The sequence below is a fragment of the Streptomyces sp. NPDC025638 genome, assembly GCF_055558775.1.
In genome coordinates, this window is the sequence record NZ_JBVHLX010000007.1 from 1 (window position 1) to 461373 (window position 461373).

A 461373-nucleotide genomic window follows, 5' to 3' on the forward strand; every position below is an offset into this window, starting at 1 on the left:
CCGGACCACGAACAGGTTGCAGGCGAGCAGCGCCTCGGCCTGGTTACGCAGGATGCCGGCCCAGGTCGTGCTGTGACGTTCGGGAGCGGGCGCGACGCCGTGTTCTGTGAGGATCTCCCGGACGGTGGAGGCGGCAACCTTGATGCCCAGGGCAGCGAGTTCGCCGTGTATCCGGCGGTAGCCCTATCAGGAATCTTCTCTGGCCGGGCGCAGGATCAGGGCGCGGATCGACCGGATCGTGGGTGGGCGTCCGCGGCTCGTGGGCACACAGGTGGCAGCGTGGCGTCGCTCGCGCAGGTCGCGGTGCCAGCGCAGGATCGTGTCCGGCCGTACCAGAAGCAGGAAGCGGCGCAGTGTGTCCATCGGGAGGCGGTGGAGCAGGCTGGCGAGGATCGCGCGGTCGGTGTCGGTGAAAGCGGGCTTACTGATCTGACGTTGAAGGACGAGTAGTTGGTGCCTGAGCGCCAGAATCTCGATGCCCTTCTCGCGGTCGCTCATCGGCAGCAGGCGCAGAAGTGCGCAGGTGTTGGTGGCGGCGAGGTGGGCCAGGCGCAGCAGCACGAGAGATCATGATGCCGTTCGCACTGGACCACGGGAAGACATGGGGAACGGTGGGCGGCAATGCCATAGATCGACGATCAAGGCTGCGGCCTGGGCGGATGATGTATCGGCACCCGCACTCACCCGGTCTTGGGGTAATGACCGGGCACTGGGTGACTTGGCGTTCGTTGCGGCGGTGCAACCACCCGCAGCGAACGTACGTCGGAGAGCGGGGGATCACTCCCGCCGGTCCCGTTCCACAACTTGTTCGCGGTAGTACGTGCGCCAGATCAACCGGTGCACCCGCGTCCAGCGCGGTACGCATCGCACTCCGGGGATGAAAGGCACGAGCATCAGGCCCAGGCTGAGCAGGGCCATCAGGCCCCAGATAAGGGCGTCGGCGTTGCCGGAGGACTTGAAGGGGTCGATCTGGTACCAGAAGGTGTAGAGCCACAGCCACGCCTGGCCCGGGTAGTCCCCGGTCTCGTTCATCATCCCCCACTGGTCGCCGCCGAGGTGCTCGGCACGGGCAAGGGACTCCAGGTAGGAACCGTCGGAGAGGAAGAGCAGCGGACGGGTGTAGTCGGTCTGGTAGAACTTGCCCTCCGCCTGGAGTTCGCCATCCAGTGCGCCGCTGCGGGCCAGACTGAGAAGGCGTGCGACGAGGACGGGGACCGGGCCGTAATCGCCCTTCGCGGGGGTGCCGCCGCCGGCCTTGGCCAGGGCGTCGGAGTAGGCCGAGGTCCATGCCTGGTGCCGGGCCGCCGGAGCGGCGGACCAGGTGGCGAGGGCCGCGCTGACGGCGGGTGGTTCCGGGGCGTCGCGCAGTGGGCGCAGCACGAAGTCGTTCGCCGTGTCCACCGGGATGCGGACCCCCGCGGCGCTCTGCAGCCCGACCGGCCCGAGTTTCTGCGCCGCGCCCGGCGTGTGGTTGTACGGCGGCCCGTACCCGGCCGTGCCGCTGGTGCCGCCGAGCTCGGACACAGCGGTCGCCGTGAAGTCGGCGCCGTCGGCCCTCGACCAGGAGGCCAGCGTCACCGGCTTGACGTCGGGCGAGGAGAAGACGGCGGCCAGGCCCGCGGTGAGCAGCGCGACCACCACCAGCGCGATCGTGAACTCCTTGACCAGGTCGTAGGGCCTGGTGGGGAAAGCGGCCGGGTCCGGCACCGGGGGCTTGCAGGGGCGTCGGGTCATGGCGATGCCGCCAGCGTGGGTCCGTCCGCGGGATCGAGCGTGGCGTCGATCGGCGGCACGATCCCGCGCAGCCGGACCAGCAGGATGTGCCAGATCGTCAGCAAGGCCAGGGCGAAGGGCAGCAGGACGATGTGCCACATCAGCATCTGGCCGAAGTCCAACACGTTGAAGAACGCGCCGATGCCGACTGAGTTGAGCCCGTCCTTGGCCTGCCCGGCGATCCACTGGGAGTCGAAGTTCTGCTGGATCAGGTAGCCGGTGAAGGCCGTGCCGACCGAGGCGAAGAAGCACACCGCACCGGTGACCCAGGTCAGGGCCCGCCGACCGCGCCAGGCGGCCATGAAGAACTTGCCCCACAGGTGGATGACCATGAAGAACATGAACAGCTCGACGCTCCACAGGTGCAGGCTGTTCACGTACTTGCCGGTCCCCGAGACGTGCCACCATGCGGGCCCTTTCAGGGCCAGCACCCCGCCGGTGACCAGGACGACGATCAGCGCAGCCACAGTGAGCACACCGAAGACGTAGATCCATGAGGCCATGTACGCGGGCTGGGTGTCCGGCAGCAACTTGTCCGGGGGCAGTGCCCGCACCGCCCGCCGCCGGACCGCTCCGGTCCAGCCTCCGCTGGCTCGGCCCACCTCGCTCATCCTCGGCCTCGCCCTCGGGGGAAGGGCAGGAGCAGGGCCCCCACGAAGACGACCAGCATCACCCCGATGACCACGAGGTTGGCGACAGACAGCTGCACCACTCCCCAGTGCACGTAGTGCCCAGTCCCGTTGAGATCGATGGGCGCGGAAAGCACGCGCTCGACAGAGTGCGGATGTCCTGTCATGAGCCGGCTCCCCTCGAAGTCCGAGAGCAAGTAGAGCGCCTTGTAAAACCCTCGGCCTGCCGACCCGCCCGGGCCATGGGCCGAACGGCTCAAACGCATGAGAGCGACCTGTCCGCGGCGTATACCTTCCTTGCTCATCCCGGTGGGATCTGCGCCAATAGCTCATCTCATTCAGCGAGTCGTCGGTAGCAGATGAGGGTGCAAGCCACGCCGTCCGAGCTGACGTGCGCCGGTCACGACCTCAAAGCGCCTAGAGACAGCTCTGCGAGGGACCTCGATATAACGCCCGCCCGAACCGGAAGAACTGGCGCATCCTCACCAAGCTCCGATTATCCGCGCGCCGGCGACCACGCTGCTGCGGGCGCTGCTCGTGCTGACCAACACCGAGGTCGCCCACTGGCAGACGATCTTATCCGCAGACAGGCGCCCGCGACCTGCACGAGCACACGATCAACGACCCACACCAGCCCCATGACCAGCAACTTCAAGTTGGCGAAGGCTCAATGACGCGGACGACACCGACTTCATGCCAGCAGAGAGTGGCGGGCGCCATGAAGCCCCTGATCTACGCCGAGCCTGCCAACGGGATGACCGACTTGTACGTACAGGCATCATCACCCGCTTCGCGGCGGGCTGCTGCTCCACCAACTCCGGCCCGATCGGCTTGGGGGCGGCGGACAGGGCGTGGCGGATGATCGTCTCCGGGTGGGAGCCGCCGCATGCTGGACCCGAGGCCGGCGAGCCCGGGAGGTTCCATGAAATGGCTGGTCACACTGATCGGCGTGGCAGTGGTACTGATCATCCTGCGGGACGTGTTCCACACCCTGTGGCATCCCACCCGGCACGGGGGCCTGAGCAGGGTCGTCATGTCGCTGTTGTGGCGGCTGTCCACCCGGGGCCGCAAGAACAGTAGCGCCGCCGGGCTCGCCGGCCCTGTCGGCATGGTGACGGTGGTGGCCACCTGGGCGTGCGCCGTGGCCGTGGGCTGGGCCCTGGTGTACTGGCCGCACATGCCTGAGGCGTTCTCCTTCGCCGGCACGTTGGAACCGTCCGAGCACTCCGGGCCGGTGGACGCCCTGTACCTCTCACTGGTGACCGTCGCCACGCTCGGCCTCGGCGACATCGCACCCTCCGCCGACTGGCTGCGCATCATCGCACCGCTTGAGGCGCTGGTCGGCTTTGCGCTGCTGACCGCCACCGTCTCCTGGATCCTCGGCATCTATCCGGCTCTGGCCCGGCGACGGGCGCTGGCACTACGCATCTCCCAGCTGCGCCGCGCCGATCCGGCAGCTGGGCAACCGGCCTCCGACGTGGGGGCCGCCGTCCTCGGCCAACTCGCTGCCGATATCGCACGTACCTGCGTGGACTTCCTCCAATACCCCGAGTCCTACTACTTCCACGACGGCCCCGGCGACATCTCGCTGGTCTTCACCCTCGGCTACGCCGCCGACCTCGCCGAGCGGACAAGTCGAACAGAGCGCCCGGAGGCCCGGAGCGCCGCAGCCGTGCTCGCCATCGCCCTCGACGACCTCGCCACTGTCCTCGACCAGCGCTTCCTGCACACCGGGGGCACGCGGCAGCAGGTCCTGGCCGCCTACGCCCGCGACCACGGCAGCCCCTGAGCGAGCCGGGGGAGGAGTCGGCCCGGGCTCGTATACGGCGGTGCTGGTGGTCGGCAGGCCCGGTGTCACGGCTGTACAGGCCGCCCGCGAAAAGCACCATGGCTGCCAAGGCCAGCACTGGTTGGCCACGAGGCCGCAGACCGTCATGTGCTGACCATGCGGGTAGGGGCTCGTCCTGCAGATCCGGGCCCAGGACATTGCCGCACACTGACAATGGCGATCGGCCAGCCGCACCGCATAATCCTCGGGTGTCCGAGTCTCCCTTCCCGATACCTTCCGGCTCCGTGCCAGCAGGCACGCCCATCTGGTCCTCAGATGATGCTGCCCAGTGGACGCGCGCCCGCGGCGCGCCCTGGGCGCGGCCGCTGTGGTCGATATGGGCACTGCTGATCACCGTGGTCTGGGCGAACGCGGCGACGCCGGACCGGCCGTGCAGAGATGCCGCTCCGTGCGGTGCGGACTGGCTCGGTATGGCAGAGACGGGGCTGGCCGTAGGGCTTCTGTACTGGCTCGCCCGACTGCCGGAGCTGACGCTACTCACCGCACCCGCCTTGGCGGTCATCGTCGCGCGGGTAGAACTGCCAGGACACGGACATATGGCGGCGGTCGCCAACATCTCCGTACTCGTGGCCCTGGTCTTCGGCTGTGCAGCCGCCTTCGCACGTATCGCCGCCCGTCACCGGCAACGAGGCTTGGTGGAGCGCGCCGCGGGGGTCCGGCACCCACTGCCCGGCCCGGCCGCCCGACTGCGGCGCGGGACGATCCCGATCACGGCAGGGCTGCTTCTTGTCGGGGTGGCCGCCTTCGCCGTCGCTCAGGGACTCGATGGCATCCGCATGGACCAGCACCGCGCGGATCGTGCCGCGCGCACCACCGCGACAGTGGTCGGACGGGGCGAGGAGTCGGTCCGGGTGCGCACCGACGACACCCGGCGCCTGACCCTCAGTGCGTCCTACCCGGAGGATTACCGCATCGGCAGCACCGTGACCGTACTGGAGGACGGGAGGTGGCGGCGTTTGGCAGCAGAGCCGTACGACGCCTTCGGCTGGCAGCTGCTCACCCTGGCCGGCGGCCTGCCCGGGGGCTCCATGCTGCTCACCGGTCTCCTGGCCCGGCGCCGCGCCGCCGTCCTGCGTCGGGCGCCGGTGCCGGCCTTGCGCGTGCTGGAACGCATCGATGACGACGGGCGGACCTGGATCTACGCGGGAGATGACACAGCCGCTCGTGCGCCGATCTTCGTCGGCCGATTCACAGCGGATCGGCCCGACGCGGACGAGGACGATGCAGAGCACGGCCATGAGGAAGCGGACGAAGAAGTGCCGCCCGTCATCGACACCCGGTTGCATGAAGCCGTCATGTTCGGCTCTCCATACGAAGGCGGCGAACTGGTCCTCGCCACCACCGACAGGGACGCCCAGCCGGTCGTGATCCGTACGACCAGCCCTGTCCGGCTGCCTCGCCCCGGCACGGGGCCGACACCCGCCACCGAAGAGGCAGGAACGACCTCCGCGGCCACGGACCCACAGGGTCCACCCGCGGCGGACCGCGTTCCCACGCGCTTGCCCCCTGCGGAACATCCTCTGCACTGGGGACCGAGCGCTCTGGCGCGCACATGCGGCCTGGCCATGGCCCTGTGCGTGGTGGCGGGCAGCACCTTCATCGCTCAGTCGCTCGTGACGGAGGGCTTCGGCTGGCGGGCTGTTCTCCTGCCCGGCCTTCTGATGTGGTTCGGCCCAGCTGCCAAGCAGCTCAACTGGCGTGTCATCGCGGACAGTTCGGGGCTATGGCTGACAGGGGCGTGGAGGGTACGGCATGTCCCCTGGGAACGGTTGCGAGCGGCCCGGTACACAGCGGAAGGGAGCGTGCTGATTACCATGTCGGACGGCAGTACCTGGCAACTTTCGGGCGTGGGCCTGCCGAAGGCGGAACGTCGGCTCAACCTGTATCCGTCGTACGTCCGCATGGTGGACGAGGTCACCGCCCTGCACGCGCACCCAGAGCTGCGACCCGCCCGCTCCGTCTTCCCCCGCGACCGCGGCCTGCCATTGGGCCCCGTCCTGCTGGTCCTCACCGCCCTCGCCGTCGGATCCTGGGTTCTTGGGTGAATACACCGTGGCCACTGTGTTCCAAGCCGTCGCTTGCGCGCGGCAGGACGGCTCATCTCGCGAAGCGCGACGAGCCAAGGTTCACCTGATGACCGACCATGCCGATCTCGACGCCGTCAGAGGTGGCGGGTGCTGACGTGCGGACCGATCATGCACAATCGGCGGCCAAGGCCACATTCCCGTTGGCCTCAGTCACGCCGCGCCCAAGAAGACGGCCGCCTGATGCCGATCCCAGTCACTGACGGATCTCGCCGTGGGCCCCCGCGCCCGGGCGCGGGGGCTAGTGACGCCCCGACTGACGGCCAGGGCGAGCACTTGATCGGCTTCGAAAAGGCGGCGGAGGCGAAAAGAAAAGGCCCGCCTCCTCGGCAGTCTGAGGCGGATGCAGCGCCACCAGTCAGCAAGCATGCTGCCGGCGCGCCAACACGGTCACTGTGAGGCAGCACGATGTCGGTGCCCCGAGGAAGACCGCTGAGGAGGCGTCAAAGCGCCGTTGGGAACACATACTTGACCACGCAGGAAGGTCTCGCGATGGTCCCGAGGGGAGTGGCAAGGTGAGTGGTGGGGGCCAGGGGTTGGGCAAGGTCGAGGTGCGGCTCCGGTGGGATCCGAGTCCGTACGGGGAACCGCCTCGGCACCTCGACATCATCGCGACGACGTACCCGGCGGACGATCCTTACGGGCGGCCGGCGTATGTCGTGCACTACGCCAGCCGATCGCCGGACGGCACCATCAACATGAGCCGGCACAGCCAGACCGGCATGGGCTTCGGGTTTGTCGAGGTGATGGAGCTGGAGTTCGAGCGGCTGTCATCCGTCTACGGGCGGGTGGTGGTCGGGGTGGCCATCCACCAGGACAGCGGCCCCCGCACCTTCGGTGACATGTCCAACGCGGGGGTGGTCGTCATCGAGGGATACCGGCAGCTGCTGGCGGACGACTTCGGCCGGGTCGCCGACGCCACGGCCGCGACGGTCGCCGAGTTCACCAGGAACGCGACCGGGGCGTGGGAACTGCACGAGATGATCCGGGGCTTCGACAGTGACCCCGTGCTCTTCACCACGGAGATGGGCCGCATCGCGCAGTGAGCACGGCTGGTACCACTTCCGGTCACTCGGCGCATTCCGTGTGCAGGGCTCGCAGGGCCGCCGCGATCGCGTATGCGACGGCTGGGTCCTGACGGGCCGCGCGGTCGCCTTGGCTGATCGTTGGATTTCCCTCACTAGGTGGGAAACACGCGCCCGAATCAGACCACCGGTGTCGGCCGTCTCGTCAGCCGTAACACCGAAGTCCTGGTGGCCCGCTGGCTGATCAGCGTCGAGGGGATGTGCCCTTGCTGGGCAGCATCCGGCTGACCGCGAGGAGGCCGAGCCCGGTAAGCGTGAAGGCGTTCGAGCCGAAGAAGCGGATCTCCCAGGACAGGCTGGGCGTGATCCCGAAGTGGAACAGTCACTGCACCAGGCAGGGCACGCCGATGAATAGGGCGCCGAGTCCGTGGACCCAGGGACGCGTGACGCGGCTGCGTGCCCAGGGAAAGGTCCACCCCGCACGCATGCACAGGGCCCCGTAGACGACGAGCGCCAGGCCCAGCGTCATACCGACTCCCACGAACCACTTCATCGCCACTCCTCGGCTCGATCACGCCGGGCCGATGGTCGCAGGCCCTGACCTCGTCGGACCATGCCGGGCCTCGGCAGTATTCGGTGGCGCCGCGCTGCCTGCCCGCCTCCCGGGCGCTGACGTCAGAGCTCCTTGGCGGGCCAGTCCAGCAGTCGGGCGCCGATGACGGCGGTCTGGAGCATGTAGCGGTGGGCCGGGTCGGCGGGGTTGGCACCGGTGAGCTGGTGGATGCGTTCCAGGCGGTACGTCATGGCCCTTACGCTCAGGGAGAGGCGGCGGGCGGCTTCGGCGGCGACGCAGCCGGAGTCGAAATAGGCGATGAGGGTGTCGAGGAGGGGCTGGGCGCCGCCTCGGGCAGTGGTGAGCGGGCCGAGCGTGTTCACCACGAGGTCGGCCATGGCCTGGCGGTCGCGCGTGAGGACGGGATACACGAGCAGGTCGGTGGCGCGCAGGACCGGGTCGTCGAGGCCGAGGCGTTCAGCCATCTCCAGGGCGCTCAGGGCCTCTTCGTACGACTGCACGACTCCGCCGGGGCCGGGCTGCGGGCGGCCGATGGCGACCCGGCCGCCGTCGGTGGCGGCGTGCGCCTGTTTGGCGAAGTAGGGCAGGACCTCGTCCTCGTGGCCGGGGGCGATGCACAGCAGCCGGCCGTCCTTGGTGGTGAGCAGGACGCTGCGGTTGCCGAAGCGGGTGATCAGGGCCTGCTCCACCTGCCGGGCCACCGCGCTGCCCTCGTCGTAGGCTGCCGGGCCTTGGGCGACGGCGACCGCGTGGGCGTGGGACAGGCGCAGACCGAAGCGTTCGGCACGTTCAGCGAGGCGGCCCAGGTCGCTGCGGCCGTAAAGGAGGTCGTCGATGAACTCCCGGCGGGCGGCCTCCTCCTGGCGCACGGCGAGACGCTGGGCGCGTTCGTAGCCCTCGGCGAAGGCGTCGACGACCTGCTGTACGGCGGCGAGTGTGCTGTCGGCCGATCCCGGTGTGTCCGGCCAGGCGGCGCGGGCTGCGGCGAGGTGGGCTCCTACCAGGGCGCGCAGGCCGTGGCCGGCGTCCGCGGCCTGTTCACCCAGAGCGCGCCGGGACTCGATCTCCTCGCGGGTGAGTCGACGGCCGGTGGCCGAGACCTCGGCCAGGATCCGGGCATAACCGTCCAGATACTGCTCGGGTATCTCCCGCTCCGTCACGCCGTCCCCCGAATCTTGATGTCCCGGTGATGGTTTCTTAGCGGCTCACCGGCATGCAGACCCTAATGAACACTGCCGGGAACCGGCAATGCGCGGCCGCACATCGGCCGTGCATCATGCCGTGCGGGGAGCACTGCGGACGGTTCCGGTGCCGGGCACCGGCAGGTGTCCGGGCCGGGGCCCGAGCGGAGGCAGTGCGCCGTCCATATGCGCTGTATACGGGGAGGGGGTCGGAAGATGCGGACGCTCGTGGAGGCCGCCACCGGCTTTCCCCTGATCCTCTTCACTGCCGCCCTCGTCGTGGTCGTGTTCTTCTGGCTGCTGGTCGCGGTCGGCGTTATGCGCTCCGGTAGTTTCGACGCGGATCTCGACCTGGACGCGTGGGGGATGGGCGGGGTGCCGGTGGGGGTCGCGCTGTCCCTGTTGACGGTGCTCGCCTGGTTTCTCGGCGTCGGTGCGACAGCGCTGCTCGCGGCGCTCGTGCCGGCGGGAGTCGTGAGCGGGGTTCTGCGCCCGGTGGGGTCGGTGGCCGCGCTGTTCGTCGCCTGGCGGCTGTCCTGTCTGTTCGTCCGGCGGCTGCACCGCCTCTTCCCCGACGAACCCGGGTCCGCCCGCCGCACGGCTGGCGATCGCACCGGCTGAGCCGCGGCTCACCTCCGTCAGGGCCCTGCCCTGCTTCCTACTTCAACTGCCTTACGCATCAAGGACGTATGCCATGAATGTCGTCGGCGTGCTCGCCGCTGTCTGCCTGCTTCTCGTTGTCACAGCACTGTTGGCCGTCTCGCGGCTGTTCCGCAAGGTGGAGCAGGGCAAGGCGCTGATCGTCTCAAAGATGCGGAAGGTCGATGTGACCTTCACCGGGCAGGTCGTCCTGCCGGTGCTGCACAAGGCGGAGGTGATGGACATCTCGGTGAAGACCATCGAGATCACCCGGGCAGGGCGGGACGGGCTGATCTGCCGGGACAACATCCGCGCCGACATCCGGATCTCGTTCTTCGTGAAGGTCAACAAGACCGTGCAGGACGTCATCAAGGTCGCCCAGGCGGTCGGCACCGCACGGGCGAGCGACCAGAAGACCCTGCAGGACCTGTTCCACGCGAAGTTCTCCGAGGCGCTGAAGACGGTCGGCAAGCAGCTGGACTTCACCGACCTCTACACCAAGCGCGAGGAACTGCGCTACAAGATCATCGAGTTGATCGGCGTCGACCTCAACGGCTACCACCTGGAGGACGCGGCGATCGACTACCTGGAGCAGACGCCGCTGTCACAACTGGACCCGGCCAACGTCCTCGACGCGCAAGGCATCCGCAAGATCACCGAGCTGACGGCCGTGGAACACGTGCGCACCAACGAGGCCCAGCGCACCGAGGAGAAGGAGATCACCCGGCAGAACGTCGACGCCCGCGAGACGATCCTGGAGCTGGAGCGCAGGCAGGCGGACGCCGAGATCAAGCAGCGCCGGGAGATCGAGACCTCCCGGGCTCGCGAGGAGGCCGAGACCGCGCGGGTGGTGGAGGAGGAGCGGCTGCGGGCGCAGAGCGCCTTCCTGCGCACGGAGGAGCAGCTCGGGGTGCAGCGCGAGAACCAGGCCCGTGAGGTCGCTGTCGCGCAGAAGAACCGCGAGCGGGTCATCGCCGTCGAGAACGAGCGCATCGAGAAGGACCGCCTGCTGGAGGTCATCGGACGCGAGCGCGAGACGCAGCTGACGAAGATCGCCGCCGAGAAGGAGGTCGAGGCGGAGAAGCGGGACATCGCCGAGGTCATCCGCGAGCGCGTCGCTGTGGACCGTACGGTCGCCGAGCAGGAGGAATCCATCAAGAAGCTGCGTGCCGTGGAGCAGGCGGAACGCGACCGCCAGGCCGTGATCATCGCCGCCGAGGCGGAGGCCCAGGAGAAGCTCGTCAAGGACATCAAGGCCGCGGAGGCCGCCGAGCAGGCCGCCACGCACCGCGCGGCCGAGGAACTCACCCTGGCCGAGGCGCGGATGAAGACGGCCGACCTCGATGCACGGGCCAAGCTGCGGCTGGCCGAGGGCGTCCAGGCGGAGGCTGCCGCCGAAGGTCTGGCCGCCGTCCAGGTCCGCTACAAGGAGGCCGAGGTCATCGAGAAGACCGGCCGTGCCGAGGCGGCCGCCGCCGAAGCCCGGATGCGGGCGGAGGCGGAAGGCACCCAGGCACAGCTGCGGGCCGAGGCCGAGGGTGCCCAGGCCAAGGCGCTCGCCGAGGCCACGGCCATCGGCGAGAAGCTGAAGGCGGAGGCGGCCGGCCTGACCGAGAAGGCGGCGGCGATGGCTGCCCTGGACGAGGCGTCCCGCGGTCACGAGGAGTACCGGCTGCGGCTGCAGGCGGAGAAGGAGATCCGGCTGGCCGGCCTGGACGTGCAGCGGCAGGTCGCCGAGGCGCAGGCCACGGTGCTCGCGACCGGGCTGGAGAACGCCGACATCGACATCGTCGGCGGCGATTCGGTCTTCTTCGACCGGCTGGTCGGAGCGATCGCGCTCGGCAAGGGCGTCGACGGCTTCGTCGAGCACTCCGGGACCGCGCAGGCCCTGGCGAAGCCGTGGCTGGACGGTACGTCGAGCTTCACCGACGACCTGAGCCGGATCCTCGGCTCGGTCTCGACGTCCGACGTACAGAACCTGACCGTGTCCGCGCTGCTGATGAAGCTGATGAAGTCCGGCGGCACCGACGCCGGCCAGGTGCAGCAGCTCCTCGACCGCGCGGGCGAGCTGGGCCTCGCGGACACCCCGCTCACCGCCCTGAACGGCAAGGCCAGGGCCTGATGACCCGCGGTGCCGGAGCTGCCGCACAGGGGACGGCAGCTCCGGGCCGCGACTTTTGAAGGGATGCACGATCCATGGCAACCGCCCTGGAGACGACGTCGTACGACGCCCTCGACACCGGCACGTACGAGGTGCTGCGCGACCGGCTCACCGCCCAGGCCGCCGAGCTGGCCCGCGGCGCCGAACTCCTCAACGCCCGTCGCGTCGAGGAGTTCGGTGCCACGCGGCTCGACCTCACGGGGACGGGCCCGCTGCGGACCGAGCACCCGTGCGTGCCCAGGGACGTGGTCCCGGTCGGGAACCGCCTGCTGTTCGGATACAACGCCGGTCGGCCCGATCCGCAGGTGGGAGACGTCCTTGCGTTGTACGACCGCGACCTGGAGCGCCTGCCCGAGAACGCCGTACCGGGCCTGCTCGACGACCCCTGCTTCGTACGGGAGTTCGCGGCTCTGCACCGCTACTACCGTCAGGCCCGCCTCCTTCGGCTCCGCCGCGTCGACGGCAGGCTACTGGCCGTCTTCCAGACCGGCGACACGACCGACGACATCCGGGTACTGCGCTGGACACTGACCGAGGACGGGCAGGCGACGTTCCTGGACGCGCGCGGGGAGCGCGACCACGTAATCGCGCCCTCCCACGACTTCGCCTGGGCGGAGGCGACCCGCGAGGACCATGTCCTGGGCCGTCACCCACATGTCTCCGTTGGGGGCGAGGTGTTCGTCTCGACGGTGGGCGGCACGCTCACCGTTACCACGGAGCAGGACGCGGAGCTCCACAGCGAGCCTGTGGACGAGGTACTCCAGTCCCTCGCCGACGCGGACATCGCGCACGCGCGCGTGGGCGCGCTGATCCTGCTGCGGATCCTCCCCTACAGGGAGGACGCCCACCGCTATCTGGTCTTCAACACCCTCACCAGGACCGTGGTCCGCCTCGACGGCATCGGCCAGGCGTGCCGCCGCCTGCCCGAGGACCAGGGGATCGTGTTCCCCGGCGGCTACTGCCTGGCCACGGGCACCCACAAGACGTACGAACTCGACGCGACCGACCTGGAGTTCGAACGCGAGGTGCGCTCGCCCTACGGCGAGGACGTCCTCTACGCCTTCCACACGCGTGCCGAGGGACGCAGCCTTCTGCTGTCGTACAACATGATCCGCAAGGAGGGCGCCGCGCCGCTGCCCTGCCAGAGCTGGGCTCTGTTCGACGACGGCACCCTGATGTTGCTGCGGGCCGAGGGCGAGGAGCCTGCCCGAGTCCATCCGATCCAGCTGTGGTCTTCCCCCTACGTCTCCGACACCTACGCCGCCCCCACGGGTACCGGCCCGCTGGGCCGCGTGGGCAACGCCGACCTGGTTCGCGGTATCGCCGACTGTCTGTCCATCAGCCGCTCGGTCGCCGAGACCGCGCCGACGGTCGAGGTGTACGAGGCGCTGGTCGCCGCCTGCGTCCGGGCAGCCGACAACCACCACTGGCTGGGCGAGGCCGAACTCGGCGACCTGCGTGCCCCACTGGACGCCGTACGAGCCACGGCCGAGCAAGTGCTCGCTGAGTTCCGGACCGTGCAGGCGCTGACCCGTCAGGCCGCGGACGCACTCGCCGAGGCCGCGGACAGATTGGCGGCGGTGGTGCGCCGGCTGCGAGGTGAGGCGCCGCGTGGTGCCGCTGCCTGGGTGAGCGGCCTGAGCGAACTGCGACACGCCCAGGGCCATCTGTTGACCCTGAAGGAGATGCGGTACGCCGACGCCGACCGCATCGAGGAACTTGCCACCGAGGCCGAGGCGGACCTCGCCTCGTTCGGGCAGCGGGCCGTCGCCTTCCTCGCCCGCGAGGACGCCTTCGCCGAGCACCACACCGACGTCGAGCAGCTGGCCGCGGACGCCGAGTCGATCGGCAGCGTGGCCGAGGCGGAGCCCGTCGCGTTCCGGCTCGACGACCTCGCCGACACGCTGCGCACGGTCACCGAGGTCGTCGCCGGCCTCGACATCGGCGACGCCACCGTCCGTACGTCCGTCCTGGAGCGCACCGCCGAGGCACTCGGCGGCGTCAACCGCGCCCGCGCCCTCCTCGATGCCCGCCGCCGCACCCTGCGTGACAGCGAGGGACGGGCCGAGTTCGCCGCCGAGTTCGCGCTGCTCGGCCAGGCCGTCACCGGCGCGCTCGCGGCGGCCGACAGCCCCGAGGCGTGTGACGAGCAACTCGCCCGCTCGCTGGTTCGGTTGGAGAACCTGGAGTCCCGTTTCGCGGAGTTCGACGACTTCCTCGGCGAGCTTGCCGACAAGCGCACCGAGGTCTACGAGGCGTTCTCCGCCCGCAAGCAGAGCCTCCTCGACGCCCGTGCCCGCCGCGCCGAGCAGCTCGGGGCCTCCACCGCCCGCGTCCTGGAGACGATCGCCCGGCGCGCGGCCACGCTCGCGGACGCCGACGTGGTCTCCGCCTACTTCGCCTCCGACCCCATGGTCGCAAAGGTCCGCCGCACCGCCGACGAACTGCGCGAACTCGGCGCCCCGGTACGGGCGGAGGAACTCGACGGCCGCCTGAAGGCCGCGCGTCATGAGGCGGCCCGTGCCCTGCGTGACCGCGCCGATCTGTACGCCGACGGCGGCCGCACCCTCCGATTGGGCACCCACCGTTTCGCCGTCACCACCCAGCCACTCGACCTCACCCTGGTCCCGCACGGAGATGGCCTCTCCTTCGCCCTGACCGGCACCGATTACCGCTCCCCGGTCACCGACCCGGACTTCGCCGCCACACGCCCCTACTGGGACCGCCACCTGCCGTCGGAGTCGCCCGAGGTCTACCGCGCCGAACACCTCGCCGCCCGCCTGCTGACCGAACACGGACCGGCCGCCCTCGCGCTGACCGACGACCTGCTTGCACTCGTCCGCAAGGCAGCGGAAGAGGCGTACGACGAGGGCTACGAGCGTGGCGTCCACGACCACGACGCCACGCTGATCCTCACCGCGCTCCTCCCTCTGTATGAGCAGGCCGGACCGCTGCGCCACGAGCCCGCCGCCCGCGCCGCCGCGCAGCTGTTCTGGACGCACGGCACCACGGCCGAGGCGTGCGCGACGTGGACCCGGCGGGCGGTGTCCCTCGCCCGGGCCCGCGACACGTTCGGCCTGGCGCCCGCGATCGCCGACCTGGAGGAGGAGCTGGCCCGGGCGATCGGAGCATGGTCCGGGCAGGACGCGGCGGCGGCGTCGTCGTACCTCTTCGAGGAGCTGACGACCGGCCCCGACGGCTTCGTCCTCAGCGTCGGCACGCGTACGCTGCTCGACAAGTTCCGCCTCACTGTGGACAGTTCGGCGTACGACGAGGACATGGCCGCCCTTGACGACCTCGCCGACCGTCGCCAGCTGGCCGAGGCATGGCTGTCGGCGTACGTCTCCGCCACAGGCACGGAGGCCGCCGCCGGAGACCTGGCCGAGGCGGTGGCCGCCGAGTTGTGCCCTGACCTGTCCCGCTACGGGTCCGACGCCTCGACCGTGACCACGGTCGCGGGACTGCTCGGCACGCATCCGCTCATCACCGGCCGCGGCCTGACCCTGCGGATCGACGAGTTCCTCGCCCGGACCAAGCGGTTCGCTGAGTGGGACGTGCCCGCCTTCCGCGCCCACCAGCGCCGGCGCACCGCCCTGGTGGCCGCCGAACGCACCCGCCTCCGGCTGGACGACCACCGCCCGCGCTCCATGGCCACCTTCGTCCGAGGCAGGCTCATCGACGAGGTGTACCTGCCGCTCGTCGGCGACAGCCTCGCCCGGCAACTCGGTACCGCGGGCGAGACCAAGCGCACCGACACGGGCGGTCTCCTGCTGCTCGTCTCCCCGCCCGGCTACGGCAAGACGACACTGATGGAGTACGTCGCCGACCGCCTCGGCCTCATGCTCGTGAAGGTCAGCGGCCCGGCCCTCGGGCACACCGTCACCTCGCTCGACCCGGCCGAGGCACCGAACGCCACGGCCCGCCACGAGATCGAGAAGATCAACTTCGCGCTGGCGGCGGGCAACAACACCCTCCTGTACCTCGATGACATCCAGCACACCTCGCCCGTGCTGCTGCAGAAGTTCATCCCGCTGTGCGACGCCACCCGGCGCGTGGACGGGGTGTGGGACGGCGAGCCACGCACATTCGACCTGCGCGGCAAGCGGTTCGCGGTCTGTATGGCGGGCAACCCCTACACCGAGTCCGGCGAGCGCTTCCGCGTGCCCGACATGCTCGCCAACCGCGCCGACGTCTGGAACCTCGGCGACGTCCTGACCGGCAAGGAGGGTGCCTTCGCGTACAGCTTCCTGGAGAACGCGCTCACCTCGAACCCCGTGCTCGCCCCGCTCGCCGGGCGCGACCGCGGCGACCTCGACCTGTTCGTCCGGCTCGCCACCGCCGACCCCTCGGCCCGACCGGACCAGCTCGCGTACCCCTATGCGCCCGCCGAGGTGGAACAGATCGTCGCCGTACTGCGCCACCTGCTCACCGCGCGTGAGACGGTTCTCGCGGTCAACGCCACCTATATCGCGTCCGCCGCGCAGTCCGACGCCACGCGCATCGAGCCGCCGTTCCGGCTCCAGGGCTCGTATCGCACCATGAACAAAATCGCCCAGCGTGTGCGCCCGGTCATGAACGACGCCGAACTCGCCGCGGTCATCGACGACCACTTCGCCGCAGAGGCCCAGACTCTCACCAGCGGGGCCGAGGCCAACCTGCTCAAACTCGCCGAGCTGCGCGGCACGCTCGCGCCCGCGCAGGCGGCGCGCTGGGCCGAGCTGAAGACCGCGTATGTCCGCACGCAGGCCCTCGGCGGCCCGGCAGAAGACCCCCTCACCCGGGCTGTCGCCGCGCTCGGCCTGCTCGCCGACCGCGTGGCCGCCGTGGAATCGGCCATCACCCGTGTGACGGACCCGCGCAACCTGCTCGCCAACCCCAAGGCCCGACACGCGGCCGAGCCCAAGGAACAGTGATGACGTCCTTCCTTGTCCCCCTCGCCACCGCCGCGCTGATCGTCGCGGTCTGCACGGCCGTGCTCGTCCGCCGGGACCGACGGCGGATGCCCGCGCACCCCGAGACCTTGCGCATCGAGTCCGCCGCCACCCGAAGCATACGGTCCACACGACGCAGGGCCCACGCCTACCAGAACCGGTTCCTGCGTGAGCACGAGTGACGCCGGGACAGGGCTTTCGGCCTTCTCGGGTCTTGACTCGCTCCTGCCCAGGCCGGTACTCGTTCGCCCAGTGCGGCAAACGAGTACCACGCGCTCCGTGCGACCAGCGGCTCCTTCACCGGAGGCGCGGCCAGCTCTTGGGAGGGCACTGGTGGTGACGTGCTGGTGGTCGTGAGGGGGTGACGGCTCATGGCGAAGGGGCGGCTTGGACGCCGACGTACGACCGTGACCCTGTGGCGGCGCAGCCCGCTGCGGCGGACCAGCGATCTCGTCGAAGCCTGGGTGCTGCTCGCCGCCTGGGCGCTGGCTCTGCTGGGCGGTGCTGCCGTGGGCGTGGTGACGGCGGTGGTGGCTGACCGGGGCGTGGAAGGGGGAACGGGTGGAGCGTCGGGAGGTCGCGGCTGTCGTCGTCAGCACTGGGTCGGACGGGGTGGCCACGCGTTTCAGTGATGGCAGCCGAGTGTCGGTCGAGGTGCGGTGGACGGCCCCGGACGGACACACCTGCACCGGACGGACCAAGGTGACGGCTGGTGCCCGTGCGGGGAGCCAGGTGCAGATATGGACAGACGCGCGGGGCGAGTTGGCGTCGCAGCCCGCTGATCCGCCGGAGGCACGCTTGCAGGCGACCGCGGTTGGCGTGCTGGCAGCGGCGGGCACCCGGCGGTCTGGTGTGGGTGGGCACGCGTGCGGTGCGCGGGGCGCTGGACCGGCGGCGTCTGGGGCAATGGGCCATGGAGTGGGAGCGGATTCACACGCACTGGGGTGGGAAGACCAGCTGAGCCGGCGACAGCCGACGGGGCCGACCTGGAGGCGGGGCGACGGCAGCCCACGCACACTCGGTGATCGATACAGCTGGAGGCGGTATCCGACCTTTCTCGGCCTCAACTCCACGGTATGCCTGGCAAGTTACTCATCGTTGCTGCGCCTCTGCGGGTGTCTCACCGCAGGTCCTCGGGCGGCGGAAAGCGGCTGCGTCGGCACGGTCAGTCTCACACCAGGAGGCGCTGGCGAGTCCCCGGTGGCACTCCGACGTTCGAAATCCGTCGGAGTGCTCGTCCGGCACGGCGGCTGTCGTGTCGTACCTGTTCAGGAGCCCGAACGGGGTCGGCGGAGCCACCCGTCCCGATTGCATCACAATGTCAGGGGAACCCCGCGCGACGGCTGGCCCGGGTGCCGCGGCCGCGTGACGCTTCCCTCCGACGGGACACAGAACAATCGGGAGCCGACCGTGCGGGCACGAGACCTGGCAGTGGAGTACGAGACCGTCGGCGTCGACACCGACGCCATGGCGGCGGCACGGCTGATGGCCGAACACAGGCTGCCTGCCCTGCTCGTCCTCGACGAGAAGGGAGCGCCGAAGGCGATCCTGCCCGCCTCCCAGATGATCAAGACCGTGGTGCCGGCGTACGTCATCGAGGATCCGACGCTGGCCGCGGTGGTCGACGAGCGGCACGCCGACCGGCTGTGCCAGGCACTCAAGGGCCGTACGGTGCGTGACTGCCTCTCCAAGAGCGTGCCCGCGCCGCCGGTCGCCGAGTCCGACGCGACCGCGCTGGAGGTCGCCGCGCTGATGGCGCAGGTCCGCAGCCCGCTGGTGGCCGTGGTCGACAAGGACAAGACCGGCGTGCGGCTGATCGGCGTGATCACCGCCGCTCACTTGCTGGAACGACTACTGCTCGCCGCCTCCTGAGCCGAACGGGCCGTCTCCTTCGTAGAGGGAGAAAACTCGCTCCAGGCCCAGTTGGCCCAGTCGGCTCAGCGTCCTGTGGGCCTGGGGAGGGACGTGGGTGACGACCACCCGCATGCCGTACGAACGCGCTGTGCGCAAGGCCAGGAACAAGACCGCACCGCCCTCGGGGCTCAGATACGACACGTCACCCAGGTCCACCTCAAGGACCTCCGGCGGGGATCGCAGCACGTCCCGGAGGAGGTCTGCGACCAACCCGGCGCCGCACGGCCTTCCCACGCCGCGTGAGCCGGCCCCGGCCAGGACGTGAACATTGCCGGGCCCCGGCAATGTTCACGCCGGAGAGGTGCGCATAAGGAACCTGTCAAAGAAGTATCAAGGGCAGGTAAGGTTCCACCCGGTGTGCCGGGAAGCCTGGTCGGCGAGTCGAGGACAGATCTCTCTTCCGATCGGGGCGTTTGCCATGGTGCTGGTGGTGGTGTTCGGCGTCGCGCTGCTGGTGGCGGTGCTGCTGTCGGGCCTTGCGGCCCGGACGGTGCTCTCCACGTCCTTCCTCTTCCTGGTCGGCGGTGCGCTCGTCAGTGACGGCTTCCTCGGGCTGATCCACATCACGCCGGACAGCGAGATCGTGTCGGTGACGGCCGACCTGGCTCTCTTCGCGGTGCTGTTCACCGACGGCATGCACGTCTCATTGCCGAAGCTGCGCGCCCACTGGAGGAACCCGGCGCGGGCCCTGGGCCTGGGCATGCCTCTCGCGTTCGTCTTCATGGCCCTGGTGACCCACTTCCTGGTGGGCCTGGACTGGACGACGTCGTTCCTGGTGGGCGCGGTCCTTGCGCCGACCGACCCGGTGTTCGCCTCGGCGATCGTGGGCCGCAGTGAGGTCCCGGCCAAGCTGCGTCAGCTGCTGAACGTGGAAAGCGGCATCAACGACGGACTCGCCCTGCCAGTCGTGATGATCCTGATCGCCGCGGCCGGTCCGACGGCCGCCGGCCTGGAGGCGTCCCCCGGGAAGATCGCGCTGGAGCTGTTGCTCGGCCTTCTCTTCGGCGTCGCCCTGCCCCTGTTCGTCAACGGGCTGGTGCGGTTCCGGCTGCTGGGCGCGGAGCCCAAGCTGCAGCCCCTGCTGCCGCTGGCGACGGGGATCATCCTCTACGCGACCTGCCACCTCACGCACGCCAACCCGTACCTGGCGGCCTTCTCGGCGGGCGCGGCCCTCGCGCACGTCTCGCCGGAGGCGAAGGCATCCTTCGAGCCGCTCGGCGAGGCGCTGGCGGAGCTGGCGAAGTTCGCCGCGCTACTGGTCTTCGGCGCGCTGCTCACACCCCGGCTCTTCGGCGACCTGTCGCTCGGCGGATACGCCGCCGTGATCCTGGCGATCTTCCTGATCCGCCCGGTATCGCTGCTGCTGTCCCTGCTCGGCACCACCATCTCCCGCAGGGAGAAGCTCGTCGCCGCCTGGTTCGGCCCGAAGGGCTTCGCATCGGTGGTGTACGGGCTGCTGGTGCTGCAGTCCGGCATCCCGCAGGCTGAGGAGGCGTTCACACTGATCGCCATCTGCATCGCCTTCTCGATCATCGCCCACAGCTCCACGGACGTGCCCGTCGCCCGCGCCTTCGACGTCGAAGAACTGGCGGGCATCCTGGACGGACACGACGACGCGGACATCCCAAAGACCCCCCAGACCACGGCTCTGCAGGCCCACGGAGGAATCGGAGGAACGTGAACGACTGGCACAGCTGGGCCGCGATTGTCGTCTTCGTCGGCGCGTACGCCCTGATCATCAGTGAGAAGATCCACCGCGTTGCCGTGGCCCTCGGCGGCGCGGGCCTGATGCTGGCGATCGGGGCGACCGACGACGTCTCGGCGTTCTACTCCGAGGACTCCGGGGTCGACTGGAACGTCATCTTCCTGCTCATGGGCATGATGATGATCGTCGGCGTGCTGAAGAAGACCGGCATGTTCGAGTACCTGGCCATCTGGGCGGTCAAGCGCGCCCGTGCGAAGCCGTTCCGGGTCATGGCCATGCTCGTCGTCATCACGGCCGTGGCCTCGGCGCTGCTCGACAATGTGACCACGGTCCTGCTGGTCGCCCCGGTGACCCTGCTGGTGTGCGAGCGCCTCGCGCTGCCCGCCGCGCCGTTCCTCATCGCCGAGGTGATGGCCTCGAACATCGGGGGAACCGCCACCCTGGTCGGTGATCCGCCCAACATCATCATCGCCAGCCGGGCCGGCCTGACCTTCAACGACTTCCTCGTCCACCTCGCCCCGATCGCCGCCGTCCTGGTGGCCGTCCTCCTCGTCCTGTGCCGGGTGATGTTCCGCAAGTCCTTCGTCTACGACGAGGACCGCGCCGCCGAGATCATGGCACTGGAGGAGGGCGAAGCCATCAAGCACCCGCGCCTGCTCGTCCAGGGATTGCTCGTCCTGGCCCTGGTCGTGGCCGGCTTCGTCCTGCACCCGGTGCTGCACTACGAGCCCAGCATCGTCGCCCTGCTCGGCGCGGGGCTGCTCGTCGCCGTCTCCAACGTGGACACCCACGACGTCCTGGCCGAGGTGGAGTGGCCCACCCTCGCCTTCTTCGCCGGCCTGTTCATCATGATCGGCGGTCTCATCGACACCGGAGTCGTCAGCGAGGTCTCCCAGAAACTGGCGGACGCGATCGGCGGCAACGAACTCGGCGGCTCCCTGAGCCTGCTGGGCGGCTCGGCCGTGCTGTCCGGCATCGTCGACAACATCCCCTACGTCGCCACCATGGCCCCCATCACCAGCGACCTCGTCCGGGACATGGGCGGTGCAAGCGACCACGTCCTGTGGTGGGCGCTCGCCCTCGGTGCCGACCTGGGCGGCAACGCCACCGCCATCGGCGCCTCCGCCAACGTCGTCGTCCTCGGCATCGCCGAACGCAACCGGCAGCCCATCTCCTTCTGGCAGTTCACCAAGTACGGCCTCGTCGTGACCGCCGTGACCGTGGCGATCTCGCTCGGCTACGTGTGGTTGCGGTACTTCGCGTTCGCGTGATCGACGGCCGACGGATCGCGGTCGGCGTCAAACCCCCGTCAAGGGAACCTGAGCAGGCGTCAGGGGCGCGTCAACGATTCACCATGACGCAGACGGACGACATCGAAACGGCCGTCCTGCTCCTGATCGTCGGCCTCATGGTCTCCCAACTGGCCGCTCATGCCAGGCGACTTGAGGTGGTCACCGTCACCGATGCCGATCACCTTCGCCGCATCCACGAGACGGCCGACCTCGCTCGCACCAGTCGTTCGGCCGATGCCGTGGTCGAGCACGTGCGGCGCCAACTGATCGAACTGCTGGGGTTGCGCGGGTGCCGCTTCGAGTACGGCACCCTGATGGGCCGGCCGCCGCGCCTGGAACAGGACGGATCGGTAGCGGTGGGCCGACGGAGCTGGGACGTCGACGCGGGTGGTTGGCCGGAGGGCGAGATCGAACTGCGCGCGTACGGGAACGGCCACTACTTCGGGCGGTTCATGATGGACCCGGCACCGGGGGCGGTCCCGTCGCTCAAGGCCCGGCTGGTGGCGGTGACGCTGGCCGACCAGGCGGGTGCCGCCTTGAACACGGCCGGCCTGACGAACGGGAGGACGCCGGCCTGAGAACGTCCTTGGCAGCCCGTCAGGGGGTGGGGGTTTCGTCTGTCTCCGCGGCCACACCGGATACCTTGAACACCGCCCACGCCGTCTCCCGGTCGATGCGTTCCGACAGGCTGCTCAGAGCCTCCAGGCACGGTGAGGTGGGGCTTCCCCTGGTGGAGATGCAGGCGTCCGTGCTGAGCCGGTGCCACAGGACCGGGTTGGCAACCAGAACCTGTGTGGCGAACTCGACCCGGCCGCCGAGCGCGTCTCGCAGCACGAGGCGTTGCCCTTCGTGACCGGTGGTGCGGGCGGCGACGAGGCGGTCGGTACGTACCCGGCGTGTGCCCCTGAAGGTTCGTACGGCCAGCCATCCCTCACCCACGGCGACGCGGGGAGGCATCAGGACGAGGAACAGCAGCAGGGCGAGTCCGCCCCACAGGGCGGCACGCGCCGCGGTGAACGTGCCGGCCGCCGCGTCCACCAGGAACAGCAGCCCGAGGAAGGAGCCAACGCACAGGAGCGCGGTCCGCAGGTCTGAGGCCCACCGGCGGTCGACAATCCCGCTTCCGTACGGCTCGGGGTGACCGTCGGTCCTGTCGGCCAGTCGGCCGGACCGGCCGATCGGCCGTCCCCCCATACGCCCGTGCGTGCGGCGTTCCATGGCGAGGACGACAGGGCGACAAACGCGCCTCGCCCGGTTTCTCAACGCACCACTAACGGCTCGGCGATCCAATCCTGATGCCCGCGTCGTATCCGCCGTCCGGGCCGGGAAGGCCAGGGATTCCAGGCGCCTCATGATCACCCGTATGGGCGGCGTCGCGCGGCCGTAAGAGGTGCGTCAAAGCTGTCGGAGTCGCCGTAAGAGGGCCGTTAAGGAGAGTTGGAACCGGCCGGATGGCGGGTTTCCTTTACTGGTCCGATTCTTACTCGAACCTCATCCAGGAGCTCACGATGGCCGACGTGGCCCTCGTCATCGCCACCATCGCGGCGTTCGCGCTGGTTGCTCTCGTCGCCAAGGGGGTGGCGAAGCTGTGACCGCCGAGAACATCGTCGGCCTGGTCGTGGCCGTCGCCCTGCTGGGTTACCTCGTCCTCGCCCTGATCTTCCCGGAGAGGTTCTGAGCCGCAACATGGGTCCCGTATTTGCTGATGTGCTCTTCGTGACCGCGCTGATCGGCGCGCTCGCGCTGGTGCACCGTCCCCTCGGCGACTACATGGCCGCCGTCTTCCAGTCCAAGAAGCACCTGCGGGTCGAGCGGTGGATCTACCGCTCGGTGGGCGCCGACCCGGACGCGGAGATGCGCTGGCCCGCCTACTTGCGCGGCATGCTGGTCTTCTCCGCGGTGAGCGTGCTGTTCCTCTACCTGCTACAGCGGGTGCAGGACAAACTGCCGCTGTTGCTCGGCTTCAAGGCGATCACCCCGGACCAGGCGTTCAACACGGCCGCGTCGTTCGTGTCGAACACGAACTGGCAGTCGTACTCGGGCGAGGTGGCGATGAGCCACGTCACCCAGACCATGGGCCTGGCTGTGCAGAACTTCGTGTCGGCGGCCGTCGGTATCGCGGTCGCGGTTGCGCTGGTGCGTGGCTTCGCCCGGTCCCGCACCGGCGACCTGGGCAACTTCTGGGCCGACCTGGTGCGCTGCATCGTCCGGATCCTGATCCCGCTCTCCGTGGTCGCGGCCGTGGTCCTGATCGCCTGCGGTGCCATCCAGAACTTCGGCGACATCCACCACATCACCACGCTCACCGGTCAGAAGCAGGCCATCAGCCCCGGCGCGGTCGCCTCCCAGGAAGCCATCAAGGACCTCGGCACCAACGGCGGCGGATTCTTCAACGCCAACTCCGCCCACCCGTTCGAGAACCCCAACGGCTTCACCAACTGGCTGGAGATCTTCCTGCTCCTGGTGATCCCGTTCTCGCTGCCGCGCACCTTCGGCAAGATGGTCGGCAGTGTGAAGCAGGGCTACGCGATCGTCGCCGCGATGGGCATCATCTGGTTCCTCGGCGTGGTCGCCGTGACCTGGCTGGAGTACGCCCACCCGGGCACGGCCTCGCAGCTGGCGGGCGGCGCGATGGAGGGCAAGGAGCAGCGGTTCGGCGAGGGCAACTCGTCGGCGTTCGCCGTGTCGACCACGATGACGTCGACCGGTTCGGTGGACTCCTTCCACGACTCCTTCGGCGGGCTGTCCGGCGGTGTGCTGCTGCTGGGCATGATGCTGGGCGAGATCGCGCCCGGTGGTACCGGCTCCGGCCTGTACGGCATGCTGATCATGGCGATCATCGCGGTGTTCATCGCCGGTCTGATGGTCGGCCGTACGCCCGAGTACCTGGGCAAGAAGATCGGCTCGCGCGAGATCAAGCTGGCGGCCTGCTACATCCTCATCACCCCCGCCCTGGTCCTGATCGGTGCCGCGCTGGCGATGGCCCTGGGCAAGGGCGAGTCGTCGATGACGAACACCGGCGCACACGGCTTCTCCGAGGTCCTGTACGCGTACACGTCCGCGTCGAACAACAACGGCTCCGCGTTCGCCGGGTTCGCGGCCAACACCGAGTACCACAACACCATGCTGGGCCTGTGCATGCTGCTGGGCCGCTTCCTGCCGATGGTGTTTGTGCTCGCACTGGCCGGCTCGCTCGCCGAGCAGAAGCCCATCCCGGTCACGGCGGGCACCCTGCGCACCGAGAAGCCGCTGTTCACCGGCCTGCTGGTGGGGGCGATCCTGATCATCACCGGTCTGACGTTCTTCCCGGCCCTCGCTCTGGGCCCGCTGGCCGAAGGGTTGGCGTGATGACCACCGACACCTCCAAGACAGAGACAAAGAAGCAGCACTCCATGTCCACTCCCACCCTCGCGCCCCACCAGGACGCGCCGACCGGGCACAAGGCCTCAGAGGGCCGTGTCGGCGGCGGCCTGTTCGACCCCAAGCAGCTGGTCAAGTCGCTGCCGGACGCCTTCCGCAAGCTCGACCCGCGGGTGATGGTCAAGTCGCCCGTGATGTTCGTGGTCCTCGTCGGCTCTGTTCTGACGACGGTCTTCTCCTTCAAGGACCCGACCAACTGGTTCGGCTGGACGATCAGCGCCTGGCTGTGGCTGACGGTGATCTTCGCCAACCTGGCGGAGGCCGTGGCCGAGGGTCGGGGCAAGGCGCAGGCCGACACCCTGCGCAAGGCCAAGACCGACACCGTCGCACGCCGCCTCCTCAAGGACGGCTCCGAGGAGCAGGTCCCGGGCACCGCGCTGACCATCGGTGACCTGGTCGTCTGCGAGGCGGGCGACATCATCCCCGGTGACGGTGACGTCGTCGAGGGTGTCGCGTCCGTGGACGAGTCGGCGATCACGGGTGAGTCGGCCCCGGTCATCCGTGAGTCCGGCGGTGACCGGTCCGCGGTAACCGGCGGTACGAAGGTCCTGTCGGACCGCATCGTCATCAAGATCACGACGAAGCCGGGCGAGACCTTCATCGACCGGATGATCAGCCTCGTCGAGGGCGCGGCCCGGCAGAAGACGCCGAACGAGATCGCGCTGAACATCCTGCTGGCGTCGCTGACGATCGTCTTCCTGCTCGCGGTGGCGACCCTGCCCCCGTTCGCCGACTACGCGGGCTCGAAGCTCGGCATGGTCGTACTGGTCGCGCTTCTGGTCTGCCTCATCCCGACCACGATCGGCGCGCTGCTCTCCGCGATCGGTATCGCGGGCATGGACCGCCTCGTCCAGCGCAACGTGCTGGCCATGTCGGGGCGTGCGGTCGAGGCCGCCGGTGACGTCTCCACGCTGCTGCTCGACAAGACCGGCACCATCACGCTGGGCAACCGGCAGGCGTCCGAGTTCGTGCCGGTGCGCGGCACCACGGAGGCCGAGGTCGCCGACGCCGCCCAGCTCTCCTCGCTGGCCGACGAGACGCCCGAGGGCCGCTCCATCGTCGTCCTGGCGAAGGAGAAGTACGGCCTGCGCGAGCGCCACCAGGGCGAGCTGGCGCACGCCGAGTGGATCGCCTTCACCGCCCAGACCCGGATGTCGGGCGTGGACGTCGACGGCAAGAAGATCCGCAAGGGCGCGGCCGGTTCGGTCATCGCCTGGGTCAAGGAGCAGGGCGGCACGGTCGCCGAGGACGCGGACACCGTCGCCAACCGCATCTCCGAGGTCGGCGGCACCCCGCTGCTCGTCGCGGTCGACGACGTCGAAGGCGCCCGGATCCTGGGCGTCATCCATCTCAAGGACGTCGTCAAGGACGGCATGCGGGAGCGGTTCGACGAGCTGCGCCGCATGGGCATCAAGACCGTCATGATCACGGGTGACAACCCGCTGACCGCCAGGGCGATCGCCGAGGAGGCGGGCGTCGACGACTTCCTCGCGGAGGCCACTCCCGAGGACAAGATGGCCCTCATCAAGCGGGAGCAGGCGGGCGGCAAGCTGGTCGCGATGACCGGTGACGGTACGAACGACGCCCCGGCGCTGGCGCAGGCGGACGTCGGCGTGGCGATGAACACGGGTACGTCGGCCGCCAAGGAGGCCGGCAACATGGTCGACCTCGACTCCAACCCGACCAAGCTCATCGAGATCGTCGAGATCGGCAAGCAACTCCTCATCACCCGGGGCGCGTTGACCACGTTCTCCATCGCCAACGACGTCGCGAAGTACTTCGCGATCATCCCGGCGCTGTTCGCGGCGGTCTACCCGGGCCTGGACAAGCTCAACATCATGGACCTGTCCTCGCCCGACTCCGCGATCCTGTCCGCGGTCATCTTCAACGCGCTCATCATCATCGCGCTGGTGCCGCTGTCCCTGAAGGGCGTGCAGTACAGGCCGGTGAGCGCGGACCGGATGCTGCGGCGCAACCTCACGATCTACGGCCTGGGCGGACTGATCGCCCCGTTCATCGGCATCAAGCTCATCGACCTGCTCATCTCGCTCATCCCCGGGATCGGGTGAAGGACATGAACACCTCCCTTGCGAACCTCGGCCGTATGACGTGGGCTGCCCTGCGCATGCTGCTCGTCCTCACCGTCGTCACCGGCGTCATCTACCCCCTCGCCGTTACCGGCATCGGGCAGGTCCTGTTCCACAACAAGGCCAGCGGCTCGATCGTCACGGTCGACGGCAAGGAGATCGGCTCCAAGCTGATCGGCCAGAGCTGGAACATCAAGGGCACCGACAAGCCGGACCCGAAGTGGTTCCAGGGCCGCCCGTCCAACAGCAACTACGACCCACTGACCACCGGCTCCAACCAGCTCAGCGCCAGCAACCCCAAGCTGGTCAAGATGGTCGAGGCCGCCAAGAAGCAGGTCGCCGACTTCAACGGCGTACCCCAGTCCGAGGTGCCCAAGGACGCGGTCACCGGTTCGGCCTCCGCGATCGACCCGGACATCTCCCCGGCTTACGCGGACATCCAGGTCAACCGTGTGGCCAAGGCGAACGGGGTGTCCGTCGCGCAGGTCCAGAAGCTGGTGAAGGACCACACCGACGGCCGCAGCCTCGGCTTCATGGGCGAACCGCACGTCAACGTCCTGGAGCTCAACATCGCCCTCAAGGAACTGACCCAGAAGTAATGGCCTTATGGACACGGACGGCTGGGAGCCGGCGGACCGGGAACCCCCGGCTCGCCGGCTCCCGCCGCCGTCCCTACAGCACTGACCCCACCGACAAGAGGAAGGCCGCACACCGATGACCCGGGTGCTGGTGGTGGAGGATGACCCGCAGCTCGTACGGGCCCTCGTGATCAACATGCAGGCCAGGCAGTACGGAGTCGACGCGGCGCCCGACGGCGCCACCGCCCTCCGCCTGGCCGCTGCCCGCCAGCCCGACGTGGTGATACTGGATCTCGGCCTGCCGGACATGGACGGCGTGGACGTGATCAGGGCCCTGCGCGGCTGGACCCGCGTTCCCATCCTGGTGCTGTCCGCCCGCCGCGCCTCGGACGAGAAGGTCGCAGCGCTCGACGCGGGCGCGGACGACTACATCACCAAGCCGGTCAGCATGGACGAGCTGCTGGCCAGGCTGCGGGCCTCCGTCCGCCGCAACGAGGAGGCTCCGCTCCTCCCCGAGACGACCCTGGTCAAGACCGACGACTTCAGCATCGACCTCCTGGCGAAGAAGGCGACGAGGGGTGGCAGGGACGTACGGCTCACTCCCACCGAATGGCATCTGCTGGAGATCCTGGTCACCAATCCGGGCCGCCTCATCACGCAGAAGCACCTGTTGCAGGAGGTCTGGGGCGTCACGCAGAGCAACAAGACCAACTACCTGCGGGTTTACATGGCCCAACTGCGCCGCAAACTGGAAGCGGACCCCGCCCATCCCCGCTATCTGATCACCGAGCCCGGCATGGGCTACCGCTTCGAGGCATGACCGTAGAGACGAAGAGACGAGAGACATGGCACGCGGCAAGCTCCGGATCTACCTCGGCGCGGCACCGGGCGTCGGCAAGACCTACGCGATGCTCTCCGAAGCACACCGGCGTGTGGAGCGGGGCACCGACTGTGTGGTCGCGTTCGTGGAGCATCACGACCGGCCGCGCACCGAGGTCATGCTGCACGGCCTGGAACAGATCCCGCGCAAGAAGCTGCAGTATCGCGATGCCGTCTTCACCGAGATGGACGTCGATGCCGTCCTGGCGCGGCGCCCGCAGGTTGCCCTGGTGGACGAGCTCGCCCACACGAACATCCCCGGCTCCCGCAACACCAAGCGCTGGCAGGACGTGGAGGAACTGCTCGCCGCCGGCATCGACGTGATCTCGACCGTCAACATCCAGCACCTGGAGTCGCTCGGCGACGTCGTCGAGTCGATCACCGGGATACGCCAGCAGGAGACCGTCCCCGACGAGGTCGTACGCCGCGCGGACCAAATAGAGCTGGTCGACATGTCACCCGAGGCCCTGCGCCGCCGCATGGCGCACGGCAACGTCTACAAGCCGGACAAGGTTGACGCGGCCCTCTCCAACTACTTCCGCCCCGGCAATCTGACGGCGCTGCGCGAGCTGGCGCTGCTGTGGGTGGCCGACCGGGTCGACGAGTACCTGAACCAGTACCGCAGCGACCACCGCGTGTCGACGATCTGGGGTTCGCGGGAGCGGATCGTGGTCGGCCTGACGGGAGGCCCCGAGGGGCGGACGCTGATCCGCCGGGCGGCACGGCTGGCGGAGAAGGGTGCCGGCGGCGAGGTGCTCGCCGTCTACATCTCCCGCAGCGACGGCCTGACCTCCGCCTCACCGAAGGAACTCGCCGTCCAGCGCACCCTCGTCGAGGACCTGGGCGGCACCTTCCACCAGGTCGTCGGCGACGACGTCCCCGCCGCGCTGCTGGACTTCGCACGCGGAGTGAACGCGACCCAGATCGTGCTGGGCGTCTCCCGGCGCAAGAGCTGGCAGTACGTCTTCGGGCCGGGCGTCGGCGCGACCGTCGCCCGCGACTCCGGCCCCGACCTCGACGTCCACCTGATCACCCACGACGAGGCGGGCAAAGGCCGTGGGCTGCCCATCGCGCGGGGCGCGCGGCTGGGGCGCTCCCGGATCATCTGGGGCTGGTTCACGGGCATCGGTGGCCCGATGCTCCTGACGCTGCTGCTGACTCATGTCAACGCAGACCTCGGCCTCACGAACGACATGCTGCTGTTCCTGACGTTGACAGTGGCGGCGGCACTGCTCGGTGGCCTGCTACCGGCGCTCGCCTCGGCGGCATTCGGGTCCATGCTGCTGAACTGGTACTTCACGCCACCGGTGCATCGCATCACCATCGCCGACCCCAAGAACATCCTCGCCTTGGTGATCTTCGTGGCGGTGGCCGTGGCGGTGGCCTCCGTCGTCGACCTGGCCGCACGCCGCACCCACCAGGCCGCCCGGCTACGCGCCGAATCGGAGATCCTCTCCTTCCTCGCCGGCAGCGTGCTGCGCGGCGAGACCAGCCTCGATGCGCTGCTGGAGCGGGTCCGCGAAACCTTCGCCATGGAATCCGTAGCGCTCCTGGAGCGCTACAACGACGCCGCGCCCTGGACCGTCGCAGGCTGCGTGGGCCCGAACTCGTCGACTCAGCGCCCCGAGAACGCCGACGTCGACGTACCGGTCGGCGACCACATGGCGCTCGCTCTCTCCGGCCGCGTACTGCCCGCCGAGGACCGCCGTGTGCTGGCCGCCTTCGCCGCCCAGGCAGCCGTCGTCCTCGACCGCCAGCGCCTCCAGGAGAAGGCCGACCAGGCCAAGGTGCTCGCCGAGGGCAACCGGATGCGTACCGCGCTGCTCGCCGCCGTCAGCCACGACCTGCGCACCCCCCTCGCGGGCATCAAGGCGGCCGTCACCTCCTTGCGCGCGGAGGACGTGGCCTGGTCGGAGGCGGACCAGGCCGAACTCCTCGCCGGAATCGAGAACGGCTGCGACCGCCTCGACCACCTCATCGGCAACCTGCTGGACATGTCCAGGGTGCAGACCGGCACAATCGCGCCGCTGATCCGGGACATCGACCTCGACGAGGTCGTCCCCATGTCCCTCGCAGGCGTGCCAGAGGACAGCGTGGAGCTCGACATCCCCGAGACACTGCCCATGGTCTCCGTGGACAAGGGCCTGCTGGAGCGGGTGGTCGCCAACGTCGTCGAGAACGCGGTGAAATACGGCCCCGCCGAAGAGGCGGTCTTCGTGTCCGCCAGCGCCCTGGGCGACCGAGTCGAAGTCCGGGTCGTCGACCGCGGCCCCGGTGTCCCGGACGAGGCCAAGGAGCACATCTTCGAACCCTTCCAGCGCTACGGCGACTCCCCGAGCGGCAACGGGGTCGGTCTCGGCCTCGCCGTCGCCCGCGGCTTCGCCGACGCGATGGGCGGCACCTTGCACGCTGAGGACACCCCGGGTGGCGGTCTCACCATGGTTCTCAGCCTTCCGACGGCGGGCAGACCGCAGTCCACTCCCGGCCTTTCCGCGACCACTGCCTCCTAGGCGTGAGCCCTGGGGCAGCTGTGGCCTCAGCTCGCAATTGCGCGATCGCGCTCCCTCTCCTGTTGGGCCTTCTTCGCTTACCGGCGCACACGGTCGAGGTGCGCAGCGGACGGGGCCGACCGTCGGGCGCGGGCGGTGGTGCGACGCGTGGTGGTCCGCCGTCGAGGGGTGCGCACCGAGTGGCACTCTCGATCCACACTTGGCCAAGTCCTGTGCTGGCTGGTCAGAACGGGCCGTGCAGACTGCCCAGTCTGTCGGTCAGCCGCAGGTTCTCGGAGTAGTCGACCGGACAGGCGATCACGGAGACCGTGTCGTCGGCAAGGGCGCGGCGCAGCACGGGCAGGAGTTGGTCGGCGGCTTCGATCGCGTAGCCGCGAGCGCCGAAGCTTTCGGCGTAGGCGACCAGGTCCGGGTTGGTGAACCGGGTGTGGCTGTGACGGCCGATCTCGAGTTCCATCTTCCAGGTGATCAGGCCATATTCCTGGTCCACCAGGACGAGGACGACCAGCGGAATGTGTTCGCGGACGGCGGTCTCCAGTTCCTGGGAGTTCATCAAGAACGAGCCATCGCCCATCATCGCCAGGACCCGTCGGTCCGGCCGTGCCAGCTTCGCGGCGATCGCGCCCGGCAGCGCAAACCCCATGGTCGACAGGCCGTTGGAGACCAGGCAGGTGTCCGGTTCGTAGGTCGGGTAGAGACGGGCCATCCACATCTTTCCAGCGCCGGTGTCCGCCAGCACGATGTCGTGGCGGTCCAGCGCGGTGCGCACATCGGCGACGACGCGCTGAGGCACCAGCGGAAAGGACTCGTTGTCGCGCCCGTACTGGAGCTCTTCGTCGAGCAGCGTCCGGATCTTCTCGCTGCTTCCGAAGTCGTAGGTGAGTCCGTCGGGCAGTGCTGCCATCAGTGCGTCCAGCGCCTGTGAGGGGTCGCCTTCGACGCCCACGTCGACCGGGTAGTGGGCGTCCACTTCGGCGGGGAAGCGGTGCACGTGCACGATCCGCTTGTCACCGCTCGGGTTGATCTTGACCGGGTCGAACTCCTGGATTTCGTAGCCCACGCAGATCAGCACGTCGGCCGTATCGAAGCCGAAGTTGCTGTAGTCGTGGCGCATGAAGCCGACCGCGCCGAGGGCGTTGGGATGGTCGTCGGGGAAGACGCCCTTGCCGTGGAAAGTGGTCGCCACAGGGATGTTCAGCTGCTCGGCGAACCGCACGAGAGCAGCCGAGGCGCCGGCTCTGGCAGCGCCGTGGCCTGCCAGCACCACAGGGTGCCGGGCAGCGGTGAGCACCTCCACTGCACGTGCAATCTGGGAGGGCGCGGGTGCATCAGTGTGCACCGCGTCGATCTGCAAGGGTGCCAGCGGCTCGGCGGGACGCTCCGCTTCGATGTCCTCCGGCACTGCCAGGAACACAGCTCCGGGGCGCTCGCTCTGCGCGGTCTTGAACGCCTTGCGCGTCATCTCCGGCACCGCGTCCGGACACTCGATGCGGGCCGCCCACTGGGTGACGGGAGCGAACATCGACACCAGGTCGATGACCTGGTGGGACTCCTTGTGGATGCGACGCAGCGAGCCCTGGGCGGCCAGAGCCACCATCGGGGAACTGTTGGTCATGGCGTCCGCGGTGCCCAGAAGCAGATTGATCGCGCCAGGTCCCAGAGTCGCCGAGCACACCCCGGCCCGGCCAGTGAGCCGCCCGTAGATCTCAGCCATGAACGAGGCGGCCTGCTCGTGGCGCACCAGGACGTACCGGATCCCGGAGCCGTTCAGCGCGTCCACGAAGCGGATGTTCTCCTCGCCCGGAATCCCGAAGACGTACTCCACGCCCTCGGCTCGCAGACAGCGCACCAACAGGTGTGCGACGTCCTCCACTGCTGCTGTGTCCCGCGACTCGCTCGCGCCTTCGGTACCCATGAGGCGAACGTAGGCACGCCCGCCGGCCCCGGCCACTCATTTGCCGCCGACCGAGGCAGCCGTGCGGTCACCGATGCCTCAAGCATGCCGAGGCCGTTCGGCGGTGCTGTGGTGGCGGCTGCCGTGGGCGTCCCGCACGCTGGAGCCGGATGTGGACGCGCGCCGCCGAGCATCGTGCTGCGCAGAGGTTCTGGGAGGACCGTGTGACCGCTTCGTCGCCCACCACCGACGCACCGCCGGCCCGGTACGACGACCTACGGGCCCTGGTGATCAACTGCACCCTCAAGCGCTCGCCGGAAACGAGCAACACTCAGGGGCTGATCGACCGGAGCACCGCCATCCTGGACGCGCAGGGAGTACGCGTCGATGTCGTCCGGGCCGTGGATCACGACATCGCCACCGGTGTGTGGCCCGACATGACAGAACATGGCTGGGAGACGGACGCCTGGCCGGACCTGTACCAGCAGGTCCAGGCGGCCGACATCCTCGTCCTGGCCGGCCCCATCTGGCTGGGCGACAACAGCTCCGTGATGAAGCAGGTGATCGAACGCCTCTACGCCTGCTCCAGCCTGCTCAACGAAGCCGGCCAGTACGCCTATTACGGTCGCGTAGGTGGCTGCCTTGTCACCGGCAATGAGGACGGCGTCAAGCACTGCGCCATGAACGTCCTCTACAGCCTGCAGCACCTGGGGTACACCATCCCTCCCCAGGCGGACGCCGGATGGATCGGCGAGGCAGGCCCCGGCCCCTCCTACCTCGATCCCGGCTCGGGCGGCCCGGAGAACGACTTCACCAACCGCAACACCACCTTCATGACCTGGAACCTGCTGCACCTGGCCCGGGCACTGAAGGACCTCGGTGGCATCCCCGCCTACGGCAACCAGCGCACCGCCTGGGACGCCGGCTGCCGCCGCGACTACGAGAACCCCGAGCACCGGTAGGGAGTCGCAGACGCGTCACGCGATGGATGATCACCGCAGCCCGTGCGGCCGCAGCCCTGGCCGCCTTGACCGGCGGGCTCACAATCGTGGAGTACGCGACCGGTGCGGGCCTGGGCGTCGATGAGCTGCTCTTCAGGGACGACACGGCGCGGGTGGCGACCGAGGTGCCCGGACGCATGGCACCCCCCGAACACGGCCACGGCACTACTGATCGGCGGGGTGGCAGCCCTGTGCGCGAGCTCGTCCCGGCTTCCCGCCTGGACGAGTCAGGTCCCGGGCCTGGCTGTCCTCACGCTGGGCATGCTGCGCCTGTACGGGTTCGCGTACGCCGTGCCCGAACTGGAACGCTTCGGCGCCTACAAAGGCATGGCCCTGTACACCGGCCTGGCTCTGGTGCTGCTGGGCATCGCCGCCCTTCTCGCCCGGCCGGCCCGGGGTCCTGCCGGACTGCTGATGAACGCGGGTACGACGGGGGCGCTGGGGCGTCGGCTGTTCGCCACCGTCCTGGTCGTACCGCCACTGCTGGGCCGGCTCGTCCTGGCTGGTGAGGACGCGGCACTGTTCGGGACACGTCTGGGCACCGCGCTGCTGGTGTGCGGCCACGTGGCCGTGTTCACCGCGATCATCTTCTCGGTTTTGGGCGTGGGCCGCCTCAGCGTGTGAGCCCGCGCGTGGTGTTCCCGGTCCACGGTGAGCGAAATCTGTACATTTATCTGGTAGGAGCTACGAGCTGTCAGGCGTGCGACGGTGGCGCCCATGCCCAGAAGCCACGCAGGTGAGGGCAGTATGTTCGACTTGAGTGTGCCGATCATGGCTACGTTCCTCGTGTATGTGGCCGTCATGGTCGGGACAGGTGTCTGGGCATATAGCCGCACCCATACCTTCGCCGATTTCGCTCTGGGGGGCCGCAGGCTCAGCGCGTTTGTTGCCGCCCTGTCCGCAGGGGCCAGCGATATGTCCGGCTGGCTGTTCCTCGCGTTTCCCGGAGCGGTGTACGCGGCCGGCGTGGGCGCCAGCTGGATCGCGGCCGGTCTGGTGCTCGGCACCTACCTCAACTGGCTGCTCGTTGCGCCGAGGCTGCGCACCTATACCGAGCGCGCCGGGAACGCCGTGAGCCTGTCGGCCTATCTGGAGGAACGGTTCGAGGACCGCACCCGGATGCTCCGGATGGTCTCGGCGGCGGTCACGCTTGTGTTCTTCACTGTCTACATCGCCAGTGGGCTGGTGGCCGGCGGACTGCTGTTCGAGCACATCTTCGGCGTCAGGTTCGGGCTCGGAGTGACCCTGACTGCTCTGGTGATTGTCATCTACTCGTGCCTGGGCGGCTTTCTCGCCGTGAGCCTGACACACGTGATGCAGGGCACGCTGATGTTCCTCGCCCTGCTTGTGCTGCCCGTCGTCGGCATCGGGGCACTGGGCGGCTTCGGTTCGCTGCGCGATGCCCTCAACAGCAAGACGCCTGATCTGCTGGACATGGGGGCCAAGGTCGACTTCACGGACGGACGGTGGTCAGCGGGCGGGTCGCTCGGGGCCGTCGCGATCATCTCGCTGCTCGCCTGGGGGCTCGGCTATTTCGGTCAGCCGCACATCCTGGCCCGCTTCATGGGCGTCCGCAGCACCGGCGCCATCCCCACAGCCCGCCGAATCGAAACCGGGTGGGTCATCATCGTGCTCGGTGGTGCCACGGCCATCGGTCTGGTGGGCATCGCGCAGACCGGCACGCCGCTCCACGACCCGCAGACGGTGTACATCACCCTGAGTCGCACCCTGTTCAATTCCTGGATTGCCGGAGTGATGCTGATCGCCGTACTGGCCGCGATCATCTCGACCGCGGACAGCCAGCTCCTCGTGTCGTCCGTCGCCCTCACGGAAGACTTCTACCGCGCGTTCCTCAACCGGCGTGCCTCGGACAGGGCACTGGTGTGGGTCGGTCGGGCCGCCGTCGTCGTCGTGACCCTCGTGGCCTTCGCGATCGCGCTCAGGGGCGGCGGGCTGCTGGGCATCGTCGCCTATGCCTGGGCAGGCTTTGGAGCCGCCTTCGGGCCGGTTGTCATTCTCTCGCTGTACTGGCCGCGCATGACCTGGGCCGGGGCCATGGCCGGAATCGTGTCGGGTGCGGCCACCGTGCTGCTGTGGAAGAAGATCAATCCGCTGCTCGGGCCCTTCGAGTCGGGCGTCTACGAGATGGTCCCGGGCGTCCTGGTAGCCACGCTCGCCGCGCTGGTCTTCGGCAGGTTCGTCGGCCGGCCCCCGAAACGAGCCTTCTGGCGGATGCCGGGCGGCGGGGTGAGCCAGCTGATGCTCACTCCCTTCCTCACCCACGCACCGGTCGGCATCGCCGTCCTCGACACGGACCTGCGGTACGTCTGGGTGAACGAGCCGCTGGACCGCCAGATCCCCCTCGAGCGACGGCTGGGCCGACGGATGGCGGAAGTACTGCCGAAGCAGGAGGCAGAGGCCTTCGAGGAGAAGATGCGTGACGTTCTGGAGACCGGCGCTTCGGTGATGGACTACGAGTACCGCGGCCCCAGTCACGTGGACCCGGATGCCGGCCGCGCGATCTCCGCCTCTTTCTTCGCGATGAAGGACCGCCATGGCCGGAACGTGGGTGTCTGGTACATGGTCATCGACGTTACCGAGCGCTGGCGGGCCCAGGAACGCCTGGCCCTGCTCAACGACGCTGCTGCCCGCATCGGCAGCACCCTGGACGTGACACGGACCGCACAAGAACTGGCCGACAACGCCGTGCCGTTCGTCGCCGACTTCGTCGCCGTCGACCTGCTGGACTCCGTCATGAGGGGTGAGGAGCCAGCCCCCGGGCCGGTGGGGATGTCACCCGTCATCCGGCGCGCGGGCCAGCAGTCGGTGCGTGAGGGCTGTCCCGAGGCGAGTCTGGCGGTGGGGGAGTCGGTCCGGCGTGCGCCCTTGTCGCCCGTGACCCGCTGTCTGCTGGAGAGCAGGACCCTCGTGGAACGGATCCTGGACCACAGCGCCAGCCCGTGGGTGACCGAGGACGAGTCGCTGGGTGCCTCCCTCCTCGATTACGACTTCCGATCGGTGATGGTGGTTCCGGTGCGGGCGCGCGGCGTCACGCTGGGCGCGGCGACGTTCGCCCGTTCCCGGCGACTGGGTCCGTTCGAGGAGGACGACGTACGTCTCGCCGAGGAACTCGTCTCCCGTGCCGCGGTGTGCATCGACAACGCGCGCCGCTTCACCCGCGAGCGCACCGCGGCCCGTTCCATGCAGCGTTACCTGTTGCCCCAGGACCTGACCGGCGGGTCCGCTCTGGAGGTGGCGTCGTGGTATCTCCCGGCGGATGCCCCCACTGGTGTGGGCGGCGACTGGTTCGACGTGATTCCGCTCTCCGGAGCACGGGTCGCACTGGTCGTCGGGGACGTGGCCGGGCACGGCATCAACGCGGCGGCGACCATGGGGCGCCTGCGCACCGCCGTACGCACGCTCGCCAACCTCGACCTCTCCCCGGACGAACTGCTGGCTCATCTGGACGACCTGGTCATCGGCCTCATGGGAGCGCACGACAGTGATGCTTCGACGGCGGCCGAGGGTGAGGACGCGGGCACGGCGTTCATGGGAGCCACCTGCCTGTACGCCGTCTACGACCCGGTCAGCAGGCGGTGCACGCTGGCCCGGGCAGGTCACCTCCCGCCGGTGATCGTCGGTCCCGACGGCGGCGCCGACATCCTGGACCTGCCCGCCGGACCGCCACTCGGCCTCGGGTACCTCCCCTTCCAGTGCGTCGAACTGGAGCTGGCAGAGGGCAGCCTCATCGCGCTCTACACCGACGGCCTCATCGAGTCCTTCGACCGGGACATCGACGTCGCGCTCTCCCGACTGAGCGATGGCCTTGCGGCACCGCGTCCGGCTTTGGAGGAGACCGGCCGCAAGGTGATCGACGATCTGCTGGTCGGTCCGCCGTCCGACGATGCGGCACTGCTTCTCGCTCGGACCCATGCCCTGGCCCGGGACCGGGTCGTCTCCTGGGATCTGCCCAGCGATCCGGCCACCGTCGCGAACGCCCGGGCCCTCGCTGCCCAGCAGCTGACGGAGTGGGGCATACCCAATCTGACGTTCACCACCGAGCTCATCGTCAGCGAACTGGTCACCAACGCCATCCGCCATGCGAGAGGACCGGTCTGCCTCCGTCTGATCCGGGACCGCAGCCTGATCTGCGAGGTCTCCGACGCCAGCAGCACCTCGCCACGTCTGCGCCATGCCCGGACCACCGACGAGGGAGGGCGGGGCCTGCTGATCGTGGCCCAGCTCGCCCGCCGTTGGGGCACCCGCTACACGACGACCGGCAAGATCATCTGGACGGAACAGGCCATCCCGGCCGGCACCGTCGCCTAGCCACCTCGACACCTGCACGAAGCGGCACGCCCTTCCGCCGCAGCGCCTCGGGCCAGGGGTGAGGTAGGCAGGCCCGCATGGCGGTTGGGGCCCCGTGCTCTCACAAAACGACCGACGTCGAGCAGCGCTCGATCGCACTGGGCTTGAAAGGGGCGAAAGACGGCAAGGGCATTCAGGCCACCCCTACGAACAATCGCAACCTGGTCCTGGCCGGCTGGTACATGCTCTTCGTGACTGACGATCAAGGCACACCGTCCAAAGCGCTATGGGCCACGGTGCTCTGAGGAGGTGGAGATCACCATCCGGTGGGCCGGCTGTTCTGTCCGCGGAGGTTGTGCGTACGGTTGCGGGTCCGGAGGCGGAAGATGACCAGCCCCACTGTGCTGAACGCGGCAGCCCATGCGAGCCCGAGGGTGAGATGCGCCCATAGTGCGGTGTGGCCGAAGGAGCCCCCGACGGCGAACTGCATGGGGCCGAAGGACGGGAACCACTGCAGGACGGGCTTGTTGGCGAGCGGATTGCCCAGGGGGTTCTGAAGGAAGGTGTCCATCAGCCCGCCCGTGATGATGAGGAAGAAGCCCTCCAGGTCACGCTTGACCAGTACGCCGAGGAGCAGCCCGAGGGCGCCGTAGGTGAGAGCGATGACCGCGAATCCGGTGAGTACGGCCGCCATCGACCTGCTGACGCGAGGGGGTCGCGACGCGGTCACTACCCGCGCGGTCGCTGAAACAGCGGGCCTGCAGCCGCCGGCCATCTACCGACTGTTCGGCGACAAGGACGGGCTGCTCGACGCGGTGGCCGAGCACGGCTTCGCCGCGTTTCTCGCCACCAAGCACGTCGACCCCGACCCGCGGGACCCCGTCGAGGACCTGAGAGCCGGCTGGGACGTCGCGGTTGAGTTCGGCCTGGCCAATCCCGCGCTGTACACACTGATGTACAGCGAGCCCACGAGGGCCACCTCGGCCGCCTTCAAGGCCGGCATGGAGATCCTGATGGGCCGTATCCGGCGCCTCGCCGCCAGCGGCTGGCTCCGCGTCGACGAGGAACTCGCGGCCCAGATCATCCATGCCACAGCGCGCGGCGCAGTGCTCACCTGGCTGTCCCTGCCGGAGCACCGGTGCAACCCGGCCCTATTGACCACTCTGCGGGAGTCCATGGTCGCCGCCGTAACCAGTCAACGGCCGTCCGTGCAGGACGCGGGCCCGGCGGGCGCCGCCCGCGCCTTGCGCGCAGCGCTTCCCGAACAGACGACCCTCAGCAGCGCGGAACAACATCTGCTGAGGGAGTGGCTGGGCCGCCTCGCCGCCGACGGTTGAGGCGTCGGCGGCTCGTGCGTTCTCGCCGGGGTGAGGCTCCCCGGCGGGCTTCATGTTCGTAGTGGTCACTGCGGAGGTTTCCCGACCGCCCGGCGATGGGAGTCCGCAGTCTTCTGCAGAACCCTGCGGCCGCATGGCTCGCAGGGCGGCGGCGAGGATCTCAGCCCAGTCGGGCCGCGGAGATCCGGCCGACTCATCGGGTCATGGCGAGGCGATCAGGCTTCCTTCGCGGGTTCGTGGTGGGTGCAGCGGGTCAGTCCGGCCGCGGTCAGAGTGAGGTGCTGGGTCAGTACCTCGGCCGCGGTGTGGGCGTCGCGGGCCAGCGCTGCTTCCTCCAGCCGGCGGTGCTCGCCCGCGTGGTCCCGGTCGGGGTGGCGGTGCGCTGACCAGCGGCGGGCCAGCTCGCTTGCGGTCCACATCCGGTCGAAGGCCTCCAGTAGGACGGGGTTGCCGCAGCCCTCCAGCAGGGTGCGGTGGAAGACCCGGTGGGCTTCGGACCATGCGCCGCTGTAGTGCTCGCCCTCCTCCAGCACGTGCGCCGGGGTGCGGGCCAGGCGGTGGTGGGCGGCTCGTACACGGGCCTCCCAGTCGACGTCGCCGCGCTCGATGGACATGCGCAGCACGACCGGTTCGATGGTCCGGCGGGCCTCCGCGATCTCCTGCCAGCGGCGGTCGGAGAAGGCCGGGACGGCGAAACCGCGGTTCGGTAGCCGGTCGGCGAGGCCCTCGCCGACCACTCGCACGAGCGCCTCGCGCACGACGGCCAGGCTCACGCCCTGTTCCTTGGCAAGGTCCTGGGGCTTGAGGGCGTCACCGGGGGCGTAGTCGCCGCGCAGGATCGCATCCCGCAGGTGTGCGTAGACCTGCTCGGAGAGCATCTGCTTCCCCGACGAGGTTGAGGTGTGGGCCGCCTGGGTCATGCCCTCAGCATAGACGATCCAGCAAATAATCGATTATTAGTGTTATGGTCGATCTGGCGGTCGATGCAAGGGTGACGGCGGTGCTTTGCGCGGCACTGCGGGCTCCTGTCGGCCGCATCACCGCCACCCCACAGCACGACATGAAAGGAAGACGCGATGAGCGCCAACGACCCCTTCGCCCGCCTCCCCGAGGCGGCCTCCTTCACCGTCACCAGCACCACCGTCACTGACGGCGCCGCCTGGGCGCCCGACCAGTTCTCCGGCATCTTCGGCGTCCCCGGTGGGAAGGACGTCTCCCCGCAGCTGTCCTGGAGCGGCGCCCCGGAAGGGACCAAGAGCTACGCCGTCACCGTCTACGACCCCGACGCCCCCACCGGGTCCGGGTTCTGGCACTGGGCGGTCGCCGACATCCCCGCCACCGTCACCGAGCTGCCCGAGGGCGCTGGCGACGACACCGGCTCGGGCCTGCCCGAGGGCGCCTTCCAGCTGCCCAACGACGCCCGCACGGCTCGCTTCATCGGCGCTGCCCCGCCGGCCGGGCACGGCCCTCACCGCTACTTCATCGTGGTGCACGCCCTCGACGTCGCCTCCATCGGCGTTGCGGCCGACGCCACCCCGGCTGTCCTCGGCTTCACCATGGCCGGCCACATCCTCGGCCGCGCGGTCCTGACCGCCACCGCGGCAACCCCCGCCTGACCGACAGCATGTCCCAACTCATCGACACCACGGAGATGTACCTGCGCACCATCCTGGAGCTGGAGGAGGAAGGCACGATCCCCATGCGTGCTCGCATTGCCGAGCGCCTGAGCCAGAGCGGCCCCACCGTCAGCCAGACCGTCGCCCGCATGGAGCGGGACGGTCTTGTGTCCGTCGCCAGCGACCGGCACTTGGAGCTGACCGACGCGGGCCGCCACCTGGCTACACGCGTGATGCGCAAGCACCGCCTCGCGGAGTGCCTGCTCGTCGACGTCATCGGGCTGGAGTGGGCAGGTCCACGCCGAAGCCTGCCGCTGGGAGCACGTGATGAGCGAGGCCGTCGAACGCCGCGTCCTCAAGCTGCTGCGGCACCCGACGCAGTCGCCCTACGGCAACCCGATCCCGGGCCTGGAGGAACTCGGCGAGAAGAGCACCGTGGAACCATTCCTCGACGAGAGCACCGTCAGCCTCAGCGACCTTAAGCCCGGGCCGAACGGCGCGAGCGCGGTCGTACGGCGCATCGGGGAGCCGATCCAGACCGACCCCCAGCTGATGTACACCCTGCGGCACGCCGGGGTGCGGCCCGGCGCGGTCGTGAGCGTGACGCCGTCGCCCGGCGGCGTGATGGTCGGCAGCGGCGGGGAGGCCGCTGAACTCCCCGCGCAGAGTGCTGCGCAAGTCTTCGTGGCCAAGCGCTGAGCCCAGCCGGCGGCTGGCCGTTGCTGTGGCCCGTGCGGGCACGAGGGTGGCCCTGGACCACGATCGTGGTCCAGGGCCACCCTCGTTGCGGCAACCCCACGATGTCACCGCGACCAGGGGCGCGAGGCCCCTGGTTCAGCGACATCCCCGGGCGAAGAGGGCCTGTTCAGTCGATGACTGCGGTGGCTTCGATCTCGACCAGGTGCTCAGGTACGTCCAGCGCCGCAACGCCCAGCAGGGTGGCGTGGGGTGCCAAGGTCATGCGGAAGGAAAATCTGTTCCCATCGAGTGAGAAGGCAGCACCTTCGGCAAGGTAAAAAGGACACATGCCGGAGCGCGAGATCCCCGCGGGGACCATGGACGACGTTGATGCGGTCACCCGTGCGGTCCTGACCGCGTCCCGGCTGCTGGTGGCGGTCTCCGCCCGCTCCCTCGCCGAGGTCGAGGAGCGGGTGACCCTCCCGCAGTTCCGGATGCTGGTCGTGCTGTCCACCCGGGGCACCACCAAGCTGGTGGCGCTCGCCGATCTGCTCCAGGTGGCCCCATCGACGGCCATGCGCATGGTCGACCGGCTCATCGCTGCCGGCCTCGCCGACCGGCAGACCAACCCCGACAACCGCCGCGAGACCCTGCTGCAGCTCACCGAGGAAGGCCGGCGCACCGTCGAGGACGTCACCGCCCGGCGCCGCGCCGAGATCGCCGAGATCGTCTCACGGCTCGGCCCGACGCAGCGGCTCGCGCTCATCGAGGCCCTCAACGCCTTCAACAAGGCGGGAGGAGAGCCCCCTGCTCCCGCCCTGGACGACCCGGAGCCGCACCCGCTCGGCTGGGTCGTGGACGGTGCGCTGGCGCACGACGCCTGACTCCTGTCCCGCCCGGTCGGCACGGCATTGCCGACGGCTCTTTTCCGAGCCCCGCGGACTTTGCATAATGCAAGGGAATTGTGGGGCCGACGCCTCGCTATCGGACTTCGGCAGCGCGCGGCACGTGATTGCGTCCGGTCGGGGGCAGGCCGGCTGTCCCGCGTCGGGGCAAGCATGGGCGGTCGCTGACGGACGGGAAGCATGTGGAGGGTGACACGTGCGCGCCGAAGGCGTTGGCCCTCGCCCTCCACCAAGCCCACCTGATGGCGCATCTGCGCACCGAAGTGTGGGGGCCCGCGGAGTTCGTGGGGCTGCCTCCCTGGTGGCTGGTTGCGGAGGGACTCCTCGTGGGGACCCTCGGTGCCGCGGCAATCGTCGGCACGACGGTCTTCGGCGGACGCGGCCGCCGTCTCTGCTCGGTGGCGTACACCGACGGCGCGCCGCTCAAGGTACGCATCTGGCGAGGCTGCGGGCAGACGACCCGGCCCGGAGACACGATCGCCGTCGTGTACGACCCCAAGGGGCGGGTTCCCCCGCGCGGTGTGGGGGGCGGCGTGCGAGGGCCGCTGCTCGACCTGGCCCCGTGGGGCTTCGTCCTCGTTGCCGGGAGCCTGGTCGCCGCAGTTCGCTCCTACCGGTTGTCCAGCCCGTCCGAGGCGCCGAACCCTCCTGGAGGCGGTGTCGCCCGCCGCTGATCAGCTGGCCGCTGGGGTGGGCGTGGGCGATGCGGTGTTGATGTTCAGGTCGGGGCGAGGTGTGAGGGCGACCATCGGTGCACCAGGCTGCGGCGGGGGCGGGGTGAGCTGGTCCTTGGGGAGCTTCGGAGGGGTGGTCTGTTGGAAGTTGACCTGGTCGAAGTTCACCACTCCGGTCTTCTCCAGCACGGTGATGTGGTCCAGGACGGTGTCGTTGGCCAGGTCGGCGAGTGCGCGCACCAGGGTGTTCTCGGTGGTGGCGCGGATCTTGGCGATGGTGGGGAAGATCTGGCCGTGGGTCACGCGCATGATGTTGGCGGCCGTGCTGTCGAACTGCCTGCCGGACTGAGCTGCAGAGGTCGCGACGAACTGCTGTTGCTGCGGGGTGGCCTGGTTGGGGAGGGCGATGTTCAGCTGGGGCGCGATCTCGCGGCACAGCTCGTCCAGCCCCGCGTGACCGACGATCAGGTGCTTGCCGGCCTCCCTCATGTCCGGCGTCGAGCCCTTCTTCAGCGCCAGCTCGCCCAGGGGGTACTCCCAGAGGCCGGCGGAGCGGACCTTCACGACGAAGTCGCGGTCGGCCTCGGTGAGAGGCCCCCACTGGGTGTTGGCGATGATGCGAGACGGATTGCTGGACGTGGTCTGCACCCCGAGCAGGGCGGGGTACGCGAGAGCGGTCATGGTCGCTCCCAGCGCACCGACCACAAAGACGGTTCCGATCCTGTTGCGGGACAGGGGCATGGAGCCTCCAGACGCGAGCGGCTTGTACGCCAAGGGGTACGTCCCTGCCGCCGCGACCGATCATTGCTCAAGGTAAAAATTGCACTCAGCTATGTGTTGTGCGTCACATAGTCGACTCATCCCACCGTCGGGGTAGCGGCAGGCGTGGCCGTGTTCGTCGACACCCCTGCGGGGGGCGTGAGGGCGACTACGGGTTCCCCTGGCTGCGGCGCCGACGGCGTGACCTGGGCGGCCGGAAGCTTCGGCGGAGTCGTCTCCTGAGAGTTGACCTGGTCGAAATTGACCAGGCCGGTGCTCTCCAACACCGTGATGTGGTCGAGTACCACGTCGTTGGCCTGGTTGGCCAGCTGACGGACCTGCGTGTTCTTGGTGGTGGCGCGGATCTTGGCGATGGCCGGGAAGATCTGGCCGTGGATTACGCGCAGGACGTTGGCCAGGTCGGAATCGAACTGCTTGCCGGAGTCAGACTTCAGGGTCGCCGCGAAGCCTTGCTGCTGCGGAGTGGGCTGGTTGGGCAGAGTGATGCCGAGTTGCGGAGCGATCCTGCGGCAGGTGGCGTCGAGTGCGGCGTGCCCGATGACCAGGTGCTGGCCGGCGGTGTGCACAGCCTTGGACGTGCCCTTCTGCAGAGCCATCTCCCCGGAAGGGAATTCCCACAGCCCGGCGGAGCGGACCTTGACGACGAAGTCCCGGTCGGCCTCGGTGAGCGGCCCGGGGGGCGATCACGCGCGACGGATCGCCGGAGGTGTACTGCATCCCGAGCATGCTCGGGTAGGCGAGAGCAGCGAGCGTCACGCTCAGCACTCCGCCGACGAAGACGGTTCCGATAGTGCTGCGGGAGATGCGCATGGTGCCCCTGGTGCCGAAGGTATGACGTCAGGGGGAACGCACCGTTGCCATGAGTAAAGATTGCATGATGCCGCATGGCGGAGCCCGCACGCCGACGGGTCGATTCTGTGGTGGCCGCAGGGCTCCGCCCAATGTGTACGTGCTTACATCAGGCCGAGCAGACAGACCATGCCACCCGTACAGCTGTTGTTCCACACGATCCCAGCGGACACGCTGTAGGCGGCCGTCACCGACGACGGTGAAACTATGAACCACATGCCGAGCGGCACCATGGTCCATGACAGTCGCCGCATCCGCTCTGGTGAGAGGTGCAGCCCGAAGCCCAGCGCTGCGACGCCGAGTCCCACGATCAGGTTGGTGACCGTGAGGTTCGGATTGGTCCTGGAGAAGTGGACCACCCAGGGCGAGATCGCCGCATAGATACCGGTCAGCAGGGCGAGTCTCCCGCCGGTCGCTGCCCGGCCACTCGCGGCGCCCTGTTCGAAGAGGGGTCGCGTCCCGTTCGGGTCGGGAGGTCGCCTGACGCCGGTCGACTGACACTGATACGTCATGGCGGCCACTCGCCTTCCTCTCGTGGCAACGACCTTTTCATCATGCAAGGTTATGTCCCATTTGTATATGCCTGTCCCCCTGAATTTCCGCCGTCGCACGACCTTCGGTCGAGGGATTGGGCGGAGGACAGGGATGCAAGGGAGGGTGCGGCGCGGCCGTGCCGTCACGTCTCGTACGGGCACACGGATTCAACGCGGCCCGGCCACATGATGCGGATCATTGGGGTGGTCTGTCCATCGAGGTCCCTCACGCCTATTTTTGCCCAGTGAAAAGATTGCCGACTCTGCGTCTGGCTCAAGCTGCTGTGTGCACAGCGCGCAGGGCGCTCTGATGGCTGAGCCGGCCCACCGGTTTGCCGTGCTCGGCGTCGAGGACGGGTAGCCCGGTTCCGGCGGCCGACAGCAGCGCGTGCAGGGCTTGTGCGAGTGGCTGGTCGGCGGTGACCGGGGCGGGTGGCTCAGCGAGTTGCCCGACTGTCGAAGGCTCCACGTCGGGCTGCTCCGCGAGGGCCTCGGCCACCGCCTGGGCGGTGACGACACCGAAGTACTCCCCCCTGTCATCGATCACCGGAAGCGCGCCGTGGCCGGAGAGGCTGAGCAAGTCGGCGGCGTCCGTCAGAGCTGTGGTTGCCGACAGGGGTGAGGGCAGCGCTTCCATGACGGCACCGACGTGCTGGGCTCCTATCAGTGCCCCCGGGGCTGGGCCATCGAGGTCGATGCCGCGGCGGCGCAGCTTGAGTGTGTAGATGGTGTCGCGTGACAGCAGGCGGCTGGTGGCGGCGGCCAGCACGATGGCCAGCATCAGCGGCAGGATGATCGAGTACTCGCCGGTGAAGGTCTGGATGCACCAGCGGAAGACGACCGAGCCCGCGCCCGCTCAGGCGCCGACCACCACGGTCAGTGCCATCACGCCCCACGCGGCATTGCGCAGCCCCGCCGGCCTCGGCGTGGGGGTGAAACCTTTTGTCGCACTGCTGGACCCTTGCTTCCCGTCCGTTGCTGCCGGTATTGCGCTCATCGCCCCCCTTTCTTACTTTTGCATTATGCAAAACGCGTCAAGGGGGCGCGCCACTTGTCAGCCCATCAGGGCCGAAGGGCTCTTTGGCGAGCGACCGCGCTCGCGCGAATGTCGATGGCGTACGGACTACGAAGGTGAAGGTGAGCCATGAGCAGCAAAGTTTCCCGGCGGCTGATCGTGGTGGGCGTGGACGGGTCGGAGTCAAGCCGAGTGGCGCTGCGCTGGGCCGCCCACCAAGCCGAACTGACCGAAGCGCACCTGCGCCCCGTACGCGCGTGGCAGGTGCCGCCCACCTACGGCATACCGGCGGACTACTCGGACGTCGACTTCGAGAAGCAGGCCGAGGAAGATCTGCGGCGAGCCGTCGAGGAAACCCTGGGAGAGCATCCGGGGGTGCCCGTCGATCCTCAGGTCGTCGAAGGGCATCCGGCGGCGGTGCTGACCGAGGCCGCCCGGCATGCCGACCTGCTGGTGGTCGGCAGCCATGGGCATGGCGCCTTCGCCGGGATGGTCCTCGGTTCGGTCAGCCAGCACTGCGTGCAGCATGCCACCTGTCCGGTCCTTGTCGTGCGCGACGGCGACCGCTGACCTGTGCGTGTATCAGTCCGCTTCGGCGCGTGCCTCGACGTCCTCGATGTCGCCAGGGCGTCCGGCCCGGGTCCACCGCGCGTAGAGGGCGGCCGCGATGAGCAGGGTCGCCGCCGGGGACTGCATCGGCCAGCCGCGCAGCAGGTTCACCGCGAGGGCGAAGGCGACGGCCGCGGCGGCAAGGCCGTTGACCCAAGCTGGTGCGGTCTCCTCCCGCCGGGCGAAGCGGGCCATGGCGACAAGCCCGACCAGGAAACTGACGAAGACGGCGACCGCGTGGAACAGGACCAGTTCCTGCTCCTGACCCGCTGCCGCGACGATGATCAGCGCGGCGGCCAGCAGGTAGACCACCACCGACCAGTACGGGGTGTGGTGCCGATTGGTCCGGCCGAGCAGCGGCGGCAGCACTCCCGGTCGGTCGGCCGTCCCCGCCAGGGCCTTCAGCAGTCCGGGTCCGGCCTGGAAGGAGGAGCTGGCCGCGGCGAGCAACAACAGCGAACTGGTCAGCTGGAACGCCCCGTACAGCCACCCGGGCCGGCGGAGGTGTGCGCGATGTCGGCGATCTGAGTGGAGTCGGCGCGGGGAATGCCGATGTGCAGGCGTACGGCGAGCGCGGTCAGGGCAAGATCATCTCGCGGCCAAGATCCACTTTCGACACACGCCCTTGTTGTATTGATCACGAGCGTTGTTGACGCGGGTCGGGCTTGATCATTGCGAAGACCTCCGGTGTGGTGGAGCTGTCTAGGACTGCACCGCACGGAGGTCTTCGTGTCCCACCGTAATGCCCGGCTGACCGTTCACGGCAGGCGGCTGCTGGTTGAGCGTGTCCGCTCCGGTCGGCCCATCGCCCATGTCGCGGCCGAAATGGGTATCTCGCGGGCCACGGCCCACAAGTGGATCCGCCGCTGGCGGTCCGAAGGCGAGCAGGGGCTGCACGACCGGCCCAGCCGACCCCGCACGACACCGCATCGCACTGCGGCAGTCGTGGAGGCCGGGGTGTGTCGGCTGCGTCAGGAACGCAAGGTCGGCCCCGCCCGGCTCGGGCCGATCCTGGGCCTGCCCGCCTCGACCGTGTACCGCATCCTGGTCCGCCACGGCCTGAACCGTCTGGCCTTCCTGGACCGGCCCACCGGACAGCTCATCCGCCGCTACGAACGCGACCGGCCGGGCGAGCTAATCCACGTCGACGTCAAGAAACTGGGCCGGATCCCCGACGGCGGCGGCCACAAGGTCCTGGGCCGGCAGGCCGGCCGGGCCCGGCGCAGCAGCGTCGGCTTCGACTACGTCCACTCCGCCGTCGACGACCACAGCCGCCTCGCCTACAGCGAGATCCACCCGGACGAGAAGGCCGCCACCTGCGCGGCCTTCCTGCGCCGGGCCGCGGCCTTCTTCCACGCCGCGGGCATCGGCCGCATCGAACGGGTCCTGACCGACAACGCCTGGCCCTACCGCAAGAGCTTCGCCTGGCGGCAGGCCCTGGCCGACCTCGGCGCCACCGGCAAGCTCACCCGCGCCTACCGGCCGCAGACCAACGGCAAGGTCGAACGCTTCAACCGCACCCTGCTCGACGAATGGGCCTACCAGCGGCCCTACACCAGCAACACCGAACGCACCGACGCCCTGGCAGACTTCCTCCACACCTACAACCACCACCGCTGCCACACCGCACTCGGCGGCCACCCACCCATCACCCGCGTAAACAACGTCCCGGCTCAATACACCTAGTAGCTAGGAGGTCAGGTCTGCGGCAAGCCGCAGCCTGTCGCGCAGTTGCTGCCGGGCGAGATTCAAGGTCTCGGCATGCTCCTCGACAAGCCGTCGCTGGTAGGCGGACTGGACCGCGTAGTACGTTCCGACCAGGTTGGTCTTCTTCTTGCAGGCCACGTCCACAGTGGCCGCTGTGATCGACTCGGGTCCTCCGAGCTCCGCGTCGGTGAAGCCGAGCTCTTCGGCCGCCTTCATCGGTTCCTTGGTCTTATAGCCGGACTTGGCCATACATGCGGACCATCGCGCGTTCACCCGCTCGATGCGCGAGTCGGTACGGGCCCTCGTCTCTGCTTCGGACTTGAGCTGGAAGACGTAGAGGACGTCCACACTTTCCGGGTCCGGGGCGTAGAGCTTGAGGAAGGATTCCCTGATGCACCCGCCTACGGGTACGCCCCCGTCGCTGCTCTCGCTCTCTGCTTCCTGCTGGTTCTTCGGCAACTCGTCGGGCCGTAGGTCGGGGGCCCCGAACAGAGCGGTCTCCTCCGCCTTGCTGAGGGGCACGCCCTTCGCCCTGGTGGCGACGGAGTTTGTTCCCTCCGGACTGCGGTAGCCGTATCGGGCGGCTGTCTCCGGGTCCGTGACCCCGTAGATTCGGCTGTTCGGCGACTGCTTCGCCGCCCCGGACTGCTGCGGCGGCTGGTAGTCGAAGCCGAGCCGGTCCATGCATCGGCGGGTCAGGACCTGCTGGGCTTTCACCAGCAACTCCCGCTCCTCGGGAGTCCCTTCGTACGCGTCGAGCGGGAGCGCCAGATCGGCGGAGTCCGCCAGGACCGGGATGGCGGAGACCTCGGGCTCCGATGCCCCGTGCGCGGGGCCGCCGCCGGCGGCGGAGCACCCGGTAACCGCCACGGCGGCGGCTGCCAGGGCGACGAGGAGCCGCGGAACGCGGCGGACAGGCAAGGACATCAGAGACCCTCAGGGGTGACCGAGCGGGATCCGGCGCGGACCGGATCCCGCCCGTGGAAGATCAGTGGAAGATCACCAGTCGATGTAGTTCGAGGAGATCTCGTTCTTGAAGTTGGACGACGCGTCACCCGAGTAGCCGGCCGGAATCCAGCCCTTGATGCCGCTCCGGTAGGCGTCGGTGTCCACCTCCCACTGGTAGGCGTCCCGGTTCCAGTAGGAAGCAGTGTTGTCGTTGGTGGTCTGCCCCTCACCCGCACAGTTGACGCCGGACGGGTCCTTGAAGTTGTCGCCGACGAAGGTGTTGTCGTCGTAGAAGCTGTCCCGGACGCAGCCGAGCCCGCCGGAGTTGTAATAGAGGCCGAATTCACCGGACTCAAGGCGGCCATTGAGGTTCGTGGCGGCGTAGGCACTGCCCGCGCCGGCCAGAACGGTCCCGGCGAACATGGTCGCTGCCAGCGTGGCCCCGGCGGCAAAACGCACTGCGTTGGTCCTGCTCATGTCACTCCTGGGAGAGAAGTCAACTCGTGATACGCAGTGGGGGGTGCGCTGATGTGATCATCGTCGAGTGCGGCATGTCAAGGATTTGCAAACAGTTGATCGCATACCGGTGATGCCGTAGGTTGCGGTCCCCGCTGGTGCGCAGTCTGCGCAAAATCCCTGGTCGAGCAACTGGAGTTGCGATGCCGTCTGCCCGTCGAAGAACTCAGCTCCTGCTTGCCGCTCTGGCCGCGGGCGTCCTCTCGGCCGGCTGCTCGGCATCGGGCGATGCCCAGGGTGCGGCGCCGAGCGCGTCCGCCGCCGATGCGCAGGAAGTGGCCTACTACCGGTGTCTGGAGAAGCAGGGCATGGCCCTGGAGGTGACCGACAGCGGTCATCTCCGGGTAGACAAGGACAAGGCTGCTGCGGCGGGTGCCGCAAAGCAGCAGGCCGCCGAGGACAAGTGCCGGAGCACGTTGCCCGACAGCACTCAGCCGAAGGCCTCCGCCGACGCGGTCGAGGCGGCCCGAAAGATCACGGCCTGCTTCCGGGAGAACGGCGTTCCGGAGTACCCGGACCCCGACCCCAGGACGGCGGAGATCAAGCTCAGCGATGAGCTGGCCGCAAAGGTGAAGCGGGACTTCGCAGATGTGGCGGCCAAGTGTTCGCCTGCTGACGGGCGGTCGGGGATCGTCGGCGGCTGACCTCACATGGAGCGGATAGAGGTACTGGAGGAATCGGACCGCGAAGTACCGGAGGCCGCGCCCGGCTCCGGAGTCTCGCGGCGCGGCCGGTGGGCCGCCATCGTCGCCGGCGCGGCCGCCCTGCTCGCCATCGGCGGCATGCTCGCCGCCACGGTGATCAAATCACCGGCCCAGGCCGCCGCCGAGGCGCGGCCGCCGGGGCGCACCGTGCTCACCTCGCCTGTGGAGTACCGGGTCCTGACCTCTTCGGTCATCGTCCGGGGGCAGGTGGTGGCCGGTCAGAGCGTGGATGTGGCGCCTCAGATGTCCGGCGGGGCGGACGCCGCCACTCCGGTCGTCACGAAGCTGCCGGTGAAACAGGGGGCGAACGTCAAAGCAGGGCAGGTGGTCCTGGAGGTGTCGGGGCGGCCGGTGTTCGTACTGCCGGGCAAGGTTCCGATGTACCGGGACCTGAAGCCCGGCGCCAAGGGCAACGACGTCAGACAACTGCAGCGGGCGCTGCGTGCCCTCGGCCACGGTACGGGCAGCGACCCCTACGGGGCGTTCGGTGCCGGCACCAAGACCGCCCTCAACTCCTTCTATGCCGCCATCGGCTACGACCCGCTGCCCGCCCTCGACGACGGCGGGGAAGGGGTGAAAGCCGCCCAGGAGGCGGTGACCCAGGCAAAGCGGGCGGTGGCGGAAGCCGAGGCGGCCGACGGCGCGGTCGCGGAGCGCAACCTCGGCTACGCCCGGGAGGATCTGCACCGCGCGCGAGCGGATCTGGCCGAGGCGAAGGCCGCGGCGGGGCCGCGGCTGCCCGCGGGTGAGGTCGTCTTCCTTCAGGGGTTCCCCGCGCGGGTGGACTCCGTGGCAGGGCGCGTCGGGGGGCCGGTCGACGGCACGGTGATGACGGTGTCGGCCGGCCGCCTCCAGGTGCGGGCATATCTGCAGGAGCATCAGAAGGGTCTGGTCCACAAGGGGCAGCGGGTGCGGATCTACTCCGAAGTGACCGGAGTCGAGGCCCGTGCGACGGTGGGTTACCTGGCCGAGTCGTTCACCTCGCCCGGCGGCGGCGAAGGCGACGGTCAGAGCGGTTCGTCGGGGGAGCAGGGCGCGGCCTCCGGTCAGCAAGGGCAGAGCGGGTATCTGCTGCGGGCCGACCCGGACCGGCCGCTGGACCCGAAGCTGGCCGGACAGGACGTCCGGCTGACCATCGAGGCGGCCCGCACCGACGGCAAGGCGCTGGTCGTGCCGATCACCGCGCTCACCGCCGGGGCCGACGGCCGTACCACCGTCACCGTCGTCGAGGCGGACGGCAGGCAACGGCGGGTCGAGGTGCATACCGGAACGGCGGGCGACGGCTTCGTGGCCGTCGAGCCCGTGGGCTCGGCCCGGCTGGCGGAGGGCGAGCAGGTGGTCACGGGCGTCAAGCGGGAGAAGAGTGGTCCGTGACGGATTCCCTCTCGTTGCCTCCGGTCATCGAGTTCCGCCAGGTCGGGCTGACCTATCCCGGACCGCCGTCGGTGGCGGCGCTCAAGCCCTGCGATCTGACGGTGCGGCGTGGGGACTTCGTCACCGTCGTCGGCCCCTCCGGCTCCGGCAAGTCCACGTTCCTGAACATTGCGGGACTGTTGGACGCCCCCACGCACGGGACGTATCTGCTGGACGGGCACGACACCGGAGCACTGTGCGACGCCGACCGCACGGCGCTGCGGGGCAGGAGGATCGGTTTCGTCTTCCAGGCCTTCCATCTGCTGCCGCACCGCTCGGCGCTGGAGAACGTCGCCATGTCCATGATGTACAACGGCGTCGCCCGGGCGGAGCGGATGACGCGGGCCAGGCAGGCGTTGACCCGGGTCGGGCTCGAACACCGTGTCGACTCGGTTCCCACCCGGCTGTCCGGAGGCGAGCGTCAGCGGGTCGCCATCGCCCGGGCCCTGGCGGGCGGACCGTCGCTGCTGCTGTGCGACGAGCCGACCGGGAACCTGGACTCGGCCAACGCCCGCACCGTGCTCGAACTGCTGGAGGAATTGCATGCGGAAGGGCTGACCGTCGTACTGATCACGCATGACCCGGAGGTGGCCGCGCGCGGCGGACGGACCGTGTCCATCCACGACGGCATCCTCACGGAGCGCCGGGAGGCCGCAGCCGTATGACATCACCTGCTCACAAGAGCAGAGCGGCGGGCATCGACCGCTCCTCGTTCAAGATGCGCGACCTGTTCTCCGAGGCCGGCGCCGGGATGCTGCAGCGCCCCGCCCGGTCGGCGCTGACCGCCCTCGGCACCGTGCTCGGTGTCGGCACCTTCGTCGCGATACTCGGGCTGACCTCCACCACGTCCTCCCAGATCGACTCCCGGTTCAACGCGCTCACCGCCACCGAAGTGACCGTGGAGGACGCCGTCCATGACCCCGACGGGCTGATCGGGCCCGCCTTTCCCGAAGACGCCGATACCCGCATGCGCCGCGTCAACGGAGTGCGTGCCGCCGGGGTCTTCTGGACGGTGCGCGACGATCGGGCGTCGACCGTGAGGTCGGCTCCCGTTGCCGGAGGTGAAGGGGAGCCGATCGATGTGGTCGCCGCCTCACCCGGGGTGCTGCGGGCAGCCGTGCCGACCCTGACAGAGGGGCGGCTGTACGACGACGCGATGGCCCGCCGTGGCCGGGTCGCGGTCATCGGCGAGGGGACGGCCGCGCGGCTCGGGATCACCACGCTTCAGACGCATCCGGCGGTGTTCATCGGGGATGAGCCCTTCACTGTGGTCGGCATCGTCCAGGACGTGGAGCGCAAGGCCGATCTGCTGCTCAGCGTGGTGGTTCCGCGCACCTCGGCGGAGGAACTGTGGGGTCGGCCGGGGCCCGGCGAGGCGAGCATGCTGGTCGCCACGGAGCTGGGTGCCGCCCGGCAGGTCGCGGAAGAGGCCCCGACGGCCCTGCGGCCCGACCACCCCGAGTACCTCAAGGCCGTACCGCCGCCCGACCCCCGCGGTTTGCGCTCCGGGGTCGGCTCCGACCTCAGTCAACTGTTTCTGCTGCTGGCCGGGATCTGCCTGGTCATCGGCGCGGTCGGCATCGCCAACACCACCCTCGTCGCGGTGCTGGAGCGGACGGGCGAGATCGGCCTGAGGCGCGCCCTGGGCGCTCGCGCTCGGCACATCACCGCCCAATTCCTGGCCGAGTCCGGAACACTGGGGGCGCTCGGCGGACTGGTCGGCACCAGCCTCGGGGTACTCACCGTGGTCGGTGTGGCCCTGGCTCGCCACTGGACTCCCGTCCTGCATCCGGGCACGGTCGCGGCCGCCCCTCTGGTGGGGCTCGCCACCGGCGTCCTGGCCGGGCTCTATCCGGCATGGAGGGCGTCCCGTATCGAACCAGTGGAGGCGCTGCGGCGCTGATGGGTCCGTACAGCGTGCGGTGCGACCCGGACGGGCGGGCCGCGGCTCGAGGCGCTGTCGGGGCTCGACAAGACACACCTGCTGCAGCGATCGGCCTCGGGCGCGTGGGTCAGTAAGCGTGGTCCTCGCCTACCCACGCGTGGATCAAGGCGGCCCAGTCGGTGACGACGGGGGCGAGGTCAACTCACCCCTCGGCGCGCTCGGCTAAGTGAACGGCTGGTACCGAGGCCAGCCCAACACAGCAGAAACTTGTCGACCTCCCGACTGGCTCTCCGTTACGGATCCACCACGAACGGTGCCTGGTGCGTGCGAAAATCCGACCGGTCGATCATCACCGCAGACAGGGCGCGCCGCCCGCTGCACCCGGGGGAGGGGAGCCTCGTATGGCCCTGCTGTCGTCGAGTCCGAAGTGGCCCACCCTTCCCGACTATTTCCACGACTGGGCGCTGGTGGACGTGGAGACCTCCGGGCTGAGACCCGGCCGGGACCGTGTCCTCTCGCTTGCGATCCTCACGCTGGACGCACGTGGCCACCAGACGGGAGAGTTCTCCACCCTCCTCAACCCGGGCTGCGACCCCGGCCCCGTGCATATCCACGGCCTCACCCCGGCCCGTCTCGCCGGCGCTCCCACCTTCGACGAGATCGCACCGCAGGTGGGGGCACTGCTCAGCAACCGCGTCCTGGTCGCCCACAACGCGCAGTTCGACTACGACTTCCTGGCCCACGAGTTCGCCCAGGTCCGTTCCTGGGTTCCAGTCAGGAGACGGCTGTGCACGCTGGCCCTCAACCGCCTGGTCGGGCCCGCGACGCCCGATCTCAAGCTGGGCACGCTCGCCGTGCACTACGGCGTGCGCCAGGAAAGGGCCCACGACGCGCAGGACGACGTACGGGTGCTCTCCGGCATCCTGCGCGGCTCACTGAGCGCGGCCGAGCGACTGGGCCTGTCCCTGCCGCTCCTGGATTGCCCACCCCGCCAGGACTACAAGCCATATGTCCCCAAGACGCCCTGCCCGTACCGCAATCCGGGCCGCCTGGAACCGGGCGGTCTCCTGGTACAGGGCATGAAGGTCGCCATCAGCGGGGACACCAAGGTCTCCCGTGAGGAGTTGGTCGCCCGTTCGGTGGCGGCCGGGCTGAACATGACGACCTCGGTCAGCGGCCAGACCAGCGTCGTCGTCACCAACGATCCCAGTGCCGCATCCGGGAAACTGCGTCGCGCCGCGACCGAGGGTGTTCCGCTCGTGGATGAGCCGACGTATCTGCGGCTGTTGGAGAGTGTGCAACCTGGCCAGGCCAAGGGCATCGCCCGGCAGCGGCGCGCGGCGGAGACTCCCGTGAGCCCACCCACTGCACCGCCTGCGCCGACGCCAAGTGTCCCGGCACAGCGGACTGCCGTACCTACCGCATCCGATGTTGCCGAGGTTCAGCCGCTCACCGGGCACAGGGTGTTGGTCCTGGGAGGCACGCACCAAGAGGCCGCCGAGGCACGTGCGCGTGCTGTCGCCTTCGGAGCCTCCGCGGCGGTCAACCTCTCCGCCAGCGTGTCCGATGTCGTCGTGCTGCCCGGCGGCGAAGCGGACCGGCGCATGACGCGCATCACCGCCCTCGGCCTACGCGTCCACGACGCCGACTGGCTCCTCGCACCCATGACTACGCCGATGCCCGCGCCGGCACAGAGCGCGGCCGGAAACCAGCCTGACACGGCAGCGGTACTGGTCCGAGGGGCGGTCATCGACCTGTCCGACACCGGCACGGCCTGGACAGTGGCCGCCACATGGCGTCAGCAGACCGCCTACGACGTGGACGTTGTCGCTTTCGCGGTCGACTCTCACGAACAGGTACCAGGAGACGAGGACTTCGTCTTCTATGGCGCACCCGAACACCCCGACGGCACCCTGCAGCTCGCCACGGACGGTCCGACGGAACAGGCCGTCACTGCCGACCTGGAGCGTCTGCCCCTGGAGATCCACGGGATCGTCATCGCCGCCGCGATCGACGGTGCCGCGACCTTCTCCGACATCGGGGCCATCGAGATCACCGCCACCTGCGGGATCGGCGCGGCCCCGACCGTCCGGGCCACCCTCGACGCCGCCACCACCGAACGCACCATGATCCTCGCCGAGCTCTACCGCCGAGGGGATGGCTGGCGGCTGCGTGCCGTCGGGCAGGGCTACGACCATGGCCTGGCCGACCTTGCTCGTGGCTACGGCGTCGACGTCGCCGACAGGTGAGCGTGCCACCGGGCCTGGCCGTCCGGGCCCGGCCGCCTTGTCCGGCGCTCAGCCGAGCAGCGGTGCCAGTGCGGTCTCGCCCGCGAGGATCCGCCAGGCGGGCACCCGCACCGTCCGGCTCACGGGGCAGGGTTTGGCCCCATGCCCCCCGGAGGGCAGTCCGGTGAGCAGGTCGCCTCGCGCGTGGGTCAGCCGAAGGTGCCGCGCGGGGTCCGCACCGGGCCCCGGCCGGGGTCGATCGGACGCATCATGTGGAGCGCGCGACGATCCTTGAAACCATCCTGAGGAGTCCTGGCCTGCAGTGTTGCAGGCCAGCCCAGCAATCGGGGCCACGGAAGACCAGCCGGATCGGCGCTCGCCAAGAGCTCTGGCAAGATGCAGGGCAAGACTCACGACTGGCTTCCGAGGCGGAGCCGCCCTTGGGCCACCACAACCGTATCGTCAGTCGTCGACTCGCCCCTCGGACACTTGCTATAGCGATACGGAGACGAGGGCCTCGACCTGACGGTCGCGGTCCTCGTTGCGTGTTCGTAGCCGATGGTGATGCCCGGGGCTTCGTGGAGTGTGCCTTTCTTTTGCCGGCGTCGGCGTCGGCCACCAGCGACCCGGCCGACACGCTGTGGTCCAGCGGTTCGAACGTGCGGTCTCGGACCATCCGCTCCGGCCAGCGCTGAAGCCTGCCTGGTGGAGGTCCCTGGTGGGGCGCGGGCCCCGGCTGTACCCGCCGCGGGCGTCCGGTCCCACCCGCGTACCGCGCTGCGCCGGCCCGGGTTCGCGGTCGGCCACGGGGGTCCTGCAGTCGGTGCCCCGGCGAGAACTGGGCTGTATCGTAAGAAATCCGATGTAAGGGATTTCTCGGGTGTCAGAGTGTGAAGCGGCGGTGCGTATGTCTCCTGCACCGGCCGGCGAGGCGGTCGGCGGCGTTCCGCGTCGTGCCGGGGTTCGTCCTCCCGAGGTACGGGGCCAGTGAGGGGCACGCGGGCCCGGAGCCCGGTGGCGCACGGCGGTGGCGGGGAAGCGCGGGGCCGTCCCGGGCGGAAGCTGTTGGATGCCCTGCTTGACCTCGTCGATCAGGCGGTCGTGGTCTGCGACGCCTCCAACGTGGTGCTCTGGTGCAACGGCCTGACCGGCGTCTACTTCCCGGGCCTGCGGCCAGGGACGGCGCCCGACCCCGCGGTAGCCGGACCCCTGGGGCAGGCGGTCGTCGCCTCTGCGGCGCGCTTCGATGCCGACTTCCTCGGTCGGCGGCTGACCGGGCGCAGGAGCACAGTGCAGGACTGCTCGGTGTGGCTCGTCAGTGACGAGACCGGGGCCCGCCAGTGCGAGGCCGAGCTGCGCGCCGAGCGGTCCCGGACGGCGTTCCTGAGCGAGGCGGGCCGACGGCTGGGGGCCTCGCTGCACCACGGCCGCACCGCCCGGGGTGTGGTGGAACTCGCCGTGCCGGCCTTGGCGGACGCTGCACTGCTCGTACTGCCGCCGCGCCGAGGCCACGCGGACTGGTACCGCTGCGCCGCGCCGGGCGCGGCGGCGGAGTCGGGTGCGATGTCGGCGTCCTCCCTCGAGCGTGTGCCGCAACTGGGGCGGGCCCTGTCGGGCCTGTGGCCGCTGCCCGCCCCCTGCCGGCCGGACGAGCTCGGTGCGCTCGGTCCGGCGGCGCCGCCGGACCCGGGCAGGGGAGGGGAGTCGCTCGTGACGGCACTGCCGGGGAGCGAGGCCCCGGCGGGGGCCATGGTTCTCGTCCGCTCGGCGGGAGCCGGGGGCTTGGACGCCGCGGACACCGCAATGCTGCGCGACTACGCCTTCCGAGCAGGTATGGCGCTGTCGACCGCCGCCCTCTACGCCCAGCAGGCCCAAACTGCGCACGTGCTCCAGTCGGGCCTCGATCCGGCGCCGCTGCCCGAGGTGCCTCGGGTGCGGCTGGGCGCCGCCTACCGCCCCGCCCCGGAGGCACTGGGCTTCGGCGGCGACTTCTACCAGGTGGAACCTGCGCGGGACGGCAGCGGGGGCGTGGAGTTCGCCCTGGGGGACGTCTGTGGCAAGGGCGTCGAGGCGGCCGTGCTCACCGGCCACGTACGCCAGGGCCTGCGGACCCTGGCCCTCGTCGAGTCCCGGCCGCTGCGTGTGCTCGACGTGCTCAACCGGTCGCTGCTCGAGGCGGACTCGGGCCGGTTTGCCAGCTTGGTCATCGGCGCCGCCCGCCCGGGCGGCGGAGGCGCCCTGGACGTCGTGCTCGCCGGCGGCGGGCACCCGCCGCCGCTGGTGCTGCGCCGTGATGGCACCGTGGAGCCCGTGGACGTGGGCGGGATGCTGGTCGGGGCCCTGCCCGGCGCGGAATTCGGCCAGGCCGGAGTCCGCCTGGCGCGCGACGAGCTGATCTTGCTGTACAGCGACGGGGTCACCGAGGCACGGGGCGGTCCTGGCGGTGTTGAGGAGTACGGGGCGCAGCGGCTCGAGCACGACCTGGCGGGCTGCGCGGGGATGCCCGCCGGCGCGGTCGCCGAGCGGATCGAACTGCGCGTCGCCGACTGGCTGGCCGGAGGTGCCCACGACGACATCGCGGTGCTGGCGCTCCAATCCTCGCCCGGTGCGTCCGGCGCCGCCGGAGCCCTTCGGTGACCGGCGCGTCCGCCGTCGCGCCGGGGGTCCGCGCCGCCTTCGACGACCACCTCGCTCACACCGACGAGACCGGGGCCACCGCGCTCGCCCTGGGCCTGTTGCGGTCCGGGGTCGCGGCGGAGGACGTTCTGCTCGGCCTGATCGCCCCGGCACAGGCCGCTGTCGGCGCCCGGTGGGTGTCCACGGAGTGGAGCGTGGCCCAGGAGCACGCCGCCACCCACGTGAGCGAGCGCGTGGTGAGCGCCGTGGCCGCCGCGGCCTCCGCGCCGCGGCCTCGGGACTTTGCGCCGGCCCGCCGTATCGCGTTCGCGTGCGTCGAGGGGGAGCGCCACACCCTGCCCGCGCGGATCGCCGCCGAGGTGCTGCGGCTGCGCGGCTTCGACCTGACGTTCCTGGGCGCCAACGTCCTCGTCCCGCGCCTGGTGTCCCACGTGCACCGGCAGGGGCCCGACCTGGTGGCCCTGTCGTGCATGATCCCGGTGCGCCTGCCTGCCGCGCACCGCCTCGTCGAGTGCTGTCGGCGCGCCGAGGTGCCGGTGCTCGTGGGCGGCTCGGGCTTCGGACCCGGAGGCGTCTGGGCCCGCACGCTCGGAGCCGACCTGTACGCGCCCGATCCGGCCACCGCCGATGAGATGCTCGCCGCGCGGTGGCCGCAGACCCCACGGGAAGCGGCGCCCCTGGAGCACCTCGCCGACGGAGAGTACTCCCTGATCGTCCGGCAGCGGGCCGGGTTGCTGCGGCGGCTGCTCGCCCAACTGGGGGAGCGGTACCCGCGGTTGCGCGACCCCGGCGCGGAGCATGCCGAGGCCGTTCTCGAGGACCTCGGCCGTCTCCCGGACATTGTGGCCGCGGCGAACTACGTCGACGATCCGCGGGTCCTCACCGACTATCTCTCCTTCGGCGCGGCGTTCCTCCACGCCCGCGGCGTACCCACCGCCGCTCTGGGCGCGGCCCTGGCGGCGCTGTCCGGGCCGCTCGGCGGCCTTCCGCGGGCGGCCGCGCACCTGGACGCCGGGCGGCGCTGGCTCTCGGCCGCGGGCCACGCCGTCCCGGCGGCCTGACGGCGGGACCAGATGACGGCACAGGCACCACAGCGGATGCACGTCCCGAGCAGACACCCGCGCGTTCACGACCCCTGACCGGCCACACCACTCGGCGGGGCACCATCGCACATCGACAGAAGACGATCTCTCGGACACGCTCCCTCGGCTGTTCCGCACTATCTGGGCGGGGTCGGCATCGAGCCGAGCCGGCTGAGTCACCTCTTCGAGCGGCACACGGCCGACCTATAGTTGGCCTCATGAGCCGTTGGGAGGAGCTGACCGGGGGGAGGTCGGGACAGGACTACGCCGCACGGTTCGCGGCCCTGGCCCGTAGCGGGAAGGATGTGCACGGTGAGGCGCGGTTGTGCGCAGCGCTCGTGCCTGCCGGAGCGCGGGTGCTGGACGCGGGATGCGGTACCGGACGGGTCATGATCCGGCTTGCGGAGCTCGGGTACGACTGTGTCGGGGTGGATCTTGATGCGTCGATGCTGGCGGTGGCGCAGAAGCAGGCGCCGGGACTGCCCTGGTTCCAGATCGATCTGGCCGGGTTCGAGCCGGACCTGCTCGGTATCGCGGCGGACTTCGATCTCGTGGTGGCCGCAGGCAACGTCTTCCCGTTGCTCGCTGCCGGCACCGAGGCCACGGTGGTCGAGCGCCTGGCCGCAGCCCTGCGCCCGGGCGGTCTGATGGTCGTCGGGTTCGGCCTGGACGAAGCCCACCTGCCCGTGCCGCCAGGCATCAGCCTGCCGGAGTACGACGACTGCTGCGCCGTGGCCGGCCTCACCCTCGTTGACCGCTTCGCCACCTGGGACGCCGACCCTTACTACGGCGGCGGCTACGCCGTCAGCGTCCACCGCCGGTGAGGTTGTGCGGGACATCCTGATCACCGCGCCCGCCAGGCGGCCGGCAGTCTCGCCGAGCAGTCCGCGAGCAGTTCCCCTGAGGTGACCACGGCTCACGAGGAGATGCCGGGAGCACCTCGCGGATCTCGCACCATGAGGTGTCCCTGTGCCACCACGACCGTATCGTCAGGTGGCCGGATCCCAGGCTGTTCGAGCGTCCTGACGCCGCAGGCGGCGGCCGACATGGTGTCGGTCGCCGCCTGGCGGAAGGGATTCAGGTTCGTATGCGTGGCGTGGCGTCAGCCGGTCGCGCTGCCCGAGACCCACTCGCTCCACGGCATGTTCCAGTCGCTGAGGCCGTTGTCCGGGGCCAGCGTGGTGTTGTCCGCGGAGTTCTTGACGATCACTACGTCACCGATCATCGAGTTGTCGAAGAACCAGGCGGCGGGCTTCTTGGCGTCGCCGCCGCCCACGACGTCCTTCAGGCCCACGCAGCCGTGGCTGGTGTTGACCTTGCCGAAGACCGAGTCGGCACCCCAGTAGTTGCCGTGGATGAACGTGCCCGAGGCGGTCAGGCGCATGGCGTGCGGTACGGCCTTGATGTCGTACGAGGGCTTGCCGTCCTTCTCCGTGAGGCCGACGGTCGCACCGTTCATGTGGATCTGCCTGAACTTCTCGGAGATGACCATCTGACCGTTGTACGTCGGGTGCTCGGGGCTGCCGGACGAGATCGGGATGGTCTTGATCGTCTTGCCGTCCCGTACGACGGTCATCTGCTTCGTCTCGGCGTCGACGGTGCTGATCTGGCTCCGGCCGATCTTGAAGGTGACCGTCTTCTGGATGCCGTAGGCGTTGAGCTTGACGGTGACGGTGGAGCCGGGCTGCCAGTAGTTCATGGGGCGGAAGTCCAGGCGGTGGTCGTTGAACCAGTGACCGACGACCTGCTGGCCGCTGCTGGAGCTGACCTGGATCTTCGACTCCACGGCGGCCTTGTTGCTGATCGCCTTGCCGAAGTTGACCATCACCGGCATGCCCACGCCGACGGTCGAGCCGTTCTCGGGGGAGAGGTGCCCGATGAAGTTGTTGGCCGGGGAGATCGTGGTGATCGTGGCGTTCCCGGTGGCGGAGCGGCCCTGGGCGTCCTCGGCCTCCGCGGCGACCTGATACCTGGTGGCCTTCTCCAGCCGGCCGTCCGGCTTCCAGGACGTGCCGTCCGCGGACACGGTGCCCGGAATCTCGGTACCGGTCGCGACGGCGGTCATGGTCACCTTGGTGAGCTTGCCGTTGCTGACGGTGACCGTGACGGGGGCGTTGATCCCGACGTTGTAGGCGCCTTCCCCGGACGTGATCTTTATTCGGGCGTCGGAAGCGTCCTGGGCGCCCGTCTGATCCGACGGCGACGGCGTCGGCGTCGGCGTCTGCGTCTGCGCCTGCGGTTTCGGGTCGGTCCCGGGGCCGTTGTCGCTGGTGGCAGCGTGGCTGGTACCGCCTAGGGCCGTGAGTGCGAGTACGCCGCCGAATACGCCGGCCGTAGCCATCAGCCCGGTGCGCCGCTTACGTGCCGTGATCAAACGCTTCTCCCATGCCACTGGTCGTTGAATCCCTGGAGCCGGAAACCGGAGGAGGGCAACCTGCTCCAAGGACTCCATTTATGCATTCATCCGTCTTTAAAGGAGTAAATTGTGGCGGATTCCACGCCCTGCCGTTCGGGTGGGTGCCCGGTGTCGGCAGATGGCGGGACGGTGTGACGCCGGAGTCGTAGGCCGGGGGCGCCTGTCAGCCGAAGGGGAGGTCCGTGAGGGACTGCTCCGCCCAGATGGTCTTGCCCGTGGCGTGGTACCGGGTGCCCCAGTGGTGGGAGTACTGGGCGACGAGGAAGAGCCCGCGGCCGCCCTCGTCGGTGTTCGCGGCCCGGCGGATGTGCGGTGAGGTGCTGCTGGCGTCGCTGACCTCGACGATCAGCATGCGGTCGCGGATGAGCCGCAGCCGTATCGGCGGGGTGGCATGGCGTATGGCGTTGGTGACGAGCTCGCTGATGATCAGCTCGGTGCTGAAGGCCAGGTCCTCCAGTCCCCACTGGTGGACCTGCCGTGCGGCGAGCGAACGGGCGTCGGAGACGGCGGCGGGATCGGTCGGCAGATCCCATGTGGCGACCCGCGCGGCGTCCAGCGAGCGGGTACGGGCGAGGAGCAGCGCCAGGTCGTCCTGCGGAGCCAGATGCGGCGTGACCGCGTCGGACAGGGCTCGGCAGATCTCGTCCGGTGAACGGCGGGACTGTGTCATGATCGCGCGGAGCCGCTCCTCCAGCGACGGGTCCGCAGCGCGGGCGTGCAGCAGGCTCCGGGTGTACAGCACCAGGGTGCTGCCCTCGGCAAGCTCCGTTTCATGGGGTTCGAAGACGGGGTCGCCCTGGCCCAAGGGCTGGTTCGACGGCAGTTCGGCGTAACGGACCCGGTCGGCCGGATCGACCACCGCGGGCGGCGGGTGTCCGGCGCTCGCCATCACGCACCGGCGGGACACCGGGTCGTAGACCGCGTACAGGCAGGTTGCGCCGACGAGCTTTTCCATGATGGGCGCGGATCCCGCGGTGTGCTCGCGTTCGACCAGACGCGGCACCATGTCGTCGAGCCGGGCCAGTACCTCGTCGGGGGCGAGGTCCAGTTGCGCGAGGATGCGCAGGGCGGAGCAGATCTGGCCCATGCAGGCGGCGGCCTCGATCCCGGCGCCGGGTATGTCGCCGACGGCGAGGGCCACGCGGGCGCCGGACAGCGGGATGACATCGAACCAGCAACCGCTCACCCCGGCGTGCGCCCGGGCGGGCCGGTAGTGGTGCGCGATGTGGACCGCGCTCTGGTCCGGCACGCTGCGCGGCAGCATGCTCTGCTGGAGGGTGACGGCGGCGGCGCGCTCGCCGGTGTAGCGGCGGGCGTTGTCCACTGCGACGGCGGCGCGGGCGACCAGTTCCTGTACGAGAACCAAATCGTCGGGTTCGAAGGCGTCCGGGCGGGCCCGCGTGCGGTACAGATGCGCCACGCCCAGGATGGTGTCCCTGGCCCGGAGTGGCACCACCATGAGGGAATGGACCCCTTGCGCCAGCAGTGCCCGGGCCCTGGGGTCGCGTGAGTTGCGGACCCAGTCGGCGTCGGGGCCGACGGCCGGCAGCAGTCGGGGCTGCCCGTCGGCGAGGCTCTCGGCGTAGGGCGAGTCGGCGGGGAACTCCTGGAATTCTCCGATCTGCCGGAGCTGTTCGGTGATCACCGGATGGGCGGCCTTGCGCGCCGTGAGACGCAGGGCGACCCGCCCGGCGCCCGGGAGCGGGGGCTCCTCGCCCACCGCCACGCCGTCCAGGAGGTCGATCGCCACGAGGTCGGCCAGGCGCGGGACGAGCACGTCGGCGAGTTCCTGGGCCGTGCGCGTGACATCGAGTGTCGTTCCGATGCGGGCGGCGGCTTCGTCGAGCAGCGCCAGACGCTCACGGGCCCGGTGGCGCTCGGTGATGTCGATGACCATGTCGGTGACGCCCAAGGGCCGGCCGTCCGGGCCGCTGAGCGCGAACGAGGACGTCAACCAGACGCGGTCCCTGCCGGGATCGGCGGGGGTACGGCCGTGGTGCTCGGCGCCGACGACGGGCAGTCCCGTCTCCAGAACTCGTGCGAGTCGGCTCTCGATCCCGGCGGTGTCCAGCTCGGTCAGCACCTCACTGAGCCGGTGGCCGAGGACCTGGTCGTTGGGAATCCCGTGGATGTGTTCGAGCGCGGGGTTCGCCCGCACGAGCCGCAGCCGCGTGTCGAACACGGCCACGCCGATCGGGGACTGGGTGAACAGCGCGTCCAGGATGGCCCGGTCCTCGTCGAGCCGCCGCAGCCACTCGCCCGGACCCGCACCGTGGCCGTCCGCGGAGGCCTCGCCCGGAATCCCCATCCCACTGGTCCCGTCGTTCGGCAATCGGCTGCTTCGGCAAGAAGACGCCGCAACAACTTCGGCCGGCCGGAGCGCCCCGGGGAATCTGACCCGTTCACCAAGGGAGCCATCGCCGCAAAGGCCGTAAGACGTCGGCCCGGCGTCCCTTCACACCTCAGGGTAATCAGGCCGGGACGGCCTCCGCGCGGTGACGGCGGCCGGTGCCCGTCTCGTGGATCCGCGGAGCTTCGCCCGGATGAGCGCCGCCGGGATCGTATCCTCGATCCGTGGTCGGCATGCAGGTACGGAAGGCTGAGCGCGGGCCGGGGCGCCCGCGGGACGAGCGGGTGGCCGGCGCCGCCCTGACCGCCGTCGTCGAACTGGTGACGGAGCAGGGGATCGGGGCCGTCACCATGGACGCCGTCGCGGCGCGTGCCGGGGTGAGCAAGCCGGCCATCTACCGGCGCTGGCCCACCAAGCAGGCCATGATCCTCGCGGCTGCCGAGCGGCACATCGGCGAGCTGTCCGTACCGGACCTGGGCGATTTCCGGGCGGAGCTGCGTGAGGTGCTCACCGCGCGGGTGGCGGCCTACCGGCAGCCCGGTACGGACCGGCTCATGGCCGAGATGATCGGGGCGGCCGCGGACGATCCCGGGGCACGCCAGGCGTATGCCGAGTTCGTCGGGCGGATGATGGGGGAGACCCGCACCATTCTCGAGCGCGGGATCGCGCGTGGCGAGGTCAGGCCCGATGTCGATGTGCGCTCCGCGGCCACGCTGGTGGCGGCGCCGCTGATCTATCGCCTGCTGGCGGAGCGCGAGCTGCCCGACGCACGCCTCGCGGACGACCTCGTCGACATGGTGGCCCGCGCGGTCTGCCACGCGGTCTGAGCCGCGCGCCAACCTCTCCGGAACCGTTCGAAAAAATCCCGCGGTCGGCCCTTGCCGTCCCGTACCTCAATATCGATACTTCCAGTAACGATTTTTCGGTGCGACCGTGGAGGCCCGTATGTCCGCCCTTGCCACCCCCCGCCCTGCCCTCGACAAGCCGCTGATGCACTACGGCCCGCGTGTGCTGGAGCGCACCGCGCCCGGGATGCCGGCGTACACCTACCGGCAGCTGCGGATCTCACCCCTTACCCCGCACATCGGCGCGGAGATCGGCGGGGTCGACCTGTCACGGCCGATCGGTGACGAGCTCGCCGAGGAGCTCAGGCAGGCCCTGCTGGAATGGAAGGTGATCTTCTTCCGCGACCAGCACGCCTTCGACCCGGACGCCCAGCACGCCCTCGCCGGGATCTGGGGCGAGCCGGAGCCGAACCCCTTCTTCCCGAAGGGCGACACCGTCGGCGTCTCGCGCCTGGCCAAGGACGCGATGGCCGTCGGCAGCGAGAACATCTGGCACAGCGACCACTCCTTCATGGCCGCCCCCGCCCTCGGCTCGGTACTGCGCGCGGTGGAGATCCCGCCCGCCGGCGGCGACACGATGTGGGCGGACATGGGTGCCGCGTACGACAACCTCTCCGAGGAGCTGAAGGCACGGATCGAGGGGCTCACCGCGGTGCACGACTGGGTGCCCAGCTGGGGCGCGCTGATGACGCCGGAACAGATCGAGGCACTGCGCGCCACGCTGCCGCCGGTCGAGCACCCGGTGGTCGCCCGCCACCCGCGCACGGGCCGCAAACTGCTGTACGTCAACGAGCCGTTCACCGTGCGGATCGTGGGTCTGTCCGACCGCGAGAGCCGCGAACTGCTCGACGAACTCGTGCTGCAGGCCCGCGTTCCCGAGTACCAGGTCCGCTTCCGCTGGCAGGCCGACTCGGTCGCGATCTGGGACAACATCGCCACCCAGCACTACGCGATCAACGACTACTTCCCGCAGCGGCGCGTGATGGAGCGCATCGCGATCACCGGCGCCCCGCTCGCCTGAGCCCCGCACCCAGGGGGTGTCGTTCGGATGATCCCGGCGCCGCGGGCCCTGGCACGCACTCCTCCATGACTCCGCTCGGGGCGGCCGGCCCGCACCGCTCGTCACGGCCGCCCTGATCCGAACGACACCCCCCAGCCCCTCCGAACCCCCGCGGAGCCCCCGTGACCGACACCGACCTCGCCCCCGTCACGCCCGCCGAGTCCTCGGCGACCGATCGCAGGGCCGTACGCCGTGCGTGGACCGTCACCGCGCTGCTCGTGGTCTTCATGATGGTCAACTTCGCCGACAAGTCCGTCCTCGGGCTCGCCGCCGATCCGATCCGCCACGACCTCGGCCTGTCCGCGACCGGCTTCGGGCTGGCGAACAGCGCCTTCTTCCTGTTGTTCTCCCTCTGCGGTGCGGCGGTGGGCCTGCTGGCCGACCGGGTCCGGCCGCGTCGGCTGCTGCTGATCATGGCGCTGGTGTGGTCGGTGGCGCAGCTGCCGATGGCCCTGGGCGCCGGGACCGCCGCGCTGGTGGCCTCGCGGATCGTGCTGGGGGCGGCGGAGGGCCCAGCGTTCCCCGTCGCCCAGCACAGTGCGCTGTCCTGGTTTCCCAACCAGCGACGGAACCTCCCCGGCGCCCTGATCACCGTCGGCACCGCACTGGGGGTCGTGACCGCGGCCCCCGGGCTGACCTGGGTGATCCATCACCACGGCTGGCGCTCGGCCTTCGGCGTGGTCGCCGCGGCGGGCGTCCTGTGGGCGGCCGCATGGTTCCTCGTCGGCCGTGAGGGCGGGTACGCGGGCACCACCCGGGACACGACCGGGCCCACCCTCGGCACCGCTGCCGGTGAGGCACGCGCCGACGTCCCCTACCGCCGCATCCTCGGCACCCGTACCTGGATCGGCGCCACGGTCGCCTACTTCAGCACCTACTGGTGCGTGGCTCTGCTCCTCGTGTGGCTGCCCTCCTACCTGCACGACGGCCTCGGCTACGCCACGACCGACGCGGCGAGCCTGATCGCCGTGCTCTGGACGGCCGGTGCGGTGGTCATGCTCGGGCAGGCGGGGCTGACCGGCCGGCTCCTGCGGCGCGGTGTGAGCAGCCGGTGGGCCCGCGCCCGTGTCGGGGGCATCACGCTGCTCGTCTCGGGCGTGGCCTGCCTCGCCCTGCCGGGGGCTCCGCGCGGACCGCTCACCGTGCTCCTGCTCCTGCTCGGGTTCGGCATCTGCGGGGTGATGACCAGCATCGCGGTCACCACGGTCGCCGAACTCGCCCCGGAGCACCGCCGCGGTGGCGCGCTGGGCCTGATGAACGCGGTGGTGACCACCGCGGGACTGATCGCGCCCACCCTGACCGGCCGCTTGGTCGACACCCAGGGCGCCGCCGGCTACCAGCACGCGGTGCTTCTGTCCGGCGTACTGCTCCTCGTCGGCGGCATCGCCGCCGTCACGCTCGTCGACCCCGTGCGCGACCAGTGCCGTCTGGCGGCCTGACCTTCATGCTCGACGGCGTCGAGAAGACCGTGCTGCGCGCGCCGTTCGCGCCCGCACCCCGTGGCCTGTTCACCGGCTCACCCTCGCTGTCCCCGCGCCCGCCATACTTCGTCACGAGCCGCACTGGCCGAACGACCCTCGAACGACTTACCCGTTTCACGGCCGCACCCGGCATTGCCCAGCTGCCGGCTCTCTTCGCCTCGGCGCTCCGCGGCTGACGGGAAAGGGCCAACGGGAAAGGGCCAACGGGAAAGGGCCAACGGGAAAGGGCCAACGGGAAAGGGGAAAGTGCCAAAGGGAAAGGCCAACGGGCCAGTGCGTCAGCCGGAGACCTCTCCCACCGCCGACTGTCTGCGGCGGAGCGAGCGCAGCATCTCCCACACCACGAAGGCCAGCGGAATCGCGCCGGAGACGATCACCTGGCCGCGGCTGGAGACGAGACTGTTGGGGGTGCCCAGCACATAGCCGAGGCCGATGCAGCACCGGGACAGGGCCTGGTAGCAGGCCCAGGCGCTGCCGTGCACCTCGGCGGGGACATTGGTGTGCACCGCGTTGCGCAGACCCACGTTGCACACGCCGTTGCCGAAGCCCGCGAGCAGGAACAGCGGGAAGATCACCGGGGCCATGGGCAGCGCGCCGGCGAGCACCAGCCCGACGGAGATGCCGAGCACCCCGCCCAGGATGAGCGCGGTGTGCCGTTGCGACCATCCCGCACGGCCCGCGAGCAGCGCGCCGGGGATGCTGCCCAGCGCCCAGGTCGCCAGGAAGAGACCGAAGACGCTGTCGTTGCCGTCCGCCACGTCACGCAAGTAGTAGACGCCCGCGACGCCCTCGATGCTGGTGGCCAGCATCGCCGCCGCCAGTGTGGGGATGAGCGCGCCGACAACCGGCGCGTGCCGCAGCGCCCGATATCCGTCCGACAGCTTCGTGGCGGGCCTGCGGCCGATGGCCACGTCCACCGAGCGAGGGACGGCGAGCGCGGTGCACCAGGCGAGCACCAGGAACGAGACGCCGTCGGCGCCGAGCAGGAACGCGGTGCCCCACACGGAGTGCAGCAGGCCCGCCAGCGCGGGACCGATCAGCCCCGCCACCGAGAGCCCCGCGGTGAGCAGGCTGTTCGCCCGGCCCGTGTGCTCCTCGCCCGCGATGACGGGGAGCATCTTGAAGCCCGCGGCCACCGAGGCCACCCCGGCCAGACCCGACACAGCGATCAGTCCCACGCGCAGATGGAAGGCGTCCACCGCGGCGGCTCCGCCGAGGGACAGCGCCTGGACCACCAGCGCCCACAGGCACACGGACCGCGCGCTGACCCGGTCCACCAGTGACCCGATGAAGGGCGCGCCGATCACCGTGGGCACGAGCTCGGCGAGGAAGACCTCCGTCACGCCGAAGCGGAAGTCCTTGTCCGCCGCGTCCAGCACCATGCCGAGGGAGGCGAACGAGTCGCCGACGCGTGAGAAGAGAGTGCCCGCGATCAGAACCAGGGCGGGAGCGGGGACCAGCATGCTCCGGCGCAGCGGGGCGAACGTCGTCTTCCGCGTCTTCTGCGTGTCCAATCGAGTCCAATCCATTCGCTTGCCGCGTTCACATCAAGCTGCCTGAGGGAACAGATTAGGCCTGCGCGCAATACACAAGGGCGTCCACCGGCCAACCGAGCGCCCCACCGCCCGTGACTTCCACGGTGTTGCGACCCTCGTATGCGAGTCCCGGTTTCTCGGCCATTGCCCGAACTTCACGAGAGGTCCACAGGCGCTCTTCATGAATCCCCCGGAACACGGGGGAACGCAGGCGCATCCCCCTCACGCGCCTCGACGAAGCAGTTGTGGCGCAACTTCCGGGACTCCGCGGTGAAGTCGACGCCGCGCCGGACCGGCCGCCGGCCGCCCCGCCGGTCCTCGAACCCCGCAGGTTGCGGACGACTTCCCGCGTATCGGGCGCGGACGTGGAGGAGTTGGGCGTCGTGTTGCCCAACAGCACCACGTCGACCGCGCTTTTCGGCCAGATGCGGGAGTCGAGGAGGTTCCCCTTGACGAATCGGGTCAGTCCGGCATGGCGCGCCGGAAAGGGCTTCACCGCGGCTCCCGAGTTGTCGGTTCCGGTCAGATGAATGTCCGGAAAATGCCGGGCCAACGCGAGACCGGAGAAATAGGACCGAACGGGAATGTCCGGGAACTTCTTCAGAATCCGCGAGAACGGGCCGAACAACCAAGACGGTGTTTGCGGGGGCGGATGTCATACGACGGCCTGTGTCATACGACGGCCTTGTGTCATACGAGGGCGGCTTCCGCCTCCAGCCGATGGACCTGTTCGAGCGCGTCCGCCGTGTACGGGCCGTCCGCGTCCCGTCCGGCCGCCGCCAGGGTCTCCCGGTGGGTGTCCATGATCGCGGCGAGCCAGTCGACCATCGCCCGCGCGTCCGGTCCGAGAGCCGAACGCACCACGTCGCTGCGCACCGCCGCGTCGAAGAACCGTGCCCGCTGCCAGTACTCGGTGAGCATGCCGTCGCATTCGTCCCGGTCGGCCAGGGAGCCTTCCCACACGCTCAGCAACAACTCCAGCAGATGCGCGTACACATGGATCGTGGACAGGACGCGCAGACAGTCCATCCGGCGGCGTTCGCCCGCCACCGGGTTCCACGGGATGCCGAACAGCGCGCCGCCCAGGTAGTCGTAGTCGGGGTTGACGAGCCGCCGGCAGACCAGCAGGTCGTAGAACTTCTGGTGCGCGGCCTCGTGGAGCACGGCGTCCGCCGTCTTGAGCGGACTGGCGAGCACCTGGGTGTTGAGGACGGACACGAACGGCGCCGGAACGATGAACGCGGACTCGATGATGCTGTCCTCGATCAGCACCGCGCCCCGTACGGAGGAGACGATCGAGGCGCCGAACTCGCCGACGGCCGCCTTGATGAGCCGCAGGCCGTTTCCGACGGCCCGGACGTGTCGCGGCGTTGCGGCCACATAGCTGTGCGGCACCGCCAGGTCCTCGCTGATCACCGTCCTGAGCGCCCGGCCGGCCTCGACGGCCGACCAGTCGGTGGCGAGGGCGTAGGCGTGGCCGGGCACCGCGAGCTGGGTCTGCGGTGCGGCGGAGGCGAACAGCTGGGCGCCTCGCCGCAGGATGCGGGCGGCCTCGGCGGGCTCCTTGCGGCCGTGCAGGACACGGAAGGAGTCGAGCGTCGTCGCGCGTGCGACGCTGTGCTCGATGAGCGCGGCATCCTGAGCGGGGCTCGGGGGACGGAGCCCCGTGTGCGCGTGCAGCAGCTCGGACGCGATCTCCGAGAAGGTCGCCATGTCGGCGTGGATGCCCGCCGCTGCCCCGAAGGGGCCGGTGCCGAGAAGGTGCCGTGCCTTGGACATGTCCTGTCCCTCCCTCGTGGAGGAGGCCTGGTGGGTGGGGATGGGCCGGGTGGTGGCCGCGCGACGCAGGCGGGGAATCCGGGGCCGTCCGCCCGTCCCGTGGTGGCGCCGCGGCCGGGCGCCACCACGAGTACGGCTGCGGACCGCCGGGGCTCTTCGGCCCGCGGTGTCCGGGCGGTGCCGGCTCAGCTGACCGCGGGGTACTGCGCCTGCGCCTGTATCTCGGGGATTACGGGGCTGGTGGAGCTGCCGTCGTCCTCGGCGTCCGCGGCCGGCTCGGCCAGTTGCTCGACGTCGATCCTGGACTTGTCTTCGGAACCCATGGGTCACGCCTCCTCCCGTGCGGGGATCTCCGTCTCGACCGTGTGGGGTGCGGTCAGGCGGGAAGCTCTTCGAGAAGGCCCGCTCCGGCCAGGCCGTCGGCCCGGCGGGCGAGTTCCCTGCGCGCGTCCGCATCGCTCTTCTTGCGCAACTCCGCGTAGCGTGCGACGAGTTCGTCGCCGGTCAGACCACGCTCGAACAGTTTCAGCAGCAACACCGAACCGGCGTCGATCTGCAGCACCGTGGGGGGCGTGGTGGTGAAGGCGAGGAACCGGCCCCTGATGCTCAACGGCCGGTACTGAATGCCCTTCGCAAGCTTGTAGTTCACGTGTGCACCTCGCGCTGTGGTGTGGCGTGCCAGGTGGTGAGCGTGCCGACGAGACTCGCGGGCAGTTCGTCGCGGACCGCGGCCAGCATCCGTGTCAGCTCCCGGTGCAGCAGCAGTCCGTCCGGCCCGAACTCCCGTCGCACACTGTCGAGTTCGAGTGAGCCGAGCAGAAACCCGCCGCGTTCCACGGCCGTGGCCAGCCTCTGCCGCACGGTCCGCGGGTCACAGCCGGTCGCGTCCGGCCGCCCTTGCCGCAGCGCGGTCGTGTGGAGCACCGCGAGATGGGTGTAGACGTGCGCCGCGGAGATGACGCGGCCCGCGGTGAACCACCTCGGTGTCGCCTGGTCGAGACTCCACGGAAGCAGTACGCGCGCGCTGCGTTCGTCGGTGTAACCGGGCCGTACGAGCCGGCGGGTCAGGCGCAGTACGACCATCTTCTCGTGCAGCGATTCGTGGAGCAGGGCGTCCGCGAGACCGAGCGTGTCACCGTGAAGCGTGGCAGTGGAGATGAATACGGTCTCGGGCACCTGGGTCAGATACAGGCTCGGAATGGGCGAGTCGAGTACGACGATCTGGTGCACGAACGGCAGGACGCTGTCCGCGATTTCCGGCACGAGATCCCGGAGCAGCAGCACCGCCCGCGAAACCCGTATTTCGTCATCCGCCGTGACCCGGAACGGCCGGGCGTGTTCCCCGATTTCCTGTTCCGTCATGACCGAGACGAAATGCCTTTCGAACACGGCTGCCGTGGAATCGGTAATCCAGTCCCGCACGTAAATCCGCAGCGCCGGTGCCGCGTGGACAGGCAGCGCGGTGGAGTCGTACGTCCGCCACGCCCGTAGTGCCCGGCTCCCCGGGTCCGCGCCGCCGAGTTTCCGGTCGATGGCGCAACGCCTCAGGCAGGCGGCCATTCCATTGCCGTCCGGAAGGTTTCGCAGATCTTTGGGATCGCCGAGTCCGGTGGCCCACGCCGCTCCGGAATAGAGGACGTCCCGGTCGGCCAGGAGCGCGTCGGCGTCGGCGACGACACCGGTCGTGGCCAAGGAGACGACGTCGCTCACAGGCATGAATGCCGCCCATCCCGTTCGCCTTTGTTTCCGGGGTGGTCACCCCTTGTTCGCCATATTATCGGCGGCTATTCCGAAGCATGTCAACGGCCTTCCGGCGGGCCGAACTCCATTTCCACCGGCACTCCAGCAGCGGTCGACTCATGGCGTCGGGACCAGGGTTCGGCCGGTCGGAAAACCGGGTGACCGGATCGTGTCGGCCTTCCTACACTCGCCATGGACACACCGCACGCCGCCGTCATTTGGCCGTGTGCCGTGTGCCGTGACGACCAGTGGGACGAGTGAGGGGAGCAGGGCCGTGCGTGACCGCACCGCTGTCGCCGTTCCCCGCGCCCGGTACGAGGTGATCCTCGTGTCCTCGTCCGCCCGGTGCCCGCTGCGCGGCCGGTACCGGACACCCGTGACGCACGACTGAGATCACTCACGCAGGCACGTACGCCTGCTTGTTGACGGACAGTCAGAGAACCTGACATCCGACGTCCGCACGGGAAATCGCGCCGCCCTTTTCCAGCCCAATTCCCGAAAGGCACCGGGCCGTGCGCACCACTTCTCAGACCGCCGTACGCAATCTGGGCATCCTCGCCCATGTCGACGCCGGCAAGACCACCCTCACCGAGCGGATCCTGTTCGCGACCGGGACCACGCACAAGCGCGGTGAGGTCCACGACGGCACGACCGTCACCGACTTCGACCCCCAGGAGCGCGACCGTGGCATCACCATCTTCGCCGCGGCCGTGAGCTGCGCCTGGGACGGGCACCGGATCAATCTGATCGACACCCCCGGCCATGTCGACTTCGCCGACGAGGTCGAGCGTTCGCTGCGCGTGCTCGACGGAGCGGTCGCCGTGTTCGACGCCGTCGCGGGGGTCGAGCCGCAGAGCGAGTCGGTGTGGCGGCAGGCCGACCGGCACGGCGTACCGCGGATCGCGTTCGTCAACAAGCTGGACCGCGCGGGCGCCGACCTGGACGCGGCCGTCGAGTCGATCCGACGGCGGCTCCATCCGGCGCCGCTCGTCGTGCAGTTGCCGATCGGGACCGAGGACGGCTTCACCGGTGTGGTGGACCTGCTCCGCATGCGGTCGCTGGTGTGGTCCGACGGCGTTGGCGACGCCGCGGAGGGGCCGGTGCCGGAGCCGCTGCGCGAGGAGGCCGGGCGGCGGCGCCGGCTGCTGGAGGAGGCGGTGGCCGAACTGCATCCGGCGGCGATGGAGGAATTCTGCCTGGAGTCCGCCGTCGCCACGCCGACCCTCGTGTCCGCGCTGCGGGACCTGACCCGCAGCGGCGACGGAGTGGTGGTGCTCTGCGGCTCGGCCTACCGCAACCGGGGGATCGAGCCACTGCTCGACGCCGTCGTGGCCTATCTGCCGTCGCCGCTGGACGTGCCCGCCGTACGGGGCACGCACCAGGGCGCGGAGGAGGAGCGGACCGCCGACCCGGCGGCGCCGTTCGCTGCGCTGGCGTTCAAGGTGAACATCGCCCCGACCGGGCGGCTGACGTATCTGCGTGTGTATTCGGGAACGGTCGAGAAGGGAGACGCCGTGTGGGACTCGGTCGCACGCCGTACCGAGCGGATCGGGCGGATCCTGCGCGTCCGGGCGGACCGGCACGCGCCGGTCGACCGGGCGGTCGCCGGGGACATCGTCGCCGTGGGCGGACTGAAGTCCGCCCGCGCCGGCTCGACCCTGTGCGCCCCCGGCGCCCCGCTCGTCCTGGAACCACCCGGCGTCGCCGAGCCGGTGGTCTCGGTGGCGGTCGAGGCCCGCGGCCCGGCCGGGGCCGACCGGTTGGCCTCCGCGCTCGCGCGGCTCGCCGAGGAGGACCCCTCGCTGGTCGTGCGGACGGATCCCGAGACCGGCCAGACGGTGCTGTCCGGCATGGGCGAACTGCATCTTGAGGTCGCGACGGAGCAGTTGCGCCGCGTCCACGGGGTGGAGTTCAACGTCGGGCGTCCGAGGGTGAGTTACCGCGAGACGGTCGGCCGAGGGGTGTCCGGACTGGTCTTCCGGCACGTCAAACAGGACGGTGGGGCGGGCCAGTTCGCCCACGTCGTCCTCGACGTCCAACCGCTGGCCGAGGGCTTCGAGTTCCGCTCGACGGTCGTCGGCGGGCGGGTCCCGCAGGAGTACGTCCGCGCGGTCGAGGCCGGCTGCCGGGACGCCCTCGGCGAGGGACCGCTCGGCGGGCACCCGGTGACCGGGCTGCGCGTCACTCTCACCGACGGGGCGACCCATGTGAAGGACTCCTCGGACACCGCCTTCCGCACGGCGGGCCGACTCGGTCTCCGGGAGGCCCTGCGCGCCGGCGCGATGGTCCTCCTGGAGCCGGTCGCAGAGGTCACGGTCACCGTGCCCGACGAGGCCGTCGGCGCAGTGCTCGGCGACCTCGCCGCACGCCGCGGCCGCGTCTCGGGCTCGACCGCGAGCGGCGGCGCGGCGGTCGTGACGGCAACAGTGCCGCTGGCCGAACTCTTCGGCTATGCGACCCGGTTGCGCAGCCGGACCCAGGGCCGCGGCACGTTCACGGCCCGGCCCACGGGCTACGCGCCGGCGCCGGTCGGGGTGCCTGCGCGGTGAGCTGTACGGCGGCCCCGCTCCTCGTCGGGCGGGGCCGCTGCGGCTCGCGGGTACGACATGACGGTGGACGGCACAGTGGTGGTCCCCGAGGTCGGCGCGCCGGTCGGTCGTGGTCACCGTGCTCGGCGACGTCGTCGTGCTGGGACCCTCGCGTGCTGACCGATGCGGCGGCCTCGTCCCTCGCGGGCGGGGCCGCCCCGGCTCACGGGTACGACACGACCGTGGACGGCACCGTGGAGGTACCCGAGGTCGGCGCGCCGGTTTCGTTGATCACGTGTTCGTACTGGCCGTTGCCGCCGAGCGAGACGACCAGGACGTTGTGGAAGCGGACACCCGGACGGTTCGGTGCGGCGAAGCCGTTGTGCTGCACGATGGTGGGGTCGACGTTGTAGTAGCAGTAGCTGCCGAGGCCCCATGCCTCGTGCGCGGTGACGGCGTCGCCGACCTTGTAGGCGGCGTAGCCCTTGACGGAGCCGTTCTGGATCGCGGCCTGGTTGGGGGCGTCGTACGCCTTCTCGTTCTGGAAGAAGATGGTGCGGCCCCGGCGGCCGTACCACTGCACGTCGTACTTGTTGAAGTGCTCGACGAACAGGCCGGTCGCGAGGACGTCGTCGCCGTTGACCACGACTCCGTAGTCGGCCCGGTTGGTGTCCCAGCCGACGCCGGTGCCGTGGTCGGCGCGCCACACCCAGGTGTGGTCGACGATGGTGTGCCGGTTGTTGATCACCATGCTGGTGGTGGCCTTGCCCGCGCCCGCGCCGCCGATGCGGACGAACACGTCCTGCACGGTGGTGGGGTTGGCGGAGTGGTCGCGGGAGGCGCCCGTGGGCCCGACTTCCAGCAGGGTGCGGGAGTTGACCGGCCCGGCGTCGATCAGGAAGCCCGCGAGCCGGACGCCGTCCACGTCGGCGACCTTCAGGGCCGTGACGCCGTTGTCGGGCACGATCGTCGCGTACCCCAGGCCCAGGACCACGGTACCCGCGCGGTTCACCTGGATCGGCTGGTCCACGTGGTAGATGCCCGGGGTGAGCAGCAGATGAAGGCCTTGCGCCAGCGCCTGGTTGAGGGTCGTGGCGCTGACGCCCGGCTTGGCGACGTAGAACTGCGAGAGCGGCAGCGACGTACCCCTCGGCGTGCCGTTGCCCCAGGTGACACCGCGGGCGTTGGTCCGCTTCTCCGGCAGGAACACACGCAGGTCGCTGCCGCTGACGTACAGGAAGGGCTTCTCGCGGGAGACGGGCGTGGTGTCGAGCGTGGTGTACGGCGGGTTCGGGAAGGTCTGCGCCGGGGCGCCCTCGACCCCGGAGAACACCATGTTCCACACGCCGTTGAGCCAGTTGCCGATCGCGCTGTCACGGGTGTACCACTGCTGCTGCGAGTACGGCCCCACCTGGCCGTCGATACGGCTGTCGGCGATGTATCCGCCGCTCGCCCAGCCGTAGCCGGTGGGGGAGAGGTTGAGGCCGCCGCGGACGTGCATCCGCCGGAAGGGGGCCGCCTGGGCGACCGCCCAGCGGTTGGTGCCGTTCGCCGGGACCAGGGCGAGGTTCTCCGCCGAACGCCAGAAGTTCTGCGTCGCATTGCCGTTGAACCAGCCCGCGTCGACCGTCACGTCCCCGTTGATGGTCGTGTCGTCGGGGGAGAGGCCGAGGCCCGCGATCGAGGTGTAGAAGCCGAGTTGTGCGTTGAGCCCGTGATAGGTGCCGGGCTTGAACAGCAGCGCGTAACGGCCGGTGCCGAACTGGGCCGACTCCTGCTGCCGGAACACCTCGTCCAGCCTGGCCTGGATGTCCGGGGTCGATGGGTCGAAGACGAGGACGTTGGGGCCGAGGTCACCGCCGCCGGGCAGGGCGTGCGGGCGGTTCCGGGAAGGGACCGGCATTGCCGCTGCCGGCGTGGCCGTTGCCGGGGCGGCCGTTGCCGGGGTGGACGACAGGCCCGCGACCGTCGAGGCCGCCGCCGCGGCGGCGCCGAGGACGGTTCTGCGGCCGACGAAGTGGCCCTGCTGAGCAGGGCCGTCCGGGGAGTGGGAAGACATGGGGCGGCTCTCCTTGTTCAGGAAGCGAACGGTGGGGAGTTCAGGGAGCGCTCTCTCGCCGGGGAATGCTTCATGGCGTGAACACGCCCGTCAAGAGGTGTGACCGGAGTTCGTCGGGCTCTGTCGAAACCCTTGACGGACCAGCGTTCCGAGGTTTAACTCACGTCCTAAATTAAGCCATGATGGCAATCCCGGAAGGGGACACCAGGAGCCATGCGCAGCATCCGAGCCGCGGCCGTAGGCGCCGTCACCATGTCTCTCGCCCTGGCGGCCACGGCCTGCGGAGGCGGTTCGTCGAGCGGCGGCGGGTCCAACGACTCGCCGAAGACCCTCACTTACTGGGCCTCCAACCAGGGCGCCAGCATCGCGATCGACAAGAAGGTCCTCCAGCCCGAACTCGACAAGTTCGAGAAGCAGACGGGCATCAAGGTGAAGCTGGAGGTCGTGCCCTGGTCGGACCTGCTCAACCGGATCCTGACCGCGACCACGTCCGGCCAGGGCCCCGACGTGCTGAACATCGGCAACACCTGGAGCGCCTCGCTCCAGGCCACCGGGGCGCTGCTGCCGTGGGACGCGAAGAACTTCGGCAAGATCGGCGGCAAGGACCGCTTCGTCGACTCCGCGCTGGGCTCGACGGGCGCGGAGGGCAAGGACCCGGCGGCCGTACCGCTGTACTCGATGGCGTACGCGCTCTACTACAACAAGCAGATCTTCGCCGACGCGGGCATCTCCAAGCCCCCGGCCACCTGGGCCGAACTGGTCGCCGACGGCAAGAAGATAACCGCCAAGGGCAAGTCGGTCCTCGGCGCCGAGGGTTCGAACGTCTCGGAGAACATCCACCACGTCTTCGTCTTCGCCAAGCAGCACGGCGCCGACTTCTTCACCGCCGACGGCAAGCCCGACTTCACCAACGACAACGTGGTCGCCGCGGTCAAGCAGTACGTCGACCTCATGGCCAAGGACAAGGTCATCCCGACCGGCGACGCCGAGTACGCGCAGAACCAGTCCGTCAGTGACTTCGCCAAGGGCAAGCAGGCGATGCTGCTGTGGCAGTCCGCGTCCGCCAACCTCAAGTCGCAGGGCATGAGCGAGGACACCTACGGCGTCGCCCCCGTCCCCGTGCAGTCCGGCACCCCGGGCAGCGGTGCGCAGGTCAACTCGATGGTCGCGGGCATCAACATCTCCGTCTTCAAGAACAGCCACAACCTCGACGGCGCCACGAAGTTCGTGAAGTTCATGACCAGCGACGACGAGCAGAAGATCCTCAACAAGGCCTACAGCTCCATCCCGCCGGTCAAGACCGCCCAGGAGGACGCCGCCTTCAACACCCCCGCGAACGCCGTCCTGAAGAACACCCTCGCGACCAGCGCCGCCGCACTGCCCCAGGTCGCCGCGGAGTCGCAGTTCGAGACCGCGGTCGGCACCGCCGTCAAGGAGCTGTTCGCCGACGTCGCCGCCGGACGCGCGGTGACCACCGACTCGGTGAAGGCCAAGCTGGAGAAGGCCCAGCAGCAGATGCCGGCGGCGTGAGCACGATGACGACCACCACCCCCGTCAGGGAGTCGGTCCCCACGAGTTCCCCCGGGGCGGCGCGCGGCTCGCGCCGCCCCGGGCGGATCCGCCGTGTGGGACTGCCGTACCTGCTGCTCCTGCCCGCCCTGCTGCTCGAACTCCTGGTCCACCTGGTGCCGATGGTGATCGGCATCGTGATGAGCTTCAAGGAGCTCACCCAGTTCTACATCCGCGACTGGGGCAGCGCCCCCTGGTCCGGCTTCGGCAACTACCGGATGTCGGTGGACTTCAACGCCCCCGTCGGCGAGGCGCTGCTGCACTCCTTTCTCGTCACGGTCGGCTTCACCCTGCTGTCGGTCGGCCTGTGCTGGCTGATCGGCACGATGGCCGCGGTCTGCATGCAGGACACGTTCCGCGGCCGGGGCCTGCTCCGGGCACTCTTCCTGGTGCCGTACGCGCTGCCCGTCTACGCGGCCGTCATCACCTGGGTGTTCATGTTCCAGCACGACAACGGCCTGGTGAACCACGTCCTGCACGACCAACTGCACCTCACCGACAAGCCGTCGTTCTGGCTCATCGGCAACAACAGCTTCGTCGCGCTGCTCGTGGTGAGTGTGTGGAAGGGCTGGCCGTTCGCCTTCCTCATCGTGATGGCCGGGCTGCAGAACATCCCGCGCGAGCTGTACGAGGCGGCCGCGCTGGACGGCGCCGGAATGTGGCAGCAGATCCGCCGCATCACCCTGCCGTCCCTGCGCCCCGTCAACCAGGTGCTGATCCTGGTCCTGTTCCTGTGGACGTTCAACGACTTCAACACGCCGTACGTCCTGTTCGGCAAGGCCGCCCCCGAGGCCGCGGACCTCATCTCGGTCCACATCTACCAAGCGTCCTTCGTCACCTGGAACTTCGGCACCGGCTCCGCGATGTCCGTACTGCTGCTCCTGTTCCTGCTCGTCGTCACGGGGGTCTATCTGCTGCTCACCTCACGCGGACGGAGGGCCGCCGATGTCTAGCCCCGCCGGCTCCCGGGTCCCGTCGGCCTCCCCGATGGCCCCGCCGCGCTCCTTCCTGTGGACCCGGCGGATCTTCCTCACGCTGCTCACCGGCTTCGTCCTGGTGCCGGTGTATGTGATGATCTCCAGCTCCCTGAAGCCGCTCGCGGACGTCACGGGCAAGTTCCGCTGGCTGCCGAGCGACCTGACGATCCGCCCGTACATCGACATCTGGTCGACCGTCCCGCTCGCGAAGTACTTCGTGAACTCGCTGATCGTGGCGGGCGCGGCGACCGTCTGCTCGGTGGTGATCGCGGTGTTCGCCGCCTACGCGGTCAGCCGCTACAGCTTCCGCGGCAAGCGCGTCTTCACGGTCACCGTGCTGTCGACGCAGATGTTCCCGGGCATCCTCTTCCTGCTCCCGCTGTTCCTGCTGTACGTCAACATCGGCAACGCCACCGGAATCGCCCTGTTCGGCTCGCGCGGCGGTCTGATCCTGACGTACCTCACCTTCTCCCTGCCGTTCTCGATCTGGATGCTGATCGGGTACTTCGACTCGGTGCCGAAGGACCTGGACGAGGCGGCGCTGGTGGACGGCTGCGGGCCGCTCGGCGCGCTCTTCCGGATCGTCGTGCCGGCCGCGATCCCCGGCATCGTCGCGGTCGCCGTCTACGCCTTCATGACCGCCTGGGGCGAGGTCCTCTTCGCCTCCGTCATGACCAACGACACCACCCGCACCCTGGCCGTCGGCCTCCAGGGCTACTCCACGCTCAACGACGTCTACTGGAACCAGATCATGGCCGCGTCGCTGGTCGTGAGCGTGCCCGTGGTCGCGGGCTTCCTGCTGCTGCAGCGCTATCTCGTCGCGGGCCTGACGGCGGGCGCCGTCAAGTGAACCCGCCCCGTTCCGAAGGGACTTACGTGTCCGAACGCATCGACCTCGCCGCACTCCCGCACGACTTCCTGTGGGGCACGGCCACAGCGGCGTACCAGATCGAGGGAGCCGTCACCGAGGACGGCCGCTCCCCCTCGATCTGGGACACCTTCTCGCACACCCCCGGAAAGATCGACAACGACGATCACGGCGACGTCGCCTGCGACCACTACCACCGCTGGCGCGAGGACATCGGCCTCATGCGCCGACTCGGCACGAACGCCTACCGGTTGTCGATCGCCTGGCCGAGGGTGATGCCGGGCGGCGACGGCCCGGTGAACCCCAAGGGCCTCGCCTTCTACGACGAGTTGGTGGACGGCCTGCTGGCGGCGGGCATCACCCCCTCCGTCACCCTCTACCACTGGGACCTCCCGCAGGCCCTCCAGGACCGCGGCGGCTGGCCGGAACGGGCGACCGCCCTCGCGTTCGCCGAGTACGCCTCGGCCGTCGCCGAACGCCTGGGCGACCGCGTGCGGCTCTGGGCGACCCTCAACGAGCCCTCCTGCTCGGCCTGGATCGGCCACCTGGAGGGCAAGATGGCCCCGGGTCTGACCGACCTCACGGCCGCCGTCCGCGCCTCCTACCACCTGCTCCTCGGCCATGGCCTCGCCACCCAGGCGATCCGCGCGGCCGTCCCGGACGCCAGGATCGGCATCGTCAACAACCTCTCCACGGTGTTCGCCGCCACCGACCGCCCCGAGGACGAAGCCGCGGCCCGCCGCCACGACGGCCACGTCAACCGCTGGTGGCTGGACCCGGTCCACGGCCGCGGCTTCCCGGCCGACATGCGTGAGGTGTACGGCGTCGAACTCCCCGAACGGGAAGGCGACTTGGCGACGATCGCGGCCCCGCTGGACTGGCTCGGCCTCAACTACTACTTCCCGGCGTACGTGGCCGACGACCCCACTGGCCCCGCGCCCCGCGTCCGCTCCGTGCGCCGCCCCGGCGTCCCCCGTACCGGCATGGACTGGGAGATCGACGCGAGCGGCATCGAGACCCTGCTGCTCCGCCTCACCGACGAGTACGGAGCCCGGAAGATCTACGTCACGGAGAACGGCTCCGCCTACCCGGACGTGGTGCGCCCCGACGGCACAGTCGACGACCCCGAGCGCCAGGAGTACCTGGTGAGCCATCTCGCGGCCTGCGCCTCGGCGGCACGCAAGGGCGCCCCGCTGGCCGGTTACTTCGCCTGGTCGCTGCTGGACAACTTCGAGTGGGCGTACGGCTACGACAAGCGCTTCGGCCTCGTCCATGTCGACTACCGCACACAGGTCCGCACGATCAAGGGAAGCGGACACCGGTACGCGGAGATCGTGCGCAGCCATCGCGGCCGCGCACGCAAGGCCGCCTGAGGCGGTCCCCCGGTGGGCGCGAGTGCGGGAGCCCGCGCCCACCGCGGGGGGACCGACAGGGCTCGTGGCGATGAGCACCCATGTGAGATGAGCACGCCACCGCAGAAACCGTCCCCACCGCCCCGAAGGACGGCCGCATGGCGCGGACGGCAACACCGGCGCCCGCCGGCCTACCCGAAGCGGCACGGCCGATCAGTGGCACACCTACGCGGTGGAGTGGACGCCGACCCTCAACCTCGCCCCGGGCGACGCGTATCCGGCCGGCTGGAACAAGGTGACCAGTCCCTACTGGGGGCGGCCGCAGTCCAGTGTGGACAAGGTCGCGGGCGGGGGAGTTCGGGCAGAGGTGGACCGGGTGCGGGTGGAGCAGAAGAGCCGACCGGCCGACGGCCCCTTCGAGAGGTTCACCGGCCTCGGTTCACCAAGGGATCGTAAAAAGCTCGTTAGCGTTGTCAACGAGTAGATTCGTTGCGGGGCGAAGGAGCTCTGTGTACGGTGGCCGCATGACGGACCATCCCGCCTCGCCGACCACGGGGCCACTCGTCACCGGCTCCGAGATCGCCCGGCTCGCAGGTGTCACCCGCGCCGCGGTGTCGAACTGGAGGCGGCGGTACGACGACTTCCCCGCCCCCACCGGCGGGGGCGTGAACAGTCCGCTCTTCGGCCTGGCCGAGGTGCAGGCTTGGCTGCACAAGCAGCGCAAGGGGCAGGACGTCTCGCAAGAGGTACAGCTGTGGCAGGCGCTGCGCGGGGCGTACGGCGACGAAGTCGTCGCCGGTCTTGCCGATGTGGCGGGGCTGCTCGCCGATCCCGGGCGGGCGGCATCGGGGGCGCTGTCGGCGGAAGCCGCCGAGTTGGTGCGCGGCCTGGCCGCGAGTGGTTCCGCGGGCGACCTGGTGACCGCGCTCGCGGAACGCTTCACCGACTCCGTACGCCGAGCCGGGTCCGACCAGGTCACCTCGCCGCGCATTGTGCGTGCCGTGCGGCACTTCGCCGGTGAGGTGGCGGCCGAGGCGACGCTCTTCGATCCGGCCTGCGGCATCGGGACCCTGCTCCTGGCCACCGGCCCCGAGCGGGGGCCCCGGCGCTGCGGCCAGGAGTCGGACGCGCGCAGCGCCCGCTTCGCCCAGCTGCGCGCCGACCTCGTCGGAGGTACCGGAGCCGACATCGTCACGGGAGACTCACTGCGTGACGACCGATGGGCCGAGCTGAGGGCCGATCTCGTGGTCTGCGACCCGCCCGTCGGTGACGCGGACTGGGGGCGCGAAGAACTGCTCCTCGACTCCCGCTGGGAGTTCGGCACACCCTCGCGCGCCGAGGGCGAACTCGCGTGGCTGCAGCACGCCTACGCGCACACCGCGCCCGGCGGCCGGGTCCTCATGGTCATGCCCGCCTCCGTCGCCTACCGCAAGGCAGGCCGCCGTATCCGCGCCGAGCTCGTACGGCGCGGCGCCCTGACCCAGTTGACCGCCCTGCCCTCGGGCGCCGCGGCGTCCCACGCGTTGCCCGTGCACCTCTGGCATCTGCGCCGCCCGCAGTCGCTCGGCGACGCGGCGACCAGCGTGCGCATGGTCGACCTGACGGCGAATGACCCGGACGGCTCCCTGCAGCCGCGAGCCGACCAGGTGGCGGACGTCTCCCTGATCGAACTGCTCGACGATGCCGTGGATCTCACCCCGGGTCGCTACGTGGTCGAGTCGCATCGCGACTACGCGGCGGAATACCAGGTCCTGCGTCGGGAGCTGGCCGAACAGGCCCGGTTGCTGGCCGAGTTGCTGCCCGCGCTGACAGCGGGAGCGGGCACCGGCGCGCTGGAGGGGCCGTCCGTCAGCGTCGCCGACCTCGCCCGCGCCGGACTGGTCGAGTACGGCGACCCGGAGCCCGTCTCGGTCAGCGACCAGCTCGACACCGACTTCCTCCAGGGGTTCCTGCGCAGCTCGGCGAACACCCGGCGGTCCACGAGTGCCAGCGGCACCTTCCGGCTGGACGGCAAGGGCGCGCGCATCCCGCAGATGGACATCGCGGACCAGCGGCGGTACGGCGTCGCGTTCCGCGCACTTCAGGAGTTCGAGGAACTGACCCGGCGCGTGGCCGAGTTGAGCGCACAGGCGTCCTCACTGGCGCGGGACGGACTGGGCAACGGGGCGCTGGCACCCGGCGAGTGACAGGAACGCTCGACGGCGTCCCGGTCAGTTCCCCCGCGGTACGAACGAACTTGCCGCACCGCTCCACGACACCGACAGTGCTTCCCGCGCCCGCGTGCACGCCACGAACAGCAGACACCGTTCGCGCAGCAGATCCGAGTCGTGCTGGAGCGCGTCCACCGCGGCCGGCGTTATCTCCCGGGCGAAGGGCACCGCACTGGCCGTCACGCCGAGGACGGCCACACAGCGGAACTCCAGTCCCTTCATGGCATGCATGGTGGCGAGCCGAACCCCGTCGGTGTCCGGTCCGGGACTGTCCTTGACCCTGGCCACCGGGACACCTGCTGCGACCAGCTTGTCGTGGGCCTTGTCGAGCAGCACGTTGAAGCGGGCGCAGACACCTATCTCGGACGGGCGGATGCCCTGGTCGATCCAGCCCTGGACGCGCTCGACGAGCGCCGCGACCTCGGCCTGCTCCGAGCCGTACCCCTCCACCTGGGGCCTGCGGCCGTGCAGCAGCGAGCGGTAGCCCGCCAGGGTGTCGCTGCCCTCGCCGCCGAGGTCGTCGACCGAGACCGGGCTGAGGATGCCCGTCGACCAGCCGAGGATCTCCTCCGTACTCCGGTAGTTGATGCGCAGGCGGTGCGTGCGTCCGGCCACCGAGATGCCCAGGGATCCGAGCGAGACCTTCGAGTCGTAGATCCGTTGGTGCGGGTCGCCCGTGATGAACAGGTCGTCGCTGCCCGGTGCCACCGCGCCGCGCAGAACGCGCCACTGGACAGGGTGCAGGTCCTGTGCCTCGTCGACCACGACGTGGTCGTGCGTCGGCGACGAAGCAGCCAGCACGTCGCCCGCCCGCGCGCACACCTTGAGATGGGTGGTGGCCTTCTGGTCGCGCAGCAGGGACTCGAACAGCTCGACGGCCGGCCACACTTGCTCCCGCCGCGCCGGTGACAGCGCGCTGCCACGGCCGCGCCGTGAGGCGGCGCGGTAGGCGTCGAGGGTCCGCAGGTCCTGGGCGAGGACGACATGCCGGTACTCCTGCGCCAGGAACTGCTCCGTCCACGGCAGCCCGAGCTTCTTGACGACCCGCTGCCACAGCTGCCGTTCCTCGCGGTCGCCCACGGGGGAGGGGGCCTTGCCGTCATGGCGGGTCACGATGCCGTGCGCGTAGGCGTTGACCGTGGTCACGTCGACACGGTCGAGCAGCGCCGTGTCACCGTCCAGGAGAACGGACAGATTCTCGCGCAGGGCGGCGGCCAGGGCGTTGGTGTACGTGGTGAGCAGGACCCGGGCGTCCGGCGAGCGGGTGAGGAGATGCTTCACGCGGTGCAGTGCGGCGACCGTCTTGCCCGTGCCCGGCCCGCCGGTCACCTGGACCGGACCGCCGTACGACACCCGGTAGGCGACCCGGCGCTGCGAGGGGTGGAGGAACACCCGCCAGGCCGCGAACGGCTTTTCCAGGATGTCGGCGAGCTCCTCCGGGCCGGTGACCAGGGTGATGCGGCTCGTGGTGTTGGCGATGGCGATGGCGAGGCTCTCGTCCGGGTCGGGGCCCGCGTCGATGGGACGGCGGGCGGTCACCACGTCGCGGTAGACCTCTTCCGGGCCGAAACCCTCGGCGAGGTACTGGAGGACCTCGCACTGGTCCTCGGGCAGGAGCGTCTCGAAGGCCTGCAGCTGTACCTTGTCGACGATGGTCCGCACGGCCCGCAACACCTGTTCGTCGATGCCGAGTTCGCGCAGCACGGTGTCCGAGTACTTGGCGAACAGCAGGGAGCCGGCCGTGGCGGCCGCCTTCTCCAGGGCCGGAGTCAGCTGCTCGATCGCCACCACGTTGCGGACCTCCAGGGCCCGCGTCGCGGAGTTCGTCGTGTACAGCCGCTTGGCCGCCCAGGTGTAGGCGTCGTCGTGCGGGACGACGTTGACGAGCAGGAAGACGTCACTGCCGTCGTCCGGGGCGAGGACGACGCCCCGCCAGAAGTCGTTGATCCGGATGGTCCGCATACGCGGGTCGCGTGCGTTCTCGACGGATTCCAGGTGCAGGCCCTTGTCCATCTGCAGCTCCGGCACGGTGAGCTGCTGGAACTTCTGCATCGCCTTGCGCACGCCGGCCCTGACGGGCTTCTCAAGGACGTCGTAGCTCTCCCAGAAGCTGTTGGCGAACGCGAGCTGCGGCACGACGTGCACTCCCCATCCTGAACGGACTCTCCGCAGTCGATCATACGCGCGGCGTGTAAGGGGTTCATGGCCTTGTCATATGTCCGGCGCCGTCATGTGTCCGGCGATCGCGGCGATGTCCCCGAGCAGACCGGAAGGCTCCTGATCCAGGTCCAGGGCGTGCTGATGGATCACGATGCCCGCGTGCCGCACTCGGTGGGCCGCGTGCGGGGCATTGCCCTTCGCGTATACCAAGTGCCCCTCGGCCAGCCCCAGGGCCGTGCAGTACGCCAGCATCTGGTACAGGTCGCTGTCCGGATAACCGCCCCGCTTCTCCGCCTTGTACTTCGCGTCCACGACGGCGCACGGCCGGCGGTCCGCGCCGTACAGCACGAAGTCCGGCTTCATGCGGATCGCCGACGCCTCGTCGAGGTGGTGCGGATCCTGGAACCGGGAGGTGTGCGCCGAGCCGTGGAAGGCCTCGCGCAGGGCGACTGTCACGAAGTCCTCGAAGAGCTTGTTCATGTCGAAGAGGAACCCGTCGATGTGGAGCCCGCCCGGGGCATGATCCGCCGACGCGTCCTCCAGAACGGCGCGGGCGAGGTGCAGGGCATGGTGATACCGGGCGTTGAGGCGAGTCGGCCGCCAGCCGGGTAGCGGCCGGCCGCGCACCACGGCGGTGACATCGATCAGCCGGGCACGCTGGTGGAGCAGCCTGCGACGCACCTCGCGCGGAACACCGGGCAGTCGCAGCAGACGTTCGACGGCCGCCCGCAGGATGCGGTTCTCGGCGATGTCGGTGGTGAACTCGTCGTACGCCACCTCCACGGGCAGTGCCGCGCCGAACCGACGCCGTATCTGCTCGGCCTCCCGGATCCGGCCGCGCACGACGAGGGCCGTTTCCTCGGCGGCCCGGTACCCCTGTAGCAGTCCTTGCCGCAGGGCGCGCTCCACCTGACGCTCCACCGCGTGTGCGAGCGCGGGCAGTAGATCGTGATGCTCGGCCATCTCGACCTCGCCGTCCCGCCAGCCGCCCTTCGGGTCCAGGCTGTAGCCGAGCAGGAAGAAGAGCCGTGCGATGGGCGTCTTGGGCGTGACGCGCACCGTGAACGGCTCGTCGGCGCCGGGCACTGCGACGGACACCGCGCCGACCTTGCTGCCCGCGCGCAACGACCAACGGCCGGGGGTGTACGGGTCCGGGGCCGCGTCCAGGACGTCCCCGGCGGCCAGCGCACGCCCGACAGCGTCGGGCAGGGCCACGCTCACCGCCGGTGCGTGTTCGACGAGCTCGACGGCCTGCGTCACCCCAATGACTCCCGCAGCGCGGCCAGCCCGTACCGCTTCTCGACGTCCACGCCCTCGCCGTAATGGTGCTCCTCCAGCAGCGGCAGGATCTTGGTCCGCCACGTCCGCTCCAGGCCGCCCTCCCGGTAGACACCCTTCTTCATCAGGTACGAGGGCCCGATCCTGAAGTCGGGGTCGTCGATTCGGGAGTTGAGCGCATCGAGAAGATCGGCGGGCTCGGCGGCCCTGCCTTCCTCGGCCAGCCAACGGCGCAGCAGCCCGCTCGTGGGCTCGGTACGCGGAGACAGCTCCACGAACGCGAACCGCCGCCGCATGGCCGCGTCCACGAGGGCGATGGACCGGTCCGCGGTGTTCATCGTGCCGATCACGAACAGGTTCGGCGGCAGCGCGAAGTCGTCACCCGAGTAAGTGAGCCGGACCGACTTGTTCCGGTACTCCAGCAGGAAGTACAGCTCGCCGAACACCTTCGCCAGGTTGGCGCGGTTGATCTCGTCGATGATCAGGAAGTGCGGGATGTGCCGGTTGCCCTCGCGGGAGGCCAGGTCGGCGAGTTCGCGCAGCGGTCCGGCGGTGAGCCGGAAGGCGACCTCCCTGGTCTGCGGGTCCTCCTGGGGCCGGAACCCCTCGAAGAAGTCCTCGTACGCGTACGACGGATGGAACTGCACCAGCTTGACCTGCTCGGGCCCACCACCGAGGAACTCGGCGAGCTTCAGCGCGAGGTATGTCTTGCCGGTGCCGGGCGGGCCGTACAGCACCAACTGCCGCTCGTCCCACAGCAGATCCCGCACCTCGCGCAGCCACGCCCTGTCATGGACGAGAAGTTCGTCGGCCAGATCGTCCGTCGGCTCGGGCAGCTCCAGCTCGCGGCGGGCGGTGAGGGCGGGGAGCTCGATGCTCGGGTCGCGCTCGACGGCCTCCGCCTCCTCGACCAGCTCCTGGTCGGTGAGGCCGAGTCCGTCGATGTGGGCCTGTACGGAGCTGAGGTCGACGACGTCGTGCTGGACCGACAGCTTCTGCTGAAGCTCCTCGGGCAGGACGTCGTACGCATATCCGGTCGGCTGCCATTCGACCGGCCGCCGCAGATTGGACCGCCGGTCCTCGGACTCGATCTGCTCCGCCTCACCGGTGATCTCTCCGACGTACAGCCGTCCGCCGGAGATGGTGCACACGGTGTCGCCGGGATTCATGCGGGAGAGGAAGGCGTGCAGCTCTTCGACCAGCTGCTGCTTCTGACTGTAGGTGGCCGTGGACTCGTAGTCCTCCTGCACGACGGTCCACAGATCCTCCTTGCTGGTGTCTTGTCCCACGCCCTGCCGGAGCCGGGAGGCGGGGAGGCTGACAAGGCACTCCGGCAGCCACAGCCGCTGCACGAGATCGAGGCCGCTGACGTTCGAGCCGCGGATCAGCCAAGGGCGGTTGGCACCGGCCGCAGCCCGGCCGAGATGAGCGCCGAGCGAGCGATCGTCCGCCGACCTCCACAGCCCCAGCCCGTTGACGCTGCAGCCCATCAGGATTTCGGCCGCGGCCGAGGGCGAGCTGCACTCGATGTTCCGGGTGGTCGCCAGCCATCCCGGGTGGCGTTCCGACTCCCGGATCGCGCCCTCTTCGATGAGCCCCTGCCGTACGCGATACGAGGTCGGCTTCCTCATGGCGAACGAGGGCACCACCTTGGCCCGGACCGGGGAACCCGCCGCGACGACGAACCTGTGCCCGCGCTTCCCGTCCCCTTGTGCCACGAGCCATCCCCTGGCCATCGGCCCACCGCGCCGCAGCCGCAGTCGGAACTCCGGGTACTGCGCGTGCTCCTCGGTCATAGTCATCGCTCCCCCAACCAACTGACGAACCACTGAAACAGTAGGGCCTCCCTACGACAGACGTCGGGCCCGGCCTGCTCCTCGCTGCCCTGCCGCTGGCAAAGTTGAGCAGTTGGGGTACCAGCGGCGTCATGGCCGCCCGTTGTCACCCCGACATCGTTAGTGTTGCCCCATGGGCGCGTTGGACACGGCCGAGCTCAAGGCCATGATCGAAGAGGCGACTGTCGACGCCTACAACGAGGACGAGCAGCTGACCGGACTGTTCACCATGCTTGAGGAGCACCTCGACCTGCCCTTCACCACCGCGGTTCTCGGCGTCGAGGTGACCGTGCGCGGCATCGACCTCATGCCGGACGGCAGGATCGTCGCCCTGTGCTCGCGCGGTGGCATGCGGCAGTCGATCGGAATCCTGGATCTGCCGTTGCCCAGCCCGGCGCCCGAGGGCGCGGAGTGGATCGAGGCGTACCGTCACTGGGCCGGTTGAGGCGGGCACCTCACGCCCACGCGAAACCGGCTTGTGTGAAAGGGCTGAACATGGCTGACGCCGTACGGGGCACGCATCAGGGTGTCGGCGATCCGTCGCTGACCGACCTCATCGAGCGCAGTGCCGAGTTGAAAGGGCAACTGGTCACCTTCGGGCAGAGCTCCCGCTTCGACCGGTGGTTGACGCCCCTCCTGCTGGAGGCCGCAGGGCCTGAGCGACAGCTGGACGAGGGCGAGGCGATCCGGATCGTCGACCACTTCATCCTGCGGTACCGCCTGCCGGACGGCTCGACCGTGGTGGACCGGTTCGTCGCCGGACGGAAGGACTTGACCGCGGCCGACCGCGAGATGCTGCTCGGCTGGCGTGACCCGGTCGAGGGCATCTTCGAGGTCCAGCGCAAGGAAGGGGATGCCGTCGTTCTGCTGAACCTGGTCGACGACCTGGAGTACCGCACGTACTCGAATGCCGGGCGGGCGGCGTTCCGTGGAGTGTCCAAGGGGGGCTTCCTCCACGCCTGCCTGGTACCGGTCCATCCGGCGCGTGGGTCGTGGCTGGTGTCCGGGGCGATGTCGCGCTACCCCAGGTCCAGCGCCACCGAGATCGCCCAGGCCGCTCTGCAACTGGCCACCAGCCGGCCCGAACTGGTCTTCCGCAACCCCCAGAAGATCGAGCAGGGATGGCAGGCGATGCGGGAGGACCGGGCCGCGTTCGTCGAGTTCTGCGGCGGCGACGAACTGGTCCTTCCGCCTGCCGAGGCCGAGGACCTCCTCAACGCCTACTACCGCCACCGCCAGGAGGCCGCCGTCGTCGGACATCCCAACCGTGCCCGGGACAGCCGGCTCCCCGGCTTGGACCTGCCCCTTTTCCAATTGCCGCCGGAACTGGCGGGCTCGGACACCATCGGTGTCATCTACGACCAGGTCGACGGACTCAACTTCTACGCGGATTACGGGATGCTGCGGGACCTCTTCGCGGCCCCGGCCCTCGCGGGCCGCAGGCAGCACCAGGACCTGCTGCGCACGTACCTGCGCGAGGAGTCGATCGGGCCACTCCCGATCCGCCGGCTGGCCGCCTCTCACCCGGAGACGGTCGACGCGGTGTTCCGACAGCTGCTGCGGAAGCCCGGGTTCACCTGGAGCGAGCACGGCGAGGCGCTGCTGCGCCGACGCAAGCCCTGGTACTACGAGAACGAGCCCCGCCCCGGTGCCTCCGTGATCGGCGACCGCCTCGGTGCGCTTGCTGCGGGCCGTCGACAGTCACCGTTCACACGGCCGTGATGCTGCGCAACACTGCCTGTCGTCCTTCCATACGGCGTATCCGAAGGTCACTGCGTGAAAGGTGGCGGAGGCTTGACCGACTGGATCTACATCCTCAATCCGAACAAGGACACACTGGACGGAGAGCCCTCCGACAAGGGGACGATCCGCCGCCTCGCCCATGAAGAACCCGAGCTCGACCTCTGGCTCAGCCGCCGCAACCGCATGTGTCGGGGGGATCGCCTGTGGTTCTTCTTCAGCAATCCGGAGGCGGCGGTCGCGGCGGTGGCCGAGATCGAAGGTGAGCCGTACGAGGATGCCGACGACCCGGAGTTTTCCTACCGGGTTGAGGCGACCTTGCTGCCGGAGGCGACGGACGCGCTGTACCGCGACCCGGTAGGCCGGGAGGACCTGGCCCTCGGTCAGGTGCGGTCGGTGCAGAAGGTGAAGCCGGAGGCGCTGCCGGTCCTGTTGGCGCGGGCCGGTCTGTGAGATGGCTGCCGGTGCAGGTGCGTCGGCCCGGCCCGGAGTCCTGGCCGTGGCTCGCGTGACCGGGCACGGAACGCGCGTCATACGGGAGGGGAGCCGTCGATGCACCGTGCGGCCGCGCCCCGGCTATCGTGATCGGCATGCCGTCCACGCACCTGCTGATCATCGGAGACCGTGCCGCCCTGAGCTGGGTGGTGACCGAACAGCGGATGGCTTTCCCGGCGGGCCGGTCCAAGGCGGCCCGTGCGCTGGAAGAGGGCGACGAGATCTTCCTCTACACCACGCGGGGCTGTTTCCGGAACCCGACGCGTGACCTGGGGCGCGTCATCGGCCTGGCTACGGTCGCCAGTCCCGTACGAGTCCTGGACGAGCCGGTCGTCTTCGGGGAGCGCTCCTTCACGGAAGGGTGCCGCCTGGAGGTGTCCGGCCTGGCCCGGTTCAGAGAAGGGCTCGTCCTGCGCGACCTGGTTCCGCGGCTGTCGGTCTTCCCCGACCCGGCCACGTGGAGCGTCCGCATGCGGCGGGCGTCGTTGACGCTGCCGCCGGGCGACGCCGACCTGGTGCGAACCGAACTGGAGCCGCTGTTGCGTCCCTATGGCGAGGCCGTAGAGGGGTACCGCAGGGAGCCGGCATCGGCCTGAGCCGGTGTTCGGCCTTGACAGGGCTGCCGTTGAGGCATGGCCCACGCGGGGGCGGAGGGCTCACTGGTCAGCGATCGCCCTCCGCCAACCTCGTTTCCGCGGCGGGGCGTCACCGGTAGTCGTCGGGGTGGGACTGCATCCAGGTACTGACCTTGTCCCGGGTGTCCAGCAGGAGCTTCTGGTGCTGCTTGAGGTTCGGGAAGGAGAAGTCGCCTTCGAGGGCTTCCTGCATCGAGCGGATCCAGGTGAGGGGACCGGCGAAGTGCCCGCTTTCCTTGGGACTGGATTTCATCGAGTTGTACAGGTCATCGAGATTGGTCAGCACCCGGGTAAGGAAGTACGCGCAGTTGCCCGGGGTGGTGCAGCCGTCGTTGTAGGTGGCCTGGAGCACGGCGAACGCGTCCCGGACCTGCGGCACCGCCGCTCCCGGCGCGGCCTCCGTGGTCGGGTAGCCCGCGGTCCCGGAAGGGCTCGCCGCCGACGGGCCGGGACTCGCCGGGTCGCTGCTCGTGGTGGGGATCGTCGCGGTCGAGGACGGGGTACCGTCCGAAGCCACCGCCGCGGCGCTGTCGTGTCCGGAGGCACTGTCATGCCCGGACGAGCACGCCGTCAGCAGGACCGCTGCCAGCAATACCGGCGCTGCGCGACGCGCGGCTGTGGCTGAGTGCACGAGTGTCCCCGGGGTGATCGACTTCCTTGCACACACCGCGTGCGGGGCCTCTGCCCCATTCATGGCATGTCCATGCAGGCCCACCTGACGCACCCCACCCGCCGTCCAGTTCAAACTCCGTTAACAATGGACTGTGATCTCTCCGATCTCCTCGATACCCCGGAGCGCCCACCGCCCTGCGCAAATGGGTTCGCGACGACCGGAACCGCGCCCCGGGCGGCGGGGGTTCTCCGTGCGGTTCGTCGGCGCGCAGCGCGATCTCGTCAACGCCAATCGAGGTACTGCACGTCCTGCATGCCGTACTACTGTCCATTCACAGCCTGTTCGCCTCGGAGGAGGCCTTCCACGAACAGCTCGGCTTCTTCCGAGAGCACGCGTGGAACCTCGCGAACGGCCTGGTGAAGGCAGTCGAAGAAGCTGTCTCGGCCGACTGATCCGAGCAGTTCGGATGCAAGAGGCCCCGCCGATGCCGAGCCGAACAGGTTCCGGCTCGGCAGGCCTTCGGTCTGTGTGCAGTCCGCCTGTTACGTGCGTGGGCTGAGTCCTACGGTGGCCGCATGGGCAGGGCAGGGACGGGGTGCCCCGGCTGCGGTGGGCCTGGTGACGGACGATGATCCGGCTCCGCGGTTGTGCCGTAGGTGCGGTGGTGCGCTGATGCCGGCGGCGAAGGCGACGGCGGTGTTCTGGTCGTCGAAGTGTTTGCACGCACTCACACCAGGAGATGTCTAGTGACGCACATAGACCCCGAGAGTCGGGCCAAAGCCAAGGCACACGGGCACCCGTATGCTTCGGAGGAAATCATCGCCGCGGGGTACGACCTGGCAGGCCGGGTCTGTCGAGAACTCCACCGTGCCGGTCTTCCCGCGCATGTCCAGCTTCCGGCGGTGCCGAGTCAGCCCGGCGTCGGGGTGGAAGTCAACGACATCCACGGGGAGTACGCCGGCGGCCTCTACGTACGCTGGAGCGCCCCAGAACTGGCGGAGGCCGCTGTGCGGGCAGTGGCAGAACGGCAGGACCCGGCGGCGCCGGAGTGGAAGCGCTACGCCGAGGTCGTTCTACTCATGCAGACGGCATTGATCGGGATCCTGCGGCTGGCCGGCTTCTCCGTCGTGCGGGCCGAGGAAGTCGACGACGTCGCCGAGGGTGATGTGTACGTTCACGCCGATGCAATTGACAGGGAAGATTCTTGACCCGAGCAGGTCGTGAAAGACGCCCGCCCTGCGGCAACCACGCCGATCCGGCCCTCGGTCACCAAGCGTGTTCCGCTGGCTTCCATCCTCACGGCGACGGGCGTCCTATCTGGATGACCGGCGTCGAGAAGGCGCTGGACAATAAGTCGGTGAAGTTGAGCATCTCGCTGGACGGTGTTCCGAAAGCGAAGACTCCGGCGGAAGCCCTGGACAAGCTCATCGAACGCGGGAAGCCATTGGTGGGCGGTGACTGGCGGGCAGTGGCCAACCCAGGAAGCAACAACGGCACCGCGTGGGAACTGCCGACGCTGCGCCTCAAGTTGATGTTTGGACGTCGGGACTTCGACGCCGTCGACTGGTACATCACAAAGCCAGGTGACAAGGTGCCGAGCCTCGTCAAAGACATGCCGAAGCCGGACTGGGCCCAGTGACCCGAAGACGATCCCGAGGACAGGAAGAACGCGAAGAATGCCAGATTTCGCACGAGAGGGACGTCTGTTCCGGGTGGTCAGCTTCTCGGCGTCGCACCGGCAGTTGCTGCTGCGCAGCGATCCCACCGCGATCGACGCAACGGACACCCGCGTCGAGGTGTACTTCGGGCATGTGGAGCTCATGCTGCTCAAGCCCATCTACGAGAAGGGGATACACGTCCGCCGGGCGTCGGAGGCGGAGTTCGCGGTGCTGAATGAGCGTCATGACCTGCCCGCGGGGGATGCGGGCTTCACCTGGATGATCGAACCGGACGGGGACGGCTTCGTCGTCTCCGGCAACCCCTCATGGCGCGAGGCGGACCGCGAGTTCGAGGACCCGTCCCTGTTCGACTTCGCCCAGCCCTGGCCACCGGACTTCCCCATGGAGTACGGCAGCATCGGATGACGCGCTGAGGGCGTCCCCTCCGAGACGATCAAAAGCGTGCTCACCCTTGCCGGTTTCCGCCCCCGTGACGCGGCCGAGCTCAACGACCTGGCCCCGGGAACCCATGTCGCAGGCCGGCAGCCGAGACAGCCGGTACTTCGGTGCCCCGGTCTCAGGTGCTCGCGGCCGCGTACATGGCTCTGCTCGGCAGTATCGAGCTGGCCGGCGAGGACACCGTCGACGACGATGACGCCGTCAAGATCACCGAAGCGTGGACGGGGACCCTGCTGAGGCGGATGGACCAGGCGCCTGACGAGGACCGGCAGGAGCGTGCTGCTGGGCCGCTACGACGCTGCGGGCCGCCTGCAGTACACCGGGGCCACCTTCCTGCCCGAGGCGGCCGTCCCGTAGGGGCGACTCACTCACTGGCCGGCACGGGTTCGTATCGGCCGAGGGTGAGTTCGGCCCATACGGTCTTGCCGCCGGGCGGATAGGGCTCGGTGCCCCAGCGGTCGGCCAGGGCGGTGATGAGGAGGAGGCCACGGCCCGTCTCGGCGTCCGGTGGTGTCTCGAGGCCCTTCGAAGTGGAGGGTAGTTGGTCGGCGCGGGCGTCGGTGACGGCGATGCGGAGGACACCGGCGGATGGGTGGTTGAGGGTGAGCGCGAGGCGAAAGTCGCGGCCCTGGACGCGGCAGTGCAGGACGGCGTTCGCGGCCAGTTCGGCGACGATCTGCTCGGCACGCTCGATGACGGTGGGGGACACCTCCCAGGAGCGCAGCTGCTCGTAGGTGAGCAGGCGGGCGAGGCGGGCTCCGCGGCGGGTGGACGAGAGCTGCTGCGCGAAGTTGCGCAGGGGAGAGCGGAGCTGAGGCGTGGTCGCGTTCATGGGGCCACGGTGCCGGGCGCGCGGGAGCGTGATCCAGGGGTGCGGCCCGTACGGTGCGTCAGCGTACGGACACACTCCGTGGACGGTACGCGAAACCTGCGGTCACGCTGGGTGTTGTCCAGTGCGGGGACGACGGCAACGGCCATCGACGGCCATGCAGGCAGGCATCTGGAGGTGACCGCGTATGACGGGCGGTGGCGTGGGGGCGAGCGACGAGCTGACGGTCTGCGAGGCGGAACGGGAGCCGGACCCGTCGGACAGTCTGCGGACCTTCGGGGCCGTCGTCCAGGCGTTACGGGAGAACGCGGGACTCAGCCGGGCCGAGTTCGCGGAGCTGGTCCGGTTCTCCAAGCACACGGTGGAGTCGGTGGAGCTGGGGAGGCGGATGCCGGACGAGTCGTTCGTGGAGCGGGCGGAGGAGGCGCTGGGCAACACGGGGGCGTTGCGGAGGTCGGCGCGGTTTCTGACACGGGGGGAGGCGGGGCTGGCGGCTTGGTTTCGGCGGTGGGCTCGGCTGGAGCGGGTGGCGGTGAGCTTGTGTACGTATGAGTGCCGGTTGGTGCCCGGGCTGTTGCAGTCGGAGGGGTATGCGCGAGCGGTGTTCGACAACAGCATCCCCCCGCTTTCCGATCAGCAGTTGGAGGCGCAGGTCGTCGCTCGACTGGAGCGGCAACGGATGCTCACTGAGCGGCCCAACGTCCCGTTCAGCTTCATCGTGGAGGAGCACGTTTTACGGCGGCGGCTTGGGGGTGTCGAAGTGATGCGAGGCTTGCTGGATCATGTGCTGGCACTCACCGCTCCCAGGAACGTGACGTTTCAAGTCATGCCGATGGACGCCGAGTATCACGCGTGCCTCGACGGTCCCATGCGCTTGCTGGAAACCCCTGAACGTCGGCGGATTGCCTACTCGGAGGGCCAGCAGAACGGCCGTCTGATCACCGACGCGAAAGAGGTGAGCCTGCTCTGCCAGTGCTATGACACACTGCGGTCGCAGGCCCTGCACCCCAAAGACTCACGGGGCCTGCTGGAGCGACTGCGAGGAGAGCTATGAGCAACCCCGAACTCGCCTGGTTCAAGTCCAGCTACAGCGGAACCCAGGGGGACGACTGCGTGGAGGTGGCCGTCACCGAGCAGGGCATTCACGTACGGGACTCCAAGGATGCGATGAGCACTGCCCTTGCTGTGAGCCGGGACGGCTGGTCGCGCTTCCTGGACTTTGTGGCGGAGGCCTGAAGGCGACGCGTCACGCAGGCCCACAGACGAATGCCACCGCGACGTGTGAACCGGCTCTTCGCAGTTGAGGGTGTACTTGCGGCTGTGCACGTGGCTGACGGTCGGCGCTCACTCAGCCTTCCTCGGCGCGTTCCTCCTCGCCCCCGCGCCGACGGCGCGCCCGCTCGGCGATCTCACTCGAGAGCTTGCCCTTGACCGAGTTAGCCCGGTCGAGGGTCTCGTTGCCGAGGCTTCTGGCGGCATCAACGCCTTTTGCCCCTGTCTCGAGCGCCTTGTCCCTCACGTCCGCGGCCGCGTGCACCCATCGCCTCGCTTCCGATGACCGGCGACCAGACTCAATCCCGAGCCGCCCGTGGAAGTCGTGGACGCTGGTTGCGACATGGTTGCTCGACTGGACTACGGCCGGGGACTTGGTCGGGTGTAGCAGGACCTTCGCGTTGGCCGCGTCAGCAGCCGCATTCATCCGGGCCACCAGACGCTCGGTGCTCCGTGAGATAACATCCAGCCGCTTCTGTCGGGCAACCCGAAGCCCGAGGCGATGCCGGTCCAGCTCGTCCGGAGCCGCGTCCAGCACTCGATCGAGTTCCAGCACAGCGATCGCGTCCTGCAATTGGAAGCAACGAGCAAGCACAGCGAGCCACTCCCGAGCCTTGGACTCGACTTCCTTGGCAGTCGTGGCGCGGTCACCGATCTTGGTCTTGCCCTCCATCTTCTCCGCGAGTGCATCGAGTTGACGCAACGCGTAGGCCTGGGTATCTGCGATCGTCGTCGGTGCGGCCTGCACCTTCGACCACGTGACCTCGGAGACCCGGCCCACCTGCTCCCGGATGGTCATGGCCTCCTCGATGATGAGGTCCACTCCGATCATGCGGGCCACCACAGCGTCCTTCTGGGCACGGAGCACGTCGTCGACCTTCTCGTCGATCCTCGCGAGATAGTCGGTGATCTCGTCCATGGTCTGCTGCATCGCGAGCTGTGCCATGATCCCCGCGGCACCAGCCAGATGCGCCGGGTTGGTCAGGAACGAGCCGGCCCCCTTCTCGACCTGGAGCCAGTTCTTGATCGAGCCAGGTTTCCCCACCATCGCATGGCTGATGCCTGGCGTCTTGGTTTTCATCAGCCCGAACTTCTTGACACGCTCCGCGGACTCCTTGGTCAGCTTCACCCACCGACCGGAGTTGGCGGCAATCTCCGAACCTGCCTGAGCGGCTGCGGCCCCGATACCGAAGACGGACTTGAGCCGTTGTACACCGAGGTCCTTCGACGGCATTCCCTCCGAGAGGAGGAAGCGTTCCACATCCGTCTCATTCCCGATGACTACCAGCCCATCACCGTCACTGATCAGCTGAATCTCGTTGGCCATTGCCCGCTCCTGAAGTGGCTTGTCGCAATTGAGGATGGTCGGGGTGCGCGCGGCGATCGCCGGGCGTTCAGGCGGGGTGTCGGGGGCCGTGGCCCGGGGGCGGGGTGAGGGTGGAGGTGTAGTTCTCGCCGTCCACCAAGGGGTTTTCGAGGCTTACGCCAGCTGCGGCCATGCGGTCGTATTCGGTGAAGATCAGGTCCTTGGTGCGGTACGAATCATATTTTGCGATGTCTTTCTGCTTGACGATCGGGAAAGTCTCCATGATGTAGTCGACGTCTGCCCGCTGGATACCGTAGAGGTGGAAGAATAGTGCGTCGAGCTCGGCGCGAATGACTGCACGCCTGTCTTCGTTCCATTGGAATGGACCGCCTTCTTCGATCAATTCTTTAGCGAAGGGGGCCATTTCGCAAGAGGTGTACGTTAGTTCAAGAATGCGGGGCTCAATAAAAGATTTATGAGGATTGAGATCGCTTGGACGCAGTACGGGAAGCTGCATCAGGTAGCCATATGTGAGATGCGTTCCGCCGATTTTCTGGCGGGCGGCGTAATCTAGGGCAAAGGACGATAGTTGTGCGATGAGCAGGCTGAAGTCATGAGACGCTGGCGCGAGCGCAAGCGGGAAAGTGTGCCCTATACCCGCCAGGGGCATTGTTGCAGCGATCAGGGTACGCTCATCGGTGGCACGGCAAATGTCTCGCCAACCGAAGAGCCATGCTCGTTCCCAGCCTTTGACCCTCAAACGATAATTTACCTCGTCGGCGGGAACCCAGTAGCGGGACAGTACCGAGAAACCTGCATCCTGTTTAGCCACAGGTGTGGTGCGAGGCAGCACAGCATCTACGCGGCCGGCGGCGCGATCACGGTAGTCCCCAAATCGGTGGTCATAGTGATGCAGCATCTTGGCTTCATATAGAGGTAGATATTGCTGACCGGCGCGATAGAAGACGTTGCCACGAAGTCTCCAACCGTCCCGCTCCAGCTCCTCAGCGGTGCGGAAGAGGGCGGAGTCGTTGGCCATATCGAACATGCGCAAGAAGATAAGGCCCCAGGGGTTGCTCCCGCGTTGGCCTTCTGAATCAGGCTCTCGGATCAGAACGGATGCGCGCCGGTAAATCCCTAGAGTGATATCGGCATCGCGACTCGTTTTGAAGACAGGGCAACTTCCAGTGTTGGGATTAACTAGAGTGATGTCCTCTGGGGAAAGCTCAAAGGTTCGCCCAGCTTCGTCAAGTTCACTTGGCAATCCCAGGTCGAATGCGAATTTAGCCGCGCATTCCCCTGCGGTGCGGCCACTAATCGCAAGCAGGCAAAACCTGACGTCTCCGTGTCCTACATTCTTGAAGAGGCCGCGATTGTTTCGGAATCCGAAGACGTGGATAAGCTGGTTTGATTGAATGATATCGCAAATGAAGGGGGCCGTTGTTGCATCGCTCACGATGCCGGTCGGCACAATCACACCAAGACGACCTCTTGTGCTGAGTATTGACCGGTTATTCTCGACGAAGACGGCGTACGTGTTGATGTCTCCCCGGCCGGTAAGCGGGTAGCGCATTGACGAGCGCAGGAATTGACTTTCGCCCTCTGATTGGCGTTTGGCTGCGGTGAAATCGGCGAAGAGGTCGGGGTTTTTCTCAGGCAAAGCTGTGATGAGTCGCTTGCGCGCAGCGGCATTCGGGGCATTGGCGATCCTCGTATCACGCTGGGCGAAGAACTCCTGTTCTTGGAGCTTGATCCGTTCCCACGGCGGATTCCCCAGCACACACGAGAAGCCGCCAGCCCATCCCGCCGACGGATCAACGTCGCCGTCCGCAGCCTCCGAGACTGTGAACACCTCCGGGAACTCCAAATGCCAGTGGAAGAACTTGTACTGCTGCGCGAGGCGGATGATCTTGTCATTCGTCCTCACCGGAATTCCCGCGCCCGCGCTCTGGAGGTCCCGGAAGACTCCTTCCGTCACTGGGGTCGGCGCTCCCTGCACCTTGGGCCAGACGAAGGCGGCACACCAGGCGTCGCTGATGTGTAGAGCACGGAGGTACTCCGCCGACTGTTCCAGCTCACGGAAGCGGCTGGACTGGAGCCGGACGTCGCGCAAGGTGTTGGTCGCTGCCGCGGTGATGTCCCGCAAGCTCGCCGCGAACGCCGCGTTCGACACCCAGATGCGCTCTTCCGTATGGAAGCTCAGCTGGCCCCCGCGCTCCGCAGCGTTGCGCTTCTTGATGGCCGAAGCGATCTTTTTGTCGTCCCCCTCGATCGGCTTGAACGCATCGTCAGGGATCCCCTTTGCCAGTAGCGCCGGCGTAGCCCCAATCAGCGCGTTGCCGTGCTTGATGTGGGCGTCCAGGAAGCCCAGCGGCTTGCCAGGCTCCAGGGCCTCCAGCCACAGCGACACCTTGGCCAGCTCGACCGCCATCGGGTTGAGGTCCACGCCGTAGATGCAGCGCGCGACCACCTCGTGCAGCGCGTGCCGTACCGCGTCGATCGTCGGCTCCGGGTTCTGCTCCCGTACCGCAGCCACCCGCTTCGCGATCCGCCGAGCCGCAGCCACCAGGAAGTGGCCAGATCCGCAGGCCGGGTCGCAGACCGTCAGGCTCAGCAGCTCCTCCACGATGGCCGGGCCCGCGTCCGGCTGCCCCGATCGCGTCGCCCGGATCTCGCCCCGCTTGACCGCGTCGTCGATCACCGGGTCCAGCGCCGAATCAAGCAAGCACTCGATCAGCGAGGACGGGGTGTAGTACGAGCCCGTCGTCTTCCTCGCGTTGCCCGCCAGCTCGACCAGTTCGAAGGTGCGGTCGGTCGCGTTGTGCTTGGGGACCAGCTCCAGCAGGGACTCGTAGATCGAGCCCAGCTCCTCCGCGTCCAGGTGGCGGTAGTCGACCACCCGGTTCCGCTTGCTGCTCGTGTCCCGGACGATCGACAGCGCACGCACTGCCTCCAGCAGCGGCTCGTTCGACACGGACAAGCCGTGCAGGACCTTGTCCGCCTCCGTGTCGTCGAAGATGCCGCCCAGGCCCGGCAGGCCCAGCTCCGGCAGGCCGTCGTCGTTGCCCAGACCCGACAGGACGAAGCGCAGCGCCTGGTACAGGTCACCGTGGGCCGTGCCCCGGCGGCGCTGGGCGTGCCGGCGCAGGCGGGCCGAGGAGAAGTACGCCGCGTACCGCTCCTTCGCCGTCTCGTCCGCCGACGGGGAAAGCAGGACCTCGCGGTCCTCGGCCACGAACAGGAACAACAACCGGTAGACCAGGCGCAGGAGCGCGTAGTGGAAGGTCTTGACCTCCAGGCTCTCCCTCAACTCCCTGTTCTCCGGGTGCTTCAAGAAGCCTGTACCCAGCGTCGTGATCGCCCGCTGCACGCCCTTCCGGAGCTGATCCAGCGCCCGCGTCCCCGACGCGATCGCCTCCGTACGCCACTTCTCCAGCCAGCACGCGGACGGCGCTGCGTCCTCCGCGACCTCGAAGCGCGACACGTACAGCAGGCGGTACAGCAACACGAACTCGCTGAACAGCTCGCCGTCGAAGATCGCCTCCAGGTCGAACTCGACGTACGACGCCGTGGCCAGCGCGCTGGAGTCCCGGAGCAACCGCACCTGGCGGCCGTTCGTCAGGATGCCCCACAGGTGGGCCTCGGTCCGGTTCAGGCACTCCTGGAGCATCGACTGCGGAGGGACCGTGCCCGCGCCGCCCGGGCGCTTGTCCAGGTTGGCGTTCCACGCCACCTGGTGAATGAGTGCGTGCTGCCAGCGGTGCGAGACCTCGAACCGCTTCTCCGCGTCCGAGTCGGCCGTCACGCCCTCCGTGCCGATCGGCGTCAGGCGGCCGAAGCCCAGCTCCCGCCACAGCGGCGCCAGCCAGTCGGCACCCGCGCGGCCGGTCGGGTCGGTCGCGGGCAGGCCCGTCTCCCGGTCCTCGGGGAGGTGCTTGCGCAGTTCGCGCCAGAGCGGCTTCAGGTACTCCCAGCTGCGCTCCGCCTCGTCCCGTACCGAACGCGACGACGGCAGGCCGTAGTCGGCGGGCTTCGAACCTGGGACGTCCTTGCCCTCGGAGATGCGCAGCAGCATGTCGGCCGGCAGCAGACCTCCGACCGTGTGGACGGCGGTGAACACCTGGTTGCGAGTCGTGGCGGACATCAGGCGGACGCTCCAGAAACAGCAGCAGGGGCGGGGGAGGAAGCAGAGGGGTTCGCGGGCAGGTAGAGGTACGCGCCGAGGACGTCGGCCGGCTTCTGGGCCGTCACCGACAGGCCTCGGACGATCTCGCCGGAGGCCTGGCGCACACGGCGGTGCGCGGCGTCCAGCTCGGCGGCCAGTTCCTCGCCGTACGACTCCAGGTAGGCGTTCCCATCCGGGAGTTGGTCGAGGATGCGCTTCATCATGCGCTCGCCGAAGTGCGGGTCCGTGTTCTCGGACGCCGTCGCGTCCAGCAGGGCTGCCGCACGCTCCTGCGGCAGCCACACCGCGTTCTTCGGGGAGCCCTCGAAGGCCAGCAGCCGCGTGTCTTCCGCGACCAGCTGCTTCTCGCCGCTGCGCGACGGGAGGGTCAGGTGGAAGCGGTAGCGGACCAGCAGCAGGGTCGTGCGCGTCGTCACCGCGTCCGTCGTCACCACACCGCAGCGGCGTGCCGGGCGGGCGCCGTCCGCCTGCGTGTCCAGTGCCGCGTTCAGGACGTGCGACGCCAGCGCGCCCACCACCGGGTCCGTCCGCACCAGCGCCGCCTCGCCACGCGCCACCGCCGGGTCCGTCCGGAACGGGATCGGGCGGTCCTGCTCGATCACCTCCGCGCCCACGGCCGTCGCCAGCGCGTCCCGCAGGCCCGCCGGCGTACCGCCCACCTGGGCCGTGAAGTCCTCCGACGGGTCGGCTCCCCGCAGCACCGCACCCAGCGAGCCCAGGGCCTCCCGTACGAACGTCTTCACCTCGCCCGTACCGCCCAGCGCCTCCCGGATCGCGGCGACCTCCCGGGCCACCTCCTCCGGGTGGATGGAGCGCTGCGCGAACCGCGAACGCGACGCCTTCTCGCGCTCCGCCGCCGAGTTCCAGTCGCTGTCCAGCTTCGCCGTGCTCACCTTGAACGCGTCCGCGCTGAACAGGGCGTCCTCGTTCTCGCGGCCGCGCATCAGCAGCCACTCCACGATCGCGTCCGTCACGCCCGTCGACAGCTCGTCCGGGACCGACACCGAGATGCCCAGGTCCTTCTTGATCTGGCGGTGCTTCTTGATGAGCACTTCGAGGACCTTGCCGTCGATGCCGTTGTCCTCGCCGTACAGGGTGATGACACGGACCTCGTCGCGGCGCTGGCCGTAGCGGTCGACGCGGCCCTCGCGCTGGTCGTGGCGGGTGGGGTTCCACGCCAGGTCGTAGTGGACCACGGCGTCGAAGTAGTGCTGGAGGTTCACGCCCTCCGACAGGCAGTCGGTGGCGATCAGCACCCGGCGCGCGGCGGCGTCCTCGCCGGCCTCCGTCGCCAGCGCCTCGATGTTGTCGATGCGCTGCTGCGGCGACAGTTCGCCCGTCACTGCCTTGACGACCGTCTTCGCGCCCAGCGGGCCCCGCTTCTTCGTCTCCGGGTCGTTCGCCAGCTGCTCGGCCAGGTACTTGGCGGTGGGGATGTAGCGGCAGAAGACGATCGGGTTGTAGCCGTCGGCGAGCAGGCCCTTGAGGTGCTTGATCAGGGCCTTCAGCTTGAGGTCCTGCGCCGGGCCCTCCAGCTCCTGCGCGCGGTCGGCGAGTTCGGCCAGGCGCGAGCGCGGATCGTCGGCCTCGATCTCCGCGCCCGGCGCTACGTCCATGCCCTCCATCGAGTCGCTGTCGGCCGCGTCGCTGTTGAGAGGGGCGCCCAGCTTGTCGGCCTCCTCCGCCGAGGACGCGACCGCCGCCGCAGACCTCGTGCGCAGCGTCTGCGCCGCCGCACGCGGCGACGACACCAGCGAGCGCAGCAGCGCGATCGCCGACCACCACGCTATTCGGGCCTCCCTCCGGCCCCGGCCGTCCGCCTCCTCCACCCGCTCGCTCGCGTAGGCGATCGCGTCGTCCAGCAGGGCCCGGTACTCCGGGGACAGCTTGTACGTCTCGTCCTTGAAGTAGCGGTCCGAGGGGAACGCGGTGCGCTCGGCGAGCGAGTCGTCGGCCAGGCCGTCCTCCTTGGTGAGGTACTGGCGTACGTCCGCGCGCTTGCGGGCCACGAAGTGCTGGGCCAGCAGCTTCCTGCCCGTCTCCGACTCCAGGTTGACGTGCGCCAAGTCGGGCTTGACCAGGCCCAGCAGGTTGCGGAACGCGGACTCCTTCCCACTGTGCGGGGTCGCCGTCACCAGCAGCAGGTGCCGTTCCGCGTTCTCGGCCACCCGCCGCAGCAGCTCGTAGCGCAGCTGGTTCTGCGTGCCGGTCTTGGTGTCGTCGGCGGCCACGCACGTGTGCGCCTCGTCGACGATCACCAGGTCGGGGCAGTGCCGTACGAAGTCGTCGCGGTGGCGGGTGGACTTGATGAAGTCCGTGGAGACGATGACGTTCGGGTAGCGGTCGAAGAGGGACTGCCCGAGGTCCAGGCCGCGCTCCAGGCGGGTCACCGTCGACGACAGCACCAGCTCCGCGTCGATGCCGAACTTGCTGCGTAGCTCCTGCTGCCACTGCTCCGCCAGCGCGGGCGAGCACAGCACGGCCAGGCCCGACGCCTCGCCCTGCGCGAGGAGTTCGCTCGCGATCAGGCCCGCCTCGACTGTCTTGCCGATGCCGACGTCATCGGAGATCAGCATGCGGACCGTCTTTTGACGCAGTGCCATCAGGAGCGGGACGAGCTGGTACGCGCGTGGTTCCACGGCGATGCCGGCCAGCGAGCGGAACGGGCCCGCGCCCGAGCGGAAGCCGATGCGCAGGGCCGTGCGGAGCAGGCCGGCCGCACGCTGGTCGCCGAGATCGCTCGGCTCCGGTGCGGCGAACCGGGCCTCCTCGACCGTCTCGAACGCCGGGAACACGGCGGCGACATCGTCGTCCGAGCCGCCGAGCGGGCGCAGGACGAGCAGATCGGGCTTGCTCTCGGGGAGCACCACCCATTCGCGGCCGCGGGCCTTCACCAGGGAACCGGCGGAGTACGTGAGTGCCATGTGTGTTTTCGAGTCCTCAGGAGAAGGCGGTCGTCAGTTGGCGGTCGGCGTGCCGAAGTAGCGGGCGTTGTCGGCGGCGATGGCGTCCCAGTCGGCGTCGTGCGGGAAGCGGACGACGTCCCAACTGGCGTTGAAGAGACGGTCCTCGGCGTCCTCGTCCCGGAAGGTGTCCTGCTCCTTGTCGGGGGCGTCGACGAAGACGGCCACGTTTCCGCCCGGGAGCCGGTACACGAAGTCGGGCATCGCGTTCGCCTCGGTGAGGAAGGGGCCCGCCTCGTCCGGCAGGTTCAGTCCCCGGGCCTTCGCCCAGCCCAGGAAGTCACCGCGCGCTGCCAGTTCGGCGGCGGCCGAGGCATCGATCGCCGTGGGTGCCGCCGGGGTCTGGTCGAGCAGCCGCCGGTACTGCTCCGACCGCGACTCACCGCGCGACTCGCGCTCCGCCGTCGCCGAGGCGAACCGCACCAGCAGGTGCCGGGCCGCGTGGCGGTTGATCAGCGCGTGGTCGAGCTGGTTGCCGTACGTCAGCAGGCACTCGTAGCAGCCCAGGGCGCAGGGGCGGTCCGGGTGCGGGCCACCCAGGTCGGTGCCGTCCTCGTCGAAGTGGCAGATCGACAGGGCGTATTGGGCCGCCTTCGCCAGGGCGTCCGGCTCCGCCTGGAGGCGGCGCAGCACGCCCGCGCCGCCCTCGGCGGCCTCCATGAACAGGAAGCGGCCCCGCGGTCCGCCGTCCGGCGGCAGCAGTTCGCTGGACAGCTCGGCGTCCTCCAGCTCGAACGCGGCCTCGATTCCCCGCTCCAGCGCGTACATCAGGGTCAGCGCCTCGGGCTCGGGCAGCGCCTCGTCGAGGGTGACGACGAGGATGTTGCGGCGGTCCTCGACGTACGGGATGACCCGCTTCTTGCGGCGCCGTTCCTTGCCGTCCTCGTCGACCACGGGCAGCTCGCTGGAGTCGCCGGAGGCCTCGGCGGCGTCCTTGTCGTTCATCCAGCGGCCGTCGGCGAGGTCGAGCCAGTAGCCCGCCGGCTCGTCCTTCTTGGCCCGCACCCGGCCGAGGTTGGTGATGCGGACGGTCGCCGAGTCGCCGTACGCCAGATCGGCCAGCGGCGCGCCCGTGGCGTCCGCGACGGACGCGTTGAGGCGGCCCTTGCGGGCGCCGTGGTCCTGGAAGCGGTACGACATCTCCAGGCGGAAGCCGGCCCGGCGGCGCTCCTCCTCGTCGGAGGAGATCCGCTCCCGCCGCGTGGTGTACACGGTGTGCAGCTGGAGCAGGCCGTGGGTGGCCGCGCCCAGCGGTTCGTCGCACATGTGGCAGCGGTCCTGCCGCTCGGCCGGGTCGTGGTGGTAGCCGCACTGCGCGCAGCGGCGGGCCTCGCTGGTCGCCAGGTCACCGGAGGAGTCCGGCGGCAGCTGGATGCGGGTCACCTGGTAGCGGGCGCCCTCGTGGTAGATGAGCGCGCCGGGCCCGAACTCGCGGATGGCGAGGAAGCGGGGGCGCTGGAGGTAGTCGCCGTCGCCCCGGCGGCGGCCGATGGTGGGAATGTAGGCGGCCAGCGGCAGGCGCGGGAAGCTGTAGCCGGGCAGGAAGCCCTCGGAGGCCAGGTAGCGGTAGGGGTTGAAGTCGGAGAGCACCGACTTGCTGTCGACGCTCTCGTTCATCAGCAGGTTGAGTTGCGTCTCCGCCTCGCGGCGGCGGGCGTTGGCCCGGTTGCGGTCGCTTTCGGTGAGGCTGTAGTCCAGGCGCCGCTTGTTCTGGATGTACTGGTCGTCGAGCGCCGCGCGGAACAGCTGCCGCCACCGGTCGAAGGCCTGGTCGAAGCGCTCCGGCACCGTGCGGACCCGGTCCTGGATCCAGTCGTCGTGCCACCACGTCGTGTCCGCGAAGTCCGGCAGCAGCGGGCCGAGCACCCGCAGGGCCGCGTCCACCGTGCGGTGCTGCGCGGTCTCGTCCAGGGAGGCGTCGAGGATGTCGGGGAGCAGCTCCAGGGCGGGGTTCGGGCGGTCGCCGGTGTCCGGGTGCGACACGTCCAAGATTTCGGGTATCGCGCGGCCCAGCTTCAGGCCGGCCTCCGCGATCCATATGCCCTGCAGATGGGAGAGGACCAGGTCCTCGTTGGCGAGGTCCAGGCGCGGCGGGGCCACCGCGCCCGCCACCATCCGCTCCGAGCGACGGAAGTAGTACTGGTCGTGGCTGTTGCCCGTCGCACAGTACGTCGTCACCAGCGCGGGCTGGCCGCTGCGGCCCGCGCGGCCCGAGCGCTGCGCGTAGTTGGCGGGCGTGGGCGGCACGTTGCGCATCATCACCGCATTGAGGGAGGAGATGTCGACGCCCAGCTCCATCGTGGGGGAGCAGTACAGCAGCTTCAGCTCCGCCTTGCGGAACGCCTCCTCGCGCCGCTCCCGCTCCTCCGGGGCGACCTGGGCGGTGTGCTCGCGGGCGAACAGCCCGGACAGCGCGCTCGCCGCCTCCTGGTACAGGTCCCGGAAGAAGGTGTTCACCCGCGGGCCGTCGCCGCTGGGGTAGGTGCGGGTCAGCGGGTCGTGCGTGCCCGTCTCGCCCTTGCCGGCGCGCCAGATCAGCGACTGGGCCGCCACCCGGTAACCGGTCGTGGCCGGCGTCGTCGGCCTGCGGTAGCGGCCCGCGCGCTGCGGGGCCTCCGCCACCTCCTTCACCAGGCCGTTGGCGGCCAGCACCGTCAGCAGCTCCGCGATGACGAGTTGCAGATCGTCGGGGGAGAGGTTCTTGAACGAGGCGTCGGCGCGCTTGAGGTACTTGCCGAACTTGCCGCGCGCCGAGACGAACAGCCCGGAGCGGTCCAGTCCCCGGCCCGACGGATGCGGGTAGGCGGTGCCCACGCGCGGCCGGTCGGAGGCCGACAGCACCCACGGGTCCACCAGCCGCTCCTCGCTCGCCCGCTGCAACGCGTCGAAGTCGTCGCGGAAGTACGACACGTCGATGGCGAGCGAACGGCGCATCTCGTTGAGCAGCACCTTCATGATCTCCGCTCGCAGCGCGGGGTCGGCGTCCCGCAGCGCCGCGTGGGTGTGCGCCCAGCGGTCCTGCTTGTCCGCGACCCAGCGCAGGTCCGCGTAGTCGATCTCCAGCAGGCCCGTCTGCTCCAGGTTGGGCATGGTGATGCGCCAGCCGCGCTCCAGGTCGAGGTAGAGGCGGAAGGCGACCACGTCGCGCAGGGTCTTGGCCGCGGACTTGGCGAGCGTGGGGGGTTGGTCGGCCTCGCCGGTGTAGTCCATGGGGCTGATACCGAGCGCGTTCGTCACCGCAGAGGCCAGCTCCTCGTGGGTGAGGCCGTCCTCGCCCGCGTCGAGCGCGGCTCGGTACAGTGCCCCGCGCAACTGGGTGATCTGCACGAAGTCGTTGAAGTGACCGGCCTGGAGCGAGGCGTCCTGGCGGTTGTCGACGAAGGTCAGGAGCTTGCGTGCCTCCTTGTCCAGTGCCTCCTCCGGCACCGACTTCAGGGACCGCACCACCGAGGCCGAGATGAGGGAGGTCGCCGAGGAACGGCCCTCCTGGTCCAGCGTCGCCAGCTTGGCGAAGTCCCGGCCGCGCGTCTGCTCGTAGGCCACACCGCAGTGCAGGCAGAACAGGAAGGGCGACGGGATGAACGCGGCCTGCAGCTCGCCCCGGCCCTCGTAACCGAGCGGGTCCACGGTGACGGCCCGGGGCACCCGGTCGCGGTATGTCTTCCTGAGCACCTCCTGGCCCTTGTCGTCCAGTTCCAGCCAGGACTCGGGCAGCCGGCGGTCGTCGACGGCGTACTGGACGCTGGACGGCCAGGGCCGCTCCTGGTCGATGAAGAGGTAGCCGTCGCCCTGGCGCCCGCCCGTGGCGGAGGTGTCCCGACGGGCCTCGTAGCGCACCTCGCCGTCCTTCTCGGTGCGCCAGACGGTCAGGTACTCCTGGCCGCACTCGCGGCAGAAGGCCAGCGGCATCAGCAACTTGCCGCCGCTGCCCGGCTGCTCCAACTGGTACGAGCGGGTCAGGTGACGCGAGAGCTTGTCCTCCAGGGTGACGTACACGGTGTCACCCTTGGAGAGGAACTGGTGCAGCCGGAACGCGAACAGGGGGCGGTCGGTGACGGGGTGCCGGGCCTGCGAGCCGGCCTCCAGAGTCGCCTCGATGGCCTTCGCGCAGTCCTCCTTGGACACCCCGGAGCGTTCCGCCAGTTCGCCTGCCGCGACATCGATCTTCGTGGGGCGACGGCGCACCAGACGACCAGTGGCCTCGTCCGTGGCGAGGCCGAAGCGCGTCTCGATCCAGCGGGCCAGCGGGTCGCGCACCAGATCGTCGTACGCCCGCGGCGGCGCCGGCGAGGTCAGGCGCTCGGCGGGGACGGTGTCGGGAGCCTCGTCGGTGGCGCGTACGAGCGTCTCGCCGATGACGTGCCCGGGGCTGACCGTCGTGCCGAACAGCCGGCTCGCCACGTCGGCGACCACGTTCTTCTGGTCCTCGACGGTGCCCTCGGTCGACATGGTGGCCGAGGTGCCGATGCACTGCACGTCGGGCGCCTGGCAGGCCTCGCGGACCCGGCGGATGAGAAGGGCCACGTCGGCGCCCTGCCGGCCGCGATAGGTGTGCAGTTCGTCGAAGACCAGGAACTCCAGGCCCTTGGCCATCTTGATGAGGCTGGCCCGGTCGGCGGGCCGGGTCAGCATCAGCTCCAGCATCACGTAGTTGGTGAGCAGGATGTCCGGCGGGTTGTCGCGGATCTCCTTGCGCTTCTCGTCGTCCTCCTGGCCCGTGTAGCGGGCGAAGGTGACCGGCTCGTGGCCCTCGCCGTATCCGTCGCGCAGATACTTCTCGAGTTCCTTGAGCTGACTGTTCGCCAGCGCGTTCATGGGGTAGACGATTACGGCGCGCACCCGCTTGACCGCTTTCGGACCTTCGGAGTCCCGCTCATGAAGGACGCGGTTCACGATCGGAACGATGTACGACAGCGACTTGCCGGAACCGGTGCCGGTGGTCAGCACGTACGAGGCACCGCGCGATGCGGCGTCGATGGCTTCGCGTTGGTGGCGGTGCAGGGTGAGCGGGCGGCCGTCCGGGACCGTGCCACCCTCCGTCTTGCCCGCCTGGAAGATGCGGGCGCACTCCGGGTGGAGGACCTGCTCCCCCACGATTTCCGCGACCGTGCCGCCGCTCTGGAAGAACGGGTTGAGCGACAGCCACGGATCGGGCCACTGCGACTTGTCGTCGAGGTCCTTCTCCACGAACGCCGCGATGCGGTCGTCGCGGATGACGGTGCCGCCCTCCGTGAAGTCGCGGTAATCCTTGATGAGGGCCCGGTGCACGCCGAACACGTCCATCGCCGTGCCGGAGGCGGTGACCGGGGCAGGGCGTGGGGCGGGTGCAGTCGACGAGAGCTCGGCGGGACGTGCACCGGACGCGAGCAGGGGCCGCGTCGGGTCGAGGGCGCTCCAGTGGGGGAGATGGGGAGTGTTCGCGTGCCGGGTGGCCAAGGGGAGCAGCGCCTCGCGGACTTCGGCGGCGTTCGCGGGACGGTCCGCAGGGTCCTTCGCCAGCAGCCGTCCGACGAGGCGGATCAGCTCGGCGGGTATCTCGCTGCGGATGGGGGCGAGGGGCGTCGGTTCGACCTCAAGGTGCTTGCGGGCGAGTTCGTAGGGCGACTCGCTGGTGAAGGGCGGTACCGCGACGAGCATTTCGTACAGCACACAGCCCAGCGCGTACAGGTCGGCGGCCTGGGTGACCTGGCGGGCCTGGAACTGCTCGGGGGCCATGTAGCGGGCGGTGCCGACGCTGACACCCGTGCTGGTCAACCGCGCCTCGTCCGGGTCGTCGACGATGCGGCCCATGCCGAAGTCGAGGACCTTGACGGTGCCGTTCCGAGTCAGCATGACGTTTGCCGGCTTGAGGTCGCGGTGCACCACGTCGGCGGCGTGCGCAGTGGCGAGGCCGTCGGCGATCTGGGCGCCGATGGCGGCAGCCCAGGCGATGGGCAGCTGGCGCTCCTCCTCTATGAGGTCGCGCAGCGTTTCGCCGTCCAGGAACTCCATCGCGAGATAGGGCAGTCCACCGTCCTCGGTGACACCGCCGGCGATGAGCCGCGTGAGGTTGGGGTGGTGGAGGCGGCGCATGATGCGCACTTCGCGGGCGAACCGGTCAACTGCCTTGCTGTCGGCGCCGGTGTCGATCAGGGCGCCCGTACGGCTGCGGAGGATCGTCTTCACGGCGACCATGCGTTCGGGGCTGCCCTCCAGGGCCTGCAGATCCTCGGCCCGGTGAACCTCCCCCATGTTGCCCTTGCCGATGACTTGCCCGATGCGGAATCTGCCATCGATCAGCGCGTGGCCCACGGCCGCTCCCCTGCCCTCATCTCACCGTCCCGCTAAGGGACTTGCCCCCTGCACGTGCTGCCGATTCGCTCATGTCGCTGAGCGGAAAGCACGGTCCCGGTTACCGTACACGAGGGGTGTCAACTTTCATAGATGTGAGATCCGTTGACACTGTTAACGCGTCACCTCTACGGTATGGCGTGTAGTTGGGGTGGGAGTGGACGACATGCGGCATCAGGCAGTCGGCGTACAGGGTGCGCCCGTCACCAGGGCTGCACTTGCCGAGTTGCTGGTTCAGCTCCGGCGCGCGGCGGTGGACGGCATCGTGCCGGAGGGTGCGTTCATGGCGCAGGTGCAGAAGCTTGGACTCGGGGAGGCCGAGCGGGAGCGGCTGCGGGCGGAACTGGCCAGGCTTGGGGTGCCTGTCCAGGAATCGGTGGCGCATACAGATGGCGACCATCCGGATGTGGAAAGGGTTGCACGGAATCGTGTAGAAAATGTGTTCCCTCGGGCTGGCCAGGTGCTGGCGCTGCTCGGGCGCTACGCGGACGCCCAGGGCCAAGTCACGTCTCGGGCCCTGGAAGGGGTCGTCCGGCTGGCTGGACTCAACACGCGCGAGGCGGCGGCACTGCGGGCGGCAACCAACGTGCAAGCGGCCGAGGGAACGAGGGAGCACGGTCCGGACGAAGAGGGTGCACCGCTGCCCGAGCCGTCCGAGCCGCCCGGGGCTGTCGTGTCGGCGGACGGTGACTTCGCCGCTGCTGTGGTCGCAGGCATGTCCGTGCTGGAAGAGGACCGCTTCCGTCGGCGGGCCGAGAAGTATCTGCTGACGGCCGAAGCGGAGGTCGGCCTCACCGTGCTGCTGCGCGGCGGCGCGGACCATGTGGGGCAGGAGCCCACGGACGCGGAGCTGAGCGCCCTGCCGCCCGGAGACCTCAGGATCCGGGCCCGGGACTGCCTGGTACTGCACAATCTGCGGCTCGTGCATTCCCTGGTGCGCCCCTATCTGGAACAGGGGCTGGACTATGAGGACCTGGTCCAGCACGGCGCCCTGGGGCTGATGCGGGCCGCGCGGAAGTTCGATCCGACCATGGGCAACAAGTTCTCGACGTACGCGACCTGGTGGATCCGGCAGTCGATCACGCGGGGCATCGCGGACGAAGGTGCCCTCATCAGGATCCCGGTTCATATGCACGAGCAGATGCGCAAGGTGGCGGCCGCCGAACGTGCCCTGGCCGCGCAGGGGCGGGCCGCGGGGGCGGCCGACGTGGCTGTCCACTGTGACATGAGTGTGCGCAAGGTAGAGGAGATCCGGAAGCTGAGCCGGCGCACCGACTCGCTGGACCGCGTCATCAGCGACGGCGCCACCCTCGGCGACCTCCTGGGGGAGGTCAATGCCCTGCCCTCGGTGGAGCACGGCGTGCTGGACACACTCCTGATGGACGACGTGATGTCCGTCGTGGACACGTTCGACGAACGCAGCGCCCGTGTCCTCGTCCGGCGTCTCGGCCTCGACGGCGACGAGCCCTCCACGCTCGACGAGTTGGGGCGGGAGTTCGGGGTGACCCGGGAGCGTATCCGGCAGGTGGAGAGCAAGACCCTTCCGATGTTCAGGCAGCGGCTGCGGATGGCAGGAGTTGCCGGCGCATTCCGGGATTGGGACGGGCAGGGAACCGACGAGGACGGGGAGCAGGGTCGCTCGAAGAAGCGACGAGCGCGTGGCAAGGCTCCGGCTGCCGTCGCTGTCACGAAACCGCGACCGGACGCGGAGCGGGAAGCACCGACCGAGGAGGAGACGGCTGAGGCGGACGAGAGCGGTCGGCATGAGGAGGAGGTGCTCGAACCTCCCGCGGAGACGGCCTCTTCGGCCCACGTATTGGTTTCGGACGAGCCCCCTGCCCCAGCGGTGCCCACACCGACTCCGCCACAGGCCTCGGAAACCCATGTACCCCGATCCATGGGGTACACGGCGGACTGGGACAAGGCAGTGCGGATGTCGGTGACGTTCGAGGGGGGAATCGAGTGGCTCGCCGAGTACGCGCTGCTCGCGCTGGGACATTCCCAGCTCACGGTGATACTCGGGCCGGCTGCCGTCGCGGCCGTGGTACGCGCGGTGCGGGAGCGCGGGACTCCGGACCAGCAGGTGCTCGCCGCCCTGGAAGTCCTGCAGCGGGTCTTCGACACTCTGAAGCATGCCGGTTACCGGCCGGAGGACTTCTTCGAGCGGCCGGCCGAAGCGCTGGTCGGTGTGACTCCGCGAGCGTATCTGGCGAGGAAGCCACTGGTGAACACCGAGTCACGCCTTGCCCTGCGCGACGCACTGCGGGAGTTCACCGCCGAGGTCTCGAGGCCAAAGCCGGCTGCGGAGACGTCGACCGGGATCGCGGAGGATACGCAGGACCGCTCCACGAGCCCATCGGAAGAACGTGCCGCGGAACCGGCCCCCGCGCCCGAAGAAGCGCAGTCGTCCAGACCCGGCCCCGGCACTGACCGGGGGGTACAACCCGTTCGGAGCCAAGCGGAGGCGGACGAGGAGCCCGCCCCGCAGCAAGACGCTGCGGAGGAGGAACTCGCGCGGTTCCGCGCCGAAGCCGACCTGCAGCTCGCCGAAGTCCGCCGTGAGCACGAGGTGCAGATGGCACGCGTGCGGGTTGAGTACCAAGAGTGCCTGGCCGCGGAGCGGGAGGCCGCCGACGTCCGGGTCGCCGCAGCCGAGGCGCAGACCGAGCGGCAGCTGGACGCCCTGGAAGAGGCACTCCTGCGCCGTGTGGACACGTCACTCGTGCGGCGTGAGCGGAGTGTCCGTGCCGAGTGCGAGGAACGCCTTTCGCAACGCAGTGAAGAGCACCGGGCGGCACTCCAGGAAGCGGTCCGCCGGGGCGAGCACGCCGACTTCTACCGGCAGCGGGCGGGCGAAGCGGACCGGCGGCTGCGCCAGTACCGCGAGGACACCGAGGCGCGCATCGCCGACCTGGAGGCCAGGCTGCGACGGGCCGAGTCCCTGCTCGCCGAACGGGATCACGCTCTTCAGGCAGCCCGGCAGCAGGTGGAGGCGGTCGAGCAGCGTGCCGCCGAGCACCTCGCCCAGACCGAGCACGACGCCTGGGCGCGCATCACCGAACTCCAGGAACAGCTTGCCGCGGAGCGGGCGGGCGGCACGCCCCGTACATCGTTGCGGGACCGCTGGCGTCGGCCCTGACGCCCCACATGCCTTCCCGCCTTCGCAGACTCTTCGAGGAATCCATGGACCCCAGACAGGAGCTCGTCTCCTACATTCACCGGCAGCTGGTCGGCCCCGCCGGAGGCGAGTACGAGACGCTCGACGCCCCGCCGGACCGTCAGTACCTCATGGGCACGCTGTATCCCCAGGAGGCCGACCTCCAGCGGCACTTGTATCTTGCGGCGGAGGAGCCGGACGGCACTGGGACGGAAGGTGCGGCCGACGACACGGCCCCCGCCGACGATCCTGTGCCCGAGTCCAACTCCTGGCTGCCCTCCTCCCTGGGCTTCAGTTTCTACACCGACGCCACCACCATCGAAGTCGCCTGCGTGGGCGCGCGCTACGAGACGCGGGCCGCGACCGGCGAGCGTGGCCGGCGCTGGGAACGCGTCCCGCTGGCCGCGGAGACGCACACCCTCACCCCCGACCGCGAGCGGGTCCAGGTCCTCGACGGCAGGGCCGAAGTCCTGGTGACCCGGCGGGTGTTCGGCACCGGTCAGCTGGTCACCGTGGCCCTGGTCAACACCGCTCGCCACGAGCAGGCCATGGGGAAGGCCGCGCAGTGGGATCGCATGCTCTTCCAAGTGGGTCTGGAGGCACGGCCAACAGACGGCGGGGTGCGCCAGTATCCGAGTGTCCGACTGGCGAGCCGCGACCCCGAGGAACAGGAGTTGCGCCTGCAGTACGAGCATGTGCGCACGCATGCCGTCGGCCACGGCTGCGCGGTCGAGGAAGTGCACGACGGGGGAGGCACGCGCGTGACCGCCCTCCGGGCAGCCGTCATGCCGCAGGCCGAGGTGCGCGGTGTCCGCGCGGCAGGCCTCGGCGACACTCCCGTGCTGAACCTCCTGCACCTTGCCGATCCGCACATCTCTGCCGACCAACTCCGCGAAGAGCTATGGGAGTTCGCCGCGGACTACCGCGCCTGGTACGTGGGGCAGTTGAACAGGGACGTCCCCGACTGGGGACGTGAGGCCGCGGACCGCATTCTCGCCCGCGTCAATACGGCAGTCAGTCGTATCGAGTCCGGTGTGCGCACCCTCTGTGATCCCGGACGGCCGGAACTCCTGCACGCCTTCAGGGCCGCCAACCGGGCCATGGCGCTCCAGATGCGCCACTCGGCCCCCGACCTCGCCGGCAGCCGACGCTCCCGCGGCGCGGGGGTTCCGGTCGATCCTCAGCCGAAGCCCGAGGCCACGTGGCGCCCGTTCCAGCTGGCCTTCTTCCTCCTGGCCCTGGAGGGTGCGGTCGACCCCCGGCACGAGGACCGGGACATCACGGACCTGATCTGGTTCCCGACCGGCGGCGGCAAGACGGAGGCCTATCTGCTGCTCGCCGCCTTCGTGATGCTCCTGCGCAGACGCGAACCGGACGGCGGAGGCACGGCAGTCCTGAGCCGGTACACCCTCAGCCTGCTGACGACCCAGCAGTTCCAGCGCGCGGCGACGACCATCTGCGCCCTGGAGACGCTGCGCCGTGCCGACCCGGACAGCTACGGTGCGGAGCCCTTCTCGATCGGCCTGTGGGTGGGCGAGACCACCACGCCGAACACCTACGAGAAGGCCCGCGCGGCCTTCGACAGCGAGCGTGCCGCGGCCCGCCCCGACGACGTGTTCATCCTCGACCGCTGCCCGTGGTGCGGGACCCGCATCCTTCCCGCACACAAGTCCCCCGACATCGCGGACTACGGGGTACGCGCCGACGCCGACTCCTTCGCGTTCTTCTGCCCGCGCGAGGAATGCGCCTTCCACGCCGGACTGCCGGTCGCCGTCGTCGACGAGCATCTCTACGATCACCCGCCCACGTTCGTCCTCGGCACGGTGGACAAGTTCGCCCGGCTCGCCTGGGAACCGCGCGCGGGCCGGCTGTTCGGAGCCGGGAGCGCCGACCGGCCGCCGTCCCTGGTCATCCAGGACGAGCTGCACCTGCTCACCGGCCCCCTCGGCACCACCGTGGGCCTCTACGAATCCGCGATCCTCGGCCTGTGCGCCGCACCCGACGGCACCGGTCCGAAGGTCATCGCCTCAACCGCCACGATCCGCCGCTCCGGTGAGCAGATCCGGGCCCTGTACGGCGGCGGAGTCCAGCTCTTTCCGCCCGCCGGACTGGACGCCCGCCACTCGTACTTCGCCGAACAGGACTCCTCTCGTCCCGGCCGCCTCTACGTCGGCGTCATGGCCCAGGGGCACACCGCGGGTCGCGCCTCCGTCGCCACCGCGGCCACCCTGCTCCAGGGGGCGTGGGAACTGCCCGAGGAACACCGCGACGCCTACTGGACCCTGGTCGCCTACCACCACAGCCTGCGCGAGCTCGGTCGTACCGTCACGGCCGCGGGCGACGACATCCCCGCACAGCTCACCGGGCTCGACACGGGAGCGGGCACCAGGCAGCTTCCGGACCATCAGGTACAGGAGCTGACCAGCAATCTGCCGCGCGCGGAACAGCCCGTGCTGCTCGACCGGCTGGAGAAGCCCTGGAACGACCCCGCGTCGGTGTCCTTCCTCCCCTGCACGAACATGCTCTCCGTGGGTGTCGACGTGAAGCGTCTCGCCCTCATGCTCATGCAGGGGCAGCCGAAGACGACCGCCGAGTACATCCAGGCCACCAGCCGCGTGGGGCGCAGCTCCGTACCCGGACTCGTCGTCACGTTCTTCAACGCCACGCGCCCGCGTGACCGTTCGCACTACGAGACGTTCGACATCTACCACCGTTCCCTCTACCGGCACGTCGAGCCCACCAGCGTCACACCGTGGTCCGTGCCCTCGCGGCGCCGGGCCCTGCACGCCGCTCTCGTCATCCTCGTACGTCACGGGCTCGGGCTGGCTGCGGAGAACCAGGCAGGTCACATCGTCGACCGCCTCCCGGAGGTCGAGGCGCTCGCGGACCGGCTCGCCCGGCGCGCGGAAGTCTGCGAACCGGCCACCGGCGAGGCCGTACGCAAGGAACTGGCGGACCTCATCGCCGACTGGGAGGACGCCGCTCGTGAGGCGCACAAGCACGGCCGGGAGCTGTACTACCGCAGCCAGGGCAAGGGGCAGTCGAACTTGATCAAGAGCTTTGAGCAGAAGTACGGGCTGTGGGAGACGCCCAACTCCATGCGCAACGTGGACCGGGAGTGTCAGGTGATGGTGAAGGGAGCCGACCTGTGAGCCGCACGCTGCGGGTACGCCAGTCGCAGACGGTCGTCCCGTTCGGGGTCGGGGCCGTGTTCGACATCCAGGGCGAGTCCTTCGTCGCCACGGGAATCGGCGACTGGCCGGGGCGGGGCAGGCAGCAGGTCGAGTCCCCGCGACTGGCCTCCCGGCTCGGAGTCACGGGCTTCTACGCTGCTCCGGCCACGGCCAACGACCGTTATGACACGCCGGACGCCCCGGGAGCGCCGTACGTCCGCTTCCCCTCCTGGCTCTTCTGCGGGGCCTGCCGGCGCATGAAGCGGTGGCGCATCGCCGACGAGAAGCCCGGTCAGCCGCCGCGCTGTCCCTCCTGTTCGCCGGCGCGGACACTCGCGCCCATGCGGTTCGTGCAGATCTGCGCGGCCGGCCACCTCAGCGACATCGACTGGTGGTTCTGGGCGCACTCCCGGCGTGACGCCGGCGAGCGCCGTCAGTGTGCCGAGCGCGAGAGACTGCGCTTCCTCGTCTCCGACCGCTCCTCCGGACTCGAAGCGCTCTCCGTGGTCTGCACCGCGAAGGGGTGCGGAGCCGCGCGTGATCTGCTCGACATCCTCGGAACGCACGGCATGCGGTGTTCCGGACGCAACCCCTGGCAGCGGGCGAGCGAGGCCGTGGAGTGCGTCAAGCCGGTTCAGGTGGTGCAGCGCACGGCGGGAAACCTGTACTACCCGATCGTGCACTCGGCGCTCGACATCCCCGAGACCGAGGTCCCGGCGCACGCGGACGAGGAGCTCGCCCGGCGGGTGCGTGAACACGACCTGTGGGTGCAACTGTGCCGGTACATCGGGAAGCCGCGGGCCGGTATGTTCCGGGACGTCATCATGGAGGACACGGGAGCCGACGAGGCACTCCTCGACGCCCTCGTCGCCGAGGAGACCGGGCACACTCCGGCGCCGTCGTCCGACACACCGTCCGCTCCCGCCCGGCCCGACCTGAGCCGGGAGGAGTGGGCCGCCTTCACCGCTCCGCCCCCGCCACCGACGCGGGACTTCGCGCTGCGCGAGACCACCCTGGGCCTGGACGGCGAGACCGAGGAACCGTGGGCCGGCCTGCGTCGGCGGCTCGGCCGGGTCGTCCTCGCCGACCGGTTGCGCGAAGTCCGCGCCCTGTCGGGCTTCACCCGGGTCTCACCCGATGCCACGGTCGTGCCGTCCGACACGGCGCGGCGCCTCAGGTGGCTGCCCGCCGTGGAGGTCTTCGGAGAGGGGATCTTCCTGGCGCTGGACCGGCGTGAGCTCTCCGCATGGGAAGCGGACGCGAAAGTCCGCCACCGGGTCGCGGGGATGCGCGCCGACCTCGACCGCTCCTTCCAGAAGGACCGCCTGGAACATCTCACCGGTCCGGAGCTCGCCCCACGCTTCGTCCTCCTGCACACGCTCGCCCATCTGCTGATCCGTCAGCTCTCCTTCGAATCCGGATACACCACGGCGAGCCTGCGCGAACGCATCTACGCGCGCCCCGAACAGGACCAGTACGGCATCCTCGTCTACACCGCCGCCGGAGACGCCGAGGGCACCCTCGGCGGCCTCGTGCGCCAGGGTGAGGCGCCGCGCCTGGCGGAAACTCTGCTGCGTATGACCGAGGCGGCCGCCTGGTGTTCGGCGGATCCGCTGTGCGCCGAGCACACCGGACAGGGCTTCGCCAACCTCAACCGCGCGGCCTGCCACGCCTGCGCGCTCCTCCCCGAGACGAGCTGCGAAGCAGGCAACGCCCTCCTCGACCGCGCCCTGGTCATCGGCGGTCAGGGGGTGCCCGGCTATCTGGAGTCGGTCGTCGGAACCGCCCTTGCCGCCGCGGCAACCGCCCTGGAGCAGTCGTGACCGTCAGCTATCTCGATCTCTCACCCCGGCAGCGGGACAGCCTCGACGACCTCCCCTTCGACGGCAGTCATCTGGTCAGCGGTCCACCGGGCAGCGGCAAGAGCCTGCTCGCGGCCCAGCGTGCCATCATGCTCGCCCTGACAGGAGCGCAGGTCACCCTGCTGACCCGCTCCAACCTCCTGCGCCAGTCACTGGCCGCGGTCGTCCATGCGCTGGGGCCGAGGGACCGCAGCGTGCGTGTGTCGACGGCCCACGCGTGGCTCACGGAGTGGTTCGGTGGCAGGGCTCCGGCCGCGGCGGACGGCACGTACGACTGGGAGGCGTGCTACGACCGGGCCGCCGAACTGGACCCCGATCCCGACATCACGCTGGTCGTCGACGAGGGACAGGATCTGCCCCCGGAGTTCTACCGGCTGCTCCGGCTGCTGCAGGCCCGTGTGACGGTGTACGCCGACGAATGCCAGCGCCTGACCGACACCAATTCCACCCTTGCCGAGATAGCCCAGCGCCTGGGCCGGTGCACCCGGCACGACCTCGACGGGAACCATCGCAACACACGCCAGATCGCCTCCCTCGCCGCGCACTTCCACACCGGAAGTGACCTGCCCGACCTGCCCGAACGGGACGGGCCCGTGCCCCGGCTGCACCGCCTGCCGCACAAGGGCGCCGCCGATCTGCTGATCCTCCTGGCCCAGCAGCATCCGCAGCACAGCATCGGGGTGATCGTGAACTCGAAGCACACCCAGTTCTCCCTGCTGGGCAGCATCGAGCACAGGGCACCCCGGCTCAAGCCGCAGCTGTACACGTCCATGGCCAAAGGCGGGCGTTACCGCACGCTGGACCTCGGTCGCCCGGGGATCGTGCTGGTGCACCGTGCCAGCGCCAAGGGGCTGGGCTTCGACACGGTCGTGATCCCCGATGCGCACACCGACGCGGCTGCCGATCCCACCTCGGCCGCGCTGCGCATGACGTACTACGTGCTGGCCACGCGTGCCCGGCGCGAGCTCCACCTCGCCTACGAAGGGGAGAGCGAGCCGCCGCTCCTTGCGCAGGTCGGGCCCGGTGAACTGCTGCGTGGGTGACGGGACTTCGCCTGCGCGTCCGCACCGAACCAGAGCGTCGTCGCGACACGTGTCCCCCCACCATGGGAGGATCACCGACCATGAACGCGTCCCCGGCGGTGAGGAGTCTGCGCGCCGCTGTGTTCGCCGCGGTGTGTGTGCTGCTCGCTGCCGCCGGGCACGGGCTCGCGATGGGGGCGATGCCGCCGTTGTGGGCCGATGCGGCCGCCTTCCTCGGCGTGTTCGCGCTGGGGTGGCTGCTCGGCGGGAGGGAGCGGTCGCTGGCGGGGATCGGTGCGGCCATGTTCGTCACCCAGGTGGGGCTGCACGTCGGCTTCGACGCGGCTCGGCCCGCCGCTCCCATGCCCGCGCACGCCATGCGGACGGCGGCCGTGCACGCCCACGGCATGGCGGCCGTGCACGCCCACGGCATGGCGGCCATGGCCCGGCCGCACATGGTCACCGCGCACGCCACCGCCGCCCATGTGCTCGCCGCGCTGGTCGCCTCCTGGTGGCTGCGGCGAGGTGAGGCCGCACTGTGGTCGCTGCTGCGCCGTGCCGTCGCGCTCGTGCCGGGGCTGGTGGCCTGGTGGCGGGGCTCGCCGTTGCCCGCGCTGCTCGACGGGCTCCGCAGCTCCCCGGACGTCGTTCCCCCCTCACGTCGGCTTCCCCTGCGGTATGCGGTGCGTCGCCGAGGCCCTCCGGGCCGGATTCCGTACACGATCTGAACACGATCCGAGTCAGCCTCACACCCTTCATCCCGTACGGAGATCCACTCACCCATGTCCACGTTCACGACACGCATCGCCCTGCGCCGTGCCGCCGCCGTCACCGCCCTCGCCGCCGCCGCGGTCCTCGGCGCCGCGGGCATCGCCTCGGCGCATGTCACCGTCCACCCCGAGAGCTACGCCAAGGGAGCCACGGACGGTGTGCTGACCTTCCGTGTGCCCAACGAGGAGGACAGCGCGAGCACGACCGAGGTCCAGGTCTTCCTGCCCACCGACCACCCCGTCCTCGGGGTGCTCGTCCACCCGCAGGACGGCTGGACCGCCAAGGTGACCACCACCAAGCTCAAGAATCCGGTCAAGACCGACGACGGCACCATCACCGAGGCCGTCTCCGCGATCACCTGGACCGGTGGGAAGATCGGGGCCGGTCAGTACGAGGACTTCGACGTGGCCTTCGGGGCATTGCCCGAGGACGCCGACCAGCTGACCTTCAAGACCCTCCAGACCTACTCCGACGGCAAGGTCGTCCGCTGGATCGAGCAGGGCGGCGAGGACGAGTCGGAGAATCCCGCGCCGGTGCTGAAGCTCGCGGCCGGTGACGACGAAAGCGCCGCTTCGTCGGGCGCGAAGGGCGACACCAAGAGCGGTGACGCGAAGAGCGGGTCCGCACGGGCCGCCTCGGACTCCGGCGAATCCAACGACTCCACCGCCCGCAGCCTCGGCAGCGCCGGGCTGATCGTCGGCGTGCTGGGCCTGGCGGCCGGGGCGGTCGCGATCCTGCGGAGCCGGTCGACACGGTCATAACAACAGCCGTACGCGAAGGGCCCGGATCGGCAGTCGATCCGGGCCCTTCGTACTGTGCGGGGCGGGAGTGTCACCGCGCGACGAGCTCCAGCATCTCCTCCCGGGCCTCGCGGGCGGGCGCCTGCGCGACGACCCGGGACGTCCGCCACAGCCACAGCACGTCCCGGCCGAACGACCACAGCAGCGACCCCAGGGCCAGCAGCGCCACCGCCATGTTCGCGACGTGCGGGAGCAGTTCCGAGCCGGCCAGCAGCAGACAGACGCCCTGGATCGCGGCGACCGTCTTGCGGGCGAAGGACGGCGGCAGCGGCGCGTTCAGCCAGGGCGCCACCTTGGCCGCGGCGACGAACGCGTAGCGCATCGCACCGATCAGCAGCACCCACGAGCCGAGCTGCATCGACACGTACACGCTCAGCACCAGGATCAGGAACGCGTCGACCTCCATGTCGAAACGCGCCCCCAGCGCCGTCGACGTACCGGTGCGCCGGGCGACCTTCCCGTCCACGCCGTCCAGGATCAGCGCCACGGCCGTCAGGCCCACCAGGAGCGTGACCGGCGGCGAGCTCTCGAAGGAGTCCGCGACCAGCGCCGTCACCCCGCCCACCAGCGTCGCCCGGCCGAGGGTGACCCGGTTCGCCGGGCCGAAGGAACGCAGCCGGGAGCGGTGCAGCGCCCGCGAGAGCACCGCCCAGCTCGCGATCGCGAACGCGAGCCCCGTCAGCCAGCCCGCCGGCCCCATGCCGATCGCCGAGCCGAGCAGGGCCAGCAACAGGATCTGCACGCCCGCTCCCACAGCGGTCTCCTGCTGGACCAGCCTTGCTTCGTAAGTGTTGTTCAGGGCCACCGCACGTCCTCCGGCCGAGTGACAGAGTCGATCACCGCCGCGTACTGTGCGCGGCCTGTGCACATCTCGGTACGTGAACAGGTTCCCGATCGTTCAGGAGGATGCCGATGAACCGCTCCGCGCGCGCTTTCTGGCTGAGCTCGCCGGGTCAGGGCGAGATCCGTGACGTCACCCTCACGGGGCCCGGCGAGGGCGAGGTGCTGGTGCGCTCGCTCTACTCCGGCGTGAGCCGCGGCACGGAGACGCTCGTCTTCCGCGGGGGCGTCCCGGCCAGTCAGCACACCGCGATGCGGGCGCCGTTCCAGGAGGGCGACTTCCCCGGACCGGTGAAGTACGGCTACCTCAATGTCGGGGTGGTGGAGGAGGGACCGGATGAGCTGACCGGCCGAACCGTCTTCTGTCTGTATCCGCACCAGACCCGCTACGTCGTTCCGGTGAACGCCGTGACCCCGGTGCCGGAGAACGTGCCTGCCGAACGGGCCGTCCTCGCCGGGACGGTCGAGACGGCCGTGAACGCCCTGTGGGACGCCGCCCCCCTGGTCGGCGACCGGATCGCGGTGGTCGGCGGCGGCATGGTCGGCTGCTCGGTGGCCGCCCTGCTGGCCCGCTTCCCGGGAGTACGGCTGCAGTTGGTCGACGCCGACCCGGCGCGCGCCAAGACCGCCGAGGCCCTCGGTGTCGGTTTCGCCCCGCCCGAGGACGCCCTCGGCGACTGCGACCTGGTCGTCCACGCCAGCGCCACCGAACAGGGACTCGCCCGCTCCCTCGAACTGCTCCGCGCCGAGGGCACCGTCCTCGAACTGAGCTGGTACGGCGACCGGCGCATCGCCCTCCCGCTCGGCGAGGCCTTCCACTCGCGCCGGCTCACCGTCCGCAGCAGCCAGGTCGGCACCGTCTCCCCGGCCCGCCGCGCGAGCCGCAGCTACGCCGACCGGCTCGCCCTCGCCCTCGACCTGCTCGCCGACCCGGCGCTGGACGCGCTGGTCACCGGGGAGAGCCCGTTCGAGGAGCTCCCGGCGGTGCTGCCGAGGCTCGCCTCGGGCGAGATCCCCGCCCTGTGCCACCGGGTCAGGTACGCCGGCCCCGAAGACACAGCCTGACGGCCCTGTTCAATTCCGGACGACAAAAGGGTCTGACCTGAGAAAAGAGTGAGAGGAGGCTGAACACGGGGAAGCCAAGAGCCGTACTACACGGCATCCCCGCCAGCAAGGGGCCGGAGGGGCCAGACGTGCCGCACCTGGAGGGTCGTCCGTTGTTCAGCATCACCGTCCGCGATCACATCATGATCGCCCACAGCTTCCGCGGCGAGGTGTTCGGGCCCGCGCAGCGACTGCACGGCGCCACGTTCCTCGTGGACGCCACCTTCCGCCGTGAGCAGCTGGACGACGACAACATCGTCGTCGACATCGGACTGGCCACCCAGGAACTGGGCGCCGTCGTCAGCGAGCTGAACTACCGCAACCTCGACGACGAGCCCGACTTCGCCGGCGTCAACACCTCCACGGAGTTTCTCGCGAAGGTCATCGCCGACCGGCTTGCCGAGCGCATCGAGAAGGGCGCCCTGGGGGAGGGCGCCAAGGGCCTGGCGGGCATCACGGTCACCCTGCACGAGTCGCATGTCGCCTGGGCGAGTTACGAGCGTGGCCTGTGACCGACATGGCCATCGACCGGGCCCCGGCCCTGACCTATGTGCCCGCGCAGCGCGCGGCCGCCCCTGCGAACGTCGGGATCATGCCCATGTCCCTGCGCACCGTGCACTTCGTGATGCCGGGCGGCGTCGACGACCCGGCCTCGCCGAGCGGCGGAAACGCCTACGACCGGCGCGTCTGCCTGGACCTGCCCGGTTTCGGCTGGCAGGTCACCAAGCACGCCGTCGACGGGGCCTGGCCCCGGCCCGGTGCGGCCGCCCGTGACGAACTCGCCCGCACGCTGCGGGAACTGCCGGACGGCACGGTCGTCCTGCTGGACGGGCTGGTCGCCTGTGGCGTCCCCGAGATCGTCGCCCCCGAGGCGGAACGCCTGCGCCTCGCGGTGCTCGTGCACCTCCCGCTCGGCGACGAGACGGGCCTCGACCCGTCGGTGGCCGCGGACCTGGACGCCCGGGAGCGCGCGGTGCTGCGGGCCGTACCCGCCGTCGTGGCCACCAGCGACTGGGCGGTCCGCCGCCTCGTCTCCCACCACGGGCTCGCCCCCGAGCGCGTCCATGTCGCCGCCCCCGGCGCCGACATCGCGCCGCTCGCCCCCGGTACCGACGGCGTCTCGCATCTGCTGTGCGTGGCCGCGGTGACCCCGCGCAAGGGGCAGCACCGGCTGGTCGAGGCCCTCGCGACGGTACGGGACCTGCCGTGGGACTGTGTCTGCGTGGGCGGACTCGGGCACGACCCGGAGTACGTCGCACACCTGCGGTCCCTGATCGCGAGGTACGGCCTGACGGACCGTCTGCACCTGGTGGGCCCCCGCGCCGGCGCCGACCTCGACGCCAGCTACGCCGCCGCCGACCTGATGGTCCTCACCTCGTACGCGGAGACGTACGGCATGGCCGTCACGGAGGCCCTGGCCCGGGGCATCCCGGTCCTCGCGACCGATGTCGGCGGTCTGCCCGAGGCGGTCGGCCGCGCCCCCGACGGCGGCGTGCCCGGCATTCTCGTGCCGCCGGAGGACCCCGCCGCGCTCGCCGCCGAACTGCGCGGCTGGTTCGGCGAGGCCGATGTGCGCCGCCGGCTCAAGGCCGCCGCCCGCGGCCGCCGCGCGGCTCTCGACGGCTGGGCGACCACGGCCCGCAGCCTGGCCGGAGTCCTGCTGAGGCTCCCTGACGAACCCCGGAGGGCGGCATGAGGAAGACGAAGGTGACCACGCCGACCGGGGCGATCCCGGCACAGCCGGGGCCGCGCGGCGAGGAGCATGCGCCCGTGTCCGGACCGCAGAGCGAGGAGGGGGTGTCCGACGTGATCGCAGGTGCCGGACCCGTGACCCGGCCCGGGGAGCGGGCCACCGTGCGGCTGCGGGAGGGCGGGTCCGAGGAGCCGCCGCGGTACGCGCCCGAGTGGCTGGAGCTGCGGGAGAGCGCCGACGCGGCCGCCCGCGCGCTGGATCTGCTCGACCCGCTGCGCATCCGGCTCGCCAACCTGCCGGGGCGCACGGGCGGGTTCGCCGTGCACGACCTCGGCTGCGGCACCGGCTCGATGGGCCGCTGGCTCGCGCCCCGGCTCGACGGCGCCCAGCACTGGATCCTGCACGACCGCGACCCCTACCTCCTGCACTTCGCCGCCGTGGCCTCGCCGCGCGCCGCCGCCGACGGCAGCCGGGTCACGGTGGAGACGCGGCGCGGCGAGATGGCCCGGCTGACCCCGGAGGCGCTGGCCGGCGCCTCCCTGGTGACGGCCTCCGCGCTGCTCGACGTCCTCACCCGCGAGGAGGTCGAGACCCTCGCGGACGCCTGCGTCGGGGCCGGCTGCCCGGCCCTGCTGACCCTCTCGGTGGCCGGACGCGTCGAACTCACCCCGTCGGACCCGCTGGACGCCGACATGGCGGAGGCGTTCAACGCCCACCAGCGCCGCGGCGGCCTCCTCGGCCCCGACGCGGTCACCGTGGCCTCAGAGGTCTTCGGCGAGCGCGGCGCGACGGTGAAGGTGAATCCGAGCCCGTGGCGGCTGGGCCCGGCCGAGTCGACGCTGACCGCTCAGTGGCTGCGTGGCTGGGTGGGCGCGGCCGTGGACCAGCGCCCCGAACTGCGCGAGCGCGCCGACCGCTACCTCCAGGAGCGGCTGGCCGCCTGCGAGGCCGGTGGGCTGCACGTCGTCGTCCACCACAGCGACGTACTGGCGCTGCCCCGGCCCAGGGGCGGGGCGTCATGAGCACCCAGGCGGTGGGCGCCGGGGCGACGTCCCGCGCGATACGGGCGGCCGGCCACGCGCGCGTGACGCCCACGGCACCGGCACGCGCGCGCGTGCACAGGACCGGCACCGCGGCGGCCGCGGGCCCGCGGGACGGCGGTCGTCTCGTTGTACCCGCCCAGGCGTCCGATGGCGGCTCCCTACTCGACCCGGCCGGTGCGCTCGCGGTCTCGGACGGCGCCCCGGGTGCCGAGGAACGGCGCGGCACCGGCCCGCGCCGCCTCCTCGGCCGCCTCGACCTCCGGGCCGTGCGCGCGCACTTCGGCACCGTCGCCGGAGTCGCCATCCTCGCCGCGCTGCTGTGGAAGCTCGGCACCGGCGTCTTCCTGGACGGGCTGCGGCGGATCGATTCGCCCACGCTGCTGGCCGCCGTGGCCGTCGGAGTGGTCACCACCGTGTTCAGCGCCTGGCGCTGGCAGTTGGTGGCCCGGGGCCTGCGGATCCGGCTGCCGCTCGGGCCCGCCGTGGCCGACTACTACCGCGCGCTGTTCCTCAACGCGGCCCTGCCCGGCGGTGTCCTCGGCGATGTGCACCGCGCGGTCCGGCACGGGCAGAGCGCAGGCGACATGGGCCGTGCCGTGCGGGCGGTCGTCCTGGAGCGCGTCGCCGGGCAGATCGCACTGGCCGTCCTCGGCGGTGCGGCCCTGCTGACCCTGCCGTCCCCGGTGCGGGACGACGTGCGCGGCTTCGCCCCGCTGGTGGCGCTGGCCGCGGCGGGCGCGCTCGCCGTCGTCCTCGCGGTCCGTATGAACCGCGCGCCCTCCCGGCGCGGCGGCGCGCTGCGCAGGACCCTCGGCGAGGCGCGCCAGGGCCTGCTGTCCGGCGGCAACGGGCCGGGCGTCGCGCTCTCCTCGGTGGTCGTGCTCGCCGGGCACGTCGCGATGTTCGTCGTGGCCGCCCATGTCGCCGGCTCCGGCGCCTCCGTCGCGGTGCTGGTCCCGATCGCGGTCCTCGCCCTGGTCGCCATGGGCCTGCCGCTGAACGTCGGCGGGTTCGGCCCCCGGGAGGGCGTCACCGCCTGGGCGTTCGGCGCCGCCGGACTGGGCGCGAGCAGCGGAGTGGCCGTCGCGGTCGTGTACGGCGTGCTGAGCTTCGTGGCGAGCCTGCCCGGCGCCGTCGTCCTGGTCGTGCGCTGGTACACCGGGCTGCGCTCCCGCGCCGGGTCCCGGGCCGCCGACGCGGTTTCGGAACCCGGCGCCCGGGCCGCCGACGCGGACTACCCCAGCCCGTCCGTGGACGTGAGCAACTCGAAATACGCGCCGAAGGAATCGGCGAGGCTCGCCAGCAGTTCCTTCCCCTTTTCCGCCGACCCCAGGGAAGGACGGCCGATGACGCCCGATTCGGTATAGCGGGACATTCCCGTGGTGAGCAGATGACGGCGGTCGTCCGCGGTGAAATCGGCGGACTCGTAACCAGGGCGGACCAATTCGGGATGAGCGTGCAGCAGAATGGAGGTCTCGATTTCCCCCGCGTGCATGTCGGTGAGCATCGAGGTCCGCACCCCGGCCCGCTCCAGCGCCTCCTCCCAGTCCTCCGGGGCCGGGAACAGCGCCATCCGCTCCCCGCGCGCGGAGGACTCCTGAACGACGTTTCCCAGTACGTAGTTGCCGCCGTGGCCGTTGACCACGACGAGCGCGTCGACGCCCGACCGGCGCAGCGACGCGGCGATGTCCCGCACCACCGCATGAAGGGTCACGGACGAGATGCTGACGGTACCGGGCCAGACCGCGTGCTCGTGCGAGCAGGCGATCGTAACGGGAGGAAGGAGGTGCACCGGGTACGCTGCGGCGATCTCCCGTGCGACGGCACAGGCGACCAGGGTGTCGGTCGCCAGGGGAAGGAAGGGGCCGTGCTGTTCGAAGCTCCCGACCGGAAGGACGGCGACCTGTGTTGAGACGCCGGCCGCCCGCGTCCGTACGTCTTCCGTGGTGTCCGCCGGCAACAGCCCGTATGCCGTCGTAGGCGCGCCCGAACCACTCATCTTTTCACGGCCTTTCGTCTCTGCTTAGGAATCAGATCATGACAGAAAACATCGGCGTACTCGGCCAGAAGACCCCACGGCGTTCGGGCGTGGAACGCGTCGTGAATGCACCGTTGCCCACCGTGTACGGGAAATTCCAGGCGATCGGCTACCTGGACCACGAGCGCGGTGACGAGCAAGTGGCCCTGGTCTACGGCGACATCGGCACCGAGCACGTTCTCACCCGGCTGCACTCGGAATGCCTGACCGGCGACGCGTTCGGCTCCCAGCACTGCGAGTGCGGCGACCAGCTGGCCTCCGCGCTGCGCGCGGTCGTCGCCGAAGGCAGCGGCATCGTCGTCTACTTGAGGGGTCACGAGGGCCGGGGCATCGGACTGCTCGCCAAGCTGCGCGCGATGGCCCTGCAGGCGGAGGGCCTGGACACGGTGGAGGCGAACCTCGCCCTGGGCCTGCCGGTCGACGCCCGCGACTACGGCGTCGCCGCCGGGATCCTGCGCGACCTGGGGGTCCGCTCCGTACGTCTGATGTCCAACAACCCGCGCAAGCGCGAATCGCTGCTCCAGCACGGCATAGAGGTCGCCGAGACGGTCCCGCTGCTGATCGAGCCCTGCGAGAACAACATCACCTATCTGCGCACCAAGCGGGAGCGTCTGGACCACAACCTGCCCCATCTGGACGCGGTCGCCCACTGGTCCTGATTCGCCGGGCGACGGCCCGGACAGGATGTGGGGATGACCGACGACGTCCTCTTTCTCTCCGGCGAGCAGGTGGTGCGGCTGCTGGACCTCGACGCGGCGATCGCCTCGCAGCGGGCGGCCTTCACCGCGCTCGGGACCGGTGACGCCGACCTGCCCGGGAAGATCATGGAGCCCAGCCGCTTCGACGACAGTGTGGTCTTCGCCTACCTCGCCCGGCTCTCGGCGGACACCGGCCCGGTGGCGAAGTTCGGCAGCGTCAACCCGGGCAACGCGGCCGCCGGGCTGCCCACCGTCCACGCGGTCGTCACCGCCCTGGACCCGGTGACCGGCCGGCTCGCCGCCGTCCTGGACGGCACCGCGCTGACCACACTGCGCACGGCCGCGGGCAGCGCCGTGGCCGTGGACGCGCTGGCCGTCCCCGGCAGCGTGGAGACGGCCGTCCTGGGCTCGGGCACCCAGGCCCTCGCCCACGTACGGGCGATCGCCCGGGTGCGGGAGGTGACGTCCGTACGGCTGTGGAGCCCGACCCCCGCGCACCGTGCCCGCGCCGCGCGGACCCTGGCGGCCGAACTGGACGTCCCGGTGCGCGCGGCCGACAGCGCCGAGGAGGCCGTGACCGGGGCGTCGCTGGTGGCCGCCTGCACGCTCAGCACGACGCCCGTGGTGCGTGGTGAGTGGCTGGCGCCCGGGTGCACAGTGGTCAGTGTGGGCTCGTTCGAGCCGACCCGGCGCGAGGTCGACACCGAGGTCGTACGGCGGGCCGCCGCCGTCGTCGTGGACGATCCGGCGACGGCCGCGGGGCATGCCGGACCCGTCGTGGACGCGCTGCGCGAGGGCCTGCTCGCGCCCGGGGACCTGGTCCCGCTGGGCGAGGTGCTCACCGGACGGCGCGCGGCCCGCACCTCGCCCGAGGACATCGTCTACTACAACAGCGTCGGACTCGGCATCCAGGACGCCGCGGCGGCCTGGGCCGTGATCCGCGCGGCGAAGGAGGCACGCGCGTGAATCTCCAGGCCCGGGTCGTGGTCATCGGCGGCGGGGTGATGGGCACCAGCATCGCCTACCACCTGGCGAGCGCAGGCGTACGCGATGTGGTGCTGGTCGAGCGGGACGAGCTCGCCGCCGGCTCCACGTCGAAGGCGGCGGGCGGGGTGCGGGCGCAGTTCTCCGACGCGCTCAACATCCAGCTCGGGGCGAGGAGCCTGGAGGCGTTCGGCCGGTTCGAGGAGGACACCGGGTACGACATCGGGCTGCACCGGGTCGGCTACCTCTTCCTGCTGTCCACGCCCGAGGAGGTGGCCTCCTTCGAACAGGGCGTCCGGCTGCAGAACTCGCTCGGTGTGCCCAGCCGCCTGATCACCCCGCGGGAGGCCCGCCGGCTGTCCCCGCTCATCACCACCGACGGCCTGCTCGCCGCCGCCTGGTCGCCGGACGACGGTCACTGCACGCCCGAGTCCGTCGTCCACGGCTACGCGGCCGCCGCCCGCGCCCACGGCGCCCGGATCCTGCGCCACACCGAGGTCACCGGCATCGAACTGCACGGCGCCGGCATCACCGCCGTGACCACCACCCTGGGCCGGATCGCCACCGACACCGTGATCTGCGCGGCCGGGGCGTGGTCGCGGGCCGTCGGCGCGATGGCCGGCGTCGATCTGCCGGTGGAGCCGCTGCGCCGGCAGATCGCCGTCACCGAACCGGTCCCGGGCCTGCCTCCCGCCCTCCCCATGACGATCGACTTCACCACCAGCCTCTACTTCCATGCCGAGGGCCCCGGCCTGCTGCTCGGCATGTCCGACCCCGACGAGAAGCCCGGTTTTGCCACCGACACCCACGACCGGTGGATCCCCCGCCTGTACGAGGCGATGCAACGGCGCGCGCCCGCCCTTCTCGACCTGCGCCGCACCGGCGGCTGGGCGGGCCTGTACGAGAACACCCCCGACCACAACGCCCTGATCGGCGAGGCGACTTCGGTCTCCCGCTTCCTGTACGCGACGGGCTTCTCCGGCCATGGCTTTCTGCAGGGCCCGGCCGTCGGCGAGGTCGTCCGCGACCTGTACCTCGGCCGCGAACCCTTCCTGGACGTCGGCCCGTTGAGCGCCGCCCGGTTCGCGGCCGACGCCCCGCGCCCGGAGGCCAACCTGGTGTGACGGAGCCGGGGCCGTGCCGTGCGGCCGGTTCGTCCTCAGTCGACGACCGCCTCGTGCACCAGTCGCTTCAGCTCCGGGAACACCTTCAGCGTCTTCGGCCGTACCTGGGTCATGAACTGCACCGTCAGGTCCCGGCTCGGGTCGACCCAGAAGGTCGTGGTCGCCACACCGCTCCAGCCGTACGCGCCCAGGCCCGTCGGGGCGAGGGTGCGGGACGGGTCGATCACGACGGAGACGTTGAAGCCGAAGCCGACGCCCTCGTTGCCGGGTTCCTGGTGGGCGGGGGCGCCGAAGGTGCGCAAGTCGGCGCCGCCGGGAAGGTGATTGCTGGTCATCAGGGCGAGCGTGCCGGGGGACAGGAGGCGGGTGCCGTCCAGTTCGCCGCCCCGGCGGAGCATCTCCATGAAGCGGTGGTAGTCGTGCGCCGTGGCCGCCATGCCGCCGCTGCCGGACAGGAAGCGCGGCCGGCCGCGCAGCGGGAGCCCGGGGATGGGCGCGATGCCGCCGTCGTCCGTCTCGCCGTACAACTCCGAGAGCCGCGGGGCCTGTTCGGGAGTGATGTGGAGCCCGGCGTCCGTCATACCCAGGGGCCGGAAGATCCGCTCGGCGAAGAACTCGTCCAGCGGCTGGCCGGAGACCACCTCGATGACCCGGCCGAGCACATTGGAGGCGACCGAGTAGTTCCACTGCGTCCCCGGCTCGAACTGCAGCGGCAGGCTCGCGTACACGTCGACCGTCTCGGCGAGGTCCGCGCCCGGCGGTACCGAGGACTCCAGGTGGGCGTCGCGGTAGAGGGCGTCGACGGGATGGGAGTAGTAGAAGCCGAATGTCAGGCCCGCGGTGTGGGTGAGCAGATGCCGGATCAGGATCGGTCCGTCGGCGGGGCGGGTGCGCACCTCGGCCCCGGCACCGCTCACATACACCCGCGGCTCGGCGAACACGGGAAGGTGACGGCCGACCGGGTCGTCCAGCGACAGCCTGCCCTCCTCCACCAGCAGCAGCGCCGCGACCGCGGTGACCGGCTTGGTCATCGAGTAGATCCGCCACAGCGTGTCCGGCTCGACCGGCAGCCCGGCCGCGATGTCGCGGTGGCCGTGCGTGGTGAGGTGGGCGACACGGCCGCCGCGGGCCACGGACACCAGGTAGCCGGGCAGGCGTCCGTCGTCGACGTAGTGCGCGAAGTGCTGGTCGAGGCGGTCAAGGGCCTTCGCGTCCAGCCCGACCTCGTCCGGCTCGACTTCCTGTCGCAGCTGTGCCATCGCTCTCCTCCGGTCGCGTCGTACGCGATGCGGTCCGGCATACCCCTCGGGGGCGGCTCCCGACCTCATCAGATCTCATCGTCGCTCAGAAACACGGAAAAGTGCCCGCTCATCAGGGTGTTGTGTGATCGACACGACGCCGCGCCCGGGAAGCGCCCGGGCGGCCACTGCGCCGACCGCGGCCACAGCGGCCAGCACCGTCAGCGGCAGCGCGATGCCCGCACCCATGAGCGCGGTGGCCGCGGCCACGCCCAGCGTCGGGCCGATGTTGAGGGCGGTCTGCTGCAGTCCGCCCGCGACTCCGGCCGACCCGGTGTCCGCCTGCCGTACGACGACATGGGTCGCCGCCACCATCACCGTGCCGAACCCGGCGCCCAGCAGCGCGAATCCGCAGCCCAGGGCGAGGGTGCCGGAGGCCCGGGGCAGCAGCAGGACGCCGAGCACGAGGACCGCCATTGCCGCTCCCGTCGTACGGCGGGCACCGGCCCGGCGCAGCAGTACGGCGCAGCCGGGAGCGGACAGCACCATCAGCACCGCCAGCGGCAGGCTGCGCAGGGCGCTCTGGAACGGGTCGAGGCCGAGGGTCCGCTGCAGGACGTAGGTGGCGACGAACAGCGTGCCGAACAGGGACGCCGACGCGGCGACCAGGATACCCAGCGCAGCGCCGACCGACGCCGAGCCGATCACCTCCGGTGGCAGCAGCGGGCTCGCGGTACGGCGTTCGTGCCGGACGAAGGCGGCGCCGGTGAGCGCCGCCAGGCACAGGCCGAGCGGATGTGGTGCGACCAGTGAGTGGACCAGGCAGGCGAGCGTCACGGCGAGCAACAGGGCGCCCGGCACGTCCAGTGGCCTGCCCGGCGCGCCGGCGAGGTCCGGGCCGCGGGCGGCGAGGGCGAGCACGCCGAAGCCGAGCGCGGGCAGCACATTGAGGAAGAAGACGGCCCGCCAGCCCAGGCCGGTCACCAGCGCCCCGCCCACGACCGGGCCCGCGGCGGCCGCGAGCCCGATGGCGCTGGTCCGCACCGCGAGCGGCATCGCGAGCCGGTCCGGCGGGAACGCAGCGCGCAGCATCCCGAGCGTGGCCGGTTGCAGCAGCGCGCCGAACACCCCCTGCGCCACCCGCAGCGCGATCACCCAGCCCACGCCGGGCGCGAGGCCGATGCCCGCCGAGGCCGCCCCGAACCCGAGCATGCCGCAGGCGAACACCCGCCGCTGCCCGTACCGGTCGCCGAGCCGCCCGGCGAACACCAGCAGGCTCGCGACCGCGATGAGATAGGCGGTGCTGGTCCACTGGACCTGCGCGAACGACGCGTGCAGATCCCGTTGCAGGGTGGGCTGCGCGACGGTGAGGACCGTACCGTCCAGGGCGACGACGACGGCGCCCACCACGCTGCTCGCCAGCGTGAGCCGACGGTTCACCGCGCGCCGTCCGGCCCCAGGTGGGCGTCCAGGGCGGAACGCAGCAGCGGCGCGAAGTCCCGTGCGCCGATGGCGAGTTGAAGGCTTCCCCAGCTCCACAGCTGGGCGATGCCGTGCAGGTTCGCCCACAACGCACCGGCCACGAGGGAGGCGTTCGCGTCCGGCCGGACCCTGCCGACCAGGTCCGTCAGCAGACCGAAGAGCGGCAGGCTGGTCTCGCGCAGGCCCAAGTGCCCGCTCTCCAAGAGATCGTGACGGAACATCAGTTCGTACATGCCGGGGTTCTCCAGCGCGAACCGCAGATAGACGTCCGCCAGTGCCGTCAGCTGTGCGCGCGGCGGCGCCGCGCGGTCGCCGAGCGCCGCGCCCGCCCGGTCGGCCAGCGCGTCGAAGCCGCGGCGCGCGATGGCCGACAGCAGTTCGAGATGGGTGGGGAAGTAGCGGCGCGGCGCACCGTGCGAGACCCCCGCACGGCGGGCGATCTCCCGCAGGGTCAGCGCCTGGGCGCCCTCGGCGGCCACCAGGGCCACACCGACATCGACCAGCCGGGTCCGCAGACCCGTATCGGACTCACTCATAGACAGTGTCTACCAGGGCCGGGTAGACACTGTCTACTGGCCCCGAGGGGGAGGCGTCCGCACGGGAATGCGCGGCCCGCCCCGCCCCGTTGTTCCAGGTATGACTGAGGACGCCACGCAGGACGCACTGCTGAAGCTGCTCTCCGACCGCCACGGCGGGGTGCTGGTCACGCTCAAGCGCGACGGGCGGCCCCAGCTGTCGAACGTGAGCCACGCGTACTACCCCGACGAGCGGATCATCCGCGTCTCGGTCACGGACGACCGTGCCAAGACGCGCAACCTGCGCCGGGATCCCCGTGCCTCGTACCACGTCACCAGCGGTGACCGGTGGGCGTACACGGTCGCCGAAGGCACGGCCGACCTCTCGCCGGTCGCACAGGACCCGTACGACCAGACGGTGGAGGAACTCGTCCGGCTCTACCGCGACATCGTGGGCGAACACCCCGACTGGGACGACTACCGTGCCGCCATGGTCCGCGACCGGCGCCTCGTCCTGCGGCTGCACGTCGAGCGGGCGTACGGTGCGCCGAAGCGCTAGGACCTACCGGAACCAGCTCAGCGGCGCCGCGAACGGCTCGGCGTCTCGTGTCTTTGCGAGCCAGCCCTCCAGCAGGGCCCTCAGTCCGCCGCGCGCTCCGCCGTGAGGTAGGCGATCACCATGTCGCCGAGCATCGTCCGGTAGTGATCGCGTCGGGCGGGGTCCACCAGGTCCCGGCCGAACAGGGCGTCGAAGGTGTGCCGGTTGGCGACCCGGAAGAAGCAGAACGAGCAGATCATCGCGTGCACGTCGACCGCGTCGACATCGGCCGCGAACAGTCCCGACTCCTGCCCCGAGGCCAGGATGCGGCGGATCACGTCGAGCGCGGGCGAGCCGATCTTCCCGAGCTTGTCGGAGGCGGCGATGTGCTCGGCCCCGTGGATGTTCTCGATGCTGACCAGCCGGATGAAGTCCGGGTGCCGCTCATGGTGGTCGAAGGTGAGCTCGGCCAGCCGCCGGATGGCCGCGACCGGGTCCAGGTGGTCCACGTCGAGCGCCTGCTCGGCCTCGCGGATCACGCCGTACGCCCGCTCCAGGACGGCCGTGAACAGCTGCGCCTTGCCGCCGAAGTAGTAGTAGATCATCCGCTTGGTGGTACGGGTGCGGGCGGCGATCTCGTCGACCCGGGCGCCGTCGTAGCCGGCCCGGGCGAACTCCCGCGTCGCCACGTCGAGGATCTCGGCCCGGGTACGAGCGCCGTCACGCCCGCGCCCGCTGTGTCGTGCCGGTTCGTCGACGCTGGTCATCGGGTTCCTTCGGGCGGGGGCGCGGGGCGCGGGGTGCGGTCGGTGCCGGTGATTGTAGAAGCAGGGCCCGCCGGGTCCTCCCCGGGTGGACTTCGACCACGTCACCGGCTTCGCCGCACCCTTCGCGCACGATCTGCCCGACGTCCCGCTGGAGCGGGGGGTGCGGCTGGATGCCGGAGGCGCCGGTGCGACCGTCGATGCGCGGCCGGCTCGCGCTGGCGAGCGCGCCGCGCCCCTGAACCGGCACTTCGGGGACGACCGGGCGGCCGGCCGGTGCCGGCCTCGACCGGCTCGCCGGACTGCTCACGGCCGCCGACGGCGCCAGTGGCCTCGCCCATGCGCCCCCCGGCCGGCGTGGCCCTCTTCCAGAGAGCACGGTGCCCCGGACGTACCGGTGCGCCTGGCGCCGCAGCGGCACGTCCGGGGCCAGGGACGGCCAGGACGGGTTCGTCGGGCTCTCCCGTTCCACTCCGCGATCAATGGGCGCCCGTGCCCGGTCGGCTCGCCGGGCAGTCACTCCTTCGTCGACTCGACCGCGTGGCCGCCGAACTGGTTGCGCAGGGCGGCGATCATCTTCATCTGTGGGGAGTCGTCCTGGCGGGAGGCGAACCGTGCGAAGAGGGAGGCCGTGATCGCGGGCAGCGGCACCGCGTGGTCCACGGCCGCCTCGACGGTCCAGCGGCCCTCGCCGGAGTCCTGTGCGAAGCCCTTCAGCTTCTCCAGGTGCTCGTCGTCCTCCAGGGCGTTGACCGCGAGGTCGAGCAGCCAGGAGCGGATGACGGTGCCGTCCTGCCAGGAGCGGAACACCTCGCGCACGTTGTCCACCGATTCGACCTTCTCCAGGAGCTCCCAGCCCTCGGCGTAGGCCTGCATCATCGCGTACTCGATGCCGTTGTGGACCATCTTGGAGAAGTGCCCGGCGCCGACCTTGCCGGCGTGGACATAGCCGTACGGCCCCTCGGGCTTGAGCGCCTCGAAGATCGGCTGGAGCCGCTCGACGTCCTTCTTGGCGCCGCCGACCATCAGGGCGTAGCCGTTCTGCAGGCCCCAGACGCCGCCGGAGACGCCCGCGTCGACGAAGCCGATGCCCTTGGCGCCGAGTTCCGCGGCGTGCTTCTCGTCGTCCGTCCAGCGGGAGTTGCCGCCGTCGACGACGGTGTCGCCGGCCTCCAGCAGTTCCCCGAGTTCGTCGATGACGGACTGGGTGGCGGTGCCGGCCGGGACCATCACCCAGATGGTGCGCGGGGCGTCGAGCCGCGCGACGAGTTCGGCCACGTCCGCGACGTCGGAGACCTGGGGGTTGCGGTCGTAGCCGAGGACGGTGTGGCCGACGCGGCGGATCCGCTCGCGCATGTTGCCGCCCATCTTGCCGAGACCGATGAGTCCGAGCTGCATGGTCAGTTCACTTCTTCCTGAGCGTTCCGAACGTTGCGGGCGTTCCGGGTGTTCTTGAGCGTGCGATACGCGGCGACCAGAGCCCGGGTGGACGGGTCGAGACCGGGGACGTCCACGCCTTCGGTGAGAGCGGGCTCGACGCGCTTGGCGAGGACCTTGCCGAGCTCCACGCCCCACTGGTCGAAGGAGTCGATGTTCCAGACCGCGCCCTGTACGAACACCTTGTGCTCGTACAGCGCGATCAGCTGGCCGAGGACCGACGGCGTCAGCTCGCGGGCGAGGATCGTGGTGGTGGGGTGGCTGCCCTTGAACGTCTTGTGCGGCACCTGCTCCTCGGGTACGCCTTCGGCGCGGACCTCGTCGGCGGTCTTGCCGAAGGCCAGGGCCTGGGTCTGGGCGAAGAAGTTGGCCATCAACAGGTCGTGCTGGGCGGCCAGTTCACCGCTCAGCTCGTCGACGGGCCGCGCGAAGCCGATGAAGTCCGCCGGGATCAGCTTCGTGCCCTGGTGCACGAGCTGGTAGTAGGCGTGCTGCCCGTTGGTGCCGGGCGTGCCCCACACCACCGGGCCGGTCTGCCACTGGACCGGCTCGCCCTGCCGGTCCACCGACTTGCCGTTGGACTCCATGTCCAGCTGCTGCAAGTAGGCGGTGAACTTGGAGAGATAGTGCGAGTACGGCAGCACCGCGTGCGACTGGGCGTCGAAGAAGTTGCCGTACCAGATCCCCAACAGGCCGAGGATCAGCGGGGCGTTGGCCTCGGCGGGCGCGGTGCGGAAGTGCTCGTCGACCAGGTGGAAGCCGTCGAGCATCGACCGGAACCGGTCCGGGCCGATGGCGATCATCAGGGAGAGGCCGATCGCGGAGTCGTAGGAGTAGCGGCCGCCGACCCAGTCCCAGAACTCGAACATGTTCTCCGGGTCGATGCCGAACTCGGCGACCTTCCCGGCGTTCGTCGACAGGGCCACGAAGTGCCTGGCCACCGCCTTCTCGTCGCCGTCGAGGCCCCGCAGCAGCCAGGAGCGCGCCGAGGTGGCGTTGGTGATCGTCTCGATGGTGGTGAAGGTCTTGGACGCGACGACGAACAGCGTCGTGGCCGGGTCCAGGTCCCGTACCGCCTCGTGCAGGTCCGCGCCGTCCACGTTCGACACGAACCGGAACGCCAACTCCCGTGCCGTGTACGGGCGCAGCGCCTCGTAGGCCATCGCAGGGCCCAGGTCCGAGCCGCCGATGCCGATGTTGACGACGGTGCGGATCCGCTTGCCGGTGTGACCGGTCCACTCGCCCGAGCGGACCCGGTTCGCGAAGTCGCTCATCTTGTCGAGCACGGCGTGCACCGCCGGGACCACGTTCTCCCCGTCGACCTCGATCACCGCTTCGCGCGGGGCGCGCAGTGCCGTATGCAGGACGGCGCGCTTCTCGGTGACGTTGATCTTCTCGCCGCGGAACATGGCGTCCCGCAGTCCGAAGACATCGGTCGCGGTGGCCAGTTCCTGCAGCATGGCCAGGGTCTCGTCGGTGATCAGATGCTTGCTGTAGTCGATGAGCAGGTCGCCGACCCGTACGTGGTACCGCTCGGCCCGCGCGGGATCCTCGGCGAACAGCTCCCGCAGCTGGGTCTGCCACTGGGCGCGGTGGTCCTCCAGAGCCGTCCACTCGGGGCGCCGGGTGAGCTTGGGGGTGCCGGACATGTCAGGAGTGCTCCTCGGTGCCCTTGGCGCGCAGGGCGATGGCGTACATCTCGTCGGCGTCGAGGCGGCGCAGTTCCTCGGCGATGAGTTCGGAGGTGGCCCGGACCTTCAGGGCGAGCCTGCGCGGCGGCTGGCCCGGCAGGGTCAGCGTGGCCAGGGGGCCCTCGGGCCGGTCGATGACGATCTCGCCGCCCGCGGTGCCGAGGCGTACGGCGGTGACGACCGGTCCGGCGGTGACCACGCGGTCGACCTTGACCTTCAGCCGCACCCCCAGCCAGCGGGCGAGCAGTTCGGCGGCCGGGTTGTCGGCCTCGCTCTCCACGGCGGCCGAGATCACCGGCACCCGGGCCTGGTCCAGGGCGGCCGCCAGCATTGAGCGCCACGGGGTCAGCCGGGTCCAGGCGAGGTCGGTGTCGCCGGGCGTGTAGGCGCGGGCACGGGCGTCGAGGGCCTCCAGCGGGCGCTCGACGGCGTACAGATCGGTGATCCGGCGCTGCGCGAGCGCGCCGAGCGGGTCCTTGGCGGGCACCTCGGGCGCGTCCGCCGGCCACCAGACGACGACCGGGGCGTCCGGCAGCAGCAGCGGCAGCACCACGGAGGCGGCGTGGTCGGAGACCTCGCCGAAGGTCCGCAGGACCACCGTCTCGCCGGTGCCCGCCTCGGAGCCGACCCGGACCTCGGCGTCCAGCCGCGACCGGGTGCGCTCCCGCGGGGTGCGGGACTGCCGCTTGATGACGACCAGGGTGCGCGAGGGGTGCTCGTGCGAGGCCTCCTCGGCCGCCTTGATCGAGTCGTAGGCGTTCTCCTCGTCCGTGACGATGACCATCGTCAGGACCATCCCCACGGCCGGGGTCCCGATGGCGCGGCGGCCCCGCACCAGCGCCTTGTTGATCTTGCTTGCCGTGGTGTCGGTCAGGTCGATCTTCATGGCCTGCGCCAGCTCCGTCCGTCTCGTGCGAGCATCTCGTCGGCTTCCTCAGGTCCCCAGCTGCCCGACGCGTACCGCGCCGGCCTGCCGTGTTCCGTCCAGTACTCCTCGATCGGGTCGAGGATCCTCCAGGACTCTTCCACTTCCTGGTGACGGGGGAACAGATTGGCGTCGCCGAGCAGTACGTCCAGGATGAGCCGCTCGTACGCCTCCGGGCTGGACTCCGTGAACGACTCGCCGTAGGCGAAGTCCATCGTCACGTCCCGGATCTCCATCGAGGTGCCCGGCACCTTCGACCCGAATCGCACGGTCATGCCCTCGTCGGGCTGGACGCGGATGACGACCGCGTTCTGCCCCAGTTCCTCGGTGGCCGTGGAGTCGAAGGGGGAGTGCGGGGCCCGCTGGAAGACCACGGCGATCTCGGTGACGCGGCGGCCGAGGCGCTTGCCGGTGCGCAGATAGAAGGGGACGCCCGCCCAGCGGCGGTTGTCGACCTCCAGCTTGATCGCGGCGTAGGTGTCGGTCTTCGACTCGGGGTCGATGCCCTCCTCCTGGAGGTAGCCGATGACCTTCTCGCCGCCCTGCCAGCCCTGCGCGTACTGTCCGCGTACGGTGTGCGCGCCCAGGTCCTCGGGCAGCCGCACCGACTTCAGCACCTTCAGCTTCTCGGTGAGCAGCGCGTCCGCGTCGAAGGCGATCGGCTCCTCCATGGCGGTCAGCGCCATCAGCTGGAGCAGATGGTTCTGGATGACGTCACGGGCGGCGCCGATGCCGTCGTAGTAGCCGGCGCGGCCGCCGATGCCGATGTCCTCGGCCATGGTGATCTGCACATGGTCGACGTACGAACGGTTCCAGATCGGCTCGTACATCTGGTTGGCGAAGCGCAGCGCCAGGATGTTCTGGACGGTCTCCTTGCCGAGGTAGTGGTCGATGCGGAACACCTGGTCGGGCTCGAACACGTCGTGCACGACGGCGTTGAGCCGCTGGGCCGACTCCAGGTCGTGGCCGAAGGGCTTCTCGATGACCGCGCGCCGCCAGGAGCCCTCCGGCGGGGCGGCCAGGCCGTGCTTCTTCAGCTGTCGTACGACCTTCGGGAAGAACTTGGGCGGCACGGAGAGGTAGAAGGCGAAGTTGCCACCGGTGCCCCGGGAGGCGTCCAGCTCCTCGACGGCTTTCTTGAGCTGCTTGAACGCCGTGTCGTCGTCGAAGTCGCCGGGGACGAACCGCATGCCCTCGGCGAGCTGCTGCCAGACCTCCTCGCGGAACGGGGTGCGCGCGTGCTCGCGGACGGCGTCGTGCACCACCTGCGCGAAGTCCTGGTCCTCCCAGTCCCGGCGGGCGAAGCCGACGAGGGAGAAGCCCGGCGGCAGCAGACCGCGGTTGGCCAGGTCGTACACGGCCGGCATCAGCTTCTTGCGGGACAGGTCACCGGTGACGCCGAAGATGACCAGACCGGACGGGCCCGCGACACGGGGCAGCCGGCGGTCGCGCCCATCGCGCAGGGGGTTCAGCCAGTCGGTGGCGAGGAGGCGGGCGGTGTCCACGGCCCGGCGGTCGGGGTCGGTCCCCTCGAAGCCGTCGGAGGTCTGCGTGCTCATCTTCAAGAAGTCCTCGATGGAAGCGGGATTGCTGACCGGACGCGTTCAAAAGTAAAAGTCTGACTTTTCGGAGGGAAGGTCGGGGTGTGCCAGCCTTTGGTGAAAGTGGGACACCGGCGGCGCCCGAAGGACGGCACGGGAAAGACATGGCGGACAGAACGGCCCAAGAGGGCGGCGGAGACGGGATCAGAACCTTCCCCTTCCCGGTCGATCTGAGCGTCTGTGGCGTGGGCATGCAGGCCGGCCCCATGGGCACCGGCCATACCTGGCACGCCGACGCCCCGCTGCACCGCGTCCACCGCATCGACTTCCACATGGTCATGCTCTTCGACCACGGCCCCGTACGGCACATGATCGACTTCGCCGAGTACGAGGCGACGGCCGGCGATCTGCTGTGGATCCGCCCCGGGCAGGTCCACCGCTTCTCGGACACCGACGAGTACCACGGAACCGTCCTGACCATGCAGCCCGGCTTCCTGCCCCGGGCCACCGTGGAGGACACCGGCCTCTACCGCTACGACCTGCCGCCGCTGCTGCGCCCCGACCCGGCCCAGCTCGCCGCCCTGCGCGCGGCCCTCGCCCAGCTGCAACGCGAGTACGAGGACACCGCGACCCTCCCGCTGGCCCTGCACACGGCGGTGCTGCGCCACTCCCTGACCGCGTTCCTGCTCCGCCTGGCACATCTCGCGGCCAGCTCCGCGGAGGCCGCCAGGCTCCAGGCCGATTCGACGTTCACCCTCTTCCGCGACGCGGTCGAGCAGGGTTTCGCCACCAACCACAGCGTCAGCGCGTACGCCGACACCCTCGGCTACTCCCGCCGTACTCTCGTCCGCGCGGTCCGCGCCGCCACCGGCCAGACGCCCAAGGGCTTCATCGACAGGCGCGTGACCCTGGAGGCCAAGCGACTGCTCGCCCACACGGACATGCCGATCGGACGGGTGGGCGCGGCGATCGGCTTCCGTGACGCCGCGAACTTCTCCAAGTTCTTCCAGCTGCACACCGGACAGACGCCGGTGGGATTCCGGGCGGAGCTGCGGTAGCGGCCCGGGCCGGAGGGGGAAGCCCCGGTCGTCCGTATCCGATCGGGCGCCAATACCCCGTCGGGCGCTAGTACCCCATCGGGCGGTAATACCCCAGCACCGCCGCCAGCTGCGCGAACCACTGCCCCAGCACCTCGCGCGGCTTCGCCGCCACGACGCACTCGTAGACCCTGCCGTCGAGGTGGACGACGGCCATCATCAGAGCCTTGCCCGAGGGACTCGCCTTGTAGTGGACGCTGCGGATCTCCGGCCAGGGGAACTCGGCGATGACGTCATGGTCCTCGAAGGCGACGCCGTTCGCGTCGACCACGATGGAGTTGTGGCGGTCCACGGCGAGGAACTCCGGTCCCGCAGGCGCCGGCCCGGGCGGCACCGACGGCGTGGGTGGCACCGGCGCCTGCGGGTACTGCTGCGGTATGGGGGCGTACTGCGGCGGCGGAGGCCCGAACCCCTGTGGCTGCTGCTGGCCGTACCCCGGCTGATTCGTCATGGGTCCCCCGGTCCCCCGCACTTCGTCGTCTCCCACGGAGAACCTACCCGTCGCCTCCGAAACCTTCCGAAGCGGCCCAGCCGTACTGATCGGCACGCGGTGCACGGCGGCGACGCCAGGGGCCGACCCCCACGCGGAGGTCGAGCCGCCCGGCGCCGCCGGATGCGGTAACTCCCTTGTCAGTGAGCGAAGTCGAGCCAGTTCACGTTCACGAAGTCGGCCGGCTGCCCGCTGGTGAAGGTGAGGTACACGTCATGGGTGCCGGTGACCGAGGTGATGTTGGCCGGGAGCGTCCGCCAGGACTGCCAGCCGCCGGTGTTGGCCAGCGCGAAACTGCCGACGGGCGCGTTCGTACGGCTGTCGAGGCGGACCTCGACCAGGCCGCTCACCCCGGAGCCCGCACCGCTCGCCACCCGGGCGAAGAACTGCGTGGCCGGCGTGGAGCCGAAGTTCACGCCCTTGTACTGCGCCCAGTCGCCGTTCGCGAGCCAGCCGATGTTCTGCCCGCCGCCGGTGTCCGTGGTCGTCTCGGTGCCCACGCCGGACTGGCTGTCGTACGACTCGGCCTGGATCGCGCTGTAGGCGTCCCGGTTGCCGGAGGGCGGGGGAGTGGTGCCGCCCCCGCTGCCGGACTGAAGGACCTGGACGTAGTCGACGACCATCGGGTGCCCGGACTCGGTGTCGCCGTCCAGACCGCCGCCGAGCGCGTCCGGGAAGGCGCCGCCCATCGCCACGTTCAGGATGACGAAGAAGCCGTGGTTGGTGGCGTTGGCCCAGGTCGTCGCGTCGACCTGGTTCGCCGTCACCGTGTGGTAGTTGACGCCGTCGACGTAGAAGCGGATCGCTTCGGGGCTCACCGAGCGGTCCCACTCCATCGTGTAGGTGTGGAAGCCGGACTGGCAGGTGGTGTTCGGGCAGGCGACGTTGTTGCCGATGCCGGAGGTCTCGTTGCAGGGGCCGCCGGGGTTGGTGCCGCAGTGCATCGTGGCCCAGACCTTGTTCAGGCCCTGGACGTTCTCCATGATGTCCAGCTCGCCGACGCTCGGCCAGTTCTGGTAGTTGCCGCGGTAGGGGGCGCCCAGCATCCAGAAGGCGGGCCAGTAGCCCTCGGCCGCGGTGCCGGTGACGTTCGGCATCTGGAGGCGGGCCTCGACCCGCAGCTTGCCGCCTGCCGGGGGCTGGAAGTCGGTGCGGGTGGTCTCGATGCGGCCCGACGTCCAGTGGCCGGACGCGTCGCGCACCGGGGTGATACGGAGGTTGCCATTGCCGTCGAGCGAGACGTTGCTGGTGCTGGACGTCATCGTCTCGACCTCGCCAGTGCCCCAGTTGGCGGGGCCGCCGGGATACGAGGTCCCGGTGTCGTACTGCCAGTTCGAGGTGTTGACGCCGGAGCCCGCGGAACCGTTGAAGTCGTCCAGGAAGACCTGGCTCCAGCCGGACGGGGGTGTGGGGGCGGAGGCGCTGGCGGGCAGGGTGGCGACCGTGGCGGCAGTGACGGCCAGACCGATCGTCGCGAGCATGGCGACGAGGGCCCGCCGCCGTCTGGGTATGCCGGAGGTTTCACTCATGGGGGTGCCTCTCGGGTACGGGGAGGGGATGCGCGGGTGACCTTGAGAGTGCTGACCTTCAGGGCTGACCTTGAGGGCAGGCGCTGAGAGCGCTCTCAAAGTGCGCCCAATGTGCTCTCCGCTCCTCCGGTCGTCAAGAGTTGAAACAAAGAAAGTGCTTGATTCTCAAGGGAGTTCACCCGGTGAAGCCGCCGCGGGCCTGGACCGCGCTGCCCGCCTTCCAGTCCGCCCAGGACAGGTTCCAGCCGTTGAGGCCGTTGTACGGCTCCACGGTCCGCTCGCCCGAGTTCTTCACGATCACCACGTCGCCGAGCATCGAGCTCTCGTAGAACGTGTAGCCCGCCACGGAACTGTCGCTCGCGCCCTTCGCGTCGTGCAGGCCGACGCACCCGTGGCTGGTGTTCCGGTGCCCGAACACCGAGGTGGACGCCCAGTAGTTGCCGTGGACGAAGGTGCCTGAGGTGGTCAGGCGCTGGGCGTGCGGCACGTCCGGGATGTCGTACTCGTCGCCGAGTCCGACCGTCGACGACTCCATCCGCGTCCGCTTGAACCGCTCGCTGATCACCATGATCCCGGACCAGGTGGTGTGCTGGGCGTTGCCGCCGCTCACCGGGTAGCTGGCGACGGTCCTGCCGTCCCGCGCGACGGTCATCTCCTTCGTCGCCAGGTCGACCGTGCTGATCTGCTCGCGGCCTATGTGGAAGGTGACGTCCTTCGACTGCACGCCGTACACCCCGTCCGCCCCCTCGACGTCCTTCAGCCGCAGACTGAGCGTGATCTTCGTCCCGGCCGCCCAGTACGTCTCCGGCCGGAAGTCCAGGCGGGTGTCGCTGAACCAGTGGCCGACCACCTCGACGGCCGGCTCGGCGGTCACCGTGATGGCCTTCTGCACGGCCGCCCGGTCCCGCACCGCGTGCGTGAAGTCGATCGACACCGGCATACCGACGCCGGAGATGGAGTTCGCCTCGGGCGTGAAGTACCCGACGAACGTCGCGCCGGGCGACTTGGTGGTGAACGTCGACACGGTCTCCTCGGCGGCGCCCTTCGCCCTGGCGGTCACGGTGTACTTCGTGCCGGAGTAGGGGTTCTTCGCCGAGGTCCACTTCGTCCGGGCGTCGTTGTAGGAGCCGGACAGGGTGGAGCCGTCGTTGCCGGTGACGGTCACCGAGGCCAGGGTGCCGTCCGTGACGGTCACCTCGACGGGGCTGTCGAATTCGGCCTTTCTGGTGCCGGAGGCGGGCGTGACCGCGATCGTCGCCTTCTTGGTCGTGACGGCCCGTGCGGAGCCCGTGGCGTCCTTGTCATCCGCGGCCGGCGAGCCGTCCGCCGATTCACCGCAGCCCGCGAGGGCCGCGGCCGGAACCGCCCCGAACGCGGCGAGGAGCCCGCGCCGGGTCCACCGCGACTGCCGCCCCGACCGGTTGGAAATGTGCGAGACGCCCACGACACGCCTTCCTGAGTTGCCCGTCCGTGCCCGCGCATCCTGCGTCACTTGTCTGTACTGACCCTTTGAATCCGAGGGGCGCTTGCTGAGATTCCGGTGAGGACACCCCCGGACGGCCGGAAAGCGCGGTTGCCGGGGCCCCCGCAGGTATCGGAAGAATTCGGAACAGCAAGAAGAAGACGACCCACCCCCGCCGGAGGTATCCGTGACCCAAGTCCGCAAGCGGCACACCGTGGCCATCGTCGGAGCCGGCGCGGCGGGCGCCCTGACCGCCGTCCAGCTCTGCGAGACGGCGACCCGCCGCCGGACTCCCCTGGACGTCGTCCTCGTCGACCCGGCACCGGAGGCGGGTCGCGGCACCGCCTACGCCACGCCCGACCTCCGCCACCGGCTCAACGTTCCCGCGGGCAACATGAGCGCCTACCCCGACGAGCCGGGACACTTCACCCGCTGGCTGTGCCGGCACGGCGAACCGTCGGTCACCGCCGCCGACTTCGCCACCCGCTACCGCTACGGCGCCTATCTCGCCGACACCCTCGGCCAGGCCGTCGTCCGCGCCCACGGCACGGTCGCCGTGCGCCGGCTGCGCACCCGCGCGGAAAGCTGTACCGGCACCCCCGACGGCCGGGTGGAGCTCCGCCTCGCCGACGGGGGACAACTGACCGCGGACGCCGCCGTCCTCGCCACCGGCCCCGCCGGCGCGACCGCGGCCTGGGCCCCGCCCGCCCTGCGCGACTCGCCCCGCTTCGTGGGCGAGCCATGGGCGCCCGGCGCCCTGGACGGCGCGCGCGAGGGCACCGACGACGTGCTGCTCGTCGGCACCGGCCTGACCGCCGTCGACCTCGCCCTCACCCTCGATCGCCCCGGCCGTACCGTGCACGCCCTGTCCCGCAGCGGACTGCTGCCTCAGCCGCACGCGCTGCGCCCGGCCGGGGTGATGCCCGCACCCGACGACCTCGACGACACCTCCCTGGGCAGACTGCGCCGGGCGGTCTACCGCCACCTCAGCCGCTCGGTGCGCACCCACGGCGACTGGCGCCCCGGCCTGGACAGCCTCCGCCCGCACACCGTACGGCTGTGGCGCAGCCTCACCCCCGAGGAACGGGAGGAGTTCCTGGCCCGCGAGGGCGCCCTGTGGAACACCCACCGCCACCGCATGGCCCCCGCCACCGCCGAGCACGTCTCCCGGGCCCGTACCGCGCGCCGCCTCCACGTCCACACCGGTACGGTCGACCGCGCCGCCGCCCACGAGGACGGGACCCTCGCCGTCGAACTCTCCGGCGGCCGAACGCTGCGCGTCGGCTGGGTGGTCGACTGCACCGGGCCGGGGCGCCGCCTCGACGACCCGCTGTGGGCTTCGCTGCTCGCCTCCGGCGCGGCCGTGCACGGCCCGCTGGGCATGGGCGCGGCCACCCGTGACGGGCGTCTCCTCGACGCCCACGGCAGTACCGGGCTCCCGCTGTTCACCCTCGGTTCCCCGCGCCGCGGCGAGCTGTGGGAGACCACCGCCATCCCCGAAATCCGCGTCCAGGCGGCCGAGTTGGCCCATCAGCTGCTGGCGCCGCTCACCCCGAAGCCCCGCGCGAGCCGCCGACCCGTCGACGGGCACGGACTCGCCCTGACCACCCACGCCGAGGCGGCCGCCGCCTACCGCACCGGACTCGACCGGGTCCTCAGGGTGCGGTCCGGCGCCGAGGACGCCTTCGCCCGCTCGGTCGCCCTCGATCCCGGCTTCGCCCTCGGCCATGCCGCCCTCGCCCTGCTCGGCCACGAGTGCTCGGCCGCCGTCGACGTGCCGCGCGCCCTCGCCGACGCGCAGCGCTGTGCCCGCGAGCGGGCCGACGAGCGCGAGCGCTCCTTCGTGGACGTGATCAGCCGCCGGGTCACCGGCGACGACGGGGACGAGGCCCTCGTACGCCATCTCGGGGAGCACCCCGGTGACGCGCTCGCGCTCGCGGCGGCGGTGCCCACCATCGCCTTCTCCGGCGTCAGCGACCTCCAGGACGACGAGGCGCTCGGTCTGCTCGAACTGACGTCACCGGCGTACGACGGACACTGGTTCCACACCTCGCTGCTCGCGTTCCTGCGCCAGGGGCAGGGCCGGCTGCACGAGGCGGGCGAACTCGCCCACCGGGCCCTGGCTGTCGAGCCGGCCTCCGGACACGCCGTCCACGCCCTGGCGCATGTGCACTACGAGTCCGGCGCGCACGAGGCGGGCCGCGACTGGCTCGACCGCTGGGTGTCGGGGCGGGGCCGGGGCGCGGTCCACCGGGCGCACTTCTCCTGGCACATCGCCCTGCACGAACTGGCCCTCGACGACCCGGCCGCGGTCCGCAGGCGCTGGTTCGCGCAGCTCGCGCCCGGCCGGGTGACCGGAATGCGGGCCCTGGTCGACTCGGGGTCGCTGCTCTGGCGGGCGCGGCTCAGCGACAGCTGGCAGGGTGAACTTCCCACCGCGGACGTGCTGGACTCGGTCGGCCGTGAGGTGCTGGAGCGGCCCGCGACCGCGTTCACCGCCCTGCACGCCGCGGTCGCCCTGACCGCCGCCGGGGATCTGCCCGCCCTGCGCAGGCTGCGCGACCACGCGGCGGGGGCCGACCCCGTGCAGCGGGAGGTCGTCGCGCCGCTGTGCGAGGCGTTCGCCGCGCTCGTCGAGGAGCGCTTCAAGGAGGCGGCCCGCGGTCTCGACGCGCTGCTGCCCGTGCTGCGCAGGGTCGGCGGCAGCGCGGCCCAGCGCGAGGTCGTCGAGGAGACGCTGCTGTACGCACTGGTGGCGGACGGCCGCTGCGAGGCGGCCCGCCGTCTGCTGGACGCCCGCCTCGACCGCAAACCGGCGCCCCGCGACCGCCGGTTGCTGGCCGCACTGCCCGGCTGACCGACCAGCTGTATACCAACGGGCCCCGCATCCGAGCACGCGTCGGATGCGGGGCCGTCGCTTTCTGCCTGCCCCGAGGCTAGTCATCGGCGCACAGCCCTGCCCGCGCCTGTTCATCGTCCTTTAACTATCAGCGCTTACCTACGGCTCCGTAACCTCACGGCCTGCTCTGCTTCACGTGCCTCTCCACCCCACGGAAGGAACGCTCTGAAGTGATGTCACACAGGTCGAGGAAGCCGCTGAGGAAGCCGCTGCCGAGGAGAGCCGCACTGCTCGCCGCCGCCGGTCTGCTCGGCGGACTGCTGGCGGTGCCGGCAGTGACCGCGGCGGCCGGGACGCCGGCGGCGTGCTCCGCCGCCGACGCCGACATATACCGCCCCCCGGACCGCGCGACCGCCGCTCCGGGCGCCGTCGTCGCCTGCCGCCACGTCGACTCGCTCCCCATGGTGATCGGCGGTCCGCCGCTGGACGCCTGGAAGGTCCAGTACGGCTCCACCGACGGGCGGGGCAAGCCGGTCTCCGTCGCCGGCACCGTCGTCGTACCGAAGAAGCCGTGGACCGGCCCGGGCGAACGGCCGCTCGTCGCGTTCGTGCCCGGCACCCTCGGCATCGGACCGCAGTGCGCGTTCTCCAAACAGCTGGCCGGCCAGTACCAGGACGCGTACGAGGGCCCCAACATGGCGGCGCTGCTCAACGCCGGTTACGCCGTCGCCGCGACCGACGGCCAGGGATACATGGACGGCCAGGTCCACCCGTACGCCTCGGGCGCCGAGGCCGGTCACGCCGCCCTCGACATGGCCCGCGCGGCCTCGCGGGTGCCCGGCAGCGGGGTGAGTCCCGACGCCCGGGTCGGGATCTGGGGCTACTCGGAGGGCGGTTCGGGCAGCCTGTGGGCGGCCCAGCTCGCCCGCTCGTACGCGCCCGAGCTGAACGTCGTCGGCGCCGCCTCCGGCGGGATCCCCGCCGACCTCAAGCAGGTGGCCGGCAACCTCGACGGGCAGTTCTTCGCCGGGTTCCTGATCGACGCATTCATCGGTCTGTCCATCACCCACCCGGACATGCCGTTCGACGAGGTCCTCAACGACAGCGGCCGCAAGGCCGTCAAGGACGCCGAGTCGCTGTGCGCGCTCGGCACCGTCAGCCGGTTCGCGGGCGCCCGGGTCGAGCAGTACACCAAGGGCGGGCTGACCCTCGACCAGCTGTACGCCCTGCACGCCCCCGACGGCACCACCTGGGGCGATGCCGTCGAGGCCAACAAACTCGGCGTCGGCATCGGCACCCCCGGCTCGGGCGCCCGCTACGAGATCGGGTTCCCGGTGCTGCAGTACCGCGGCCTGCTCGACGAGGTGATGCCCGCCGGCATGGCCAACAGCACACGTCGCGCCTACTGTTCCGCCGGCATCACCACCCAGTGGACGCCGTACGTCGGCGATCACCTCACCGGCGACCCGCAGTCGGTCGGCGACATGGCCGCCTGGCTCGGCGACCGCTTCGAAGGCAAGGCGACGAAGGGCAACTGCTGATCCCCGAGCGGTGACCGCCCGTCCCGCGACCGTCCCATGCCAGCAGCCCCACGGCACGGGGACTCACGCTTCCGGGCCTCGGGACCCCGGGACTCGGGTCGACGTGACCCGGGGTTCCTTCGCCGGACGCCGGTCGAGCGCCCTCGCCTTACCGCGAGCCGACGATCGCACTCGGGTCGTAGCCGAGCCGTGTGCCAACTCCCGGAACCGGCCGACCGCCGCCGCCCTCCGGAGCCCGTCACGCTTCTGCGCCTGCACCCCGGCCCGGCTACCCCTGCCGGTACGAGTACACCGTCGTCGCCGCCGCGCACACGCCCGGCGGGATCACCTCCGCGCGCAGGGTGCCGGACTTCGTGTCGTAGTCGACGCCCTCCGCCTCGAAGGTGCCCGAGCAGATGCTGGTCTGCTCCAGGGCGAACAGGCTCTTCACCGAGCCGGTGACCGGCTGTCCGTCCAGCCTGTGCGGGAGGTCGACCTGGAGCAGCGGGCGGATCTCGGGGAACAGCGTTCCCGAGGCGTCGTCCGAGGCGCACACCAGGCGGGTTTCGGTGACGAAGTCGCAGCCCTGGATGTCGCGCACCGGCTTGTCCAGGGTGATCTGCCCCGCCTCCGGCAGGTCGCCGCCCCTGGCCGGGGTGGACGGGTTGAGCAGGGGAGCGGGGAAGACCTGAAGTCTGCTCTGGTCGCCCCACTCGCCCGACACCAGCCACTGCCCGTCGGGCGAGACGGTGGCGAAGGAGTTGTTGACCTTCTCGCCCGGGTTCAGCCGGTGTGTGTACTCGTAGCGCTGTCCGGACGGCGTGGTGACCGCGTACATCTTGGACGGAGCCGTGTCCGCGCCCTGGTAGGCGTCGAAGACATAGCCGCGCGCGATGTCCGGGTCACCCACGTGGTTCCAGCCCTTGATCCGCAGGTCCAGCGGGATGTCCAGCAGCCCGCGGTACAGCAGCGAGCCGTCCGCGCGGCTCGCGAGCCCCTGCCCGCCGCCGAGGGTGTCCGTGTACGACGTTCCGGTCCGCGCCCAGTGCGGTTCCCCGGAGGCGAATGCGTTCGGGGCCCCGAGGGTCAGAGCGGCGGCCAAAGCGGTGAGGGCGACCAGCTGACGCTTCATCAACGACCTTCCACGTCCACGAAGATGGGGTTGGAATAGAACCACGTATCGGCCCACGGGTCACCGTTGCCGGGCTCGTGGGGGACCGGTCCGTGCGGGTCCACGGACGCGCCCAGATACCCCGCGCCGTTCCGGTTGCCGTCGCTGCCGCGCAGCCGGACGTAGAAGGACTCGTCCCCGGCGGTCAGCGGGATGCGCAGGGTGTACGTGCCCTTGCGGCCGGACACGTCCTTGGTCTGTACGACCTTGGTGTCGGGCGCCTGCCAGGTGTCGCGGTCGGTCACCGGACCGCGCACCGCGCCCCGGATCACGTCCACCTGCGCCAGCTGGGGCAGGACGCCGTGCGGGTTCGCCCGGGAGGCGGTCGTCACCGTCACGTACAGCGTGATCCGCTCGCCCCTGCGGACCCGCAGCCGGCCGCCCAGCGTGACGCCCCGCCCGAAGTCGCAGTCCCGCTTCAGGCGCACGTCGAGCCCATCGAGCAGATGCCCGTGGTCGAGCCAGACCCGGCCCGCGCGCAGGCCCGCCATCACCGCGCGGTAGCCGTAGCGGGTCACGCCGACGTGGGTACGGCTGAACTCGCCGGGCCAGAAGTCGCTGCCCGGCTGCGGGGCGTCGGTGTCGACCGGGTCGGGCAGCCTGCCGGTGTTGTCGAAGTTCCGGCCGGCCGGCCAGTCGCCGTTCTTCCAGGTGTCGAAGACCGTCCGGTGGTTGTCGGAGTTGGTGGTGATCGAGAACAGCCGGCCCTCGGCCAGCAGCGAGTCCCACAGGCCGCCGACGGTGGCGGTGGCCCAGTCGAAGCCGCCGTAGGTGAGGTAGGCGTCGGCCGGGTATCCGGCGTAGGAGTTGGCGGACGGAGCGTTCTGGTACTCGCCGCGGATCGCCGTGGAGCCGCCCCAGCCGGGGATGGCCGCGCCCTGGGCGCCGGGCGCGCCCTCCATGCCGATCATGATCTCGGGGGCGGCGTCGCGCCAGTTGCGCATCTCGTGCGGGGAGTCGATGCCCAGGCGCAGCGGGTGGTTGGCGAGAACGAGGACGTCGTCGACATAGCCGGTGCGGCGCTGCTGGGCGAGCCACTGGATCGCCTTGACCGCGTGGGCCTCGTTGCGGGCCGTGTTCGGGTTGCCGGGGGCGCCGTCGGCGTAGCCGAGCAGCTTGCCGTCGTAGGCGAGCTCGAACCGGGTCAGCAGGTCGACCTCGTTCGGGCCGGGAGCCGCGAAGACCGTGCAGTGCTCGGCGGCCGGGATGTACCACTCCAGGCCCTGGAAGATCAGCCGGCGCGGGTTCTCGGCGCGGGCCTTGAGGATCTCCTGGTGCTCCAACTTGGCGCCGTAGTAGGCGTGGCCGAAGTTGGAGTGCTCGTTGAACACCATCCAGTCGAGGCCGTACTTGGCGGCGGCCCCGGCCTGCTGGGAGAAGGTGTACTTTGCGTCGTGGCTGTAGACGGAGTGGACGTGGTGGTCGCCGACCAGATAGGCGAGGCGCGGGTCCTCGCCGCCGAAGCCCCGGCCGGGGGCGGCGACGGCCGGCGTGGCCGCCCCGCCGAGGGCGAACGCGGCGCCGAACAGACCCGCGCGCCGCAGGAGTTGGCGTCTCGACACGCCCTGGGCGTCGAGGTCGGCGGGGGCGATGGCCGGGTCGGCCCATTCGGGCAGTTGCTGCTCGGGCATGGTGGTCCTCGTGATCCTCGTGAAGGGGGTCAGTGGGTCATGAAGGAGGTGACGGGCAGCGCCCGGGACACGATCCGGACGTCGCCGAGCCGGCCGTACAGGATCTGGTCGATCTTCCCGGCGTACTCGTAGCCGCCGAGCAGCCAGGGCAGCCCGGCCGAGGCGATGCCGACGGCGGCGGCGTGCGGGTTGCGGGCCACCGGGCAGCCCTGGACGTACATGATCGTGTGCCGTCCGTCGTTGACGACGGCGAGGTGCCACCAGGTCTCGCGGGCGGTCTCGTCACCCCAGTTGGTGGCGAGCCGGCGTTGGTTGAGCGGATGGACCGCCCACTGCGGGCCCGGTCCGTCGGAGACGGACAGCGTGGCGAGCGGCTCGTCGGGGTCGTCCGTGACCGGTCCGACGGACCCGTTGTTGCCGGTGCGGCTGACCAGGCCGGACCAGGCGTTGTGGCCGGCGTCCCAGTCGGCGGGCAGCCGGTAGAACGCCTCGATGGTGTAACCGTGCGCGAAGGTGGCCGAGTTGAGGGGAGCCCTGTCGACCGTGCGCAGACAGGCGCCCTTCAGCGGGGACTTGTAGCCCTGGAACTCCAGGCTGCCGTGGCCGGGCTGGTCGGGGTGGTGGTCGGGCGACCAGCCGAGCGTGCCGCCGCCGACCGAGACGACGGTGAGGTCGTTGCCGCGCCCCGAGAGGTCACGGACGGTGCCGGAGGGCGCCGACTCGAACCGCCAGTAGGCCATGGTCCCGGGTATCAGCATCTTCGACACGGGCCGCGCGGGACGCACGGGCACGGGGTCGAAGCCCGAGAAGCGCTCCGCGAAGTCGATCTCGACCGAGAAGCGGTCCGCGTCGCCGCTGAGCTCGATCTCCTGGCGCTCCAGTTCGTTGAGCCCGTGCTGGGCGCGGCCCAGGATCCAGGGGGAGACCGTCTCGACGTCGATGACCTTGCGGTCGAGGTCGAAGTGGTAGAGGCGGATCATCGCCGCGCCGCCGAAGTAGCGGTTCTGGTAGTTCGTCAGGTGCAGATGCACCTCGTTGCCCGCGGCGTTCTTGCGGACCGCCCGCCCCGCGGGCCAGTAGTGGCCGCCCAGCGTGAGGAAGATCTGGTCATGGTCCTCGATCAGCTGGTCCCACAGCTGCTGCCCGTAGGCCGACAACGTGTCGTCCTCGGCGACCAGTTCGTGCGTGGTGAGGACGACCGGCGTCTTCGGGTGGGCGGCGAGGACGTCCTTCGCCCAGGCGTACCCCTTCGCCGACAGCCGCCAGTCCAGCGCCAGCACCATCCACTCGCGCCCGGCGGCCCGGAACAGATGGAAGGTGTTGTAGCCGCCCGGGGAGGCTCCGCCGAACGTCGGCTTCCCCTGGAAGCGCTTCGGCCCGAACGCGTCCAGATACGGCGTCGCGCCGCGCTGGTCGTCCGTCGAGGACCGCACGTCGTGGTTGCCGGCCAGGACGCTGTAGCCGACTCCGCGCCGGTCGAGGATCCCGAACGCCTCGCTGATCGCGGCGAGTTCGGCCGGGGCGCCGTTCTGGGTGAGGTCGCCGAGATGGGACAGGAAGACGATGTTGTCGTCCTTGCCGTGCTCCAGCAGATAGCGCAGGGACGCCTCGATCGGCGCCTTGTCGATGCTGGGCCCGTCGAAGAGGTACTGGGTGTCGGGCATCACCGCGAGGGTGAAGCGGCGGCTCGCGGTGTCGGGCCGCCAGCCGCTCTTCTCGGCGGCCTCGGCGACGGCCGGCAGGGCGACCCCGGCGGTGGCGGCGGCCCCGAGCAGCGCGGTGGCCCTGAGGAAGTTGCGTCTTCCGGCGTCGGCCTGCGCGGCCTCGCCCTGGCTGTGGTCATGCGAAGTACACACGTGTGCTCCGTGAGAGTGGTGAGGCCGGGGAGAACGAGGTGGGTGGGACCGGGGAGTTCAGCGAACGCGCAGGGTCCAGCTCCAGCGGTGGACACCCGGTGGGATGCGGTACCGGGGCGAGGTGTCGGGTCCGCACGAGGCCGTGCCCAGCCCTCGGTGCACCGCGTCGATGTGCACGACGCAGCCGGGCCGCGGCACCAGCTCGTCGTGGTGCGCCGCGCCGGCCAGGTCCTCGGCGCGGTGGCGGGTGACGGAGACCTGGCGCGGCTCGTCGAGCACCACCGCGAGGCCGGTGCCGTCCGGTGCCGACAGGGTGAAGTGCCGTACACCGTGCCGGCCGCCGCTCTCCTGCGGACGCAGATACGGCGTGAACAACTCGTCGACGGGGACGGCGTGATGGCCGACGGGCGCCCCCGCGCTCCGGTCGGGATACGACTCCCAGGGCCCCTGCCCGAACCACTCCAGCAGCTCCGGGCCCGGCGTCGTCTCGAAGACCGTGCCGACCCGCGCCACGTCCTCGAACTCCTCCGGCAGCTCGGCCTCTTCATCGATGCGGACGCCGCCCTCGACGGGCGTGAGCACCTGCCGGTGCCGTACGACCCCGGCCGTCCCGGCGTACTCGGCGTGCACCGTCACCCGGCCGCCGTCCCGCCGGACCGACACGACCTTGCGGACGAGCGAGTCGAGTCCCCAGGCCCGCCAGCGCTGCGCCATACCGCCCAGCTCGTCGTTGTCGGTGGGCGCCCGCCACAGCGAGAGAGCCGGCGCGGCCCTCAGCAGCGGATGGATCAGCAGTCCCTCGCCGTCGACCTCTACGGCCCGGTCCGCGGGAACGTCTTCGAGCGGCACGGCCGGACCGCGCAGCCGGATCCGCGGCACGCACACCTCGGTCCCGCGCGGCGCCCACGGCAGGTCCTCCGCCGTGCTCACCCGCAGCGTCAGCCAGGCCTCGCCGCCGTCGCGCGGCACGGCGAAGGGCAGCGGTACGGCCGCCGTCTCGCCGGGCCGCAGACCGGGCAGTTCGGCGGGCGCGGACAGGGTACGGCCGTCCGCCAGGGACAGTTCCCATGTGCCGGACAGCCAGTCCAGGCCCCGGAAGTGCTGGTGGTTGGAGAGGACGATCCCCTCGTGCCGGAAGCACTCGATCCGCACCGGCGCCGCGAGTTCCCGGTGCTCGTACAGCACCGGCTTCGGGGTGCGGTCGGGCAGGACGACACCGTCCGCGATGAACGCGCCGTCGTGGATCGGCTCGCCGAAGTCGCCGCCGTACGCCCAGCGATGGCCGGGCGCGGCGACACCGTTGTCATACAGTCCGGCGCCTGCGCGTCCGGCCGGTCTTCCGTCGCTCACGCGCTGAAGAATTCCGTGGTCCCAGAACTCCCAGATGAACCCGCCCTGAAGACCCGGGGTGGCCTCGATGGCGGCCCAATGGTCGGCCAGCGTGCCGTTGCTGTTGCCCATGGCGTGCGAGTACTCGCACTGGATCAGCGGCCTGGTCTGCTCCCCGGACAGCGCGTGCGCCACACAGTCCTCGATCGGCGCGTACATCGGGCAGGCGATGTCCGAGGCGAGCGCCGGGTCCGCCCAGCCGCGTCTGGCCGCCCCCTCGTACTGCACCGGCCGGGTCGGGTCGTGCCGCCGCACCCAGCCCGCCGCCGCGTCGTGGTGGGCTCCGTAGTCGGACTCGTTGCCCAGCGACCAGACGATCACCGAGGGGTGGTTCTTGTCCCGCAGCACCATGCGCGAGACGCGGTCCACGAAGGCGCCCAGATAGCGGGGGTCGTCGGCGATCTCGTGGGCGTGGTCGTGCGACTCGATGTCCGCCTCGTCGACGACGTAGAAGCCGAGCTCATCGGCGAGGTCGTAGAACGCCGGGTCGTTCGGGTAGTGGGAGGTGCGGATCGCGTTGAAGCCGAACCGCTTCATCAGGACCAGGTCCGCGCGCAGGTCGTCGTACGACACCGTGCGTCCCGTCAGCGGATGGAAGTCGTGCCGGTTGACGCACCTGATGAACACCCGCTCGCCGTTGACCAGCAGGTCACGGCCGACGATCTCGACGTCGCGGAAGCCGACACGGTGGTACGAGGTGTCGGCGACCGTTCCGTCGGCACGGTGCAGGCGGACGGTCAGGCCGTACAGCTCGGGCGTCTCGGCGTTCCAGGTGCGCACCTCGGGCACCGTGGCCGTCAGCCGGGCCTCGCCGAGGAAGCCGGAGGACCGCTCCTCCTCGGCGTTGACCCGGTCGAACTCGGCGTCCTGCGCGAGGAGACGACCGTCCAGCTCGCCGGTGACGTACCACCCTTCGGGCAGCGCCCCGCTCGCGTCTCGCACCCGGCAGTCCACCCGCAGTGAGCCGTCCCGGCGTGCCCGCACGGTCACATCGGCCAGGTGCAGCGGATCCGTGGTGTACAGCAGCACCGCGCGGGTGATCCCGCCGTGCCACCACTGGTCCTGGTCCTCGATGTGCGAGGCGTCCGACCACTTGACCACGGTCAGCCGTACGACGGTCCGCTCACCGGGGCGTACGACGTCCGACAGGTCGAATTCGGCGGCCAGACGGGAGTCCTTGGAGACGCCGACGGGCCGCCCGTCGACGTGCACCAGCAGCACGCTCTCGGCGGCCCCCACCTGGAGCACGATCCGCCGGCCGGCCCAGTCGGCCGGGATGTCCACCGCGCGCTCGTGGACGCCCGTCGGATTGGCCGCGGGCGCGTGGGGAGGGAATGCGGCGAACGGCATACGGACGTTCGTGTACTGCGGGAGGTCGTCCGTGTCCTGCATGGTCCAGGCGCCGGGAACGTACACGGTCGACCAGCTGCCGGCGACCGGCGCGTCCGGCGTCGGCAGCAGCTGGAACCGCCAGTCGCCGTCCAGGGACAGGGCACCCGGGCGGCGGTCGACGGCGTTCATCGGCAACCGCCCCCAGGAGGTCACCTCGGGTGCCTCCCAGGGGCGCAGGGCGATCAGGGGATCGCGGGACATCAGCGGATGGCCCCCTTGCCGAGGTCGCCGATGATCTGCCGGGCGCCGATCGCGAACACGATCAGCAGCGGGACGAGGGCGAGCAGCGCGCCGGTCATCACCATGCCGTAGTCGGTCGTGCCATGGGTGCCGTTGAGCTGGGACAGTGCGACCTGGAGGGTGACGTTGTCCGGGTTGGTCAGGGCGATCAGGGGCCAGGCGTAGTCGTTCCACTGGCCCATGAAGGTGAAGATGCCGAGGAAGGCGAGTCCGGGGCGGACGACCGGGAGCGCCACGTGCCAGTACTGGCGCAGGAAGTTCGCCCCGTCGATCCGGGAGGCGTCGAGGAGTTCGTCGTGGATGGCGCTCTTCATGTACTGGCGCATCCAGAAGATGCCGAACGCGTTGGCCGCCGCCGGGACGATCAGCGAGGTCATCGAGCCGATCCAGCCGAGCTTCGCCATGATCACGAACTGTGGGATGGCAGCGAGCTGTGCCGGCACCATGAAGATGACCATCAGCAGCGCGAACAGCACGTTCTTGCCGGGGAACTCGAACTTGGCGAAGACGAAGGCCGCCAGCGAGTCGAAGAGCAGGACCAGGAAGGTCACCGAGCCCGCGACGAGCAGCGAGTTGGCCATCGAGCCGAAGAAGTCGATGTTGTCGAAGAGTTGGCGGGCGTTCTCCCAGAAGTGCGAGCCGGGCAGCAGCTTCGGCGGGTACGAGAAGATCTCGCTGGAGGCGTGCGTCGACATGATGACGGCCCAGTAGAACGGGAAGGCCGACAGCAGCAGACCGATGACGAGCACGGCGTGCAGCGCGATGCCCCGGCCGCGGGTTCCCTTGATGGATGCCATGGTGAGCGGCCTCCCTAGTCTTCGCCCCGGCGCTGCACCAGGCGCCAGTTGATGATCGAGAAGAGAATGACGACGAGGAAGATGCCCCACGCCACGGCGGCGCCGTAGCCGAAGTCGTTGTTGTCGAAGGTCTGCTGGAAGAAGTAGAGGACCATCGTCCGGCCGGCGTGGCCCGGACCGCCCGAGAACGTCGAGTCGTTGGCGGTCGTCTGCAGCAGCACCTGCGGTTCGGAGAAGCTCTGCAGCCCGGTGACGGTGGACACGACGAGCACGAACAGCAGCACCGGCCGCATCATCGGCAGGGTGATCCGGAAGAAGGTCTGCACGGGACCGGCACCGTCCATCCGGGCCGCCTCGTACAGTTCACCGGGGATCGTCTGCAGCCCCGCGAGGAAGATGATCGCGTTGTAGCCGGTCCACTGCCAGGTCATCAGGGTCGCGATGGCGACCTTGATGCCCCACGGAGTGTTCAGCCAGGCGACCTGGTCCAGGCCGACGGCCTGCAACAGGGCGTTCACCAGGCCGAAGTTGGTGGAGAACACCGAGCCGAAGATGATCGCGACGGCCACGACCGAGGTGACGTTCGGCAGGAAGTAGGCGAAGCGGTAGACGTTCTTGAAGCGGACCGCCGAGTTGAGCATCACGGCCGTCACCATCGCCAGGAAGATCATGGGGAAGGTGGCCAGCGCCCAGATGACGACGGTGTTCCCGACCGAGCTCCAGAAGTCGCTGTCGCCCAGCAGGTACTGGTACTGGGACAGTCCCGCCCACTCCATCGAGCCGAGGCCGTCCCAGCGGTGCAGGGAGACGTAGAGCGAGAAGCCGACGGGGATCAGGCCGAAGGCGAGGAAGAGGAGATAGAAGGGGGAGATGGCGGCGTAGAGGTGCCAGTACTTCCGCCGGCCCTGCCGGGGTCGCGCGGCGGGCGCCGACGCCAGGGCCGCGGAGGGCTTCTCCAGTGCGGGGACGGTGGCCATCAGTGGCTCACCCCCAGGTGCTCGGCTATGCGTCGGCATTTGCTCATGGCGTCGCTCCATGCCTTCTTCGGGTCCTTGCCGAGGACGCCGACGTTCTTGATCTCGTCCTTGACGGGCTGCCCGAGCGCCACGTCGAACGGGCTGTTGTAGGCGACCGCGATCTGCCGCGCGGCGGGCCCGAAGACGTCCATCGTGACCTGGCCGCCGAAGAACGGGTCGGGCTCGCGCAGCTGCTTGAGGCCGTAGGAGGCGGGGGTGGACGGGAAGAGGCCCGCGTCGACGAATCCCTGGGCCTGGTTGGCCGCGTCGAGGAGCCAGGTGATGATCTCGAAGGCCCGCTCGGGCTCCCGGCACGCCTTGGTGATCGACAGGAACGAGCCGCCGTTGTTCGAGGGCCGTACGGGCATCTGTGCCACCCGCCATCGGCCCTTGGTCTTCGGTACGCCGCTCTTGATGTCGTTGGTGGCCCAGGAGGCGCCGAGCTGGCTGGGCAGCTTGCCGTCCTGGACCGCCGACTGCTGGTCCGGCGTGCCGCTGACCAGGTCCGAGACGATCCCGCGCCGCTTCGCCTCCACGGCCAGCGCCCAGGCGGCGCGCACATGTTCCTGGTCGCCGATGAAGTGGCGGTCCTTGTCGACGTACCGCTTGCTGCCCTGCTGCACCACGTTCTCGAACACGGAGTTGACGTCGGTGAGCAGACAGGTCCCCGGGATCCGCTTTTTGAGCCGCTCGCCGGCCGAGAAGAACTTCTCCCAGGTGTTCAGCTCCCGGGAGACGTCGTCGGGTTCGTACGGCAGCCCGGCCCTGCGGAAGACGTCGTACTGGTAGAAGTGCGCGACCGGGCCGCAGTCGATGGGGAAGCCGACCATCGTGCCGTCGTCGGCGAGGCCCTGGTCCCACTTCCACGGCAGGTACTGGCCACGGTACTTGTCCGCGCCCAGCGTCCTGAGGTCCACGAACTGGTCGGCGTTGGGCAGATAGGACGCCATGTCCTCGCCCTTGAGGCCCGCGATGTCGGGGATGTGGGCACGGCCGGTCATCGTGGTGATCAGCTTGGCGCGGTAGTAGCCGCCGATCTTGACGGCCCGCAGGTTCACGGTGCCGCCGTAGCGGGCCCTGGCCTTCTCGACGACGGTGTCGCCGAGACCGCCGTCCCAGTACCACAGGACCATGTTCCGGCCGGTCGAACCGGTCGGAACGGCACAGCCGGTCGCCAGGCCGCCGAGTGCCGTGGCGGCCGAACCGGCCAGGCCCGCGCGCAGCAGGCCTCTTCGTGAGAGCCGCACAGCTCCCACCGCCTTTCGGATCTGTTCGGGACTTACGTACGGGGATCAGTGCTGCTGTGCGGGAGGGGTGACGGGGGCGTACGTCACCGGCGGGCCCACCCGCGCGGGGATGCGGTCCGCGAGGAAGCCGTACGACCGCCGCAGCGCGGGGTCGGTCAGCGAGCGCCACCAGCGGTCGACGCCGTACCAGCCGGGGGCCGCGAGCGCCCCGCCGTGGTGCCGCACGGACAGTCCGGCCGCGAGCACCGCGAACCTGAGCCGCTCCTCCAGCGGCCACCCGCCCAGCGAGGCCGCGACGAAGCCCGCGCCGAAGACGTCACCGGCGCCCGTGGCGTCGAGGACATCGATGTCAAGGGCCGGGACCTCCGCGTATTCGCCGGTCGTCTGGTCGACGGCGACGGCCCCGTCACCGCCGCGGGTGACCACGGCGACCGGTACGAGTTCGGAGAGTGTGCCGAGGGCCGCCACCGCGCTGTCGGTGCGTGTGTAGGCCATCGCCTCGGTCTCGTTGGGGAGGAAGGCGTGGCACAGGGCCAGTTGGTCGAGCAGGTCGGTGGACCACCGCTGGGTGGGGTCCCAGCCGACGTCGGCGTAGACGTGCGTGCCGTTCGCGGCCGCCTTGGCGATCCACTCGCGCGGTTCGGCCTCCAGGTGTACGAGGGCGGTGCGCGCCTCGGGCGGGTCGCCCATCAACGCGTCCTGCGAGTACGGGGGTTCCTGGCCGTGGGTGACCAGGGCCCGGTCGTGGTCGTACACGAGGGAGACGGTCACCGGGGTGGGGCGGCCGTCGGCGGTACGGGACAGGGAGAGGTCGACGCCCTCCTGCTCGGCGAGGACGGTACGGCAGTGCTCGCCGTAGAAGTCGTCGCCGAAGACCGTGGCCAGCGAGGTCCTCAGGCCGAACCGGGACGCGGCCACCGCCAGGTTCGCGATGCCGCCGGGGCCGCAGCCCATGCCGGCCGTCCAGATCTCCTCGCCCGGGGTGGGCGGCCTGCCCAGGCCCGTGAGGACGAGGTCGTAGAAGAGCAGCCCGGTCAGCAGCACGTCGGGCCGGTCATCGTCCACGGATACGTCCTCTCGTCCGGAGAGCTCGTCAAAACTCTTCAATTCGGTGACCGGAATCGTGCGCCGCTCCATGAGATTGGTCAATACCCGAGCAGAACTGAGCATGGATTTGATTGAAGATGACGAGTAGTGTTCATGGCGTGCTGGCAGAACGACGACATCAACTCATCCTCCGGGCCCTGCGCTCCGGCGGCCCCGCGGCCGTGACCGACCTCTCCGGACAGCTCGGCGTGAGCCCGGCCACGATCAGGCGCGATCTGCTCAAACTGGAGGAGGACGGCCTGCTCACGCGGGTGCACGGCGGCGCGGTCGTGGAGGAGGGGGACCAGCCCTTCGCCGAGGTGGCCGAGGTGCGCGTGCCCGAGAAGGACGCCATAGCGGCGCGCGCGGCGGCACTGGTCGCGGACGGCCAGTCGGTGCTGCTCGACATCGGCACCACCGCCTACCGGCTGGCACGTCAGCTGCACGGCCGCCGGCTCACCGTGATCACCAGCAACCTGGTGGTCTACGAGGAGCTGGCCGACGACGAGGGCATCGAGCTGGTGCTGCTCGGTGGCATGGTCCGCCGCGAGTACCGCTCCCTGGTCGGCTTCCTCACCGAGGACAACCTGCGCCAGCTGCACGCCGACTGGCTCTTCCTCGGCACCAGCGGAGTGCGGCCCGGCGGGCAGGTGATGGACACGACCGTTGTCGAGGTGCCGGTCAAGCGGGCCATGATCAAGGCAAGCGAAAAGGTCGTCCTGCTCGCCGACTCGGCGAAGTTCCCGGGTACGGGAATGGCGAAGGTCTGTGGTCCCGAGGACCTGGACGTGGTGGTGACGAACGCGCCGGTCGACCCGGTGACGCGCTCCTCCCTGGAGGAGGCGGGCGTCGAGGTGGTCCTGGCAGGAAAGGTGCAGCCGTGAAGCTGACGATTCTGGGCGGCGGCGGATTCCGTGTGCCGCTCGTGTACGGGGCGCTGCTGACCGACCGCGGCGAGGGGCGGGTGACGGAGGTCGTCCTGCACGATCTGGACGACGGCCGGCTGCACGCGATCGCCCGCGTCCTGGCCGAACAGGCGTCGGCCGTCGCCGACGCGCCCCGGGTGACGGCCACCACCGACCTCGACGAGGCCCTGCGCGGCGCCGACTTCGTCTTCTCCGCGATCCGCGTCGGCGGCCTGGCGGGCCGCGCCGATGACGAGCGGGTGGCGCTCGCGGAGGGCGTGCTCGGCCAGGAGACGGTCGGCGCGGGAGGCATCGCCTACGGACTGCGGACGGTCCCCGTCGCCGTCGACATCGCCCGCCGGGTGGCCCGCCTCGCGCCCGACGCCTGGGTCATCAACTTCACCAACCCGGCCGGCCTGGTCACCGAGGCCATGTCCCGCCATCTCGGCGACCGCGTCATCGGCATCTGCGACTCGCCCGTCGGCCTCGGCCGCCGTATCGCCCGGGTGCTCGGCGCGAACCCCAAGGAGGCGTGGATCGACTACGTCGGTCTCAACCACCTCGGCTGGGTGCGCGGCCTGCGGGTCGCCGGACGCGACGAACTCCCGCGCCTGCTCGCCGACCCCGACCTGCTCGGCTCCTTCGAGGAGGGCAAGCTCTTCGGCACCGACTGGCTGCGGTCCCTGGGCGCGATCCCCAACGAGTACCTGCACTACTACTACTTCAACCGCGAGGCCGTCCGCGCCTACCAGCAGGCAGGGAAGACCCGCGGCGCCTTCCTGCGCGACCAGCAGGCCCACTTCTACGAGGAGATGCGCAACCCGGGCGCGCCGGCCCTCGCCGCCTGGGACCGCACCCGCGCCGAGCGCGAGGCCACCTACATGTCCGAGAACCGGGAGACGGCCGGCGCCGGCGAGCGTGACGCCGACGATCTCTCGGGCGGTTACGAGAAGGTCGCCCTCGCCCTGATGCGGGCCATCGCCCGCGACGAGCGCACCACCCTGATCCTGAACGTGCGCAACGCGAACACCCTCTCCGTGCTCGACCATGACGCCGTCATCGAGGTCCCCTGCCTGGTCGACGCCAACGGCGCGCACCCGGTCGCGGTCGACCCGCTGCCCGGCCACGCCACGGGCCTGGTGTGCGCGGTCAAGGCGGTCGAGCGCGAGGTGCTCGCCGCCGCCGAGTCCGGCTCCCGTACGACGGCCGTGAAGGCCTTCGCGCTCCATCCGCTGGTCGACTCCGTGAACGTGGCCCGTCGGCTCGTCGAGGGCTACACCGCCGTCCATCCCGGCCTGGCATATCTTGTGTAAGCGCTTTCCCTTCGCTTCCTGGAGACTTCCATGCACGACGAACGCCGCCGGATCGAGGAGCGCGTAGAGCGTCTCCACAACCAGCGCATCAAGCCTGCGACATACGCGGCCACCGTCCCCCTCGCAGTGGAGGCCTGGCAGGCGCCCGGGGAGCCCGTGCCCTTCGAGGAGGCAGCGGCCGCCCCGTACGAGCCCTTCGCGATGGACACCCCATGGGGCCCGCCGTGGGGAACGACCTGGTTCCGGATGCGCGGACAGGTGCCCGCCGCCTACGCGGGCCGGCGCGTCGAGGCCGTGATCGACCTCGGCTTCGTGGGCGACTGGCCCGGCAACCAGGCCGAGGCCCTCGTCCATCGCACCGACGGCACCCCGCTGAAGGCCGTCAACCCGCTCAACCAGTACGTGCCGATCGCCGACCCGGCGACGGGCGGGGAGCAGGTCGACTATCTGGTCGAGGCCGCCTCCAACCCCGACATCCTCGCGGGCGACTTCGCGGCCCCGACCCCGCTGGGCGATGTGCTGACGGCGGGCGACCGTCCCCTGTACACCTTCCGCCGCGCCGACATCGCCGTCCTCGACGAGGACGTCTGGCACCTCGACCTCGACGTCCAGGTGCTGCGCGAGCTGATGCTGGAACTCGGCGAGCACGACCCGCGCCGGCACGAGATCATGCACGCCCTCGACCGGGCGATGGACCTGCTGGACCTGGACGACATCTCCGGCTCGGCGCCCGCCGTGCGCGCGGCCCTGAAGCCGGTGCTGTCGAAGCCCGCCCACGCCAGCGCCCACATCGTGTCCGGCGTCGGCCACGCCCACATCGACTCCGCCTGGCTGTGGCCGATCCGCGAGACCAAGCGCAAGACGTCCCGCACCTTCTCCAACGTCACGTCCCTGGCCGACGAGTACGAGGAGTTCGTCTTCGCCTGCTCGCAGGCCCAGCAGTACGAGTGGGTGCGCGACAACCACCCGCACGTCTGGGCCCGCATCCAGGAGTCCGTGAAGAAGGGCCAGTGGGCGCCGGTCGGCGGCATGTGGGTGGAGGCCGACGGCAACCTGCCCGGCGGGGAGGCGCTCGCCCGCCAGCTGATCCACGGCAAGCGCTTCTTCATGGAGCACTTCGGCATCGAGACCAAGGGCGTCTGGCTGCCCGACTCCTTCGGCTACACCGCCGCCTACCCGCAGCTCGCCAAGCTCGCCGGCAACGACTGGTTCCTCACCCAGAAGATCTCCTGGAACCAGACCAACAAGTTCCCCCACCACACCTTCTGGTGGGAGGGCATCGACGGCACCCGCATCTTCACCCACTTCCCGCCGATCGACACCTACAACGCCCGCTTCAGCGGCACGGAGATGGCCCGCGCGGTGCGCAACTACAGCGAGAAGGGCGGTGCGACCCGCTCGCTGGCCCCCTTCGGCTGGGGCGACGGCGGTGGCGGCCCCACCCGCGAGATCATGGAACGGGCGCGCCGCCTGAATGACCTGGAGGGCTCCGCCCGGGTCGAGATCGAACACCCCGACGCGTTCTTCGCCAAGGCACGCGCCGAGTATCCGGACGCCCCGGTGTGGGCCGGCGAGCTGTACCTGGAGCTGCACCGCGCCACCTACACCACCCAGGCCCGCACCAAGCGGGGCAACCGCCGCTCGGAACACCTGCTGCGCGAGGCGGAGTTGTGGGCGACGACGGCCGCGCTGCACGCGCCGGGCCATGCGTACCCGTACGAGAAGCTCGACCGCCTCTGGAAGACGGTGCTGCTGCACCAGTTCCACGACATCCTGCCCGGATCCTCCATCGCCTGGGTGCACCGCGAGGCGGAGGCCGAGTACGCCCGGGTGGCGGGGGAGCTGGAGCAACTCACCGCCGAGGCCGTGGCCGCGCTCGGCAACGGCGGGCCGCGGGTCTTCAACGCCAGCCCGTACGACCGCGCCGAGGTCATCCGTGCGTCGGACGGCACGACGGCGTACGTAGAGGTGCCCGCGAACGGCAGCGCGCCCCTCGGCGACGCCGAACCCCCGCAGCCGGTCACGGTGTCGGGGCGGGTCCTCGACAACGGGCTGGTCCGGGTGACGGTGGCCGAGGACGGCACGCTGTCGTCCGTCGTCGACCTGCGGGCGAACCGTGAGGTCCTCGCGGACCGGGGCAATCTGCTGCGCCTGCACACGGACCTGCCCAACTACTGGGACGCCTGGGACATCGACAAGCACTACAAGAACCGGTACACGGACCTCCTGGACGCGGAGTCGGTCACGGTGGTCGATCAGGGTCCGCTCGTCGGCGCGATCCGCGTGGAGCGCTTCTTCGGCAAGGGTTCGAGGATCACCCAGACGATCACCGTCCGGGCGGGCAGCCCCCGGATCGACTTCGAGACCGAGATCGACTGGCACGAGGCCGAGAAGATCCTCAAGGCGGGCTTCCCGGTGGACATCCGGGCGGCGCACTCCTCCGCGGAGATCCAGTTCGGCCATGTCCAGCGCCCCACCCACACCAACACCAGCTGGGAGGCGGCCCGCTTCGAGGTGTCCGGCCACCGCTGGGTGCACCTCGGCGAACCCGGCTACGGAGTCGCGGTCATCAACGACTCCACCTACGGCCACGACGTCTCCCGCACGGTCCGCGACGACGGAGGCACGACCACCACGGTCCGGCTCAGCCTGGTCCGCGCCCCGCGTGTCCCCGACCCCGAGGCCGACCAGGGCCGGCACCGGTTCATCTACTCCCTGCTCCCCGGCGCGCGCATCGAGGACGCGGTCGCCGAGGGCTACGCCCTCAATCTGCCGCTGCGCGTGGCGGACGCGGCGGGCGAGCCGGAGCCGGTGGTCTCGGTGGACGGCGCGGGCGTGACGGTCGAGGCGGTCAAGCTCGCCGACGACCGGTCGGGCGATGTTGTCGTCCGGCTCTACGAGTCCCGCGGCGGCCGGGCCCAGGGCGCCCTGCGCACCGGCTTCCCGCTCGCCGGCGCCCAGGTCACCGACCTGCTGGAGCGACCCCTGGAGAACACGGACCTCGACACCGACGCCACCGGCGCGATCCCGGTCGCGCTGCGGCCCTTCCAGATCCTGACCCTGCGTCTGCGGCGTGCCGAGGTGAGCTGACCCGTGGCGATACAACCCTGGTTCACCGACGCCAAGTTGGGGATCTTCGTCCACTGGGGCATCTACGCCGTCGACGGCGTCCAGGAATCCTGGTCGTTCTACGACGACATCGTCCCCTACGACCGGTACATGTCCCAGCTCGACCGGTTCACGGCCGCCCGCTACAACCCCCGTGACTGGGCGAGGCTGTTCGCCCGCGCGGGCGCCCGGTACGCCGTGCTGACCAGCCGACACCACGACGGCGTCGCCCTGTGGGACAGCGCCCACGGCCGGCTGAACGTGGGCCGCGATCTGATCACCGGCTACGCGGACGCCCTGCGCGAGGAGGGACTCAAGGTCGGTCTCTACTACTCGCACTCCGACTGGAGCCACCCGGACTACGCCTCCACCCGCAGGCCCGGCCGCCCGCCGGAGCAGGAGGACAACCGCTACTCCGAGGTCGCGGCCGAGTGCGAGGACCCGGCGGCCTGGGAGCGGTTCATCGCCTACCGGGACGGCCAGATCCGCGAACTCGCCGAGCGTCACCGGCCCGATCTGATGTGGTTCGACGGCGAGTGGGAGCGCAGCGAGGAACAGTGGCGGATCCGTGAACTCGCCGCGCTCGTCCGCTCGTACGCGCCGGACGTCGTCTTCAACGCGCGCATGCTGAGCGAGGGCGACTATGCGACGCCCGAGCAAGGGGCTCCCGTGGTCCCGCCGGAGGGCCCCTGGGAGCTGTGTCTGACGATCAACGACTCCTGGGGCTTCCAGCACCACGACCACCACCACAAGTCGGTGGACCAGCTGATCCGCTACTTCACCGAGACGATCGGCGGCGGTGGCAACCTGCTGCTCGACGTCGGCCCGCGGGAGGACGGGACCGTACCGGCCGAGCAGGCGGAGCGGCTGGAGGGGCTCGGCGACTGGATCGGCAGGCACGCCGAGGCGGTGTACGGGACCGTACGGGGGCTGCCGGCCGGCCATCACCACGGCCCGAGCACACTCTCTGCGGACCGCCGCACCCTGTACCTGACGCTGTTCGACGCCCCGCGCGCCGCGTTCGGTGTGCGCGGGCTGCGCAGCGGTGTGCGCCGGGTGACGGTGCTGGGCAGCGGCAGGGAGCTCGGCCATCGGGTCATCGGCGGTCTGCACGAGGCGCCGGGAGTGCTGTGGATCGATCCGCCCGCCCCGGCCGACCTCGACCCGCATGCCATGGTGCTCGCCGTGGAGCTGGACGGTGAACTGGAGCTCTACCGTGGGGCGGGCCGCTCCTGACGGCGCTTCACGCCAGTGGATTCATTCGGGCCGGCCGGTCGCTCCCCGTGACAGCGGCCGACCGGCCCGATCCCCCGTTCCCCCGTGTGCTTCCCCCGTTGTCCCCCGTACTTCCCCCGTGTTCCCCCGTGGTGCTGCACCCTTATGAGCGCGCGGGACGGCATCTGATACACCCCGGCCAGAAAAAACTTCAGGGAAGGAAGACGTCCCCCCGGCCCAGGATCCGGGGGGACGTCAGAAGTGGTGCTCGGTGGTGCGCGGTGGTGCGCTCAGCCGGTGAAGCCGGCCGTGATCGAGGTGAACTGCCAGTTGTTCTGGCTGATGCCGGAGCAGTTGCTCACCACGCCGCCGCCCGCGCAGGGCCGGTCGCGGTTGACGGACCAGAAGGCGAGCCGGGCGATGTGGTGGGAGTTGGCCCAGTCGCGGATCTGGGTCCAGATCGCCGGGGTGGTGGTCTCCTGCTGGTCGGACAGGCCGTTCATGCCGGAGATGCCGATGTGGGAGTACGCGGTGGCGTCGTCCCAGCCGAAGGTCGACTTGAGCTTGGCCTTGAGGCCCTCGGTGGCGCCCACGGTATTGCCGTACATGTCGGAGCCGCCGCCGAAGTCGAACGGCATGATGGTGAAGACGTCGATGTTGGCGCCGAGCGACTGTGCCTGCTCGATGAGGCGGTTGCCGTAGTAGGTCGGGCCGGTCGTCGAGGTGCCGAAGGTGACGATGGTCTTCAGGCCGGGGTTGTTGGCCTTGACCGTCTTGAGGGCGGTGAGGATCTTCGCCTGGACGGCCTCGTTCTCGAACTCGTCGGAGTTCTCGATGTCCATGTCGACGGCCTTGAGGCCGTAGGCGTCGATGACCTTCTGGATCGCCCCGGCGAGTGCGCTCGCGGAGGAGCAGTTGGCGCCGAGCTTGCTGCCCTGCCAGCCGCCGAACGACGGGACGATGTCACCGCCCGCGGAGCGGATCTGGTTGATGGCGGTCTGGTCGACGCCACCGGTCAGCGCCCGGCTGCCGTCCCAGGCGGGGTTGCAGCCGCCGGAGTCCAGCACGAACGCCATCGTGAACCACTTGATGCCCGTCGCGCTCATCACCGTGGTCGGGCTCGGCGGGTCGCCCCAGCCCTCGTACAGATACGGCGCCGCCTGCTTGAAGCCGGTGCCGCCGCTGCCCGCGTCCGTGGTGACGGAGACGGAGTTGGAGGCCCCGGACCTGTTGCCGGCCGCGTCCCGCGCCCTGACGGTGAAGGTGTACGCCGTGCTCGGCGAGAGCCCGCTGACCGTGGCCGTCGTACCGGACACGCTGAGCACCTGGTTGGAGCCGGCGTAGATGTCGTAGGCCGTGACCCCGACGTTGTCCGTCGAGGCGTTCCACTTCAGCGACACGCTCGACGAGGTCTTGCCCGTCGAGGTGAGACCCGTGGGCACGGTCGGCGCCTGGGTGTCGCCGCCTCCGCCGCCGCCCGGGCCGTCCAGGCTGATGTCGTCGGCGTAGTACGTGCCCTGCGCGTACCAGCCGTGGACGTAGATGGTGGCGCTGGTCTGGGAGGCGCCGGTGGTGAAGGACACCGACAGCTGGCTGTAGGCGGACGGGGAGGTCGTCCATGTCGAGGCGCCGCCGTTCACCCCGAGGTAGACATAGGAGCCGCGCACCCAGCCGCTGAGCGTGTAGGCGGTGTTCGGCTGGACCGCGACGGTCTGGGTGCACTGTGCGTTGTCGCTCGAACTCGCCGCCCCCGCAAGGGCCTTGGAGCCGCTGTGCACGGGGGAGGAGACGACCGAGCCGAGATTGCCGGTGCAGGTCCAGGGGGAGAGGCCGCCCGACTCGAAGCCGGGGTTGGTGAGGATGTTGGCCGCGTGGGCCGTACCGGGCAGGGCGATGGCTCCGGCGAGTGCGAGGACCGCGGAGCCGACCAGGGCGAGCAGACGACGTCTGGAACGTCGGAGTGTGTTACGCACGCGATCTCCCTGATGGAATGGGGGTGTTCGGGAGTGCACGGATGTGCGGAAGGGATGCGCAACCAAGTTGGTATGGACCAATCACGGTGTCAAGGGGCTGCGCCATGATTGGTCCAGACCGGTGTGGACTCGACGGCCGGGCCTAGGCCGGTGCGATGGCCGAGGCGGTGGCGGGGGCAGGGCTGGGGGTCCCGGCTTCGGCCGTGTGCTCCGCGGCGGGCCCGGTGGCGGGCGCGGGCATCGCCGGGAGCAGCGGCTCGGTCTCCGCCGACCGCTGGTGCGGCAGCGACACCGGTCGCAGCGGGCGCGGTCCGGACACCACCGTGTAGTCCTGGCCCAGGAACGGCGGCTCGATCTCGCCGGGGTCCTCGCCGAGCGCCAACTGTACGGCCGCCCAGGGGGCGTTGACTCCGCACAGCGCCAGCTGGTGCAGGCCGCCCGCCGGACGCGTGTTGACGTCGAGCAGCACCGGACGGTCGCCGTACATCCGGAACTGGATGTTGGACAGGTGGTGCAGCCCGAAACCTCCCGCGATCAGCCGGGCCGGCGCCAGCCACCGCTCGTCGAGCGTGAAGCCGCGGCGGCGGCCGTTCTTGGTGCGTCCGACGGCCAGCCGGATCCGGTTGTCGGGACCGGTGAGGCAGTCGACCGACACCTCCGGCTGCTCAAGACGCGGCATCACCAGCCAGTCCACGGGGTGATCGGCCTTCTCCAGCGCCTCGACGACCAGGTCCAGCTGGACGTAGGGACCCGGGAAGCCGCTGAGGTGCAGAAGCGAGAACGGGGCGCGCGTGATGACGCGGAAGCCCACGCCACCCGCGCCCGCGGCCGGCTTGAAGCAGGCCTTGTGACCCTCCGCCTCCAGCTGCTCGACGGCGGTGACGAGCTCTTCGGCCGTCCGCACCCGCCACCACGGCGGCACCGGCACGCCGACCGAGCGCACCGCCTCGTAGGCCGTCGCCTTGTCCTCGAACACGGCCACCGCCTCCGGTGTCGGCGCCAGCAGGGCCGTGCCGACCGCCTCGAAGTCGGCGCGGTGCGCCACGATCGCGGCCTGGTGCAGCCGGGGCACGAACACGTCGATGCCGCGCCGTGCGCACTGGTCCAGGGCGTATTCGACGTACGCGGCCGGGGACAGGCCCTCCGGCTCCAGGTCGGCGGTGTCGGCGGCGGCCAGCACGGGGGAGTCGGCGTCGCCGTGGGTGGCATGGATCTCGACCGCGCGGTCGCTGGGATTTCTCCGCAGCTGATCCATGAAGAACACGTTCTCCGCGTACGTGCGGTTGAGCCAGACGCGTACGCGAGAGATCATGCAGGCCGCCTTTCGGGGATTTCGGGCAGGGCGGAGCGGCCCGTGCCCGGGCAGGGTGGTTGGAGGGACACCAAACCGCTCTACGCGAAGGGAAGTTCGTGGCGGTGATGTTGGGGCGATCATACGGCTTTCAAGGGCCCCGTCGTGCAACGCGAGTGTTACGGATTCCCGGCTTCTGCCGAACCATCTCCCTCACCACCACTCTCCCGCCCCAACGGGACGCCTCCCGACCCCGACTCACCCGGACGACGCAGCCGTGCGGAAAGGGCGGGTGAGCGGTGCCGGCGGGGCCCGGGCCGTGGCGCCGCGCCGTCCGGATCGGTTGCCCCTTGTCCGGGGGCGGTGAATATGCTCTCGTGTTGCCAGTGGCGTGATCGGAAGGGGTGACGGGTGGAGTCGACGGCCGATGGTGCCGGACAGTTGCTGGCCATCAGCGACCTGCACATCGCGTACGCCGAGAACCGTGCGCTCGTCGAACAGATGCGCCCCGAGACGGACGACGACTGGCTGATCGTGGCCGGTGACGTCGCGGAGACCGTCGCCGACATCCGCTGGGCCCTGGAGACGCTCGCCGGCCGCTTCCGCAAGGTGCTGTGGGTCCCCGGCAACCACGATCTGTGGACCCACCCCAAGGACCCCGTCACCCTGCGCGGGGTCCCGCGCTATGAGTACCTGGTCGAGATGTGCCGGGAGCTGGGCGTGACCACCCCCGAGGACCCCTACCCCGTCTGGGACGGCCCCGGCGGCCCGGTGGCCGTGGCGCCGCTGTTCCTCCTGTACGACTACTCGTTCCTGCCCGACGGCTGCGCGACCAAGGAGGAGGGCCTCGCCTACGCGCACGGCACCGGCATCGTCTGCAACGACGAGTACCTGCTGCACCCCGACCCCCACCCCTCCCGCGAGGCCTGGTGCCGCGCCCGGGTCGCCGCGACGGAACGCAGGCTCGCCGAACTCCCGGACGACCTGCCCACCGTGCTGATCAACCACTATCCGCTCGACCGGCACCCCACCGACGTCCTGTGGCACCCCGAGTTCGCCATGTGGTGCGGCACCGGCCTCACCGCCGACTGGCACCGCCGATTCCGGGTCGACACCATGGTCTACGGTCATCTCCACATCCCGCGGACCACCTGGCTCGACGGCGTCCGCTTCGAAGAGGTGTCCGTGGGATATCCCCGCGAGTGGCGCAAGCGCCCGGAACCCCCGGGAAGGCTGCGCCGCATTCTGCCGATGGAGGTCGGATCCGGTGATCGAGGAGCTGCTCCCGGACTCGGTCGTGGCCGTGGAACTGCACGGTGACGACGCGATCCAGGAAGCCCCGCTCTATCCCGAGGAGGAGGCGCTCATGGTCCGGGCCGTGGCCAAGCGCCGCCGCGAGTTCTCGTCCGTGCGCGCCTGCGCCCGACGGGCCATGGAGAAGCTCGGCGTACCCGCGCAGCCCATTCTGACCGGCGAGAGCGGAGCCCCGCGCTGGCCGGCCGACCTGGTCGGCAGCATGACCCACAGCCAGGGCTACTGCGCCGCGGCCCTGGTCCGCGCCGCCGACCTGGCCTCCCTCGGCATCGACGCCGAACCGGACGAACCGCTGCCCGAGGACGTCGTCTCCTTCGTCTTCCTGCCCACGGAGCGCGAGCGCCTGCGCGGGCTCGCCGCGGAGCGCCCCGACATCCACTGGGACCGGATCCTGTTCAGCGCCAAGGAGTCCGTCTACAAGGCGTGGTTCCCCCTCACCGGACGCTGGCTGGACTTCAGCGAGGCCGACATCGAGATCCTCGCGGACCCCGGCGAGTGGCCGCACGGCGGTCTGCGCGCCGAACTCCTCGTCCCCGGCCCCTGGGTGGACGGTCACCGCGTCCAGCGGTTCGAGGGCCGGTGGAGCGTCCGGCGCGGAGTCGTGACCACGGCCGTGGTCGTGCCCCACTCCTGAGGGCCGGCGTCGGCCTCAGGGCTGCGGACACCACATCTGCAGCAGCCGGAAGAAGGCCTCCTCGTTGCCCGTGAGTCCCGCGTCCGCCAGTGCCTGCTCCGCCTCGGCGAGCACGGTGGGCGGGACCACGGCCGGACGGCCGCCGTGGCCGCAGTCCGGTGGGCCGTCGAAGGCCGCACGCACCGTATGCAGCAGTCGCAAGTAGGCCTGTACGGCGGTGCGCTCATGGTCGGTCAGTACGGCGGTGGGCATCGGTCGGCTCTCCCCGGTCGGCTTCACGGTCACGCGCCCGCAGGACACGTACCTCCAGCTTGCCGTCCACCACTGACAACGCCCTTTCTCCCGCACTCTGGGCTTCGCTCGTGCGGGGGGACCCATCGCCCGGGTTCGCCCGCTCAGCGGAGGCGGAACCGCACCGGCCGGGCCGGGGCGACGCTCAGCCCTGCGGTCCCAGATAGCCCAGGGAGGCCTCGATGCGGCCCGCCAGGTGGTTTCGCTGCACCGGGCCGCGCAGGGCCGAACCTGCCAGCCAGGTACGGCACTTGCTGGCCAGCAGCAGGCCGAAGGTCTCGGCGTCGCGTTCCTCGTCCAGATGGAAGCGGGTGCGGGCGGCCACCCGCTGGACGGTCGCCTGGAGCGCCGCCTGGTCCGTGTCGTTGTCCAGCAGCCGGGTCGCGACGGAGACGCCCTCGACGTGGTGGCCACCGTGGTCGGCCTTCATGTGCCACAGCTCGTGGCCGAGGATCACCAACTGGTGGCCGGGCGCCGTGCGTTCCTCGACGACGATGAGGTCCCGGTCGGTCATGTCGAGCCACAGCCCGCTGGCCGTCCCGGGCGGGAAGGCGGCCGTACGGAAGAGGACGGGACGGCCGCGGCGGCGGCTCATCGCCTCGCACAGCGCGGTGTACAGGTCGTGCGGCCGGGCCGGTGCGGGCAGCGTCAGCTCCCCGACGAGCTCGCCGCACAGCCTGCGCATGTCCCTGCCGATGCCCACAGTTCTCCCCCGGCTCACGACTCGGGCCGTTTGACGCTCTCCAGAAGCATGTCGAGCCACTCCGCGACCTTGTCCCGGTGCTGGTCGGTGGGCAGCTGCGCGGCGCGCCAGGCGATCCCGCGGACGCCGTGGTCCTGCAGCAGTCGCTCCAGCGGGTCCGCCACGGACTCGGCCGCGGCCCGTTCACGGTCGGCGAGTTTCTGCAGCAGCTCCTGCTCGGTGCGCTGCAGGGCGCCCGCGAGGGCCTCGGGGTCCTCCGCCGTGAGAAAGCCCGCGTGCACCCGGAAGAAGCGCTGGATGGCGTCGCAGTGCTCCATGGTGGGGCGCCGGTCGCCGTTGATGAGCGCGCCGGCCTGCTGCCGGGACATGCCCGCGCCGTCGGCTATCTCCTGCTGGGTGTACTTGCGCCCGTTCGGCTTGAGCCGGGTCCGGCGCAGCAGGTCGAGACGCTGCAGGAACCGGGCCTGCACATCGGGCTCGCCCGCGGGCCGCCCGCTCAGCAGGGCCCTGACCACGGGCTCGGGGACGCCGCTGGCGACACACAGGCGCCGGACGTCGAAGACCTCGGCGTGCGGTACGCCGAGCCGGTCGGCGAGCGCGGCGACGCGGGCGACGACGGCCGGCAGCTGGGCGGTCGCCGTGGCGCCCGGATCCTCGTAGCCATCCGTCACCGACAGAACTCCTACGTCTCTCAGGGGCTTCAAGGGGTTCTCACAAGCGAGTGGCGTGAACTTCCCGGAGAGTAGCGGGTGGTTCGAACTCACATCCAGGTCTCGCCACAACTGTGGCCAATTTCAGCCGTCAACAGGCATGAAATGCCACGATAGTTGACATGGCTCTTGTCGGGGCAGCAGGATCACATCGCCGCGTGAAGGCCGCATAGGCAAGAGGGGTGACCTCCCGATGGCATATCAGGCAGGTGGGCAGCGGTCGGCGCCGCGGCCCGTCCCCGAGAGTCTCGAGGCCCAGGCATATCTTCAGGACTACGCCACGCTTCTGGAGGCCGTCGCCTTCCCGTCCGTGGTCTTCGACCACCGCTGGGACGTGGTCCTGGCCAACGGCGCGTTCGAGACACTTTTCCGCGGGGTCGGCCCGCATCCCACGGCCATGCCGGGCGACAACCTGCTCCGGTTCGTGCTGTTCCACCCCGACGCGGGAACGGTCCTCGGGGAGCACGAGGCGCGTTGGTGCCTGCCGATGCTGGCGCACTTCAAGGCGGCCATGGAGCGCTACGGCCATGACCACGAGCTGCAGGCCATCCGCCGGGAGATCTCCCAGGACCCCATCATGGAGGCCGCGTACCGGCACGGTCTGCCGCACTGGATCCGGGCCGTGGGGGACGAGGCAGTGGAGCACGACGGCGCCGTCCGCCCCCTGCTCCACCCCGACCCGCGCTGGGGCGCGACCGAGTGCCGCATCGTCGGTGACACCCCGAAGATGCTGGAGGCCATGGGGTACACGCGTCTCACCCTGGTCCTGCGCGACTCCCGCCGCCCCGGCGCGGCCCCGCGCCGCCCCCGCCGCGCGCGTGGCAGCGCCACGCACCTGACCGTCGTACCGACCGCGGACGCCTGACCCGGCACCGTCGGCGTTCAGGTCGCCGACGGCGCCGGGCGGCACACCCGCACCATTTCCTCCGGGCCGCGGCCCGCTCAGCCCGCCCCCACGACCAGCACCAGCGGCACCCCGCGGCACGGAACCAGTCGTGTCCCGGCGAACGCCGTGGCTCGCGCCCGCTCCAGCACCGTTGCGAAGTCCGGGCCCCTGGTGAGGGAGCCGGCCAGGTGGGCCGGGTCCGCGGAGGCAGCCACGCGGCCGCGGGCGTTCACCAGATGGGCGGGGCCGGACAACTCGCGCAGGAGGGGCAGCGCGGTCGCCTCGAAGTGCCGCAGATACACGTCGGCCGCGGCCACCCCCACGAACCGGCCCGCCACCTCGACCGGCGCGGACAGGGTGAGGCTGTACTCGTCGGAGCAGAGGTAGTCGACGTACGGCCCGGCAACAGCCCGCCGTCCGGTGTCACGGGGCAGCGCGAACCAGTCCCAGTGCGTGTAGTCCGAGTACGCCGACCGGTTCGGGTCGAGGTCGAGCAGCAGCGGCCGTACGTCCCCCTCGGCGGTCGTCTGCCACCACTCCAGCCAGGCGGGTACGTCGGCCAGCAGACCCGGTGCCGCGACGAAGCCGACTCCGGAGACCAACTCCTGGCGGGCCAGCCGAAGGTGCAGCCCCGGACGCAGCGCGGCCAGATCGGCGGAGGCGGGCCGGCCGCCCCGAGCGTGCACCCGGGCCAGCAGCTCGGCCGTGTCGGCGCGGGTCTCGGCGACCGCGGCGAAGACCGCCTCCAGTGCGTCGCCCACCCGGGCCGCCACGCGCTCCTCCGCCGACGCGTCGAGCGTCGCGGCGGCGCCGAAACCGGGGCTCCTGCTCATGGCGCCCTCCAGCGGACGGGGACCGGTGACGAGTCCTACAGCGTGAGGCGCACCGCGATGAGCCGTGCCGTCGACTCCTGTACGCACCGTTCGGCCAGCGTGCCGGCCGAGGCGTGCGCCCCATCTTGCACGGCCGAGATTACGGAGCGGTGACGGTCTGCGGCTTCTTCACGATATTCGTCGTCCCCGAACACTAGGCACAGCAGCGCGCCCACCTCCGTCTGCAGGGCCACCTGCTCGCGGGTGAGCCGGGCGGACTGCGCGGCCGCGGCCAGCTCCACATGGAAGCGGCCGTACATCCGGCTGCGGGTCGGCGCGTCCTCGGCCTCGGCCAACTCCGCAGCCGTACGCCGCAGTTGGATCAGGTCGTCCGGCTCCGTGCGCTGTGCGGCGAGCCGGGCCGCGGTGCCCGAGAGGGCGGCCCAGTGATCGCCGAGGTCGCGCAGCTCCTCGGTGCTCCAGCCGCGCAGCCGGGCCTTGAGCCGCTCCTCGCCGGGCACGGCAGGCAGCGAGACGAAGCTGCCTCCGCCGCGTCCCCGGCGGGTGGTGACCAGGCCCTGCTGGCGCAGCGCCATGAGCGCCTCCCGCAGGGTCACCGTGGACACACCGAGCTGCCCGGCCAGCTCGCTCTCCCCGGGCAGCTGCTCCCCGTCGGCGAGCAGCCCCAGCTCTATGGCGTCGCCGAGCCTGCGGACGACCGTGTCCACCCGCGCCCGGTTGTCGACCGGTGCGAACACGGCTCTGCGGGCCCCACCGTCCGTCGGTTGCTTCACGGTCACCACCTTGCACGTTGACTCAAGCTTTACCCTAAGGGAGTCTTGAGATTTGACATATGACTTCATATGTTTCCCTTCAACGATCAAGAGCGCCAGAAAGGTTCCCGCCCATGGAGGGAATTGCGATCCGGCTCGAAGGGCTGCGGAAGTCGTTCGGGGAGACGGCCGCCGTCGCCGGGGTCGACCTGGACATCCGGGACGGCGAGTTCTTCTCGATGCTCGGCCCGTCCGGATCCGGCAAGACAACCGTCCTGCGCATGGTCGCCGGCTTCGAAACCCCCACCGACGGCCGGATCGAACTGGCCGGGCAGGACGTCACCGGCCTCGCCCCCTTCGAGCGGGACGTGCACACCGTCTTCCAGGACTACGCCCTGTTCCCGCACATGACGGTCGAGCAGAACGTCGCCTACCCCCTCAAGGTCCGCAAGGTGCCCAAGGCGGAGCGCCTGGTCCGCGCCCGCAAGGCGCTGGCCGAGGTGCGCCTGGACGGGTACGGCAAGCGCCGCCCCGCCCAGCTCTCCGGCGGCCAGCGCCAGCGCGTCGCCCTCGCCCGTGCCCTGGTCGGCCGCCCCCGTGTCCTGCTGCTCGACGAACCCCTCGGCGCCCTCGACCTCAAACTGCGCGAGCAGATGCAGATGGAGCTCAAGGCGCTCCAGCGCGAGGTCGGCATCACCTTCGTGTTCGTCACCCACGACCAGGAGGAGGCGCTGACGATGAGCGATCGCATAGCCGTCTTCCACCAGGGCGTCGTCGAACAGGTCGGCACCCCCGCCGAGATCTACGAGCGCCCGGCGACCCCGTTCGTCGCGTCCTTCGTCGGCACCTCGAACCTCCTGGTGGGCGAGTCCGCCCAGCGCGTCGTCGGCACCCCCGGTACCTACAGCATCCGGCCCGAGAAGATCCGCGTCCTCAAGGAGTCCGCGACGGCGGACGAGCCCGAACACGCCTACGCCACCGGCACCGTCGCCGAGGTCGTCTACCTGGGCGACGCGACCCGCTTCCTCGTCGACCTCGACGCCGGCGGCCGCCTCACCGCCCTCCAGCAGAACCTGGAGACCTCCGCCGAGGACGTCGCCGCCTACCGCGGCGCCCGGGTCCGCCTCCAGTGGCATCCGCGCCACACGGTCCAGGTCCCCGACGCCGCCCGCTGAACCCCTGCTCACCCATGGAGAACGCCGTGCGCCACACCCGAACCCTGCACGTCGCGGCCGCCGCCGCGCTGCTCCTCGTCGCCACCGCCTGCGGATCCTCCGGATCCGGTGGCGGCTCCTCGGCCACCGGCCTCAATCCCCCCGACCTCAAGGCGCAGTCCGAGCTCGGCAAGACCGAGGGCCAGGTCAACCTGATCGCCTGGGCCGGCTATGTCGAGGACGGCTCCAACGACCCCAAGGTGAACTGGGTCGGCGACTTCGAGAAGCAGACGGGGTGTCAGGTCCACTCCAAGGTGGCGGCCAGCTCCGACGAGATGGTCAAGCTGATGAAGACGGGCGAGTACGACGCCGTGTCGGCCTCCGGCGACGCGTCCCTGCGCCTGATCGCCTCCGGCGACGCCGCCCCCGTCAACACCGGCCTCGTACCGAACTACAAGGACGTCTTCGGCGACCTGAAGCTGCAGGCCTGGAACTCGGTCAAGGGCAAGGCGTACGGCATCCCGCACGGCCGCGGCGCCAATCTGCTGATGTACAACACCCAGAAGGTCACGCCCGCCCCGACGTCCTGGTCCGCGGTCTTCGACGACGCCGCGAAGTACCAGGGCCATGTCACCGCCTACGACTCCCCGATCTACATCGCCGACGCGGCGCTCTACCTCAAGGCCACCAAGCCGGAGCTGGGCATCAAGGACCCCTACGCGCTCGACCAGAAGCAGTTCGACGCCGCCGTCGCCCTGCTGAAGAAGCAGAACGCGAACATCGGAGAGTACTGGAGCGACTACCTCAAGGAGACCTCCGCCTTCAAGAGCGGCGACTCCGTGGTCGGCACCACCTGGCAGGTCATCGCCAACCTCGCCGCCGACGAGGGCGCCAAGGTCAAGGCCTTCGTGCCCAAGGAGGGTTCCACCGGCTGGTCGGACACCTGGATGCTCTACGCCAAGGCCAAGCACCCCAACTGTGCGTACAAGTGGCTGGACTGGATCGTCTCGCCGAAGGTCAACGCCCAGGTCGCCGAGTACTTCGGCGAGGCACCGGCCAACGCCAGGGCCTGCGACGAGACCGGCGACAAGAACTTCTGCGCCACCTACCACGCGGCCGACACCGCCTACTGGAAGAACATCGCCTTCTGGAACACGCCCATCGAGCAGTGCCTGGACGGCCGCACCGACGTCCGGTGCGTGCCGTACGCCAAGTGGGTCCAGGCCTGGACCGAGATCAAGGGCTGAACCCCCACCATGACCGTCGTCGCGCAGACCGCCGGGCGGCCCTCCGGGGGCACCGTCCGGCGGGCCGCCGGGCTGTTGCACCGCCGCCCGCGGCTCAGACTCGCCCTGCTGCTGACCGCCCCGCTGCTGTGGCTGGTCATGCTCTACCTCGGCTCGCTGACCGTGCTGTTCGTCTCCGCCTTCTGGACGACGAACTCCTTCACCTCCGAGGTGGTGAAGGTCTGGTCGACCGACAACTTCCACGAGCTGTTCACCACCCCCGTCTACCGGCAGGTGATCCTGCGCAGCATCGGCGTGGCCCTCGCGGTCACCGTCCTGTGCGTGGTGATCGCCTCTCCGGTCGCCTTCTACACCGCCCGGGTGGCCCGCCCGACGTGGCGCCCGCTGCTCGTGGTCGCCATCCTCACCCCGCTGTGGGCGAGTTACCTGGTCAAGGTGTACGCCTGGCGGCTGATCCTGGCCCAGGGCGGGCTCGCCGACTGGATGCTGGAGCCGTTCGGGCTGAGCGGGCCGGGGTTCGGACTCCCGGCCGCGGTACTGACACTGACGTACCTCTGGCTGCCGTACATGATCCTGCCGATCCATACGGCCCTCGAACAGCTGCCCGCCAATCTGCTCGACGCCTCCGCCGACCTGGGCGCCCGGCCCGGCCGCACCTTCCGCTCGGTCGTGCTGCCGATGGTGCTGCCGTCCGTCGCCGCCGGCTCGGTCTTCACCTTCTCGCTCAGCCTCGGCGACTACATCACCGTGCAGATCGTCGGCGGCAAGACCCAGCTGATCGGCAATCTCGTCTACTCCAACATCGAACTCAACCTGCCCATGGCCGCCGCGCTCGGCACGGTCCCGGTCGTCGTGATCGTGGTCTATCTGCTGGCGATGCGCCGCACGGGCGCGCTCAGCAGCCTCTAACGCTCAGCAGCCTCCAAAGGGGTGTTCTCGTCATGCAGCTCTCGCGTTCCGCGCGCATCGCGCTGCGCGTCGCCGCCGGGTTCGGCTTCGCGGTGATCTACGTGCCGCTGCTGCTGGTCCTCGTCAACTCGCTGAACCCGGACCGGAGCGCGAGCTGGCCGCCGCCGGGGCTGACCCCCCACTGGTGGTCGGTGGCCTGGAACAACTCCGGTGCGCGCAGCGCGCTGTGGACCTCCGTCAAGGCGGGGCTCGGCGCCACGGCCATCGCGCTCGTCCTCGGCACACTGATCGCCTTCGCCGTGGCCCGGCACCGCTTCTTCGGCCGTGACGCCCTCTCCTTCGTGGTCGTCCTGCCGATCGCGCTGCCCGGCATCGTCACCGGCATCGCGCTCAACTCGGCGTTCGGCACGGTCCTGGAGCCGCTCGGGGTGGGCCTGGGCCTGTTCACGGTGGTCGTCGGACACGCCACCTTCTGCATCGTCATCGTCTTCAACAACGTGGTCGCCCGGCTGCGCCGCACCTCCGGCTCGTACGAGGAGGCGGCGATGGACCTGGGTGCCCACACGTTCCGGGCCTTCGCCGACGTCACCTTCCCGCTGGTGCGCTCGGCGCTGTTCGCGGGCGGACTGCTCGCCTTCGCGCTCTCCTTCGACGAGATCGTGGTGACCACGTTCACGGCCGGCCCGGGCATCCAGACCCTGCCCATCTGGATCTTCGACAACATGACCCGGCCCCAGCAGGCGCCGGTGGTGAACGTGGTGGCGGCGGTCCTCGTCCTGCTGTCGGTGATCCCGATCTACGTCGCACAACGGCTGTCGTCGGACACGGCGACGGAGAGCAGGATCTAGGGGTGTCGTAGGGGGGAGGGACATGTCCCGGTCACCGCGCACCGCCCCTGCCCCTGGTGGCCGGCGGCCGGTGTACGCGCTCGCCGTCCTGGTGACCGCGGTTCTGGCGCTGCTCACCGGCCTCGTCACGGACACACCACAGTCCGCACCGAACAGCGCGCGGCCCCGTACGGTCGCCACCGCTCGCCTCCATGGTGAGCGCCCCGGTGATCACCCGTGTCCTCGCCGAATCCGCCGTGGACCGTGCATGGGTGCGCCGGCGACCCCGCCTGACCGGTATCGCGGGGACCGGCGCCGTCCGGGACCGGCTCGTCCGCCGTGACCCCCAGTTGATGCGCCACCCGCGACGGTGGCTGGCCGTCTCCGGTGCCGTACTCGTCCTGGCCGCCTCGGGCATCGCTGCCCGCGGTCTGGACCTCGGGGTCGAATTCACCGGCGGACGGCTCATCGAGTACTCCACCGCCACCCCGGTCGACCCGGACCGGGCCCGCGCCGCCCTCGCGGACGCCGGATTCCCACGCGTCGTCGTGCAGTCCTCGGGACAGGAGCAACTCACGCTGCGCACCGGCCGGTTGACCGACACCGAGGAAGCCCGGGTCACCGAGACGGTGCGCGGCCTCGGGGGAGCGACGGAGAAGGTACGGGACCACATGTCGGTCCCGGCCTCGGCAGGGAACTGCGGCAGGGGGCGCTGATCGCCCTCGCCGTGGCGCTCGGGGCTCAACTCCTGTACCTCGCCCCACGGTTCCGGTGGGTCTTCAGTACGGCCGCGGTCACCGCCCTCGCCCACGACATGCTGATCCTCGTGGGTGTCTTCGCCTGGCTCGGCAAGCCGGTCGACGGTGTCTTCATCGCCGCCCTGCTCACCGCCATCGGCTACTCGGTCAACGATTCCGTCGTCGTCTTCGACCGCATCAGGGAACGCCGGCGCTCGGGAACCGGGGCCGGCCTCGCGCACCTGACGAACCAGGCGATCCTGCAGACGCTGCCGCGTACGGTCAACACCGGCATGGGGGCGGCGTTCATCCTCACCGCCCTGGCCGTGCTCGGCGGCGAGGCGCTCGGCGACTTCGCCCTCGCCCTGCTCGTGGGGCTGGTGGTCGGCACCTACTCCTCGATCTTCACCGCCGCCCCGATGGCCCTCGAACTGGAGGCGCGCATCTCCTCGGTCACTTCACGCAAGTGACTTGCGTTTCTTGCGCTATTCTTGCGTTCATGACGCGACGACTTGCGGAAGTGGCGAAGAAGGTCGGGGTCAGCGAGGCCACGGTCAGCCGGGTGCTCAACAACAAGCCCGGTGTCTCCGAGGCCACGCGGCAGGCGGTGCTGTCCGCCCTCGACGTCCTCGGCTACGAACGGCCCACCCAGTTGCGCGGCGAGCGTGCGCGGCTGGTGGGGCTGGTCCTCCCGGAGTTGCAGAACCCCATCTTCCCGGCGTTCGCCGAGGTCATCGGTGGCGCGCTGGCCCAGCTCGGACTCACCCCGGTGCTGTGCACCCAGACCAAGGGCGGGGTCTCCGAGGCGGACTATGTGACGCTGCTGCTGCAGCAGCAGGTCTCCGGGGTCGTCTTCGCCGGCGGGCTGTACGCCCAGGCCGACGCCCCGCACGACCACTACCGGCTGCTCGCCGACCGCAACATCCCGGTGGTGCTGGTCAACGCGGCCATCGAGCACCTCGGCTTCCCGGGCGTCTCCTGCGACGACGCGGTCGCCGTGGAGCAGGCCTGGCGGCACCTCGCCTCCCTGGGGCACGAGCGGATCGGCCTGGTGCTCGGTCCCGGGGACCATGTGCCGTCGGCGCGGAAGCTGGCGGCGGCGCGGGCGATCGCCGGGGGCGAGCTCCTCGACGAGTTCGTGGCCCGCGCCATGTTCTCCATCGAGGGCGGCCACGCGGCGGCGGCCAAGCTCATCGACCGCGGGGTCACCGGGTTCATCTGCGCCAGCGACCCGCTCGCCCTGGGAGCCGTACGGGCCGCCCGGCGCAAGGGACTTGGCGTGCCCTCACAGATCTCGGTGGTCGGATACGACGACTCCGCGCTGATGAACTGCACCGAGCCACCCCTCACCACGGTCCGCCAGCCCATCGAGTCCATGGGCAAGGCCGCCGTGGAACTGCTGAACGCGCAGATCGGCGGTAGTGCCGTAGCGGCCGACGAACTGCTCTTCGAGCCGGAGCTGGTGGTCCGCGGATCGACCGCGCAGGCCCCTCGTCCCTGAGATCCATTCAGCTGTCAAATAATTACAGATTCTGCGCGACATCTTGCGGAGGGATGTCGCCGGTGCTTGAGTGTGCGACGCCCACCGCTCCTGCCCAGAGGGGTCCACCGATGAGAAGCACCGGGTTCCGCCGTACCTTCCTCGCGCTAGGTGTCTGTTCCTCCCTCGCGCTCTCCGCCTGCGGATCGGGCGACGACACGGCGAGCGGCAAGACCCGCATCACCGTCAACTGCGAGCCGCCCAGGAGCGCCAAGGTCGACCGCGCGTTCTTCGATGAGGACATCGCCTCCTTCGAGAAGCAGAACCCGGACATCGACGTCGTCGCACACGACGCGTTCCCCTGCCAGGACCCGAAGACATTCGACGCCAAGCTCGCCGGCGGGCAGATGGAGGACGTCTTCTACACGTACTTCACCGACGCCCGGCATGTCGTCGACATCGGCCAGACCGCCGATCTCACCCCGTACCTCAAGGAGTTGAAGAGCTACCCCACCATCCAGCAGCAGCTGCGCGACATCTACACGGTCGACGGCAAGGTCTACGGCATACCGCGCACCGGATACTCCATGGGGCTGATCTACAACCGCACGCTCTTCGAGAAAGCCGGCCTCGACCCCGACAAGCCCCCGGCGACCTGGGACGAGGTGCGCGTCGACGCCAAGAGGATCGCCGCGCTCGGCGGCGGCACCGTCGGCTACGCCGACTACAGCGCCCAGAACCAGGGCGGCTGGCACTTCACGGCCGAGCTGTACTCACAGGGCGGCGACGTCGTGTCGGCCGACGGCAAGAAGGCCACCGTCGACACCCCCGAGGGCCACGCGGTCCTGCAGAACCTGCACGACATGCGGTGGACCGACGACTCGATGGGCAGCAAGCAGCTCCTCGTCATCAACGACGTCCAGCAGCTGATGGGTTCGGGCAAGCTCGGCATGTATCTCTCCGCGCCGGACAACATCCCGATCCTGGTGAAGGAGAAGGGCGGCAACTACAAGGACCTCGCCCTGGCCCCCATGCCCGGCGGCAAGGGCACGCTCATCGGCGGCGACGGCTACATGTTCAACAAGAAGGACACGCCCGCGCAGATCAGGGCCGGCCTGAAGTGGCTCGACCACATGTTCCTCACCCCGGGCGACGGCTTCCTCGGCGACTACGCCCGCGCCAAGCAGCACGACGCGCCGGTGGGCCTGCCCGAGCCGCGGCTGTTCACCGGCGCGGCAGACGCCAAGGACCAGCAGGTCAAGAAGGCCAACGCCAATGTCCCGGTGGAGAACTACCAGGCCTTCCTCGACGGCAACCAGCAGCTGCAGATGAAGATCGAGCCGCCGGACGCCCAGCAGATCTACTCCGTCCTCGACGGAGCCGTCTCCGCCGTCCTCACCAAGAAGGACGCCGACATCGACCAGCTGCTCAAGGACGCCTCCGGCAAGATCGACGGCATCCTGGCCAGGAGCTGACACCGATGACGAAGACGGTTGCGCCGCGACCCGTCGAGCAGATCGCCGTACGCCCCGTACAGGCGCCGCCTCCGGCAGGGGACCGGAGGCGGCGCCGCCTGGCCGACCAGGCCCGCGCCTACGCATTCCTCCTCGGCGGTCTGCTCTGCTTCGCCCTGTTCTCCTGGTACCCGGCGATCCGCGCGGTCGTCATCGCCTTCCAGAAGTACACGCCCGGCTCCCCGCCCCAGTGGGTCGGCACCGCCAACTTCACCCGCGTCCTGCACGACCCGGAGTTCACGGCGGCCTGGCGCAACACCCTCACCTTCACCCTGCTCGCCCTGCTCATCGGCTTCGCGATCCCCTTCGTACTCGCCCTGGTCCTCAACGAGTTGCGGCACGCCAAGGCGTTCTTCCGGGTCGTGGTCTATCTGCCGGTGATGATCCCGCCGGTGGTCAGCGCCCTGCTGTGGAAGTGGTTCTACGACCCCGGAGCCGGCCTCGCCAACGAGGCGCTGCGCTCTCTGCACCTGCCCACCTCCAACTGGTCCAACGGCGCCGACACCGCCCTCGTCTCCCTCGTCATCGTCGCGACCTGGGCCAACATGGGCGGCACGGTCCTGATCTATCTGGCCGCGCTCCAGTCCATCCCCGGCGAGCTGTACGAGGCGGCCGAACTGGACGGCGCCGGTCTGCTGCAACGCATCCGGCATGTGACGATCCCCCAGACCCGCTTCGTCGTCCTGATGCTGATGCTCCTTCAGATCATCGCCACCATGCAGGTCTTCACCGAACCCTTCGTGATCACGGGCGGCGGACCGGAGAACGCCACCGTCACGGTCCTCTATCTGATCTACAAGTACGCCTTCCTCTACAACGACTTCGGCGGCGCCTGCGCGCTGAGCGTGATGCTCCTGGTGCTGCTCGGCCTCTTCTCCGCCGTATATCTGCGGCTGACCCGCTCCGAGGGGGACGCATGAGCACCCGGACCCTCGTCTCCCCGGCGACGCTGGCCCGCCCGCGCGGCAAGGCCGTCTACTGGACCGTGTTCACCGGCGTCGTCGTCCTCTTCGCGCTCGCCTTCCTCTTCCCGGTCTACTGGATGGTGACCGGCGCGGCGAAGTCGCCGGACGAGGTGGCGCGGACCCCGCCCACCCTCGTGCCGGAGCACTGGTACCTCAGCGGCTACACCGACGCCTGGGACCTCATGCAACTGCCCCGGCATCTGTGGAACACGGTGGTCCAGGCGTCCGGAGCCTGGCTGTTCCAGCTGGTGTTCTGCACGGCCGCCGCCTACGCCCTCTCCCGGCTGCGGCCCGCCTTCGGCAAGGTGATCCTCGGCGGCATCCTGGCCACCCTGATGGTCCCGGCCCAGGCACTGGTCGTACCGAAGTACCTCACCGTCGCCGACCTGCCACTGATCCACACCAGCCTGCTCAACGACCCCCTCGGGATCTGGCTGCCGGCCGTCGCCAACGCCTTCAACCTGTATCTGCTGAAGCGGTTCTTCGACCAGCTGCCGCGCGATGTGCTGGAGGCCGCCGAGATCGACGGCGCCGGAAAGCTGCGCATCCTGTGGTCGATCGTGCTGCCCATGTCCCGGCCGGTCCTGGGCGTGGTGTCGATCTTCGCGCTGGTCGCCGTGTGGCAGGACTTCCTGTGGCCGCTGATGGTCTTCTCCGACACCGACAAGCAGCCGATCAGCGTGGCCCTCGTCCAGCTGTCGCAGAACATCCAGCTGACCGTGCTCATCGCCGCGATGGTGATCGCCAGCATCCCGATGGTCGCCCTGTTCCTCGTCTTCCAGCGGCACATCATCGCCGGGATCAGCGCGGGCAGCACGAAGGGCTGACACCGCCCTCCTCCCCGACACAGAAAGGCAGGCACCGTGGGACAGCCCACCCATGCCCGAAACGCCGACTGGTGGCGCTCCGCCGTCATCTACCAGGTGTACGTACGCAGCTTCGCGGACGGCGACGGCGACGGCGTCGGTGACCTCGCGGGCGTCCGGGCGAGGCTCCCGTACCTCGCCGAACTCGGCGTGGACGCCCTGTGGTTCAACCCCTGGTACCTCTCGCCCATGAAGGACGGCGGCTACGACGTCGCCGACTACCGCGCCGTCGACCCGGCCTTCGGAACGCTCGCCGAGGCCGAGAAACTCATCGCCGAGGCGCGGGAGCTGGGCATCCGCACCATCGTCGACGTGGTGCCCAACCATGTCTCCGACCAGCACGTCTGGTTCCGAGCGGCGCTCGCGGCGGGCCCCGGCAGCCCCGAACGCGAGCTGTTCCACTTCCGGCCGGGGCGCGGAACGCAGGGCCAACTCCCGCCGAACGACTGGCCGTCCCAGTTCGTCGGCTCCACCGGGCCCGTATGGACCCGGCTGCCCGACGGCGACTGGTACCTCCATCTGTTCACGCCCGAGCAGCCCGACCTCAACTGGGCCCATCCGGCCGTCCGCCGCGAGCACGAGGACATCCTGCGCTTCTGGTTCGAGCGTGGCGTGGCGGGCGTCCGCATCGACTCCGCGGCCCTGCTCGCCAAGGACCCGGACCTCCCCGACCTGGCCGGCGGCCGCGACCCGCACCCCTTCGTGGACCGCGACGAGCTGCACGACATCTACCGCTCCTGGCGTGCGGTGGCCGACGAGTACGACGGCGTCTTCGTCGGCGAGGTCTGGCTCCCCGACCCCGAACGCTTCGCCCGCTACCTCCGCCCCGACGAGCTGCACACGGCCTTCAACTTCTCCTTCCTGGCCTGCCCCTGGGACGCCGCGAGACTTCGCACGTCGATCGACACCACCCTCGCCGAACACGCGCCGGTGGGCGCACCGGCCACCTGGGTGCTGTGCAACCACGACGTGACCCGCACCGTCACCCGGTACGGCCGTGCGGACACCGGCTTCGACTTCGCCACCAAGGCCTTCGGTACGCCGACGGACCTCGCCCTCGGCACCCGCCGGGCCCGCGCGGCCGCGCTGCTGTCGCTGGCCCTGCCCGGGGCGGTCTATGTGTACCAGGGGGAGGAGCTGGGGCTGCCGGAAGCCGACATCCCCTTGGACCGGACACAGGATCCGATGTACTTCCGCTCGGGCGGCACCGCCCCGGGCCGCGACGGCTGCCGGGTGCCGCTGCCCTGGGCGGCGGGGGAGCCGTACGCGGGTTTCGGCTCCCACGAGGAACCATGGCTGCCGCAGCCGGCCGCCTGGCCTTCGTACGCGGTCGACCGGCAGCAGAGCGACCCGGACTCCATGCTCGGCCTCTACCGCGAGGCGATCCGGCTGCGCCCGTCGTTCGGCGACGGCCCCCTCACCTGGCTGCCCGCCCCCGAGGGCGTCCTCTCCTTCACGCGCGCTGAGGGAGCCGGCGGTGCGGTCTGCGTGGTGAACCTCGCGGCCGCCCCTGCCGAACTGCCCGCGCACACCCGACTCCTGCTCGCCAGCGGCCCGCTGGACCAGCGTGGCCGCCTCCCGCAGGACACGGCGGCCTGGCTCCGGGTCTGAGCCGCCGCCCTGCTATCCCCGCACCCCCGCCTCGAAGGGATCAGCACATGCAGCAGAGCCCCCCCAGATATGTCAGGCGCATGCCAGCCGTCGGTGCGGTCGTCGCCCTCGCCGCCGGCATGCTCGTCGCCCTCGCCCCGGCCGCCCACGCCGCAGCGGGCGCCTCCCTCCCGTTCACCTCCGTCGAGGCCGAGTCGGCGACCACCAACGGCACGAGGATCGGACCCGACTACACCCAGGGCACCCTCGCCTCCGAGGCCTCCGGACGTAAGGCCGTCCGGCTCGGCTCGGGGCAACGGGTCGAGTTCACCGTGCCTCGCGCGGCCAATGCCGTGAACGTCGCCTACAGCGTCCCGGACGGTCAGTCCGGCACGCTCGACGTGTACGTCAACGGCACCAGGCTCGCGAAGTCCCTGCCCGTCACCTCCAAGTACTCGTACATCGACACGGGCTGGATCCCCGGCGCCAGGACGCACCACTTCTTCGACAACGCCCGGCTGCTGCTCGGCCGGGACGTCCAGGCGGGCGACACGATCGCGTTCCAGTCGACCGGCACCCAGGTCACCGTCGACGTCGCCGACTTCGAGCAGGTCGCCGCGGCCGGGTCGCAGCCCGCCGGCTCGGTGTCCGTCACCTCCAAGGGCGCCGACCCCAGCGGTCAGGGCGACTCCACCCAGGCGTTCCGGGACGCCATCGCGGCCGCACAGGGAGGAGTGGTCTGGATCCCGCCGGGCGACTACCGGCTCACGTCCTCGCTCAGCGGCGTGCAGAACGTGACCCTCCAGGGCGCCGGCAGCTGGTACTCCGTCGTGCACACCTCCCGCTTCATCGACCAGTCGTCCTCCGCCGGGAACGTCCACATCAAGGATTTCGCGGTGCTGGGCGAGGTCACCGAGCGGGTGGACTCGAACCCGGACAACTTCGTCAACGGGTCACTCGGGCCCGGGAGTTCGGTGTCGGGCATGTGGCTCCAGCACCTCAAGGTCGGCCTCTGGCTGATGGGCAACAACGACAACCTGGTCGTCGAGAACAACCGCATCCTCGACACCACCGCCGACGGCCTCAACCTCAACGGCACCGCGAGGGGCGTCCGCGTCCGCGACAACTTCCTGCGCAACCAGGGCGACGACTCGCTCGCGATGTGGTCCCTGTACGCCCCGGACACGAACAGCAGCTTCGAGAACAACACCATCTCGCAGCCCAACCTCGCCAACGGCATCGCGATCTACGGCGGCACCGACATCGCGGTCAGGAACAACCTGATCTCCGACACCAACGCCCTCGGCAGCGGCATCGCGATCTCCAACCAGAAGTTCCTCGACCCCTTCCACCCCCTCGCGGGCACCATCACGGTCGACGGCAACACCCTCGTCCGCACAGGGGCCATGAATCCCAACTGGAACCACCCGATGGGGGCGTTGCGCGTGGACTCGTACGACAGCGCCATCAACGCCACCGTCAGCATCACCAACACGACGATCACGGACAGTCCCTACAGCGCCTTCGAGTTCGTCTCCGGCGGCGGGCAGGGGTACCCGGTCAGGAACGTCACCGTGGACGGCGCGACGGTGCGGAACACCGGCACGGTCGTGGTCCAGGCGGAGGCCCAGGGCGCCGCAACCTTCCGCAACGTCACCGCCACCGGTGTCGGCGCGGCCGGTGTCTACAACTGCCCCTACCCCGCGAGTTCGGGATCCTTCGCGCTCACCGACGGCGGCGGCAACTCCGGCTGGAGCAGCACCTGGTCGGACTGCTCGACCTGGCCCCAGCCCGGCCAGGGCAACCCGGACCCCGACCCGAACCGCAATCTGGCCAAGGGCCGCCCGGCCACCGCGACCGGCTCGCAGGACGTCTACACGCCCGGCAAGGCGGTCGACGGCGACCCGAACAGCTACTGGGAGTCCACCAACCACGCCTTCCCGCAGTCCTGGACGGTGGACCTCGGCTCGACCGAGGCCGTGCGCCGGCTGGTGCTGAAGCTGCCGCCGTCGTCCGCCTGGGGCGCACGGACCCAGACCATCACCGTGCTGGGCAGCACCGACGGTGCCACCTACTCGACCGTGGTCGGCCCGCAGGGCTACCGCTTCGACCCGGCAACCGGAAACACGGCCACCGTCTCGCTGCCGGGTGGCACCAGCCTGCGCCATCTGCGACTGACGGTCAGCGCCAACACCGGCTGGCCAGCGGGCCAGTTCAGTGAGGTGGAGGCGTATCTGACCTCGTAGCTTCGAGGGTTCCGCGCTTCGCCGCCCGAATCCGCCCGTGCGCAGGGTGTTCGGTTCGGCGAAGCGCGGGTCCGCTCCTCGGGGGGCATGTCACGGGACATCCGCCCGTTCAGTGGTTTGCCCGAACGTCATATGGTTTGGTGCGGGATCTGCCAAGCTGAGGCGATGAAGCTGGTGGTGGAGATCCTCGGCACTGAGCGGCCGCACATCGAACTCGACGATCTGCGTCACGACTTGGCCCGAGACCCGGAGCTGCGCCCGCTCGCCGTCGAAGCGCGGCCTGCGCCCGGCGTCGACGGTGCGATGAGCGGCGTGATCAAGGACCTGGTGATGGTGCTCGGGGCGGGCGGGGTGGGTGCCGCCCTGGTCCAGGCCCTCACCGCCTGGCTGGCGGGCCGTCAGCGGAGCATCAGCATGAAGGTGACGTGCGGATCGCGGAGCGTGGAGTTCGAGGTGCGCCAGGCCCGCGACCATCAAGCCGCCCTTGAGATGTCACGGCAACTGCTCGAAGTTCTCGCCCAGGGCGGCGACGAGGCGTCGGGCGAGGAGCAGCAGCCGTCGGGCGAGGGAGAGCCACTCGTTGCCGGTGGCGAAGCGTGATCCACCACCCGGACCCGGCGAAGTCACGGGCCGTCCTCATCGGGGTCACCCACTACGCCGACCCCGCCCGCTGGCCATCCCTGCCCGCGGTCGCGACGAACCTCGCCGACCTCAAGGCGGTCCTCACCGATCCGGACCTGTGGGGCCTGCCCCCGGAGCACTGCGATGTGATCGAGGACCCCGAGGACCCCACCGAAGTCCTCGTGCGCGTGCTGTCCGCCGCGAACAGCGCCGAGGACACCGTGGTGGTGTACTTCGCGGGCCACGGAGCCATCCTCAAGTCCCAGCTCGTCCTGCCGACCGTCACCTCCACCGGCGACACCCTCAGCGCGCGGAAGATCCCGTTCGTCGACATCAGAGAGATCGTCACCGAACGCAGGGCCCGCCATGCGGTGATCATCCTGGACTGCTGCTGGAGCGGTATGGCGACCGCCATGTCGGACATGGAGTCCGTGATGGACCGGGAGATCGAACCCAGCAGCGCCTACATCCTGACCTCGTCCGCCCGTGACAGCATCTCGATCGCCGTACCCGGCGAGCAACACACCGTCTTCACGGGCGAGTTGCTCAAGACGCTGCGCGGTGGTGTGCCCTCACCGGACCGGGCCCTCACCCTGCGCGCCGTCACGACCGCCGTCGTCCGCGGGCTGCGCGAGCGGCGGATGCCCCGTCCCCGGCACAGCCAGGCCGGCCACGGCGACCACCTCGCCCTCGTCCGCAACCGTCAGTGGCGTCCCCCGCCGGACCCCGGGCCCGATGCCGTCGGGACCGCCGACACCGTGACGCCCGACGTGGTGAGCGCTCCGGGCTCCAGCTGCGTACTGCGGCGCTACCCCGAGCAGTTCGACCCCGTCGAGCCGGACGGGGCCCGTATCACCCCGAGCCTCCTGCTGCGGGCCGACCGCGCCGTCGTCCCCTTCCACGGCCGGGAACGCGAACTGGTGAACTTCGCCGCCTGGCGCGAGGGCGGCGGCGCGCGCCTCAGGGTCCTGTACGCCGGTGGCGGCCAGGGCAAGACGCGCTTCGCCCGCCATCTGGCCGAGGAATGGGCGAAGGAGGGATGGCAGGCCTGGCACGCCGTCCGCCGCCCGAAGCAGGTCTCCGTGCTGCGCGAGGCCGCCGGGGGCCGCTGGCGCTCCGGTGGCGCCGGGACCCTCGTCGTCGTCGACTACGCCGACCGGTGGCCGACCGAGGAACTGAGCGCGCTGCTGGAGTTCGTCGCCTCGTCCGGTTCCGGCCCCTTACGGGTCCTGCTGCTCGCCCGGATGACAGGCCACTGGTGGACCGCCCTCACCTCGCGTCTGCCGACCGTCATCGCCCTGCACAACGCCGTCCCCCTCAGCTCGCACACCCCTGACCCGAGCCACCGGCCCATGGAGTTCCAGACCGCGCGCGAGGGCTACGCCCAGGCACTCGGCGTCCCTATCGACCGGGTGCGCCCCAAACCCGTCGAGAGGCAACCCGACTGGAACCTGCGCGACTTCTCCCTCGTCCTGACGGTGCACATGGCGGCCCTGGTGGACGTGCTGGCACAGCTGTCCGGTACGCCCGCCCCCGTCGACCCGGTCGCCGTGTCCGCGGATCTGCTCGCCCGCGAGCGCGCCCAGTGGGAGGACGTCCTGGGCCACCGCGACTTCCGCGGGCTCACGCTCGACCAGGTCAGACGAGCCGTCTTCGTCGCCACGGTCACCGGCGGACTGCCGGTGCGACAGGCGCGCAGGGCCCTGCGTCGCGCCGGCATCAGGGCCGACGAGGTCATCGACCCGCTGCTGAACCTCCACCGCCAGTGCTATCCGCCCCTCGACGGTGCCCAGAGCGCCGCCCTGGAGCCGCTGTACCCGGACCGGCTGGGCGAGGACTTCCTGGCGCTCACCATCCCCGGCCACAGCGCGGACTACCCCGCCCAGATGGAGGCGCAGGAACTCGCCGAACGGCTGCTCCTCCCGTCGGGCTCCGAACCCGACGGGCCGCCGTGGACGCCGTACGCGATGACCATGCTCGCGGAGACCTCCCGCCGCTGGTCCCATGTCGCGAGCGCGGTCCTGCATCCGCTGCTGAGGGACCACCCGAAGCTCGCGGTGCGCGCCGGGGGCACCTTCCTCGCCACCTTCGCCGAGACCACCGAGCACACCGACCTGCTGGTGCGGATCCGTGCGGAGCTGCCCAGGCACCGCGGTGCCGACCTCGCGGTCGGAGTCGCCGCGATCGACCGCCGCCTCGCCCCCTACGACGCGGACCGGGCCACCACGGGCGTGGACCTGGCCCGCAGCGCCGACGAGCGGGTCCGCTCCTACTCCCGGGCGGGCCAGTCGACTGAGGCCCTTCGCGAGGCCGGCCGCGCGGTCGACGCATGGCGTGTGCTGGCCGAGCACCATCCGGCCGCCTACCGGGCGGGCCTGGCGAGCGCCCTGGCCACCCTCGGGTCGCTGGAACTGGGTGACGGACAGACCGAGAAGTCGTGGGAATCCGTCGACGAGGCGCTGCTGCTCGTCCGGCGGACCGAGGGGCCGGCGCTGAAGCCGACCGAGCGCTCCCGCATCCTCGTGAACATCGCCAGTGTGCTGCAGCAGGCCGGCGACGAGGACCGACGTGCCTCGGCCGTGCGGCTGGCGGAGGAGGCGGTGAAGACGTTCCGCGCGGCAGAACCGGGACCCGACCGGCGACACGAGGCCGGGCTCGCGGACGCGCTGTCGGTGCTGTGCGCGGCGTACGGCAGCGTGGGCGACATCCCGAAGGCGCGGGAGGCGGGCGACGAGGCGCTGGCGATCCTGGGGCAGCTCCACGCCGGGGGAACGTCCGGCTTCGAGGAACTCAGCGAGGTCCTCGACCTGTTGGGCCGCCTCGCCGCCGACGCGGGCGACCTGCCGACCGCGCTCAGACGGGGCAGGGCCGCGGTCCGCACCCGCGAGCTGCTCGCCGCCGAGAACCCCGCCTTCGAGGAACGCCTCGCGCAGTCGCTGTGCAATCTCGCCGGATACCACTCCGACCTCGCCCGGCGCGTGTCCGACCCGAGGGAGCACGACAAGGCCGTGGCCCATGCCGAGGAGGCACTGCGGAGGCTGCGGGACCGCCTCGGCCCCGCAGCCGACAGGTCCGACGCCGGTGTGCGCGCGGTGGCCGGAGTGCTCGTGACCATCCTGCGGCGGCGGAACCCCGGGGACCTCAGGGCGGACGCCCTGGGGCAACGCCACGGCCTGGTCGGCTGACGGGGCCTCAGCCGACCCGCGAACCGGGCGTGCCGACCGGGCCCGCGTCCCAGAAGAGGTCCTGCTCCGCGTCGGCCGCGTACCCGAAGTCCCACAGACACACCAGGCTGCGGTCCTCCACCGCCGCTTCCACCTTCGCGACGACACTGGACAGGAACCACGGCAGCGTCGGCTGCCCCGCGGACCACAGGTCGGCGAACTGCCGTCCCGTGTCCTCCCGCAGCAGCAGGTCGGTCACCGGACGGGTGCACACCACCAGCAACTCCCGAGGCAGGGTCTCCACCAGGGCCCAGTTCACCGCGGTGTTGTCCGGCAGCGGGCCGGCCGTCGCGCCCGGGGCTCCCGCGGCGGCAAACACCTGTTCCCAGCGTCCCTTGCGCAGTCGCAGCACGGACCCGTCGCCGACGCCGAACACGAGATGCGTCCGGGACTGCCGGTCGTCCAGCGGGGTCAGCACGGCCGTCACCCCGGTCGCGGTCGCCCGCTCCGCGGGCGAGCCGTCCAGGGCGATCCACCCGCGCTGCTTGCCCTCCACCTCGACGGCCCGGCCGACATCGCGCAGGGCGAGCCGCAGTGTCGCCTGCGCCCCCGACGGGACGGGATCGGTCGCCGGGCCGTCCAGCCCCTCGGCCAGGGCGTCCGCGCTCCGCACCACCTGCATCTCCAGCGCCCGGCACACATGTGCCGCCGCGGACTGCGACCACGCGCCGTCCGGCGCTCCGGCCGCAACCGTACTCAGCAGATGACGCCGGCCCCGGGCCGTGGGCATCCGCAGCAGTACGGCATCGCGGCGGTGCTGCCGCTCCCGTCGGTGCCGGTCTCCGCACGTCGACACCGCCCGGACCACCACCGCGCCCAGATCGGCACCGTCGACGACGCTGTCGGCCACCGCGTCGGCGCTCAGCGAGGGGTGCTGGGGCATCACGGGCAACAGGTCGCGGATGTTCGACAGCGGCTGTGCTGAGGTGCCGCCGGGGTCGATCAGACTGCGGATGCGGTCGAGCTGTGCCCGCATGCCCGGATGGCTCATCTGGGCGCTGTCGCGCGGCAGCGCGCGCTCCTCCGCGAGCTTGCGCCGGGACGCCTCCTCGTCCGCCACGCGCCGGGCCTCGTCACGCTGCGACCGGGTCTCCGCCATCTGCTCGGACAGCCGCTTGTGGTCCTTGCGGAGGCGTTCGTGTTTCACCGTCAGTTTGCCGTGTCGATCGGCGAGTTGGTCCCGCGCGGCCGTCAGGCGGTCGCGTTCCTCGGCGAGTCGGTCCCGCTCCGCCAGGAGTTCGTCGCGCCCCCTGCCGAGCTCGTCCCGGTCCGTGAGGGCCTCGGTCAACGAGTTCTCCAGCAGCGCCGCCCTCGTCCGCGCAGTGTCCCGCTCCCGGACCGCGTCCTCGGCCTCGGCCCGGGAGCGCCAGAGCTCCTGGGCGATGTCCGCCGGCGGCAGCGCCGCCTCCAGACGGGCGATCTCGTCCCGCAGCCGCAGGCGTTCCCGGCCGAAGAGGTGGCGCAACCGCCAGAGCAGGGCCAGGGCGCCCGCGAGGAGCGCGCCCAGGGCGGCGAGCAGGGCATTCACAACCGTCATCTCGTCCTCCCGGACCCGCTCGTCATCTCGTCCTCCCGGACACACTCGGCTGCTGGACGACGACCACACCGAGGCCCTTCTCCTGGGAGCCGGGGCGGCGCACCAGGGCGTGCAGCACCCACTGGACCAGCGGGGCCGAGGGCTGCGCGCGCCCCGGGACGTTCTCCCCGGCGGTGAACCGCGACACCTGGTCACGATCGATGAACTTCATGTTCTGGTGCGGGAAGAACTCGTAACCGGCGCGCGGTGCCGAGCCGGCCAGGTCCGCCCAGGGCGCGATGCGCCACTGCCACCACCAGCTGTCCAGCGCGGCGACGGTGGGCCGCAGCACGGAACCGATCAGAGCGTCGAGCTCGTACTCCGCGCGGAACGCGCCGTCCGTCATGAGCCTGCGCAGCCGCTCCTCCAGCAGCGTGGTGAAGTAGTCCTGGTCGACGGGCCCGGCGACCTTGCCCTTCCAGCACAGCACCAGAGCGGAGTCGAGCGCGGTCAGCCGCAGGATCTGCCCGGCCCGCACCGCCCACACCCGCCATCGTTCATGCCGCGGGTCCGGCTCGCCCGCCCGCGCCGCGGCGGCCAGGGCGGGCGGCAGCGAAGCCGGCAACTCCCCTTCCGTGTCGGGCCGGACGGCCAGTCGCTCCTCCGTGCAGTGACCCGGCAGGGCCGGAATGATGACGCTCGGGTCCTCGGGAGCCCTGGCCGCGCTCCATTCGGAGGTGAAGCGGATGTCGTCCTCGGCCGCCGAGCGAGCCGTCTGCCACAGGTCGTCGCGCCAGCGGTCCATCTGCTCGGCCGGCAGATGCAGCAGGGCCATGTGCGCGGCGGACCAGATCTCCTCGACCGTCGTCGGCTCCGCGATGCCGCCCCAGCCCTTCGGCTTCAGCTGCGGGATCGGCGCGTCCAGCCACGGCTTGGTGTCCGGGTCCTTGTACAGGCTCTCGAACCGTTCGGCCAGCGCCTTGCGCAGCCGCTCCGTATGGTCCATCGGCAGCGGCGGATAGGTGGGCCTGGGCGGCGCGGCGGGCTGCCCGGCCGTGCTCACCGCCCGCGCGGCGGTGCCGCCCTCCTGTGGCGGAAGACCCGCGTCCTGCCCCATGGGAACGGAACCGTCCGCGCGGGCCGACCCGCTGTGGCCCGGGAGAACCGGTGCGGGCAGGGGGTCCTTGTCCGGCCGGTCCGCGTCGGCCTCGTCGGCGTCACTCGCCCGGGCGGCCCCGGCCGCGCTGCCCGCCCCGTGCCGCACGGTGGGCTCGGTCGCGGAATCCGGTGCCGGCGTGGTTCGCCGGGCGGCCGGTGGTGTGCCGCGGCCCAGCCGGTGGGCGAGCAGGCCTACGGCGCTCAGCGCGTCGTAGGCCAGCACCTGGGCGCGCTCGGGGTCGGCGCTGAGCCGTTCGTCGTGCAGCTGCGCCGCCATCCGTGCGCAGCAGGCACGCAGGCCGTCGATGAGCACGTCCCGGCTCGCGGACGGCAGGTCCGCCAGTTCGCTGACGGCGGCCGAGAAGGAGCCGAGGAGGTCGCCGACGTCCGCCGGTCCGGCCGGGGCCGTGCTCCGTCGCGCGACCGGAGGCGCCGCGGCGAGTGCTCCGGTGTCGTCCATCAGTGCTCTCCCGTCAGGGGATTCCAGAGGTCGTTGAAGTCGGGGCGGCCCTCGTCCATACGGCGCCGGTAGACCCGCCCGGGGAACCGCTCCACCTCCGGCAGGTGCCTCGTCTCGGCGAAGGGCACCGCGCCACGGAACACACGGAGGTGGCCGCGGGCGTCGAGCGTCGCCATGTGCAGGCGCTGGGGGCCGTTGGAGGCGGCGTCGAGGACCGCCAGGCCCTCCAGCTTCCGCGTGTTGCCGCTGCCGTCGTCGAGGTGGAACTCGTACTGCCGGCCGATGGGCGGCACCGGTATCACGGCCCTGCGGCCGGGGACGGTGCGCTGGGTGCCGTCGCGGTCCGGGTGGAAGACGTCCGGGAAGTACTCCTCCTCGGAGGATCCGGCGGCGGGCCGGGGGAAGACCTCGACGAGCGCGCCGCCGGCGTCCGGGACGCACAGGCGTCCGGGCAGGCGGCAGCGGCTGACCTCGGGATCGAAGTGGGCGTCGGGGACGAGGTCGGCGAGCGGGAGATGGTGGCTCTCGGAGTCGACGTAGTAGTGGGGGGCGCCGGAGCAGATCAGGATCTGCGGGACGAGCTGCTGGTCCACCTCGATCAGGTACTTGGCGCGGCGGCCGCTCCAGACCGGTGCCGACAGGTCCAGCCGGTCCCGGGCCGCGGCCAGCGCGAGGTCGAAGCTGCCCCACTGGATGGACCGGGAGGAGGAGGTGAACCGGTGCAGTTCGAGCAGCTCGGGCAGTTCGTTCCAGTGGCGCGAGCGGATGCCGCGGGTGCCGACCTCGTCCAGCTCGACGAAGGGTTCGCCGGCCCGCAGCAGGACCAGCCGGCGCCCCGCCTGGCCGAGCGGTCCGAGGTCGCAGGGCAGGCTGGCGAACAGGCCGTGGGTGACGATGTCCAGTTCACTCATGTTCTGCTGCTTCGCCGCGGCGGCCACGCCCGCGCGCTTGCTGATGGCATGGGCCCAGGCCGCGCCCAGGGAGGTGGCCTGCTTGGCCGCGAACCCGGTCTCGATGGCCAGCGCGGTGGGGGTCCAGCCGAACTTGCGCCGTGAGCCCGCGTCCGCCCGGGTCAGTACGTCCGCGATCGTCTCCTGGACCATGGGCATGCTGCTGGTCCGGCCGGAGATGACGACCTGATCGAGCACGGGCGGGAACGCGGCGGCCCGTCCTGTCCCGGCGGCCCCGGCGTCGACGTCCCACTCGCGTTCGAAGGTGCTGCGCACCAGATCGGCGCCCATCTCCGCGGCCCGTTCCAGTACCGGTCGCATCAGCCGCCGGAACTGCCCGGGATCCAGGGGAAGATCACCGGTGGGATTGCTCAGCGGCACGTCCGCGCTCTGCACGAACTCGTGCACGTCGTCCTTCCGCAGCACCGGGGGCTCGGCGGGATCGGCCGCTCCCAGCAGGCACTTGGTCCGCTCGGCCAGCTGCCACAGTGCGTGGAACCGGTCCCGGGCGAGCTGGGGCTGCAGGGTCGAGGCGTCGTAACGCGTCGGGATGCAGCGGTCGAGTACCTCCTTGATGTCCGCGCCCACCACCGATTCCAGTTGCCGCCCGGCCTGTTCGGCGACCTGGGCCGCCAGAGACCGGCGGTTCGGCGGCGTGCCGCCCGGGGGTTCCCACAGGGCGTCGACGAGCACGGCCTTGAGCCAGTGGAAGACCTGGAGCGTGAGCAGGTCGCCGCCCAGCTGCTCATGGCCCGTGGATCCGAGCAGCAGGGGCTCCAGCCGGTAGCGCCGGCCCAGGAACGCCGGGTCGCCGCCGGGCCGTTCCGGTGTGACGTCGGTGAGGACCAGCCGGAGCAGCGCGATGTCCGTGGTGCCGCCGCCGATGTCGATGACCAGCATGGTGCGGTGCCAGGTCGCGGGCAGCACCGGAACCCGGCGCTCGCGGGCGGCCTCGTCCTCCGGCCCCGCCGCGGACCGCGCGGGCAGCACCCGTACGACACGGCGGGAGCGGGCGCGCAGTGCCTCCAGGCCCAGGTTGAGATTGCCCGACAGCTCGCGCATGACGAAGAACAGACCGGCGGCGAGCCCCTCGTCGTAGTCCATCACCACGACTTGGGCGTTCAGCGCCTTCTTCACCAGCGTCAGCAGCCGGTCCTTGACCTCCGGCAGGGCGGTGGTCGGATAGGTGACGACGACGGTCTGCACGGTGCTGCTGTCGGTGGCCGAGTCCCGGGTCAACTCCTCGGCGGCGCTGACCAGTTGGAGATACATGTGCTGGGTGAGATGGATCGCGCTGAGGTCCGAGCCGGGGACGTCGCCGGGCCGCAGCCGCATGACCTGACGCTTGAGTCCGGTGATCGCGGCGGGCGCGTCGACGAGCTGGAAGCGGCGCTGCTCGGGGGCCCCGGCCACACCGTCGGAGTCGTCCTCCAGCAGGGCGCTCGCGGGCGCGTAGGTGAGTTCGGCGTTCTTCCCCTGGAACTGGACGGGGCGCAGTGAGTGCATCCGCAGCGGCGGCGTGTCGGTGACCCGGGAGTAGCCGCGGTGCAGCCGGGGGACCAGCCACTCGCGCAGTTCCGTGTCGCCGTGCTGGCGGATCTGCTCCATCGCCAGGAGGAGGGCGTCCACCGCGTCCGGGTTCTCCTCGCGCATCAGGTCCAGGGCCTCGCGTCCGCCGACGGTCTCTCCCGAGCCCAGGCGCACCTGGGAGGCCAGCAGGTTGTCGACGGCGGTCCGGTACGGGGCGGGCCAGTCGGGCCGCGGGTCGAGCAGTTCGCCGAGCATTGTGCCGAGCGCCCTGCCCTGGGCGGGGTCGACCGGGAACTGGGTGACCTTGGCGGCGCTCTGCAGCGTGACGGTGGAGGCGGTGGTGCCGAAGTCGACGACCACGAACTCCTGGAAGTGCCGGTCGGACGGTTTGCGCAGGGTCAGGAACTCCGGCAGCGACGACTCCTCCTCCCCGGCCGTGGGCTCCGGTTCCTCGTGCGGCGGCCGGAACTCCAGCAGCACGGTGCCCTGGACGATGTCGCGGCCCGCCTTGCTCTGGTAGTCCAGCTCCCAGGTCACGTCGACACGCAGCGGGAGGCCGTTCGTCCATGGCTCGTTCGGCTGCGTGGCGGACCCGAACAGCAGGAAGGAGGTGTCGACGAAGGCGTCCCTGGACAGCACGGTGTCGGCCAGCATGTGTTTGGTGGACGAGTGCGCGTGCAGCCAGGCCGCCCGCAGCGCCTGCTCCAGCCGGGGCGGCAGGACCGAACCGTCGCCCGGGCGCATCGTGAGTCTGCCGGGAAGCGTGGTGTTGAAGTACGGGTTGTCGTGGGCGGCCGCCAGTCGCAGGGTGACCACGGGCAGCGGGTAGCGGCCGTCCTGGGCATGGAGGACGAACTCCCGGGAGCCTCGGGAGCGGACGTACGGCGACTTGGCGCCGTCCGCGGTGTCCGGCACGTCGAACGAGAGCACCAGCTCGGGCATCAGGCCTTCCTCCAAGTCCTCATCAGCACGTCGATGGGCTGGTTGCCGCGATCGTCGGCGTGACCCGGTCCACCTCCCGGGCCGTCGGCCGGCGCCTCGCCCTGGGATGCGTGCCGGGCACCGGGAGTGCCGCGCGGCGGGCGGATGTCGTGATCGGCGAGCACCCACTGCGCCGTCTTCTCGTAGAAGGTGTGCAGTACGTCGACCCGGCCGCTCAACAGCCGGTTGAGGCGCTCGGTGACGACGGCCGCCGCCGCGTCGGCGGTGTACTGCCGCAGCCGCGTCACGATGATCGGGTGGCGTTCCTGGCGCTCGGTCATGAGCTCGCCCTCCGGCATGGCGTGGTGCCAGGGCAGCGCGTGGTCGGCCAGTCCGGGGAAGCGGTCGGCCGGGTTCTCCCGGGGGCCGTTGTCCTGGTGGTGCTGGCGGCGCTGGTGGCCGACGACCTCCGCGGGGTGCAGCGCGGTCCACAGCTGTGTCAGCCGGTTCTCGACCTCCTCCGGGTCGCCGAGGTGGCTCAGATAGACCTCGCTCAGCAGGGGCAGCGTGCCGGGCTCCTCGAACCAGGAGCGCAGGCCCTCGAACTCGGCCTCCCACCTCTCCTGCCAGGTGCCGAGCCAGCTGTCCAGCCGCTCCCGGTCCCGGTCCGTGTGGCCCTCCACGAGGGCGGCGAAGCGCGTCATGTAGCCCTTCGTCGTGTCGGTCGAGCGGACCCCGGTGGCCGGGGCGGGCGCGCTGACCCGGCCGGGCAGCACAATGCTGAACTCACCGGCCGGGCGCGGTGGTGCGCTGCGCGACACCAGGCCGTTCTCGTCGTTCCGGGCCCGTTGCAGCAGCAGGTCCCACTCGCCCCACTCGTACACCGCCTGCCGGACCTCGGCCGCGGCACCGGCCAGGCTCAGCGGTGGGGGTGACGCGGCGACGTCCTGCGGAGCCGTGGCGCGCAGCTCGTCGAGCTCGGCCATGAGGGTGGCCAGCAGTCCGCGGTACTGGCCGAGGCGCTCGGTGAGTTCACGGAATTCCGCGGAGGTGGCGACCGTGGGTCCGCTCTCCTGGCGTACCTGGTACTGCAGGGCGCGCAGCGCGTCCCAGAGCTTGCGCCGGGAGCGCTCGGCGAGCTCCTGCTTGAGGGCCACGCCGTTCGCTCTCAGATGCTCCTCGATCAGCCGGTGCAGCTTGCGCACACCGCCGTCGTCGGCGACCGCGCGCAGCCGGTCCGCCCAGTGGCCGTGCGGGGCGAGGGACTGGAAGCGGTCGGCCAGCGCGGTCCACCCCGTGCCGCCGCCCTGTTCGCCGCGTGCGTCCAGGGCGCGCTGGGCGTCGTCGATCCGGGCCTGCGAACCCGGCGACAAGGCGGCGTAGGGCAGGCCGTAGCGGCGGATCGCGGTGATCGCGGAGGTCAGCACCACCGCCTCTTCGCGGCCCCGGACGAACTTGTCGGAGTGGACGTGGATGGCGTTCAACTCGTCCGAGGCGTGCAGCAGTTCGGTGGCGTCGACCGCGGTCTCCGGGGTGCCGGGCACCGGGACCTGGTCGAAGAAGCTCGCGGCTACCAGGGCGGCCTTGCCCAGCACCTCGGTGCTGCGGCCGTCCTGGGTCAGCATCCCCCAGAAGCTCTCGACGCCCTGGGTGCCCGCGCGTCGGGCGTCCAGCACCACGAGGATGGTGTGCACGTCCGCGAGTTCACGGCGGCTGAGATGGGTGTCGCGGCCGTACGAGCCGGCGCCGCCGATGCCGGGGAAGTCGAGAAACTGCACCTCGTGGTCGGCCAGCAGTTCGTTCAGTTCCCAGTGCTCGGGGGAGACGTACACGTCCTGCACGACGCGCTCGATCAGGTCGAAGCTGCGGCTGAGCGCCTCGGTGTCGTTCCTGATCTCGGCCGGGGTGAACGGCTGGACGCGGCGCAGCGGCAGCCTGGCCGGGATCCGTTCCTCCACACCGTGGTCGAGGGCTTCGCGCAGATGCTTGGAGGGCAGCCGCTGGACCGTGCCCATGACGCCGTCCTGGCTCAGCCAGGCGTCGCGGATCCGGCACAGTTCGGCGGCGGCCGCGCGGTGGGTGGAGGCGATGCGCAGTGGATCCACGAGCGGATCGGGCTGTCCGGGGCCCTGTTCCGGCCACAGACAGCCGACCCACTGGTCGAACAGGGTCCAGCCCTCGGGGCTGTTGAGCGGGTCCAGGCTGCGCAGGACCGCGCCGGCGACGAGTTCGGGGTGCTCGTGGTCGAGGCCGTCGGCGAGTTCGTCGAGGATGGTCCGTACGCACTCACCCAGGCGCTTGGCCGTGAGGTAGTGGATCTCGGCCGTCGGGTCCGCGTACGTCTGCTGGGGGCGGCCCTCCTCGTCGCCGCCCGGCTGCTGCCGCAGCCGTAGCACCGTGATGTTGCCAGTGGCCTTGCGGTTCTCCACCGGCAGCAGGTCGGACTTGCCCAGGAGCGTGCCCAGCAGCAGGGACTTGCCGACCGAGAATTCGCCGACGACGCCGAAGGTGACCGGCTGGGCCGCGCGGGCGGCCAGCTCCTTGGCCAGCGCCTGCACCGCCGAACGTTGCTCGTGTGCGTCGGTCTGCTGCTCACCGAGCATTTTTAGCGTTTCTCGGGCAAATGCCCGCATTTCGGGCAGGGTTAACTGCTCGGCCATGGCTGCGGATCCCCCTCGTACGAAGAGCGCGCGCTGACGCTCTGCCCCCGATGTGCTCATCCGGCGCCACTCGTCGCGGCGGCGTGAGGGTACCTATTAGGCCAGAAATCGGCCGTCCGAGAGCATGCAATGCAAAAAGACGCCAATATGATCTTTTTCGGCGACCGGGGCGTCATTTCCGCTCCGGCGGGGGCGGTGTCAATGTCCGCGAAGCGCTTACTTGATGAGGACTTGGCCCCGCGTACCGTCAGGCGTCACATCGGCGCCATCGCACCCTTCCCTGTCGTTTGCTGCTCTTGGAACACTCGCATCGCGCACGTTCCGTCATCCGGGTTCCACGTTCCGGCCATCGCGCACATCAGGATGAGAGGTTCCTCGCTCATGTCCGAAGTCAACCGGCGCCGATTCCTTCAACTCGCGGGCGCCACCACGGCGTTCACCGCGCTTTCCAACAGCATCCAGCGCGCCGCCGCGCTGCCCGCGAACCACCGCACGGGATCGATCGAGGACGTCGAGCACATCGTCGTCCTGATGCAGGAGAACCGCTCCTTCGACCACTACTTCGGCTCGCTCGGAGGCGTCCGTGGCTTCGGCGACCCGCGCCCGGCGGTGACCCGGCAGGACGGCAAGCCGGTCTGGTACCAGTCGAACGGCACCAAGGACCTGCTGCCCTTCCACCCCGACGCCGACGACCTCGGCATGGCCTTCATCCAGGACCTTCCGCACGGCTGGAACGACGGCCACGCGGCCTTCGACGGCGGCAAGTACGACAAGTGGGTGCCGTCCAAGGGCTCCACGACGATGGCGTACCTGACCCGAGACGACATCCCGTTCCACTACGCGCTCGCCGACGCCTTCACCATCTGCGACGCCTACCACTGCTCGTTCATCGGCTCCACCGACCCGAACCGCTACTACCTGTGGACGGGTTACACCGGCAACGACGGCCAGGGCGGCGGCCCGGTCCTCGGCAACGACGAGGCGGGCTACGGCTGGACGACCTACCCCGAGCGCCTGGAGCGGGCCGGGATCTCCTGGAAGATCTACCAGGACGTCGGCGACGGCCTCGACGCGAACGGCTCCTGGGGCTGGATCCCGGACGCCTACCGCGGCAACTACGGCGACAACTCGCTGCTGTACTTCAAGCAGTACCAGAACGCCCAGCCCGGCGACCCGCTCTACGACAAGGCCCGCACCGGCACCGACGCCCGCACGGGCGAGGGCTTCTTCGAGCAGCTCAAGGCCGACGTCAAGGGCGGGAAGCTGCCGCAGATCTCCTGGGTCGTCGCCCCCGAGGCCTTCACCGAGCACCCCAACTGGCCCGCCAACTACGGCGCCTGGTACATCGCCCAGGTCCTCGACGCGCTCACCGCCGACCCGGCGGTGTGGGCGAAGACGGCCCTGTTCATCACGTACGACGAGAACGACGGCTTCTTCGACCACATGATCCCGCCGTTCCCGCCGGCCTCCGCGGCCCAGGGCAAGTCCACCGTCGACGCCGGACCGGACCTCTTCAAGGGCGACGCCGGCCATGTGGCCGGACCCTACGGTCTGGGCCAGCGCGTGCCGATGCTCGTCGTCTCCCCGTGGAGCAAGGGCGGTTTCGTCTGCTCCGAGACCCTCGACCACACCTCGGTCATCCGCTTCATGGAGCGCCGCTTCGGCGTGCACGAGCCGAACATCTCGCCCTGGCGGCGCGCGATATGCGGCGATCTGACCGCCGCGTTCGACTTCTCCCGCAAGGACACCCGCCCGGTCGCGCTCCCGGACACCGACGGCTACCGGCCGCCGGACCACGACCGCCACCCGGACTACGTCCCGACCCCGCCCGCCGAGGGGGCCCTGCCCCGGCAGGAGCGCGGCCGCAAGCCCACCCGCCCGCTCAAGTACGTCCCGTTCGTGGACGGTTCGGCGGACAGCGCGGCCGGAAAGTTCACGCTGACCTTCGCCTCCGGTGCCAAGGCCGGCGCCGCCTTCCTGGTCACCTCCGGAAACCGCACCGACGGACCCTGGAGCTACACCACCGAGGCCGGCAAGACGGTCGCCGACACCTGGAACTCCGTGTACTCGAACGGCTCGTACGACCTGACCGTGCACGGCCCCAACGGCTTCCTGCGCGTCTTCAAGGGCCCGGGCAAGGCGGCCGGACCCGAGGTCACCGCGCGGCACAGCGGCGACCACGTCGAGCTCACCTTCACCAACAAGGGCTCGCGCACCGTCGAGCTGGAGCTGGTCAACGGCTACACCGGTCGGCCCCTGACCTTCCAGGTGCGGCCGGGCGCCAGGGTGCGGCATGCCGTCGACCTCGCGGCGAGCAGGCGCTGGTACGACCTCACCGTCACATCCGACAACGACCCCACGTTTTTGCGGCGGTTCGCCGGACATGTCGAGAATGGGTGTTCCGGTGTCAGTGACCCCGCGATCCTCACGGCGTAACAGGGCGATGAATACCGCATCGTGGGGACTGGTCAGCTCCTGGTCGGCTCAGGGTAGTGTGCCCCGGTGACCACGCAATCGAACACTCCTGCAGGCTGGTACCCCGATCCCCACGGGGCAGCCCAGACGCTCCGCTACTGGGACGGCGCGCAGTGGACCGACCACACCAGCCCGGCCCAGCAAGGTACTCAGCAGGCGCCTCCGCAGGCAGGTGTCCCGCACCAGGCGGGCGCCGACGCGAAGGTGCAGCGTCAGGTGCAGCAGCAGGCCGGGGTCGCCGCGGGCGGCCCCGGTGGCGGCACCCTGTTCACCGAGCCGGTCCTGGTGGTGAACCAGAAGGCCAAGCTGATCGAGCTGACCAACGAGTACAAGGTCATGGATCAGAACGGCAACCAGATCGGCTCGGTCACCGAGGTCGGCCAGGGCGTGCTCAGGAAGATCCTGCGGTTCGTCTCCAGCCTCGACCAGTTCCTGACGCACAAGCTGGAGATCCGCGACGCCCACGGCCGGCCCCAACTGCTGCTGACCCGGCCGGCGAAGTTCCTCAAGTCACGCGTGATCGTGTCGCGTCCGGACGGTTCGCCGGTGGGCGAGATCGTCCAGCAGAACATGATCGGGAAGATCAACTTCGCGATGAACGCGAACGGCCAGCAGGTCGGCGCGATCAAGGCGGAGAACTGGCGGGCGTGGAACTTCGCCATCGTGGACCACGCGGACAACGAGGTCGCCCGGATCACCAAGACCTGGGAAGGCCTCGCCAAGACCCTGTTCACGACCGCGGACAACTACGTCCTGCAGATCCACTACCAGCTCCCCGAGCCGCTGCTGAGCCTCGTGGTGGCGACGGCACTGACCGTCGACACGGCGCTCAAGCAGGACTCGCGGGGCCTGGGCTGACACAGCCGGGCAACGGCAAGAACAAACGCAACGGCAACGGCGGCCGGTGCGTGCGGGATGCGCACGCACCGGCCGCCGCCTTTGTGTCGTTCCGGGAGAATGCGCTGTTCCTGGAGAATGTGCCGTTCCGGGGAATTGCTACAGCGGAGTGAGGTGTCCGCGCTCCGGTCGCCGCGGCGCCAGGACCGACTCGGGCGACGCGGTCCCCCGCTCCAGCGCGAGCACCGCGGCCACGGGGTGCTCCTCGTCGCTCGCCTCCGGCGAGGGTGTCTCCCGGGTCAGCAGCACCACGCCCCAGGACGCAAGACCCGCCCCGGCCAGCGCGAGGAGCACACCAGCAGCGCCGCCCCGCAGACCCTGCCCGAGCAGCGTCAGGCCGATCAGCGCGGCCGCCACCGGGTTGGCGAGCGTCACCACCGCCAGCGGGGCGCCGAGGCCGCCGCGGTAGGCCGTCTGCGACAGCAGCAGCCCGCCGGTGGCGAACGCGGCGACGAGCAGCGCCACCACGACCTCCTCCGCGCCCAGCGCCGGGCCCGTGCGGTCCGTCGCCGCCACGGTCACCGTCTGGGTGAGCGCCGAGGCCACACCGGAGGCGAAGCCGGACGCCGTCGCGTGCCGCAGGCCGGGCCGGGCGCCGGGCCAGGACAGCGCGCCGATCAGGGCGGCGGTCGTACCGGCGACCGCCACTGCCTCGGTGAGGCTCAGCACCCGGTCGGGCGCCGGGCCCGAGGCGGTCACCAGCAGGGCGGCCAGCCCGAGGAGCGTCAGCGAGGTGCCTCGCCACTCGGCCGTGCTGACCTTCCGCCCGGCCGCCCGCGCCCCCATCGGGACCGCCGCGACCAGGGTGAGCGCGCCCAGCGGCTGCACCACGGTCAGCGGGCCGTACTTGAGAGCCACGACGTGCAGCAGCGCCGCGCCCGCGTTCAGCCCCACCGCCGACCACCACGCGCCGGTGCCGAGCAGCCGCAGCAGGCCCGCGTCCGGGCCGCGGGAGGCGAGCCGTGCCTGCGCCACCGCGGCGGCCGCGTAGGCGACGGCCGAGATCAGCGACAGGACGGCGGCGACCAGGACGGCGCTCATCGGGCCGCTCCCACCAGGACGGGCTCCTCCGGTACGAGCGTGCGCGTGCCCCGTCCCGCCGTGGTCGCCGTGCGGTGCGGCGGATGGATGAGGGCGAGCGCGACGCCCAGCATGGCCGTGGCGACGATCGCGTCCAGCCAGTAGTGGTTGGCCGTGCCCACGATCACCGCGAGTGTGATCGCCGGATGCAGCAGCCACAGCAGGCGCCGACGGGACCTGGTCGCCACGATCAGCCCGATGGCCACCATCAGGGCCCAGCCGAAGTGCAGCGACGGCATCGCCGCGTACTGGTTGGAGAGATGGTCGGTCCGCGGGGGGCCGTAGACCGACGGGCCGTACAGCCGCGCCGTGTCCACCAGGCCGGTCGCGGCCAGCATGCGCGGCGGGGCCAGCGGGAACGTGAAGGGCAGGACCAGGGCGGTCGCGGTGACCACGGCGAGGACCCGCCGGGCCCAGACGTAGTGCGCCGGGCGCCGCACATACAGCCAGACCAGGAAGGCCAGGGTGGCCGGGAAGTGGACGGTCGCGTAGTAGGTGTTCGCGAGGTGCACGAGGGTGCCGCTGTGCAGCAGCGCGGACTGCACGTCGCCCTCGCCGGGAAGGTGTACCGCCCGTTCCAGGTCCCACACGCGACGGGCGTTGTGCAGGGCCTCGCCGGTGTGGCCGGTGGCCAGCTGCCGGCCGAGCTTGTAGACGAGGAAGAGCCCTGCGACGAGCAGGAGCTCACGGCCGAGCGGAGGCCTGGCTATGGCTCCTGGCTCGGGTTCTGCAGGCTCGGTGCGGGCATTCATCCCCCGGCCCCTTCGCTGACGGCGGTGCGTGTGGTGGTACGTACTGAGACCCGGACCACAGCCCGAACTCATCGATACGTCTCCGTACCGATACGCCAGTGTACCGATACGCGCGAGTACCGGTACACTGGCGTATCGATAGAGGTACGACACACTGGTTACAGGCTTCGAAGCCGCGCTTGAGGACCGCTTCAGGCGGCCTTGAGCAACGGCAGGGCGCACGAGTCGCACACGAGTGAGGAGAGGCGCATGACGTCGCAGGCCGCGGACGGACCGGAGACGGTCGCCGCCTCGCGCCGCTCCAAGATCACGCCCGAGCGTGAGCGGGAGTTCTTCGACGCCGTGCTCGAACAGATCCGCGAGTGCGGCTATGACTCCGTCACCATGGAGGGCGTCGCCACCAGCACCCGGTGCAGCAAGTCCACGCTCTACCGCCAGTGGAAGACGAAGCCCCAGTTCGTGGCCGCGGCGCTGCGGTCCAACCGTCAGGCGCGCTTCGCCGGCATCGACACCGGATCACTCGCCGAGGACCTGCGCCAGGCCGCGCGGGACGCGGGGGACTGGTCGGGCAAGGACACCCGGCTGCTGCAGGCCCTCAGTCACGCGATCACCCAGGACCCCGAGCTGCAGCAGGCGCTGCGCGAGGCCCTCGTCGATCCCGAGATCGCCGCACTCCAGGAGATCCTGCGGCGTGGCGTCGAGCGGGGCGAGGTGCGGGCCGGTCATCCGGCGCTCGAGTACATCCCCGCCATGATGTTCGGAGTGCTGCGCGTGCGGCCCGTGTTGAGCGGGCAGTACGCCGATTCCGACTATCTCGTCCGGTTCGTGGAGGCCGCCGTGCTGCCCTCGCTCGGGCTGACCTGAGACCCAGGCCGCCGTCCATGGGATGACTGGACGGTGACCTGCTCGCGCCGCACCGTGGGGACGGGGGCGGCGCACACCCCCGGCCGGGTGGGGTTCCCCTTGAGCGGAGGGGCACCCCACCCGGCCGCATCATGTGCCGGGGCGGGCCGGGCCGGGGGAGTCAGACGTTCTGGCCGTTGCCGCCGCCGGACGACACCTTGATCCCCTTGGTGATCTCGTCGATGACCGACAGCTTCTGCCCGACGTCGATGCCGAAGCGGACCACGACCATCCGGTCGGGACTCGCCGGGGAGGGGAAGGCGAGCGATTCGACGTAGCCGTCGGCGCCCTTGCTGGTGACCGCCTTCCAGCGGACCAGATAGCCCTTCTGCCCGGCCACGGTCACCGCCTTGGAGGCGAGCACCTCGTGCGAGGTGATGCTGCCGTAGGTGGTGCCTCCGTAGGACTCCTTGGCGTTCGCCGCGATGTCCGCCTTGGCGACCTCCTCGGCCGTGCTGCCCTTGGTGCGCAACAGCGCCGCCGGTGCCGAGTAGGCGCCGCCGGGGACACACGACTTGGACGTGTCGCCCGGGCACTTGTACGAGTCGTTCGACGAGATCTGCGCGCCCACGTTCATGGCCTGCCCGGTCCAGCCCTTGGGCACGGGCAGGCTGATCCCGTTGATCGGGTCCGGCACGCTGCCGCCGCCCTCGACCTTGGGCGCCTCGGACTGGCCCGGCGACGGCGACTGACCGCCGGGGCCGCCCGAGCCGCCGCCCGATCCGCCCGAGCCGCCGCCCGGTCCGCCCTGGCCGCCGTTCTGTCCCTCTGGGCCACCCCGGCCGCCCGGCCCGCCCTGGCCCTGCTGCGAACCGGCCCGGTCGCCGCCGGAGTCGTGCTTGGCGAGCGCGTACACGCCGACCCCGATGCTCGCGAGCACCGCGACGGCCACCGCGACGGCTATCCCCGTGCGCAGACCGCGCCGGGAGCCGGCCGGCGGCTGGGCGGGATACCCGGGATACCCGGGATATTCGGAGTGGCCGCCGTAGGCCGGGTACGGGCCCGCGCCCTGCGGCTGCGTCGGGGGACCCCAGGCGGCCCCCGACCCGGCGGGGCGGGTCTGGTCCGTCCACGCCCTGCCGTCCCACCAGCGCTCGGTGGGTGGACCGTCATTCGTCTGCCCGGGGTCGGGGTACCACCCCGGAGGAGTCACCTGCGTCATGCCCCCACCGTATGAGGCGTCGGTGAAAGCGGGATGAGAGGGCCCGCAACAGTTGCGTGTCGCCGATCCGGGACCGTGCTCTCCCGGCCATGGTCACTCCACTTCCAGCCGCACCGGCGCGTGCCGCGCGGGCGCGGGCAGCCGCAGCCCGCCCCGCCCCGGTGTCACCGACCCCAGGACGCTGGGATGCCGGGCGCCGGTGCTGACCGGTTCGGTGCCCGCGAGCCCGTGCGCCGTGAGGAACCCCAGGACCGCGAAGGCGTACGCCTCCTTGGCGGCCGAGGGCAGGCCCAACTCGTCGGAGGTGCGCACCGCCACCCCGGGCAGCCGGTCCCGCAGCATCGCCATCAGCACCGGGTTGCGCGTGCCGCCGCCCGAGGCGATCACCTCCGTGGCGCCCACGGACCGTACGGCGTCCGCGACCGTGCGCGCCGTCAACTGGGTGAGTGTCGCCAGCACATCGTCCGCGGGCAGGCCGTCGAGCCCGGCCGCCCGCACATATCCGGGGTGGAACAGCTCCTTGCCGGTGGTCTTCGGCGCGGGCCGCGTGTAGTACGGCTCCCTCAGCAGCCGGTCCAGCAGCGGGCCGTGCACCCGGCCGCGGGCGGCCAGCGCGCCGTCGGCGTCGTACGCCAGCCGCCCGCCGCTGAACTCCCGGGCCGCGGCATCGGTCAGCGCACAGCCGGGACCGGTGTCGAAGGCCGTCCCGTCCGGCGCGGTGAGGTTGGCGATCCCGCCGATGTTCAGTGCGACCGGCGTGCCCTGCCTGCCCCGCAGCCACAGCAGGTCGACCAGGCTGACCAGCGGTGCGCCCTGGCCGCCGGCGGCGACGTCGCGCGGCCGGAAGTCGGCCACGACGGGCAGCCCCGTCGCCTCCGCGATCCACGCGGGCTGCCCGAGCTGCAGCGTCCCGTGCACCCGGCCGCCGTCCACCCAGTGGTAGACGGTCTGCCCGTGCGACGCGATCAACTCGGCCTGCCCGTCGCACAGTTCACGATCGGCCCGGACGGCCGTCGCCGCGAACGCCTGCCCGATCCGGGTGTCGAGCCGGCACACGTCCGCAAGCGGGACGGCCGACGGGGGCAGCGCCGCCGCGAGGGATTCCCGCAGCGCGTCGTCGTACGGCTCGCTCACCATCCCGAGCGGCTTCAGGACGAGCGTGTCACCGCCGAGGCGCAGCTCGGCCGCCGCCGCGTCGACGGCGTCGTACGACGTCCCGGACATCAGTCCGATCACCAGCACCTGGTCCATCCGCCTTCCCGGCCGGGCGCCCGAGGAGCGCGAGCGCGCTCACCGCACAGGTCGCCGCCGCGTAGTACGCGGGCACGTCCACGTTTCCGGTGCGCTTCACCGTCTCCGTGATGATGAGCCCGGCGCACCCCGAGAACACGGCATTGGACAGGGCGTAGGCGAGTCCCAGCCCCGTACAGCGCACACGTGTCGGGAACAGCTCGGCGAGCATCGCCGGCCCCGGCCCGGCCATGAGCCCCACGACCGCCCCGGCGGCGCACACGGCCGCACCCTTCACCAGGGACGAAGTCCCGGCGTCCTGCAGGAGGTTGAACAGCGGCACGGCCGCCCCCACCACCAGCACCGCCCCCGTCAGCATCACCGGCCGCCGCCCGATCCGGTCGCTGAGCAGCCCCGCCGGGAGGATCGCCGCCGCGAAGCCCAGATTGGCCAGAACCGTGGCGGTCAGTGCCTGCCGGAAGTCCGCGTGCAGCGCCGTCTGGAGATACGACGGCAGGACGACGAGGAAGGTGTACCCGGCCGCCGACCAGCCCATCACCCGTCCGGCCCCCAGCGCGACGGCCCGCACGACCTCGCGTGCGGGCAGGCGCTCCGCGTCCGGCGCCCGCTCCCTGAACGACGGTGTCTCCTCCAGCCGCATCCGTAGCCACAGCGCCCCCAGCCCCATCGGCAGCGCGAGCAGGAACGGCAACCGCCAGCCCCAGGCACTCAACTGATCCGCCGTCAGCACGGTCGCGAGGCCGACCGCCGCACCCGCCCCGCCCAGCAGTCCCAGTGCAACCGTGAACGACTGCCACGCGCCGTACAGCCCGCGCCGGCCCGGCGGGGCGAACTCCGTCATCGCCGACACCGCGCCCCCGAACTCACCTCCCGCGGACAGCCCTTGAACGACCCTCAGAAGGGTGAGCAGCCAGGGGGCCAGGGCGCCCGCCGTGGCATAGGTCGGCAGCGCGCCGATCAGTGTGGTCGCCCCGGTCATCAGGGCGACCACCAGGATCAGTACCGGCCGCCGCCCGATCCGGTCGCCCAGCCGGCCGAACAGGGCGGCGCCGACCGGCCGGAAGAAGAACGCCAGCGCGAAGGACGCGTACGCCTTCACCAGCCCCTCGACCGCACCGCCGCCCTCCGGCGTGAAGAACCGCTGCGCGACGACCGTCGCGAAATATCCGTAGACACCGAACTCGTACCACTCGATGAAATTGCCCACCGACCCAGCGGCCAGCGCCCTTGCGGACGACGCCTGTCGCGGGGTCCGGCGATCTTCGAAAGTCAGCTTCATTCCCAGCCCTGTTGACGGTCCGTCGACTTCACAGCGGCAGGTCCGGGCAGGGGCACGTCGTCCTCACGCGTCCCTGTTCACCCGTCGCGGCAACACGTGCCCGGAGCAGCCTCCGCACAGCCAATCCGACGGCTACGCTCGTGGTCTGTACGTCGTTCGGGCGACACCAGGGGAGGTATCGGGATGACGGAGGCACGGCCCCCTGTGGCCGCTTCGCCTTCCCTGTGGGAGCGCGACGCGGAGATCGCCGCCGTCACACAGGCGCTCGACGCCCTGTGCGCGGACCGCTCGTCCTCCGGGAACCTGCTCGTTTTCCGGGGTGACGCCGGACTGGGCAAGACGGCGCTCCTGACCGAGACCCGCCGTATCGCCGAACGGCGCGGGTGCACCGTGTGGTCCACCCGCGGCGGCGAGAACCTGAAGTCCGTCCCGTTCAACGTGGTACGGCAGTTGCTGCAGCCCGCGCTGGTCTCGCTGATGCCACAGGAGGCCCGCGAGTACCTCGGCGACTGGTACGACATCGCGGGGCCCGCGCTCGGCATAACGGAGCCAGGTGAGCGGCAGGCCGACCCGCAGGGCGTGTGCGACGGCCTGGTCGCGGCCGTCCGCAGACTGGCCAAACGGGAATGGCCGCTGGTGCTGCTTGTCGACGACGCGCACTGGGCCGACCAGGAGACCCTGCGCTGGCTCACCGCGTTCGCCGAGCGCCTCGACGATCTGTCCGTCCTGGTCGTGGTCGCCCGCCGGCCCGGTGAGGTGTCCGGTGACAGCGCCCGCTACCTCGACGCGATCGCCGCCACCGCGGGCCGCCCCGTCAGCCATCTCAGCGCCCTCACCCCGGACGCCACCGCCGGACTCACCCGTGCCACCCTCGGCCGGCACGCCGACGCCCCGTTCTGCCGCGAGGTCTGGGCCGTCACCGGCGGCAATCCGTACGAGACCGTCGAACTCCTCGCCAAGGTGCAGGACAGCGACCTCCAGCCGGTCGAGGCCCACGCCGGCGAACTCCGCCCCCTGAACCGCTCCGCCCGCGGCGGCGGACTCGTCGCCCGGCTGGAGGGCCTCGGTATCGACGCCACCCGGTTCGCCTGGGCGGCCGCCATCCTCGGCACCGGCATCACCGTGGACCTGGTCGCCCAGCTCGCCACCATGAGCATGGACGACGCCGAACGCTGCGCCGAACTGCTGTGCAGCGCCCGCATCCTCACCGAGCCCGACCCCGCCGTCGCCCGGCCCGACGACGGCGAGCTGGAGTTCGTCCACCCGCTGATCGCGTCGGCCGTCTACAACTCCATCCCCGAGGCCCTGTGCACCGCCATGCACGGCATCGCCGCCCAGGTCGTCACCGACTCCGGGCGCGGTGCCGCCGCGGCCTCCCGGCACCTCCTCCAGGTGCACCCGGACGACGACGAGGAACTCGTCGAGCAGCTGCGCGAGGCGGCCCGGGAACATCTCGCCGTCGGCGCCCCGGACGCGGCCCGCCGCTGTCTGGAACGAGCCCTGGTCGAACCGCCCGTGCCCGAGGTCCACGCGCGCGTGCTCTACGAACTGGGCTGCGCCACGCTGCTGACCGCGCCCGCGACCACGATCGACCATCTGCAGAGCGCGCTCGGCATGCCCGGCCTCGACGGCGACGAACGCGTCGACGCCGTCTTCCGCCTCTCCCAGGCGCTGCTCCACAACAACCAGCTGGAGGAGGCCGTCCGCACGGTAGAGGCCGAAGCCGCCCGCCACCAACCCGGGCCCGCCCGGCTGCGGCTGCAGGCCGTGCACTTCATGTGGGAGGGCATCCACGGCGAGGCCGCCTCACCCGGCCGCGCCGAACGCCTCGCCGACCTCGCCCGCACCTGCACCGGCCGTGACAACTCCGAGCGCGCCCTGCTGATCCTGCGCGGCTTCGACGCGATGACCCACGGCGAGAGCGTGGAGGAGGTCGTCGAACTGTGCGACCGCGCCCTCGTGAACGGCCGCCTCGCCCCCGGTCTGGGCTGGACCGACACCGAGTGGGGCGTCGAACTGCTGATGATGCTGGGCAGCGCGTACACCTACGCCGACCGGCTCGACCGCGCCGAGAGCCTGTTCGCCGAGGCCTTGCGGGCCTATACGACCGCGGGATGGAGCGGCGGCCACCTCTCCCTGGCGAACGCGTTCCTCGGCCTCGCCTACCGTCGGCAGGGCCGCCTCAGGGACGCGGAGACCATCCTGCGCGAGTCCCTCGCACTGGCCGAACGCGTCGGCCGCGGCCTGCCCCTGTACTGGTCGGCGACCTGCGGACTCGTCGACACGCTGCTGGCCCGCGGCCATGTGGACGAGGCCTGGGCGGTGGCCGAGCGGTACGGCTTCGCACCGCCCTACCCGTCGACGATCGTGCTGCCCGACCCCCGCTCCGTGCGCGGCCGGCTGCTGCTCGCCGTCGGCCGCACCGAGGAGGGCATCAACGAACTGGAGGCGGCCGAGAAGGCGGCGGCCGCCCGGGGCGGCCACCATCCGGTCCTCGCGCCCTGGGCCGTCGACCTCGCCAAGGCCCTCGCCGTGCAGGACCCGCCGCGGGCCGCCCGGCTCGCCACCGAGGCCCGCCGCCAGGCGGAGCGCCTCGGCACGGACACCGCCATCGGCGAGGCCCTGCGCTGCGCGGCCGCCCTGGAGACCGGGCAGCGCGCGGTGCGGCCGGCCGCACAGGCCGTCGCCTACCTGGAGGCCTCGCCCTGCCAGTACGAACATGCGGCCGCCCGCGTCGAGTACGGCATCGCGTCCCGTTCGGCCGCCGAACTCAACCGGGGCATGGCGCTCGCGCGCTCGTGCGGGGCGGACGGGCTGGTGGCGCAGGCACGAGAGGCACTGGAGACGGGCGGGGGCCTCGGCTGACCGCGCCGCCTCAGATCGCCAGCAGCTGCTCGGTGACCGCTTCCAGGCGCTTGCGCACCTCGGGGTCGTACGTCCCCTCGTGCGCCCTGGCCGGCCGCGTGCCGTCGAAATAACCGCCCGAGCCCAAGTCCCGGGTGGCCAGGGCCAGGACGCCCGTCGCTCCGTCCGCAACCGTGTTCCAGGGGGTGATCCCGCCCTCGCGGACCATCGCGGTGTCCATGTAGGTCGCGGGGTGCAGCACATTGACCGACACACCGCTGCCCGCCAGCTCCTCGGCCAGTGTGAACGTATGGGTGGCGAGGGCGAACTTGCTGCGGCAGTACGCCGACACGCCGCTGTAGCCGCGGGTGAGCTCCGGGTCGGCGAAGTCGAGCGGCTCCTGGCCGACCGAGCCGACGTTGACGATCCGGGACGGCGTGTTCGCGCGCAGCACCGGCAGTAGGGCGCGGGTCAGCACGACGGGGGCGAGGTAGTTCACGGCCAGCCGCAGCTCGTGCCCGTCGGCGCTCAGCTCACGGCCGGAGCCCCGCGGCCCGGCGCCCACCCCTGCGTTGTTGATCAGCACGTCGAGCCCGGGCCGCGCCTGTGCCACCCGGGCGCCCAGCTCGCGCACCTGCGCGAGCGAAGCGAGGTCCGCGACGAACCCCTCGGCCTCGCCCTCGGCACGCAACTCCTCGATGAGCCGCCGCGTCCGTTCCGGGTCACGCCCGTGGGCGAGCACGACATGACCGGAGCGGACCAGCTCGAAGGCGACGTACCGGCCGAGTCCGGAGGTGGCACCGGTGATCAGAACAGTGGACATGTCCCCACCCTAGGCACGCTCCGGCGCCGGATGCCTGGTGCCGCCGAAGCTACGCCCAGCAGGGTCACCCTCACGCGCAATCAGTGGCCGGACTGCGCGAACACCACCCACACCTGGCCCTCGGCGAAGTTCATGGGCGTGCCGTCGGCGGTGGTGAACTCCGTGCCGTCGGCCGCGGCGGCGCGGGTCCAGGTCGCGTCGAAGGCGCGCCCGTCCCGCAGCACCTCCGCCTTCCCCGTGCCCACCGTCTCGGTGTACGGCGTGTTGTTGCCGAGGACGTCGTGGTACGCGGACTTGTGCACCTTCACGTACTGCACGACGACCGTCGCGGGAGCCACCCGCTTCCCGTCGGTCGTCTTCGTGGGCGTGCCGTCCGTCCTGACCAGCCAGCGGTGCCGGTCGGCGGACCAGGTGAAGGTGAACTCGGCCACCGGGTAGCGCACGGTGCGCGAGGTCGCGGGCCGCCCGCCCGCCGGTGCCGCGCCGTAGTGGAAGCCGGTGGTCAGCGCGGCCGCGCCCGGCGTGGCGGACAGCAGCCGGTCCGGGTGCAGATAGAGGTTGTGCGGCGCGGCCTTGTCGCTGCCACGGAAGAAGGCGTCGGACGCGTTGTCGGGTGTCTCCGGCCGCAGCGGCGCCTTGTCGATCAGCGGCAACAGCTTGGTCTGCGCCCCCGAGAAGGCGAGCGTCGGCCGGTCGAACTGGCGCAGCAGCTCCAGATCGGATTCGCGGGCGCTGCGCACCGGCCCGATGACCTTCGGCAGCTTGGTCGCGTACACCGCCATCAGCCGGCTCAGCCCGCCCTCGACCTGTTCCGCGTACACGACGTCCGCGGAGTCCAGCCCCGTCTGCGGGCGGGCCGCGGGCACATTGTCGATCTTCACGGCGAGCACCTGGCCGGTGCCGCCGCCCGGGGCCGGCCCGCTGGTCCCGCCGCGGCCGTCGTCGACCGGGCCGGGGCCGTGTCCCGACGTGCAGCCCGCCGCGAGAGAAGCCGTCAGCGCGGCGGCCAGAAATGCTGTCGTCGCGGCGCGTCGTGTGCGCGCTCTGTGCCCCATGCCCACCGTCGCCACTGTTGCCACCAGGTCTGTGCGTCGATTGTGCGCTCATAAGTTCATTGATGGCCATACCCGCGTGATTCTGATCGAGCTTGGCGGATGGGCCGGTCAGCCTGGGCTGCCGAGGATCTCCGCGAGGTCGTAGCGCACCGGTTCCTCCAACTGGGCGTAGGTGCAGCTCTCCGGGGTGCGGTCCGGGCGCCAGCGGCGGAAGCGGGCCGTGTGCCGGAAGCGGACCCCGTTCTCCATGTGGTCGTACGCCACCTCGGCCACCCGCTCCGGCCTCAGTGGCACCCAGGACAGATCCTTCTTGCCCGACCAGCGGCTGGGGGCCCCGGGCAGCCGGGCCGTCTCGTGCGCGGCCTCCTGCGACCAGGCCGCCCACGGATGCCCGGCCGCATCCGTCATGCGCAGCGGCTCCAGTTCCTCGACCAGTTCGGCGCGGCGCTTCATCGCGAACGCGGCCGACACGCCCACGTGCTGCAGGGCGCCCTGGTCGTCGTAGAGGCCGAGCAGCAGCGAGCCCACCACCGGACCGCTCTTGTGGAAGCGGTAGCCCGCCACGACGACGTCCGCCGTACGCTCGTGCTTGATCTTGAACATCGCCCGCTCGTCCTGCAGATAGCGCACGGTGGGCGGCTTGGCGACGACCCCGTCCAGGCCCGCCCCCTCGTACTGCTCGAACCACTGCCGCGCCACGTCGATGTCGGTCGTCGCCGGTGCCAGATGGACGGGTGCCGTCACCCCGGACAGCGCCCTGGCGAGGAGCGCCCGGCGGTCCGTCAGCGGGACGTCCAGCAGCGACTCGTCGGCCAGGGCCAGCAGGTCGAACGCGACGAAGGAGGCGGGCGTCCGCTCCGCCAGCGTGCGCACCCGGGAGTCCGCCGGGTGGATGCGCTCGGTCAGCGCGTCGAAGTCGAGTCGCCCCTCCCGGGCGATCACGATCTCGCCGTCCAGCACGCAGCGCTCGGGCAACCGCTCCTTCAACGCCGCGACCAGCTCGGGAAAGTACCTGGTCAGCGGCTTCCCGGTACGACTGCCGAGCTCGACCTCGTCCCCATCACGGAACACGATCGCCCGGAAGCCGTCCCACTTCGCCTCGTAGTGCATGTCCGGCGGGATCTTCGCCACCGACTTGGCGAGCATCGGCTTCACGGGCGGCATCACCGGGAGATCCATGCTCCGATTCTGCGCGCATACCGCGGCTGCCGCCCGGTGTGCGAGGTGTGCGGGGTACGCCTACCGTGGCCGCATGGGTGACGCGGTGGAACTGGAGGCGGGCGGCCGGACCGTGCGGCTGTCCAGCCCGGACAAGGTCTTCTTCCCCGAGCGCGGTTTCACCAAGCTGGACCTGGCCCGTTACTACATCGCGGTCGGCCCCGGCATCCTGCGTGCCCTGCGCGACCGCCCCACCACCCTGGAGCGCTATCCGGACGGTGTGACCGGTGAGTCCTTCTTCCAGAAGCGGGCGCCCAAGAACATACCCGACTGGATCCCCACCGCCCACATCACCTTTCCCAGCGGCCGCTCCGCGGACGAGATGTGCCCCACCGAGGAGGCCGCCGTCGTCTGGGCCGCCCAGTTCGGCACCCTCACCTTCCACCCCTGGCCGGTGCGCCGCACCGACGTCGACCGCCCCGACGAGCTCCGCATCGACCTCGACCCGCAGCCCGGCACCGACTTCGCCGACGCCGTCCGCGCCGCCCACGAACTGCGCACCGTCCTCGACGAGTTCGGCGGACTGCGCGGCTGGCCCAAGACCTCCGGCGGCCGCGGACTGCATGTCTTCGTGCCCATCGAACCGCGCTGGACCTTCACCCAGGTGCGCCGCGCCGCGATCGCCGTGGGCCGGGAGATGGAACGTCGGATGCCGGACCACGTGACGATCAAGTGGTGGAAGGAGGAACGCGGCGAGCGCATCTTCATCGACTACAACCAGACCGCCAGGGACCGCACCATCGCCTCCGCCTATTCCGTACGTCCCCGCCCGCACGCCCCGGTCTCGGCCCCCCTGCGCTGGGAGGAAGTGGGCGAGGCCCACTCCCGGGACTTCGACCTCGCGACCATGCCCGCCCGCTTCGCCGAACTCGGCGACGTGCACGCCGACATGGACGACCACGCCTTCTCCCTCGAAGCCCTGCTCGAACTCGCGCGCAAGGACGAGCACGACCACGGACTGGGCGACCTGCCCTACCCGCCCGAGTACCCGAAGATGCCCGGAGAGCCCAAGCGCGTCCAGCCGAGCCGAGCACGACGCGAAAAACAAGACCCACCACCGGAGCCGAACGGCCCCTAGGACCGCCTACGCACCGACACCGCCGAGATCGAAGAGGCCCCATTCGGCGAAGGGCATCTCCTGGACGTAGAGCCGGGAGCCGCGCGAGACCACCCGAAGCGTCTGCCCGGGCCCGAACCGAGTGCCGTCGGGACGTAGCAGGCGGCCTTCGACGAGGGGCTCGACGGCCGTGTCGGTGAGGCCGCCGAGGACCAGCCGGTCGCGCTCGTCGTCGTACCCGCCGAAGAACGCGACCCGGCCACCGTGCACGGCCACTCCGCGAGCATCGCCGACCGGCGTGCTGCGTACCCGCACCGGAAGTCCGTTGCGCACCTCCAGGAGCGGGAAGTCCGTGTACGGGTACACCCACGTCGCCGTGGCAGCCACATTGAGGGCGTAGCACTCCACGAACGTGCCGCTTCCGGGCAGCCGGCCGCACTGCCACAGCGGCGTACCCGTACTGCTCCAGCACCTCACACCCGGTGCGCTCAGCGGGTCGTCGAACACGCCCTCGTCGAAGTGGCCCAGCCACAGGTTGCCGGACTCGTCGGTGAGCAGGTGCTCGATGGCGTCCCCGACGGTGAACGTCCACGAAGGACGTCCCAACGGGTCGAAGATCTGCACCTGTTCGTCGTCATCCCGCCTGCGCGCATCGGCGACGACGAAACCGCCGTCCGGCAGCGCGTCGATCACGGGCACTCGGGCGCGCACGGCGCTCAGCCGCGTCTCGTACGGGCGGCCGTCCTCGACGGTCACGACCAGGGCGTCGTACAGCCCGTCCGGTCCTGCCGAACCGCCCAGCAGCCAGTGGGCGCGGCCGTATGTGTCGACGGTGCTGTGCAGGACGTTCCGGTGTCGGTACGGCCGCGGCAGGCGCGCGTACGGGGCGAGGCGGTCAGGTGTCATGGGCCTCTCTCATCGTCATGCGGCGATCTTCATCGACCCCACCCCGGGGCCGCGACTCCCTTTCCCATGACGAGAGCGCTCTCACGACGGTCCTCGCTCGGGGATATCCTGATCCGCAATCGCCGATGAGGAGTCGCGAAGTGACCGAGACAGCGCCGCGTCCCACGTTGGAGGCCGTGGCCGCGCGGGCGGGGGTGTCGCGGGCCACCGTGTCCCGGGTGGTCAACGGTGGGGACGGAGTCCGGGAGCCGCTCGTGGAGCGGGTCCGGCGGGCGGTCGAGGAGCTCGGCTACGTCCCCAACCAGGCCGCGCGCAGCCTGGTGACGAAGCGGCACGACGCCGTCGCCGTGGTCGTCGCCGAACCGGAGACCAGGGTCTTCGCCGACCCCTTCTTCGCCCTGCAACTGCGCGGGATCAGCAAGGAGCTGACGGCACACGACAACCAACTCGTGCTGTTGCTCACCGAGGGCCGGGACGATCACGCCCGCGTGGCCCGCTATCTCGCCGGAGGCCATGTCGACGGCGCGCTCGTCTTCTCGCTGCACCTCGACGATCCGCTGCCCGGGCTGATCCGGGGCGCGGGCGTCCCCACGGTGTTCGGCGGCCGGCCCGGCTGGAGCCACGGCACGCCCGACGCGGTGTACGTCGACAGCGACAACCGGGGCGGGGCCCGCGAGGCCGTACGCCATCTCGTCGGCCTCGGCCGGAGGCGGATCGCCCACATCACCGGCGCCCTCGACCAGACCTCCGCGGTGGACCGGCTCGACGGGTTCCGGGACGTGATGGCGGACGCCGACCCGCTGCTGATCGTGGAGAGCGACTTCACCCCGGCCGGCGGCGAGCGCGCCATGCGGGAACTCCTCGACCGCTGCCCGGACGTGGACGCGGTGTTCGCCGCGAACGACCTCGGCGCCTCCGGAGCGCTGCGCGTGCTGCGCGCGAGCGGACGGAGGGTGCCCGAGGACGTCGCCGTGATCGGCTTCGACGACATGCTGCCCGTCGCCGAACAGACAGACCCGCCCCTGACCACGATCCGTCAGGACATAGAGGAGATGGGCCGGTTGATGGCCCGCCTCCTGCTGCGCGGCCTGGACCGCGGCAACCGGGATGATTCCACGGCGGACGCGCCCTCCGGCGTCATCCTGCCGACCACGCTGGTACGGCGCGCCTCCGCGTAGGCCCCCGGCCCGGCCCTCGTTGCTGCTGACGGGCCGGGGTGCCTCACGCCCTCGCCGGGGACGCCGGGTCTCAGCCCTGCGGCTCGCTCTTGATCACCGCGAAGCGGGCGCCGTACGGGTCGGCGAGCTTGGCCATCCGGCCGACGCCCTCCATGCTCGTGGCGGGCATGCGGACCTTGCCGCCCAGTTGCTGCGCCTTCTCGACCACGGCGTCGGTGTCCTCGACCTCGAAGTACGGCAGCCAGTAGGCGCCGGCCTCGGCCTCGGTGGGGTCGTCGGCCAGCGGGACCATTCCGCCGAACATCGCGTCCTCACCGCCCTCGGTGGGGTTGACGCAGGTGTACGTGCCGCCGGGGAAGGGCATGGCGGACGTCTCCAGACCGAGTACCTGGTTGTAGAACGCGGCGGCCGCGGCAATGTCCGGCGTGTACAGCTCGACCCAGCACAGCGAACCGGGTTCGCTCGCCTTGTCCACACCCTTGGTCCGGCCCGGCTGCCAGAGCCCGAAGGGCACGCCCGCCTGGTCCGCGAGGATCGCCATGTGGCCCTGCCCCATCACGTCCATGGGCTGGAGCAGCACGCTGCCGTGCGCCCCCTCGGCGGCCTTGGCCGTGGCCTGCGCGTCCGCGCTCTGGAAGTACACGGTCCAGGAGGGCGGACCCTGCTCAGGAGTGGTCTGCATACCGCCGGCCACGGTCTTGCCGTCCAGTTGGAAGAAGCCGTAACCGCCGGCATCGGGCCCCGCCGACTGGAACCGCCAGCCGAAGAGACCGCCGTAGAAGGAGGTGGCGCCCTCGATGTCGGATGTGCCGACGTCGATCCAGTTGGGTGCGCCGTTGACGAAACGGGTGGTGAGCATCTTCGCCCTCCTCAAAAGGGTCCCGTTCTCAGTGCACTGCCGAGTCTTGCACCGCCCACTGACAATCGCTGCCGCAGCGCGTCCGCGGGGCGCAGCGCCCACCGCGACTACCCTGGGTGACCAGCCGCGTTCCTCATGTTTTCATCCCGGCCCCGCGCGCCGCCGTGCGCCGCCGCGGGCCGGGGGAGCATCATCGGGGCGGCAGGCGGGCCCCGTACACGCCCCGGCCGCGGCGTTGACCCGGCGTTGATCGAACGTTTTTCGCGGGGCGGCACGATCCTGCTCATGCACATCGAAACGATCACCTCGCCCGACCTTGCCTGGCAGGAGGAGGCGTTGTGCGCGCAAACGGGGGCGGACTTCTTCTTCCCGGAGCCCGGCAGCTCGGTACGGGAGGCGAAGCGGATCTGCGGCCTGTGCCCGATCCGCACGGCCTGCCTGACGTACGCGCTCGACAACGACGAGCGCTTCGGCGTCTGGGGCGGCCTGTCGGAGAAGGAACGGCTGGAGCTCCGGCGCGCGTCACTGTGAGGCCCGGACGGTGCGTCACCCCGGACTGGCCGTTAAGATCCGGGAACGCGTCCGGGCGTAGCGCAGAGGCAGGCGCACCGCCTTGCCAGGGCGGCTACACCGGTTCGAATCCGGTCGTCCGGGCGCGTCTCTCGGTCCTGTAGAGCAGAGGCAGACTCGCCACCCTCTCAAGGTGGATACGCCGGTTCGAATCCGGCCGGGACCACGGCACGGCGGACACGGGGCGGGTACGGATGGGCGAGGCGATCACCGACACGGTCACCGGCACGACCGCGGACACGATCACCGAGGCGGAACTGGCCGCGTTCCACCAGGTGGTGGGCAAGCTGCGCGCGCTGCCCGTCGACGACCCGGCGCGGCTGCGGGCCGAGCAGGTCGCCGCGTCCTTCGCGCGCGACGGCCGGCTGCGGCGCCGCAGGGCACGCGGCGCCGAGGTGTCCGCGGCCGACGCGGCGGCGATGGCGGCGACCGCGACCGGCGCCCCGGACCGCCGCGAGGACGCCCCGCTGGCCGAGTCCGGCGCCGGGGGAGTCTTCCTCCGGCCGCGAACCTGCTACGTCTGCAAGTCGCCCTATCGACAGGTCGACACCTTCTACCACCGGCTCTGCCCCGAGTGCGCCGCCGACAACACCGCCCGCCGCGCCCTGAGCACCGACCTGAGCGGCCGCCGGGCGCTGCTCACCGGCGGCCGGGTGAAGATCGGTTTCCAGCTCGCCCTGATGATGCTCAGGGACGGCGCCGAAGTGCTCGTCACCTCGCGCTTCCCGCACGACACCGTGCGCCGCTTCAGGGCGGCCGAGGGCAGCGCGCAGTGGCTGGACCGGCTGACCGTCCTCGCCGTCGACCTGCGCGACCCGCGCCAGGTGCTCGGGCTGTGCGAGGAACTGCGGCAGGAGGGCCGGCCGCTGGACATCCTCGTCAACAACGCCGCGCAGACCGTGCGGCGGCTGCCCGAGTCGTATGCGCTGCTGGCCGCCGGGGAGTACGACGCGCTGCCCGCCGGGGCCCGGCAGGCGCCCGGGTTCCGGCCGATGCGAATGCTGGAAGGCTCGGCCGCCGCGCTGCCGGTCGCCCTGCGCGAGGCCGATGAGGCCGGGCTGCTGCCCGACCCGTCCCCGGAGAACTCCTGGTCGGCCCGGCTCGGCGCGCTCGACCCGGCCGAGGTCCTGGAGACCCAGCTCGTCAACGCCCTTGCCCCGGCCCTGCTGTGCGACCGGCTGCTGCCCCTGCTGCTGGCTGCGCCGCGGCCACGCCGGTACGTGGTGAATGTGACCGCCGTCGAGGGCCGCTTCGCCGTCCGCAACAAGATGCCGGGCCATCCCCACACCAACATGGCCAAGGCGGCCCTGAACATGCTCACCCGCACCAGCGCCGCGGAACTCGCCGCCCAGGGTGTGCACATGTGCGCCGTCGACACGGGCTGGATCACCGACGAGAACCCGGTCCCGAAGAAGGCCCGTATGGCCGAGGCCGGGTTCCGCACACCGCTCGACATCGTGGACGGGGCGGCCCGGGTGTACGACCCGATCGTGCGCGGCGAGGCCGGGGACCCGGTGTCGGGGGTGTTCCTGAAGGACTACCGGGAGGCGGAATGGTGAGCGAGGAGCCCGGGGCGGACACGGGCGGCTTCGCCGGGGTGCCGTACGTCGTGCCGCGTCCCTTCGCCGAACTGGCGCCCCTGCTGGACTGGTTGCGCGCGGGCCGCCCGGCAGGTGAGCGGCTGGACTTCACGGCCGGTACGGCGCTGCCCGACGGGCGGCTCGACCTGTGCAAGCAGGGGGTCGGTGCCGAGGGCGCCGCGCTGATCGCCGACGCGCTCGCCCAAGGGCCGTCTCCGGTACGGCACCTGCTGCTCGGCACCGACGCGCTCGGCGACGACGGAGCGGCAGCCGTCGCCGGGAGCACGGGGGACGTCGAGACGCTGTACCTCGGCTGCAACGGCATCACCGCGGGCGGCGCCTGCCGGATCGCCGACAATCTGCGCGCCTCGCCGCAGGTCGTCACCGGCGTGTGGCTGAAGAGGAACCCGCTCGGCAGCGGGGGCGGGCAGGCCGCGGCCGAACTCATCGAGTCCGCACGGTCGTTGCGCACCCTCGACCTCGTCCAGACCGGACTGGACGCACCGGGCGCCGCCGTCCTGGCCGACGCGCTGCTGGCGGCCGCCGAGGGTGGGCGCCGGATCGAGCGGCTCTTCGTCGGCGGCAACCCGCTGGGGGAGGCGGGCGCGCGGGCGCTCGCCGCGGTCGTCGCCGGGGGCGCGGTCGACGAACTGTACGTGTCCGCGGCCCGGTTGGGAGACGCGGGCGCACTCCGGCTGGCCGAGGCCCTGGAACGGGCACCGTACGGGCGGCTCACCCGGCTGGCCGTCGCCAGCAACGGCATCGGACCGGCGGCCGCGGCCCGCCTGGTGACGGCGGCGACCGCGGCCGGCGTGACGCTGCTGGACCTCGGCCGGGTCCGGGCGGCGGCGGTGCTCGCGGCGGAGGACAACCGGCTCGACCTGACGGCCGCCGAGACCATCGCCGCGGCCCTCGCCGAGGGCGAGCACCGGCTCGCCCACCTCGTCCTGACCCACACCGGGATGCGCAGCCGCGAGGCCCACCGCCTCCTCGACCACGCGGCCCACGCCACCACGGCCACCCGCTTCCGGCTCGGCAACGGCATCGCGGCCAGCGTCAAACGCCGGCTGGACGCTCTGAGCGCACACATCCCCGCACCGGCCGTCCCGGCGGACGTGGCGGCCGTCCGCAGCGTGCACCGCACGGCACCGCCTCAGGCGTGAGCCGGGGCGGGGAACGGCGGCCCGGAGCCCCGCGGCCCGGAGCCCCGCGGCCCGGAGCCCCGCGGCCCGGAGCCCCGCGGCCCGGAGCCCCGCGGCCCGGAGCCCCGCGGCCCGGAGCCTGGCGGCCCGGACCCCGGCGCCGCCTCAGCTCCGCCGCATCCCGGTGAACACCTCCGTCCAGAAGCGCTGTTGCTGCTGCGACGCTCCCACGAGATACGTCGCCCGCAGCTTGGGCGGCAGCAGCGCCACCAGCCGGGCCACCACCGTCCGGTGCTTCTTCAGCTGGGACAGCTCCGCGTTGGCGAGGATCTGATGGACCACGTCACTGTCGTTCTCGCCCTCGTCCGAGCGGCCGGCCGCTCGGCGCAGGCGCTCCTCCCACAGGTCGGCGTCCCGGGCGAGCTCGCGCAGGCCCGTGACCGGGCGGCCGCGCAGACGGTCGATCAGTGCCGTGAGCGGCACGGGCGCGTACTCCCCGTCGCCGAGATAGACGGTGCCCATCTCCAGCGGCAGTCCCCGCCGGTGCAGCTTGATGAGGCGCTCCAGGGTGCGCTTGGTGATCCAGGCGCGCCCGTCGTCGTCGATGTCGTGCTTCCACCACTCAAGGACCGTCTCGGCGTCCGTGCCGTACTGCGCAAGGAGCCACTCGTTGGCCGGGATGTCCTCCGGCTCCACGGTGAGCGAGGCCGTGAAGCGGGTCGCCTGGGCGAGGTTGTTCCGGGACACCAGGAGCTTGCGGCCCAGGTGGTACGGCGGGTTCTGGACCGCTATCTGCGCCCGCAGGTTCTCGATCCGCCGCCCCGCCAGCGACCACTCCTGGGTGACCTCCATGAGCTTGGCGAACGCGGCCTTGTCCTTGGGCCGGTTGTACTCGTCCCACACGATCGCCTTCGGCTCGGGACCGGTGAAGGGCGCGGCGAGGAGGTTGTCCAGTGTGCCGTCCGGGGACGGGATCGGCGCGCACAGGTCCTCGACGTTCGTCACGGGCAGGGAGAAGTACAGCGCCTCCCGGCCGAGCCCCTCGCGCAGGGTCTCGCGCACCAGCTCCGTCTTGCCGCAGCCCGGCGGGCCCTGCAGCAGTACCGTCCACCGGTTGCGCAGGGCGGCCCGGACGACCTGTCGTACGGGGTCGGGGATGGTGGCCGGGTTGCGTGTGCCGAGCGCCTCGGCGATCCGGTCGAGGATCTCCGACGTGCGGTTGTGACCGGGGCGGCCGTCCGGGCCCGGCTCGGCCAGCCGCAGCCGCTCGCCGTCGACCAGGGGCAGGCCCCAGCGCAGCGGGAAGCCCTCCCTGGCATTGGCCAGGACATGGTCCAGGGTGCGCGGGGAGAGCAGCTCACGCAGCTCCGGGGAGAGCGAGGCCCACAGGGAGAACACCGGACGCAGGTCCCACTGGCGGTACTTGGCCGCCAGATGGCGCCGCCAGGAGGTGTCGTTCGCGGTGATCCGGATCGTCACCATGCGGTCGAGCAGCGCCAGGTCGCCGCGCCGCGCCGATGTCTCGGCCAGCGACTCGTTGTCCGTCAGGAACACGCCGACGCAGCCCAGGGCGCGCAGATCATGCTCGCCGAGCGTCCAGTTGCAGGCGATCTGCATCAGCTGCGACTGGATCGTGTCGCCCGCCTGCAGCGAGTCGTCGATGACCAGCACGAAGGGCCTGCCCGGCCTGAGCCGGCTCATCACCAGCTGGCGCAGGACCAGTTCACCGGTCCGCGGGTCGCGCACCGGCGCGTTGACGAGCAGGTCGTCCGGCGTCAGGTTCGCCGCGGGGACGTACACCAGCGTGGCGTCCGGGTGGGCGCGGGCGAGGTGGGAGAAGAACGTCGCCGTCTTGCCGATGCCGTGCTCGCCGAAGACCTGCCCGGTCTGCCCCATGTCGATCATCGCGTCGATGAAGGCCTCCAGGCGTGAGGCGGTCGACTGCCGTGGGCCCGTGTGGTCTGTGTGGCCCATGTGGTCCGTGTGCTGTGCTTCCGTGGTCATCTACCGTGATCCTGTGTGACGCGATGGCAGTCCATCGCCGGTGTGTGCGTCTCGGGCCAGTCGCTGCCGCCCTGGGTGATCAGCCAGATCCATTTGCCCGGCTCGGCCGGAGTGATTGCCGGGGCGTATCCGTCGGTGAGCATCACGACGGCGTCCGGGGTCACGTCGAATCGGCGCCCGTTCACCTCCGTGCGGCCCTCCACGTGGTCCGCGACCGCCTGGAAGCTCGTGCCACCGCCGCCGTACACGCGCTCGCCCGGTCTGAACGGCATCACCACGGAGTCGAAGGACAGCCAGTGCGCCTCCACCCCGTCGATCCGGCCGACGAGTTCGGTGAGCCACGTGATGACGTGGTCCGGCATCGAGCCCGAGGTGTCGTACGCGATGACCAGCACCTTGTCCCGCACCGGGCCCCGTCGCGAGAGCATCGGGTCCTGGCCCAGGGCCGCGAGCAGGGCGCCCCGCTTCTTCGGGTACACCAGCCGCTCGCCGTCGCGCAGTTTCGAGCCGAGTACGTCGACCAGCCAGCGCTGCCACCAGTCGACCGTACGCGTGCGCGTGGTCTCTCCGCGGAGCATGCCCGCCCCCAGGCTGCCCCAGATCCGGGCGGCCCGCGCCGAGCCCTCCTCGGTGCGGCCCATCAGGTCGAGCAGCTCGCGCTCCGCGCCCGGGTGCCCGCGCCGGGCCGCGAGCAGGGAGTTGAGCAGCGCGGAGGACGTCACCGCGTCGACGGTCTCCTGGTCGGCCGGGACGAGCCCGCCCTCCAGGTGCACGCACAACCGCCGCTCGGGGACGGGAGGATGGCGCATGCGCTTCAGCTCGCCGTACACCCGCATGTCCGTGTGGGTGAACGTCTCGTACGCCACCGGCTCCAGGCCGTGCGTCGTCAGGTCCTCCCAGTAGGCGTCGTACACCTTGCGTGGGTCGACGCCCGTGGGCCGGCCGTCGAGCAGCGGCAGCTCCTCGCGGGCCAGCCGGACCAGTGCCACATGGTTGATGGACACCTCGGCGGCCAGTTCGAACACCGGGTCCTCGCGCAGCTCGGCGTCCGCGAACAGATGGCGGTGCACCAGATGCCGCGCCTCGTGGAACAGCACGAACTTCACGCCGTCCAGGCCCAGCGCGACGAAGAAGTCCGGGTTGTACAGCAGCAGGCAGGAGCCGTCGCCGGAGGCGACCACGGCCGCCGTGTCCACCGCGGTCGTCGGGATCTGGTGGTGGCACTTCGCATACAGCCAGGACGCCACCGCCGATTCGGTCAGGCCGAAGTCCAGCAGCGCGGCCTCCTTCAGCCGCCGCGCCGCCTCGACCACCGCCGGATCCGCCGGGCGGTACCGCTCAAGTGCCCGGCGGTCGGTGAGGTCGACCACAAGAGGGCGCCGTCGCCCCCGCTCCCCGTACGCCATGCGAAGCCCCCCGTGCCCCCTGTAACGCGCTTCCCCCGGTGCTTCATTGGTACCAGCCCGCACTGACAACGGACCAAGGCATTACGCTCTGCGGCAAGGGCGGGGCCGTAGCGCAGAGGCAGGCGCACCGGTCTCCAGAACCAGAACACGCCGGTTCGAATCCGGCCGCCCCGCCCCCTAATCCACGGGCCGCGGGGCGCGCAGATGCGCCCGCCGGGCCAGTTCCTCCTCGTCCACCAGCGTGAGCATCGGCTGATCCGGTGCGCAGAGCATGGTCACGACGAAGCGGGTCCGTGCGTCCGGCAGGGCGTTGCCGTCCTGGTAGTGGATCACGTCACCGCCCGGCTCCCAGAACGTCCCGCCGGCCTCGACCACACGTTCCGGCTCGCCCTCCAGCTCGAAGCGGACCGCGCCTTCGAGCACGTATCCGAAGGCCGGCCCGGGGTGCCGGTGCGGAGGAGTCCCGGGGTCGCCAGGAGGCCACTCGACCACGATGGTCATACCCGAGGCACCCTCGGGTACGAAGGGGGGTCTGACGTCCTGCAGCACCGTCACCGCCGTCTTCCAGGCCTCGGACCGCGGCTCCTCGCCGGCAGGGATCTGTGGTTCCTTGTCCGACACTGTTCCGTACCTCCACGATGTCCCCGGCGCCCCGACATCCATCGTCCGGCAAGAGCCGCGATCCCGCAGTCCGGGAAGCCCGCCCGCCCCCTTCGCCCCTTCGGCTCAGGCGATGGCGCTCGCGGTCAGCACCAGCTCGGTGGCGTTGCCGTGGAACGTCTCGACCAGCTGGGCCAGTACCGCCCAGGCGTCCTCGCGGTCGCCCAGATGGTCGTGGACGAGCGGGCGCAGGGCCTGCTCGGCCTCCTTGATGCGGGTCGGGAAGAGCACCTGACCCATGGAGAGGACCTGGAGCGCGTGTACGGCGGGGCCGTGGGCCGTCGCGTACTCGGCCGGGCCGTCGAGCACACCCGCCAGACGGACCCGGTGGGTGAACTTGCGGTGCGAACCGAACCGTTCGCGCAGCGCGGGCGGGCAGTCCGGGCGTACGGACAGCGCCCAGCGTGCGTACCCGGGCAGTGGACGCTCGCCGTGCGCCTCGGCGACCGCCGCCCAGTCGGTGCGCGTCAGGACCATGGACCCGGCCGCCCGGGCCTGCTGAAGGGACGTCGCCTCCCGCAGCGCGCCCACGAGGCCGTGCCGCACATAGCTCTCGGGCACCTCGGGTTCCTCGTCGCGCAGGGTGGGGTGCACCGGGAGCGGCTCGGTGCGCCCGGGACCGAACGGCACGCCCCGCGCGACGGCCCGGCGCAGCGCGGCGTCGGTGCCGACGAACCGCCACACCACCGCGTTGAGGTCCGGGTCGTCCTCCTCGAGGACCCACAGCACCACCGAGGACGGCAGCACATCGGCCCAGGCCCACGCGCGGTCGAGCCGGCGCCGCATCGCCGCGGGGTGTTCGGGGCCGGGCAGGCCGGTCCGCGCTCGGATCCGTCCGGCGGTTTCTTCGTCGATCAGGCCGAGCAGAAAGCCGACTGCCTGTTCCGCCCTGGTGTGGTCACGCATGGCGGCATGATGCCGCAGGCCACTGACAGGGCGCACCGACACATCGGTGCGCCCTGCACGCTACGGTCGGGTGCTGCCGGTCAGGCCCCGGCGCGCGCCGTCATCCGCGCCTTGCGCGCGGCCAGCTTCTCGTCGAACTTCAGCGCCTCCGCGTCGAGACCGCCCATGAACAGGCCGAGTTCGTCCTGTGCCTGCTTCCCCTCCGGGCCGAGCCCGTCGATCTCCATGATCTTCAGGAAGCGCAGCACGGGCTGGAGGACGTCGTCGTGGTGGATGCGGAGGTTGTAGACCTCGCCGATCGCCATCTGGGCCGCGGCGCGCTCGAAGCCGGGGATGCCGTGGCCGGGCATGCGGAAGTTCACGACGACGTCCCGCACGGCCTGCATGGTCAGGTCGGGGGCGAGTTCGAAGGCGGACTTCAGCAGGTTGCGGTAGAAGACCATGTGCAGGTTCTCGTCGGTCGCGATGCGGGCCAGCATGCGGTCGCAGACCGGGTCGCCGGACTGGTGGCCGGTGTTGCGGTGCGAGATACGGGTCGCGAGCTCCTGGAAGGCGACATAGGCGATCGAGTGCAGCATCGAGTGACGGTTGTCGGACTCGAAGCCCTCGCTCATGTGGGACATGCGGAACTGCTCCAGCTTGTCCGGGTCCACCGCGCGCGAGGTGAGGAGGTAGTCGCGCATCACGATGCCGTGCCGGCCCTCCTCGGCCGTCCAGCGGTGCACCCAGGTGCCCCAGGCGCCGTCCCGGCCGAAGAGCGAGGCGATCTCGTGGTGGTAGCTGGGGAGGTTGTCCTCCGTCAGAAGGTTGACCACGAGGGCGACACGGCCGATCTCGGTGACCTTGGACTGCTCCTTGCCCCAGGCCTCGCCGTCCTCGAACTGGCCGGGGAAGTTGCGTCCGTCGGTCCACGGGACGTACTCGTGGGGCATCCAGTCCTTGGCGATCTTCAGATGGCGGTTCAGCTCCTTCTCGACCACTTCCTCGAGCGCGTACAGCAGCTTCGCGTCGGTCCACACGGACGGGCTGCCGAGGTGAGGAGAGGTGATCGTCACAGGAACTCCAGGGGGACGCCGTACAAGGGGGATGAAGGAGGTGAACCGGCGAGCGGTGCCGGAACCTACGAGATCGTAGGCTACGAAGCCGTAGGTTACGAAGCCGTAGGTTAAGCGTGGCGTAAAGATCGCTGATCAGGCGCCGTTCCTCTGCTGTACCAGGACATGTCAAACGGCCCCGGGATGCGCAGGTCCCGGGGCTGTTGGGGTGATGGATCAGCCGATCAGGCGTACAGCCCCCGCAGTCGCACCGAGAGGCACGTCACACACCCCTCGAGCTTCTCGAACTCGCTGATGTCCACCGTGACCACCTGATGGCCGAGATCGGTGAGCAGTTCCTTCGTCTTGGGCGCGCTGTCCGCCATCAGCAGCTTGCTGCCGCCGAGCAGCACCACGTGCGCGCCGGCCTCCTCGGGCACCGCGAGGAAGCCCGGGAACAGTGAGGGGCGGTCCACGTTCGGGATGTGCCCGATCACCGTGCCGTCGGGCAGCGCGGTGACCGCCGACTTCAGATGCAGCACCTTGTTCACCGGTACGGCCACCACCCGCGCGCCCAGCGGCTCGAAGGCGGCCCGCACCTGCTGCACCCCGGCCGCGTTGGTGCGTCCGCCCCGGCCCACGTAGATCGTGTCGCCGACCTTCAGGACGTCACCGCCGTCCAGGGTGCCCGGCTCCCAGATCCAGTTGACCGAGCAGCCGAGGCGGGCCACGGCCTCCTCGACCCCGGCGGTCTCGTCCCGCCGGGACTCGGCACCCGGCCGGGTGATCAGCGCCACGTTCTTGTACATGACCACGGTGTCCTCGACGAACACCGAGTCCGGACAGTCGTCGGCCGCGTCCACCTCGACCGTCTCCCAGCCGTGCGTACGCAGCGCCTCGACGTACGCCTCCCACTGCTCCACGGCGAGTTCTGCGTCGACCTTCTCCCGCTCGATGTGCGTCACCAGGCCTTCGGCGAGGCGCGGGCTGGGGCGGCGGACGAGGGCCTTCTTGCTGGGCACGACGGGTCTCCGAATCGGCGGGTCGGTACGGCGCCCACGATGCGGCGCCGGTTCGCCATCATGCAGGCCCGGACCGGGTGTACAAAACCCCGGTGCCGGGCCGTGTCCCGCCAAAGGCGCTCCAAGGAAGACGGTCAGGCCGGGTCCCCGACCTCCTCGGGTGTCGTCTCCTTCAGTTCTCCCTCCTCCAGGAGCAGCCAGCGGGTGATGCCGAGGGACCTGAGGAACGGCAGGTCGTGGCCGGCCACGATGAGCGCTCCCTCGTAGGACTCCAGGGCGGTCGTGAGCTGGCGCACGCTCGCCATGTCCAGGTTGTTCGTCGGCTCGTCGAGCAGCAGGAGCTGCGGTGCGGGCTCGGCCAGCATCAGCGCCGCCAGGGCCGCCCGGAAGCGTTCGCCGCCGGACAGCGTGGCCGCCTTCTGGTCGGCGCGGGCGCCCCGGAACAGGAAGCGGGCCAGACGCGCCCGGATCCGGTTGTTGGTGGCGCCCGGCGCGAACTGGGCCACGTTCTCGGCGACGGACAGCTCGCCGTCGAGGACGTCCAGCCGTTGCGGCAGGAACCGCAGCGGCACATGCGCCTCCACTTCGCCCGCCACCGGCGCCAGCTCCCCGGCGATGGTGCGCAGCAGGGTCGTCTTGCCCGCGCCGTTGCGCCCGATCAGCGCGATCCGCTCGGGACCGCGCAGGTCGAGGATGCCGTTGACGCGCGCCCCGTACGCCAGTTCCAGGCCGCGCAGGGTGAGCACGTTCCGGCCCGGCGGTACGGCCGTGTACGGCAGCTCGACGCGGATCTCGTCGTCGTCCCGTACGGCGTCCACCGCCTCGTCGAGCCGGTCCTTGGCCTCGGCGAGCCTCTCCTCGTGCATGATGCGGTGCTTGCCCGCGGACTCCTGCGCCGCGCGCTTGCGTGCCCCCATCACGATCTTCGGTTCACGCTTCTGCTCCCACATCTTCTGCCCGTAGCGCTTGCGGCGGGCCAGCTTGACCTGGGCGTCCACCAGTTCGCGCTTCTGCTTGCGAAAGTCCGCCTCGGCGACCCGCACCATGCGTTCGGCCGCCTCCTGCTCCACGGCGAGGGCCTCCTCGTAGGCCGAGAAGTTGCCGCCGTACCAGGTGATCTCCCCGGCACGCAGATCCGCGATCTGGTCGACCAGTTCGAGAAGCTCGCGGTCGTGGCTGACGACGACCAGCACGCCCGGCCAGGACGAGACGGCCGCGTACAGCCGCCTGCGCGCGTACAGGTCCAGGTTGTTCGTGGGCTCGTCGAGCAGCAGCACGTCCGGGCGGCGCAGCAGCAGCGCGGCCAGGCGGAGCAGTACCGACTCGCCGCCGGACACCTCGCCGACCGTGCGGTCCAGGCCGATGTGGCCGAGACCGAGTTCACCGAGGGTGACGAGCGCGCGCTCCTCGACGTCCCAGTCGTCGCCGACCGTCTCGAAGTGCTCCGCGGACGCGTCGCCCGCCTCGATGGCGTGCAGTGCGGCCCGCCGGGCGGCGATGCCGAGCGCCTCGTCGACGCGCAGGGCGGTGTCGAGCGTGACGTTCTGCGGGAGGTAGCCGACCTCGCCGGTCACCTTGACGGTGCCGTCCGACGGGGTGAGCTCGCCGGCGATCAGCTTCAACAGGGTCGACTTTCCCGATCCGTTGACGCCGACCAGCCCGGTCCTGCCGGGGCCGAAGGCCACGTCGAGGCCGTCGAGGACGGAGGTGCCGTCGGGCCAGCCGAAGGACAGGGACGTACAACTGAGAGAAGTGGACACAAGGGCCTCGCGGTTGCTGGGTGCGGTCGGGGTGGACGCGTGTCGAGACACCGCAGGGCGCGGACCGGGGAACCGGGGGCACACAAAGGCCCTGTGCCGGAGGACGGCTCGGACGCCGAGGTCGCACACGACGCACACACCCGACGGGTGTGACGCGGTGTCTCAGGACCTCAGACGAGCAACGTCCTTCTCCAATCGACGGCAACAGGACCGCTGAACAACGTACGAGGGGTGCGCCGGGCCGTCAACGCAATTAATCGCGAGCCCGCGCCGCGAGCTCGCACCGGCCCCCACGTACACGTCGGATTTCTGCCGGCCCGCGCCCCGGCCCGGCTGGTTGAGTCGTCCGCATGACGAACGAGAACACCCCGGGAGACCGCGCCCTGGCCTTTTGCGCCCTGCACATCCCGGGGCGTCCGCTCGTCCTGCCGAACGCCTGGGACGCGATGAGCGCCCGGCTCGCCGAGGACGCCGGCGCCGCCGCGGTGGCGACCACCAGCGCAGGGCTCGCCTGGAGCCTCGGCACAGCCGACGGCGACCGGCTGGAGCGGGACCGAGCACTGGACGCGGTGGCGCGCATCGCCGCCACGGTCCGCGTCCCGGTCGGCGCCGACGTCGAGAGCGGCTACGCGAAGGACCCGGCGGGCGTCGCCGACACCGTCCGCGCGGTGCTCGCGGCGGGCGCGGTGGGCATCAACATCGAGGACGCGCTGTACGAGGAGGGGAGCGGCCCGCTGCGGCCGCTCGCCGAACAGGCGAGCGAAGCGAAATGGGGGTCCCCCCGGACGAAGTCTGGGGGAGCATCGCCGCCGCCCGCGAGGCCGCCGACGCGCAGGGCGTGCCGCTGTTCGTCAACGCCCGGATCGACACCTTCCTGGGGGGCGCCGGGGGAGTGGACGCCACCCTGGAGCGGGCCGCCGCCCGTCCGCGCCGCGGGCGCCGACGGGATCTTCGTCCCCGGGGCCGTCGACCCGGAAACGGTCAGGGCGCTCGCCGAGGGCATCGATGGACCGCTCGACGTGCTGGCGGGCCCCGGCGCACCGTCCGTCGCCGAGCTCGCCGCCCTGGGCGTGGCCCGGGTGAGCGCCGGGTCCGGCCCGGACCGGGCCGCCTACGCGGTCGTCCGCCGCGCGGCGCGGGAGCTGCTGGACGCGGGGACGTACCGGGCACAGGAGCAGGGGCTGGACTACGGGGAGCTCAACACCCTGCTGACGCGGGGGCGCTAGGTCAGCAGGCGTCCCGCATCAATTCGGCCAGTTGGTGGTCGAGGTCCAGCTGGAGGTGTTCCAGGCCCTCGGGCACGAGCTCGTTCGTGGCCTGCAGGAACCGGCGGATCTCGCCCGTGCGGACGTGCACGACGGCGGTGCCCTCGGGGGCGTGGAACTCCAGCACGGTGCGGTCGTACCCGTACGGCCGCACCCGGACGTCGCCGTGGCCCTCCGGGCCGTGCAGGCCCGCGGAGAGGAGCTGGCGGGCGAAGCTCCAGCACACCTCCACGCCCTCCAGGGTGGCCGGGGCGGGGAAGGTCATCCGGACGGCGAACGGGTCGTGCCGGTCGTAGCGCAGCGTGGCGGGAATGCTCGGCATGCGCGGTGCGGCGGCGACGAGTCGGGCCTCTACGGGCTGCTCGATGACGATGGACAACGCCTTGCTCCCTCGTGACGGCTGGACGAACTTCCGGGTGGCTGAGACCCGGCACTGGAAGAGACGACGGAATCAGCCAATCCGTGCACACGAATTTCGAGTGACCTCGGTCACCGCGTCCATGCACGCGAGGGGCAGGTGAGTTCCGTACCGCCGTGAGCGGCGCCCGGGGCCCCTGGACGACGCCGGGGCGGTGGGCTAGCTTCGCCCGCCATGAGGCGTTTGGGGAGCACGCGACGAACGAGACGTACGACCCGTACCAGCCGGATGGTGGCCGCGGGGGTCGCCTGCGGGGCGGCGCTGGCCGCGCTGACGCTCGCACCGGCGCACGCCGCGCCGCAGGGCGGCCACCGCGCACCGCACTGGGAACTCAAGGACACCGGCACCCCCGACATCCGCTACCGCGGGCTGTCCGCCGTCAGCCGCGACACCGCCTGGGTGGCCGGATCCGGCGGTACGGTCCTGCGCACCACGGACGGCGGGGCGAGCTGGCGCAACGTTTCCCCGCCGGGCGCGGCCGCTCTGCAGTTCCGGGACATCGAGGCGTTCGACGCGCGCCGCGCGGTGGTGCTGGCCATCGGCGAGGGCGAGGACTCCCGCGTCTACCGCACCGACGACGGCGGCGCGACCTGGACGGAGTCCTTCCGCAACACCGACCCGAAGGCGTTCTACGACTGCCTCTCCTTCTTCGACCGCCGCCACGGCCTCGCCATGAGCGACCCGGTGGACGGAAAGTTCCGCATCCTGTCCACCGGCGACGGCGGCCGCACCTGGCGGGTGCTGCCCTCCGACGGCATGCCCGCCGCGCTGGACGGCGAGGCGGGCTTCGCGGCGAGCGGTCAGTGCCTGGTCACCTCCGGTCCCGAGGACGCGTGGCTGGCGACCGGCGGCGGCGCACGCGCGCGCGTGCTGCACTCCACGGACCGCGGCCTGACCTGGACGGCCACCGACACGCCGGTCCCGGCCGGCGACCCGGCCCGCGGCGTGTTCGCCCTCGCCTTCCGCGACCGCACCCACGGCCTCGCCGTCGGCGGCGACTACCGCGCGGACCAGCCCTCCCCGCAGGCGGCGGCGCTCACCCCGGACGGCGGCCGCAGCTGGCGGCCCGCCGCCGCGCCCCCGCCCGCCTACCGCTCCGGCGCCGCCTGGCTCCCGCACAGCCGCGGCGCCGCGCTCGCCGTCGGCCCCACCGGAACCGACCTGACCACCGACGCCGGGCGCACCTGGCGGACGGTCGACACCGGCTCGTACGACACCGTGGACTGCACCCCCGACCTGGGCTGCTGGGCGGCCGGGGAGAAGGGGCGCGTGGCGCGGCTGGAGAGCTGATGCGGCGGGCCGCGGCGCGGGTACTCGGTCGTCGTGCACGACACGAGAGGTCGTCGCACACGACACGAGAGGAAGTGAGCGGCCATGCCACGCGGTGCCAGTCCCAAGCGGGAACGTCAGTACGAGCACATCAAGCAGAGCGCCCTGGACCGGGGCGAGAGCACGGAGCGCGCCGAGGAGATCGCGGCGCGGACGGTCAACAAGGAACGCGCCAGGGCCGGTGAGTCGAAGACCGCCAGTCGCACCTCGACCCAGGACATGTCGTCCGGCGAGCGCGGCGGCAGGCGGTCCCACCAGGGTGCCCAGGGGCCCACCTACGACCAGCTGTACGAGGAGGCCAAGCAGCGCAACGTCAAGGGCCGTTCGGACATGAACAAGGAGCAGCTGCGGCGCGCGCTGGGCGGGAAGAAGAGCTGAGCCCGCGCGCTCAGCCGAGCGTCTCGCGGTAGCGCTCCAGCCCGGGCGCCGTCTTGGTGGCGATGAACTCCGTGATGCGGTAGGCGCACACCCCGGCGGCGACGAACGGATCGCCCGCGGCGACGTCCTCGATGCGCGCGCGGTCCTCCGCGACGGCCAGGATCACCCCGCCCTCGCGGGGGTCCTTGCGCCCGGAGGCGAGGAAGAGGCCCTTCTCGTACTGCTCGTCGAGCCATGCCACGTGCGCCGGCATCACGGCGTCCACGGCGTCGAGCGGTGCGGTGTAGATCAGGTCCAGTACGAACATGATCACGAGCCTACCCCTGGGCGCCCGCGCGGCCGGCCGGGCCCGTACAGTCGACCCCACCATGACGACCGTACGTGTGCCCGCGGGCTGGCCCGCGACCGAGGAGCAGGCCCGCGCCGTACAGGACGAACTGCGCGGACGGGTGGTGCTGGACGAGCCGGGGCCGCCGCCCGGGACGGGGTACGTCACCGGGGTCGACGTCGCCTACGACGACGAGCGGGACGTCGTCGCGGCCGCGGCCGTCGTGCTGGACGCGGCGACGCTGGACGTGGTGGCCGAGGCGACGGCCGTCGGGCGGATCTCCTTCCCGTACGTCCCCGGGCTGCTCGCCTTCCGCGAGATCCCCACCGTCCTGGCCGCCCTCGACGCCCTTCCCCACCCGCCGGGCCTGGTGGTCTGCGACGGCTACGGACTGGCCCACCCGCGCCGCTTCGGCCTCGCCAGCCACCTCGGCGTGCTCACCGGGCTGTCCACCATCGGCGTCGCCAAGAACCCGTTCACCTTCACGTACGACGACCCGGACCCCCGGCGCGGCAGCGGCACCCCGCTCCTCGCGGGCACCGAGGAGGTCGGTCGCGCCCTGCGCACCCGGGACTCCGTCAAGCCGGTCTTCGTCTCCGTCGGCCACCGGGTGAGCCTGGACAACGCCTGCGCCCACACGCTCGCGCTCACCCCGCAGTACCGGCTCCCGGAGACAACGCGCCGGGCGGACGCGCTCTGCCGGCGCGCGCTTCGCGAGGCGACGCGCGGGCGGAGCCCTCTCGTCGAGCATGCGGCCGCGGATCCCGAACGGAGCTGGGGCCGTTCCCTGTTCGAGCGCCAGCCCCTTCCCGTCGTCTGGGCGGGCCGGGTGCTCCGGGCGGCGGCGGAGGGGCTGGGCCGGACACCGGAGATCGACGCCGCGCTGGACCTCGCGGACGACCGCGACCGCTGGAGCCGGGGGCGCGAGGTGTTCGAGCTGGTCCGCGGGCGAGGACTCGCGGCCTGGGAGCATCCGACGCAGGAGCAGCAACTCCTGGTCCGCCTTGCGGAGCTGGTCGGCAAGCTCGCCCACAACGAGGCGGGACCCCCGCCGCTCTTCGACTACCACGCGGGGTGGCGGATCGGCCCCCTCGCGGTCCGGCTCGCCACCGCCGCCCACGATCCGGCCGTACGGGACCGCATCGCGGAAGCGCTGGGGGACTGGCCGTCGGCTGAGTACGACGCCTGAGTACGACGCCTGAGTACGTTGTGTGAGTAGCTGTACGGATGTGACGGCCCCGCCGCGACCGGCACGCTGTGGCGCATGACGACATCCCGTGCCGCAAAGCCCCTCGCAGACCCCAACCGCCCCGTCGAGCGCGCCGTGACGGCCGCGCTTGTCCTCGCCGTGCTGGCGGGGCTCGGCTGGATAGGCGGGATGATCTACACGGTACTGGGGTGGCCGCTCTAGCCGCCGCTAGAAGGTCGCCACCACTCTGAACGTGATCCCCGCCGTGCGCAGCCGCTCGGTCAGGGCGTCGCCCATCGCCTGGACCGTCGTGACCTGGCCGGCTGTCGGCGGCAGGTCGTCGAAGGCCAGGGACAGGGCCGACTCGGCGAACATCTTCGCCGTCTCGTCGTAACCGGGGTCGCCGCCGCAGACCTCCGTGAACACGCGCCGGCCGCCGCCCTTGCCGACGAACCGGACCGAGAACCAGCTCTTCGCGCGCTTGTCGGCGCTCGGCCCGTCCCCGGGCTTGAGCCGGTCCGACAGCCAGCGCCGGGCGGGCGGCAGCTGAGCGGCGGCGACCACCGCGCCCACGGCCGCGACCGAGCCCAGGGCGACGGGCAGCCGCTTGACGGCCGCGTAGTGCCGATAGCGGAAGTCCGGGCCGTACCGGTCCACGGCCTTCGCCGACCGCCGGACGATCTGCGCGTCGATGGTCGGCAGGGGGAGGGCCCAGGCCCCGACCTCCTTGGCGAACCGTGGCGCACCGGTCGGCGCCGAAGCCCTGCGTCCCATCAGCCGCGGCTCGTGCCGGCCGCGGTCGCGCGCGGCGGCGAGCATCTGCCGGCCGCGCCCCATCTGGGTCAGTGCCGAGGCGAGGGTGCCGCCGGAGAAGGTGGCGTCGGCGGTCACGTATCCGTCCACCGTCAGCGGTACGCCCTCGGGCAGCTGCCGGACCGTGAAGTACGCCCCCAGGTCGTGCGGCACCGAGTCGAAACCGCAGGCATGCACCAGCCGGGCGCCGGTCTCACGCGCGCGTGCGTCGTGGCGGACGTACATCAGGTCCACGAACTCGGGCTCGCCCGTGAGGTCGAGATAGTCCGCCCCGCTGTCCGCGCAGGCGGCGACGAGTTCCTCGCCGTAGCGGACGTACGGCCCGACGGTCGAGGCCACCACGCGCGCGTGCCCGGCCAGTTCGCGCAGTGTCCCGGGTTCGGTGACGTCCGCCCGGAGCACCCCGACCTCCGCACCGCCCGGCAGCCGTTCGCGCAGCGCCCGCAGCCGGCTCTCGTCACGGCCGGCGATCGCCCAGCGCAGGTTCTCGGGCGCATGTGCGGCCAGGTACTCCGCGGTGAGCGTCCCGACGAAGCCCGTGGCTCCGAAGAGCACGATGTCGTACGGACGGTCCGTCCTGCTCAGCCTGCTCATGACACCTCTCGGTCGTGCAACCCGCGCCGCTGTCGGTGGCTGAGGCTAGCGTGAGGTGTGCGGAGCCCGACGACCAGCCCGGAGGCAGCCGATGGCCGTGCCCGGCAACACCCTGAAGAAGTGGGAAAAAGTGCGTCGCGCCGAGCCCGTCGGCTACGGCCTCGGGCGGGCTGGGTGCGGATCCCGCTGCAGCAGCCGGGCGCCCCGGCCGGCGAGCAGCTGTGCGACTGGGTCGAGGAGAGCCATCAGGTGATCGCCCCCAAGCGGCTCATGGCGGAACTCGACGCGCGCTGACCTCCCGCGGACCACGCTGGGCGAGCGGACTTCCGGGTAACTTGGCTAAGCGCTTGCTCGCCAGGTCTTGTGCCGGGTGGAACACGTTCTTAGCATCACTGGTGTTACATCAGTTGTGTCACAAGACTGGGGGCGGCATGAGGACGGCCAGGACGCCGACGCCGGGACAGGGCCCGCTCACGGGCGTGCGCGTGGTCGAGCTGGCCGGGATCGGACCCGGCCCGTTCGCCGCGATGCTCCTCGCCGACCTGGGCGCCGACGTCGTACGGGTGGACCGGCCGGGCGGCAACGGCCTGGGCATCGACCCGGCGTACGACGTCACCAACCGCAACAAGCGCTCAGTGCTCGTCGACCTGAAGTCGGCGGACGGCCCGGCGCGCGTCCTCGACCTGGTCGAACGGGCCGACATCCTCATCGAGGGCTTCCGCCCCGGCGTCGCCGAGCGCCTCGGCGTCGGCCCCGAGGACTGCCACGCCCGCAATCCGCGGCTGGTCTACGGCCGGATGACCGGCTGGGGCCAGGAGGGCCCGCTCGCCCAGCGTGCCGGCCACGACATCGCGTACATCGCCCTCACCGGCACCCTCGGCATGATCGGCGCCCCGGACGAGCCCCCGGCCATCCCCGCGAACCTGGTCGGCGACTACGCGGGCGGCTCCCTCTACCTGGTCGTCGGTGTCCTCGCCGCCCTGCACCACGCGCGCGCGACCGGTACCGGCCAGGTCGTCGACGCCGCCATCGTGGACGGCGCCGCGCACCTCTCCGCGATGATCCACGGCATGCTGGCCGCCGGCGGCTGGCAGGACCGGCGCGGCGCCAACCTCCTGGACGGCGGCTGCCCCTACTACGGCACCTACGAGACCGCCGACGGCAGATACATGGCGGTCGGCGCCCTGGAGCGGCAGTTCTACGAGGAGTTCCTGCACCTGATGGACCTCGACGAGCTGGCCCCCGCCCGCAAGGACTGGACCCGCTGGGGCGAGCTGCGCGAGCGCGTCGCCGCCCGCTTCAAGTCCCGTACCCAGGACGAGTGGACGGCCGTCTTCGAGGGCTCCGACGCCTGTGTGGCCCCCGTCCTGTCCCTGCGCGAGGCCCCGCACCACCCGCACCTCGCCGCCCGCGGCACCTTCACCGACCACGGCGGCATCACCCAGCCCGCGCCGGCCCCCCGCTTCACCGAGACCCCCACCACCGTCCGCACCGGCCCCGTCCTGCCGGGCGCCGACACCACGGAAGTGGCCCGCGACTGGGACGTACCCCGGCTCATCACCGACCCCGAGAAGGACGGCGACTGATGGAACTCTCGATCCCCCTCGACTACGCGACCGACCCGCGCACGGCCGCGGACCAGGCCGCCGCTCTGGAGTCGGCGGGCCTCGACGCCGTCTGGGTCGCGGAGGCGTACGGCTTCGACGCCCCCACGATCATGGGCTATCTGGCCGCCCGCACCGAACGGATGAAGATCGGCTCCGCGATCCTCAACGTCTACTCCCGCACCCCCGCCCTGATCGCTCAGACTGCCGCCGGCCTCGACGCCATGTCGGGCGGCCGCGCCGTCATCGGGCTCGGCGCCTCCGGCCCGCAGGTGGTCGAGGGCTGGCACGGGAAGGCGTACGACAAGCCCCTCGGCCGCACCCGCGAGACCATCGAGCTGACCCGGCGCATCCTGCGCCGCGAGGTCATCGACCACCACGGCATCACGGACATGCCCCGGCCCGGCGGCCTCGGCAAGCCCCTGAAGATCCTCACCAAGCCCGTGCGCCCCGCGGTGCCCCTGTACGTCGCCTCCCTCGGCCCCGCCAACGTCCGTATGACCGCCGAGATCGCCGACGGCTGGCTGCCCACCCTGTTCGTCCCCGAGAAGGCCAAAGACGTGTGGGGGACCCCGCTCGCGGAAGGCGCCGCCCGCCGCGACCCCGCCCTGGAGCCGCTGCGGATCGTCGCGGGCGGGCTGCTCGCCATCGGCGAGGACGCGGCCGCCGTACGGGACCTCGCCCGCCCGAAGATCGCCCTGTACGTCGGCGGCATGGGCGCGCCCGGCAAGAACTTCTACAACGACCTCGCCGTCGCGTACGGCTACGAGAAGGAAGCCCGGCTCATCCAGGAGCTGTACCTCTCCGGCCGCAAGAAGGAGTCCGAGGCGGCCGTCCCGGACGAACTCTGCGAGCTCATGTCGCTGTGCGGCCCGGAGGGTTACGTCCGTGAGCGCGTCGCCGCGTTCCGCGAGGCGGGCGTGACGATGCTGAACGTCGTCCCGGTGGGCCCGGACCCGGCCCGCCTGGTCGAGACCGTCAAGAGCTGGCTCTGAAAAACCCTCACCCTCCCGGAAAGGCTTGTCAGTGAGCACCGAAGCGTACGTGTACGACGCGATCCGCACTCCGCGCGGCCGCGGCAAGGCGAACGGCGCCCTGCACGGCACGAAGCCCATCGACCTGGTCGTCGGGCTCATCCACGAGATCCGTGACCGTTTCCCCGGCCTCGACCCGGCCGCCGTCGACGACATCGTCCTCGGCGTCGTCGGCCCGGTCGGCGACCAGGGCTCGGACATCGCCCGGATCGCGGCGATCGCGGCCGGACTGCCGGACACCGTGGCGGGCCTCCAGGAGAACCGCTTCTGTGCGTCCGGCCTGGAAGCCGTCAACCTGGCCGCCGCCAAGGTGCGCTCCGGCTGGGAGGACCTCGTCCTGGCCGGCGGCGTGGAGTCGATGTCCCGGGTGCCGATGGCCTCGGACGGCGGCGCCTGGTTCAACGACCCCATGACCAACCTCGCCGTCAACTTCGTGCCCCAGGGCATCGGCGCCGACCTGATCGCCACCATCGAGGGCTTCTCCCGGCGCGACGTCGACGAATACGCGGCCCTCTCGCAGGAGCGCGCGGCCACCGCCATGAAGGAGGGCCGCTTCGAGCGCTCCGTCGTCCCCGTCAAGGACCGCAGCGGACTCGTGGTCCTCGACCACGACGAGTTCCCGCGCCCCGGCACCACCGCCGACTCGCTCGCCAAGCTGAAGGCGTCCTTCGCCGACATCGGCGAGCTGGGCGGCTTCGACGCGGTGGCCCTGCAGAAGTACCACTGGGTCGAGAAGATCGACCACGTCCACCACGCGGGCAACTCCTCCGGCATCGTGGACGGCGCCTCGCTGGTCGCGATCGGCTCCAAGGAGGTCGGCGAGCGCTACGGACTCACCCCGCGCGCGCGGATCGTCTCCGCGGCCGTCTCCGGCTCCGAGCCGACCATCATGCTCACCGGGCCCGCGCCCGCCACCCGCAAGGCGCTCGCCAAGGCCGGGCTGACCATCGACGACATCGACCTCGTCGAGATCAACGAGGCGTTCGCGGCCGTCGTGCTGCGCTTCGTCAAGGACATGGGCCTGTCCCTGGACAAGGTCAACGTCAACGGCGGCGCGATCGCGCTGGGCCACCCGCTCGGCGCCACCGGCGCGATGATCCTCGGCTCGCTCATCGACGAACTGGAGCGCCAGGACAAGCGGTACGGCCTCGCCACGCTGTGCGTGGGCGGCGGCATGGGCATCGCCACCGTCGTCGAGCGCATCTAGTTCCCAGCGGCAGCAGAGACTTCAGACCTCAACGGAGACCCCTGACATGACCGAGAGCACCACCATCCGCTGGGAACAGGACGACACCGGCGTCGTCACCCTCGTCCTGGACGACCCCAACCAGTCCGCGAACACCATGAACGCGGCCTTCCGCGACTCGCTCGCCGCGATCACGGACCGCCTGGAGGCGGAGCAGGACTCCATCCGCGGCATCATCTTCACCTCCGCCAAGAAGACCTTCTTCGCGGGTGGCGACCTGCGCGACCTCATCCGCGTCACCCCCGAGACCGCCCAGGACCTGCTCGACGGCGGCCTCGCCATCAAGCGGAACCTGCGCCGTATCGAGACCCTGGGCAAGCCGGTCGTCGCGGCGATCAACGGCGCGGCCCTGGGCGGCGGCTTCGAGCTCGCCCTCGCCTGCCACCACCGCGTCGCCCTCGACACCCCCGGCACCAAGATCGGCTGCCCCGAGGTCACCCTCGGCCTGCTCCCCGGCGGCGGCGGAGTCGTGCGCACCGTACGCCTGCTGGGCATCGCCGACGCGCTGCTGAAGGTCCTCCTCCAGGGCACCCAGTACAACGCGCGGCGCGCCCAGGACAACGGCCTCGTCCACGAGGTGGCCGCCACGCCCGAGGAACTGCTCGCCAAGGCCCGCGCCTTCATCGACGCCAACCCCGAGTCGCAGCAGCCCTGGGACAAGCCGGGCTACCGGATCCCGGGCGGCACGCCGGCCAACCCGAAGTTCGCGGCCAACCTGCCCGCCTTCCCGGCCAACCTGCGCAAGCAGACGGGCGGCGCGCCCTACCCGGCCCCGCGCAACATCCTCGCGGCCGCTGTCGAGGGCTCCCAGGTCGACTTCGAGACCGCCCAGGTCATCGAGGCCCGCTACTTCGTCGAGCTGGCGGCGGGCCAGACCTCGAAGAACATGATCCAGGCGTTCTTCTTCGACCTCCAGGCCGTCAACTCCGGCGCCAACCGCCCCAAGGGCATCGAGGCGCGCAAGGTCCGCAAGGTCGCCGTCCTCGGCGCCGGCATGATGGGCGCGGGCATCGCCTACTCGTGCGCCCGCGCGGGCATCGACGTCGTCCTGAAGGATGTGTCGGCAGAGGCGGCGCAGAAGGGCAAGGGCTACTCCGAGAAGCTGTGCGCCAAGGCCGTGGCCAAGGGCCGTACCAGCCAGGAGAAGGCCGACGCGCTGCTCGCCCGCATCACGCCCACCGCCGACGCGGCCGACCTCGCCGGCTGCGACGCGGTCATCGAGGCCGTCTTCGAGGACACGACCCTCAAGCACAAGGTGTTCCAGGAGATCGAGAGCGTCGTCGCCCCCGACGCGCTGCTCTGCTCCAACACCTCCACCCTGCCCATCACCGCCCTCGCCGAAGGCGTGGAGCGCCAGGCCGACTTCATCGGACTGCACTTCTTCTCGCCCGTCGACAAGATGCCGCTCGTCGAGATCATCAAGGGCGAGCGCACCGGCGACGAGGCCCTCGCGCGCGCTTTCGACCTGGTCCGGCAGATCAACAAGACGCCCATTGTCGTCAACGACTCCCGCGGCTTCTTCACCTCGCGGGTGATCGGACACTTCATCAACGAGGGTGTCGCGATGGTCGGCGAGGGCATCGAGCCCGCGTCGGTCGAGCAGGCGGCCGCCCAGGCCGGCTACCCGGCCAAGGTGCTCTCCCTGATGGACGAGCTGACCCTGACCCTGCCCCGCAAGATTCGGGGCGAGTCGAAGCGGGCCGTCGAGGAGGCGGGCGGCACCTGGCAGGCGCACCCCGCCGAGGCCGTCATCGACCGCATGGTCGACGAGTTCGGGCGCCCCGGACGCAGCGGCGGCGCGGGCTTCTACGAGTACGGCGAGGACGGCAAGCGGGCCGGGCTGTGGCCGGGGCTGCGCGAGCACTTCACCGAGCCCGGACACCAGATCCCGTTCCGGGACATGCAGGAGCGCATGCTCTTCTCCGAGGCACTCGACACCGTCCGGCTCCTCGAAGAGGGCGTCCTGACGTCCGTCGCCGACGCCAACATCGGCTCCATCTTCGGCATCGGCTTCCCGGGCTGGACCGGCGGTGTGCTCCAGTACATCAACGGCTACGACGGCGGCGCCGGGGCAGGCGCCGGTGTCGCCGGTTTCGTGGCACGCGCCCGTGAACTCGCCGAGCGCTACGGCGAGCGGTTCCAGCCGCCCGCCCTGCTGGTCGAGAAGGCGGAGCGGGGGGAGACCTTCACCGACGCACGCTGAGCAAGTCCCCAGGTGACACGGCCGCGCCCGCGCCCTGCCGGAGCTCCGGCGAGGCGCGGGCGCGCGCCGTAACGGGTGAACTTCTTGCACGCCTGTGGACAGCGGGGGCTTGGGGACGCGACCGTGAGGGCGAGCGAACTCGGCCATACCGCTCAGGGGGGGTCCCCATGCCGTACTCACGCTCTGCCCTGCGAAGATTCCTCGCCGTCGCCTCGGCCTGCCTCCTCGGCGGAGCCTCTGCCCTCGCGGTCGCTCCCGTCGCCGCGGCCGAACCGGCCACGCCCGTCGGCTATCCGGCGGGCGCGACCGCAACCCGCTACTCGGGGCTCGCCTTCGACGCCTGCACGGCCCCGCCGCTCACCACCGTGCAGGCCTGGAACGCCTCGCCCTACCGCGCCCTCGGCGTCTATGTCTCCGGCGTCAACCGTACGTGCGCCCAGCCGCAGCTGACCGCGTCCTGGGTGGCCTCCGTGACCGGGCTGAAGTGGCGCCTGCTTCCCATACACAAGGGCCTGCAACCGCCGTGCGGGGCACGGCCGTCCGACGCCAAGATCAGCACGAGCCCGGCCACGGCCCGCTCGCAGGGCACCGCGGCCGCCACGGAGGCGATCGCCGCGGCCAAGGCCCTCGGCATGCTGCCCGGCAGCGCCCTCTACAACGACATCGAGCACTACACCCAGACCGACGGCACCTGCCGCACGGCCGTCCTGACCTATGTCTCCGCCTGGACCAAGGAACTCCACCGGCTCGGCTATGTCTCCGGCGTCTATATGAACCTCAACCTGGGCGCCCGCCAACTCGCCGACAGCTACACGTCCACGGCCTACGCACGCCCGGACGCCCTGTGGATCGCGCGCTACGACAGCGTCGACTCCCTCAAGGGCTGGGCCGGCATCGCCGACTCCAAATGGGCTGTCCACCAGCGCGCCAAGCAGTTCCGCGGCGGCCACGACGAGACCTACGGCGGAGTGACCCTCAACGTCGACACCGACCGGCTCGACGCGCCCGTCGCCACGGTGGCGTACCCGTACAAGGTGACCAGCACGACCCCGCTCAACGCCCGCACCGGGCCCGCGACCAGCTACCCCGTCACCGCGACCTACGCCCCCGGCGCGACCCTGAAGGTCGTCTGCCAGACGCCCGGCACCAAGGTCGGCACCACGTCCGTGTGGGACAGGCTCACCAACGGCGGCTATGTCTCGGACCGTTACGTCAGCACCCCCTCCGGCACGGGCTACAGCGCGCCGCTGCCCCGCTGCGCCTACCCGTACCAGGTGACCGCCTCGGCAGGCGTGACCGAGCGCAGCGGCCCCGGCACGGGGTACTCCGCCGTCGGCACCTCGCCCGGCGGAGCCTTGGCGTGGGTCACCTGCCAGCGGTCCGGTTCCACGGTCGGCACCACCAAGATCTGGGACCGGCTCGACAACGGCCACTATGTGTCGGACCACTATGTGGCCACGCCCAGCGGCACCTCGTACAGCAAGCCCGTGCCGCGCTGCTGAGCCGAGCGACGGGCCGGTGGGTCATGGGGCTTCGTCTGCCTGCGCATCGTCGAGCCACAGGCGCAGCTCCTGCTTCAGGGACCGCTGGAACGTGGTCAGCAGCCCCTGCACCACCAGCGGTTGCATATGGGCGGACAGCGACCGCACATGCCGCGCGTCCCGCTCCGAGACCTCGTCGCGCAGCAGTTGCGAGAGCTCGTGGGCGGCCGCGCGCGAGTGCTCCAGGAGCACCTTCCGCGCGGCGAGGATCGCCTCCTGGGACAGCGGTACGTCCAGCAGCTCGACGCCGAGCCGCAGCTGTCCGAGGTCCACGCGGTAGGCGTCACCGGCCCGTTCGACGACGTCCATCGCCACGAGCCGGTCCAGGTCGCCCTCGTCCAGGGACCGCCCCGCCCGCCGCTCCAGTTCCTCGCGCGACAGTGTCTCCGCCGCGTCCGGGGCCCACGAGGAGACCACGGCCCGGTGCACGGCGAGTTCGTGCGCGGTCAGGTCCGGCGGCAGCTGCCGCAGATACCGCTCGATCGCGGCCAGCGTCATGCCCTGGTGCTGCAACTCCTCGATCAGCGCCAGGCGCGCCAGATGCTCCCGGCCGTAGTGACCCACCCGGCGCGGACCGATCACCGGCGGCGGCAGCAGGCCCCTGGTGCCGTAGAAGCGGACCGTGCGGACCGTGACGCCCGCCCGGGCGGCCAGCTCGTCGATGGTGAGGGTCGGCTCCTCGGTGTCGGTCGTCATGTGCAGCAGTATTGCTGTCTCACCAGTGCTGTGACACCTCTTCCGCGGTGCGACCGGAGTGTGAGCCGCGGGTGACCGCGATGTGAGAAGAGCCGCTCTGTGACGAGGAACATCGCATACGGGGTGATCCTTCTGGAAAGCTGCTCCCTTGGTCTGTACCGCGACACAAGGGCGGTGCGGGCCGAGACAGTACGGACACCCGGGCCCACGACGCCCGGGCGCACCAGAGAGTGGAACCACCCGTGAGCAAGGACGCCGTGGAATCGGCACAGGTCGCCGCCCCTACCCGGGCGACCGGGACGCCCGCGGACGCGGGCGACGCCGGCTACAGCAAGGCCCTCAAGGCCCGCCACGTCAACATGATCGCCATCGGCGGCGCCATCGGCACCGGACTCTTCCTCGGCGCCGGCGGCCGTCTGCACAACGCCGGCCCCGCACTCGCCCTGGCCTATCTGGTCTGCGGCGTGTTCGCCTTCTTCGTCGTACGGGCCCTCGGTGAGCTCGTCCTGTACCGGCCCTCGTCCGGTTCGTTCGTGTCGTACGCGCGCGAGTTCCTCGGCGAGAAGGGCGCCTATGTCGCCGGCTGGATGTACTTCCTGAACTGGTCGACCACCGGTATCGCCGACATCACCGCGATCGCGCTGTACACGCACTACTGGAGCATGTTCACCAGCATCCCGCAGTGGGTGCTCGCCCTGGCCGCCCTCGCGGTGGTCCTGGCCGTGAACCTGATCTCCGTGAAGATCTTCGGCGAGATGGAGTTCTGGTTCGCGATCATCAAGGTCGCGACCCTCGTCGGCTTCATGCTGATCGGCATCTTCCTGCTCGCCACCCAGCACAAGGTCGGCGGCCAGACCCCGGGCCTGAGCGTCGTCACCGACCACGGCGGCATCATCCCGCACGGCATGATGCCGGTCGTCCTGGTCATGCAGGGCGTGATCTTCGCGTACGCCGCGCTGGAACTGGTCGGCGTCGCGGCCGGCGAGACCGCCGAGCCGGAGAAGGTCGTCCCGCGCGCGGTGAACTCGATCATGTGGCGGGTCGGCCTCTTCTACGTCGGCTCGGTCGTGCTGCTGGCCCTGCTGCTGCCGGGCTCGGTGTACTCGGCCGACCAGAGCCCCTTCGTGACGGTGCTCTCGAAGATCGGCGTCTCGGGCGCCGGTGACGTGATGAACCTGGTCGTCCTGACCGCCGCCATGTCCTCGCTGAACTCCGGCCTGTACTCCACCGGCCGCATCCTGCGCTCCATGGCGATCGCGGGCTCGGCCCCGAAGTTCACCGCCCGCATGAACCGCAGCCAGGTTCCGTACGGCGGCATCCTGCTGACCTGCGCGGTGTGCGTGCTCGGCGTCGGCCTCAACTACCTCATGCCGAGCCAGGCCTTCGAGATCGTGCTGAACGTCGCCTCCCTCGGCATCATCAGCACCTGGGTGATCATTATGATCTGCCACCTGGTCTTCGTCCGGCGTGCCCGGGCGGGGCTGGTCACCCGGCCGCACTTCCGCCTCAAGGGCAGCCCCGGCACGGAGATTGCCACGATCGCCTTCCTGCTGGTCTGCCTCGGCATGATGTGGAACGACCCCGAGGTCGGCCGCAAGACGCTGATGCTCATCCCGGTGATCGCCGCGCTGCTGGTCGGCGGCTGGCACGGGGTGCGCCGCCGGGTGTCGAAGACCGCGGACCGAGAGCTGTCCGAGCTCACGAAGTAGCAGGTCACGGCCACTGTCAGTGGCATCGCCTACGGTGGCGTCATGTCGGAGATCACATATGTCCGGGGTGACGCCACCGTGCCGTCGGGCAAGGGCGTCAAGGTGATCGCCCACGTCTGCAACGACATCGGGGGATGGGGAAAGGGCTTCGTCCTGGCGCTGTCGCGCCGCTGGCCGGAGCCGGAGGATGAGTACCGCGCATGGCACCGCCACCGCGCGTCGAACGACTTCGGGCTGGGCGCGATACAGCTGGTGCGGGCCGAGCGGTATGTCTGGGTGGCCAACATGATCGGTCAGCGGGGCACCCGCACGGGCAGCAAGGGCGTCCCTGTGCGCTACGAGGCCATCGACACGGCGCTCGCCCGGCTCGCCGACGAAGTGATCGAACTCGGCGCGTCCGTGCACATGCCCCGCATAGGCTGCGGTCTGGCAGGCGGGAAGTGGTCCCGGATCGAGCCGCTGATCACGGAGCGGCTGGTGCGGCGCGGGATCGCCGTGACGGTGTACGACCACGGGGAGGGCGGGGGATGAGCGACGGGATTGATGTTTTGGTGCTGGGCGGCGCGGGCGTGGACACGATCGTGTACGTCCCCGAACTGCCGCTCCCGTACGCCGACAGCTACATGATCGACTCCGGGATCCGCACCCGCGCCGGGCAGACCGGCGACTTCGTCGCGGTGGGCCTGAGCGCGCTGGGCCTGCGCACCCATCACCTCGACCTGCTCGGTGACGACCCCGAGGGCGAACTCGTCCGCGCGCTGCACCGGGAGCGCGGGATCCCGTTCACCGCGATCCCACAGCCCGCCGGCACCAAGCGCGCGGTGAATCTGGTCGGCCCGGACGGCCGTCGGCTCTCCCTCTACGACACCAGCCGGGCCCACGCCGACGACCGCTTCCCTGAGCGGACGGTCCGGGACCTCGCCGCGGCGAGCCGGCACGTCCACGTGGCCATCACCCACCCGTGCGCCGACGCCCTGCCCGCGCTGCGCGAGACCGGCGTCTCCGTCTCGACCGACCTGCACGACTGGGACGGCGAGAACCCCTACCACGAGCCCTTCGCCCACGCGGCGGACATCGTCTTCCTCTCGGCGGCGGCCCTCACCGACCCCGAGCGGACGATGCGCCGCATCGCGGACCGGGGCAGGGCCGAGCTGGTCGTCGCCACCGCCGGGGCCGAGGGTGCGTACCTGCTGTCCGACGGCGAGCTGAGCCACATACCGACGGTGACACCACCCGCGCCGGTGGTGGACACCAACGGCGCGGGCGACGCCTTCGCCGCAGGCTTCCTCTTCGCCCACCTCGACGGGGAGCCACCCCGGCGTTGCGCCCTGTACGGGACGGTGGCCGGGGCATACGCCTGCACGGTGCCGTCGACGGAGACGGACGCGATCGGCCGAGACCAACTGCTGGACCGGGTGGCGGAGCTGGTCTCGGCGGGCGTGTGAGCAGCCTCGCCCCCGGCCTCGTGCCTCCGGTGTCTCAGCCTCCGTGGGCCTCGTTCGTCGCCTCGATCTTCTTCCAGGACTTGGGCCGGACGGGGGCCGCCGCGGGCTCGGTGACGACCGCGGAGCGGGCCGCGGCGGCTGTCGGCTTCGTCGGCTGGAACAGCCAGGTGTCGAACAGGGCGGACAGCGGCTTGCCGGAGACCTTCTCGGCGTACGTCCGGAAGTCGGCCACGGACGCGTTGCCGTACGCGTGCTCCTTCGGCCAGCCCTTCAGGATGGCGAAGAACGCGTCGTCACCGACCTCGTTGCGCAGCGCCTGGACGGCCAGCGCGCCCCGGTCGTAGACGGCGATGTCGAACTGGTCGTCCGGTCCCGGGTCACCGGGCTCGACGGACCAGAAGGCGTCGTCGGCGGGGTGCGAGGCGTACACATAGTCGGCGAGCTGCTGCGTGGTGCCTTCGCCCTCGTGCTCCGACCACAGCCACTGCGCGTACCGCGCGAAGCCCTCGTTGATCCAGATGTCCTTCCAGCCCTTCAGCGACACGTCGTCGCCGTACCACTGGTGTGCCAGTTCGTGCACGACCACCGAGGTGTTGGAGCCGTTCGCGAACTGGCGCGGGCTGTAGTACACGCGGGTCTGGGTCTCCAGCGCGAACCCGGTGGTGGTGTTGGGGACATACCCGCCGGCCGAACCGAAGGGGTACGGCCCGAAGTAGCCGCTGAGCCAGTCGACGATCTCCCCGGTCCGCTCCACGCTCGCCCGCGCCGCCCCGTCGTTGTCCCCGAGGTCCTTGCTGTACGCGTTGACGACGGGGACCCCGCCCTCGGAGGTGCCCGTCGTGATGTCGAACTTCCCGACCGCCAGCGTGGCCAGATAGGTCGCCTGCGGCTTGTTCTCACGCCAGTTGTAGCGGGTCCAGCCCAGCCGCGAACTGCTCGACTGGAGCGTGCCGTTGGAGATCGCCTGGGTGCCGTCCGGCACGGCCACCGACACGTCGTAGGTCGCCTTGTCCAGCGGGTGGTCGTTGCTCGGGAACCACCACCAGGCCGCCTCGGGCTCGTCGGCCGCGATCGCGCCGTCGGGCGTGCGGTGCCAGGTGTTGAAGCCGTACGCGCTCTTCGTCGAGGGAACCCCGCTGTAGCGGACCACCACGGTGATCGGTGTGCCCTTGGCCAGCGGGTTCTTCGGCGTGATCACCAGCTCGTGCTGGCCGGAGGTGGCAAAGCCGGCCTTGGCGCCGTTGACCCGCACCTCGCTCACGTCCAGCAGGAAGTCCAGATCGAAGCTGGACAGCTCCTGCGTGGTCCTCGCCTGGATCGTCGCCGTACCCGCCAGCTCGTCCGTGGCCGGCTGGTACGTCAGCCGGAGGTCGTAGTGGGAGACGTCGTAACCGCCGTTTCCGTAGTTCGGGTAATAGGGATCGCCGATGCCCGGTGCGCCGGGAGCGGAACTTGCGGCCGATGCCGGGATCGCCAGCAGGAGAGAGGCCGCCGCGAGCGCGCCCGGCGCGAAGATTCTGCGGTGCACGAGAACTCCAAGTCGTAGGGGCACGAAGTCTGTTCGGAGCCTATTCAGACCCTGTGGCCCCTGACCTGTCCACAGCCCCTCGTGTCACACGATCGCCATCCGGCCGACATGAGCCACCCGTTCCCGACGTTCACTCAGCTGCCCTCTTCTGCACGGGAGTTGACCGGGGTACCGTCCGCGCATGCCGAAACGCACGCGCTTCACGATCTGGAGACCGCTCGCGACCCTGGCCGTCGCGGCCCTGATGGCCGCCTTCCTCACCCCCGTGGCCGCCCAGGCCGCGCCGCGCGAGAGCCGGCCCGTCTACTCGTACGCCCATGCCATCCGTGAGGCCGTCTGGGTGGACACCGGCCTCGACGGGGACGGCGACGGCAGGACGGACCGCGTTGCCGCCGACATCGTCCGGCCGGCCGAACCCGCCCGGCAGGGCCGCAAGGTGCCGGTCATCATGGACGCCAGCCCGTACTACTCCTGCTGCGGGCGCGGCAACGAGAGCCAGAAGAAGACGTACGACGCGAGCGGCCGCGTCGTCCGGATGCCGCTCTTCTACGACAACTACTTCGTGCCCCGCGGCTATGCCTTCGTCGGCGTCGACCTGGCCGGTACCAACCGCTCCGACGGCTGTGTCGACATCGGCGGCCGCTCCGACATCGGGTCCGCGAAGGCCGTGATCGACTGGCTGAACGGCCGCGCCAAGGGCTACACCAGCCGCACCGGCACCACCACGGTCAAGGCCACCTGGACCAACGGGAAGACCGGCATGATCGGCAAGAGCTGGGACGGCACCATCGCCAACGGCGTCGCCGCCACCGGCGTCAAGGGCCTGAAGACCATCGTCCCGATCAGCGCCATCTCCTCCTGGTACGACTACTACTTCGCCAAGGGCGCACCGCTGTACGACTCCGGCCCCGACTGGCTGTCCGACGCCGTCGAGAGCGCCGACGCCCGCGCCCACTGCGCCGCCGTACAGAAGAAGCTCGTCGACGGGGCCCCGCGCACCGGGGACTGGACCGGTCTGTGGACCGAACGCGACTACGTCAGACACGCGTCCAAGGTGAAGGCCAGCGTGTTCCTCGTGCACGGCATGCAGGACCTCAACGTCCGCACCAAGCACTTCGGCCAGTGGTGGGACGCACTCGCCAGGCACGGCGTCGAACGGAAGATCTGGCTCTCCCAGACCGGCCATGTCGACCCCTTCGACTACCGGCGCGGGGCCTGGGTCGACACCCTGCACCGCTGGTTCGACCACGAGCTCCTCGGCTACGCCAACGGCATCGACCGTGAGCCGATGGCCGACATCGAACGCCACCCGGACCAGTGGGTCACCTCCACGCTCTGGCCGCCGCGCGACACGCAGGGCACCACCCTGCGCCCGGCCACCGGCAGCCGGGCGGGCGTCGGCACGCTCGGCCTGCGCCGGGGACAGGGAACCGAGACCTTCACCGACAACCCGGCCCTGAGCGAGACCGACTGGGCCGCGCGGATCGGCACCGGCACCCCCGAGAAGGCCGGTTTCCTCACCAAGCCGCTCACCCGGGACCTGCGTCTGTCCGGCTCGTCAAAGGTCACCGTGACCGCCACGCCGACCACCTCGACCGCCCATCTCTCCGCGGTCCTCGTCGACCTCGGCCCCGGCACCATCCGGGACTACGCGGACGACGGCGAGGGCATCACCACCCTCACCGACCGCACCTGCTGGGGCGCGAGCACGGCCGGGGACAGCGCCTGCTTCAAGGCGACGAAGGCGAAGACGAAGGCCGTCGACTACACGGTGTTCAGCCGCGGCTGGGCCGACCTCGGCAACTACGCCGACACCGGCAAGGGCGTCCCGCTCACCCCGGGCAAGGCGTACACCATCACGCTCGACCTGGCGGCCACCGACCATGTCGTCCCCAAGGGCCACCGTCTGGCGCTGATCGTCGCGGGCACGGACAAGGACCTCATCGACCCGCCGTCCACCACCCCGACGCTCGGCGTCGACCTGGCCCGCACGTCGGCCAGGCTGCCGCTGGTGGGCGGTCCCGCGGCGTTCACCCGGGCGACCTCGGGCACCGCGTCCACCGCTCCCGCACCCACCTCCCTGGAAGGCGTCCGCTCACCCCGTACGATCCAGCGCCTCCCCGGTAGCTGACCGGCTCAGGCGGCCGCGCCCACCAGCGCGGCCGCCTCCCGGGCGCAGCCCCAGGCCACGGTGACGCCGGCGCCGCCGTGGCCGTAGTGGTGGACCAACGCCCGCCCGTCCGGCAGCGGCAGCCGCTCCAGCCGTACCGCGGTGCGTGCCGGGCGCAGCCCCACGCGATGGGCCAGCACCCTCGCCCCGGCGATCTCCGGCCGGACCGCGGCACACCGGGCGATGATCCCCGCGGCCACGGCCGGGTCCGGCTCCAGGGACCACGCGTCGTCCTCCGCCGTACCGCCCAGGATCAGCCCGCCCGGCTGGGGAAAGAAGTACGTGGAGGTGTCCGAGGAGTGATCGACGGAGGTGAACCAGGTCGTGACGCCCGGGTTCGCCACCACGACCAGCTGACCGCGCACCGGCCGCACCTCCGGGTCCGGTACGAGCTCACGGGCCCCCAGACCGGTGCAGTTGACCACGACCGGCGCGGGCACCCGGGCCAGATCGGTCACCACCCGCTCCTCGACCGTGCCGCCCGCCTTCAGCAACCGCGCCCGCAGCCATGCCAGATGGGCCGGCATGTCGATCAACGGCAGCCGTGCCGCCAGACCTTCGCCGTCGTCCGTAGTACGCAGCCCCGGCACGCGCGCCGCCCAGGGGCCCAGCTCGTCCAGACGCAGACCGCGGTGTACGCCCTCGACCATGCGTACGCCGGTCTCCTCCGGGCGCGTCGCCATGTCCTCGTACTCGGCAAGGGATTCGAGGGCCCAGCGGCCGACGAGCGGTTCCGGTTCGATGCGGTACGGCCACCACAGCGCGCCGGCGACCGCCGAGGTCGTGCGCTCGGCCGGGTCCCGGTTCCACACCCGCACCCGGACGCCGTTCTCGGCCAGCACCACGGCCGTGGTCAGCCCGACGACCCCGCCGCCGACCACGATCACGCGATTACTTCGCTCATGCTCCACGCGAGGACGTTAGCGAAATATGTCATGCCGCGCTCACATGCGTCCCACTCTGGGAATACTCACAGCATGTCTGCCGCATACGTGTCCTTCGGCCTGGCACCGGCGATGCGCGCCGGCGGTGTGCTCGCCGACGGCGGCTACCAGGTCCACCGGGACTTCGTGGACTTCATCGTCGACGGACGTCCGCTGCTGTTCCAGCTGTCCGACCTGGACGCCGTCTCCCCACTCGCCTCCGACGTCCCGCCCGCGATCTTCACCGCGCAGGTCCGCAGCCTGCTCCTGGAGAGCGAGGCGCCCCTGCCCGACGGCCGCTACGTCGTCTACGGCTGCCCCGAGTGCGAGGACCTGGCCTGCGGTGCGGTCACCGCCGTCATCGAGCGGGACGGCGACGACTATATCTGGCGGGACTTCGCCTGGCAGAGCGAGGACCATGCCGACCTGGAGCTCAACGGGTATCACGGCATAGGACCCTTCCGCTTCCACGGCGCCGAGTACCGCGCGGCCCTCGGCGCCCTCCTCGACGACGCCGACGCGCAGGCCCAGCCCCGCCGCCGGGTGCTGCTGATCGGCGCCCGCGTCGCGCTCCTCGCCAAGCTCGCCGCCGCCCTGCGCACCATCGGCATCGGCGCCGACATCACCCAGGACGCCACAGGCGTTCCCGAGGAGGAACTGCGCGCGTACGGCGCCGTCGCCTTCGGCCGGGCGATCGGCGAGGCGCAACGGGCCGCCGTACGCCGGGCGTTCGAGCGCGCCCGCGTCGACGTGGCCTATGTCGACGGGCTCGCCCCGATCGTCCCCCTGCTCGTCGCGCAGATCGAGCACGCCCTGGACCGCCGCCCCGTGGCACAGCGCCGGCTGACCCGCCTGGTGGCGGCGGACGGCGAGGCGGGCATCGAGGTCACCTCGCCCTGCCGGGTCCGTCTCACGGCGTACCGCCTCGACCGGCTCTACCGCACCCACACCCGGGAGGTGTTCGACGGAGTCCTGGAGGCCGGTCTGCACCGCATCGCCCTGGACGCCAAGGCGGTCAAGGGGGAGTCCTTCGTCGTGGCCCGGACCTCGGGGAGCGTGCTGGTGGAGGCGATGGCCCGCTGACCGGCGCGGCGCGCGGCCATTAGGATCGGCGGTCTGATGACTGCCACCCTCGTCGCCAAGAACCTCGCCGCCGGCCACGGCGACCGCTCGCTCTTCTCCGGGCTCGACCTCGTCGTCGCGCCCGGGGACGTGATCGGGCTGGTCGGTGCCAACGGCGCGGGCAAGTCCACGCTCCTGAGGCTGCTCGCCGGGCTGCTCGCGCCCGAGCACGGCGAACTGCGCCTGTCCCCGCCCAGCGCGACCGTCGGCCATCTGCCCCAGGAGCCGGAACGACGGCCCGGCGAGACCGTACGGGAGTTCCTCGCCCGCCGCACCGGCGTCGCCGAGGCCCAGCGGGTGCTGGACGAGACGACACAGGCCCTGGTCGACGGCGCGCCCGGTGCCGACGACGCCTACGCCACCAGCCTGGAGCGATGGCTGGATCTCGGCGGCGCCGACCTGGAGGAGCGCGCGGAGGAAATCGCCGACTCGCTGGGCCTTGCCGTGGACCTGGACCAGCCGATGACGTCCCTGTCCGGCGGCCAGGCGGCCCGCGCCGGCCTCGCCTCGCTCCTGCTCTCCCGCTACGACGTCTTCCTGCTCGACGAGCCCACCAACGACCTTGACCTGGACGGCCTGGAGCGCCTCGAACGCTTTGTGACCGGCCTGCGCGCGGGGACCGTCGTCGTCAGCCACGACCGCGAGTTCCTCACCCGCACCGTCACCAAGGTCCTCGAACTCGACCTCGCCCAGCGGCAGATCAACCTCTACGGCGGCGGCTACGAGGCCTACCTGGAGGAGCGCGAGGTGGCCCGCCGGCACGCCCGCGACGACTACGAGGAGTACGCCGACAAGAAGTCCGCCCTGCAGGACCGCGCGCAGATGCAGCGCTCCTGGATGGACAAGGGCGTGAAGAACGCCAGGCGCAAGGCGGGCAACGACAACGACAAGCTCGGCCGCAAGTTCCGCAGCGAGGCCAGCGAGAAGCAGGCCGCGAAGGCCCGCCAGACCCAGCGGATGATCGAACGCCTCGATGTGGTCGAGGAGCCGCGCAAGGAGTGGGAGCTGCGCATGGAGATCGCGACCGCGCCGCGCTCCGGCGCGGTGGTCGCGACCCTGCGGGACGCGGAGATACGGCGCGGGGACTTCACCTTCGGCCCGGTCTCGCTGCAGCTCGACTGGGCGGACCGGGTCGCGGTGACCGGCGCCAACGGCGCGGGCAAGTCGACGCTGCTGGGCGCGCTGCTCGGCCGCGTCCCGCTGGACGCCGGGCACGCCTCCCTCGGCTCGGGCGTCCTGGTCGGCGAGGTCGACCAGGCCCGCAAGGTGTTCCACGGCCCGGAGGCGCTGCTGGACGCCTTCTGCGCGGCCGTCCCGGACACCGAGCCGGTCGAGGTCCGCACCCTGCTCGCCAAGTTCGGCCTGAAGTCGGACCATGTGCTGCGCCCGGCGGCCACCCTCTCCCCGGGCGAGCGCACCCGCGCCGCCCTGGCGCTGCTCCAGGGCCGGGGCGTCAATCTGCTCGTCCTCGACGAGCCGACCAACCACCTCGACCTGCCCGCCATCGAACAGCTGGAGTCCGCCCTCGACTCCTACCAGGGCACGCTGCTCCTGGTCACCCACGACCGCCGGATGCTGGACGCGGTCCGCGTGACCCGCCGACTGGAGGTGGCGGCGGGCAAGGTCACGGAACGTTGACCCGACCTCGTGCCGCGCCGGGGATCGGGCCCGACCGCCGCGTAGGCTCACGGCTGTTCCACGGACGGTCGGTCGGGGAGTGGGCATGAGCGGTGGTGCGGTGAGCGGTCCGGGTCGACCCGGCGGTCCGGGCGGTCCGGGTCTGCGGCTGCTGCGCGAGCAGGACGTGCTCGCGCGGATACGCGGGACCGAGGACAAGATCGCGGACGCGATCACCGCCTTCGCCGGGACCATGCTGTTCGTCTATCTGCACGCCCTGTGGTTCACGGTCTGGATCGTGTTCAACGAGGGCGCGTTCGGCCAGGAGGCGGTCTGGGATCCCTTCCCCTTCGGACTGCTCACCATGATCGTCAGCCTGGAGGCGATCTTCCTGTCCACCTTCGTGATGGTGAGCCAGAACCGCCAGGCCGCCCGTGAGAACGTGCGCGCCGACCTGGACTTCGAGACCAATGTGCGCTCGGAGGTGTGGTCGATCCACATGGGCCGAGCCCTGGGAGTCGATCCCGCGGAGGTCGAGCGCAGGGTGCAGGAACTCCTCGCGGAGAACCACGCCCGGATGAGCGGTTCCGCCAAGCCCCCGCAGTGAGGCGGGACCGTCACCGCACGCCCGCAGGCCCGCCCCCGTGGTGGGACGATGAAACGGGTGTCCGGGCCGGCCGGACGACGTCCGGGGAAGTGAGCGCATGGGCCGTCCTCGCGTCCCTGCCGGGGGCCGGAGGTGACCGGGCACCGCGACATGATCCTGTCCTCCGACATCGTGGGGAAGGCGGACGACCGGGCGGCGCCGGCGATCGACGCGCCCCCGCCGCGCGATGTGCGCCGGGCGGCCGATCTGTCGCGGCTGCTGGTCTCCCTGGCCGTGCTCGGGATGACGGTGCTGGTGGCGGTCGTCACCCGGGAGTTCGCCCGCAGGGCGCAGCAGGGGCTGCTGTCAGCGGCGGCCGCGCTGTCGCCCGGCCTGCGCGACGGCCTGGTCGGCACGGTGCAGGTCGTCGCCCTGGTGGCGCCGGTCGCGGGCCTGGCCGTGCTCGTCGTACGCAGGCGGGTCGACGCGCTGCTCAGGGTCCTGCCCGCGGCCGCGCTGGGCGCGGCGACCGCGTGGGCGCTCACCCATCTGGCGCTGGCCCGTGGCCGGCCGGATCTGTGGCCCGAGGTGCTGGTCGGCCGGAGCGGAGCGGTCCGGGCGGGCTGGCCGCCCTCGGTGTACCTGGCGGCGTGGGCCGCGGCCGTGGTCGCCGCGGGACCCTGGCTCGCGCGGCCCTGGCGGCGCGCACTGTGGTCCCTGACCGCCGCGTGCGCGGTGGTGGGCGCCGTGGCCGCCGCCCTTGTGCCCCTTGAGGCCCTCGCTGCCCTGGCCGCGGGCGGCGCGGCCGGCTCCGCGGTCCTGCTCATGGCGGGCGGCCCGCCGGACCGGCCGCCGGCCCGGGCGGTCGCCGACGCGCTGGCCGACTGCGGGATCCCGCTCGCCACCCTGCGCGAGCTGCCCGCGGAGGAGCAGCTTCCCGGCGAGGGGATCCGCTACCGCGCCGAGACCCCCGCAGGCGCGCGGCTGACCGTACGGGCCGTCGCCGCCGAGGACCAGGGCCGCGACCTGTTCCACCGGCTCGCCCGGCGCACGCTGCTGCGCCACCCGGACGACCCCGGCACGCAGACGCCGCTCACCGTCGTGGAGCACGAACTCCTCATGCTGGTCTTCGCCGCCCGCACCGGCGCCCGGGTCGACGAACCCGTGATCGCCTACCCGGTGGACGGAGGGGGCGCGCTCCTGGTGACCGTCGGGCAGGACGCCCGCCCGCTGTCCGCGCTTGCGGCCGAGGACCTGACCGACCAGCTGCTCGGCGGGGTGTGGCAGTCCGTGGCCCGCCTGCGCGAGCACCGCCTCGCGCACCGTGCGCTGCGCACCCAGCACGTCCTCGTCGAACCGGACGGCACGCCCCGGCTCACCGCGTTCGCCCGGGCCCGGCTCAACGCGCCGCCCGAGGTGCTCGGCAGCGACATCGCCGAACTGCTGGCCACGACCGCCGTACGCGTCGGCCCGCGCCGCGCCACCGCCTGTGCGCTGGCGGGGCTCGGCCCCGACGCGCTGGCGAGCGTGCTGCCGTATCTGCAACCGCTGGCGCTGATCGGCCCGGCGCGGCGTGAGGTCGCGCGGTACGACCAGGAGCGGGCCCGGGCCGCCGGGCAGGGCGTCCGGCGGCGGGCGCGGCGCCCCGGTGGCCGGCCCAGCCTGATGCACGACCTCGCCACCGAGGTCCGTACGGCGTGCGAGGCGCCGTCCGTCGCGCCGGCCCGCCTGGCCCGGTTCACCTGGAAGAGCGTGCTGGGCCTGCTCGGCGCGTTCCTGGTGCTGCACCTGGTGCTCCCGCAGTTCGCCAATGCCCCGGCCGCCCTCCGCGCGCTGGGCGACGCGAACTGGTGGTGGCTGCTCGCCGTCGTGCCCGTCACCTTCGTCTCGCAGGCGTTCTCGACCTTTCTGCAACTGGGCACGATCCCGGACCGGCTGCCGTTCGGACCCACGTACCAGGTGCAGTTCGCCAGTTCGTTCCTGAACCGGATCACCCCCAACAACGTCGGCGGCATGGCGCTGAACCTGCGCTATCTGCAGAAGACAGGCATCGAGACCGGCGCGGCCACGGCCTCCGTCGGGCTGCAGAGCGTGGCCGGAGCGGTCGCCAACGTCCTTGTCGCCGCGATGTTCTTCGCCTGGGCCGGAGGGCACCACGCCGGAGCGCATCTGGACGTGCCCGTCGGCCGGTACGCGCTGCCCGCCATCGCGCTCACACTCGCCGCCGGAGGGCTGATCGGCCTCACCCCGCCCGGCCGGCGCTTCCTGCACGAGAAGGTGTGGCCGTTCCTGAGCTCGGCTGGATCGACCATCAAGGGCATCGCCACCGACCCCCTGAAGATCGCCCTCGGCACCGTGGGTGCGCTCGGCCTGCCCCTCGTCCAGGTCGTGGGTCTCGCCCTGAGTGTCCACGCACTCGGCGGCGACCTCCCCTTCATCCAGGTCGGCGCCGCCTACATGGCGGCCCGGCTGATCGCCAACGCGGCTCCGGTCCCCGGCGGTCTGGGCGCGCTCGAAGCGGGACTCATCGCCGGCCTGACCGCGCTCGGCGTGCCGGCCGGGCCCGCCACCTCGGCCGTCCTGGTCTACCGGCTGCTCACGTTCTGGCTCAACGTCCCGCTGGGCGCGCTGGCCCTCGGCTTCGTCCAGCGGCGCGGGTACGTGTGACGCCGGCTCACATCAGGCTGACGCCGGCTCACATCCAGGCGTCGGGACCGGGGTCGCCGCCTTCCGCGACGACGGCGAGCCGGTCGGTGTAGTGCGTCCAGCCCTCCTCGTGCGCGGCGCAGGCCTCGGGGGAGGGCAGATCCCGGTGGACGAGCCGCAGCAGGGTGCCCTCGGGCACCGGTTCCAGGATGATCTCGACCGTCGTGGAGCCGGGCGGCACCAGCATTCCGCCCTCGGACTCGGCCCAGCCCCAGGTGAACACCAGCCGCTTGGGCGGGTCGATCTCGACGAAGCGGCCCTCCGCGACGTTCTCACCGTTGACCCTCGTCCGGTAGGCGCCGCCCGGCTCGAAGCTGAACTCGCCGTCGGCGCCCATCCAGGACAGCCACTTGTCCCGGTCGGTGAAGAAGGAGAACACCGTCTCGGGGCGCGCCGCGATGCGCCGCTCCACGGTGGCCGTGTTGATGCTCACGAGTCCGTCCCTTCGGATCGCCCGTCCCGCTCCGCCGCCTCCGCGAGCTCGGCGAGCGTGTCCAGCTTGGCTGACCACATGGACTGCAGATACGCCGCCAGCGGACCAAGCGCCTCCCGGTCGGCCCGGTAGAAGCGCTTCTTGCCCTCCTGGCGCAGCGTAACCAGGCCGGAGTCCCGCAGCACCTTGAGGTGCTGGGAGACCGCCCCGAAGGTGACGTCGAACCGCTCGGCGATCTCGCCCGCGGACAGCTCCGCGTCCCAGACCAGCCGCAGGATCTCGCGCCGCCGGGGCTCAGCGACCACCCGTACCGCATCCATGGAAGTCATTTTAGTCGCCACTTGAATTTGCCATCCACTCCGAGTCATTTTAGTGTGGACTAAATCGAAGGCCGGGGGACTCACGAAGGAGCACCACGACATGCCCGACATCGCCATGCAGCTGGCCATCGAGGCCGACGCGGACACCGTGTACGAGGCGATCTCCACGACCGACGGGATCCGCGGCTGGTTCACCGCGACGGTCACCGCCGGCGAAGGCGTCGGCAGCCTGCACGAGCTGGAGTTCCCCGGCGTGCCCTTGCCCTGGCGGCTGCGGGTGAGCGAGGCGGAGCCCGGCAAGCGGCTCGTCCTGGCGGGCCAGAACGGTCCCTGGACCGGCACCGAGCAGACCTACGAGATCCTGGCGCGCACGGAGGGCGGTGTGACGCTGCGCTTCACGCACAGCGGCTTCCCTGCGGTCGACGACGCCTACCGCGACTTCACCTATGGCTGGGCGACCAAGTTCGTGCAGCTCAAGAGCTACGCCGAGACCGGCGAGCCCGCGCCCTTCTTCACCGGCTGACACCCACCACACCCCACGGAACCTCCCGGGAGAGCACCATGAACGCCCAGCACAGCGCACTCGGCCCCGCCATCCGCGAGTGCGCCGACGCCGTCGCCTCGACGGCCTCCGGCATCCGCGACGAACAGCTCCAGGACCCCACCCCCTGCGAGAAGTTCACGGTCGCCGAACTCCTCGACCACCTCGGTACGACCCTCCAGGCCTCGGCGCGGGCCGCCCGCAAGGAGGCGCAGCCCGGCACCGGCGCCGCCGCCCCGGCCGTGTCGCCGCGGGACCTGGCCGACACCGTGGGTCTGGCCGCGGCCGCCTGGTCCGACCAAGCCGCTTACGAGGGCACCACCGAGTTCGGCCCGGGGGAGATGCCCGCCGTCTTCGCCGCCTCGATCACCCTGCACGAACTCGCCCTGCACGGCTGGGACCTGGCACGCGCCACCGGCCTGCCGTTCGCCGTGAGTGAGGAGACGGCACGGATCGCGCTCGGTGTGGTCGAGCAGATCGGCGGCCAGGTCCGCGAGAACGGAGACTACGGCCCGCCCGTCGCCGTACCGGCCGACGCCTCCGCCTTCCAGCGGGCGCTCGGCGCGAGCGGCAGGAATCCAGGATGGCAGGGCTGACCGGCCGGCGGGCCGAGTCCCCCGCGAGCACCCGGGAGACCGGCATGACGATCGACGAGACGACGGAGCGGGTGATCGGGCCGGCGCCCGAGAAGGTGGCCGCGTACGCGATGGACTGGCGCCACGACCCCGAGTGGACCCAGGGCATCCGCACCGCCGAGCTCACCAGGCAGGCGGACGCGGGCGGCTTCGGCGCCGACGCCGAGGTCACCCGCACCGCGTACTTCCTGGGCAGGCGCATCGACTATGTGCTGCGGGTCGCCGCGTACGACCCGCCGGGGCTGCTGGACATGGTGTCCGTCGCGGGCCCGATGCCCATGCACGTCACGTACACCTTCGACGCGCACCCGGAGGGCACCCTGGCCCGCATCCGGGTCCGGGGCGACGCGGGCGCCCGGTACCGCCTGGCCGCTCCCGTCATGGCCAGAAAGGTCCGCTCGTCCATCGGCAAGGATCTGCGGGACCTGGAACGCAGGCTGGCGGAGCCGCCCTCGGCGTGAGGATCAAGCGGTGATCCCGAACGGGGTGACCTCCAGGTGCTCGTCACAGGGAGAGAACGCCGCGGCGGGAATCACGGTCAGCGCACGGGAGTCGCCCGGCACCCGTATGTCGATCCCGTAGGGCGAGTCCACATGGGCGTCGCAGCTGAAGGACCCCTGCCAGACCAGCGTGAACGAGGTCGTCCCGGCCGGGGCGAGGGAGACGTCGGACAGGGTTCTCGCGGAGGTCCTGGCGACCGAGAAGGAACGCGGCTCGGAGTGGGTTGCGCAGCTCGATCCGGGTGGCGAACCAGCCCGGCCGACCGCCGGCCGGCAGGCCGGTACGTCCCTCCGAGGCGGTGAGGTCCCTCGCGGCACAGGCGGGGACGGGGGCCGAGGCGGGCGCCGTCGTCCGGGACGGCAGGGCCGCGGCCACCACCGCCGTACGGCTCGGCATCGGCTTCCCGCTCGGGTCGGCCGGCCTGCCGGAGCGCGAGGCGGGGCCGCTTTCCGGGGCGGCGGACGACGCGGTGGCGCCGGGCCGGGACACCGTCCCGTAGGTGGCCCGTCCTCGGCGGCCGGGTGCACGGCACCGCCACAGGCGGTCGCCCCGATCATCACAAGCCGACAGCCAGGAGAGATCTCCCCCCCCGCATGCTGATGGCAGGAACGGTATCCGCGTTCGCCCTGGCCGCAGGGGTGCGGCGGCGAGAGATCATGACCCCTTCGGCTGCCGTTCACCCGGAACTCAGCCGCGCCGCCCCGCCTCCTTCGCCGCACGCTCCACCCGGCCCCGGTGCTCCGCCCACGCGAGCGCGTCGCCAGGGGCCATGTTGGTGCCGTCCGGCCGCTGGCCCACCGCTCCGTCGACGAGCTCACGGACGATGTCGGCGTGCCCGGCGTGCCGCTGGGTCTCGGCGATCATGTGCGTGAGGCTGCGGTGCAGCGTCACCTCGCTCCCACTGCTGCCGGGTATCCGGCCGACGGCGTCCAGGGGCAGCGACTCGATCGTCTCGTCCGAGTGCGCGCACGCCCGCCGGTACAGGCCGGTGATCTCCTCGCGCGTCTCCTCCGGCCCTGCCCACAGGTCCGCGTTCGGCTCGGCATCGCCGGTGATCCACAGCGGGGCACCGGCGAACGGCCGCCCGTAGGTGGCGCCGAAGTACAGTGCCTCGGCCCCGGCCAGATGCTTGACCAGTCCGAGCAGATTCGTACCGGTGGGGGTCATGGGGCGCCGGATGTCGTACTCGGACAGGCCGGTCAGCTTCCACAGCAGCACGTCACGGGCGTCCTGCAGATACACCTGAAGATCCGCCTTGGGATCGGATGCAGTCATGCGATCAGTGTCGCGATCGCATGATCACTGTCCACGGGTTTTCCCCGACGGCAGTGCCGTGGCCTTCGGGGCACGGCGATGCCCCGGGCCCCGCGGCCGCTCGCCCACCCGCGCGTGCGGGTGGGCGAGCGGCGAGTTCCGGCGCCTCAGCCGCGGCGGCCGCTCTTCGGGTCGAGCAGGCCCGCGCGGCGCAGTGCGTCCGCCATCGCGCTGTTGGCCGGTGGCGGGGGAGCCTGGCGTCCGCCCCGGTCTCCGCCGCGGCCCTGGCCCGCGCGCTGCTGCCCCTGCCGCTGCTGTCCCTGGCGCTGCTGTCCCTGCCGCTGCTGGGGCGGCCGTCCGCCGCCGCGCTGCTGGCGCTCCTGCGGCGCCGCCTCGTCGTCGAGGCGCAGCGTCAGCGAGATCCGCTTGCGCGGGATGTCCACGTCGAGGACCTTCACCTTGACGATGTCACCGGGCTTCACCACGTCACGCGGGTCCTTGACGAACGTCTTCGACATCGCGGAGACATGCACGAGGCCGTCCTGGTGGACACCGACGTCCACGAACGCCCCGAACGCGGCCACATTCGTGACGACACCCTCCAGCACCATCCCGGAGGACAGGTCGGAGATCTTCTCCACACCCTCCTTGAAGGTCGCCGTCTTGAACGCCGGACGCGGGTCACGGCCCGGCTTCTCCAGCTCCTTCAGGATGTCGGTGACGGTCGGCAGACCGAAGGTGTCGTCCACGAACGCCGACGGCTTCAGCGAGCGCAGCACCCCCGTGTTGCCGATGAGCGCGGCCACCTCCTGGCCGGACGTCTTCACCATGCGCCGTACGACCGGGTACGCCTCCGGGTGCACGCTGGACGCGTCCAGCGGGTCGTCGCCGCCACGGATCCGCAGGAAGCCCGCGCACTGCTCGTACGCCTTCGGGCCCAGCCGCGCCACGCTCTTCAGTTGCGACCGCGAGGTGAACGGGCCGTTGGCGTCCCGGTGGGACACGATGTTCTCCGCGAGCCCGGAGGTGATGCCGGAGACCCGGGCGAGCAGTGGCGCGGAGGCGGTGTTCACGTCCACGCCCACGCCGTTCACACAGTCCTCCACCACCGCGTCCAGCGAGCGCGACAGCTTCACCTCGGACAGGTCGTGCTGGTACTGGCCGACACCGATCGACTTCGGGTCGATCTTCACCAGCTCGGCCAGCGGGTCCTGCAGCCGGCGCGCGATGGAGACAGCGCCGCGCAGCGACACGTCCATGTCCGGCAGCTCCTGCGAGGCGAACGCCGACGCCGAGTACACGGAGGCGCCCGCCTCGGACACCATCACCTTGGTGAGCTTCAACTCGGGGTGCCTGGAGATCAGTTCACCGGCGAGCTTGTCGGTCTCCCGGGACGCGGTGCCGTTGCCGATCGCGATCAGCTCGACCGTGTGCTCCTTCGCCAGCCGGGCCAGCTTCGCCAGGGCCTCGTCCCACTTGTTGGCCGGGACGTGCGGGTGGATGACGTCGGTGGCGACGACCTTGCCGGTCGCGTCGACCACGGCCACCTTCACGCCCGTACGGAAGCCCGGGTCCAGGCCCAGCGTCGCGCGCGTGCCGGCCGGGGCGGCGAGCAGCAGGTCGCGGAGGTTGGCGGCGAAGACGTCGACCGCCTCGTCCTCGGCGGCCGTGCGCAGCCGCAGCCTCAGATCGATGCCCAGGTGGACGAGGATGCGGGTGCGCCAGGCCCAGCGGACCGTGTCCGTCAGCCACTTGTCGGCGGGGCGGCCGCGGTCGGCGATGGCGAACTTCGACGCGACGATCCCCTCGTACGACGACGGGCCCTCCGTCGGCTCCTCCGGCTCCAGGACGAGATCCAGGACCTCCTCCTTCTCGCCGCGCAGCATGGCGAGGATCCGGTGCGAGGGCAGCTCGGTGAACGGCTCGGCGAAGTCGAAGTAGTCGGCGAACTTGGCGCCCGCCTCCTCCTTGCCGTCGCGCACCTTCGCGGCCAGGCGCCCGCGCACCCACATGCGCTCGCGCAACTCGCCGATCAGGTCGGCGTCCTCGGAGAACCGCTCGGTGAGGATCGCCCGCGCGCCGTCCAGGGCGGCCTGCGGATCGGCGACACCCTTGTCGGCGTCCACGAAGGCGGCGGCTGCGGCGAGCGGCTCGACCGTCGGGTCCCCGAGCAGGCCCTCGGCCAGCGGCTCCAGGCCCGCCTCGCGCGCGATCTGGGCCTTCGTCCGGCGCTTCGGCTTGTACGGCAGGTAGATGTCCTCCAGGCGCGCCTTGGTCTCGGCACCCCGGATCCGCGCCTCCAGCTCCTCGGTGAGCTTGCCCTGCTCGCGCACCGACTCCAGGATCGCGGTGCGCCGCTCCTCCAGCTCCCGCAGATAGCGCAGCCGCTCCTCGAGGGTGCGCAGCTGCGCGTCGTCGAGCATCTCGGTCGCTTCCTTGCGGTAGCGGGCGATGAAGGGCACCGTCGAACCGCCGTCGAGCAGCTCCACGGCAGCCTTGACCTGCCGCTCCCGTACGCCGAGCTCTTCGGCGATCCTGCCTTCGATGGACCCTGCTGCGAGGGACCCGGGTGTCGTCACGATGCCGTACCGCCTTCTCCACTGAGGTTGCGCGGCAATTGTGGCAGGTGGCACCGACAACCGGGGATCAGGGCGCTCCCACGTGGCGGGTTGTTCATGGCAGAAAAGGTGGGGTACCCGTCATTGCGGCTGTCCGCCGTCCCGCCAAGAATCGAAACCATGGCGCAACGAACCGTTCTCGTCGTCCTCTTCGACGGCGTCCAGAGCCTCGACGTCACCGGCCCCCTGGAGGTCTTCGCGGGCGCCGAGAGCCACATCCCGGGCAGCTACCGCATCCGTACGGCCTCCCTGGACGGGGCTCCCGTACGCACCTCCAGCGCGCTCACCCTCGTACCGGACCAGTCGCTGGCGGACGCGTCCGAGCCGCACACGCTGCTCGTACCCGGAGGGCAGGGCACCCGCCGCCCCGATCCGCGGCTGACCGACTGGCTGCGCCGGCACGGGCCGCGTGCCGAGCGGCTGGTCTCCGTGTGCACCGGGGCGATCCTGCTCGCCGCGGCCGGTCTGCTGGACGGCCGCCGCGCCACGACCCACTGGGCGTACTGCGGCAAACTCGCCCGGGACCACCCCGCCGTCGAGGTCGACCCCGACCCCATCTATGTACGCGACGGACGCGTCGCCACGTCGGCCGGTGTCACCTCCGGGATAGACCTCGCCCTGGCCCTGGTCGAGGAGGACCTGGGCCGGGACGTCGCGCTCTCCATCGCCCGCCACCTCGTGGTGTTCCTGCGCAGGCCCGGGAATCAGGCCCAGTTCAGCGCCCAGCTGGCCGCGCAGACCGCACGGCGCGAGCCGCTGCGCGAGGTCCAGCAGTGGATCAGCGAGCACCCGGACGGCGATCTGAGCGTCGAGTCGCTCGCCGCCCGTGCCCGGCTCTCGCCCCGCCACTTCGCCCGCGCCTTCCAGGCGGAGACCGGCGTCACCCCCGGCCGCTACGTCGACCGGGTCCGTCTGGAGCACGCCCGCCGGCTGCTGGAGGACACCGCCGACGGCGTCGAGGAGATCTCCCGCGCCAGCGGCTACGGCACGCCCGAGGCCATGCGGCGCGCGTTCGTCAAGGCACTCGGGACCGCACCGGCCGAGTACCGCCGCCGGTTCCGCACCGCGCCCGCCCACTGAACTCGCCGCCTGAACCCGTCCACTGAACTCATCCGCTGAACCCGTCCACCGAAAGGGGACTCGCGATGCACATCGCCTGCGTCGTCTACGACCGCTTCACCGCCCTCGACGTCGTGGGGCCCTACGAGGTCCTCGCCCGCCTCCCGGACGTCCGTCTCGACTTCGTCGCCGAGCGGCCCGGCCCCGTGCGCACCGAGACGGGATTCCTCGCCGTCACCGCGGACAAGGCCCTGGACGAGGTGCCGCACCCCGACCTCGTCGTGGTCGCCGGCGGCGCCGGCACCTTCGCCCAGCTGGAGAACGAGGCCCTGCTGGAGTGGCTGCGCGGCGCCGACGCCACGAGCACCTGGACCACCTCCGTGTGCTCCGGCTCGCTGCTGCTGGCCGCCGCCGGACTGCTGAGGGGCCGCCGGGCGACCAGCCACTGGGTCGCGCTCGACCTGCTGAAGGAGTACGGCGCGCTGCCGACCGGGGAACGGGTCGTCACCGACGGCAAATACGTCACCGCGGCCGGTGTCTCCTCCGGCATCGACATGGGCCTCACGCTGGTCGGCCGGATCGCGGGCGACGAGCATGCCCAGGCCGTGCAGCTGCTGACCGAGTACGACCCGCAGCCGCCCTACGACGCCGGGTCCCCGGGCAAGGCGCCCGCGCATCTCGTCGAGGAGTTCCGTACGAACAGCCGGTTCACTCTGGTGTAGGCACGGTCCAGGTGAAGTGCGGCCGGCGGCGCTCCAGGAAGGCGGCGACCCCCTCCGCGGTGTCGCCGCTGCCGCGCGCCTGCTCCGTCCAGTGCGCGTCCCGGTCGGTGTGCCCGTTCGCGAACTCCTTCGCCGCGGCCTGCGTCAGCTGCGAGCGCGAGACCAGGACCCGGGCGAACTCGGCGACCCGCTTGCCGAGTTCGCCCTCCGCCAGCAGCTCGTCGATCAGACCCGTGCGCAGGGCCCGCTCCGCCTCGATCAACTCGCCGGAGAAGAGGAGGTACTTGGCGGCGGCCGGGCCCACCAGCGAGACCAGCCGGCGGGTGGAGGACGCCGGATAGACGATGCCGAGCTTCGCCGGGGTCACCCCGAACAGCGACCCCTCCTCGGCGAACCGCAGATCGCAGGCCGCCGCGAGCTGCGACCCGCCGCCCACGCAGTGACCGCGGATCGCCGCCAGGGTCGGCTTGGGGAACGTCGCCAGGGCCTCCTCCGCCGCCACGGCGAGCCGCTGCGCCTCCTCCGGCGAGCCCCGCAGTGTCGAGATGTCGGCCCCGGCGCAGAAGGTCGTGCCCTCACCGGTGAGCACCAGCGCCCGCACGGCGGGATCGGCGGCCAGTGCGTCGAGCAGCGGGGGCAGGGACCGCCACATCGCGGCCGTCATGGCGTTGCGCTTGGCCGGGTGGTGGACGACGACGGTGGCGACCGAGTCGGCGACCGAGTGCAGCAGCTGGGGCTCCATGCGGGGATGCTATCCGCCGCTGCCCTGGCATGATCTCCGGGGGAACCCGTCAAACCCGTACAACCCGAATAGTTCGCGAAGGCGGCGCGACCGGGACAGGAGCAGTCCCACAACTGACCTTGTCATACGCCAACGGTCAGAACCGTTCGATACCAGCTGACTTCCTGTCAGACCTGTGGGGTGGAGCAGGTCGTTATCAACACTCGATGTGTGGTGACAATCGAGCGCGAGGGTGGCGACCGGACGATGGAAAACCACGGGCGCGGGTACGACCCGCGCCCACACGGAGGCGACCAGAGGGCGCCGGACCCGCTGCCGTACGAAGGGGTGTGGCGGTTCACCGCCGCCGCAGTCGACGCCTCGGTCCCGCAGGCGCGACACGCCGTGCGGGACCTGCTGCTGCGCCAGGGCGTCCCGGTCTCGGACGACCTGGTCCACGGGCTGTTGCTGATCGTCTCCGAACTGGTCACCAACGCGGTGAAGCACGCGGCGCTGCTGTCGCCGATGCTCGCCGTGGAGGTGGCCGTCGGTGCCGAGTGGGTGCGTGTGTCGGTGGAGGACAACCATCCCTACCGCCCGACCGCCCTGGAGGCCGATCACGGTCAGACCGGCGGCCGGGGACTGCTCCTGGTCCGCGAGGTGGCCCAGGAGGCGGGCGGGGTGGTCGACGTGGAGCACACGGCGAGCGGCGGCAAGGTGATCTGGGCCGCCCTGCCGCTCAAACCGGTCCGGCTGGTGTGAGTCTCCTCACCAGCCCGCGGACGGGCCCGTCAGCTCCTTGACCGCTGGACGGGCCGCGTCCAGAACGGTCATGAACCAGGAGGAGAAGGTGTCCTTCGCATGCCGTTCCGCCAGCTCGGCGGGGGTCACGAAGGCGGTCTGCGCCACCTCCTGGGGATCCGGCCCGAGCGGGGCCTGCACCATGCCGACGAACAGGTGGTTGTACTCCTGCTCGACCAGGCCCGAGGCCGGGTCGGGGTGGTTGTAGCGGACCGTGCCCGCCTCGGCCAGCAGCGACGGCGAGACGCCGAGCTCCTCGTACGTCCGCCGGGCGGCCGCCGCGAAGGGTGCCTCGCCCGGGTAGGGGTGGCCGCAGCAGGTGTTGGACCACACACCGGGGGAGTGGTACTTGCCGAGGGCCCGCTGCTGGAGCAGCAGCCGTCCGCGCTCGTCGAAGAGGAACACCGAGAACGCGCGGTGCAGCTGTCCCGGCGGCTGATGCGCCGCGAGCTTCTCCGCGGTGCCGATCGTCACACCCTTCTCGTCGACCAGTTCCAGCAAAATCTCGTCCGCGGTGCCGTTCGACGAGCTGTGCGTCGCGGTGGCAGGTGTGATCGGCATACCCATCCTTCGCCTCGGTCTTGGCACCCCAAGTCTGCCGTACGAATCCGGCACTACCGGCACTTCCCGGCACGGACCACGCCGGAAGAGGGACCCGGTAGATGATCGTGCCCGGCAGGCGTGGCCGGGAACCGTCCCATGGCCTCGAACACAAGGACGCCGGGGCGCTCCGGACCGCTGCGTTCCGGTCGTGACGGCCGTCAGCGAGGTGCCGTCAGAGGCACAGGCGTGCCTCGTGCTCCGCGTGCCCGCCCGGCTCCAGCTGGAAGGTGCAGTGCTCCACGTCGAAGTGGTGGCCGAGACAGCCCTGCAACTCGTGCAGCATCTTCTCGTGGCCTGTGGCGCTCAGCACGTCCGAGCGCACGACCACATGCGCGGACAGCACCGGCAGACCGGAGGTGATGGTCCAGGCGTGCAGATCGTGTACGTCCTCCACACCGTCCAGCGCCAGGATGTGGGCCCGCACCTCCGCCATGTCGACGTCCTTGGGGGCGGCCTCCAGCAGCACGTCGAGGGTCTCGCGCAGCAGCTTCACCGTGCGCGGGACGATCATCAGGCCGATGACCAGCGAGGCGATCGGGTCGGCCGCCTGCCAGCCCGTGGCCAGGATCACCGCCGCCGAGATGATCACCGCGAGCGAGCCGAGCGCGTCCGCGGCCACCTCCAGGAACGCGCCGCGCACGTTCAGGCTGTCCCGCTGGCCCTTCATCAGCAGCGTGAGCGAGATCATGTTCGCGACCAGGCCGATCGCACCGAACGCGAGCATCAGCTGACCGTGGGTCTCGGCGGGTGTGAAGAACCGCTGGATCGCCTCGTACAGGACGTAACCGCCGACGCCGAGCAGCAGCAGACAGTTGGCGAGGGCGGCGAGGATCTCGGCGCGCGCGAGGCCGAAGGTGCGGTTGGTGCTCGGCGGGCGGTTGGCGAAGTGGATGGCGAGCAGGGCCATGCCCAGGCCCAGCGCGTCCGTGGCCATGTGCGCCGCGTCCGCGATCAGCGCGAGCGAATCGGCGAGCACACCACCGGCGATCTCGATCACCATGACGGCGAGCGTGATCGACAGAGCGACGCGCAGCCTGCCGCGGTAGGCCGCGGCCGCCGTGCCGGTGGGGGGCGCGTGCGTGTGCCCGTGCCCGTGATCGTGACCGGCCCCCATGGAATCCACCCTCCTGTGTGTCGCCCGGGATCACAGTGAACTACGGGTGGGGGGTATCGGGCAACGCGGCACTGAACACCGTTGTCATGTGCCCTGACCTGCGGAAACGAACCGCAGGTCAGGGCATTGCCGACTTACTTGCCGTGGTGCAGCTGCCAGCCCTGCCATGCCGACTCCACCATCTCGCGCACCCCGCGCCTCGCCCGCCAGCCCAACTCCTCGGCGGCAAGCGCGGCCGAGGCGACCGCGCGCGGCGCGTCCCCGGGGCGACGGTCCTCGACGACGGGCGCCCGCCGGTCGCCGGTGACCTCGCCGATGACCGTGATCAGTTCACGGACCGAAACGCCCTCGCCGCGGCCGATGTTCACCGTCAGATCCCCGGTCGCGCCGCCCCCGGTGAGCAGGCGGGCCGCCGCGAGATGGGCCTCGGCGAGGTCGGCGACATGGATGTAGTCGCGGATGCAGGTGCCGTCCGGCGTCGGATAGTCGTCACCGAAGATCCGCGGGGCCTCGCTGCGGGTGAGCCGGTCGAAGACCATCGGCACGATGTTGAACACGCCCGTGTCGGCCAGCAGCGGCCCGGCCGCGCCCGCCACATTGAAGTAACGCAGACAGACGGTCGCCATGCCGTGCGCCTGCCCCGCCGCCCGCACCAGCCATTCGCCGGCCAGTTTCGTCTCGCCGTACGGGTTCACTGGCGCACACGGGGTGTCCTCCGTGATGAGGTCCACATCCGGGTTCCCGTACACGGCCGCCGACGAGGAGAAGAGGAACCGCTCGATCCCGGCCCCGGCGGCCGCCTCCAGCAGCGTGGCCAGGCCGCCGACGTTCTCCCGGTAGTAGCGCGTGGGCTGCGCCACCGACTCGGCGACCTGCTTGCGCGCCGCGAGATGCACCACACCCGTCACCCCGTGCTCGACGAAGACCCGCTTGAGCAGGTCCGCGTCCATCGTGGAGCCCGTGACGAGCGGGATCTCGTCCGGGAGCCGCTCGGGCACCCCGGCCGACAGATCGTCCAGGGCCACGACACGCTCCCCGGCCTCGTTCATGGCCCGCGCCACATGCGCCCCGATGTATCCGGCCCCGCCGGTGATCAGCCAAGTCATGGTCGTCCACCCTATGCCGAGGCCGCGCGGGCGATACGCGATGTCCCGGATGCCCGGAACGGGGCCGGGTGTGCGCGGCACGGTTTGTGGGGCGGGCCCCCGATCCCCGATGATGATCGCGGCAAAGGCCGGTGGAGCCCGCGTCGACCGGCCCGTGAACGGGCGGTGAACACGGGCCTCCGGTCATCGGATAGCCTCTGCCGACATGCCGCCCGGGTGTCACGGACAAGCGGCCCATCCAACACGCAGACGACCGGCGCGAACGCGTCGGCACCCAGGGAGTGAGTTCGGTTGTCGACCGCCATCGTCACCGGTCAGCCGGTCCCCGGATCGTCGCTCGAAAGCGATCTGCGGTCCCTCGGCTTCGACGTGCGGGTGGCCTCCGACGCCTCGGACACCGAGGCGCTCCTCGCCGCCGTCCCGGCAGACCGGCGGGTGGCCGTCGTCGACGCCCGCTTCGTGGGCCATCCGCACGCGCTGCGCCTCGGCCTCACCGACCCCCGCTTCCCGCTCGCCGCGATCCCGGGCGCCGTGACCGCCCAGCCGGCCGGCCGCCAGGCCCTGACCCGTGCGGTCGCGCGGGAGGCTTCGGGGGGCGGCGCGGGCGCGGTCGCCGTGGACAGCGTCGCCGACGGTATCGTCACCGCCCTCGACGCCGACGGCGCGGACGTGCACCGCCCCGAACTCGGCAGCCTGGTCGCCGCCGTCCCCAGCGACCCGCAGGCCCGCAACGAGGCACGCCAGGCCGTGGACGCCGTCGACGACGAGGCCGTCCGCCTGAAGTCGGCCGTGAAGTCCCGCGACGGCTTCTTCACCACGTTCTTCATCAGCCCGTACTCGCGCTACATCGCCCGCTGGTGCGCCCGCCGGGGTCTGACCCCCAACCAGGTCACCACCGCCTCGCTGCTCACCGCCCTGATCGCGGCGGGCTGCGCGGCCACCGGCACCCGTGTGGGATTCGTCGCCGCGGGCATCCTGCTGATCTGCTCGTTCGTCCTGGACTGCACCGACGGCCAGCTCGCCCGCTACTCGCTCCAGTACTCGACGCTCGGCGCCTGGCTGGACGCCACCTTCGACCGCGCCAAGGAATACGCCTACTACGCGGGCCTCGCGCTCGGCGCGGCCCGCGGCGGCGACGACGTCTGGGCCCTCGCCCTCGGCGCCATGATCCTGCAGACCTGCCGGCACGTCGTGGACTTCTCCTTCAACGAGGCCAACCACGACGCCACCGCCAACACCAGCCCCACCGCCGCCCTCTCCGACAGGCTCGACAGCGTCGGCTGGACGGTCTGGGTGCGCCGGATGATAGTCCTGCCCATCGGCGAACGATGGGCGATGATAGCCATCCTCACGGCGGCCACGACCCCGCGGATCACCTTCTACGCGCTGCTGATCGGCTGCGCCCTCGCGGCGACGTACACCACGGCGGGGCGGGTACTGCGGTCGCTGACGCGCAAGGCGCGGCGGACGGACCGGGCGGCACAGGCGCTGGCGGACCTGGCCGACTCGGGCGCCCTCTCGGACGGTCTCGTACGTCTCTTCGAGAAGGGGCTGCCTGGCAAGAAGGGGCTGCCCGGCCTCGCCGTCCCCGCCGTCGCCCTCCTGGGCGCAGCCGCCGTCGTGGCCGCCTCCGCACTGACCGACTTCGGCGGACCGCTGCCGGTGATCGCGGCCGCCGGCTACGCCCTGACCTCCGCCCTTGCCGTCGCCCGCCCGCTCAAGGGCGCCCTCGACTGGCTGGTCCCGCCGTTCTTCCGGGCCGCCGAGTACGGCACCGTGCTCGCCCTCGCGGCCAAAGCGGAGGTGAACGGAGCCCTTCCTGCGGCTTTCGGCCTGGTGGCCGCCGTCGCCTACCATCACTACGACACGGTGTACCGCATCCGCGGGAACGCCGGAGCGCCGCCGGCCTGGCTGGTGCGCGCCATCGGGGGGCAGGAGGGTCGGACGCTGCTCGTCACCGTGCTGGCAGCGCTGCTCACCGCCGCGCAGTTCAAGGTCGCGCTCACGGTCCTGGCCGTGGCCGTCGCCCTCGTGGTGCTCGTCGAGAGCATCCGCTTCTGGGTGTCCGCAGGGGCGCCCGCCGTACACGACGAAGGAGAAACCGCATGATCGGCCTCGTGCTGGCGGCGGGCGCCGGACGGCGTCTTCGCCCCTACACCGACAGCCTTCCCAAGGCATTGGTGCCGGTGGGCCCCGCGGGCATAGAGGACAGCATCACCGTGCTCGACCTCACGCTCGGCAACTTCGCCGAGGTAGGTCTGACCGAGGCCGCGATCATCGTCGGCTACCGCAAGGAGGCCGTGTACGAGCGCAAGGCGGCTCTCGAGGCGAAGTACGGCCTGAAGCTCACCCTCATCGACAACGACAAGGCCGAGGAGTGGAACAACGCCTACTCCCTGTGGTGCGGGCGTGACGCCCTCAAGGACGGTGTGATCCTCGCCAACGGCGACACCGTGCACCCGGTCTCCGTCGAGAAGACCCTGCTCGCCGCCCGCGGCGAGGGCAAGAAGATCATCCTCGCCCTGGACACGGTGAAGAGCCTGGCCGACGAGGAGATGAAGGTCGTCGTCGACCCCGACAAGGGCATGACGAGGATCACCAAGCTGATGGACCCCGCCGAGGCTTCCGGCGAGTACATCGGCGTCACCCTGATCGAGGGCGACGCGGCCCCCGAACTGGCCGACGCGCTCAAGGCCGTGTGGGAGACCGACCCGCAGCAGTTCTACGAGCACGGCTACCAGGAGCTCGTGAACCGCGGCTTCAGGATCGACACGGCGCCCATCGGCGAGGTCCAGTGGGTCGAGATCGACAACCACGACGACCTCGCCAGGGGACGGGAGATCGCGTGCCAGTACTGACGAGGCTCATTCCCTCGCCGCTCGTCGTGGACATCCGCCCGGGTGCCCTCGACGACCTGGCCGGTGTGCTCGCCGACGAGCGCATCTCGCACTCCGGCCGGCTCGCCGTCGCCGTCAGCGGCGGCTCCGGCGCCCGGCTGCGCGAGCGCATCGCGCCCTCGCTGCCCGGCGCCAGCTGGTACGAGGTGGGCGGCGGCACCCTCGACGACGCCGTGCGGCTGGCCGGCGACATCAAGGCCGGCCACTACGACGCGGTCGTCGGACTCGGCGGCGGCAAGATCATCGACTGCGCCAAGTTCGCCGCGGCCCGGGTCGGCCTGCCCCTGGTCGCCGTGCCGACGAACCTCGCGCACGACGGTCTGTGCTCGCCGGTCGCCACCCTCGACAACGACGCGGGGCGCGGCTCGTACGGCGTGCCGAACCCGATCGCGGTCGTCATCGACCTGGATGTGATCCGCGAGGCCCCGGCGCGCTTCGTACGGGCCGGAATCGGCGACGCGATCTCCAACATCAACTCGATCGCGGACTGGCAGCTGTCCAACCGCGTCAACGGCGAGAAGATCGACGGCCTCGCCGCCGCCATGGCCCGCCAGGCCGGCGAGGCGGTGCTGCGGCACCCCGGCGGTATCGGGGACAACGACTTCCTCCAGGTGCTCGCCGAGGCGCTGGTCCTCACCGGCATCGCGATGTCGATCTCGGGCGACTCCCGGCCCGCCTCGGGCTCCTGCCACGAGATCAACCACGCCTTCGACCTGCTCTACCCCCGGCGCGCCGCGAGCCACGGCGAGCAGTGCGGGCTCGGCGCGGCCTTCGCGATGTATCTGCGCGGAGCCCACGAGGAGTCGGTGCACACGGCCCAGGTGCTGCGCCGGCACGGGCTTCCGGTGCTGCCGGAGGAGATCGGCTTCACCGTGGACGAGTTCGTCCGGGTCGTGGAGTTCGCTCCGGAGACCCGGCCCGGCCGCTACACGATCCTCGAACACCTCGACCTCAAGACCCACCAGATCAAGGACTTCTACGCCGACTATGTCAAGGCCATCGGTAGCTGAACTCCGCACGGTCGTCCATCCCCCGGGGGTGAAGGACCGGCGCAGCGGTGAGCACTGGATGGGACGCCTCTATATGCGCGAGGTGTCCCTGCGGGTCGACCGCTACCTGGTGAACACCAGGGTCACGCCCAACCAGCTCACGTACCTGATGACCGTCTGCGGTGTGCTCGCGGCCCCGGCCCTGCTGGTGCCGGGGATCGCGGGCGCCGTGCTCGGCGTCGTCATGGTCCAGCTGTATCTGCTGCTGGACTGCGTCGACGGCGAGATCGCGCGCTGGAAGAAGCAGTACTCGCTCGGCGGGGTCTATCTGGACCGGGTCGGCGCCTATCTGACCGACGCGGCGGTCCTGGTCGGCCTCGGCCTGCGCGCCGCCGACCTGTGGGGCTCCGGGCGGATCGACTGGCTGTGGGCCTTCCTCGGCACCCTGGCCGCCCTCGGCGCGATCCTGGTCAAGGCGGAGACCGACCTGGTCGGTGTCGCCCGGCACCAGGGCGGCCTGCCGCCGGTCAAGGAGGCCGCGTCCGAGCCCCGCTCCTCCGGCATGGCGCTGGCCCGCCGTGCCGCCGCGGCGCTCAAGTTCCACCGGCTGATCCTCGGGATCGAGGCGTCCTTGCTGATCCTGGTCCTCGCGATCGCGGACCAGATCAGGGGCGACCTGTTCTTCACCCGGCTCGGCACCGCCGTACTCGCCGGGATCGCGCTGGTGCAGACCGTGCTGCACCTGGTGTCCGTCCTGGCGTCGAGCAGGCTGCGGTGAGTGCGATGACGTCTTCACTGAAGGTCGGCGCGGTCGTCATCACCATGGGCAACCGTCCCGACGAGCTGCGCGCCCTGCTCGACTCGGTCGCCAAGCAGGACGGCGACGCGGTCGAGGTCGTCGTCGTCGGCAACGGCTCGCCGGTGCCGGACGTCCCCGAGGGCGTCCGGACGCTGGAGCTGCCCGAGAACCTGGGCATTCCGGGCGGCCGCAACGTCGGCACAGAGGCCTTCGGGCCGGGCGGCCGGGACGTCGACATATTGCTCTTCCTCGACGACGACGGCCTCCTCGCCCAGCACGACACCGCCGAGCTGTGCCGGCAGGCCTTCGCCGCCGACCCCGAACTCGGCATCATCAGCTTCCGGATCGCCGACCCGGACACCGGCGTCACCCAGCGCCGCCACGTCCCGCGGCTGCGGGCCTCCGACCCGATGCGCTCCTCCCGGGTCACCACCTTCCTCGGCGGCGCCAACGCCGTCCGTACCCAGGTCTTCGCCGAAGTCGGCGGGCTGCCGGACGAGTTCTTCTACGCCCACGAGGAGACCGACCTCGCCTGGCGGGCCCTGGACGCGGGCTGGATGATCGACTACCGGTCCGACATGGTGCTGTACCACCCCACGACCGCGCCCTCCCGGCACGCGATCTACCACCGCATGGTCGCCCGCAACCGCGTCTGGCTGGCCCGCCGCAACCTTCCCGCCCCCCTGGTCCCGGTCTATCTCGGGGTGTGGCTGCTGCTCACGCTGCTGCGCCGGCCCTCACGCCCGGCGCTCAAGGCCTGGTTCGGCGGGTTCAAGGAGGGCTGGGCCACTCCGTGCGGTCCCCGCCGGCCCATGAAGTGGCGTACGGTGTGGCGGCTGACCCGACTGGGCCGGCCTCCGGTCATCTGACAAGCTCGACCTGAGGCGCCATGCATCGCGCGGCGAAGCGCGGACGGCCTCGAAGACGAACTCGAAGACGAAAGTTTCCACCCGTGAGTGAGACAACGCATGACGCCGGGGTCGCGGTGAACGCGGCTCCGTCGCCCGACGAGGGACTGCCGGCCGCCGAGCTCGCCGCCAAGTACGGGCTCGCCGTGAGCGGTGCCCGCCCCTCGCTCGTCGAGTACGTCCGACAGCTGTGGGGCCGGCGGCACTTCATCATCGCCTTCTCCCAGGCGAAGCTGACCGCCCAGTACAGCCAGGCCAAGCTCGGGCAGCTCTGGCAGGTGGCCACCCCGCTGCTGAACGCCGCGGTGTACTACTTCATCTTCGGGCTCATCCTCAAGGCGGACCGGGGCATGTCGCACGACGTGTACATCCCGTTCCTGGTGACGGGTGTGTTCGTCTTCACCTTCACGCAGAGCTCGGTGATGGCCGGCGTGCGCGCGATCTCCGGCAACCTCGGCCTGGTCCGCGCCCTGCACTTCCCGCGTGCCTCGCTGCCCGTCTCCTTCGCGCTGCAGCAGCTCCAGCAGCTGCTGTTCTCGATGCTGGTGCTGTTCGTCGTCGCGGTCGGCTTCGGCAGCTACCCGGACCTGTCCTGGCTGCTGATCGCCCCGATCCTCGCCCTGCAGTTCCTCTTCAACACCGGTCTCGCGCTGATCATGGCCCGGGCGGGTTCGAAGACCCCGGACCTCGCCCAGCTGATGCCGTTCGTGATGCGTACCTGGATGTACGCGTCGGGCGTGATGTTCTCCATCCCGATCATGCTGGCCGACAAGCCGCAGTGGGTGGCCACCGTCCTGCAGTGGAACCCGGCCGCCATCTTCATGGACCTGATGCGCTTCGCGCTCATCGACGGCTACGGTTCCGAGAACCTCCCCGAGCACGTCTGGGTGGCCGCGGGCGGCTGGGCCACGCTGCTCGCCGTCGGCGGCTTCGTGTACTTCTGGAAGGCGGAGGAGAGGTACGGCCGTGGCTGAGCAGGACCAGCGGGAACTCATCCCCACCGTCATCGCGGACGAACTGCACATCGTCTACCGGGTCAACGGCGCCAAGACCGGTAAGGGCAGCGCCACCGCCGCGCTCAGCCGCATCCTCAAGCGCGGCGAGGAACGGGGCGTGCGCAAGGTGCACGCCGTGCGGGGCGTGTCCTTCGTCGCCTACCGCGGCGAGGCCATCGGTCTGATCGGCTCCAACGGCTCCGGCAAGTCCACGCTGCTGCGTGCCATCGCCGGTCTGCTGCCCGCCGAGAAGGGCAAGGTCTACACCGACGGCCAGCCGTCCCTGCTCGGTGTCAACGCGGCCCTGATGAACGACCTCACCGGGGAGCGGAACGTCATATTGGGCGGGCTCGCCATGGGCATGTCCCGGGAGGAGATCAAGGAGCGCTACCAGGACATCGTCGACTTCTCCGGGATCAACGAGAAGGGCGACTTCATCACCCTGCCGATGCGCACTTATTCCTCCGGCATGGCGGCCCGTCTCCGCTTCTCCATCGCCGCCGCCAAGGACCATGACGTCCTGATGATCGACGAGGCCCTGGCCACCGGCGACCGCAAGTTCCAAAAGCGCTCCGAGGAACGCATCCGGGAACTGCGCAAGGAAGCCGGCACCGTGTTTCTGGTCAGTCACAACAACAAGTCCATCCGCGACACCTGCGACCGCGTCCTGTGGCTGGAGCGCGGCGAGTTGCGCATGGACGGACCGACCGACGAGGTGCTCAGGGAATACGAGAAGTTCACGGGCAAGTAGCCCGGTTCCGCCCAGGGCCCTGCCGGAACCTTTCCGGCGGGGCCCTGCGTCTGCAAAGGAAACGTCAACTCCGGCTTCCCTTAGGAATCTTGACGCCAATCGGTGTGTTGTTGTGATGTGCAGGACACCCCGACGGACCCAGCTGCGTTGTACAACGTAAGCTGTACCGGTCCCCGAAAGCGGCAAGTGGGGCGATAATACGCGACACCCACCGTCAGGGGCGCTCCACCGACGGCGAGGCGGCGTGTCCGAAATAGTGTGTATTGGGTCGGCAGTGTAGAACGGGAGATGTGACGGCAATGGCTACGGAAACTCCCCAGCTCAACGCAGCATGTGCCGTCCACGCCCCGGGCAGCGTGCGGTGACGGCGACCGGTACGCCGCGCACCCTGGATCCCGAGCGCGGCACCCTCGACAAGGCCGCGGACGAGAACTTCCCGGTGGCCCCATTCTTCCTGCCCAGGGCCTGGCGCGACGACCTCATGGCGGTGTACGGCTTCGCGCGTCTCGTCGACGACATCGGCGACGGCGACCTGGCACCCGGCGGCGCCGACGCCCGTCTGCTCGGCGTGTCGCCCGCACAGGCCGAGGACCGCCTGCTGCTCCTCGACGCCTTCGAGGCCGATCTGCACCGCGTGTTCGACTCCACCCCGCACCACCCCCTGCTGCGCCGCCTCCAGCCGACGGTCCGCCGGCGCTCCCTCACCCCCGGGCCCTTCCTCGGCCTGATCGCGGCCAACCGCCAGGACCAGCTCGTCAAGCGGTACGAGACCTACGACGACTTGCTTGCCTACTGCGAGCTGTCCGCCAACCCCGTCGGCCGCCTCGTCCTCGCCGTCACCGGAACCTCGACCCCCGAGCGGATCCGCCTCTCCGACTCGATCTGCACGGCCCTCCAGATCGTCGAACACCTTCAGGACGTCGCCGAGGACCTCGGCCGCGACCGGATCTATCTGCCCGCCGAGGACATGAAACGCTTTCAGGTCCAGGAGGCGGATCTCGCCACGACAACCGCGAGCGCATCGGTGCGCGCACTGGTTGCATACGAATCAGAACGCGCCCGCGGTCTCCTGAATGAAGGCGCCCCCCTGGTGGGTAGCGTCCACGGCAGGTTGAGGCTGCTGCTCGCGGGGTTCGTGGCGGGGGGAAGGGCGGCGATCCGCGCGATCGCCGCCGCCGAATACGACGTACTTCCCGGCCCGCCCAAGCCCGGCAAGGTCCAGCTGCTGCGCGAGGTGGGCGTGTCTCTGCGAGGAGAGGGGTGATCCGGACCGTGGAGTCTCCGCCACGCGTGTCCTCACCGGTACTCGCCGCCTACAGCTACTGCGAGGCCGTCACCGGGCAGCAGGCCCGTAATTTCGCGTACGGCATCAGACTGCTGCCGACGCCCAAGCGCCGCGCGATGTCGGCGCTGTACGCCTTTTCCCGGCGCGTCGACGACATCGGCGACGGCGCGCTGGCGGACGAGGTCAAGGTCGCGCGCCTGGAGGACACCCGGGCCCTGCTCGCCCGGATCCGCGAGGGCGCGGTCGGCGAGGACGACACCGACCCGGTCGCCGTCGCCCTCACGCACGCCGCCCGGGCCTTCCCGGTCCCGCTGGGCGGCCTGGACGAACTCATCGACGGCGTCCTCATGGACGTACGCGGCGAGCACTATGAGACCTGGGACGACCTGAAGGTCTACTGCCGTTGTGTGGCCGGCGCCATCGGGCGGCTCTCCCTCGGCGTGTTCGGCACGGAAGAGGGGGCGCGCGGTGTCGAGCGCGCACCCGAGTACGCCGACACCCTCGGTCTCGCGCTGCAGCTCACCAACATTCTCAGAGACGTCCGCGAGGACGCCGAGGGCGGCCGTACCTATCTGCCCGCCGACGACCTCGCGAAGTTCGGCTGCTCGGCCGGGTTCAACGGACCGACACCACCGGAGGGCTCCGACTTCGCGGGCCTCGTGCACTTCGAAGTGCGACGGGCCCGTGCCCTTTTCGCCGAGGGCTACCGGCTGCTCCCCATGCTCGACCGGCGCAGCGGTGCCTGCGTCGCCGCCATGGCCGGCATCTACCGCCGTCTGCTCGACCGCATCGAGCGCGACCCGGAGGCCGTGCTGCGCGGCCGGGTCTCGCTGCCCGGACGCGAGAAGGCCTATGTCGCCGTGCGCGGCCTGTCCGGCCTCGACACCCGTCGGCACGCGTCCCGGCGGACCGTCAGGAGGCGCGCCTGATGGACAATACGGTCCAAGGTGACTCCACCGGAGAAAAACGGCACGCAACCCTCCGGTGCGGTGCGGCGTCCCTGACTGCGACGGCCTGCCGTGCACTGTTCAACCACCACGGCGGGCACGCACGGGAGGACGCGCGATGAACGACGGCAGGCAGGCCGACGAGCCGCACGCCGGCACGCCGGGGGGCACCGGGCGCAGTGCCGTCGTGGTCGGCGGCGGACTGGCCGGGATCACGTCCGCGCTCGCGCTCGCCGACGCGGGCGTCCGCGTCACCCTGCTCGAAGGCAGGCCGCGCCTGGGCGGGCTCGCCTTCTCCTTCCGGCGCGGCGAGCTGACCGTCGACAACGGCCAGCATGTGTACCTGCGCTGCTGCACCGCCTACCGCTGGTTCCTCGACCGCATCGAGGGCACGGCGCTGGCACCACTGCAGGATCGTCTCGACGTGCCCGTTCTCGACGTCGCCAAGCCCGAGGGCCGACGGCTCGGGAGGCTGCGGCGCGACGCCCTGCCCGTGCCCCTGCATCTGGGCCGGAGCCTGGCCACCTACCCGCATCTCTCGCTCGCCGAGCGGGCCAACGTGGGGCGTGCCGCGCTCGCGCTCAAGGGGCTCGACCTCACCGATCCGACGCTGGACACGCAGGACTTCGGCAGCTGGCTGGCCGGGCGCGGCCAGTCGGCGCGTGCCGTCGAGGCCCTGTGGGACCTGGTCGGGGTCGCCACCCTCAACGCGGTCGCGGGCGACGCCTCGCTGGGGCTCGCCGCGATGGTGTTCAAGACCGGTCTGCTGTCCGACCCGGGCGCGGCCGACATCGGCTGGGCGCACGTCCCGCTGGGCGAACTGCATGACCGCCTCGCCCGCAAGGCGCTCGACTCCGCGGGCGTCCGTACCGAGGTCCGTACACGCGTCACCTCCGTCTTCATCAACGAAAACGGGAGTTGGAGCGTTCAGGTTCCCGGCGAGACGCTGGAGACGGACGCCGTCGTCCTCGCCGTACCGCAGCGCGAGACCCACGAGCTGCTGCCGCCCGGCGCCCTCGACGCCCCCGAGAACCTGCTGGCGATCGGCACCGCGCCGATCCTCAACCTCCATGTCGTCTACGACCGCAAGGTGCTCGCCAAGCCGTTCTTCGCGGCCCTCGGCACCCCGGTGCAGTGGGTCTTCGACCGCACCGAGGCGTCCGGGCTGCGCACCGGCCAGTACCTCGCCCTGTCCCAGTCCGCCGCGCAGGACGAGATCGACGAGCCGGTCGCCGTGCTGCGCGAGCGCTATCTGCCCGAGCTGGAACGCCTGCTGCCCGCCGCCCGCGGCGCGCGGGTGCAGGACTTCTTCGTGACCCGGGAGCGCGCCGCGACGTTCGCTCCCACCCCCGGCGTCGGGCGGCTGCGGCCCGGCGCCCGCACCAAGGCTCCCGGCCTGTACCTGGCCGGAGCGTGGACCGCCACAGGGTGGCCCGCGACCATGGAGAGTGCGGTCCGCAGCGGAGTGAGTGCGGCCGACGCCGCGCTGAGCGCCCTGGGCCGGCCCCGCCCCAGCCACCTCTTCGACTTCGAGGAGGCGGCGTGATGCTCGATCAGCACCCGGCAGGCCCCCGCACCCCCGGTACCGCAACAAGAGGAGAGACTGTGCCCACTGTGCCCCCGGCCTCGAAGGCCGCTCGCGAGACCGCGGTGGACGTGACCGCGCTCCTGGAGCGCGGTCGGACCCTGGCCACACCGGTACTGCGGGCAGCCGTCGACCGGCTGGCCCCTCCCATGGACACCGTCGCCGCCTACCACTTCGGCTGGATCGACGCGCAGGGCAACCCCGCCGACGGCGACGGCGGCAAGGCCGTACGCCCCGCCCTCGCCGTGCTCTCCGCCGAGGTCACCGGCGCCGCCCCCGAGGCCGGCATCCCCGGCGCGGTCGCCGTCGAACTGGTCCACAACTTCTCGCTCCTGCACGACGACCTGATGGACGGCGACGAACAGCGCCGCCACCGCGACACCGTCTGGAAGGTACACGGCCCCGCCCAGGCCATCCTGGTCGGCGACGCCCTGTTCGCCCTGGCCAACGAGATCCTCCTGGAGCTCGGCACCGTCGAGGCCGGCCGCGCCACCCGCCGGCTGACCACCGCCACCCGCGCCCTGATCGACGGTCAGGCGCAGGACATCTCCTACGAGCACCGCGACCGCGTCAGCGTCGAGGAGTGCCTGGAGATGGAGGGCAACAAGACCGGTGCGCTGCTGGCCTGCGCCAGCTCCATCGGCGCGGTGCTCGGCGGCGCCGACGACCGCACCGCCGACACCCTGGAGAAGTACGGCTACCACCTCGGCCTCGCCTTCCAGGCCGTCGACGACCTGCTCGGCATCTGGGGCGACCCGGAGGCCACCGGCAAGCAGACCTGGAGCGACCTGCGCCAGCGCAAGAAGTCCCTGCCGGTCGTCGCCGCGCTCGCGGCCGGCGGACCCGCCTCCGAGCGGCTCGGCGAGATGCTCGCCGCCGACGCCAAGAGCAGCGACTTCGAGAACTTCTCCGAGGAGGAGTTCGCGGCCCGTGCCGCCCTCATCGAGGAGGCGGGCGGCCGCGAGTGGACCGCCGAAGAGGCACGCCGCCAGTACACCATCGCCATCGAAGCCCTCGACGCCGTCGACATGCCCACCCCGGTACGGGACCGGTTCGCGGCGCTCGCCGACTTCGTCGTCGTACGAAAGAGATGATCACTATCGGTCGAATAACCCTCGCGTAGTCGCCGGCCGGTGACGCGAGATCCGACGCGTACCGGCCGACGGCGGACCCACAGCAGCACGACTCGTACGACTGCACGAAGGGGAAGCCATGACAGCGACGACCGACGGAAGCACCGGGGCCGCCTTGCCGCCCCGGGCCGCCGCGGCCAGCGAAACCGACATCACCACATCCGTGGCGGCCGGGGTACAAGAAGCCGCCGAACGCGCCGTCGGGCTCGCCACCGACTTCCTGCTCTCCCGGCAGGACGCGGAGGGCTGGTGGAAGGGCGACCTCGAGACCAACGTCACGATGGATGCCGAGGACCTGCTGCTCCGTCAGTTCCTGGGCATCCGCGACGAGGCGACGACCCAAGCCGCCGCGCTCTTCATCCGCGGCGAGCAGCGCGCGGACGGCACCTGGGCCACGTTTCACGGCGGCCCCGGTGAACTCTCCACCACCATCGAAGCCTATGTCGCGCTCCGCCTGGCGGGCGACGCGCCCGACGAGCCCCACATGGCCCGCGCCTCCGCCTGGATCCGCGAGCGGGGCGGCATCGCGTCCGCCCGGGTCTTCACCCGGATCTGGCTGGCCCTGTTCGGCTGGTGGAAGTGGGAGGACCTGCCCGAACTCCCGCCGGAGCTGATCTACTTCCCCAAGTGGATGCCGCTCAACATCTACGACTTCGGCTGCTGGGCCCGGCAGACCATCGTGCCGCTCACCATCGTCTCCGCGAAGCGCCCGGTGCGGCCCGCGCCCTTCCCGCTCGACGAACTGCACACCGACCCGGACCGTCCGAACCCGCAAAGGCCCCTCGCCCCGGCCGCGAGCTGGGACGGTGTCTTCCAGCGGCTGGACAGGGCGCTGCACCGGGCGCGCCGGGTCGTACCGCGCAAGCTGCGCCGGGCCGCGATGAACTCAGCCGCCCGCTGGATCGTCGAGCGGCAGGAGAACGACGGCTGCTGGGGCGGCATCCAGCCGCCCGCCGTGTACTCGGTGATCGCGCTGTACCTGCTCGGCTACGACCTCGAACACCCGGTGATGCGTGCGGGACTGGAGTCGCTGGACCGGTACGCCGTGTGGCGCGAGGACGGCGCCCGGATGATCGAGGCCTGCCAGTCCCCGGTGTGGGACACCTGCCTGGCGACCATCGCGCTCGCCGACGCCGGGCTCCCCGCCGATCACCCGCAGCTCGTCAAGGCCGCCGACTGGATGCTCGGCGAACAGGTCGTCCGGCCCGGTGACTGGTCCGTACGGCGGCCCGGACTCCCGCCGGGCGGCTGGGCGTTCGAGTTCCACAACGACAACTACCCCGACATCGACGACACCGCCGAGGTGATCCTCGCCCTGCGCCGGGTCCGGCACCACGACCCGGAGCGGGTGGAGAAGGCGATCACGCGCGGAGTGCGCTGGGAAGTCGGCATGCAGTCCCGCAACGGGGCCTGGGGCGCCTTCGACGCCGACAACACCAGCCCGTTCCCCAACCGGCTGCCGTTCTGCGACTTCGGTGAGGTCGTCGACCCGCCCTCGGCCGACGTCACCGCGCATGTCGTCGAGATGCTCGCGGTCGAGGGACTCTCCCACGACCCGCGCACCCGGCGCGGCATCGAGTGGCTGCTGGCCGAACAGGAGCCGGACGGCTCGTGGTTCGGCCGCTGGGGCGTCAACTACGTCTACGGCACCGGGGCCGTGGTGCCCGCGCTGACCACCGCCGGGCTCCCCGCCTCCCACCGGGCGATCCGCCGGGCCGTCACCTGGCTGGAGAGCGTCCAGAACGACGACGGCGGCTGGGGCGAGGACCTGCGCTCCTACAAGCACGTCAAGGAGTGGAGCGGCCGCGGCGCCTCCACCGCCTCGCAGACCGCGTGGGCGCTGATGGCGCTGCTCGCGGCGGGGGAGAAGGACTCCAAGGCCGTCGAGCGCGGCATCCAGTGGCTGGCCGAGACCCAGCGGGAGGACGGCTCCTGGGACGAGCCGTACTTCACCGGCACCGGATTCCCCTGGGACTTCTCCATCAACTACCACCTCTACCGGCAGGTCTTCCCGCTCACCGCCCTCGGCCGCTATGTGCACGGCGAGCCCTTCGCCGACCAGCACACCGCCAAGCCCGCCGAGAAGCTCGCCGAGCAGCGCCTCGCCGAGGCCAAGGGGAGCTGATGAACGCACAGCCCGCCCCGGCCCCGCTGCTGATCGCCTGCGCGCTCGGCATCGAGCGGCTCGCCCTGCGCACCCGCGACCACGGCGGAGCTGGCGGGCCCGTCACCGTCCTGCGCACCGGCATGGGACCCGAGGCGGCGGAGCGCTCCGTCAGCCGCCTGCTGGCCGACCCGGCGTTCGCCGGCGCGGCCGTCCTGGCCACCGGCTTCTGCGCGGGACTCGCCCCCGGCATGCACCCCGGCGACCTGGTCGTCGCCGAGGAGACCCGGGACCCGCGGGGAAACGTCCCGTGCGTGGGCACCGACCTGCTCGTCGAGGAACTCGTGCGCACCGCGCCCGGGCGCACCGTCCACACCGGGCCCCTCACCGGCTCCGACCATGTCGTCCGCGGTCAGGAACGCTCCGACCTGCGCGCGACCGGCGCGATCGCCGTCGACATGGAGTCGGCGGCGACGCTGGTGAGCGCTGTCCGCGCAGGCGAGCGCCCGGTTGCGGCCGTACGGGTGGTCGTGGACGCACCAGAACATGAACTCGTCCGGATCGGCACGGTGCGCGGTGGAATATCGGCTTTCCGCGTCCTTCGTTCAGTGATTCCCGCTTTCTTCGAATGGCACCGTTCTTTGCTGCTCCCCCGGAGGTGAGCCAGATGGCCATGCCGCTGCGTCAATCCATCAAGGTCGCTACATACCTGTTCGAACAGAAACTGCGGAAGCGGGACAAGTTCGCGCTGCTGGTGGAGCTGGAACCGTTGTTCGCCTGCAATCTCAAGTGCGAGGGCTGCGGCAAGATCCAGCATCCGGCGGGCATCCTCAAGCAGCGCATGCCCGTCGCCCAGGCCGTGGGAGCGGTGCTGGAGTCCGGTGCCCCGATGGTGTCCATCGCCGGCGGCGAGCCGCTGATGCACCCCCAGATCGACGAGATCGTACGGCAGTTGGTGGCCCGGAAGAAGTTCGTCTTCCTCTGCACCAACGCACTGCTGATGCGCAAGCACATGGACAGGTTCAAGCCCTCGCCCTACTTCGCCTGGGCGGTGCACATCGACGGGCTGCGGGAGCGGCACGACGCCTCGGTGGCCAAGGAGGGCACCTTCGACGAGGCGGTGGAGGCCATCAAGGAGGCCAAGCGGCGCGGCTTCCGGGTGACCACCAACTCGACCTTCTTCAACACCGACACCCCCCAGACCGTCGTCGAGGTGCTGAACTTCCTCAACGACGACCTGCAGGTCGACGAGATGATGCTCTCGCCCGCCTACGCCTACGAGAAGGCTCCCGACCAGGAGCACTTCCTCGGCGTCCAGCAGACCCGTGAGCTGTTCAAGAAGGCCTTCGCGGGCGGCAACCGCCGGCGCTGGAGGCTCAACCAGAGCCCGCTCTTCCTGGACTTCCTGGAGGGCAAGGTCGACTTCCCGTGCACGGCGTGGGCGATCCCGAGCTACTCGCTCTTCGGCTGGCAGAAGCCCTGCTATCTGATGAGCGACGGCTATGTGGCCACGTACAAGCAGCTGTTGGAGGAGACCGACTGGGACGCGTACGGCCGCGGCAAGGACCCGCGGTGCGCCAACTGCATGGCGCACTGCGGCTACGAGCCGACCGCCGTCCTGGCCACCATGGGCTCCCTGAAGGAGTCGCTGCGGGCCGCCCGCGAGACCATGACCAGCGGAAAGCAGAAGTGATGTGATGACCGCCATTCCCTTGGGCGTCCCCGAGGTACCGGCCCGGCCGATCGCCGAGCGGCGCGCGTCGCGGCAGATCCATGTCGGGCCGGTGGCGGTCGGGGGCGGGGCCCCGGTGTCGGTGCAGTCGATGACGACGACCCGTACGTCGGACATCGGCGCCACCCTTCAGCAGATCGCGGAACTGACCGCGTCCGGCTGCCAGATCGTGCGCGTCGCCTGCCCGACCCAGGACGACGCGGACGCCCTCGCGACCATCGCCCGCAAGTCGCGGATCCCGGTGATCGCGGACATCCACTTCCAGCCGAAGTACGTGTTCGCGGCCATCGAGGCCGGCTGTGCTGCCGTGCGGGTGAACCCCGGCAACATCAAGAAGTTCGACGACCAGGTGAAGGAGATCGCGCGGGCCGCCAAGGACCGCGGCACGCCGGTCCGTATCGGGGTCAACGCCGGCTCGCTGGACCGCCGGCTGCTCCAGAAGTACGGCAGGGCCACCCCCGAGGCGCTGGTGGAGAGCGCCCTGTGGGAGGCGTCCCTCTTCGAGGAGCACGGCTTCAGGGACATCAAGATCTCCGTCAAGCACAACGACCCGGTGGTGATGGTCGAGGCGTACCGGCAGCTCGCGGCGCAGTGCGACTACCCGCTGCACCTGGGCGTCACGGAGGCGGGCCCGGCCTTCCAGGGCACCATCAAGTCGGCGGTCGCCTTCGGCGCGCTGCTCTCGCGGGGCATCGGCGACACGATCCGGGTGTCCCTGTCGGCGCCGCCCGCCGAGGAGGTCAAGGTCGGCATCCAGATCCTGGAGTCGCTGAACCTCCGGCCGCGGCGGCTGGAGATCGTGTCGTGCCCGTCCTGCGGACGCGCCCAGGTCGACGTCTACAAGCTGGCGGACGAGGTCACGGCGGGCCTGGAGGGGATGGAAGTGCCGCTGCGCGTGGCGGTCATGGGGTGCGTGGTCAACGGCCCCGGCGAGGCGCGCGAGGCGGACCTGGGGGTGGCCTCCGGCAACGGCAAGGGCCAGATCTTCGTCAAGGGCGAGGTCATCAAGACCGTGCCCGAGTCCAAGATCGTGGAGACCCTCATCGAGGAGGCGATGAAGATCGCCGAACAGATGGAGCAGGACGGCGTCGGGTCCGGAGAGCCCGCCGTCACCGTGAGCTGAACAGCACGGACCGAGAGGGGGCCCGAGCGTGACGATGCTGGAGAACATCCGGGGACCACGCGACCTGAAGGCGCTGTCCGAGGCGGAACTCGGTGAACTGTCCGACGAAATACGCGAGTTCCTGGTGCAGGCGGTCGCCAGGACCGGCGGCCACCTCGGGCCCAACCTGGGCGTGGTGGAACTGACCGTCGCGCTCCACCGGGTCTTCGAGTCACCGGTCGACCGCATCCTCTGGGACACCGGCCACCAGAGCTATGTCCACAAGCTTCTGACAGGGCGTCAGGACTTCTCCAAGCTGCGCGGCAAGGGTGGCCTGTCCGGCTATCCCTCGCGCGAGGAGTCCGAGCACGACGTCATCGAGAACAGCCATGCCTCCACCGCGCTCGGCTGGGCCGACGGGCTGGCCAAGGCCCGCCAGGTGCAGGGGGAGAAGGGCCATGTCGTCGCGGTCATCGGCGACGGCGCGCTCACCGGCGGCATGGCCTGGGAGGCGCTGAACAACATCGCCGCCGCGAAGGACCGGCCGCTGATCATCGTCGTCAACGACAACGAGCGGTCCTATGCGCCGACCATCGGCGGCCTCGCCAACCATCTGGCCACCCTGCGCACGACCGACAGCTACGAAAAGGTGCTGGCCTGGGGCAAGGACGTACTGCTGCGGACACCGGTGGTCGGGAACACCCTCTACGAGTCCCTGCACGGCGCGAAGAAGGGGTTCAAGGACGCCTTCGCCCCGCAGGGCATGTTCGAGGACCTGGGCCTGAAGTACGTCGGCCCCATCGACGGGCACGACATCAAGGCCGTGGAGTCGGCGCTGCGGCGCGCGAAACGCTTCCACGGCCCCGTCCTTGTCCACTGCCTCACCGAGAAGGGCCGTGGCTACGAACCCGCCCTGGCCCACGAGGAGGACCACTTCCACACCGTCGGAGTGATGGACCCGCTCACCTGCGAGCCGCTCACACCGTCGGGCGGACCCTCCTGGACCTCGGTGTTCGGCGACGAGATCGTACGCATCGGGCAGGAGCGCGACGACGTCGTGGCCATCACGGCGGCCATGCTGCACCCGGTGGGCCTCGGCAAGTTCGCCGAGCGCTTCCCCGACCGGGTGTGGGACGTCGGCATCGCCGAGCAGCACGCCACCGTGTCGGCGGCCGGCCTCGCGACCGGCGGCCTGCACCCCGTCGTCGCCGTCTACGCCACCTTCCTCAACCGCGCCTTCGACCAGCTCCTGATGGATGTGGCGCTGCACCGCTGCGGGGTGACCTTCGTCCTCGACCGGGCCGGCGTCACCGGCGTCGACGGGGCCTCCCACAACGGCATGTGGGACATGTCGATCCTCCAGGTCGTCCCCGGTCTGAGGATCGCCGCCCCGCGCGACGCCGCCCAGCTGCGCGCCCAGCTGCGCGAGGCGGTGGCGGTCGACGACGCGCCCACCCTGGTGCGCTTCCCCAAGGAGTCGGTGGGCCCCGAGATCCCGGCGGTCGACCGCGTCGGCGGCCTGGACGTCCTGCACCGCGGCGAGCGTCCCGAGGTGCTGCTGGTGGCCGTCGGCGTCATGGCGCCGGTCTGCCTCCAGGCCGCCGAGCTGCTGCGGGCGCGCGGCATCGGCTGCACCGTCGTCGACCCCCGGTGGGTCAAGCCCGTCGACCCGGCCCTGCCGGGCCTCGCCGCCGAGCACCGGCTGGTGGCCGTCGTCGAGGACAACAGCCGCGCGGGCGGGGTCGGCGCCGCCGTGGCACTGGCACTCGGCGACGCCGATGTCGACGTACCGGTGCGGCGGTTCGGCATCCCGGAGCAGTTCCTCGCGCACGCCAAGCGCGGTGAGGTGCTGGCCGACATCGGCCTCACGCCCGTCGAGGTCGCCGGACGGATCGGCGCGAGCCTGGCCGTCCAGGACATGGGGGACACGGCCGCCGTCAAGGACCTGGGGGGCACAGTCAAGGAGAGAGCTGAATGACCAGGGAGTTCGACCTCGGCGCGCTCCTGGCCGAGCGCGGAGCCGAACGCTACGAGCTGCACGCCAGGTATCTGAACCACCAGCTGCCGCGCATGCTGCACACCATCGGCTTCGACAAGGTCTACGAGCGCGCCGAGGGCGCCCACTTCTGGGACGCGGACGGCAACGACTACCTGGACATGCTCGCCGGGTTCGGGGTGATGGGCCTCGGCCGCCACCACCCCGTCGTCCGCAAGGCGCTGCACGACGTCCTCGACGCCCAGCTCGCCGACCTCACCCGCTTCGACTGCCAGCCGCTGCCCGGCCTGCTGGCCGAGCGGCTCCTCACCCACAGTCCGCACCTGGACCGGGTGTTCTTCGGCAACAGCGGTACGGAGGCCGTGGAGACCGCGCTGAAGTTCGCCCGGTACGCCACCGGCAGACCGCGGATCCTCTACTGCGACCACGCCTTCCACGGCCTGACCACCGGCTCGCTGTCGGTCAACGGGGAGAACGGCTTCCGGAACGGATTCGCCCCGCTGCTGCCCGACACGGCCGTCCCCCTCGGCGATCTCGACGCCCTGGCACGGGAACTGAAGAAGGGTGACGTCGCCGCCCTGATCGTCGAACCGATCCAGGGCAAGGGGGTGCACGAGGCCCCGCCCGGCTATCTGCGCGCCGCCCAGGAGCTGCTGCACAGGCACAAGGCGCTGCTCGTCGCCGACGAGGTGCAGACCGGACTCGGCCGGACCGGGGACTTCTACGCCTATCAGCACGAGGACGGCGTCGAACCGGACCTGGTGTGCGTGGCCAAGGCGCTGTCCGGCGGCTATGTGCCGGTCGGCGCCACCCTCGGCAAGGACTGGATCTTCAAGAAGGTCTACTCGTCCATGGACCGGGTGCTGGTCCACTCGGCGAGCTTCGGCTCCAACGCGCAGGCCATGGCCGCCGGGCTGGCCGTCCTGTCGGTCATGGAGAACGAAGCGACCGTCGCCCATGCGCGGATGATCGGCGACCACCTGAAGTCCCGGCTGGCCGCACTGGTCGACAAGTACGAACTGCTCGCCGACGTCCGCGGCCGGGGCCTGATGATCGGCATCGAGTTCGGCAGGCCGAGCTCACTGAGGCTGAAGAGCCGCTGGACCATGCTGCAGGCCGCGCGCAAGGGCCTGTTCGCGCAGATGGTCGTCGTACCGCTGCTGCAACGCCACCGCATCCTCACCCAGGTCTCCGGCGACCATCTGGAGGTGATCAAGCTGATCCCGCCGCTGGTCATCGGCGAGGCGGAGGTGGACCGCTTCGTGGACGCGTTCACCGATGTGATGGACGACGCGCACAGTGGCGGCGGCCTGATGTGGGACTTCGGCAGGACGCTGATCAAGCAGGCCGTCGCCAACCGGTGATCACCACTGTGGGCTGATCACCAGCCGGGGCTTTGCCTCTGAGGCAAGAAATTTGCCGGACAGGCAAAGCTCGGGCTGAATGGAGTCATGAGCTCCTCCGAAGCCGAGCGTCCGCCCGGCCACGGGCCCGAGCCGACGGCCGGACCGGCCGACGACCTGGCCGCCGTGGCCCCCCAGCTCCGCTCGCTGCGCCGCCGCGCCGGTCTCACCCTGGAGGCCGCGGCCCGCGCGGCCGGGCTGTCGCCCGCCCATCTCTCCCGTCTGGAGACCGGACAGCGCCAGCCTTCCCTGCCGATGCTGCTCGCACTCGCGCGCATCTACGGTACGACGGTCTCGGACCTGCTGGGCGAGACGGCCGGCGACCGGGACGCGATCGTGCGCGCCGACGACATGGAACCGACCCGGGCCGGCGGCTGGACGTACTGGCAGGCCGGCGCGTCCGGCCGTGGGATGCAGGCCCTGCGCGTCCGCGTGCCCCACGGCTCACAGGGCGACATCGTGCGCGTCCACCCCGGCGAGGAGTGGCTGTACGTCCTCAAGGGGCGGCTCCGACTGCGCCTCGGGGACACCGCGCACCTGCTCGCGCCCGGAGACGGCGCGCACTTCGACTCGCTCACCCCGCACCGCCTCGCCGCCGAGGACCACGACGGGGTCGAGCTCCTGTTCGTCCACACCCTGCTGCAGAGTCCCACGGCCACCCTGTGCCTGGGCCCGATCACCGGAGAGTTGCCATGAGCAACATGGAGGAGAAGTTCCCCCGCGCCCTGTGGATCCGTCTGATCGTCTACGGCGTCCTCGGCCACGTCCTGGCCGCCTTCATCTACCTGCTGTTCGCGGTCGGCGCCAAGGCCTGACCGGGTGGGGGCCGGGAGACACCGGCGTCAGTCGAGCAGCCGCTCGCGCAGTCGCTCCCGGTGCCCGGGGCCGAGCCCGAGGCCCTGTTCCAGGTAGACGTCGACCGTGCCCCATGTCTCCTCGACGGTTTCGAGCGCCGCCGCCAGATACTCGGCCCGGGCCTCGAACAGCGGGCTGAGCAGCTCCATCACCTCGGGGGTGTAGGCCGACTCGGCGCTGCCGCTGCGCCGCACCTTGTAGCGGCGGTGCTTGGCGTTCGACTCCAGGTAGTCGGACAGGATCGCCTCGCGGTCCACGCCCACGGCGAGCAGCGTCACGGCTATGGACAGGCCCGCGCGGTCCTTGCCCGCCGCGCAGTGCATCAGGGCCGGGACGCTGTCCTCGACCAGCGCGTGCAGCACCCGGGAGTGCTCGGCGGTGCGCTCCTTGACCATCCTGCGGTAGGAGGTGATCATCCGGTTCGCGGCCTTGCCGTCCGCGAGGATCCCGCGCAGCTGGTCGAGGTTCCCGTCGCGGACCATCTTCCAGAACTCGGCGCCGTCCGCCGGGTCGCTCAGCGGCATGTTCACGTTGCGCACGCCCGGCAGCGCCACGTCGGGGCCTTCCAGCTTCTGGTCGGCCGCGTTGCGGAAGTCGAAGATCGTGTGCAGACCCAGGGAGGAGAGGAACTCCGTGTCCTTGTCGGTCGCGTGCGCGAGATGGCCGCTGCGGAACAGCACCCCGTACCGCACCCGCCGTCCGTCCACGGTCGGCAGTCCGCCCACGTCACGGAAGTTGCGCACTCCGGCCAGCTCGGGCTCGGTCGACGGGACGTGCTGCGTCACGGTGGCTCCTCACGCTCGGGCGGCGCCGACGCGGCTCGTCGACGGGCACGCTGTCGACGATACGACATGAGTTTCCTCGGGCAATGAGTTGTCCACAGGCGTTGCCCACGACACCCCCGGCCCTTGATGATGTTTGGGCTTGCGCGGATCTGTTGGCACTTGTGAGGACTTCATGGTGGATATCGCCGAGAACGGTCGTACCTGGCTCCTGTCCGGGCCGAACAGCAGCTACGCGCTGCACCTCACCGAGGCGGACGAACTGCTCCACCTCCACTGGGGGCCGAGCATCGCGCTCGCCGACGCCGAGGCGCTCGCCGTGCGCCCGCTGCCCGACTACTGGCCCTTCGAGTCCCCGCTCGACGGCCGCGAGGAGTACCCGGTCGAGGGCGGCCCCCGCTTCGTCCGCCCCGCCCTGTCCGTACGCACCGAGGAGCGGCGCGGCACCGAGTGGACCTTCGAGGCGTACGAGACGACGGGCGACGAACTGCGGCTGCGCTTCGGGGACGCAGGGCTGGCCGTCACACTGCACTACCAGATGCGCGGGGACGTCGTCGAGCGCTGGGTGACCGTCGGCAACCAGGGGCACGCGCGCGTGGAACTGCTCCGTGCCGACCCGGCCACCTGGACCCTGCCCGACCGTGAGGGCTGGCGGCTGTCCCAGCTGCACGGCCGCTGGGCCGCCGAGTCCCTGCTGACCCGGGCCCCGCTCACCCACGGTGAGAAGGTCATCGGCAGCCGCCGCGGCCACACCGGTCACCAGCACCTGCCCTGGGTGGCGCTCGACACCGACGCCACCGAGGAGCGCGGCGAGGTGTACGGCTGCGCGCTGGGCTGGTCGGGGTCCTGGCGGATCGGGGTTGCCCAACTCCCGGACGCACGCGTGCAGATCACCGGTGGGGCCGGCTACGACGACTCGGGGCTGTTGATGCTGGCCGAGGGGGAGTCGTACACGAGTCCCGTCTTCGCGGGCCTGTGGAGCGACGGCGGCTTCGGCGGCGCGAGCCGTGCCTGGCACGCCTACCAGCGGGCGTACGTCATCCCGGACGCCGACCGGGACCGGCCGGTGCTCTTCAACTCCTGGGAGGCCACGAACTTCGACATCTCCGAGGAGCAGCAGGCGACGCTCGCGCGCCGGGCGGCTGCGATCGGCGTCGAGCTGTTCGTGGTCGACGACGGCTGGTTCGGCGCCCGCACCGGCGACCGCGCCGGACTCGGCGACTGGACGCCCAACCCCGACCGCTTCCCGAACGGCCTCAAGCCGCTCGCCGACTACGTGCACGCCCTCGGGATGCAGTTCGGCATCTGGGTCGAGCCCGAGATGGTCAACCCGGACAGCGACCTGTACCGCGCGCACCCCGACTGGGTGCAGTACCAGACGGGACGAAAGAGGACGGAACTACGCAATCAGCTCGTGCTCAATCTGGCCCGCGAGGACGTCCAGGAATACCTCTGGGAGCAGCTCGACGGTCTGCTCTCCAGTGCCCCCGTCGACTATGTGAAGTGGGACTTCAACCGCTGCTTCACCGACGCGGGCTGGCCCGGCGAACCCTATCCGCAGCGCCTGTGGGTGGACCATGTGCGCGCCCTCTACGCCCTGCTGGACCGGCTGCGGGCGGCCCACCCGGGCGTCGCGTTCGAGTCCTGCTCGGGCGGCGGCGGCCGTATCGACCTCGGCGTCATGAGCCGCACCGACCAGGTGTGGACCTCCGACAACACCGACCCGCTCGACCGTCTCCGCATCCAGCACGGCTTCAGTCAGATCCACCCGGCCCGGATCATGGCCGCCTGGGTCACCGACAGCCCGAACACCCAGCTCAACGGCAGGGTCAGCTCGCTTCGCCTTCGCTTCGTGAGCGCCATGGCCGGGGTCCTCGGGGTCGGCGGCGACCTCGCGGAGTGGACGGAGGAGGAGCTTGTCGAGGCCAAGGAGTGGGTGGAGCTCTACAAGGGCATCCGTCCGGTCGTGCAGCGCGGCGAGCAGTACCGGCTGCGGCCCCCGGAGGGCGGGCTGAGCGCGGTGCAGTATGTGCTCGGCGACGAAACGGTCGTCCTTGCCTGCCTCCAGGCTCAGCACTACGGCGAGCCGGCCCCGGCGCTGCGGCTGCGCGGTCTTGACCCGGCAGCGGCGTACGAATGCCACGAAACGGGCGAAGTGCACCGTGGTGCCGTACTGCTGCACCACGGGCTGCGCACCGGACTTCGGGGCGATCTCGACGCGGCGCTTTTCCGTCTCCGCCGGATCTGAACCATCTGCCCGAATTGGCCCCTTCGTTCAAACTCGCCCCGGAATGAAGTGGCCTGGGTGCAGGTGCGTGAGGAGCGTCATATTCGTGACCGTCCGTCGCGCGTCATGTTCACGTAATTCGCGCCGTTTTACTGAGAATTGACCGGAAGAATTGAGCGGGAATTCACTGAGGGTGACCGGGAATTCCCGTAACGGATCAAGCGAAAGCCGGACACAAGGAACCAACTGCTTGTCCGTTCGCATCTTGCTCGCTTACGTTCGCCACCAATCCGGACGGAATGCCGAATCCTGCCGCCGACCGGAGCGACAGCTCACCTCGCAGCGCGCCGGAGAGGAATTCGCCATGCCCCGGAAGGGTAAGCACCGCCGCCCCAAGCCCCGCCGCTTCAGTCGTTCGGTCGCCGTCGCCGGTACCGGCGGCGCGGCGCTGGCCCTGCCGCTGATCGGGGCCACCGGTGCCCATGCGGCCACGCCGCAGTCCGTCCCGGCACAGGCCGTGCAGTCGGTCCCGACCGTCGAGAAGAAGGCCGCGCCGGCGGTTTCGGGCGTGCGCACCTACACGGTGAAGACCGGCGACTACCTTTCGAAGATCGCCGAGGAGCAGAGCGTCCGTGGCGGTTGGCACCGGCTCTACCGGGACAACCGCGAGGCCGTCGGCGACAACCCTTCGCTGATCCATCCCGGCCTGAAGCTCGCCCTCGGCGGGAAGGCCGCGACGGCCGCCAAGTCCCCGGCGCCGGCTCCCTCTTCCGCGTCCCCCTCCGCGTCGAAGCCGTCCGCGTCGAAGCCGTCCGCGTCGCAGGCGTCCGCGCCGGACTCCGCCACCGCCTCCGGCGTCTCGGCCGAGAGCGCCGTAACCGCTCAGGCCGCCGTCGCCTCGTCCGGCTACACCCTCCCGGTCACGGGTGCCGCCATCGGCACCAACTACCACGTCCCGGGCAGCATGTGGTCCAGCGGCTACCACACCGGCGTCGACTTCGTCGTCCCGACCGGCACCTCCCTCAAGGCCGTGGCCGCGGGCACAGTCGTCTCCGCGGGCTGGGGCGGCGCGTACGGCAACCAGGTCGTCATCAAGCTGGACGACGGCTACTACGCGCAGTACGCCCACCTCTCCCAGATCTCCGTCTCGGCCGGCCAGTCCGTCGCCGCCGGCCAGCAGATCGGGCTGTCCGGCGCGACCGGCAATGTGACCGGACCGCACCTGCACTTCGAGATCCGCACCACGCCGGACTACGGCTCGGACGTGGACCCGGTCGCCTACCTCCGCTCGCACGGCGTGCCCGTCGCCTGATCGCGTCGGGCACCCGCCCCGACCCCCACGCCGCCGAAGGCCGGACCCCTGCCCCCCGGGTCCGGCCTTCGGTGTCGCTGTGCGGCGTTGCTGTGCGATCGATGCGTCAACCCACCTGACCGGCGTCATATTCCCGCGTTGGCAAACTATTTAAGAGTGTCTTATCTCACCGTTCGTCAACCCCTTCCTACGATCGCGTAGGTCACATCCGAAGGTGAATCATGGGCCGACGTGGCAGACGATTCGAAGAGTGACAGCAGATCAGTGATCGGGTCGTACGTGGCGGTGGGGGACAGCTTCACCGAGGGCGTCGGCGACCCCGGCCCCGACGGGGCATTCGTCGGCTGGGCCGACCGGTTCGCGGTACTTCTCGCGGACCGTCGGCCCGAGGGCGACTTCAAATACACCAATCTCGCGGTACGCGGGAAGCTGCTCGACCAGATCGTGGCCGACCAGCTCCCCAAGGCCGTGGAGCTCGCGCCGGACCTGGTGTCCTTCTGCGCGGGCGGCAACGACATCATCCGTCCCGGCACCGACCCGGACGAGGTGGCCGAGCGCTTCGAGCGGGCGATCGGGCAGCTGACCGACGCGGCCGGCACGGTCATGGTGACGACCGGGTTCGACACCCGCAACGTGCCCGTGCTCAAGCATCTGCGCGGCAAGATCGCCACGTACAACGGGCACGTCCGGGCCATCGCCGACCGATACGGCTGCCCGGTGCTGGACCTGTGGTCACTGAAGACCGTTCAGGACCGGCGCGCCTGGGACGACGACCGGCTCCACCTCTCGCCCGAGGGGCACACCCGGGTGGCGCTCCGGGCCGGCCAGGCCCTCGGTGTGGCGGTCCCGGCGGACCCGGAACAGCCCTGGCCCCCGCTCCCGCCCCGCGGCACCCTCGACGTCCGTCGCGACGACGTCCACTGGGCCCGCGAGTATCTGGTCCCGTGGATCGGGCGGCGGTTGCGCGGGGAGTCGTCGGGGGACCATGTGACCGCCAAGGGGACGCTGTCCCCGGACGACATCAAGATGCGGATCGCCTCGGTGGCGTGACGGGCCCCGCTCGGCGTGCACGGCGCGACGGCCGGGAGCGGTCACCGCTCCTGCGCCGTCACCGCTCCTGCGCCGTCAACGCCTCCCGGGCCAGGCCCAGTTCCCGGGTGAGCGCCTCGTCGACCCACTGCTGTGCCCGCGCCCGCGGGACCGCGCCCGCGTAGGACGTCAGCTGAACGGCGAGCCCGTCGAGCAGGGCCGTCAGCCGCAGGGCGGTACCGGTCGGGTCGGGGCACTGGAACTCGCCGGCCGCCACGCCCTCCGCGATGACCTCGGTGATGGCCGCCTTCCACTGCCTGTCCAGGTCCCGGGTGACCTCGCGCAGAGCGGGCTCGCGCAGGGCCACCGCCCAGCCCTCGATCCACAGCCGCCAGCCCTTGGCCTGACCGGTGGGCGCGTACCAGCGCACGGCGGTCCGCAGCCGGCGCAGCGCGGTCGTACGGCGGTTCAGCAGCTTGCGCAGATGCGTCAGGTCGTCCTCGGCCGCGTGGGCGAACGCGGCGGCGACCAGCTTCTCCTTCGTCGAGAAGTGATACAGCACCAGCGCGTTGCTCACACCGAGCGCCGAGGCCACATCGGCGATCCTGACCGCCGCCACGCCCCGCGCCTCGATCTGTTCGACGGCGGCCCGCAGCAGTTCCTCTCGCCGCTCCGCCACGCTCAACCGCACTCTCGCCACGCGGTCACCCTAATCCGTTTCACTCCACGAACTGGTAGTCGAACCTGATGCGGCCCGCCTCGTCGAGGACCAGGAACTCCAGGCCGCCACCCATCACCCGGTCCTCCTCCCGGTGGAAGGACTCCCAGCGGAACGTGACGACGTCGCGCAGCAGCCTCGGCGCCTGCTGGATCCGGAAGCCGTACGTCCCCGGGGCGACGAACGCCTCGTACGCACGCTCCACGCGCGCGTACACCTCCTCGTGGCCCCGTGCCTCCAGGACCGCGGTGGGGAAGCCGAGGCCCACCGCCGTGTCGTGCATCTCCTGCGGCGGGCGCAGGATGTGCAGCCCGTCCTCCGCCCAGAGGTCGTGCACGGTCTTGCGGCGGATCTCCGGGTCCGGCTCGTTCCAGACCCCGATGTAGCGCTCGATCAGTGACTGCGGGTCGATGGCAGGCATGGTGGGCTCGACGCTCCTCGTGTCGATGGGCTGTGCGATGTGCCATCGACTCTGCCGCCGCCGCGCCGCCGCCTCAATTCCCGTCAGGGTATGAGGAGCCGGGCTGCCGGAGGACGGCGTGCGCGTCCAGGGCGATCGCGCCGCCCGGGTGCACGAGAAGCGGGTTGACCTCCAACTCGTCGAACTCGGGGTGCTCGGCCGCACAGCGCGCCACGGCGCACAGGGCGGCCGCGGCGGCCTCCGCTGCGACGGGCGGGGCGCCGCGCCAGCCGGTCAGCAGGGGCGCGTGCCGCAGCCCCAGCAGCAGGGCACGCGCGCGTGCCGGGGTGAGCGGGGCCAGGGCGAGGGCGGTGTCGGCGTGGAGTTCCGCCGCGGTCCCGCCGATTCCGGCCAGGGCGACCGGACCGAAGGCGGGGTCCTGACGCACCCCGACGATCAGTTCGCGGGCGTGGGCAGGCGCCACCATGGCCTCCACCGCGTACCGCTGGGCGCCGGTGGCCGCCCGCATCCGGCCGAAGGCCGTGCGCAGGGCTTCCTCGTCGATGATGCCCAGCGCGACACCGCCGGCCTCCGTCTTGTGGGCGAGCCCCATCGCCTTGAGGGCGACCGGGAAGCCGACCCGCCGCGCCGCGGCCACCGCCTCCCCGGCGTCCGTCACGAACCCGGCGGCGGGAAAGGCGAGTCCGTACGCGGCCAGAAGCTCGCGGAGCGTCTCGTGGCCGCCGTCCCGGACCGGGGGCCTCGGGCCCGGCACGGGCGGGGGCTCCTGCGGGGTCGCGGTGGTGAGCCGTACGGCACCCGTCAGCGCCGTCGCCGCCTGCTCGATCCGCTCGTACACCGGGATGCCGCGTCCGCGCAGCACGGCGAGCGCGGGCGTGTCCCGGGCCATCGTGTGCACCAGCAGCGGGCGGCCGGTGCGCACGGCGGCGTCGGCGAGCGCGTCCGCGACCTCGCACTCGCGACCGGCCCGCTCCGGGTCGGCGCTCGCGTAGTCCCCGAAGTACCCCGTCAGCACGACCGAGTCGGCCTCGCCGCTCACCAGCAGCGTTTGCGCCACGCGCGCGTAGCTGCCCAGATCGGCCTCCCCGGCGCCCGCGAGGTCGACCGGGTTGCCGCACCCGGCGCCCGGCGGCAGCAGACCGGCCAGCCGGTCGACGGTGGACGGGGCGAGCGCGGGCACCTCGCCGCCGCGCAGGGTCAGCGCGTCCGCGGCGAGGGCGCCCTGGCCGCCGCTGTCGCCGACCACCGCGACCCGGGCTCCGGCCGGTGGCCGGCTCGCCGCGAGGAGGCACAGCGCCGTGTCCACGAGCTTGCCCGCCGACTCCAGCAGCAGCGCCCCGCTGTCCCGGCACACCGCCGCCACCGTGTCGTATCCGCTCACCAGGGCGCCGGTGTGCGAGGCGGCGGCCCCCGCGGCCGCGGCGCCGCGCCCGACCGTGAGCAGCAGCACGGGCTTGCCCGCGGCGTGCGCGCAGGCCAGCACGCGGGCCAGGCGGCGGCCGTCGCGGAAGTCCTCCACGTAGGCGGCGACGACCCGCGTAGGGCCGTGCGCGATCAGCGCCTCCAGGGCGTCCGCGGCGTCGATGTCGCGCTGGTTCCCCAGGGAGACGAACCGTGAGAACCCCTCGCCCGCGCGCGCGAGCAGCCGGCCGATCTCCAGGGCGAGGTTCCCGCTCTGCGACACCAGACCGACCGCGCCCGCCGGGAACTCGCCCCAGCTGAGCCGCAGTCCGGTGCCGGTGTCGACGAGCCCCATGCAGTTCGGGCCGAGCAGCCGGGCGCCCCGGCCGGTCACCAGACGGGCGAGCGCCCGCTCCTGCGCCGGATCGCCCACGGACGTGATGACGGTGAAACCGCGAGCCCCCGCGGCGAGCCCGTCGGCCACCACAGGCCGCACCTGCGCGGGCGGCACGGCCACGACGACGTGATCGCACCGCAGCCCCTCCAGCCCGGCCCGGAACGGCACGCCGTCCAGACTCCCGCCACGCCGGTTCACCAGATGCACGACACGGCGCCCACGCCCGGCGAGCGCCCCCTTCGCCAGCCAGTAACCCCACTTCCCGGGCTGCCCGGAGGCGCCGACGACGGCGACCGAGGCGGGGTCGAAGAACGATTCGGGCAGGGATACGGTCCTTGCCGCGGTGGGGCCGGCGGGTGGCGGCGGCTCCTCGGCATCCGTCACCGGTACCACCCGAACCGGTCCGCGATCACCGGCAGCCGGTCGGCCACGATGGCGTGCGCGGCCGCCCTCGGGGTCGTGCCGTCGGCCTCCGCGCGGGCCAGCATGCGGTCGATGAGGCTGCGCATGGAGCGCCGGGTCCAGGCGAACGCCTCGTCCGCGTCGGGGCCGATGTCGCCGAACAGCGTCCACCACCACCAGGCGTTCGTCCCCGAGTTGACCACCACGTCCGGCAGCACGGTCACCCCGCGCGCGGACAGCAGCTCCTCCGCCGCCTGCAGCACCGGCATATTGGCCGCCTCCACGATCCAGCGGGCGGTGATCCGCTCCTGGTCGGCGGTGTCGATCGCGTACGACACCGCGGCGGGCACCAGCACCTCGACGTCGGCGGACAGCCAGGCGTCGCCCGGCAGTTCGCGGTCGCCGGGGCGCAGCACGGCCCGGTCGACGGTGCCGTACGCGTCCCGCGCGGCGAGCAGCGCCTCGACGTCCAGGCCCGCCGGGTTGGCGATCGTGCCCTTGATGTCGGCGACGGCCACGATCGTCAGACCCGCGCGCGCGAGGAAGCGCGCCGTGGCCCCGCCCATGGTGCCCAGACCCTGCACGGCGACCCGCGTGCCCGGGTACGGCACCCCGGCCCGGTCCAGGGCCGCGAGCACCGACTCGGCGACCCCGCAGCCGCCGACCAGCTCGTCGAGGCCGATGCCGTCCACCTCGACCGCGAAGGCGTCCGCGAGCCGCCGGCGCGCCGCGGCCTCGTCGTCGAGCAGCGGGTACACGGCCTGGATCGACGACACGAGCCCCGCCTCGGCGGCCGCCCGGTCGACCAGGTCCTGGGTGAGGCCGAGATCCTCGCCGGTGGTCCAGAAGCTCTCGATGTACGGCCGCATGGCCCGCAGATAGCGCACCAGAAGCCCGTACGCCTCCGGGGCCTGGGGATCGCAGTCGATGCCGCCCTTGGCGCCGCCCAGGGGCACATAACGGCCCTCGGGGTTGTAGTGCAGGGCCTCCTTCATGGTCATGCCGCGGGCCAGCCCGGCCACCTCGTCGAGGGTGCAGCCGGGCCGCATCCGCAGACCGCCGCTGGCCACTCCGCGCACCAGCCGGTCGACGACCAGGAAGCCCCGGCGGCCGGTGACGTGGTCGGTCCAGACGAGCGACATGAGGGGGGCGGTCATGGGGTCTTCTCCTCGGGAACGGTGATCAGGGTGGGGCCGGGCCGGTCGAGGGCCTCGGCGAGGGCGCGGGCGAGTCCGGCCGGGCCGCACGCGTGCGTGCCGTGCCCACCGTAGGCGCGGGCCAGGGCGGGCAGATCGACCGGTGGGAGGTCCACCGCGGTGGGGATGTCGCCCCGCGCCGTCATCTCGTCGCGGATCTCGCCGTAGCCGCCGTTGTCGAACACCACTATGGGCAAAGGAAGTTGGAGCTGTACGGCGGTGGCCAGTTCCTGCACCGTGAACTGCAGCCCGCCGTCGCCGCTGAGCGCGACCACCTGTCGGCGCGGATGGGCGACCTTGGCGCCGATGGCGGCGGGCAGGGCGTAGCCCAGGGTGCCGAAGCCGGTCGGGTGCAGATAGCTGCCGCGGGGGCCGACAGGGAAGTGCGGCAGGGCGCCGTAGTAGCAGCACTGGGCGCTGTCCGAGGTGACGACGGCGTCCTCGTCGAGCACCGCGCGCATCGCCCTCAGGTAGCCGAGCCAGCGGGTGTCACGCTCGGCGGTCTCGGCGTTGCGCGCGGCGCGCAGGGCGGCGACCTCTTCGGCCACGCGCGCATGGGCCTCCGCTCCGTCCGCCGCGGGAAGTTCCGCCGTCAGCGCGGTCACAGTCGTCCGCGCGTCCCCCACGAGCGCCACGTCCGCCGGCATGTGGGCGTACATCTGGTCCGGGTCGATGTCGACGCGGATCAGCGTGCCGTCGAGCGCGGGCGGCGAGGTCCAGAAATCGGACTCGGCCAGCTCCGTGCCCACGGCCACGACGACGTCCCGCGTGCCGAGCCACTCCCGTACGACGGCACTGTGCAGCGACACCCCCAACGACAGCGGATGGGTCTCGGGCACACCGCCCTTGCCGTTGGCGGTCGTGACGGCGGGAGCGCCCAGCCGTTCGGCGAGCGCCAGACAGTGCGGGCGTGCCTCGCGCGCCCCGCCGCCGAGCACCAGCGCGGGGCGCCGGGCCCCGGCGAGGGCCTTCGCGGCCTCCCGGACGGCCCGCTGGTCCGGCGCGGGGCGCGGGACCGTCGGAGCGACGCGGACCGGGCCCAGCGTCTCGGAGGCGGTCAGCAGGTCCAGCGGGACCTCGACATGGGCGGGCCGCGGCCGGCGCGTGCGGAACATCGTGAACGCGCGGGCCACGGCCGCGTCGATCTCGGTGATCGACGAGACACGGTGGCTGAACGCGGCCACGGCCCGCAGCGCCTCGGTCTGACTGCGCATCTCGTGCAGCGCACCGGTCGACAGCCGTGGGTGGCCGAGCGGCATGCCCGGCGAGAGCACCAGCAGCGGCACGCTGTCCGAGTAGGCCTGGCCGACGGCGGCCGCCGCGTTGAGCAGGGCGGGCCCGGTCGTGGTGAGGACGACGCCGGGGCGGCCCGTCACGCGCGCGTACCCGTCGGCCGCGTATCCGGCACCCTGTTCGTGGCGGGGTGTCACATGCCGTATGCCGTACGCCGCGAGATGCCGGTAGACCTCCAGGTTGTGGGTGCCCGGGATGCCGAACACACGGGTCACGGCGTGCCCGCTCAGGGCGCGTACGAGGGCCTCCCCGCCGGTGAGGACCTCTTCGCCGGTGAGGACCTCCCGCTGTGCGAGTCCCATCACAGGCTCCGCGAGATGACGAGTCGCATGATGTCCGAGGTGCCCTCCTCGATCTCCTCCAGCTTGGCGTCCCGCATCCACTGCTCGACCGGGAACTCCCTGGAGTAGCCCCAGCCGCCGAGCGTCTGGACGGCCGCCCAGGTGCAGTACGCGGCGGTCTCGGACGCCGTCAGCTTGGCCATCGCCGCCTCGGCGGACGCCTCCAGACCGGAGTCGAGGCGCCGGGCGGCCCGCCAGGTCATCAGCCGGGCCTGCTCCATCCGCGTGCGCATGTCGGCGAGGCGGAAGGCCACCGCCTGGTGCTCGATGATCGGTTTGCCGAACTGGCGCCGCTCGCGGGCGTAGTCGCGGGCGTACTCGTAGGCCGCGCGGGCCACGCCGGTCGCCGCCGCGCCGAGCACCGTCCGGGAGATGTCGAAGGTCCGCATCAGACCGTGGAAGCCCGTGCCCTCAGCGCCGAGCCGGTGCTCCTCGGGGACGAACGCGTCCTGGAGGAAGACCTCCCGGCAGACGATCGCCCGCTGGCCCATCTTGCGCATCGGCTCACCGAAGGAGACCCCTTCGGTGTCCTTGCGCAGCAGGAACGCCGTCACCCCGCGCGAGCGCCGCGCCGGGTTGGTCTTGGCGAAGACGACGTACAGCTCGGCCTCGCCCGCGTTGGAGATCCACGCCTTCTGGCCGTTGAGCCGGTAGCCGCCCGTCGTGCGGTGGGCCGTGGTGACGATCGAGGCGGCGTCGGAGCCCGCGCCGGGCTCGGTGGTGGCCAGGGCGGTCATCGGGGCGTCGGGGCCCGTGAGCGGGGTCAGCCACTCCCGTTTCTGCTTCTCGTCGCCCAGTTCGAGGACCGGATCGGCGAAGAAGCCGTTGGAGCAGAGCAGATTGCCGATGCCCAGGTCGCCCACGCACAGCTCCTCCTGCACGAGGCACTGGGTGAACACGTCGGTGAAGCCGCCCCCGCCGTACTCCTCGGGCAGCATGAAGCCGGTGATGCCCACCGCGGCCGCCCTGCGCCACAGGTCCCAGGGCGTCTCGATGTCGGCCTCGTCGACGGCACGCGCGCGCGGGCGGATCTCCGCACGGGCGAAGGCCCGCGTGAGCTCCACGATGTCGCGCTGCTCCTCGCTCAGCGGGACCAGCTCGGTGGGCAGGTCGGACATGGTGCCTCCAGAGGCGGCGGGCTACCGGGACTACTGAATCGCCAGTCAGTATCGGAAGCCGGGCCGAGCCATGTCAACGCACTGAACGGATCATCAGTGGCGTCGGCCCTCGTGGAGGCAGTGGCCGCTACTTCGCAGCGGCCGCGACTGCGCGGTCACCGCTACTTCGCAGTCGTCCGCCGATCGCCTCCGGAGGCCGGCACCGCGCAGGAGTCCTTGAACCCCTGGCTCGTCAGGCCCAGGGAGGAGTTGATGCGCGAGCGGAGGTTCTCCACCGCCACCATCGCCGTCAGCTCCACCAGGGCCGGCTCGCCCAAGCGGTCGCGCAGCCGGGCGACCAGGTCGTCCTCGACCGTGGGCGGGGTCGCCGTCATCGCCTCGGCGTACGCCATGACGTCGCGCTCCAGGGGCGTGTACGCGTCACTGTCGCGCCACAGGGGAACGTCCTGCACCTTCTCGGGCGCCATACCGCGCTCCCGGCTGACCCAGTAGCCGAAGTCCATGCACCACGAGCACCCGATCGCGGCGGCCGTCGCCATCTCGGCGAGGGCCTTCAGGTCCGGGTCGAGCCGGTTCCACTTCGCCACCGACTGCTCGAACCGCAGATCGCTCCGGAGCACGCGGGGGTTGTGCGCGAGTGCCCGGACGGGGTCGAGGACCTTGCCGTACACGCGCCGGCTGTACCACTCGGTGAGCCGTACGAAGGGGGTGCGGGGCGGGGTGAGCGGGATACGGGCCATGGGGCCACCTCCTGAAGCGCCGGAGCCGGGACACCCGGGTGCGGATGCCCTCACCGGTATGACGGACGGGGACCGCACGGATGTGACATGGCAGCGCCGGACGCTTTGCGGGCCGTGGCAGCGGGCTGTGACCCCGGCGATACCCCGGCGATACCCCGGCGATCCGGGGTTGTCGGAGGGGCCGACCATAATGGATGACCTCAGCGACTCCACCTGGAGGTACCGTGACCGGTTTGCGTTCCCTGAGCTCCGGGCTCCGCGCGCTGCAGCCTGCTGCCTTCGGCGTGGACCCGGACGGTGAGCGCCTGGCGCGTATCCACAGATCGCCGCACTTCAAGGACGGTGTCTTCCAGAACCCCGGAGGCACGGCACGGACCCGGCCCTCCGGCTCGATGCTGGACTTCGCCAAGGTCTTCTTCGACAAGGACGAGCGGCCCCGGCGCGCCCCGCGGGGCACGGTCCCGGTGCACGCCACCACCCTCGCCGACCTCGCCGAGCCACCCACCACGGGACTCCGGCTGACGTGGATGGGCCACTCCAGTGTGCTCGCGGAGATCGACGGACAGCGCGTGCTCTTCGACCCCGTCTGGGGCGAGCGCTGCTCTCCGCTCCCGTTCGCCGGGCCCAAGCGGCTGCACCCGGTTCCGGTTCCGCTGGCGGCGCTCGGCCCGGTCGACGTCGTGGTCATCTCGCACGACCACTACGACCACCTGGACATGCCCTCGATCAAGGCGCTGGCCGGCACGGACACCCTGTTCGCCGTGCCGCTCGGCGTCGGCGCCCACCTCGAGCACTGGGGCGTGGCCGAGAGCCGGCTGCGCGAGCTGGACTGGCACGAGGAGACCAAGGTCGGCGGTCTCACCCTGACCGCCACGCCGGCCCGCCACTTCTGCGGCCGCGGCCTGCGCAACACCCAGCACACGCTCTGGGCCTCCTGGGCCGTCGCGGGCGAGCGGCACCGGATCTACCACAGTGGTGACACCGGGTACTTCGAGGGATTCAAGGACATAGGCGCCGACCACGGACCCTTCGACGCCACCATGATCCAGATCGGCGCCTACTCCGACTTCTGGCCGGACATCCACATGACCCCCGAGGAGGGCATGCGCGCCCACCTCGACCTCCAGGGTGGCAGGCCGCACGGTGTGATGCTGCCGATCCACTGGGGCACCTTCAATCTGGCCACCCACGCGTGGTCGGACCCCGGCGAGGGCACCGTCGCGGCCGCCGCCGCGGCCGGCGCCCCCGTCGCCCTGCCCCGCCCCGGCGAGCCCTTCGAGCCGGCCGCCGAGACCGTGCCGGCCGAGCCGTGGTGGCGCGGCGTGGCCATGGCCCCGGTGGGCGGCTGGCCGACCGCGGCGGACGGGGGCGCCGAGGCCGAGGGCGTGGTGTCCCCGGCGGACCGGGACCGGGCGCGTGCGGCGGCCGACGTCGTCGGTGACCCCGCCGAGGAGGAGGGCGACCCGGAGACCGTTTCCGCGGGCTGACCCTGTGCGCCACCGCGCGGTCGGCCACCGGCCGCGCGGTCGCCGCTTCTTCGCCTTTTCCGCGCAACTTTTCGAATGGGCCACTGATGTGCCCGCTCGCCGATGGCGAAATGCCATAGGCCTGGCGCGTGTTCATTTCCGACCGCTCTGAATTGCCTTTTGTTCGTTCTGGAACGAGGGCCCTGAGGGGCTTATCGCCCTGTCGTACGACGCCTCATACCAGAGCGGGACGCTGCCCGTGGGACTTTGTCAACTGCCCACCGCACATGATGCACAGGCGACTACTGTGAGTGTCCGTCGGGCGACGAAGGGCCGAAATTCGACGGCTCTATCGACCGGCACCGCGATGGCGCATGCCCATATTGCGCACCAGCGCGAGGAATCAAGCCCGACGGACCAGTACGAGGACACCGATGTCTCACCTCCGTGCACCGGCCGCACGTGCCGACCGCCGTGAGGGCGGCCGGCACGGGCGACCGGTCGCCCGCCCCGTTCCCGCACTGCCCGAGACGCACATACGTCCCCAACTCCTCCGTCTCGCCGTGCTGCCGCCCACCGCGGTGGCGCTCAGCGGCAGCGCGGTCGTCCTGTTCACCGTCCGCACCACCGGAGTGCGGCCCGGCATGACCCTCTGGGCCGTGATCGCCGGAGCGGTCTCGGTGACGGTCGTGGGCATCGTGATCGCCGCCGTCGCCGCCGGCCGTGCCGCCCGCTCGGTGCGCGACCGCGTCGGCGCCCTGCGCCGCAGCGCCGTCCGCGGCGAGGCCGATGTGCGCGCCCTCGTCGAGGCGCTGCGCCGCGGGGAGGCGGCACCGCAGCGCAAACCGCGCGGCGGACCGCCCGAGGACGCCGACGACTTCGAACTCCTCGCCGCCGACCTGGCCCGCGCCCACGACAGCGCCGTAAGTGCCGTCGTCCAGGCCGCACAGCTCTCCAGCCAGACGGGCAGCGAACAGAAGCTGGAGGTCTTCGTCAACCTCGCCCGGCGGCTGCAGTCCCTCGTGCACCGGGAGATCTCGATCCTCGACGACCTGGAGAACGAGATCGAGGACCCCGACCTGCTCAAGGGTCTCTTCCACGTGGACCACCTCGCCACCCGGATCCGGCGGCACGCCGAGAACCTCGCCGTGCTCGGCGGCGCCGTCTCACGGCGGCAGTGGAGCAACCCCGTCTCCATGACGGAGGTGCTGCGGTCGGCCATCGCCGAGGTCGAGCAGTACTCGCGGGTCAAGCTGGTGCCGCCGATCGACGGCGAACTGCGCGGTCACGCCGTTGCAGACGTCATCCATCTGCTGGCCGAACTCGTCGAGAACGCCACGGTGTTCTCCGCTCCCCACACCCAGGTCCTGCTCCGCGCCAACCTCGTCACCTCGGGGCTCGCCGTGGAGGTGGAGGACCGCGGGCTCGGCATGCCGGTCGGCGAGCAGGCCAGGATGAACGCCCTGCTGGCCGACCCCGACCAGGTCAACGTCGCCAGCCTGCTGGCCGACGGCCGCATCGGGCTCTTCGTCGTCTCCCAGCTCGCGCGTCGGCACGGCATCCACGTCCGCCTGCAGTCCAACATCTACGGCGGCGTGCAGGCCGTACTCGTCGTCCCGCAGGAGCTGCTGGGTACGACGCCGGGCGCCCCCGGAGCCGTACCGCAGCCGCGCGAGGCGACGGGCAAGGGACTGCCGCCCGCACCCGCGGCGCGGCAGCATCCGCAGCGGACCGCGGGCAGGCCGGATCCCGCGACGGGGGCAGCCACGCCGTCCCCGGGCGGTGCCTTACCGGTGGTCCACGGGGGAGCGGCGGACGGAAGTCCGGGCGGGGCCCGGGGGAGTGCCGGGGGCGGGGACCCGAACGGACCGGCCGGGCCCCAGGGCGCAGCCCAGGCAGGTTCCACGCGTGGTCACCGGGCAGGGCACGGGACCGGGCAGCCGCCGGGCCGTTCCGCGGAGCCGCCGGCGGGCGCCACGAGGTGGCACGCGCACGGTGAGTCCGCGACGGCGGGCCCGGCGGGCGCCGACGCCCCGGCGCCGCTGCCGGTGCGCGGTGCCCGCGAGGCGCGGTCGAATCCCGCCGCGGCCGTGCCCGGGATCCGGGCCGACGACCGCCGGACGATCGAGGAGACCGCGGGCGCGCCCCCCACCCCGCGCGTCACCGGCGTCGTACGCGGCACCATGGGCAAACCCCAACTGCCCCGCCGCCGCGCCCAGGAGCACATCGTGCCCCAACTGCGCGGTGGCCCGGCACCACGCCAGGACAGCGAGACCCCCGCGGGACACGACCCCGGCCTGATGGCGGCCTTCCAGCGCGGAGTCGGCCTCGCCGAGGCGCAGCAGCACACGGATGCGGCGCATCCTGAGCCGATGCATGGGGGACCGGCACACGTCGAGTCCGTTCATGGCGGACCGGCACATGTGGAGTCGATCCACACCTCCCCGACAGAGCTGGGGCACGCCCACATGGGTCGGGGAGACATGGATCAGCAGCCGACCCGCATCGAGGAACCCCACCCCGAGTGGACCCGTACGAGCCTGACGGACCGGGGCGCAACCGACCCGCACCACCCGGCCCCCGTGCAATCCGATCTCACCACCCGGCCCGACGGGAGCGCACCGGCCGGATGACCACCCCCGTTTCCACCCCAGGACCCACCCCCACGCCCGGCGCTCCCACAGACCTTCGTACCCCAAGGAGTCGATCGACCATGGCGAGCGATGCGCCGACCGCCCAGGTATCCGACCTCGACTGGCTGATGAGCGGCCTCGTGCAGCGCGTACCGCACACCTCCAGCGCGGTGCTCCTGTCCTGCGACGGACTGGTGAAGTCCGTCCACGGCCTCGACCCCGACAGCGCCGACCACATGGCCGCCCTCGCCTCCGGCCTCTACTCCCTCGGCCGTAGCGCGGGCGTCCGGTTCGGCGACGGCGGGGACGTACGGCAGGTGGTCGTCGAACTCGACTCGACCCTGCTGTTCGTCACCACCGCCGGCTCCGGCACCTGCCTCGCGGTGCTCGCCGGCCGGGAGGCCGACGCGGCGGTGCTCGGCTACGAGATGGCGATGCTCGTCAAGAGCGTCCGCCCCTACCTGGTGACCGCGCCCCGGCAGCCAGCCGTCGAACCCCCGGCGATGAGGCCTTGAGCGTGCCGACGGCCGGCGACGGGCCCTGGCTCGACGACGCGGCCGGACGGCTGGTGCGCCCCTTCACGGTCAGCAACGGCCGCACCCGGCCCACCATCGACATGGACCTCATGTCACAGGTGATGGCCACCGGAGCGACCCCCCTCGGCTACCTCGGCCCCGAGCACGCCCAGGCACTCGACCTGTGCCGCGCGCCCGTCCCCGTCGCCGAGGTCGCGGCCCATCTCAAGCTGCCGGCGGTGGTCACCAAGGTGCTGCTCTCCGACCTCGTCGACTGCGGGGCGCTGACCGCCAAGCCCCCCGCGTTCCACCACAACCCCACTGACCGGTCCCTTCTGGAGGCAGTGCTCGATGGACTACGACGACAGCTATGACCCGTTCCCCACCGCACTCAAGATCCTTGTGGCGGGCGGGTTCGGGGTCGGCAAGACCACCTTCGTGGGCGCGGTGAGCGAGATCGCGCCGCTCAGCACGGAGGAGCTCCTCACCACGGTCAGTGCCGCGACCGACAGTCTCGACGGCATCGAGAACAAGATCGAGACGACCGTGGCGATGGACTTCGGCCGCATCACGCTCGACCCGCAGCATGTGCTGTATCTGTTCGGCACGCCCGGACAGGAGCGGTTCTGGTTCATGTGGGACGAACTGTCCGAAGGCGCGCTCGGCGCGGTCATCCTCGCCGACACCCGCCGCCTGGAGGACTGTTTCGCGGCCGTCGACTTCTTCGAGGAGCGCGGTCTCGGCTTCATCGTCGCCGTCAACGAGTTCGACGGGTCCTACCGCTACGACCCGGAGGAGGTGCGTGCCGCCATCGACCTCGACCCCGAGATCCCCGTCGTCCGCTGCGACGCACGCATCTCCAGTTCCGGTGTCCAGACCCTGCTCACCCTGGTGCGCCATCTCATCGCCCACGCCCCTGTCCACGCGCCGAGCCACGGCGCCCACAGGTGATCCCCGCACAACCCGCCACGGAGCCCGCACATGACCCACGTCCACACAGCCGGAGCCAGGCCATGAGTTACGAGCCGCCGCGCCCGGTCAGGGGTCTGCTGCTCACCCCCGAGGACCGGGAGGCCCCCGCCCGCACCCACAGACTGCGCCGACTCGGCCTCGGGGAGCGCCCGGAGCCCGCCCTCGACGCGTTTGCGGGCCGCCTCGCCGAGCACACCGGCGCGCCGTACGCCATGGTCAACTTCATCGATGAGGAGCGGCAGTTCTTCGCCGGCCTGCGCACCCCGGGCGCCGGACCGGTCGTGCTGCCCGACGGCACCAGGCCCGAGGTGGGCCGCTCCATGCCCCGTGACCATGGCTTCTGCCCCCATGTGGTGGTCCGGCGCAAGGCGCTGGTGCTGGAGGACGTGTGCGACTACCCGCGGTTCGCGGGCAACCCGGTCGTCGACACGTACGGCATCCGCTCCTATCTGGGAGCCCCGCTCATCGACAGCACGGGCATGGTGCTGGGCACGGTGTGTGTCGCCGACGTCGAGCCCCGGCACTGGGGCAAGGCCGGTCTGGAGACCATCAAGGCGACGGCCGTGGAACTCGCCGCGGGTCTTGAGGGGCTGGAGGGGTCCGCGGGGGCATGAAGGAAAGCTGAGGCGGCGGTTAAGAAAAGCTCGATGGACCGCGCCCCGCGAATGCGGCAGATTGCAGCTCAGATTCCACCCCTCTTCCCCGGTTCAGGGCTCCTTCGGCGTGCCCGGGACCAGGGCCTCACCCACAGGAGCCGTAGCGTTGAAGGCGCTGGTCAAGGAGAAGGCGGAGCCCGGGCTGTGGCTCACGGACGTCCCCGAGCCCACGGTCGGACCCGGTGACGTACTGATCAAGGTCCAGCGGACCGGCATCTGCGGCACCGACCTGCACATCCGGTCCTGGGACGGCTGGGCCCGGCAGACGATCCGCACCCCGCTCGTGGTCGGACACGAGTTCGTCGGCGAGGTCGTCGGGACCGGCCGGGACGTCGACGACATCAAGGTGGGCGACCGGGTCAGCGGCGAGGGCCATCTGGTGTGCGGCAAGTGCCGCAACTGCCTGGCCGGCCGCCGCCATCTGTGCCGGGCCACGATCGGGCTCGGCGTCGGCCGGGACGGGGCGTTCGCCGAGTACGTCGCCCTGCCCGCCACCAACGTCTGGGTGCACCGCGTCCCCGTCGACCTCGATGTCGCCGCGATCTTCGATCCGTTCGGCAACGCCGTGCACACCGCGCTGTCCTTCCCGCTGGTCGGTGAGGACGTCCTGATCACCGGCGCCGGCCCGATCGGCCTGATGGCCGCGGCGGTGGCCCGGCACGCCGGCGCCCGCAACGTCGTGATCACCGACGTCAGCGAGGAGCGCCTGCAACTGGCGCGGAAGATCGGGGTGAGCCTCGCGCTCGACGTGGCGGAGTCGAGCATCGCCGACGGGCAGCGCGAACTCGGCCTGCGCGAGGGCTTCGACATCGGCCTGGAGATGTCCGGCCGCCCCGAGGCGATGCGCGACATGATCGCCAACATGACGCACGGCGGCCGGATCGCCATGCTCGGCCTGCCGACGCAGGAGTTCCCGGTCGACTGGGCCCGGATCGTCACCTCGATGATCACCATCAAGGGCATCTACGGCCGCGAGATGTTCGAGACCTGGTACGCGATGTCGGTGCTGCTGGAAGCCGGCCTCGACCTGTCCCCCGTGATCACCGGCCGCTACGACTACCGCGACTTCGAGGCGGCGTTCACCGACGCGGCGAGCGGCCGCGGCGGCAAGGTAATCCTCGACTGGACTGCGTAAGTCACCCGTTTTTCTAGGAGCTTTCCGATGTTCGACTCCGTGCGCGACGATCTGCGCGCCACCCTCGACGACATCCGTGCCGCCGGTCTGCACAAGCCTGAGCGCGTGATCGACACCCCGCAGTCCGCGACCGTCAACGTCAGCGCGGGCGGCCGCCCCGGCGAGGTCCTCAACTTCTGCGCCAACAACTACCTCGGTCTCGCCGACCACCCCGAGGTGATCGCCGCGGCCCACACGGCCCTGGACCGCTGGGGCTACGGCATGGCGTCCGTGCGCTTCATCTGCGGTACGCAGGAGGTGCACAAGGAGCTGGAGGCGCGGCTGTCGGCCTTCCTCGGCCAGGAGGACACGATCCTCTACTCCTCCTGCTTCGACGCCAACGGCGGCGTCTTCGAGACGCTGCTCGGCGCCGAGGACGCGGTGATCTCCGACGCCCTGAACCACGCCTCGATCATCGACGGCATCCGGCTGTCCAAGGCCCGCCGTTTCCGCTACGCCAACCGCGACATGGCGGACCTGGAGCGGCAGTTGAAGGAGGCCGCCGAGGGCGGTGCGCGCCGCAGGCTGATCGTCACGGACGGCGTCTTCTCCATGGACGGCTATCTGGCCCCGCTCCGGGAGATCTGCGATCTGGCCGACCGCTACGACGCGATGGTCATGGTCGACGACTCGCACGCCGTCGGCTTCGTCGGCCCCGGCGGCCGCGGCACCCCCGAGCTGCACGGCGTCATGGACCGCGTCGACATCATCACCGGCACCCTCGGCAAGGCGCTCGGCGGCGCCTCCGGCGGCTATGTCGCCGCCCGCGGCGAGATCGTGGCCCTGCTGCGCCAGCGCTCGCGGCCGTACCTGTTCTCGAACACGCTGGCCCCGGTGATCGCCGCCGCGTCCCTGAAGGTCATCGACCTGCTGGAGTCGGCCGACGACCTGCGCGTCCGGCTCACCGAGAACACGGCGCTGTTCCGCCGCCGGATGACCGAGGAGGGCTTCGACATCCTCCCCGGCGACCACGCCATCGCGCCCGTCATGATCGGCGACGCGGCGCAGGCGGGCCGGCTGGCGGAGCTGCTGCTGGAGCGCGGCGTCTATGTGATCGGCTTCTCCTACCCGGTTGTCCCGCAGGGCCAGGCCCGCATCCGCGTCCAGCTGTCCGCCGCCCACTCCACCGAGGACGTCAACCGCGCGGTCGACGCCTTCGTCGAGGCCCGGGCCGAGCTGGCGGTCTGAGCGGGGCGCACGCCTTGCGATAATTGGCCGCATGATCGAAGCGCGGCGGCTCCACATCCTGCGTGCGGTGGCGGACCACCGCACCGTGACAGCGGCTGCCGCCGCGCTCTATCTCACGCCCTCGGCCGTCTCCCAGCAGCTGGCGGCCCTGGAGCAGGAGACGGGCCACCGGCTCGTCGAGCGCAGCGCCAAGGGCGTACGGCTGACCCCGGCCGGCGAGATCCTGCTCGGGCACACCAACGCCGTCCTCGCCCAGCTGGAGCGGGCCGAGGCCGAGCTCGCGGCGTACGGCTCGGGCGAGGCCGGGACGGTCACGGTCGCCGCCTTCGCGACCGGTATCGCCCAGGTCGTCGCGCCGGCGGTGGCCCGGCTCGCGCAGGCGGCGCCCGGGATACGCATCCGCGTCCAGGACGCCGAGGGCGACGCCAGCCTGCCCATGGTCCTGGACCGGCAGGTCGATGTCGCGGTCGCCGTCGAGTACCGCGGGGCCCCGCCCGCCGACGACCCGCGGCTGACCCATGTCCCGCTCTACGCCGAGCCGTTCGACGCGGTCGTCCCGGTCACCCACCGTCTCGCCGACGCCACCGAGGTCCCCCTCGCCGAGCTGGCCAAGGACGCGTGGATCGGCCCCTACCCCGGCAACCCCTGCCACGACGTCGTCGTCCTGGCCTGTGAGAGCGCCGGATTCCAGCCCCGCCTCGAACACTCCTCGGACGACTTCCGCGCGGTCGTCGCCCTCGCCTCCGCCGGCGCGGGCGTCGCCCTCGTCCCCCGCTCCGCCCTGCGCGGCACGGACCTCACGGGCGTGGTGGTCCGTCCCGTCGACGGCGTGGCCCCGACCCGCCGGGTCTTCGCGGCGGTACGGCGGGGAGCCGAGGGCCACCCCTTGATCCGGCAGGTGCTGGAAGCACTGGGCGAGGCGGCACAGGCGTGAGCCTTCCGTAACCCGCCCGTCTCACATCAGGGATAGCGTCCCGGATATGAGACGTGAACGGGAAGACCCAGCCCCGGACGCCGTCGACGCGCGGCTCGGGGCCCGCCTGGCCGAGCTGCGGGGCGAACGCGGCTGGTCGCTGGGCGAGTTGGCGGAGCGCAGCGGAGTGAGCAGATCGACCCTGTCCCGGGCCGAGCGCGCGGAGGTCAGTCCCACGGCGGCGCTGCTCAACCGGCTGTGCCAGGTGTACGGGCGGACCATGTCCCAACTGCTCAGCGAGGTGGAGTCGGCCCCCGCGCCGGTGGTGCGCGCGGCCGAGCAGCCGGTGTGGGAGGACCGGGCCTCCGGGTTCGTACGGCGCTCGGTGTCGCCCCCGCACGCCGGGCTGCGCGGCGAACTCGTCGAGGGGCGGCTGACCGCCGGGGCCGACATCGCCTACGACCGGCCGCCCGTGCCGGGCCTGGAACAGCACATCTGGGTGCTGGCGGGAACGCTCGACGTCACCGTTCAGGACGTCCGGCACCGACTGGACGCCGGCGACTGCCTGCGGCTGCGGGTGTGGGGACCGACGCGGTTCCGCTGCCCGGGGCCCGAGGACGTGCGGTACGTGCTGGCGGTGGTGCTGCCATGACGGTGACCCGCCTGGACGCGCACCGGACACGGGACTTGGCGGCGGAACTGGCCGAACTGCTCACCGCCGTCGTGGCCGACGGGGCGTCCATCGGCTTCCTGGCCCCGCTCGGCCGCGCGGAGGCCCTCGCCTGGTGGCGGGAGCGGGCCGCCGCCGTGGCCGCCGGGCAGCTCGTCGTGTGGATGGCGCGGGGCGACGACGGACGGGTGACCGGGACGGTGGGTCTGGCCTTCCCCGACAAACCCAACAGCCGACACCGCGCCGAGATCGTCAAGCTGATGGTCCACCGGGACGGCCGTGGAAGGGGCCTCGGCCGCCGGCTGCTGTCCACCGCGGAGGAAGCGGCCGCCACGGCCGGAATCACCCTCCTCCACCTGGACACCGAGACCGACAGCCCCGCCGAGCACCTCTACCGCTCGGCCGGCTGGACCAGGGCCGGTGTCATCCCCGACTACGCGGCGAGCCCCGCCGGAGTGCTGCGGCCCACCTCGCTCTACTACAAGCGCATATCCGCTCCGACCAGGTGATTGTCAGTGGCACGGGCTACGGTGCCTGTCATGCAGGATGCCGAAGACGTACGCCGTATCGCCCTGTCCCTGCCGGACACCACGGAGAAGATCGCCTGGAGCATGCCCACGTTCCGGGCGGCCGGGAAGATGTTCGCCACGCTGCCCGAGGATGAGACCTCCATCGCCGTGCGCTGTCCCAAGGAGGAGCGCGACGAACTGGTCCTGGCGGAACCGGAGAAGTTCTGGATCGCCGACCACGAGGCCCAGTTCGCCTGGGTCCGCGTCCGGCTCGCCGCACTGGAGGACGAGGACGAACTGCGCGACATCCTCGCCGACTCCTGGCGCCAGGCGGCCCCGCCCCGACTTCTCGACTCCCACCCGGAATTGGGCCTGCCGGACGGGGCGTAAAAAAGGTCGAACACGGCCGGGCGCCGTGGCATGATCCGGCGGCGGTGGCGGAGCCGAGGGGGAGGGGGCCGGGATGACCGGGACGTCGTCACGGCGTGACATCGTTGCCGGAGCCGAGTTCGGTGGCGGGCGGGGGGACCGGGCCCGTACGGTCTGGTCGCGGGACTTCGTTCTGTTCTTCGTGGCGCGAGCCGTCGCCCGGCTCGGGGACACCATGCTGCCCGTGGCGCTCGCCGCCGGCCTGCTGGAGCACGGGTACGGCGCGGGCGCCGTGGGCCTGGCCATGGCCTCGACGGCCGCCGCCTTCGCCGGACTGGTCGTCTTCGGCGGGGTGATCGCCGACCGGTTCAGCACCCGCAGACTGATGATCGGCGCGGATCTGGTCCGGATCGGCACGCAGTCCCTCGCCGCCACGCTGTTCTTCGCCGGCCACGTGGTCCTGTGGCAGGTCTGCGCGATCGGCGTCGTCAACGGAGTGGCGGGAGCGGTGTTCCAGCCCGGTGTGGCGAGCACGGTGCCGCGGCTCGCCTCCGACATCCAGGGCGCCAACGGTGCCATACGGATCGCCGAGTCCGCGGCCCAGCTGGCGGGACCCGCCCTCGCCGGCCTGCTGGTCGGTTTCGCCTCGCCCGGTGGTGTGTTCGCGGCCCACGCCGCCACGTACGCGGTGAGCGCCCTGTGTCTTCTGCTGCTCCGGCTGCCGCCGCTCCCCGACGCCGGCCGGGCCCCGGCGGCGGGCGCCGGGGCCCTCAAGGCCGATCTGGTCGAGGGCTGGCGGGAGTTCAGGGCGCGGACGTGGCTGTGGGGAGTCATCGCCGTCTGGTGTGTCTACATGATCGCCGTATGGGGGCCGACCGTCCCGCTGGTGGCCACGGAGGTGGTGCGGCACCACGGCCCGCGCGCCTACGGCCTGGTCAACTCGGCGCTCGGCGCCGGTACCGTCCTGGGCGGCCTGCTCGCCCTGCGGCTGCGGCCCCGCCGGATGCTCCGGGCCGGCTCGATCGCCCTCTTCGCCTTCGTCGGCTTTCCGATGACCGTGGGCGCCGGTCTGGGCGTACCGGCCATGGCGGCCGGGGCGGCCGTTGCCGGGGCCGGGATGTCCTTCTGGGGCGTGATGTGGGCGACCAGCGTGCAGACCCAGGTCCCGCCCGACGTCCTCAACCGCATCCACGCCTACGACGTGGCGGGCTCTCTCGCGATGATGCCGGTCGGCCAGGCCCTCGCCGGGCCCACGGCCGGTGTCCTGGGTGCCGGTCATGTCCTGCTGGTCGCCGGGGCGATGAGTCTGGTGGTCCCCGTCGCCCTGCTCGCGGTCCGGGCGATACGGGACCTGGTCCGGGCCGACGCGGCCACGAGCGGGCACTGATCACCCCGTACCGGCGATCACCCCCGTACCGGCGCCGCGACGAACCCCGCGATCCGGTCCCGCAGACCTGCCGCGTCGAGTCCGTGCGCGGCGATGTGCTCCTCGATGCCTCCGTACCGTCGCAGTTCGCGGCGTCCCACGCCCAGAGCGAGCACCCGGTGGGGCACGTCCGACAGGGCCTCGTTCACGGCGGCCGTCGACGTCCCGGCCAGATACGGCTCGACGAGTACGACGTCCGTGCCCGCCGACTCGGTGGCCCGGCGCAGTGCGGGCGCGTCGAAGGGCCGTACCGTCGTCGCGTACAGGACGGTCACATCGAGGTGCTCGGTGGCGGCCAGAACGGCGTCCAGCACCGGACCCACGGCGACGACCACACCGGAGCGTCCCTCGCGGACGGTGAGGAAACGCCGGCCGTCCACCGGGAGGCCCTGCCGGTTGCTCTGCACGGACAGGCGGACGTACACCTTGTCGTCGCCCGCCGCGACCGCGCGCAGCAGCAGCGTCTCGGCCTCGTCGGGGTGCCCGGGCACATGGACGGTCCAGCCGTCCAGGGTGTCGAGCAGTGCCACGTCGCCGGGCGCCATGTGCGTGTACCCGCCGGCGGGCCAGTCGAAGGAGGCGGCCGCGCTCACCAGGACCGCCCCGACGTCCTGGTGCCCCAGGTCCAGCTTCACCTGCTCGAAGGGCCGCTCGACCAGAAAGCTGGCGAAGGTGTGCACGACCGGCCGCATCCCGGTGAGCGCCAGCCCGGCCGCGGCCCCGACCAGGAGCTGCTCGCGGATACCGACGTTGATCACCCGGTCCGGATGCCGGCGCCACGCCTCGGCGAAGCCGTCCTTGCCGATCTCGGCGAGGACGACCGCGACCCGGGCGTCCTCGTCGAGGATCCGGGAGACGACGGGGGCGAAGCGGTCACGCATGGTGTCCATGGAGGTCAGGCCCTTCTGGGAGGGTGGAATCGGTTCAGGCGTGCTTCGGCTCGACACGGGCCACGACCACGTGCGGGCGGCCCGGATGCGGCGTGGTGAAGGCGGCGTACAGCGCCTCGTGGTCACGGCCGTCGACGGTCACCGCGGACCAGCCCGCGGCCTTGAAACGCGCGGCGATCCCGCCGGGCGGGGCGTGGCTCGCGGAGGAGTTGTCGACGACGACGGTGTGCAGCCGCTCCAGACCGGCGGGCCCGGCGAAGGCGATCGCCTCGTGGTTGCTGCCCTCGTCCAGCTCGGCGTCCCCGATCAGCACCCACACCCGCGGACCGGCGGGCCCCTGGGCGCGCAGCCCCAGCGCCGTGCCCACCGCGATCGGCAGCCCGTGGCCGAGCGATCCGCTGCCGATCTCCGCCCCCGGCACCAGCACGCGGTCGGGGTGGTGGCCGAGCGGGGAGTCGTACGAGCCGAAGCCCGCCAGCCACTCGACCGGCACGAAGCCCTTGGCGGCCAGCACGGCGTAGTACGCCATCGGCCCGTGCCCCTTGCTCAGCAGGAACCGGTCCCGCGCCGGATCGTCCATCGACCGCGGCCCGACCCGCAGCACCCGGTCGTACAGCACCCACAGCACGTCGAGCGTGGAGGTGGCGGCCGGGCCGTGCTTCTCGTCGCCGGTCATCCTGCTCATCAGCCCCGGCAGGTCCGTGTAGGCGTACGTGCGCCCTTGTTCCTCGGTGATCGTCATGCTGACGATCGTGCAACCTCGACCAAACTTGAGGTCAAGACAAAAGGGTGCGCGACCACCGACCCGAGTGCGGTATTGTTTCCCTGCGCGTTTCGACCGGGGAAACCCCAGGTCAGACGGCACCGGGACGTGGCGCAGCTTGGTAGCGCACTTGACTGGGGGTCAAGGGGTCGCAGGTTCAAATCCTGTCGTCCCGACGGTGCGAAGGGCCTTCGCGGGCAGCAGCCTGCGGAGGCCCTTTTTGCATGAGCCTTCATCGAGTCCGCCTCGATCTTGCGGTGGCGGGACTCATTGGTGTTTGAACACCCGAAGCCGAAATCAATCACGAAAAACGACTTCTCGGGAGAACTCCGCACACCAAGAGTTATTGCTTCGTGACAGGTGCAGAGTCAACCCAGTGAGGTAATCTTGACTGCATCGGCCTGTCAATCCCATCGAGGAGAAAGTGTGAACATCTCGAGTGACGTGGGTTCGCGTATCCGGCGGTTGCGCCGTGCTGCCGGGCTTTCCCAGGCCGACCTTGCGGGCGGCGAGCTGTCACCCAGCTATGTCTCCTTGCTGGAAGCAGGGAAACGGACGCCTTCGCTCGACGTGCTCGCCCAGCTGGCCAAGCGGCTCGGCTGTGATGTGTCCGAGCTGACGGGCGGCCCGGTGGAAGCCACCATCGGCGATCTGGAGGTCAAGCTCAAGTACGCCGAGATGGCCCTGAACAACGGCGACCCGCACGCGGCCCTGGAGGCGTACCGGTCCGTGCAGGACACGGCCACGCCGGACGCCCAGCCCGAGATCTGGTACAAGGCCGAACACGGTGTCGCCCGTGCGCTGGAGCACGCGGGCCTTCTGGAGGAGGCGGTCGCCCACCTGGAGGGTCTGCGCTCGGCCTCCGTGGACCGCCCCGATCTGGTGGCACACCTCACCGTGGTGATCGCGCTGTGCCGGTGCTACCGGGAACTCGGCGACCTCTCGCACGCCATCGAGCTGGCGGAGGCCACGCTGGAGGAGCTGCAGAAGCTGAACCTGGCACCGACGGTCGTCGGGGTCGAGCTGCTGTCCACCCTGGTCGGGGTCTATATGGAGCGGGGCGACCTGCACAGAGCCGCCTACCTGGCCACCAGGGCGATCGACCAGGCCGGCACGATCACCGATTCCCGCGCCCTGGGCGCCGCGTACTGGAATGCCAGCGTGGTGATGCACCGCAACGGCAACACCGCCGACGCCCTGACCCTGATCGAGAAGGCCCTGACGGTGTACGCCGAGGGGGACGACGAGCGGGCGCTGGCGCGACTGCGCAACGCGTACGCGATGGTGCTCCTCCAGTCGGAGACGCCCCAGCCCCAGGCCGCCCATGACGTCCTCGAACAGAGCCTTGCCTCCCTGCGGTCGGTGGGCAGCAGCGTGGACGTCGCCTACTGCCTCTCCGCCCTGGCCCGGGCGGAACTGCGCCTGGAGAACGTGTCGGCCGCCATCGATCACGCGGAGGAGGCGCTGAGGCTGCTGGGCACCGAGCACCGGCTGCAGAGCGCGCGCAACCACCTGGTCCTGGCGGCGGCCCGGCTGGCCCAGGGCGACCGGACGGCGGCCCAGCAGGCGTACGAACGCGGCGCCCTGATGCTGGAGGCCTCCGAGGCCAACCGTCAGGCGGCCTTCGCCTGGGCGGAGTTGGCGGAGATCCTCAAGCTGTGCGGCGAGGACGAACGGGCGGTCTGGGCCTACCGGCAGAGCATGCGGTGCATGGGACACCGGGAGACCTTCCTGACGGGGCAGCCGCTCACGTCACGGGTGCGAGGCTGACCGGAGCGGTCATCGGGAGGGCGGCAGCGGGCCACCGGCCACTGCCGCCCTCCCGGCGTTACGGCCGTCGGCTCAGCAGCAGACCGGTACGTCCGGGCCCCTGCCTTTCGGGTCGGCCAGGACCTGTGCGGACGTCGTCGTGGAGGCCGCGACCCGCCCGGTGGCGCCCCGTAGTTCCGCCTGCGTTCCCGCCGCCAGCAAATTGAGGGCGAACAGTAACACGGTGACAACAAGGGAAAGCTGCCTCGAGCGAATATGGCTCACTTTTTCTACCTCTCCTGTGCGGGATTCGTGGGGGGTGAAGGCGGGGCACACCGTCAGAACCACGATGACTTGCTTTGTGACTCATCTTGACCGGTGATGACTACGTTGTCTTCGGATACTGACACGTCATGACCAACACAGTCAACGTGCGACACGGGTGGATCGATATATCCCTTTTGGCATGCAAGATCGCCACCGTTCACGGGGGACTCGATCCGCAAAGCGGACGTACCGGACATAAGGGCAATGGCTGGTGGACTCGCACGCGTTAGTGACTTCTGTCTGAACTTTTGTGACAGCTGTAAATGCATGTATCTGCGACCGGAGGAGGACTCCGGAGTGACGGGGAGTGATACACGTGACGGAGGGTCTCGCGCAGTCCCGGGCCCAACCGCGCGGAGCCGAAGCGGCGCCGCTGTTCGTGGAGAGCCTGATGCGGGCCGGATACCGTCGGCGCCCGCCCCGCCCGCTGCTTGCGGGCGGCGGCGCGACCACGCTGCTCACCTCTGTCGCGGCCCCGGACTGGCGGTGGTCCTTGAGCGGCTATCCGCGGCCCGAGGCGGGCGGTGCCGTGGTGCTCCAGTGGATCGTGAACACGAGCCGTGTCACGGCGCTCCCGCCGGCGTCCCCGCCGAGCGCCGGCCGGGTGGTCGGAGCCGTCTGGACCGGGGCGCGCCCGTACCCGGCGGCCCTCCAGGACGTCTTCGAGGCGCTGCGCGACTCCGGTGCCGGGACCGGCGGCCTGACCTTTCTGCTGTCCGCACAGTCCGAGGACGGGAACGCGGTGGTGCGCGCACTGCGCGCCCTCGGCGTCGAGCGGGACCGGGTCGTCGACGGTGGCGGCGTGGCCGGCGTTCCGCCCCGCATGGCCCCCGAGCTGGGGCCCCGCCTCACCGTGCGCCGCCGGTCGGATTCGGCCATGTACGCGCACTGCGGTCCGGGCTGCCCCTGCGGCTGTCATCTGTCCGTCGCCCACCTGCAGTTCGCCGAGCGCCGGCGCCGGGCGGGGCGGCTGACGGCGCTGCCGCATCCGCTGTTCGAGATGATCGTCCCGGAGTACGCGCTGGTGCGCCGCGGCGTCGCCGGACCGGAGCCGGGCGTCGCCGCGGCCGGTGTGCCGCCGCTGCTGAGCCCCCTGACGGCGAGTATCTCCGCGGTCCTGGCCGAGGCCGCCGATCCGGCGGGCGTCAGCTCCGTCTTCCTCGCCGATCTGTCGAGCGCCGCCGCGCTGCTGCTCGGGGAGGGGGTCGCCCCGGGGCCCAGGGGCGGCCCGTACGTGCTGCGCAGACTCATCCGGATGATCGGGAGTGAGCTGGCCGTCCGGGGCGTACCGCCGTCGATGCTGCGTGAGGTCATCGCCGTCGCCGACCTCGCCTACCGCGTCCCCCTCGGCCTCACTCCGCTCTCGCCGGCTTCGTGGGAACACGTCGCACGCGAATGTCGGGCATTCGAACGGGTCGTCAGACGGGGGCGCGCCCGGGTGTCGGTGCCGGGGCTGCTGACCGGCAGCCCGCGCGAGACGGCACGTGCCCTGGCGCGGCTGCGCTCGGAGCAGGGGGTGCCGCTCGGACTCTCCCTGCGCTGGTGCCGTGAGGAAGGAGTCGAGTTGCCACCTGCGGTCATGGCACTGGAGGAGCTCAACGGACGGGGGATGCGGGACAGAAATTGACTGCGTTTGTGACTGTCTTGACAGAGATTCCTTGCTGAACCTAGGGTCGGTCAGGGTTCTGCGTGATCTCCAGGTTCAGTAGGGTTCCGTCGAGAGGAGCAGGCGTGTCTTCCGAATATGGACGCTTGATATGGCGCAATGGCGCTTTCATGCCATGGGAAGAGGCGACGATCCACATCAGTTCCGTGGGGCACGCCTCGGTCTCCGCCGCGTTCGAAGGCGTGCACTCCTACTGGAGCGAAACGCGCGGGGCGCTGTACGGCTTCCGGTTCCGCGATCACATGCAGCGGCTGCTGGACTCCCTCCGGCTGGGCCGGCTGGAGCCCGAGTTCGACGCCGACGCGCTCGTCACGGCCGCCGCCGAACTGCTCGCTTCGTGGGAGAGCCGCGGCAAGGACCTCTATGTGCGTCCGTGGGGCTTCGCCCGGGGGACGCACAAGGAACAGATGGTGCCGCGCGGGACGCCTGCGGAAATCGCCATCGAGACCTGGGAGTTCGAGAGCAAACTCGGCCGGGGGCGCACCTGCACCCTCGCGGTCAGCTCCTGGCCCCGCTTCAACCCCGGTGCCTCACCGGCGTCGATGAAGGTGTTCTCGAACTACCACAACGGCAGGCTGGGCAATGTCGACGCGCAGGCCCGCGGCGCCGACTGGCCGGTCTTCCTCAACGGCGCGGGGAACGTCACCGAGTCCTCCGGCTCGTGCATCGCCCTGGTCAAGGGCGGCCGGCTCATCACCCCCGACCTGGCCAGCGGGGTTCTGGACAGCATCACCCGCAACACCCTGTTCCGGCTTGCCGAGGACGAACTCGGTCTGTCCGTCGAGACCCGGCCCGTGGAGCGGACCGAGCTGTATCTCGCCGACGAGATCTTCCTCATGGGCACGGCGGCCGAAGTGCTGCCCGCCGTCGAGGTCGACGGGTTCCCCATCGGTGACGGCAAGACCGCCGGCGCGATCACGCAGGCGCTGGAGTCCTGCTACCACGACACGGTCCGCGCCGTCACCGACAAGTACGACGCCTGGCTCACGCCGGTCCCGGCGGCGCCGACACGCTGAAGCGCGCCTCAGCCGTGCGGATGCGCGCCGCGTAGAGCCCCGGATCGAGGCCCAGCACACGGGCGTTGGCCAGCCGTACCAGCAGAACCGGATGCGCCCCCCGGCGGTAGAGGGCGGCGACGTCGCCGCTCAGCAGCTCGTCCCGCTCCGCCGCGGACAGCGGGCGACGCGCGAGCTCCCGCCGCGGGTCCGCGCGCAGCCGCTCCAGGGTGTCCGGGTCGTGCGCGACGTCGTAACAGAGGCGATCGATCGCCTGGACGCTCATCTGCGAGTCCTTCCTTCCTCCGGCCGTGGCTCCGGGACGCATCCATCGCGTCCCGGAGCCACGGGTGTTGCACGGTTCGGGGCAGGTGGTCAGGCGGGTCCCCAGGCCGCGAAGGCGTGGCCCTCGCCGTCCCGGTGGTCCATGAGGGCGAGGGGCAGGTCCGTGGCCGTCTCGGCGGCCGCGATCCACGGCAGGACCTCACCGGCGACCGTGCCCGCCTCCTCGATGCGCCGCTCCGTGGCCTCGGCGACCAGGCCGTCCAGGTCACCCCGGTGCAGCCGGTCGGCGACCGAGCGGGCCCAGGCCGGCCGCGGCACGCCGTACAGCTGGTCGGGCAGTACCCGGGGTCCGCCCACCTCCAGCGAGAAGCTGCCGCTCGCGACGACGGCGACGCGGCGGCCCGGCAGCTCCTCCAGGGCGTTGCGCAGCACCCGGCCGAGTCGTCTGCACCGCGCGGCCGAAGGCCTCGGCGCCACCATGCCGTTCACATACACGGGGACGACGGGCAGCCGGCGCCCGTTGAGGAAGTGCAGCGGCACCACGACCGAGTGGTCGACCGAGTGGTCCCTGAGGGCCACCGGATCGAAGTCCTGGCCGACCAGACCCCGGTGGAGCGCCGCCCCGGCATCCGCGGCCAGCGCGTACGACATGGGGGAGACGCCCGGCACGTCGTCATTGGGGCCGAGGGCGCTGTGCCCGGTGGCGACGGCGAACGTCGGCCACAAGTCGGGGGTGAAGGTGTTGATGTGGTCGCAGGTGAGGACGACGAGGACATCGGCGTCCGCCCGCGCGACCACCTCGTCCACCGCCGCGTAGCGCCGCGCCACCTCCGCCCCCGACTCCGTGTCACCCCGGGCCAGGGCAGGGAACACCGGGGTGTGCGGGACCCCGGCGACGGCGACGACCTCTGCCACGCGCCGTCACCCGCCCAGCGTCGGCCCGGCGTTCGCGGCCACGGGTACGGCCGCGCGCTCGCCGGGAGCCGTGGGGCCGCCGGAGCGGGCCGCACCGTACATCTCGCGGAGCAGCCGCAGTGTGTCCAGGCCTGCCTCGCCGTCCGCCGTCATCGTGCGCCCGTCGCGTACCGCGGTGGCGAAGTCGGCGATCTGGCGGCGGTGGGAGATGCCGTAGTAGCCGATGCCGGCGGGGGCCGGTTCCACCTGCGCGGCGACCTCCCGCGCGGCCGCGCGCAACGCTTCGCCGCCCTCGGCGAGATGGAGCGTCCCGGGGTGGTCGAGGTCGAAGAGGACCGAGCCCTCGGTGCCGACCAGTTCGACCCGGGTGCGCCAGGTGATGCTGCTCGCGACCGTGACGTGGTACGTCACCAGGGCGCCCTGCGGGCCCCGCAGCAACGCCGCCAGCGTGTCCTCGGTCTCCATCCCGCCACGGGGTGCCGTGTGTCCGGTGGCCGCGCCGGCCACGGTGAGGCCGCCGACGAGCCAGCGTGTCACGTCGAGTGCGTGATAGCCCTGGTTGACCAGGGCGGAGCCGCCCTCTCCCGCGAAGGTGCCGCGCCAGTAGCTGTCGGCGTAGTAGGCGTCGTCGCGCCCGCACTGGAGGCTGACGGTGCCGGACACGAGCTGTCCGAGCAGGCCGCCCGCGATCCAGTCGCGCACCGAGGTGACGACCGGGTCGTACCGGTGCTGCGAGACGACCGACAGGACGCGCCCGGTGTGCTGTGCGACGGCCGTCAGCGCGGTGCCCTGCTCGACGGTCAGGGCCAGCGGCTTCTCGACCAGGACGTGCTTGCCCGCTTCGAGTGCCGCGGCGGCCAGCTCGAAGTGCTGGGCGTGGTCGACGGCGATGGAAACGCTGTCGACCTCGGGGTCGGCCAGGACGTCTTGCAGGTCCGCCGTTGCACGGGGCAGTCCGTACCGGCGCGCCAGGGACTCGGCCCGCGCGAGGTCGCGGTCGCACGCCCAGCGCAGTTCGGCATCGGGGAGCACCGAAAAGCCGTCGACATGGTTGGGGGCGACGCGTCCGCAGCCCACCACGGCATGAACAAGGGGTTTCACCGAGAACTCCTCGCATCTCGCGGTTGCCCGGCCGGCGGCAACACGAAAAAGGCGGTGCCGGGCCGGTTCTCCACTTCAGTCAATGTCACGTGACTTCCGAATGTCAATGTGCCGAGGTATTTCCCGACTCGGTTAGTGACTCCATTAATGACTAGCCTTGACAAGCTGTCATGAAGCTACTTGACTCTGCGTTGCCCGGCGTGGGGACGCCGCCGCGAAGACCGTCCCCCGGGACCAACCGGAGGTATCCGCATGTATGCGCCCAGCAGCGCACCCTCGTCCGCCGGTACGCACACCGACGTCGTGCCCCACCCCGACGACCTGGCCCGCCGCGCCCGGCGGCGCGTCGTCGAACTGGCCGCACGCAAGGCGATCCACCTCGGCGCCGCACTGTCCATGACCGACCTGCTCGCCGTCCTCTACACCCGAGGCCTGCGCTACCGCCCGGACCGGCCCGACTGGCCCGACCGCGACCTGCTCGTGTTGAGCAAGGGCCACGGCGCCTACGGCCTCTACGCGATCCTGGCCGAACTCGGCGTCATCGACGCGGACCTGGCCTCCCTGCCCGGTCATCCGTCCGACGCCGTCCCCGGCATCGAAGCCGCGACCGGCGCCCTCGGCCACGGTCTGTCCCTGGCCTGCGGCATGGCCCTCGGCGCTCGGCTGGCGGGCCGGGACCAGCGGGTCGTCGTGGTCACCGGCGACGGCGAACTCGATGAAGGCAGCAACTGGGAGGCCGCACAGTTCGCCGCCCACCACCGCCTCGGCAACCTGGTCGCCGTCGTGGACCGCAACCGTCTTCAGCAGGAGGGCGACACCGAGACCGTCAACGCCCTGGAGCCCCTCGCCGACAAGTGGCGGGCCTTCGGCTGGCGCGTCACCGAGGTGGACGGGCACGACACCGGCGCCGTCACCGACGCCCTGGCCGCCCTGCGGGCCGGCGACGGACCCGGGGTGCTGATCGCCCACACGGTCAAGGGCAAGGGCGTCCCCTTCGCCGAGGGCGATCCCGCCTGGCACATGGGCGAGTTGGACGCCGTACAGCGTGCGACGGCACTCGCCGCCCTCGCCCGGGGTGAGCGGCCGTGACCGGCACCGCACGGCTCGGTATGCGCGCCGCCCTCGCCCCCGCCCTGGCCGACGCCGTCGACGCCGACCCCGCGCTGATCACCCTGGGCGCCGACGGACAGGCGCTGTTCCAGGGGGTCATGGCACGTCACCCGCACCGGTACGTCGACGTGGGCATCGCCGAGGCCAACCTCGTCGGGGTCGCCGCCGGACTCGCCCGCAGCGGCCTTCGCCCGGTCGCGGCCGCCATGGCTCCCTTCCTCGTCCGGCGGGCCTACGAACAGCTCCGCCTCGACGTGTGCGTGCCCGGTCTTCCCGTGGTCCTCCTCGGCGTCGGCGGGGGACTGGGCTACGGACCCCTCGGCCCCACCCACCACGCCACCGACGACATCACCCTCATGTCGGCGCTGCCCCGTATCAGCGTGCACTGCCCGGCCGACGCCGCCGACGCCGTGTCCGTGCTGCGCACCCTGCTGCCGGCCGACGGACCCGCGTACATAAGACTCTCCGCGCGCCCCGACCCGGTGCTGCCCCCCGCGGCCTCCGACGGCGACCCGCGCACCGCCCGCCTGCTGCGCGACGGCGACGACGTGCTGCTCCTGGCCACCGGCCGGTGCCTGGCCGAGGCGCTGACCGCCGCCGACGCCCTCGCCGCCGACGGAGTGGAGGCCGCCGTGGCCTCGGTGACCACCCTGCGCCCCTTCCCCGGGGACGCGGTGCGGGCCCTGGCCCGCGACCGGGCACTGGTCGTCACCGTCGCGGAGTCCCTGGGCCCCGGGGGCCTGGGGGACCGGACCGCGCTGACGCTCGGCCGGGACGGCCCTCCCGTGGTGCGACTGGAGACCGACCACCGCTACCCACCGGTGGCCTCCCACGAAGAACTTCTCCACTTCTACGGCGTGGACAGCCGCGGCATCCGGTCCGCCGTGCTCGGCCAACTCACCAGGAACACGAGGAAAGCGTGACGATGAGGATCCTCTCCAGCGCCCAGGCGTGCGGGTTCGGCCCCGTCTCCAAACTGGTCGCCATCACCCCCCTGCTCGCCGGCGGCAGCGTCGACTTCGTCGGCCAGGACGTCGCACTCGACTTCGCACGGCGCCACAGCCACCGCTTCCACCGCATCACCGAGGGCGACACCCGCCGGTACGAGGACGTCGCCCAGAGCCTCGCCGACGCCGACCTCGTGGTCAGCGTCATGGACGCCGAACTCGTCTTCTGGGCGGCACGCGCCGATGTCCCCGTGCTGTTCTTCGACAGCCTCCTCGGCTTCTGGCTGACCGGGCGCGGCAGCGAGGAACTGTCGGCGCGCGCCCAACTCGTCCGCTGGGCCGATCCCGAGACCGCCCGGTATGTCTTCGACACGCTCTCCCCGCACGAGCGCATCCTGCTGGCCCACCTCCTGGCCCGGCGGTCGTTCGCGCAGAACTTCCCCGGGGTGCCCGAACGCATCGCGGCCCTGGCCGAGGCGGGCACCGACCACATCGAACTGTGCGGCCCCATCGTCGACCGCAGCGCCCTGGAGAGCGCCCTCGTCCTGCCGCCGCCCGAGCGCCCGGCCGGACTCCTGATCAACCTCGGCGGCTTCCAGAACTTCTTCCTCGACTACGAGTCCCACAACGCCTACCTCGACGTCCTGCGCCGCTGGGTGTCCGAACTGGCCGCCGCCCGCCCCGAGCTGGGCCGCATCCTGGTCTGCGGCGGAGCGTTCCGCGAGCCCGTCACCGAGACCCACGGCGCGGTCGAGGTCGAGTACGCCTTCCTGCCGCAGACCGAGTTCCTGCGGCACCTCGCCCACACGCCGCTCTACGCGGTGCCCCCGAGCCTCACCTCGCTGCACGAGTCCGTCATCCTGCGCCGACTGCCGCTGCTGCTCCCCGAACAGCACTACGGCCACATCGCCAACCTCCGCGCCCTGCGCGGCACCGTCGCCGGCGACACCGCGGCCAGTCTCACCGACCTCGGCAGCAGGTTCACCGTCCCCGAGGACGACCTGGAAGGCACCAAGGCCCTTGACCGGCTCACGCGCGATCTGCTCACGGACGAGTCCGGCTACCGCCACCTGGCCCAGCACCTGGACGCACGCCTGACCGCCTACCAGAAGCTGACCGCCGAGGAGCGGCACGCGGCCGTCGACGAACTCGGCGACCTGCTCGGCGGACCCGCGCTCGCCGACCTCCTGCAAGGCATCGACGCGGACCTCGTCACCGCCGGGAGGGCGTCATGACCCACGCCCCCGCCACTCCCACCTCCCCCCGCGGCACTGCCGCCCCCGCCGACCTGGCCGGCCTGACCGAACGCACCGTGGACACCGACGAGGTGGCCCGGCTGATGCTCGCCGCCCACCTGGCCAGGACCGGCGCGCCCGAGCCCGCCCCCGGCCGGGTGCGGTCCACCACCTGGACACCGGCCGGCGCCCGCAAGATCCGCCGCCGCACCTTCGTCCAACTCGACATCGACGGTGTGCCCGTCGCCGTCGCCAAGGTCCCGCTGTCCACCACCGACCCGAAACTCGCCCGGGAACTGGAGATCCTCCGCGGCTTCCCGGCACCGGCCCCGCTGGGCAGCCCGGTGCCCCTCGACGCGCTCTGCGGCGGCTTCACCATGAGCCATCTGCCCGGTGTCGACCTGCCCACCGCCGTCACCGGCGCCGACGGACCCGACGCGCTGTGGCGGGTGCTGCGCCCCGCCGTCGAACGCGTCGCCGAGCTCCACCTGTCCGGGGACCGGGTGCCCTCCGGTCCCGAGCGTGCCCTCGACACGGCCGCAGCGTACGTCCGCAATCCCGAGTTCGGCGTCGAGCACGCCGACCAGGCGCTGCGCACCGCCCTGCTCGCGCCCACCCACGGCGACCTCGGCCCGTGGAACGTGCGCTACGACGCCCGTGACGGGTCGGCCCGTGTCCTCGACTTCGAGGACTACCGCGCCACCGGCATCGCCGCCATGGACGTGGTCAACCTGCTCGTCACCACCGCCCTCCCGGTCTTCCCCGACTACCCGGAGCACGGCTTCGACTGGCTGTACGACCAGGTCTTCCGCACGGACCACTGGTTCCGGTCCGTGCTGGAACGGGGCCTGGCCCACTACGGGTCGCTCACCGGACAGCACCCGGGCCGGGTACTGGATCTGCTGCCCTTCACCTGCCAGTGGCTCATCGAACGCATCGAGGCCGAGGGCCGCGACACCAGCGGGCTGTTCTACCGGACCTTCGTCGAGCGCCATCTGGAGCGCCGGCCCGCAGCCTTCGGGAGCGACCATGCCTGAGCAGACCCGCACGACCCGCACCACCCGCACGGACGCCGTCGTCATCGGCGGCGGCCCCGCCGGACTGTTCGCCGCGCTCACCCTGGTCCGGGCGGGCCGGCGAGTCGCCCTCCTGGAAGCCGGCGGCGACATGCGCGAGAGCCTGTGCTCCCGCCTGGTGGCCCGCATGGACGGGCGCACGGTCCGCGACGCGGAGAAGTTCCGGCTGCAGTGCCCGCGCTGCACGTGCCTCACCGGACTCGGCGGTGCCGCCTTCCACTTCGACACCAACCTCGGATACATCTCCTCCCTCACCCGCTCCAAGATCGAGTCCGCGCCCGACGGGACGGTCCGCTCGTACAGCGGACTGGAGCGCGCGCTCGGCTCCTTCGACCGCGCGCAGGACCTCATCGGCGAGGCGTACCGCATCTTCTACGAGCTGGGGCTGCCGCCCGCCGGGCCGCCGCGGGAGGACAACGGCTCGCTGCTCGGCGAGGGCACCGTCTTCCAGCACGTCGACACGGCCTACTCGCAGAGCGTCACCGTGGACGACTCCCTCGTCGTCGTCGCACGCCTCAAGGCCGAGCTGGACAGCGGCGGCGGGAGCGTCCTGCTGCACCACCGGGCCACCGATGTCGAACCGCTGACCGGCGGCGGATTCGAGGTCCGCGCCGACACCCCGCAGGGACCCGCCGTCTTCCGGGCCGACGACGTCATCGTGGGTGTCGGCAAGCTCGGCCTGCCCTGGGTGCGCGACCTCGCCCGGCGCATCGGAGTCCGCCACCGGCCCAGCAGCCGCGTCGACCTCGGCGTCCGGCTGGAGGCCGACCGCGCGGACCTCGCGCCGCTGCTGGACGGCTGCCACAACCCCAAGCTGTCGTTCCTCAACGAGGAGGGCCACTCGGTCCGGACGTTCTGCGTCTGCGAGGGCGGCCGCGTCATGCAGTACGGCTTCCTGGACGCCGTCGCGCTGGACGGACAGCACTGTCTGAACCAGCCCACGACCAAGTCCAACCTGGGCATCCTCACCACGGTCGACCTGCCCGAGCACATCGACGGCACCGAGCACGCCGGGGAGTTCGCGGCGCGCGTGGCCGCATACGGCGGCGGACGGCCCGTCGTCAGCACCGTCGACGAACTGGCCGGCCGGCCCGCGCCCGAGGGACCGCTCACCACCAGCCTCATCAACTACCACCACGGCGACCTGCGCGACTGCCTCCCCGCGTCCATCGTCCGTGACGTCCTCGCGATGGTCGGCCGGCTCAACACCCTTCATCCGGGCCTCGTCCCGGGCACCGCCACCGTCGCGGCGCCCGTCGTCGAACGCCTCTTCCCCGACCTCGACCTCTCCGACGACCTGGAGTCGTCCGTGCCCGGCCTGTACTTCGTCGGCGACAGCTCCTCCAAGATCATCGGCATCACGTACGGCGCGGCCACCGGCATGGCCGCGGCCGGCTCCGTGCTGCACCGCCGGGTCGCCACGGCCGCGGCGGGCGGGAGGCACTGATGCTCGTCCTGCCCCAGCGCCTGCCCACCGCCACACCGCCCCGCCCCGAGCGGACGTCGGCCCGACTCACCGCCCCCGCGGCCCGGCTGCTCGGCGCGCCCGAAGGGCACCGAGTGCTCGCCGCCCTCAGCCGGCTGCTGCTCCACCGGTACGGAGCGGGCTGGGAGGTCTTCGGGACCTCCGGCGACACCCTGGTGCGCCACGCCTTCGCCGACAACCAGGAGACCCCCACCCTGGCGGAACTCACGGGCGCCACACATCCGGTCGCGGCGAGCCTGCCGGTCGACGGTGAACCGTACGTGGCCGTACTGGCCGGCAGTCCGGCGGTACCGCCCGCGGTGCTCGGGCGCCCCGTGTGGACCGCCGCCGCCGACGGACCGGCCCTGCGCCTCACCCACGACGCCGCCGTAGTCGATGCCACCACGGCCGGCCGTGTCGCCGAGCACCTGGCCCTGCTCGCCCACCACACCGCCGTACGGCCCCGGACCACCGCGGGAGAAGTCGACCTCCTTCTGCCGGACGAGCGGACCCTGCTGCTCGACACCTGGAACGCCCCGCACACCCCGCACGCGGACACCACGCTGCACCGCATGTTCCGTGAGCAGGCCGCCCGCACCCCCGACGCGATCGCCCTGCGGGACGGCGGCACGGAGGTCACCTACGGCGAACTCGACGCGGCCTCCGACCGGTTCGCCCGGCGGCTGCGCCCGTACGTCACCGAACCCGGCGCGCTCGTCGTGCTGAGCGGCGACCGCGACACGGCCCTGTTCACCGCCGTCCTCGGCATCTGGAAGGCCGGGGCAGGGTTCGTCCACCTGGACCCGCACCTGCCCAACCTGCGCGCCGAGGAGATCCTCCGCCTCATCGATCCCGTCGCCGTCCTCACCACCGGGAGCGGGCACCGCGCCGTCGCCGGCCGGAGCCTGTCCGTCGCCGACCTCCTCGACCCGGCCGCGCCGCCCGCCGCCCCGCCGGGCGCACCCGAGGACAGGGCACGCCCCGACACCACGGCCTACGTCCTGTTCACCTCCGGCAGCACCGGCACCCCCAAGGGCGTCGTCCGTCCGCACCGCATGCACACCTCGCGCATCCGTCTGGAGCAGGGGATGTACGGCATGGGCCGCGACGACCGGCATCTGCTCAAGTCACCCATCAGCTTCCGCGAGTTCGTGTGGCCGCTGGCGACCGGCGGCACCGCCGTCCTGGCCGCGCCCGGCAAGGACCGGGACGACCGCTACCTGGCCGAGCTGATCCGCGACGAGCGGATCACCACCGTCAGCTTCGTGCCCTCCATGCTGCGGCTGCTGCTCACCCAGCCCGCGTTCCGGACGGCGCCCGCACTGCGCCATGTCTTCGTCGGCGGTGAGGCACTCGGCCAGGACCTGGAGGACGAACTGCGCGGCCTCGGCCTCGCGGTCCACAACACGTACACCCTCAGCGAGGCCGACTACGTCTGCCATCGCACCGGACCGCTCCCCGAGCCCCGGCCCGCACGGACCGGCACGGTCGTCGGCGTCCCGCTCGACATGCGGATCTACCTCTGCGACGCGGCGGGCCGGCTCGTGCCGCCCGGTGTGGTCGGGGAGATCCACACCGCGGGCCCCGGCCTGGCCGACGGCTATCTCCACCGTCCGGACCTGACCGCCGAACGGTTCCGGCCCAACCACCTGGACCCCGACGGCCCTCCGGTCCTCTTCCGCACCGGAGACCTGGCCCGCCATCTGCCCGACGGACAGGTCGAGTACGTCGGACGCGCCGACGACCAGGTCAAGGTGCGCGGCCAGCGGGTGGAACCCACCGAGGTCGAAACGGTGCTCCGCGGGCACCCCGGGGTCGCGAACGCGGCGGTCGTCGGGATACCGGACCCCGATCAGGGCGCCGTCCTCGTCGCCTACGTCGTGCCCGACGGCGAGGAGGTACCGCCCCAGCGGCTGCGCGAGCATCTCGCCGCCCGGCTGCCGGACTTCATGGTCCCCGCCCATCTGGCCTCGACCCCCGCCCTGCCCCTGCTCCCCAGCGGCAAGGTCGACCGCAAGGCGCTGCGCGTCACCCCGCGCACCCGTCCCGCGCTCGACGTGCCGTACACCCCGCCCGACACACCCGGCCAGGAACGGGCCGCCGCGCTGGTGGCGCGCGTCCTCGGACTCGACACCGTCGGCGTCGACGACGACTTCTTCGCGCTCGGCGGCGACTCCCTCCGCCTGATGCTGTTGCGCGGCTCGCTGGAGTCGGCCTGCGGACGGGAGATCGCCCTCGCGGATGTCTTCGCCGCCCGTACGCCGCGCGGTTACGCCCGTCTGCTGGACGACACCGACGGCACCGCCGACATCGATTCTCTCCGCCGTCCCTCCGAACGGCGCCGTCCGCCGACGCGCCGCACGGCCGCGTCGGCCACCCGCACCCGCACCCGCTCGTCCGAAGGAGGTGAACCGAGGTGAACGCCCCGCTGCCCGGCCCGCCGGCCCCCTCCGCGGACCACGACGAATGGGCCGTGGCCGTCGTCGGCATGGCCGTACGCCTGCCCGGCTGCGACAGCCTCGACCGCTACTGGGAGATCCTCGACTCGGGCGAGGACAGCGTCACCCGCCGCGAGCGCACCTCCGGCTCGTTCGTCCCGGCCTACGGCTCCGTGCCCCGTCCCGCCCACTTCGACCCGGCCCGCTTCGGCATCGCGCCCTCCGAGGCACTGCTCCTCGACCCGCAGCACCGACTGCTCCTGGAGGCCGCCGACGAGGCGCTGGAGGCCGCGAACGTCGACCGTGTCCGCACCCCCGGCATCAGCGTCTACGCGGGGGTCGGCCACAACGACTACGAGCGCTGGGTCGGCACCGCCCTCGCGGGGCGCCCCGGCGTCGACGCCCAGGCACTGGAGGTCACCAACCGGGGCGACTACGCCGCCACGCGCGTCGCGTACCGCCTCGGCCTGCAGGGTGCCGCCGTGACCGTCCAGTCCGCCTGCTCCACCGCGCTCACCGCCGTCCATCTGGCGGTCCAGGACCTGCTGAGCCACGGAAGTTCCCTCGCCGTCGCCGGTGTCGCCTCCGTGCGGGTTCCGGCACCGGGCGGATACGAGGCGCCCCTCGGCGGCATCGGCTCGCCGGACGGCGTGTGCCGCCCGTTCGACCGGGCGGCGGGCGGTTCCGTGCCCGGCGACGGCGCCGGTGCCGTGGTCCTCAAACGACTGGCCGACGCGCTCCGGGACGGCGACGACATCTGGGCGGTCGTCCGCGGCACCGCCATGAACAACGACGGCTCCGGCAAGTCCGGCTTCGCCGGCGTCGACCCGGCCGCGCAGGCCGAAGTCATCCGGGCCGCGCTGGACGTCGCCGGACTCGAACCCGACGACATCGACTACGTCGAGGCGCACGGCAGCGGCACCCGCATCGGCGACGCCTCGGAATGGACCGCGCTCCACGAGGTCTTCGGCGGCGTGGGCCACCGAGTCCATGTCGGCGCCGTCAAGGCCGGGCTCGGTCATCTGCGCGAAGCCGCGGGCCTCGCCGGACTGGTCAAGGCCGTGCTGTCGCTGCGCCACGGCCGGCTCGTCGCCACCCCGCACTTCGAGGCACTCCCCTCCGATCTCGCCCGCAGGGAAGGGCCGTTGGCCCCGCTGGGCGAAGCCCTCGACTGGCCGGCCGCCGGACACCGCCCACGGCGCGCCGGGGTGAGCGCCTTCGGCCTCGGCGGGACCAACTGCCACATCGTCCTCGAAGAGGCCCCGCCCCGCGCCCGCGACGCCGCGGCGGCCACCGGCGAGGCGGAACTGGTGCTGCTCTCCAGCCACCACCCCGAGGCGCTGACCGCCGACCTCGATGCCGTACGCGACCACCTGGAGCGGAACCCGGCGCAGACGGCCGACACCGCCTGGACCACCCAGACCGCACGCCATCGCCACCCGCATCGCGCCTATGCCGTCGTCACCCCGGCAGCAGGCACCGAGGCGGCCTTCGCGGCCGACCGGCTGCGTGTGCAGCACGGACGGGCCCCGGCCGCTGCGCCCGAGGTCGTCTTCGTCCTGCCGGGCATCGGCAGCCACTACCTCGGCATGGGCGCCGACCTGGCCCGTACCGATCCCCTGTTCGCGGGTCATCTGCGGGCCGCCGTCGCGGTCGCCGACCGCCTCACCGACGGGGCCGTCGGCCGGTCCTTCACCTCCGGGCAGGCGCGTGCCTCCGGCGACGGCAACCGGGTCGATCTGCGCGCCATGCTGCGCCGGGACGGCGCCACGCCGCCGACCCGCCGGCAACTGCGCGACGTCCATCTGTCCCTGTTCTGCCTCGAACACGCCATGGCCCGCACCCTCATGGACCTCGGCATCAGGCCCGCCGCCCTCCTCGGGCACAGCCTGGGGGAGTGGGTGGCCGCCGTCCTGGCCGGCGTCATCGGCCTCGACGACGCCATGGCGGCCGTCGCGCGCCGCGCCGACCTCGTCGTCACGGCCGGGGAGGGCGCCATGCTCGGCGTGCTCGCCGCCGCCGACGACGTCGAGAAGTACGCCCTCGACGACACCTGGCTCGCCGCCGACAACGGACCGGGGCACTGTGTCTTCTCCGGCCGCCCCGCCGTCATCTCCGCGCTCGCCGACCGGCTGCGCGGCGACGGCTTCACGGTCCTGCCCGTCGACACCGCGCACCCCTTCCACACGCCCCAGCTCACCCGGGCCGCCGACCTGCTCGGCGAGGACCTGCGCGAGGTACGGCTGCACCCGGCCCGTATTCCGATCGCCTCCAGCGTCCTGGGCTCCTGGCTCGACGGCGGGGTTCCCCAACCCTCGTACTGGCGCGACCACATGGTCGGCCGTGTCCGCTTCCGCACCGCCGCGGGACTGGTCCTGGACCGGCACCGCGTCCTGATCGAGGTCGGCCCCGGCACCACCCGCCCGTGGATCGGCCAGACCGACCCGGACGCCGTGTGTGTGCGCACCGTCCGGCAGTCCTACGAGCACGTGCCCGACCGGCAGATCCTCCTGGAAGCCCTCGGCGAGCTGTGGACCCACGGGGTCGAGGCCGACTGGGAGCGCCTGCACCCGGCCCCTGGACGCAGGACGACCCTGCCGCCCAGGAACCTGGTGCGCCACAGGTTTCTGCCGGACTCGGCGCCGCCCGCCGACCCCTGGCCGGGCACCGCGTCCGCACCGCCGGCCGCCGCGCCCCTGCCCGCCGGTCGGGACGACACCTCGGAGCACGAGCGGACGCCCGTGGCCGGAGGGGTGGCGCCCTCGACCGTGGCCGGACCGGCTGCGCCCTCGACCGTGTCCGGGTTCCTCGCGGACCGCTTCCGCGTCCTGCTGGGCCTGCGCGAGGTCCACCCCGACGACCACTTCTTCCACCTCGGCGGCGACTCACTGATGGGCGTCCATCTGATCTCGGGGCTCAAGCAGCTCACCGGACGGTCCGTGCCCTCCTCGGTGGTCTTCGCCTCGGCGACCCTCGGCGGCATGACACGCGAGGTGGAGAACTGGCTCGCCACCCCGGCGCCGCAGCAACCGGAACCCAGCGAGAACGGGAGTCGTATGCCATGACCGCACCCACGATCGGAGTGCTCGGAGCCGGAGTCATCGGGTCCAGCGTCGCCCACGCCGCCGCGGCGGCCGGGTACACGGTGACACTCGTCGACTCCGACGCCGCTGCCCTCGACACCGCCCGCACCACCATCCGCCGCCACCAGCGGCTCGCCACCCTCCTCGGCGGCCGCCGGAGCGTCCGCGCACTGGACATCCGCCCCTCCACCGACCTCGCCGCACTCGCGGACGCGGAGCTGGTGGTGGAGAACACCACCGAGTCCGAGGAGGCCAAGCGGGCTCTCTACCCGGCGCTGGAGGACGTCCTCGCGCCGGACACCACCATCGCCGCGAACACCTCCGCCGTCCCCATCGGCCGGCTCGCCGAGCGGCTCGCCGACCCCGGCCGGGTCGTCGGCGTCCACTTCATGAACCCGGTCGACCGCATCGACATGGTGGAGGTCGTGCGCGGCAAGGCCAGCTCGGACGCGGCCATGGCGGCCGTGGACGCGCTGCTGCGGCGTATGGGCAAGAAGGCCGTCGTCGTCGAGGACGCGCCCGGATTCGTCATCAACCGCGTCCTCATGCCGGTCGTCAACCTCGCCGCCGCCGTCGTCGCCGACGGCGTCGCCACCCCGAGCCAGGTCGACGAGCTCTTCAAGGGCTGCCTCGGTCACACCTCGGGCCCCCTGCGCACCGCAGACCTCATCGGCCTCGACACCGTCGTCCGCACCCTGGAGGTGCTGCACGACCACTACGGCACCGGTGAGTTCGTCACCCACCCGGCCCTGCGCCGGATGGTCGACCAGGGCCTGCTCGGCACCAAGAGCGGCCGCGGCTTCTACTCCTACGACGGGAACTGAACCATGGCTTCCCAGCCGACCACCGCTTCGCCCGCCCCCTCCACAGCCCCCGCACCCCACGAAGTAACCACCGCCGTACGGCAGTTCATCGCCCGGCTGAGCGGGCACCCCGACATCGCGGACGACCGGCCGCTCATCTCGGACGGTGTCCTCGACTCCGTGGCCGCCGTCCAGATGGTCGACTTCGTCGAGCGCACCTTCGCCATCGAGATCGCCGACGAGGACCTCGAACTCGCCAACTTCGACTCGGTCCAGGGACTTGCCGCGCTCGTCCACCGCAGGCTGGCGGCGTCGTGACCGAATCCGCGCCCGAGGCACTCCTGCAGGCGCTGCGCGACGACGCGTTCGCCGCCCGTGCCACGGCCTGGGAACGCGCCGCAGCCGTACCGCGCGAGGACATCGACGCGCTGGCCGCGCTCGGACTGCTCGGCCTTACCGTGGACACCGCCCACAAGGGCAGCGGCACACCGGCCGCCGCCGTCACCGAGGTGCATCGCCTGGTGGCCGCCGCATCCCCCAGCCTGCACAGTCTGCTGGTCGTGCACGCCATGGTCTGCCACGCGGTACAGCGCTGGGCCGGGCCCGAACTGCGCGACACCCTGCTGCCCGAGCTGGCGACCGGCCGCATGCTCGCCGCGTTCGCGCTCACCGAGGAGGAGGCGGGGGCCGACTTCGGCAACCTGACCACCACCATCGAGGAGGACGGCGGCTCGCTGCGCGTCACCGGCACCAAACGCTGGCTCTCGTTCGGCCGGATCGCCGACACCTACCTCGTCTTCGGCACCACCGCGGGGCGCGGCAGCTGTGTGCTGGTGGACGCGGGACCGGGGGTGCGGATCAGCGCGGAACCCGTCACCGCGGGCCTGCGCGCCGCCCGGCTCGCCCGCGTCACCTTCGACGGCGCCACGGCACCCGCCACGCGCGCGATCGCCCGCCCCGGCTTCGGCGTTCCCTTCGTGGCCACGTCCTGTCTGACCCTGGGCAGGCTGTACGTCGCCGCCGGCGCGGTGGGCGTCGCGGAGGCCGCGCTCGCCCTGGCCACCCGGAACGCCGCCACCCGCACCCACGGCGGCACCGCCCTGGGCGAACGGCAGCTCGTACGGGGCCTGCTCGCCGACGCCGCGCTCGCCACCGACGCCGCCGCCCGCTACGTACGGCAGACCGCGCACGAGGTCGCGGACCGGGAGCCGTCCGCCGTGGTGACGGCGGCCCGCGCCAAACTGCTGGCCACGCGCGCGGCGAGCCTCACGACCGCCACCGCCTCCCGGCTCCTGGGCGCCGTCGGACAGACCGAGGACCACCCGCTGGCCCGCCTGCACGCCGCCGCCCGTGTCCACGAGGTGATCGAGGGGCCGACCGAAGTGCTCCAGGACATCGTCGCCGCCGACCTCCTGCGCGGCGGGTCCGGTGCGGACGGCGCCCGGCCTGCCGCGGACGGCGCCCGGCCCGGAAAGGACCACGCCCATGCCGACCACTGATCCGCGCACCACCCCGGCCCCGCAGGTCAAATGCGTCGTCTGGGACCTCGACGAGACCCTGTGGGACGGCACCCTGCTGGAGGGCGACGACCTCAGCGTGCCCGAGGCCAACCGGGAGCTGATCCGGACCCTCGACGAGCACGGCATCCTCCAGTCCGTCGCCAGCCGCAACGACCCCGACGCCGTCACCGAACGGCTGCGCGCCTTCGGGCTCGCCGAGTACTTCCTGTACCCACAGGTCGGCTGGTCGGCCAAGTCCGCCTCGCTGCGCGCCGTGACCCGGGAGCTGAACATCGCCCCCGACAGCGTGCTGTTCGTGGACGACTCCGAGTTCGAGCGGGCCGAAGTGGCCAGCGAGCTGCCCGAGGTGCGGTGCATGACCCGGCAGGAGCTGCACGCCCGGGTCGCCGACGGCGCCGTGCTGCCGGCACACGTCACCGACGACGCGCGCCACCGCCGGGAGTTGTACCTGGCGGAGAGCAGACGCCGCAGCCACGAGGGCGCGTTCGACGGGCCCGCGGAGGAGTTCCTGCACTCGCTCGGTATGACGCTGCACGTCCGCGAGGCGACCGCGGGCGACCTGGCCCGCGCCGCCGAACTGACCCGGCGCACCCACCAGCTCAACACCACCGGCATCACCTTCGACCAGGACGAACTGGCGTCCCTGATGAGCGATCCCGGGCACCGCGTGCTCGTCGCCGAACTCGACGACCGCTTCGGCACCTACGGCACCGTCGGTCTGGCCGTGCTCGCCACCGGCCACCCGGACACGTCCGCGGACCGCGAGGCCGGCGCCGCGCACCGGTGGACGATCCGCCTGCTGCTGATGTCGTGCCGGGTCATGGGCCGCAACGTCGGCACCACCCTCATCGCCGCCGTGTCCCGGCTCGCCGCCGCCCACGGCGCCGCGACCGTGGCCCACTTCCGCCCCACCGACCGTAACCGGCAGATGCTGCTCACCTACCGGTTCGCGGGATTCACCGTCGAGTCCCGCACCGAGGACCTGGTCGTCCTCACCCTCCCCGACGAGCTGCGCCCGGCCGTGCCGGGTTATGTGCGCCTCGTCCTCGACGACACCACCGCCGCCTCCCCGCGCGGCACGACACAGGAGCTGACCGCATGAAGGCCTTCACCCAGAGCTGGACCGACACCTTCTCCTCCGTCTACTCCGAGGAGCCGCTCGCCAAACTGTCCTGGTTCAACGCCTCGCCGGGCCTGGAACTCATCAAGCGCGTCATCGACGGCACCCTCAAGCCCGGCCAGCGCCTCATCGACCTCGGCAGCGGCCCGGGCGTCGACGCCGTGTTCCTGTCCGTGCAGGGCCTCGACGTCACCGGTGTCGACCTGTCGGCGGACGCGGTCGCCCGCGCCCGCAGGTGGGCCGAACTCGCGGGAGCCTCCGCCGACTTCATCCAGGGCGACGTACTCGACGTACCGCTGCCGGACCACTCCGCCGACGTCGTGACGGACTCGTTCGTCTTCCACAACATGCGCGACGAGGCCCGCGAACCCTACGCCGACGAGGTGCACCGCCTGCTGAAGCCCGGCGGTCTGTTCCTGCTCAACTCGTTCTCGGACCACATGGTCGAGGGCACCGGACCGCGGCGCATCACCAGCGAGGAGATCCTCGGCACCTTCCGCTCCGACCGCTTCGAGTGCGTCGGCCTGTACGTCTACCGCAACGTCCCCACCCGCACCAAGCCCGACCAGCTGCACTGGTTCGGCGAGTTCCGGGCCCGCTGATGCGGGTCGTCGTCACAGGCGGCGGCCGGGGCATCGGACGTGCCGTCGCGCTCGGTTTCGCCGAGCGCGGCGCCCGGGTCGCCCTGATGGCCCGCACCGCCTCCCAGGTGCGGTCGGTGGCGGCCGAGATCGAGGCGCTCGGGGCCGAGAGCCTCGCGCTGACGGCCGACGTCGCGGACGAGAAACAGGTGCTGCGATGCGCCGAGCAGGTCACCGAGACGTTCGGCGGCCTGGACGTGCTCGTCAACGCCGCCGGGGTGTTCGACCTGGGCCCCACCACGGAGTTCCCGGCCGAGGACGCCCGCGGGCTGCTGGCCACGAACGTCATGGGCACCTTCCTGACCTGCAAGGTCTTCGGCAGGCAGCTGCTGGACCAAGGCCACGGGAAGGTCGTCAACTTCTGCTCGCTGCTGTCGTACACCGCCTTTCCCGAACGGGCGCTGTACGCGGCGAGCAAGGGCGGGGTCCTCCAGCTCACCCGCAGTCTGGGCGTCGAGTGGGCCGCACGGGGCGTCAACGTCAACGCGGTGGCTCCCGGCATGATCCGTATCGAGACACCGCACCCGGCCGCGCTCGCCGAGGACGCGATCGTCGGGCGCATACCCGCCCGCAGGCGCGGCAGTCCGCGGGACATCGTCGGCCCTGTCCTTTTCCTGGCCTCCCCGGAGGCCGACTACATCAACGGCCAGACCCTGGTCGTCGACGGAGGCTGGCTGAGCTATGGATACCTCTGAACATCCCTTGTCCATCGGCGTCTTCTGCGGCGCCTCCGCCGGGCGCTCGCCGCGGTACGCCGAGGTCGCGGCCGAGCTCGGCACCCGCATCGCGGCACGCGGCCACCGGCTCGTGTACGGGGCCGGCGGCGTCGGCATGATGGGCGAGGTCGCCCGGGCCGCCGCCGCGGGCGGCGCGCCGATCCTGGGCGTCATCCCCGGGTTCCTGCGCACCCGTGAGATGGGGGACGAACTGCCGCCGCAGGAACTCGTCCTGACGACGGATCTGCTGGAACGCAAACGCATCATGATCGACAGCGCGGATGCCTTCCTCGCGCTGCCCGGCGGCTACGGCACCCTCGACGAGATCCTCGAAGTGGTGTCCATGGCCGCTCTCGGACAGCGCGTCGGTCCGCTCGTCCTCGTCGACGTGGACGGCGACTGGGATCCGCTGCGGCGGCTCGTCGAGGGACTCCTGCGGCGGGGCTTCGTCCGTGACGCCGAACTCGTCCGCGTCGCCACCGATCCGGACGAGGCCCTCGACCTGGTCGCCGCCGCCCGCACCGGTGCCCTGGCGGGAGTGTTCGATGCCGGCGTGTGAACACCGCACGGAGGTGGACCGGTGAAAACCGCGGCACGACGTGAGCCGCTGCCCCGGTACGCGGGGTTCCTCACCGGCTGGGGCGCCACCACGTTCGGCACCGGCCTCGTGCTGCCACTCACCGTGGTCTACCTCCGGGAGACGCTCGGCCTGCCCACCTCCGGCGTCTCGCTGTACTTCGCGCTGTTCGCGCTGGCCGGACTCGCCGTGAACCCGCTCGCGGGCAGGGCCGGCAAGGCGTACGGCCCCGGCCACGCCGCGATCGGCGCCACGGTCCTGCAAGCCGCCGGCGCGGCCTGGCTGACGGCGGCGGGCTCCATGACCGCCACGGTGCCCGCCGCCTGTCTCTCCGGGGCGGGCACCGGAGCCTACTACGCGGTCCAGACACCGCTGCTCACCAAGGCCTTCGGCAACGCCCACCTCAGCCGGGTCCTTTCGGGGCAGCACCGCGTCTCCGCCCTGACCATGGCGGTCGGCGCGCTGCTGGGCGGCCAGGCGGTGGAACGCCTGGGGGAGCGGGGCTACACCTGGTGCCTGGCCGTCAACGCGGTCAGCTACCTGGTCCACGGGGCCATGCTCGCCCGACTGCCGCGGGCGCGGCGCCGGCCTGCCGGGTCCAGTGCGGACGGCGCGGGACCGGACCTGCCCCATGGTGTGCGGGACGGCCGCAGCGCAGCCCTGCACGACACGGTGTTCCTGCGGCTGCTCCTCGTCCAGACCGCGCTGGTCGTCTTCGGTATCGCCCAGGTCGACGCCGTGGTCCCCGCCATCCTGCGCAACGCCGATCTGTCGGTGTCGGCCGTCAGCGTCGTCATCGCCTGCAACACCGTCGGTGTCATCGTCTTCCAGGGCCTCGCCCTGCGTGTCGTCGAACGGATCGGGTACGTCGCCGCGTTGACGGCGGCCATCGTGGTCTGGGTCGCCGCGATGGCCGCGCTGACGGCCGCCGTGCTGATGCCCGGCCTCCGGCTGCGCCTGCTGCTGGGCGCCTTGTTCGGGCTGCTGTTCGCCATCGGTGAGTGCCTGATCGCGCCGAGCGTCCAGCCCCTTGTCACGCTGACCGCTCCGGCGGGGCGGCTGGAGGGGTACGCCGCGGCCACCTCCCTCGCCCATGGCCTCGGCGCGTTCGTCTCACCGCTGGTGCTGCTGCCCGTGGTGGACGGCGGCGGGGTGTGGAGCTATCTCGCCCTCCAACTCGGCGGCTACGGCCTCGCGTTGTACGCCCTGCTCGCCTTCCGGGCCCGCAGCGTCCGCCGCCTCGCGTCCTCACCCCTCAGCGAGGAGACCACGCCCTGAAGCCGCCGACGACGACGCATCCACCGACGATGACGCATCCACCGACGACGGCTCATACGGCGAGGCCCGCACCCGACGATCTGCCGGGACCCGGCGAGGCCGCCCTCTGGACGGTCCGGCTGGAGTCGGTCCCCGTTGCACGGCCCGAACGCGTCCTCGACCGAGGTGAGTTGGCGCGAGCGGCCGCGTTCGGCGACGGCCCCGGACGGCACCGTTACGTCGCCTCGCACATCGCGCTGCGCACCGTCCTCGGCGGCAGCCTGGGCATGGAGCCCGGTGCGGTCCGGCTGACCCGCGAGACCTGCGGTCTCCCGCACTGCGCACGCCCCCACGGGCGGCCCGTGCTGAGCGGCGCGAGTCCTCCCGTCCAGTTCTCCCTGTCCCGCTCGGGCGACCTGGCAGTCGTGGCGCTCGCGGCGGTTCCCGTCGGCGTCGACGTCGAATCGCGCGCCTTCCGCCACCCGGACAGCCCCCTCGACGGCATGATCCGCCGGCTCCACCCGGCCGAACGCGCCGCGCTCGCCCGACTGCCGCCCGCACAACGGGAGGAGGGCTTCCTGAGCTGCTGGGTGCGGAAGGAGGCGTACCTCAAGGGCACAGGCACGGGACTGCCCGGCGGACTGGCCCGCCACTGCGTGGGCCTGGCCGCCGAACTCGCCCCGGACGGCAGGGGACCGGCACCGACCCCACCCGGGTGGACCTTCCTCGACCTCGACCTGCCCCCCGGCCACCGCGCGGCCCTGGCCGTCGCCCAGACAATCCGGGGTAATTTTCCAACCCTATTTCATTTAACTCCACGAGAGATTAGTGACTCGCTTAATGACTAATCTTGACAAGCAGTCACAAGGATACTTGACTCTGTATCGCTCGACCGAACCGAGAGGAAGACACATGACGCACGACAGTGCGGGCCGCCGGGAAACACTGCTCGTCGTGGGGTCGGGCTATCGCGCCGGCCACGAGCGCCTGCTGGCCCAGATGGCGGCGGACGCCGACCTGATCCTGCTCAACCCCGAACCGGTGAGCTGGCAGCGCGACTGGGTACAGGCAGCCGAGGTCTTCGACCCCGCCGACGGCGACGAGGGCGTGCTGCGCACGGCCAAGACCCTCGTGGACCGACGGCCGGTCGCGGCCGTGGTCACCTACGAGGAGACCATGGTGGTGACCGCGGCCCGGCTGGCCCAGAGCCTCGGGCTGCCCGGTGTGCCGGTGGCGGCGGCCGAACTGGCCCGGGACAAGCACCGCCAGCGCACGCTGCTCAACAGCACCGGCATCTCACCCACCCGCTCCGTCCTCGTCCACGACCTGCCCGCGGCACGGCGGGCCGCACAGGAGATCGGCTACCCGCTGATGGTCAAGCCGCGCGGCCTGTCCGGCAGCGCCGGGGTGCGCCGGGTGGACGAGGAGTCCCAGTTCGACGCCGCCTTCGACGCCGCCGTGAACGCGGACAAGAGGGGCCTGGAGAGCGAAGGCGTCCTCGTGGAGGAGTTCCTGGAGGGCTTCGAGTTCGACGTCGACTGCCTCGTGCACGACGGAACGGCCACCCCGGTCTCCTGGGCACGCAAGATCTGGGCGTACGACCCCTACCCGATCGAGGCGGGCTTCATCACCGGCCACGGCACGCTGGGCCGGGCCGAGATGACGGAGGGCTTCGACCTCGCCTGCCGCAGCGTCCTGGCCGCCGGCATCGACCGCACGGTGGCCCACGTCGAAGTCAAGATGACACCCGCCGGACCACGCATCATCGAGCTCAACGCACGCCCCGGCGGCGACATCGCCTCTCGGATCGTCGAACTCGCCCGCGGCGTACGGCTCGGTTCGCTGCTCGTCTCGGCCGCGCTGGGGCGGGCACCGCGGACCGCCTCCAGCGACGACCGCTCGGCCGGCATCCTCTTCCTCTACCCGCGCTCCCGCCAGCGCTTCGACGGCCTGGCCGAGGCCGCCCGACTGCGCTCCCGCCCCTGGGTCCACGAGATCAGGGAACTGCACCCGCGCGGCGAGACGGTGGCACCTCCGCCCGAGGACCTCTACGGCCGGGTCGGCTACGTCATGGCCACCGGCCCGCACGCCGACGAGGTCGAGGACCGTCTGCTCCTCGCCCACCACGAACTGCGGGTCCTCGGCTCCTGATCACCCCGGCGCCCCGCCCCGCACCGACCACCCGAACCCCCTCACCACCGACCACGAGAGAGGCACCCGCCATGACCGAGTGGAAGCCCGAGACGTACGGCCCCCGCTGGAAGAACGTGTACGACCACATCGACTGGCCGCAGCCCGAGGGGGCCGTCGAGTTCCTGGCCAAGCGCGCGGGCAGCGGCCGGGCCCTCGAACTGGCCATCGGCACCGGCCGGGTCGCCCTGCCCCTCGCCCAACTCGGCGTGCCCCTGGACGGGCTCGACGCCTCCCCGGAGATCGTCGAGGTGATGCGCGGCAAGCCCGGCGGCGAGGCCATCGAGGTGTCGATCGGCAACATCGCCGACTTCACCTCGGAGCGCCGCTACTCCCTCATCTTCCTGCTGCTCAACTCGCTGTACGCGCTGCAGACCCAGGAAGAGCAGATCCAGTGCTTCGAGTCGGTGGCCGCCCACCTGGAGCCCGGCGGGCTGTTCGTGGTCGAGACGTTCGTACCCGACCCCACCCGCTTCCACTTCAACGGGCGCGCCCATGTGTACGACGTCGGGCTCGACCACGTACGCATCGAGGCCGACACCTTCGACCGGGCCACCCAGCACATCAAGGAGAACCACATCGAGATCCGCGAGGAGGGCATCAAGCTCTACCCCGCCTTCCTGCGCTACACCTGGCCCTCCGAGCTCGACCTCATGGCCCGCATCGCCGGCCTGGAACTCAGCGAACGCTGGGGGGACTGGGGCAACGTGCCCTACGACACCTACTCGGAGAACCACATCGGCGTCTACCGCAAGGCGAGCTGACACGATGCCGGACGGACTGGCACCCACCGTCCTGACCCCGGCGGTGGCCGACGCCCGCTGCGATCCCGGTCTGCCGCCGGCCGGACCGCGCACCGGGCGGCCCCATCCGGTGGCGGCACTGGTGGACCGGATCGGTGTCCTGTTCGTACCGCTCGGCTTCGACCTGGTCCAACTGCCGCTGCTGGAGTCGGTCCGGGACAACTTCGACGTCCTCGGCTATCCGCCCGACCACCCCACCCGGACCCGGCTGAGCCTCTTGCCCGCACCCGACGTGGTGCTGCGTACGCACGCGACCTCCGGCGGCCCGCGGGCCATGCGCGCCGCCGCCCCCGGACCGCTGCGGGCCCTGCTCGTCGGCACTTGCTTCCGCAACGAACTCTCCTCCCCCTACTCCGGCTCGCAGTTCACCCAGATCGACGGCCTGGTGGTCCAGCCGGACGTGGGCCTGCCGGAGCTGATGGGGCTCTTCGACCGACTGGTGTCCGGTCTGTTCGGACCGGGCCACCCCTGGCGGGTCCGGCGCGGCGGCTACCCCTTCGCCGCGCCGGGGTTCGCGGTGGAGGTGGCCTGCCCGCGCTGCGGTCCCGGCTGCGACGAGTGCGAGGGACGCGGGCACGTCGAGATCGGCGCCGGCGGCCTCCTGCGTGCCGAGGTGCTCACCGCCGGGGGCTACGACCCGCACCGGGTGACCGGTCTGAGCTTCGGCTGTTCCGTCGAGCGCCTGCTCAGGCTCAGCCACGGGCTGACCGACATCCGGGAACTGCTGGTCAACGACATGCGCCTGCTGGAGCAGTTCGAGCACGCCTACCTGCCGGCCGGGCCGTCCGAGAAGGGAGTTGACCGACCGTGAGAATCCCCCTGGCCTGGCTGGAGCGGGAGTGCGGCGGCCCCGTCGACCCGGAGGAGCTGTTGGACGGCCTCCGTGCGAGCGGGGCGCGTGCCGCCCTTGCCGACGACCGCTTGGTGGACGTGGAGCCGCCGCCCGAACTCGCCCATCTGGCTTCCGTACGCGGCCTGGCGGCCGAGATCCGCGCGCGCCACGGAGGCACACCGTCTTCGCCCGTGCGCTCGCCGCGGCTGCCGGACGGGCTCGCGATGACGGCGGACGAGCAGGTACCGGGCCGGGTGGCGGCAGCCGTCGTCCGCCTGCCGGGCCCCGTCCGCCTGCCCGACGACGCGGCCGACCTGCTGCGTGCGGCGGGGGTGCGGCTCACCGGGACCGTCGCCGATCTCATCGCGTATGTCGCGCTGGAAACCGGTCAGCCCCTCGGCGCGGCCGACGCGCGGACACTCGACCTCACGGCCCTGCGACTGCGCACCGTGAGCACCACCGAATCACTCACCCACCGGCTTCCGTCCGGCCCCCAGCCCCGGCCCCCCGGCACCTGGGTGCTGTCCGCGGGCGACGAGACACCGGCGGTCCTCGGCTGGGACCCGCCGCCGGAGCCCGTCCCGGCCGACGGCCGCGAGACGCTGGTCTGGGCGTGGTGGCTCGCCCCGGAGGCGGCCCGCCGAGCGCACGGGGCAGGACCCGAGCCGGACGCGGTCGCAGAGCGCGGCGTACGGGGACACGACCCGGAGGCGCCCGATCGCGCGGTGGCCCGTCTGGGCGAGCTCGTCACCGAGTGGGCGGGCGGCACCGTGGTGGCAGCCGGCCGCGCCGGCAGGCCGGCCCCCGCCCCGCGCGTCCTGCGGGTGGACGCCGGTGAACTGTGCCGCCTGGTGGACCCGGAGCTGGACCGTACGACGGTGACCACCCTGCTGACGGCAGGGGGCGCGGCCGTCCGTGCGGAGGGCGACCTGCTGCATGTCACCGTCGGCGCCGCGCGCCCGGACCTCGACTGCGTCGCCGCGCTGGCCGGTGAGGCGGCCCGCGTGCGCGGCTACCGGACCGTGCCCCGCCGGCTGCCGCCCTCCTCGGCGGGACCCTGGCCGGACCGGGAACGCCTGCTGCGCGACGCACTCACCAACACCGCCCTGCGCCGGGGGTTGCAGCAGGTCGTGACGCCCGTGCTGCTCAGGCCGTCGGAGCCGCTCACCCGGCTCGGAGTGGCACCCGGCGCGGAGCCCATCGCCGTGCGCGGGCGTGCCGGGCTGCGCGACATGAGGGTGCGCGGCTCCCTGCTGCCGGGCCTCCTCGGCGTCGCCGGCCGCTCACTGCACCAGACCGGCGCCGCCCAGGTCTTCGAACTCGGTCAGGTCCCGCTGTCCGCCACGCCACGCGACGAGACCTGGCGGTTCGCCGTCGTCCTGAGCGGTGCCTCGACGCCCGCGTCACTGGTCGAACCCCGGCCGCGGACCGTGGGCTTCGCCGATCTGACCGGCCTTCTGCGGGCGGCGGCGGGCGCGGTGGGCCAGGAAGCGCCGGAGCTGACCCCCCAGCCGTATGCCGGCTTCGTGGCCGGTGCCTCTTTCACGGTGCGCTTCCAGGGCGGCACGGTGGGCCGGGCCGGGCTGCTCTCCGAGGAGAACGCGGCCCTGCTGGACGCGCCGGGTGAGCGCCTGTTCTGCGCCGAACTCGATCTCACGGCGCTCGGCGGTCTCGCGCCGGTTCCGGTGGCGGTGCGGGTGCCGGAGCCGCTGCCCCTGCCCGCGTTCAACGTCACCGTCGTGGTGCCCGAGGCGGTGTCGGCGGGGGATGTGCTGCGGGTGGTCGCCGAGGCGGGCCGCACCGAACGCGCACGGGTCACGGTGAAGGATCTGTTGCGGGGCGGGCGGGTGCCCGCCGGTCAACTCTCGCTCACCGTGCGGGCCGAGTTCGCCGGGGCGGACGCGGGCCCGGTCCGTGAAGAACGGCGGCGCCGCAGAGAAGCCGTGCTGCGGGCGCTCGGCGACCGTGGCTGGAGCGGACAGTGACAGCGCCGACCGCACCGGGCCACGAGGGTGCCGAAGACGCGGTCGAGCTGTTCACCGAGTGGCTGCGGAGCGACGGGTTCACCTGCCTGGGAGCGCGGGCGGGCCTGCACCGCGGGGAACTGGTGACCGGTGTCTACCCCGCTCTGGGCAGTGCCGAGTGCCTGCCCGAACTGGCGTCGGACCTGGGGCGGTTCATCACCGGCCCGCTGAGCACGGACGGACGCTTCCATTCCTTCGCCGCGATCTTCACCGAGTGCGATCCCCCGGACCCGGACGAGGAGACGTTCGAGCAACTGCTCTGGCGGCAGTTGCGCGCACTCCACGAAGCGGATCGCACCGACCACGTCTGGGCCCCTGACGTCTCGGACGATCCGCGCAGCCCCGACTTCGGGTTCAGCTTCGGCGGCCACCCCTTTTTCGTCATAGGGCTGCACCCGGGGGCGTCGCGCGTCTCCAGGCGCTTTGCCCGGCCGGCCCTGGTCTTCAATTCGCACCGTCAATTCGCCGAATTGAAACGCACCGGCGTGTATCAGGGAATGCAGACGAAGATACGGGCCAAGGAGAGGGAACTCCAGGGCGATGTGAATCCCATGCTGGCGGAGCACGGAGTGATTTCCGAAGCGCGGCAGTACTCCGGCCGTATCGTCCCACCGGACTGGGAGTGCCCGTTCAGTCGGCCCGGCTGACATCGGCCGTCGCGGCGCGTGCGGGGCGCCGGTAGCGCCCGGTGACCTCGACGAGGTAACCCCGCAGCATGGTCTTCGCCTCGCCGAGCAGGGCGGCGTCGCCCTCGGGGTCGCGGCGGAACGCCTCCTGGGCGAGTGCGTCGGCGGCCAGGAACGCGGCGTGGCAGGCCCGGCCCAGGGCCTCGTCGTCCTCGGCCAGGCCGAGCGCCAGCAGAACGCGGCGGACCCCGTCGGCCATCCGGCGCTTGTGCTCGCGGTCCGCCGCCCGGGTCCGCTCGGTCAGACCGCTGCCGAACCACAGCGCCCGGAAGCCGTGTTCGGTGCGGTAGACCGCGGCACAGGCGTCGATCAGCACGCCGACCGGGTCGTCCCAGCGCTCGTCGGCCGCGGCCCGGGCGACGTCCTCCATGACCGCTTCGAGCCGGGCGAAGTATCCGCCCGCCAGGGCGTCGATGATCGCGTCGCGGTCGGGCAGGTACTGGTACAGCGAGCCGACCGACACCTGCGCCTCCGCCGCGACGCGCGTGGTGGTCAGCGCCTCGACGCCCTCGGACACCAGCACCCGCTCGGCAGCCTCCAGCACCCGGGCCAGGCGGGCCTTGCTGCGCGCCTGCCGGGGAGTGCGGCGCAGCGGGGTGACACCACCACCGGCCCGGTCGGTGTCCGTGGTCGGTTCGCCCACGCATGGCCTCCGAAGCTGAACGTGACTTTGTTTCAGGTTTACGTTAGCGTCGCGGACATGACGGACTCAAGCTCCGCGCTGGGCCGGGAGAGAGCCGCCGTCGCGGACGCCTGCCGCCGTCTGGGTGCGGCGGGACTGCTGATCGGTACGGCCGGAAACGTCAGTGTGCGGGTGGGGGAGCGGGTCGCGGTCACCGCCACCGGAGCGGTGCTCGCCCAGTTGACCGCCGGTCAGGTGAGCGTGGTCGACCTGGACGGGAAGGTCGTGGCCGGGACCCTGCGGCCGACCTCCGAACTGGAGCTGCACCTCGGCGTCTACCGGCGCTACGGCGCCGGCGCGGTCGTCCACACCCACGCCCCGATGGCCACCGCCCTGTCCTGCGTCCTGGACGAACTTCCCTGCATCCACTACCAGTTGCTCGCCCTCGGCGGCAGCGTCCGGGTGGCCCCGTACGCCACGTTCGGCACCCCGGAACTCGCCGAGTCGGTGCTCGGGGCGCTGGAGGGCCGCAGCGCCGCGCTGATGGCCAGCCACGGGGCGCTCACTCACGGCCCGACGCTCGACAAGGCGGTCGAGAACGCCCTGCTGCTGGAGTGGGCCTGCGGTGTCTACCAGCACGCGGCCGCCCTCGGCACTCCCCTTGTCCTGGACGAACAGCAGCAGCTCGCGGTGGTCGAGGCCGCGATCGCACGCAACTACGGCACCACCCAGTCCGTACCACCCGCGCAGGAGGGAAACCGATGAAGGTCGTCACGCTGGGCGTACATGTGCTGGACGTGCTGGTGCGGCCGGTGGAGGCCATACCCGAGGGCCAGGGCGCGACCCTGGTGGAGGACATCCGGATGACCGCCGCCGGCACCGCCGGCGGGACCGCGCTCACCCTGGCCAAGCTGGGCGCCTCGGTGCGCAGCGCGGGCGCCATCGGCACCGACCCCACCGGGGACATGCTGGTCCAGCTGCTGGGCCGGGCGGGCATCGACACCGGGTTCCTCGTCCGCCGCGCGGACACCCCCACCTCGGCGAGCGTCCTGCCCATCCGCCCGAACGGCGACCGGCCCTCGCTGCATCTGCTCGGCGCCAACATCACCTACGGACTCGACGACGTCCCCTGGGACGCGATCGCCGAAGCCACCCATCTGCACCTCGGCGGCCCCGAACTGATCGGGGTCGACGTCGCCGCGCGCATCCTGGCGCACGCCAAGGAGCACGGCGTCGTCACCTCCGTGGACCTGCTCGCCCCCGGTGTCCTCGGCAGCTTCGAGCAGATCGCGGCGGCCCTGCCGTACGTGGACCACCTGCTGCCCAACGACGAACAGGTCCTGGGCTTCTCCGGTGAGGAGGAACTGGTCGCGGGCGCGAAGAAATTCCTCGGCGCCGGTGCCGGCCTCGTCGCGGTCACGCGGGGCGGCGACGGCGCGCTCCTGGTCACCGAGGAGGGCGCCGAAACGGTCCCCGCCTTCGCGATCGACGTCGTCGACACCACCGGATGCGGTGACGCCTTCTCGGCCGGCTTCCTGCGCGGTGTGGGTCTGGGCCGTACACCCCGCGAGTCCGCCGTGCTGGGCTGTGCCGCGGCGGCGCTGGTGGCCCAGGGACTCGGCAGCGACCATGGCGACTTCGACCTCGCGGCCGCCGACGCGTTCGCCGCGGCGCACGGGTCGCGCGCCTGAGCCGGCTCAGGCCACGTGGCCCACATGCGCGAGGGCCTGCTTCAGCAGCACGCCGTGGCCGCCCGGCATCTCGCTCTGGACCGCCGCCGAGACGGCCTCCTGCGGGGTGAACCACACCAGGTCCAGGGCGTCCTGCCGGGGCCGGCAGTCGCCGGTCACGGGCACGACGTAGGCGAGGGACACCGCGTGCTGGCGCGGATCGTGGTACGGGGTGACGCCCAGGGTCGGGAAGTACTCGGCGACCGTGAAGGGCTGCAGGGAGGGCGGGACCCGGGGCAGGGCCACCGGGCCGAGGTCCTTCTCCAGATGACGCAACAGGGCGTCGCGGACCCGTTCGTGGTGCAGGACACGGCCGGAGACCAGGGTCCGGCTGACCGTTCCGTCCGGCCCGATGCGGAGCAGCACTCCGATGCTGGTGACTTCGCCGCTGTCGTCGACGCGCACGGGCACGGCCTCGACGTACAGGATCGGCATACGGGCGCGGGCCATTTCCAGCTCGTCCGTGGACAGCCAGCCGGGCGTGGTTTCGGTCAAGTCAGACATTGCTTGATCATACTTTCCGGGTGGGGGCGCGCGCTCAGTCGCGGCCGTGGGCGGATGCGGGCAGTCCGTACAGGCGGCGGGCGTTGTCACGCCCCGTCCAGGCGGCGATCAGCAGGGCATCGGGCAGGCTCAGCTCGTCGGCGTCCACCCGGTCCTGGAGCAGCGCCGCCAGCCCCTGCCGGAAGGACAGCGCGCCGAGGTGGTGGAATTCGGCCACACCGTAGGCGTCGGAGCTGTACAGGAGTTTGCGGAACGGGGTGATCTCCAGGGCCTCCTCCAGGATCGCCCGGGACCGGGCCGGTCCCGTGAAGTGGAGGGCGAGGCCGACGTCGAGGTACACGTGCTCGAACACGGCCGCCAGATAGGCGGCCTGCCGCTGGTAGGGCCAGCAGTGCAGGAACAGCACCGGGATCGTACCGCTCGTCAGATGCAGCCAGTCCGTCAGCAGGGCCGGGTCGGAGCGGTGCAGCCGGATGTCGTTGTCGCCGAGTCCGGTGTGGAGCTGGAGCGGCAGTCCGAGGTCCACGGCGGTCCACAGCAGATGCCGTACCAGGGCCGGGTCGGCCAGGCGGCCGGTGCCGGATTCGAGTGTGTGCCGGGCCGCTCGTGTCACCTCCGCGTCCGCCGGTCTCGCGGGGTCCAGGCCGAAGCCGGTGCGGTAGGCGGCCACCGACTTCACCGCCACCACACCCGGACGCCGTACGGCGTCCTCCGCGGCCGCCCGGAACACACGCGCGTACTCGCCCGCCTCGACACCCCGCGCGAGGACCGCCTCGGCCACCCCCTCCAGCCGTACGACCTCGTACGCCGCACCGCCCGCGGCCTGCGCCAGCTCCGCCGGGCCGGTGACCGGATGCGGGGCATAGCCCGTGTCCACGCAGAACGCCTCGGCCCCCGCCGCCGTCAGGAACCGCCGGTTGACCTCGCGCCAGCCCAGGGCGGACCGCCGGGCGAGATAGTCGGCGGCGGGCGCATGCCGGGGCAGGTCCAGCAGGGGTGCGCAGTGCCGCCGTACGGCCACGCCGACGGGGCTGTCGAAAGGCGAGATCCCGCTGCCGGGCCACACCTCGCCCTCGGTGATCAGCGATTCGAACTCCGGCGGGTCGAGGTCGGCCATGACGGCGCCGTGGCAGTGGTGGTCCACCAGCGGCAGACCGGCGAGCGCCTCCCGGACCGGTCCGGACGCGGCCATCGTCAGTACTTCCAGCGGTAGGCGGCCGCCAGCTGCGCGTCGTCGAGACCCTCGACGGCGGCGGCCTCCCCGAGGCGTACGGCGCTCACCGCGTCGGCGAGGACCGGGCCCAGCGCGGCACGCAGCACCTCGTCCCCGCGGAACCGTTCCACCGCCTCCTTCAGCGAGACCGGCAGCCGGTGCACGCCCCGGGCCGCCGCCTCCTCGGCTCCGAACCGTGCCGGGTCCCCGGTGATCTCCTCGGGCAGGGGCGCGGCCGACGCCACCCCGTCGAGCCCGGCGGCGATGACGCAGCCCAGGGCGAGATAGGGGTTGGCGGCCAGGTCGACCGGTTTGACCTCCAGGTTCGCCGACTCTTCCTGGCGGCCGACCGTACCGGTGACCACCCGCAGCGCCGCCTCGCGCGTCTCCCGGCCCCAGGCGGTGAACACCCCGGCCCACTGGGAGGGCCTGAGCCGCAGATAGCTGGCCGGACTCGGGGCGGTCACGGCCGTCAGCGCGGGCAGCCGGGCGAGCACCCCGGCCACGAACGACTCGGCCTCGGCCGTCATGCCGTACCGGCCCGCGCCCCCGGCGTGCAGATTCACCCCGTCGCGCAGACAGGAGAGATGGATGTGGCCACCGTTGCCGACCCCCTCGGCGGACACGGCCGGGGCGAAGGACACGCGCAGGCCGTGCCGCTGCGACACCGCGCGGACGGTCTGCCGCACCAGCATGCTCCGGTCGGCCGCCGCCACCGGGTCCAGCGCACCGGCCGACAGCTCGAACTGGCCGGGCGCGTACTCGGGATGGATCTGCTCCACGTCCACGCCCTGCGCGGCGCAGGCCGCGAGCAGGTCGGCGGCGTAGTCGCTCAACTCGACCTGCCGGGTCGCGCCGTAGGCCGGGCCGGACACCGCCGGGACGAACTCCCCGTCGGGCGCCGATCCGAGACCGACCGACCACTCGATCTCGATGCCCGCGCGAAAGGTGAACCCCAGCCGCTCCTCGGCGTCCGCGACAAGGCGGCGCAGGAAGGTGCGGCTGCATCCGGGGTGGCGTTCGCCCTCCTGGGTGATGCGGTCGACGGGGGCCCAGGCCCAGCCGGGCTGCCCGGCCAGCTCGACCAGTCCGTCGAGGTCCGGGTAGAGGCGCAGATCGCCGTCCGGGGAGCCGAGGACGTCGGTCGTGACGATGGAGTCGTCGGCCAGGAACGTGTCGAAGACGGGGGACATCCCGATGCCCCAGGCCGCCGCCGTGGCGAGCCGTGCCGTCGGGACGGTCTTCACCCGGCCGATGCCCGCGGTGTCCACATAGGCCAGCACGACTCCGCGCACGCCCCGCTCGGCCAGCTCCGCGGCGAGCGCGCCGGCCCGCGCGACATCGCCCGGACGTCCGCCGGGCACGGGGTCGACAAGGGTGGTCATGGTCCTCCTCGACGGGCTCGGCGTCGCCCGTTCGTGGTCAGGGTTTTGCGGCCACCGCGCCGAACTGCGGTACCGCGGCGGCGGAGTCGGTCCCGGCGCGCCACTGGGAGCACGGCACCAGTCCCGGCTCCAGCAGGTCGAGGCCGTCGAGGAAGCCGTCGATCTCGGCGCGGGTACGGGCGGTGATCGGCGGGGTGGCGTTCTCGTTCCAGAACTTCATCGCGGCGATGTTGCCCTCGCCGCCGAGGTCGGCGTCGAAGGTGGGGTGTGTGAGGACGACGAAACTCCCCGAGGGGACCGCCGCCATGACCCGGTGCACGATGTCCCGCGCCTTGTCGGTGTCGAGCACGAAGTTGAGGATGCCCAGCATCATCACCGCGACGGGCCGGGTCAGGTCGAGGGTCTCGGCGGCGTTCTGGACGATGCTGTCCGGGTCGTGGACATCCGCGTCGATGTAGTCGGTGACGCCCTCGGGGGTGCTGGTCAGCAGCGTCCGGGCGTGCATGAGCACGATCGGGTCGTTGTCGACGTACACGATCCGGGACTCGGGTGCGATCCGCTGTGCTATCTCGTGCGTGTTGTCGACGGTCGGCAGACCGGTGCCGATGTCGAGGAACTGCCGTACTCCGCGCTCACCGGCCAGGAGCCGCACCGCGCGGCCCAGGAAGTCGCGGTCCGCGCGCGCCACCGCCCGGATCACCGGGAACATCCCGGCGACGTGCTCGCCGACCCGCTGGTCGACCTCGTAGTGGTCCTTGCCGCCGATCCAGTAGTTCCAGACCCGCGCGTTGTGCGCCACGGTGGTGTTCAGCCTCGCCGCTCCACCCTTTGCCGGGTGCTTCTCGGTCACGTCGCTGCCCTTCGTCCTGCGCGGCTGTCCGCCGCCATTGTGCCGTCCGTTGATCGTCATGTCCCGGGAATCGGTGCAGCGGGCGGGTCCGGGACCACCCGACGCATGAGGAACACTGGTTCGAGTACGTCCGTCCCCGACCGGAAGCAGGACATGCCCGCCTCCCCCGCGTCCCTCCTTGCCGCTCCCGACCTGCCCGCCGACCCCGCCGGCATCCGGCTGATCGTCACCGACATGGACGGCACGCTCCTCGACGACGCCAAGCGGATCCCGGAGGGGCTGTGGCCCATGCTGGCCGAACTGCGCCGGCGCGGTGTGCTGTTCAGCCCGGCGAGCGGCCGTCAGTACGCCACGCTGGCACGGCAGTTCGCCGATGTGGCCGACGGCATGGTGTTCATCGCGGAGAACGGCACCTATGTGGTGCGCGACGGGGTGGAGCTGAGCTCGGACCCGCTGGCGCCCGCCGTCGCCGCCGGCCTCGCCCGGTCCGTACGGCGGCTGGTGGCGGACGGGGTGGACGTGGGCGCCGTCGTCTGCGGCAAGCGGTCCGCGTATGTGGAGCGCACCGACGAGCCCTTTCTGGCCGAGGTGCGCAAGTACTACGTCGAGCACCGCGTCGTCGAGGACGTCACCGCGGTCGACGACGATGTGATCAAGGTGGCCCTGTTCGACTTCGGCCGGGCCGAGCGGACCACGGCGCCCGCCCTGTCGGCCTTCGCGGACACGCACCAGGTCGTCGTCTCCGGCGAGCACTGGGTCGACGTCATGAACCGCACCGCCAACAAGGGCGCCGCCCTGCGCGGCCTGCAGCGCGAACTCGGCGTCACTCCGGCGCAGACCATGGTGTTCGGCGACTACCTCAACGACCTGGAGATGCTCGACGCCGCCGAGTGGTCCTTCGCCATGGCCAACGCCCACCCGGAGGTGGTCGGCCGGGCCCGCCATCTGGCCCCGTCCAATAACGACAACGGGGTGCTGCGCACGATCGCCCGGGTGCTGGGGATGTCCGGCCACTGAGCCGGTTCCCCGGCACGCCGGCGGCTGGGGACCGGCGACCTGACCGCGGGTCACCGAGGATGCGGACCGGCGTGCCGCGTGGGCAGTCTGGAGACCGCGGATCCGGAGGTCGGGATGGACACGATGCACGCGGTACGGGGTCACCGGCGCGGTGGCCCGCAGGAGCTGACGTACGAGGACGCACCGCGCCCCGTGCCCCGCGCGGGTGAGGTGCTGGTGGCGGTGCGGTCCGCCTCGATCACCAGGGGCGAGCTGGACTGGGACGCCACCTGGACGGACGCCCTCGACGGCAGCGGAAGCCCACGGGTGCCCATCGTGCCGTCGAAGGAGGTGTCCGGGGTCGTCGTCGCGGCGGGCCCCGGGGTGACGGACTGGGGCCCGGGGGACGAGGTGTACGGGCTGATCCCGTTCACCCGGGACGGGGCGGCCGCCGAGTTCACCACGGTTCCGGCGGCCGTGCTCGCCGCCAAGCCGCGGAGGCTCGATCACGACCGGGCGGCCGCACTGCCGCTCGCCGGGCTCACGGCGTGGCAGGCGCTGGTCACCCATGGCGGTGTGCGTCCCGGCGCGCACGTCCTGGTGCACGGCGGCGCGGGCGGTGTCGGGTCGATCGCGGTGCAGGTCGCGGCCGCCCTGGGAGCCCGGGTCGTCGCCACGGCCACCGCCGAGACCGCGGACTTCGTCCGGGAACTGGGCGCCGATGAGGTCGTCGACCATCGGGCCGGGCGCTTCGAGGCGTTCGTCGAGGACGTGGACCTGGTCCTCGACACGGTCGGCGGTGACACCCAGGACCGTTCCTGGCTGGTGCTGCGGCCCGGCGGCGTACTGGTGAGCATCGTCTCCCCGCCGGACCCGACCAGGGCGGGCGGCGTGTTCTTCGTGGTGGAGCCGGACCGGACGGGGCTGGAGGAACTGTCCCGGCTCGTCAAGGACCGGAAACTGACCCCGCGCGTGGACCGGGTGGTCCCGCTGGAGGAGACCCCGCAGGCCTATGCCGCGCTGGAACACGGCAACCGGCGCGGGAAGATCGTCATCCGGGTGTCGTGAAGCGGGGCGGCGAGCCGCCGTGCCACCCCGTCACCGGCCGGGCTTGAGAGCGACGCCCCCGTACAGCGAGACCGGCTCCTCCTCGGCACGGCGTCTCGGGTCGCCGGTCCGTCACGGAGACGATCCCCGGGGCCATCAGGTCGAGTCCCTTGAAGAAGCGGCCGAATTCGCCCCGCGAGCGGGCCACCAGGGTCACCCCGCCGGCGGCATGCGCGGCGACGCCCCGCCGCACGTTCTCGGGCGGCGGACCGTCCGGGATCAGGCCGTCGGCACGCCGTCCAGGAACGATGTCAGGTCCGCGAAGACCTCCGCGCGGTTCGTCTCGTTGAAGACCTCGTGCCGCGCCCCGGCGTAGATCCGCTCGGTCCATCGGCCGCCGCTCAACCGCTCCACGCCGATCCGGCTGCCGGGCAGAGGTACCAGCCGGTCGTCGTCGCCGTGCAGCCACAGCAGCGGGAGCGGGCCGGCGTCGCCGCCCTTGGCGACGGTCTCCAGGGTCCGTACGAACGCCTCCAGCGTCGGGCGCTTCATCGGACCGTGCCAGACCAGCGGATCGGCGGTGTACGCGGCACCCACCGCCGGGTCGCGGGAGAGCGCGCCCGGGCTGATGGGGGTGTCCGGGATCTCGTCGAGCGCGAGCAACCGCCCCGGCAGCTCCCAGACGCCGATGACCGGGCCGGACAGCACGAGCGCGGCGAGCTCGTCGCCGTACCGCTGGGCGTAGCGGGCCGCGATCAGGCCGCCCATGGAGTGGCCGATCACGACGACCGGCAGGCCCGGGTTCGCGGTGCGGGCCAGGCCGGCCACGGCGTGCACATCGGTGACCACGTCCTCGAAGTCCTCGATCACCGCGCGTTCGCCCGCCGACCTGCCGTGGCCGATGTGATCGGGACCGTAGACCACCGCCCCGTGCCCGGTCAGGACGTCGGCGAGTGCGTCGTAGCGGCCCGCGTGCTCACCGTACCCGTGCACCACCAGGGCGATGTACCGGGGCCGCGGGTGGGGCCACTCGCGTGCGCTGATCGTGCCGCGGGTCCCGGTGAGGACGTGCTCCCGCGTGTCGGCCATGTCTCCTCCGGCTGCCTCGGTGAAGGTGCCCGAGGATCTTCCCAGGGGGCCGGTCCGAGGTCTATAGTTCAAAACTAGCAGTGCTAATTAATTCGACTTGGTTCGACAACGTCGTCGGTCAGGAGTCCTGTCGTGCGTCCCGTCCACTTCGCGGCCGCCCGCCGCACCCCCATCGGCAAGCTGCGCGGCGCCCTGTCCCCGGTCCGGCCCGACGACCTGGCGGCGACGGTGATCCGTCACCTGGTCGCCGAGGTGCCCGCGCTCGACCCGGCCCGCATCGACGACGTCTACTGGGGTGCAGCCAACCAGGCGGGCGAGGACAACCGCAATATCGCCCGGATGGCCGCGCTGCTCGCCGGACTGCCCGAATCCGTACCCGGCGCCACCGTCAACCGGCTCTGCGCCTCCGGCCTGGAGGCGGTCACCACCGCCGCCCGCACCGTCGCCGCGGGCGAGGCCGACATCGTGATCGCCGGCGGCTCCGAGTCCATGAGCCGCGCCCCCTTCGTCCTGCCCCGCCCCGACGAGGCCCTGCCGCACCGCATCGAGACCGTCGACACCCGCCTCGGCTGGCGCCTGGTCAACCCCGCGATGAAGGAGCTCCACGGCCTGCTGTCCATGGGCGAGACCGCCGAGGAGGTCGCCGAGCGCTACGGCATCACACGCCAGCGGCAGGACGAGTTCGCCCTGCGCAGCCACCAACTCGCCGCCGCAGCGCGGAAGAACGGCCACTTCGACGACGAACTCCTGCCCGTCGAGCGCCCGGACGGCATCGTCGTCGACAGCGACGAGTGCGTCCGCGAGGACACCTCGTACGAGAAGCTCGCCCGGCTGAAGCCGGTCTTCCGCGCCGGCGGGACGGTCACCGCGGGCAACGCCTCGCCGATGAACGACGGCGCGGCCGGACTGCTGCTGGTCAGCGAGGAGGCCCTGAACGAGCTGGGGCTGGAGTCGCTGGGCCGGTACGTCGCCGGTGCCTCGGCCGGTGTCCACCCCGATGTGATGGGCATCGGCCCGGTGCCCGCCACCCGCAAGGCGCTCGCCCGCGCGGGCTGGGAGACCGGCGACCTCCAGGAGGCCGAGTTCAACGAGGCGTTCGCCGCCCAGGCCCTCGCCTGCGTCGACCAGCTCGGCATCGACCCGGAGCTGGTCAACCCGACCGGCGGCGCGATCGCCCTCGGCCATCCGCTGGGCTGCTCCGGCGCCCGCATCCTCACCACCCTGCTCCACCGCATGCGGCGCACCGGAGCGGAGCGCGGGCTGGCGACCATGTGCGTGGGCGTGGGGCAGGGGAGCGCGGTGCTGGTGGAGAGGCACTGAGCGGCGGCGCTTCGCAGCGCCCGTCGGTACCACGATCACCAGCCGAGACACCGCTTACACCGGCACATGCGTGCGCATAGCATCGGTGCCCGCATGAACACGATGACGCTCTGGCACATAACCGGCTGGGAGTTCGCCGCCCTCGCCTTCGCGGCGCTGCTCGTCGGCTTCTCCAAGACCGCCGTCAGCGGGGCCAACACGGTCAGCCTCGCCGTCTTCGCGGCCGTCCTGCCCGCCCGCGCCTCCACCGGCGTCCTGCTCCCCGTGCTGATCGCGGGCGACCTGCTCGCCGTCGCCACCTACCGCCGGCACGCCCACTGGCCCACGCTGTGGCGGCTGTTCCCGGCGGTGGCGGCCGGCGTGGTGTTCGGCACGCTGTTCCTCGTGTGGGCCGACGACGGGATCGTACGGACCTCCATCGGCGCGATCCTGCTGCTGATGGCCGCGGTCACGGTGTGGCGGCGGCGCCGGGCCGACGCGGACGAGGAGCCGGACTCGGTCGTCACCCGGGCCGGCCGGGTCAAGGCCCGTTCCTACGGCGTCCTCGGCGGCTTCACCACGATGGTCGCCAACGCGGGCGGCCCGGTGATGTCGATGTACCTGCTGTCCGCGGGCTTCCGGAAGCTGGGCTTCCTCGGCACCTCGGCCTTCTTCTTCCTGATCGTGAACGTGTCCAAGGTGCCCTTCAGCGCAGGACTCGGCCTGATCGACGGCCGCTCGCTGCTCCTTGACGCCGCGCTCGCGGTGTTCGTCGTACCCGGGGCGTTGTTCGGCACTTGGGCTGTGAACAGGATCAACCAGCGGCTGTTCGAGCAACTGGTGATCGCGGCGACCGTCGTGGGCGGCGCTCAGCTGCTACTGCGTTAGGTTCAGCAGCGCGGGCAGGTCCGCGAACGAGTCCAGGACGTGGTCCGGGGTGCCGCTCGCCCTCTCGTGGGTCTCCGGCAGGTACTTGCCGGTCTTCACCAGGACACCGGTGATCCCGGCGCGCTGTGCCGCCAGGACGTCGAACTCGATGTCGTCGCCGACCATCAGGGCCTGGTCCGCACGCACCCCCAGCCGGGCCAGCGCCGCCCCGAAGAACGCCGGCGAGGGCTTGCCCGTGATCTCCGCCTCGACCCGTGCCGCCTTCTCCAGCCCGACCAGGAACGCTCCCGTGTCCAACTGCAGCCCCTCGTCCGTCCGCCAGTACAGATTGCGGTGCATGGCCACCAGCCGCGCACCCCGCTGCAGCTGCCCGAAGGCCCGGTTGAGCGCCGTGTAGCCGAACTCGGGCCCCGCGCCGCCGACCACGACCACGTCCGGGACGGTGTCCCCGTCGACCAGGGTGATGCCGGCGAGGTCCTCCGCGATGTCCCCGCTGTTGAGCAGGGCGCACCGGGCGCCGGGAAAGCGCTCGGCCAGATGGGCCGCGGTGACCGAGGGCGCGGTGAGGACGTCCTCGGCCCGCACCTCGAACCCGGCCTCCGACAGCGTCCCGGCGATCGACGCGCGCGTACGGGAAGTGGTGTTGGTGACCAGCGCGACCCCGAACCCGGCCGCACGGATCTCCCGCAACGCCTCCACCGTCCCCGGCAGCGGCTGCCACGAGACGGTGAGCACCCCGTCGATGTCGATCAGCACGGCACGCACGGATTCCATGCCTGGACGATAGCGATCCGGGCGGCGCACCGGACCGTACGACATCGCCTCCCGAGCGGGCGGGCCCCCTCCCACCGAGTGTCACCCGACCCGAACCGGCGTCGTACGCTCGCTGCCATGTCCCCGCACATCCTGATCCTCGGCGGCACCACCGAGGCCCGCCGGCTGGCCGCAGGCCTCGTGGCCCGCCCCGGTGTCCGGGTCACCACCTCGCTGGCCGGCCGGGTGGCCCGCCCCGGGGCAGTGGAGGGGGACGTACGGATCGGTGGCTTCGGCGGTGCGGAGGGGCTGGCGGACTGGCTGCGCGAGCATCGGGCGGACGCGGTCGTGGACGCCACGCACCCCTTCGCCGCGTCGATCACCGCGAACGCGGCACGGGCCGCGCGGGCCACCGGGCTGCCCCTGGTGGTCCTGCGCCGCCCCGGCTGGCGGCCCGCACCCGGCGACCGTCGGCACCCGGTCCCGTCCCTGGCCGCGGCCGCCGACGCGCTGCCCGGCCTCGGCCGGCGGGTGTTCCTCACCACCGGCCGCCTGGGCCTCGCGGCCTTCGCCCGGCTGACGGACCTGCACTTCGTCGTACGGTCCGTGGAGCCGCCCGAGCCGCCGATGCCGCCCGACGCCGAAGTGATCCTGGCCCGCGGGCCGTTCACGGTGGCCGACGAGCTGACGCTGCTGCGGGCGCACCGCATCGACGTGCTGGTCACCAAGGACAGCGGGGGAGAGGCGACGGCCGCCAAACTGACGGCCGCGCGCGAACTCGGCCTGCCCGTGGTCGTCGTACAACGCCCCCCGCTCCCGCCCGGCGTGACCGCGGTCCCCGACGTGGCGGCCGCACTGGAGAGGCTCGGCCTCGAACCGCCGTGACCGGGGAGTGCCGGTCAGTCTTCCCCGGGGTGCCTGCGCAGCAGATACGTGTCCATGATCCAGCCCTTGCGCTCACGCGCCTCGGCGCGCACCCGCTCGATGCGCGGACCGGCCTCGGCGAGGGGACCGGAGACGAGGATCTCGTCCGGGGTGCCGATGTACGCGCCCCAGTAGATGTCGATGTCCTGCTCGGCGTACTGCCGGAAGGTCTGGTGCGCGTCGAGCATCACCACCACGTCGTCCACCCCCTCCGGGAACCCCTCGGCCAGCCGCCGCCCCGTGGTGATCTGCACCGGCCGGGCCACCCGGTTCAGTCCCGTGCGGTGCCGCGCGACGAGTGCCGAGACGCTGCTGATGCCCGGCACCACGTCGTACTCGAAGTCCACCGCACCCCGCGCGAGCACCTCATCGAGGATCCCGAGCGTGCTGTCGTACAGCGAAGGGTCCCCCCAGACCAGGAAGGCCCCGCTCTCGTCCGCCCCGAGTTCCTCGGTGATCAGCCGCTCGTAGATGTCGGCGCGGGCGCTGCGCCAGTCCCCGACCGCCGGGGAGTACGCCGCACCGCCGGCGCTCCGGTCCCGCTCCGGGTCGCGCGCCTCCACCAGCCGGTACGACCCCTCCGGTATGTGCGCGTCCAGCATGTCCCGGCGCAGCCGCGTCAGATCGCTCTTCACCTCGCCCTTTTCGAGGAGGAAGAACACGTCGGTGCTCCGCAGCGCCTTGACCGCCTGCAGGGTCAGCTGGTCGGGGTCGCCCGCACCGATACCGATGACATGAATCTTTCGCACGCCCCCGAGTCTGCCGCATGCCACTGACAGTGCGTGCACCGCCTCCACACGCCCCGCTACGGCGCCCCGTGCCCCCGCAGCCGGGGCGCCCGCGCCGCGGCGTCGACCGCGGTACCGGCATCCCGCTCCACGTCGTCCGCAAGGCCTCGTGCCCAGCCGACGAGCCCGGCGAGATCCATCCCGTACGGCCGCCGCTCCCCGCGCTCCGCCGCCCACTCCTCGACGGCGCCCGCGCCGCGCCGCAGCAGCCGTACGCCACCGGTGACATTGCCCCGGGCCGAGTGCGTGAGCCCCACGGCCAGTTGGGCCAGCCCCCGCCACAGCGCGCGCTCGTCCCGCGGACCCGACTTCCAGGCGTCCTCGAAGACCTCGTGCGCGTGGAACGGCTTCCCCGCGTCCAGCAGCGTCTGCGCCTGCGAGACCGTCTCCCGGGGAGTCCGCAGGACCCCCTCGGGCTGCCGCTCCACCCCGGCGGCGCCGTACGGCAACGGCCGCCCGAGCCCGTCCCGCGGCCTCGCGTTCCGCGCGCGCCCCTCACTGTCCCGGTCCCGGGTCTCCACCGGCCGTCCCCGCGATGCCTCTGCGCTGCCCATACGACCGATTGTCCACCGCCCCCGCGGTGCCCCTTCGGCGCGGCCCGCCACGTGCGGTAAAGTTCTGTTCGCGCGATCACACGGGTCACCGTGAGTGAGCGCACCGGGACGTGGCGCAGCTTGGTAGCGCACTTGACTGGGGGTCAAGGGGTCGCAGGTTCAAATCCTGTCGTCCCGACCGGAGCTCGGCTCCGTTCGACATGATCGAGGCTCTGTTCGCCGAGGCGAGCAGAGCCTCGATGCATTGGGGCCGGCCGTCACTTCCGGATGTCACACTCCGGGTCCTCCTGCTGCTCTTGGAAGCAAGACACCGCAGGAGGTCCGAAGATGTCCGACACCCCGTCGGCGGGCAGTGCCCGGCAAAGCGCCGTGGACGCGGCGACCAACGTGTTCGTGCAACACCGTGAGCTGCTGTTCTCCATCGTCTACAACATGCTCGGCAGCGTCGCCGACACCGAGGATGTGCTGCAGGAGACCTGGCTGGCGTGGTCGTCCAGGGGCGAGTCGGGGGACGTGGAGCCGGTCAACAGTCCGCGCGCCTATCTGGCCCGGATCGCGGTTAACAAGGCGCTCGCCCGGCAGGCCGCCATCGACCGGCGCCGTGAGACCTATGTCGGTCCATGGCTGCCCGAGCCGCTGGTCACCCCCCTCGTGGACCCGGCCGAACACACCGAGTCGGTGTCGATGGCGCTCATGGTCGTCCTGGAGACGCTCACCCCGCTGGAGCGCGCGGTGTTCGTCCTGCACGAGGTGTTCGGCCACGCCCACACCGAGACCGCGGAGATTCTGGGGCGCAGCCCCGCGGCCGTACGCCAGCTCGCGCATCGCGCACGCGAGCACGTGCAGGCCCGCCGCCCGCGCTACCAGGCCGATCCGCGGCTGCGACAGCAGGTCACCGAGCGGTTCGTGGCCGCGGTCTCCGGCGGCGATCTGGAGACGCTGCTGCGGCTCCTGGCGCCCGACGTGACGCTGTGGGCCGACGGCGGGGGCAAGGCCACCGCCGCGGGGCCGCGCCCTGTGCACGGCCGGGAGAAGGTCGCCCAGGTGCTGGCCAGGGGGACCGAGCGGGCCCCGAGCGGCCTGGACGTCCGCTACCGGCGGGTCAACGGCGACCCCTCGGCGCTGCTGTTCAGCGGTGACTCGCCCTTCGCCGTACTGGTCCTCGACCTGGCGCCGGACGGCCAACAGGTGTGCGGCATCTACTTCCTGACCAATCCGGAGAAGCTCACGGGCCTCGCGTGACGCGGGACCGACGTCGGATCGCGCGATCCGGGAACTCACCCAAGCCCAGGAGGAACGACCCATGAAGCTCACCGTCTTCGCGGCCACCGGCGGCGTCGGCCGCCACCTTCTCGAACAGGCCGTCGCCGCGGGCCATGACGTCACCGCCGTCGTACGCAACCCCGCGAACCTGGCCGGGCGGGGCGGACGGGTGCGCGTCGTCACGGCCGATCTGGCGGCGCCGGACCCGGGCGTGCTCGCGTCCGCCGTCGACGGCCGGGACGCCGTCCTGTCGGGACTCGGGCCCCGCAGGCCCAGGGCCGACGCGGGCATCACCTCGCGCGGCGCGGAGGCTGTCGTGGCCGCGATGCGGGCGACCGGTGTACGGCGCCTCGTGGTCGTCAGCGCGGCGCCGATCGGCACCGTGGCGTCGCCGGCCCGGCCGAACCCGCCGAAGCACGACCCGGGCGACGGGTTCTTCATGCGCCACCTGGGCGCCCCGCTCGCCCGCACCATGTTCGGCGCGCACTACGCCGACCTCGCCGTCATGGAGGACCTGGTGCGCGACAGCGGTCTGGACTGGACGATCTCGCGCCCGCCCCGTTTCACCGACAAGCCCCTCACCGGCGTCTACCGCACCGCCTTCGAACAGAACCTGCGCGGTGGCACCAGCATCTCCCGCGCCGACGTGGCCCATCACATGCTGTCGGTGCTCGACCGTCCCGAGACGATCCGGCGCACGATGGGCGTCGCCCACTGACCGGGCACACCGATGGCCATGGTCGCCGAGGCACCGCGGGCCCGGGTGATAGAGAGGTGACCATGACGACCGAAGGCATCGACATCCCGGACCGCCGGGGCCGTACCGGACTCGACCGGACCGGGCTGGAGCTGAGCCGCAATCCGCGGGTCAAGGTCCGGGAGGTGAAGCTCCTGTCCAGCCACTGGTACGTCGAACGTGCCACCACCTTCGACATCCGGCGCGCCGACGGGACCTGGAGCACCCAGCAGCGCGAGACGCACGACCGGGGAAACGGCGCCACCCTGCTGCTGTACGACAAGGAACGCGAAACCGTGCTGCTCACCCGGCAGTTCCGCTTCCCGGTGTATGTCAACGGGCACCCGGACGGCATGCTGGTGGAGACGCCGGGCGGGCTGCTCGACGACGATGACGAGCACCCGGAGATCGCCGTCAGACGCGAGGCGGTGGAGGAGACCGGGCACACCGTCGGCGCGGTGGAGCACGTCTTCGACGTCTATATGAGCCCGGGCTCGGTCACCGAACGCGTCAGCTTCTACGCGGCCGCCTACGGCCCCTCCACCCGCACCCACGAGGGCGGGGGACTGGACGAGGAGGGCGAGGACATCGAGATCCTCGAACTGCCCTTCCGCAGGGCCCTGGAGATGATCCGCACCGGCGAGATCGCCGACGCCAAGACCATCATGCTCCTCCAATGGGCGGCGCTGGACGGGCCGTTCGCCGCGTCGTGACCCGAGCCGCCTCTTGACTTGAAGCGCGCTTCAAGCTGAAGACTCCCGTTCGCGCACCCGATGTCCCGGGTGCGCGGACGGAGGGAGCAGCGGCATGAAGTACCGCACCATCGGGACCGGTCCGGCCACCCGTCGCAGGGTGAGCGTGCTCGCGCTCGGCGCGATGCTGTTCGGGTCGCGGACGGACGAGAAGACCTCCTTCGCCGTGCTCGACCGCTATGTCGAGGCCGGCGGGAACTTCATCGACACGTCCGACAACTACGCCTTCTGGGAGGACGGCAGCCAGGGAGGCCAGAGCGAGGAACTGCTGGGCCGCTGGCGGCGCAGCCGCGGGATCGGCGACGAGGTCGTCATCGCGACCAAGCTCGGGGCCCGGCCGCTGGCCCCGGGCACGAGCTATGTCGACCATCCGGAGGGGCTGTCGGCCAAGGTCATCCGCGAGTCGGCCGAGCGGAGCCGGGAACGCCTCGGGGTGGCGAAGCTCGATCTGCTGTACGCGCACATAGAGGACCGGACGGTCCCGCTGCGGGAGACCGTCGAAGGGTTCGCCGCGGTGGTCGCCGAGGGCACCGTCGGCCTGCTCGGTGTCAGCAACCACGCGGTGTGGCGGGTCGAGCGGGCCCGGGCCCTGGCGGCCGCCGCGGGTCTGCCCGGATACGAGGTGCTCCAGTACCAGCACAGCCTCCTGCGACCGCGCACGGACGTACCGAGCGACCTCTTCCCGGACGGCAGCCTGGGGGGCACGGACGCACAGCTCCTGGACTACCTGCGCGCGGAACCGGGACTGACCCTGGTCGCCTACTCACCCTTGCTGAAGGGCGCCTACACCCGGGCGGACAAACCGCTGGACGCCGACTTCGACCACCCCGGCACCCCGCCCCGCCTCGCCGCGCTGCGGGAGGTGGCACGGGAGACCGGCGCGACCCCGGGCCAGGTGGTACTCGCCTGGCAGCTGAACGGGCCGCTGCCGGTCGTCCCGTTGGTCGGGGCGTCGTCGGTGGGGCAGTTGGACGAGAATCTCGCCGCCGTGGACCTGGAGTTGACGCCCGGTCAGCGGGCCCGGCTGGACGGGGCTCACTGAGCCCGCGGCTCCCGGACCACGGCGATGTCGCCGGGCGCGACGGTGACCGTGCCGAGGGTCTCCTTGCCGGACAGGAGCTCTGTCGCGCCCGGCGCGACCGGGACCTCCGCGCCTCGACCGACGTGGTCGATGACGAACAGGTAGTCCGCGTCGGTGGCGCGCCGCAGGACCACCTCGACCCCGGGCGGGGCGGTGCGCACCGGCGCGACGCCCGCCTCGGCGCGGATGCGGTCGAGGAGCCCGGCGAGGGTGTCCGGGTCGGGGAGCGTCGCCACGTACCAGGCGGTGCCCGTGCCGTGCGCGTTCCGGGTCACGGCCGGGGCACCGGCCAGCGGGCCGTCCGCGTACGACGCGACCACCTCGGCGCCTTCGAGCCGCACCCGTTCCGACCAGAGTGTGCCCGAGGCGCCGTCGGGCACCGCGCCGCTCAGGCCGACCGGCTCGCCCGGCAGGAGCGGGAACAGCTCGTCGGTGCGCACGCCCAGGACCTCCCGGAACGCGCCCGGGTAACCGCCCAGCCGCACATGGCAGTTCTCGTCGACCGCCCCGCTGTGGAAGCCGACGGCCAGCGTGCCGCCGCGCTCGGCGTACGACGTGAGGTTCGCCGCGCCCGTGTCGTCGACGAGGTAGAGGTTCGGGGCCAGGACCACGCGGTACGCGGAGAGGTCGGCGTCGGGGCGGACGAAGTCCACGGCCACGCCCGAGCGCCACAGCGGCTCGTACCAGGCCCGCGCCAGCTCCAGGTAGCGGAGTTCACCGCTCGGCTGGGAGGGCAGTTCCACGGCCCAGCGGGCGTTCCAGTCCCAGACGATCGCGACCTCGGCCGTACCCGTGCTGCCGCGCACCTCGGCCAGCGCCTTCAGATCCGCGCCGAGCCGGACCACCTCCCGCCAGATGCGGCTGTCGGTGCCGGAGTGCGGCAGCATCGCCGAGTGCCACTGCTCGGCGCCCGCCTTCGCCGCCCGCCACTGGAAGTAGGCGATGCCGTCCGCGCCGTGCGCCACATGGGCGAGTGCGTTCCGGCGCAGCTCGCCGGGGCGCTTGGCGCGGTTGACCGGCTGCCAGTTGACGGCACCGGTGGAGTGCTCCATCAGCAGCCAGGGGCCGCCGGCCAGGGAGCGCATCAGATCGCCGCTGAGCGCCACGTCGATCTCCGACTCGGGGTCGGCGGACATGAGGTAGTGGTCGTTGGAGACCACGTCCAGCTCCGGCGCCCAGCGCCAGTAGTCCAGCGCGTCGAAGTTGTGCATCACCATGAAGTTGGTGGTGGCGGGGATCGCCGGGGCCGCCGCCCGCAGGACGTCGCGCTCCGCCGTGTACAGCGACAGCAACTCGTCGGAGCAGAAGCGCCGCCAGTCCAGCTGGTGTGTGGGGTTGGGCACGGCACCGGTGGCCCGGGGCGGGAGGATCTCGTCCCAGGCGTAGTACCACTGGCTCCAGAACGTCGTGCCCCAGGCGTGGTTGAGGGCCGCCAGGTCGTCGCCGTACCGGGCCCGCAGTCAGCGGCGGAAGGCCTCCGCGCTGGTGTCGCAGTAGCAGGCCGCGTTGTGGCAGCCGTACTCGTTGTGCACGTGCCACATCACGACGGCCGGGTGGTCGGCGTAGCGCTCGGCGAGCGCGCCCGTGATGCGCAGGGTCGCCTCGCGGTAGGCGGGGCTGCTGGGGCAGAACGTCTGGCGGCTGCCGTACGAGAGGGTCCGGCCGTCCCGGTCGACCGGCAGGGCCTCGGGGTGGGCCCGGAAGAACCAGGCGGGCGGGGCCGCGGTCGGCGTGGCCAGGTCGGCGGCGATGCCGTTCTCGTGCAGCAGGCCGAGGATCCGGTCCATGCGCGAGAAGTCGTACGCGCCCTCGGACGGTTCCATCAGCGCCCAGGAGAAGATCCCGACGCTGACCATGTTCACGCCCGCCTCGCGCATGAGGCGTACGTCCTCGGCCCACACCTCCTCGGGCCACTGCTCGGGGTTGTAGTCGCCGCCGTAGGCGATGCCGGGGACGGACAGGGTGCGCTTCATCGGGTGGCTCCCGCCGAGGTCAGAAGGCGGCGCGTGGTGTTCACGCCCCACTGGTCGAGGGACAGCAGACGGTCGCTGGAGGCCATCAGCCCGCCGGTGGCCTCCACATGGGCGGCCCAGCGCTCACGGGTCTCCACGGCCGGGCGGGCCATCAGGCAGTCGGGGTCGTTGATCCAGAGCCGGCCGTGCTGCCACTGGCGGGCGGCACCGGTGAACTCGGCCGGGTCCTGGCCGGGCTGGCTGTAGTCACCGGCCTGGGGTCGCCGGTGCGGGGCCGTGTCGGGGCTGACCCGCATCGCGTCGAACAGGCCGATGGAGGGCAGGATCGGCGCGCCGCAGCCCAGCAGGTAGGCGTCGGCACCGATGGCCTCGCGGATCAGGGCGATGCCCCTGCGGTACGCGGTCAGCGCGTCCGCCCCCGAGTGCCGTACGCCCTCCAGGGCGCCCGCGTAGAGGAAGTCGACCTTGAAGTAGTCGTAGCCCTCCGCGCGCAGCGTCACGAAGACGTCGTACAGACAGGCCGCCGCCGCCGGGTGGGTGGTGTCCAGGACGTACAGGTCGTGGCCCCAGTTGCGGCCGGCGGACAGCGGGTTGCCGTCGCCGTCGCGGACCAGCCACTCCGGGTGCGTTCCGGCGAGTTCGCTGTCCGGGGCGACCAGGAAGGGGGCCGTCCAGATGCCCGCCCGGCGGCCCCGTGCCCGGATGGCGTCCGCGATGCCCCCGCGGGAGCGGAAGCGGCCGGAGAGGGTGAGCCAGTCGCCGAGCGCGCTCTGGTAGCCGTCGTCGATCTGCATGACGTCGATCGGCAGGTCGAGGGTGTCCATCGCGCGCAGGTTCTCGTGGATGTCGTCCTCGGTGACGGCCGTGAAGTACTCGTACCAGGAGCACCAGACCGTCGGCGCCGGGCGCGGGGCGGGCAGCGCGAGGCCGTCCGCCCAGCGCTCCAGCGCCGGCCGGATCCCGGTGTGCGTCCACTCCTTGACCGGTCCGTCGGCCTCGACCTCGGCGTGACCGTCCCGGACGGTCAGCCTGATCGACGGCACCTCCAGGAGCGGGTCGGCGCCCGCCCACAGCCGGACCGGGGCGCCGTCGCCCGGGTCGAGCGCGAGCAGGCCCTCGCCCTGGAAGACCCCGGCGGGGACGGTGCGGCCGGGGCGGTAGCAGACGGTCGCCCAGTTGTCGTTCGTCGGGCGGTACGGGGTCGCGTCGAGGGCGTAGGCACCGCTGGGGCTCCAGGACTGCCAGCCCTCCTCGTGGACCCGGGCGCTGCGCGGGTCCACGGGGACCGAGGCGACGGGGGTGAACGGGTTGTGCACGGGGTTCTCTTTCAAGTGGAGCCGGGTCAGCCCTTGTTGGAGCCCAGGGTGAGACCGCTGACGAACTGCCGCTGGAGCGCGAAGTAGACGATCAGGGTGGGGATCGCGGTGAGCAGGGCGCCGGCGGCGACCAGGTTGGGGTCCGTGAAGTACTGGCCGGAGAGGTTGTTCAGGGCCGAGGTGATCGGCATGTTCTCGCCGGTCGAGATCAGCACGAGGGCCCAGAAGAAGTCGTTGTAGATCCAGATCGACAACAGGGTGGCCAGGGCCGCCATCGCCGGCTTGCACAGCGGCAGCGTGATCTGCCAGTACAGCCGCCACACCGAGGCGCCGTCCACGAGCGCGGCCTCGGTCAGTTCGTGCGGCAGCGAGCGCATGTAGTTGCTGAGCACGAACGCGCAGAAGCCGGACTGGAACGCCACATGGATCAGCACCAGGCCGAGCGCCGAGTCGTACAGCTTGCCGCTCTGCGTGATGCCGGGCAGGTCGGTGAGCAGATACATCCGGTACAGCGGGGTGATGATGACCTGCTGCGGAAGCAGGTTGCCCGCCGTGAAGACCAGCAGCAGCGCGAGGTTGACGCGGAAGTCGAAGCGGCTGACGTAGAAGGCGACCATCGACGACAGGAACAGCGTCAGGAGCACCGCCGGCACCGCGATCAGCAGCGTGTTGCCGAAGTAGTGCGTCATGTCCGACTGTTCGAACGCGTTCTTGAAGTTGTCGAAGTTCAGCGTGTCCGGCCAGGACACATAGCCCTTCTCGCTGGTCTCGCTGTACGGGCGCAGGGCCGAGAAGATCGCCCACAGCAGCGGGGCGAGCCAGGCGAGGGCCGTGCCGGCGAGGAAGACGTGCAGCAGGATGCGGGCGGGGCGGACGGGCGCGCGCTTCTTGAGCGCGCCGGCCGCGAGGGTGGGGGCGCTCACGATCGCCGCTCCTTCCGGAAGGTGGCCACCAAATAGGGGATGATCACGGCGAGCGAGATGACCAGCAGGACCACCGCGATCGCCGACCCGTAACCGATGCGGCTGGACTCGCCGATGATGTTGTTGGTCACCAGGATCGACAGCAACTCGGTGCCCTGGGCGCCCTTGTTGAACACGAACACCAGGTCGAAGGCGCGCAGGGCCTCGATGATGGTGACGACCAGGACGACCGTGTTGGTGGGGCGCAGCGTCGGGAAGATGACGCTCTTGAACGTCTGCCACTCATTGGCGCCGTCCAGCGCGGAGGCCTCCCTGAGCGACGGGTCGACGCTCTTCAGACCGGCCAGGTACAGGATCATCATGTAGCCGGTGTGCCGCCAGGAGGCGGCGATGAGGACGGCCCACAGATTGAGCTTGGGGTCGCCGATCCAGTCGATGTAGTGGCCCGGCTTGTTGGCGCCGATGATGCTGTTGATCAGGCCCGTGTCCGGGTTGTAGACCAGCTGCCAGACGAAGCCGATGCACGCCATGGAGATGACGACCGGCAGGAAGAACGCCGTCTGGTAGACGCGGCTGAAGCGGATCTTCTTGTCCAGCTGAATGGCGAGGAAGAGGCCGAGCGGCGTCGGGATGAGGATCAGGACGACGAACCAGATGACGTTGTGCTGGACGGCCGGCCAGAACTGCGGGTTGTCGTTGAAGAGTTGTTTGAAGTTGTCGAGGCCCACCCACTTGATCGAGTCGAACCCGATGCCGTCCCAGGTGGTGAAGGCGAGCGCGATGGAGGCGAGGGCGGTGACCCAGACCAGGGCCACGTGCAGGACCGTGGGCACGCCCGCCATCAGGGCGAGCGTGAACCGGTCACGGCGGGTCAGCAGGCGCCGATGGCCCTGGCCCGCCCGCTTGGATGCGGAGGCAGCGCCCGGAGGCGGCACGGCGGCCGCCTCCGGGGTCTTCGTCGTCATGTCGGTTGTCATGCCGCTGCTCACGAGGACGCGAAGATCTGCTTCTTCTGGCGCTCGATCGACGACAGCAAGCCGTCCACGCCCTTGGGGTTCTGGAGGAACTTCTGCAGTCCGGGCTGCATCACCGTCGAGGTGAAGTCCGGCCGGGAGTCGCGGTCCATGAACTGGGTGAGGCTCTTGGCGCCGCTGATCATGTCGAACGCCTTCTTCTGCAGCGCCGAGTAGGAGGAGGTGTCGGCCTTGCTGGAGGCGGCCACCACGCTCGGGTCGGTCTTGAGGTAGGTCTGCTCGGCCTCCGGGCTGCCCAGGTACTCCAGCAGCTTGACGACGCCGTCGTGGTTCTTGGGGGCCTTGCTGACCATGAAGCCGTCGGTGGGCGCCTCCACGGTGTCCTGGCCGTACGCGGAGTTGATCTCCGGGAAGGGGAAGAAGTCGAGGTCGTCCAGGTCGGCCTTGTTGGTGAACTGCTGGGCCACGAAGGAGCCGAGGAGGTACATGCCGGCCTTCTTGGACACCAGCGACTGGGCGGCGTCCTGCCAGGTGCGGCCCATGAAGCCGTCCTGGTGGTAGGGGAGGAGCTCGGCCCAGTGGTCGAAGACGGCCTTGACCTTGGAGTCGGTCCAGGAGGCCTTGCCCGCCATCAGCTGGACGTGGAAGTCGTAGCCGTTGAGGCGGAAGTTGATCTGGTCGAAGGTGCCCATGGCGGGCCAGGCGTCCTTGTCGCCGAAGGCGATCGGGACCAGGCCGTCCTTCTTCATCTGCTTGCACAGGGCGACCAGTTCGTCCCATGTGGCGGGGACCTTGTAGCCGTGCTGCTGGAAGACGCTCTTGCGGTAGAAGATCGCCCACGGGTACGTGGTCAGCGGGACGAAGTAGTACTTGCCGTCCTCGCCCTTGCTGAGCTTCTTCATCGCGTCGGGGAAGTTGCCCCCGATCTTCGCCCACACGTCGTCGATCGGGGTGGCGAGCTTCTTGGCCGCGAAGAACTGCATCCGGTAGCCGGCGAACCAGTTGAACACGTCGTCCGGCGTGCCCTGGAGGTAGGAGTTGATCTGCTCCTGGAAGGTGTTGTGGTCCTTGGTGTTCACGTCGACCGTGATGCCGGACTGCTTCTTGAATGCGGCGTAGACGGACTCGAAGGCCTTCTTCGGCACGGCGTCGGACGCGTTGGAGCCGAGGGTGACGGTCTTCGGGTCCGAAGAGGCGCCGCTGCCGCCACAGGCGGACAGCAGGGGTATACCGGCGCCGGCGAGGACGGCGGCGCCACCCACTCCTCGGAGCAGGGAGCGACGGCTGGGACCCGGAACGGCAAGACCCGAGGGCGAGAGGCGCATGGCGGCTCCTGAAGGCAGGGGTTCGATCAAGGGGGTGAGCCGGCCTCCGAAAGGTCCTCGAAACCGATCAGAAACCAACTCGACCGAACATCGTGGGCGTAATAACAGCCGCATGTCCGGGCATGCGTCAATACCTCACGTCCCTCTCATGCGTCTCTTGCCCGAAACGTAATCGACACGATCACTCGCAAGTTCGTTCAGAAACCAACAGCCACAGAGCCCCCACGGCGCGGACGGCCGTGGGGGCTGAGGTGAGGGGAGGCTTCCGGTTACGGTCTGACCAGTAGCTGGAAGTCGAAGGCGTACCTCGACGCCCGGTAGATGTGGGTGCCGTACTCGACGGGTCGGCCCGTGTCGTCGTACGCCGTGCGCTGCATCGTGAGCAGTGCGGCGCCCTCCTTCTCGTCGAGGCGGGCGGCCTCCTCGGCGGTGGCGGAGCGGGCGCCGACGGTCTGCCGGGCGCTGTGCAGCGTGATGCCCGCCGCGCGCATCATCCGGTACAGACCGGTCGACTCCAGGCTTTCTGTGTCGAGTTCGAGCAGGTTCGCGGGCAGGTAGTTGCACAGAAACGCCACGGGCTGGCCGTGGGTGCACCGCAGCCGCTCCAGCAGCGTGACCTCGCTGCCCTCCGCGACGCCGAGGGCGGCGGCCACATCGGCGGTCGCCGGTACCCCCTCGTTGCGCAGCACCCGCGTGGTCGGGCCCTGTCCGGCCGACTCCAGGTCGTCGTAGAGGCTGCTGAGCTCCAGCGGCCGCTTGACCTGGCTGTGCACCACCTGTGTACCGACGCCGCGCCGACGGACCAACAGGCCCTTGTCGACCAGGGACTGGATCGCCTGGCGGACCGTGGGCCGGGACAGACCCAGGCGTACGGAGAGATCGATCTCGTTGCCCAGGAGGTTCCCCGGTGCCAGGACCCCGTGCTCGATGGCCGCCTCCAGTTGCTGGGCGAGCTGGTAGTAGAGCGGCACCGGACTGGCCCGGTCCAGGGCGAAGTCCAGGGAGTCGAGCGCGGAGCCGGGCACGGGACGAGGCTGATCAGCGGTTCTCGCCACCGGGGCACCTCCTTCCGAAGAGCGGGGACGGGATCAAAAGTGGCTGGGCAGGCCGGGGCCGCAGGGGGAGTTCACAGGTGCCGGCGGCGGTCGGCGACCTGGCGGTCGTAGCTCTCGCGGGCCCGTACGGCGGCCTCGCGCGAGGCGGTCTCGGCGACCGGCACGTCCCACCAGGCCTCGGCGGGGGGAGCGGTGGGGGACGGGTCGGTCTCGACATGGACACAGGTCGGCCGGCCGGAGGCGCGGGCCGTGGCCAGCGCCTCGCGCAACTCCCGCACGGTCTTGGCACGCAGGACGTCCATGCCGAGGCTGGCCGCGTTGGCGGCGAGGTCCACGGGCAGCGGGGCGCCGGAGAAGGTGCCGTCCGCGACGCGGTAGCGATAAGCCGTGCCGAAGCGCTCGCCGCCCACCGACTCGGAAAGACCGCCGATCGAGGCGTACCCGTGGTTCTGGATCAGGACCAGCTTGACCGGCAGCCCCTCCTGGACCGCGGTGACGATCTCGGTCGGCATCATCAGATAGGTGCCGTCGCCGACCAGGGACCACACGACGGTGTCCGGTGCGGCCTGCTGGACGCCGAGGCCCGCCGGGATCTCGTAGCCCATGCAGGAGTAGCCGTACTCCAGGTGGTACTGGCGCGGCGAGCGGGCCCGCCAGAGCTTGTGCAGATCGCCGGGGAGGGAGCCCGCCGCGTTGATCACCACGTCGTCGTCGCCGACCACCGCGTCGAGGGCGCCGAGCACCTGCGTCTGGGTCGGGACCGCGTCCTCGTCGTCGGCCCGGTAGGCGGCCTCGACCACCTGGTCCCAACGCTCCTTGCCCGCCCGGTACTCGGCCTCGTAGGCGGAGCCCACACGGTGTCCGGCCAGCGCCTCGCCGAGCGCCTCCAGGGCGGCCCGCGCGTCGGCCACCACGGTCCGCGCGGCCAGCTTGTGGGCGTCGAAGGAGGTGATGTTGACGCCCAGGAACCGGACGCCGGGGTGCTGGAAGAGGGTGCCGGAGGCGGTGGTGAAGTCCGTGTAGCGGGTGCCGACCCCGATGACCAGGTCGGCGGTGCGGGCGAGGTCGTCGGCCACCGCCGTGCCGGTGTGGCCGATCCCGCCCAGGTCGGCGGGGTGGTCGTGGCGCAGGGAGCCCTTGCCCGCCTGCGTGGAGGCGACCGGGATGCCCGTGGCGTCCACGAAGGACTTCAGCGCCTCCTCGGCCTCGCTGTGGTGGACTCCGCCGCCCGCGACGATCAGCGGGCGCCCGGCGGCCCGGATCGCGCGGACCGCCTCGGCCAGCTCGACCGGGTCGGGAGCGGGGCGCCGTACCCGCCAGATCCGCTCGGCGAAGAACTCCTCGGGCCAGTCGTACGCCTCCGCCTGCACGTCCTGCGGCAGGGCGAGGGTGACGGCGCCGGTCTCGGCCGGGTCGGCGAGCACGCGCATGGCGTTCAGTGCGGAGGGGATCAGCGCCTCGGGACGGGTGACGCGGTCGAAGTACCGCGACACCGGGCGCAGGGTGTCGTTCACGGAGACGTCCGCCTCGACCGGGTGCTCCAGCTGCTGGAGCAGCGGATCGGGGGCGTGGCTCGCGAAGTAGTCGCCGGGCAGGAGCAGGACCGGCAGCCGGTTGATGGTCGCCAGGGCGGCGCCGGTCACGAGGTTGGTGGCGCCGGGGCCGATGGACGTCGTCACGGCCTGCGCGGAGAGGCGGTTGAGCTGGCGGGCGTAGCCGACCGCCGCGTGCACCATGGACTGCTCGTTGCGGCCCTGGTGGTACGGCATGGCATCGGAGTACTCGATGAGCGCCTGGCCGATTCCGGCGACATTGCCGTGGCCGAAGATGCCCCAGGTGCCGGCGATCAGCCGGTGCCGTACCCCGTCGCGCTCGGTGTACTGGGCGGACAGGAACCGCACCAGCGCCTGGGCGACGGTCAGGCGGACAGTGGTCGTGCTCATCAGGGCCTCTCGGGTGCGGTGTACAGCGGCAGACGGGGGTCGACGGGCCGGTCCGGCCAGGTGTCACGGATCCAGGCGTGGTCGGGGTGGTCGCGGATCAGCCAGGCCCGCTCGGGCTCCGGACCCGCCATGACGTTCAGGTAGTACATGTGGTGGCCGGGCACGGCCAGGGACGGTCCGTGCCAGCCGTCCGGGACGAGGACGACATCCTTGTCACGCACCTCGGCCAGGACGTCGGTGCCGCGGCCCCGGCCGGACGGCGAGACCCGCTGGTAGCCCAGGCCCGGGGTGCCGTCGTGGGCCTCGAACTCGAAGTAGTAGATCTCTTCGAGCACGGACTCCTCACCGGGGCGGTGCTCGTCGTGCTTGTGCGGCGGGAAGGAGGACCAGTTGCCGCCCGGGGTGATCACCTCGACCGCGATGAGCCTGTCGCACTCGAAGGCGCCTGCGGCAGCGAAGTTGTTGACCTGACGGGAGCAGTTCCCGGTGCCGCGCAGTTCCACCGGCACGTCGGAGGCCGGTCCGTGGCGGGCGGGCAGCCTCCGGGTGCAGCGGGCGCCGGTGAGCGCGAAGCGCCCGCCGTCGGCCGAGGTGACGGTCGTACGGGCGTCGCGCGGCACGTACGCGAAGTCGGTGACGGCGGCGAACACGCTGTCCCGGCCGTCGAGGCGGAAGGTGTCCCGGCCGAACTCGTCGACGGCGGTGACGGTGCAGCCGCCGCTGAGCGGAAGGACGATCCACTCGCTCTCGTCGGTGTCGAAGGTGTGCGAGCCGCCCGGCGGCAGCTCCAGCACGCGCAGGCCGGCGAAGCCCCACCCCGCGGTCTCGGGCGAGACGTCCACGGCATACGGGCCGCCCAGGGCCTTGCCGGCCGGCAGGTGGAACGGGCTGTTCATCGTCGCCTCCGGGTCACAACAGGCCCACGGCCGTGTCCACCGCCTGCTCCACACTGCCCTCGGCGGGGTAGAGCAGGGAGCGGCCGACGACCATGCCGTGGACGGTGGGGAGTCGCAGCGCCTTGCGCCAGCGTTCGTACGCGCCCTCCTGGTCGTCGCCGACCTCGCCGCCGAGGAGCACGGCGGGCAGGGTCGAGGTCTCCATGACCTCGGCCATGTCGTCGGGGTTCTCGGTGACGGGGAGCTTCAGCCAGGTGTAGGCGGAGGTGCCGCCCAGTCCGGAGGCTATGGCGATGGAGCGGGTCATGGCCTCGGCGGACAGATCGTTGCGGATCGCGCCCCCGGTCCTGCGGGAGATGAACGGCTCGATGAACAGCGGCAGTCGGCGCGCGGCCATGTCGTCCACCGCGCGGGCGGTGGACTCCAGCGTGGTCAGTGAGCCGGGGTCGGAGTAGTCGATACGGAGCAGCAGTTTGCCCGCGTCGAAGCGGAGCCGCTCGATGTCCTCGGCGCGGTGCCCGGTGAACCGGTCGTCCATCTCGAAGGAGGCACCGGCCAGACCGCCCCGGTTCATCGAGCCCATGACCACCTTGCCGTCCAGCGCCCCGAGCAGCAGCAGGTCCTCCAGGACGTCGGCGGTGGCCAGCACCCCGTCGACGCCGGGCCGCGACAGCGCCACGCACAGCCGCTCCAGCAGGTCGCTCCGGTTGGCCATCGCCAGCCCCCGGCCGCCGACGCCCAGGGCGCCGCGCGCCGGGTGGTCGGCGGCCACGATCATCAGGCGGCCGCCGTCGCCGAGCAGGGGGCGGCGCACCCGGCGAGCGGCCGCCTCGGCGATCGCCTCCGGATGCCGGGCCCTGACGGTGGCGAGCTCGGGGATGGTGAGGGTCAAGACAGACTCCGTTCGGGGGTGGCTCGCGCGAGGAGGTCCTCGACCTCGACCTCGGTGGGCATGGCGGAGGAGCAGGCGAGGCGGGAGGCGACCAGGACGCCGGCCGCGCCTGCGTACCGCATGGTCTGGGCCAGGTCCCGGCCGCCGAGCAGCCCGTGGACGAGCGAGCCCGGCGGGACCGCCACATTGGCCGCCGAACCCCCGAGGTACTTCCCGGAGGACTCCACCCGGGCCAGGGGTACACCTGTTTGCAACGGGTAGAGATCAACTCCGATACGGCCCATCGTGATCAGGTCGAAGGGCTGGGATGCTGACTTGGCCATGGGCTCAGGTGTAGGTCCCGTCGGGTCGTGCTGTCAATGGTTTGTACTTACATTCGGACCTGAGAGTGAAATGATGTCTTAACAAAGTATTGACAGCGGGCGCGAGGGAGACTTTGATCCCGTCCCAACACACAGACAGCACATGACCCGGACCGCCGCCCGGCGCCGGGCCCGGATCCCCGTAGATCCGCCTCCTTTTCTCGTCGCACAGTGAGGTGCCGGAAAGATGGACCGCTCTTCGTACTCCCGCTCCCGCAGACTGGCCCCCGTGGTGGCCGTGGCCGCCGCGGCGGCGCTCACCCTCGCCGGCTGCTCCAGCAGCTCCGGCGGCAAGAAGTCCGAAGAGGGTGGTTCGGACGCCTCCGCGGGCAAGGCCACCACTCCCCGGATGACGGTCGCGCTGGTGACGCACCAGGCACCGGGTGACACCTTCTGGGACATCGTCCGCAAGGGCGCGGAGGCCGCCGCGGCCAAGGACAACATCAAGCTCGTCTACTCGGCCGACCCGAACGCGGGCAACCAGGCCAACCTGGTGCAGAACGCGATCGACCAGAAGGTCGACGGCATCGCCATCACCCTCGCCAAGCCGGACGCCATGAAAGACGTCGTCAACAAGGCGAAGTCCGCGAACATACCGGTCGTCGGCCTCAACTCCGGTGTGAGCGACTGGAAGAAGCTGGGCCTGATGCAGTTCTTCGGCCAGGACGAGGGCGTGGCCGGCGAGGCGCTCGGCAAGCGGCTGAACGAGGCCGGCGCCAAGAAGGCCGTCTGTGTGATCCAGGAGCAGGGCAACGTCGGCCTGACCCAGCGCTGCGACGGCGTGAAGAAGACGTTCTCCGGCACGCTTGAGACGCTGTACGTGAACGGCACCGACATGCCGTCGGTGAAGTCGACCATCACCGCCAAGCTCAAGCAGGACAGCGGCATCGACTACGTGGTCGCCCTCGGCGCGCCCTACGCCCTGACCGCCGTCCAGTCCGTGGGTGACGCGGGCAGCAAGGCGAAGGTCGCCACCTTCGACCTCAACAAGGACCTGACCGGCGCGATCTCCAAGGGGACGATCCAGTTCGCGGTCGACCAGCAGCCCTACCTGCAGGGCTACCTGGCGGTCGACTCCCTGTGGCTCTACAAGAACAACGGCAACTACATGGGCGGCGGGGAGCAGCCGGTGCTGACCGGCCCGGCCTTCGTCGACAAGACCAATGTCGACAAGGTCGCCCAGTTCGCCGCGAAGGGCACCCGGTGATGAGCATGACCCAGCAGGCTGGGCCGGCGGTGGGCACACCGCCGGCCTCCGGCCCCAAGGCGACAGACGGCCGTACGGCCCAGCGCCCCCTGGCGCTGCGGCTGCTGGCCCGGCCCGAAGTGGGCGTCTTCCTCGGCGCGGTGGCCGTGCTCGTGTTCTTCCTGATCGCGGCGCCCGCGGTCCGCCAGGGCAGCTCGATGGCCACCGTGCTCTACCAGTCGTCGACCATCGGCATCATGGCCCTGCCGGTGGCACTGCTGATGATCGGCGGGGAGTTCGACCTGTCCTCCGGTGTCGCCGTGATCACCTCGGCGCTCACCGCGAGCATGCTCAGCTACCAGCTGACCATGAACGTGTGGGTGGGCGTCATCGTCGCCCTCATCGCCTCCCTCGGGGTCGGCGCGTTCAACGGCTGGATGGTGATGCGCACCGGGCTGCCCAGCTTCCTGGTCACCCTGGGCACGTTCCTGATCCTCCAGGGCGTGAACCTGGCCGTCACCAAGCTGATCACCGGCAACGTCGCCACCGACGACATCAGCAACATGGACGGCTTCGACCAGGCCAAGAAGATCTTCGCGTCGTCGTTCGACATCGGCGGCGTCCAGGTGAAGATCACCGTCGTGTGGTGGCTGGTCTTCGCCGCGCTCGCCACCTGGGTGCTGCTGCGCACCAAGTACGGCAACTGGATCTACGCGGTCGGCGGCAACAAGGACAGCGCCCGCGCGGTCGGTGTCCCGGTCGCCTTCACCAAGATCACGCTGTTCATGACCGTCGGCTTCGGCGCCTGGTTCATGGGCATGCACAACCTGTTCTCCTTCAACACCGTGCAGTCCGGCGAGGGCGTCGGCCAGGAGCTGATCTACATCGCCGCGGCGGTGATCGGCGGCTGTCTGCTCACCGGCGGCTACGGCTCCGCCATCGGTCCGGTCTTCGGCGCCTTCATGTTCGGCATGGTGAACCAGGGCATCGTCTACGCCGGCTGGAACCCCGACTGGTTCAAGGCCTTCCTGGGCGTGATGCTGCTCGGCGCCGTCCTCATCAATCTGTGGGTCAGTCGCACGGCGACCCGGAGGTGACTTCATGACGACCAACGGAACCCACGGAGCCGTCCTCCAGGACGCCGCGCCCGACGGCGCTGACCGCCCCATCGTCGAACTGCGCAACGCGGGCAAGTCGTACGGCAACATCCGTGCCCTGCACGGCGTCGATCTGACGGTCCGCCCCGGCAAGGTGACCTGCGTCCTCGGTGACAACGGCGCCGGCAAGTCCACCCTGATCAAGATTGTCTCGGGGCTGCACCAGCACACCGAGGGCGACTTCCTGGTCGACGGCGAACCGGTGCGCTTCACCAGCCCGCGCGAGGCCCTCGGCAAGGGCATCGCCACTGTCTACCAGGACCTGGCCACCGTGCCCCTGATGCCGGTGTGGCGGAACTTCTTCCTCGGCTCCGAGATGACCAAGGGCCCCTGGCCGGTCCGCCGTCTCGACATCGACCGCATGAAGAAGACCGCGGACCAGGAACTGCGCAACATGGGCATCGTCCTCGACGACCTCGAGCAGCCCATCGGCACGCTCTCCGGCGGCCAGCGCCAGTGCGTGGCGATCGCCCGCGCCGTCTACTTCGGCGCCCGCGTCCTGATCCTGGACGAGCCGACCGCCGCACTCGGCGTCAAGCAGTCCGGTGTCGTGCTGAAGTACATCGCCGCCGCCCGCGACCGCGGCCTCGGCGTCATCTTCATCACCCACAACCCGCACCACGCCTACATGGTCGGCGACCACTTCAGCGTGCTGCGCCTGGGCACCCTCGAACTCAGCGCCGACCGCAGCCAGGTCAGCCTGGAGGAGCTGACCAACCACATGGCCGGCGGCGCCGAACTCGCCGCGCTCAAGCACGAACTCGCGCAGGTGCGCGGTGTGGACGTCGATGAGCTCCCCGAGGAGAAGGATCTCACCGCACCCGTCGCGACCCACCCCGAAGGGACCTCCTGACCATGGCGAACGCCCTCGACCGCATCCGGGTGGGCTCGGCCCCCGACTCCTGGGGTGTCTGGTTCCCCGAAGACCCCCAGCAGGTGCCCTGGGAACGATTCCTGGACGAGGTGGCCGAGGCCGGATACTCCTGGATCGAACTGGGCCCGTACGGCTATCTGCCCACGGACCCCGCCCGCCTCACCGACGAGGTGAACAAGCGGAATCTGAAGGTGTCGGCGGGCACGGTCTTCACGGGCCTGCACCGTGGACCCGCCGTCTGGGAGTCCACCTGGGCGCACGTCGGCCAGGTCGCCGAGCTCACCCAGGCGATGGGAGCCGGGCACCTGGTGGTGATCCCCTCCTTCTGGCGCGACGACAAGACCGCCGAGGTCCTGGAGCCGCCGGAGCTCACCGTCGAGCAGTGGACCCACCTCGCCCGGGGCATGGAACGGCTCGGCCGCGAGGTCAAGGACACGTACGGCCTCGACATCGTGGTGCACCCGCACGCCGACACGCACATCGACACCGAGGAGCACGTCGAGCGGTTCCTCGACGCGACCGACTCCGATCTGGTCAACCTCTGCCTGGACACCGGTCACTACGCCTACTGCGGCGGCGACAGCGTCAAGCTCATCGAGACGTACGGCGAACGCATCGGCTATCTGCACCTCAAGCAGGTCGACCCGGAGATCCTCGCGGACGTCGTGGCGAACGGGGTGCCGTTCGGCCCGGCGGTGCAGCGCGGGGTGATGTGCGAGCCGCCCTCCGGCGTACCGGAGTTGGAGCCCGTGCTGGAAGCGGCCCAGAGGCTCGGCGTCGATCTGTTCGCCATCGTCGAGCAGGACATGTACCCGTGCGAGCCGGACAAGCCGCTGCCCATCGCGGTGCGCACGCGGCAGTTCCTGAGGTCGTGCGGGGCGTGAACGGGCGGCCGTGACGGAGCGTCGCCGCACCGTCACGTCGTCGAGCGGGAGTGCCCGCGTGCCGCCGTCTCCGACAGGCGACGGCGCGCGGGCACTCCTATGCTGGGGTCCAGGGCATGCGTCCTCACCCGGGAGTTGAGCCCATGTCGCACTCCTCGACCCGACTGCGCAGACGGGCCGTGGTCGTCGCCGCGGTGGGGATGCTGCTGGTGCCGGCCGCGGGCACGACCACCGTGGCCCTGCCCTCTTCGGCTCCCTTCGCCGCCACGGTCGCCGATCCGCCCTCGCCGTCGCCCTCGGTTGGCGACGTCCGCGAACTCACCCCCGCCGTGCGGCGGCAGCTCGACGCGACCGTGCAGCGGGTCATGCAGGAGGCGAACGTCCCGGGTGTGACCGTCGGGATCTGGACACCCGACAAGGGCCGGTACGTGAAGTCGTTCGGCGTCGCCAACAAGACCAACGACCGGGCGATGGCCCCCGACCTCTACATGCGGATCGGCAGCGAGACCAAGACGTTCACGGTGACGGCGCTGCTGAAGCTGGTCGACCAGGGCAAGGTGGGCCTTGACGACACGATCGACAAGTACGTCAGCGGCGTACCGAACGGGGACAGGATCACGCTGCGCCAGCTGGCCGGGATGCGCAGCGGGCTCTTCAACTACTCCGAGGACGACGGCTTCTTCAAGGCGCTGACGTCCGATCCGCAGCGCCCCTTCACCCCGCAGGAACTGCTCGACTACGCCTTCCGGCACCCGGTGCTGTTCCCACCGGGGGAGAAGTTCGACTACTCCAACACCAACCTGATCCTGCTCGGTCTGGTCGTCGAGAAGGCCAGTGGCACACCGCTCGGTGACTACATCCAGCACAACATCCTGGACCCGGCCGGCCTCAGGCACACCCTCTTCCCGACCGGCAACGAGTTCCCGCAGCCGCACGCGCAGGGCTACACCGACCAGACGGCCACCGGCCAGGTGACGGACTCGGCCGACTGGAACCCCTCCTGGGGCTGGGCGGCCGGCGCGATGATCTCCAACCTGGAGGATCTGCGGGTCTGGGCGCGCACGGTGGCCACGGGCCGGCTGCCCGACGGCGGGATCCTGATCAGCCCCGCGGTCCAGGCGCAGCGGCTCACCACGCCGCCGACCGCCATTCCGGGCGCCGGGTACGGCCTCGGCATCTTCGACGTCCAGGGCTGGATCGGGCACAACGGCTCCCTGCCCGGCTACGAGTCCCTGACCGTCTATCTGCCGTCGGCCCGGGCGACCCTGGTCGTCCTCCTCAACACCGACATCAACTACAACGGCCAGGAGCCCAGCACCCTCTTCGGCGACGCGATCACGTCGGTCATCTCCCCGAACCACGTCTTCAACCTGCCGGCGGAACCCGCGGCGCGCTGAGAACGTTCAGGAGGGTGACGGAGGTCTGAACGCCGGACGGGGAGGACGAGTTGACGCACACGGAGCACGAGGAGACGACACCGGCCGCTGCCGAGGCCGCGCTGCGCCGGGCCAGGTTCGGCGCACTGCCGGAGCGGGTCCGCCCGGAGGACACCGTGGAGGAGAGGCCGGCCGCACCGCGGGATCCGGCACGGGACGCGTACAACCCCGACGAGTGGATGGTCCGCTACTGCCTGTGAGGTTCGGCCGATCGGCCCGGCGGCGCCGTGCTCGATCAGGCCTTCCACACAGTCGAACACCGTCTGCCGGGCCGGCCGGGGCGGCCGGCCGAGGAGGCGATGGGACCTCTCGGTGGTGTACCGGCTGCGACGGCCGAGGGCGGGGGTGATCTCGCGCGGCAACGGGTCCCCGAGGGCACTGCTCATTGCCGGGCTCGACCCCGAGGACGTGCTCCTCCAACTCGGCGTACTGTGGCGCATCGACCCCGCCCGCGACGGCGAGGCGGGGACGGAGCGGATCCTCGGCCTCGGCGTCGACGGACCCCGCGCCCAGGGCCTGCCGTCGCGCGACACGGCCCGGGGCCCGCTGTCAGGCTCCGCGTACCTCCTCGATCGTCACCGGACGGTGCTCGTGCAGTGACAGCGTGCAGGCCTCCGCGATCCAGCCGGCCTCCAGGGCGTCCGCGACCGTGCAGGGAGAGGGCCGGGTACCGGCGACGACCTCGGTGAACGCGGTGAGTTCGGCGCGGTATGCCTCGGTGAAGCGGTCCATGAAGAAGTCGTGCGGGGTGCCGGACGGGAAGGTCACACCGGGCTCGACCGAGCGCAGCGGGAGCTTGTCCTCCAGGCCGACGGCGATGGAGTCCTGGAAGCCGTGCAGCTCCATGCGGACGTCGTAACCCCGGGCGTTGTGGCGGCTGTTGGAGACCACGGCGATGGTGCCGTCGTCGAGCGTGAGGATCGCGCCGGTGGTGTCCGCGTCGCCCGCGGCCTTGATGTAGTCGGCGCCCCGGTTGCCGCCCACGGCGTACACCTCGGTCACCTCGCGGCCGGTCACCCAGCGGATGATGTCGAAGTCGTGGACGGAGCAGTCCCGGAAGATCCCGCCGGACGCCGCGATGTACGCGGCCGGGGGCGGCGCCGGGTCCAGCGTCGTCGAGCGGACCGTGTGGAGCTTGCCCAGCTCGCCGTTGCGCACGGCGGCCCGCGCGGCGACGAAACCGGCGTCGAAGCGGCGGTTGTAGCCGATCTGGACCGGGACGCCGCTGCCCTCGACGGCCTTGAGCACCTCGACACCCTCCGCCATGGTGCGGGCGACGGGCTTCTCGCAGAAGACGGGGACGCCGGCCTCGACGCCGGCCAGGAGCAGGGCGGGGTGGGCGTCGGTGGCCGCCGCCACGACGAGACCGTCCACTCCGGCGGCCAGGACCGCCTCGGGCGAGTCCGCGACCTCGGCCCCGAACCGCTCCGCGGCGGCCTTGGCCGCCTCCGCGAACGGGTCGGCGACGACGAGGGACTCGACGGCGTCCAGCGTGGACAGGGTCTCGGCGTGGAAGGCGCCGATGCGGCCGAGGCCGAGGATTCCGATACGCATGAGGGTGCAGCTCCTAGGACGGTGCGGTTGGTGCGAAGTGCGAAGAGGCTGTGCGAAGGGTCAGTCGAGGCCGCCGAGAACGTTCTGGTCCCAGTCGATCACCGAACCCGTGACCACGCCCGACCGGTCCGACAGCAGGAGGACCACGAAGTCGGCGATCTCGTCCGGCTGGCCCAGCTTGCCCATCGGCAGCCTGGCCGCGGCCTGCTCGCGCCAGTCGTCCCCGGCGTCGTGGAAGGCCCGCTGTGTCGCGTCCTCGCCCTCGGTCGCCGTCCAGCCGATGTTCAGGCCGTTGATCCGGATCCGGTCCCAGCGGTGGGCGTGCGCCGCGTTGCGGGTCAGACCGATCAGGCCGGCCTTGGCGGCGACGTACGGGGCCAGGAAGGGCTGCCCGCCGTGCGCCGACGACGTGATGATGTTGACGATCGTGCCGGACGCCTTGCGCTCCACCATGTCGGCCACCGCCGCCTGCATCGCGAAGAACGGGGCCTTGAGGTTGATCGCGATGTGCGCGTCGAACAGTTCGGGCGTGGTGTCCAGCAGGGTGCCCCGCGAGGTCAGCCCCGCCGAGTTGACCAGGCAGTCGATCCGGCCGTACGCGTCGACCACCTCGGCCACGGAGGCCTTGGCCCGGTCGGCGTCCGACAGGTCGGCCTGCACGTACATCGCCCTGCCCCCGGCCGCCGTCAATTCGGCCACCAGTGCCGCGCCCGGCTCGGGGCGCCGGCCGGTGACGGCCACCGTGGCGCCCTCGCGGACCGCGGCCCGGGCGATGGCGGCGCCGACCCCCTGACTGCCGCCGTTGACGAGGACGACCTTGTCGTCGAGAAGTCCCATGATGTGCTTGCCCTTTCAGCTCTCGCGCCGCGGCCCTGTCATTCTTGTCAGTACAAACCCCTCCAACAACCAGCAGCGAGCCATCAAAAACCCCTCAAGGAGCGCCGCCGTGGGCCATCCCTTCCCGATCCGCGAGATCGCACGTCAGGCAGGTCTCAGCGAGGCCACCGTGGACCGCGTGCTGAACGGCAGGGGAGGGGTGCGGGAGAGCACCGCCGAGGAGGTCCGCCGGGCCATCGCCGACCTGGACCGGCAGCGCACCCAGGTGCGGCTGGTCGGCCGTACGTTCATGGTCGACATCGTGATGCAGGCGCCGGAGCGGTTCACCACGGCCGTACGCGCCGCCCTGGAGGCGGAGCTGCCGTCACTGCACCCGGCAGTGCTGCGCTCGCGCTTCCACTTCCGGGAGACCGGGCCGGTGGCGGAGCTGGTCGCGACCCTGGACCGGGTCACCCGGCGGGGCTCCCAGGGCGTGATCCTCAAGGCACCGGACGTCCCCGAGGTCACGGCCGCCATCGGTCGGCTCACCACCGCGGGGATCCCCGTCGTGACCCTGGTGACCGACCTTCCCGCGAGTGCCCGGCTGGCGTACGTCGGCATCGACAACCGGGCCGCGGGCGCGACCGCGGCGTATCTCATGGGGCAGTGGCTCGGCGACCGTCCCGGCAACGTCCTCACCAGCCTCAGCAGCGGCTTCTTCCGCAACGAGGAGGAGCGCGAGATGGGCTTCCGCGGTGTCATGCGGGCCCGGCACCCCGAGCGCACGCTCGTCGAGATCGCCGAGGGGCAGGGCCTGGACGCGACCCAGTACGACCTCGTCCGGGCCGCCCTGGAACGCGACCGAGGCATACGGGCGGTCTACTCGATCGGCGGCGGCAACATCGCGACGCTACGGGCCTTCGAGGACCTGGGCCGCGAGTGCGCCGTGTTCGTCGCCCACGACCTCGACCACGACAACACCCGGCTGCTGCGCGAGCACCGCCTGTCCGCCGTGCTCCACCACGACCTGCGCCACGACCTGCGCGAAGCCTGCCACCTGGTGATGCGCGCCCACGGCGCTCTACCGCCCACGGGACCGGTCGCGCCGTCGTCGATCCAGGTGGTCACGCCCTACAACATGCCTACGGCGTCGGCACGTTGACCCAACCACCCGTCTCGGCGGACCGCGTCATCGCGTCCAGTACGGCGGCGCTGCGCACGGCGTCCGCGAGAGTCGTGCCGTACGGTCTGCCCTCGGCGATCGAGCGCAGGAAACGGTACGCCTCGATGACCTTCAGGTCGTCGTAGCCCATGGCGTTGGCCGCGCCCGGCTGGAACGCGGCGAACTCGCCGTCGCCGGGGCCGACGTACACCGTGCTGACGGGCTGGTCCTGGTACGTCGTGCCGCGGCTGACGGCCAACTCGTTCATCCGGCGGAAGTCCCAGAAGACCGCGCCCTTGGTGCCGTGCACCTCGAAGCCGTAGTTGTTCTGCTCGCCGACCGAGACCCGGCTGGCCTCCAGGACACCGCGGGCGCCGGAGGCGAACCGCAGCAGGCAGTTGACGTAGTCCTCGTTCTCGACGGGGCCGAGTTCACCACCGGAGGCGAGGGCGTGCCCGGCGGTGGCGCCCGTCGGACGGGCCCGCTCCGACACGAACACGGCGGTGTCGGCGGTCAGCGAGGCGATGTCACCGAGCAGGAAGCGAGCCAGGTCGGCGCCGTGCGAGGCCAGGTCCCCGAGCACCCCGCTGCCGCCGCGCTCACGCTCGTACCGCCAGGTCAGGGCGCCGTCGGGATGCGCCGCGTAGTCGCTGAACAGCCGGATCCGCACATGTGTCACCGCGCCGATGTCCCCCGAGGCGATCAGCGCGCGGGCGGCCTCCACGGCGGGTGCGTTGCGGTAGTTGAAGCCGACCGCGCCGTGCACACCGGCCCCGGCCACCGCGTCGGCCACCGCGCGGGCGTCCTCGGCGGTCAGGCCCACCGGCTTCTCGATCCAGATGTGCTTGCCGGCCGCGGCCATCGCGACACCGATCTCCCGGTGCAGAAAGTTCGGGGCGGTGATGCTGACCGCCTGGACGCGCGGATCCGCGGCCACCTCGCGCCAGTCGCGGGTCGTCGCGGCGAACCCGAACTGCGCGGCGGCCTCCTCGGCCCGGCCCGGCACCTCCTCGGCGACCGTCACCAGGCGCGGCCGCAGGGCGAGCCCCGGGTAGTGGTGCGCAACGCGGGCGTACGCCTGGGTGTGCACGCGGCCCATCCAGCCGAATCCGACGACGGCGACACCGAGCGCATCCACCATGACAGCCCCTTGCCCCTCTTTGGACCGGTCCATTTCTTGTCCAGGCCACACTGGGAGGCGAATTCCGATGTGTCAAGCCCTTTGACAACCGTGCCCACCACATGGAACGGTCCATGTCATGAGACCGCCGACGATCCGCGACGTGGCCGAGCAGGCCGGAGTGTCCAAGTCGCTGGTCTCACTGGTGCTGCGCGGCTCGGACCAGGTGCGCCCCGAGAAGCGGGAGGCGGTGCTGCGCGCGGTACGGGAACTCGGCTACCGGCCGAACGCGGCCGCGCGCAGCCTCAGCGAGCAGCGCACCCGCACCGTCGGCGTCCTCCTCAACGACCTGCGCAACCCGTGGTTCGTCGACCTCCTCGACGGCCTGAACTCGCTGCTGCGCGACAACGGCCTGCACATGCTGCTCGCCGACGCCCGGCTGAACCGCCGCACCGGCGACGATCTCACCGGCCCTTTCCTGGACCTGGGCGTGGACGGCCTGGTGGCGGTCGGCACCCTGCCCGAACCGGCCGTTCTCGGCGCGGTCGCCGAGCGCATGCCGGTCGTCGTCGCGGGGGCCCGCGAACCGGAGCTGCCGGGCGTGGATGTCGTCGCGGGCGACGACGAGACCGGTGCACGCCTCGTCACCGAGCACCTCATCGGGCTCGGCCACCGCCGGATCGCGCACATCGCCGGGTACGGCGCCGTCGGCGAGCTGCGCCGGCGCAGCTTCGAGGCGACGATGCGGGCGCACGGCCTGGCGGACCAGGCGCGGATCGAGGCGAGCGACATGACGGAGGAGGGCGGCTACCGCACCACCGTCCGGCTGCTCGGCCGCCCGGACCGGCCCACCGCGATCCTCGCCGTCAACGACATCGCCTCCGTCGGCGCGCTGTCGGCGGCCGAGGAACTGGGGCTGCGGGTGCCGCGGGACGTCTCGGTGACCGGCTACGACAACACGAGCATCGCCCGGCTGCGCCACGTCTGGCTGACCACCGTCGACACGGCCCCGCACGAGGTCGGCCGGCGCGCCGCCCGCTGCCTCCTCGACCGCTTCGAGCGGCCCGGGGCAGCGGGCCGGGTCCACCTCGCCGCACCGACCCTGGAGATCAGGGGCACCACCGCGGCGCCCGCCGGCCTCACAGATTGATCGCGTACGCCTTGCGCAGCGTCTCGTGCACCGTCCACGTCGTACGGTCGCCCGCGCGCAGTACGGCCATGTCACCCGGCCCGACCTCCAGCGTCGGCCCGCCCTCGACCTCGATCGTCGCCGAGCCGCTGACGACGACGAACAGTTCGTCCGCCTCGGTGTCGGTGACCACCCCCGGGGTGATCTGCCAGATCCCGCGGATCTGCCGGCCGTCCTCCGACTCCCAGACCACCTTTCCGGTCACCTCGGGCGAGCCGGAGACGATCTGCTCCGGGTCGAGGGGCTCGGGTTCGAGCTCGGCGTCGGGGATGTGGAGAGCGAAGCTGTGGGTCATGAGGCGACCCTAGCGAGTTCGCCGGCGCCCGCGCCGTCGACAGAATGTGGGGCATCGGGCCTGGTGGGAGGACACTTCGTCGGGGCGAAGCGAAGTGGCGGCGCCGCCGGGCGCGGGTGATCGTAAAGAGCATGGACGACTCCACGGAGGCCCCCGAGTCCTGCCCGCACGGCACCCGCGAAGCCGTCCTCTTCGGCGGGGTCTACGGCGCCGTACTGGCCAGCGCGATGGTTGCCGCGCTCACCGAGTACGGCCACTCCTCCCAGGCCAGCCGTCGCTACGACGCCCTCTGGCTGCTGGTGACCGCGTTCGCCTCCGCCCTCGCGCACGGCTACGCCCACTACGTCGCCGAGCGGGGTCCGCACCGGGGCTGGGAGATCCTGCGCATCCTGGCCGACGAGTGGCCGCTGGTCGCGGCCGTGATCCCCACGGTCTTCATCCTCGCGGGGGCCGGGTGGGGCTGGTGGTCCGCGAGCGGGGTCGAGTACCCGGCGTTCGTCCTGAACATCCTCATCCTGTTCGTCCTGGGGCTGGTCACCGCGCGCTGGGCGGGACGCAGCCCGCCCGTGGCCGCACTGATCGGCGCGGGGGACGCGTTGCTCGGGGTGGTCGTGGTGGTGGCGAACGCGCTCATCCATTAGGTCCATCAGCCGGGAGTCCGGCGTGCCCAGGCCCTTCCGGCATGCCCACTCGGCCTCGACATCGGCCGACCTCAGCGCGTGACGCGCACGCCGTCCAGTGCGATCGCCAGCACGCGGTCGCGCTGGGCGTCGTCGTCGAAGGAGGTCGCCGTGATCCCGGCGACCAGTCGCAGCAGGTCGCCGAAGTCCATGTCGGCGCGTGCCTCGCCCGCCTTCTGCGCCCGCTCCAGCAGCGGTCCGCCGGCGGAGTACATCGAGTCGCGGCAGGCCTGGAAGATCTCCGACTCGTCGTTGAGGGCCTCGCGCACCGCGCGCTTGGTGACCATGTAGCCCGTGAACCGGTCCAGCCAGGTGGTCAGCGCCTGCCACGGCGGCAGCTCGGTCGCCTCCACGGCGGCCCGGCACAGGACGTTCACCTCGTCCGCGTAGACGCTCTCGAAGAGGTCGCGGCGGGTGGGGAAGTTCCGGTACAGCGTGCCGATGCCGACGCCCGCGCGCCGGGCGATGTCCTCCAGCGAGGCCTCCGCGCCGTGCTCCGCGAACGCCTCGCGCGCGGCCGCGAGCAGGGCGTCGAAGTTGCGGGCGGCGTCCTTACGGTGCGGCCGCCGGGACGCGACGATCTCGCTGACGGGGAACGGCTGGGCCGACACTGCTGCCTCCCGGGGCGGGAATCGAATTGAACCGGAGGTGCACCTCCGTTATGGTGGAGGGGTACCTCCACTTTAACAGTCCGGGGGTGCACCGGCCGTGGGCAGACGTGTATCCGCGGCGACCCCGGACACCCCTCATTCCTCTCATTCCTCCCGCTCCGATTCGGAGAGGCTCTGTCGTGCCCCGAAACTCCACCCGCCTCACCTTCGCGGTCCTCGCGACCGGTGCGGGCGTGTTCGCCATGCTGCAGTCGCTGATCGCGCCGGCCCTGCCGACCGTCCAGCACGCCATGCACAGCTCCCAGTCCACCGCGACCTGGGTGATGACGGCGTATCTGCTGTCCGCCTCGGTCTTCACGCCGATCCTCGGCCGCGTCGGCGACCTGGTCGGCCGCAAGCGCACCCTCGTCGCCGTCCTCGTGGCCGTACTGGCCGGCTGTCTGGTCGCCGCGCTCGCGCCGAACATAGGCGTCCTGATCGTGGCCCGGGTCGTCCAGGGCGCCGGCGGCGCCCTGTTCCCGCTGTCGTTCGGCATCATCCGGGACGAGTTCGCTCCTGCCCGGGTCAGCGGCAGCATCAGCAACCTGTCCGCGGTGATCGCGGCCGGCGGTGGCGTCGGCATGGTGGCCGCCGGTCCCATCGTGTCCGCGCTCGACTACCGCTGGCTGTTCTGGATCCCGGTCGCCGTCGTCGCCGCCACTGTGCCGATCGCCCTGCGCTATGTGCCCGAGTCGCCCAACCGCGCCGAGGGAAACGTCAGTTGGCTCGGCGCCGGACTGCTGTCGGCCTGGCTGGTGGCCCTGCTCCTGCCGCTCAGTCAGGCGGGGCAGTGGGGCTGGGGCTCGGTGAAGGTGCTCGGGCTCTTCGCGGCCGCCGCCGTGCTGTTCGCCGGGTGGCTGCTGGTCGAGGCCCGCTCCCGCACCCCGCTGATCGACCTGCGCGTGATGCGGCTGCCCGCCGTGTGGACCACCAACACCGCGGCCCTGCTGTTCGGCGCGGGCATGTACGCGATCTGGTCCTTCCTCCCCGGATTCGTACAGACGCCCCGCTCGGCCGGGTACGGCTTCGGCGCCACCGTCACCGAGTCCGGACTGCTCATGCTGCCGATGCTCGTCGCGATGTTCCTCTCCGGTGTCCTCGGCGGCCGCCTCGCCCCCGTCATGGGTTCCAAGGCGCAGCTCACCACCGGTGCCGCGCTCGGCGCGTTCGCCCTCGGCTTCCTCGCGCTGTGGCACGACGAGCGGTGGCAGATCGCCTTCGTCGCGGGCGTGTTCGGCCTCGGCATCGGACTCGCCTTCGCCTCGATGGCCAACCTCGTCGTGGCCAGCGTCCCGGCCGAGCAGACCGGCGCGGCGACCGGAATGAACGCCAACATCCGCACCATCGGCGGCTCCGTCGGCGCCGCGCTGACCAGCGTCCTGGTCACCGGCCGGCTCCAGCCCTCCGGCCTGCCGTACGGCTCCGGCTACACCCATGGCTTCACGCTGCTGGCGCTGCTGTGCCTCGGTGCCGCGGGCGCAGCGCTCCTCGTCCCGGTGCGGCGCGCCGGCCGGGTCACCGGCCCTGTCGCGGAGCGAGCGGCAGCAGCACCCGTACGCGTGCGGTAGGGTTGACCTGCGCGATCACACGGAACACCGTGTGACATCGCACCGGGACGTGGCGCAGCTTGGTAGCGCACTTGACTGGGGGTCAAGGGGTCGCAGGTTCAAATCCTGTCGTCCCGACTGGAGACAGTCGCAGGTGAGGGCCGGTTTCGGAGGTATCCGAAACCGGCCCTTGATCATTCTTGGGGACCAGTTGGGGACCGGCGTCCTTGACTGAGCTTGTTCCGCTTTGACGGACACCGTTGGTGTGGTGGTCAGGCCGCCAGGGTGGCCTCGTAGTCGGGGGGACTGCGGTAGCCGAGGCTGCTGTGCAGCCGGTGCAACTTGTACCAGCCCTCGATCCACTCGAAGATTGCGGTGTGGGCGGCGGCCCGGCTCGGCCAGGGCCGAGTGCCGATCAGTTCGTTCTTCAGGGTGGCGAAGAACGAATCGGCCAGCCCGTTGTCCCAGCACTGGCCGGTCCTGCCACCCTGGCACCACCCAGGTGCCAGCGTCACCTACTTTGGCATTGACGCGAAGAAAGCCGTGGCCCGCTTGAGGACCTCCGCGTCCTCCCGCAGCCGGCGGTTCTCCCGCCGCAGCGCGGCCAGTTGCTCACGTTCGCTGCTGGTCAGACCGTCGCGCTCGCCCGCGTCGACCTCGGCCTGCCTGCCCCAGTCGCGCACCGCGGTCTCGGTCAGGTCGAAGTCCTTGGCGACCTGACCGACCGAGCGGTCACCGCGCCGGCACATCTCGACGATCTCGGCCTTGAACTCCGGCGTGAACGAGCGGCGAGGACGCGGCTTCTTCTTCCCCATGCTCTCCATGATGGACATCCTCCCGGGGCTGAGCCCCTGATCTCGGATGTCCGCCGAAGCAGATCAAGCCCATCCCGCTTGGAACTCGATCCGGCAGGCATGACGTTCCTCCTCGTTGTCCTCTCAGGTTGTCACGCGGCCCGGTTGGCTCAGGGATGATCGGGCTGCTGGTCCGGCGGCACTCCACCGTCCTTACGGCTGCGCCGCTGCTGGGGCTGCTGAGGGTTGGATATGCTCGACCCTTTCCCTCCACTTTCGGGATGAGGTCAACGTTTCGAGTTCCCCGAAGCTGTGAGCTGACCCGTCGGCTTCCCGCTCGGCGTCAGCCGGTGAGCAGGACGTCCCGTACCGCTCTGACACGCAGCTCCTCCAGCGTGCTCATCTGCCGCTCGGCCCGTGCGATCAGTCCGTCGAGCTCCTGCTCGTCGAGACGGCCGTCCGCCTCGGCCAGGGCGCGCAGCGTGCGCCAGCCGAGTTCCTTGCCCTTCACCCCCAGCCGCAGGAACTCAAGCTCGATCACCAGCGTCAGAGGCGAACGCCGGTAGAGGCGCCCGTTGCTCTTGAGACGCCCCAGTCGCTCGGCCGCGCCGGATGCTGCGACCTTGTAGCGGCGCTTCGGCACGCCGAGGCTCCGCATGATGCGCAGCAGGCTCGCACGGTCCTCGGCGATCTCGCCGGCGAGGTGCCGCAGTGGTTCCGCGTATGGCGGGTCGCGATGCGATCGGGCCATGAACAGGGAGCGTCCGGCTCCGACCGTGGAACCTGCCAGATGGTCGTTGAGGTAAATCCCGAGCAGGTCCGTGCGGACCCTGCGGATCTGCGGGCGGGTGCCCCGCATTTGTGTCGTCATGGCATGTGCCCTCTCGCTTCTCTCCGTCCGCGTGCGGCGGCGTTGCACGAGTACCCGTAGTGGACATCCTCACCGCGTGTCCCGACCGGCCCGGCCCCTCGGATTCGGGGCGCAGGACCACGAGGCGCCGCTCCTGGCGGGCGCCGCCGCCTGGCAGTGCGCGATGATGCCGAGTTGCGCCTGCGCCCGGCTCCAGGTCCGCCGACGTGGCCGGGGCGCCGACCGGGACGAGGGCGGCGGGAATTCCCCTCAGGCGTCCCTGAGGAGCCGTCCGTCCCGTCCGTCTCAGCCGTGACCGTCGGGGTGCAGGACCACCTTGGTCCAGCCCTCGTCCCGGTTGTCGAAGTGCTCGTAGGCCGACGGCGCCTCGTCGAGACTCAGTTCGTGCGAGACGACGAAGCTCGGCTCCGCCCTGCCTCCGGCGATCAGGTCGCGCAGGGCTCGGTTGTACCGCTTCACCGGGGCCTGGCCGGTTCCCATGCGCTGGCCCTTGAACCACATCCGGCCGTAGTCGAACGGGATCCTGCCCTGCGCCTCCTGCTTGCCTTGGGCCTCGGCGCCGCCCGGGTCCTCGGGGAGGAACACGCCGACCACGCCGAGGGAGCCGGAGAAGCGGACGCTGTCGATCAGTCCGTTCAGGGTGAGCGCGGCGTCCTCCTGTCCCCTCGGGTCGTGGGCCTGGTAGCCGACGCACTCGCAGCCGTTGTCGGCGCCGAGTCCGAGCGTGGCCTCCTTCACGACCTGGGCCGGGTCCTCGCTGGTCGTGTCGATCGCGATGGCCCCGATTTCCTCGGCCTTGCGCAGCCGGTCCTGCTGGTGGTCGGCAACCCACACCCGGCCGGCGCCCTTGAGGATCGCCGAGTATGCGGCCATGAGTCCGACCGGGCCGGCGCCGTAGACGATGGTCTGGTCGCCGGGCTCGACACCGGCCATCTCCGTGGCGTGGTAGCCCGTCGGGAAGATGTCGGCGAGCATCACGTAGTCCTTCTGCCGTTCGACGGCGTCCTCGCCCAGGCGCAGGGCGTTGAAGTCGCCGTAGGGAACGCGCAGGTACTCGGCCTGACCGCCTTGGTACGGCCCCATCTCGGCGAATCCGTAGGCGGCTCCGGCGAGCGCGGGTTCCGGCTGCATGGTGAGGCAGTAGTTGGTCAGTCCCCGCTCACACTGCTTGCAGAAGCCGCAGGCGACGTTGAAGGGGAGGACGACATAGTCGCCGACCTTCACCTTGCTGACGGCGGAGCCGATCTCCACGACCTCGCCGAGGTTCTCGTGCCCCATGCTGCGACCCGTCTCGAAGGACGTACGTCCCTCGTACATGTGCAGGTCCGAGCCGCAGATGTTGGTGGTGGTGATCCTGACGAGAATGTCGCAGGGGTGCTCGATCTTCGCGTCCGGCACGTCCTTGACGGTCACGGTACGCGGGCCTTCGTAAACGGCAGCCTTCATGATCGCTCCTTTCGCGCCGCCCTGATCCTCTCGACCGAGGGGCAGCTGAGTGGGCTGTTAGCGGTCCGTCCCGGGTCCCCGCACGTGATTCCGGCGAAACGGACCAAAAGGGATGGTGGTGCTGGAGTGACCCCGAACATGCCGGTGTGTGTCGCCTTACCGAGACGGGAACTCGGCGGCCATGAACACCGAGCAAGGACTTGGGGGGTCGTACTGGATCGAGACCGCCCCGGCCTACGAGCCCGCTCTTCCGCCGTCCGGGGATCTCGCTGTCGAGGTCGCGGTGATCGGTGGCGGTGTCGCGGGGCTCAGCACCGCCTGGGAGCTGGCAAGGCGCGGCAACGAAGTGGCCGTACTGGAGGCGGACCGGATCGCCGCCGGGGTCACCGGCCACACGACGGCCAAGCTGACCGCGCTGCACACCCTGGTCTACGACCATCTGCGCCGCACCCGCGGCCGCGAGGGCGCGCGGCTGTATGCCGACTCGCAGTCCGCAGCGATTCGCCGGGCCGCCGAGATCGCCGCCGACCTGGGCATCGAGTGTGAGTGGGAGGGTGCAGCGGCCTGCACATACGCTGAGGATGCGGAGCATGTCGCGCAGCTCCGGGCGGAGGCCGAGGCGGCGCGCGAAGCGGGCCTGCCGGCCGAGTTCGTCACCGACACCGAGCTGCCCTACCCGGTGGCCGGGGCGGTCCGGGTGACCGGCCAGGCGCAGTTCCATCCGGTGAAGTACCTGCGCGCCCTCACCGACGAGCTGCGCCGGCGCGGCGGCACCGTGTACGAGGGGACGCGCGTCACCGGCCTCACCGAAGGCGAACCCTGCGTGCTGGCGACCGACGCGGGCGCGTCCGTGCGGGCACGCGAGGTCGTGGTCGCCACCCACTACCCCGTCTTCGACCGGGCCCTGCTCTTCACCCGCCTCTCCCCGCGGCGTGAGTTGGTCGTCGCGGGGACTCTCGACGCTGATCGGGCGCCGCGCGACATGTACATCACGCCGGAACGGAATACCCGCTCCGTGCGCAGCGCCCCCTACGCTGACGGCAAACGTCTGCTGATCGTCACCGGAGAGCACTTCACCCCCGGCGCCCCCGGCATTGCTGACGTCGAGGAACGTTTCGACCGGCTGACCGCCTGGGCCCTCAGCCACTTCCCGGGCCTGACACTCACCCACCGCTGGGCCACCCAGGACAACGACTCCACCGACTCCGTACCGCTCGTCGGACCGCTCCACCCCGGCAGCCACCACACGTACGTGGCCACCGGCTTCGGCGGCTGGGGCCTGAGCGGCGGCATCATGGCCGGCCTGCTGATCGCCGACCTCGTCGAGGGCCGGGAGGTCGAATGGGCGGCCCTGTACGACCCGCGTCGACTGGGTTCCGTGGTCCGCGAAGGCGTGTCCTTCCTCAAACACCAGGCCCACGTGGCCAAACACTTCGTCGGCGACCGGCTGCCACCCGTTACCGCACCCGCACCCGAGAACCTCGCCCCCGGAGAGGGAGCGGTCCTGCGCGTGGGCGGCCACCAGTGCGCCGTCCACCGGGACGACAGCGGCCAGCTCCACGCCGTCTCGGCCCGCTGCACCCACCTCGGCTGCCTCGTCGCCTTCAACCACGCGGAACAGACATGGGAGTGCCCGTGCCACGGCTCCCGCTTCGCTCCCGACGGCCGCATCCTCCAGGGCCCCGCAGTGCGGCCGCTGAAGAAGCGAGAGGTCTGAGTGGCATGGAACGGGCAGCCCTGTTCGACGTGGACGGAACACTCGTCGACACGAATCATCTGCACGTGGTCACTTGGTGGGAGGCGTTCCGCCGGGCCGGGCACCGGGTGCCGACGCACGCCATCCACCGTGCGGTCGGGCTCGGTTCCGAGGACCTCGTCGCCCGTCTGCTCGGCGAGGGCGAAGAATCAGCCCTGGCCCCCGGCGAGGCGGAGGATCTCAGCACCGCGCACAAGATCCTCTACGCCCAGTACTTCGAGCGGCTGACCGCGCTGCCGGACGCGGGCCGTCTGCTGCGAAGGTTGGCTGACGATGCCTGGACGGTGGTCCTGGCCACCTCGGCGAGCGACGACGAACTCTCTGCGCTGCGGCGGGCGATCGACGCGGACGACGCCATCAAGGCGACAGCGAGCGCCGACGACGTCTCCGAGGGCAAACCGGCCCCCGAGCCCGTCGAACGGGCGCTGGAACTGGCGGGCGTACCGGCGGAGCGTGCCGTGTTCGTCGGCGACACGGTGTGGGACATGCGGGCGGGCACCCGTGCGGGCGTGCGGTGCGTGGCGCTGCTGTGCGGCGGCATTCCCCGCGCGGACCTGGAGGAGGCCGGCGCCGACGCCGTGTTCGCCGACCCGGCCCAGCTGCTCGCCGAGCTGGCGCGCAGTCCGTTCGCCTGACGCCGTTGTCACGTCCACTGCGCAGGGGCACCCGTCTGGCGCCGCCGGTTCATGGCCAGCCCACCACCCCTTGCGGCGCGTTCGGAGTAGAAGCGTGAGGCTGTCGTCATCAACTGCACGCTCAAGGAATCCCCGAGCCCGACGCAGGCGGCGGCCGCGCGCTTCTGCACCGGGCACGTCGAGGCCGACGCGGTGCACGAACAGGTCGTACGCCACGAGGTCGTCGCCGGTCTGCCGGCGGACGAGCCGTGGCTGGCGGGCGATTTTGTGTTCGGGATCCGTGCGACCGGACCCCCGGAGGAGCGATGGGTCGACCGGCTCCCGGCAGCGTGGCGAGATGGCCGATCCGTGCTGCGTACGGGCCGCCCATCACACCGGCGGCCCTGGATACGCACAGGGCATGAGACTGAGCGTTGTGGACGCGGGCTCGAACACGGTCCGGCTCGTCGTGACGGACGCGACGGACGGCGTACCGCTGCCGGTGCACACCGCGAAGTGGAAGCTGCGCCTGTCCGAACAAGTGGGGCCGGACGGTCACTTCGGCGAGCGGGCTACGGAAGAACTGGTCAAAGCCCTCCGCAGAGCCGCCGAGATCGCCGCCCGTTGGGGTGCCCCGGAGACGCTGGCGTTCGCCACCGCCGTCATACGCAACGCACCCGACCGCTCAGTCGTACTGCGAGCCGTGGCCGAGAAGGCGGGGGTACCCCTGTGCGTACTGCCCGGCGAGGTGGAGGCCGAGCTCACCTTCCTCGGTGGACGGCGCTGGATGGGGTGGGGAGCCGGACCGCCGGCCGTCTTCGACATCGGAGGGCGGCTCCCTTGAAGTGGCCTTCGGACGGGGCCGGATGCCGGAGTTCGCCGTGTCCCTGCCGCTCGGTGCGAACCGGCTGACCAACGAGTTCCTCGGCGACGGCGACGTTCCGTCGGAGAAGGAACTGTTGGCCCTGCGTCGCACCGTGCGTCACCAGCTGCGCGACGCCTCCGCCTGCATCCGCTGGGAGCATCCGCACACCGCCGTCGCCACCTCACGCACGTTCCAGCAGTTGGCCCGGCTGTGCGGTGCCGCGCCCGGACGGGACGGCCCGTTCGCCGAACGAACCCTGTGCCGGGGCGAACTGCGCCGCGCGATCGCCCGGCTGGCGGCTCTGCCGGAGGCCGAGCGGGCCGGGCTACCGGGTATTTCGGCGCCCCGGGCCCGGCAGAGTCTCGCGCCGGCACCGAGCAGCGGCGACTCGACGGAGTCGACGAAGCGGCCGTCCGCCGCCTGCCACCGCGCCCTACAGCACCAGCTCTCGCACGCTGAGGGACATTGACCTGTCCGGGTCACCGGGAATCCTGGAAGCCGAGTTCCTTCGCGAGGACGATTCGGGCGCCCATGTTGCGCTCCATCATTTCCAGCGCGGCTTCCGCCAGATGCGGGTGGATCGAGGCGACGGCGTCCCTCGGCACCGTGACCTCCAGATGACGGATGTGTGCGTCCAGGGCGGAGTACAGGACACACTGCTCGGTGACCTGACCGGTCAGGACCACCGTTCCGACGTCCAGCTGCCACAACAGATAGGACATGGGAGTGTCGTAGAAGATCGAGTGCCGGGCCTTCACCACGAAGAGCGACGCGTCGTCCGGCCGGATCGGCTCGACCAGGCCGGCGTGTGGGCGGCAGAGCGCGGATTCGACCAGTTCCCCGTGGTGGGAACGCCAGAGCCCGAAGTTGTCGTTGGCGTAGATCACCGGCACGCCCGCGTCCCGGGCCCGGCCGATCAGATCCGCCAGCACGGGTACGACCCGCTCGGCGGCGGGGGCCAGCAGCTCGGCGTCCTCGTGGTCGTAGGTGTTGATCATGTCGATCACGACGAGCGCGCTGCTGCTCCTCTCTCCGGGGCCGGGCACGGTGATCCCTCGCCTCGTGCGGTCAGCCCCGCAGCCGGGGCAGGACTTTGGTGCGGTAGAAGTCGAAGAAGCCCTGCTGGTCCTTGCCGATCTGGCTGACGTACACGCCGTCGAACCCCGCGTCGACGAACGCCGTCAGCGCCTCGACGTGAGAGTCCGGATCGTCGCCGCACGGCACTGACCCGGCCACCTGTTCCTCGGTGACCAGCTGCGACGCTTGCTCGAAGTGGCTCGGGGTGGGCAGGACCTGCGCGAGCTCGCCCGGCAGTTGCTCGGTGGCCCACAGCCGGTGCGCGGTGCTGACCGCCTCCCGTTCGTCCGTGCCCCAGCAGACCTTGAGGCCGCCGTAGACCGGCTTGGTGCCGCCGCCACCGCGCCGGAACCGCTCGACCAGGGACTCGTCCGGCATCATCGTGATCAGCCCGTCGCCGATGCGCGCGGCGACCTCGGTGGCCTGGGGGCCGAAGGCCGAGACGTCGATCGGAACCGGTTCGTCGGGCAGCGTGTACAGGCGGGCGTTCTCCACGGTGTAGTGCTTGCCGTGGTGGCTGGTCTGCTCGCCGGTGAACAGCTGCCGGATGATCTGGAGGGCCTCCTCCAGCATTTCCATCCGTACCGGTGCCTCCGGCCAGGCCGTGCCGAGTATGTGTTCGTTGAGCGCCTCGCCGGTGCCCACTCCCAGCCGGAAGCGCCCGCCCAGCTGTACCGCACTGGTCGCGGCCGCCTGGGCGATGACGGCGGGATGCGTCCGTACGAGCGGGCAGGTTACCGCCGTCTCCACAGCCAGCGAGACCGCCTGCGAGAGAGCGCCGATCACCGACCACACGAACGGGCTCTGTCCTTGGCTGTCGTTCCACGGATGGTAGTGGTCGGATATCCACAGCGACTCGAAGCCGGCCTGTTCGGCCATGCGCGCCTGCTCGACGAGTTCCGCCGGGCGATGCTCCTCACACGCGAGGAAGTATCCGAGGCCTGTCATCGTGCCTCCTGAACCGCGGGTCGATCGGTGGTGACCGCAGCCGAGTACCCGATGGGCACGAGCTTGCGCATGGTGTCGCCGGCAGGAGGAGGGGTACCGCGGAGGCGTGGCCGGGAGGGCCCGAAAGCCCCGGTCGAAGGTCTTGTCACTGTCACGGAGCTTTCCATGACACTGCGCGCTCTGCCCCGTACGGCCTGGAGGAACTGGCGGGGCTGGCGGCGGCCCGACGACCTGCGGATCCCGCTCCGATCGGCCGAGGCGGAGGACGCCGGCCATCGCTTTCTGCTGTACGGCCTTCTCCCGTTGTGGGTGGTGCCCGGCCTCGTGGACTGGTCAATGCATCGGCGGACCCGGATCGAGCACACCAGCGGTACCAAGGAGTCCGCGGTCCACGCGCTGATGATGACCGAGGCCGGTGTACCGGTGCTCATGGGCCTGCTCGCGCGGGTCAACCCACTGGTGCTCACCACGATGGGCGGCGCCGCCCTCGCCCATGGAGCGGCGGCCCTGTATGACGTGTCGCTGGCCGTCGGCGAACGCGAGGCGCGGCCCATCGAGCAGCACATCCACAGCTTCCTGGTGGTGCTGCCGCTCACCGCCCTGTCGTTCACTGCCTGTCTCCACGCCGACCAGGTCCGCAGGACCCTGCGGGGCGGCCCGGACCGCCAGGACTGGCGGTCCGGGCCAAGGAAAAAGGGGTTCGGCGGCGGCTTCGTGGGCCGGTGCGCCGGCGAGTTCGGCGAGCCCGTCATGAAGGAGTTCGTACGGTACTCACGCCACCGCGCCGACGGTCTGCGCGCGGCTCTGGAGGAGCTCCACCGGTACGCGTGCGACGCGCGGATCGCCCTGACCCACTTCGCCCCCGTCCCCGACACCCTGGCCGGCGAACCCCTGGAGATCCCCCCGTTCCTCGGCAGCTACCTGCTCGCGGAGGCCATCGACACGGCGGGCGCCGATCTCGCCGTCCACGGGCACGCACACGCCGGCACCGAACACGGCATGACCGGCGGCGGGTTGAAGGTCCGCAACGTGGCCCAGCCCGTCATCGGGCGGGCCTTCCACATCTACCGCCTGAACACGACCAGCCCCGGGAGGGACCGCGCAAAAGGGGTACCCGGTCGTCGGCAGAGACCCGCGAACAGCGAGAAGGGGACAGGTTGAAGTCTGCGCCCGGTGGCGGTCGCCTTTTTGGGGTGAACGAGAATCGCAACATCAACCCGCCGGAGCAGTTCCCTGACCCGGACCTGAGCGTCTGGTGGCAGAGCCGTGGCCGTTTTCAAGGCTCTGTCCGCGATTCCGTGAATGATCTTGGTGTCGCGGCAGCAGGACGGGCGATCGCCGGATTACCGATGAGGCCATTGCCTTCGGCAGGATGGGCACATGACCGAGATCCGCACACCCCGCCTCCTCCTCCGTAGCTGGCACGACGACGACCTCGCGCCGATGGCGGACATCAACGCGGACCCCCGGGTCATGCACTGGATCAACGACGGCTCGGTGCGCGACCTGGACCACACGGCCGAGGACATCGAGCGGTGGGAGGAGGAGTGGGACGAGGAGGGCTTCGGACTCTTCGCCGTCGAGCTGCTGGCCTCGGGCGAACTGATCGGCTTCACGGGACTGTCCGTGCCCGAGTTCCTGCCGGAGGTGATGCCCGCCGTGGCGATCAGCTGGCGGATCGGCTCACAGTTCTGGGGCCAGGGATACGCGTCCGAAGCCGCCCACGCCACGCTGGAGTTCGCTCTCCAGGACCGCGGCCTGGACCGCGTCATCAGCATCAATCGGGTGGGTGACAACGCCTCCGAGAACGTCATCCGCAAGCTCGGCATGGTGCCCGAGCGGGAGACAGCACACCCGGTGTACGGCTACCCGCTGCGCGTTCACGCCATCGACCTCACCGAGTTCCAGGCATGAACCGGCCGAACCGTCGATCACCACAAGACAGCCAACCACTGTCCCTGCGTCCCCGAGCACATTGATCGCGACGGTACGGACACCCAGGCGACAGAAGTTGTCTTCGTGTCGCTGACCTGCGCCTTCATGGACCAGCGGACAGAGCCGGTTTTCAAAGAGCGCCATCAGCCGCGGGTGGGGACCAGCTGGGGACCACACGGTGTGCGCGATGGTGCACGAGGGAGCCTGCCGCGCACATTATCCGCCCTGATCAAGTCTGTTTTATCCGGAAAATGCCCTTGGCTCCTACTCCTGGGGGTCAAGGGGTCGCAGGTTCAAATCCTGTCGTCCCGACTTGCGAAGGCGCAGTTCAGGGCCCGGGCCGGAGTAATCCGGTCCGGGCCCTTCCTCGTGCTACTCCGCAGCGGCGGAGCTTTCTCGACGACGTCGCTCCGGGACCATGGGCAGCGGACCGGTGCTCAGGCTCGCCTTCGGCTCCGGCCGGATGCCGGGGCCGGGCCGGGGCCTCAGCCGCCAGCCCGCGGCGACGGCGGCCAGGACCAGCATGACTTCGATCGTGCCGAACCGGTCTCCGATGCATTTGCGGCTGCCGCCACCGAAGGAGTTCCAGGCACCCCGCGGCACGGCCTTGGCCCGCTCGGGCAGCCAGCGGTCGGGGTCGAACCGGTCGGGGGCGGGGTACAGGGCCGGATTGCGGCCGAGGGCGTAGAAGCTGAGCAGCACGACGGTGCCCGGGGCGAGCCGGACTCCGGCGAGCTCCGTCTCGCACGTGGTCGACCGGGTCAGCAACCAGGTCGTCGGGTACATGCGCAGCGACTCGATGATCACCCGCCGGGTGTAGTCCAGGTGGGGCAGGTCGTCGAAGCCGGGCCGGCGGCCGGGGAGGAGCCCGTCCAGCTCATGGTGCAACTGCTCCGCCGCCTCGGGATTTTCGCCGAGGAGGTGGAAGATCCAGGCCAGAGTGTTGCCCGTGGTCTCGGTCGCGCCCAGGAGCAGGGTCATGACCTGGTCGTGGATCTCGTCCCCGGCCAGTCGCTCGCCGGTTTCCTCGTCCTCGGCTCCGAGCAGGCCGGACAGCAGGTCCCCGTGATCGACTCCGGCCGCATGAGTGCCGATGGTCTCGTCGATGACGCTGCGCATCCGCTCCAGAGCCCGGTCGAAACGGCGGTTGCTCCGGGTGGGCAGCTTCTCCAGCAGGCCGACGGGCGCGACCATGCGCGTGTAGAAACCCCGGGTGATGACCGGCAGACAGCGCTGTATCTCGGCGACGGCCCGGTCCTCGATCCGGGTGGAGAACAGCGTGCGGACGATGATGCGCGCCGTCAGTGCCTGCATCGCGGCATTGACGTCGAAGGCCCGCCCTTCCTCCCACGAGTCGAGCATGGCGCCGATCTCGTGGTCCATCACGGTGGCGTAACCGGCCATCCTCTCGGGACGGAAGGCCGGTTGCATCAGCCGGCGTTGGCGCCGGTGGTCCGCCCAGGAGGACGTGGCCAGGCCATTGCCCGTGAGGAGGCGGACCTTGTCGAAGAGCGGGCCGCCCTTGTCGAAGGTCCGTGCGTCCCGCAGTATCTGCTGGACCAGGTCGGGATGGCAGACCAGGTACGTCCGCTGGGGGCCGAGCCGTACCTCCACCAGATCGCCGTGGGCGGGCAGTGCGGCCAGGAAGTCCAACGGCCGTCGCCGCAGGGGTATCGCATGGCCGAGCAGGGGGAGCCCACCGGGAGCCACGCCCGTGGTCGTGGGGCGCGAGACCGGTGGTGCTTCGTGGGTCGCCGTCAACTCTTGTGCTCCTTCCGGTGTGGCTGCTGAAAGCGCTGGTCCGTTGTCGCCCCGTTTCCCTGGCCGGCCCGGGGCAGGAATCTGGCGATGGGCGCGGTGAGGCTGACCCATCCGGAGGTGGAGCCGTCCCATACGGATCCGTCGCCGAAGTAGCGAGGGGTGAGGTATTCGTACTCCTGGCTGCCGGCGAGCAGATGATCAAGCCCGTCGAGATAGGTGCGGACGTCCGCGCGGGCGCCGAAGGGGCCGTGCCGCACGGTGTCCCGGGCCGCGATGTACGCCCGCTCATGGAGCTCGACCAACTCGCAGACCCGGTCGACGGACTGCTGGAGTGTCAGCCCGTCGTGGCAGCACAGCACCCGTACCGCGTTCATGGGGTCTCCCTGCTCCTTGCGCAGCGACAGCAGGTCGTTGACGAGGATCAGCTGACGCATCGCGTGGGCGTGCATGTCCACGAACCGAGGTGACGCGGCCGGCTCGGTCAGGTCGATCGCGAGGGCGTACTCGGTGAGCAGCAGGATGAAGTCGCAGCCGAAGCTGTCGAGTCGCATGGCCAGGTAGGTGTCGTAGTCCGGAACCGAGCCGGACAGCTGGTAGGGAAGCTCGCTGGTGATGCCCCGCAGGAAGCTGCTCATGCTCGACTTGAAGCGCCGGACCTGATGCGGGCTCAGCCCGGGGCTTATGCGCCGCCACAGATCTCGGGCCGCCCGTCCGAACGGGGAGTTGTCGCTCGCTGCGGCTGCCGTCCCGGCGGCGAAGTCGGCCATGATCCTGTCGAAGACGTCGCGGGCTCCGAGGTGGCTGGCTCCCAGCCCGGTGTGGTCCGCCGCCAGATTGTCGATGAGCCCGACGAAATGGTAGAAGTCGGCAAGATCCAGCACGCGTTGCTCGTCGGCCGTCGGGGCAATGAGGGGTGCGTACAGGCCCACTCGTTCGCGCAGGAGTTTCAGCAGGTCCTCTTCGTCGGCGAAGCACCCTGCCAGCTGCCGGCGCACCCAGGCATTCGACCGGAACTCGATCTGCGCCGCCTTGGGGTGGTACACCACGGGAAGAAGCCGCGGCAGCTCCGGAAGAAAGAATGCCTCGGGCTTCTCGTTCTCGTGCCGGGCGAGCAGCGAGGTGCCCGTGCGCAGCGGTGAGATGTCGGACATGGGGTCCCCCTGGAGTCACGGGATTTCATGGCGGGCGAGCGATGACCACACGTGCGCCGAGGCGCTCAGGAACTGCGTGCGGAGGCTGCGTGAGCCAGCCGGCACAGGGCCGTGATGGCATGCGGGGGTAACGGCGCGCCGTGCAGCGCGCTCAGGGCCCTGCGCCGCCTGCCGCTGATCATCTGTTCCACCGTGGCGCGGGCGCCGGTGGACACCAGAACGCCGCGGATCGCGTCGGCCCCTTCCGTATCGAGGTCCGAGCGGCCCACCAGCGAACGCAGCACGCTCAGTTGCGCGTGATCGGCCCGTGCGATGGCGAGCGCCATCAGCGCGGTGTACTTGCCCTCGCGAAGGTCGTCGTCGACGGGTTTTCCGGTCTCCCTGGGATCGCCGAAGACCCCGAGGAGGTCGTCTCGCAGCTGGAAGGCCTCGCCGACGGGGAGGGCGTAGGCGGTCAGCGCGTCCAGGAGCGCCTGACCGGCGCCCGCGAGCGCGGCACCGATGTGCAGGGGGCGCTCGACCGTGTATTTGGCGGTCTTGAAGCGGCAGATCGTCAGCGCGTGCTCGATGTCGCCGCCCGGCCGTCCGGTGGCCAGCAGATCCAGGCACTGGCCGAGCATGACCTCGCTGCGCATCGTGTCGAGCAGCGGGCGAGCCGCTCGTATCTGTGCGGGCGAGAGCCCTGCCGTGTGGAACATCTCGTCCGACCACGCAAGAGCGAGATCGCCGAGCAGTACGGCGGCGTGGATGCCACGCCGTTCCGCGTGTCCGGGAGTGCGCCGGTCCCGGTGGAATTCGGCCAGGAGCCGGTGCAGAGCCGGCCGTCCCCGACGGGCGTCGCTGTCGTCCATGACATCGTCATGAATGAGAGCGAAGGCGTGGAACAACTCCAAGGACGCGGCGGCCTTCACCACGGGCCCCGGATCCCACGCGCCGCCCGCGGCGTACCAGCCGCACAGGCACATCACCGGCCGGATGAGCTTGCCGCCCGAGGAAAGGAAACCGCGGAGCAGTTCATCGGGTTCGAGCGACGGGGAGGACTGTGCCGTGAGACATTTGCCGTCGAGGAAATCGGCCAGGGCGGAGCCTGCCATGAGCCGGATCCGCGCAAGGTCCGGCGTCGAGTGATCGAGAGTTACGGCCCGATCCTCCGTATTCGTCGCCGCTCGCATGGCCCCCCCAGGGATGCGCCCGTCACAGCGGAGCTCCGGAGGGGACTGCCGCCACCTGCGTCAACCGTCCTGGATGCGAAAGACCTTGGTCCTCCGGGGCTCACGTGGAGCCTTCACGGGGTGGCCGTCGGTAAAACGTGCAACGGTCCCCATGTGCCCCATGGCTCACGATCTGGCGCACAGGGGGGCGCACTTCAGGTTCGGACGCGCCCCATGAGATTCGATGCGCCCTCGGCGGCCGCCGTTCGGTGCCTACGTCAGGCGGCGGGGCCTCAGTCCCGCGGCGATCAGTTCGTCACGCGCGAGGGTCACCATGGGATCGGCACCGCACCGAGTGGCGAGATCCACACCCTGGTACAGCGGCTCGGCGGCCTGCGAAACCCGGCCCGCCCGGCGCAGTGCCGTGCCCAACTCGACCAGGGCACAGGCGAGCTCGTACGCCGAGGGCGATCGCTCCAGTTCCGTGACCGCACGCTGCAGCAGGGTGATGGCCTGCGGCCCGTCGCTGATCCGTGCCATGACGCGCAGCGCATGCCCGGTGGTGGAGGCCGCGCCGAAGCGCTCGGCCCGCTGGACCGCTTTGTGCGCCAGTTTCCGGGCCCGCCCGACATCCGTGCCGTAGGAGGCGAGGGCGAGGCGCAGCAGCCATGGATACAGCCCCGGATTGCGCATCCCGTGTCCGTCCAGCCGCTCTCCCACCCGGGTCAGTTCCGCCGCCGCTTCCTTCGCCAGTCCCCGGGCCAGCAGCAACTCGGCATGGACGGTCTGGGCGTCGGGAAACGTCACGGCAGACGGGAACGGCTCACCGAGACCGTGATCCGCCGCCATCCTCTCCGCCGCGTCGACCTGCCCCCGGGCGAGCAGGATCTCGATCAGGCTTCCGATCGCGTACCAGTGCACGGGCACGTCGGGGCTCACCCGGTCGGCCAGTCGCAGCCCCGCCCTGACGAAATCCTCCGCGTCGGTGAGCCGGCCGCAGCGGAACCGGATGTAGCCGAGGAAGGTGTAGCCGAGTGCGAGGGGAGTGCCTCGCCACCCCTGGCGCTCGAACTCCTCGATGCCGCGGGCGAACAGCTCTTCGGCCCGGTCGGGACGGTCGCAGTACAGGAAGGTGAGTGCCACCAGCGCCGGAACCTCGAACCCCCACCGCTCGTCGGTCCAGCTCATCCGGTTGCTCATCGCCTGCTCGGCGTACTTCAGGGCCGTCGACATCGACTCGCCGCGCACCACGGCGTCCCACCCGCGCAGCCCGAACAGATACCGCTCGGTCTCCTCGCGCCCGGTCAGCCGCTCGGTGAGCTGGGCGAGCCGGCGTGACAGCGCCGGGCCGTCGTGGTCCTCGGAGGTGAAGGCCGCCAGCATGAAGTGCTCGGTCAGCAGCCGCAGCCGACCCCGTGCGTCCGCGGTCGTGCGGGCTTCCTCCTCCATGACGCCCATCGCCTCGGCCAGTCGGTCGCAGTACGCCAGCGCCCGCGCGAGCCGGATCACGATGGCCTGACGCAGCTCGGGCGGCAGGTCGGGCTCGTCCAGCGCCGCCCGCAGATGGTTGACCGCGGTCACCGGGTCGTGTGTCAGCGCCGGCGAACCGAGCTCGTGCAGGATGGCGGCCCGCAGCTCCGCGACCGGAGTTTCGCGCAACGCCCTGCTCAGACAGCGGTGGGCGGCCTCGGGAGCACCCCGGCGCACATACTCGCGGGCCGCGTCGTGCAGCCGCCGGGCCACCGCGTCGTCGCCTTCGGGCTGAGTCTCCAGCAGATGCCGCGCCGCCACCGCCGGACCCAGGCCCGCGTCGATGAGTTCCCACGCCGCTTTGCCGTGCATGGCCGCCCGGGTCCCGCCGGGAATCGCCCGGTACACCGCCGTGGCGATGAGCGGATGCGCGAACTCCAGCCGCTCACCGGGTTTGAGGATGTGCTCGGCCCGCAGCAGGTCCGCCGTCTGCGCGACATTGGCCGGGCCCATTGCCGCCAGGGACGCCGCCAGATCCGGGGTCGCCTCCGAACCGAGAATCGCCACCGCCCAGGCGAGGCGGGTGGCGGACGTGCCCAGTTGTTCGAGCCGGTCCACCAGGCCGCCGCCCATGGTGGTGGCCGCCGCCAGGTCGCGCAGCAGCCGGACATTCTTCTGGACGGGATCGACCTCCCGTTCGCGGATCCTGGCGGCCAGCTCCACCGTTTCGAAGGGATTGCCGCCGGTGACCCGCCACGCCTCCTGGCAGAACCCGTCGTCGACGTCCTTGACGAGCGCCTCCCGCAGCAGCGCGGAGACCGCCGCGGGCGTCAACGGCTCCAGGTCCAGCGGCTGCACCCGGTTCCGCTCCATCATGCCGGTGAACGCCTTGGCGCCCTCGGTCGGTTCCTCCGGCCGGTAGGCCACCACCATCAGCGTCGGCAGATCCTCGGCCTGCCGGGTGAAGGAGGTCAGCCACATCAGGGACTCGAGATCCACCCAGTGCGCATCATCGACGATCATGACCAACGGTCCGCGTCGCAGCGCCACGTTGGTGACCAGCCAGTCCAGGCCGTCCCGCACACCCTGCGGATCGGGTGCCGCTCCTTCCCCCGCGGGGCACAGGCCGATACAGGGCCCGATGATCGCGTACCAGTCGCCCAGCAGCTCGCGCCGCTCACCGTCGGAGTACGAGGCCATCAGCGGCTGGAACAACTGCCGCACCACGTGGAAGGCCACGCCCTGTTCCAGCTCGCCGCCCTTGGCGGACAGCACCCGGCACTCGCGCTCCGCGGCGAGCCTGCGCACCTCGTCCAGCAGGGTCGTTTTGCCCGCGCCCGCGGTGCCCGTGAAGGCCAGCACACCGTCCCGACGGGCCACGGGGGTGGTCGCGCCGGTCTGCGAACGGCTGTTCAGAGCGTCCAACGACGTCTGCGCGACGGTCAGTTCGACGTCTCGCTCCAGAGTGCTCGGGGCGATGGCGATATTCCGACGGCGTCGCTCGCCGGCTCCCGCTCGCGCCCCGCGTTGCTGTGTCTCGGTCCGCCCCACCAGCACTCGTCCCCCTCGCGGCATGGCGCCCTCCATCGCGCGCCGGGAATCCCACCTTGACACAGCGTATCCACCGATCAACGCTCGGCGAGCGACCAACGTGCACATACACCGCGTGCGAGTGAGTGGGGCTACACTGTCGCTTCCTCGCCCGTTTGTGAACGGTGAACGCGTACTTGGGACCGCGTACTTCGGGACGGCGAGCCGCGGGGAGCCCGGTCTCCGGGCGGGCGCGGGTCCGCTCAGCTCGGTTCCCGATCGGCCCGGGCGGCCCACAGACCCCGTACATGGCCCAGATGGCGGGTCATGATCGCGCGCACGGCGCGCTCGTCGCGGTCCAGCAACGCGTCCAGGAGCTCCAGGTGTTCCTCGGCGGAGGCCAGCAGACGGCCCGCCTCCACCAGCGCGGTGAGTCCGTAGAGGCGGGAGCGCCCCCGCAGATCGGCGACCACCTCGACGAGATGGGCGTTGCCGGCCAGGGCGAGCAGCCCCAGATGGAAGCGGGTGTCCGCATCGACGTACGCGATGAGGTCGCCCGCGACCGCCGCGGTCACGATCTCCCGGGCGGCCGGGCGCAGCGCCTCCAGGGAGACCCGGTCGGCCGTCCTGGCCAGCTCCACCACGGTGGGGATCTCGATCAGCGAGCGGATGTGCGTGTACTCGTCGAGCTGCCTGTCGGAGACGGCGGTGACCCGGAAGCCCTTGTTGGGGACCGTGTCGACCAGTCCCTCCTTGGCCAGGTCCAGCATCGCCTCACGTACCGGCGTCGCCGAGACACCGAAGCGGGCGGCCAGCGAGGGGGCCGAGTAGACCTCGCCGGGCCGCAGCTCGCCGGCGATCAGCGCGGCCCGCAGGGCCTCGGCGACCCGCTCGCGGTAACTGCTCCGACGGCCGCCCAGGCGGGGGAGTTCGGGTGCGGCAGACGGTGCGCTGCTGCGTTGGGCGGTCATCGCGTGTCTCCTCGAACGGCTGGTGCCATGTCACGTGCTGCCAGTATGGAGGGCTAGAGCACGAACCCCTCCGGGAAGGGGTCGGTGGGATCGAGCAGATACTGGGCCGTGCCCGTGATCCAGGCGCGGCCGGTGAAGCTCGGCAGCACGGCCGGGATCCCGGCGACCTCGGTCTCGCCCAGCAGCCGTCCGGTGAACTGCGTGCCGATGAAGGACTCGTTCACGAACTCCGTGTGCAGGGGCAGTTCGCCGCGCGCATGCAGTTGTGCCATGCGCGCGCTGGTGCCCGTACCGCAGGGCGAGCGGTCGAACCAGCCGGGGTGGATGGCCATCGCATGCCGCGAGTGACGGGCGGTGGCGCCGGGTGCGTAAAGATGGACGTGATGGCAGCCGCGGATGGAGGGGTCCTCGGGATGGACCGGCTCGTCCTCGGCGTTGACGGCGTCCATCAGGGCCAGCCCCGCCCTCAGGATGTCGTCCTTGCGGGCGCGGTCGAAGGGCAGACCGAACTCCTCCAGCGGCAGGATCGCGTAGAAGTTCCCGCCGTACGCGAGGTCGTACGTCACCGTCCGCCCGTCGGCGAGCACGGCCTTGCGATCCAGGCCGGCACAGAACGAAGGCACGTTCCTGAGCGTGACGTTCCTGGCGGCGCCGTCCTCGACCGCGACCTCGGCGACGACGAGTCCGGCCGGGGTGTCGAGGCGGATGGTGGTGACCGGCTCGACGACCTCCACCATGCCGGTCTCCACCAGCACGGTCGCCACGCCGATGGTGCCGTGCCCGCACATCGGCAGATAGCCGGAGACCTCGATGTAGACGACGCCCCAGTCGCAGTCGGGGCGGGTCGGCGGCTGCAGGATCGCACCGCTCATCGCCGAGTGCCCGCGCGGCTCGTTCATCAGCAACTGCTTGATGTGGTCGCGGTGTTCACGGAAATACAGCCGCCGCTCGTTCATCGTCGCACCGGGGATGGTGCCGATCCCGCCGGTGATCACGCGGGTGGGCATGCCCTCGGTGTGCGAGTCGACGGCGTGCAGGACGAGTTTGCTGCGCACTTTCGAGCCTCCTTGTCAGCCGAGGCCCGCGGCGAGGGCCTTGCCGGTCGCCGCGCGGACGGCGGCCTCCTGTTCGGGCAGCAGCGGGACCCGTGGCGGGCGCACCGGGCCGCCGTGCCGTCCGGCGATGTCCATGGACAACTTGATGGCCTGGACGAACTCGACCCGCGAGTCCCAGCGCAGCAGCGGATGCAGCTGCCGGTACAGGGGAACGGCGGCGGCGAGGTCCCCCGAAACCGCGGATCGGTACAACTCGGTGCACGCGGCGGGCAGCGCGTTCGGGTAACCGGCCACCCAGCCCTTGGCGCCCGCGACGGCGAGTTCCAGCAGTACGTCGTCGGCGCCGATCAGCAGATCGAGCTCCGGGGCGAGTTCGGCGAGCCGGTAGGCGCGGCGGACGTCGCCCGAGAACTCCTTGACGCCATGGATGTGGCCCTCGCCGTGCAGCCTCGCGAGCAGCTCGGGGACCAGGTCGACCTTGGTGTCGATCGGATTGTTGTACGCCACCACCGGCAGGCCCGCCTTCGCGACCTCGGCGTAGTGGGCGAGCACGGACCGCTCATCAGCACGGTAGGCGTTGGGCGGCAGCAGCATCACCGACGCGCAGCCCGCCTCGCCCGCCTGCTCGGCCCAGCGGCGGGCCTCGGCGGAGCCGTAGGCGGCAACGCCCGGCATCACCCGCGCGCCGCCGATCGCGGCCACGGCCGTCTCGACGACCCTGGCGCGCTCCTCGGAGGTGAGCACCTGGTACTCGCCGAGCGAGCCATTGGGTACGACGCCGTCGCAGCCGTTCTCCAGCAGCCAGGCGCAGTGCTCGGCGTACGCGTCGTGGTCGACGGTGAGGTCGTCGCGCAGGGGCAGCGCGGTGGCGACCAGGACGCCGCGCCAGGGGCGGTTCTCCGGGAGGGTCATGAGTGGTCCCCAATCCGATGGTGTGTGACATAGTACTGACGCCGGAGAGCCGCCGGCGTCAGTCCGACTGTTCCTCGTCCTGCCCGGCGAGCACCCCCAGGGGCACCGGCCGGGCGAGCGGTCGCCGCGCCGCGGTGAGCGGGCACCCGGTGAGCCCGGCGACCGCCGGCCCGCACATCCGGCCCTGGCACCAGCCCATCCCGGCCCGGGTGAGCAGCTTCACGGTGCGCAGATCGCCCGCGCCGAGACCGGACACGGACGTCCGGATCTCCCCGGCGGTGACCTCCTCGCAACGGCACACGACCGTGTCGTCCGTGACCCGCTCCGCCCACCCCGCGGGCGGCTCGTACACGACTTCGAGCGCCGCGAAGAACGCGCGCAGCCGGTTCCGGGCGCGGTCCGCGGCGGCCCAGGCGCGCGGGTCGGGCCGACTCCCGTGGAGACGGGCGGCGATGGAACGGCCGGCGATGTGGCCCTCGGCCAGGGCGAGCGTCGCCCCGCCGATCCCGGTCGCCTCCCCGGCCGCCCAGACGCCCGGCACATCGGTGCGCTGTTCGTCGTCCACCCGGACGTCCGTGCCGGAGAGCCGGCAACCCAGGGTCTCGGCCAGGTCGGTGTGCGGCAGCATGCCGTGCCCGACGGCGAGAGTGTCGCAGCGGATACGGCGCCCGCCGCCGGGCACGGTCCGCCCTCCGGCGTCGAGCGGCGCGAGGGTCACCGCTTCCACGCGGTCCGTGCCGTGCGCCTCGACCACGGTGTGGCGGACGAGCGTGCGCACCCGGTGACGCAGCAGGTGGGCCGCGTACCAGGCACCCTCCACGAGCTTGCCGGGCTGCGCGGCCAGGGCGGACGGCCGGCGCAGGAGTGCCCCGGGATCCGCGGACTCCACGAGCGCGACCACGCGCGCGCCCGCCGCCGCGAGCCCCGTCGCCACGGGCAGCAGCAGCGGCCCGGTCCCGGCGACCACGGCGGTGCGTCCCGGCAGCACCAGCCCGCCCTTGAGCATGGCCTGCGCCCCGCCCGCGGTGACGACCCCGGGCAGGGTCCAGCCCGGGAAGGGCAGCACCTTCTCGTAACCGCCGGTGGCGAGCAGGACGGCGTCGGCGCGCACCGCGACACCCTCCTCCTGGGTGGGACCCCGCAGCGCGTGCACGGTGAACCCGTCCGCCCCCGACTTGCGCTCCACGCACCACACATGGTGGTCCGTCAGATGACGGAGGTGTCCGGCCGCGATGTGGTGCTCCAGCCCGGCACGCAGTCGCTCCCAGGTCCGCCAGTCGTGATGGAGGGCCTGCGGGCGGCGCGCGCCGAACGCGGCCGCGGGCTGCCGGTAGAACTGCCCGCCCGCCTCCTCGGCGGCGTCGACGAGGGTGACGTGCACCCCGCGCGCGGCCGCCGCCAGCGACGCGGCGAGGCCCGCCGGTCCCGCCCCGATCACGGCGAGGCGCGGTCGCTCAGCCATCGTGGCCCGTCCCTTCCTGTGTGCGGATCGTGTCGCCCGGCCGTACCGGAACCAGGCAGGCCCGCTGGTTCGGGCGGCCGTTGACGGTCACCAGGCAGTCGAAGCACACCCCGATCCCGCAGAAGACCCCGCGCGCCCGGCCCTCGCGCCGTGTGGTGCGCCATGCGGTCACGCCCGCCGCCCACAGCGCGGCGGCGACCGTCTGGCCGGGCAGCGCCTCGATCGTTCGGCCGTCGAACGTCACCGTGAACGCCGGACCCGGCCGCGCCCCGGCCAACTCAAGGGGATTCATGCGGTGTTCACCTCGTCTCGCGGGAAGCGCTCCGGCCTGAACGGCGTGAGGTCCAGCTCCGCCGCCGTGCCGCTCAGCACCTGGGCGATCAAGTGCCCGGTGCCGGTGGCGAGTCCGATGCCCGCGCCCTCGTGCCCGCAGGCGTGGAACAGCCCGGGCACCCGGGGGTCGGGGCCGATGGCGGGCAGATGGTCGGGCAGGTACGGCCGGAAACCCGCGTACGTGCGCACCGCGCGCACCCGGGCCAGGAACGGGAACAGCCGCGTCGCGCCGGCCGCCAGTGCCCGTACGGCGGGCAGGGAGAACGACCGGTCGAAGCCGACCCGTTCGCGGCTCGCGCCGATCAGGACCGGGCCGGCGGCCGTGCCCTCGACGACCGGTGAGGTCTGCAGCGCGGCCGAGTCGCTGGCGACGTCCGCCACGTAGTCCGCCGCGTACACCTTGTGCCGGACCAGCCGGGGCAGCGGCTCGGTGACCAGGACGAAGCCGCGCCGCGGGAGTACCGGCAGGTGCACGCCCGCCAGACCGGCCAGCTCACCGCCCCAGGTTCCTGCGGCGTTCACCACGGCCGGCGCGTGGATCTCGCCGTGGTCCGTGCGGACCCCGCGCACCGTGCCGGACGGCGTGCGCGGCAGCGCGGTCACCCTCCGGCCGGTGAGGAGGCGGGCGCCCGAGGCGCGCAGCAGGTGGGCGGCGGCCAGCGCCGGCATCACCTGGGCGTCCTGCGGATAGTGCACACCGCCCGCGAGGCCGGGTGCCAGATGGGGTTCGAGCAGGTGGAGCCGGTCGACGCCCACCGCCTCCGCCCTGACTCCGGCCGCCCGCTGCCCGTCCGCGAATCTCTCCAGTGCCAAGAGGCTTTCGGGTGTTTCGGCGACCACGACGCCGCCCTTGGGTTCGTATTCGATCGCCTCGCCCGTCTCCTGCGCCAGCTCGGCCCACAACCGGCCGGACAGCAGCGCGAGTTCGAGCTCCGGACCGGGCTCCTTGTCGGAGACGAGCAGATTGCCCTCACCGGCGCCGGTCGTGCCGCCGGCGACAGGACCGCGGTCCACCACCGTCACGTCGAGACCGGCCCGGGCGGCGTACAACGCGCAGGCCGCGCCCACCATCCCGGCTCCGACCACCACGACATCGCAGGTCAGTCGCTTCCCCACGGCAGTACTATGTCACATGTCGCTGTGCCTGGGGAGGGCCGCGCCAGGGAACGTCAGTCGAACTGGCTCGGGTTCGCGGTCGGGGTCTTGCCGGCGAGGACGTCCTGCAGCCGCAGGGCGCCCGCCTCCACGGACGACACGGTGCTCGGGTGATCGGCGCCCGACGGACCGCCGTTGGTGAGGCTGGCCCCGGAGGCGCCGACCCGGAGCGCGGCGACGTCCTGGGTGAGCGTGACCGGCTGCCCGTCCGCGGTGCCCTGCACCGTCACCGTCAGCCCCTGTCTGGCGTCGCCGGCCTTGGGCAGCGGGAGTTCGACGACCTGGACCGTCCGCTTGCTGCCGTCGGAGGCGGTCGCGGTGAACTGGGCGCACTTCTGCGGAAGGCTCCCCAGCCAGTCCAGGGTCTTGTCCACCGACTCCTTGCCGTAGTCGCCGACCTGGTAGAGCAGCCGGTAGTCCACCGCGGTGAAACCGGTGAGGGCCGACGCGCCGACCGCCCGTCCCAGCAGCGTGTCCGAGTACATGCTGTCGAGGAGTTTCTGGCAGTCGGCGGCACTGGACTTGCCGCTGAGGAACTGGGCGACGTCGACCTTGCCGACGAGCAGTTGGTTGCGCCAGGCCGCCGCGTTGTCGACCTGCGTCCAGTCGCCCTCGATGTCGGCCTCGGTGATCAGCGCGGCCTTCGCCCCCGGCCCGGTCAGGGCGGCCGTGGCGGACGGCGAAGGGGGCCGCTGGGCCGCTGGCGAGGCGGGCGCGGCCTGCGGGGAACCGCCGTCCTCCGAGCAGGAGACCGTGGCCAGGAGCGACCCTGCGGCCAGGGCCGAGGCGAGAACACGTGCGGGACGGTACGGACGCTTCATCGCGGCGGGCCTCCTGTGGAACGCGGTACGTCCTTCCACGCCACCACCGCTCCCGGCGGGCGACCAGCGCACCGGGCCGTTCGGGTGAAGCGCTCCGCGGCTGCTCAGGCGGAGCCCTTTCCCTTCCTCGGCCGGCTCGGACGGCGATGGCGCAGGTGGAAGCGGTGCCTGTGCCGGTCGTCCCTCCGCGATCCGGCGCGGCCGGCGAGTTCGGGCGTCGTGACGTGGACGTTCCGCCCGCGGCAGAGGGGGCAGACCGCGTCGGTGAGCGGCGACCGTACGGGCCGGCCCGCCTCGTCGACGTACTCCAGTGTGTCCAGCGACGTCGGGTCGGTGAAGAACACCACCTGGAAGACGGCCTGCCACACGTATCGGCAGTCCCGGCACGCGAACACGAACGTCTCGGGCACGGCCCCCGGCACCGCACCGGCCCCGGGGCGTGGATCGTCCGCCATGGGATCCGGCTCCTTCCGCACACATCGGCCCGCTTCCAGCGCACCGCGCCGCCTGGCGTACGGCAACTCGAACCCCCGTGGACCGCGGGCCTGACATGATCGGCACCATGGCCCCGCGCATCGCCCCCGCCGACGTCACGGACATCCAGGAGGTCCTCGCGGACCACTCCCGCTACTGGGGCGGGCGCGATCTGCGCGGGCTGCACCTGATGGCGCTGGTGCACGAGTTCGGGTCCACCTGTCTGGTCGCGCGCGACGAGGACGGCATCCGCGGATACCTCATCGGCTTCGTCACCCCGGACCGCACCGGATACGTGCACCTGGTCGCCACGCGCGACGACGTCCGCGGCACCGGTCTCGGCCGCGCCCTGTACGGAGCCTTCACCGACGCGGCCCGCCGGCAGGGTGCCGTCCGCCTGAAGGCGATCACGACGGTCGGCAACGAGGGCTCGGTCGCCTTCCACCGCGGTCTCGGCTTCGACGTACGGGTGGAGGAGGAGTACAACGGGCCCGGCCGGCCCCGGGTCGTCTTCAGCCGGACCCTGTAGCCGGGGCCGCGAGGCGCCGTGCGGCCGAGGACGTCACCCTCCCCCGAAGGTGACGTCCTCGACCGCTCCCCCGGCGCCGGACTGTGGCCCGGACATCCGCGTCGCGGCCCGTGCTGTCACCAGCACATGACGGCCGTCTCGCCCGAACCCCACGTGGAGTACAGGCGGACGCGGACGAAATAGCGGCGGCCCTTGACGAGCCGTACCTTGGTCGCCGCGTTGTGCGGTGCGCCCCCGTCGTCCCGGCCGCAGAGATAGCGCGGCTCGCCGTCGCGCTCCTCGAAGACCACGACCACACCGTCGCCGTCCCCGAAGGTGCCCACCGTGTACTCGCGGGTCTCCGGCGGCTCGACGGCGAAGTCGGCCTGCTCACCCGGGCCGAGGCGCAGCGGCACCGAGCGGAACGGCACCAGCGCGGCCGGCCGGGGCCGGTCCGCCGGCGGGTACCAGCGCAGCACGAACTCCTTGTCGGCCGGGGACAGCGTCCCGGGCGGGTGCAGACCCCCGCGGAACTGCTCCGGCTCCAGGATCAGCCCCGACGAGAAGGGGTACTCCATGATCGACTGCGGGTCCCACACCGAACCGTTCACCTCGGCCGGGTCCAGCTTGCGCAGGATGTTGTGGAACGTCCTGTCCCGGCTCCAGTGGTTCGGGGGGCCCGCCAGATCGGCGTACACGGCCTCGTCGTCCCAGTGGATGCCGGCGAACGGGCTCTGGTGCTCGTGCAGCATGCCGAGCGCGTGCCCGATCTCGTGCAGGGCCGTGCCGCGCTGCCCGGGCGCGGTCAGGTCCCAGCCCAGGTTCATGGTGCGCTCGTTCAGACCGGTCGAAAGCGCGTCCCGGCCCACCGTCGACCAGGAACCGTCGCCGGCCTGGAACCCGATCCTGAGCTCCGCCTCGCGGCGGTCGGAGACCTCGGCGAACGACACCCCGATGCCGAGGTCCCGCCACTCCTGGAAGCATTCGCGCACGACGTCCTGCTGCTCCTTCGCGCCCGCCCACGAAACCCGGCGGGTCTCGCCGGTCCCCGGGACGGGGATCACCGAGGCGTCGGCGTCGGAGTCGGCGTCGAAGAAGTAGTAGTGCAGAACCGTGCCGTTGACCCACATCCGGCTCCCGCTCAGCAGCGCGCTCAGGCGTTCGGCGGCCAGCCCCGGCGGAAAGGACGGGGCCGACTGCTGCGCGAGCGAGCAGTAGCGCTGGGTCATGCGCCCAGCCTGCCGCCGGCCCTGTCCCGGCGCCTGAGTCGAGGGCTACTCAAGTCCCCCTGTATCAGGAGTGAGTATGCGGGCTCTTGATGTCGTGACGACTTACGCACAGGACGCGAAGACCCTCGAACTGCCCTGGCCGTTCACCGGCCGGGAGGACGAACTGGAGCTGATCCGCCGGTCCTTGACCGCCGGACGCCACGGCATCGTGGTGACCGGACCGGCGGGCTGCGGCAAGACCCGGCTCGTCACGGAGGCCGTGCGCGGCACCGACGGGGCCCGGGTGACCGGGACGCCGCAGTCCCGTGGGCTGTCCTTCGCCGCGTTCGCGCACCTGTTGCCCGAGTCGGTCTCGCTGCACCGCGCGGTGCACATCCTGTCCGGCGTACGACTGCTCGTGGTGGACGACGCCCATCTGCTCGACGAGGCCTCCGCCGCCCTGGTCCACCAGCTCGCCGTGCACGGCCGCACCCGTCTGGTCGTGGTCGCCTCGGACGGCGCCCCCGTACCCGGCGCGGTGTCCCGGCTGTGGACCGGTGAACTCCTGCCGCGGCTGGCCCTGGAGCCGCTGCCGCGCGAGGACACGGCCCGGCTGCTCGCCCTGGGCGGCGCCCTGGAGCGGCTCACCGTGAACCGGCTGCACCGGGTGTGCCGGGGCGATCTGCGGCTGCTGCGCGACCTGCTGGGCGCGGTGCGCGAGTCCGGGCTGCTGACGCGCGTACCGGACACGGACGAATGGGCGTGGCGGGGGCCGCTCCCCGTGACCCCCACCGTGCGCGAGCGCACCGCCCCGGTCCTGGACCGCCGTGGTCCCGCAGAGCGGGAGACCCTGGAACGCCTCGCCTTCGCCGGACCCCTGCCGCCGCAGCTGGACGACCTCGACCTGGCGGCCCTGGAACGCCTGGAGGCGGACGGCCTGATCCGGGTGGACGACCGCGGCGCCGCCCACCTGGCCCACCCCCTGCACGGCCCGGCACTGCGGGCCACCGCCGGACGGCTGCGGGCCCGACGGCTGGCCCGCACACCGCAGCAGTGCGGGGCGGCGCTGGAGGCCGAACGGGACGCGCTGGCACGCGGGATCGAGGACCTGGACGTACGGGGGACGCCGACGCCCGTGGGGGAGTGGCTGGCTGAGGAGGGCGCGCCGGTACCGGCCGGCTACGCGGCCGTACGCGCCCGGTACGCGCGGCTTCGGGGGGAGCTGCGGGAGGCGGCGGCATGGGCGAGGGAGGGGCTGCGGTGGGCGCCGGACGACGCGTCCTGCCGCGGTGAACTCGCCCGGGCTGCCGAGCAGTTGGGTGAGGTGACGGCGGCGGACGAGGCGACCGTGGCCCGGGGGGACGTCGACGGCGCCGCGCGGGCGGCCGCCGGGGGCGACACGTACGCCCGCTACGACGCCGTACGGCTCGGCACGCCCGAGCAGGCCACCGGCCGGCTGCCGGCCGGCGGGGTCTTCGCCCGCCATGCCGACGCGCTGGCCCGCGGGGACGGTGCCGCGCTGGACCGTGCCGCCGAGGCCCTGGAGGAGCGCGGCTTCCTGCTGTTCGCGGCCGAGGCGCACGCCCAGGCCGTACGCGCGCACCGCGATCCGCGTGCCGCCCGCACCTCCCGCACCCGCGCGGTCGCCCTCGCCCGTCGCTGCCAGGGTGCCCGCACCCCGGCCCTGGCCGGCCTGGTCCTCGGTGAACTCACCGCCCGGCAGCGGCAGATCGTCACCCTCGCGGCCGCCGGGCTGAGCAACCGCCAGATCGCCGAACAGCTGACCCTGTCGATCCGCACCGTCGGCAACCACCTCTACAGCGCCTACACCCGCCTCGGCGCCGCCGACCGCGGCGCCCTGCCCTGGCTGGTCGACCTGCCGGCCACCGAGTCGGCCTGAGGCCCGCCCGGGGCGGGCAGGCGCGAGCCCGGTGCCGGGTGGTGCGTCTCGTCCGCCCCTCGCCTCACGCCGCGCCGAACGCCGCGAACGCCCACCCCGTCGCCTGGTGCACCGCGTCGCCCGGCAGTGCGAAGCGGGCGTCGCGGAGGGCCTCGGCCAGGGAGAGGCCGGCGCCCAGGCCCTTGTGCAGGGCGAGCATCAGCGGCACCACCGCGGCGTCGTTGACCGGCGCGCTACTCGCCACCACCCCGGCCGTGCCCAGCGGCAGCAGCGCCGTGACCAGACCGAGCAGCTCGTCGGCGCCGACCGAGGCGAGCCGGGCGGTGTCGCAGCTGGACAGGATGATCCGGTACGGGCTGCGGTCGAGACGCTCGAAGTCATGCACGATCAGCGGGCCGTCGGCCATCCGCAGCGAGGAGAACAGGGGACTGTCCGCCCGGAACGTGCCGTGCGCCGCGATATGGGCCAGCGCGGCGCCGTCCAGCTCCTCCAGCACCCGGGGCACCTGCGCGTCGTCGTACTCCAGGACCTTCGCGGTGCCGTACCGGTCGGCCAGCTCGGGCACTTCGGCGCCGCCGGTGGCCAGTCCCGGCCCGCGCACCAGGACATGCGCCCCGGCCGGCGGCGGCTCCGTCTCCCGGGCCCGCAGCCAACTGCTCGCCGACGGCGACACACTGAGCACCCGGTCCCGCAGCGAGGGCAGCAGCGCCCAGGGCACGCGGTGCAACGCGCCGGGCGGCACCACCACGACCGGCCCGGAGCCGAGGTGCGGCACGGCCCCGCCGAGCAGCAGTTCCTCCAGCCGCCGCCCGGCCGCCTCGACCAGCGGCAACCGGCCCTCCGCCCCCGGGTGCGCCAGGCGCCGCAGCCCCGCCTGGACGTGCTCGGCCTCGGCCACCGCCTCCGCGAGCGCCCCGCCGTCGAACCGCCGTACCCGCCCCTGCCCGCACAGCAGCACATGCACCCGCCCGTCGAGCACCGCGAGTTCCACCAGCCGCCCGTCGCCGAGCCGGTCGAGGAGCCGGCCGGGGTCGAAACGGTCCCCGTAGCCGGGCGCGTCGCCATGCGTGTGGTGGGTGCGGGAACGGATCTCCCGTTCCAGGCGCCGCTGTTCGCGCTCCAGGGCGGGCACCGGGCGGCCGTCCATGCGGGCGGCCTCCGCGCGGGCCGCGATCTCCCGGAACGCGGTCAGACCGCTCAGCAGCGCCGGATCGGCGGGCGGCCGGGTGGGCGGCGCGGACAGCACCGTGGCCCGCCAGCGCTCGCTCCACACCAGCAGTCGCCGAGGACCGCCCTGGGCGAGGCTGGCCTGCTGGGCCAGTGCGGCGAGTTCCGCACCCTGCGCGGTGGCCCGGGCCCTGAGCTCCGAGGCGCCCAGCGTCATCCGATGGTCGTCGAGGACGTCCAGACCGCGCCGGCAGGCCTCCAGGACCCCCCGCCCGGAACCGGCCGCCCGCGCCCGCAGCGCCTGCGCGGCCCATCCCGTCATCCGGGCCAGCGGCGGCCCGCCGCGTCTGCTGCGCGCGGCCACGGCCAGATGCCGCTCCGCGTCCGCCGTCCAGCCCAGGGACAGTGCGATCCGGCCCGCGAGCAGCGAGGCCTCCGGCGCCGACGGCGAACCGAAGGACGCCAGCCGCTCGGCGACCGCGGCCGCGTCGGCGACCAGCCGCCCCGAACTGCGCCCGGCGGCCACCCGGGCCTCGATCAGCACCAGCCGTGCGTGCGTCTCCCACCAGGTGCGCCGCTGCCCGGCGAACAGCCGTACGGCGACGGCGGCCCGGGCGATGGCGGTGTGCGGGTCCCCGGCCGACCGGGCGGCCCGCGCGGCGGCGAGCAGCAGCTCGGCCTTGCGGGTGGACTGCCCGCCGATCTCGTCGAGCACCCCGATCGCCGCGTCCGCCTCGGCCAGCGCCTCCGGGGCCAGCCCGGCGGCCATCAGCACCTCGCAGCGCCGGATGTAGAGCATGAAGGTGGGCGTGCCGAGCTTGGCGTACCGCTCCTCGGCCTCGTCCAGCAGCCGCAGCGCCGCCGGAATGTCACCCGACCGGAACGCCGTCAGGCCCCGGCTCTCCACCGCGTCGGCCTTGTCGTGCTCCTGGCCCGTGGTGTCCCACAGCCGCTCGGCCGAGGTGAAGTCGGCGTCGGCCCGGTCCACGGCGCCGAGCGCCAGATGCACCGTCGCCCGCAGGGTCAGCGCCCGTGCCGTCCAGATGACGTCGTCCGCCTGACGCAGCACGGGTATGGCGCGGCGTACGTCCTCCAGTGCCTCCCGGTGGTGACCCAGTACCCACCAGACGTAGGCGCGGCGGTACAGCACACGGGCCCGGGTGTGTCCGCTCCCGCGCGCGACACCGCGCTCGAACGCCGAAAGACCCTGCCGTGTGCGCCCCGCATGCACCAGTGCGACCCCCAGCGTGGCGAGGACGTCCGCCTCCCGGTCCGGCGTCTGAGCGCGCGCGGCGAGGTCGCGGGCGCGCCACAAGTGGCGCAGGGCGATGCGCATGTCGCCGAAGTCCCGTTGCCAGATACCGATCACCTGATGCGCGACGGAGGCGTGCAACGGCGGCGGATCGGCGTCGAGCACCAGCTCCGCCCTCGCCAGCGCCTCGTTGGGAGCGGCGAACACCATCGGCAGCAGTTCGAGAACCGAGTCGCTTCCCGCTGTCACCCCTCGGATGTTAGTGGTCTTCGGATACCCGTCATACACGTCATACGGGTTTGGTCCGGGTCGTCGTCGGCTGTATCAATCGATGGTTCCGCCGCTCTGACTGACGACCGCCGCACCAGTGGGAGGACACGCCATGGCACCTCAGCGATTCCACGAGCAGTTCGACCAGATCCAGCGCTCCATGCCCGATGTCCCCCTGGCGATGGGGCCGGACGACTCCGCCGAGTTCTTCTACGAAAAGGGCTTCGTGCTGGCCCGTGACGGTGAAGAGGCACGGGCCGTCGAGGACACCGTGCGCGCGCACTTCACGCAGACCACCGGCCTGGTCGCGGACCATGTGCGCCGGGCGGGCCCGGTGGAGAACCGGACGGGCATCACCCGCATCCAGGTCGGCGACCCGGGCCACGGCGACCGCAGCGGCGACCCAGCGGTCGGACACGCGCTGCGGGCCATGCGCGAGGCGGAGGGCCGCCGGGGGCACCGGCTGATCAGCCGCAACCACGTGGTCTCGATCGCGGTCAACGCCTGTCCGGGCGATGAACCAGTACCCGCCCCACTCACCCAGCCACCGAACCCGGCGACGGCCGAGACGCCGTACGACCAGGACACCGCCGTCGGAGTCCTCGTCATCGACACCGGGCTGATGCACGACTACCGGTCCTACCCGCTGCTCGCCCACACCGAGGGCGACGGCCAGATCAGGGAGACCGACGAGGCGGGCGTCCTCCAGCAGTACGTCGGCCACGGCACGTTCATCGCCGGGCTCGTCGCGGCCGTGGCGCCCAACACCGACGTCACCGTCCGCAACACCCTCAACGACGCGGGCGCCATCCTGGAGTCGGACTTCGGCACCAAGCTCTTCGAGGCCGTCGACCAGGGCGGCTGGCCCGACATCATCAGCCTCTCCGCGGGCACCTCCAACGGCCGCACCGACGGTCTGCTCGGCATCGACGCCTTCATGCGGGAACTGCGCGCCCAGGGCACCTTGTTGGTCGCCGCGGCCGGCAACAACGGCAGCGCCACCCCGTTCTGGCCCGCCGCCTACGCCTCCCTGCCCGACTACGAGGACGCCGTCCTGTCGGTCGGGGCGCTGCGCGGCGACGGCGAGTTCGGCGCCTGCTTCAGCAACCACGGCTCCTGGGTGAAGGTCTACGCCCCCGGCGAGCGCCTCACCAGCGCCCTCACCGGCTTCGACGGGCCCGTGCCGTATGTCTACCAGCACTCCACCTACGACGCCTGCCGGTTCGGCTTCACCTATGCCTGCACCTGCCAGTACCCGCGCCACACCGGCGTGTTGAGCGAGGAGCGGGAGAGCACCTCCGCCAAGCCGGACCAGGTGATGTTCGAGGGGTTCGCGCAGTGGAGCGGAACGTCGTTCGCCACTCCGGTCGCGGTAGGGCTCGTCGCCGCCCAGATGACGGCGCACAAGGAGCGCGACCCGCGCGCGGCGCGCAAACAACTCCTGGAGAACAACACCGAGTACGCGGAAGTGCGCGGGGCGCACGTACCGGCCCTGCGCCCGGCGACCTGGCGCCCGGCCACTGTCGTGCGACTGGCACCTCCCGCATGAGGGCCGGAACCCTCCCCTCCACGGCGTACGATGACATGCCGTACACGAGGGGTGAGGCCGTGGACCGAGCAGAGGTCGGCGCGTTGGTCCAGTCTGCCGCCGTCGACGGGGACGCGGCTGCCTGGAAGGCGCTCGTTGAGGGGTTGAGCCCGCTGGTGTGGTCGGTCGTGCGCGCGCACCGGCTCTCGGACGCCGACGGCCACGAGGTGTACCAGACCGTGTGGTTCCGCTTCGCGCAGCACCTCGGCCGGATCCGGGAACCCGACAAGGCGGGGTCCTGGCTGGCCAGCACGGCGCGGCACGAGTGCCTCAAGGTGATCAGGGGCCTGACGCGGCTGATGCCGACCGACGATCCCCAGGTGCTGGACCGGGCCAGCGAGGACCGCACGCCCGAGCAGTCGCTGATCGACTCCGAGGAGCAGGCCGCGGAGGCCGAGCGCATCCGGTGGCTGTGGCAGGAGTTCGAGGAACTCGGCGAGCGCTGCAGGCAGTTGCTGCGGGTCCTGATGGCCTCGCCACCGCCGAGCTATGTCGAGGTGTCCGCCGCGCTGGGCATCGCAGTGGGCAGCATCGGACCGCTGCGTCAGCGCTGTCTGCGCAGGCTGAGGGCGCGACTGGACGCACGGGGGGCGCGGTGAGCGAGATGAACGGCGACATGAGCGGTGGGATGAACGGCGACGGGAACGGCGGCGTGAACGGCAGGGGCGACGACGGCCTCGCCCCGGACGAGGCCTTCGCGGATGCGGAGTTCGACGCCGAGTTCGATGCCGGACTTCTGGAGGAGGAGTTGCGGCAGGCAGCCGCGATACTGGACCCGGTCCCGGCCGAGCTGCGCCAACTGGCCATCGAGGCCTATGCGTTGCACGACCTCGATGCCGGCATCGCCGAGCTGACCTTCGACTCCCTGGTCGACGCGATCCCGGTGAGGGGGGCGACGGACCCGCCGCGGATGCTGACCTTCCGCGCCGGCGAGCTGACCGTCGACGTCGAGGTCACCGGTGCGGGTCTGATGGGCCAGGTGCTGCCGCCCCAGCAGGCCCGGATCGAGGTGCTCGGCGGCCTCCAGGCGGCGGCCCAGGTCCCGGTGGACGCGATGGGCCGCTTCACCAGCGACACACCCCCCGCGGGTCCGTTCGCACTGCGCCTGCGCACCGGTGGAAACGTCATCGTGACGGAGTGGCTCAGGGCCTGACCTTTCCGGCCCCGTCCGCGGACCCTGCCCGTGGGGTCCGCGGTTCCCGCCAGGTGACCGGCAGGGTCCGCGGGCCGCGGATCATCGTCCTGCGGCGCCAGGTCACCTCGTCGGGCGGGACCGCCAGACGCAGGCCGGGCAGACGGTCCAGTACGGCATCGATCAGCAGTTCGGTCTGCAGTCTGCCGAGGACGGCGCCGGTGCAGTGGTGCGGGCCGTTGCCGAAGGCGAGGTGCGGGTTCGGAGCGCGGTCGGGGTCGATGCGGTCCGGGTCGGAGAAGACCTCCGGGTCGCGATTGGCGGCCAGATAGGAGACGTACACCGGCTCGCCCGCGCCGATCCGCACGCCCCGCACAACGACGTCCTCCAGGGCGATGCGGGCCAGACCCACGGTGCTGCGGTGCGGGATGTAGCGCAGCAGCTCGTCGAGGACGGTGGCGCGCGCCTCGGGACGGGTACGCAGCCGGTCCAGCAGCCCGGGCCGGGTGAGCATCAGGAACAGCATCTGGCCGCAGTTGTGGGTGACCGCCTCACCCCCGATCTGCAGCGGACCCGCGAGGCCGGCCGCCTCCTCCTTGCTGATCCCGCCCCGGGCCACCGCGGCGCCGAGCAGCGAGTACACCGAGTCGTCGGAGCTGTCGGCGCGGGCCCGGATCGTCTCGGTGATCCACCCGTACAGGCCGTTCTTCGCCCGGTCGGCGGCCTCGGCCCCACCGGAGGTGGAGATGATCCGCCGCGTCCAGCCGTGCACCCGCTCCCGGTCCGCTGCGGGCACGCCCATGACCTCGCTGACCACGGCGATCGGAAACGGCTCCAGCAGCCGCTCGATCAGATCGGCCGGCGGCCCCTCCCGTACGACCCCGTCCATGATCCCGTCGAGGATCTCCCGCGCGCGGGGCCGCAGCCGCCGCATCGCCGCCGCCGTGAACGCTCCGGCGACCGGCCTGCGCAGCCGGTTGTGGTCGGGCTGGTCGGCGAACGCCAGCGAACCCGGGCGCGGCTTGAAGTGCGGGGCCAGCCGGGTCACCTGGCGCCGGGTCAGCTCCGCACGGCTGAACCGCGGATCGGTGGTGATCGCCCTGACGTCCTCGTGGCGGGTGGCCAGCCACGCCCAGCCGTCGCCGAACGGAAGCCGGATACGGGTCAGCGGACCCTCGCGCATGAGGTCCGCGAGGACCGGGTCGAACTCCGTCCCCGCCAGGTCGAGGGCGGGCCAGTCCCGCACGGGCGGCGCGTCCCGGCCGACGGCCGTGCCCCGCTCCGTGCCGGCGTCCTCCGTCATGTTCTCCACCCTGGTACGAGGGCCGGCGCCTGTCCTGCAGGAGTGCTCCAGGAGGAGTGCTGCATGAGGAGCGCTGCACGAGGAATCAGCCGCCGACGGCGACGCGGTCCACGCCGTCGATCAGGGCGGCCAGCGCCGACGCGAGCCGGGACAGCCCTGGCCCGGCGGGCCCGCCGGGCTCGGTCATGTACGTGTCCCGGCGGATCTCCACCATCAGCGCGCCGACCCGCGGGTCCTTCCCGTAGAACTCCAGTGGTACGTAAGCCCCGCTGAAGGGGCTGTCGAGTCCGGTCTCCCCGCACCCGGCGAACGCCTCGCGGGCCAGCTCCGCGAGCGCGGCCGGCGTGTGGAAGGCGTCGGTGCCCACACAGACCGGCGGCCGTGGGCCCGCGCCGTGCAGCTCGTAGGGCAGCCGCTCGGTGGGGTAGGAGTGGACGTCGATCACGACGGCCCGCCCGGTGGCGGCGAGCCGGTCGCGCACCGCCTCGGTCATCGCCCGCGCGTACGGCCGGAAATACCGGCCGAGCAGCGGCTCGGGGTCGGTGTCCTCGCGGCGCAGGGGAGCACGATGCGTGGTGCGGGTGTAGACGGCGCCCATCCCGACGGAGAGCATCTCCTCCCGCTCGTCCGGGAACCGCTCCGGGTCGACGACCAGCCGCGACAGTCGGTTCACGAACCGCCAGGGGGTGGCACCGGCCAGCTCCGCCGCGGCCCGTGCGATCTCGGCGGTGTGCGCGTCGACGATGTGGTCGAGCTCCCTTTCCAGCGCCGCGTCGTCCAGCACGATGCCCTTGCGCACGTCGGCCGGTATCTCCCGTGCGGAGTGCGGCACATGAAGGATCACCGGGGAGTCGTCGGCACCGGGCAGGAGCTCGAAGGACGGTGCGGCAGGGGTCATGGGCTGCTCCCGGGGCGTTGTCAGTGGCGTGCTGCATGATCGAAGGTGCCACATCGGGCGACGACCGAAGGGCGGGGCCGCATGCCCATCAGCAACGAGCAGGTGATCGCGCATGGGTTTCTGCGGGGCCTGTACCGCGACGACTACTACCCCGACCGGGTGGTGGACCGGGGCAGGGAGATCCTGCTGCGCCTGTTCGAGCGCATCGAGACGGAGCGACCGGCGGACCTGCCCGCGCTGTACGTCCTGACCCAGGCGGCCACGGACGAGTTCAACGACCTGCAGGCCGAGTTCGAGGCGGCCGACAGCGAGATCGAGACGGTGGCCCGCGAGGAGATGGCCGAGGACTTCGGGTTCGTCGCCCACGCCTATGGCTTCGTCGACGCGGATGTGGAGGAACCGATCGCCACGAGGGACTGGTGAGGGCCACGCGGGGCTGGTGAGGCCGCCGACAGCGAGTGCTGGGCATCCCGGGAGGATCCTCACCGGCACAGGCACGGAGCCTCGGAAATCACCCTCGGAGTCCCGCACTTCACGGGCCGGACCCCGGCTGCCCGCGCAGCCCCCGGCCCCGCCTGGAAATGCCCCGCCCCGGTCGGGGGTGCCGACCGGGGCGGGGTTCCTCACGGGGGCGGCCGGTGTGCCGCAGGCGTCATGCGTCAGCTCAGGGACGCGAGCGCCTCGTTCCAGGTGGCCGACGGGCGCATGACCGCGTCCGCCTTGGCCTTCTCCGGCTTGTAGTAGCCGCCGATGTCGGCCGGGGAGCCCTGGACGGCGATCAGCTCGTCGACGATCTTCTGCTCGTTGGCGGCGAGCGTCTCGGCGATCGGGGCGAAGGCCTTGGCCAGGTCGGCGTCGTCGGTCTGCCGGGTCAGCTCCTGCGCCCAGTACAGGGACAGGTAGAAGTGGCTGCCGCGGTTGTCGATGCCGCCGACGCGACGGGTCGGGGACTTGTCCTCGTTGAGGAAGGTCGCCGTGGCGCGGTCGAGGGTGTCGGCGAGGACCTGGGCGCGGGCGTTGCCGGTGGTCTTGCCGTACTGCTCGAAAGCCGGGACCAGGGCGAAGAACTCACCGAGCGAGTCCCAGCGCAGGTAGTTCTCCTTGAGCAGCTGCTGGACGTGCTTCGGCGCGGAACCGCCGGCGCCCGTCTCGAACAGGCCGCCGCCCGCCATCAGCGGGACGACCGACAGCATCTTGGCGCTGGTGCCCAGCTCCAGGATGGGGAAGAGGTCGGTGAGGTAGTCACGCAGGACGTTGCCGGTCACCGAGATGGTGTTCTCACCGCGGCGGATGCGCTCCACCGACAGCTTGGTCGCCTCGACGGGGGACAGGATGCGGATGTCCAGGCCCTCGGTGTCGTGCTCCGGCAGGTAGGCCTTGACCTTGGCGATCAGGTTGGCGTCGTGCGCGCGGTTCTCGTCCAGCCAGAACACGGCCGGGTCGCCGGTGGCGCGGGCGCGGGTGACGGCCAGCTTCACCCAGTCCCTGATCGGGGCGTCCTTGGCCTGGCAGGCGCGGAAGATGTCGCCGGCGGAGACGGTCTGCTCCAGGACGACGCTGCCGTCCTGGTCGACCAGGCGGACGGTACCGGTGGTCGGGATCTCGAAGGTCTTGTCGTGGGAGCCGTACTCCTCGGCCTTCTGCGCCATCAGACCGACGTTCGCGACGGAGCCCATGGTGGCCGGGTCGTAGGCGCCGTTGGCCCGGCAGTCCTCGATGACGACCTGGTAGACGCCGGAGTAGGAGGAGTCCGGCAGCACCGCGAGGGTGTCGGCCTCCTGGCCGTCCGGGCCCCACATGTGGCCGGACGTGCGGATCATCGCCGGCATCGAGGCGTCGACGATGACGTCGGACGGCACGTGCAGGTTGGTGATGCCCTTGTCGGAGTCGACCATCGCCAGCGCCGGGCCCTCGGCGAGCTCGGCCTCGAAGGAGGCCTTGATCTCGGCGCCCTCCGGCAGGGCCTCGACGCCCTTGAGGATGCCGCCCAGACCGTCGTTCGGGGTCAGACCGGCCGCGGCGAACGTCTCGCCGTACTTCGCGAACGTCTTCGGGAAGAAGGCGCGCACCACGTGACCGAAGACGATGGGGTCGGAGACCTTCATCATCGTGGCCTTCAGGTGCACGGAGAACAGGACGCCCTCCTCCTTGGCGCGGGCGACCTGCGCGGTCAGGAACTCGCGCAGCGCGGCCACGCGCATCACGGAGGCGTCGACGACCTCGCCCTCAAGGACCGGTACCGACTCGCGCAGGACGGTGGTGGAGCCGTCGTCGCCCTTGAGCTCGATGCGCAGCGAACCGGCCTTGGAGATCACCGTGGACTTCTCGGTGGAGCAGAAGTCGTCCGCGTCCATGGTCGCCACGTTGGTCTTGGAGTCGGAGCTCCAGGCGCCCATGCGGTGCGGGTGGGTCTTGGCGTAGTTCTTGACCGAGGCCGGGGCGCGGCGGTCGGAGTTGCCCTCGCGCAGGACCGGGTTGACGGCGGAGCCCTTGATCTTGTCGTAGCGGGCGCGGATCTCGCGCTCCTCGTCGGTCTTCGGGTCGTCCGGGTAGTCCGGCAGGGCGTAGCCCTTGCCCTGCAGCTCGGTGATGGCGGCCCTGAGCTGCGGGATCGACGCCGAGACGTTCGGCAGCTTGATGATGTTGGCCTCGGGGGTCCTGGCCAGCTCGCCCAGCTCGACCAGCGCGTCGGGGATGCGCTGGTCCTCGTTCAGATACTCCGGGAAGACGGCGATGATGCGCCCGGCCAGTGAGATGTCGCGGGTGTCGACCGCGACACCGGCCTGCGAGGCATACGCCTGGATCACCGGCAGGAACGAATGCGTCGCCAGGGCCGGGGCCTCGTCTGTGTAGGTGTAGATGATGGTCGAGTCAGTCACCGGGTGCTCCGCTCCACGTCTGCAACATTGCTCGACATCAAGATATCTCGTGACCGCCCCCGACTCGACAGGGGCCCGCGACTCGAAAGATCGCCGTCCGCCACCTCGCGCTCGATCCGGCGGCAGGGCACGTCCACCGCATGGGCGCGCTCCGCGCGGGTCGGCTCGGATCCCTCGGGGATGCGGGGATGCGGGGATGCGGGGGTCCGGGAGAGGCGCCATGCCGTTTCCGAGCGTACGGCGACCGCTCCACGGACCCCGCAAGCCTCCCGGCCGCTACTCGAAGGCGGCCGGGCTCGACGTCATGTCGTCGGCGTTGCGCTGCTGCGGAATCATCACCGCGCCCTGCTGCAGCGCCACCGTCCGGGTGGGGGACGGGATGCGGATGCCCTCCTCGCGGTAGCGGCGGTGCAGGCGCTTGATGAACTCGTGCTTGATCCGGTACTGGTCGCTGAACTCGCCCACGCCGAGGATCACCGTGAAGCCGATCCGGGAGTCGCCGAAGGTGTGGAAGCGGATGGCGGGCTCATGGTCCGGCAGCGCGCCGGTGATCTCGGTCATCGTCTCGGCGATCACCTCGGTCGTGACGCGCTCGACCTGGTCGAGGTCGCTGTCGTAGCTCACGCCCACCTGCAGCAGGATGGTCAGCCGCTGCTCGGGCCGGGTGAAGTTGGTCATGTTCGTCTTCGCGAGCTGCCCGTTGGGGACGACCACCAGGTTGTTGGAGAGCTGGCGGACGGTGGTCTGACGCCAGTTGATGTCGACGACGTACCCCTCCTCGCCGCTGCTCAGCCGGATGTAGTCGCCCGGCTGGACGGTCTTGGAGGCGAGGATGTGGATGCCCGCGAAGAGGTTGGCGAGAGTGTCCTGGAGAGCCAGCGCGACCGCCAGACCACCGACACCGAGGGCGGTGAGCAGGGGCGCTATGGAGATGCCCAGCGTCTGCAGCACCACCAGGAAGCCGATCGCCATCACCAGCACCCGGGTGATGTTGACGAAGATCGTGGCCGAACCGGCGACGCCGGAGCGGGACTGGGTGACCGACTGCACCAGGCCGGCGATCACCCGGGCCGCCGACACTGTCACCGCGAAGATGAGCAGCACCTGGAGGCACTGGTTGGTGTGGTGCTGGACCGTTCTGGTCAGCGGCAGCACCGCCGCGGCGGCGGCCGCACCGCCCGTGATCGCCGCCCAGGGCACGACGGTGCGCAGCGCGTCCACCATCACGTCGTCGCCGCTCCAGCGGGTCCGCTTGGCGTGCTTGGCCAGCCAGCGCAGCAGCATGCGCGACAGGAAGGCCGCCAGCAGACCGGCCGCCAGGGCCACGCCCGCGAGGATCAGATCGTCCAGGGTCAGCGCGCGGTTCACCGGTCACCTCCGGGTCGGGAAGCTGCGGCGGACGGTGCCGCCGGCGGCCGGATGTGAAGTCTCGTCACGATGTCACCTGCTCGTTGCCGGGATGTGCGGTCGCACCGGGCCGTACGGCGTCGTCGACCGGCGCGACCGCTCATCCTGCCGTATCCGGCACGGGAGTTCGCACCCCGCCCGGTACCGAGGACCAGGAGATCCGTCCCGAACGGGGCGTCATCGACACCGGGTTCGCGGCACCAGCGTCACTGCGGCCACTCGCAGCCCACAACTCACAGCTCCGTGAACGAACCGTGCCGGCCCGCACCCCCGGCGAATCGTGCCGCGCCCTCCAGCGCCTTTGCCAAGACGTCCATTCCGTAACGGAGTTCGCCCCGCATCGCCGCCGGCTCGTCCAGCCCGTCCTGGTCGAGCACCGAGGCCCGGTCGCCGCGCAGGCACGCCTGCGGGAAGCGGGCGACGGACTCCGCCAGCTCCTCCGCCTCCTGGCGGGCCCGGCCCGTGGGGACGAGCCGGTTGGCCAGCCCGATGTCGTAGGCCTCCCGGGCCGGTACCGGCCGGCCGGTGAGGATCATGTCCATCGCCCGGGAGGTGCCGATCAGCCGGGGCAGCCGTACCGTGCCGCCGTCGATGAGCGGGACGCCCCAGCGGCGGCAGTACACGCCGAACACCGCGTCCTCCTCCGCGACCCTGAGGTCGCACCACAGGGCGAGTTCCAGACCTCCGGCCACGGCGTGCCCGGCGACCGCCGCGATCACCGGCTTGGACAGCCGCAGCCGGGTCGGGCCCATCGGTCCGTCGCCGTCCTCGGCCACCCGGTTGCCCCGGTCCGTGCCCATCGCCTTCAGGTCCGCGCCGGCGCAGAACGTGCCGCCCTCACCCCACAGGACCGCCACCCGGGCGTTGTCGTCGGCCTCGAAGGCCCGGAAGGCCGCGGCGAGTTCCGCCGCCGTCGGGCCGTCCACGGCGTTGCGGACCTCCGGCCGGGAGAGGACGACCGTGGTGACGTGATCCTTGCGCTCCAGACGTACGGGCACGGGTGACGCTCCTTCCTCGGGCGCCGGCCTCGGACGCCCCGTCGGGTCGAAGGAGCACTCTGCCTCAGATGACCTTCAGCCGCACCAGCGCACCCAGCGTCAGGGCACCCGGTACCAGCGGCACCCAGACCGTGATGATCCGGTAGGCGAGCACCACCGCGGTGGCGACCGCCGCCGGACCGCCCGCCGCCACCAGTGCCACGATCAGCGCCGCCTCCACGGAACCGAGGCCGCCCGGGGTGGGCACCAGGGCCACCGCGACCGTCGCCGCCAGATACGCCAGCGCCATGTGGGCCGGCGGCACCGGCAGCCCGAGGGCCTGCCCCACCGCGGCAAGGCCGGCGGCCTGCAGCGCGGGAAACGCCAGGGAGCCGCCCCACAGGGCCAGCGCCCGGGCGGGCCTGGCGTGCACCGACCGGGCCTCGCCCAGCGCGGTGCGCAGGAAGGAGGTCACCGCCGTGCGCAGCCGTCGTACGAACATGAGCGCGCCCGCGGCGACCAGCAGCAGGGCACCGGCGCCGAGGAGCAGCGGGCCCAGGGTCCCGTGCGGCAGCAGGGTGCCGAGCCGCAGCGCGTCCGGGAAGACGATCAGCAGCGCCGCCAGCAGGGACAACCGGCCGACGCTCTCCGCCAGGAGATACAGCGCGAGCGCCGCCGAGGAGCGGGCGAGCGGAACGCCGCACACCGTCATGAAGCGCAGATTCACCGCGCTCGCGCCCAGCCCGGTGGGCAGCAGATGGTTCGCCGCGCCCGCCGCGAACTGCGTGGCCAGCAGCCGCCGCTTCGGCAGCGTCTGCACCACCGCGCCCTGCCGGGTGATCGCGGCGGCCACCCAGGTCAGACAGGTGGCACCGCCCGCGGCCAGCAGCCACGGCCAGGAGGCCGCGCGCAGCTGGCCGAAACCCTCCGCGAGCACGGAGCGATGCCGCACCGCGGCCACGGTGACGAGCAGGAGCGGCACCAGGCACAGGACCTGGCGGACGGGGACGCGTCGGGGGAACCGTCCCTGGGGGAGCTGGGGAAGTTGTACCGCTGTCACATCCGGAGAGGTTTTCCCTGCCGCGCCAACAGCGGGTGGCCGAATCGCGGACGGCGGCTTACGGACGGAAAGCGGCTGAGGGGGGAGAGTCATCGGAGCCTTCGAGCGGGGGGACGTCCATCGGGCATTGACCTCAACGAAGCTTGAGGTCTTACGTTCTCTCCCATGAGCATGGAAACCACAGCCTGGACACAGCTGCACAGCGTGATGACCGCCCAGCAGGAGCGCCGCCCGTTCGCGCGGGCCACGCTGCGCCGCATCGCCGCCTTCGCCCGCCCGCACCGCCGCCGCATCGTATGGTTCGTGCTGCTCGGCGTGGTGACCGCGCTGCTCGCCGTCGCGACCCCCGTGCTCGCCGGACGCGTCGTGGACGCGATCGTGTCGCACGGCGACTCGGGCCGGGTCGTCCGTCTCGCGCTGCTCATCGCGCTGATCGCGGTCGCCGAGGCGGCGCTCGGCATTCTCGGCCGGCGGCTGTCGGCGACGCTCGGGGAGGGACTCATCCTGGACCTCCGGACGGCTGTGTTCGATCATGTGCAGCGCATGCCGGTCGCGTTCTTCACACGCACTCGTACGGGAGCGCTCGTCAGTCGTCTCAACAACGACGTGATCGGCGCGCAGCGGGCGTTCAGCAACACGCTCTCGGGAGTGGTCAGCAATGTGGTCACGCTGCTGCTCACCCTGGCCGTCATGCTCACCCTGTCCTGGCAGATCACGCTGCTGGCGCTGGTGCTGCTCCCGGTGTTCGTGATCCCCGCCCGTCGGATGGGCAGCCGGATGGCCCGCATGCAGCGGGAGGCGGCGGCGCTCAACGCGGCGATGGGCACCCGTATGACCGAGCGCTTCTCGGCACCCGGCGCCACCCTGGTCAAGCTGTTCGGCCGCCCGGAGGAGGAGTCGGCCGAGTTCGCGGCCCGCGCCGCCCGGGTGCGGGACATCGGCATCCGTACGGCGACCGCCCAGACGGTGTTCATGACCGCGCTGACCTTGGTGTCCTCCCTGGCCCTGGCCCTGGTGTACGGCCTCGGCGGCTGGTACGCCCTGCGCGGCACCCTGGAACCGGGCGCGGTCGTGGCGCTGGCACTGCTGCTGACCCGGCTGTACGCGCCGCTCACCGCGCTCGCCGGGGCCCGCGTCGAGGTGATGAGCGCGATGGTCAGCTTCGAGCGGGTGTTCGAGGTGCTCGACCTGAAGCCGCTGATCGAGGAGCGACCGGACCCGGAAGAACTGCCCGAGGGCCCGGTGGCGGTGGAGTTCGAGGACGTCCGCTTCGGCTACCCGGCCGCCGACAAGGTCTCCCTGGCCTCCCTGGAGGAGGTCGCCACCCTCGACACCCGCGGCGGCGCCGAGGTCCTGCACGGGGTCTCCTTCCGCGCCGAACCCGGCCAGACGGTCGCCCTGGTCGGCTCCTCCGGCGCCGGGAAGTCCACGATCGCCGCCCTGCTCCCGCGCCTGTACGACGTCGACGAGGGCGCCGTCCGCCTCGGCGGCACCGACGTACGCGACCTCAGCGCCGCCTCCCTGCGCGCCACCCTCGGCATGGTCACCCAGGACGGCCACCTCTTCCACGACTCCGTCCGCGCCAACCTCCTGCTGGCCCGCCCGACGGCCACCGACGAGGAATTGTGGGAGGCGCTCGGCCGCGCCCGCCTCGACGACGTCGTACGGTCCCTGCCCGACGGCCTGGACACGGTGGTCGGGGAACGCGGCTACCGCCTCTCCGGGGGCGAGCGCCAGCGCATGACCATCGCCCGCCTGCTGCTGGCCCGCCAGCGCGTCGTCATCCTCGACGAGGCCACCGCCCATCTGGACAACACCTCGGAGGCGGCCGTCCAGGAGGCCCTGACCGAGGCGCTGGCCGACCGGACCGCCGTCGTCATCGCCCACCGCCTCTCCACGGTCCGCGCGGCGGACGTGATCCTGGTCGTCGAGGCCGGCCGCATCGTGGAGCGGGGCACGCACGCGGACCTTCTGGCGGCCGGCGGCCGCTACGCGGAACTGCACCGCACCCAGTTCGAGAAGCAGACCGCGGAGGTCACGACGCCCTGAACGGCAACTGTGTCGAGCCGGCCCACGCCGTAACGGATGCGGGCCTGCACCTCGTTGGGCGCCTCGGGCGGGGCCGCAGTCCCGCTCGCGCCGTGGCGATGGTCACCAACTGCTGCGAAGCCCGTTGCGCAGGCCGGCGTCGGCGACTCGCTGCAAGGTGCGAAAACAGCCCTTGACCTGCAAAAACGAAGGCAGGGAGCCTATCCGTGGGAGTGCACCGATGTTGCGTACCATGGTCAAGTCCAAGATCTGGCTTGGACGTTGCGCAGGCCAGCGGCGTGATGGCCGCGTCCGGGTCGGCAAATCAGCCAGCCCTTGGGATGGGGTCATTCTTCAAGGAGTGTGGTGTTCCAGGCCGCCCCAGGAAGCGAACAGGCCGCGTTCGCCGGACAGACGGAGCCGACGTCCTCTCGCGTGCCGACGAGCGAATCGTTCGCCGATCTTCTCACCGACGGGTGCGAGAGGGCACAGCGGCAGAGCGCCGCGGCAGGTGGGGCATCGTCGGCCTGCGCCGCTGAGCACACAGCGGTTCACCGTCCACTTCACGAATCGGACGAGCAGCAGCGTCCAGGGGACCCGCTGGACCGGCTCACCCCTGCTCGATCGGACGCGCCCGGTCCGTGTCGCTGCCCGTTCACTGCACACCTGATGGGCGACGGGGACCGTCCCAGCTAGCCGGAGACGGCCTTCGCCCAGCCCTGGTTGACCGTCTCCCTGGCCTTCTCGAGTTGCGCGTCCGTCGGGAACTGCGGCGTTCCCTCAACCGTCGGCAGTCGTGCGGCGGCGGCCTTGTCGAGGGTGCCGTCCCGCCTCATGGCGTCCATGAGCACTGGGCGGGCAAAGGCGCGCAGCCGGAGGTTCTGGCCCTCTGGGCTGAAGAGGTACTCCTGCCACAGCCGGGCAGCCGCCGGGTGCGGGGCGTTCTTGTTGATCGCCAGCGCGAAATACTGGGCGAAGCTGCCGTCGAAGGGGATCGCAACCTGCCAGTTCACGCCCTTGTCGCGGAGCTGGTCGGCGTAATGGAGGTTGATGTAGTCCCAGTTGATGCTGATGGGGGTCCGGCCGTCCTCGACCGTTGCCGAGTTGGAATTGAGGGGGTTGAAGTTGCCGTTCCTCTTGAGTTCGGCGAAGAAGTCGAGACCGGGCTGGATGTTGTCGAACGACCCGCCGTTCGCCAGCGCGGCCGCGTAGACGCTGTCGAAGGCGGTCGCCGACCGGGGCGGGTCGCCTTCGAGCGCGACCATGCCCTTGTGATCGGGATTCAGAAGATCGGCGAAGGTTGCCGGGCAGACCTTGACCCGGTTGGCGTCGCAGCCGATGGAGATGTAGCCCCCGTAGTTGTTGTACCAGCGGGCCTTCGAGTCCTTCTGATTGCCGGGAATCGCATCGTAAGCGGCTACCTTGTACGGCGCGAGCAGATTCCGCGCCGCGGCGTTCCGCGCGAACGTATCGCCCACGTCGATCACGTCGGGTGCTGTCGGCCGGTTCCCGCTCTTCCTCAGGGCGTCGATCTCGTCCTCGCTGTGGCCCAGCGGATCCTCGACCGTGACCTTGATCCGGTACTTCTTCTCGAAGCCGTCGATCAGGCCGCCGTAGTCGGCCCAGTCACGCGGCAGCGCGATCGCTCTGAGCGTGCCCTCCTGTTTCGCTGCGGAGATCAGTGCGCGCATGCCGCCCACGTTCTCGGCGGACGTAGCCACTGACGGCTTCGCGGGTGTGGCGGGCGGTGTGTTCTCGCAAGCGCTCATGCCCAGTGCCACGAGAGCGAAGCAGCCGAAGACCACCACTGCTCGGGCACACGGTGTGGTCACGACTGCTCCCCGGGCGTGGGGTGTGAGGTGGTCACCTCGGGCGGCTGCCGGCAGCACCACTGTGCCCGGATCGGCGGTCCTTCCGCTGTGCCTCCCGGCTTCCATGGGTCCACTGCGCCGACGAAGTGGTCATAGAGGCCAGGGTACCCGGCCGCCTCGATGGCGGAATGTCGACCGGAAGCGTGCGATCAGCATCTTTACCCGGCTGGACGATGGTTCCGTACGCCCCGGGCCGCAGCCGCACCCATGCGGGCACGCGGGCGTGCGCGACGGTGGAGGGACGGAACGTACGCGCTCACCTCACAGTGCCGTGTCGTCCCATTGGCCGAGCAGAACCTCGTCGAGTCCTTCCGCCTCCGGCGTGGCGCCGCCGTGGAGGGACTGTTCGGCCCAGATGACTTTGCCGGTGGGCGTGTAGCGGGTCCCCCAGCGTTCGGCGAACCGGGCGACCAGGAAGAGTCCGCGGCCGCCTTCGTCGGTGACTTTCGCCCGGCGCAGCCGGGGCGAGGTGCTGCTGCCGTCGGAGACCTCGAAGATCAGGGTGCCCGCGCCGGGGGTGCTGATCGGCACGGTGCGCAGCAGCCGGACGGCGATGGGCTCGGCGCCGTAGCGGATGGCGTTCGTGATCAGCTCGCTGAGGACGAGTTCGGCGGTGAAGCCGACCTGCTCCAGCCCCCACTCCGTCAGCCGGCGGGCGCAGGCGGTGCGCACCGGGGCCACCGCCGCCGGGTCACGGGGCACGTCCCACTCGGCGACCTGCTCTGGTCCGAGTCGGTGCGTGCGGGCCACCAGCAGCGCGATGTCATCCCTGGGCCGGTCGGACAGCATGGCCTCCATCACCGCCGCGCAGGTGGCCTCCGGCGTGAGGCTCGGCCCTGTCAGAGCATCGCGCAGGGCCTCCAGACCGACGTCCAGGTCCCGGACGCGGTCCTCGATCAGGCCGTCGGTGTAAAGCACCAGTCGGGAACCCTCGGGCACGGTGAGCTCGGCGGTCTCGACAGGCAGGCCGGCTCCGAGTCCCAGTGGCGGGGAGACGGGCAGCTGAGGGAAGTCGACGGTCCCGTCGGGCCGGACCACCGCCGGTCCCGGATGACCGGCGGTGGCGACGGCCAGCCGCCCGGAGGTGGGGTCGTAGACGGCGTATTGGCAGGTCGCCCCGGTGATCATCCCCCGTCCGTCCTCCGCGGCGACCTCCTCGGCGTCGATCTGCGCCACCAGCTCGTCCAGTCGGCCCAGCAACTCCTCCACGGGCATGTCCAGGCCGGCGAAGTTGCGCACAGCGGTGCGCAGCCGGCCCATGGTCGCCGCGGCGTGCAGACCGTGGCCGACGACATCGCCTACGACCAGTGCCACCCGGGTACCGGACAGCGGGATGACGTCGAACCAGTCCCCGCCCACCCCGCTCTGGGCCGGCAGGTAGCGGTAGGCCACGTCGAGGGCGGACTGCTCGGGCAGCGCGCGTGGCAGCAGGCTGTGCTGCAGGGTGACGGCCATGGCGTGTTCGCGGGTGTAGCGGCGGGCGTTGTCGATGCACACAGCCGCCCGGGCGGCCAACTCCTCGGCGAAGGACACGTCGTCGTCCTCGAACGACGGGGAGCCCTTCGCGCGCCAGAAGTCCACCGCTCCCAGCACCACGCCGCGGGCTCGCAACGGAACCACGAGCATCGAGTGGATGCCGTGGTCGAGGATCCGCCGGGCACGTTCGGGGTGCTGGTCCCGCCAGCCGTCGGAGGCGCTCAGTTCCCCGACCAGGACCGGTCGGCCGTCGGCCATCGCCACGGAGACGGGGTGGCCCGGGACGAACCGGATCAGCTCGCCGACGGGATGGAGGAGATGGTCCTCCTCCAGACCGGCGACGGCGCTGCGGCGCAACTCGGTGATCCCGGTGGTCGCACCGGAGGACTCCTCGCCGCGCAGGATCGGGTCCAGCAGTTCGACGGTGACGATGTCGGCGAACCGGGGCACCGCCACCTCGGCCAGTTCCTCGGCTGTGCGCTTCACATCGAGCGTGGTGCCGATCCGCAGCCCGGCGTCGTAGAGCCGGTTCAACCGTTCGCGCGCCACCTCCGCCCGGCCGGAGAGGGCCCGCAGCTCGGTGGTGTCCCGGAGCGTCACCACGCTGCCGACCGGTCCGTGAGGTGCGGTGAGCCGTTTGCTGACCGCGAGCAGCCGGTCGGCCGCCAGGTACACCTCGTCGGTGGCGGGGCGATCGGAGGCCAGCAGCCCGGCGAGGTCCTCATCCAGCCCCAGATCGGTGATGTCTCGCCGCTCCGCGTCCGCCGGCAGGTCCAGGAGCCGTCGTGCCTCGTCGTTGGCCAGCAGCAGCCGGCCGTCACCGCCGAGGATCAGCACTCCTTCCCGCACCGCGTGCAGCACCGCGTCGTGGTGCTCGTACATCCGGGTCATCTCGGTCGGCCCCAGCCCGTGGGTCTGCCGGCGCAACCGTCGGCTCACCAGGCCCGACCCGCCTGCGGCGACGACAAGGGCCATGGCGGCGCCGCCGAAGAGGAACGGCAGCTGCGTGTTCAGCCTGTGCTGCACCTTCTCGACCGTGACGGGCACGGCGACGATGGCGACGACCGAGCCGTCAGGACCCCTGACGGGGACCGCCGAGATCACGGAGAGCCCCAGGGACCCCTGGAAGGTATTCGTGAAGGGCTTGCCCGTCGCCGCCTTCGCGTAAGGCCCGATGATGTGTTTCCCGATCTGATGCGGGTCGCTGTGGGTGAGTGTGATCCCGTTCAGTCCGTACACGATGATGGCGTCGACGCCCGCGGCCTTCCGGGCCGCCTCCGCGCGCGGCTCCAGCACCGCGGTCGGGTTCGCGCTGTTCAGCGCCGGCACGATCCCCGCGGCGTTCGCGAACGTCTGCGCCGCGGTGAGCGTCCGGTGGCGGGCGTCCGCCATGACGTCGCGTCGTGCCTGCACCACGAGGGCCACCAGGGCGGCGGCGACGAGCAGCACCACGATCGCCAGCTCGAGCAGGAAGACCTGGCCGGCGAGGCTGTGCACGCTCAGCAGCGAGCCGGACCGCCATGCCCCTCCCTCCTGACGGTGAGTCCTCATGGACGCATCAGGCGCATCACGTCCGGATTGATCCGAAACTTCCCTCATGTAGTCTTTCTATCGTTTGCGGGTGCTTGACCACCAAGCGACCGAGACGGACCGGTCCACGCAGGGACGGCGACGAGCGCATGAGCCCTCCCGGATTCCGGCAGTCACGCACATCCTCTGATGTCCGGTCCGAGCCCGCTCGGCGATGTCATTCGGCACGAGCGCCGGTGTCCGGCCGGTTCGATGAAGGCGGGTTCCGTGTTCACGTGACGGAACATCGGAGCCCGCCCGACCGAACACCGAGCCGGCTCCGTTCGATGGACGCCTTCGGCACCAAGCAGCGCTTGTGCGCAGCGCCAGGCACAGTCGCCGCGAGGAGGCCGACGTCCGCCCCGATCAGCGGACCGGGCTCCGCCCGCGGCTCGGCGCCGATGCGGCACGTACGCTCCAGCCGGGGTGCCGACGGCCGAGGCGGCATTCCGGCCTCCAGTGCGGCGAGGTCGGGCAGGCGGCCACCCGGCCAGTGGCCGAGGACCGTGGACCGGCCGACGCCGGCCGCCCCTGGCTGAGCTGGACGGCCCTGGCCGGTACACGATCGGGGGTGCTCGCCCTGATGCGCACCGACACCGACGCACGCACCCAGCTGCTGTCCGCCGCCCTCACCGCGCTCATCCCGCTCGCCGCAGCCCTCCACAACCCTCGCGAAAAACCAGGCAAAGGCGTGGTGGGGCGGTACGAGAATCAGGGCCCGCTCGGCCCTGAGCCCCCAGTCGTGAGCGGATCTCGGCGCCTTCATCGCCGCCTGGATCGGCGGCTTCGCCTTCGGTTTCGCACTTCGCCGGTTCCCGGCCGCCGAACCGCACAGGGGCCCGGGCCCTTTACAGGAGGCCCCGACCGTACCGCTGCCTGTCACCGAGCACCTCGGGGAACTCCTGGCCTCACTCAGTCTGCTGGTCTTCGGAGCCGTACTGCTCGGCCCGACGCTGGAGAACCTGAGCTGGGGCATTGTTGGCTACGCGGTTCTCAGGCTCACCGTCGTCCGGATGCCGCCAGTGGCCGTCGCGCTCGCCGGCAGCGGGCTGCGACTTCCCACGGTGGCATACATCGGGTGGTTCGGACCCCGTGGTCCGGCATCCGTCGTGCTCGCGCTGCTGCTCCTTGAAGAGGAACACGTCCAGGGAGTCGAGCTGCCGGCGAGAGCGGTGGCGGTCACTGTCGGCCTGAGCGTGTTGCTGCACGGTGTCTGCGCCGTCGCCCTCGCCGACCGGTACGGCAGCCGGCACGAGAAGACCACGGGCACGGGCCGGAAACTGCGCGAGGGAACTCCCGTTCCCGAGTCCGCACGGGTCGCCCCGCGCCGGGTACGAGAGCCATGAGTCAGGACGGGGGCTGGAGAACTGTGTCAATGACGTAGATGGTGGCGTTCGCGGCCTTGATGTTGCCGCAGACGATGTTCGCCTTGCCGTTGACCTTGAAGTCGGTGCCCGAGCCCGACGTGGTCAGTTTGCTGCCTTCCAGCGTCGTGAACGAGCCGTTGGAGAGTTCGGCCGGGGTGATCTGCTTGTCCACGACGTGGTAGGTCAGCACCTTCTTCAGCTGCCCCTGATTGCCGAGGAGCGAGGCAAGCTGCGACACGGTGACACTCTTGAAGGCCTGGTTGTTGGGAGCGAAGACGGTGATGCCGGGCTTTCCGTCGAGGGTACTGCTCAGCTTTGCTCTGACCGTGGCTGAGACCAGCTGGCTGAGCTGTGGATATGCGGCCGCAGCCTCTTCGACCTTGTCCTTGGCCGTGTTGGCCTTCTGGGTGAGCGCAGAACAGCCGGGACCGAACGTCCCCGACGGGCCGGGAGACGGGCCCTGTGCGTGGCTCTGCGATCCCAGACCTCCAAGGGCGAGCGGCATGGCGACCAGAGCTGCTGCGGTGCCCTTCGCTGTACGCATGCGGATGAACCTCATCGCAACCTTCCTCCCGTGGAGGCATGAACACTGCAGAGGTTTGGACTGCGGAAGTCTTCGTTTCCGCTGGGCGGGGTGGGGTGGCTGCTGCGCCGCGGCCTTGGGCCCTCATCACCCGGCCACTCAGCGAGCGTATCCAGCAGGTGCGGGTGACTGCATCTCGAAGTCCCGACGCGGTGAACGCCACGCCCTGCAGGACATCGGCCCACCCGGGCTCGGCGAATTGACGCAAGCGGCCAGTGGTCGGCCTGGCACGGCAGGGAGCGAGACGCTCCTGCCGGCGTCCAGTGGTGGGCGGGGTGGGACGCCGGCCTGGGCGGCTCCTCCAGAGCAGGCGGGCCGTCGGCGGGTGTGGTCGAGCCTGCCACTCGCCCCGCTCCCGCCTGGCCGCCAGGACCAGGATCAGGCGTGGCGCTGGTAGTTGGTCTCGTACTCGTCGAAGACGATGTGTGCGTCGCCGTGTGCGCTCACCCGCAGATCTTCGTCGAGCGTGCGGACGTGGTACTGCCAGCCTTCAGGAAGCTGCAGGCGTTCCTCGAGCGTGGGCAGTTGCTCCACGTTCAGGTCCGGGTCGACGTGCCGGGAGAGGTTTTGCATGACGTACTGGTGTCCCTCGGGGGAGACGAGTTCCCCCACGGTGTGCATGCCGATGCCCTCTACGGAGGTGACTCGCCCGGCGTCGCGGAGCTCCGCGGTGGCGGCGTCCATGAGCGCGCGGCGCGGCCCGTTCATCCACACGGCGTCTCCGTGGAACTCCGCTGCCAGGGCGGCGGGATCCAGGGCACGGAATGCCTCGTCGGTGAAGTCGACTGGCAGGCCGATGGTGTTGTAGACAACCCCCGTCGCTCCGGGACCGTCGGCATCTTTGGTGAAGACGATGATCTCGGCGTGAGGCACGCCGCGGAGATTTTCCAACGTCCTGGTCACTGAGTCCCGGTCGGCCGGCGTCGACGACATACGGTCTGCAGCAAAAGCGAGAGAAGACATGCCATGGACGCCCCCCAGGGGCAGGACGCAGGCGCCCTGCCGACGCTGCGGGCTGCCGCCGACCCGGTGGCCCGCGGAGGCGAAGGGGTCACAGTCATGGCGGTGGGACAGGTCGGGTGCGTGCGGGCAGCGGCAGGGCGATGTCCACGCCTTCGATGTCGCAGACCGGAGTCCGGGAGCCGCCTGGGCGCCGTATCCCGGACTCGGCTCCCAAATGGTCACGCTCCGCCGCTGCCTGAGCTCGGCCGATACCGGCGAAGCCCTGAGGACGGCCGCGCTGGAGGGCTTCGGGACCTGGCTCCGAAACTGGCGGCAGGCGTCCTCGGAGAAGGTCGGACGGGGCAGCGGACATCTCTGGTGTATGGCGCGAATCGTCCACCCCGCTCTTCGGGGAGTTACCGTGTCCGCCATGACGGGCGTATTCCGGCACCGGCGGTGGCTGCGGCGGCACGTCGGTTTCGACGGGCGGGCCGGGCAGGCGGCCTTCGAGGCGTTGCACCGGGCCTCCCTCGCGGCGCCGGCGTTGCGCGGCGGGCTGACCGAGGCGTCGGCCGGTGTGGCCGCGCGGCATCTGCGGGAGCTGCTGGGTGTCCCGGCGCTGGCCATCACGGACACCGAGCGCGTCCTCGCGTGGGACGGCGCCGGGAGGCACCACGGCGCGGCGGCGGTGGACCTGGCCGCCGACGTGCTGGCGGGCGGCGGGACGGCCGTGCTGAAGGCCGACCGGGTGTGGTGCGGGGAGGTGCGCTGCGAGCTCAGGGAGGCCGTCGTGGCGCCGCTGGTGGTGGAGGACCGGGTGGAAGGCGCGCTGCTCGCCCACGCCCCCGGCGTGTCGGCAGGCTTGGTCCGCGCGAGCGGCGAGGTGGCCCGCTGGACGTCCGGGCAGCTGGAACTCGCGGAGTTGCACCGTTCCCGCACCCGCCTGGTGGAGGCCGAGCTGCGGGCGCTGCGCGCGCAGATCTCCCCGCATTTCTCGTGCAACGCGCTGACCGCGATCGCCTCGCTGGTGCGCACCGATCCGGAGCGGGCCCGCGAACTGCTGCTGGACTTCGCCGACTTCACGCGTTACTCGTTCCGGCGCCACGGCGAATTCACCACGCTGGCGGAGGAGTTCCGTTCGATCGGCCAGTACCTGGTACTGGAGCAGGCGCGCTTCGGTGACCGGCTGCGTGTCGACGTCCAGGCGGCCGTGGAGGTGCTGCCGGTCGCGGTGCCGTTCCTGTGCGTGCAGCCGCTGGTGGAGAACGCCGTCCGGCACGGCTTCGAGGGCCGCACCGGGCCGGGGACGATCACGGTGCTCGCGTGGGACGCGGGCGCCGAGGCGCACATCACCGTGGAGGACGACGGAGTCGGCATGGACCCCGAGGAGCTGCGGCGCATCCTGACCGCCGGCGGGGCCGGGGCCGTGGGGTCGGGAGGCGGCGTGGGGCTGGGAAACGTCGACGCCCGGCTGCGGCAGGTGTACGGGGACGCGTACGGGCTGGTGGTCGAGACCGCGCCCGGCGCGGGCACCAAGGTGCGGATCCGGGTGCCCAAGTACCGGGCCGGCGTCACGGCCGCCGCGGGGAGCGGGGAACGGCCCGGCGAGGGGCTCGGCATGCTCAAGTGAGCGCCACCCCCTCATGTGTGTGGCGCATGCCACACCTGTCGGGAGATTGACCCGGTGTGCGGAAAATGCACAGACTCACGCATGCTGAGCATCCTGGTGGCCGACGACGAACCCCATGCCCGGGAGGAACTCGTCTACTTGCTCGGCCTGGATCCGGGCGTCGGCCTTGTGGAGTCCGCGGCGGACGGCGCCGCCGCGCTGCTGGCGCTGGACCGCGCGCTTCAGGAGAACAGGCCCGTGGACGCGGTCTTCCTCGACGTGCGCATGCCCGGCCTGGACGGGCTCGGGGCGGCCAGGGTCCTGTCCCGCTTCGCCGCTCCGCCGCCGGTGGTGTTCGTCACCGCGTACGACGACTTCGCGGTGCACGCCTTCGAGGTACGGGCCCTGGACTACCTGCTCAAGCCCGTACGCGCCCAGCGGCTCGCCGAGACCGTCCGGCGCATCGCCGAGCGGCGTGCGGAACCGTCCCCCACCCCCGCGCCCCCTGCCCCCGCCGAGCAGCCCGCACAGAACGACGACGAGACGATCGCCGTCGAGCTGTCCGGTGTGACGCGGTTCGTCCGGCGCTCCGAGGTACGGCACGTGGAGGCGTGCGGCGACTACGTACGTCTGCACCTCGCATCCGGCAGCTGTCTGCTGCGGGTGCCGCTGTCCAGCCTGGAGGACCAGTGGCAGGACGCCGGATTCGTCCGGGTGCACCGCCGCCACCTCGTCGCCACCGGCCACATCGAGGAACTGCTGGCCGACTCCGGACGGCTGTCGGTCCGCGTGGCCGGCGCCGTCCTGCCGGTCAGCCGCCGTAGCAGCCGCAGACTCCGGGAACTGCTGCTGCCCCCGTCCGGGCCGCCGAGGTCGAGAGGCACCGCCGATGGGTGAGCCGGCCGAGCGCGTGACCGTCACCCATCCGCGCACCCGCGCCGCCCGCCCCGGCCAGCGGAACGCCGCGGTACGCGACGTGCACGAACAGACCCCGCTCGGCGAGGTCTACGTCAAGGCGCTGATGCGCACCCAGCTGCGGCTGGCGCTGCTGGTGTGCGGCGCGGTCTGCACGCCGCTGGCCTGCCTGCCGCTGCTGCTCGGGCGCCCGGGGGCGCCGTCCGAGGCGCGGCTGTGGGGTATCGGCCTGCCCTGGCTGGTCCTGGGGCTGCCGGTCTACATGCTGCTGGTGAGCGCCGGTGCCTGGTACGTGCGCCGGGCGGAGCGGCACGAACGCGACTTCGTCGAGCACGTCCACCGCTCATGAGCACAGCGGGGAACCTGACCGCCGTCCTGCTGGTCGTCGCCCTGACGGTGGCCGTCGGCGGTTACGGCCTGAAGTCGCGTTCCACCTCGGACTTCTACGTCGCCTCCCGCACCGTCTCGCCGCTGCGCAACGCGGCCGCCGTCAGCGGCGAGTACCTCTCGGCAGCCTCCTACCTGGGCATCGCCGGACTGCTGGTGGCCTACGGGAGCACGATGCTCTGGTACGGCATCGGATACACGGCCGGCTATCTGGTGCTGCTCGTCCTGGTGGCCGCGCCGCTGCGCAGGTCGGGGGCCTACACCGTCTCCGACTTTGCCGAGGCGCGCCTGGGCTCGTCGGCGGTGCGGCGGACGGCCACCGCCTTCGTGGTGCTCATCGGGTGGCTTTACCAGGTGCCGCAGTTGCAGGGCGCGGGACTGGCCCTGCACGCGGCCCTCGGAGCGCCGGCCTGGTCGGGAGCGGTGCTGGTGACGGCGGTGGTGCTGGTGAGCGTGATCGCCGGGGGCATGCGCAGCGTCACGCTCGTCCAGGCCGTCCAGTTCTGGCTGAAGCTGGCCGCGCTCGCCGTCCCGGCGATCGTCCTGCTGCTCATCTGGCGCGGCGCCTGGCACCCGTCCGGCAGCCCGCCCGCGGCCCCCGCGCCGGCTGCCCGCCCGGCGGCGGACCAGGGTGGTGGGCAGGCACTGTACGGCGTGTACTCGCTGATGGTGGCCACCTTCCTCGGGGCGATGGGCCTGCCGCACGTCATCGCGCGCTTCTACACCAACCCCAACGGCCGCGCGGCCCGCCGCACGACGGTGGGCGTCCTCGGTCTGCTGGGCGCCTTCTACCTGCTGCCCGAGGTGTACGGCGGGCTGGGGCGGCTCTACGCGCCCGGCCTGGCCGCCGCCGACCGGGCGGACACCGTGGTACTGCTGCTGCCCGGACGGCTCGTGCCGGGCACCGCGGGCCAGCTGCTGACGGCGCTGGTGGTCGCCGGCGCCTTCGCCGCCTTCCTGTCAACGTGCTCCGGGCTGGCCCTGTCGGTGGCCGCCGTGCTCTCGCAGGACCTCCTCGGCGGGGACGTGCGCGGGTTCCGCCGGGCCTCCGCGCTGGCCGTGCTCGCCCCCTGCGCCATCGCGCTGCTGCTGTCGGAGAGCGGAGTGTCGGTGGCCCACGAGGTGGGGCTGATCTTCTCGGTGGCCGCCTCCACGTTCTGCCCCCTGCTGGTGCTGGGCATCTGGTGGCGGCGGCTGACCTCGGTCGGAGCCGTCGCCGGGATGCTGGTCGGCGGCGGGCTGTCGGTGGCCGCGCTGACGCTCACGCTGCTGGGCACGGGCGGGCCGGGCTGGGCCGGCATCCTGCTCGCCGAGCCCGCGGCCTGGAGTGTGCCGGCGGCGTTCCTGACCATGGTGGGCGTGTCCCTGGCCACGCCCCGCAGGGTGCCCGCGGGGACCTCCGTGATGCTGGCCAGGCTGCACCTGCCGGAGGCACTGGATGCGGGCACGGCCGGCCGCTCGGCGGTGACGGGCGACCGTTCGTCCCGCACCCCCGTCCGTCCGTCGCGCGACGGACGCCACTGACCGACAAGTCCCGTACCGGGGCTCCCCGTCGCGGCGCGGGTGCCGCACAGTAACCGGCCAGAGCGAGACACCACGGAACGCCCGGCCGCCGAGCCGCGCTCCCGGACCGGGAGCGGCAGCCGGACGTCCCCCCGCCTCCGCCCGCGGGCGTGCGCGACCTCCCGGCCCCGACCCCGAGCCGACCCGCCGCCCACACCGCACCCCGCACCTTCTGCCGTCGCCCGCGACCGCGGACGACGCACCACCCCGTCCCAGGCCCTGCGCCGAGCAGGCACCC

At 71.2% G+C, this 461373-nt stretch carries 385 protein-coding genes, 6 tRNA genes and 15 pseudogenes; 237 read left to right on the forward strand and 169 right to left on the reverse strand.

Annotated elements, in window-relative coordinates:
- Positions 1-186: 186 nt before the first annotated feature.
- The 4 genes from ACZ4EG_RS19125 to ACZ4EG_RS19140 form a co-directional block, all read right to left on the reverse strand.
- The gene (locus ACZ4EG_RS19125) at positions 187-561 is read right to left on the reverse strand and encodes a hypothetical protein (protein ID WP_467791384.1); all 375 of its coding nucleotides are present in this window, start codon (positions 559-561) and stop codon (positions 187-189) included.
- Positions 562-777: 216 nt separating this feature from the next.
- Complete coding sequence (locus tag ACZ4EG_RS19130; RefSeq protein ID WP_467791385.1) at positions 778-1734, reverse strand: hypothetical protein; 957 nt, start codon at positions 1732-1734, stop codon at positions 778-780.
- Complete coding sequence (locus tag ACZ4EG_RS19135) at positions 1731-2375, reverse strand: cytochrome b N-terminal domain-containing protein (protein ID WP_467791386.1); 645 nt, start codon at positions 2373-2375, stop codon at positions 1731-1733. Before ACZ4EG_RS19135 ends, ACZ4EG_RS19130 begins: the two co-directional genes overlap by 4 nt.
- Before the next feature lie 5 nt (positions 2376-2380).
- Positions 2381-2569, reverse strand: coding sequence for a hypothetical protein (locus tag ACZ4EG_RS19140; protein ID WP_467791387.1), 189 nt, complete (start codon positions 2567-2569; stop codon positions 2381-2383).
- 755 nt (positions 2570-3324) lie between these two features.
- Here ACZ4EG_RS19140 and ACZ4EG_RS19145 point away from each other — a divergent pair.
- The 3 genes from ACZ4EG_RS19145 to ACZ4EG_RS19155 all read left to right on the forward strand — a co-directional run bounded on the left by ACZ4EG_RS19145 (position 3325) and on the right by ACZ4EG_RS19155 (position 7381).
- Positions 3325-4191: a potassium channel family protein gene (locus ACZ4EG_RS19145; protein WP_390712630.1), complete on the forward strand. Its 867-nt coding sequence runs from the start codon at positions 3325-3327 to the stop codon at positions 4189-4191.
- Positions 4192-4661: 470 nt separating this feature from the next.
- The gene (locus ACZ4EG_RS19150; protein ID WP_467791388.1) at positions 4662-6296 is read left to right on the forward strand and encodes a hypothetical protein; all 1635 of its coding nucleotides are present in this window, start codon (positions 4662-4664) and stop codon (positions 6294-6296) included.
- Between the two features lie 554 nt (positions 6297-6850).
- Positions 6851-7381, forward strand: coding sequence for a TerD family protein (locus ACZ4EG_RS19155; protein WP_467791389.1), 531 nt, complete (start codon positions 6851-6853; stop codon positions 7379-7381).
- Between the two features lie 361 nt (positions 7382-7742).
- Here the strand turns inward: ACZ4EG_RS19155 and ACZ4EG_RS19160 are convergent, their stop codons facing one another.
- Both ACZ4EG_RS19160 and ACZ4EG_RS19165 read right to left on the reverse strand, forming a co-directional pair.
- Positions 7743-7913, reverse strand: a complete 171-nt coding sequence (locus ACZ4EG_RS19160; protein ID WP_467791390.1) for a hypothetical protein — start codon at positions 7911-7913, stop codon at positions 7743-7745.
- Positions 7914-8035: 122 nt separating this feature from the next.
- On the reverse strand, positions 8036-9094 hold the full coding sequence (locus tag ACZ4EG_RS19165) for a PucR family transcriptional regulator (protein ID WP_467791391.1): 1059 nt from the start codon (positions 9092-9094) through the stop codon (positions 8036-8038).
- 237 nt (positions 9095-9331) lie between these two features.
- Here ACZ4EG_RS19165 and ACZ4EG_RS19170 point away from each other — a divergent pair, with 237 nt between their 5' ends.
- From ACZ4EG_RS19170 to ACZ4EG_RS19190, 5 genes are all read left to right on the forward strand, one after another.
- On the forward strand, positions 9332-9736 hold the full coding sequence (locus ACZ4EG_RS19170; protein WP_467791392.1) for a hypothetical protein: 405 nt from the start codon (positions 9332-9334) through the stop codon (positions 9734-9736).
- Between the two features lie 73 nt (positions 9737-9809).
- Positions 9810-11876: a flotillin family protein gene (locus ACZ4EG_RS19175; RefSeq protein ID WP_467791393.1), complete on the forward strand. Its 2067-nt coding sequence runs from the start codon at positions 9810-9812 to the stop codon at positions 11874-11876.
- Between the two features lie 74 nt (positions 11877-11950).
- Positions 11951-16828, forward strand: coding sequence for a DNA repair ATPase (locus ACZ4EG_RS19180; protein WP_467791394.1), 4878 nt, complete (start codon positions 11951-11953; stop codon positions 16826-16828).
- Positions 16828-17028: a hypothetical protein gene (locus ACZ4EG_RS19185; RefSeq protein WP_467791395.1), complete on the forward strand. Its 201-nt coding sequence runs from the start codon at positions 16828-16830 to the stop codon at positions 17026-17028. Before ACZ4EG_RS19180 ends, ACZ4EG_RS19185 begins: the two co-directional genes overlap by 1 nt.
- Positions 17029-18256: 1228 nt before the next feature.
- The gene (locus ACZ4EG_RS19190) at positions 18257-18718 is read left to right on the forward strand and encodes a CBS domain-containing protein (protein WP_390712642.1); all 462 of its coding nucleotides are present in this window, start codon (positions 18257-18259) and stop codon (positions 18716-18718) included.
- Here ACZ4EG_RS19190 and ACZ4EG_RS19195 read toward each other — a convergent pair.
- Positions 18698-18994: an STAS domain-containing protein gene (locus tag ACZ4EG_RS19195; protein ID WP_467791396.1), complete on the reverse strand. Its 297-nt coding sequence runs from the start codon at positions 18992-18994 to the stop codon at positions 18698-18700. The two genes, ACZ4EG_RS19190 and ACZ4EG_RS19195, sit on opposite strands and share 21 nt — an antisense overlap.
- Positions 18995-19178: 184 nt before the next feature.
- On the opposite strand from ACZ4EG_RS19195, the gene ACZ4EG_RS19200 reads away from it, so the two are divergent.
- The 3 genes from ACZ4EG_RS19200 to ACZ4EG_RS19210 all read left to right on the forward strand — a co-directional run bounded on the left by ACZ4EG_RS19200 (position 19179) and on the right by ACZ4EG_RS19210 (position 22335).
- Entirely contained in the window at positions 19179-20441 is a 1263-nt protein-coding gene (locus ACZ4EG_RS19200) for a cation:proton antiporter (RefSeq protein WP_467791397.1), read from the forward strand.
- A complete protein-coding gene (locus ACZ4EG_RS19205; protein WP_467791398.1) occupies positions 20438-21736 on the forward strand; it encodes an ArsB/NhaD family transporter in 1299 nt (432 codons plus the stop codon). The genes ACZ4EG_RS19200 and ACZ4EG_RS19205 overlap by 4 nt, the downstream gene beginning before the upstream one ends.
- 83 nt (positions 21737-21819) lie before the next feature.
- Positions 21820-22335, forward strand: a complete 516-nt coding sequence (locus tag ACZ4EG_RS19210; RefSeq protein ID WP_467791399.1) for a hypothetical protein — start codon at positions 21820-21822, stop codon at positions 22333-22335.
- Positions 22336-22354: 19 nt separating this feature from the next.
- On the opposite strand, the gene ACZ4EG_RS19215 is transcribed toward ACZ4EG_RS19210, so the two are convergent.
- Positions 22355-22975, reverse strand: coding sequence for a hypothetical protein (locus ACZ4EG_RS19215; RefSeq protein WP_467791400.1), 621 nt, complete (start codon positions 22973-22975; stop codon positions 22355-22357).
- Between the two features lie 233 nt (positions 22976-23208).
- Here ACZ4EG_RS19215 and ACZ4EG_RS19220 point away from each other — a divergent pair, with 233 nt between their 5' ends.
- The 7 genes from ACZ4EG_RS19220 (at position 23209) to ACZ4EG_RS19250 (ending at position 31231) form a co-directional block, all read left to right on the forward strand.
- Entirely contained in the window at positions 23209-23349 is a 141-nt protein-coding gene (locus ACZ4EG_RS19220; protein WP_467791401.1) for a hypothetical protein, read from the forward strand.
- Positions 23346-23435 carry a K(+)-transporting ATPase subunit F gene (gene kdpF, locus ACZ4EG_RS19225; protein ID WP_016434100.1) on the forward strand — a complete coding sequence of 30 codons (90 nt, stop codon included), beginning with the start codon at positions 23346-23348 and terminating at the stop codon, positions 23433-23435. Before ACZ4EG_RS19220 ends, kdpF begins: the two co-directional genes overlap by 4 nt.
- Before the next feature lie 8 nt (positions 23436-23443).
- Positions 23444-25105, forward strand: a complete 1662-nt coding sequence (kdpA, locus tag ACZ4EG_RS19230) for a potassium-transporting ATPase subunit KdpA (protein ID WP_467791402.1) — start codon at positions 23444-23446, stop codon at positions 25103-25105.
- Positions 25105-27246: a potassium-transporting ATPase subunit KdpB gene (gene kdpB, locus ACZ4EG_RS19235; RefSeq protein ID WP_467791403.1), complete on the forward strand. Its 2142-nt coding sequence runs from the start codon at positions 25105-25107 to the stop codon at positions 27244-27246. The genes kdpA and kdpB overlap by 1 nt, the downstream gene beginning before the upstream one ends.
- Before the next feature lie 5 nt (positions 27247-27251).
- Positions 27252-27863 (forward strand): potassium-transporting ATPase subunit KdpC, encoded by a 612-nt coding sequence (gene kdpC / locus ACZ4EG_RS19240; protein ID WP_467791404.1) that lies wholly within the window; start codon positions 27252-27254, stop codon positions 27861-27863.
- Positions 27864-27978: 115 nt separating this feature from the next.
- Positions 27979-28662, forward strand: coding sequence for a response regulator (locus tag ACZ4EG_RS19245; protein WP_467791405.1), 684 nt, complete (start codon positions 27979-27981; stop codon positions 28660-28662).
- 25 nt (positions 28663-28687) lie between these two features.
- Positions 28688-31231, forward strand: a complete 2544-nt coding sequence (locus ACZ4EG_RS19250) for a sensor histidine kinase (protein WP_467791406.1) — start codon at positions 28688-28690, stop codon at positions 31229-31231.
- Between the two features lie 223 nt (positions 31232-31454).
- Here the strand turns inward: ACZ4EG_RS19250 and ACZ4EG_RS19255 are convergent, their stop codons facing one another.
- Positions 31455-33146: an acetolactate synthase large subunit gene (locus ACZ4EG_RS19255; protein WP_467791407.1), complete on the reverse strand. Its 1692-nt coding sequence runs from the start codon at positions 33144-33146 to the stop codon at positions 31455-31457.
- 203 nt (positions 33147-33349) lie between these two features.
- Between ACZ4EG_RS19255 and ACZ4EG_RS19260 the strand changes: the two genes are divergently transcribed.
- The 4 genes from ACZ4EG_RS19260 to ACZ4EG_RS19275 all read left to right on the forward strand — a co-directional run bounded on the left by ACZ4EG_RS19260 (position 33350) and on the right by ACZ4EG_RS19275 (position 38739).
- Positions 33350-34087, forward strand: coding sequence for a flavodoxin family protein (locus ACZ4EG_RS19260; RefSeq protein ID WP_467791408.1), 738 nt, complete (start codon positions 33350-33352; stop codon positions 34085-34087).
- Positions 34088-34306: 219 nt separating this feature from the next.
- On the forward strand, positions 34307-34750 hold the full coding sequence (locus tag ACZ4EG_RS19265) for a hypothetical protein (RefSeq protein ID WP_467791409.1): 444 nt from the start codon (positions 34307-34309) through the stop codon (positions 34748-34750).
- Between the two features lie 123 nt (positions 34751-34873).
- On the forward strand, positions 34874-38455 hold the full coding sequence (gene putP / locus ACZ4EG_RS19270) for a sodium/proline symporter PutP (RefSeq protein WP_467791410.1): 3582 nt from the start codon (positions 34874-34876) through the stop codon (positions 38453-38455).
- A gap of 77 nt (positions 38456-38532) precedes the next feature.
- Positions 38533-38739, forward strand: coding sequence for a galactose oxidase-like domain-containing protein (locus ACZ4EG_RS19275; protein ID WP_467791411.1), 207 nt, complete (start codon positions 38533-38535; stop codon positions 38737-38739).
- 11 nt (positions 38740-38750) lie between these two features.
- Here the strand turns inward: ACZ4EG_RS19275 and ACZ4EG_RS19280 are convergent, their stop codons facing one another.
- Positions 38751-39128: a hypothetical protein gene (locus tag ACZ4EG_RS19280; RefSeq protein WP_467791412.1), complete on the reverse strand. Its 378-nt coding sequence runs from the start codon at positions 39126-39128 to the stop codon at positions 38751-38753.
- On the opposite strand from ACZ4EG_RS19280, the gene ACZ4EG_RS19285 reads away from it, so the two are divergent.
- Entirely contained in the window at positions 39097-39771 is a 675-nt protein-coding gene (locus ACZ4EG_RS19285) for a TetR/AcrR family transcriptional regulator (protein WP_467791413.1), read from the forward strand. The two genes, ACZ4EG_RS19280 and ACZ4EG_RS19285, sit on opposite strands and share 32 nt — an antisense overlap.
- A 215-nt stretch (positions 39772-39986) precedes the next feature.
- Here the strand turns inward: ACZ4EG_RS19285 and ACZ4EG_RS19290 are convergent, their stop codons facing one another.
- Positions 39987-40691: a GntR family transcriptional regulator gene (locus ACZ4EG_RS19290; RefSeq protein ID WP_467791414.1), complete on the reverse strand. Its 705-nt coding sequence runs from the start codon at positions 40689-40691 to the stop codon at positions 39987-39989.
- Between the two features lie 156 nt (positions 40692-40847).
- On the opposite strand from ACZ4EG_RS19290, the gene ACZ4EG_RS19295 reads away from it, so the two are divergent.
- The gene (locus ACZ4EG_RS19295; RefSeq protein WP_467791415.1) at positions 40848-41387 is read left to right on the forward strand and encodes a YbhB/YbcL family Raf kinase inhibitor-like protein; all 540 of its coding nucleotides are present in this window, start codon (positions 40848-40850) and stop codon (positions 41385-41387) included.
- Positions 41388-41395: 8 nt separating this feature from the next.
- A pseudogene (locus ACZ4EG_RS19300) lies at positions 41396-42086 on the forward strand (metal-dependent transcriptional regulator).
- Between the two features lie 166 nt (positions 42087-42252).
- Here the strand turns inward: ACZ4EG_RS19300 and ACZ4EG_RS19305 are convergent.
- Positions 42253-42348 (reverse strand): annotated as a pseudogene (locus ACZ4EG_RS19305) (RidA family protein); the annotation flags it as partial.
- Positions 42349-42412: 64 nt separating this feature from the next.
- Between ACZ4EG_RS19305 and ACZ4EG_RS19310 the strand changes: the two are divergent.
- Together ACZ4EG_RS19310 and ACZ4EG_RS19315 are read left to right on the forward strand one after the other, a co-directional pair.
- Positions 42413-42949, forward strand: coding sequence for a MarR family winged helix-turn-helix transcriptional regulator (locus ACZ4EG_RS19310; protein WP_467791416.1), 537 nt, complete (start codon positions 42413-42415; stop codon positions 42947-42949).
- Positions 42950-43152: 203 nt separating this feature from the next.
- Complete coding sequence (locus ACZ4EG_RS19315) at positions 43153-43644, forward strand: hypothetical protein (RefSeq protein WP_467791417.1); 492 nt, start codon at positions 43153-43155, stop codon at positions 43642-43644.
- On the opposite strand, the gene ACZ4EG_RS19320 is transcribed toward ACZ4EG_RS19315, so the two are convergent.
- From ACZ4EG_RS19320 to ACZ4EG_RS19335, 4 genes and pseudogenes are all read right to left on the reverse strand, one after another.
- Positions 43645-44385: a DUF4142 domain-containing protein gene (locus ACZ4EG_RS19320; protein ID WP_467791418.1), complete on the reverse strand. Its 741-nt coding sequence runs from the start codon at positions 44383-44385 to the stop codon at positions 43645-43647. It lies immediately after the preceding gene.
- A 116-nt stretch (positions 44386-44501) separates the two neighbouring features.
- Positions 44502-45234 (reverse strand): annotated as a pseudogene (locus ACZ4EG_RS19325) (DUF4142 domain-containing protein).
- 143 nt (positions 45235-45377) lie between these two features.
- Positions 45378-45785, reverse strand: coding sequence for an SPW repeat protein (locus tag ACZ4EG_RS19330; RefSeq protein ID WP_467791419.1), 408 nt, complete (start codon positions 45783-45785; stop codon positions 45378-45380).
- Positions 45786-46080: 295 nt separating this feature from the next.
- A pseudogene (locus ACZ4EG_RS19335) lies at positions 46081-46617 on the reverse strand (CBS domain-containing protein); the annotation flags it as partial.
- Here ACZ4EG_RS19335 and ACZ4EG_RS19340 point away from each other — a divergent pair.
- Positions 46577-46954, forward strand: a complete 378-nt coding sequence (locus tag ACZ4EG_RS19340; RefSeq protein WP_467791420.1) for a hypothetical protein — start codon at positions 46577-46579, stop codon at positions 46952-46954. The pseudogene ACZ4EG_RS19335 and the gene ACZ4EG_RS19340 sit on opposite strands and share 41 nt — an antisense overlap.
- Complete coding sequence (locus ACZ4EG_RS19345) at positions 46951-47391, forward strand: universal stress protein (protein WP_467791421.1); 441 nt, start codon at positions 46951-46953, stop codon at positions 47389-47391. The genes ACZ4EG_RS19340 and ACZ4EG_RS19345 overlap by 4 nt, the downstream gene beginning before the upstream one ends.
- A 12-nt stretch (positions 47392-47403) precedes the next feature.
- Here the strand turns inward: ACZ4EG_RS19345 and ACZ4EG_RS19350 are convergent, their stop codons facing one another.
- Positions 47404-47883, reverse strand: coding sequence for a hypothetical protein (locus ACZ4EG_RS19350; RefSeq protein WP_467791422.1), 480 nt, complete (start codon positions 47881-47883; stop codon positions 47404-47406).
- Between the two features lie 276 nt (positions 47884-48159).
- On the opposite strand from ACZ4EG_RS19350, the gene ACZ4EG_RS19355 reads away from it, so the two are divergent.
- Positions 48160-49116, forward strand: a complete 957-nt coding sequence (locus ACZ4EG_RS19355; protein ID WP_467791423.1) for an IS481 family transposase — start codon at positions 48160-48162, stop codon at positions 49114-49116.
- 3 nt (positions 49117-49119) lie between these two features.
- On the opposite strand, the gene ACZ4EG_RS19360 is transcribed toward ACZ4EG_RS19355, so the two are convergent.
- Both ACZ4EG_RS19360 and ACZ4EG_RS19365 read right to left on the reverse strand, forming a co-directional pair.
- Positions 49120-50064, reverse strand: a complete 945-nt coding sequence (locus tag ACZ4EG_RS19360) for a hypothetical protein (protein ID WP_467791424.1) — start codon at positions 50062-50064, stop codon at positions 49120-49122.
- A gap of 72 nt (positions 50065-50136) precedes the next feature.
- Positions 50137-50562, reverse strand: coding sequence for a hypothetical protein (locus ACZ4EG_RS19365; protein ID WP_467791425.1), 426 nt, complete (start codon positions 50560-50562; stop codon positions 50137-50139).
- A gap of 182 nt (positions 50563-50744) precedes the next feature.
- On the opposite strand from ACZ4EG_RS19365, the gene ACZ4EG_RS19370 reads away from it, so the two are divergent.
- The 8 genes from ACZ4EG_RS19370 (at position 50745) to ACZ4EG_RS19405 (ending at position 61374) form a co-directional block, all read left to right on the forward strand.
- Positions 50745-51245 carry a hypothetical protein gene (locus ACZ4EG_RS19370; RefSeq protein ID WP_467791426.1) on the forward strand — a complete coding sequence of 167 codons (501 nt, stop codon included), beginning with the start codon at positions 50745-50747 and terminating at the stop codon, positions 51243-51245.
- Between the two features lie 6 nt (positions 51246-51251).
- Positions 51252-52679 carry an efflux RND transporter periplasmic adaptor subunit gene (locus ACZ4EG_RS19375; RefSeq protein WP_467791427.1) on the forward strand — a complete coding sequence of 476 codons (1428 nt, stop codon included), beginning with the start codon at positions 51252-51254 and terminating at the stop codon, positions 52677-52679.
- Positions 52676-53383 carry an ABC transporter ATP-binding protein gene (locus ACZ4EG_RS19380; protein WP_467791428.1) on the forward strand — a complete coding sequence of 236 codons (708 nt, stop codon included), beginning with the start codon at positions 52676-52678 and terminating at the stop codon, positions 53381-53383. The genes ACZ4EG_RS19375 and ACZ4EG_RS19380 overlap by 4 nt, the downstream gene beginning before the upstream one ends.
- On the forward strand, positions 53380-54621 hold the full coding sequence (locus ACZ4EG_RS19385; protein WP_467791429.1) for an ABC transporter permease: 1242 nt from the start codon (positions 53380-53382) through the stop codon (positions 54619-54621). The genes ACZ4EG_RS19380 and ACZ4EG_RS19385 overlap by 4 nt, the downstream gene beginning before the upstream one ends.
- Before the next feature lie 383 nt (positions 54622-55004).
- Positions 55005-56852, forward strand: a complete 1848-nt coding sequence (locus tag ACZ4EG_RS19390; RefSeq protein WP_467791430.1) for a TerD family protein — start codon at positions 55005-55007, stop codon at positions 56850-56852.
- Between the two features lie 1044 nt (positions 56853-57896).
- Positions 57897-59468 (forward strand): PP2C family protein-serine/threonine phosphatase, encoded by a 1572-nt coding sequence (locus tag ACZ4EG_RS19395; RefSeq protein WP_467791431.1) that lies wholly within the window; start codon positions 57897-57899, stop codon positions 59466-59468.
- The gene (locus tag ACZ4EG_RS19400) at positions 59465-60529 is read left to right on the forward strand and encodes a cobalamin B12-binding domain-containing protein (protein WP_467791432.1); all 1065 of its coding nucleotides are present in this window, start codon (positions 59465-59467) and stop codon (positions 60527-60529) included. The genes ACZ4EG_RS19395 and ACZ4EG_RS19400 overlap by 4 nt, the downstream gene beginning before the upstream one ends.
- A 239-nt stretch (positions 60530-60768) precedes the next feature.
- A complete protein-coding gene (locus ACZ4EG_RS19405; protein WP_453545108.1) occupies positions 60769-61374 on the forward strand; it encodes a class I SAM-dependent methyltransferase in 606 nt (201 codons plus the stop codon).
- A 278-nt stretch (positions 61375-61652) separates the two neighbouring features.
- Here the strand turns inward: ACZ4EG_RS19405 and ACZ4EG_RS19410 are convergent, their stop codons facing one another.
- Positions 61653-62891, reverse strand: coding sequence for a L,D-transpeptidase (locus ACZ4EG_RS19410; RefSeq protein WP_467791673.1), 1239 nt, complete (start codon positions 62889-62891; stop codon positions 61653-61655).
- A gap of 238 nt (positions 62892-63129) precedes the next feature.
- Positions 63130-65274 carry a SpoIIE family protein phosphatase gene (locus tag ACZ4EG_RS19415; RefSeq protein WP_467791433.1) on the reverse strand — a complete coding sequence of 715 codons (2145 nt, stop codon included), beginning with the start codon at positions 65272-65274 and terminating at the stop codon, positions 63130-63132.
- Between the two features lie 275 nt (positions 65275-65549).
- Between ACZ4EG_RS19415 and ACZ4EG_RS19420 the strand changes: the two genes are divergently transcribed.
- The 4 genes from ACZ4EG_RS19420 to ACZ4EG_RS19435 all read left to right on the forward strand — a co-directional run bounded on the left by ACZ4EG_RS19420 (position 65550) and on the right by ACZ4EG_RS19435 (position 68878).
- Entirely contained in the window at positions 65550-66143 is a 594-nt protein-coding gene (locus ACZ4EG_RS19420) for a TetR/AcrR family transcriptional regulator (RefSeq protein ID WP_453546772.1), read from the forward strand.
- Positions 66144-66261: 118 nt separating this feature from the next.
- The gene (locus ACZ4EG_RS19425; RefSeq protein ID WP_453545112.1) at positions 66262-67182 is read left to right on the forward strand and encodes a TauD/TfdA dioxygenase family protein; all 921 of its coding nucleotides are present in this window, start codon (positions 66262-66264) and stop codon (positions 67180-67182) included.
- 161 nt (positions 67183-67343) lie between these two features.
- Positions 67344-68660 carry an MFS transporter gene (locus ACZ4EG_RS19430; protein WP_467791434.1) on the forward strand — a complete coding sequence of 439 codons (1317 nt, stop codon included), beginning with the start codon at positions 67344-67346 and terminating at the stop codon, positions 68658-68660.
- Between the two features lie 5 nt (positions 68661-68665).
- Positions 68666-68878 carry a hypothetical protein gene (locus tag ACZ4EG_RS19435; RefSeq protein WP_453545116.1) on the forward strand — a complete coding sequence of 71 codons (213 nt, stop codon included), beginning with the start codon at positions 68666-68668 and terminating at the stop codon, positions 68876-68878.
- A 102-nt stretch (positions 68879-68980) separates the two neighbouring features.
- Here the strand turns inward: ACZ4EG_RS19435 and ACZ4EG_RS19440 are convergent, their stop codons facing one another.
- The 6 genes from ACZ4EG_RS19440 to ACZ4EG_RS19465 form a co-directional block, all read right to left on the reverse strand.
- The gene (locus tag ACZ4EG_RS19440) at positions 68981-70216 is read right to left on the reverse strand and encodes an MFS transporter (RefSeq protein ID WP_453545117.1); all 1236 of its coding nucleotides are present in this window, start codon (positions 70214-70216) and stop codon (positions 68981-68983) included.
- Between the two features lie 55 nt (positions 70217-70271).
- On the reverse strand, positions 70272-70865 hold the full coding sequence (locus tag ACZ4EG_RS19445) for a hypothetical protein (RefSeq protein ID WP_467791435.1): 594 nt from the start codon (positions 70863-70865) through the stop codon (positions 70272-70274).
- 62 nt (positions 70866-70927) lie between these two features.
- Positions 70928-72016 carry an aKG-HExxH-type peptide beta-hydroxylase gene (locus ACZ4EG_RS19450; protein WP_467791436.1) on the reverse strand — a complete coding sequence of 363 codons (1089 nt, stop codon included), beginning with the start codon at positions 72014-72016 and terminating at the stop codon, positions 70928-70930.
- 185 nt (positions 72017-72201) lie between these two features.
- Positions 72202-72339: a hypothetical protein gene (locus tag ACZ4EG_RS19455; protein WP_467791437.1), complete on the reverse strand. Its 138-nt coding sequence runs from the start codon at positions 72337-72339 to the stop codon at positions 72202-72204.
- A 53-nt stretch (positions 72340-72392) separates the two neighbouring features.
- Entirely contained in the window at positions 72393-72665 is a 273-nt protein-coding gene (locus tag ACZ4EG_RS19460; protein WP_453545125.1) for a hypothetical protein, read from the reverse strand.
- The gene (locus ACZ4EG_RS19465) at positions 72662-73732 is read right to left on the reverse strand and encodes a hypothetical protein (protein WP_467791438.1); all 1071 of its coding nucleotides are present in this window, start codon (positions 73730-73732) and stop codon (positions 72662-72664) included. The genes ACZ4EG_RS19460 and ACZ4EG_RS19465 overlap by 4 nt, the downstream gene beginning before the upstream one ends.
- Before the next feature lie 536 nt (positions 73733-74268).
- Here ACZ4EG_RS19465 and fusA point away from each other — a divergent pair.
- Entirely contained in the window at positions 74269-76305 is a 2037-nt protein-coding gene (gene fusA, locus ACZ4EG_RS19470; RefSeq protein WP_467791439.1) for an elongation factor G, read from the forward strand.
- 202 nt (positions 76306-76507) lie between these two features.
- Here the strand turns inward: fusA and ACZ4EG_RS19475 are convergent, their stop codons facing one another.
- Positions 76508-78343: a coagulation factor 5/8 type domain-containing protein gene (locus ACZ4EG_RS19475; protein WP_467791440.1), complete on the reverse strand. Its 1836-nt coding sequence runs from the start codon at positions 78341-78343 to the stop codon at positions 76508-76510.
- A gap of 213 nt (positions 78344-78556) precedes the next feature.
- On the opposite strand from ACZ4EG_RS19475, the gene ACZ4EG_RS19480 reads away from it, so the two are divergent.
- The 6 genes and pseudogenes from ACZ4EG_RS19480 to ACZ4EG_RS19505 all read left to right on the forward strand — a co-directional run bounded on the left by ACZ4EG_RS19480 (position 78557) and on the right by ACZ4EG_RS19505 (position 85295).
- A complete protein-coding gene (locus ACZ4EG_RS19480; RefSeq protein WP_467791441.1) occupies positions 78557-79873 on the forward strand; it encodes an ABC transporter substrate-binding protein in 1317 nt (438 codons plus the stop codon).
- 5 nt (positions 79874-79878) lie between these two features.
- Complete coding sequence (locus ACZ4EG_RS19485) at positions 79879-80865, forward strand: carbohydrate ABC transporter permease (protein ID WP_467791674.1); 987 nt, start codon at positions 79879-79881, stop codon at positions 80863-80865.
- Positions 80866-80899: 34 nt separating this feature from the next.
- Complete coding sequence (locus tag ACZ4EG_RS19490) at positions 80900-81739, forward strand: carbohydrate ABC transporter permease (RefSeq protein WP_390706225.1); 840 nt, start codon at positions 80900-80902, stop codon at positions 81737-81739.
- A gap of 26 nt (positions 81740-81765) precedes the next feature.
- Positions 81766-83130, forward strand: coding sequence for a GH1 family beta-glucosidase (locus ACZ4EG_RS19495; protein ID WP_467791442.1), 1365 nt, complete (start codon positions 81766-81768; stop codon positions 83128-83130).
- Positions 83131-83257: 127 nt separating this feature from the next.
- A pseudogene (locus ACZ4EG_RS19500) lies at positions 83258-83593 on the forward strand (hypothetical protein); the annotation flags it as partial.
- A 40-nt stretch (positions 83594-83633) separates the two neighbouring features.
- A complete protein-coding gene (locus ACZ4EG_RS19505; protein ID WP_467791443.1) occupies positions 83634-85295 on the forward strand; it encodes an N-6 DNA methylase in 1662 nt (553 codons plus the stop codon).
- A gap of 24 nt (positions 85296-85319) precedes the next feature.
- Here ACZ4EG_RS19505 and ACZ4EG_RS19510 read toward each other — a convergent pair whose 3' ends face one another.
- From ACZ4EG_RS19510 to ACZ4EG_RS19520, 3 genes are all read right to left on the reverse strand, one after another.
- Positions 85320-87455 carry a UvrD-helicase domain-containing protein gene (locus tag ACZ4EG_RS19510; protein ID WP_467791444.1) on the reverse strand — a complete coding sequence of 712 codons (2136 nt, stop codon included), beginning with the start codon at positions 87453-87455 and terminating at the stop codon, positions 85320-85322.
- Between the two features lie 75 nt (positions 87456-87530).
- Positions 87531-88739 (reverse strand): McrC family protein, encoded by a 1209-nt coding sequence (locus tag ACZ4EG_RS19515; RefSeq protein ID WP_467791445.1) that lies wholly within the window; start codon positions 88737-88739, stop codon positions 87531-87533.
- Positions 88736-90553: a DUF4357 domain-containing protein gene (locus tag ACZ4EG_RS19520; protein ID WP_467791446.1), complete on the reverse strand. Its 1818-nt coding sequence runs from the start codon at positions 90551-90553 to the stop codon at positions 88736-88738. The genes ACZ4EG_RS19515 and ACZ4EG_RS19520 overlap by 4 nt, the downstream gene beginning before the upstream one ends.
- A 172-nt stretch (positions 90554-90725) precedes the next feature.
- On the opposite strand from ACZ4EG_RS19520, the gene ACZ4EG_RS19525 reads away from it, so the two are divergent.
- The 4 genes from ACZ4EG_RS19525 (at position 90726) to ACZ4EG_RS19540 (ending at position 93423) form a co-directional block, all read left to right on the forward strand.
- Positions 90726-91037 (forward strand): calcium-binding protein, encoded by a 312-nt coding sequence (locus ACZ4EG_RS19525; RefSeq protein WP_467791447.1) that lies wholly within the window; start codon positions 90726-90728, stop codon positions 91035-91037.
- Between the two features lie 50 nt (positions 91038-91087).
- Positions 91088-92314, forward strand: a complete 1227-nt coding sequence (locus ACZ4EG_RS19530) for a hypothetical protein (RefSeq protein ID WP_467791448.1) — start codon at positions 91088-91090, stop codon at positions 92312-92314.
- A 72-nt stretch (positions 92315-92386) separates the two neighbouring features.
- Positions 92387-92785, forward strand: a complete 399-nt coding sequence (locus ACZ4EG_RS19535) for a hypothetical protein (protein WP_467791449.1) — start codon at positions 92387-92389, stop codon at positions 92783-92785.
- A gap of 137 nt (positions 92786-92922) precedes the next feature.
- Entirely contained in the window at positions 92923-93423 is a 501-nt protein-coding gene (locus ACZ4EG_RS19540) for a hypothetical protein (RefSeq protein WP_467791450.1), read from the forward strand.
- 109 nt (positions 93424-93532) lie between these two features.
- Here the strand turns inward: ACZ4EG_RS19540 and ACZ4EG_RS19545 are convergent, their stop codons facing one another.
- Positions 93533-93979, reverse strand: coding sequence for a hypothetical protein (locus ACZ4EG_RS19545; RefSeq protein ID WP_467791451.1), 447 nt, complete (start codon positions 93977-93979; stop codon positions 93533-93535).
- A gap of 842 nt (positions 93980-94821) precedes the next feature.
- On the opposite strand from ACZ4EG_RS19545, the gene ACZ4EG_RS19550 reads away from it, so the two are divergent.
- The 3 genes from ACZ4EG_RS19550 to ACZ4EG_RS19560 are packed head-to-tail and all read left to right on the forward strand — an operon-like array spanning position 94822 to position 96159.
- Complete coding sequence (locus tag ACZ4EG_RS19550; protein WP_467791452.1) at positions 94822-95283, forward strand: hypothetical protein; 462 nt, start codon at positions 94822-94824, stop codon at positions 95281-95283.
- Positions 95280-95714 carry a polymorphic toxin type 27 domain-containing protein gene (locus ACZ4EG_RS19555; protein WP_467791453.1) on the forward strand — a complete coding sequence of 145 codons (435 nt, stop codon included), beginning with the start codon at positions 95280-95282 and terminating at the stop codon, positions 95712-95714. The genes ACZ4EG_RS19550 and ACZ4EG_RS19555 overlap by 4 nt, the downstream gene beginning before the upstream one ends.
- Positions 95715-95751: 37 nt before the next feature.
- Positions 95752-96159: a hypothetical protein gene (locus ACZ4EG_RS19560; RefSeq protein ID WP_467791454.1), complete on the forward strand. Its 408-nt coding sequence runs from the start codon at positions 95752-95754 to the stop codon at positions 96157-96159.
- Between the two features lie 397 nt (positions 96160-96556).
- Here the strand turns inward: ACZ4EG_RS19560 and ACZ4EG_RS19565 are convergent, their stop codons facing one another.
- The gene (locus ACZ4EG_RS19565) at positions 96557-97024 is read right to left on the reverse strand and encodes an ATP-binding protein (protein WP_467791455.1); all 468 of its coding nucleotides are present in this window, start codon (positions 97022-97024) and stop codon (positions 96557-96559) included.
- Between the two features lie 184 nt (positions 97025-97208).
- Between ACZ4EG_RS19565 and ACZ4EG_RS19570 the strand changes: the two genes are divergently transcribed.
- Together ACZ4EG_RS19570 and ACZ4EG_RS19575 are read left to right on the forward strand one after the other, a co-directional pair.
- Positions 97209-98075 carry a helix-turn-helix domain-containing protein gene (locus tag ACZ4EG_RS19570; RefSeq protein ID WP_467791456.1) on the forward strand — a complete coding sequence of 289 codons (867 nt, stop codon included), beginning with the start codon at positions 97209-97211 and terminating at the stop codon, positions 98073-98075.
- Positions 98072-98257, forward strand: coding sequence for a DUF397 domain-containing protein (locus ACZ4EG_RS19575; protein WP_467791457.1), 186 nt, complete (start codon positions 98072-98074; stop codon positions 98255-98257). The genes ACZ4EG_RS19570 and ACZ4EG_RS19575 overlap by 4 nt, the downstream gene beginning before the upstream one ends.
- Positions 98258-98369: 112 nt before the next feature.
- Here the strand turns inward: ACZ4EG_RS19575 and ACZ4EG_RS19580 are convergent, their stop codons facing one another.
- The 4 genes from ACZ4EG_RS19580 to ACZ4EG_RS19595 all read right to left on the reverse strand — a co-directional run bounded on the left by ACZ4EG_RS19580 (position 98370) and on the right by ACZ4EG_RS19595 (position 113039).
- Positions 98370-99620 (reverse strand): hypothetical protein, encoded by a 1251-nt coding sequence (locus ACZ4EG_RS19580; protein ID WP_467791458.1) that lies wholly within the window; start codon positions 99618-99620, stop codon positions 98370-98372.
- A 67-nt stretch (positions 99621-99687) separates the two neighbouring features.
- Complete coding sequence (locus ACZ4EG_RS19585) at positions 99688-103743, reverse strand: Eco57I restriction-modification methylase domain-containing protein (RefSeq protein WP_467791459.1); 4056 nt, start codon at positions 103741-103743, stop codon at positions 99688-99690.
- A complete protein-coding gene (locus tag ACZ4EG_RS19590; RefSeq protein ID WP_467791460.1) occupies positions 103743-106709 on the reverse strand; it encodes a helicase-related protein in 2967 nt (988 codons plus the stop codon). The genes ACZ4EG_RS19585 and ACZ4EG_RS19590 overlap by 1 nt, the downstream gene beginning before the upstream one ends.
- Before the next feature lie 33 nt (positions 106710-106742).
- A complete protein-coding gene (locus tag ACZ4EG_RS19595; protein WP_467791461.1) occupies positions 106743-113039 on the reverse strand; it encodes a protein kinase domain-containing protein in 6297 nt (2098 codons plus the stop codon).
- Positions 113040-113244: 205 nt separating this feature from the next.
- Between ACZ4EG_RS19595 and ACZ4EG_RS19600 the strand changes: the two genes are divergently transcribed.
- From ACZ4EG_RS19600 to ACZ4EG_RS19625, 6 genes are all read left to right on the forward strand, one after another.
- A complete protein-coding gene (locus tag ACZ4EG_RS19600) occupies positions 113245-116217 on the forward strand; it encodes a sigma-70 family RNA polymerase sigma factor (protein WP_467791462.1) in 2973 nt (990 codons plus the stop codon).
- A gap of 44 nt (positions 116218-116261) precedes the next feature.
- A complete protein-coding gene (locus ACZ4EG_RS19605) occupies positions 116262-119387 on the forward strand; it encodes a helicase-related protein (RefSeq protein WP_467791463.1) in 3126 nt (1041 codons plus the stop codon).
- A complete protein-coding gene (gene drmB / locus ACZ4EG_RS19610; RefSeq protein WP_467791464.1) occupies positions 119384-121231 on the forward strand; it encodes a DrmB family protein in 1848 nt (615 codons plus the stop codon). Before ACZ4EG_RS19605 ends, drmB begins: the two co-directional genes overlap by 4 nt.
- Positions 121228-122313 carry a DEAD/DEAH box helicase gene (locus tag ACZ4EG_RS19615; RefSeq protein WP_467791465.1) on the forward strand — a complete coding sequence of 362 codons (1086 nt, stop codon included), beginning with the start codon at positions 121228-121230 and terminating at the stop codon, positions 122311-122313. The genes drmB and ACZ4EG_RS19615 overlap by 4 nt, the downstream gene beginning before the upstream one ends.
- Positions 122314-122393: 80 nt before the next feature.
- Entirely contained in the window at positions 122394-123020 is a 627-nt protein-coding gene (locus tag ACZ4EG_RS19620) for a hypothetical protein (RefSeq protein ID WP_467791466.1), read from the forward strand.
- Positions 123021-123074: 54 nt separating this feature from the next.
- A complete protein-coding gene (locus ACZ4EG_RS19625; RefSeq protein WP_467791467.1) occupies positions 123075-123824 on the forward strand; it encodes a YcnI family protein in 750 nt (249 codons plus the stop codon).
- A gap of 70 nt (positions 123825-123894) precedes the next feature.
- Here the strand turns inward: ACZ4EG_RS19625 and ACZ4EG_RS19630 are convergent, their stop codons facing one another.
- Positions 123895-124668, reverse strand: coding sequence for a CDP-alcohol phosphatidyltransferase family protein (locus tag ACZ4EG_RS19630; protein WP_467791468.1), 774 nt, complete (start codon positions 124666-124668; stop codon positions 123895-123897).
- 107 nt (positions 124669-124775) lie between these two features.
- Between ACZ4EG_RS19630 and ACZ4EG_RS19635 the strand changes: the two genes are divergently transcribed.
- The 5 genes and pseudogenes from ACZ4EG_RS19635 to ACZ4EG_RS19655 form a co-directional block, all read left to right on the forward strand.
- On the forward strand, positions 124776-125768 hold the full coding sequence (locus ACZ4EG_RS19635; RefSeq protein ID WP_467791469.1) for a zinc-dependent alcohol dehydrogenase: 993 nt from the start codon (positions 124776-124778) through the stop codon (positions 125766-125768).
- 152 nt (positions 125769-125920) lie between these two features.
- Complete coding sequence (locus ACZ4EG_RS19640; RefSeq protein ID WP_263214598.1) at positions 125921-126319, forward strand: 6-pyruvoyl trahydropterin synthase family protein; 399 nt, start codon at positions 125921-125923, stop codon at positions 126317-126319.
- A gap of 5 nt (positions 126320-126324) precedes the next feature.
- Positions 126325-127503: a glycosyltransferase family 4 protein gene (locus ACZ4EG_RS19645; RefSeq protein WP_467791675.1), complete on the forward strand. Its 1179-nt coding sequence runs from the start codon at positions 126325-126327 to the stop codon at positions 127501-127503.
- A complete protein-coding gene (locus ACZ4EG_RS19650; RefSeq protein ID WP_453545192.1) occupies positions 127500-128522 on the forward strand; it encodes a trans-aconitate methyltransferase in 1023 nt (340 codons plus the stop codon). Before ACZ4EG_RS19645 ends, ACZ4EG_RS19650 begins: the two co-directional genes overlap by 4 nt.
- Positions 128519-129613, forward strand: a pseudogene (locus ACZ4EG_RS19655) (lysylphosphatidylglycerol synthase transmembrane domain-containing protein); the annotation flags it as partial. The gene ACZ4EG_RS19650 and the pseudogene ACZ4EG_RS19655, both read left to right, overlap by 4 nt.
- 164 nt (positions 129614-129777) lie before the next feature.
- Here the strand turns inward: ACZ4EG_RS19655 and ACZ4EG_RS19660 are convergent.
- Positions 129778-130542: a creatininase family protein gene (locus ACZ4EG_RS19660; protein ID WP_453545194.1), complete on the reverse strand. Its 765-nt coding sequence runs from the start codon at positions 130540-130542 to the stop codon at positions 129778-129780.
- Positions 130543-130580: 38 nt separating this feature from the next.
- Between ACZ4EG_RS19660 and ribA the strand changes: the two genes are divergently transcribed.
- Genes ribA through ACZ4EG_RS19675 form a run of 3 tightly spaced genes read left to right on the forward strand, consistent with a single transcriptional unit; the run spans position 130581 to position 133387 of the window.
- Positions 130581-131240, forward strand: a complete 660-nt coding sequence (gene ribA, locus ACZ4EG_RS19665; RefSeq protein ID WP_390705449.1) for a GTP cyclohydrolase II — start codon at positions 130581-130583, stop codon at positions 131238-131240.
- A gap of 33 nt (positions 131241-131273) precedes the next feature.
- The gene (locus tag ACZ4EG_RS19670; protein WP_467791470.1) at positions 131274-132245 is read left to right on the forward strand and encodes an ornithine cyclodeaminase family protein; all 972 of its coding nucleotides are present in this window, start codon (positions 131274-131276) and stop codon (positions 132243-132245) included.
- Entirely contained in the window at positions 132242-133387 is a 1146-nt protein-coding gene (locus ACZ4EG_RS19675) for an NAD(P)/FAD-dependent oxidoreductase (RefSeq protein ID WP_467791471.1), read from the forward strand. The genes ACZ4EG_RS19670 and ACZ4EG_RS19675 overlap by 4 nt, the downstream gene beginning before the upstream one ends.
- A gap of 35 nt (positions 133388-133422) precedes the next feature.
- Here the strand turns inward: ACZ4EG_RS19675 and ACZ4EG_RS19680 are convergent, their stop codons facing one another.
- From ACZ4EG_RS19680 to ACZ4EG_RS19690, 3 genes are all read right to left on the reverse strand, one after another.
- Positions 133423-134646, reverse strand: coding sequence for a serine hydrolase domain-containing protein (locus ACZ4EG_RS19680; protein ID WP_467791472.1), 1224 nt, complete (start codon positions 134644-134646; stop codon positions 133423-133425).
- 75 nt (positions 134647-134721) lie between these two features.
- A complete protein-coding gene (locus tag ACZ4EG_RS19685) occupies positions 134722-136065 on the reverse strand; it encodes an MFS transporter (protein ID WP_467791473.1) in 1344 nt (447 codons plus the stop codon).
- Positions 136062-136643: a TetR/AcrR family transcriptional regulator gene (locus ACZ4EG_RS19690; protein ID WP_467791474.1), complete on the reverse strand. Its 582-nt coding sequence runs from the start codon at positions 136641-136643 to the stop codon at positions 136062-136064. The genes ACZ4EG_RS19685 and ACZ4EG_RS19690 overlap by 4 nt, the downstream gene beginning before the upstream one ends.
- 100 nt (positions 136644-136743) lie before the next feature.
- Here ACZ4EG_RS19690 and ACZ4EG_RS19695 point away from each other — a divergent pair, with 100 nt between their 5' ends.
- Positions 136744-137181 carry a PPOX class F420-dependent oxidoreductase gene (locus ACZ4EG_RS19695; protein WP_467791475.1) on the forward strand — a complete coding sequence of 146 codons (438 nt, stop codon included), beginning with the start codon at positions 136744-136746 and terminating at the stop codon, positions 137179-137181.
- An 80-nt stretch (positions 137182-137261) separates the two neighbouring features.
- On the opposite strand, the gene ACZ4EG_RS19700 is transcribed toward ACZ4EG_RS19695, so the two are convergent.
- The 5 genes from ACZ4EG_RS19700 to zwf all read right to left on the reverse strand — a co-directional run bounded on the left by ACZ4EG_RS19700 (position 137262) and on the right by zwf (position 143536).
- Positions 137262-137927, reverse strand: a complete 666-nt coding sequence (locus ACZ4EG_RS19700; RefSeq protein ID WP_453545208.1) for a TetR/AcrR family transcriptional regulator — start codon at positions 137925-137927, stop codon at positions 137262-137264.
- Between the two features lie 513 nt (positions 137928-138440).
- Positions 138441-139322, reverse strand: a complete 882-nt coding sequence (gene gnd / locus ACZ4EG_RS19705; protein WP_467791476.1) for a phosphogluconate dehydrogenase (NAD(+)-dependent, decarboxylating) — start codon at positions 139320-139322, stop codon at positions 138441-138443.
- A gap of 2 nt (positions 139323-139324) precedes the next feature.
- Positions 139325-141010 carry a glucose-6-phosphate isomerase gene (gene pgi, locus ACZ4EG_RS19710; protein WP_467791477.1) on the reverse strand — a complete coding sequence of 562 codons (1686 nt, stop codon included), beginning with the start codon at positions 141008-141010 and terminating at the stop codon, positions 139325-139327.
- A 1-nt stretch (position 141011) separates the two neighbouring features.
- Complete coding sequence (opcA, locus tag ACZ4EG_RS19715; RefSeq protein ID WP_453545214.1) at positions 141012-141938, reverse strand: glucose-6-phosphate dehydrogenase assembly protein OpcA; 927 nt, start codon at positions 141936-141938, stop codon at positions 141012-141014.
- On the reverse strand, positions 141935-143536 hold the full coding sequence (zwf, locus tag ACZ4EG_RS19720) for a glucose-6-phosphate dehydrogenase (protein ID WP_467791478.1): 1602 nt from the start codon (positions 143534-143536) through the stop codon (positions 141935-141937). Before zwf ends, opcA begins: the two co-directional genes overlap by 4 nt.
- A 146-nt stretch (positions 143537-143682) precedes the next feature.
- Between zwf and ACZ4EG_RS19725 the strand changes: the two genes are divergently transcribed.
- Positions 143683-144576 carry a helix-turn-helix domain-containing protein gene (locus ACZ4EG_RS19725; RefSeq protein ID WP_467791479.1) on the forward strand — a complete coding sequence of 298 codons (894 nt, stop codon included), beginning with the start codon at positions 143683-143685 and terminating at the stop codon, positions 144574-144576.
- A gap of 67 nt (positions 144577-144643) precedes the next feature.
- On the opposite strand, the gene ACZ4EG_RS19730 is transcribed toward ACZ4EG_RS19725, so the two are convergent.
- The 3 genes from ACZ4EG_RS19730 to ACZ4EG_RS19740 all read right to left on the reverse strand — a co-directional run bounded on the left by ACZ4EG_RS19730 (position 144644) and on the right by ACZ4EG_RS19740 (position 148078).
- Complete coding sequence (locus ACZ4EG_RS19730) at positions 144644-145066, reverse strand: hypothetical protein (protein WP_467791480.1); 423 nt, start codon at positions 145064-145066, stop codon at positions 144644-144646.
- 179 nt (positions 145067-145245) lie between these two features.
- Positions 145246-146634 (reverse strand): glycoside hydrolase family 16 protein, encoded by a 1389-nt coding sequence (locus ACZ4EG_RS19735; protein WP_467791481.1) that lies wholly within the window; start codon positions 146632-146634, stop codon positions 145246-145248.
- 175 nt (positions 146635-146809) lie between these two features.
- Entirely contained in the window at positions 146810-148078 is a 1269-nt protein-coding gene (locus ACZ4EG_RS19740; RefSeq protein WP_467791482.1) for a L,D-transpeptidase, read from the reverse strand.
- Positions 148079-148283: 205 nt separating this feature from the next.
- Here ACZ4EG_RS19740 and ACZ4EG_RS19745 point away from each other — a divergent pair, with 205 nt between their 5' ends.
- The gene (locus tag ACZ4EG_RS19745) at positions 148284-150953 is read left to right on the forward strand and encodes an FAD/NAD(P)-binding protein (protein WP_467791483.1); all 2670 of its coding nucleotides are present in this window, start codon (positions 148284-148286) and stop codon (positions 150951-150953) included.
- Positions 150954-151168: 215 nt separating this feature from the next.
- Positions 151169-152476 (forward strand): lipase family protein, encoded by a 1308-nt coding sequence (locus ACZ4EG_RS19750; protein ID WP_467791484.1) that lies wholly within the window; start codon positions 151169-151171, stop codon positions 152474-152476.
- A gap of 268 nt (positions 152477-152744) precedes the next feature.
- Here the strand turns inward: ACZ4EG_RS19750 and ACZ4EG_RS19755 are convergent, their stop codons facing one another.
- From ACZ4EG_RS19755 to ACZ4EG_RS19790, 8 genes are read right to left on the reverse strand one after another with little or no spacing between them, the layout of a single operon-like run.
- Positions 152745-153587 carry a hypothetical protein gene (locus ACZ4EG_RS19755; RefSeq protein WP_453545228.1) on the reverse strand — a complete coding sequence of 281 codons (843 nt, stop codon included), beginning with the start codon at positions 153585-153587 and terminating at the stop codon, positions 152745-152747.
- Complete coding sequence (locus tag ACZ4EG_RS19760) at positions 153587-155257, reverse strand: CehA/McbA family metallohydrolase domain-containing protein (RefSeq protein WP_467791485.1); 1671 nt, start codon at positions 155255-155257, stop codon at positions 153587-153589. The genes ACZ4EG_RS19755 and ACZ4EG_RS19760 overlap by 1 nt, the downstream gene beginning before the upstream one ends.
- Positions 155258-155286: 29 nt before the next feature.
- Positions 155287-157113, reverse strand: coding sequence for a LamG-like jellyroll fold domain-containing protein (locus ACZ4EG_RS19765; protein ID WP_467791486.1), 1827 nt, complete (start codon positions 157111-157113; stop codon positions 155287-155289).
- Between the two features lie 57 nt (positions 157114-157170).
- Entirely contained in the window at positions 157171-160095 is a 2925-nt protein-coding gene (locus tag ACZ4EG_RS19770) for a glycoside hydrolase family 2 TIM barrel-domain containing protein (protein WP_467791487.1), read from the reverse strand.
- A complete protein-coding gene (locus ACZ4EG_RS19775; protein WP_467791488.1) occupies positions 160095-160931 on the reverse strand; it encodes a carbohydrate ABC transporter permease in 837 nt (278 codons plus the stop codon). The genes ACZ4EG_RS19770 and ACZ4EG_RS19775 overlap by 1 nt, the downstream gene beginning before the upstream one ends.
- A 14-nt stretch (positions 160932-160945) precedes the next feature.
- Positions 160946-161908 carry a carbohydrate ABC transporter permease gene (locus tag ACZ4EG_RS19780; protein ID WP_467791489.1) on the reverse strand — a complete coding sequence of 321 codons (963 nt, stop codon included), beginning with the start codon at positions 161906-161908 and terminating at the stop codon, positions 160946-160948.
- Complete coding sequence (locus ACZ4EG_RS19785; protein WP_467791490.1) at positions 161908-163194, reverse strand: ABC transporter substrate-binding protein; 1287 nt, start codon at positions 163192-163194, stop codon at positions 161908-161910. Before ACZ4EG_RS19785 ends, ACZ4EG_RS19780 begins: the two co-directional genes overlap by 1 nt.
- Positions 163195-163239: 45 nt before the next feature.
- A complete protein-coding gene (locus tag ACZ4EG_RS19790; protein WP_467791491.1) occupies positions 163240-164259 on the reverse strand; it encodes a carbohydrate kinase family protein in 1020 nt (339 codons plus the stop codon).
- A gap of 140 nt (positions 164260-164399) precedes the next feature.
- Between ACZ4EG_RS19790 and ACZ4EG_RS19795 the strand changes: the two genes are divergently transcribed.
- Genes ACZ4EG_RS19795 through ACZ4EG_RS19810 form a run of 4 tightly spaced genes read left to right on the forward strand, consistent with a single transcriptional unit; the run spans position 164400 to position 170842 of the window.
- Positions 164400-165164 (forward strand): DeoR/GlpR family DNA-binding transcription regulator, encoded by a 765-nt coding sequence (locus ACZ4EG_RS19795; protein WP_467791492.1) that lies wholly within the window; start codon positions 164400-164402, stop codon positions 165162-165164.
- A complete protein-coding gene (locus tag ACZ4EG_RS19800; RefSeq protein ID WP_467791493.1) occupies positions 165161-166498 on the forward strand; it encodes a 6-phospho-beta-glucosidase in 1338 nt (445 codons plus the stop codon). Before ACZ4EG_RS19795 ends, ACZ4EG_RS19800 begins: the two co-directional genes overlap by 4 nt.
- Positions 166499-166528: 30 nt before the next feature.
- Positions 166529-169588: an alpha-mannosidase gene (locus ACZ4EG_RS19805; RefSeq protein ID WP_467791494.1), complete on the forward strand. Its 3060-nt coding sequence runs from the start codon at positions 166529-166531 to the stop codon at positions 169586-169588.
- Positions 169589-169591: 3 nt separating this feature from the next.
- Positions 169592-170842 (forward strand): alpha-L-fucosidase, encoded by a 1251-nt coding sequence (locus ACZ4EG_RS19810; RefSeq protein ID WP_467791495.1) that lies wholly within the window; start codon positions 169592-169594, stop codon positions 170840-170842.
- Positions 170843-171111: 269 nt separating this feature from the next.
- On the opposite strand, the gene ACZ4EG_RS19815 is transcribed toward ACZ4EG_RS19810, so the two are convergent.
- Both ACZ4EG_RS19815 and ACZ4EG_RS19820 read right to left on the reverse strand, forming a co-directional pair.
- Positions 171112-172794, reverse strand: a complete 1683-nt coding sequence (locus tag ACZ4EG_RS19815) for a carbohydrate binding domain-containing protein (protein ID WP_467791496.1) — start codon at positions 172792-172794, stop codon at positions 171112-171114.
- A 142-nt stretch (positions 172795-172936) separates the two neighbouring features.
- Entirely contained in the window at positions 172937-174106 is a 1170-nt protein-coding gene (locus ACZ4EG_RS19820) for an ATP-grasp domain-containing protein (RefSeq protein WP_467791497.1), read from the reverse strand.
- 390 nt (positions 174107-174496) lie between these two features.
- Here ACZ4EG_RS19820 and ACZ4EG_RS19825 point away from each other — a divergent pair, with 390 nt between their 5' ends.
- Together ACZ4EG_RS19825 and ACZ4EG_RS19830 are read left to right on the forward strand one after the other, a co-directional pair.
- Positions 174497-175405: a metallophosphoesterase family protein gene (locus ACZ4EG_RS19825; RefSeq protein ID WP_453545256.1), complete on the forward strand. Its 909-nt coding sequence runs from the start codon at positions 174497-174499 to the stop codon at positions 175403-175405.
- Positions 175353-176033 (forward strand): 4'-phosphopantetheinyl transferase family protein, encoded by a 681-nt coding sequence (locus tag ACZ4EG_RS19830; protein WP_467791498.1) that lies wholly within the window; start codon positions 175353-175355, stop codon positions 176031-176033. The genes ACZ4EG_RS19825 and ACZ4EG_RS19830 overlap by 53 nt, the downstream gene beginning before the upstream one ends.
- Before the next feature lie 15 nt (positions 176034-176048).
- Here ACZ4EG_RS19830 and ACZ4EG_RS19835 read toward each other — a convergent pair whose 3' ends face one another.
- From ACZ4EG_RS19835 to ACZ4EG_RS19845, 3 genes are all read right to left on the reverse strand, one after another.
- Positions 176049-176285: a hypothetical protein gene (locus ACZ4EG_RS19835; RefSeq protein ID WP_453545260.1), complete on the reverse strand. Its 237-nt coding sequence runs from the start codon at positions 176283-176285 to the stop codon at positions 176049-176051.
- 184 nt (positions 176286-176469) lie between these two features.
- Positions 176470-177009: a toxin-antitoxin system, toxin component gene (locus tag ACZ4EG_RS19840; protein ID WP_453546779.1), complete on the reverse strand. Its 540-nt coding sequence runs from the start codon at positions 177007-177009 to the stop codon at positions 176470-176472.
- A 32-nt stretch (positions 177010-177041) separates the two neighbouring features.
- Positions 177042-177698, reverse strand: a complete 657-nt coding sequence (locus ACZ4EG_RS19845) for a helix-turn-helix domain-containing protein (protein WP_453545262.1) — start codon at positions 177696-177698, stop codon at positions 177042-177044.
- Positions 177699-177930: 232 nt separating this feature from the next.
- On the opposite strand from ACZ4EG_RS19845, the gene ACZ4EG_RS19850 reads away from it, so the two are divergent.
- Positions 177931-178602, forward strand: a complete 672-nt coding sequence (locus ACZ4EG_RS19850; RefSeq protein WP_467791499.1) for an MmyB family transcriptional regulator — start codon at positions 177931-177933, stop codon at positions 178600-178602.
- Positions 178603-178679: 77 nt separating this feature from the next.
- Here the strand turns inward: ACZ4EG_RS19850 and ACZ4EG_RS19855 are convergent, their stop codons facing one another.
- Positions 178680-179456, reverse strand: a complete 777-nt coding sequence (locus ACZ4EG_RS19855; protein ID WP_453545266.1) for a cache domain-containing protein — start codon at positions 179454-179456, stop codon at positions 178680-178682.
- Positions 179457-179491: 35 nt separating this feature from the next.
- Positions 179492-180238 carry a FadR/GntR family transcriptional regulator gene (locus ACZ4EG_RS19860; protein WP_467791500.1) on the reverse strand — a complete coding sequence of 249 codons (747 nt, stop codon included), beginning with the start codon at positions 180236-180238 and terminating at the stop codon, positions 179492-179494.
- 104 nt (positions 180239-180342) lie between these two features.
- Here ACZ4EG_RS19860 and ACZ4EG_RS19865 point away from each other — a divergent pair, with 104 nt between their 5' ends.
- From ACZ4EG_RS19865 to ACZ4EG_RS19925, 13 genes and pseudogenes are all read left to right on the forward strand, one after another.
- A complete protein-coding gene (locus tag ACZ4EG_RS19865; protein WP_467791501.1) occupies positions 180343-181383 on the forward strand; it encodes an ABC transporter ATP-binding protein in 1041 nt (346 codons plus the stop codon).
- 26 nt (positions 181384-181409) lie between these two features.
- Positions 181410-182609 (forward strand): ABC transporter substrate-binding protein, encoded by a 1200-nt coding sequence (locus ACZ4EG_RS19870; RefSeq protein ID WP_467791502.1) that lies wholly within the window; start codon positions 181410-181412, stop codon positions 182607-182609.
- A 9-nt stretch (positions 182610-182618) separates the two neighbouring features.
- A complete protein-coding gene (locus ACZ4EG_RS19875) occupies positions 182619-183518 on the forward strand; it encodes an ABC transporter permease (protein WP_467791503.1) in 900 nt (299 codons plus the stop codon).
- A 32-nt stretch (positions 183519-183550) separates the two neighbouring features.
- Complete coding sequence (locus ACZ4EG_RS19880; RefSeq protein ID WP_453545276.1) at positions 183551-184366, forward strand: ABC transporter permease; 816 nt, start codon at positions 183551-183553, stop codon at positions 184364-184366.
- Between the two features lie 155 nt (positions 184367-184521).
- Positions 184522-185552: pseudogene (gene secF / locus ACZ4EG_RS19885) on the forward strand (protein translocase subunit SecF); the annotation flags it as partial.
- A 29-nt stretch (positions 185553-185581) separates the two neighbouring features.
- The gene (locus ACZ4EG_RS19890) at positions 185582-186583 is read left to right on the forward strand and encodes a LacI family DNA-binding transcriptional regulator (protein WP_453545278.1); all 1002 of its coding nucleotides are present in this window, start codon (positions 185582-185584) and stop codon (positions 186581-186583) included.
- A 110-nt stretch (positions 186584-186693) separates the two neighbouring features.
- Positions 186694-188037, forward strand: a complete 1344-nt coding sequence (locus ACZ4EG_RS19895) for an ABC transporter substrate-binding protein (RefSeq protein WP_467791504.1) — start codon at positions 186694-186696, stop codon at positions 188035-188037.
- Between the two features lie 5 nt (positions 188038-188042).
- The gene (locus ACZ4EG_RS19900) at positions 188043-188996 is read left to right on the forward strand and encodes a carbohydrate ABC transporter permease (RefSeq protein ID WP_467791505.1); all 954 of its coding nucleotides are present in this window, start codon (positions 188043-188045) and stop codon (positions 188994-188996) included.
- Positions 188993-189868 carry a carbohydrate ABC transporter permease gene (locus ACZ4EG_RS19905; protein WP_467791506.1) on the forward strand — a complete coding sequence of 292 codons (876 nt, stop codon included), beginning with the start codon at positions 188993-188995 and terminating at the stop codon, positions 189866-189868. The genes ACZ4EG_RS19900 and ACZ4EG_RS19905 overlap by 4 nt, the downstream gene beginning before the upstream one ends.
- 36 nt (positions 189869-189904) lie before the next feature.
- The gene (locus ACZ4EG_RS19910; RefSeq protein WP_467791507.1) at positions 189905-191518 is read left to right on the forward strand and encodes a glycoside hydrolase family 13 protein; all 1614 of its coding nucleotides are present in this window, start codon (positions 189905-189907) and stop codon (positions 191516-191518) included.
- An 80-nt stretch (positions 191519-191598) separates the two neighbouring features.
- Positions 191599-193743 carry a discoidin domain-containing protein gene (locus ACZ4EG_RS19915; RefSeq protein ID WP_467791508.1) on the forward strand — a complete coding sequence of 715 codons (2145 nt, stop codon included), beginning with the start codon at positions 191599-191601 and terminating at the stop codon, positions 193741-193743.
- Positions 193744-193908: 165 nt separating this feature from the next.
- On the forward strand, positions 193909-194343 hold the full coding sequence (locus tag ACZ4EG_RS19920) for an effector-associated constant component EACC1 (RefSeq protein WP_467791509.1): 435 nt from the start codon (positions 193909-193911) through the stop codon (positions 194341-194343).
- A complete protein-coding gene (locus ACZ4EG_RS19925) occupies positions 194340-197549 on the forward strand; it encodes a caspase, EACC1-associated type (RefSeq protein ID WP_467791510.1) in 3210 nt (1069 codons plus the stop codon). Before ACZ4EG_RS19920 ends, ACZ4EG_RS19925 begins: the two co-directional genes overlap by 4 nt.
- A gap of 7 nt (positions 197550-197556) precedes the next feature.
- On the opposite strand, the gene ACZ4EG_RS19930 is transcribed toward ACZ4EG_RS19925, so the two are convergent.
- The 4 genes from ACZ4EG_RS19930 to ACZ4EG_RS19945 are packed head-to-tail and all read right to left on the reverse strand — an operon-like array spanning position 197557 to position 206783.
- The gene (locus ACZ4EG_RS19930; RefSeq protein ID WP_467791511.1) at positions 197557-199125 is read right to left on the reverse strand and encodes a hypothetical protein; all 1569 of its coding nucleotides are present in this window, start codon (positions 199123-199125) and stop codon (positions 197557-197559) included.
- Between the two features lie 22 nt (positions 199126-199147).
- On the reverse strand, positions 199148-200722 hold the full coding sequence (locus tag ACZ4EG_RS19935; RefSeq protein WP_467791512.1) for a hypothetical protein: 1575 nt from the start codon (positions 200720-200722) through the stop codon (positions 199148-199150).
- Positions 200722-204144, reverse strand: a complete 3423-nt coding sequence (locus ACZ4EG_RS19940) for a hypothetical protein (RefSeq protein WP_467791513.1) — start codon at positions 204142-204144, stop codon at positions 200722-200724. Before ACZ4EG_RS19940 ends, ACZ4EG_RS19935 begins: the two co-directional genes overlap by 1 nt.
- Complete coding sequence (locus tag ACZ4EG_RS19945) at positions 204144-206783, reverse strand: hypothetical protein (RefSeq protein ID WP_467791514.1); 2640 nt, start codon at positions 206781-206783, stop codon at positions 204144-204146. The genes ACZ4EG_RS19940 and ACZ4EG_RS19945 overlap by 1 nt, the downstream gene beginning before the upstream one ends.
- 381 nt (positions 206784-207164) lie before the next feature.
- On the opposite strand from ACZ4EG_RS19945, the gene ACZ4EG_RS19950 reads away from it, so the two are divergent.
- On the forward strand, positions 207165-209219 hold the full coding sequence (locus ACZ4EG_RS19950) for a phosphocholine-specific phospholipase C (RefSeq protein ID WP_467791515.1): 2055 nt from the start codon (positions 207165-207167) through the stop codon (positions 209217-209219).
- 66 nt (positions 209220-209285) lie between these two features.
- Entirely contained in the window at positions 209286-210116 is an 831-nt protein-coding gene (locus ACZ4EG_RS19955; protein WP_363294937.1) for an LURP-one-related family protein, read from the forward strand.
- 138 nt (positions 210117-210254) lie between these two features.
- Here the strand turns inward: ACZ4EG_RS19955 and ACZ4EG_RS19960 are convergent, their stop codons facing one another.
- A complete protein-coding gene (locus ACZ4EG_RS19960) occupies positions 210255-211196 on the reverse strand; it encodes a DMT family protein (protein WP_467791516.1) in 942 nt (313 codons plus the stop codon).
- On the reverse strand, positions 211193-211987 hold the full coding sequence (locus ACZ4EG_RS19965; protein WP_467791517.1) for a phosphatase PAP2 family protein: 795 nt from the start codon (positions 211985-211987) through the stop codon (positions 211193-211195). The genes ACZ4EG_RS19960 and ACZ4EG_RS19965 overlap by 4 nt, the downstream gene beginning before the upstream one ends.
- Positions 211988-212236: 249 nt before the next feature.
- Here ACZ4EG_RS19965 and ACZ4EG_RS19970 point away from each other — a divergent pair, with 249 nt between their 5' ends.
- Complete coding sequence (locus tag ACZ4EG_RS19970; RefSeq protein WP_453545307.1) at positions 212237-212851, forward strand: TetR/AcrR family transcriptional regulator; 615 nt, start codon at positions 212237-212239, stop codon at positions 212849-212851.
- Between the two features lie 160 nt (positions 212852-213011).
- Here ACZ4EG_RS19970 and ACZ4EG_RS19975 read toward each other — a convergent pair whose 3' ends face one another.
- The 3 genes from ACZ4EG_RS19975 to ACZ4EG_RS19985 form a co-directional block, all read right to left on the reverse strand.
- Positions 213012-214052, reverse strand: coding sequence for a DUF2510 domain-containing protein (locus ACZ4EG_RS19975; protein WP_467791518.1), 1041 nt, complete (start codon positions 214050-214052; stop codon positions 213012-213014).
- 93 nt (positions 214053-214145) lie between these two features.
- The gene (locus tag ACZ4EG_RS19980) at positions 214146-215294 is read right to left on the reverse strand and encodes an anhydro-N-acetylmuramic acid kinase (protein ID WP_467791676.1); all 1149 of its coding nucleotides are present in this window, start codon (positions 215292-215294) and stop codon (positions 214146-214148) included.
- Positions 215215-216582, reverse strand: a complete 1368-nt coding sequence (locus ACZ4EG_RS19985) for an MFS transporter (protein WP_467791519.1) — start codon at positions 216580-216582, stop codon at positions 215215-215217. Before ACZ4EG_RS19985 ends, ACZ4EG_RS19980 begins: the two co-directional genes overlap by 80 nt.
- A 183-nt stretch (positions 216583-216765) precedes the next feature.
- On the opposite strand from ACZ4EG_RS19985, the gene ACZ4EG_RS19990 reads away from it, so the two are divergent.
- Positions 216766-219447 carry an ATP-binding protein gene (locus ACZ4EG_RS19990; protein ID WP_467791520.1) on the forward strand — a complete coding sequence of 894 codons (2682 nt, stop codon included), beginning with the start codon at positions 216766-216768 and terminating at the stop codon, positions 219445-219447.
- A 10-nt stretch (positions 219448-219457) separates the two neighbouring features.
- On the opposite strand, the gene ACZ4EG_RS19995 is transcribed toward ACZ4EG_RS19990, so the two are convergent.
- The 3 genes from ACZ4EG_RS19995 to ACZ4EG_RS20005 form a co-directional block, all read right to left on the reverse strand.
- Positions 219458-220249 (reverse strand): SDR family NAD(P)-dependent oxidoreductase, encoded by a 792-nt coding sequence (locus ACZ4EG_RS19995; RefSeq protein ID WP_467791521.1) that lies wholly within the window; start codon positions 220247-220249, stop codon positions 219458-219460.
- A gap of 80 nt (positions 220250-220329) precedes the next feature.
- Positions 220330-221304 carry a DUF3048 domain-containing protein gene (locus tag ACZ4EG_RS20000; RefSeq protein WP_467791522.1) on the reverse strand — a complete coding sequence of 325 codons (975 nt, stop codon included), beginning with the start codon at positions 221302-221304 and terminating at the stop codon, positions 220330-220332.
- Positions 221305-221412: 108 nt separating this feature from the next.
- A complete protein-coding gene (locus tag ACZ4EG_RS20005) occupies positions 221413-222483 on the reverse strand; it encodes an ATP-dependent DNA ligase (RefSeq protein ID WP_467791523.1) in 1071 nt (356 codons plus the stop codon).
- 73 nt (positions 222484-222556) lie between these two features.
- Between ACZ4EG_RS20005 and ligD the strand changes: the two genes are divergently transcribed.
- Positions 222557-223600 (forward strand): non-homologous end-joining DNA ligase, encoded by a 1044-nt coding sequence (ligD, locus tag ACZ4EG_RS20010; protein WP_467791524.1) that lies wholly within the window; start codon positions 222557-222559, stop codon positions 223598-223600.
- Between the two features lie 6 nt (positions 223601-223606).
- On the opposite strand, the gene ACZ4EG_RS20015 is transcribed toward ligD, so the two are convergent.
- Positions 223607-224485 (reverse strand): hypothetical protein, encoded by an 879-nt coding sequence (locus ACZ4EG_RS20015; protein WP_467791525.1) that lies wholly within the window; start codon positions 224483-224485, stop codon positions 223607-223609.
- 140 nt (positions 224486-224625) lie between these two features.
- On the opposite strand from ACZ4EG_RS20015, the gene ACZ4EG_RS20020 reads away from it, so the two are divergent.
- Positions 224626-225663 carry a LacI family DNA-binding transcriptional regulator gene (locus ACZ4EG_RS20020; RefSeq protein WP_467791526.1) on the forward strand — a complete coding sequence of 346 codons (1038 nt, stop codon included), beginning with the start codon at positions 224626-224628 and terminating at the stop codon, positions 225661-225663.
- A gap of 70 nt (positions 225664-225733) precedes the next feature.
- Here ACZ4EG_RS20020 and ACZ4EG_RS20025 read toward each other — a convergent pair whose 3' ends face one another.
- Entirely contained in the window at positions 225734-226522 is a 789-nt protein-coding gene (locus tag ACZ4EG_RS20025) for a VOC family protein (protein ID WP_467791527.1), read from the reverse strand.
- Positions 226523-226807: 285 nt separating this feature from the next.
- On the opposite strand from ACZ4EG_RS20025, the gene ACZ4EG_RS20030 reads away from it, so the two are divergent.
- The 5 genes from ACZ4EG_RS20030 (at position 226808) to ACZ4EG_RS20050 (ending at position 229835) form a co-directional block, all read left to right on the forward strand.
- Positions 226808-227053, forward strand: a complete 246-nt coding sequence (locus ACZ4EG_RS20030; protein ID WP_453545329.1) for a WhiB family transcriptional regulator — start codon at positions 226808-226810, stop codon at positions 227051-227053.
- Between the two features lie 51 nt (positions 227054-227104).
- Positions 227105-227176 (forward strand) — tRNA-Gly (locus tag ACZ4EG_RS20035).
- Positions 227177-227186: 10 nt separating this feature from the next.
- Positions 227187-227258: transfer RNA gene (locus tag ACZ4EG_RS20040), tRNA-Glu, on the forward strand.
- Between the two features lie 28 nt (positions 227259-227286).
- Entirely contained in the window at positions 227287-228651 is a 1365-nt protein-coding gene (locus tag ACZ4EG_RS20045; protein WP_467791528.1) for an SDR family oxidoreductase, read from the forward strand.
- Entirely contained in the window at positions 228645-229835 is a 1191-nt protein-coding gene (locus ACZ4EG_RS20050; RefSeq protein WP_467791529.1) for a leucine-rich repeat domain-containing protein, read from the forward strand. Before ACZ4EG_RS20045 ends, ACZ4EG_RS20050 begins: the two co-directional genes overlap by 7 nt.
- A 144-nt stretch (positions 229836-229979) precedes the next feature.
- Here ACZ4EG_RS20050 and ACZ4EG_RS20055 read toward each other — a convergent pair whose 3' ends face one another.
- Both ACZ4EG_RS20055 and ACZ4EG_RS20060 read right to left on the reverse strand, forming a co-directional pair.
- The gene (locus tag ACZ4EG_RS20055; RefSeq protein WP_467791677.1) at positions 229980-231788 is read right to left on the reverse strand and encodes an AAA family ATPase; all 1809 of its coding nucleotides are present in this window, start codon (positions 231786-231788) and stop codon (positions 229980-229982) included.
- Between the two features lie 26 nt (positions 231789-231814).
- Positions 231815-233224 carry a DUF2201 family putative metallopeptidase gene (locus ACZ4EG_RS20060; protein ID WP_467791530.1) on the reverse strand — a complete coding sequence of 470 codons (1410 nt, stop codon included), beginning with the start codon at positions 233222-233224 and terminating at the stop codon, positions 231815-231817.
- A 99-nt stretch (positions 233225-233323) separates the two neighbouring features.
- On the opposite strand from ACZ4EG_RS20060, the gene ACZ4EG_RS20065 reads away from it, so the two are divergent.
- Positions 233324-233399 (forward strand) — tRNA-Trp (locus ACZ4EG_RS20065).
- A 2-nt stretch (positions 233400-233401) separates the two neighbouring features.
- On the opposite strand, the gene ACZ4EG_RS20070 is transcribed toward ACZ4EG_RS20065, so the two are convergent.
- The 5 genes from ACZ4EG_RS20070 to ACZ4EG_RS20090 all read right to left on the reverse strand — a co-directional run bounded on the left by ACZ4EG_RS20070 (position 233402) and on the right by ACZ4EG_RS20090 (position 238606).
- A complete protein-coding gene (locus tag ACZ4EG_RS20070) occupies positions 233402-233824 on the reverse strand; it encodes a cupin domain-containing protein (protein ID WP_453546784.1) in 423 nt (140 codons plus the stop codon).
- Between the two features lie 126 nt (positions 233825-233950).
- Positions 233951-234790, reverse strand: coding sequence for a hypothetical protein (locus ACZ4EG_RS20075; protein WP_467791531.1), 840 nt, complete (start codon positions 234788-234790; stop codon positions 233951-233953).
- A gap of 80 nt (positions 234791-234870) precedes the next feature.
- Complete coding sequence (locus ACZ4EG_RS20080; RefSeq protein ID WP_453545337.1) at positions 234871-235845, reverse strand: acyl-ACP desaturase; 975 nt, start codon at positions 235843-235845, stop codon at positions 234871-234873.
- 224 nt (positions 235846-236069) lie between these two features.
- Entirely contained in the window at positions 236070-236846 is a 777-nt protein-coding gene (gene ddaH, locus ACZ4EG_RS20085; RefSeq protein ID WP_390705517.1) for a dimethylargininase, read from the reverse strand.
- Positions 236847-236980: 134 nt separating this feature from the next.
- Positions 236981-238606, reverse strand: a complete 1626-nt coding sequence (locus ACZ4EG_RS20090) for an ABC-F family ATP-binding cassette domain-containing protein (RefSeq protein ID WP_467791532.1) — start codon at positions 238604-238606, stop codon at positions 236981-236983.
- Between the two features lie 350 nt (positions 238607-238956).
- On the opposite strand from ACZ4EG_RS20090, the pseudogene ACZ4EG_RS20095 reads away from it, so the two are divergent.
- Positions 238957-239832: pseudogene (locus ACZ4EG_RS20095) on the forward strand (isocitrate lyase/PEP mutase family protein).
- 1 nt (position 239833) lies between these two features.
- On the opposite strand, the gene ssgD reads toward ACZ4EG_RS20095, so the two are convergent.
- Positions 239834-240250: a spore wall synthesis regulator SsgD gene (gene ssgD, locus ACZ4EG_RS20100; protein ID WP_467791533.1), complete on the reverse strand. Its 417-nt coding sequence runs from the start codon at positions 240248-240250 to the stop codon at positions 239834-239836.
- Positions 240251-240517: 267 nt separating this feature from the next.
- Between ssgD and ACZ4EG_RS20105 the strand changes: the two genes are divergently transcribed.
- Both ACZ4EG_RS20105 and ACZ4EG_RS20110 read left to right on the forward strand, forming a co-directional pair.
- Positions 240518-241579, forward strand: a complete 1062-nt coding sequence (locus ACZ4EG_RS20105; protein WP_467791534.1) for a WD40/YVTN/BNR-like repeat-containing protein — start codon at positions 240518-240520, stop codon at positions 241577-241579.
- 84 nt (positions 241580-241663) lie between these two features.
- Complete coding sequence (locus ACZ4EG_RS20110; protein ID WP_390705520.1) at positions 241664-241996, forward strand: plasmid stabilization protein; 333 nt, start codon at positions 241664-241666, stop codon at positions 241994-241996.
- Positions 241997-242006: 10 nt separating this feature from the next.
- On the opposite strand, the gene ACZ4EG_RS20115 is transcribed toward ACZ4EG_RS20110, so the two are convergent.
- Entirely contained in the window at positions 242007-242303 is a 297-nt protein-coding gene (locus tag ACZ4EG_RS20115; RefSeq protein WP_453545347.1) for a YciI family protein, read from the reverse strand.
- Positions 242304-242364: 61 nt separating this feature from the next.
- Here ACZ4EG_RS20115 and ACZ4EG_RS20120 point away from each other — a divergent pair.
- Together ACZ4EG_RS20120 and mmpA are read left to right on the forward strand one after the other, a co-directional pair.
- Positions 242365-243048, forward strand: a pseudogene (locus ACZ4EG_RS20120) (endonuclease V); the annotation flags it as partial.
- Between the two features lie 540 nt (positions 243049-243588).
- Positions 243589-243735 carry a morphogenic membrane protein MmpA gene (gene mmpA, locus ACZ4EG_RS20125; protein ID WP_390705522.1) on the forward strand — a complete coding sequence of 49 codons (147 nt, stop codon included), beginning with the start codon at positions 243589-243591 and terminating at the stop codon, positions 243733-243735.
- A 6-nt stretch (positions 243736-243741) separates the two neighbouring features.
- Here the strand turns inward: mmpA and ACZ4EG_RS20130 are convergent, their stop codons facing one another.
- Positions 243742-244920, reverse strand: coding sequence for a saccharopine dehydrogenase family protein (locus tag ACZ4EG_RS20130; RefSeq protein ID WP_467791535.1), 1179 nt, complete (start codon positions 244918-244920; stop codon positions 243742-243744).
- A gap of 139 nt (positions 244921-245059) precedes the next feature.
- On the opposite strand from ACZ4EG_RS20130, the pseudogene ACZ4EG_RS20135 reads away from it, so the two are divergent.
- From ACZ4EG_RS20135 to ACZ4EG_RS20160, 6 genes and pseudogenes are all read left to right on the forward strand, one after another.
- Positions 245060-245214 (forward strand): annotated as a pseudogene (locus tag ACZ4EG_RS20135) (MmcQ/YjbR family DNA-binding protein); the annotation flags it as partial.
- Positions 245215-245351: 137 nt separating this feature from the next.
- Positions 245352-246506, forward strand: a complete 1155-nt coding sequence (locus ACZ4EG_RS20140) for a CaiB/BaiF CoA transferase family protein (protein ID WP_467791536.1) — start codon at positions 245352-245354, stop codon at positions 246504-246506.
- Complete coding sequence (locus tag ACZ4EG_RS20145; protein WP_467791537.1) at positions 246506-247519, forward strand: LLM class F420-dependent oxidoreductase; 1014 nt, start codon at positions 246506-246508, stop codon at positions 247517-247519. The genes ACZ4EG_RS20140 and ACZ4EG_RS20145 overlap by 1 nt, the downstream gene beginning before the upstream one ends.
- A gap of 31 nt (positions 247520-247550) precedes the next feature.
- Positions 247551-248765, forward strand: a complete 1215-nt coding sequence (locus tag ACZ4EG_RS20150; protein WP_453545357.1) for an acetyl-CoA C-acetyltransferase — start codon at positions 247551-247553, stop codon at positions 248763-248765.
- Between the two features lie 46 nt (positions 248766-248811).
- Positions 248812-251007: a 3-hydroxyacyl-CoA dehydrogenase NAD-binding domain-containing protein gene (locus ACZ4EG_RS20155; RefSeq protein ID WP_453545359.1), complete on the forward strand. Its 2196-nt coding sequence runs from the start codon at positions 248812-248814 to the stop codon at positions 251005-251007.
- A 167-nt stretch (positions 251008-251174) separates the two neighbouring features.
- Positions 251175-252509, forward strand: coding sequence for a glycoside hydrolase domain-containing protein (locus ACZ4EG_RS20160; RefSeq protein WP_467791538.1), 1335 nt, complete (start codon positions 251175-251177; stop codon positions 252507-252509).
- 21 nt (positions 252510-252530) lie between these two features.
- Here the strand turns inward: ACZ4EG_RS20160 and ACZ4EG_RS20165 are convergent, their stop codons facing one another.
- Positions 252531-253244, reverse strand: a complete 714-nt coding sequence (locus tag ACZ4EG_RS20165) for a MerR family transcriptional regulator (protein WP_467791539.1) — start codon at positions 253242-253244, stop codon at positions 252531-252533.
- A gap of 242 nt (positions 253245-253486) precedes the next feature.
- Between ACZ4EG_RS20165 and ACZ4EG_RS20170 the strand changes: the two genes are divergently transcribed.
- Genes ACZ4EG_RS20170 through ACZ4EG_RS20180 form a run of 3 tightly spaced genes read left to right on the forward strand, consistent with a single transcriptional unit; the run spans position 253487 to position 256398 of the window.
- Positions 253487-254953: an amino acid permease gene (locus ACZ4EG_RS20170; protein WP_467791540.1), complete on the forward strand. Its 1467-nt coding sequence runs from the start codon at positions 253487-253489 to the stop codon at positions 254951-254953.
- Positions 254954-254995: 42 nt separating this feature from the next.
- Positions 254996-255484, forward strand: a complete 489-nt coding sequence (locus ACZ4EG_RS20175) for a macro domain-containing protein (protein ID WP_467791541.1) — start codon at positions 254996-254998, stop codon at positions 255482-255484.
- The gene (locus tag ACZ4EG_RS20180) at positions 255481-256398 is read left to right on the forward strand and encodes an adenosine kinase (RefSeq protein ID WP_453545368.1); all 918 of its coding nucleotides are present in this window, start codon (positions 255481-255483) and stop codon (positions 256396-256398) included. Before ACZ4EG_RS20175 ends, ACZ4EG_RS20180 begins: the two co-directional genes overlap by 4 nt.
- Before the next feature lie 34 nt (positions 256399-256432).
- On the opposite strand, the gene ACZ4EG_RS20185 is transcribed toward ACZ4EG_RS20180, so the two are convergent.
- On the reverse strand, positions 256433-257926 hold the full coding sequence (locus ACZ4EG_RS20185; RefSeq protein ID WP_467791542.1) for a M1 family metallopeptidase: 1494 nt from the start codon (positions 257924-257926) through the stop codon (positions 256433-256435).
- Positions 257927-258107: 181 nt separating this feature from the next.
- Between ACZ4EG_RS20185 and ACZ4EG_RS20190 the strand changes: the two genes are divergently transcribed.
- Positions 258108-260057: a Xaa-Pro dipeptidyl-peptidase gene (locus ACZ4EG_RS20190; protein ID WP_467791543.1), complete on the forward strand. Its 1950-nt coding sequence runs from the start codon at positions 258108-258110 to the stop codon at positions 260055-260057.
- A 5-nt stretch (positions 260058-260062) separates the two neighbouring features.
- Here ACZ4EG_RS20190 and ACZ4EG_RS20195 read toward each other — a convergent pair whose 3' ends face one another.
- A complete protein-coding gene (locus tag ACZ4EG_RS20195) occupies positions 260063-260983 on the reverse strand; it encodes an FAD-dependent oxidoreductase (protein WP_453546786.1) in 921 nt (306 codons plus the stop codon).
- A 90-nt stretch (positions 260984-261073) separates the two neighbouring features.
- Between ACZ4EG_RS20195 and ACZ4EG_RS20200 the strand changes: the two genes are divergently transcribed.
- The 4 genes from ACZ4EG_RS20200 to ACZ4EG_RS20215 all read left to right on the forward strand — a co-directional run bounded on the left by ACZ4EG_RS20200 (position 261074) and on the right by ACZ4EG_RS20215 (position 267011).
- Positions 261074-262102, forward strand: coding sequence for an oxidoreductase (locus tag ACZ4EG_RS20200; RefSeq protein ID WP_467791544.1), 1029 nt, complete (start codon positions 261074-261076; stop codon positions 262100-262102).
- Between the two features lie 36 nt (positions 262103-262138).
- Positions 262139-263779, forward strand: coding sequence for an ABC-F family ATP-binding cassette domain-containing protein (locus ACZ4EG_RS20205; RefSeq protein ID WP_453545376.1), 1641 nt, complete (start codon positions 262139-262141; stop codon positions 263777-263779).
- 85 nt (positions 263780-263864) lie between these two features.
- Positions 263865-264365: a DUF1003 domain-containing protein gene (locus ACZ4EG_RS20210; protein WP_467791545.1), complete on the forward strand. Its 501-nt coding sequence runs from the start codon at positions 263865-263867 to the stop codon at positions 264363-264365.
- Between the two features lie 132 nt (positions 264366-264497).
- Positions 264498-267011 (forward strand): flippase-like domain-containing protein, encoded by a 2514-nt coding sequence (locus ACZ4EG_RS20215; RefSeq protein ID WP_467791546.1) that lies wholly within the window; start codon positions 264498-264500, stop codon positions 267009-267011.
- 28 nt (positions 267012-267039) lie between these two features.
- On the opposite strand, the gene ACZ4EG_RS20220 is transcribed toward ACZ4EG_RS20215, so the two are convergent.
- Complete coding sequence (locus ACZ4EG_RS20220) at positions 267040-267483, reverse strand: SRPBCC family protein (RefSeq protein WP_467791547.1); 444 nt, start codon at positions 267481-267483, stop codon at positions 267040-267042.
- Positions 267480-267803: an ArsR/SmtB family transcription factor gene (locus ACZ4EG_RS20225; protein ID WP_235452150.1), complete on the reverse strand. Its 324-nt coding sequence runs from the start codon at positions 267801-267803 to the stop codon at positions 267480-267482. Before ACZ4EG_RS20225 ends, ACZ4EG_RS20220 begins: the two co-directional genes overlap by 4 nt.
- 100 nt (positions 267804-267903) lie before the next feature.
- Here ACZ4EG_RS20225 and ACZ4EG_RS20230 point away from each other — a divergent pair, with 100 nt between their 5' ends.
- Genes ACZ4EG_RS20230 through ACZ4EG_RS20240 form a run of 3 tightly spaced genes read left to right on the forward strand, consistent with a single transcriptional unit; the run spans position 267904 to position 269440 of the window.
- Positions 267904-268326 carry an SRPBCC family protein gene (locus ACZ4EG_RS20230; RefSeq protein WP_467791548.1) on the forward strand — a complete coding sequence of 141 codons (423 nt, stop codon included), beginning with the start codon at positions 267904-267906 and terminating at the stop codon, positions 268324-268326.
- Positions 268327-268364: 38 nt separating this feature from the next.
- Positions 268365-268940 carry a TIGR03086 family metal-binding protein gene (locus tag ACZ4EG_RS20235; protein WP_467791549.1) on the forward strand — a complete coding sequence of 192 codons (576 nt, stop codon included), beginning with the start codon at positions 268365-268367 and terminating at the stop codon, positions 268938-268940.
- A gap of 44 nt (positions 268941-268984) precedes the next feature.
- Positions 268985-269440, forward strand: a complete 456-nt coding sequence (locus ACZ4EG_RS20240; RefSeq protein ID WP_467791678.1) for an SRPBCC family protein — start codon at positions 268985-268987, stop codon at positions 269438-269440.
- A 3-nt stretch (positions 269441-269443) separates the two neighbouring features.
- Here the strand turns inward: ACZ4EG_RS20240 and ACZ4EG_RS20245 are convergent, their stop codons facing one another.
- Complete coding sequence (locus ACZ4EG_RS20245) at positions 269444-269572, reverse strand: hypothetical protein (protein ID WP_467791550.1); 129 nt, start codon at positions 269570-269572, stop codon at positions 269444-269446.
- Between the two features lie 131 nt (positions 269573-269703).
- Here ACZ4EG_RS20245 and ACZ4EG_RS20250 point away from each other — a divergent pair, with 131 nt between their 5' ends.
- Positions 269704-269979 (forward strand): hypothetical protein, encoded by a 276-nt coding sequence (locus tag ACZ4EG_RS20250; protein WP_467791551.1) that lies wholly within the window; start codon positions 269704-269706, stop codon positions 269977-269979.
- Between the two features lie 188 nt (positions 269980-270167).
- On the opposite strand, the gene ACZ4EG_RS20255 is transcribed toward ACZ4EG_RS20250, so the two are convergent.
- Both ACZ4EG_RS20255 and ACZ4EG_RS20260 read right to left on the reverse strand, forming a co-directional pair.
- Positions 270168-270755, reverse strand: a complete 588-nt coding sequence (locus tag ACZ4EG_RS20255; protein WP_467791552.1) for a DinB family protein — start codon at positions 270753-270755, stop codon at positions 270168-270170.
- 146 nt (positions 270756-270901) lie between these two features.
- Positions 270902-273313 carry a Tex family protein gene (locus ACZ4EG_RS20260; RefSeq protein ID WP_467791553.1) on the reverse strand — a complete coding sequence of 804 codons (2412 nt, stop codon included), beginning with the start codon at positions 273311-273313 and terminating at the stop codon, positions 270902-270904.
- A gap of 159 nt (positions 273314-273472) precedes the next feature.
- Here ACZ4EG_RS20260 and ACZ4EG_RS20265 point away from each other — a divergent pair, with 159 nt between their 5' ends.
- On the forward strand, positions 273473-274432 hold the full coding sequence (locus ACZ4EG_RS20265; RefSeq protein WP_453545394.1) for a GlxA family transcriptional regulator: 960 nt from the start codon (positions 273473-273475) through the stop codon (positions 274430-274432).
- A 65-nt stretch (positions 274433-274497) separates the two neighbouring features.
- A complete protein-coding gene (locus tag ACZ4EG_RS20270) occupies positions 274498-275133 on the forward strand; it encodes a DJ-1/PfpI family protein (RefSeq protein WP_453545396.1) in 636 nt (211 codons plus the stop codon).
- Here the strand turns inward: ACZ4EG_RS20270 and ACZ4EG_RS20275 are convergent.
- On the reverse strand, positions 275120-275875 hold the full coding sequence (locus tag ACZ4EG_RS20275) for an enoyl-CoA hydratase/isomerase family protein (protein WP_467791554.1): 756 nt from the start codon (positions 275873-275875) through the stop codon (positions 275120-275122). The genes ACZ4EG_RS20270 and ACZ4EG_RS20275 overlap by 14 nt on opposite strands.
- Positions 275876-276121: 246 nt before the next feature.
- Here ACZ4EG_RS20275 and ACZ4EG_RS20280 point away from each other — a divergent pair, with 246 nt between their 5' ends.
- Entirely contained in the window at positions 276122-276616 is a 495-nt protein-coding gene (locus ACZ4EG_RS20280) for an ATP-binding protein (protein WP_263216798.1), read from the forward strand.
- A 6-nt stretch (positions 276617-276622) separates the two neighbouring features.
- Here ACZ4EG_RS20280 and idi read toward each other — a convergent pair whose 3' ends face one another.
- The 3 genes from idi to galE all read right to left on the reverse strand — a co-directional run bounded on the left by idi (position 276623) and on the right by galE (position 279478).
- A complete protein-coding gene (gene idi, locus ACZ4EG_RS20285) occupies positions 276623-277216 on the reverse strand; it encodes an isopentenyl-diphosphate Delta-isomerase (RefSeq protein WP_363298599.1) in 594 nt (197 codons plus the stop codon).
- Positions 277217-277430: 214 nt separating this feature from the next.
- Positions 277431-278372 (reverse strand): cation diffusion facilitator family transporter, encoded by a 942-nt coding sequence (locus ACZ4EG_RS20290; RefSeq protein WP_467791555.1) that lies wholly within the window; start codon positions 278370-278372, stop codon positions 277431-277433.
- A 134-nt stretch (positions 278373-278506) separates the two neighbouring features.
- Positions 278507-279478: a UDP-glucose 4-epimerase GalE gene (gene galE, locus ACZ4EG_RS20295; RefSeq protein WP_467791556.1), complete on the reverse strand. Its 972-nt coding sequence runs from the start codon at positions 279476-279478 to the stop codon at positions 278507-278509.
- Between the two features lie 291 nt (positions 279479-279769).
- Here galE and ACZ4EG_RS20300 point away from each other — a divergent pair, with 291 nt between their 5' ends.
- The 20 genes from ACZ4EG_RS20300 to ACZ4EG_RS20395 all read left to right on the forward strand — a co-directional run bounded on the left by ACZ4EG_RS20300 (position 279770) and on the right by ACZ4EG_RS20395 (position 300919).
- The gene (locus tag ACZ4EG_RS20300) at positions 279770-281587 is read left to right on the forward strand and encodes a DUF5941 domain-containing protein (RefSeq protein ID WP_467791557.1); all 1818 of its coding nucleotides are present in this window, start codon (positions 279770-279772) and stop codon (positions 281585-281587) included.
- Positions 281584-282336 (forward strand): phosphocholine cytidylyltransferase family protein, encoded by a 753-nt coding sequence (locus tag ACZ4EG_RS20305; RefSeq protein ID WP_467791558.1) that lies wholly within the window; start codon positions 281584-281586, stop codon positions 282334-282336. Before ACZ4EG_RS20300 ends, ACZ4EG_RS20305 begins: the two co-directional genes overlap by 4 nt.
- Positions 282324-283385: an iron-containing alcohol dehydrogenase family protein gene (locus tag ACZ4EG_RS20310; RefSeq protein WP_467791559.1), complete on the forward strand. Its 1062-nt coding sequence runs from the start codon at positions 282324-282326 to the stop codon at positions 283383-283385. Before ACZ4EG_RS20305 ends, ACZ4EG_RS20310 begins: the two co-directional genes overlap by 13 nt.
- On the forward strand, positions 283363-284142 hold the full coding sequence (locus tag ACZ4EG_RS20315; RefSeq protein WP_316750273.1) for a CDP-alcohol phosphatidyltransferase family protein: 780 nt from the start codon (positions 283363-283365) through the stop codon (positions 284140-284142). Before ACZ4EG_RS20310 ends, ACZ4EG_RS20315 begins: the two co-directional genes overlap by 23 nt.
- Positions 284143-284147: 5 nt before the next feature.
- A complete protein-coding gene (locus tag ACZ4EG_RS20320; RefSeq protein ID WP_467791560.1) occupies positions 284148-285032 on the forward strand; it encodes a glycosyltransferase family 2 protein in 885 nt (294 codons plus the stop codon).
- An 83-nt stretch (positions 285033-285115) separates the two neighbouring features.
- Positions 285116-286045: an ABC transporter permease gene (locus ACZ4EG_RS20325; protein ID WP_467791561.1), complete on the forward strand. Its 930-nt coding sequence runs from the start codon at positions 285116-285118 to the stop codon at positions 286043-286045.
- Entirely contained in the window at positions 286038-286817 is a 780-nt protein-coding gene (locus tag ACZ4EG_RS20330) for an ABC transporter ATP-binding protein (RefSeq protein WP_453545415.1), read from the forward strand. The genes ACZ4EG_RS20325 and ACZ4EG_RS20330 overlap by 8 nt, the downstream gene beginning before the upstream one ends.
- 361 nt (positions 286818-287178) lie before the next feature.
- Positions 287179-288081 (forward strand): squalene synthase HpnC, encoded by a 903-nt coding sequence (gene hpnC / locus ACZ4EG_RS20335; protein WP_467791562.1) that lies wholly within the window; start codon positions 287179-287181, stop codon positions 288079-288081.
- Positions 288078-289031, forward strand: a complete 954-nt coding sequence (hpnD, locus tag ACZ4EG_RS20340) for a presqualene diphosphate synthase HpnD (protein WP_467791563.1) — start codon at positions 288078-288080, stop codon at positions 289029-289031. The genes hpnC and hpnD overlap by 4 nt, the downstream gene beginning before the upstream one ends.
- A complete protein-coding gene (locus ACZ4EG_RS20345; protein WP_390705552.1) occupies positions 289031-289171 on the forward strand; it encodes a DUF6380 family protein in 141 nt (46 codons plus the stop codon). The genes hpnD and ACZ4EG_RS20345 overlap by 1 nt, the downstream gene beginning before the upstream one ends.
- Positions 289168-290595, forward strand: coding sequence for a hydroxysqualene dehydroxylase HpnE (gene hpnE / locus ACZ4EG_RS20350; protein WP_467791564.1), 1428 nt, complete (start codon positions 289168-289170; stop codon positions 290593-290595). The genes ACZ4EG_RS20345 and hpnE overlap by 4 nt, the downstream gene beginning before the upstream one ends.
- Positions 290596-290663: 68 nt before the next feature.
- Positions 290664-291728 (forward strand): polyprenyl synthetase family protein, encoded by a 1065-nt coding sequence (locus tag ACZ4EG_RS20355; protein ID WP_453546792.1) that lies wholly within the window; start codon positions 290664-290666, stop codon positions 291726-291728.
- A gap of 118 nt (positions 291729-291846) precedes the next feature.
- A complete protein-coding gene (gene shc, locus ACZ4EG_RS20360; protein WP_467791565.1) occupies positions 291847-293892 on the forward strand; it encodes a squalene--hopene cyclase in 2046 nt (681 codons plus the stop codon).
- On the forward strand, positions 293892-294533 hold the full coding sequence (locus ACZ4EG_RS20365) for a 5'-methylthioadenosine/S-adenosylhomocysteine nucleosidase family protein (RefSeq protein ID WP_467791566.1): 642 nt from the start codon (positions 293892-293894) through the stop codon (positions 294531-294533). The genes shc and ACZ4EG_RS20365 overlap by 1 nt, the downstream gene beginning before the upstream one ends.
- Positions 294534-294538: 5 nt before the next feature.
- On the forward strand, positions 294539-295564 hold the full coding sequence (gene hpnH, locus ACZ4EG_RS20370) for an adenosyl-hopene transferase HpnH (RefSeq protein WP_363298584.1): 1026 nt from the start codon (positions 294539-294541) through the stop codon (positions 295562-295564).
- A gap of 4 nt (positions 295565-295568) precedes the next feature.
- Positions 295569-296726 (forward strand): flavodoxin-dependent (E)-4-hydroxy-3-methylbut-2-enyl-diphosphate synthase, encoded by a 1158-nt coding sequence (gene ispG / locus ACZ4EG_RS20375; protein ID WP_467791567.1) that lies wholly within the window; start codon positions 295569-295571, stop codon positions 296724-296726.
- Between the two features lie 28 nt (positions 296727-296754).
- On the forward strand, positions 296755-298683 hold the full coding sequence (gene dxs / locus ACZ4EG_RS20380; RefSeq protein ID WP_467791568.1) for a 1-deoxy-D-xylulose-5-phosphate synthase: 1929 nt from the start codon (positions 296755-296757) through the stop codon (positions 298681-298683).
- Positions 298680-300065, forward strand: a complete 1386-nt coding sequence (locus tag ACZ4EG_RS20385; protein WP_467791569.1) for an aspartate aminotransferase family protein — start codon at positions 298680-298682, stop codon at positions 300063-300065. Before dxs ends, ACZ4EG_RS20385 begins: the two co-directional genes overlap by 4 nt.
- A gap of 87 nt (positions 300066-300152) precedes the next feature.
- A complete protein-coding gene (locus ACZ4EG_RS20390; RefSeq protein WP_453545431.1) occupies positions 300153-300800 on the forward strand; it encodes a helix-turn-helix domain-containing protein in 648 nt (215 codons plus the stop codon).
- Positions 300797-300919 (forward strand): DUF6126 family protein, encoded by a 123-nt coding sequence (locus ACZ4EG_RS20395; RefSeq protein WP_453545433.1) that lies wholly within the window; start codon positions 300797-300799, stop codon positions 300917-300919. Before ACZ4EG_RS20390 ends, ACZ4EG_RS20395 begins: the two co-directional genes overlap by 4 nt.
- 27 nt (positions 300920-300946) lie before the next feature.
- Here ACZ4EG_RS20395 and ACZ4EG_RS20400 read toward each other — a convergent pair whose 3' ends face one another.
- Positions 300947-301744 carry a tyrosine-protein phosphatase gene (locus tag ACZ4EG_RS20400; RefSeq protein WP_453545435.1) on the reverse strand — a complete coding sequence of 266 codons (798 nt, stop codon included), beginning with the start codon at positions 301742-301744 and terminating at the stop codon, positions 300947-300949.
- 172 nt (positions 301745-301916) lie between these two features.
- On the opposite strand from ACZ4EG_RS20400, the gene ACZ4EG_RS20405 reads away from it, so the two are divergent.
- From ACZ4EG_RS20405 to ACZ4EG_RS20415, 3 genes are all read left to right on the forward strand, one after another.
- A complete protein-coding gene (locus ACZ4EG_RS20405; protein ID WP_467791570.1) occupies positions 301917-303989 on the forward strand; it encodes an alpha-galactosidase in 2073 nt (690 codons plus the stop codon).
- A gap of 343 nt (positions 303990-304332) precedes the next feature.
- Positions 304333-305280: a M23 family metallopeptidase gene (locus tag ACZ4EG_RS20410; RefSeq protein WP_467791571.1), complete on the forward strand. Its 948-nt coding sequence runs from the start codon at positions 304333-304335 to the stop codon at positions 305278-305280.
- Positions 305281-305544: 264 nt separating this feature from the next.
- Complete coding sequence (locus ACZ4EG_RS20415; protein WP_390706233.1) at positions 305545-306330, forward strand: SGNH/GDSL hydrolase family protein; 786 nt, start codon at positions 305545-305547, stop codon at positions 306328-306330.
- A gap of 58 nt (positions 306331-306388) precedes the next feature.
- Here the strand turns inward: ACZ4EG_RS20415 and ACZ4EG_RS20420 are convergent, their stop codons facing one another.
- From ACZ4EG_RS20420 to ACZ4EG_RS20450, 7 genes are all read right to left on the reverse strand, one after another.
- On the reverse strand, positions 306389-307009 hold the full coding sequence (locus ACZ4EG_RS20420; RefSeq protein ID WP_467791572.1) for a TetR/AcrR family transcriptional regulator: 621 nt from the start codon (positions 307007-307009) through the stop codon (positions 306389-306391).
- A 19-nt stretch (positions 307010-307028) separates the two neighbouring features.
- The gene (locus ACZ4EG_RS20425) at positions 307029-307448 is read right to left on the reverse strand and encodes a hypothetical protein (RefSeq protein ID WP_467791573.1); all 420 of its coding nucleotides are present in this window, start codon (positions 307446-307448) and stop codon (positions 307029-307031) included.
- Positions 307449-307521: 73 nt separating this feature from the next.
- Entirely contained in the window at positions 307522-309630 is a 2109-nt protein-coding gene (locus ACZ4EG_RS20430) for an acetate--CoA ligase family protein (protein ID WP_467791574.1), read from the reverse strand.
- On the reverse strand, positions 309627-310805 hold the full coding sequence (locus ACZ4EG_RS20435) for a glutamate dehydrogenase (RefSeq protein ID WP_453545447.1): 1179 nt from the start codon (positions 310803-310805) through the stop codon (positions 309627-309629). The genes ACZ4EG_RS20430 and ACZ4EG_RS20435 overlap by 4 nt, the downstream gene beginning before the upstream one ends.
- Complete coding sequence (locus tag ACZ4EG_RS20440) at positions 310802-312439, reverse strand: thiamine pyrophosphate-binding protein (protein ID WP_467791575.1); 1638 nt, start codon at positions 312437-312439, stop codon at positions 310802-310804. Before ACZ4EG_RS20440 ends, ACZ4EG_RS20435 begins: the two co-directional genes overlap by 4 nt.
- Entirely contained in the window at positions 312439-313596 is a 1158-nt protein-coding gene (locus ACZ4EG_RS20445; RefSeq protein WP_467791576.1) for an acyl-CoA dehydrogenase family protein, read from the reverse strand. The genes ACZ4EG_RS20440 and ACZ4EG_RS20445 overlap by 1 nt, the downstream gene beginning before the upstream one ends.
- A 161-nt stretch (positions 313597-313757) precedes the next feature.
- Positions 313758-314336 (reverse strand): carboxymuconolactone decarboxylase family protein, encoded by a 579-nt coding sequence (locus tag ACZ4EG_RS20450; protein ID WP_467791577.1) that lies wholly within the window; start codon positions 314334-314336, stop codon positions 313758-313760.
- 224 nt (positions 314337-314560) lie between these two features.
- On the opposite strand from ACZ4EG_RS20450, the gene ACZ4EG_RS20455 reads away from it, so the two are divergent.
- From ACZ4EG_RS20455 to ACZ4EG_RS20515, 13 genes are all read left to right on the forward strand, one after another.
- A complete protein-coding gene (locus ACZ4EG_RS20455; protein WP_467791578.1) occupies positions 314561-315823 on the forward strand; it encodes an MBL fold metallo-hydrolase in 1263 nt (420 codons plus the stop codon).
- 413 nt (positions 315824-316236) lie between these two features.
- The gene (locus ACZ4EG_RS20460; RefSeq protein ID WP_467791579.1) at positions 316237-318435 is read left to right on the forward strand and encodes a sensor histidine kinase; all 2199 of its coding nucleotides are present in this window, start codon (positions 316237-316239) and stop codon (positions 318433-318435) included.
- An 80-nt stretch (positions 318436-318515) separates the two neighbouring features.
- Positions 318516-318950, forward strand: coding sequence for a roadblock/LC7 domain-containing protein (locus ACZ4EG_RS20465; RefSeq protein WP_390705573.1), 435 nt, complete (start codon positions 318516-318518; stop codon positions 318948-318950).
- Positions 318951-318952: 2 nt separating this feature from the next.
- Entirely contained in the window at positions 318953-319324 is a 372-nt protein-coding gene (locus ACZ4EG_RS20470) for a DUF742 domain-containing protein (RefSeq protein WP_363298620.1), read from the forward strand.
- Positions 319302-319901, forward strand: coding sequence for a GTP-binding protein (locus ACZ4EG_RS20475; protein WP_363298565.1), 600 nt, complete (start codon positions 319302-319304; stop codon positions 319899-319901). Before ACZ4EG_RS20470 ends, ACZ4EG_RS20475 begins: the two co-directional genes overlap by 23 nt.
- A gap of 62 nt (positions 319902-319963) precedes the next feature.
- On the forward strand, positions 319964-320536 hold the full coding sequence (locus ACZ4EG_RS20480) for a GAF domain-containing protein (protein ID WP_467791580.1): 573 nt from the start codon (positions 319964-319966) through the stop codon (positions 320534-320536).
- 148 nt (positions 320537-320684) lie between these two features.
- Positions 320685-321713, forward strand: a complete 1029-nt coding sequence (gene tdh, locus ACZ4EG_RS20485) for an L-threonine 3-dehydrogenase (RefSeq protein ID WP_467791581.1) — start codon at positions 320685-320687, stop codon at positions 321711-321713.
- A gap of 27 nt (positions 321714-321740) precedes the next feature.
- Positions 321741-322940, forward strand: coding sequence for a glycine C-acetyltransferase (locus tag ACZ4EG_RS20490; protein WP_467791582.1), 1200 nt, complete (start codon positions 321741-321743; stop codon positions 322938-322940).
- Between the two features lie 31 nt (positions 322941-322971).
- Positions 322972-323874 (forward strand): LysR family transcriptional regulator, encoded by a 903-nt coding sequence (locus ACZ4EG_RS20495; protein WP_453545464.1) that lies wholly within the window; start codon positions 322972-322974, stop codon positions 323872-323874.
- A 46-nt stretch (positions 323875-323920) separates the two neighbouring features.
- Positions 323921-324505, forward strand: coding sequence for a helix-turn-helix domain-containing protein (locus ACZ4EG_RS20500; protein WP_453545466.1), 585 nt, complete (start codon positions 323921-323923; stop codon positions 324503-324505).
- A complete protein-coding gene (locus ACZ4EG_RS20505) occupies positions 324502-325032 on the forward strand; it encodes a GNAT family N-acetyltransferase (protein WP_467791583.1) in 531 nt (176 codons plus the stop codon). Before ACZ4EG_RS20500 ends, ACZ4EG_RS20505 begins: the two co-directional genes overlap by 4 nt.
- Positions 325033-325062: 30 nt before the next feature.
- A complete protein-coding gene (locus tag ACZ4EG_RS20510; RefSeq protein WP_453545470.1) occupies positions 325063-325422 on the forward strand; it encodes an MmcQ/YjbR family DNA-binding protein in 360 nt (119 codons plus the stop codon).
- Between the two features lie 73 nt (positions 325423-325495).
- Positions 325496-326788, forward strand: a complete 1293-nt coding sequence (locus ACZ4EG_RS20515; RefSeq protein WP_467791584.1) for an MFS transporter — start codon at positions 325496-325498, stop codon at positions 326786-326788.
- A 17-nt stretch (positions 326789-326805) separates the two neighbouring features.
- Here ACZ4EG_RS20515 and ACZ4EG_RS20520 read toward each other — a convergent pair whose 3' ends face one another.
- On the reverse strand, positions 326806-327717 hold the full coding sequence (locus tag ACZ4EG_RS20520) for a transketolase family protein (protein ID WP_467791585.1): 912 nt from the start codon (positions 327715-327717) through the stop codon (positions 326806-326808).
- 34 nt (positions 327718-327751) lie between these two features.
- Positions 327752-328459 (reverse strand): transketolase, encoded by a 708-nt coding sequence (locus tag ACZ4EG_RS20525; protein ID WP_467791586.1) that lies wholly within the window; start codon positions 328457-328459, stop codon positions 327752-327754.
- A gap of 123 nt (positions 328460-328582) precedes the next feature.
- Between ACZ4EG_RS20525 and ACZ4EG_RS20530 the strand changes: the two genes are divergently transcribed.
- From ACZ4EG_RS20530 to ACZ4EG_RS20545, 4 genes are all read left to right on the forward strand, one after another.
- A tRNA-Pro gene (locus ACZ4EG_RS20530) sits at positions 328583-328656 on the forward strand.
- A 250-nt stretch (positions 328657-328906) separates the two neighbouring features.
- On the forward strand, positions 328907-330250 hold the full coding sequence (locus ACZ4EG_RS20535; protein WP_467791587.1) for a helix-turn-helix domain-containing protein: 1344 nt from the start codon (positions 328907-328909) through the stop codon (positions 330248-330250).
- A 622-nt stretch (positions 330251-330872) separates the two neighbouring features.
- Positions 330873-332183, forward strand: coding sequence for a hypothetical protein (locus ACZ4EG_RS20540; RefSeq protein WP_467791588.1), 1311 nt, complete (start codon positions 330873-330875; stop codon positions 332181-332183).
- Between the two features lie 149 nt (positions 332184-332332).
- Positions 332333-333238: an aminotransferase class IV gene (locus tag ACZ4EG_RS20545; protein WP_453545482.1), complete on the forward strand. Its 906-nt coding sequence runs from the start codon at positions 332333-332335 to the stop codon at positions 333236-333238.
- Here the strand turns inward: ACZ4EG_RS20545 and ACZ4EG_RS20550 are convergent.
- The 3 genes from ACZ4EG_RS20550 to ACZ4EG_RS20560 form a co-directional block, all read right to left on the reverse strand.
- The gene (locus ACZ4EG_RS20550; protein WP_467791589.1) at positions 333207-333503 is read right to left on the reverse strand and encodes a hypothetical protein; all 297 of its coding nucleotides are present in this window, start codon (positions 333501-333503) and stop codon (positions 333207-333209) included. The genes ACZ4EG_RS20545 and ACZ4EG_RS20550 overlap by 32 nt on opposite strands.
- Positions 333504-333592: 89 nt before the next feature.
- A complete protein-coding gene (locus tag ACZ4EG_RS20555) occupies positions 333593-334417 on the reverse strand; it encodes a DODA-type extradiol aromatic ring-opening family dioxygenase (RefSeq protein ID WP_467791590.1) in 825 nt (274 codons plus the stop codon).
- 6 nt (positions 334418-334423) lie between these two features.
- Positions 334424-335518 (reverse strand): Gfo/Idh/MocA family protein, encoded by a 1095-nt coding sequence (locus tag ACZ4EG_RS20560; RefSeq protein WP_467791591.1) that lies wholly within the window; start codon positions 335516-335518, stop codon positions 334424-334426.
- Between the two features lie 252 nt (positions 335519-335770).
- Here ACZ4EG_RS20560 and ACZ4EG_RS20565 point away from each other — a divergent pair, with 252 nt between their 5' ends.
- The 21 genes from ACZ4EG_RS20565 (at position 335771) to gntA (ending at position 360002) form a co-directional block, all read left to right on the forward strand.
- Entirely contained in the window at positions 335771-336607 is an 837-nt protein-coding gene (locus ACZ4EG_RS20565) for a transketolase (protein ID WP_453545491.1), read from the forward strand.
- Positions 336604-337551, forward strand: a complete 948-nt coding sequence (locus tag ACZ4EG_RS20570) for a transketolase family protein (RefSeq protein ID WP_467791592.1) — start codon at positions 336604-336606, stop codon at positions 337549-337551. Before ACZ4EG_RS20565 ends, ACZ4EG_RS20570 begins: the two co-directional genes overlap by 4 nt.
- Positions 337548-338810, forward strand: a complete 1263-nt coding sequence (locus ACZ4EG_RS20575) for a hypothetical protein (protein WP_467791593.1) — start codon at positions 337548-337550, stop codon at positions 338808-338810. The genes ACZ4EG_RS20570 and ACZ4EG_RS20575 overlap by 4 nt, the downstream gene beginning before the upstream one ends.
- On the forward strand, positions 338807-339847 hold the full coding sequence (locus ACZ4EG_RS20580) for a phosphotransferase (RefSeq protein ID WP_467791594.1): 1041 nt from the start codon (positions 338807-338809) through the stop codon (positions 339845-339847). Before ACZ4EG_RS20575 ends, ACZ4EG_RS20580 begins: the two co-directional genes overlap by 4 nt.
- Entirely contained in the window at positions 339840-341333 is a 1494-nt protein-coding gene (locus ACZ4EG_RS20585) for an FAD-binding protein (protein ID WP_467791595.1), read from the forward strand. The genes ACZ4EG_RS20580 and ACZ4EG_RS20585 overlap by 8 nt, the downstream gene beginning before the upstream one ends.
- On the forward strand, positions 341333-343771 hold the full coding sequence (locus ACZ4EG_RS20590; RefSeq protein ID WP_467791596.1) for a non-ribosomal peptide synthetase: 2439 nt from the start codon (positions 341333-341335) through the stop codon (positions 343769-343771). Before ACZ4EG_RS20585 ends, ACZ4EG_RS20590 begins: the two co-directional genes overlap by 1 nt.
- On the forward strand, positions 343768-346854 hold the full coding sequence (locus ACZ4EG_RS20595) for a type I polyketide synthase (protein WP_467791597.1): 3087 nt from the start codon (positions 343768-343770) through the stop codon (positions 346852-346854). The genes ACZ4EG_RS20590 and ACZ4EG_RS20595 overlap by 4 nt, the downstream gene beginning before the upstream one ends.
- Positions 346851-347696, forward strand: coding sequence for a 3-hydroxyacyl-CoA dehydrogenase family protein (locus ACZ4EG_RS20600; RefSeq protein WP_467791598.1), 846 nt, complete (start codon positions 346851-346853; stop codon positions 347694-347696). Before ACZ4EG_RS20595 ends, ACZ4EG_RS20600 begins: the two co-directional genes overlap by 4 nt.
- A 3-nt stretch (positions 347697-347699) precedes the next feature.
- Positions 347700-347993, forward strand: a complete 294-nt coding sequence (locus ACZ4EG_RS20605; RefSeq protein WP_453545509.1) for an acyl carrier protein — start codon at positions 347700-347702, stop codon at positions 347991-347993.
- Positions 347990-349174, forward strand: coding sequence for an acyl-CoA dehydrogenase family protein (locus ACZ4EG_RS20610; protein ID WP_467791599.1), 1185 nt, complete (start codon positions 347990-347992; stop codon positions 349172-349174). Before ACZ4EG_RS20605 ends, ACZ4EG_RS20610 begins: the two co-directional genes overlap by 4 nt.
- Positions 349161-350297 carry an HAD-IIIC family phosphatase gene (locus ACZ4EG_RS20615; protein ID WP_467791600.1) on the forward strand — a complete coding sequence of 379 codons (1137 nt, stop codon included), beginning with the start codon at positions 349161-349163 and terminating at the stop codon, positions 350295-350297. Before ACZ4EG_RS20610 ends, ACZ4EG_RS20615 begins: the two co-directional genes overlap by 14 nt.
- Entirely contained in the window at positions 350294-350917 is a 624-nt protein-coding gene (locus tag ACZ4EG_RS20620; RefSeq protein WP_453545515.1) for a class I SAM-dependent methyltransferase, read from the forward strand. Before ACZ4EG_RS20615 ends, ACZ4EG_RS20620 begins: the two co-directional genes overlap by 4 nt.
- Positions 350917-351651: an SDR family NAD(P)-dependent oxidoreductase gene (locus ACZ4EG_RS20625; protein ID WP_453545517.1), complete on the forward strand. Its 735-nt coding sequence runs from the start codon at positions 350917-350919 to the stop codon at positions 351649-351651. Before ACZ4EG_RS20620 ends, ACZ4EG_RS20625 begins: the two co-directional genes overlap by 1 nt.
- Positions 351638-352231: an LOG family protein gene (locus ACZ4EG_RS20630; protein ID WP_467791601.1), complete on the forward strand. Its 594-nt coding sequence runs from the start codon at positions 351638-351640 to the stop codon at positions 352229-352231. Before ACZ4EG_RS20625 ends, ACZ4EG_RS20630 begins: the two co-directional genes overlap by 14 nt.
- Before the next feature lie 21 nt (positions 352232-352252).
- Entirely contained in the window at positions 352253-353527 is a 1275-nt protein-coding gene (locus ACZ4EG_RS20635; protein ID WP_467791602.1) for an MFS transporter, read from the forward strand.
- A gap of 29 nt (positions 353528-353556) precedes the next feature.
- Positions 353557-354354, forward strand: a complete 798-nt coding sequence (locus ACZ4EG_RS20640; protein ID WP_467791603.1) for a 4'-phosphopantetheinyl transferase family protein — start codon at positions 353557-353559, stop codon at positions 354352-354354.
- 64 nt (positions 354355-354418) lie between these two features.
- Complete coding sequence (locus tag ACZ4EG_RS20645) at positions 354419-355657, forward strand: ATP-grasp domain-containing protein (protein WP_453545524.1); 1239 nt, start codon at positions 354419-354421, stop codon at positions 355655-355657.
- Positions 355658-355728: 71 nt separating this feature from the next.
- Entirely contained in the window at positions 355729-356460 is a 732-nt protein-coding gene (locus tag ACZ4EG_RS20650; RefSeq protein WP_467791604.1) for a class I SAM-dependent DNA methyltransferase, read from the forward strand.
- Between the two features lie 4 nt (positions 356461-356464).
- Positions 356465-357310: a tRNA ligase subunit PheS family protein gene (locus tag ACZ4EG_RS20655; protein WP_467791605.1), complete on the forward strand. Its 846-nt coding sequence runs from the start codon at positions 356465-356467 to the stop codon at positions 357308-357310.
- On the forward strand, positions 357307-359316 hold the full coding sequence (locus tag ACZ4EG_RS20660; protein WP_467791606.1) for a phenylalanine--tRNA ligase beta subunit-related protein: 2010 nt from the start codon (positions 357307-357309) through the stop codon (positions 359314-359316). Before ACZ4EG_RS20655 ends, ACZ4EG_RS20660 begins: the two co-directional genes overlap by 4 nt.
- The gene (gene gntA / locus ACZ4EG_RS20665) at positions 359313-360002 is read left to right on the forward strand and encodes a guanitoxin biosynthesis heme-dependent pre-guanitoxin N-hydroxylase GntA (RefSeq protein WP_467791607.1); all 690 of its coding nucleotides are present in this window, start codon (positions 359313-359315) and stop codon (positions 360000-360002) included. Before ACZ4EG_RS20660 ends, gntA begins: the two co-directional genes overlap by 4 nt.
- On the opposite strand, the gene ACZ4EG_RS20670 is transcribed toward gntA, so the two are convergent.
- Complete coding sequence (locus ACZ4EG_RS20670) at positions 359986-360684, reverse strand: TetR/AcrR family transcriptional regulator (RefSeq protein ID WP_453545531.1); 699 nt, start codon at positions 360682-360684, stop codon at positions 359986-359988. The genes gntA and ACZ4EG_RS20670 overlap by 17 nt on opposite strands.
- A gap of 57 nt (positions 360685-360741) precedes the next feature.
- On the opposite strand from ACZ4EG_RS20670, the gene ACZ4EG_RS20675 reads away from it, so the two are divergent.
- Together ACZ4EG_RS20675 and ACZ4EG_RS20680 are read left to right on the forward strand one after the other, a co-directional pair.
- Entirely contained in the window at positions 360742-361428 is a 687-nt protein-coding gene (locus tag ACZ4EG_RS20675; protein ID WP_467791608.1) for a class II aldolase/adducin family protein, read from the forward strand.
- On the forward strand, positions 361425-362354 hold the full coding sequence (locus ACZ4EG_RS20680; protein WP_467791609.1) for a carbohydrate kinase family protein: 930 nt from the start codon (positions 361425-361427) through the stop codon (positions 362352-362354). The genes ACZ4EG_RS20675 and ACZ4EG_RS20680 overlap by 4 nt, the downstream gene beginning before the upstream one ends.
- Before the next feature lie 6 nt (positions 362355-362360).
- Here the strand turns inward: ACZ4EG_RS20680 and ACZ4EG_RS20685 are convergent, their stop codons facing one another.
- Genes ACZ4EG_RS20685 through ACZ4EG_RS20700 form a run of 4 tightly spaced genes read right to left on the reverse strand, consistent with a single transcriptional unit; the run spans position 362361 to position 366405 of the window.
- A complete protein-coding gene (locus tag ACZ4EG_RS20685) occupies positions 362361-362897 on the reverse strand; it encodes an NUDIX hydrolase family protein (RefSeq protein ID WP_453545536.1) in 537 nt (178 codons plus the stop codon).
- Positions 362898-362931: 34 nt separating this feature from the next.
- Positions 362932-364089: an amidohydrolase family protein gene (locus tag ACZ4EG_RS20690; RefSeq protein ID WP_467791610.1), complete on the reverse strand. Its 1158-nt coding sequence runs from the start codon at positions 364087-364089 to the stop codon at positions 362932-362934.
- A 2-nt stretch (positions 364090-364091) separates the two neighbouring features.
- Entirely contained in the window at positions 364092-365495 is a 1404-nt protein-coding gene (locus tag ACZ4EG_RS20695) for a type I glutamate--ammonia ligase (RefSeq protein WP_467791611.1), read from the reverse strand.
- Positions 365496-365532: 37 nt separating this feature from the next.
- Entirely contained in the window at positions 365533-366405 is an 873-nt protein-coding gene (locus tag ACZ4EG_RS20700) for an SAM-dependent methyltransferase (RefSeq protein ID WP_467791612.1), read from the reverse strand.
- A gap of 93 nt (positions 366406-366498) precedes the next feature.
- Here ACZ4EG_RS20700 and ACZ4EG_RS20705 point away from each other — a divergent pair, with 93 nt between their 5' ends.
- Positions 366499-367362 carry a Cof-type HAD-IIB family hydrolase gene (locus ACZ4EG_RS20705; RefSeq protein WP_467791679.1) on the forward strand — a complete coding sequence of 288 codons (864 nt, stop codon included), beginning with the start codon at positions 366499-366501 and terminating at the stop codon, positions 367360-367362.
- A gap of 114 nt (positions 367363-367476) precedes the next feature.
- Positions 367477-368409: an NADP-dependent oxidoreductase gene (locus tag ACZ4EG_RS20710; RefSeq protein WP_467791613.1), complete on the forward strand. Its 933-nt coding sequence runs from the start codon at positions 367477-367479 to the stop codon at positions 368407-368409.
- On the opposite strand, the gene ACZ4EG_RS20715 is transcribed toward ACZ4EG_RS20710, so the two are convergent.
- Both ACZ4EG_RS20715 and ACZ4EG_RS20720 read right to left on the reverse strand, forming a co-directional pair.
- Positions 368393-368779, reverse strand: coding sequence for an SAM-dependent methyltransferase (locus ACZ4EG_RS20715; protein WP_467791614.1), 387 nt, complete (start codon positions 368777-368779; stop codon positions 368393-368395). The two genes, ACZ4EG_RS20710 and ACZ4EG_RS20715, sit on opposite strands and share 17 nt — an antisense overlap.
- Entirely contained in the window at positions 368668-369477 is an 810-nt protein-coding gene (locus tag ACZ4EG_RS20720; RefSeq protein WP_467791615.1) for an alpha/beta hydrolase, read from the reverse strand. Before ACZ4EG_RS20720 ends, ACZ4EG_RS20715 begins: the two co-directional genes overlap by 112 nt.
- Before the next feature lie 132 nt (positions 369478-369609).
- Between ACZ4EG_RS20720 and ACZ4EG_RS20725 the strand changes: the two genes are divergently transcribed.
- Both ACZ4EG_RS20725 and ACZ4EG_RS20730 read left to right on the forward strand, forming a co-directional pair.
- Positions 369610-370797 (forward strand): thiolase family protein, encoded by a 1188-nt coding sequence (locus ACZ4EG_RS20725; RefSeq protein ID WP_453545547.1) that lies wholly within the window; start codon positions 369610-369612, stop codon positions 370795-370797.
- Positions 370798-370890: 93 nt separating this feature from the next.
- Positions 370891-371664, forward strand: a complete 774-nt coding sequence (locus ACZ4EG_RS20730; protein ID WP_363298542.1) for a sulfite exporter TauE/SafE family protein — start codon at positions 370891-370893, stop codon at positions 371662-371664.
- On the opposite strand, the gene ACZ4EG_RS20735 is transcribed toward ACZ4EG_RS20730, so the two are convergent.
- Entirely contained in the window at positions 371653-372438 is a 786-nt protein-coding gene (locus ACZ4EG_RS20735; protein WP_467791616.1) for an HAD-IIA family hydrolase, read from the reverse strand. The genes ACZ4EG_RS20730 and ACZ4EG_RS20735 overlap by 12 nt on opposite strands.
- Before the next feature lie 117 nt (positions 372439-372555).
- Here ACZ4EG_RS20735 and ACZ4EG_RS20740 point away from each other — a divergent pair, with 117 nt between their 5' ends.
- Positions 372556-373302 (forward strand): cobalt-precorrin-6A reductase, encoded by a 747-nt coding sequence (locus ACZ4EG_RS20740; RefSeq protein ID WP_453545553.1) that lies wholly within the window; start codon positions 372556-372558, stop codon positions 373300-373302.
- Between the two features lie 14 nt (positions 373303-373316).
- On the opposite strand, the gene cobF is transcribed toward ACZ4EG_RS20740, so the two are convergent.
- Positions 373317-374090, reverse strand: a complete 774-nt coding sequence (cobF, locus tag ACZ4EG_RS20745) for a precorrin-6A synthase (deacetylating) (RefSeq protein WP_467791617.1) — start codon at positions 374088-374090, stop codon at positions 373317-373319.
- Between the two features lie 56 nt (positions 374091-374146).
- Positions 374147-374683 (reverse strand): DUF309 domain-containing protein, encoded by a 537-nt coding sequence (locus ACZ4EG_RS20750; protein ID WP_467791618.1) that lies wholly within the window; start codon positions 374681-374683, stop codon positions 374147-374149.
- A 104-nt stretch (positions 374684-374787) separates the two neighbouring features.
- On the opposite strand from ACZ4EG_RS20750, the gene ACZ4EG_RS20755 reads away from it, so the two are divergent.
- The 5 genes from ACZ4EG_RS20755 (at position 374788) to ACZ4EG_RS20775 (ending at position 378476) form a co-directional block, all read left to right on the forward strand.
- A tRNA-Pro gene (locus ACZ4EG_RS20755) sits at positions 374788-374861 on the forward strand.
- A gap of 149 nt (positions 374862-375010) precedes the next feature.
- Positions 375011-375925, forward strand: a complete 915-nt coding sequence (sigJ, locus tag ACZ4EG_RS20760) for an RNA polymerase sigma factor SigJ (protein WP_467791619.1) — start codon at positions 375011-375013, stop codon at positions 375923-375925.
- 61 nt (positions 375926-375986) lie between these two features.
- The gene (locus tag ACZ4EG_RS20765) at positions 375987-376664 is read left to right on the forward strand and encodes an NAD(P)-dependent oxidoreductase (RefSeq protein ID WP_467791620.1); all 678 of its coding nucleotides are present in this window, start codon (positions 375987-375989) and stop codon (positions 376662-376664) included.
- A 62-nt stretch (positions 376665-376726) separates the two neighbouring features.
- On the forward strand, positions 376727-377395 hold the full coding sequence (locus ACZ4EG_RS20770) for an NUDIX domain-containing protein (protein WP_453545563.1): 669 nt from the start codon (positions 376727-376729) through the stop codon (positions 377393-377395).
- 94 nt (positions 377396-377489) lie between these two features.
- A complete protein-coding gene (locus ACZ4EG_RS20775) occupies positions 377490-378476 on the forward strand; it encodes an aldo/keto reductase (protein ID WP_467791621.1) in 987 nt (328 codons plus the stop codon).
- Here ACZ4EG_RS20775 and ACZ4EG_RS20780 read toward each other — a convergent pair.
- The 10 genes and pseudogenes from ACZ4EG_RS20780 to ACZ4EG_RS20825 all read right to left on the reverse strand — a co-directional run.
- Positions 378470-380488, reverse strand: a pseudogene (locus tag ACZ4EG_RS20780) (beta-galactosidase). The gene ACZ4EG_RS20775 and the pseudogene ACZ4EG_RS20780 overlap by 7 nt on opposite strands.
- The gene (locus tag ACZ4EG_RS20785; protein ID WP_467791622.1) at positions 380485-381804 is read right to left on the reverse strand and encodes a glycoside hydrolase family 36 protein; all 1320 of its coding nucleotides are present in this window, start codon (positions 381802-381804) and stop codon (positions 380485-380487) included. The pseudogene ACZ4EG_RS20780 and the gene ACZ4EG_RS20785 overlap by 4 nt, the downstream one beginning before the upstream one ends.
- Before the next feature lie 26 nt (positions 381805-381830).
- Positions 381831-382727, reverse strand: a complete 897-nt coding sequence (locus ACZ4EG_RS20790; RefSeq protein ID WP_453545574.1) for a carbohydrate ABC transporter permease — start codon at positions 382725-382727, stop codon at positions 381831-381833.
- The gene (locus ACZ4EG_RS20795; protein WP_390705630.1) at positions 382724-383704 is read right to left on the reverse strand and encodes a carbohydrate ABC transporter permease; all 981 of its coding nucleotides are present in this window, start codon (positions 383702-383704) and stop codon (positions 382724-382726) included. The genes ACZ4EG_RS20790 and ACZ4EG_RS20795 overlap by 4 nt, the downstream gene beginning before the upstream one ends.
- 8 nt (positions 383705-383712) lie before the next feature.
- Entirely contained in the window at positions 383713-385026 is a 1314-nt protein-coding gene (locus tag ACZ4EG_RS20800) for an ABC transporter substrate-binding protein (RefSeq protein WP_467791623.1), read from the reverse strand.
- Between the two features lie 269 nt (positions 385027-385295).
- Entirely contained in the window at positions 385296-386081 is a 786-nt protein-coding gene (locus ACZ4EG_RS20805; RefSeq protein WP_467791624.1) for a GntR family transcriptional regulator, read from the reverse strand.
- Positions 386082-386152: 71 nt separating this feature from the next.
- On the reverse strand, positions 386153-388024 hold the full coding sequence (iolD, locus tag ACZ4EG_RS20810; protein WP_467791625.1) for a 3D-(3,5/4)-trihydroxycyclohexane-1,2-dione acylhydrolase (decyclizing): 1872 nt from the start codon (positions 388022-388024) through the stop codon (positions 386153-386155).
- The gene (gene iolB, locus ACZ4EG_RS20815; protein WP_467791626.1) at positions 388024-388920 is read right to left on the reverse strand and encodes a 5-deoxy-glucuronate isomerase; all 897 of its coding nucleotides are present in this window, start codon (positions 388918-388920) and stop codon (positions 388024-388026) included. Before iolB ends, iolD begins: the two co-directional genes overlap by 1 nt.
- A gap of 13 nt (positions 388921-388933) precedes the next feature.
- Positions 388934-389812, reverse strand: coding sequence for a Cgl0159 family (beta/alpha)8-fold protein (locus tag ACZ4EG_RS20820; protein ID WP_467791627.1), 879 nt, complete (start codon positions 389810-389812; stop codon positions 388934-388936).
- 161 nt (positions 389813-389973) lie between these two features.
- A pseudogene (locus ACZ4EG_RS20825) lies at positions 389974-390135 on the reverse strand (5-dehydro-2-deoxygluconokinase); the annotation flags it as partial.
- A gap of 226 nt (positions 390136-390361) precedes the next feature.
- On the opposite strand from ACZ4EG_RS20825, the gene ACZ4EG_RS20830 reads away from it, so the two are divergent.
- The 7 genes from ACZ4EG_RS20830 (at position 390362) to ACZ4EG_RS20860 (ending at position 396311) form a co-directional block, all read left to right on the forward strand.
- Positions 390362-391381 carry a sugar ABC transporter substrate-binding protein gene (locus ACZ4EG_RS20830; protein WP_453545589.1) on the forward strand — a complete coding sequence of 340 codons (1020 nt, stop codon included), beginning with the start codon at positions 390362-390364 and terminating at the stop codon, positions 391379-391381.
- Positions 391381-392457 (forward strand): ABC transporter permease, encoded by a 1077-nt coding sequence (locus tag ACZ4EG_RS20835; protein WP_390705637.1) that lies wholly within the window; start codon positions 391381-391383, stop codon positions 392455-392457. The genes ACZ4EG_RS20830 and ACZ4EG_RS20835 overlap by 1 nt, the downstream gene beginning before the upstream one ends.
- Positions 392458-392461: 4 nt before the next feature.
- Complete coding sequence (locus ACZ4EG_RS20840) at positions 392462-393370, forward strand: ATP-binding cassette domain-containing protein (protein WP_467791628.1); 909 nt, start codon at positions 392462-392464, stop codon at positions 393368-393370.
- A gap of 2 nt (positions 393371-393372) precedes the next feature.
- A complete protein-coding gene (locus ACZ4EG_RS20845) occupies positions 393373-394275 on the forward strand; it encodes a sugar phosphate isomerase/epimerase family protein (RefSeq protein ID WP_467791629.1) in 903 nt (300 codons plus the stop codon).
- A gap of 143 nt (positions 394276-394418) precedes the next feature.
- Positions 394419-395672, forward strand: coding sequence for a serine hydrolase domain-containing protein (locus tag ACZ4EG_RS20850; RefSeq protein ID WP_453545594.1), 1254 nt, complete (start codon positions 394419-394421; stop codon positions 395670-395672).
- Positions 395673-395722: 50 nt separating this feature from the next.
- Positions 395723-395911, forward strand: a complete 189-nt coding sequence (locus ACZ4EG_RS20855) for a hypothetical protein (RefSeq protein ID WP_467791630.1) — start codon at positions 395723-395725, stop codon at positions 395909-395911.
- A 112-nt stretch (positions 395912-396023) separates the two neighbouring features.
- A complete protein-coding gene (locus ACZ4EG_RS20860; RefSeq protein WP_467791631.1) occupies positions 396024-396311 on the forward strand; it encodes a hypothetical protein in 288 nt (95 codons plus the stop codon).
- On the opposite strand, the gene ACZ4EG_RS20865 is transcribed toward ACZ4EG_RS20860, so the two are convergent.
- Complete coding sequence (locus ACZ4EG_RS20865) at positions 396261-397265, reverse strand: Gfo/Idh/MocA family protein (RefSeq protein WP_467791632.1); 1005 nt, start codon at positions 397263-397265, stop codon at positions 396261-396263. The two genes, ACZ4EG_RS20860 and ACZ4EG_RS20865, sit on opposite strands and share 51 nt — an antisense overlap.
- Positions 397266-397325: 60 nt before the next feature.
- Positions 397326-398102, reverse strand: coding sequence for an SDR family oxidoreductase (locus tag ACZ4EG_RS20870; protein WP_467791633.1), 777 nt, complete (start codon positions 398100-398102; stop codon positions 397326-397328).
- Between the two features lie 109 nt (positions 398103-398211).
- Here ACZ4EG_RS20870 and ACZ4EG_RS20875 point away from each other — a divergent pair, with 109 nt between their 5' ends.
- Positions 398212-399243, forward strand: coding sequence for a LacI family DNA-binding transcriptional regulator (locus ACZ4EG_RS20875; RefSeq protein WP_467791634.1), 1032 nt, complete (start codon positions 398212-398214; stop codon positions 399241-399243).
- On the opposite strand, the gene ACZ4EG_RS20880 is transcribed toward ACZ4EG_RS20875, so the two are convergent.
- On the reverse strand, positions 399224-400384 hold the full coding sequence (locus ACZ4EG_RS20880; RefSeq protein ID WP_467791635.1) for a Gfo/Idh/MocA family protein: 1161 nt from the start codon (positions 400382-400384) through the stop codon (positions 399224-399226). The genes ACZ4EG_RS20875 and ACZ4EG_RS20880 overlap by 20 nt on opposite strands.
- A gap of 118 nt (positions 400385-400502) precedes the next feature.
- Between ACZ4EG_RS20880 and ACZ4EG_RS20885 the strand changes: the two genes are divergently transcribed.
- Positions 400503-401513, forward strand: a complete 1011-nt coding sequence (locus ACZ4EG_RS20885; protein WP_453545609.1) for a LacI family DNA-binding transcriptional regulator — start codon at positions 400503-400505, stop codon at positions 401511-401513.
- On the opposite strand, the gene ACZ4EG_RS20890 is transcribed toward ACZ4EG_RS20885, so the two are convergent.
- A complete protein-coding gene (locus ACZ4EG_RS20890) occupies positions 401503-401847 on the reverse strand; it encodes a cupin domain-containing protein (RefSeq protein ID WP_453545611.1) in 345 nt (114 codons plus the stop codon). The genes ACZ4EG_RS20885 and ACZ4EG_RS20890 overlap by 11 nt on opposite strands.
- A 131-nt stretch (positions 401848-401978) precedes the next feature.
- Between ACZ4EG_RS20890 and ACZ4EG_RS20895 the strand changes: the two genes are divergently transcribed.
- Positions 401979-402488: a hypothetical protein gene (locus tag ACZ4EG_RS20895; protein WP_467791636.1), complete on the forward strand. Its 510-nt coding sequence runs from the start codon at positions 401979-401981 to the stop codon at positions 402486-402488.
- Positions 402489-402559: 71 nt separating this feature from the next.
- On the opposite strand, the gene ACZ4EG_RS20900 is transcribed toward ACZ4EG_RS20895, so the two are convergent.
- Positions 402560-403138 carry a TetR/AcrR family transcriptional regulator gene (locus ACZ4EG_RS20900; RefSeq protein ID WP_453545615.1) on the reverse strand — a complete coding sequence of 193 codons (579 nt, stop codon included), beginning with the start codon at positions 403136-403138 and terminating at the stop codon, positions 402560-402562.
- 179 nt (positions 403139-403317) lie between these two features.
- Here ACZ4EG_RS20900 and ACZ4EG_RS20905 point away from each other — a divergent pair, with 179 nt between their 5' ends.
- Both ACZ4EG_RS20905 and ACZ4EG_RS20910 read left to right on the forward strand, forming a co-directional pair.
- A complete protein-coding gene (locus ACZ4EG_RS20905) occupies positions 403318-404745 on the forward strand; it encodes an MFS transporter (protein ID WP_467791637.1) in 1428 nt (475 codons plus the stop codon).
- 43 nt (positions 404746-404788) lie between these two features.
- Positions 404789-404862, forward strand: a tRNA-Pro gene (locus ACZ4EG_RS20910).
- Positions 404863-404996: 134 nt separating this feature from the next.
- On the opposite strand, the pseudogene ACZ4EG_RS20915 reads toward ACZ4EG_RS20910, so the two are convergent.
- The 4 genes and pseudogenes from ACZ4EG_RS20915 to ACZ4EG_RS20930 all read right to left on the reverse strand — a co-directional run.
- A pseudogene (locus ACZ4EG_RS20915) lies at positions 404997-405206 on the reverse strand (integrase core domain-containing protein); the annotation flags it as partial.
- 33 nt (positions 405207-405239) lie between these two features.
- Positions 405240-405548, reverse strand: coding sequence for a transposase (locus ACZ4EG_RS20920; RefSeq protein ID WP_467791638.1), 309 nt, complete (start codon positions 405546-405548; stop codon positions 405240-405242).
- Positions 405549-405861: 313 nt separating this feature from the next.
- Positions 405862-406389 (reverse strand): hypothetical protein, encoded by a 528-nt coding sequence (locus ACZ4EG_RS20925; RefSeq protein ID WP_467791639.1) that lies wholly within the window; start codon positions 406387-406389, stop codon positions 405862-405864.
- 285 nt (positions 406390-406674) lie between these two features.
- Positions 406675-407835, reverse strand: coding sequence for a glutathione-independent formaldehyde dehydrogenase (locus ACZ4EG_RS20930; protein WP_467791640.1), 1161 nt, complete (start codon positions 407833-407835; stop codon positions 406675-406677).
- Positions 407836-408016: 181 nt separating this feature from the next.
- Here ACZ4EG_RS20930 and ACZ4EG_RS20935 point away from each other — a divergent pair, with 181 nt between their 5' ends.
- The 4 genes and pseudogenes from ACZ4EG_RS20935 to ACZ4EG_RS20950 all read left to right on the forward strand — a co-directional run.
- The gene (locus ACZ4EG_RS20935) at positions 408017-409552 is read left to right on the forward strand and encodes an FAD-dependent oxidoreductase (protein ID WP_467791641.1); all 1536 of its coding nucleotides are present in this window, start codon (positions 408017-408019) and stop codon (positions 409550-409552) included.
- 5 nt (positions 409553-409557) lie between these two features.
- Positions 409558-410226 (forward strand): HAD family hydrolase, encoded by a 669-nt coding sequence (locus tag ACZ4EG_RS20940; protein WP_467791642.1) that lies wholly within the window; start codon positions 409558-409560, stop codon positions 410224-410226.
- A gap of 150 nt (positions 410227-410376) precedes the next feature.
- A pseudogene (locus tag ACZ4EG_RS20945) lies at positions 410377-410586 on the forward strand (iron-containing redox enzyme family protein); the annotation flags it as partial.
- A gap of 40 nt (positions 410587-410626) precedes the next feature.
- Positions 410627-411443: pseudogene (locus ACZ4EG_RS20950) on the forward strand (Ppx/GppA family phosphatase); the annotation flags it as partial.
- A gap of 106 nt (positions 411444-411549) precedes the next feature.
- On the opposite strand, the gene ACZ4EG_RS20955 reads toward ACZ4EG_RS20950, so the two are convergent.
- Positions 411550-412116: a cysteine hydrolase family protein gene (locus ACZ4EG_RS20955; protein WP_467791643.1), complete on the reverse strand. Its 567-nt coding sequence runs from the start codon at positions 412114-412116 to the stop codon at positions 411550-411552.
- 22 nt (positions 412117-412138) lie between these two features.
- Positions 412139-413095, reverse strand: a complete 957-nt coding sequence (locus ACZ4EG_RS20960) for an LLM class F420-dependent oxidoreductase (RefSeq protein ID WP_467791644.1) — start codon at positions 413093-413095, stop codon at positions 412139-412141.
- Between the two features lie 165 nt (positions 413096-413260).
- Between ACZ4EG_RS20960 and ACZ4EG_RS20965 the strand changes: the two genes are divergently transcribed.
- Together ACZ4EG_RS20965 and ACZ4EG_RS20970 are read left to right on the forward strand one after the other, a co-directional pair.
- On the forward strand, positions 413261-414256 hold the full coding sequence (locus ACZ4EG_RS20965) for a metallophosphoesterase family protein (protein ID WP_467791645.1): 996 nt from the start codon (positions 413261-413263) through the stop codon (positions 414254-414256).
- 219 nt (positions 414257-414475) lie between these two features.
- Positions 414476-415009 carry a GNAT family N-acetyltransferase gene (locus ACZ4EG_RS20970; protein ID WP_453552839.1) on the forward strand — a complete coding sequence of 178 codons (534 nt, stop codon included), beginning with the start codon at positions 414476-414478 and terminating at the stop codon, positions 415007-415009.
- Between the two features lie 393 nt (positions 415010-415402).
- Here the strand turns inward: ACZ4EG_RS20970 and ACZ4EG_RS20975 are convergent, their stop codons facing one another.
- From ACZ4EG_RS20975 to ACZ4EG_RS21030, 12 genes are all read right to left on the reverse strand, one after another.
- Positions 415403-416791 (reverse strand): cytochrome P450, encoded by a 1389-nt coding sequence (locus ACZ4EG_RS20975; protein ID WP_467791646.1) that lies wholly within the window; start codon positions 416789-416791, stop codon positions 415403-415405.
- Entirely contained in the window at positions 416788-417942 is a 1155-nt protein-coding gene (locus tag ACZ4EG_RS20980) for a terpene synthase family protein (protein WP_467791647.1), read from the reverse strand. Before ACZ4EG_RS20980 ends, ACZ4EG_RS20975 begins: the two co-directional genes overlap by 4 nt.
- Positions 417943-418007: 65 nt before the next feature.
- Entirely contained in the window at positions 418008-419036 is a 1029-nt protein-coding gene (locus ACZ4EG_RS20985; RefSeq protein WP_467791648.1) for a polyprenyl synthetase family protein, read from the reverse strand.
- A gap of 330 nt (positions 419037-419366) precedes the next feature.
- The gene (locus tag ACZ4EG_RS20990) at positions 419367-422138 is read right to left on the reverse strand and encodes an ATP-binding protein (RefSeq protein ID WP_467791649.1); all 2772 of its coding nucleotides are present in this window, start codon (positions 422136-422138) and stop codon (positions 419367-419369) included.
- Between the two features lie 218 nt (positions 422139-422356).
- Complete coding sequence (locus ACZ4EG_RS20995; protein WP_453545628.1) at positions 422357-423064, reverse strand: GntR family transcriptional regulator; 708 nt, start codon at positions 423062-423064, stop codon at positions 422357-422359.
- A gap of 53 nt (positions 423065-423117) precedes the next feature.
- Positions 423118-424119: a proline racemase family protein gene (locus ACZ4EG_RS21000; RefSeq protein WP_467791650.1), complete on the reverse strand. Its 1002-nt coding sequence runs from the start codon at positions 424117-424119 to the stop codon at positions 423118-423120.
- 15 nt (positions 424120-424134) lie between these two features.
- Entirely contained in the window at positions 424135-425031 is an 897-nt protein-coding gene (locus ACZ4EG_RS21005; RefSeq protein ID WP_467791651.1) for a dihydrodipicolinate synthase family protein, read from the reverse strand.
- Positions 425032-425089: 58 nt separating this feature from the next.
- Positions 425090-426493, reverse strand: a complete 1404-nt coding sequence (locus ACZ4EG_RS21010) for an FAD/NAD(P)-dependent oxidoreductase (protein ID WP_467791652.1) — start codon at positions 426491-426493, stop codon at positions 425090-425092.
- Positions 426486-426785 carry a (2Fe-2S)-binding protein gene (locus ACZ4EG_RS21015; protein ID WP_453545637.1) on the reverse strand — a complete coding sequence of 100 codons (300 nt, stop codon included), beginning with the start codon at positions 426783-426785 and terminating at the stop codon, positions 426486-426488. Before ACZ4EG_RS21015 ends, ACZ4EG_RS21010 begins: the two co-directional genes overlap by 8 nt.
- Positions 426782-427942 (reverse strand): NAD(P)/FAD-dependent oxidoreductase, encoded by a 1161-nt coding sequence (locus ACZ4EG_RS21020; protein WP_467791653.1) that lies wholly within the window; start codon positions 427940-427942, stop codon positions 426782-426784. Before ACZ4EG_RS21020 ends, ACZ4EG_RS21015 begins: the two co-directional genes overlap by 4 nt.
- A 53-nt stretch (positions 427943-427995) precedes the next feature.
- The gene (locus ACZ4EG_RS21025; protein ID WP_453545641.1) at positions 427996-428802 is read right to left on the reverse strand and encodes a hypothetical protein; all 807 of its coding nucleotides are present in this window, start codon (positions 428800-428802) and stop codon (positions 427996-427998) included.
- Positions 428803-428906: 104 nt separating this feature from the next.
- On the reverse strand, positions 428907-429257 hold the full coding sequence (locus ACZ4EG_RS21030; RefSeq protein ID WP_453545643.1) for a hypothetical protein: 351 nt from the start codon (positions 429255-429257) through the stop codon (positions 428907-428909).
- Positions 429258-429364: 107 nt separating this feature from the next.
- On the opposite strand from ACZ4EG_RS21030, the gene ACZ4EG_RS21035 reads away from it, so the two are divergent.
- The gene (locus ACZ4EG_RS21035; protein WP_467791654.1) at positions 429365-429805 is read left to right on the forward strand and encodes a GNAT family N-acetyltransferase; all 441 of its coding nucleotides are present in this window, start codon (positions 429365-429367) and stop codon (positions 429803-429805) included.
- Between the two features lie 116 nt (positions 429806-429921).
- On the opposite strand, the gene absR1 is transcribed toward ACZ4EG_RS21035, so the two are convergent.
- On the reverse strand, positions 429922-431013 hold the full coding sequence (absR1, locus tag ACZ4EG_RS21040; RefSeq protein ID WP_453545645.1) for a beta-glucuronidase AbsR1: 1092 nt from the start codon (positions 431011-431013) through the stop codon (positions 429922-429924).
- A 76-nt stretch (positions 431014-431089) separates the two neighbouring features.
- On the opposite strand from absR1, the gene ACZ4EG_RS21045 reads away from it, so the two are divergent.
- Positions 431090-432892: a LuxR family transcriptional regulator AbsR2 gene (locus ACZ4EG_RS21045; RefSeq protein ID WP_467791655.1), complete on the forward strand. Its 1803-nt coding sequence runs from the start codon at positions 431090-431092 to the stop codon at positions 432890-432892.
- A 64-nt stretch (positions 432893-432956) separates the two neighbouring features.
- Here the strand turns inward: ACZ4EG_RS21045 and ACZ4EG_RS21050 are convergent, their stop codons facing one another.
- Positions 432957-435560, reverse strand: a complete 2604-nt coding sequence (locus tag ACZ4EG_RS21050) for a CHAT domain-containing protein (protein WP_467791656.1) — start codon at positions 435558-435560, stop codon at positions 432957-432959.
- A gap of 133 nt (positions 435561-435693) precedes the next feature.
- On the opposite strand from ACZ4EG_RS21050, the gene ACZ4EG_RS21055 reads away from it, so the two are divergent.
- Genes ACZ4EG_RS21055 through ACZ4EG_RS21065 form a run of 3 tightly spaced genes read left to right on the forward strand, consistent with a single transcriptional unit; the run spans position 435694 to position 438322 of the window.
- A complete protein-coding gene (locus ACZ4EG_RS21055; protein WP_453545651.1) occupies positions 435694-437130 on the forward strand; it encodes a S8/S53 family peptidase in 1437 nt (478 codons plus the stop codon).
- 35 nt (positions 437131-437165) lie between these two features.
- Positions 437166-437768 carry an RNA polymerase sigma factor gene (locus ACZ4EG_RS21060; protein ID WP_467791657.1) on the forward strand — a complete coding sequence of 201 codons (603 nt, stop codon included), beginning with the start codon at positions 437166-437168 and terminating at the stop codon, positions 437766-437768.
- A gap of 5 nt (positions 437769-437773) precedes the next feature.
- The gene (locus ACZ4EG_RS21065; RefSeq protein ID WP_453546799.1) at positions 437774-438322 is read left to right on the forward strand and encodes a hypothetical protein; all 549 of its coding nucleotides are present in this window, start codon (positions 437774-437776) and stop codon (positions 438320-438322) included.
- Here the strand turns inward: ACZ4EG_RS21065 and ACZ4EG_RS21070 are convergent.
- A complete protein-coding gene (locus ACZ4EG_RS21070) occupies positions 438312-439604 on the reverse strand; it encodes a cytochrome P450 (protein WP_467791658.1) in 1293 nt (430 codons plus the stop codon). The genes ACZ4EG_RS21065 and ACZ4EG_RS21070 overlap by 11 nt on opposite strands.
- 85 nt (positions 439605-439689) lie before the next feature.
- Positions 439690-440502 carry an N-formylglutamate amidohydrolase gene (locus tag ACZ4EG_RS21075; RefSeq protein WP_467791659.1) on the reverse strand — a complete coding sequence of 271 codons (813 nt, stop codon included), beginning with the start codon at positions 440500-440502 and terminating at the stop codon, positions 439690-439692.
- Between the two features lie 81 nt (positions 440503-440583).
- Here ACZ4EG_RS21075 and ACZ4EG_RS21080 point away from each other — a divergent pair, with 81 nt between their 5' ends.
- Positions 440584-440925 carry a DUF5713 family protein gene (locus ACZ4EG_RS21080; protein WP_467791660.1) on the forward strand — a complete coding sequence of 114 codons (342 nt, stop codon included), beginning with the start codon at positions 440584-440586 and terminating at the stop codon, positions 440923-440925.
- A 236-nt stretch (positions 440926-441161) separates the two neighbouring features.
- On the opposite strand, the gene ACZ4EG_RS21085 is transcribed toward ACZ4EG_RS21080, so the two are convergent.
- From ACZ4EG_RS21085 to ACZ4EG_RS21100, 4 genes are all read right to left on the reverse strand, one after another.
- The gene (locus ACZ4EG_RS21085; protein ID WP_467791661.1) at positions 441162-443381 is read right to left on the reverse strand and encodes an NADP-dependent isocitrate dehydrogenase; all 2220 of its coding nucleotides are present in this window, start codon (positions 443379-443381) and stop codon (positions 441162-441164) included.
- A gap of 276 nt (positions 443382-443657) precedes the next feature.
- Positions 443658-444749, reverse strand: coding sequence for a mechanosensitive ion channel family protein (locus ACZ4EG_RS21090; protein ID WP_453545661.1), 1092 nt, complete (start codon positions 444747-444749; stop codon positions 443658-443660).
- A 272-nt stretch (positions 444750-445021) separates the two neighbouring features.
- Complete coding sequence (locus ACZ4EG_RS21095; protein WP_453545663.1) at positions 445022-445786, reverse strand: crotonase/enoyl-CoA hydratase family protein; 765 nt, start codon at positions 445784-445786, stop codon at positions 445022-445024.
- 64 nt (positions 445787-445850) lie between these two features.
- Positions 445851-446825: a lysylphosphatidylglycerol synthase transmembrane domain-containing protein gene (locus ACZ4EG_RS21100; protein WP_467791662.1), complete on the reverse strand. Its 975-nt coding sequence runs from the start codon at positions 446823-446825 to the stop codon at positions 445851-445853.
- 171 nt (positions 446826-446996) lie between these two features.
- Here ACZ4EG_RS21100 and ACZ4EG_RS21105 point away from each other — a divergent pair, with 171 nt between their 5' ends.
- Positions 446997-448874, forward strand: a complete 1878-nt coding sequence (locus ACZ4EG_RS21105; RefSeq protein ID WP_467791680.1) for an ABC transporter ATP-binding protein — start codon at positions 446997-446999, stop codon at positions 448872-448874.
- Between the two features lie 671 nt (positions 448875-449545).
- Here the strand turns inward: ACZ4EG_RS21105 and ACZ4EG_RS21110 are convergent.
- Positions 449546-450685: an ABC transporter substrate-binding protein gene (locus ACZ4EG_RS21110; RefSeq protein WP_467791663.1), complete on the reverse strand. Its 1140-nt coding sequence runs from the start codon at positions 450683-450685 to the stop codon at positions 449546-449548.
- A gap of 300 nt (positions 450686-450985) precedes the next feature.
- Positions 450986-453751 (reverse strand): SpoIIE family protein phosphatase, encoded by a 2766-nt coding sequence (locus ACZ4EG_RS21115; RefSeq protein ID WP_467791664.1) that lies wholly within the window; start codon positions 453749-453751, stop codon positions 450986-450988.
- Positions 453752-454545: 794 nt separating this feature from the next.
- Between ACZ4EG_RS21115 and ACZ4EG_RS21120 the strand changes: the two genes are divergently transcribed.
- Complete coding sequence (locus ACZ4EG_RS21120; RefSeq protein WP_467791681.1) at positions 454546-455115, forward strand: cation:proton antiporter domain-containing protein; 570 nt, start codon at positions 454546-454548, stop codon at positions 455113-455115.
- A 1-nt stretch (position 455116) separates the two neighbouring features.
- Here ACZ4EG_RS21120 and ACZ4EG_RS21125 read toward each other — a convergent pair whose 3' ends face one another.
- Positions 455117-455695, reverse strand: a complete 579-nt coding sequence (locus ACZ4EG_RS21125; RefSeq protein ID WP_467791665.1) for a fasciclin domain-containing protein — start codon at positions 455693-455695, stop codon at positions 455117-455119.
- A gap of 402 nt (positions 455696-456097) precedes the next feature.
- Positions 456098-456592 (reverse strand): hypothetical protein, encoded by a 495-nt coding sequence (locus ACZ4EG_RS21130; protein WP_467791666.1) that lies wholly within the window; start codon positions 456590-456592, stop codon positions 456098-456100.
- A gap of 499 nt (positions 456593-457091) precedes the next feature.
- On the opposite strand from ACZ4EG_RS21130, the gene ACZ4EG_RS21135 reads away from it, so the two are divergent.
- The 4 genes from ACZ4EG_RS21135 (at position 457092) to ACZ4EG_RS21150 (ending at position 461096) form a co-directional block, all read left to right on the forward strand.
- Entirely contained in the window at positions 457092-458291 is a 1200-nt protein-coding gene (locus ACZ4EG_RS21135; protein WP_467791667.1) for a sensor histidine kinase, read from the forward strand.
- Positions 458292-458372: 81 nt separating this feature from the next.
- Entirely contained in the window at positions 458373-459167 is a 795-nt protein-coding gene (locus ACZ4EG_RS21140) for a LytR/AlgR family response regulator transcription factor (protein WP_467791668.1), read from the forward strand.
- Positions 459160-459534: a hypothetical protein gene (locus ACZ4EG_RS21145; RefSeq protein WP_467791669.1), complete on the forward strand. Its 375-nt coding sequence runs from the start codon at positions 459160-459162 to the stop codon at positions 459532-459534. Before ACZ4EG_RS21140 ends, ACZ4EG_RS21145 begins: the two co-directional genes overlap by 8 nt.
- Entirely contained in the window at positions 459531-461096 is a 1566-nt protein-coding gene (locus tag ACZ4EG_RS21150; RefSeq protein ID WP_467791670.1) for a sodium/solute symporter, read from the forward strand. Before ACZ4EG_RS21145 ends, ACZ4EG_RS21150 begins: the two co-directional genes overlap by 4 nt.
- The last annotated feature ends 277 nt before the right edge of the window (positions 461097-461373 follow it).

What these genes read in the sequence shown, in the direction of transcription:
- ACZ4EG_RS19130 (WP_467791385.1), bottom strand. Translation starts at nt 1,734, where the DNA reads ATGACCCGACGCCCCTGCAAGCCCCCGGTGCCGGACCCGGCCGCTTTC.
- ACZ4EG_RS19140 (WP_467791387.1), bottom strand. Translation starts at nt 2,569, where the DNA reads ATGACAGGACATCCGCACTCTGTCGAGCGCGTGCTTTCCGCGCCCATC.
- ACZ4EG_RS19145 (WP_390712630.1), top strand. Translation starts at nt 3,325, where the DNA reads ATGAAATGGCTGGTCACACTGATCGGCGTGGCAGTGGTACTGATCATC.
- ACZ4EG_RS19150 (WP_467791388.1), top strand. Translation starts at nt 4,662, where the DNA reads ATGGCAGAGACGGGGCTGGCCGTAGGGCTTCTGTACTGGCTCGCCCGA.
- ACZ4EG_RS19160 (WP_467791390.1), bottom strand. Translation starts at nt 7,913, where the DNA reads ATGAAGTGGTTCGTGGGAGTCGGTATGACGCTGGGCCTGGCGCTCGTC.
- ACZ4EG_RS19170 (WP_467791392.1), top strand. Translation starts at nt 9,332, where the DNA reads ATGCGGACGCTCGTGGAGGCCGCCACCGGCTTTCCCCTGATCCTCTTC.
- ACZ4EG_RS19175 (WP_467791393.1), top strand. Translation starts at nt 9,810, where the DNA reads ATGAATGTCGTCGGCGTGCTCGCCGCTGTCTGCCTGCTTCTCGTTGTC.
- ACZ4EG_RS19180 (WP_467791394.1), top strand. Translation starts at nt 11,951, where the DNA reads ATGGCAACCGCCCTGGAGACGACGTCGTACGACGCCCTCGACACCGGC.
- ACZ4EG_RS19185 (WP_467791395.1), top strand. Translation starts at nt 16,828, where the DNA reads ATGACGTCCTTCCTTGTCCCCCTCGCCACCGCCGCGCTGATCGTCGCG.
- ACZ4EG_RS19200 (WP_467791397.1), top strand. Translation starts at nt 19,179, where the DNA reads ATGGTGCTGGTGGTGGTGTTCGGCGTCGCGCTGCTGGTGGCGGTGCTG.
- ACZ4EG_RS19210 (WP_467791399.1), top strand. Translation starts at nt 21,820, where the DNA reads ATGACGCAGACGGACGACATCGAAACGGCCGTCCTGCTCCTGATCGTC.
- ACZ4EG_RS19215 (WP_467791400.1), bottom strand. Translation starts at nt 22,975, where the DNA reads ATGGAACGCCGCACGCACGGGCGTATGGGGGGACGGCCGATCGGCCGG.
- ACZ4EG_RS19220 (WP_467791401.1), top strand. Translation starts at nt 23,209, where the DNA reads ATGGCGGGTTTCCTTTACTGGTCCGATTCTTACTCGAACCTCATCCAG.
- kdpA (WP_467791402.1), top strand. Translation starts at nt 23,444, where the DNA reads ATGGGTCCCGTATTTGCTGATGTGCTCTTCGTGACCGCGCTGATCGGC.
- kdpB (WP_467791403.1), top strand. Translation starts at nt 25,105, where the DNA reads ATGACCACCGACACCTCCAAGACAGAGACAAAGAAGCAGCACTCCATG.
- kdpC (WP_467791404.1), top strand. Translation starts at nt 27,252, where the DNA reads ATGAACACCTCCCTTGCGAACCTCGGCCGTATGACGTGGGCTGCCCTG.
- ACZ4EG_RS19245 (WP_467791405.1), top strand. Translation starts at nt 27,979, where the DNA reads ATGACCCGGGTGCTGGTGGTGGAGGATGACCCGCAGCTCGTACGGGCC.
- ACZ4EG_RS19250 (WP_467791406.1), top strand. Translation starts at nt 28,688, where the DNA reads ATGGCACGCGGCAAGCTCCGGATCTACCTCGGCGCGGCACCGGGCGTC.
- ACZ4EG_RS19255 (WP_467791407.1), bottom strand. Translation starts at nt 33,146, where the DNA reads ATGGGTACCGAAGGCGCGAGCGAGTCGCGGGACACAGCAGCAGTGGAG.
- putP (WP_467791410.1), top strand. Translation starts at nt 34,874, where the DNA reads ATGTTCGACTTGAGTGTGCCGATCATGGCTACGTTCCTCGTGTATGTG.
- ACZ4EG_RS19275 (WP_467791411.1), top strand. Translation starts at nt 38,533, where the DNA reads ATGGCGGTTGGGGCCCCGTGCTCTCACAAAACGACCGACGTCGAGCAG.
- ACZ4EG_RS19285 (WP_467791413.1), top strand. Translation starts at nt 39,097, where the DNA reads ATGACCGCGAATCCGGTGAGTACGGCCGCCATCGACCTGCTGACGCGA.
- ACZ4EG_RS19280 (WP_467791412.1), bottom strand. Translation starts at nt 39,128, where the DNA reads ATGGCGGCCGTACTCACCGGATTCGCGGTCATCGCTCTCACCTACGGC.
- ACZ4EG_RS19290 (WP_467791414.1), bottom strand. Translation starts at nt 40,691, where the DNA reads ATGACCCAGGCGGCCCACACCTCAACCTCGTCGGGGAAGCAGATGCTC.
- ACZ4EG_RS19295 (WP_467791415.1), top strand. Translation starts at nt 40,848, where the DNA reads ATGAGCGCCAACGACCCCTTCGCCCGCCTCCCCGAGGCGGCCTCCTTC.
- ACZ4EG_RS19310 (WP_467791416.1), top strand. Translation starts at nt 42,413, where the DNA reads ATGCCGGAGCGCGAGATCCCCGCGGGGACCATGGACGACGTTGATGCG.
- ACZ4EG_RS19320 (WP_467791418.1), bottom strand. Translation starts at nt 44,385, where the DNA reads ATGCCCCTGTCCCGCAACAGGATCGGAACCGTCTTTGTGGTCGGTGCG.
- ACZ4EG_RS19330 (WP_467791419.1), bottom strand. Translation starts at nt 45,785, where the DNA reads ATGACGTATCAGTGTCAGTCGACCGGCGTCAGGCGACCTCCCGACCCG.
- ACZ4EG_RS19340 (WP_467791420.1), top strand. Translation starts at nt 46,577, where the DNA reads ATGGCCAGCATCAGCGGCAGGATGATCGAGTACTCGCCGGTGAAGGTC.
- ACZ4EG_RS19345 (WP_467791421.1), top strand. Translation starts at nt 46,951, where the DNA reads ATGAGCAGCAAAGTTTCCCGGCGGCTGATCGTGGTGGGCGTGGACGGG.
- ACZ4EG_RS19360 (WP_467791424.1), bottom strand. Translation starts at nt 50,064, where the DNA reads ATGTCCTTGCCTGTCCGCCGCGTTCCGCGGCTCCTCGTCGCCCTGGCA.
- ACZ4EG_RS19365 (WP_467791425.1), bottom strand. Translation starts at nt 50,562, where the DNA reads ATGAGCAGGACCAACGCAGTGCGTTTTGCCGCCGGGGCCACGCTGGCA.
- ACZ4EG_RS19370 (WP_467791426.1), top strand. Translation starts at nt 50,745, where the DNA reads ATGCCGTCTGCCCGTCGAAGAACTCAGCTCCTGCTTGCCGCTCTGGCC.
- ACZ4EG_RS19375 (WP_467791427.1), top strand. Translation starts at nt 51,252, where the DNA reads ATGGAGCGGATAGAGGTACTGGAGGAATCGGACCGCGAAGTACCGGAG.
- ACZ4EG_RS19385 (WP_467791429.1), top strand. Translation starts at nt 53,380, where the DNA reads ATGACATCACCTGCTCACAAGAGCAGAGCGGCGGGCATCGACCGCTCC.
- ACZ4EG_RS19390 (WP_467791430.1), top strand. Translation starts at nt 55,005, where the DNA reads ATGGCCCTGCTGTCGTCGAGTCCGAAGTGGCCCACCCTTCCCGACTAT.
- ACZ4EG_RS19405 (WP_453545108.1), top strand. Translation starts at nt 60,769, where the DNA reads ATGAGCCGTTGGGAGGAGCTGACCGGGGGGAGGTCGGGACAGGACTAC.
- ACZ4EG_RS19410 (WP_467791673.1), bottom strand. Translation starts at nt 62,891, where the DNA reads ATGGCTACGGCCGGCGTATTCGGCGGCGTACTCGCACTCACGGCCCTA.
- ACZ4EG_RS19415 (WP_467791433.1), bottom strand. Translation starts at nt 65,274, where the DNA reads ATGGGGATTCCGGGCGAGGCCTCCGCGGACGGCCACGGTGCGGGTCCG.
- ACZ4EG_RS19420 (WP_453546772.1), top strand. Translation starts at nt 65,550, where the DNA reads ATGCAGGTACGGAAGGCTGAGCGCGGGCCGGGGCGCCCGCGGGACGAG.
- ACZ4EG_RS19425 (WP_453545112.1), top strand. Translation starts at nt 66,262, where the DNA reads ATGTCCGCCCTTGCCACCCCCCGCCCTGCCCTCGACAAGCCGCTGATG.
- ACZ4EG_RS19435 (WP_453545116.1), top strand. Translation starts at nt 68,666, where the DNA reads ATGCTCGACGGCGTCGAGAAGACCGTGCTGCGCGCGCCGTTCGCGCCC.
- ACZ4EG_RS19450 (WP_467791436.1), bottom strand. Translation starts at nt 72,016, where the DNA reads ATGTCCAAGGCACGGCACCTTCTCGGCACCGGCCCCTTCGGGGCAGCG.
- ACZ4EG_RS19455 (WP_467791437.1), bottom strand. Translation starts at nt 72,339, where the DNA reads ATGGGTTCCGAAGACAAGTCCAGGATCGACGTCGAGCAACTGGCCGAG.
- ACZ4EG_RS19465 (WP_467791438.1), bottom strand. Translation starts at nt 73,732, where the DNA reads ATGCCTGTGAGCGACGTCGTCTCCTTGGCCACGACCGGTGTCGTCGCC.
- ACZ4EG_RS19475 (WP_467791440.1), bottom strand. Translation starts at nt 78,343, where the DNA reads ATGTCTTCCCACTCCCCGGACGGCCCTGCTCAGCAGGGCCACTTCGTC.
- ACZ4EG_RS19480 (WP_467791441.1), top strand. Translation starts at nt 78,557, where the DNA reads ATGCGCAGCATCCGAGCCGCGGCCGTAGGCGCCGTCACCATGTCTCTC.
- ACZ4EG_RS19485 (WP_467791674.1), top strand. Translation starts at nt 79,879, where the DNA reads ATGACGACCACCACCCCCGTCAGGGAGTCGGTCCCCACGAGTTCCCCC.
- ACZ4EG_RS19490 (WP_390706225.1), top strand. Translation starts at nt 80,900, where the DNA reads ATGGCCCCGCCGCGCTCCTTCCTGTGGACCCGGCGGATCTTCCTCACG.
- ACZ4EG_RS19505 (WP_467791443.1), top strand. Translation starts at nt 83,634, where the DNA reads ATGACGGACCATCCCGCCTCGCCGACCACGGGGCCACTCGTCACCGGC.
- ACZ4EG_RS19520 (WP_467791446.1), bottom strand. Translation starts at nt 90,553, where the DNA reads ATGACCGAGGAGCACGCGCAGTACCCGGAGTTCCGACTGCGGCTGCGG.
- ACZ4EG_RS19525 (WP_467791447.1), top strand. Translation starts at nt 90,726, where the DNA reads ATGGGCGCGTTGGACACGGCCGAGCTCAAGGCCATGATCGAAGAGGCG.
- ACZ4EG_RS19530 (WP_467791448.1), top strand. Translation starts at nt 91,088, where the DNA reads ATGGCTGACGCCGTACGGGGCACGCATCAGGGTGTCGGCGATCCGTCG.
- ACZ4EG_RS19540 (WP_467791450.1), top strand. Translation starts at nt 92,923, where the DNA reads ATGCCGTCCACGCACCTGCTGATCATCGGAGACCGTGCCGCCCTGAGC.
- ACZ4EG_RS19560 (WP_467791454.1), top strand. Translation starts at nt 95,752, where the DNA reads ATGCCAGATTTCGCACGAGAGGGACGTCTGTTCCGGGTGGTCAGCTTC.
- ACZ4EG_RS19565 (WP_467791455.1), bottom strand. Translation starts at nt 97,024, where the DNA reads ATGAACGCGACCACGCCTCAGCTCCGCTCTCCCCTGCGCAACTTCGCG.
- ACZ4EG_RS19570 (WP_467791456.1), top strand. Translation starts at nt 97,209, where the DNA reads ATGACGGGCGGTGGCGTGGGGGCGAGCGACGAGCTGACGGTCTGCGAG.
- ACZ4EG_RS19575 (WP_467791457.1), top strand. Translation starts at nt 98,072, where the DNA reads ATGAGCAACCCCGAACTCGCCTGGTTCAAGTCCAGCTACAGCGGAACC.
- ACZ4EG_RS19580 (WP_467791458.1), bottom strand. Translation starts at nt 99,620, where the DNA reads ATGGCCAACGAGATTCAGCTGATCAGTGACGGTGATGGGCTGGTAGTC.
- ACZ4EG_RS19585 (WP_467791459.1), bottom strand. Translation starts at nt 103,743, where the DNA reads ATGTCCGCCACGACTCGCAACCAGGTGTTCACCGCCGTCCACACGGTC.
- ACZ4EG_RS19590 (WP_467791460.1), bottom strand. Translation starts at nt 106,709, where the DNA reads ATGGCACTCACGTACTCCGCCGGTTCCCTGGTGAAGGCCCGCGGCCGC.
- ACZ4EG_RS19600 (WP_467791462.1), top strand. Translation starts at nt 113,245, where the DNA reads ATGCGGCATCAGGCAGTCGGCGTACAGGGTGCGCCCGTCACCAGGGCT.
- ACZ4EG_RS19605 (WP_467791463.1), top strand. Translation starts at nt 116,262, where the DNA reads ATGGACCCCAGACAGGAGCTCGTCTCCTACATTCACCGGCAGCTGGTC.
- ACZ4EG_RS19620 (WP_467791466.1), top strand. Translation starts at nt 122,394, where the DNA reads ATGAACGCGTCCCCGGCGGTGAGGAGTCTGCGCGCCGCTGTGTTCGCC.
- ACZ4EG_RS19625 (WP_467791467.1), top strand. Translation starts at nt 123,075, where the DNA reads ATGTCCACGTTCACGACACGCATCGCCCTGCGCCGTGCCGCCGCCGTC.
- ACZ4EG_RS19635 (WP_467791469.1), top strand. Translation starts at nt 124,776, where the DNA reads ATGAACCGCTCCGCGCGCGCTTTCTGGCTGAGCTCGCCGGGTCAGGGC.
- ACZ4EG_RS19645 (WP_467791675.1), top strand. Translation starts at nt 126,325, where the DNA reads ATGGCCATCGACCGGGCCCCGGCCCTGACCTATGTGCCCGCGCAGCGC.
- ACZ4EG_RS19650 (WP_453545192.1), top strand. Translation starts at nt 127,500, where the DNA reads ATGAGGAAGACGAAGGTGACCACGCCGACCGGGGCGATCCCGGCACAG.
- ACZ4EG_RS19660 (WP_453545194.1), bottom strand. Translation starts at nt 130,542, where the DNA reads ATGAGTGGTTCGGGCGCGCCTACGACGGCATACGGGCTGTTGCCGGCG.
- ribA (WP_390705449.1), top strand. Translation starts at nt 130,581, where the DNA reads ATGACAGAAAACATCGGCGTACTCGGCCAGAAGACCCCACGGCGTTCG.
- ACZ4EG_RS19670 (WP_467791470.1), top strand. Translation starts at nt 131,274, where the DNA reads ATGACCGACGACGTCCTCTTTCTCTCCGGCGAGCAGGTGGTGCGGCTG.
- ACZ4EG_RS19680 (WP_467791472.1), bottom strand. Translation starts at nt 134,646, where the DNA reads ATGGCACAGCTGCGACAGGAAGTCGAGCCGGACGAGGTCGGGCTGGAC.
- ACZ4EG_RS19690 (WP_467791474.1), bottom strand. Translation starts at nt 136,643, where the DNA reads ATGAGTGAGTCCGATACGGGTCTGCGGACCCGGCTGGTCGATGTCGGT.
- ACZ4EG_RS19695 (WP_467791475.1), top strand. Translation starts at nt 136,744, where the DNA reads ATGACTGAGGACGCCACGCAGGACGCACTGCTGAAGCTGCTCTCCGAC.
- ACZ4EG_RS19700 (WP_453545208.1), bottom strand. Translation starts at nt 137,927, where the DNA reads ATGACCAGCGTCGACGAACCGGCACGACACAGCGGGCGCGGGCGTGAC.
- gnd (WP_467791476.1), bottom strand. Translation starts at nt 139,322, where the DNA reads ATGCAGCTCGGACTCATCGGTCTCGGCAAGATGGGCGGCAACATGCGC.
- pgi (WP_467791477.1), bottom strand. Translation starts at nt 141,010, where the DNA reads ATGTCCGGCACCCCCAAGCTCACCCGGCGCCCCGAGTGGACGGCTCTG.
- opcA (WP_453545214.1), bottom strand. Translation starts at nt 141,938, where the DNA reads ATGAAGATCGACCTGACCGACACCACGGCAAGCAAGATCAACAAGGCG.
- zwf (WP_467791478.1), bottom strand. Translation starts at nt 143,536, where the DNA reads ATGAGCACGCAGACCTCCGACGGCTTCGAGGGGACCGACCCCGACCGC.
- ACZ4EG_RS19725 (WP_467791479.1), top strand. Translation starts at nt 143,683, where the DNA reads ATGGCGGACAGAACGGCCCAAGAGGGCGGCGGAGACGGGATCAGAACC.
- ACZ4EG_RS19730 (WP_467791480.1), bottom strand. Translation starts at nt 145,066, where the DNA reads ATGACGAATCAGCCGGGGTACGGCCAGCAGCAGCCACAGGGGTTCGGG.
- ACZ4EG_RS19735 (WP_467791481.1), bottom strand. Translation starts at nt 146,634, where the DNA reads ATGAGTGAAACCTCCGGCATACCCAGACGGCGGCGGGCCCTCGTCGCC.
- ACZ4EG_RS19750 (WP_467791484.1), top strand. Translation starts at nt 151,169, where the DNA reads ATGTCACACAGGTCGAGGAAGCCGCTGAGGAAGCCGCTGCCGAGGAGA.
- ACZ4EG_RS19755 (WP_453545228.1), bottom strand. Translation starts at nt 153,587, where the DNA reads ATGAAGCGTCAGCTGGTCGCCCTCACCGCTTTGGCCGCCGCTCTGACC.
- ACZ4EG_RS19760 (WP_467791485.1), bottom strand. Translation starts at nt 155,257, where the DNA reads ATGCCCGAGCAGCAACTGCCCGAATGGGCCGACCCGGCCATCGCCCCC.
- ACZ4EG_RS19770 (WP_467791487.1), bottom strand. Translation starts at nt 160,095, where the DNA reads ATGTCCCGCGATCCCCTGATCGCCCTGCGCCCCTGGGAGGCACCCGAG.
- ACZ4EG_RS19775 (WP_467791488.1), bottom strand. Translation starts at nt 160,931, where the DNA reads ATGGCATCCATCAAGGGAACCCGCGGCCGGGGCATCGCGCTGCACGCC.
- ACZ4EG_RS19780 (WP_467791489.1), bottom strand. Translation starts at nt 161,908, where the DNA reads ATGGCCACCGTCCCCGCACTGGAGAAGCCCTCCGCGGCCCTGGCGTCG.
- ACZ4EG_RS19805 (WP_467791494.1), top strand. Translation starts at nt 166,529, where the DNA reads ATGCACGACGAACGCCGCCGGATCGAGGAGCGCGTAGAGCGTCTCCAC.
- ACZ4EG_RS19820 (WP_467791497.1), bottom strand. Translation starts at nt 174,106, where the DNA reads ATGATCTCTCGCGTACGCGTCTGGCTCAACCGCACGTACGCGGAGAAC.
- ACZ4EG_RS19835 (WP_453545260.1), bottom strand. Translation starts at nt 176,285, where the DNA reads ATGCCCACCGCCGTACTGACCGACCATGAGCGCACCGCCGTACAGGCC.
- ACZ4EG_RS19840 (WP_453546779.1), bottom strand. Translation starts at nt 177,009, where the DNA reads ATGCGCAGGCTGTGCGGCGAGCTCGTCGGGGAGCTGACGCTGCCCGCA.
- ACZ4EG_RS19850 (WP_467791499.1), top strand. Translation starts at nt 177,931, where the DNA reads ATGGCATATCAGGCAGGTGGGCAGCGGTCGGCGCCGCGGCCCGTCCCC.
- ACZ4EG_RS19855 (WP_453545266.1), bottom strand. Translation starts at nt 179,456, where the DNA reads ATGAGCAGGAGCCCCGGTTTCGGCGCCGCCGCGACGCTCGACGCGTCG.
- ACZ4EG_RS19865 (WP_467791501.1), top strand. Translation starts at nt 180,343, where the DNA reads ATGGAGGGAATTGCGATCCGGCTCGAAGGGCTGCGGAAGTCGTTCGGG.
- ACZ4EG_RS19875 (WP_467791503.1), top strand. Translation starts at nt 182,619, where the DNA reads ATGACCGTCGTCGCGCAGACCGCCGGGCGGCCCTCCGGGGGCACCGTC.
- ACZ4EG_RS19880 (WP_453545276.1), top strand. Translation starts at nt 183,551, where the DNA reads ATGCAGCTCTCGCGTTCCGCGCGCATCGCGCTGCGCGTCGCCGCCGGG.
- ACZ4EG_RS19890 (WP_453545278.1), top strand. Translation starts at nt 185,582, where the DNA reads ATGACGCGACGACTTGCGGAAGTGGCGAAGAAGGTCGGGGTCAGCGAG.
- ACZ4EG_RS19895 (WP_467791504.1), top strand. Translation starts at nt 186,694, where the DNA reads ATGAGAAGCACCGGGTTCCGCCGTACCTTCCTCGCGCTAGGTGTCTGT.
- ACZ4EG_RS19900 (WP_467791505.1), top strand. Translation starts at nt 188,043, where the DNA reads ATGACGAAGACGGTTGCGCCGCGACCCGTCGAGCAGATCGCCGTACGC.
- ACZ4EG_RS19905 (WP_467791506.1), top strand. Translation starts at nt 188,993, where the DNA reads ATGAGCACCCGGACCCTCGTCTCCCCGGCGACGCTGGCCCGCCCGCGC.
- ACZ4EG_RS19915 (WP_467791508.1), top strand. Translation starts at nt 191,599, where the DNA reads ATGCCAGCCGTCGGTGCGGTCGTCGCCCTCGCCGCCGGCATGCTCGTC.
- ACZ4EG_RS19920 (WP_467791509.1), top strand. Translation starts at nt 193,909, where the DNA reads ATGAAGCTGGTGGTGGAGATCCTCGGCACTGAGCGGCCGCACATCGAA.
- ACZ4EG_RS19930 (WP_467791511.1), bottom strand. Translation starts at nt 199,125, where the DNA reads ATGACGGTTGTGAATGCCCTGCTCGCCGCCCTGGGCGCGCTCCTCGCG.
- ACZ4EG_RS19935 (WP_467791512.1), bottom strand. Translation starts at nt 200,722, where the DNA reads ATGGACGACACCGGAGCACTCGCCGCGGCGCCTCCGGTCGCGCGACGG.
- ACZ4EG_RS19940 (WP_467791513.1), bottom strand. Translation starts at nt 204,144, where the DNA reads ATGCCCGAGCTGGTGCTCTCGTTCGACGTGCCGGACACCGCGGACGGC.
- ACZ4EG_RS19945 (WP_467791514.1), bottom strand. Translation starts at nt 206,783, where the DNA reads ATGGCCGAGCAGTTAACCCTGCCCGAAATGCGGGCATTTGCCCGAGAA.
- ACZ4EG_RS19950 (WP_467791515.1), top strand. Translation starts at nt 207,165, where the DNA reads ATGTCCGAAGTCAACCGGCGCCGATTCCTTCAACTCGCGGGCGCCACC.
- ACZ4EG_RS19960 (WP_467791516.1), bottom strand. Translation starts at nt 211,196, where the DNA reads ATGAGCGCCGTCCTGGTCGCCGCCGTCCTGTCGCTGATCTCGGCCGTC.
- ACZ4EG_RS19965 (WP_467791517.1), bottom strand. Translation starts at nt 211,987, where the DNA reads ATGAATGCCCGCACCGAGCCTGCAGAACCCGAGCCAGGAGCCATAGCC.
- ACZ4EG_RS19970 (WP_453545307.1), top strand. Translation starts at nt 212,237, where the DNA reads ATGACGTCGCAGGCCGCGGACGGACCGGAGACGGTCGCCGCCTCGCGC.
- ACZ4EG_RS19975 (WP_467791518.1), bottom strand. Translation starts at nt 214,052, where the DNA reads ATGACGCAGGTGACTCCTCCGGGGTGGTACCCCGACCCCGGGCAGACG.
- ACZ4EG_RS19985 (WP_467791519.1), bottom strand. Translation starts at nt 216,582, where the DNA reads ATGAAGCTGACTTTCGAAGATCGCCGGACCCCGCGACAGGCGTCGTCC.
- ACZ4EG_RS19990 (WP_467791520.1), top strand. Translation starts at nt 216,766, where the DNA reads ATGACGGAGGCACGGCCCCCTGTGGCCGCTTCGCCTTCCCTGTGGGAG.
- ACZ4EG_RS19995 (WP_467791521.1), bottom strand. Translation starts at nt 220,249, where the DNA reads ATGTCCACTGTTCTGATCACCGGTGCCACCTCCGGACTCGGCCGGTAC.
- ACZ4EG_RS20000 (WP_467791522.1), bottom strand. Translation starts at nt 221,304, where the DNA reads ATGGGGCACAGAGCGCGCACACGACGCGCCGCGACGACAGCATTTCTG.
- ACZ4EG_RS20005 (WP_467791523.1), bottom strand. Translation starts at nt 222,483, where the DNA reads ATGGATCTCCCGGTGATGCCGCCCGTGAAGCCGATGCTCGCCAAGTCG.
- ligD (WP_467791524.1), top strand. Translation starts at nt 222,557, where the DNA reads ATGGGTGACGCGGTGGAACTGGAGGCGGGCGGCCGGACCGTGCGGCTG.
- ACZ4EG_RS20015 (WP_467791525.1), bottom strand. Translation starts at nt 224,485, where the DNA reads ATGACACCTGACCGCCTCGCCCCGTACGCGCGCCTGCCGCGGCCGTAC.
- ACZ4EG_RS20025 (WP_467791527.1), bottom strand. Translation starts at nt 226,522, where the DNA reads ATGCTCACCACCCGTTTCGTCAACGGCGCACCCAACTGGATCGACGTC.
- ACZ4EG_RS20030 (WP_453545329.1), top strand. Translation starts at nt 226,808, where the DNA reads ATGCACATCGAAACGATCACCTCGCCCGACCTTGCCTGGCAGGAGGAG.
- ACZ4EG_RS20045 (WP_467791528.1), top strand. Translation starts at nt 227,287, where the DNA reads ATGGGCGAGGCGATCACCGACACGGTCACCGGCACGACCGCGGACACG.
- ACZ4EG_RS20050 (WP_467791529.1), top strand. Translation starts at nt 228,645, where the DNA reads ATGGTGAGCGAGGAGCCCGGGGCGGACACGGGCGGCTTCGCCGGGGTG.
- ACZ4EG_RS20055 (WP_467791677.1), bottom strand. Translation starts at nt 231,788, where the DNA reads ATGGGCCACACAGACCACACGGGCCCACGGCAGTCGACCGCCTCACGC.
- ACZ4EG_RS20060 (WP_467791530.1), bottom strand. Translation starts at nt 233,224, where the DNA reads ATGGCGTACGGGGAGCGGGGGCGACGGCGCCCTCTTGTGGTCGACCTC.
- ACZ4EG_RS20075 (WP_467791531.1), bottom strand. Translation starts at nt 234,790, where the DNA reads ATGCGTGACCACACCAGGGCGGAACAGGCAGTCGGCTTTCTGCTCGGC.
- ACZ4EG_RS20105 (WP_467791534.1), top strand. Translation starts at nt 240,518, where the DNA reads ATGGTGGCCGCGGGGGTCGCCTGCGGGGCGGCGCTGGCCGCGCTGACG.
- ACZ4EG_RS20110 (WP_390705520.1), top strand. Translation starts at nt 241,664, where the DNA reads ATGCCACGCGGTGCCAGTCCCAAGCGGGAACGTCAGTACGAGCACATC.
- ACZ4EG_RS20115 (WP_453545347.1), bottom strand. Translation starts at nt 242,303, where the DNA reads ATGTTCGTACTGGACCTGATCTACACCGCACCGCTCGACGCCGTGGAC.
- mmpA (WP_390705522.1), top strand. Translation starts at nt 243,589, where the DNA reads ATGACGACATCCCGTGCCGCAAAGCCCCTCGCAGACCCCAACCGCCCC.
- ACZ4EG_RS20130 (WP_467791535.1), bottom strand. Translation starts at nt 244,920, where the DNA reads ATGAGCAGGCTGAGCAGGACGGACCGTCCGTACGACATCGTGCTCTTC.
- ACZ4EG_RS20140 (WP_467791536.1), top strand. Translation starts at nt 245,352, where the DNA reads ATGAGGACGGCCAGGACGCCGACGCCGGGACAGGGCCCGCTCACGGGC.
- ACZ4EG_RS20145 (WP_467791537.1), top strand. Translation starts at nt 246,506, where the DNA reads ATGGAACTCTCGATCCCCCTCGACTACGCGACCGACCCGCGCACGGCC.
- ACZ4EG_RS20155 (WP_453545359.1), top strand. Translation starts at nt 248,812, where the DNA reads ATGACCGAGAGCACCACCATCCGCTGGGAACAGGACGACACCGGCGTC.
- ACZ4EG_RS20160 (WP_467791538.1), top strand. Translation starts at nt 251,175, where the DNA reads ATGCCGTACTCACGCTCTGCCCTGCGAAGATTCCTCGCCGTCGCCTCG.
- ACZ4EG_RS20165 (WP_467791539.1), bottom strand. Translation starts at nt 253,244, where the DNA reads ATGACGACCGACACCGAGGAGCCGACCCTCACCATCGACGAGCTGGCC.
- ACZ4EG_RS20175 (WP_467791541.1), top strand. Translation starts at nt 254,996, where the DNA reads ATGTCGGAGATCACATATGTCCGGGGTGACGCCACCGTGCCGTCGGGC.
- ACZ4EG_RS20180 (WP_453545368.1), top strand. Translation starts at nt 255,481, where the DNA reads ATGAGCGACGGGATTGATGTTTTGGTGCTGGGCGGCGCGGGCGTGGAC.
- ACZ4EG_RS20190 (WP_467791543.1), top strand. Translation starts at nt 258,108, where the DNA reads ATGCCGAAACGCACGCGCTTCACGATCTGGAGACCGCTCGCGACCCTG.
- ACZ4EG_RS20200 (WP_467791544.1), top strand. Translation starts at nt 261,074, where the DNA reads ATGTCTGCCGCATACGTGTCCTTCGGCCTGGCACCGGCGATGCGCGCC.
- ACZ4EG_RS20205 (WP_453545376.1), top strand. Translation starts at nt 262,139, where the DNA reads ATGACTGCCACCCTCGTCGCCAAGAACCTCGCCGCCGGCCACGGCGAC.
- ACZ4EG_RS20210 (WP_467791545.1), top strand. Translation starts at nt 263,865, where the DNA reads ATGAGCGGTGGTGCGGTGAGCGGTCCGGGTCGACCCGGCGGTCCGGGC.
- ACZ4EG_RS20225 (WP_235452150.1), bottom strand. Translation starts at nt 267,803, where the DNA reads ATGGATGCGGTACGGGTGGTCGCTGAGCCCCGGCGGCGCGAGATCCTG.
- ACZ4EG_RS20230 (WP_467791548.1), top strand. Translation starts at nt 267,904, where the DNA reads ATGCCCGACATCGCCATGCAGCTGGCCATCGAGGCCGACGCGGACACC.
- ACZ4EG_RS20235 (WP_467791549.1), top strand. Translation starts at nt 268,365, where the DNA reads ATGAACGCCCAGCACAGCGCACTCGGCCCCGCCATCCGCGAGTGCGCC.
- ACZ4EG_RS20240 (WP_467791678.1), top strand. Translation starts at nt 268,985, where the DNA reads ATGACGATCGACGAGACGACGGAGCGGGTGATCGGGCCGGCGCCCGAG.
- ACZ4EG_RS20255 (WP_467791552.1), bottom strand. Translation starts at nt 270,755, where the DNA reads ATGACTGCATCCGATCCCAAGGCGGATCTTCAGGTGTATCTGCAGGAC.
- ACZ4EG_RS20265 (WP_453545394.1), top strand. Translation starts at nt 273,473, where the DNA reads ATGGCGCAACGAACCGTTCTCGTCGTCCTCTTCGACGGCGTCCAGAGC.
- ACZ4EG_RS20270 (WP_453545396.1), top strand. Translation starts at nt 274,498, where the DNA reads ATGCACATCGCCTGCGTCGTCTACGACCGCTTCACCGCCCTCGACGTC.
- ACZ4EG_RS20275 (WP_467791554.1), bottom strand. Translation starts at nt 275,875, where the DNA reads ATGGAGCCCCAGCTGCTGCACTCGGTCGCCGACTCGGTCGCCACCGTC.
- ACZ4EG_RS20280 (WP_263216798.1), top strand. Translation starts at nt 276,122, where the DNA reads ATGGAAAACCACGGGCGCGGGTACGACCCGCGCCCACACGGAGGCGAC.
- idi (WP_363298599.1), bottom strand. Translation starts at nt 277,216, where the DNA reads ATGCCGATCACACCTGCCACCGCGACGCACAGCTCGTCGAACGGCACC.
- ACZ4EG_RS20290 (WP_467791555.1), bottom strand. Translation starts at nt 278,372, where the DNA reads ATGGGGGCCGGTCACGATCACGGGCACGGGCACACGCACGCGCCCCCC.
- galE (WP_467791556.1), bottom strand. Translation starts at nt 279,478, where the DNA reads ATGACTTGGCTGATCACCGGCGGGGCCGGATACATCGGGGCGCATGTG.
- ACZ4EG_RS20305 (WP_467791558.1), top strand. Translation starts at nt 281,584, where the DNA reads ATGATCGGCCTCGTGCTGGCGGCGGGCGCCGGACGGCGTCTTCGCCCC.
- ACZ4EG_RS20315 (WP_316750273.1), top strand. Translation starts at nt 283,363, where the DNA reads ATGTCAAGGCCATCGGTAGCTGAACTCCGCACGGTCGTCCATCCCCCG.
- ACZ4EG_RS20320 (WP_467791560.1), top strand. Translation starts at nt 284,148, where the DNA reads ATGACGTCTTCACTGAAGGTCGGCGCGGTCGTCATCACCATGGGCAAC.
- ACZ4EG_RS20345 (WP_390705552.1), top strand. Translation starts at nt 289,031, where the DNA reads ATGGACAATACGGTCCAAGGTGACTCCACCGGAGAAAAACGGCACGCA.
- hpnE (WP_467791564.1), top strand. Translation starts at nt 289,168, where the DNA reads ATGAACGACGGCAGGCAGGCCGACGAGCCGCACGCCGGCACGCCGGGG.
- shc (WP_467791565.1), top strand. Translation starts at nt 291,847, where the DNA reads ATGACAGCGACGACCGACGGAAGCACCGGGGCCGCCTTGCCGCCCCGG.
- ACZ4EG_RS20365 (WP_467791566.1), top strand. Translation starts at nt 293,892, where the DNA reads ATGAACGCACAGCCCGCCCCGGCCCCGCTGCTGATCGCCTGCGCGCTC.
- hpnH (WP_363298584.1), top strand. Translation starts at nt 294,539, where the DNA reads ATGGCCATGCCGCTGCGTCAATCCATCAAGGTCGCTACATACCTGTTC.
- ispG (WP_467791567.1), top strand. Translation starts at nt 295,569, where the DNA reads ATGACCGCCATTCCCTTGGGCGTCCCCGAGGTACCGGCCCGGCCGATC.
- ACZ4EG_RS20385 (WP_467791569.1), top strand. Translation starts at nt 298,680, where the DNA reads ATGACCAGGGAGTTCGACCTCGGCGCGCTCCTGGCCGAGCGCGGAGCC.
- ACZ4EG_RS20390 (WP_453545431.1), top strand. Translation starts at nt 300,153, where the DNA reads ATGAGCTCCTCCGAAGCCGAGCGTCCGCCCGGCCACGGGCCCGAGCCG.
- ACZ4EG_RS20395 (WP_453545433.1), top strand. Translation starts at nt 300,797, where the DNA reads ATGAGCAACATGGAGGAGAAGTTCCCCCGCGCCCTGTGGATCCGTCTG.
- ACZ4EG_RS20405 (WP_467791570.1), top strand. Translation starts at nt 301,917, where the DNA reads ATGGTGGATATCGCCGAGAACGGTCGTACCTGGCTCCTGTCCGGGCCG.
- ACZ4EG_RS20410 (WP_467791571.1), top strand. Translation starts at nt 304,333, where the DNA reads ATGCCCCGGAAGGGTAAGCACCGCCGCCCCAAGCCCCGCCGCTTCAGT.
- ACZ4EG_RS20425 (WP_467791573.1), bottom strand. Translation starts at nt 307,448, where the DNA reads ATGCCTGCCATCGACCCGCAGTCACTGATCGAGCGCTACATCGGGGTC.
- ACZ4EG_RS20435 (WP_453545447.1), bottom strand. Translation starts at nt 310,805, where the DNA reads ATGACCGCCCCCCTCATGTCGCTCGTCTGGACCGACCACGTCACCGGC.
- ACZ4EG_RS20440 (WP_467791575.1), bottom strand. Translation starts at nt 312,439, where the DNA reads ATGGGACTCGCACAGCGGGAGGTCCTCACCGGCGAAGAGGTCCTCACC.
- ACZ4EG_RS20445 (WP_467791576.1), bottom strand. Translation starts at nt 313,596, where the DNA reads ATGTCCGACCTGCCCACCGAGCTGGTCCCGCTGAGCGAGGAGCAGCGC.
- ACZ4EG_RS20450 (WP_467791577.1), bottom strand. Translation starts at nt 314,336, where the DNA reads ATGGCCCGTATCCCGCTCACCCCGCCCCGCACCCCCTTCGTACGGCTC.
- ACZ4EG_RS20460 (WP_467791579.1), top strand. Translation starts at nt 316,237, where the DNA reads ATGTCTCACCTCCGTGCACCGGCCGCACGTGCCGACCGCCGTGAGGGC.
- ACZ4EG_RS20465 (WP_390705573.1), top strand. Translation starts at nt 318,516, where the DNA reads ATGGCGAGCGATGCGCCGACCGCCCAGGTATCCGACCTCGACTGGCTG.
- ACZ4EG_RS20475 (WP_363298565.1), top strand. Translation starts at nt 319,302, where the DNA reads ATGGACTACGACGACAGCTATGACCCGTTCCCCACCGCACTCAAGATC.
- ACZ4EG_RS20480 (WP_467791580.1), top strand. Translation starts at nt 319,964, where the DNA reads ATGAGTTACGAGCCGCCGCGCCCGGTCAGGGGTCTGCTGCTCACCCCC.
- ACZ4EG_RS20490 (WP_467791582.1), top strand. Translation starts at nt 321,741, where the DNA reads ATGTTCGACTCCGTGCGCGACGATCTGCGCGCCACCCTCGACGACATC.
- ACZ4EG_RS20495 (WP_453545464.1), top strand. Translation starts at nt 322,972, where the DNA reads ATGATCGAAGCGCGGCGGCTCCACATCCTGCGTGCGGTGGCGGACCAC.
- ACZ4EG_RS20500 (WP_453545466.1), top strand. Translation starts at nt 323,921, where the DNA reads ATGAGACGTGAACGGGAAGACCCAGCCCCGGACGCCGTCGACGCGCGG.
- ACZ4EG_RS20505 (WP_467791583.1), top strand. Translation starts at nt 324,502, where the DNA reads ATGACGGTGACCCGCCTGGACGCGCACCGGACACGGGACTTGGCGGCG.
- ACZ4EG_RS20510 (WP_453545470.1), top strand. Translation starts at nt 325,063, where the DNA reads ATGCAGGATGCCGAAGACGTACGCCGTATCGCCCTGTCCCTGCCGGAC.
- ACZ4EG_RS20515 (WP_467791584.1), top strand. Translation starts at nt 325,496, where the DNA reads ATGACCGGGACGTCGTCACGGCGTGACATCGTTGCCGGAGCCGAGTTC.
- ACZ4EG_RS20520 (WP_467791585.1), bottom strand. Translation starts at nt 327,717, where the DNA reads ATGGACACCATGCGTGACCGCTTCGCCCCCGTCGTCTCCCGGATCCTC.
- ACZ4EG_RS20525 (WP_467791586.1), bottom strand. Translation starts at nt 328,459, where the DNA reads ATGACGATCACCGAGGAACAAGGGCGCACGTACGCCTACACGGACCTG.
- ACZ4EG_RS20545 (WP_453545482.1), top strand. Translation starts at nt 332,333, where the DNA reads ATGCCATGGGAAGAGGCGACGATCCACATCAGTTCCGTGGGGCACGCC.
- ACZ4EG_RS20550 (WP_467791589.1), bottom strand. Translation starts at nt 333,503, where the DNA reads ATGAGCGTCCAGGCGATCGATCGCCTCTGTTACGACGTCGCGCACGAC.
- ACZ4EG_RS20565 (WP_453545491.1), top strand. Translation starts at nt 335,771, where the DNA reads ATGTATGCGCCCAGCAGCGCACCCTCGTCCGCCGGTACGCACACCGAC.
- ACZ4EG_RS20580 (WP_467791594.1), top strand. Translation starts at nt 338,807, where the DNA reads ATGACCCACGCCCCCGCCACTCCCACCTCCCCCCGCGGCACTGCCGCC.
- ACZ4EG_RS20585 (WP_467791595.1), top strand. Translation starts at nt 339,840, where the DNA reads ATGCCTGAGCAGACCCGCACGACCCGCACCACCCGCACGGACGCCGTC.
- ACZ4EG_RS20590 (WP_467791596.1), top strand. Translation starts at nt 341,333, where the DNA reads ATGCTCGTCCTGCCCCAGCGCCTGCCCACCGCCACACCGCCCCGCCCC.
- ACZ4EG_RS20600 (WP_467791598.1), top strand. Translation starts at nt 346,851, where the DNA reads ATGACCGCACCCACGATCGGAGTGCTCGGAGCCGGAGTCATCGGGTCC.
- ACZ4EG_RS20605 (WP_453545509.1), top strand. Translation starts at nt 347,700, where the DNA reads ATGGCTTCCCAGCCGACCACCGCTTCGCCCGCCCCCTCCACAGCCCCC.
- ACZ4EG_RS20615 (WP_467791600.1), top strand. Translation starts at nt 349,161, where the DNA reads ATGCCGACCACTGATCCGCGCACCACCCCGGCCCCGCAGGTCAAATGC.
- ACZ4EG_RS20620 (WP_453545515.1), top strand. Translation starts at nt 350,294, where the DNA reads ATGAAGGCCTTCACCCAGAGCTGGACCGACACCTTCTCCTCCGTCTAC.
- ACZ4EG_RS20625 (WP_453545517.1), top strand. Translation starts at nt 350,917, where the DNA reads ATGCGGGTCGTCGTCACAGGCGGCGGCCGGGGCATCGGACGTGCCGTC.
- ACZ4EG_RS20630 (WP_467791601.1), top strand. Translation starts at nt 351,638, where the DNA reads ATGGATACCTCTGAACATCCCTTGTCCATCGGCGTCTTCTGCGGCGCC.
- ACZ4EG_RS20640 (WP_467791603.1), top strand. Translation starts at nt 353,557, where the DNA reads ATGACGCATCCACCGACGACGGCTCATACGGCGAGGCCCGCACCCGAC.
- ACZ4EG_RS20645 (WP_453545524.1), top strand. Translation starts at nt 354,419, where the DNA reads ATGACGCACGACAGTGCGGGCCGCCGGGAAACACTGCTCGTCGTGGGG.
- ACZ4EG_RS20650 (WP_467791604.1), top strand. Translation starts at nt 355,729, where the DNA reads ATGACCGAGTGGAAGCCCGAGACGTACGGCCCCCGCTGGAAGAACGTG.
- ACZ4EG_RS20655 (WP_467791605.1), top strand. Translation starts at nt 356,465, where the DNA reads ATGCCGGACGGACTGGCACCCACCGTCCTGACCCCGGCGGTGGCCGAC.
- ACZ4EG_RS20675 (WP_467791608.1), top strand. Translation starts at nt 360,742, where the DNA reads ATGACGGACTCAAGCTCCGCGCTGGGCCGGGAGAGAGCCGCCGTCGCG.
- ACZ4EG_RS20680 (WP_467791609.1), top strand. Translation starts at nt 361,425, where the DNA reads ATGAAGGTCGTCACGCTGGGCGTACATGTGCTGGACGTGCTGGTGCGG.
- ACZ4EG_RS20685 (WP_453545536.1), bottom strand. Translation starts at nt 362,897, where the DNA reads ATGTCTGACTTGACCGAAACCACGCCCGGCTGGCTGTCCACGGACGAG.
- ACZ4EG_RS20690 (WP_467791610.1), bottom strand. Translation starts at nt 364,089, where the DNA reads ATGGCCGCGTCCGGACCGGTCCGGGAGGCGCTCGCCGGTCTGCCGCTG.
- ACZ4EG_RS20695 (WP_467791611.1), bottom strand. Translation starts at nt 365,495, where the DNA reads ATGACCACCCTTGTCGACCCCGTGCCCGGCGGACGTCCGGGCGATGTC.
- ACZ4EG_RS20700 (WP_467791612.1), bottom strand. Translation starts at nt 366,405, where the DNA reads ATGACGATCAACGGACGGCACAATGGCGGCGGACAGCCGCGCAGGACG.
- ACZ4EG_RS20705 (WP_467791679.1), top strand. Translation starts at nt 366,499, where the DNA reads ATGCCCGCCTCCCCCGCGTCCCTCCTTGCCGCTCCCGACCTGCCCGCC.
- ACZ4EG_RS20710 (WP_467791613.1), top strand. Translation starts at nt 367,477, where the DNA reads ATGGACACGATGCACGCGGTACGGGGTCACCGGCGCGGTGGCCCGCAG.
- ACZ4EG_RS20715 (WP_467791614.1), bottom strand. Translation starts at nt 368,779, where the DNA reads ATGGACCGAGCGGATCTACGCCGGGGCGCGGCACGAGGTCTTCAACGA.
- ACZ4EG_RS20720 (WP_467791615.1), bottom strand. Translation starts at nt 369,477, where the DNA reads ATGGCCGACACGCGGGAGCACGTCCTCACCGGGACCCGCGGCACGATC.
- ACZ4EG_RS20730 (WP_363298542.1), top strand. Translation starts at nt 370,891, where the DNA reads ATGAACACGATGACGCTCTGGCACATAACCGGCTGGGAGTTCGCCGCC.
- ACZ4EG_RS20735 (WP_467791616.1), bottom strand. Translation starts at nt 372,438, where the DNA reads ATGGAATCCGTGCGTGCCGTGCTGATCGACATCGACGGGGTGCTCACC.
- ACZ4EG_RS20740 (WP_453545553.1), top strand. Translation starts at nt 372,556, where the DNA reads ATGTCCCCGCACATCCTGATCCTCGGCGGCACCACCGAGGCCCGCCGG.
- ACZ4EG_RS20750 (WP_467791618.1), bottom strand. Translation starts at nt 374,683, where the DNA reads ATGGGCAGCGCAGAGGCATCGCGGGGACGGCCGGTGGAGACCCGGGAC.
- sigJ (WP_467791619.1), top strand. Translation starts at nt 375,011, where the DNA reads ATGTCCGACACCCCGTCGGCGGGCAGTGCCCGGCAAAGCGCCGTGGAC.
- ACZ4EG_RS20765 (WP_467791620.1), top strand. Translation starts at nt 375,987, where the DNA reads ATGAAGCTCACCGTCTTCGCGGCCACCGGCGGCGTCGGCCGCCACCTT.
- ACZ4EG_RS20770 (WP_453545563.1), top strand. Translation starts at nt 376,727, where the DNA reads ATGACGACCGAAGGCATCGACATCCCGGACCGCCGGGGCCGTACCGGA.
- ACZ4EG_RS20775 (WP_467791621.1), top strand. Translation starts at nt 377,490, where the DNA reads ATGAAGTACCGCACCATCGGGACCGGTCCGGCCACCCGTCGCAGGGTG.
- ACZ4EG_RS20795 (WP_390705630.1), bottom strand. Translation starts at nt 383,704, where the DNA reads ATGACAACCGACATGACGACGAAGACCCCGGAGGCGGCCGCCGTGCCG.
- ACZ4EG_RS20800 (WP_467791623.1), bottom strand. Translation starts at nt 385,026, where the DNA reads ATGCGCCTCTCGCCCTCGGGTCTTGCCGTTCCGGGTCCCAGCCGTCGC.
- iolD (WP_467791625.1), bottom strand. Translation starts at nt 388,024, where the DNA reads ATGAGCACGACCACTGTCCGCCTGACCGTCGCCCAGGCGCTGGTGCGG.
- iolB (WP_467791626.1), bottom strand. Translation starts at nt 388,920, where the DNA reads ATGAACAGCCCGTTCCACCTGCCGGCCGGCAAGGCCCTGGGCGGCCCG.
- ACZ4EG_RS20830 (WP_453545589.1), top strand. Translation starts at nt 390,362, where the DNA reads ATGGACCGCTCTTCGTACTCCCGCTCCCGCAGACTGGCCCCCGTGGTG.
- ACZ4EG_RS20835 (WP_390705637.1), top strand. Translation starts at nt 391,381, where the DNA reads ATGAGCATGACCCAGCAGGCTGGGCCGGCGGTGGGCACACCGCCGGCC.
- ACZ4EG_RS20840 (WP_467791628.1), top strand. Translation starts at nt 392,462, where the DNA reads ATGACGACCAACGGAACCCACGGAGCCGTCCTCCAGGACGCCGCGCCC.
- ACZ4EG_RS20845 (WP_467791629.1), top strand. Translation starts at nt 393,373, where the DNA reads ATGGCGAACGCCCTCGACCGCATCCGGGTGGGCTCGGCCCCCGACTCC.
- ACZ4EG_RS20850 (WP_453545594.1), top strand. Translation starts at nt 394,419, where the DNA reads ATGTCGCACTCCTCGACCCGACTGCGCAGACGGGCCGTGGTCGTCGCC.
- ACZ4EG_RS20865 (WP_467791632.1), bottom strand. Translation starts at nt 397,265, where the DNA reads ATGCGTATCGGAATCCTCGGCCTCGGCCGCATCGGCGCCTTCCACGCC.
- ACZ4EG_RS20870 (WP_467791633.1), bottom strand. Translation starts at nt 398,102, where the DNA reads ATGGGACTTCTCGACGACAAGGTCGTCCTCGTCAACGGCGGCAGTCAG.
- ACZ4EG_RS20880 (WP_467791635.1), bottom strand. Translation starts at nt 400,384, where the DNA reads ATGGTGGATGCGCTCGGTGTCGCCGTCGTCGGATTCGGCTGGATGGGC.
- ACZ4EG_RS20885 (WP_453545609.1), top strand. Translation starts at nt 400,503, where the DNA reads ATGAGACCGCCGACGATCCGCGACGTGGCCGAGCAGGCCGGAGTGTCC.
- ACZ4EG_RS20890 (WP_453545611.1), bottom strand. Translation starts at nt 401,847, where the DNA reads ATGACCCACAGCTTCGCTCTCCACATCCCCGACGCCGAGCTCGAACCC.
- ACZ4EG_RS20895 (WP_467791636.1), top strand. Translation starts at nt 401,979, where the DNA reads ATGGACGACTCCACGGAGGCCCCCGAGTCCTGCCCGCACGGCACCCGC.
- ACZ4EG_RS20920 (WP_467791638.1), bottom strand. Translation starts at nt 405,548, where the DNA reads ATGGAGAGCATGGGGAAGAAGAAGCCGCGTCCTCGCCGCTCGTTCACG.
- ACZ4EG_RS20925 (WP_467791639.1), bottom strand. Translation starts at nt 406,389, where the DNA reads ATGACGACACAAATGCGGGGCACCCGCCCGCAGATCCGCAGGGTCCGC.
- ACZ4EG_RS20930 (WP_467791640.1), bottom strand. Translation starts at nt 407,835, where the DNA reads ATGAAGGCTGCCGTTTACGAAGGCCCGCGTACCGTGACCGTCAAGGAC.
- ACZ4EG_RS20935 (WP_467791641.1), top strand. Translation starts at nt 408,017, where the DNA reads ATGAACACCGAGCAAGGACTTGGGGGGTCGTACTGGATCGAGACCGCC.
- ACZ4EG_RS20940 (WP_467791642.1), top strand. Translation starts at nt 409,558, where the DNA reads ATGGAACGGGCAGCCCTGTTCGACGTGGACGGAACACTCGTCGACACG.
- ACZ4EG_RS20960 (WP_467791644.1), bottom strand. Translation starts at nt 413,095, where the DNA reads ATGACAGGCCTCGGATACTTCCTCGCGTGTGAGGAGCATCGCCCGGCG.
- ACZ4EG_RS20965 (WP_467791645.1), top strand. Translation starts at nt 413,261, where the DNA reads ATGACACTGCGCGCTCTGCCCCGTACGGCCTGGAGGAACTGGCGGGGC.
- ACZ4EG_RS20970 (WP_453552839.1), top strand. Translation starts at nt 414,476, where the DNA reads ATGACCGAGATCCGCACACCCCGCCTCCTCCTCCGTAGCTGGCACGAC.
- ACZ4EG_RS20980 (WP_467791647.1), bottom strand. Translation starts at nt 417,942, where the DNA reads ATGTCCGACATCTCACCGCTGCGCACGGGCACCTCGCTGCTCGCCCGG.
- ACZ4EG_RS20985 (WP_467791648.1), bottom strand. Translation starts at nt 419,036, where the DNA reads ATGGCAGGCTCCGCCCTGGCCGATTTCCTCGACGGCAAATGTCTCACG.
- ACZ4EG_RS20990 (WP_467791649.1), bottom strand. Translation starts at nt 422,138, where the DNA reads ATGCCGCGAGGGGGACGAGTGCTGGTGGGGCGGACCGAGACACAGCAA.
- ACZ4EG_RS20995 (WP_453545628.1), bottom strand. Translation starts at nt 423,064, where the DNA reads ATGACCGCCCAACGCAGCAGCGCACCGTCTGCCGCACCCGAACTCCCC.
- ACZ4EG_RS21005 (WP_467791651.1), bottom strand. Translation starts at nt 425,031, where the DNA reads ATGACCCTCCCGGAGAACCGCCCCTGGCGCGGCGTCCTGGTCGCCACC.
- ACZ4EG_RS21010 (WP_467791652.1), bottom strand. Translation starts at nt 426,493, where the DNA reads ATGGCTGAGCGACCGCGCCTCGCCGTGATCGGGGCGGGACCGGCGGGC.
- ACZ4EG_RS21015 (WP_453545637.1), bottom strand. Translation starts at nt 426,785, where the DNA reads ATGAATCCCCTTGAGTTGGCCGGGGCGCGGCCGGGTCCGGCGTTCACG.
- ACZ4EG_RS21025 (WP_453545641.1), bottom strand. Translation starts at nt 428,802, where the DNA reads ATGAAGCGTCCGTACCGTCCCGCACGTGTTCTCGCCTCGGCCCTGGCC.
- ACZ4EG_RS21030 (WP_453545643.1), bottom strand. Translation starts at nt 429,257, where the DNA reads ATGGCGGACGATCCACGCCCCGGGGCCGGTGCGGTGCCGGGGGCCGTG.
- ACZ4EG_RS21035 (WP_467791654.1), top strand. Translation starts at nt 429,365, where the DNA reads ATGGCCCCGCGCATCGCCCCCGCCGACGTCACGGACATCCAGGAGGTC.
- absR1 (WP_453545645.1), bottom strand. Translation starts at nt 431,013, where the DNA reads ATGACCCAGCGCTACTGCTCGCTCGCGCAGCAGTCGGCCCCGTCCTTT.
- ACZ4EG_RS21045 (WP_467791655.1), top strand. Translation starts at nt 431,090, where the DNA reads ATGCGGGCTCTTGATGTCGTGACGACTTACGCACAGGACGCGAAGACC.
- ACZ4EG_RS21055 (WP_453545651.1), top strand. Translation starts at nt 435,694, where the DNA reads ATGGCACCTCAGCGATTCCACGAGCAGTTCGACCAGATCCAGCGCTCC.
- ACZ4EG_RS21060 (WP_467791657.1), top strand. Translation starts at nt 437,166, where the DNA reads ATGCCGTACACGAGGGGTGAGGCCGTGGACCGAGCAGAGGTCGGCGCG.
- ACZ4EG_RS21065 (WP_453546799.1), top strand. Translation starts at nt 437,774, where the DNA reads ATGAACGGCGACATGAGCGGTGGGATGAACGGCGACGGGAACGGCGGC.
- ACZ4EG_RS21070 (WP_467791658.1), bottom strand. Translation starts at nt 439,604, where the DNA reads ATGACGGAGGACGCCGGCACGGAGCGGGGCACGGCCGTCGGCCGGGAC.
- ACZ4EG_RS21075 (WP_467791659.1), bottom strand. Translation starts at nt 440,502, where the DNA reads ATGACCCCTGCCGCACCGTCCTTCGAGCTCCTGCCCGGTGCCGACGAC.
- ACZ4EG_RS21080 (WP_467791660.1), top strand. Translation starts at nt 440,584, where the DNA reads ATGCCCATCAGCAACGAGCAGGTGATCGCGCATGGGTTTCTGCGGGGC.
- ACZ4EG_RS21105 (WP_467791680.1), top strand. Translation starts at nt 446,997, where the DNA reads ATGGAAACCACAGCCTGGACACAGCTGCACAGCGTGATGACCGCCCAG.
- ACZ4EG_RS21115 (WP_467791664.1), bottom strand. Translation starts at nt 453,751, where the DNA reads ATGAGGACTCACCGTCAGGAGGGAGGGGCATGGCGGTCCGGCTCGCTG.
- ACZ4EG_RS21125 (WP_467791665.1), bottom strand. Translation starts at nt 455,695, where the DNA reads ATGAGGTTCATCCGCATGCGTACAGCGAAGGGCACCGCAGCAGCTCTG.
- ACZ4EG_RS21135 (WP_467791667.1), top strand. Translation starts at nt 457,092, where the DNA reads ATGACGGGCGTATTCCGGCACCGGCGGTGGCTGCGGCGGCACGTCGGT.
- ACZ4EG_RS21140 (WP_467791668.1), top strand. Translation starts at nt 458,373, where the DNA reads ATGCTGAGCATCCTGGTGGCCGACGACGAACCCCATGCCCGGGAGGAA.
- ACZ4EG_RS21145 (WP_467791669.1), top strand. Translation starts at nt 459,160, where the DNA reads ATGGGTGAGCCGGCCGAGCGCGTGACCGTCACCCATCCGCGCACCCGC.
- ACZ4EG_RS21150 (WP_467791670.1), top strand. Translation starts at nt 459,531, where the DNA reads ATGAGCACAGCGGGGAACCTGACCGCCGTCCTGCTGGTCGTCGCCCTG.